The sequence below is a fragment of the Congregibacter litoralis KT71 genome (assembly GCF_000153125.2).
Classification (GTDB): domain Bacteria; phylum Pseudomonadota; class Gammaproteobacteria; order Pseudomonadales; family Halieaceae; genus Congregibacter; species Congregibacter litoralis.
The window spans coordinates 1544746-2006118 of record NZ_CM002299.1 but is presented as its reverse complement, the minus strand read 5'-3'; the positions used below and the strand labels follow the sequence as shown (position 1 = coordinate 2006118).

Annotated in this window: 435 protein-coding genes, 5 tRNA genes, 3 pseudogenes and 1 riboswitch (2 of these 444 cut by a window edge); of the genes and pseudogenes, 165 read left to right on the top strand and 278 right to left on the bottom strand. The window is 57.7% G+C overall.

The genetic code is table 11. The features are described 5' to 3' along the window. From merB to KT71_RS09225, 9 genes are all read left to right on the top strand, one after another. Nucleotides 1-84 carry the 3' portion of an organomercurial lyase MerB gene (merB, locus tag KT71_RS09265; RefSeq protein WP_008295679.1) on the top strand. The gene continues 540 nt to the left of window position 1, outside the view, so the window shows 84 of its 624 coding nt (coding positions 541-624); its start codon lies off the left edge, out of view; its stop codon occupies nt 82-84. Between the two features lies 1 nt (nt 85). Continuing rightward, nucleotides 86-508 carry a MerR family transcriptional regulator gene (locus KT71_RS09260; protein ID WP_023659521.1) on the top strand — a complete coding sequence of 141 codons (423 nt, stop codon included), beginning with the start codon at nt 86-88 and terminating at the stop codon, nt 506-508. Between the two features lie 77 nt (nt 509-585). Beyond that, nucleotides 586-816 carry a broad-spectrum mercury transporter MerE gene (gene merE, locus KT71_RS09255; RefSeq protein ID WP_008295681.1) on the top strand — a complete coding sequence of 77 codons (231 nt, stop codon included), beginning with the start codon at nt 586-588 and terminating at the stop codon, nt 814-816. 95 nt (nt 817-911) lie between these two features. After that, the gene (locus KT71_RS09250) at nt 912-1364 is read left to right on the top strand and encodes a DoxX family protein (RefSeq protein ID WP_008295682.1); all 453 of its coding nucleotides are present in this window, start codon (nt 912-914) and stop codon (nt 1362-1364) included. Between the two features lie 78 nt (nt 1365-1442). Continuing rightward, a complete protein-coding gene (locus tag KT71_RS09245) occupies nt 1443-1697 on the top strand; it encodes a transposase (RefSeq protein ID WP_008295683.1) in 255 nt (84 codons plus the stop codon). Between the two features lie 23 nt (nt 1698-1720). After that, a complete protein-coding gene (locus KT71_RS09240) occupies nt 1721-2068 on the top strand; it encodes a group III truncated hemoglobin (RefSeq protein WP_238549467.1) in 348 nt (115 codons plus the stop codon). Between the two features lie 88 nt (nt 2069-2156). After that, on the top strand, nt 2157-3458 hold the full coding sequence (locus tag KT71_RS09235) for a Glu/Leu/Phe/Val family dehydrogenase (RefSeq protein WP_008295685.1): 1302 nt from the start codon (nt 2157-2159) through the stop codon (nt 3456-3458). 68 nt (nt 3459-3526) lie between these two features. Next, nucleotides 3527-4273 carry a sterol desaturase family protein gene (locus KT71_RS09230; RefSeq protein ID WP_218972799.1) on the top strand — a complete coding sequence of 249 codons (747 nt, stop codon included), beginning with the start codon at nt 3527-3529 and terminating at the stop codon, nt 4271-4273. 81 nt (nt 4274-4354) lie between these two features. Further along, nucleotides 4355-7327 carry a Tn3 family transposase gene (locus KT71_RS09225; RefSeq protein ID WP_008295687.1) on the top strand — a complete coding sequence of 991 codons (2973 nt, stop codon included), beginning with the start codon at nt 4355-4357 and terminating at the stop codon, nt 7325-7327. On the opposite strand, the gene KT71_RS09220 is transcribed toward KT71_RS09225, so the two are convergent. Genes KT71_RS09220 through arfB form a run of 3 tightly spaced genes read right to left on the bottom strand, consistent with a single transcriptional unit; the run spans nt 7295 to nt 8959 of the window. After that, nucleotides 7295-8005 (bottom strand): SOS response-associated peptidase, encoded by a 711-nt coding sequence (locus tag KT71_RS09220; RefSeq protein ID WP_008295688.1) that lies wholly within the window; start codon nt 8003-8005, stop codon nt 7295-7297. The two genes, KT71_RS09225 and KT71_RS09220, sit on opposite strands and share 33 nt — an antisense overlap. 39 nt (nt 8006-8044) lie before the next feature. After that, nucleotides 8045-8470, bottom strand: coding sequence for a PaaI family thioesterase (locus KT71_RS09215; RefSeq protein WP_008295689.1), 426 nt, complete (start codon nt 8468-8470; stop codon nt 8045-8047). 54 nt (nt 8471-8524) lie between these two features. Then, nucleotides 8525-8959 (bottom strand): alternative ribosome rescue aminoacyl-tRNA hydrolase ArfB, encoded by a 435-nt coding sequence (gene arfB / locus KT71_RS09210; RefSeq protein ID WP_008295690.1) that lies wholly within the window; start codon nt 8957-8959, stop codon nt 8525-8527. A gap of 170 nt (nt 8960-9129) precedes the next feature. On the opposite strand from arfB, the gene KT71_RS09205 reads away from it, so the two are divergent. Together KT71_RS09205 and KT71_RS09200 are read left to right on the top strand one after the other, a co-directional pair. Further along, nucleotides 9130-9558, top strand: a complete 429-nt coding sequence (locus KT71_RS09205) for a MarR family winged helix-turn-helix transcriptional regulator (protein WP_008295691.1) — start codon at nt 9130-9132, stop codon at nt 9556-9558. Between the two features lie 59 nt (nt 9559-9617). After that, nucleotides 9618-10001 carry a DUF2306 domain-containing protein gene (locus KT71_RS09200; RefSeq protein WP_023659519.1) on the top strand — a complete coding sequence of 128 codons (384 nt, stop codon included), beginning with the start codon at nt 9618-9620 and terminating at the stop codon, nt 9999-10001. Here KT71_RS09200 and KT71_RS09195 read toward each other — a convergent pair. Together KT71_RS09195 and KT71_RS09190 are read right to left on the bottom strand one after the other, a co-directional pair. After that, nucleotides 9954-12944 (bottom strand): WD40/YVTN/BNR-like repeat-containing protein, encoded by a 2991-nt coding sequence (locus KT71_RS09195; protein WP_202962404.1) that lies wholly within the window; start codon nt 12942-12944, stop codon nt 9954-9956. The genes KT71_RS09200 and KT71_RS09195 overlap by 48 nt on opposite strands. 206 nt (nt 12945-13150) lie before the next feature. Then, entirely contained in the window at nt 13151-13354 is a 204-nt protein-coding gene (locus KT71_RS09190; protein ID WP_023659517.1) for a hypothetical protein, read from the bottom strand. A gap of 113 nt (nt 13355-13467) precedes the next feature. Here KT71_RS09190 and KT71_RS20695 point away from each other — a divergent pair, with 113 nt between their 5' ends. Further along, on the top strand, nt 13468-13644 hold the full coding sequence (locus KT71_RS20695) for a hypothetical protein (RefSeq protein ID WP_008295695.1): 177 nt from the start codon (nt 13468-13470) through the stop codon (nt 13642-13644). Here the strand turns inward: KT71_RS20695 and KT71_RS09185 are convergent. Then, nucleotides 13641-14150 carry a fasciclin domain-containing protein gene (locus KT71_RS09185; protein ID WP_008295696.1) on the bottom strand — a complete coding sequence of 170 codons (510 nt, stop codon included), beginning with the start codon at nt 14148-14150 and terminating at the stop codon, nt 13641-13643. The genes KT71_RS20695 and KT71_RS09185 overlap by 4 nt on opposite strands. Nucleotides 14151-14394: 244 nt before the next feature. On the opposite strand from KT71_RS09185, the gene KT71_RS09180 reads away from it, so the two are divergent. After that, nucleotides 14395-15534 (top strand): murein transglycosylase domain-containing protein, encoded by a 1140-nt coding sequence (locus KT71_RS09180; RefSeq protein WP_040362275.1) that lies wholly within the window; start codon nt 14395-14397, stop codon nt 15532-15534. Nucleotides 15535-15586: 52 nt separating this feature from the next. On the opposite strand, the gene KT71_RS09175 is transcribed toward KT71_RS09180, so the two are convergent. Then, on the bottom strand, nt 15587-16246 hold the full coding sequence (locus KT71_RS09175) for a 4'-phosphopantetheinyl transferase family protein (RefSeq protein WP_008295698.1): 660 nt from the start codon (nt 16244-16246) through the stop codon (nt 15587-15589). A gap of 166 nt (nt 16247-16412) precedes the next feature. On the opposite strand from KT71_RS09175, the gene KT71_RS09170 reads away from it, so the two are divergent. Beyond that, nucleotides 16413-17213, top strand: coding sequence for an enoyl-CoA hydratase/isomerase family protein (locus KT71_RS09170; RefSeq protein ID WP_008295699.1), 801 nt, complete (start codon nt 16413-16415; stop codon nt 17211-17213). On the opposite strand, the gene KT71_RS09165 is transcribed toward KT71_RS09170, so the two are convergent. Next, entirely contained in the window at nt 17201-17980 is a 780-nt protein-coding gene (locus tag KT71_RS09165; RefSeq protein WP_023659514.1) for an enoyl-CoA hydratase, read from the bottom strand. The two genes, KT71_RS09170 and KT71_RS09165, sit on opposite strands and share 13 nt — an antisense overlap. Nucleotides 17981-18143: 163 nt before the next feature. On the opposite strand from KT71_RS09165, the gene KT71_RS09160 reads away from it, so the two are divergent. After that, on the top strand, nt 18144-19334 hold the full coding sequence (locus KT71_RS09160) for an ISL3 family transposase (protein ID WP_023659409.1): 1191 nt from the start codon (nt 18144-18146) through the stop codon (nt 19332-19334). Between the two features lie 124 nt (nt 19335-19458). Then, entirely contained in the window at nt 19459-20649 is a 1191-nt protein-coding gene (locus KT71_RS09155) for an ISL3 family transposase (protein ID WP_023659513.1), read from the top strand. A gap of 55 nt (nt 20650-20704) precedes the next feature. Here KT71_RS09155 and KT71_RS09150 read toward each other — a convergent pair. Then, nucleotides 20705-20792: transfer RNA gene (locus KT71_RS09150), tRNA-Ser, on the bottom strand. A gap of 104 nt (nt 20793-20896) precedes the next feature. Here KT71_RS09150 and KT71_RS09145 point away from each other — a divergent pair. Further along, nucleotides 20897-22456, top strand: coding sequence for a M20/M25/M40 family metallo-hydrolase (locus KT71_RS09145; protein ID WP_008295701.1), 1560 nt, complete (start codon nt 20897-20899; stop codon nt 22454-22456). A gap of 13 nt (nt 22457-22469) precedes the next feature. Here the strand turns inward: KT71_RS09145 and KT71_RS09140 are convergent, their stop codons facing one another. From KT71_RS09140 to KT71_RS09125, 4 genes are all read right to left on the bottom strand, one after another. Next, nucleotides 22470-23249 carry an SDR family NAD(P)-dependent oxidoreductase gene (locus KT71_RS09140; protein WP_008295702.1) on the bottom strand — a complete coding sequence of 260 codons (780 nt, stop codon included), beginning with the start codon at nt 23247-23249 and terminating at the stop codon, nt 22470-22472. A gap of 65 nt (nt 23250-23314) precedes the next feature. After that, entirely contained in the window at nt 23315-24133 is an 819-nt protein-coding gene (gene queF / locus KT71_RS09135; RefSeq protein WP_008295703.1) for an NADPH-dependent 7-cyano-7-deazaguanine reductase QueF, read from the bottom strand. Between the two features lie 6 nt (nt 24134-24139). Beyond that, nucleotides 24140-24913, bottom strand: coding sequence for an ABC transporter permease (locus KT71_RS09130; RefSeq protein WP_008295704.1), 774 nt, complete (start codon nt 24911-24913; stop codon nt 24140-24142). After that, nucleotides 24910-25848: an ABC transporter ATP-binding protein gene (locus KT71_RS09125; protein ID WP_023659511.1), complete on the bottom strand. Its 939-nt coding sequence runs from the start codon at nt 25846-25848 to the stop codon at nt 24910-24912. Before KT71_RS09125 ends, KT71_RS09130 begins: the two co-directional genes overlap by 4 nt. 143 nt (nt 25849-25991) lie before the next feature. Between KT71_RS09125 and KT71_RS19685 the strand changes: the two genes are divergently transcribed. The 3 genes from KT71_RS19685 (at nt 25992) to KT71_RS09110 (ending at nt 26696) form a co-directional block, all read left to right on the top strand. Further along, entirely contained in the window at nt 25992-26372 is a 381-nt protein-coding gene (locus KT71_RS19685; RefSeq protein ID WP_008295706.1) for a PA2817 family protein, read from the top strand. Between the two features lie 158 nt (nt 26373-26530). Further along, nucleotides 26531-26606: transfer RNA gene (locus KT71_RS09115), tRNA-Glu, on the top strand. A 14-nt stretch (nt 26607-26620) separates the two neighbouring features. Continuing rightward, nucleotides 26621-26696 (top strand) — tRNA-Gly (locus tag KT71_RS09110). Nucleotides 26697-26796: 100 nt separating this feature from the next. Here the strand turns inward: KT71_RS09110 and KT71_RS09105 are convergent. From KT71_RS09105 to KT71_RS09085, 5 genes are all read right to left on the bottom strand, one after another. Then, nucleotides 26797-27975 (bottom strand): 4-phosphoerythronate dehydrogenase, encoded by a 1179-nt coding sequence (locus KT71_RS09105; RefSeq protein ID WP_008295707.1) that lies wholly within the window; start codon nt 27973-27975, stop codon nt 26797-26799. Then, the gene (locus KT71_RS09100) at nt 27972-28538 is read right to left on the bottom strand and encodes an elongation factor P hydroxylase (RefSeq protein ID WP_008295708.1); all 567 of its coding nucleotides are present in this window, start codon (nt 28536-28538) and stop codon (nt 27972-27974) included. The genes KT71_RS09105 and KT71_RS09100 overlap by 4 nt, the downstream gene beginning before the upstream one ends. After that, a complete protein-coding gene (gene tusA / locus KT71_RS09095; RefSeq protein WP_008295709.1) occupies nt 28504-28743 on the bottom strand; it encodes a sulfurtransferase TusA in 240 nt (79 codons plus the stop codon). Before tusA ends, KT71_RS09100 begins: the two co-directional genes overlap by 35 nt. Nucleotides 28744-28819: 76 nt before the next feature. Then, nucleotides 28820-29050 (bottom strand): YheU family protein, encoded by a 231-nt coding sequence (locus KT71_RS09090; protein ID WP_008295710.1) that lies wholly within the window; start codon nt 29048-29050, stop codon nt 28820-28822. 25 nt (nt 29051-29075) lie between these two features. Then, nucleotides 29076-29891, bottom strand: coding sequence for a class I SAM-dependent methyltransferase (locus tag KT71_RS09085; protein ID WP_023659510.1), 816 nt, complete (start codon nt 29889-29891; stop codon nt 29076-29078). Between the two features lie 74 nt (nt 29892-29965). Between KT71_RS09085 and KT71_RS09080 the strand changes: the two genes are divergently transcribed. Continuing rightward, on the top strand, nt 29966-30484 hold the full coding sequence (locus tag KT71_RS09080; RefSeq protein ID WP_023659509.1) for a glycine cleavage system transcriptional repressor: 519 nt from the start codon (nt 29966-29968) through the stop codon (nt 30482-30484). A gap of 43 nt (nt 30485-30527) precedes the next feature. Here the strand turns inward: KT71_RS09080 and KT71_RS09075 are convergent, their stop codons facing one another. The 3 genes from KT71_RS09075 to prmB all read right to left on the bottom strand — a co-directional run bounded on the left by KT71_RS09075 (nt 30528) and on the right by prmB (nt 32913). Next, the gene (locus tag KT71_RS09075; protein ID WP_023659508.1) at nt 30528-30743 is read right to left on the bottom strand and encodes a hypothetical protein; all 216 of its coding nucleotides are present in this window, start codon (nt 30741-30743) and stop codon (nt 30528-30530) included. Then, nucleotides 30740-31846 carry a chorismate synthase gene (gene aroC, locus KT71_RS09070; RefSeq protein ID WP_023659507.1) on the bottom strand — a complete coding sequence of 369 codons (1107 nt, stop codon included), beginning with the start codon at nt 31844-31846 and terminating at the stop codon, nt 30740-30742. Before aroC ends, KT71_RS09075 begins: the two co-directional genes overlap by 4 nt. Nucleotides 31847-31947: 101 nt before the next feature. Continuing rightward, entirely contained in the window at nt 31948-32913 is a 966-nt protein-coding gene (gene prmB / locus KT71_RS09065) for a 50S ribosomal protein L3 N(5)-glutamine methyltransferase (protein WP_008295715.1), read from the bottom strand. Between the two features lie 34 nt (nt 32914-32947). Between prmB and folE the strand changes: the two genes are divergently transcribed. Beyond that, nucleotides 32948-33496, top strand: coding sequence for a GTP cyclohydrolase I FolE (gene folE, locus KT71_RS09060; protein WP_008295716.1), 549 nt, complete (start codon nt 32948-32950; stop codon nt 33494-33496). A gap of 72 nt (nt 33497-33568) precedes the next feature. On the opposite strand, the gene KT71_RS09055 is transcribed toward folE, so the two are convergent. The 11 genes from KT71_RS09055 to sdhC form a co-directional block, all read right to left on the bottom strand. Then, a complete protein-coding gene (locus KT71_RS09055) occupies nt 33569-34021 on the bottom strand; it encodes a DUF4892 domain-containing protein (protein ID WP_008295717.1) in 453 nt (150 codons plus the stop codon). A 150-nt stretch (nt 34022-34171) separates the two neighbouring features. After that, entirely contained in the window at nt 34172-36094 is a 1923-nt protein-coding gene (htpG, locus tag KT71_RS09050; protein WP_023659505.1) for a molecular chaperone HtpG, read from the bottom strand. 153 nt (nt 36095-36247) lie between these two features. Then, the gene (gene sucD, locus KT71_RS09045; protein ID WP_008295719.1) at nt 36248-37120 is read right to left on the bottom strand and encodes a succinate--CoA ligase subunit alpha; all 873 of its coding nucleotides are present in this window, start codon (nt 37118-37120) and stop codon (nt 36248-36250) included. Next, nucleotides 37120-38289, bottom strand: a complete 1170-nt coding sequence (gene sucC, locus KT71_RS09040; protein WP_008295720.1) for an ADP-forming succinate--CoA ligase subunit beta — start codon at nt 38287-38289, stop codon at nt 37120-37122. Before sucC ends, sucD begins: the two co-directional genes overlap by 1 nt. Before the next feature lie 97 nt (nt 38290-38386). After that, complete coding sequence (lpdA, locus tag KT71_RS09035; protein WP_008295721.1) at nt 38387-39823, bottom strand: dihydrolipoyl dehydrogenase; 1437 nt, start codon at nt 39821-39823, stop codon at nt 38387-38389. Nucleotides 39824-39865: 42 nt separating this feature from the next. After that, entirely contained in the window at nt 39866-41086 is a 1221-nt protein-coding gene (gene odhB / locus KT71_RS09030) for a 2-oxoglutarate dehydrogenase complex dihydrolipoyllysine-residue succinyltransferase (RefSeq protein WP_008295722.1), read from the bottom strand. Between the two features lie 23 nt (nt 41087-41109). After that, nucleotides 41110-43965: a 2-oxoglutarate dehydrogenase E1 component gene (locus KT71_RS09025; RefSeq protein ID WP_008295723.1), complete on the bottom strand. Its 2856-nt coding sequence runs from the start codon at nt 43963-43965 to the stop codon at nt 41110-41112. A gap of 206 nt (nt 43966-44171) precedes the next feature. After that, a complete protein-coding gene (locus KT71_RS09020) occupies nt 44172-44879 on the bottom strand; it encodes a succinate dehydrogenase iron-sulfur subunit (RefSeq protein WP_008295724.1) in 708 nt (235 codons plus the stop codon). 35 nt (nt 44880-44914) lie between these two features. Next, nucleotides 44915-46678, bottom strand: coding sequence for a succinate dehydrogenase flavoprotein subunit (gene sdhA, locus KT71_RS09015; protein ID WP_023659504.1), 1764 nt, complete (start codon nt 46676-46678; stop codon nt 44915-44917). A gap of 38 nt (nt 46679-46716) precedes the next feature. Next, the gene (gene sdhD, locus KT71_RS09010) at nt 46717-47076 is read right to left on the bottom strand and encodes a succinate dehydrogenase, hydrophobic membrane anchor protein (RefSeq protein ID WP_023659503.1); all 360 of its coding nucleotides are present in this window, start codon (nt 47074-47076) and stop codon (nt 46717-46719) included. Further along, nucleotides 47070-47444: a succinate dehydrogenase, cytochrome b556 subunit gene (gene sdhC / locus KT71_RS09005; RefSeq protein ID WP_008295728.1), complete on the bottom strand. Its 375-nt coding sequence runs from the start codon at nt 47442-47444 to the stop codon at nt 47070-47072. Before sdhC ends, sdhD begins: the two co-directional genes overlap by 7 nt. 301 nt (nt 47445-47745) lie before the next feature. On the opposite strand from sdhC, the gene gltA reads away from it, so the two are divergent. Together gltA and KT71_RS08995 are read left to right on the top strand one after the other, a co-directional pair. Then, nucleotides 47746-49038 (top strand): citrate synthase, encoded by a 1293-nt coding sequence (gene gltA / locus KT71_RS09000; RefSeq protein WP_008295729.1) that lies wholly within the window; start codon nt 47746-47748, stop codon nt 49036-49038. A gap of 49 nt (nt 49039-49087) precedes the next feature. Continuing rightward, on the top strand, nt 49088-50233 hold the full coding sequence (locus tag KT71_RS08995) for a beta-ketoacyl-ACP synthase III (RefSeq protein WP_008295730.1): 1146 nt from the start codon (nt 49088-49090) through the stop codon (nt 50231-50233). Nucleotides 50234-50262: 29 nt separating this feature from the next. Here the strand turns inward: KT71_RS08995 and hisC are convergent, their stop codons facing one another. The 22 genes from hisC to ttcA form a co-directional block, all read right to left on the bottom strand. Next, entirely contained in the window at nt 50263-51330 is a 1068-nt protein-coding gene (gene hisC, locus KT71_RS08990) for a histidinol-phosphate transaminase (RefSeq protein WP_008295731.1), read from the bottom strand. Next, the gene (gene phoU / locus KT71_RS08985; protein WP_008295732.1) at nt 51327-52049 is read right to left on the bottom strand and encodes a phosphate signaling complex protein PhoU; all 723 of its coding nucleotides are present in this window, start codon (nt 52047-52049) and stop codon (nt 51327-51329) included. Before phoU ends, hisC begins: the two co-directional genes overlap by 4 nt. Before the next feature lie 164 nt (nt 52050-52213). After that, the gene (pstB, locus tag KT71_RS08980) at nt 52214-53035 is read right to left on the bottom strand and encodes a phosphate ABC transporter ATP-binding protein PstB (protein WP_008295733.1); all 822 of its coding nucleotides are present in this window, start codon (nt 53033-53035) and stop codon (nt 52214-52216) included. Beyond that, nucleotides 53036-54493: a phosphate ABC transporter permease PstA gene (pstA, locus tag KT71_RS08975; protein WP_238549466.1), complete on the bottom strand. Its 1458-nt coding sequence runs from the start codon at nt 54491-54493 to the stop codon at nt 53036-53038. Next, entirely contained in the window at nt 54474-56555 is a 2082-nt protein-coding gene (locus tag KT71_RS08970; protein ID WP_040362272.1) for an ABC transporter permease subunit, read from the bottom strand. The genes pstA and KT71_RS08970 overlap by 20 nt, the downstream gene beginning before the upstream one ends. Then, nucleotides 56548-57456 carry a PstS family phosphate ABC transporter substrate-binding protein gene (locus KT71_RS08965; RefSeq protein ID WP_008295736.1) on the bottom strand — a complete coding sequence of 303 codons (909 nt, stop codon included), beginning with the start codon at nt 57454-57456 and terminating at the stop codon, nt 56548-56550. Before KT71_RS08965 ends, KT71_RS08970 begins: the two co-directional genes overlap by 8 nt. Next, a complete protein-coding gene (gene phoR / locus KT71_RS08960; protein WP_008295737.1) occupies nt 57453-58727 on the bottom strand; it encodes a phosphate regulon sensor histidine kinase PhoR in 1275 nt (424 codons plus the stop codon). The genes KT71_RS08965 and phoR overlap by 4 nt, the downstream gene beginning before the upstream one ends. Next, nucleotides 58724-59434, bottom strand: coding sequence for a phosphate regulon transcriptional regulator PhoB (gene phoB, locus KT71_RS08955; protein ID WP_008295738.1), 711 nt, complete (start codon nt 59432-59434; stop codon nt 58724-58726). Before phoB ends, phoR begins: the two co-directional genes overlap by 4 nt. A 99-nt stretch (nt 59435-59533) precedes the next feature. Then, nucleotides 59534-60163, bottom strand: a complete 630-nt coding sequence (locus tag KT71_RS08950; protein ID WP_008295739.1) for a transglycosylase SLT domain-containing protein — start codon at nt 60161-60163, stop codon at nt 59534-59536. Beyond that, the gene (ligA, locus tag KT71_RS08945) at nt 60160-62184 is read right to left on the bottom strand and encodes an NAD-dependent DNA ligase LigA (RefSeq protein WP_008295740.1); all 2025 of its coding nucleotides are present in this window, start codon (nt 62182-62184) and stop codon (nt 60160-60162) included. Before ligA ends, KT71_RS08950 begins: the two co-directional genes overlap by 4 nt. A gap of 8 nt (nt 62185-62192) precedes the next feature. Next, a complete protein-coding gene (gene zipA / locus KT71_RS08940) occupies nt 62193-63212 on the bottom strand; it encodes a cell division protein ZipA (protein ID WP_238549465.1) in 1020 nt (339 codons plus the stop codon). 68 nt (nt 63213-63280) lie between these two features. Further along, nucleotides 63281-66781, bottom strand: coding sequence for a chromosome segregation protein SMC (smc, locus tag KT71_RS08935; RefSeq protein ID WP_008295742.1), 3501 nt, complete (start codon nt 66779-66781; stop codon nt 63281-63283). A gap of 141 nt (nt 66782-66922) precedes the next feature. Then, a complete protein-coding gene (locus KT71_RS08930) occupies nt 66923-68116 on the bottom strand; it encodes a tetratricopeptide repeat protein (protein WP_008295743.1) in 1194 nt (397 codons plus the stop codon). Continuing rightward, nucleotides 68113-68616 (bottom strand): cytochrome c-type biogenesis protein, encoded by a 504-nt coding sequence (locus KT71_RS08925; RefSeq protein WP_023659501.1) that lies wholly within the window; start codon nt 68614-68616, stop codon nt 68113-68115. The genes KT71_RS08930 and KT71_RS08925 overlap by 4 nt, the downstream gene beginning before the upstream one ends. A gap of 20 nt (nt 68617-68636) precedes the next feature. Then, complete coding sequence (locus tag KT71_RS08920) at nt 68637-69176, bottom strand: DsbE family thiol:disulfide interchange protein (protein ID WP_008295745.1); 540 nt, start codon at nt 69174-69176, stop codon at nt 68637-68639. Next, the gene (locus tag KT71_RS08915; RefSeq protein WP_008295746.1) at nt 69160-71142 is read right to left on the bottom strand and encodes a heme lyase CcmF/NrfE family subunit; all 1983 of its coding nucleotides are present in this window, start codon (nt 71140-71142) and stop codon (nt 69160-69162) included. Before KT71_RS08915 ends, KT71_RS08920 begins: the two co-directional genes overlap by 17 nt. Further along, a complete protein-coding gene (ccmE, locus tag KT71_RS08910) occupies nt 71139-71582 on the bottom strand; it encodes a cytochrome c maturation protein CcmE (RefSeq protein WP_023659500.1) in 444 nt (147 codons plus the stop codon). Before ccmE ends, KT71_RS08915 begins: the two co-directional genes overlap by 4 nt. 4 nt (nt 71583-71586) lie before the next feature. Continuing rightward, nucleotides 71587-71805, bottom strand: coding sequence for a heme exporter protein CcmD (ccmD, locus tag KT71_RS08905; RefSeq protein ID WP_008295748.1), 219 nt, complete (start codon nt 71803-71805; stop codon nt 71587-71589). Continuing rightward, complete coding sequence (locus KT71_RS08900; RefSeq protein ID WP_008295749.1) at nt 71805-72545, bottom strand: heme ABC transporter permease; 741 nt, start codon at nt 72543-72545, stop codon at nt 71805-71807. Before KT71_RS08900 ends, ccmD begins: the two co-directional genes overlap by 1 nt. A gap of 75 nt (nt 72546-72620) precedes the next feature. Beyond that, on the bottom strand, nt 72621-73307 hold the full coding sequence (gene ccmB, locus KT71_RS08895) for a heme exporter protein CcmB (RefSeq protein WP_008295750.1): 687 nt from the start codon (nt 73305-73307) through the stop codon (nt 72621-72623). Further along, on the bottom strand, nt 73304-73909 hold the full coding sequence (gene ccmA, locus KT71_RS08890; protein ID WP_008295751.1) for a cytochrome c biogenesis heme-transporting ATPase CcmA: 606 nt from the start codon (nt 73907-73909) through the stop codon (nt 73304-73306). Before ccmA ends, ccmB begins: the two co-directional genes overlap by 4 nt. 3 nt (nt 73910-73912) lie before the next feature. Then, on the bottom strand, nt 73913-74770 hold the full coding sequence (ttcA, locus tag KT71_RS08885) for a tRNA 2-thiocytidine(32) synthetase TtcA (protein WP_008295752.1): 858 nt from the start codon (nt 74768-74770) through the stop codon (nt 73913-73915). Nucleotides 74771-74925: 155 nt separating this feature from the next. Between ttcA and KT71_RS08880 the strand changes: the two genes are divergently transcribed. Continuing rightward, entirely contained in the window at nt 74926-75906 is a 981-nt protein-coding gene (locus tag KT71_RS08880; protein WP_008295753.1) for a malate dehydrogenase, read from the top strand. 19 nt (nt 75907-75925) lie between these two features. After that, nucleotides 75926-76558, top strand: a complete 633-nt coding sequence (locus KT71_RS08875) for a TetR/AcrR family transcriptional regulator (RefSeq protein ID WP_008295754.1) — start codon at nt 75926-75928, stop codon at nt 76556-76558. A gap of 61 nt (nt 76559-76619) precedes the next feature. On the opposite strand, the gene KT71_RS08870 is transcribed toward KT71_RS08875, so the two are convergent. Then, complete coding sequence (locus tag KT71_RS08870) at nt 76620-79088, bottom strand: ABC transporter permease (protein WP_023659498.1); 2469 nt, start codon at nt 79086-79088, stop codon at nt 76620-76622. Between the two features lies 1 nt (nt 79089). After that, nucleotides 79090-79761, bottom strand: a complete 672-nt coding sequence (locus KT71_RS08865; RefSeq protein ID WP_008295757.1) for an ABC transporter ATP-binding protein — start codon at nt 79759-79761, stop codon at nt 79090-79092. A gap of 10 nt (nt 79762-79771) precedes the next feature. On the opposite strand from KT71_RS08865, the gene KT71_RS08860 reads away from it, so the two are divergent. After that, the gene (locus tag KT71_RS08860; protein ID WP_274518437.1) at nt 79772-80425 is read left to right on the top strand and encodes an arylesterase; all 654 of its coding nucleotides are present in this window, start codon (nt 79772-79774) and stop codon (nt 80423-80425) included. After that, nucleotides 80422-81261, top strand: a complete 840-nt coding sequence (locus KT71_RS08855) for an ion transporter (RefSeq protein WP_008295759.1) — start codon at nt 80422-80424, stop codon at nt 81259-81261. The genes KT71_RS08860 and KT71_RS08855 overlap by 4 nt, the downstream gene beginning before the upstream one ends. A gap of 86 nt (nt 81262-81347) precedes the next feature. Here the strand turns inward: KT71_RS08855 and KT71_RS08850 are convergent, their stop codons facing one another. Then, nucleotides 81348-82253: a hydrogen peroxide-inducible genes activator gene (locus tag KT71_RS08850; RefSeq protein WP_008295760.1), complete on the bottom strand. Its 906-nt coding sequence runs from the start codon at nt 82251-82253 to the stop codon at nt 81348-81350. A 49-nt stretch (nt 82254-82302) separates the two neighbouring features. Here KT71_RS08850 and KT71_RS08845 point away from each other — a divergent pair, with 49 nt between their 5' ends. The 3 genes from KT71_RS08845 (at nt 82303) to KT71_RS08835 (ending at nt 84775) form a co-directional block, all read left to right on the top strand. Further along, the gene (locus KT71_RS08845; protein WP_008295761.1) at nt 82303-83175 is read left to right on the top strand and encodes an HAD-IIB family hydrolase; all 873 of its coding nucleotides are present in this window, start codon (nt 82303-82305) and stop codon (nt 83173-83175) included. 82 nt (nt 83176-83257) lie between these two features. After that, entirely contained in the window at nt 83258-83827 is a 570-nt protein-coding gene (locus KT71_RS08840; RefSeq protein WP_008295762.1) for an NnrU family protein, read from the top strand. A 72-nt stretch (nt 83828-83899) separates the two neighbouring features. Next, the gene (locus tag KT71_RS08835) at nt 83900-84775 is read left to right on the top strand and encodes a lysophospholipid acyltransferase family protein (RefSeq protein WP_008295763.1); all 876 of its coding nucleotides are present in this window, start codon (nt 83900-83902) and stop codon (nt 84773-84775) included. 49 nt (nt 84776-84824) lie between these two features. Here the strand turns inward: KT71_RS08835 and KT71_RS08830 are convergent, their stop codons facing one another. Together KT71_RS08830 and KT71_RS08825 are read right to left on the bottom strand one after the other, a co-directional pair. Then, the gene (locus KT71_RS08830; RefSeq protein WP_238549464.1) at nt 84825-86153 is read right to left on the bottom strand and encodes an MATE family efflux transporter; all 1329 of its coding nucleotides are present in this window, start codon (nt 86151-86153) and stop codon (nt 84825-84827) included. A 127-nt stretch (nt 86154-86280) separates the two neighbouring features. Continuing rightward, a complete protein-coding gene (locus KT71_RS08825; RefSeq protein ID WP_008295766.1) occupies nt 86281-86820 on the bottom strand; it encodes a peroxiredoxin in 540 nt (179 codons plus the stop codon). Between the two features lie 637 nt (nt 86821-87457). Here KT71_RS08825 and KT71_RS08820 point away from each other — a divergent pair. The 3 genes from KT71_RS08820 to KT71_RS08810 all read left to right on the top strand — a co-directional run bounded on the left by KT71_RS08820 (nt 87458) and on the right by KT71_RS08810 (nt 90603). Further along, nucleotides 87458-87898: a hypothetical protein gene (locus KT71_RS08820; protein WP_008295767.1), complete on the top strand. Its 441-nt coding sequence runs from the start codon at nt 87458-87460 to the stop codon at nt 87896-87898. A gap of 229 nt (nt 87899-88127) precedes the next feature. Further along, entirely contained in the window at nt 88128-88988 is an 861-nt protein-coding gene (locus KT71_RS08815; RefSeq protein ID WP_008295768.1) for a helix-turn-helix transcriptional regulator, read from the top strand. Between the two features lie 10 nt (nt 88989-88998). Next, nucleotides 88999-90603, top strand: a complete 1605-nt coding sequence (locus tag KT71_RS08810; RefSeq protein WP_008295769.1) for an FMN-binding glutamate synthase family protein — start codon at nt 88999-89001, stop codon at nt 90601-90603. Nucleotides 90604-90667: 64 nt separating this feature from the next. On the opposite strand, the gene KT71_RS08805 is transcribed toward KT71_RS08810, so the two are convergent. Beyond that, complete coding sequence (locus tag KT71_RS08805; protein ID WP_008295770.1) at nt 90668-92062, bottom strand: M20/M25/M40 family metallo-hydrolase; 1395 nt, start codon at nt 92060-92062, stop codon at nt 90668-90670. A 126-nt stretch (nt 92063-92188) separates the two neighbouring features. On the opposite strand from KT71_RS08805, the gene KT71_RS08800 reads away from it, so the two are divergent. Beyond that, nucleotides 92189-93916, top strand: coding sequence for a WS/DGAT/MGAT family O-acyltransferase (locus KT71_RS08800; RefSeq protein ID WP_023659496.1), 1728 nt, complete (start codon nt 92189-92191; stop codon nt 93914-93916). 10 nt (nt 93917-93926) lie between these two features. Beyond that, nucleotides 93927-95408 carry a helicase HerA-like domain-containing protein gene (locus KT71_RS08795; RefSeq protein ID WP_008295772.1) on the top strand — a complete coding sequence of 494 codons (1482 nt, stop codon included), beginning with the start codon at nt 93927-93929 and terminating at the stop codon, nt 95406-95408. Between the two features lie 26 nt (nt 95409-95434). Here the strand turns inward: KT71_RS08795 and KT71_RS08790 are convergent, their stop codons facing one another. The 4 genes from KT71_RS08790 to KT71_RS08775 all read right to left on the bottom strand — a co-directional run bounded on the left by KT71_RS08790 (nt 95435) and on the right by KT71_RS08775 (nt 100351). Continuing rightward, nucleotides 95435-96382, bottom strand: a complete 948-nt coding sequence (locus tag KT71_RS08790; RefSeq protein ID WP_008295773.1) for a DUF808 domain-containing protein — start codon at nt 96380-96382, stop codon at nt 95435-95437. Between the two features lie 3 nt (nt 96383-96385). After that, the gene (gene ppk1, locus KT71_RS08785; RefSeq protein ID WP_008295774.1) at nt 96386-98530 is read right to left on the bottom strand and encodes a polyphosphate kinase 1; all 2145 of its coding nucleotides are present in this window, start codon (nt 98528-98530) and stop codon (nt 96386-96388) included. Between the two features lie 54 nt (nt 98531-98584). Further along, entirely contained in the window at nt 98585-99460 is an 876-nt protein-coding gene (locus KT71_RS08780; RefSeq protein ID WP_023659495.1) for a universal stress protein, read from the bottom strand. A 69-nt stretch (nt 99461-99529) separates the two neighbouring features. Then, nucleotides 99530-100351, bottom strand: coding sequence for an alpha/beta fold hydrolase (locus KT71_RS08775; RefSeq protein ID WP_008295776.1), 822 nt, complete (start codon nt 100349-100351; stop codon nt 99530-99532). Nucleotides 100352-100425: 74 nt separating this feature from the next. Between KT71_RS08775 and KT71_RS08770 the strand changes: the two genes are divergently transcribed. After that, entirely contained in the window at nt 100426-101166 is a 741-nt protein-coding gene (locus KT71_RS08770; protein WP_008295777.1) for a hypothetical protein, read from the top strand. 126 nt (nt 101167-101292) lie between these two features. Here KT71_RS08770 and KT71_RS08765 read toward each other — a convergent pair whose 3' ends face one another. The 5 genes from KT71_RS08765 to pspA all read right to left on the bottom strand — a co-directional run bounded on the left by KT71_RS08765 (nt 101293) and on the right by pspA (nt 105230). After that, complete coding sequence (locus KT71_RS08765; protein WP_008295778.1) at nt 101293-102663, bottom strand: alginate export family protein; 1371 nt, start codon at nt 102661-102663, stop codon at nt 101293-101295. Between the two features lie 44 nt (nt 102664-102707). Next, complete coding sequence (locus tag KT71_RS08760; RefSeq protein ID WP_023659493.1) at nt 102708-103535, bottom strand: lipase family alpha/beta hydrolase; 828 nt, start codon at nt 103533-103535, stop codon at nt 102708-102710. Nucleotides 103536-103643: 108 nt separating this feature from the next. Beyond that, complete coding sequence (locus KT71_RS08755) at nt 103644-104216, bottom strand: PspC domain-containing protein (RefSeq protein WP_008295780.1); 573 nt, start codon at nt 104214-104216, stop codon at nt 103644-103646. After that, the gene (gene pspB, locus KT71_RS08750) at nt 104213-104476 is read right to left on the bottom strand and encodes an envelope stress response membrane protein PspB (RefSeq protein WP_023659492.1); all 264 of its coding nucleotides are present in this window, start codon (nt 104474-104476) and stop codon (nt 104213-104215) included. The genes KT71_RS08755 and pspB overlap by 4 nt, the downstream gene beginning before the upstream one ends. Before the next feature lie 67 nt (nt 104477-104543). Next, nucleotides 104544-105230 carry a phage shock protein PspA gene (gene pspA, locus KT71_RS08745; RefSeq protein ID WP_023659491.1) on the bottom strand — a complete coding sequence of 229 codons (687 nt, stop codon included), beginning with the start codon at nt 105228-105230 and terminating at the stop codon, nt 104544-104546. Nucleotides 105231-105622: 392 nt separating this feature from the next. Here pspA and pspF point away from each other — a divergent pair, with 392 nt between their 5' ends. Both pspF and KT71_RS08730 read left to right on the top strand, forming a co-directional pair. Continuing rightward, entirely contained in the window at nt 105623-106690 is a 1068-nt protein-coding gene (pspF, locus tag KT71_RS08735) for a phage shock protein operon transcriptional activator (RefSeq protein ID WP_040362268.1), read from the top strand. Nucleotides 106691-106770: 80 nt separating this feature from the next. Then, complete coding sequence (locus tag KT71_RS08730; RefSeq protein ID WP_008295785.1) at nt 106771-108228, top strand: NAD-dependent succinate-semialdehyde dehydrogenase; 1458 nt, start codon at nt 106771-106773, stop codon at nt 108226-108228. Nucleotides 108229-108316: 88 nt separating this feature from the next. Here the strand turns inward: KT71_RS08730 and speB are convergent, their stop codons facing one another. Genes speB through KT71_RS08715 form a run of 3 tightly spaced genes read right to left on the bottom strand, consistent with a single transcriptional unit; the run spans nt 108317 to nt 112260 of the window. Continuing rightward, the gene (speB, locus tag KT71_RS08725; protein ID WP_008295786.1) at nt 108317-109270 is read right to left on the bottom strand and encodes an agmatinase; all 954 of its coding nucleotides are present in this window, start codon (nt 109268-109270) and stop codon (nt 108317-108319) included. Between the two features lie 60 nt (nt 109271-109330). After that, nucleotides 109331-110833 carry a glycerol kinase GlpK gene (gene glpK, locus KT71_RS08720; protein WP_008295787.1) on the bottom strand — a complete coding sequence of 501 codons (1503 nt, stop codon included), beginning with the start codon at nt 110831-110833 and terminating at the stop codon, nt 109331-109333. Further along, a complete protein-coding gene (locus KT71_RS08715) occupies nt 110833-112260 on the bottom strand; it encodes an aldehyde dehydrogenase family protein (RefSeq protein WP_008295788.1) in 1428 nt (475 codons plus the stop codon). The genes glpK and KT71_RS08715 overlap by 1 nt, the downstream gene beginning before the upstream one ends. A 178-nt stretch (nt 112261-112438) precedes the next feature. On the opposite strand from KT71_RS08715, the gene KT71_RS21280 reads away from it, so the two are divergent. The 3 genes from KT71_RS21280 to KT71_RS08695 all read left to right on the top strand — a co-directional run bounded on the left by KT71_RS21280 (nt 112439) and on the right by KT71_RS08695 (nt 115841). Then, the gene (locus tag KT71_RS21280) at nt 112439-114583 is read left to right on the top strand and encodes an acyl-CoA dehydrogenase family protein (protein WP_023659488.1); all 2145 of its coding nucleotides are present in this window, start codon (nt 112439-112441) and stop codon (nt 114581-114583) included. Nucleotides 114584-114683: 100 nt separating this feature from the next. Next, nucleotides 114684-115184: a c-type cytochrome gene (locus tag KT71_RS08700; RefSeq protein WP_008295791.1), complete on the top strand. Its 501-nt coding sequence runs from the start codon at nt 114684-114686 to the stop codon at nt 115182-115184. Nucleotides 115185-115370: 186 nt separating this feature from the next. Continuing rightward, on the top strand, nt 115371-115841 hold the full coding sequence (locus KT71_RS08695) for a hypothetical protein (RefSeq protein ID WP_008295792.1): 471 nt from the start codon (nt 115371-115373) through the stop codon (nt 115839-115841). 130 nt (nt 115842-115971) lie between these two features. Here KT71_RS08695 and KT71_RS08690 read toward each other — a convergent pair whose 3' ends face one another. The 10 genes from KT71_RS08690 to udk form a co-directional block, all read right to left on the bottom strand. Beyond that, nucleotides 115972-116613 (bottom strand): hypothetical protein, encoded by a 642-nt coding sequence (locus tag KT71_RS08690; RefSeq protein WP_023659486.1) that lies wholly within the window; start codon nt 116611-116613, stop codon nt 115972-115974. A 274-nt stretch (nt 116614-116887) separates the two neighbouring features. After that, a complete protein-coding gene (locus KT71_RS08685; protein WP_008295794.1) occupies nt 116888-118321 on the bottom strand; it encodes an IS1182 family transposase in 1434 nt (477 codons plus the stop codon). Between the two features lie 267 nt (nt 118322-118588). Continuing rightward, nucleotides 118589-119290 carry a cytochrome b/b6 domain-containing protein gene (locus KT71_RS08680; protein WP_023659485.1) on the bottom strand — a complete coding sequence of 234 codons (702 nt, stop codon included), beginning with the start codon at nt 119288-119290 and terminating at the stop codon, nt 118589-118591. A gap of 4 nt (nt 119291-119294) precedes the next feature. Continuing rightward, the gene (locus KT71_RS08675; RefSeq protein WP_008295796.1) at nt 119295-120038 is read right to left on the bottom strand and encodes an NUDIX hydrolase; all 744 of its coding nucleotides are present in this window, start codon (nt 120036-120038) and stop codon (nt 119295-119297) included. After that, nucleotides 120035-121366: an amidohydrolase gene (locus KT71_RS08670; protein ID WP_008295797.1), complete on the bottom strand. Its 1332-nt coding sequence runs from the start codon at nt 121364-121366 to the stop codon at nt 120035-120037. The genes KT71_RS08675 and KT71_RS08670 overlap by 4 nt, the downstream gene beginning before the upstream one ends. 92 nt (nt 121367-121458) lie before the next feature. Then, nucleotides 121459-121890 carry a protein tyrosine phosphatase family protein gene (locus KT71_RS08665; RefSeq protein ID WP_008295798.1) on the bottom strand — a complete coding sequence of 144 codons (432 nt, stop codon included), beginning with the start codon at nt 121888-121890 and terminating at the stop codon, nt 121459-121461. A gap of 101 nt (nt 121891-121991) precedes the next feature. Next, nucleotides 121992-122744 (bottom strand): sulfite exporter TauE/SafE family protein, encoded by a 753-nt coding sequence (locus KT71_RS08660; RefSeq protein WP_008295799.1) that lies wholly within the window; start codon nt 122742-122744, stop codon nt 121992-121994. A gap of 3 nt (nt 122745-122747) precedes the next feature. After that, the gene (gene purC / locus KT71_RS08655) at nt 122748-123845 is read right to left on the bottom strand and encodes a phosphoribosylaminoimidazolesuccinocarboxamide synthase (RefSeq protein ID WP_008295800.1); all 1098 of its coding nucleotides are present in this window, start codon (nt 123843-123845) and stop codon (nt 122748-122750) included. A gap of 79 nt (nt 123846-123924) precedes the next feature. Further along, the gene (locus KT71_RS08650; protein WP_008295801.1) at nt 123925-125157 is read right to left on the bottom strand and encodes a NupC/NupG family nucleoside CNT transporter; all 1233 of its coding nucleotides are present in this window, start codon (nt 125155-125157) and stop codon (nt 123925-123927) included. Continuing rightward, complete coding sequence (gene udk / locus KT71_RS08645; RefSeq protein ID WP_008295802.1) at nt 125154-125810, bottom strand: uridine kinase; 657 nt, start codon at nt 125808-125810, stop codon at nt 125154-125156. The genes KT71_RS08650 and udk overlap by 4 nt, the downstream gene beginning before the upstream one ends. 187 nt (nt 125811-125997) lie before the next feature. Here udk and KT71_RS08640 point away from each other — a divergent pair, with 187 nt between their 5' ends. After that, a complete protein-coding gene (locus tag KT71_RS08640; RefSeq protein ID WP_008295803.1) occupies nt 125998-128091 on the top strand; it encodes a TonB-dependent receptor in 2094 nt (697 codons plus the stop codon). 8 nt (nt 128092-128099) lie between these two features. Here the strand turns inward: KT71_RS08640 and trpS are convergent, their stop codons facing one another. The 5 genes from trpS to tsaB are packed head-to-tail and all read right to left on the bottom strand — an operon-like array spanning nt 128100 to nt 132885. After that, nucleotides 128100-129107, bottom strand: coding sequence for a tryptophan--tRNA ligase (trpS, locus tag KT71_RS08635; protein ID WP_008295804.1), 1008 nt, complete (start codon nt 129105-129107; stop codon nt 128100-128102). 49 nt (nt 129108-129156) lie between these two features. Beyond that, on the bottom strand, nt 129157-130452 hold the full coding sequence (locus KT71_RS08630) for a M18 family aminopeptidase (protein WP_008295807.1): 1296 nt from the start codon (nt 130450-130452) through the stop codon (nt 129157-129159). After that, nucleotides 130452-131348, bottom strand: a complete 897-nt coding sequence (locus KT71_RS08625) for an NAD(P)-dependent oxidoreductase (protein ID WP_023659484.1) — start codon at nt 131346-131348, stop codon at nt 130452-130454. Before KT71_RS08625 ends, KT71_RS08630 begins: the two co-directional genes overlap by 1 nt. A gap of 20 nt (nt 131349-131368) precedes the next feature. After that, nucleotides 131369-132169 carry an undecaprenyl-diphosphate phosphatase gene (locus tag KT71_RS08620; protein ID WP_008295809.1) on the bottom strand — a complete coding sequence of 267 codons (801 nt, stop codon included), beginning with the start codon at nt 132167-132169 and terminating at the stop codon, nt 131369-131371. Next, nucleotides 132166-132885: a tRNA (adenosine(37)-N6)-threonylcarbamoyltransferase complex dimerization subunit type 1 TsaB gene (gene tsaB / locus KT71_RS08615; RefSeq protein WP_008295810.1), complete on the bottom strand. Its 720-nt coding sequence runs from the start codon at nt 132883-132885 to the stop codon at nt 132166-132168. The genes KT71_RS08620 and tsaB overlap by 4 nt, the downstream gene beginning before the upstream one ends. 17 nt (nt 132886-132902) lie before the next feature. On the opposite strand from tsaB, the gene KT71_RS08610 reads away from it, so the two are divergent. After that, the gene (locus tag KT71_RS08610; RefSeq protein WP_023659483.1) at nt 132903-133556 is read left to right on the top strand and encodes a molybdenum cofactor guanylyltransferase; all 654 of its coding nucleotides are present in this window, start codon (nt 132903-132905) and stop codon (nt 133554-133556) included. 78 nt (nt 133557-133634) lie between these two features. Here KT71_RS08610 and adk read toward each other — a convergent pair whose 3' ends face one another. From adk to rpoE, 15 genes are all read right to left on the bottom strand, one after another. Further along, nucleotides 133635-134282, bottom strand: coding sequence for an adenylate kinase (adk, locus tag KT71_RS08605; protein WP_008295812.1), 648 nt, complete (start codon nt 134280-134282; stop codon nt 133635-133637). A gap of 121 nt (nt 134283-134403) precedes the next feature. Continuing rightward, nucleotides 134404-135252 carry a nucleoside triphosphate pyrophosphohydrolase gene (gene mazG, locus KT71_RS08600; protein WP_008295813.1) on the bottom strand — a complete coding sequence of 283 codons (849 nt, stop codon included), beginning with the start codon at nt 135250-135252 and terminating at the stop codon, nt 134404-134406. Nucleotides 135253-135297: 45 nt separating this feature from the next. Beyond that, on the bottom strand, nt 135298-137532 hold the full coding sequence (gene relA / locus KT71_RS08595; RefSeq protein ID WP_008295814.1) for a GTP diphosphokinase: 2235 nt from the start codon (nt 137530-137532) through the stop codon (nt 135298-135300). Nucleotides 137533-137536: 4 nt separating this feature from the next. Continuing rightward, a complete protein-coding gene (gene cysM, locus KT71_RS08590) occupies nt 137537-138433 on the bottom strand; it encodes a cysteine synthase CysM (RefSeq protein WP_008295815.1) in 897 nt (298 codons plus the stop codon). A 54-nt stretch (nt 138434-138487) separates the two neighbouring features. Next, entirely contained in the window at nt 138488-139267 is a 780-nt protein-coding gene (gene recO, locus KT71_RS08585; RefSeq protein ID WP_008295816.1) for a DNA repair protein RecO, read from the bottom strand. 21 nt (nt 139268-139288) lie between these two features. Then, entirely contained in the window at nt 139289-140188 is a 900-nt protein-coding gene (gene era / locus KT71_RS08580) for a GTPase Era (protein ID WP_008295817.1), read from the bottom strand. Then, nucleotides 140185-140859 (bottom strand): ribonuclease III, encoded by a 675-nt coding sequence (rnc, locus tag KT71_RS08575; RefSeq protein WP_008295818.1) that lies wholly within the window; start codon nt 140857-140859, stop codon nt 140185-140187. Before rnc ends, era begins: the two co-directional genes overlap by 4 nt. Next, nucleotides 140859-141248 (bottom strand): DUF4845 domain-containing protein, encoded by a 390-nt coding sequence (locus KT71_RS08570; RefSeq protein WP_023659482.1) that lies wholly within the window; start codon nt 141246-141248, stop codon nt 140859-140861. Before KT71_RS08570 ends, rnc begins: the two co-directional genes overlap by 1 nt. A gap of 36 nt (nt 141249-141284) precedes the next feature. Next, nucleotides 141285-142124 (bottom strand): signal peptidase I, encoded by an 840-nt coding sequence (gene lepB, locus KT71_RS08565; protein WP_008295820.1) that lies wholly within the window; start codon nt 142122-142124, stop codon nt 141285-141287. A 33-nt stretch (nt 142125-142157) separates the two neighbouring features. Further along, a complete protein-coding gene (gene lepA, locus KT71_RS08560; protein ID WP_008295821.1) occupies nt 142158-143954 on the bottom strand; it encodes a translation elongation factor 4 in 1797 nt (598 codons plus the stop codon). A 144-nt stretch (nt 143955-144098) separates the two neighbouring features. Then, a complete protein-coding gene (locus KT71_RS08555) occupies nt 144099-145520 on the bottom strand; it encodes a DegQ family serine endoprotease (RefSeq protein WP_023659481.1) in 1422 nt (473 codons plus the stop codon). 76 nt (nt 145521-145596) lie between these two features. Next, nucleotides 145597-146064, bottom strand: a complete 468-nt coding sequence (locus KT71_RS08550; RefSeq protein WP_008295823.1) for a SoxR reducing system RseC family protein — start codon at nt 146062-146064, stop codon at nt 145597-145599. Between the two features lie 62 nt (nt 146065-146126). Beyond that, a complete protein-coding gene (locus tag KT71_RS08545) occupies nt 146127-147023 on the bottom strand; it encodes a MucB/RseB C-terminal domain-containing protein (protein ID WP_008295824.1) in 897 nt (298 codons plus the stop codon). 127 nt (nt 147024-147150) lie between these two features. Further along, the gene (locus KT71_RS19680) at nt 147151-147762 is read right to left on the bottom strand and encodes a sigma-E factor negative regulatory protein (protein WP_008295825.1); all 612 of its coding nucleotides are present in this window, start codon (nt 147760-147762) and stop codon (nt 147151-147153) included. A gap of 122 nt (nt 147763-147884) precedes the next feature. Then, entirely contained in the window at nt 147885-148466 is a 582-nt protein-coding gene (gene rpoE / locus KT71_RS08535; protein WP_008295826.1) for an RNA polymerase sigma factor RpoE, read from the bottom strand. A 221-nt stretch (nt 148467-148687) separates the two neighbouring features. On the opposite strand from rpoE, the gene nadB reads away from it, so the two are divergent. Further along, entirely contained in the window at nt 148688-150286 is a 1599-nt protein-coding gene (gene nadB, locus KT71_RS08530; protein WP_008295827.1) for an L-aspartate oxidase, read from the top strand. Between the two features lie 21 nt (nt 150287-150307). Here the strand turns inward: nadB and KT71_RS08525 are convergent, their stop codons facing one another. Both KT71_RS08525 and KT71_RS08520 read right to left on the bottom strand, forming a co-directional pair. After that, nucleotides 150308-150781, bottom strand: a complete 474-nt coding sequence (locus tag KT71_RS08525; protein WP_023659479.1) for a hypothetical protein — start codon at nt 150779-150781, stop codon at nt 150308-150310. Continuing rightward, nucleotides 150750-151010 carry an FAD assembly factor SdhE gene (locus KT71_RS08520; RefSeq protein ID WP_008295829.1) on the bottom strand — a complete coding sequence of 87 codons (261 nt, stop codon included), beginning with the start codon at nt 151008-151010 and terminating at the stop codon, nt 150750-150752. Before KT71_RS08520 ends, KT71_RS08525 begins: the two co-directional genes overlap by 32 nt. Before the next feature lie 108 nt (nt 151011-151118). Between KT71_RS08520 and ygfZ the strand changes: the two genes are divergently transcribed. Next, entirely contained in the window at nt 151119-152078 is a 960-nt protein-coding gene (gene ygfZ / locus KT71_RS08515; protein WP_152025197.1) for a CAF17-like 4Fe-4S cluster assembly/insertion protein YgfZ, read from the top strand. A gap of 53 nt (nt 152079-152131) precedes the next feature. Here ygfZ and ung read toward each other — a convergent pair whose 3' ends face one another. Further along, a complete protein-coding gene (gene ung / locus KT71_RS08510) occupies nt 152132-152812 on the bottom strand; it encodes a uracil-DNA glycosylase (protein ID WP_008295831.1) in 681 nt (226 codons plus the stop codon). Between the two features lie 196 nt (nt 152813-153008). Here ung and KT71_RS08505 point away from each other — a divergent pair, with 196 nt between their 5' ends. The 13 genes from KT71_RS08505 (at nt 153009) to KT71_RS08445 (ending at nt 169017) form a co-directional block, all read left to right on the top strand. Next, nucleotides 153009-157007, top strand: coding sequence for a DUF1631 family protein (locus tag KT71_RS08505; protein ID WP_051403804.1), 3999 nt, complete (start codon nt 153009-153011; stop codon nt 157005-157007). Nucleotides 157008-157109: 102 nt separating this feature from the next. Further along, nucleotides 157110-158540 carry an oxygen-independent coproporphyrinogen III oxidase gene (hemN, locus tag KT71_RS08500; protein ID WP_008295833.1) on the top strand — a complete coding sequence of 477 codons (1431 nt, stop codon included), beginning with the start codon at nt 157110-157112 and terminating at the stop codon, nt 158538-158540. A gap of 86 nt (nt 158541-158626) precedes the next feature. After that, on the top strand, nt 158627-159379 hold the full coding sequence (gene fnr, locus KT71_RS08495; RefSeq protein WP_008295834.1) for a fumarate/nitrate reduction transcriptional regulator Fnr: 753 nt from the start codon (nt 158627-158629) through the stop codon (nt 159377-159379). Nucleotides 159380-159580: 201 nt separating this feature from the next. Further along, the gene (locus KT71_RS08490; RefSeq protein ID WP_008295835.1) at nt 159581-160189 is read left to right on the top strand and encodes a Yip1 family protein; all 609 of its coding nucleotides are present in this window, start codon (nt 159581-159583) and stop codon (nt 160187-160189) included. Between the two features lie 133 nt (nt 160190-160322). Beyond that, nucleotides 160323-161759 carry a cytochrome-c oxidase, cbb3-type subunit I gene (gene ccoN / locus KT71_RS08485; RefSeq protein ID WP_008295837.1) on the top strand — a complete coding sequence of 479 codons (1437 nt, stop codon included), beginning with the start codon at nt 160323-160325 and terminating at the stop codon, nt 161757-161759. Between the two features lie 11 nt (nt 161760-161770). After that, complete coding sequence (gene ccoO, locus KT71_RS08480; RefSeq protein WP_008295838.1) at nt 161771-162382, top strand: cytochrome-c oxidase, cbb3-type subunit II; 612 nt, start codon at nt 161771-161773, stop codon at nt 162380-162382. 4 nt (nt 162383-162386) lie between these two features. Continuing rightward, complete coding sequence (locus KT71_RS08475; protein ID WP_008295839.1) at nt 162387-162563, top strand: CcoQ/FixQ family Cbb3-type cytochrome c oxidase assembly chaperone; 177 nt, start codon at nt 162387-162389, stop codon at nt 162561-162563. Beyond that, entirely contained in the window at nt 162560-163435 is an 876-nt protein-coding gene (gene ccoP / locus KT71_RS08470; RefSeq protein ID WP_008295840.1) for a cytochrome-c oxidase, cbb3-type subunit III, read from the top strand. The genes KT71_RS08475 and ccoP overlap by 4 nt, the downstream gene beginning before the upstream one ends. A 177-nt stretch (nt 163436-163612) precedes the next feature. Next, nucleotides 163613-165022, top strand: coding sequence for a cytochrome c oxidase accessory protein CcoG (gene ccoG, locus KT71_RS08465; RefSeq protein WP_008295841.1), 1410 nt, complete (start codon nt 163613-163615; stop codon nt 165020-165022). Nucleotides 165023-165058: 36 nt separating this feature from the next. Continuing rightward, a complete protein-coding gene (locus KT71_RS08460) occupies nt 165059-165574 on the top strand; it encodes a FixH family protein (protein WP_008295842.1) in 516 nt (171 codons plus the stop codon). Nucleotides 165575-165615: 41 nt separating this feature from the next. After that, nucleotides 165616-168057 (top strand): heavy metal translocating P-type ATPase, encoded by a 2442-nt coding sequence (locus tag KT71_RS08455; RefSeq protein WP_008295843.1) that lies wholly within the window; start codon nt 165616-165618, stop codon nt 168055-168057. 5 nt (nt 168058-168062) lie between these two features. Beyond that, complete coding sequence (gene ccoS, locus KT71_RS08450; RefSeq protein ID WP_008295844.1) at nt 168063-168293, top strand: cbb3-type cytochrome oxidase assembly protein CcoS; 231 nt, start codon at nt 168063-168065, stop codon at nt 168291-168293. Continuing rightward, on the top strand, nt 168283-169017 hold the full coding sequence (locus KT71_RS08445; RefSeq protein WP_008295845.1) for a sulfite exporter TauE/SafE family protein: 735 nt from the start codon (nt 168283-168285) through the stop codon (nt 169015-169017). The genes ccoS and KT71_RS08445 overlap by 11 nt, the downstream gene beginning before the upstream one ends. Here KT71_RS08445 and KT71_RS08440 read toward each other — a convergent pair. Continuing rightward, nucleotides 169014-169292, bottom strand: a complete 279-nt coding sequence (locus tag KT71_RS08440) for a hypothetical protein (protein WP_008295846.1) — start codon at nt 169290-169292, stop codon at nt 169014-169016. The genes KT71_RS08445 and KT71_RS08440 overlap by 4 nt on opposite strands. Before the next feature lie 151 nt (nt 169293-169443). Beyond that, nucleotides 169444-170145, bottom strand: coding sequence for an OmpW/AlkL family protein (locus KT71_RS08435; protein WP_023659477.1), 702 nt, complete (start codon nt 170143-170145; stop codon nt 169444-169446). A 180-nt stretch (nt 170146-170325) separates the two neighbouring features. Here KT71_RS08435 and KT71_RS08430 point away from each other — a divergent pair, with 180 nt between their 5' ends. Then, the gene (locus KT71_RS08430) at nt 170326-171057 is read left to right on the top strand and encodes a trypsin-like serine peptidase (RefSeq protein ID WP_008295848.1); all 732 of its coding nucleotides are present in this window, start codon (nt 170326-170328) and stop codon (nt 171055-171057) included. On the opposite strand, the gene KT71_RS08425 is transcribed toward KT71_RS08430, so the two are convergent. The 4 genes from KT71_RS08425 to KT71_RS08410 are packed head-to-tail and all read right to left on the bottom strand — an operon-like array spanning nt 171023 to nt 174387. Next, nucleotides 171023-171406, bottom strand: a complete 384-nt coding sequence (locus KT71_RS08425) for a hypothetical protein (RefSeq protein ID WP_008295849.1) — start codon at nt 171404-171406, stop codon at nt 171023-171025. The two genes, KT71_RS08430 and KT71_RS08425, sit on opposite strands and share 35 nt — an antisense overlap. 29 nt (nt 171407-171435) lie before the next feature. Beyond that, nucleotides 171436-173106 carry a 5-guanidino-2-oxopentanoate decarboxylase gene (locus KT71_RS08420; protein ID WP_040362261.1) on the bottom strand — a complete coding sequence of 557 codons (1671 nt, stop codon included), beginning with the start codon at nt 173104-173106 and terminating at the stop codon, nt 171436-171438. 1 nt (nt 173107) lies between these two features. Beyond that, complete coding sequence (trhO, locus tag KT71_RS08415; protein WP_008295851.1) at nt 173108-174055, bottom strand: oxygen-dependent tRNA uridine(34) hydroxylase TrhO; 948 nt, start codon at nt 174053-174055, stop codon at nt 173108-173110. After that, complete coding sequence (locus KT71_RS08410; protein ID WP_023659475.1) at nt 174055-174387, bottom strand: BolA family protein; 333 nt, start codon at nt 174385-174387, stop codon at nt 174055-174057. The genes trhO and KT71_RS08410 overlap by 1 nt, the downstream gene beginning before the upstream one ends. Nucleotides 174388-174492: 105 nt before the next feature. Between KT71_RS08410 and KT71_RS20470 the strand changes: the two genes are divergently transcribed. Then, nucleotides 174493-175347, top strand: coding sequence for a hypothetical protein (locus KT71_RS20470; protein ID WP_023659474.1), 855 nt, complete (start codon nt 174493-174495; stop codon nt 175345-175347). Between the two features lie 4 nt (nt 175348-175351). Continuing rightward, nucleotides 175352-175846 (top strand): RDD family protein, encoded by a 495-nt coding sequence (locus KT71_RS08400; RefSeq protein ID WP_008295854.1) that lies wholly within the window; start codon nt 175352-175354, stop codon nt 175844-175846. 78 nt (nt 175847-175924) lie between these two features. On the opposite strand, the gene lptG is transcribed toward KT71_RS08400, so the two are convergent. Together lptG and lptF are read right to left on the bottom strand one after the other, a co-directional pair. Then, nucleotides 175925-176983: an LPS export ABC transporter permease LptG gene (gene lptG, locus KT71_RS08395; protein WP_008295855.1), complete on the bottom strand. Its 1059-nt coding sequence runs from the start codon at nt 176981-176983 to the stop codon at nt 175925-175927. Nucleotide 176984: 1 nt separating this feature from the next. Continuing rightward, complete coding sequence (gene lptF, locus KT71_RS08390) at nt 176985-178073, bottom strand: LPS export ABC transporter permease LptF (RefSeq protein ID WP_008295856.1); 1089 nt, start codon at nt 178071-178073, stop codon at nt 176985-176987. Between the two features lie 100 nt (nt 178074-178173). On the opposite strand from lptF, the gene KT71_RS08385 reads away from it, so the two are divergent. From KT71_RS08385 to KT71_RS08360, 6 genes are all read left to right on the top strand, one after another. Next, complete coding sequence (locus tag KT71_RS08385; protein WP_008295857.1) at nt 178174-179667, top strand: leucyl aminopeptidase; 1494 nt, start codon at nt 178174-178176, stop codon at nt 179665-179667. Further along, nucleotides 179664-180092 (top strand): DNA polymerase III subunit chi, encoded by a 429-nt coding sequence (locus tag KT71_RS08380; RefSeq protein ID WP_008295858.1) that lies wholly within the window; start codon nt 179664-179666, stop codon nt 180090-180092. Before KT71_RS08385 ends, KT71_RS08380 begins: the two co-directional genes overlap by 4 nt. A gap of 77 nt (nt 180093-180169) precedes the next feature. Further along, complete coding sequence (locus KT71_RS08375; RefSeq protein ID WP_008295859.1) at nt 180170-182935, top strand: valine--tRNA ligase; 2766 nt, start codon at nt 180170-180172, stop codon at nt 182933-182935. A 43-nt stretch (nt 182936-182978) separates the two neighbouring features. Continuing rightward, on the top strand, nt 182979-183191 hold the full coding sequence (locus tag KT71_RS08370; RefSeq protein ID WP_008295860.1) for a cold-shock protein: 213 nt from the start codon (nt 182979-182981) through the stop codon (nt 183189-183191). 45 nt (nt 183192-183236) lie between these two features. Beyond that, nucleotides 183237-183806 (top strand): cold-shock protein, encoded by a 570-nt coding sequence (locus tag KT71_RS21475; protein WP_008295861.1) that lies wholly within the window; start codon nt 183237-183239, stop codon nt 183804-183806. A gap of 2 nt (nt 183807-183808) precedes the next feature. After that, nucleotides 183809-184423, top strand: a complete 615-nt coding sequence (locus KT71_RS08360; protein ID WP_023659472.1) for a class I SAM-dependent methyltransferase — start codon at nt 183809-183811, stop codon at nt 184421-184423. 53 nt (nt 184424-184476) lie between these two features. Here KT71_RS08360 and KT71_RS08355 read toward each other — a convergent pair whose 3' ends face one another. Next, nucleotides 184477-185817: a hypothetical protein gene (locus KT71_RS08355; RefSeq protein WP_008295863.1), complete on the bottom strand. Its 1341-nt coding sequence runs from the start codon at nt 185815-185817 to the stop codon at nt 184477-184479. Between the two features lie 12 nt (nt 185818-185829). Here KT71_RS08355 and KT71_RS08350 point away from each other — a divergent pair, with 12 nt between their 5' ends. Further along, nucleotides 185830-186705, top strand: coding sequence for a TatD family hydrolase (locus KT71_RS08350; protein WP_238549463.1), 876 nt, complete (start codon nt 185830-185832; stop codon nt 186703-186705). Beyond that, nucleotides 186705-189446, top strand: a complete 2742-nt coding sequence (rapA, locus tag KT71_RS08345) for an RNA polymerase-associated protein RapA (RefSeq protein WP_023659470.1) — start codon at nt 186705-186707, stop codon at nt 189444-189446. The genes KT71_RS08350 and rapA overlap by 1 nt, the downstream gene beginning before the upstream one ends. Here rapA and KT71_RS08340 read toward each other — a convergent pair. From KT71_RS08340 to KT71_RS08315, 6 genes are all read right to left on the bottom strand, one after another. Continuing rightward, a complete protein-coding gene (locus KT71_RS08340) occupies nt 189443-190210 on the bottom strand; it encodes an SDR family oxidoreductase (protein WP_008295866.1) in 768 nt (255 codons plus the stop codon). The genes rapA and KT71_RS08340 overlap by 4 nt on opposite strands. Further along, a complete protein-coding gene (locus tag KT71_RS08335) occupies nt 190194-192134 on the bottom strand; it encodes a DUF3604 domain-containing protein (RefSeq protein WP_008295867.1) in 1941 nt (646 codons plus the stop codon). Before KT71_RS08335 ends, KT71_RS08340 begins: the two co-directional genes overlap by 17 nt. A 74-nt stretch (nt 192135-192208) precedes the next feature. Then, nucleotides 192209-193738, bottom strand: coding sequence for an acyl-CoA carboxylase subunit beta (locus tag KT71_RS08330; protein WP_008295868.1), 1530 nt, complete (start codon nt 193736-193738; stop codon nt 192209-192211). A 25-nt stretch (nt 193739-193763) separates the two neighbouring features. Next, nucleotides 193764-194567 carry an enoyl-CoA hydratase/isomerase family protein gene (locus KT71_RS08325; RefSeq protein ID WP_008295869.1) on the bottom strand — a complete coding sequence of 268 codons (804 nt, stop codon included), beginning with the start codon at nt 194565-194567 and terminating at the stop codon, nt 193764-193766. A 77-nt stretch (nt 194568-194644) separates the two neighbouring features. After that, complete coding sequence (locus KT71_RS08320; protein WP_008295870.1) at nt 194645-195778, bottom strand: CaiB/BaiF CoA transferase family protein; 1134 nt, start codon at nt 195776-195778, stop codon at nt 194645-194647. A 14-nt stretch (nt 195779-195792) separates the two neighbouring features. After that, on the bottom strand, nt 195793-196968 hold the full coding sequence (locus KT71_RS08315) for an acyl-CoA dehydrogenase family protein (protein WP_008295871.1): 1176 nt from the start codon (nt 196966-196968) through the stop codon (nt 195793-195795). A gap of 152 nt (nt 196969-197120) precedes the next feature. Between KT71_RS08315 and KT71_RS08310 the strand changes: the two genes are divergently transcribed. After that, on the top strand, nt 197121-198125 hold the full coding sequence (locus KT71_RS08310; protein WP_023659469.1) for an AraC family transcriptional regulator: 1005 nt from the start codon (nt 197121-197123) through the stop codon (nt 198123-198125). A gap of 105 nt (nt 198126-198230) precedes the next feature. After that, nucleotides 198231-201122 carry a DUF748 domain-containing protein gene (locus tag KT71_RS08305; protein WP_008295873.1) on the top strand — a complete coding sequence of 964 codons (2892 nt, stop codon included), beginning with the start codon at nt 198231-198233 and terminating at the stop codon, nt 201120-201122. A gap of 3 nt (nt 201123-201125) precedes the next feature. On the opposite strand, the gene KT71_RS08300 is transcribed toward KT71_RS08305, so the two are convergent. After that, a complete protein-coding gene (locus KT71_RS08300) occupies nt 201126-202826 on the bottom strand; it encodes a class I adenylate-forming enzyme family protein (protein ID WP_008295874.1) in 1701 nt (566 codons plus the stop codon). A 205-nt stretch (nt 202827-203031) separates the two neighbouring features. On the opposite strand from KT71_RS08300, the gene KT71_RS08295 reads away from it, so the two are divergent. Beyond that, nucleotides 203032-204054: a phosphotransferase gene (locus KT71_RS08295; RefSeq protein ID WP_023659468.1), complete on the top strand. Its 1023-nt coding sequence runs from the start codon at nt 203032-203034 to the stop codon at nt 204052-204054. 95 nt (nt 204055-204149) lie between these two features. Here KT71_RS08295 and KT71_RS08290 read toward each other — a convergent pair whose 3' ends face one another. Next, the gene (locus KT71_RS08290) at nt 204150-205859 is read right to left on the bottom strand and encodes a DUF3336 domain-containing protein (RefSeq protein ID WP_008295876.1); all 1710 of its coding nucleotides are present in this window, start codon (nt 205857-205859) and stop codon (nt 204150-204152) included. Nucleotides 205860-206063: 204 nt separating this feature from the next. On the opposite strand from KT71_RS08290, the gene KT71_RS08285 reads away from it, so the two are divergent. Both KT71_RS08285 and KT71_RS08280 read left to right on the top strand, forming a co-directional pair. Continuing rightward, the gene (locus KT71_RS08285; RefSeq protein ID WP_008295877.1) at nt 206064-207140 is read left to right on the top strand and encodes an efflux RND transporter periplasmic adaptor subunit; all 1077 of its coding nucleotides are present in this window, start codon (nt 206064-206066) and stop codon (nt 207138-207140) included. A 2-nt stretch (nt 207141-207142) separates the two neighbouring features. Beyond that, on the top strand, nt 207143-210193 hold the full coding sequence (locus tag KT71_RS08280) for an efflux RND transporter permease subunit (protein WP_008295878.1): 3051 nt from the start codon (nt 207143-207145) through the stop codon (nt 210191-210193). Here the strand turns inward: KT71_RS08280 and KT71_RS08275 are convergent. Continuing rightward, the gene (locus tag KT71_RS08275; protein WP_008295879.1) at nt 210183-211748 is read right to left on the bottom strand and encodes an acyl-CoA synthetase; all 1566 of its coding nucleotides are present in this window, start codon (nt 211746-211748) and stop codon (nt 210183-210185) included. The two genes, KT71_RS08280 and KT71_RS08275, sit on opposite strands and share 11 nt — an antisense overlap. A 146-nt stretch (nt 211749-211894) precedes the next feature. Between KT71_RS08275 and KT71_RS08270 the strand changes: the two genes are divergently transcribed. The 8 genes from KT71_RS08270 (at nt 211895) to KT71_RS08235 (ending at nt 219540) form a co-directional block, all read left to right on the top strand. Continuing rightward, the gene (locus KT71_RS08270) at nt 211895-212686 is read left to right on the top strand and encodes a putative hydro-lyase (RefSeq protein ID WP_008295880.1); all 792 of its coding nucleotides are present in this window, start codon (nt 211895-211897) and stop codon (nt 212684-212686) included. 11 nt (nt 212687-212697) lie between these two features. After that, on the top strand, nt 212698-213432 hold the full coding sequence (locus KT71_RS08265) for a 5-oxoprolinase subunit PxpA (RefSeq protein WP_008295881.1): 735 nt from the start codon (nt 212698-212700) through the stop codon (nt 213430-213432). After that, the gene (gene pxpB, locus KT71_RS08260) at nt 213429-214118 is read left to right on the top strand and encodes a 5-oxoprolinase subunit PxpB (RefSeq protein WP_008295882.1); all 690 of its coding nucleotides are present in this window, start codon (nt 213429-213431) and stop codon (nt 214116-214118) included. Before KT71_RS08265 ends, pxpB begins: the two co-directional genes overlap by 4 nt. Next, complete coding sequence (locus KT71_RS08255; RefSeq protein ID WP_008295883.1) at nt 214115-215056, top strand: 5-oxoprolinase subunit C family protein; 942 nt, start codon at nt 214115-214117, stop codon at nt 215054-215056. The genes pxpB and KT71_RS08255 overlap by 4 nt, the downstream gene beginning before the upstream one ends. Then, entirely contained in the window at nt 215053-215901 is an 849-nt protein-coding gene (locus KT71_RS08250) for a glutamate cyclase domain-containing protein (RefSeq protein ID WP_008295884.1), read from the top strand. Before KT71_RS08255 ends, KT71_RS08250 begins: the two co-directional genes overlap by 4 nt. Nucleotides 215902-215938: 37 nt before the next feature. Next, nucleotides 215939-216796, top strand: a complete 858-nt coding sequence (locus KT71_RS08245; protein WP_008295885.1) for an aminotransferase class IV — start codon at nt 215939-215941, stop codon at nt 216794-216796. A gap of 1 nt (nt 216797) precedes the next feature. Beyond that, nucleotides 216798-217877 carry an alanine racemase gene (gene alr, locus KT71_RS08240; RefSeq protein ID WP_008295886.1) on the top strand — a complete coding sequence of 360 codons (1080 nt, stop codon included), beginning with the start codon at nt 216798-216800 and terminating at the stop codon, nt 217875-217877. Between the two features lie 118 nt (nt 217878-217995). After that, complete coding sequence (locus tag KT71_RS08235) at nt 217996-219540, top strand: Ppx/GppA phosphatase family protein (protein WP_008295888.1); 1545 nt, start codon at nt 217996-217998, stop codon at nt 219538-219540. An 88-nt stretch (nt 219541-219628) separates the two neighbouring features. Here the strand turns inward: KT71_RS08235 and KT71_RS08230 are convergent, their stop codons facing one another. The 3 genes from KT71_RS08230 to KT71_RS08220 are packed head-to-tail and all read right to left on the bottom strand — an operon-like array spanning nt 219629 to nt 222894. Continuing rightward, nucleotides 219629-220537 carry a general secretion pathway protein GspB gene (locus tag KT71_RS08230; RefSeq protein ID WP_023659466.1) on the bottom strand — a complete coding sequence of 303 codons (909 nt, stop codon included), beginning with the start codon at nt 220535-220537 and terminating at the stop codon, nt 219629-219631. A gap of 46 nt (nt 220538-220583) precedes the next feature. After that, complete coding sequence (locus KT71_RS08225; protein WP_008295890.1) at nt 220584-222266, bottom strand: ExeA family protein; 1683 nt, start codon at nt 222264-222266, stop codon at nt 220584-220586. 46 nt (nt 222267-222312) lie between these two features. Continuing rightward, nucleotides 222313-222894 (bottom strand): PadR family transcriptional regulator, encoded by a 582-nt coding sequence (locus tag KT71_RS08220; RefSeq protein ID WP_008295891.1) that lies wholly within the window; start codon nt 222892-222894, stop codon nt 222313-222315. A 137-nt stretch (nt 222895-223031) separates the two neighbouring features. Between KT71_RS08220 and KT71_RS08215 the strand changes: the two genes are divergently transcribed. The 3 genes from KT71_RS08215 to KT71_RS08205 all read left to right on the top strand — a co-directional run bounded on the left by KT71_RS08215 (nt 223032) and on the right by KT71_RS08205 (nt 226793). Further along, nucleotides 223032-224000, top strand: a complete 969-nt coding sequence (locus KT71_RS08215) for an NAD(P)H-dependent flavin oxidoreductase (RefSeq protein WP_008295892.1) — start codon at nt 223032-223034, stop codon at nt 223998-224000. A 71-nt stretch (nt 224001-224071) separates the two neighbouring features. Beyond that, nucleotides 224072-224779, top strand: a complete 708-nt coding sequence (gene msrA, locus KT71_RS08210; RefSeq protein WP_023659465.1) for a peptide-methionine (S)-S-oxide reductase MsrA — start codon at nt 224072-224074, stop codon at nt 224777-224779. A 115-nt stretch (nt 224780-224894) separates the two neighbouring features. Beyond that, nucleotides 224895-226793, top strand: coding sequence for a S8 family serine peptidase (locus KT71_RS08205; RefSeq protein ID WP_008295894.1), 1899 nt, complete (start codon nt 224895-224897; stop codon nt 226791-226793). Between the two features lie 77 nt (nt 226794-226870). Here the strand turns inward: KT71_RS08205 and KT71_RS08200 are convergent, their stop codons facing one another. From KT71_RS08200 to KT71_RS08175, 6 genes are all read right to left on the bottom strand, one after another. Further along, complete coding sequence (locus tag KT71_RS08200; RefSeq protein WP_008295896.1) at nt 226871-227536, bottom strand: exonuclease domain-containing protein; 666 nt, start codon at nt 227534-227536, stop codon at nt 226871-226873. After that, nucleotides 227536-229401, bottom strand: coding sequence for a putative nucleotidyltransferase substrate binding domain-containing protein (locus KT71_RS08195; RefSeq protein WP_238549462.1), 1866 nt, complete (start codon nt 229399-229401; stop codon nt 227536-227538). Before KT71_RS08195 ends, KT71_RS08200 begins: the two co-directional genes overlap by 1 nt. A 2-nt stretch (nt 229402-229403) precedes the next feature. Beyond that, nucleotides 229404-229865: a hypothetical protein gene (locus KT71_RS08190; RefSeq protein ID WP_008295898.1), complete on the bottom strand. Its 462-nt coding sequence runs from the start codon at nt 229863-229865 to the stop codon at nt 229404-229406. A gap of 144 nt (nt 229866-230009) precedes the next feature. Beyond that, nucleotides 230010-231740 carry a sodium:solute symporter family protein gene (locus tag KT71_RS08185; protein WP_008295899.1) on the bottom strand — a complete coding sequence of 577 codons (1731 nt, stop codon included), beginning with the start codon at nt 231738-231740 and terminating at the stop codon, nt 230010-230012. 11 nt (nt 231741-231751) lie between these two features. Beyond that, nucleotides 231752-232021 carry a DUF4212 domain-containing protein gene (locus KT71_RS08180; RefSeq protein ID WP_008295900.1) on the bottom strand — a complete coding sequence of 90 codons (270 nt, stop codon included), beginning with the start codon at nt 232019-232021 and terminating at the stop codon, nt 231752-231754. Nucleotides 232022-232117: 96 nt separating this feature from the next. Continuing rightward, nucleotides 232118-233452 carry a DcaP family trimeric outer membrane transporter gene (locus tag KT71_RS08175; protein WP_008295901.1) on the bottom strand — a complete coding sequence of 445 codons (1335 nt, stop codon included), beginning with the start codon at nt 233450-233452 and terminating at the stop codon, nt 232118-232120. Nucleotides 233453-233669: 217 nt separating this feature from the next. Between KT71_RS08175 and KT71_RS08170 the strand changes: the two genes are divergently transcribed. Then, entirely contained in the window at nt 233670-234329 is a 660-nt protein-coding gene (locus KT71_RS08170) for a response regulator transcription factor (RefSeq protein WP_008295902.1), read from the top strand. Between the two features lie 21 nt (nt 234330-234350). On the opposite strand, the gene KT71_RS08165 is transcribed toward KT71_RS08170, so the two are convergent. Continuing rightward, nucleotides 234351-237866, bottom strand: a complete 3516-nt coding sequence (locus KT71_RS08165) for a hybrid sensor histidine kinase/response regulator (protein WP_008295903.1) — start codon at nt 237864-237866, stop codon at nt 234351-234353. Nucleotides 237867-237984: 118 nt separating this feature from the next. Beyond that, on the bottom strand, nt 237985-239043 hold the full coding sequence (locus KT71_RS08160) for a 3-deoxy-7-phosphoheptulonate synthase (protein ID WP_008295904.1): 1059 nt from the start codon (nt 239041-239043) through the stop codon (nt 237985-237987). 109 nt (nt 239044-239152) lie between these two features. On the opposite strand from KT71_RS08160, the gene KT71_RS08155 reads away from it, so the two are divergent. Beyond that, nucleotides 239153-241222: a S9 family peptidase gene (locus KT71_RS08155; RefSeq protein WP_008295906.1), complete on the top strand. Its 2070-nt coding sequence runs from the start codon at nt 239153-239155 to the stop codon at nt 241220-241222. A 63-nt stretch (nt 241223-241285) separates the two neighbouring features. Here KT71_RS08155 and KT71_RS08150 read toward each other — a convergent pair whose 3' ends face one another. The 3 genes from KT71_RS08150 to KT71_RS08140 form a co-directional block, all read right to left on the bottom strand. Then, nucleotides 241286-241741 (bottom strand): YcgN family cysteine cluster protein, encoded by a 456-nt coding sequence (locus KT71_RS08150; protein ID WP_008295907.1) that lies wholly within the window; start codon nt 241739-241741, stop codon nt 241286-241288. 65 nt (nt 241742-241806) lie between these two features. Continuing rightward, nucleotides 241807-242532, bottom strand: coding sequence for an NYN domain-containing protein (locus tag KT71_RS08145; RefSeq protein ID WP_008295908.1), 726 nt, complete (start codon nt 242530-242532; stop codon nt 241807-241809). Between the two features lie 78 nt (nt 242533-242610). Next, nucleotides 242611-243834: a cation:proton antiporter gene (locus KT71_RS08140; protein WP_008295909.1), complete on the bottom strand. Its 1224-nt coding sequence runs from the start codon at nt 243832-243834 to the stop codon at nt 242611-242613. A gap of 195 nt (nt 243835-244029) precedes the next feature. Between KT71_RS08140 and KT71_RS08135 the strand changes: the two genes are divergently transcribed. From KT71_RS08135 to KT71_RS08125, 3 genes are read left to right on the top strand one after another with little or no spacing between them, the layout of a single operon-like run. Further along, entirely contained in the window at nt 244030-245508 is a 1479-nt protein-coding gene (locus KT71_RS08135; RefSeq protein ID WP_008295910.1) for a SulP family inorganic anion transporter, read from the top strand. Between the two features lie 4 nt (nt 245509-245512). Continuing rightward, nucleotides 245513-246382, top strand: a complete 870-nt coding sequence (locus tag KT71_RS08130; protein ID WP_008295911.1) for a universal stress protein — start codon at nt 245513-245515, stop codon at nt 246380-246382. Between the two features lie 33 nt (nt 246383-246415). Further along, the gene (locus KT71_RS08125) at nt 246416-248119 is read left to right on the top strand and encodes an alpha/beta fold hydrolase (protein ID WP_023659464.1); all 1704 of its coding nucleotides are present in this window, start codon (nt 246416-246418) and stop codon (nt 248117-248119) included. 35 nt (nt 248120-248154) lie between these two features. Here KT71_RS08125 and KT71_RS08120 read toward each other — a convergent pair whose 3' ends face one another. Next, nucleotides 248155-249396 carry a Vgb family protein gene (locus KT71_RS08120; RefSeq protein WP_023659463.1) on the bottom strand — a complete coding sequence of 414 codons (1242 nt, stop codon included), beginning with the start codon at nt 249394-249396 and terminating at the stop codon, nt 248155-248157. A gap of 231 nt (nt 249397-249627) precedes the next feature. Between KT71_RS08120 and ilvD the strand changes: the two genes are divergently transcribed. Continuing rightward, entirely contained in the window at nt 249628-251469 is a 1842-nt protein-coding gene (gene ilvD / locus KT71_RS08115; protein WP_008295915.1) for a dihydroxy-acid dehydratase, read from the top strand. A 23-nt stretch (nt 251470-251492) separates the two neighbouring features. Here the strand turns inward: ilvD and KT71_RS08110 are convergent, their stop codons facing one another. After that, nucleotides 251493-252212 carry a Crp/Fnr family transcriptional regulator gene (locus tag KT71_RS08110; protein ID WP_023659462.1) on the bottom strand — a complete coding sequence of 240 codons (720 nt, stop codon included), beginning with the start codon at nt 252210-252212 and terminating at the stop codon, nt 251493-251495. Between the two features lie 239 nt (nt 252213-252451). Between KT71_RS08110 and KT71_RS08105 the strand changes: the two genes are divergently transcribed. Next, a complete protein-coding gene (locus KT71_RS08105) occupies nt 252452-254005 on the top strand; it encodes a S10 family peptidase (protein ID WP_008295917.1) in 1554 nt (517 codons plus the stop codon). A 25-nt stretch (nt 254006-254030) separates the two neighbouring features. Here the strand turns inward: KT71_RS08105 and KT71_RS08100 are convergent, their stop codons facing one another. Together KT71_RS08100 and KT71_RS08095 are read right to left on the bottom strand one after the other, a co-directional pair. After that, nucleotides 254031-254624, bottom strand: coding sequence for a DUF2452 domain-containing protein (locus KT71_RS08100; RefSeq protein WP_008295918.1), 594 nt, complete (start codon nt 254622-254624; stop codon nt 254031-254033). 61 nt (nt 254625-254685) lie between these two features. Beyond that, nucleotides 254686-255219, bottom strand: coding sequence for a DUF501 domain-containing protein (locus tag KT71_RS08095; protein WP_008295919.1), 534 nt, complete (start codon nt 255217-255219; stop codon nt 254686-254688). Nucleotides 255220-255336: 117 nt separating this feature from the next. Beyond that, nucleotides 255337-255518: riboswitch (cobalamin riboswitch) on the top strand. Between the two features lie 121 nt (nt 255519-255639). Here KT71_RS08095 and KT71_RS08090 point away from each other — a divergent pair. Genes KT71_RS08090 through KT71_RS08070 form a run of 5 tightly spaced genes read left to right on the top strand, consistent with a single transcriptional unit; the run spans nt 255640 to nt 260833 of the window. Continuing rightward, complete coding sequence (locus KT71_RS08090; RefSeq protein WP_023659461.1) at nt 255640-257538, top strand: TonB-dependent receptor plug domain-containing protein; 1899 nt, start codon at nt 255640-255642, stop codon at nt 257536-257538. Next, a complete protein-coding gene (cobO, locus tag KT71_RS08085; RefSeq protein WP_008295921.1) occupies nt 257528-258139 on the top strand; it encodes a cob(I)yrinic acid a,c-diamide adenosyltransferase in 612 nt (203 codons plus the stop codon). The genes KT71_RS08090 and cobO overlap by 11 nt, the downstream gene beginning before the upstream one ends. A 3-nt stretch (nt 258140-258142) precedes the next feature. Beyond that, nucleotides 258143-259153: a FecCD family ABC transporter permease gene (locus KT71_RS08080; protein WP_040362257.1), complete on the top strand. Its 1011-nt coding sequence runs from the start codon at nt 258143-258145 to the stop codon at nt 259151-259153. Continuing rightward, the gene (locus tag KT71_RS08075; protein ID WP_008295924.1) at nt 259150-259962 is read left to right on the top strand and encodes a heme ABC transporter ATP-binding protein; all 813 of its coding nucleotides are present in this window, start codon (nt 259150-259152) and stop codon (nt 259960-259962) included. Before KT71_RS08080 ends, KT71_RS08075 begins: the two co-directional genes overlap by 4 nt. Next, complete coding sequence (locus KT71_RS08070) at nt 259952-260833, top strand: helical backbone metal receptor (protein WP_008295925.1); 882 nt, start codon at nt 259952-259954, stop codon at nt 260831-260833. The genes KT71_RS08075 and KT71_RS08070 overlap by 11 nt, the downstream gene beginning before the upstream one ends. Before the next feature lie 15 nt (nt 260834-260848). On the opposite strand, the gene sstT is transcribed toward KT71_RS08070, so the two are convergent. The 24 genes from sstT to KT71_RS07950 all read right to left on the bottom strand — a co-directional run bounded on the left by sstT (nt 260849) and on the right by KT71_RS07950 (nt 285590). Further along, the gene (sstT, locus tag KT71_RS08065; RefSeq protein ID WP_008295927.1) at nt 260849-262045 is read right to left on the bottom strand and encodes a serine/threonine transporter SstT; all 1197 of its coding nucleotides are present in this window, start codon (nt 262043-262045) and stop codon (nt 260849-260851) included. 158 nt (nt 262046-262203) lie between these two features. Next, nucleotides 262204-264555, bottom strand: a complete 2352-nt coding sequence (locus KT71_RS08060) for a TonB-dependent receptor (protein WP_008295928.1) — start codon at nt 264553-264555, stop codon at nt 262204-262206. Nucleotides 264556-264773: 218 nt separating this feature from the next. Further along, nucleotides 264774-265565, bottom strand: coding sequence for a class II aldolase/adducin family protein (locus KT71_RS08055; RefSeq protein ID WP_008295929.1), 792 nt, complete (start codon nt 265563-265565; stop codon nt 264774-264776). Nucleotides 265566-265719: 154 nt separating this feature from the next. Further along, a complete protein-coding gene (locus KT71_RS08050; RefSeq protein WP_040363008.1) occupies nt 265720-266262 on the bottom strand; it encodes a winged helix-turn-helix transcriptional regulator in 543 nt (180 codons plus the stop codon). Nucleotides 266263-266363: 101 nt separating this feature from the next. Next, the gene (locus KT71_RS08045; protein ID WP_008295931.1) at nt 266364-266573 is read right to left on the bottom strand and encodes a cold-shock protein; all 210 of its coding nucleotides are present in this window, start codon (nt 266571-266573) and stop codon (nt 266364-266366) included. A 280-nt stretch (nt 266574-266853) separates the two neighbouring features. Continuing rightward, nucleotides 266854-267993, bottom strand: coding sequence for an SMP-30/gluconolactonase/LRE family protein (locus KT71_RS08040; protein ID WP_023659459.1), 1140 nt, complete (start codon nt 267991-267993; stop codon nt 266854-266856). 147 nt (nt 267994-268140) lie between these two features. Continuing rightward, nucleotides 268141-269733 (bottom strand): isocitrate lyase, encoded by a 1593-nt coding sequence (locus KT71_RS08035; protein ID WP_008295933.1) that lies wholly within the window; start codon nt 269731-269733, stop codon nt 268141-268143. Nucleotides 269734-269977: 244 nt separating this feature from the next. After that, nucleotides 269978-270967: an NAD(P)-dependent alcohol dehydrogenase gene (locus KT71_RS08030; protein ID WP_008295934.1), complete on the bottom strand. Its 990-nt coding sequence runs from the start codon at nt 270965-270967 to the stop codon at nt 269978-269980. 309 nt (nt 270968-271276) lie between these two features. Next, on the bottom strand, nt 271277-272443 hold the full coding sequence (locus tag KT71_RS08025; RefSeq protein ID WP_008295935.1) for an ABC-2 transporter permease: 1167 nt from the start codon (nt 272441-272443) through the stop codon (nt 271277-271279). Nucleotides 272444-272447: 4 nt separating this feature from the next. Then, nucleotides 272448-273296, bottom strand: a complete 849-nt coding sequence (locus KT71_RS08020; protein ID WP_008295936.1) for an ABC transporter ATP-binding protein — start codon at nt 273294-273296, stop codon at nt 272448-272450. Next, a complete protein-coding gene (locus tag KT71_RS08015; RefSeq protein ID WP_008295937.1) occupies nt 273280-273660 on the bottom strand; it encodes a GntR family transcriptional regulator in 381 nt (126 codons plus the stop codon). Before KT71_RS08015 ends, KT71_RS08020 begins: the two co-directional genes overlap by 17 nt. Nucleotides 273661-273680: 20 nt before the next feature. Then, nucleotides 273681-274529 carry a GIN domain-containing protein gene (locus KT71_RS08010; RefSeq protein WP_008295938.1) on the bottom strand — a complete coding sequence of 283 codons (849 nt, stop codon included), beginning with the start codon at nt 274527-274529 and terminating at the stop codon, nt 273681-273683. Then, nucleotides 274522-274704 (bottom strand): hypothetical protein, encoded by a 183-nt coding sequence (locus KT71_RS20460; RefSeq protein ID WP_040363006.1) that lies wholly within the window; start codon nt 274702-274704, stop codon nt 274522-274524. Before KT71_RS20460 ends, KT71_RS08010 begins: the two co-directional genes overlap by 8 nt. 167 nt (nt 274705-274871) lie before the next feature. After that, nucleotides 274872-275261 carry a group III truncated hemoglobin gene (locus KT71_RS08000; RefSeq protein WP_008295940.1) on the bottom strand — a complete coding sequence of 130 codons (390 nt, stop codon included), beginning with the start codon at nt 275259-275261 and terminating at the stop codon, nt 274872-274874. A 34-nt stretch (nt 275262-275295) separates the two neighbouring features. Continuing rightward, nucleotides 275296-276783 carry a ribosome biogenesis GTPase Der gene (gene der, locus KT71_RS07995; protein ID WP_008295941.1) on the bottom strand — a complete coding sequence of 496 codons (1488 nt, stop codon included), beginning with the start codon at nt 276781-276783 and terminating at the stop codon, nt 275296-275298. A gap of 5 nt (nt 276784-276788) precedes the next feature. Further along, nucleotides 276789-277964 carry an outer membrane protein assembly factor BamB gene (gene bamB / locus KT71_RS07990; protein ID WP_008295942.1) on the bottom strand — a complete coding sequence of 392 codons (1176 nt, stop codon included), beginning with the start codon at nt 277962-277964 and terminating at the stop codon, nt 276789-276791. 1 nt (nt 277965) lies between these two features. Continuing rightward, nucleotides 277966-278628, bottom strand: coding sequence for a YfgM family protein (locus tag KT71_RS07985; RefSeq protein WP_008295943.1), 663 nt, complete (start codon nt 278626-278628; stop codon nt 277966-277968). A 14-nt stretch (nt 278629-278642) separates the two neighbouring features. Next, the gene (gene hisS, locus KT71_RS07980) at nt 278643-279923 is read right to left on the bottom strand and encodes a histidine--tRNA ligase (protein WP_008295944.1); all 1281 of its coding nucleotides are present in this window, start codon (nt 279921-279923) and stop codon (nt 278643-278645) included. A gap of 78 nt (nt 279924-280001) precedes the next feature. Next, nucleotides 280002-281138, bottom strand: a complete 1137-nt coding sequence (gene ispG, locus KT71_RS07975) for a flavodoxin-dependent (E)-4-hydroxy-3-methylbut-2-enyl-diphosphate synthase (RefSeq protein ID WP_008295945.1) — start codon at nt 281136-281138, stop codon at nt 280002-280004. Then, nucleotides 281131-281916, bottom strand: coding sequence for a type IV pilus biogenesis/stability protein PilW (gene pilW, locus KT71_RS07970; protein ID WP_008295946.1), 786 nt, complete (start codon nt 281914-281916; stop codon nt 281131-281133). Before pilW ends, ispG begins: the two co-directional genes overlap by 8 nt. Further along, nucleotides 281913-283058: a dual-specificity RNA methyltransferase RlmN gene (gene rlmN, locus KT71_RS07965; RefSeq protein ID WP_008295947.1), complete on the bottom strand. Its 1146-nt coding sequence runs from the start codon at nt 283056-283058 to the stop codon at nt 281913-281915. Before rlmN ends, pilW begins: the two co-directional genes overlap by 4 nt. Nucleotides 283059-283064: 6 nt before the next feature. Beyond that, nucleotides 283065-283493 (bottom strand): nucleoside-diphosphate kinase, encoded by a 429-nt coding sequence (gene ndk, locus KT71_RS07960; protein ID WP_008295948.1) that lies wholly within the window; start codon nt 283491-283493, stop codon nt 283065-283067. Between the two features lie 166 nt (nt 283494-283659). Beyond that, nucleotides 283660-284826, bottom strand: coding sequence for an aminotransferase class V-fold PLP-dependent enzyme (locus tag KT71_RS07955; RefSeq protein ID WP_008295949.1), 1167 nt, complete (start codon nt 284824-284826; stop codon nt 283660-283662). After that, the gene (locus KT71_RS07950) at nt 284826-285590 is read right to left on the bottom strand and encodes an RNA methyltransferase (RefSeq protein ID WP_008295950.1); all 765 of its coding nucleotides are present in this window, start codon (nt 285588-285590) and stop codon (nt 284826-284828) included. Before KT71_RS07950 ends, KT71_RS07955 begins: the two co-directional genes overlap by 1 nt. A gap of 114 nt (nt 285591-285704) precedes the next feature. Between KT71_RS07950 and KT71_RS07945 the strand changes: the two genes are divergently transcribed. After that, on the top strand, nt 285705-286499 hold the full coding sequence (locus KT71_RS07945; protein WP_008295951.1) for an inositol monophosphatase family protein: 795 nt from the start codon (nt 285705-285707) through the stop codon (nt 286497-286499). Between the two features lie 36 nt (nt 286500-286535). Here KT71_RS07945 and secF read toward each other — a convergent pair whose 3' ends face one another. The 3 genes from secF to purL form a co-directional block, all read right to left on the bottom strand. Further along, complete coding sequence (gene secF, locus KT71_RS07940) at nt 286536-287450, bottom strand: protein translocase subunit SecF (RefSeq protein ID WP_008295952.1); 915 nt, start codon at nt 287448-287450, stop codon at nt 286536-286538. Beyond that, on the bottom strand, nt 287447-289342 hold the full coding sequence (secD, locus tag KT71_RS07935) for a protein translocase subunit SecD (RefSeq protein ID WP_008295953.1): 1896 nt from the start codon (nt 289340-289342) through the stop codon (nt 287447-287449). Before secD ends, secF begins: the two co-directional genes overlap by 4 nt. Before the next feature lie 164 nt (nt 289343-289506). Beyond that, nucleotides 289507-293409, bottom strand: coding sequence for a phosphoribosylformylglycinamidine synthase (gene purL, locus KT71_RS07930; protein ID WP_008295954.1), 3903 nt, complete (start codon nt 293407-293409; stop codon nt 289507-289509). Between the two features lie 123 nt (nt 293410-293532). Between purL and mltF the strand changes: the two genes are divergently transcribed. Further along, on the top strand, nt 293533-294972 hold the full coding sequence (gene mltF / locus KT71_RS07925; RefSeq protein ID WP_008295955.1) for a membrane-bound lytic murein transglycosylase MltF: 1440 nt from the start codon (nt 293533-293535) through the stop codon (nt 294970-294972). 23 nt (nt 294973-294995) lie between these two features. On the opposite strand, the gene tadA is transcribed toward mltF, so the two are convergent. Then, a complete protein-coding gene (gene tadA, locus KT71_RS07920) occupies nt 294996-295451 on the bottom strand; it encodes a tRNA adenosine(34) deaminase TadA (protein ID WP_040362253.1) in 456 nt (151 codons plus the stop codon). A gap of 25 nt (nt 295452-295476) precedes the next feature. Beyond that, nucleotides 295477-296865: an APC family permease gene (locus tag KT71_RS07915; RefSeq protein ID WP_008295957.1), complete on the bottom strand. Its 1389-nt coding sequence runs from the start codon at nt 296863-296865 to the stop codon at nt 295477-295479. A gap of 42 nt (nt 296866-296907) precedes the next feature. On the opposite strand from KT71_RS07915, the gene KT71_RS07910 reads away from it, so the two are divergent. Continuing rightward, nucleotides 296908-297378 carry a hypothetical protein gene (locus KT71_RS07910; protein WP_040363003.1) on the top strand — a complete coding sequence of 157 codons (471 nt, stop codon included), beginning with the start codon at nt 296908-296910 and terminating at the stop codon, nt 297376-297378. Between the two features lie 21 nt (nt 297379-297399). Here the strand turns inward: KT71_RS07910 and arsB are convergent, their stop codons facing one another. From arsB to KT71_RS07890, 4 genes are all read right to left on the bottom strand, one after another. Next, a complete protein-coding gene (gene arsB / locus KT71_RS07905) occupies nt 297400-298425 on the bottom strand; it encodes an ACR3 family arsenite efflux transporter (RefSeq protein ID WP_040362251.1) in 1026 nt (341 codons plus the stop codon). Between the two features lie 17 nt (nt 298426-298442). After that, nucleotides 298443-298853, bottom strand: coding sequence for an arsenate reductase ArsC (locus KT71_RS07900; RefSeq protein WP_008295961.1), 411 nt, complete (start codon nt 298851-298853; stop codon nt 298443-298445). Nucleotides 298854-298887: 34 nt separating this feature from the next. Further along, nucleotides 298888-299259, bottom strand: coding sequence for an ArsR/SmtB family transcription factor (locus KT71_RS07895; RefSeq protein ID WP_008295962.1), 372 nt, complete (start codon nt 299257-299259; stop codon nt 298888-298890). 292 nt (nt 299260-299551) lie between these two features. Continuing rightward, on the bottom strand, nt 299552-300493 hold the full coding sequence (locus KT71_RS07890; RefSeq protein WP_008295963.1) for a septation protein IspZ: 942 nt from the start codon (nt 300491-300493) through the stop codon (nt 299552-299554). Nucleotides 300494-300807: 314 nt separating this feature from the next. Between KT71_RS07890 and KT71_RS07885 the strand changes: the two genes are divergently transcribed. From KT71_RS07885 to KT71_RS07865, 5 genes are all read left to right on the top strand, one after another. Continuing rightward, the gene (locus tag KT71_RS07885; protein WP_238549461.1) at nt 300808-302031 is read left to right on the top strand and encodes an alpha/beta hydrolase; all 1224 of its coding nucleotides are present in this window, start codon (nt 300808-300810) and stop codon (nt 302029-302031) included. A 180-nt stretch (nt 302032-302211) separates the two neighbouring features. Then, complete coding sequence (locus KT71_RS07880; RefSeq protein WP_008295965.1) at nt 302212-302922, top strand: spondin domain-containing protein; 711 nt, start codon at nt 302212-302214, stop codon at nt 302920-302922. A gap of 14 nt (nt 302923-302936) precedes the next feature. Further along, complete coding sequence (locus KT71_RS07875) at nt 302937-303650, top strand: spondin domain-containing protein (protein ID WP_023659454.1); 714 nt, start codon at nt 302937-302939, stop codon at nt 303648-303650. A 76-nt stretch (nt 303651-303726) separates the two neighbouring features. Then, nucleotides 303727-304503, top strand: a complete 777-nt coding sequence (locus KT71_RS07870; protein ID WP_008295967.1) for a winged helix-turn-helix domain-containing protein — start codon at nt 303727-303729, stop codon at nt 304501-304503. Next, nucleotides 304500-305978 carry a sensor histidine kinase gene (locus KT71_RS07865; RefSeq protein ID WP_008295968.1) on the top strand — a complete coding sequence of 493 codons (1479 nt, stop codon included), beginning with the start codon at nt 304500-304502 and terminating at the stop codon, nt 305976-305978. Before KT71_RS07870 ends, KT71_RS07865 begins: the two co-directional genes overlap by 4 nt. A 280-nt stretch (nt 305979-306258) precedes the next feature. Here KT71_RS07865 and KT71_RS07860 read toward each other — a convergent pair whose 3' ends face one another. From KT71_RS07860 to KT71_RS07840, 5 genes are read right to left on the bottom strand one after another with little or no spacing between them, the layout of a single operon-like run. Then, on the bottom strand, nt 306259-307089 hold the full coding sequence (locus KT71_RS07860; protein ID WP_023659452.1) for a DODA-type extradiol aromatic ring-opening family dioxygenase: 831 nt from the start codon (nt 307087-307089) through the stop codon (nt 306259-306261). Further along, nucleotides 307086-307946 carry a pirin family protein gene (locus tag KT71_RS07855; RefSeq protein WP_023659451.1) on the bottom strand — a complete coding sequence of 287 codons (861 nt, stop codon included), beginning with the start codon at nt 307944-307946 and terminating at the stop codon, nt 307086-307088. Before KT71_RS07855 ends, KT71_RS07860 begins: the two co-directional genes overlap by 4 nt. A gap of 32 nt (nt 307947-307978) precedes the next feature. Continuing rightward, a complete protein-coding gene (locus KT71_RS07850; RefSeq protein ID WP_008295971.1) occupies nt 307979-308938 on the bottom strand; it encodes a glutathione S-transferase family protein in 960 nt (319 codons plus the stop codon). A gap of 2 nt (nt 308939-308940) precedes the next feature. After that, the gene (locus KT71_RS07845; protein ID WP_008295972.1) at nt 308941-309537 is read right to left on the bottom strand and encodes an FMN-dependent NADH-azoreductase; all 597 of its coding nucleotides are present in this window, start codon (nt 309535-309537) and stop codon (nt 308941-308943) included. A gap of 33 nt (nt 309538-309570) precedes the next feature. Further along, entirely contained in the window at nt 309571-310014 is a 444-nt protein-coding gene (locus KT71_RS07840; RefSeq protein ID WP_008295973.1) for a DoxX family protein, read from the bottom strand. A 150-nt stretch (nt 310015-310164) separates the two neighbouring features. On the opposite strand from KT71_RS07840, the gene KT71_RS07835 reads away from it, so the two are divergent. The 3 genes from KT71_RS07835 to KT71_RS07825 all read left to right on the top strand — a co-directional run bounded on the left by KT71_RS07835 (nt 310165) and on the right by KT71_RS07825 (nt 315243). Then, entirely contained in the window at nt 310165-311067 is a 903-nt protein-coding gene (locus KT71_RS07835) for a LysR family transcriptional regulator (protein ID WP_023659450.1), read from the top strand. Nucleotides 311068-311615: 548 nt separating this feature from the next. Next, nucleotides 311616-313868 (top strand): secreted protein, encoded by a 2253-nt coding sequence (locus tag KT71_RS07830; RefSeq protein WP_008295975.1) that lies wholly within the window; start codon nt 311616-311618, stop codon nt 313866-313868. 169 nt (nt 313869-314037) lie between these two features. Continuing rightward, nucleotides 314038-315243 carry an ATP-binding protein gene (locus tag KT71_RS07825; RefSeq protein ID WP_008295976.1) on the top strand — a complete coding sequence of 402 codons (1206 nt, stop codon included), beginning with the start codon at nt 314038-314040 and terminating at the stop codon, nt 315241-315243. A gap of 291 nt (nt 315244-315534) precedes the next feature. Here KT71_RS07825 and KT71_RS20455 read toward each other — a convergent pair whose 3' ends face one another. The 3 genes from KT71_RS20455 to KT71_RS07810 all read right to left on the bottom strand — a co-directional run bounded on the left by KT71_RS20455 (nt 315535) and on the right by KT71_RS07810 (nt 317277). Further along, nucleotides 315535-315795, bottom strand: coding sequence for a hypothetical protein (locus KT71_RS20455; protein WP_152025195.1), 261 nt, complete (start codon nt 315793-315795; stop codon nt 315535-315537). 30 nt (nt 315796-315825) lie between these two features. Then, on the bottom strand, nt 315826-316320 hold the full coding sequence (locus KT71_RS07815; protein ID WP_008295979.1) for a hypothetical protein: 495 nt from the start codon (nt 316318-316320) through the stop codon (nt 315826-315828). A gap of 681 nt (nt 316321-317001) precedes the next feature. Then, entirely contained in the window at nt 317002-317277 is a 276-nt protein-coding gene (locus KT71_RS07810) for a metal/formaldehyde-sensitive transcriptional repressor (RefSeq protein WP_008295980.1), read from the bottom strand. Nucleotides 317278-317344: 67 nt separating this feature from the next. Here KT71_RS07810 and dmeF point away from each other — a divergent pair, with 67 nt between their 5' ends. Together dmeF and KT71_RS07800 are read left to right on the top strand one after the other, a co-directional pair. Beyond that, nucleotides 317345-318331, top strand: a complete 987-nt coding sequence (gene dmeF / locus KT71_RS07805; RefSeq protein ID WP_008295981.1) for a CDF family Co(II)/Ni(II) efflux transporter DmeF — start codon at nt 317345-317347, stop codon at nt 318329-318331. Between the two features lie 21 nt (nt 318332-318352). Then, entirely contained in the window at nt 318353-318973 is a 621-nt protein-coding gene (locus tag KT71_RS07800) for a class I SAM-dependent methyltransferase (RefSeq protein ID WP_008295982.1), read from the top strand. 29 nt (nt 318974-319002) lie between these two features. On the opposite strand, the gene KT71_RS07795 is transcribed toward KT71_RS07800, so the two are convergent. After that, complete coding sequence (locus KT71_RS07795) at nt 319003-319659, bottom strand: class I SAM-dependent methyltransferase (RefSeq protein WP_008295983.1); 657 nt, start codon at nt 319657-319659, stop codon at nt 319003-319005. A gap of 13 nt (nt 319660-319672) precedes the next feature. Continuing rightward, on the bottom strand, nt 319673-320533 hold the full coding sequence (locus KT71_RS07790) for a cation efflux transmembrane domain-containing protein (RefSeq protein WP_008295984.1): 861 nt from the start codon (nt 320531-320533) through the stop codon (nt 319673-319675). 117 nt (nt 320534-320650) lie between these two features. On the opposite strand from KT71_RS07790, the gene cadR reads away from it, so the two are divergent. After that, entirely contained in the window at nt 320651-321058 is a 408-nt protein-coding gene (gene cadR / locus KT71_RS07785; RefSeq protein ID WP_040362998.1) for a Cd(II)/Pb(II)-responsive transcriptional regulator, read from the top strand. On the opposite strand, the gene KT71_RS07780 is transcribed toward cadR, so the two are convergent. Beyond that, entirely contained in the window at nt 321036-322934 is a 1899-nt protein-coding gene (locus KT71_RS07780; RefSeq protein ID WP_008295986.1) for a cytochrome c/FTR1 family iron permease, read from the bottom strand. The two genes, cadR and KT71_RS07780, sit on opposite strands and share 23 nt — an antisense overlap. Before the next feature lie 557 nt (nt 322935-323491). Between KT71_RS07780 and KT71_RS07775 the strand changes: the two genes are divergently transcribed. From KT71_RS07775 to KT71_RS07745, 7 genes are read left to right on the top strand one after another with little or no spacing between them, the layout of a single operon-like run. Beyond that, nucleotides 323492-324307, top strand: coding sequence for a hypothetical protein (locus KT71_RS07775; RefSeq protein ID WP_008295987.1), 816 nt, complete (start codon nt 323492-323494; stop codon nt 324305-324307). Nucleotides 324308-324324: 17 nt separating this feature from the next. Beyond that, nucleotides 324325-324636: a heavy-metal-associated domain-containing protein gene (locus KT71_RS07770; RefSeq protein ID WP_023659445.1), complete on the top strand. Its 312-nt coding sequence runs from the start codon at nt 324325-324327 to the stop codon at nt 324634-324636. Further along, nucleotides 324633-325034: a hypothetical protein gene (locus tag KT71_RS07765; RefSeq protein ID WP_008295989.1), complete on the top strand. Its 402-nt coding sequence runs from the start codon at nt 324633-324635 to the stop codon at nt 325032-325034. The genes KT71_RS07770 and KT71_RS07765 overlap by 4 nt, the downstream gene beginning before the upstream one ends. Beyond that, nucleotides 325035-325322, top strand: a complete 288-nt coding sequence (locus tag KT71_RS07760) for a glutaredoxin family protein (protein WP_023659443.1) — start codon at nt 325035-325037, stop codon at nt 325320-325322. After that, nucleotides 325322-325993, top strand: coding sequence for a cytochrome c biogenesis CcdA family protein (locus KT71_RS07755; protein WP_008295991.1), 672 nt, complete (start codon nt 325322-325324; stop codon nt 325991-325993). Before KT71_RS07760 ends, KT71_RS07755 begins: the two co-directional genes overlap by 1 nt. Nucleotides 325994-325996: 3 nt before the next feature. Next, the gene (locus tag KT71_RS07750) at nt 325997-326398 is read left to right on the top strand and encodes a heavy metal-responsive transcriptional regulator (RefSeq protein ID WP_008295992.1); all 402 of its coding nucleotides are present in this window, start codon (nt 325997-325999) and stop codon (nt 326396-326398) included. Continuing rightward, the gene (locus tag KT71_RS07745) at nt 326395-326775 is read left to right on the top strand and encodes a YkvA family protein (RefSeq protein WP_008295993.1); all 381 of its coding nucleotides are present in this window, start codon (nt 326395-326397) and stop codon (nt 326773-326775) included. The genes KT71_RS07750 and KT71_RS07745 overlap by 4 nt, the downstream gene beginning before the upstream one ends. Before the next feature lie 4 nt (nt 326776-326779). Here KT71_RS07745 and KT71_RS21225 read toward each other — a convergent pair whose 3' ends face one another. The 6 genes from KT71_RS21225 to KT71_RS07720 form a co-directional block, all read right to left on the bottom strand. Continuing rightward, complete coding sequence (locus tag KT71_RS21225) at nt 326780-327007, bottom strand: GDCCVxC domain-containing (seleno)protein (protein ID WP_084566968.1); 228 nt, start codon at nt 327005-327007, stop codon at nt 326780-326782. Then, nucleotides 327004-327291: a mercury resistance system periplasmic binding protein MerP gene (gene merP / locus KT71_RS07740; RefSeq protein ID WP_008295995.1), complete on the bottom strand. Its 288-nt coding sequence runs from the start codon at nt 327289-327291 to the stop codon at nt 327004-327006. Before merP ends, KT71_RS21225 begins: the two co-directional genes overlap by 4 nt. Before the next feature lie 37 nt (nt 327292-327328). Then, nucleotides 327329-327688 carry a mercuric transporter MerT family protein gene (locus KT71_RS07735; RefSeq protein WP_008295996.1) on the bottom strand — a complete coding sequence of 120 codons (360 nt, stop codon included), beginning with the start codon at nt 327686-327688 and terminating at the stop codon, nt 327329-327331. A gap of 89 nt (nt 327689-327777) precedes the next feature. Beyond that, nucleotides 327778-328182 carry a mercury resistance transcriptional regulator MerR gene (merR, locus tag KT71_RS07730; RefSeq protein WP_008295997.1) on the bottom strand — a complete coding sequence of 135 codons (405 nt, stop codon included), beginning with the start codon at nt 328180-328182 and terminating at the stop codon, nt 327778-327780. Further along, a complete protein-coding gene (locus tag KT71_RS07725; protein ID WP_023659442.1) occupies nt 328160-329617 on the bottom strand; it encodes a Cu(+)/Ag(+) sensor histidine kinase in 1458 nt (485 codons plus the stop codon). The genes merR and KT71_RS07725 overlap by 23 nt, the downstream gene beginning before the upstream one ends. Beyond that, nucleotides 329604-330296 carry a heavy metal response regulator transcription factor gene (locus KT71_RS07720; RefSeq protein ID WP_008295999.1) on the bottom strand — a complete coding sequence of 231 codons (693 nt, stop codon included), beginning with the start codon at nt 330294-330296 and terminating at the stop codon, nt 329604-329606. The genes KT71_RS07725 and KT71_RS07720 overlap by 14 nt, the downstream gene beginning before the upstream one ends. A 197-nt stretch (nt 330297-330493) precedes the next feature. Here KT71_RS07720 and KT71_RS07715 point away from each other — a divergent pair, with 197 nt between their 5' ends. From KT71_RS07715 to KT71_RS07700, 4 genes are read left to right on the top strand one after another with little or no spacing between them, the layout of a single operon-like run. Beyond that, complete coding sequence (locus tag KT71_RS07715; RefSeq protein ID WP_008296000.1) at nt 330494-332368, top strand: copper resistance system multicopper oxidase; 1875 nt, start codon at nt 330494-330496, stop codon at nt 332366-332368. Next, on the top strand, nt 332365-333210 hold the full coding sequence (locus KT71_RS07710) for a copper resistance protein B (RefSeq protein WP_008296001.1): 846 nt from the start codon (nt 332365-332367) through the stop codon (nt 333208-333210). The genes KT71_RS07715 and KT71_RS07710 overlap by 4 nt, the downstream gene beginning before the upstream one ends. Before the next feature lie 52 nt (nt 333211-333262). Next, nucleotides 333263-333556 carry a hypothetical protein gene (locus tag KT71_RS07705; protein WP_023659441.1) on the top strand — a complete coding sequence of 98 codons (294 nt, stop codon included), beginning with the start codon at nt 333263-333265 and terminating at the stop codon, nt 333554-333556. An 18-nt stretch (nt 333557-333574) separates the two neighbouring features. Further along, nucleotides 333575-334156: a c-type cytochrome gene (locus tag KT71_RS07700; protein WP_008296003.1), complete on the top strand. Its 582-nt coding sequence runs from the start codon at nt 333575-333577 to the stop codon at nt 334154-334156. Nucleotides 334157-334180: 24 nt separating this feature from the next. On the opposite strand, the pseudogene KT71_RS21055 reads toward KT71_RS07700, so the two are convergent. Next, nucleotides 334181-334375, bottom strand: a pseudogene (locus tag KT71_RS21055) (DUF5676 family membrane protein). On the opposite strand from KT71_RS21055, the gene KT71_RS21220 reads away from it, so the two are divergent. Further along, complete coding sequence (locus KT71_RS21220; RefSeq protein WP_008284648.1) at nt 334338-334472, top strand: hypothetical protein; 135 nt, start codon at nt 334338-334340, stop codon at nt 334470-334472. The pseudogene KT71_RS21055 and the gene KT71_RS21220 sit on opposite strands and share 38 nt — an antisense overlap. A gap of 10 nt (nt 334473-334482) precedes the next feature. Here KT71_RS21220 and KT71_RS07690 read toward each other — a convergent pair whose 3' ends face one another. From KT71_RS07690 to KT71_RS20445, 16 genes are all read right to left on the bottom strand, one after another. Beyond that, complete coding sequence (locus KT71_RS07690) at nt 334483-334941, bottom strand: hypothetical protein (protein ID WP_008296005.1); 459 nt, start codon at nt 334939-334941, stop codon at nt 334483-334485. Nucleotides 334942-335149: 208 nt separating this feature from the next. Beyond that, entirely contained in the window at nt 335150-336502 is a 1353-nt protein-coding gene (locus KT71_RS07685) for an APC family permease (protein ID WP_008284552.1), read from the bottom strand. Nucleotides 336503-336691: 189 nt separating this feature from the next. Next, nucleotides 336692-337039: a hypothetical protein gene (locus KT71_RS07675; RefSeq protein ID WP_008296008.1), complete on the bottom strand. Its 348-nt coding sequence runs from the start codon at nt 337037-337039 to the stop codon at nt 336692-336694. Nucleotides 337040-337080: 41 nt separating this feature from the next. Further along, the gene (locus KT71_RS07670) at nt 337081-337524 is read right to left on the bottom strand and encodes a hypothetical protein (RefSeq protein WP_008296009.1); all 444 of its coding nucleotides are present in this window, start codon (nt 337522-337524) and stop codon (nt 337081-337083) included. A 13-nt stretch (nt 337525-337537) separates the two neighbouring features. Beyond that, entirely contained in the window at nt 337538-338188 is a 651-nt protein-coding gene (locus KT71_RS07665; protein ID WP_008296010.1) for a methyltransferase family protein, read from the bottom strand. Nucleotides 338189-338214: 26 nt separating this feature from the next. Continuing rightward, nucleotides 338215-338499, bottom strand: coding sequence for a DUF2933 domain-containing protein (locus KT71_RS20045; RefSeq protein ID WP_008296011.1), 285 nt, complete (start codon nt 338497-338499; stop codon nt 338215-338217). A gap of 8 nt (nt 338500-338507) precedes the next feature. Further along, nucleotides 338508-338846, bottom strand: coding sequence for a P-II family nitrogen regulator (locus tag KT71_RS07655; RefSeq protein WP_008296012.1), 339 nt, complete (start codon nt 338844-338846; stop codon nt 338508-338510). A 12-nt stretch (nt 338847-338858) separates the two neighbouring features. Continuing rightward, a complete protein-coding gene (locus KT71_RS07650; protein ID WP_008284637.1) occupies nt 338859-339212 on the bottom strand; it encodes a cupredoxin domain-containing protein in 354 nt (117 codons plus the stop codon). Between the two features lie 27 nt (nt 339213-339239). Continuing rightward, the gene (locus KT71_RS07645) at nt 339240-341570 is read right to left on the bottom strand and encodes a heavy metal translocating P-type ATPase (protein ID WP_008296013.1); all 2331 of its coding nucleotides are present in this window, start codon (nt 341568-341570) and stop codon (nt 339240-339242) included. 23 nt (nt 341571-341593) lie between these two features. After that, nucleotides 341594-341914, bottom strand: a complete 321-nt coding sequence (locus tag KT71_RS07640) for a heavy-metal-associated domain-containing protein (protein WP_023659439.1) — start codon at nt 341912-341914, stop codon at nt 341594-341596. Next, on the bottom strand, nt 341911-342441 hold the full coding sequence (locus KT71_RS07635) for a MerR family transcriptional regulator (protein WP_023659438.1): 531 nt from the start codon (nt 342439-342441) through the stop codon (nt 341911-341913). Before KT71_RS07635 ends, KT71_RS07640 begins: the two co-directional genes overlap by 4 nt. 1145 nt (nt 342442-343586) lie before the next feature. Then, nucleotides 343587-346715, bottom strand: a complete 3129-nt coding sequence (locus KT71_RS07630) for an efflux RND transporter permease subunit (protein ID WP_008296017.1) — start codon at nt 346713-346715, stop codon at nt 343587-343589. Beyond that, entirely contained in the window at nt 346712-348313 is a 1602-nt protein-coding gene (locus KT71_RS07625) for an efflux RND transporter periplasmic adaptor subunit (RefSeq protein ID WP_008296018.1), read from the bottom strand. The genes KT71_RS07630 and KT71_RS07625 overlap by 4 nt, the downstream gene beginning before the upstream one ends. Beyond that, the gene (locus KT71_RS07620) at nt 348310-349647 is read right to left on the bottom strand and encodes a TolC family protein (protein WP_008296019.1); all 1338 of its coding nucleotides are present in this window, start codon (nt 349645-349647) and stop codon (nt 348310-348312) included. Before KT71_RS07620 ends, KT71_RS07625 begins: the two co-directional genes overlap by 4 nt. An 11-nt stretch (nt 349648-349658) precedes the next feature. Continuing rightward, the gene (locus KT71_RS07615; protein ID WP_023659436.1) at nt 349659-350159 is read right to left on the bottom strand and encodes a DUF411 domain-containing protein; all 501 of its coding nucleotides are present in this window, start codon (nt 350157-350159) and stop codon (nt 349659-349661) included. A gap of 132 nt (nt 350160-350291) precedes the next feature. After that, nucleotides 350292-350645, bottom strand: a complete 354-nt coding sequence (locus KT71_RS20445) for a hypothetical protein (protein ID WP_152025194.1) — start codon at nt 350643-350645, stop codon at nt 350292-350294. 263 nt (nt 350646-350908) lie between these two features. Here KT71_RS20445 and KT71_RS07605 point away from each other — a divergent pair, with 263 nt between their 5' ends. Further along, nucleotides 350909-351118 carry a hypothetical protein gene (locus KT71_RS07605; protein ID WP_008296020.1) on the top strand — a complete coding sequence of 70 codons (210 nt, stop codon included), beginning with the start codon at nt 350909-350911 and terminating at the stop codon, nt 351116-351118. Nucleotides 351119-351125: 7 nt separating this feature from the next. Here KT71_RS07605 and KT71_RS07600 read toward each other — a convergent pair whose 3' ends face one another. The 5 genes from KT71_RS07600 to KT71_RS07580 are packed head-to-tail and all read right to left on the bottom strand — an operon-like array spanning nt 351126 to nt 355865. Next, nucleotides 351126-352694 carry a conjugal transfer protein TraG N-terminal domain-containing protein gene (locus KT71_RS07600; protein WP_008296021.1) on the bottom strand — a complete coding sequence of 523 codons (1569 nt, stop codon included), beginning with the start codon at nt 352692-352694 and terminating at the stop codon, nt 351126-351128. Nucleotides 352695-352710: 16 nt separating this feature from the next. After that, nucleotides 352711-353079: a hypothetical protein gene (locus KT71_RS07595; RefSeq protein ID WP_023659434.1), complete on the bottom strand. Its 369-nt coding sequence runs from the start codon at nt 353077-353079 to the stop codon at nt 352711-352713. Continuing rightward, nucleotides 353069-354409: an integrating conjugative element protein gene (locus tag KT71_RS07590; RefSeq protein WP_008296023.1), complete on the bottom strand. Its 1341-nt coding sequence runs from the start codon at nt 354407-354409 to the stop codon at nt 353069-353071. Before KT71_RS07590 ends, KT71_RS07595 begins: the two co-directional genes overlap by 11 nt. After that, nucleotides 354406-355431, bottom strand: coding sequence for a TIGR03756 family integrating conjugative element protein (locus KT71_RS07585; protein WP_008296024.1), 1026 nt, complete (start codon nt 355429-355431; stop codon nt 354406-354408). The genes KT71_RS07590 and KT71_RS07585 overlap by 4 nt, the downstream gene beginning before the upstream one ends. Continuing rightward, on the bottom strand, nt 355428-355865 hold the full coding sequence (locus KT71_RS07580) for a TIGR03757 family integrating conjugative element protein (RefSeq protein ID WP_202962402.1): 438 nt from the start codon (nt 355863-355865) through the stop codon (nt 355428-355430). Before KT71_RS07580 ends, KT71_RS07585 begins: the two co-directional genes overlap by 4 nt. Nucleotides 355866-356027: 162 nt before the next feature. On the opposite strand from KT71_RS07580, the gene KT71_RS07575 reads away from it, so the two are divergent. Beyond that, a complete protein-coding gene (locus KT71_RS07575) occupies nt 356028-356864 on the top strand; it encodes a nuclease-related domain-containing protein (protein WP_008296026.1) in 837 nt (278 codons plus the stop codon). Between the two features lie 5 nt (nt 356865-356869). On the opposite strand, the gene KT71_RS07570 is transcribed toward KT71_RS07575, so the two are convergent. From KT71_RS07570 to KT71_RS07410, 34 genes are all read right to left on the bottom strand, one after another. Then, nucleotides 356870-359596 (bottom strand): conjugative transfer ATPase, encoded by a 2727-nt coding sequence (locus tag KT71_RS07570; protein WP_023659433.1) that lies wholly within the window; start codon nt 359594-359596, stop codon nt 356870-356872. A gap of 7 nt (nt 359597-359603) precedes the next feature. Beyond that, nucleotides 359604-359987 carry a TIGR03751 family conjugal transfer lipoprotein gene (locus KT71_RS07565; protein WP_008296028.1) on the bottom strand — a complete coding sequence of 128 codons (384 nt, stop codon included), beginning with the start codon at nt 359985-359987 and terminating at the stop codon, nt 359604-359606. Nucleotides 359988-359994: 7 nt separating this feature from the next. Continuing rightward, nucleotides 359995-361416 (bottom strand): TIGR03752 family integrating conjugative element protein, encoded by a 1422-nt coding sequence (locus KT71_RS07560; RefSeq protein WP_023659431.1) that lies wholly within the window; start codon nt 361414-361416, stop codon nt 359995-359997. A 19-nt stretch (nt 361417-361435) separates the two neighbouring features. Further along, a complete protein-coding gene (locus tag KT71_RS07555; RefSeq protein WP_023659430.1) occupies nt 361436-362245 on the bottom strand; it encodes a TIGR03749 family integrating conjugative element protein in 810 nt (269 codons plus the stop codon). Next, on the bottom strand, nt 362242-362919 hold the full coding sequence (locus KT71_RS07550) for a PFL_4703 family integrating conjugative element protein (protein WP_008296031.1): 678 nt from the start codon (nt 362917-362919) through the stop codon (nt 362242-362244). The genes KT71_RS07555 and KT71_RS07550 overlap by 4 nt, the downstream gene beginning before the upstream one ends. Next, nucleotides 362891-363271: a TIGR03750 family conjugal transfer protein gene (locus KT71_RS07545; protein ID WP_008296032.1), complete on the bottom strand. Its 381-nt coding sequence runs from the start codon at nt 363269-363271 to the stop codon at nt 362891-362893. The genes KT71_RS07550 and KT71_RS07545 overlap by 29 nt, the downstream gene beginning before the upstream one ends. 38 nt (nt 363272-363309) lie before the next feature. Beyond that, nucleotides 363310-363687 (bottom strand): TIGR03745 family integrating conjugative element membrane protein, encoded by a 378-nt coding sequence (locus KT71_RS07540; RefSeq protein WP_008296033.1) that lies wholly within the window; start codon nt 363685-363687, stop codon nt 363310-363312. Nucleotides 363688-363787: 100 nt separating this feature from the next. After that, a complete protein-coding gene (locus KT71_RS07535) occupies nt 363788-364018 on the bottom strand; it encodes a TIGR03758 family integrating conjugative element protein (protein ID WP_023659429.1) in 231 nt (76 codons plus the stop codon). A 9-nt stretch (nt 364019-364027) separates the two neighbouring features. Then, the gene (locus tag KT71_RS07530; protein WP_023659428.1) at nt 364028-364330 is read right to left on the bottom strand and encodes an integrative conjugative element protein, RAQPRD family; all 303 of its coding nucleotides are present in this window, start codon (nt 364328-364330) and stop codon (nt 364028-364030) included. A gap of 140 nt (nt 364331-364470) precedes the next feature. Next, the gene (qatD, locus tag KT71_RS07525) at nt 364471-365196 is read right to left on the bottom strand and encodes a Qat anti-phage system TatD family nuclease QatD (protein WP_202962401.1); all 726 of its coding nucleotides are present in this window, start codon (nt 365194-365196) and stop codon (nt 364471-364473) included. A 5-nt stretch (nt 365197-365201) separates the two neighbouring features. Further along, a complete protein-coding gene (gene qatC / locus KT71_RS07520; protein ID WP_023659427.1) occupies nt 365202-366506 on the bottom strand; it encodes a Qat anti-phage system QueC-like protein QatC in 1305 nt (434 codons plus the stop codon). Continuing rightward, nucleotides 366503-367255 (bottom strand): Qat anti-phage system associated protein QatB, encoded by a 753-nt coding sequence (locus tag KT71_RS07515; RefSeq protein ID WP_040362238.1) that lies wholly within the window; start codon nt 367253-367255, stop codon nt 366503-366505. Before KT71_RS07515 ends, qatC begins: the two co-directional genes overlap by 4 nt. Beyond that, the gene (locus KT71_RS07510) at nt 367255-369099 is read right to left on the bottom strand and encodes a KAP family P-loop NTPase fold protein (protein ID WP_008296039.1); all 1845 of its coding nucleotides are present in this window, start codon (nt 369097-369099) and stop codon (nt 367255-367257) included. Before KT71_RS07510 ends, KT71_RS07515 begins: the two co-directional genes overlap by 1 nt. A gap of 55 nt (nt 369100-369154) precedes the next feature. Continuing rightward, complete coding sequence (locus tag KT71_RS07505; RefSeq protein ID WP_023659426.1) at nt 369155-369760, bottom strand: 3'-5' exonuclease; 606 nt, start codon at nt 369758-369760, stop codon at nt 369155-369157. Nucleotides 369761-369765: 5 nt separating this feature from the next. Next, entirely contained in the window at nt 369766-370458 is a 693-nt protein-coding gene (locus KT71_RS07500; RefSeq protein ID WP_008296041.1) for an RES family NAD+ phosphorylase, read from the bottom strand. Continuing rightward, a complete protein-coding gene (locus tag KT71_RS07495) occupies nt 370455-370856 on the bottom strand; it encodes an MbcA/ParS/Xre antitoxin family protein (protein ID WP_008296042.1) in 402 nt (133 codons plus the stop codon). Before KT71_RS07495 ends, KT71_RS07500 begins: the two co-directional genes overlap by 4 nt. A gap of 84 nt (nt 370857-370940) precedes the next feature. After that, complete coding sequence (locus KT71_RS07490; RefSeq protein WP_008296043.1) at nt 370941-371672, bottom strand: TIGR03747 family integrating conjugative element membrane protein; 732 nt, start codon at nt 371670-371672, stop codon at nt 370941-370943. 1 nt (nt 371673) lies between these two features. Then, nucleotides 371674-373836, bottom strand: a complete 2163-nt coding sequence (gene traD, locus KT71_RS07485; RefSeq protein WP_193786134.1) for a type IV conjugative transfer system coupling protein TraD — start codon at nt 373834-373836, stop codon at nt 371674-371676. Continuing rightward, nucleotides 373833-374408: an integrating conjugative element protein gene (locus KT71_RS07480; RefSeq protein ID WP_023659423.1), complete on the bottom strand. Its 576-nt coding sequence runs from the start codon at nt 374406-374408 to the stop codon at nt 373833-373835. The genes traD and KT71_RS07480 overlap by 4 nt, the downstream gene beginning before the upstream one ends. Further along, nucleotides 374395-374955: a lytic transglycosylase domain-containing protein gene (locus KT71_RS07475; protein WP_008296047.1), complete on the bottom strand. Its 561-nt coding sequence runs from the start codon at nt 374953-374955 to the stop codon at nt 374395-374397. The genes KT71_RS07480 and KT71_RS07475 overlap by 14 nt, the downstream gene beginning before the upstream one ends. Nucleotides 374956-374966: 11 nt before the next feature. Continuing rightward, the gene (locus KT71_RS07470) at nt 374967-375677 is read right to left on the bottom strand and encodes a TIGR03759 family integrating conjugative element protein (protein ID WP_202962400.1); all 711 of its coding nucleotides are present in this window, start codon (nt 375675-375677) and stop codon (nt 374967-374969) included. A gap of 97 nt (nt 375678-375774) precedes the next feature. Continuing rightward, on the bottom strand, nt 375775-376002 hold the full coding sequence (locus KT71_RS07465) for a hypothetical protein (RefSeq protein ID WP_023659422.1): 228 nt from the start codon (nt 376000-376002) through the stop codon (nt 375775-375777). Next, nucleotides 376002-376490, bottom strand: a complete 489-nt coding sequence (pilL2, locus tag KT71_RS07460) for a PFGI-1 class ICE element type IV pilus protein PilL2 (RefSeq protein WP_023659421.1) — start codon at nt 376488-376490, stop codon at nt 376002-376004. The genes KT71_RS07465 and pilL2 overlap by 1 nt, the downstream gene beginning before the upstream one ends. A 100-nt stretch (nt 376491-376590) precedes the next feature. Then, nucleotides 376591-377457, bottom strand: a complete 867-nt coding sequence (locus KT71_RS07455) for a phage integrase N-terminal domain-containing protein (protein ID WP_008296050.1) — start codon at nt 377455-377457, stop codon at nt 376591-376593. A gap of 841 nt (nt 377458-378298) precedes the next feature. Beyond that, the gene (locus KT71_RS07450; protein WP_008296051.1) at nt 378299-378724 is read right to left on the bottom strand and encodes a DUF6573 family protein; all 426 of its coding nucleotides are present in this window, start codon (nt 378722-378724) and stop codon (nt 378299-378301) included. Nucleotides 378725-378819: 95 nt separating this feature from the next. Continuing rightward, nucleotides 378820-379335 (bottom strand): RadC family protein, encoded by a 516-nt coding sequence (radC, locus tag KT71_RS07445; protein WP_008296052.1) that lies wholly within the window; start codon nt 379333-379335, stop codon nt 378820-378822. Nucleotides 379336-379440: 105 nt separating this feature from the next. Then, entirely contained in the window at nt 379441-379863 is a 423-nt protein-coding gene (locus KT71_RS07440; protein ID WP_008296053.1) for a DUF3577 domain-containing protein, read from the bottom strand. 186 nt (nt 379864-380049) lie between these two features. After that, complete coding sequence (parM, locus tag KT71_RS07435) at nt 380050-381144, bottom strand: ParM/StbA family protein (RefSeq protein ID WP_008296054.1); 1095 nt, start codon at nt 381142-381144, stop codon at nt 380050-380052. 31 nt (nt 381145-381175) lie between these two features. Next, entirely contained in the window at nt 381176-381550 is a 375-nt protein-coding gene (locus KT71_RS20440) for a hypothetical protein (RefSeq protein WP_023659419.1), read from the bottom strand. A gap of 5 nt (nt 381551-381555) precedes the next feature. After that, the gene (locus KT71_RS07430) at nt 381556-382293 is read right to left on the bottom strand and encodes a PFL_4669 family integrating conjugative element protein (protein WP_008296055.1); all 738 of its coding nucleotides are present in this window, start codon (nt 382291-382293) and stop codon (nt 381556-381558) included. Nucleotides 382294-382493: 200 nt separating this feature from the next. Next, nucleotides 382494-383744 (bottom strand): STY4528 family pathogenicity island replication protein, encoded by a 1251-nt coding sequence (locus KT71_RS07425; RefSeq protein WP_008296056.1) that lies wholly within the window; start codon nt 383742-383744, stop codon nt 382494-382496. Further along, on the bottom strand, nt 383734-384336 hold the full coding sequence (locus KT71_RS07420; RefSeq protein WP_008296057.1) for a DUF2857 domain-containing protein: 603 nt from the start codon (nt 384334-384336) through the stop codon (nt 383734-383736). The genes KT71_RS07425 and KT71_RS07420 overlap by 11 nt, the downstream gene beginning before the upstream one ends. Beyond that, nucleotides 384336-385877: a ParB family protein gene (locus KT71_RS07415; protein WP_023659418.1), complete on the bottom strand. Its 1542-nt coding sequence runs from the start codon at nt 385875-385877 to the stop codon at nt 384336-384338. The genes KT71_RS07420 and KT71_RS07415 overlap by 1 nt, the downstream gene beginning before the upstream one ends. Continuing rightward, on the bottom strand, nt 385864-386163 hold the full coding sequence (locus tag KT71_RS07410) for a hypothetical protein (protein ID WP_202962399.1): 300 nt from the start codon (nt 386161-386163) through the stop codon (nt 385864-385866). Before KT71_RS07410 ends, KT71_RS07415 begins: the two co-directional genes overlap by 14 nt. A gap of 92 nt (nt 386164-386255) precedes the next feature. Here KT71_RS07410 and KT71_RS07405 point away from each other — a divergent pair, with 92 nt between their 5' ends. Together KT71_RS07405 and KT71_RS20040 are read left to right on the top strand one after the other, a co-directional pair. Further along, entirely contained in the window at nt 386256-386924 is a 669-nt protein-coding gene (locus KT71_RS07405) for a S24 family peptidase (protein ID WP_008296060.1), read from the top strand. Between the two features lie 257 nt (nt 386925-387181). Beyond that, the gene (locus KT71_RS20040) at nt 387182-387424 is read left to right on the top strand and encodes a helix-turn-helix transcriptional regulator (protein ID WP_008296061.1); all 243 of its coding nucleotides are present in this window, start codon (nt 387182-387184) and stop codon (nt 387422-387424) included. Here the strand turns inward: KT71_RS20040 and KT71_RS07395 are convergent. From KT71_RS07395 to guaB, 3 genes are all read right to left on the bottom strand, one after another. Further along, complete coding sequence (locus KT71_RS07395; protein ID WP_008296062.1) at nt 387408-388607, bottom strand: tyrosine-type recombinase/integrase; 1200 nt, start codon at nt 388605-388607, stop codon at nt 387408-387410. The genes KT71_RS20040 and KT71_RS07395 overlap by 17 nt on opposite strands. Nucleotides 388608-388910: 303 nt before the next feature. Continuing rightward, a complete protein-coding gene (gene guaA / locus KT71_RS07390) occupies nt 388911-390485 on the bottom strand; it encodes a glutamine-hydrolyzing GMP synthase (protein WP_008296063.1) in 1575 nt (524 codons plus the stop codon). Between the two features lie 67 nt (nt 390486-390552). Further along, nucleotides 390553-392025: an IMP dehydrogenase gene (guaB, locus tag KT71_RS07385; protein ID WP_008296064.1), complete on the bottom strand. Its 1473-nt coding sequence runs from the start codon at nt 392023-392025 to the stop codon at nt 390553-390555. A 111-nt stretch (nt 392026-392136) separates the two neighbouring features. Here guaB and xseA point away from each other — a divergent pair, with 111 nt between their 5' ends. Next, nucleotides 392137-393492, top strand: a complete 1356-nt coding sequence (gene xseA / locus KT71_RS07380; RefSeq protein WP_008296065.1) for an exodeoxyribonuclease VII large subunit — start codon at nt 392137-392139, stop codon at nt 393490-393492. A gap of 79 nt (nt 393493-393571) precedes the next feature. Here the strand turns inward: xseA and KT71_RS07375 are convergent, their stop codons facing one another. Beyond that, on the bottom strand, nt 393572-394219 hold the full coding sequence (locus KT71_RS07375) for a Crp/Fnr family transcriptional regulator (RefSeq protein ID WP_008296066.1): 648 nt from the start codon (nt 394217-394219) through the stop codon (nt 393572-393574). Nucleotides 394220-394427: 208 nt separating this feature from the next. Between KT71_RS07375 and KT71_RS07370 the strand changes: the two genes are divergently transcribed. Genes KT71_RS07370 through KT71_RS07360 form a run of 3 tightly spaced genes read left to right on the top strand, consistent with a single transcriptional unit; the run spans nt 394428 to nt 397821 of the window. Beyond that, a complete protein-coding gene (locus KT71_RS07370; protein WP_008296067.1) occupies nt 394428-395915 on the top strand; it encodes an adenylate/guanylate cyclase domain-containing protein in 1488 nt (495 codons plus the stop codon). After that, entirely contained in the window at nt 395912-396298 is a 387-nt protein-coding gene (locus tag KT71_RS07365) for a response regulator (RefSeq protein WP_008296068.1), read from the top strand. Before KT71_RS07370 ends, KT71_RS07365 begins: the two co-directional genes overlap by 4 nt. Continuing rightward, nucleotides 396295-397821, top strand: coding sequence for a sensor histidine kinase (locus KT71_RS07360; RefSeq protein WP_008296069.1), 1527 nt, complete (start codon nt 396295-396297; stop codon nt 397819-397821). Before KT71_RS07365 ends, KT71_RS07360 begins: the two co-directional genes overlap by 4 nt. On the opposite strand, the gene KT71_RS07355 is transcribed toward KT71_RS07360, so the two are convergent. From KT71_RS07355 to ffh, 14 genes are all read right to left on the bottom strand, one after another. After that, complete coding sequence (locus KT71_RS07355; RefSeq protein ID WP_008296070.1) at nt 397778-398347, bottom strand: outer membrane protein assembly factor BamD; 570 nt, start codon at nt 398345-398347, stop codon at nt 397778-397780. The genes KT71_RS07360 and KT71_RS07355 overlap by 44 nt on opposite strands. A 57-nt stretch (nt 398348-398404) precedes the next feature. Then, nucleotides 398405-399904, bottom strand: a complete 1500-nt coding sequence (gene lysS / locus KT71_RS07350; protein ID WP_008296071.1) for a lysine--tRNA ligase — start codon at nt 399902-399904, stop codon at nt 398405-398407. Nucleotides 399905-400022: 118 nt separating this feature from the next. Then, a protein-coding gene (gene prfB, locus KT71_RS07345; RefSeq protein WP_152025192.1) for a peptide chain release factor 2 occupies nt 400023-401121 on the bottom strand; the annotation gives its coding sequence in 2 pieces (ribosomal slippage) (nt 400023-401045 and nt 401047-401121; 1098 coding nt in all). A 61-nt stretch (nt 401122-401182) separates the two neighbouring features. Next, nucleotides 401183-402913, bottom strand: coding sequence for a single-stranded-DNA-specific exonuclease RecJ (gene recJ / locus KT71_RS07340; protein ID WP_008296073.1), 1731 nt, complete (start codon nt 402911-402913; stop codon nt 401183-401185). After that, on the bottom strand, nt 402914-404311 hold the full coding sequence (gene thrC, locus KT71_RS07335) for a threonine synthase (protein WP_023659416.1): 1398 nt from the start codon (nt 404309-404311) through the stop codon (nt 402914-402916). A 10-nt stretch (nt 404312-404321) separates the two neighbouring features. Next, nucleotides 404322-405611, bottom strand: coding sequence for a homoserine dehydrogenase (locus tag KT71_RS07330; RefSeq protein ID WP_008296075.1), 1290 nt, complete (start codon nt 405609-405611; stop codon nt 404322-404324). A 74-nt stretch (nt 405612-405685) separates the two neighbouring features. Then, on the bottom strand, nt 405686-406879 hold the full coding sequence (gene alaC / locus KT71_RS07325; RefSeq protein WP_008296076.1) for an alanine transaminase: 1194 nt from the start codon (nt 406877-406879) through the stop codon (nt 405686-405688). A 162-nt stretch (nt 406880-407041) separates the two neighbouring features. Next, the gene (locus KT71_RS07320; protein WP_008296077.1) at nt 407042-407818 is read right to left on the bottom strand and encodes a DsbC family protein; all 777 of its coding nucleotides are present in this window, start codon (nt 407816-407818) and stop codon (nt 407042-407044) included. Nucleotides 407819-407978: 160 nt separating this feature from the next. Then, nucleotides 407979-408887, bottom strand: coding sequence for a site-specific tyrosine recombinase XerD (gene xerD / locus KT71_RS07315; RefSeq protein ID WP_008296078.1), 909 nt, complete (start codon nt 408885-408887; stop codon nt 407979-407981). A gap of 187 nt (nt 408888-409074) precedes the next feature. Beyond that, on the bottom strand, nt 409075-409428 hold the full coding sequence (gene rplS, locus KT71_RS07310) for a 50S ribosomal protein L19 (protein WP_040362975.1): 354 nt from the start codon (nt 409426-409428) through the stop codon (nt 409075-409077). Nucleotides 409429-409545: 117 nt separating this feature from the next. Continuing rightward, nucleotides 409546-410295, bottom strand: coding sequence for a tRNA (guanosine(37)-N1)-methyltransferase TrmD (gene trmD, locus KT71_RS07305; RefSeq protein WP_008296080.1), 750 nt, complete (start codon nt 410293-410295; stop codon nt 409546-409548). Beyond that, a complete protein-coding gene (gene rimM / locus KT71_RS07300) occupies nt 410295-410834 on the bottom strand; it encodes a ribosome maturation factor RimM (protein WP_008296081.1) in 540 nt (179 codons plus the stop codon). The genes trmD and rimM overlap by 1 nt, the downstream gene beginning before the upstream one ends. A gap of 13 nt (nt 410835-410847) precedes the next feature. Beyond that, nucleotides 410848-411105, bottom strand: coding sequence for a 30S ribosomal protein S16 (gene rpsP, locus KT71_RS07295; protein ID WP_008296082.1), 258 nt, complete (start codon nt 411103-411105; stop codon nt 410848-410850). Between the two features lie 224 nt (nt 411106-411329). Then, the gene (gene ffh, locus KT71_RS07290) at nt 411330-412703 is read right to left on the bottom strand and encodes a signal recognition particle protein (RefSeq protein WP_008296083.1); all 1374 of its coding nucleotides are present in this window, start codon (nt 412701-412703) and stop codon (nt 411330-411332) included. A gap of 124 nt (nt 412704-412827) precedes the next feature. Here ffh and KT71_RS07285 point away from each other — a divergent pair, with 124 nt between their 5' ends. Next, nucleotides 412828-413631 (top strand): cytochrome C assembly family protein, encoded by an 804-nt coding sequence (locus KT71_RS07285; RefSeq protein WP_008296084.1) that lies wholly within the window; start codon nt 412828-412830, stop codon nt 413629-413631. A 1-nt stretch (nt 413632) separates the two neighbouring features. Beyond that, the gene (locus KT71_RS07280) at nt 413633-414889 is read left to right on the top strand and encodes an HlyC/CorC family transporter (RefSeq protein ID WP_008296085.1); all 1257 of its coding nucleotides are present in this window, start codon (nt 413633-413635) and stop codon (nt 414887-414889) included. A 21-nt stretch (nt 414890-414910) separates the two neighbouring features. Here KT71_RS07280 and KT71_RS07275 read toward each other — a convergent pair whose 3' ends face one another. The 5 genes from KT71_RS07275 to KT71_RS07255 form a co-directional block, all read right to left on the bottom strand. Then, nucleotides 414911-415135 carry a DUF1289 domain-containing protein gene (locus KT71_RS07275; protein ID WP_008296086.1) on the bottom strand — a complete coding sequence of 75 codons (225 nt, stop codon included), beginning with the start codon at nt 415133-415135 and terminating at the stop codon, nt 414911-414913. Further along, nucleotides 415128-415658, bottom strand: coding sequence for a gamma carbonic anhydrase family protein (locus KT71_RS07270; protein WP_008296087.1), 531 nt, complete (start codon nt 415656-415658; stop codon nt 415128-415130). The genes KT71_RS07275 and KT71_RS07270 overlap by 8 nt, the downstream gene beginning before the upstream one ends. Nucleotides 415659-415763: 105 nt before the next feature. Continuing rightward, on the bottom strand, nt 415764-416864 hold the full coding sequence (tgt, locus tag KT71_RS07265; protein WP_008296088.1) for a tRNA guanosine(34) transglycosylase Tgt: 1101 nt from the start codon (nt 416862-416864) through the stop codon (nt 415764-415766). Further along, nucleotides 416861-417919: a tRNA preQ1(34) S-adenosylmethionine ribosyltransferase-isomerase QueA gene (queA, locus tag KT71_RS07260; RefSeq protein WP_008296089.1), complete on the bottom strand. Its 1059-nt coding sequence runs from the start codon at nt 417917-417919 to the stop codon at nt 416861-416863. Before queA ends, tgt begins: the two co-directional genes overlap by 4 nt. 67 nt (nt 417920-417986) lie before the next feature. Continuing rightward, on the bottom strand, nt 417987-418274 hold the full coding sequence (locus KT71_RS07255) for a hypothetical protein (protein WP_008296090.1): 288 nt from the start codon (nt 418272-418274) through the stop codon (nt 417987-417989). Nucleotides 418275-418519: 245 nt separating this feature from the next. Here KT71_RS07255 and KT71_RS07250 point away from each other — a divergent pair. From KT71_RS07250 to KT71_RS07185, 13 genes and pseudogenes are all read left to right on the top strand, one after another. Then, nucleotides 418520-418603: transfer RNA gene (locus KT71_RS07250), tRNA-Leu, on the top strand. Nucleotides 418604-418682: 79 nt separating this feature from the next. Next, nucleotides 418683-418853, top strand: a pseudogene (locus KT71_RS21335) (DUF6538 domain-containing protein); the annotation flags it as partial. A gap of 300 nt (nt 418854-419153) precedes the next feature. Next, nucleotides 419154-420434 (top strand): site-specific integrase, encoded by a 1281-nt coding sequence (locus tag KT71_RS07245; protein WP_152025191.1) that lies wholly within the window; start codon nt 419154-419156, stop codon nt 420432-420434. Continuing rightward, nucleotides 420435-421421, top strand: a complete 987-nt coding sequence (locus tag KT71_RS07240; protein ID WP_008296092.1) for a hypothetical protein — start codon at nt 420435-420437, stop codon at nt 421419-421421. A 249-nt stretch (nt 421422-421670) separates the two neighbouring features. After that, the gene (locus KT71_RS07235; RefSeq protein WP_023659413.1) at nt 421671-422159 is read left to right on the top strand and encodes a hypothetical protein; all 489 of its coding nucleotides are present in this window, start codon (nt 421671-421673) and stop codon (nt 422157-422159) included. A gap of 394 nt (nt 422160-422553) precedes the next feature. Beyond that, entirely contained in the window at nt 422554-423114 is a 561-nt protein-coding gene (locus tag KT71_RS07230; protein ID WP_008296094.1) for a tyrosine-type recombinase/integrase, read from the top strand. Nucleotides 423115-423209: 95 nt separating this feature from the next. Next, complete coding sequence (locus KT71_RS07225) at nt 423210-423422, top strand: hypothetical protein (RefSeq protein WP_152025190.1); 213 nt, start codon at nt 423210-423212, stop codon at nt 423420-423422. 666 nt (nt 423423-424088) lie between these two features. Next, the gene (locus tag KT71_RS07215; RefSeq protein WP_008296097.1) at nt 424089-424310 is read left to right on the top strand and encodes a hypothetical protein; all 222 of its coding nucleotides are present in this window, start codon (nt 424089-424091) and stop codon (nt 424308-424310) included. An 884-nt stretch (nt 424311-425194) separates the two neighbouring features. Further along, nucleotides 425195-426166, top strand: coding sequence for a DEAD/DEAH box helicase family protein (locus KT71_RS07210; RefSeq protein ID WP_008296098.1), 972 nt, complete (start codon nt 425195-425197; stop codon nt 426164-426166). Beyond that, nucleotides 426108-427255 (top strand): IS3-like element ISGpr2 family transposase gene (locus KT71_RS07200; protein WP_169729146.1). Its coding sequence is split into 2 segments (ribosomal slippage): nt 426108-426345 and nt 426345-427255, totalling 1149 coding nucleotides; the frame shifts between segments, so codons are not numbered across the junction. The genes KT71_RS07210 and KT71_RS07200 overlap by 59 nt, the downstream gene beginning before the upstream one ends. Nucleotides 427256-427368: 113 nt before the next feature. Next, entirely contained in the window at nt 427369-428373 is a 1005-nt protein-coding gene (locus KT71_RS07195) for a hypothetical protein (RefSeq protein ID WP_008296100.1), read from the top strand. A 235-nt stretch (nt 428374-428608) separates the two neighbouring features. Then, the gene (locus KT71_RS07190; RefSeq protein ID WP_023659410.1) at nt 428609-428926 is read left to right on the top strand and encodes a hypothetical protein; all 318 of its coding nucleotides are present in this window, start codon (nt 428609-428611) and stop codon (nt 428924-428926) included. Between the two features lie 114 nt (nt 428927-429040). Beyond that, a tRNA-Leu gene (locus KT71_RS07185) sits at nt 429041-429127 on the top strand. A 96-nt stretch (nt 429128-429223) separates the two neighbouring features. Here KT71_RS07185 and KT71_RS07180 read toward each other — a convergent pair. Further along, nucleotides 429224-430414 (bottom strand): ISL3 family transposase, encoded by a 1191-nt coding sequence (locus KT71_RS07180; RefSeq protein WP_023659409.1) that lies wholly within the window; start codon nt 430412-430414, stop codon nt 429224-429226. Between the two features lie 137 nt (nt 430415-430551). Continuing rightward, nucleotides 430552-431526, bottom strand: coding sequence for a polyphosphate kinase 2 (gene ppk2 / locus KT71_RS07175; RefSeq protein ID WP_023659408.1), 975 nt, complete (start codon nt 431524-431526; stop codon nt 430552-430554). 120 nt (nt 431527-431646) lie between these two features. On the opposite strand from ppk2, the gene KT71_RS07170 reads away from it, so the two are divergent. Further along, nucleotides 431647-432591, top strand: coding sequence for an ROK family protein (locus tag KT71_RS07170; protein ID WP_023659407.1), 945 nt, complete (start codon nt 431647-431649; stop codon nt 432589-432591). Between the two features lie 91 nt (nt 432592-432682). After that, on the top strand, nt 432683-435190 hold the full coding sequence (locus KT71_RS07165; RefSeq protein ID WP_008296105.1) for an acylase: 2508 nt from the start codon (nt 432683-432685) through the stop codon (nt 435188-435190). A gap of 52 nt (nt 435191-435242) precedes the next feature. Here KT71_RS07165 and galE read toward each other — a convergent pair whose 3' ends face one another. Beyond that, nucleotides 435243-436274 (bottom strand): UDP-glucose 4-epimerase GalE, encoded by a 1032-nt coding sequence (gene galE / locus KT71_RS07160; protein ID WP_008296106.1) that lies wholly within the window; start codon nt 436272-436274, stop codon nt 435243-435245. Nucleotides 436275-436390: 116 nt separating this feature from the next. Here galE and KT71_RS07155 point away from each other — a divergent pair. The 5 genes and pseudogenes from KT71_RS07155 to KT71_RS07140 all read left to right on the top strand — a co-directional run bounded on the left by KT71_RS07155 (nt 436391) and on the right by KT71_RS07140 (nt 443893). Further along, nucleotides 436391-437405, top strand: a pseudogene (locus tag KT71_RS07155) (NAD-dependent epimerase). Nucleotides 437406-437456: 51 nt separating this feature from the next. After that, on the top strand, nt 437457-438761 hold the full coding sequence (locus KT71_RS07150) for a UDP-glucose dehydrogenase family protein (RefSeq protein ID WP_008296109.1): 1305 nt from the start codon (nt 437457-437459) through the stop codon (nt 438759-438761). Nucleotides 438762-438770: 9 nt separating this feature from the next. Next, nucleotides 438771-439970: a PAS domain-containing protein gene (locus KT71_RS21050; protein ID WP_051403802.1), complete on the top strand. Its 1200-nt coding sequence runs from the start codon at nt 438771-438773 to the stop codon at nt 439968-439970. Beyond that, nucleotides 439855-441210, top strand: a complete 1356-nt coding sequence (locus KT71_RS07145) for a putative bifunctional diguanylate cyclase/phosphodiesterase (RefSeq protein ID WP_238549484.1) — start codon at nt 439855-439857, stop codon at nt 441208-441210. The genes KT71_RS21050 and KT71_RS07145 overlap by 116 nt, the downstream gene beginning before the upstream one ends. Before the next feature lie 322 nt (nt 441211-441532). Next, nucleotides 441533-443893: a putative bifunctional diguanylate cyclase/phosphodiesterase gene (locus tag KT71_RS07140; protein ID WP_152025188.1), complete on the top strand. Its 2361-nt coding sequence runs from the start codon at nt 441533-441535 to the stop codon at nt 443891-443893. A gap of 7 nt (nt 443894-443900) precedes the next feature. On the opposite strand, the gene KT71_RS07135 is transcribed toward KT71_RS07140, so the two are convergent. Then, a complete protein-coding gene (locus KT71_RS07135) occupies nt 443901-444173 on the bottom strand; it encodes a hypothetical protein (protein ID WP_023659403.1) in 273 nt (90 codons plus the stop codon). A gap of 142 nt (nt 444174-444315) precedes the next feature. Here KT71_RS07135 and KT71_RS07130 point away from each other — a divergent pair, with 142 nt between their 5' ends. Next, nucleotides 444316-445260: a surface lipoprotein assembly modifier gene (locus KT71_RS07130; RefSeq protein WP_023659402.1), complete on the top strand. Its 945-nt coding sequence runs from the start codon at nt 444316-444318 to the stop codon at nt 445258-445260. Between the two features lie 39 nt (nt 445261-445299). Here KT71_RS07130 and KT71_RS07125 read toward each other — a convergent pair whose 3' ends face one another. Beyond that, entirely contained in the window at nt 445300-447357 is a 2058-nt protein-coding gene (locus KT71_RS07125) for a S8 family serine peptidase (protein WP_023659401.1), read from the bottom strand. Between the two features lie 163 nt (nt 447358-447520). Here KT71_RS07125 and KT71_RS07120 point away from each other — a divergent pair, with 163 nt between their 5' ends. Both KT71_RS07120 and KT71_RS07115 read left to right on the top strand, forming a co-directional pair. Then, a complete protein-coding gene (locus KT71_RS07120) occupies nt 447521-448033 on the top strand; it encodes an RNA polymerase sigma factor (protein WP_008296116.1) in 513 nt (170 codons plus the stop codon). Nucleotides 448034-448216: 183 nt separating this feature from the next. Continuing rightward, nucleotides 448217-448999, top strand: a complete 783-nt coding sequence (locus KT71_RS07115) for an anti-sigma factor family protein (protein ID WP_023659400.1) — start codon at nt 448217-448219, stop codon at nt 448997-448999. 468 nt (nt 449000-449467) lie between these two features. Here KT71_RS07115 and KT71_RS07110 read toward each other — a convergent pair whose 3' ends face one another. Beyond that, nucleotides 449468-449896, bottom strand: a complete 429-nt coding sequence (locus KT71_RS07110; RefSeq protein WP_023659398.1) for a CBS domain-containing protein — start codon at nt 449894-449896, stop codon at nt 449468-449470. A gap of 170 nt (nt 449897-450066) precedes the next feature. Between KT71_RS07110 and KT71_RS07105 the strand changes: the two genes are divergently transcribed. From KT71_RS07105 to KT71_RS07095, 3 genes are all read left to right on the top strand, one after another. After that, nucleotides 450067-450894, top strand: a complete 828-nt coding sequence (locus tag KT71_RS07105) for an SDR family oxidoreductase (protein WP_008296119.1) — start codon at nt 450067-450069, stop codon at nt 450892-450894. Nucleotides 450895-450902: 8 nt separating this feature from the next. Then, on the top strand, nt 450903-451586 hold the full coding sequence (locus KT71_RS07100; RefSeq protein ID WP_023659397.1) for a hypothetical protein: 684 nt from the start codon (nt 450903-450905) through the stop codon (nt 451584-451586). Between the two features lie 134 nt (nt 451587-451720). After that, nucleotides 451721-453187, top strand: coding sequence for an amidase family protein (locus tag KT71_RS07095; protein WP_008296121.1), 1467 nt, complete (start codon nt 451721-451723; stop codon nt 453185-453187). Here the strand turns inward: KT71_RS07095 and KT71_RS07090 are convergent, their stop codons facing one another. Beyond that, on the bottom strand, nt 453188-454378 hold the full coding sequence (locus KT71_RS07090; protein WP_023659396.1) for an MFS transporter: 1191 nt from the start codon (nt 454376-454378) through the stop codon (nt 453188-453190). Further along, nucleotides 454371-455273 (bottom strand): isopenicillin N synthase family dioxygenase, encoded by a 903-nt coding sequence (locus KT71_RS07085; RefSeq protein ID WP_008296123.1) that lies wholly within the window; start codon nt 455271-455273, stop codon nt 454371-454373. The genes KT71_RS07090 and KT71_RS07085 overlap by 8 nt, the downstream gene beginning before the upstream one ends. Nucleotides 455274-455518: 245 nt before the next feature. Between KT71_RS07085 and KT71_RS07080 the strand changes: the two genes are divergently transcribed. From KT71_RS07080 to KT71_RS07055, 5 genes are all read left to right on the top strand, one after another. Continuing rightward, entirely contained in the window at nt 455519-456988 is a 1470-nt protein-coding gene (locus KT71_RS07080) for a tetrathionate reductase family octaheme c-type cytochrome (protein ID WP_008296124.1), read from the top strand. A 100-nt stretch (nt 456989-457088) separates the two neighbouring features. Beyond that, on the top strand, nt 457089-458987 hold the full coding sequence (locus KT71_RS19670) for a cytochrome b/b6 domain-containing protein (protein ID WP_152025187.1): 1899 nt from the start codon (nt 457089-457091) through the stop codon (nt 458985-458987). Continuing rightward, complete coding sequence (locus tag KT71_RS07065) at nt 458984-459523, top strand: YeeE/YedE thiosulfate transporter family protein (RefSeq protein WP_008296127.1); 540 nt, start codon at nt 458984-458986, stop codon at nt 459521-459523. The genes KT71_RS19670 and KT71_RS07065 overlap by 4 nt, the downstream gene beginning before the upstream one ends. 10 nt (nt 459524-459533) lie before the next feature. After that, nucleotides 459534-460727, top strand: a complete 1194-nt coding sequence (locus KT71_RS07060; protein ID WP_008296128.1) for a rhodanese-like domain-containing protein — start codon at nt 459534-459536, stop codon at nt 460725-460727. Continuing rightward, nucleotides 460727-461373: the 5' portion of a DUF547 domain-containing protein gene (locus KT71_RS07055; RefSeq protein ID WP_202962397.1), read on the top strand. The gene runs 271 nt beyond the window's last position; 647 of the gene's 918 nt are visible here — the first part of the coding sequence; the start codon lies at nt 460727-460729; its stop codon lies beyond the right edge, outside the window. The genes KT71_RS07060 and KT71_RS07055 overlap by 1 nt, the downstream gene beginning before the upstream one ends.

The following is a 461373-nucleotide window of genomic DNA, read 5'->3' as shown; positions in this document are numbered from 1 at the left end:
GCGAACATTGTGAGTGTTCAGGAAGGTTTCGAACTGGGTCAGCGGATTGCGCACCTTATACTCGACAGGGCAAGAAGCCACTAGCATGACGGTAAACACTCGAATGGTAAAACCCAGCCTTGAACGTGGGCCGGGGCCACAAACAGAAGGCTACGTCATTTCCGAGGCGGCCCGTCTCTGTGGCCTGTCTGTGCATCAGATCCGGACTTATCTGGATATGCGATTGGTGTACGCCTGTAGTACTACCCAAGCTGGTTTTCGCTTATTCGATGACAGCTGCCTGGAACGGCTGAAGTTAATCTGCTCCTGTCGTGAAGCCGGTCTCGGTCTACCCGAGATTACCGAGTTTATACAGGCGCTGGATAGCGGAGATGAACGGCAGTGCCGAGCCGTCGAACGGCAAATACAACACACGATTGGTGTTAAAAGAGCCGCACTGAATCGCTGCACCCAGGCACTCACCAAGGCGGCGCATGGAGTGAAGTTGAGCGCTCTCAAAGGGCCGTAAGTTGAGGTGGCACCGGACAGTGGCCGAATTGGGCTTTTGCAGGGAGTCGTAACTCTTCAATGCATTGGAGGTGGTTTATGACGAACAATGAGCGCGAACCGACAGAAGTATCCCGGTCGCGCAATGGTTACTTGTGGGGGATATTGGCCGTGCTCAGTTGCCCCTGTCATTTGCCGATTCTCGCCATCGTGCTGGCTGGCACGAGCGCCGGCGCTTTTCTCGGGGAGCACTGGGTAATCGTGGGTATCGCGCTGACCGGCCTGTTCGTGCTGTCGCTGAGCCGACTACTAAGGGCCTTCAGCAAGTAACGGTCCGGTGTCGTATCCGGTATGGATCGCGGCCCACTGTATGTCAGATGCTAATCACGCGAGTTTACATTTACATAATAGCTGGAGAAAACTAAATGAATTTCGACAATCAACTGTTAAGTAAAGAGAAATACATACCACTTATACTCCGGGTCATTGTTGGCCTATTGTGGGTTTGGATGGGCATCGTTCCCAAGCTAATTTATCCTGAACCGAGAGTTGCGATGGTGAGTAAAAGCTGGGTAATTGATTTGCTACCCATGAGTCCGGCGCATTTCATCTTTATTCTGGCAATAGCCGAAATAATAACTGGAGTAATGCTTCTCTTAGGCCTGTTCACAAGACTTGCTTCAATAGCACAAGCATTAATGATTATTATGATTATTGTCGGTGTTTGGAATATCGCTGCGATGCATGGCATTACTTCTCCTCAGGCACATTTGCTTATGAAAGATATTCCATTATTCGGGATAAACATGGTGTTAATAATTACTGGCGGAGGTCTGTACTCCATAGACAATTGGAGAAAACAGAGTAAGGGTGTTTAAAACTCTGAAGACTCTGATTGAAGTGTTCGACATAGGCGATAATATAGCTCTCGTCAACCGCATAGGATCGTTGCCGCCATGAACCAGTTAACCCTCTCCGAAGCCGAGTACCAGACCAAGAAGAGCAAAATTCGCCGCGAAATCTTTCTCGAACGAATGGACACGTTGATTCCCTGGAAACAGCTGGAGAAGAACGTAGCGCATTATTACCCAAAAGGTCAGGACGGACGGCCTCCTGTCCCGTTGTCTTCCATGCTGCGCGTTCATTGTATGCCATTGTTCTATAACCTGAGCGATCCGATCTTGAAATGCAGTCAACGCCGCGCGATCTAGACTCGCCCGAGGCTATCGCCGAAATGCTGGACGCCTTCTACCGGAAGGTCCTGGCCGATGATCGCCTGCGTCCGCTGTTCTTGGATGTGGCAGAAATTGACCTCAGAACGCACCTGCCGTGTATCCGCGCCTATTGGTGCAAGCTGCTGCTCGGCGAACGCGACGGCTACCAGAGCAACATGGTCGCCCGCCACTTGGCGTTGCACGAGCAACACCCTTTGCAGCTAGATGACTTTGAGCGCTGGCTGGAGCTGTTTCGGGAGACCGTGAACGCAGATTTTACAGGGCCGAGCGCAGACCGCGCCAAGACATTAGCAACACGGATCGCGGGGAATCTTGTGCGACTTACACGTTCACCTATCAGCACGTAACGGACGATCGCACAACCCACTTGCATCGGGAAGCTGAATCATAAGACATCGCAAAACACTTTTTCGGGTTCGATAAGGAGTCACAACCATGAGTCATTCCAACGACCAAAGCTTCGGTGACGACGGTCACCTGAACGGGATTTTTGACCAACTTGACGTCCCTGAGGACGTTCGCAGGCGTCTGGCCCAGGCGCAGCAAACCGTACAAATCAACATCCCGATCCGCATGGACGACGGCGCCTTGCAATTCTTTCCGGCCTGGCGCATTCGTTACGACGACACGCGTGGGCCGGGCAAAGGGGGCATCCGTTTCCATCCGGACGTGAGCTCGGAAGAAGTCACTGCGCTGAGCTTCTGGATGACCATCAAGTGCGCCGTGGTGGACCTGCCATTCGGCGGTGCCAAAGGTGGTGTTCGGGTCGATCCCAAGGCGCTCTCCCGACTGGAACTGGAACGTCTGTCGCGTGGCTATATCCGCGCTTTTCATGACCTTATCGGGCCGAACAGTGACATCCCGGCACCGGACGTCAACACCAACGACACCATCATGGGCTGGATGGCCGACGAATTTGCCCAGATCGAACGCCGTCAGGTACCGGCCACCATCACCGGCAAGCCTTTAGGGCTGGGCGGTTCCAGGGGACGCACCGCGGCCACCGGACGTGGCGCGCTGCAGGTGCTTGATCTGTGGGCCGAGCGCCGCGGCAAAACCCCTGAAGAACTCCGTGTGGCGGTCCAGGGTTTCGGCAATGCCGGTTATCACTTCGCCCGACTGGCCCGCGAGCGCGGCTATCGGATCGTCGCGCTGTCGGATTCCCAGGGTGCCATTCATGCCGCTGACGGACTTGATCCAGACCCGATCTGGCGCCATAAACACAAAAACCGGGAGCTCAAGGGCATGGTTTACTGTGATGAATCGATCTGCCAGGAAGCCGACGTCGAGCAACTGACCAACGACGAGCTGCTGGCGATGGATGTCGATGTACTGGTACTAGCCGCACTGGAGGACGCCGTCACCGAGCAAAATGCCGCGACCGTGAACGCCGCCACGATCCTGGAAATCGCCAACGGGCCCGTCAGTAATGAGGCCGATGATCAACTAGCCAAACGCGGCGTCGAAGTGCTACCGGATGTATTGGTCAATGCCGGCGGTGTGATCGTCAGCCATCTGGAATGGGTGCAGAATCGCATCGGTGATACCTGGTCCGAAGACGAAGTCAATCGGCGCCTCACCGAACGCCTGGCCCGCGAGGCCGCCGCCTGTTTCGACCGGGCGGAGGAAGATAACATAACGCTGCGGACTGCGGCCTATACACAGGCCATCGGCCGCATCGCCGAGGCCATGACCCAACAAGGCACTCAGGGCTATTTCAACCATCATCAAGGATAGACGGTAAAGTCGTGCTCGGTAATGAGGTGGTCATACGGCTCGGGGTCTTCACGGGCATTCTGTGTGTCATGATACTTGCCGAAGCCGCCGCGCCACGTCGCGACCAGCGCTACACTCGCCGGCAACGGTGGCCACATAACCTCTTGATGGTCGTGGTGGATACCCTGGTGGTTCGGCTATTGTTTCCCGTGGCCGCCGTCGGAGCGGCGGTGATGGCGAATGAGCAGGCGTGGGGACTGTTAAATCTGGCCAATCTGCCAGTTTGGTTGTCAGTCCTTTTGGGGACGATCGCGCTTGATCTCGCAATCTACTTTCAGCATCGCATCTTTCATGCAGTGCCCTGGCTCTGGCGCTTGCATCGTATGCACCATGCGGATTTGGAATTCGACGTAACGACGGGCCTGCGTTTCCATCCTCTGGAAATTGTGCTCTCCATGGCCATTAAAATCACCGTCGTGGTTGCGCTGGGAGCACCTGCGATTGCGGTACTGATTTTCGAAGTGATTCTCAATGCAACCTCAATGTTCAACCACGGAAACGTACGATTGCCTCAAGGGCTGGAGCAAAAGTTGAGACGGTTGGTGGTCACGCCGGATATGCACCGCGTGCATCATTCGATTGTTCCTGAAGAGACAAATAGCAACTTTGGTTTTAATTTGCCTTGGTGGGACCGGTTTTTTGGCACCTATCGGGATAAACCTGCCGCTGGCCATATTGGAATGGTCATCGGCATCGAGGATTTTCGAGAGCCGCGGGACCTCCGGTTGGATCAGATGCTGATTCAGCCATTTCGCAGCACCTACCGACGCCCCTGATCATTGTAAGCACTATCATCAGGAGTTCTTCATTTAATCGGAAAGACCTCATCATGGGGCACTGATAGAAAAGGTCCGTACATGAGTGGCCTCCACGAAACCGCCTATCCGCGATTGAAGGCGGACGTCTCTGAACAGGAACTGGCGGAAATCTATACACCCACCGCCAAAGAATGTGCCTTTGCCAGAAAGCACGGCCGAACACCCGCTGCTCGTGGTGCCTTGTTAATTCTCCTGAAAACGGTTCAGCGCTTAGGCTACTTCGTGAATCTCAAAACGGTCCCGCGGCCCATCACAGCGCATATCCTGGCCTGCGACGACCTTTTACCCGTCCCATTGAGCCAGCTCAGGGAATACGACCGCAATGGTGGCGCCCGTCAGCGGATGTTGGACGCGATTCGTCAACAGGTGGGCATCAAGGCGTTTACCGTCGAAGGCAAGGCTATCGTGAGGGACTTGGCGCGTGAAGCGGCAACCACCAAGCAAGATCTGGCGGACATTATCAATGTGGTGATCGAAGAGCTGGTGCGCCAGCGTTTTGAACTGCCGGGTTTTTCAACGCTGCAACGGTCCGCGCGTCAGGCTCGCAGCACGGTTAATACAGGTTACTTTCGGACGCTCAGTGCGGGTTTGACGGCGCAGCAAAAACAGGAATTTGACCGGCTGCTGCAAGTGCCAGACGATTCATCTCATACCAGTTGGCATAAACTGAAACAGGAACCCAAAAAGCCGACCAATACGGAAGTGAAGAAGTATCTTCAGCACCTGGAATGGCTTCAGGGCTGGTGTCAACGATTGCCCGCTGTTGATCACATTCCAGCCGCCAAGTATCACCACTTCATACTGGAAGCACGAGCGCTTGGCGCGGCCAACATCAAGGCTATGCAAAGCACCAAACGCTATGCCTTGATGATTCTGTTGGTCCATGCCCAATTGCGTCGCGCAATGGACGATGCCGTCGACATTTTTGTCCGCAAGATGCGCAACATCAAGACTAAGGCGGAAGCCAACCTGAACCAGTATCATCTGGATCACATGAAACGGATGGACAAACTGGTCGCTCAACTGCGTGACGTGCTGACCGCCGTTCAGGAAGCGCCGACGGATTCCGAGCGAGGTGCCCGAGTGGCGGCTGCCATCCAGAGCGACCCTGATGAATTACTGGCCGAGTGTGAGGAACACATGGCCTATGCTGGCAATAACTTCATCCCGTTTATGCTGCAACCCTATCGCCCGTTACGCCCCCTGCTATTCAATTGCCTTGAACTACTGGATCTGACGGCAACCAGCCACGATCAATCCTTGATTGAGGCGATTGCGACTCTGAAAAAGCACCGGCACAGCCGCAAGGAATGCCTTGTGCTCAGCACTCAACCCGTCGACGTGTCCTGGCTACCGGAGCGTTGGCGCCGTCTCATATTGGGGTCCGGGTCAAGCCAGCTACTGCCCGGTATGGTCTACCGGAAGTATTTCGAGCTGGGCGTACTAACGCAGGTGAAGCGTGAACTGATTTCCGGCGATCTCGCGGTCGCGAATAGCGACCAGTACAGCGACTACCGCGATCAGCTCGTGGATTGGAGTGTCTATGATGCCCAAATAGCGGACTACAGTGCGATGGTTGATATCGCATCCGACCCAGCCGCTTTTGTGGCGCAGGCCCGCTCACGCTTGAGCGAAACGGCGGACCGCATTGACCGTAACTTCCCGGAGAATGAATACGCCGTCTTCAATGGTGAAGAGCTGGTGATCCGGAAGCACCGTCGCACAGCGCCTCCCGATGGGCTGGCCGAAATTGACAAACAGTTATCCCAGAATTTGCCCGAAAAGAATATTCTCGACATCCTGGTGGAAGCCGAAAAATGGCTGGGGCTCCACAAACGCTTTGGACCACTTTCCGGTTTTGAGAGCAAGCTGGAAGACCCACGTACCCGCTTTGTTTCGACCTTGTTTTGCTATGGCTGCAATCTCGGGCCAACTCAGACCGCCCGATCCATCACGACACTTAATCGCCGGCAGGTGTCCTGGCTCAACCTGCGGCACGTCACCGAAGAGCGCTTGGAGCAGGCCATTGTGCAGGTTATCAATGCCTACAACCGCTACCGGCTGCCGCGACACTGGGGAACTGGCCAGCGGGCTGCCGCCGATGGCACAAAATGGAATCTGTACGAACAGAATCTGCTATCGGAATACCACATACGGTACGGTGGCTACGGCGGGGTGGGCTACTACCACGTCTCCGACAAATACATCGCGCTGTTCAGCCACTTCATCCCTTGCGGCGTTTATGAGGCCATTTACATCCTTGACGGGCTGATCAAAAACGATTCCGATATCCAGCCTGACACCTTGCATGGCGATACTCAGGCGCAAAGTGCGCCCGTCTTCGGGTTGGCTTACCTGCTGGGTATCAACCTGATGCCCCGCATCCGGAATCTGAAGCAGCTGGTGTTCTACAAGCCTGACAAACGCCAGCGGTATGAGCACATCAATGCCTTATTCAGCGAAACCGTCAACTGGAAACTGATTGAAACACATGTACCCGACATGCTCCGGGTGGCGCTATCGATCAAGGCTGGCAAGATCGCACCCTCCACGATACTGCGGCGCTTGGGTACCGCAAGCCTCAAGAACAAACTCTACTTTGCTTTCCGGGAACTGGGGCGGGTTGTTCGGACGACCTTTCTTTTGGATTACATTGGCAACGTGGAGTTGCGGCGAACCATTCATGCGGAAACGAACAAAACGGAAGAATTCAACCAGTTCGTGAAATGGCTATTCTTCGGCGGCGAGGGGGTGATCGCCGAGAATATCCGCCACGAGCAACGGAAGGTGATCAAATATAACCATTTGGTGGCCAACCTGGTCATTCTTCACAATGTGGAGTCGATGACGTTAACCCTTAAAGATCTCAAGGATCGCGGCCATCATATTGATCACGATATTCTCAAAGGATTGGCCCCATACCGCACGGACCATATCAACCGATTTGGCGATTATACGCTTGATTTTGAACGGCAGGTTTCACCCATGAGCTACAACGCCAAAATAATTTAAATACAATAGGTTAAGGCACATTTTGGAGGATTTCGTCAGAATCGTTGCCGACCCTCTAATGGGCACAAGATGCAGGGGCTCGCGCAGGCGGGGCTGAAAGACTGGGTCATCGGCTGCTATAGCCGCTTTGTTGTCCAACCAACGCTCCCGATCCCCGTCCGCGAGCATAAGCGGCATGCGACTGTGCCAGGGCTTGAATTGCTCCGAGGCGGCGGTAGTCACCAGGGTGCAAGATAGAAGCGGCCCCTCCTCCGTGCCCGGGGTGACGGAACCAAACCACAGATCCCAAAGGGCGGCGATAGCCAGAGACTCCTCCTGATTGCTAATGAGCCAGGGCTGCTTGTCGCCCTTGCTGCCGCGCCACTCGATGAAGGCAGACATGGGCACGATGCCGCGCTGGCTCGCAAAGGGCTTTTTAAATGCCGGGCTTTTGCTTAAACCCTCGCTGCGGGCGTTAAACATGGCGTATTTCTGACTGACCTCCTTTGACCACGAGGGCGTGAGCCACCAGCGGGCCGATGTCAGCACAACCGCCCCATCTTCATCGTGTTTAAGCAGCGAGATCGATTCCGTGGGCGCTACGTTGAAGGTCGGCGGGGGCAGCACGAGGTTCACCCCGAGGCTGTCCAGCAGGGCCTGGAGGCCCGGCGTAGAACTGACGTTAAAGCGACCGCACACAAGCGTCAGTGCCTGAGATCCACAATGCGCAGCCGGCGGTCATGCTTCCTTTGCCTTGCGGTAGATCTTTGCGACGCTCTGGGTGGTCGCCAGGAGATGGCCGTCGGCGTTGAACAATTGGCCGTCCAGAAACGCGGTTTTGTGAGAAAGCCGCACGATACGACCGACGGCGGTGAGAAAGCCAGCCCGGGTGGCTTCGAGATATCGCGTGCTGATCTCAAGGGACGACAAATTCGCGACCGTGTCATCGTAGCCAAAGACCGCATGGCTCATAGCCGCATCAAGCATGGCCGTGACAAAGCCTCCCTGCACCACGTCACCGGAGTGACAGAGATTCTCACCGACGGTAAAGGTCAGCGTTGCTGTTCCATCCTCGACATCAAACTCAGCAACTTTCCCATCAAAAAGCTTCATAAACACAGGAAGATTGGCGTTCAGGCGATCCAGGTTACGGGGTGTGGGCATCAGTCAGTCCATTGAGGTTGTGAGAAGGCAGCGACTTTACCCGCCCCAAAGCCACTAATCAACTTGCGGTTTCTTTCGTAAGGCCTTGTTTTTACTATTTATATCTTTTCGCTTTAGTCGTCGCTCCTTGGACGCCCGCGTCGGCCGGGTGGCGCGCCGCGCCTTGGGCACAAAACTCGCCTCCCGCAGGAGCTCCACCAGGCGCTCTATGGCGTCCTCGCGGTTCTTTCCCTGAGTACGGAAGCGCTGCGCCTTGAGCACCAGCACGCCGTCGTCGCTGATACGGCTATCGCGGCTACGCAGAAGCTTCTGACGGACCCGCTCGGGGATCCGTGCGCGATTGATATCAAAGCGCAAATGCACCGCCGTAGACACCTTGTTGACGTTTTGGCCGCCCGCTCCGCTTGCCCGCACAGCATCCATCTGCACATCGTCGTGATGAAGGGAAAAATCCGGCGTCACGGGGGTTTTATTGGGCTCTTCGCTCATGGGCAAAGGATACACCGCGCGGCGATTTCCTCCCAGGGCTGGCAAAGCATACCCATGGGGATTAGTAAGCACTCATACCGAAACTTCAATAATACCGGAGTAATCATTCATTTATCATTGACTAATCAAGCATATATCACGCATCATGTACTCTTTTAAGGAGACCCACTATGAAAACACTCAATCCTCGAGGCAAAACCCTGGTGGAGCTATGGCTCGCCAGCGAACGCCTTTCGGCACGCATCGACCACAGTCTTGGCGCAGTACATGGCATCGGTTACGTGGAATTCATGGTGCTTTATCAGCTGGCCTCCTCCCCCGATCAGCGTATGCGCCGGGTGGATCTGGCCAGTGCCATCGGCCGCACGGCATCGGGGGTTACCCGACTTCTGAAGCCCATGGAGAAGATAGGCCTGGTGGAACGAGACGTCAGCGAACGGGACGCTCGGGTGAGTCTCGTTGCCCTCACCAGGACGGGGCGCAGCCGCCTTGACGAGGCGCTCACCACCGTTAATGAACTGGGGGCGCGTCTCACCAATGCCTTGGGGGACAGCCAGCTGGACAGTGCGGCTGCCGCCCTGGCGATTCTGCGGGATTGAGGGATTGAGGGATTGAGGTGGATTGAGACTTAAGACACCGTAACGGAGAGACTGGCACATTGAATTACACGACGATTGTCTTCACGCACCTCATCACGGTCTGCGCGGCATTTCTTCTTGGCACAACGATGCTTGTACTGAAGAAAGGCACGCCGTTACATCGAATGCTGGGGCGTTCCTACCTATTACTCATGCTGTTCACGGCGGGCACTGCCCTCGCCCTGCCCGCTCAGTTGGGTCCCACCGTTCTTGGGCACTTCGGCCCCATTCATCTGCTCTGCATTGTGGTTGCCTATAGTGTCCCTAAGGGCTGGCTGGCAGCGCGGCGCGGGGACTGGCAGACCCACCGCAAAGTGATGGTCAGACTCTATGTCCTTGCCCTGGTGGTCGCGGGGCTATTCACGCTTGCACCGGGCAGACTGATTCACAGCTGGGTGTTTTAAGTCCCCCGATTCTATACAACAGCGGTCGCCGGCCGCCCCGGCATCCGAGAGATCAAGAGCCCCCGTCCGGGGCATCCATGCCTCCGTCACGAGACTGCTGAAAGCCTCCAGGACGCGCTGGGTTTGCTTCTCGAGGGACTGCCCCAAGTTGCGATCATTGCTCGTAAGAGCTTCGTAGGGCGAATGGGTATAGTAAAACGCCTGATTCAAGCGGTGGGACAAGCGGTCTGAATCACTGATCACCCCCTGAAAGTCCCGAAAATCTATGAGTTCCCAGACATCCACGATATCTTGCTGAAGATCCGCAACGGCCGACGGCGCAAGCTTCCCTTCCATGCCGGTCAGCTGCAACTCCATACATTCCAATACCTGCAAAACATCCTTTGACTGGCGTTGGAGAGACTCGATTTTCTGCCGGAATGCCAGATTGTCAGCGTAGTGTTCGGCGTCAAAGCTCACCTTTGGATCCGCAAGGAGCGTGAGATCCCGTGTTTGCGAGATCTCGCCGGCCGTCATTTGCAGCTGATAGCGACCGGGCGCAGCCAGGGGCTGTTCCAACACCGGACTCATCAGCGGCCCGTAAATCGCCTGACCAGCCCACTGCAAGTTCCAGCTTGTGCGGTTCATCCCCTGCGCCACCGGCTGCTCCCATTCCCTGACGAGCTGCCCTTCGATGGACACCGTGAAGGATACAGATTTAATAGATGGATCCCCCACCCAGAAGCTGATGAGCGCCTCCCTCGCATTGTTGTCCCCCGCAAAAAGATGATCCGGTGATAAGCGCTGACCGGGTGCCTGATCAATGACCGGCTGGTAAGTGGCAGGCGGTGCAAAAAGTTGCAAAGGTTCGTCCCTGAGCGTCGGGTCTGCCGCCAGGGCTCGCCAGGGCGTCAGGTCGTCGAGAATCCAGATGCTGCGCCCAAAGCTTGCGATAACCAGATCCCCCTCGCGCCGCTGGATAGTCATATCCATGGTGGATACCGACGGATAACCCTCCAGCCATTGCTCCCAGCTTCCCCCCCCGTCCAGGGAGACATAAAGACCGTATTCCGTGCCCAGGAACATCAGGCGGGGTTCCACGGGGTCCTGCACAAAGGAGAGCGCGTAGGACGGCAGCGCCTGGTTCTCCAGAAGATTCTCCCAGGTCGCCCCGTAATCCCGGGTGTAAAACAGATAGGGCCGCACATCCCCCTGCAGGTGGTTGTCGATGACCACAAAGGCCTCGTTCGCCGCATAGCTGGACGGCAGGATTTGCTTGATCCAGCCCGCGGGCGGCGCCCCCTTCAGCTTTGCCGTGAGGTCGGTCCAGGATTTACCGCCATCGCGGGTAAGATGCAGCTTGCCGTCATCGCTGCCCACCCAGAGCAAACCCTCCGACCGTTTACTGGGTGCAATCACCGTGATGCTCGTGTGATTCTCGGCGGCGGTAGCATCGATGGAGAGCCCCCCCGACGCCTGCTGTCGTTGTTTGGCAGGATCATCGGTGGTCAGGTCGGGGCTCAGCCTGGACCAGGAGGCGCCGCGATCCGTGGACTTGTGAACAAACTGACTACCGATGTACAGGGTGCCGGGCTGGAACGGGTCTGCCGCTATCCCGGTATTCCAGTTGAAGCGCAGGGGCTCGCCTTCATCCACGGGCATAATGGTCTTTCGCTGACCCGTTTCGCGATTGACGCGCACCAGCATGCCACCCTGCCACAGGGCATACACCCAGGGACCGCGTTCCGGCTCCAGCACCACATCAAAACCATCGTTAAAAGCCAGTTCCCGCCAGTAACTGTTGCGAATACCAGCGCGGCTCCACACCTCACTGGGGCCATACCAGGTGCCGTTATCCTGAAGCCCGCCATAAACCCGGTACGGCACCTCATCGTCAACGGTGATGTGATAGAACTGCCCCAGGGGTAAATTCTCTGCGAAGCGCCAGTGTTCGCCCCGGTCACGACTCCAGTACAAACCGCCATCCGTACCGTCGATGATGAAACTTGAATCATCGGGGTCGATCCAGAAGGCGTGGTGATCGGCATGAACCTCCCTGCCCCAATCCTCGATCACCTCAAAGGCCTCACCGCCGTTCTCGGACCGTGCAAGACGGGAGTAGAGGTTGTACACCCGATCGGGGTTTTGTGTATCCACATGCAGTTCAGAGAAGTAGAACGGCCGACTGCCGATGGTCTCGCTGTTGATCATCGTCCAGGAGATACCGCCATCATCAGAACGATAGAGCGCGTTCTTTTGAGATTCGATGAGCGCATAAACGCGATCAGTTTGAGAAGGCGCAATCGCGACGCCGATCCTGCCGTAGGGCTTTGCCGGCAGCCCCGCAGATTCCTCAACTTCCGACCAGGAATCGCCGCCATCCAGGCTTACATAGAGACCCGAGCCGGAACCACCCGAGGCGGAATCCCAGGGACTGCGGCGATATTCCCAGAGGGTCGCAATAAGCTTGTCGGGATTCTTGGGATCCATAATCAGATCCGCCGCGCCGCTGCGGTCGTTGCTGTACAGGACCCGGGCCCAGGTCAGGCCACCGTCCTCGGATTTGTAAACGCCGCGCACGTCACTGGGATTAAAGGGATCGCCCAAAACGCCGGCCCAGACAATATCCTTGTTATCCGGGTGCACAATCAAACGATGGATATTGCGACTCTGCTCCAGCCCCAGATGGGTCCAACTGGTGCCACCATCGATGCTTTTATACAGGCCATTCCCGCTGGACTGGGAGTTCCGGGGATTCCCCTCCCCCGTGCCCGCGTAAATCACGTCGGGTTCCGAGGGGGCGATGGCCACGGCGCCAATGGACTGCACCGGCTGACGGTCAAAAACAGGATCGAAGGTGATACCGGCGTTCACCGTTTTCCAGAGACCGCCGGACGCCGAGCCGATGTACCAGATATTTTTGTTGCCGGGGTTAACAGCGATGGAGGTGATACGGCCGCTCATACCTGCCGGGCCAATGCTGCGCAGGGGCAACTGCAGCGACGGCTGGGACAGAGCTACTGAGCTGAAGCAAAGGCCAGTCAATAAAAGGCAAAAAAGGAATCCAGGAAAGAAAGGGAAGGCAGGGAAGGCAGGGAAGAAAGATGGGCGCATGATTGTGTAGTCAGAGTCACGATTTGTCGGGAAGTGTAACGCGGCACCCGTGGAATTCATCGTCGCTCACGGTCTACGCCTTGGAGGGCTTCTTCATACTCTTCGTAACTGGTGTCAAACTGACTCATGCACTTCTCAGCCTGTGCCTCCGGCAGTTTGCTACATTCAAAACGCTGGTTGTCCTGTATGGCTGTGTAGACCTGCTGCTTACTGCAAGCGCAGAGGAGCGGCAGTACGCACAAAGCCAATGTGGTTTTCATGATGAAGAAACTCCCTGTGTGTTCCATAAGCACAGAAATCAGCCAATCCGGCGGTAGCGCATACTGCCTGTTGCCGGTGGATACCGGCTATTGCCCCCGTTGCGATCAGGGCAGTGACGGTCGCCGCTTTCGTCGCCGCTTTCGCCACCCATTTCGCCGCCCATTTCGTCGTCCAATCGGTGAACAACATTACCACCATGGGTAAATCCCAGGCAAAAAAAAGCCCACGAACAGTGGGCCAGGTGAACCTGCACGCTGCCTGGCGTGCGGCGATTTTCGACGGCTATTAAGAACCGGGGAGAATGACCGTGTCGATGACGTGGATAACGCCGTTAGACGCTTCGACGTCCGTCATTACGACCGTCGCACCGTCCACCATGACGACCGCGTCGCTCGCTGAGATGCTCACGGACTCGCCCTGCACCGTCGTGGCGCTGTCGAGGGTCACGACATCGGCTGCCATTACCTTGCCCGATACGACGTGGTAGGTAAGCACAGCGACCAGCTGGTCTTTGTTCTCGGGCTTGAGCAGTGTTTCCACCGTGCCTTCGGGGAGTTTGGCGAAGGCATCATTAGTCGGTGCAAATACCGTGAAAGGACCTTCACCGGACAGCACGTCCACGAGGCCTGCTGCTTTTACTGCCGCTACCAGCGTGGAGAAATCACCGTTTCCTGCAGCGATCTCAACGATTGTGCCGGGCATATCGTCATGGCCACCCTCATGGTGCGCCGCGTGGGAGAACATCGTCGCGAGCATCAATACTGTCGCAAATTGAATCTTGTGTAGCAGTTTCATGTATAACTTCCTCTGTGTTGGATTCTCACGAAATTCGCACCAACCCACCGGCTGGAACCATTTCGCCGCAGCAAACTGCGCTACACCAATCTTTACGGGAGCAAATTCTCCCTGGGCTCGCACTGTTCATGCTTTGTCTAGAGTCTCTATGGGTGGGCAAAGGACGTCTTTCAGCAACAGTTGCCGCCAGAGGCAGGCAAAAATCGGTATGCTCAACCCCTCAGTTAGCAACGCAGGCGCCATAATGCTGGTCCGTGCATTCATCACAGCTGTAGTTTTTGGTCTCCTTCTTGGGAGCTGCGCGAACCCCTCACAAACGGTCATTGATGCCACGTTGAGCGGTGACCCCGAGCGAATCGCAAAGGCTGTTCTCGAGGACCAGCTGAATCGCCAGGGTATCCCCAGGGATCTTGAAGGCCTTCCCGAGTTAATCGACGCCGTGAGCAAACTCCTCGTCAGGGTTTGGGGAGAAGATGAGCCCGAGGTCGCCTCGGAGCGTCGCTATGTCAAATACAGTAACGCCTATGAGGCGCGCGCCATCGTGGATTTTGAACAAGGTTGGCTGGAGGTAGAAACGATTGCGCAAAGCGATGCGCTGGAGAAGCTCCGCCAGGCCATCGTCAGCACTTTGCTCACAACCCGGGATATGAGCGTTGAGGATATATTCACCGATGCCAAGCCCACCGTGGGCGGCGAGCCTTTTCTTCTAGGCCAGGTGCTCGACCGCGACGGAGAGCCTATTCGATGGGAGTGGCGCGCGGAAAGGTTTGCTGACTATCTCATCAGGGAAAAACTGCAAACGCAGGTCCAACACGGCAAAACCTTGCGGAGGGTGCACGTCGAGCTGGTCAACGATCATCTTCATCTTCGCGAGCTGGAGTACGCAGACTACGTCCTGTCTGCGTCCCGTCGCTACAAGGTGGCGCCCTCTCTGGTGTATGCGGTGATTGAGGTAGAGAGTGCCTTCAACCCCTACGCGGTAAGCCCCGCAAAAGCCTACGGTCTGATGCAGGTCGTGCCTTCAACCGCGGGTCGCGACGTGTTTGAGCGCATCAAAAAGCAAAAGGGAGAGCCCACAAAACAGCAACTGTTTAAAGCAGATTTCAATATCGATATCGGCAGCGCCTACCTCCACCTTCTGGACGACAGCTACCTCAGCGCTATCGCCAATCCCGCCAGCAGAAAGTACGCAACCATCTCTGCTTACAACGGTGGTGCCGGGGGTGCGCTTCGCGCTTTTTCGTCAGACCGCAGCAAAGCGATCGGATTGATCAACGCCATGACACCCTCCCAGGTGTATGAACACTTAGTTCAAAAGCACCCTTTTGCGGAAACCCGGCGGTATCTCGAGAAGGTCAACACTGCAGAGCAGCGATACCGCTGACGGTCTCGCCTGCCAGCTGTTTCAGCGACCGCGGGAACAGCGGCACGCCCATTCAATTACCCGCGTTCTCGAAAACGGTACTCGCGTAAACGTAATCGTCATCAAAACCGAAGCGTCCCCGGTATTGGCAGCGAATCCCTTCCTTACGCTGATGCACATCCGCGGAAAAACGCCCTGCATCAAGATTCAGCTGGACATCAGCCTCCTGAAAACCCAAAAACGCGTCATGCAATGGATTGAACACCTTGTAGATGGATTCCTTTATGCAAAACATGACTTTACCCAAATCCACCCTGAGTGGATCTTCGCCCTGTTGCGCGATCCAGTGCAGCTCGCGCGCGGTGCAGATCCTGTTAACCACGCCTTTTTTCAGCGGTGTTCGGGGCTCGGCATCGATACCGATAGCGGTGTAATCACTGGCCATCGCCACTGCCGCTGCGCAAAAGCCCCTCGTGTGAGTAATACTGCCAACATAGCCTGGGGGCCAGGAGGGACGTCGGCCCTCGGAGTCCGGCGGCAGAATAATGTCACCCTTGAGTCCCAGCTGCCTAAGCGCGGTTTTTGCTGCGTTGCGACCACTGCGAAACTCTCTTTGACGCTTATCACCCGCAGCCGCGATGGAGGTTTCCTCAATATCGCTCAGCCGCCGACTCTCCATAGGAACTGTCGCAATCACGAGGACGACATCCGATGGCAATTGATCAGCCAGCATTAACTATGAGCGCCCATACGCAGTGAATCCTTGCTATGCAGATAAAGTCGGAAGAATCTCGAAATGGTATAACAGAACCATCAAATCTGTGTTTCCACATCTTCATGTTCCCAAGAACCAATTGTGTAACTGAAGCAACTCATTCGATTTACTGCCTGGAGCCCCGATGAAACGACAATATGAAACCCTGCTCCTCGAGGAAAGAGGTGCCGTTGATCACTTGACCCTGAATCGCCCCGAGTCCCTCAACGCCCTCAATCCCACAATGGTGGACGAGCTTCGAAACTATTTCAGGGACCTGGCCACGCGACCGGATCGCCGCATCGTTGTTCTGAAGGGCGCAGGGCGCGCGTTTTGTGCGGGACTGGACCTTAAAGCCGAGGAATCCCACGCGCTGGACACGGTACAGCAGGGTCTGGCGTTTCAGCGCTCCATCGCCGAAATCTACATTGCCATGCGCCGCTGTCCCCAGCCCATCGTCACGCTGATTAACGGAGCCGCCTGCGGTGGCGGCCTCTCCCTCGTCCTGGCATCAGATATCCGCATCGCCTCGACCACCGTGAAAATGAATTGCGCCTACATTCGCGTGGGTCTGGGCGGTTGCGACATGGGTTCCTCCTATTTTCTGCCCCGCCTCGTGGGCTCAGCCCTGGCGTCAGAGCTCATCCTAACGGGCAAGTTCATCAACGCCGAGCGCTCCCTGAAACTCGGTCTGGTTTCTCAAGTGGTGGAACCCGAGGACCTCGACGCCGCAGCCGAGGAGGATATCCAGTTAATGCTGGGTAATTCCCCTCTCGGCCTCCGTCTCTCCAAAGAGGCGCTCAACGTCAACATTGATATTGGCTCGCTGGAAGCCGCTATCGCACTGGAAGACCGCAACCAGATACTCTGCAGTCAGAGCAAAGACGGGAAAGAAGGCATGACGGCTTTCGCGGAACGACGAGCGCCCCATTATCAGGACGTCTGAGGCGCCTGCTCTTGTCGACCGTTCCTCAACACTGTCTCCCTGCGATCATCCAGGGCTGCACTGCTAACGCCCTTGGCATGCTCCCTGTTTGTCTCAGCCTCGTGGGCCAGGCCGGCTTCAAGCCCGTGATCAAGGGAGTAATCAATGAGATGCTGCACCGCGATTAACGTAGCCTTATCAGCTCGCTGAATGCTTCGCGCCAACTCGTCGCAGTGCTTCAGCAATTCATCCGCCGGCAGCACGCGGTTGACGAGGCCCCATCGCTCTGCAGTCCCCGCGTCCAGATAGTTTCCGGTAAAGCTCAGCTCCTTTGCGCGGGAAACGCCGATGGCCCGGGACAGGCGCTGACTCAAGCCCCAGCCAGGGACCACGCCCATACGTACATGGGTGTCAGCGAAACTGGCATGCTCACTGGCGACGAGAATGTCGCACATGAGAGCGATTTCAAATCCGCCGGTCACGGCAAAACCATTGATAGCGCCGATCAGGGGTTTTCCTACACCTCTGATGGCGTCATGAAGTCCCGGGCCCATGTTGGCTTCGGTCTGTAAGCCCCTGCGACCCAGCTCTTTAAGGTCGAGTCCCGCGGAGAACGCGCGCCCGGCGCCCGTGAGGATAATGACCTCAGTGCCTGAATCCGTCCTAAGACGGGAAAACTCCCGGGCCAGTGCAGAGCGCAGCTCAAGAGACAGAGCATTCAACTGCTTCGGTCTGTTGAGAGTAACAAGCGTTACCCCGTCCCTTGTTTCGCTGAGCAGAACGCTCATACCCATATCCCCTTAAAGCACGCTCGAAGTGTATCTCACGAGGGCGGAGGCAGTAATTTTGACAAAAAAAAGGGCCCTCGATGGGGCGGCTCTTCATCATTAACGGGGGACACCGGGGCTCATTAAACTGAATTTGCGGAAACGGTTTAATGGAGAACACCCGATGTCCCACGCAGGATTAATACTAGGGCTTCCAGAGCTGGAGGTCGAACACGTCGATCGCAATGATGCGATCTCGGTCTACGCCAAACCCAAGAAGCGGCCCTGCTGCCTTCACTGCCAGCACCCGAGAGTGCGGATCAAAGCCACCTACCAGCGGACCCTAAAGCATACACGCCAAGGCAACCAGCTCATCACTCTGCATCTCAGAGCACCGAAGTATCACTGCCCGCGCTGCGGTCGCTATTTCCGCCATCGATTCAAAGGCGTACGGCCGCGCTATCGAGCCTCCGAGGCGTTTCGCCACGAGGTCTTCGAGACCCACGATGGCGGGGTCACCCAGGCCAAGCTCACACGCACCCATGGCATCAGCGCAGCCACTACTGAACGCTGGTACCACGGCCACTGTGAGCGACGCGTCTCGGAGATGTCGAACCGCCCCTGCCCCAAGGTCCTCGGGATTGATGAGCACTTCTTCACCCGCAAGCGCGGCTTCGCGACCACATTGGTCGACCTGCGGCGCCACAAAGTCTTCGATGTGCGCCTGGGACGCTCCCAGGCCAGCCTGGACAGCTATCTGCGGCGTTTGCCGGGCAAAGACAACGTCAAGCTCGTGGTGATGGATCTGTCCGAGACCTATCGCAGCATCGCCCGCCAGTACTTTCCCGGCGCCACGATCGTCGCTGATCGATTCCACGTCATTCGCCTGGTCAATCAGCACTTCCTCAACGCCTGGAAAGACGTGCACCCCGAGGGTCGCAGAAACCGCGGCCTGCTAAGTCTCATGCGGCGCCATGCCTGGCGCTTGAAGCCGGAGCAGCGAGAGAATCTGCGGCGCTACCTGAGCGACTACCCCGGCCTCGCCGCACTCTATGACGCCAAGCAACACCTCAACGAGCTGATGCTACTCAAGAATCTGAGGAAGAAAACGGCCCAAAAGAAGCTACCTGAACTGCTGGCGTTGATCGAGCAGCTGCGCCACAGTCCGCTGAGACGGCTGGCGAAAACCCTGAAGTCTTGGCTTGAGCCCATCGTCATGATGTGGCGATTCAGTAAGAGCAACGGGCCCACGGAGGGCTTCCACACGAAGATGGAGATGATGACGCGAAGAGCGTACGGATTTAGAAATTTTGAAAACTATCGATTGAGGGTCTTAACCCACTGCGGGTGGGATGGCATCATCAATCGTGTTTAGTGAGAAACGGTCCATCCCCCGTTAATTGGGGAGAGCCGATGGGGCCCGGCTCTTCATCATTAACGGGGGACACCGGGGATCATTAAACTGAATTTGCGAAGTCCGTTTAATGAGGAAACCCCCGATGTCCCACGCAGGAAATATATTAGGCCTTCCCGAGCTGGAGGTCGAACGTGTTGATCGCAATGATTCGATCGAGGTCTATGCCAGGCCAAAGCGCCGCCCATCGTGCATCCACTGCCAGCATCCCAAAGTCAGGATTAAAGCGACCCACGAGCGCACGTTAAAACACACACGCCAGGGCAACCAGGTGATGACGCTGCACCTGAAGACGCCCAAGTATCACTGCCCACAATGTGGTCGCTACTTTCGTCACCGGTTTCAGGGCGTCAGGCCCCGCTATCGATCGTCGGACGCCTTCCGTCTTGAAGTATTCGAGGCCCATGACGGCGGCGTGACGCAGCGTAAGCTCGCGAGAACACACGACATGAGCCCGGCAACCGTCGAGCGCTGGTATCAAGGTCAGTGCCGACTGCGACTATCGGAGATGTCTAATCGGCCCTGCCCCCGTGTGCTGGGTATCGACGAGCACTTCTTTAGCCGCAAGCGCGGCTACGCCACCACGATGGTGGATCTGAAGAACCACAAGGTCTTCGATGTGGTGCTGGGACGCTCAGAACTGAGTTTGAGACGTTATTTAAGGGCATTACCGGGTAAAGAGAACGTCCAGGTTGTCGTCATGGACTTGTCGGAAACCTACCGCAGCATTGTGCGCCGGTACTTTCCTAACGCCACGATTGTTGCCGATCGATTCCACGTCATTCGACTGGTTAATCAGCATCTGCTCAAAGCCTGGCAGGGCTACGATCCCGAGGGGCGCAAGCATCGCGGGCTGGTCAGCCTGATGCGACGCCACCAATGGCGTCTTACGGATGAGCAAAGAGAGAACCTTGGCCGATATCTGGATGACTATCCCGTGCTCAAGGCGCTGTATGCGGCTAAGCAGCAGCTCAATCGTCTGCTGCTACTCAAATCCTTGAATCGTAAAAAAGCCAAGCAGCTGCTGCCGCGGCTGCTTTCATTAATCGAGGACTTGGCGGCTAGCCCGCTTCATCGGTTGGCCAGAACACTGAAGTCTTGGCTGGAACCCATCGTTGGCATGTGGCGGTTTACCAAGACGAACGGCATCACCGAGGGCTTCCATAACAAGATGGAAATGATGAGTCGGCGAGCCTATGGATTTAGAAACTTTGAAAACTATCGACTGCGGGTCTTAACCCACTGTGGATGGGATGGCATTATCAACCGAGTTTAATGAAAACCGGTGTATCCCCCGTTAACTGGGTAGAGCCTGGGGCCCTCTTTGTATGTGGCGGAGAAGGAGGGATTCGAACCCTCGAACGGTTGCCCGTTACACACTTTCCAGGCGTGCGCCTTCGACCACTCGGCCACCTCTCCGTAAGGGCGCGAATCATACATAAACCGGCTGCCCTTCGCCAGACGCCATTGTCGGTAATTACACAGGCGTAGTATCGTGGGTTTTAATCCGGATATTGAGAAACATGATGCTTAAACGCCTGAAAAACACCGCCCTCCTTCTAACCGCGACCTCTCTGCCCTTCACGCTTTTTTCTTCTCAGTTACCGGCCGCAACCGCTGCAGACACAGCGGGCGCGCTCAAAGCCGCGGTAAACCAGCATATTGCTGACCATGGTGGCGAGATCCTCGGGGATTTCCGCGAACTCCTCGCCATGCCCAATGTGTCAACCTCGCTCCCGGATATGCAGAAGAACGCCCAATGGATAAGCCGCTATATTGGTGAGCGGGGATTTTCTTCGCGCATCGTCCGCGCCGGCGGAGCGCCCTACATTCTTGCCGAGCGCAAGACCCCCGGCGCGACCCGAACGGTTCTCATCTACGCGCACTTTGACGGTCAGCCGGTAGAGCCTGCGGACTGGAAAACGCCTCCCTTTGAACCCACGCTCAAAGATGCTGCTGCCACCCTCGACTGGGAAAAGGCCCTAAAGCAAGGCATCGATCCTGAGTGGCGCGTCTACGCGCGTTCCGCCGGGGACGATAAAGCGCCAGTGATTGCGCTGATGCATGCCATCGATGCCATGGACGCGGCCGGCCTTGAAGCCAGCGTCAATGTAAAACTCATCCTCGATGGAGAGGAAGAATTTGGCAGCCCCACCGTCGAACAAATCCTCGAAGAACACGCCGATGAGCTCAGCGCGGACATACTGCTGTTCTGCGACGGCCCGATGCATCAGAGCGGACTTCGCCAGCTGGTCTTTGGCGTACGGGGGGATATCGGCGTCAATCTAACGCTCTACGGGCCTTCACGCCCCCTCCACTCGGGCCACTACGGTAATTGGGCACCCCACCCCACGGACGCGCTGATGCGCCTCCTGGCCACCATGAAGGACATGGATGGCAATATTCAAGTCGCGGGTTATCTCGACGAAGTTACACCGGTGAGCGAGGCGGAGCAGGTCGCTATCGCCGCCATACCCTCCGTGGATGCGCAGCTACAGGATGAATTGGCGCTGGGCAGGGTCGAGGGTGCCGGGGAGCGTATCGAAATGACCATCATGCGACCGGCCATCAATATTGTGGGGTTTCAGGCCGGCGGTGTTGATGATCAGGCGCGCAATATCATTCTTTCCAAGGCGCGGGCCTCCCTGGATCTACGGTTAGTGCCCGCACAAACGATAGATCACGTAAAGCAAACCCTGGAGGAGCATTTCAAGAGCCAGGGATTTTACGTCACTTATGAGGAACCAAGCGAAGAGGTGCTGCGAAACAACCCGGGAGTGATAAAAGTCGACTGGACGGAGGGTTACCCCGCGTATCGCAGTGATCTGAATGGCGAGGCGGCCAGGAAGTTAACGGCAATCCTCACTAAGTATGATGGTGAAAAGCCGCTCATCTCGCCCACCCTCGGCGGCAGCCTGCCCATCCATCTCTTCGATCAGGCCCTGGATATGCCCATCGTGCTCCTACCCATTGCCAACCATGACAACAACCAACATGGCCGTGACGAGAACATGCGTGTTGGTAATCTGTTCTCTGCGATAGGCGTCTATGCAGCGGTGTTAGAGGGCTTTGGACGCAACTAGCTAAAAGCCGCAGCTAGCCGCTCTTTTCCATCGTTTTTCGGGACAGCCACAGCACGCTTTTTCGAGGTACAAAGGGCAGGAGCCCCTTTAGGAATACGCTAATCTTGGGATCATTTATCGCAAGCAGCTCACCTTTATCCATCGCGCGATAACCGCACTCGGCAACAGAGCGAGCATCCGCGCCCAGTTCAAAGCCCTTAACGCCGCCCAAATCTGCTGCCTCCTGAAACTCGGTGATCACCGGGCCGGGGCATAAAACGGTCACGGTGACGCCTGTGCCCTCGAGCTCGTTAGCCATCGCTTGAGAAAATGAGTTCACGTAGGCCTTACTCGCGTAATACACGGCCTGCAAGGGTCCCGGGAGAAAGCCAGCCGTTGACCCCACGTTGAGGATTTTCCCCTCTCCCCGGTCGACCATGCCTTGGACAAAGTAGTAGCTCAGCTCCGTGAGAGCGACCATGTTGAGCTGCATCATGCGCTGGTCGCGCTCAAGACCACTCTCATGGAACTTCCCGTGGCCGCCAAAACCGGCATTGTTCATCAACACATCGACGGAAACGCCAAGCGCGTCCACGTCTGCCATGAGCTTCCTGGCTGCCCCTGGTTTCGCAAGGTCGGCGGCAATTACCTGTACTTGCACCCCATGCTCTGCTCTGAGCTCTTTAGCGATTTCCTCAAGACGCTGTTTGCGCCGTGCTACAAGAATGAGGTCACCGCCCTTTGCGGCGTGGACTCTCGCCAACTCTTCGCCGATGCCGGCAGACGCGCCGGTAATCAAAGCCGTGTTCTTCATAGGGCTCAATCCTTTTCTAAGATGCGGGAATGAAAGGCCGCTCGGGGCGCTGGCGCCCGCTGTATCTATTGCCGGTTTAAGCGATATCGCGGTGCCGGCTGATGCTCGGAGCAGCGCCAGGGGCTGATATCCAGACCCCCGCGTCGTGTGTATAAGGCATGCACCGACAAATAATCCGGCTGCAGTCGATCCAGTATATCGGTGTAGATACGCTCCACACACTGCTCGTGAAACTCCTGATGATTGCGATAGGCCAGGAGGTAACGGAGTAACCCCGGACTCTCCGGCGCCACGCCACGGGTCTCGACGACCACCGTGGCCCAATCGGGCTGTGCAGTCACCGGGCACAGGGAACGCATGAGGTGCGTATAGAGCAGCCCGTCACCGGCCACGCCCGTGAGTAGGACCGGATCGGCGGCATCTGGCACGGTGACCTCAAGATCATCCAGGCAGCTACCGGGAAGATCCTCTCCGCGAAATGCGGGATCTTCCGGACTGCCAAGAGTCAGGGAGACCGGCGCACCGGCAACTTCCGAGAGATCTCTGACAATGGTTTGCCGCGCCGCCTCAGCAGAGGTGAATCGGTGATTGTTCAGGGAGTTGAGATACAGCTTGAGGGACTTGGACTCAATGAGATTCGCCGACGTGGCGGGAATCGCAAAGGTCCCGACAAACGCCTGGGGCATGCCGGCAGCGCTAAGCCAACTCAGCTCATAGGCATGCCAGATATCCTCGCCAAAACCCTGAAAGCGCTGCTCAGGCAGGCTCGCTCTTGCGTTAGAACGGGGTACGGGGAACAGAAGCGAAGGATCATATTGCTCACTGCCGACGACCTGCTGACCCAGCAACGGCCCTTTGTCATGGGTGAGTGCATCACCGCTCACAAGGCTTTACTGCCGCAAACGCGTACCGCTGTTAAGCAGGTACATGCTGTAGGTGAACGCCGCCACGGTAAAACCACCGAGCATGGCAAAGGCAAAGCCCACGCTCACATCGGCAACGCCCAGGACGCCGTAGCGGAAAGCGTTAACTACATACACCAGAGGATTCAGTTTGGAGACCCCGGCCCAAAAATCCGGCAGCAGATCCAGGGAATAAAACACCCCCCCGAGGTAGATCAAAGGCGTCAACACAAAGGTCGGAATGATAGAGATGTCATCAAAACTGTTGGCAAAAACGGCGTTGATAAAGCCCGCCAGGGCAAACAACAGCGAGGTCAATGCCACACCCGCAATCACCACGGCAAAGCTATGTATCGGCAGACGGGTAAAAAACATCGCGACGGTGGTAACGATGGCAGCAACCAGCAAGCCTCGAATAACCCCTCCGCTGACGAAGCCCAGGAGGATCACATAGTTGGGCGTCGGCGAAACCAGCAATTCCTCTACGCTGTGATTGAACTTGGCACCGAAGAAGGACGAGACCACATTCGAATAGGAATTGGTCACAATGGCCATCATGATCAATCCCGGCACCACAAACTCCATGTAACTGAAGCCACCCATTTCACCGATGCGCGAGCCGATCAGCGAGCCGAAGATCACAAAATACAGGCTCATGGTAATGGCTGATGGCAGCAGGGTCTGGGGCCAGATGCGTAGAAAGCGTCGAATCTCCTTACGGAGAATAGTTTTGAAGGCGATGATCTTTTCCTGGGTATTCACGCGGCGTCCTCCAGGAGATTCACAAACATCTCCTCCAGGCGATTAGCGCGGTTTCTCAGGCTTGTCACATTCACGCCGGCCTCGTTGAGCGCGATAAAGACATCGTTCAGGTGCTGGCCCTTCTCGACTTCGATCTCCAGGGTAAAGTCATCCACATGGCGAAATTCAAACTTTTCGATACTCAGGGTGTCGGGAAGTTTATCTGCACTGTCTACGATAAAAACTTCGCGTTGCAGTCGCCGGAGCAAATCTTTGATGGAGGTGTTTTCCACGATCGCACCGTGATTGATGATGGCGATATTGCGACAGAGCGCCTCGGCCTCCTCGAGATAATGGGTGGTGAGAATAATCGTCGTGCCGTTGGCGTTAAGCTTCTGGAGGAATTCCCACATACCCCGCCGCATCTCAATATCAACCCCCGCGGTGGGTTCATCAAGGATCAGGAGCTTGGGTTCGTGTACCAGAGCCCGGGCAATCATCAGTCTGCGCTTCATACCACCGGAGAGCATGCGACCCGATACGTCGCGCTTGTCCCACAGACCCAGTTCGCGCAGGTATTTTTCTGCACGCTCACAGGCCAATGCCCGTGGCAGGCCATAAAAACCGGCCTGATTGGTAACAATGTCGAAAACCTTTTCGAACATGTTGAAATTAAATTCCTGGGGAACAATGCCGATGAACTTCTTCGCCGTAGGAAAATCCAAGTCAATATCGACACCGTGAACCGACACCTTCCCCGCGCTTTTACTCACGAGGGAACAAACGATACCAATGGTCGTGGATTTACCGGCGCCGTTAGGACCCAGCAGTGCAAAGAAGTCGCCCTGCTGCACCTCCAGGCTGATCCCTTTCAAGGCCTGAAAGCCGTTGTCGTAGGATTTTTCAAGACCGTCAATTTTTAAAGCCGGGGTGCTCCCGGCGTTGGACTCTGGCATCCTGCCCTCATTAATCAAGTGAATGTGAACCTGTCGTCGGCAAACATGGTCAAAAATGACCTTTGTTGCAACGGCGTGGCGGTTCGATGGCAATAACTTAAGACTACACATTGTAAACGCAACGGGGACAGCGAGAAACGCTAATGAACGACACGGAATTCCATGCTGAGCAAATGGCACTCCTCGAGGCCTTTAATCAGCGCCTCCAGGACTACGCAGCAGCGCCCGAGGGTGCAACGCTGGTAGAACTGGCACAACAATTTGACGCCCTTTGCGCCAACCCGGAGACCATCATGGACGATGCGCCAGCCCTGGTTTATCGATTGCTTACCATTGCGCCGCAGTTTACCGAGGCATTCCCCCGGGACTTACTGTGGTATCTGGGACAGGAGTGCCTGCACTTTATGCCTGACGAGGAGATCGAGATGTTTACCCGCCTTGACGAGCAACGTCGCGCGGCTCTGGGCGAGGGAGTAGAATTCAACTGGCTCGAAGCCCGCGCCGCTGAAAAAGGCCTCCAATAGCCGAATCCGCCTCCTTTTGAGCCCGAAAAATGTCGAAAAACACACATTCACCGACCACCTACCCTGAACGTCCACAAATGCTGGAACAGATGCGCCTTTTTGCTTGACGATTATGGGCTCTCTCCATACAATGCGCGCCTCCTGACGAGGAGCACCACGTCCCCTTCGTCTAGTGGCCTAGGACACCGCCCTTTCACGGCGGTAACAGGGGTTCGAACCCCCTAGGGGACGCCATTTTCTCAGGAAGTGCGGGAATAGCTCAGTTGGTAGAGCGCAACCTTGCCAAGGTTGAGGTCGCCAGTTCGAACCTGGTTTCCCGCTCCAAATTTCAAAGACCAATCATCCGATTGGTCTTTTTTTTTGTCCTTTAGAACCGTAATCGCTTTGTTAATACGAGAAGTGGGTGCCTCGGACAGCTTGACGGCTAAACCAAAGAAACGCCAAACGCTTGGGCGATGCGTCGGTTCTCGGACGCAATTTCGCCGCCTGACATCGGCAGCTGGGAGCCCCGCAGCTCGGCACGCTTTCGATAGCCGCGTCGCAGGGCGTCAAATCCAGCAGCTCTCTCGGGGAGCGGAAGCCTCACAAGATCTCTGAACAGCTCATCATCTGTCCGGATTGTGTACCGCTGTTGCAACAGCGCCAGTGCAAAATCACAGCCGCGCCCCTGCACCGGCAACAGCTCTCCAGCTCCCCCACCAGTGGACCCTAGGGGTGTATCGACAAGACCCCTGGCAAGGATTTGCTCGTACAGCATTTTCGTCGCCTGCCACTTAGCATCCCAGCTGTACCCCGCGATGTGAGCCGTGGCGATTTTAAGCGTCGGCGAATCAAGAAGTGTCCAGTCGCTGTCGGGCTCCCCTTCCCACACGTCGAGCACGCAATTCACGGGGTCCGGCCCGCGCAGATGCTCGAGCAAGGCCTGGTTATCGATCGCGGGCCCCCGCGCCGCATTGATGAGCCATTGGCTGCTGTTGAGACACGCCAGGGCCGCCTTGCCGATAAGATGATGACTGGGCCAGGGCTCTTCCTTGTGCAAGGAGCAATGCAGGGTGATTACCCGACAGGCAAGCACATCATCCAGCGATGCCCAGCTCTCCACGTTCTCCCCGTTCTGCCCGTTCTCCCCTTCCACAGCCCCTTCACGGGACTCCCGCCAGGGATCGTAGACTTTGACCACCCAACCCAGGCTTTTTGCCACGGTGACCAGAAGACTACCCACGGCTCCGCACCCCACCACACCCAGGGGCTCACCGCGCTCCAGACACTCCCAGGGTTCCCGAAGCTCGGCGAGCGCTGCAAGAACATACTCCACCACGGAATTGGCGTTTGCACCCGGGGCCGCCGAAAAGCTGATGCCCCGGGCTTTGAGAGCCTCTTGATCTATGTGCTCAAAACCGGCGGTCGCCGTTCCCACAAAGCTGAGTTGGCTGTCTTGAACCAGTGCTTTGCTCACCTGGGTCACGGATCGAACCCAGAGCACGTCAATGCCCTCCAGATCGGCGGTTGCGATGCGGCGTCCCGGGATGGTTTGGATATGCATCCGGTCCCGGGGCAAGCGCTCCAGCCCCACCATGTTCTCGTCAGCGAGAACGTTGATCAACGGAGATCCGCCTCAGTCAATCGGAGTGATTCTGCCTTGGGACAGGCGCCGCTTAGAGCCCTCAGAGCCTCAAAAAAACACTGCGCACGAAGGGGCAGGCCCCCTTGGGAGAAAGATCGGGCTTCCTCAAGGACGGCCGCTGCAAACGTTCTGGTCATCTCTGGATCGTTTGGCGCATCGAGATTATCGAGACTGAGGCGAAAAGTGACACCGGCAGCGCAGGCAAAAAACCACTCCAGGGCCTGGGGTCTGGCTTCCGCCTGGAGAAACTTCGCCTGAGCCTCGCCGCTACGCCCATCGGGGTTGTACCAATAACCATAATCGAGCTGCTGACGACGCGCGGGACCCGCAATACACCAATGGGCAACCTCATGGAGGGCCGAGGATGCGTAGTCGTCGCGGAAGTGGATCTGCGCTGGCGCATCGCCATGGGCGGGCTCATACAGGGGTTCGGCAGCGCCACCCTTGAGGCAGGTTTTGTACTTCTCGAAAAACTGGGCATTGAAGATCGAGGCGATCTCCTCTGCGTCAAGACCCCTTGACGAGGGTATAGCGGAATTCATCGTCCTGCTCTTCGCTGTGTTCAAGCTCATGCCCTAGAAAGCGGCAAAACTGGGGGATATCGCGCTGGGTCGTTGGATCGGTGGCGAGCACCAGCAACCTCTCTCCCGCAGCCAGTTCGGCTACCGCCTTGTGCAGAAGCATCACCGGCTCGGGACAGTTAAGTCCCCGCGCATCGAGGGTGGCAACAGCGTTCTCAGCATTCATTCCCGGATAACCCTCTCGGATTCAAATAGGACAAAACAAGACAAGGTGGAGATACACTGAGAAAAAACAATAGCCATCAGGGCTCTGCCGCGCCGTTCAAGAGGCGCTGGGCGTCGTCCGCCGGCAGGATATCCCACTGTTCTGAATCCACATCAAACAGCAGCTGGATCTTTCCGGCGCGAAGCTGTGTTAGGAGCCGCTTCACGCGCTCCTCCAGGGCCGTTTCATTGAAACCGTAATCCGTGCCGTCCCGACTGGCGAACTCCTCGAGGAGCCCATGAAGCTGCTCCTCAGGGACACGTTCCATTGGGACTATGACAAACTCCGCCAAGTTAACTGGCCGATTTCACGAACTTCAATGTCATGCGGTCGCTTTCACCAATCGCCCTGTGCGCTTCGCGATTCTCCTCAGCGGTATTAAGAGAGGGCGGAAGTTCCCAGACACCGTCCTCATAATCGCCCCTATCCTTGGGATTCGCATTCACTTCCGAACGACCATCCAGCTCAAAACCCACGCTTCGCGCGGCTGCGATAATGTAATCCTCGCTCACATAACCCGTGGCTTTCATCCGCTCGGGATCACGGCCATCCTTGGCGCGATGCTGAACCACGCCAAACACACCACCGGGCTTCAGCGCATCGTAGGCAACCAACAGCGTATTCGCGAGGGTATCTGCACGCATCCAGCTGTGCACGTTGCGAAAGGCAAGCACCATATCCGCCGTGCCCGCGGGAGCAATGACCACGGAGTCAGCGGGACCCAGGGTCGTAACGGTGACATTGCCATAGGTGTCGTTGTCCTTGCCCAGCTTTTGCAGGTACCCACCCAGGGAACGTCGGGAGTAGGCGCCGCCGTTAGGACTGTTGTGAGCAGCGTAATAGCTGCCCGCATCGTGGAGCAGAGGAGCGAGCACTTCCGTATACCAACCTCCGCCCGGTGACAGCTCAACAACCGTCATGTCCTCCTTGAGGCCAAAAAACTCCAGCGTTTCACGGGGATGTCGAAACTCGTCCCGCGCTTTGTTTTTTTCACTACGATGTTCACCGTTGAGTGCCTTATCCCAATCAAGGGCCGCCGTAGCCGGCGCCGACATCAGAATGGCGGGCGCGAGAACCAGACCAGAAACAAGTGCCATGACCTTTTGCACAGATAAACTCCTTCGATGAATGAAACCACGGGTTAATATACGCCCTGAAAGAAACAAAGTGGAGCACCCTCCCTGTGACGACTCGCGTTTTGATCAGTTTTTTTTGTGACGACAGGCCCGGCGTTATTGAGCAGCTCAGCGCGCTTATCAACCAGCATGGCGGCAACTGGCTGGACTCCCAACTGAGCCGCCTCGGGGGACGCTTTGCGGGAGTGCTTCAGGCCCAATTACCCGAAGACCAACAGGAAGCCCTTGGTGATGCTCTCAGCCGCCTTGAGGCTGACGGCATTATCTGCAGCCTCACCGATGCCGGGGCTGCCCCCCAGGAGTCCCTGGCGACTCAGCGCCTGACCCTGCTCGGACCCGATCGTCCGGGAATCGTCCGAGAACTGACCCGTGCCCTCAGGATGGCCGGCTTCAACATCCGCTCCATGGAAACAAGTGTTGAGACGGCGCCCATGAGCGGTGAGCCATTATTCCGCGCTGAAGCCTGCATAGAGCTGCACAGTGACAGTCGACTTGATGAACTCGAATGGCAGCTAGATGCCATGGCAGACAGCATGACCCTGGAAATAGACCTCATTCCCGATTGACCGACGCTATAAAGATTTAGCGGTCCTACGCGGGGCGCCCCGCTTAACGCTTGCGGCGAAGCATTCCCAGGATGATACCCACTACCGCGGCGAGGCCGATGAGCAGCAGCAGGGCCGCCATAAGAACCAGGAACTGCGCCAGCAAACTGTTGAGTCCGAGACCCAGCTGGGAAGACGCCGCCCACAGCAGCACCCCGAGCGCGGCAACCCCTAAAAATATTGTGCGCGCCAGAGACCGACGCCAGAACGGAAACTTCACGGGCTCTCGGGTGCCTCAGCGGGCAGTACCGGCGTGGGCGATTCCACATCACCGTTCTGGGCACGGTTGCGCAGAAAATGATCCATGAGAACCAGCGCCAGCATGGCTTCGGCGATGGGCGTCGCCCGAATACCGACGCAGGGATCGTGACGCCCCGTCGTCACAACCTCAATGGGCTCGCCTGCATGGTTTATGCTGGCGCCGGGCTGACGGATGCTCGAGGTGGGCTTCAGCGCCATGCTGACGGTAATGTCCTGCCCACTGCTGATACCCCCGAGAACGCCGCCTGCGTTGTTACTCAGAAAGCCCTCGGGCGTCATCAGGTCCCGATGCTCGCTGCCGCGCTGCACAACGCTGTCGAAACCCGCACCGATCTCCACGGCCTTGACGGCGTTAATACTCATCATGGCCGAGGCAATATCGGCATCCAGGCGATCAAATATCGGCTCCCCGAGCCCGGGGGGCACACCCTCGGCAACCACGTTGATACGGGCACCAATGGAATCGCCGCTTTTATTCAGCGCCGCCATATAGGCTTCCATTTCGGGAATCTTGTCAGGGTCGGGACAGAAAAAGGGATTGGTCTCCACGCAATCCCAATCCAGCACCTCCGCCGCAATGGGACCAAGCTGCTGAAGGTAGCCGCGAATACGCATGCCCTGCCCCGCGAGAAACTTCTTGGCAATGGCGCCCGCCGCAACGCGCATGGCGGTCTCTCGCGCGGAAGAGCGGCCGCCACCGCGGTAGTCCCGAACGCCAAACTTGTGCATATAGCTGTAATCGGCATGAGCCGGACGGATTCGATCGGCGATGTCGGCGTAATCGCGGCTGCGTTGGTCCTGGTTTTCGATGAGGAGACCAATGGGCGTACCGGTAGTGACGCCCTCAAAAACCCCGGACAGGATGCGTACCTCGTCGGCCTCTCTCCGTTGTGTGGTGAAGCGCGAGGTTCCGGGCTTGCGTCGATCGAGATCCGGCTGCATATCTCCGCTGTCCAGGGCGAGCCCCGGCGGACAGCCATCCACAATGGCGCCCAGAGCCGGCCCATGACTCTCGCCAAAAGTCGTCACGGTAAACAGAGTGCCGAAGGTATTACCTGCCATGGAAAAGTCCGGATTCACTAAAAAGACGCGATTATACGCGTTGTGAGACGCCCTGCAGAGCGCGGCACAGTGCTACGAGAGAGAATCAGGGCAAGGATTGGTCAGGGACGCGCGGCGAGACTGCGGGCGATCTCTGGCACTTCATCTGCGCGCAAAACGAGCACACCATGCCCGCCCTCGCTGAATTCAATCCAGGTGAGGGGCAGCCCGGCAAGCTCGCTGTCCAGGGCCTCCCAGGAGTTGCCCACCTCCAGAAAAAGCAAGCCCCGGGGCGTGAGATAGTCCCCTACATTCCTCAAAAGACGACGGCTAATATCCAGACCGTCGCTGCCGGAGCCCAAAGCCAGGGGCGGCTCCGCCAGAAACTCCGCCGGCATTGCGGCAAGATCCTCTGCGTCGACGTAAGGTGGGTTGCAGAGAATAATGTCGAAGCGCGAGCCCTGAAGATCATCGAGAAGATCCGACTGCGCAGCGGACACGCGCGCCGCGACCTTATGGAGCCCAATGTTCTCCCTTGCAAGCGTCAGGGCCGCCTCATCGATATCGGCGATCACCACCTCAAGATTGGGCTGGTGCACAGCAGCGGCTATGCCTATGCAACCACCGCCACAGCATAGATCGAGGAGAGACTGCGGTGACTCCCCCGTCCACCAGGGCGCGTAATTATTGCGAATCAGCTCTGCCAGAGGTGACCGCGGGACCAGGGCTCGCTCGTCACATAAAAACTCCAGCCCCGCGAACCAGGCACGGCCCGTGACATAGGGCAGAGGCTTGCGCTCGAGGATACGCTCCTGCAACCAGGCCAGGGTGGTAGCCCAGCCATCGTCGCTCACGGACGCGGACAGTACTTCATCACCGGAATCCAGGGGCAGCCCCAGGGCACTGAGCAGTAAAAAGACCCCTTCGTCCCAGGCACTGTCACTGCCGTGCCCAAAGAACAGATCGGCTTTTTCCAGGGCGCCATGGGTTTGATCCAGTGCGTCCCGGACGCTCCCGGGAGTATCTCTATCGAGTCCGTAAGCTTCGAGAAAACCCGCGTTGCCGCTACCTGAGGAGGTTGCTACCATCTTTCTTCTTCCTCAAATTCGAGTATCAAACGTCATGGAATCCCATTGGGCGGGCATTATCACCGGTATTGGTGAGGACCTCGAGCGTCCGGGTCTCAAAGACACTCCCAAACGCGCGGCTAAAGCCTTCGAATTTCTCACCCGAGGCTACCATCAAAATGTCGAAGACGTCGTCAACGACGCGCTTTTTCCCTCGGACAGCAACGAAATGGTGGTCGTTCAAAACATTGAGATGTATTCAATGTGTGAGCACCATATGCTGCCCTTCATCGGTAAATGCCACGTTGCCTACATCCCTACGGGCAAGGTAATCGGTCTCTCGAAGATTGCGCGACTCGTCGACATGTATGCGCGCCGTCTCCAGATTCAGGAATCGCTCACCATGCAAGTCGCTGAAACCATTCTGGATGTGACGGAGGCTGCGGGTGTGGGCGTCATCGTGGAAGCCCAGCACATGTGCATGATGATGCGCGGCGTGGAGAAGCAGAACTCGATGATGAAGACCTCTGCCATGCTGGGCAGCTTCCGCAGCGATCAGAAAACCAGAGATGAGTTTTTGTCGCTGCTCCAGCTCCATCAATGAACGAACGTATGCCACGATCGGGAGCGATAGAGAAGGGTCTGAAAGCTTAAAACGCGGCGCTGGGAGAAAGCCCTAGGGCGTAATCTTAAGCGCCTCGGCGTGAAGGTACTGGCGGTCGCTGCTGCGGGCCGACCCATAGATTAAAACCCGGTAGCTCGCGCCGTCATGCTCCAGGGCGTAAACGCGATAACGCTGAGACGATTCAGTGCCGTAAAGGAGGCGCTCTCCAAAGATTTTATTGGCCCACTGAACGCTGCTGCCACAGGCTCTTGCCTCGCAGCGAAACTGCAGATTCGCGCCGTCGTTATCCGCCAGGCGATCGTCAAGCTCCTGAACCATCTCCTCGGAGGTGTAGCCGTCAAGAACACGCCAGGTGACGCTCTCAAGAGATCCCGTCAGGCGCTCCCGGTCCCGCGGAGCCCACACCCCGCGCACCTTCTCGATAGCCCCCAGGGGGATAAGATGGTCTCTTACCCCCTTACCGGCTTCCCGGTCGATCTCCTGAAGATGAACGTATTCGCTCATGCTCGCAAAATAAGCACTGGGAGGCAGGGCCTCGGCGACCGCACAGGACGCGCCGAGGACGAAACAAAGAAAAGCTGATGTAGGTAAGTGCATGGCTAGACTATAGCAACCATTGCGTCCCGGAGGCGTCGCAATGGCTGCTTTAGCGCATTACGCGTTACTTAACTGCAGAAGAAGCTTGTTCAATCGCTCGACGTAGGCCGCCGGGTCGTCGAGCTGCCCCCCCTCTGCCAGATTAGCCTGATCGAAGATAATCTTCGCCAGATCGGCGAAACGGTCTTCATCGGTTTCGGCATCCAGGCGATTGATCAGGGAGTGCGTGGGATTGATCTCCAGAATCGGCTTGGATTCCGGCACTGGCTGACCCGCTGCCTCCATAATACGCCGCATCTGCGCGCCCATGTCCTGCTCGCCCACCACCAGACAGGCGGGGGAATTCGTCAGGCGTGTGGTAACCCGAACTTCCTCCACATCGTCGCCGATCACCGATTTCAGGCGTTCAATAAGGCCTTCGCTATCCTTCTCCGCTGCTTCCCGGACCTGCTTTTCTTCCTCGCTCTCATCGTCGAGATCCAGCCGTCCTCGGGCCACATCCTGCAATTGCTTGCCGTCGAACTCCTGGAGGTGGTTCATCAACCAATCATCAACGCGGTCTGAGAGAAGCAGAACTTCGATGCCTCGCTTACGGAAAACCTCCAGCTGAGGGCTGCGTTTCGCGGTGTTGAAATTTTCTGCAACGACGTAGTAGATCTTGTCCTGCCCCTCCTGCATGCGTTCAACATAGCTCTTGAGAGACTGGTCCTGGGTTTCCTCGTCCGTGTGGGTGCTGCTAAAACGCAGAAGGTCGGCGATCTTGTCCTTATTACCCATGTCCTCGGCAGGGCCTTCTTTTAAGACCTGGCCAAACTCTTTCCAGAAGGTCGCGTACTTTTCGGGCTCGTTTTTCGCCATCTTCGAGAGCATGTCCAGCACGCGCTTACTCAGAGCACTGCGCAGGGCGTCCACGGTCTTATCCTGCTGAAGAATTTCCCGGGATACGTTCAGGGAGAGGTCGTTAGAATCAAGAACACCCTTAACGAAGCGCAGATACATGGGTAGGAACTGCTCAGCATCGTCCATAATGAAGGTGCGCTGAACGTAGAGCTTTACGCCGCGGTTGGCGTCGCGGTTCCAGAGATCAAAAGGCGCCCGCGCGGGGATATACAGCAGGCTGGTGTATTCAAGCTTGCCTTCAACCCGGTTGTGGCTCCAGCTCAGGGGGTCTTCAAAATCGTGGGAGACGTGCTTGTAGAAAGCGCCGTACTCTTCATCGGTCACTTCGCTGCGACTACGCGTCCACAGTGCCGTTGCCTCATTGACCGCTTTGTACTCCGGTGCTGCCGCTTCGGACTGTTCATCGTCCGCGTCGTCCCCTGCGGGCAGCGGCGCTTCTTTCATAAGCACCGGCACGGAAATATGGTCCGAGTACTTCTTGATAACACTGCGCACCCGCCAGTCATCGGCGAAGTCTTTGCAGTCTTCGCGGAGATACAGAGTGATACTCGTTCCGCGAGCCTCTTTATCCTGCGCCTCGATGGTGAATTCCGCCTCGCCCTGGGATTCCCAAAGCACACCCTCACTAGCGTCAGCGCCTGCCTTCCGAGTGTGTACTGCGACGCGGTCCGCCACAATAAAGGAAGAATAGAACCCCACGCCGAACTGACCGATGAGCTGGGAATCTTTCTGTTGATCACCGGAAAGCTGCTCAAGGAATGCCGCGGTGCCGGACTTGGCAATCGTGCCGAGATTGTCGATCACCTCATCCCGGCTCATGCCTATGCCGTTGTCACTAATGGTGACCGTTCCCGCCTCCTTATCCACGTCAACCCGCACCGAGTAATCACTGTCGCCTTCCAATAGAGCATCGTCAGACAGCGCGGCAAAGCGCAGCTTATCAACGGCATCCGAGGCGTTGGAAATCAGCTCACGAAGAAAGATTTCTTTGTTGGAGTAGAGGGAGTGAATCATCAGCTGCAGCAGCTGCCGCGCTTCAGTCTGGAACCCCAGGGTCTCTTTATTCATTTGTGCAGTCATAGTGTCCTCTAACAATCAGCAGGGGAATGAAGCTATGGCTGGGATATGGGGGTTCCTGGCCCCAATTCAAGGCCTGAACACCGCCCGGGAGACAAAAATCAGGCACAAAAAAACCCGCCATCGCTGGCGGGTTTGTTCCGAGCCGGGCTGTATTTACCAGCCGGTGATTTCGGACAATCCCGAGCCGATGTCTGCGAGGGATCGCACGGTCTTCACACCGGCATCCTCAAGAGCCGCAAACTTCTCGTCGGCCGTGCCCTTACCACCGGAAATAATCGCTCCCGCATGGCCCATACGCTTGCCCTTGGGGGCTGTCACGCCGGCTATGTAGGAAACCACAGGCTTGGAAACATTTGCCTTAATATAGGCGGCCGCTTCTTCTTCGGCGGTGCCACCGATCTCACCAATCATCACGATGGCTTCCGTCGCAGGGTCTGCCTCGAACATGGCAAGAATATCGATGAAGTTAGAACCGGGGATGGGATCACCGCCAATACCCACACAGGTTGACTGACCAAAGCCTGCGTCGGAGGTTTGCTTCACCGCCTCATAGGTCAGGGTGCCCGACCGGGACACGATACCGACTTTGCCCGGTAAGTGGATGTGTCCGGGCATAATGCCGATCTTGCACTCCCCCGGTGTGATAACGCCGGGGCAGTTCGGACCCACGAGACGCACGCCCAGCTCATCACACTTCACCTTGGCTTCGAGCATGTCGAGGGTAGGAATCCCTTCGGTAATACAAACCACCAGCTTGATGCCACCGTTTGCCGCCTCAAGGATGGAATCCTTACAAAACGGCGCCGGTACGTAAATAACCGATGCTTCAGCACCCGTCGCTGCGACGGCTTCGGATACCGTGTTAAACACGGGGAGGCCCAGATGCTCCTGCCCGCCTTTACCCGGGGTGACGCCACCGACCATTTTGGTGCCGTACTCAATCGCCTGCTCAGAGTGAAAGGTGCCCTGAGAGCCCGTAAAACCCTGACAGATGACCTTGGTGTCCTTGTTAATCAGGATACTCATCAGGCGTTCCCTCCCGCTGCTTTCACTGCCTGTTGCGCGGCGTCCGTAAGACTGGTCGCCGCAATGATGTTCAAACCGCTGTCCGCCAGCACCTTGCGGCCCAGCTCTGCATTGTTGCCCTCAAGGCGAACAACCACGGGGACCTCAACGCCTATTTCCTCAACGGCGCCGATAACGCCCTCGGCAATGAGATCACAGCGTACGATGCCGCCGAAGATATTAATGAGTACCGCCTTTACCTTGTCGTCGGACAGAATGATCTTGAAGGCCTCGGAGACGCGCTCTTTGGTGGCACCGCCACCCACATCCAGGAAGTTGGCCGGATCGCCGCCGTGGAGCTTGACGATATCCATGGTTCCCATGGCAAGGCCTGCGCCGTTGACCATGCAGCCTATGTTGCCGTCCAGAGCTACGTAGTTGAGCTCCCATTGTGCGGCATGAGACTCGCGCTCATCTTCCTGGGAGGGATCGTGCATCTCCCGAAGCTCAGCCTGGCGATACAGCGCATTACCATCGACACCAATCTTGGCGTCGAGACAATGAAGGTTTCCTTCCGTGGTGATGACCAGGGGGTTGATCTCGATAAGTGCCAGATCTTTTTCCTGGAACATTTTGGCCAGGCCCAGGAAGATTTTTACAAACTGCTTGATCTGCTCGCCCTTCAGTCCCAGATTAAAAGCCAATTCACGGCCCTGATAGGGCTGAGCACCGTTGAGGGGATCAATCACCGCGCGGAGGATTTTCTCCGGTGTTTCTTCGGCAACCTTCTCAATCTCCACACCGCCTTCCGTAGAAGCCATGAACACGATGCGCCGGGACGAGCGATCCACCACTGCACCGAGGTAAAGCTCATCGGCAATATCCGTGCAGGATTCAACGAGAATTTTTGACACGGGCTGACCGTTGGCGTCGGTCTGATAGGTGACAAGATTCTTGCCCAGCCAGTGGCTGGTGAACTCGGCAATTTCGTCTTTGGTCTTTACGAGCTTGACGCCCCCGGCCTTGCCTCGACCTCCGGCATGTACCTGGGCCTTGACCACCCACATATCGCCGCCGATGAGATCTGCGGCCTCGACCGCCGCCTGAGGAGAGTCAACCGCGTGACCCGTGGAAACCGGCAAGCCATACTCGGCAAAGAGACGCTTACCCTGGTATTCATGAAGATTCATGTGAAGTCCCGTTAGTGTTCAAGGAAACAAATGCGCCGCGGACCCCTTGTCCACAGCGCGTCTGATGACACCCCGGCGAGCCGGGATACCAAATCTTTTAGCGGCGTTTTCGGTTTGCGACGTGAATGGCATGACCATCCACAGCCAACGCTGCCTCGTGTACCGCTTCGGAAAGCGTCGGATGGCCAAAGACCATCAGAGCGAGATCCTCGGTGCTGGAGCCGAACTCCATCGCGATCAATACCTGCTGTGTCAGATCCGCTGCCGAGGGGCCGACAATATGGCAACCCAGGATGCGATCGGTCTCAGCATGGGAAATAATCTTGACCAGACCCTCGGAGTCATTGGCGGCCAGAGCCCGGCCCGATGCCGCAAAAGGGAAGGTGCCGGCTTTGTAAGGTACGCCGTCGGATTTCAGTTCCTGCTCCGTGCGGCCCACCGCCGCGATCTCGGGGTGGGTATAGATGATTGACGGAATGCAATCGTAATTCACCTGGGCGGGCTTGCCCGCTATGCGCTCCGCGACCATGACGCCCTCTTCCGAGCCCTTGTGCGCGAGCATGGGGCCACGTACCACGTCACCCACCGCGTAGACATTGGGCGCTTCCGTCGCACACTGGTCATTGACGAAAATAAAGCCGCGCTCATCCAGGGTCACGCCCGAGTCGTCCGCCAGGAGATCCACGGTGCGTGGACGCCGACCGACGGACACAATCAGTTTGTCAAAAATCTCCGTGTGTCCACCCTCGGGCGAGTCGTAGCGCACGTGAACCTTGCCGTCTTTTACCGTAGCGTCAGTAACGCGAGAGCTGAGACGAATATCCAGCTTCTGCTTCTTAAAGATTTTTGCGGCTTCCTTGGCGATCTGACTATCCATCATGGCGAGGAACTCATCCAGAGCCTCCAGAAGGATCACCTCGGAACCGAGACGACCCCACACGCTGCCAAGCTCAAGACCGATAACCCCCGCGCCGATAACCCCTAGTCGCTCAGGCACCTCGGTGAACTCAAGGGCACCGGTTGAGTCGACGATGTATTCGTTGTCGACGGTGGCCGGGGGAATTTTCACAGGCTCTGAACCCGCGGCGATGATCACGTTATCTGCTTCTACGGTAGATACCGTGCCGTCCGCCGCCATGACTTCCACGTTGGCTCCCGCGAGTACTTTGCCGCGACCCTGAATCACCGTAACGCCGTTGTGTTTGAACAGACCGCCGATACCGCCAGTTAGCTGACTAACGATTTTATTCTTGCGCTCCAGCATCGCGGCCACGTCGATGGTGGGGTTCTCTACACCAATACCGTGCACGGACAAGGTGTCCCTGGCGTCATGAAACTTCTGACTCGAATCGAGCAATGCCTTGGAGGGAATACACCCGACATTCAGGCAGGTGCCACCCAGGGTTGCACCACCCTTATCGTCCGTCCATTCCTCGACGACCGCGGTGCTGAGTCCCAGCTGTGCGGCGCGAATCGCCGCCACGTAGCCCGCAGGACCGGAACCAATAACTACCACATCAAACTTATCTGCCATCGTGAAATCCCCGTCTGGCTGATTAAAAGGGTCTGCCCCTGTTTAGAGTTGCAGGAGAATCCGCGCGGGATCCTCAATAAGATCTTTCACCGCCACGAGATACTGTACGGCGGTCTTACCATCGATAAGCCGGTGATCGTAGGACAGCGCAAGATACATCATGGGCAATACAACCACTTCGCCATCGACCACCATGGGCCGTTCCTGAATCTTGTGCATACCCAGGATACCGGTCTGGGGTGGATTCAGGATCGGTGTGCTCAGGAGTGATCCGAATACGCCACCATTGGTCACGGTGAAGGTGCCGCCGGTCATATCGTCAATCGTCAGCTTGTTGGCCTTTGCCCGCGTGCCCAGATCGACGATCGCTGCCTCTACATCCGCAAGGCTCATAAAGTCCGCATCACGCAATACAGGAACCACGAGACCGCCATCGGTTGATACCGCAACACCGATATCCTGGTAACCGTGGTAAACCACATCGTTACCGTCGATGGAGGCGTTTACCGCCGGGTAACGCTTCAGGGCTTCGCAGGCTGCTTTGACAAAAAAGCCCATAAAGCCCAGGCGGGTGCCGTTGTGGGTTTTCTCGAACTGATCCTTGTACTTTTTACGCAGGGCCATCACCGGCGCCATATTGACTTCGTTGAAGGTGGTCAACATGGCCGTGGAAGTTGTGGCCTCGAGGAGACGCTCAGCAATCCTTGCGCGCATGCGGGTCATGGGTACGCGCTTTTCGACGCGCTCACCCGATGGACCACTGGGAACATCCACAACCGCTGCGCTTTCTTTGGCAGCGGGAGCGGCTGCAGGCGCGGGACGGTCTTTGATAAAGGACGTAACATCCTCTTTAGTAATACGCCCGCCCTTGCCCGTACCGGTAATCTGCGCCGGATCGAGCTTGTGCTCCTCGATCATCTGTCTCGCTGCCGGTCCCATCTCTCCACTGCTATCGCCGGATTCTGACGCTGCCGCTGGAGCCGCCGCCTCAGTGCTTGCACTATCCGGGGCCGCCGCAGCGACGGCGCCCTCCTCGAGATCTGCCAGCAGTGCTTCGCTCTCAATGGTCTCGCCCACCCCGGCATGAATCTTTTTGATCACACCGTCAGCCGGGGCAACCACCTCCATCACCACCTTGTCGGTCTCAATCTCGACAATGAGCTCATCGCGCTTTACTGACTCGCCCTCCTCCTTGTGCCAGGCAGCGACCTCGCCATCGGCGACGGACTCTGGAAATGCGGGAGCTTTGATTTGGATAGCCATGTGTTTTCCTTGTGAAGAAGCTATTAGGCGTTAGCGCTACCGAGCGTCAGGGCCTGGTTGATAAAGGCCTCTTGCTGCTCGAGGTGAAGGGCCATGTAGCCCGCGGCGGGCGCGGCAGATGCTTCCCGCCCCGCGTAACCGAGATAAACATGGTTGTAGAGCGACGCGAATACGCGACGCATGTGATGCTGGCTCGAGTACCAGGCCCCCTGGTTCATGGGTTCTTCCTGACACCAGACCGCATCTTTCAGATTGGGATAAGCACTGAGCACCTGGAGCATCTCCGCCTCCGGGAAGGGATACAGCTGCTCCAGTCGGATGAGGGCGATATTGTCGATGCCCCGTTCCCGTCGCGCAGCGCGCAGATCGTAGAACACCTTGCCCGAGCACAACACGACGCGCTCCACTGCTGATTTATCGAGATCATCGGTCTCATCAAGGACGTTGTAGAAACGGCCGTTGGCAAGATCTTCAAGGGTCGAGGTCGCTTCCTTGTGTCGCAGCAGGCTCTTCGGTGACATGACCACGAGGGGCTTACGTAGAGGCCGGATCGCCTGGCGGCGCAGCATGTGGAACACCTGCGCGGGTGTTGTAGGCACGCAGACCTGGATATTGTGCTCGGCGCAGAGCTGCATAAAACGCTCGAGACGCGCGGAACTGTGCTCCGGTCCCTGCCCCTCATAGCCGTGGGGCAGCAGCATGGTGAGTCCGCAGAGGCGGCTCCACTTGTGCTCTCCACTGGTGATGAACTGGTCGATCACCACCTGCGCGCCGTTGGCAAAGTCACCAAACTGCGCTTCCCAGATCACCAGCCCCGTGGGCGACGTGGTGGAGTAACCGTACTCAAAGGCCAGCACCGCTTCCTCGGACAGCAGGGAATCATGAATGACGAAGTCCGCCTGATCGTCCTTGACGTGCTGCAGGGGCACATAGGTCGCCTCCTCACGCTGGTTATGCAGTACCGCGTGGCGGTGGGAGAAGGTTCCCCGGCCAACATCCTGCCCCGTAAGGCGCACCGGATACCCTGCTTCCAGCAAAGACGCGTAGGCCAGAGTTTCAGCAAACCCCCAATTGAGTGGCAAGGCGCCGGCCGCCATCTTGCGGCGGTCTTCTAGAATCTTCGCTACCTGCCGTTGCAAGGGAAAACCATCAGGTGACTGATTGGTGTGCTGCGCCAGGGTCTGCAGATGATGGAGATCCATGCCCGTATCACAATGCAGCGTCCACTCGTGTCCGAGATAAGGCGTCCAATCCACAAAGAGCTCTGCGTTCGGCTCGTTGACCAGACTGGAAACCAGAGGCTCGTTGCGATCGAGAGAGCCACGATACCCCTCTACCAGCGCCTGATCTTCCGTCTCCGTGAGCACCCCGGCCTCGATGAGGCGGCGCGCATAGATGTCCCGGGTGGTGGGGTGCTTGCGGATGGCCTCGTACATCAGAGGCTGAGTCACCGCCGGCTCATCAGCTTCGTTGTGGCCGCGACGGCGATAACAGACAAGATCGATCACCACGTCCCGCTTGAACTCATTGCGGTAGTCAATGGCCATCTGCGTGACAAACAGCACGGCTTCAGGGTCATCGGCGTTCACGTGAAAAATCGGGGCCTGCACCATCTTCGCGACATCGGTACAGTATTCCGTGGAACGGGAGTCCTCGCGCAAGCTGGTGGTAAAGCCCACCTGGTTATTGAGCACGATGTGTACCGTACCCCCGGTCTTGTAGGCGCGGGTCTGGGACATCTGGAAGGTCTCCATGACCACGCCCTGACCGGCAAAGGCAGCGTCGCCGTGGAGCACGATGGGCCACACGCTGTGACCATCGGGATCATCCCGACGGTCCTGACGGGCTCTCACGGAGCCTTCGACGACAGGCGACACAATCTCCAGGTGCGAGGGGTTGAAAGCCAGGGCCAGGTGGACCTCGCCTCCCGGTGTCATCATGTTGGAGGAGAACCCCTGGTGGTACTTCACATCACCGGAGCTCTCGTAGGTAGCCCGTCCCTCAAATTCCGCAAACAGCTCCGAGGGGTTCTTACCCAGAATATTGACCAGAACATTGAGGCGACCGCGGTGCGCCATGCCGATCACGATTTCCTTGGCGCCGTAACCACCGATGCGCTGCATCATTTCGGCCAGCATGGGGATAAGGCTCTCCCCCCCCTCAAGGCCAAAACGCTTGGTGCCTGGAAACTTCGAGCCCAGGGACTTTTCGAGCCCGTCGGCTTTGATGAGACGCCGGAGTATCTGCCGCTGCACCTCGGGGCCAAAATCCGGTGCCGAACGCACAGACTCCATGCGGGACATGATCCACTGACGCTGTTCCGTATCGACAATGTGCATGAACTCTGCACCCACGGTATGGCAGTAGGTGCGCTCCAGGGCGTCAATGATGTCTTTGAGTGTTGATCCGCTGCCACCCATCTTGAGGGTGCCCACCTGAAAACTGGTGTCCAGATCCGCGATGGACAGTTCGTGGAAGCTGAGTTCCAGATCGGGAATACGCTCCCGTTGGGCTAAGCCCAGGGGATCGAGCTGCGCCTTCTGATGGCCCCGCTGGCGGTAAGCGGAGATGAGCGCCAGAACCTTGACCTGCTTGCGCTCATACTGCGTCGCCTGACTGTCATGGGCGACGGTGGCTTCCGTGCGAACACGCATCTTGCTGATGCGGGCAAAGCGCTCGCGCACGGCGCTGTGGGGAACGTCATCAATGAGCGAAGTTTTGCTCTCGACGCGAGGTAGCTTGTCGAAGTAATCACGCCATTGCTCGGGTACGGCGTTCGGGTCGATGAGATAGCTTTCGTAAAGATCTTCAACGTAGGTGGCATTACCACCGGCGATGTGCGAGCTGCGACGAAACAGCTCCATAGAGTTTTCTTGCATTCTGCCCCCTAGACGAACAACACACGCGTGTTACGACGACAACCGTGTGTGCCGGGGCAAGTGATTTCCGCGGTCCCCCCGGCCCCGCGGGCGCGTCCCGTGTCCGGGTCGCGCAGTTGTGCAATTATGCCAGCAATGGGGATGCTCTAGAAGGTGTAAAGCTAAGAAATGGGCGGACTTTTCGCGAAAAATCCGCCCATAGGGGCCTAGGCAGCCTGTTTGAGCAACATGCTGCGAATATGGCCGATGGCACGCGTGGGATTCAGGCCCTTGGGGCACACGTTCACGCAGTTCTGGATACCGTGGCAGCGGAAAACGCTGAAGGGGTCATCGAGACGGGACAGGCGCTCATCGGTCGCCGTATCCCGGCTGTCCGCCAGAAAACGATAGGACTGCAGGAGACCGGCGGGGCCGATGAATCGATCGGGATTCCACCAGAAGGACGGGCAGCTCGTGGAGCAGCAGGCGCAGAGAATACACTCGTACAGCCCATCCAGCTTGGCGCGATCTTCCGGAGACTGCAGTCGCTCAATGGCCGGTGCCGGCGTATCGTTCTGCAGATAGGGCTGCACCTTTTCGTACTGGGTGTAGAACATGCTCATGTCTACCACCAGGTCGCGAATCACGGGTAATCCCGGAAGCGGCCTGATCACCAGCTTGTTGTTCTTTACCGTCTCTGACAGGGGGGTTATGCACGCCAGCCCGTTCTTGCCGTTCATGTTCAGCCCGTCGGAGCCACAGACCCCTTCCCGGCAGGATCGGCGGTAGGTGACGGATGCGTCCTGCTGTGCCTTGATGTCTTCGAGCACATCAAGAACCATCACATCCTTACCGCCGGTATCGACTTCAAAAGTCTGCATGGACGGCTCTGCGTCCTGCTCCGGGTTGTAGCGATATACACTGACCTGCAACATGCAAATAACTCCGTTTCGTTCGTTCCCCGAAAGGATCAATAGCTACGAGCCATGGGCTCCATCTTGTCCATGATCTTCGGCGCAAAATTCACGTCGCGCTTGCCCAGGCTCTTATCGCCGGGGAAATAGACCGAATGGCACAACCAGTTTTCGTCATCCCGCTCCTGGTAGTCTTCACGGGCATGAGCGCCGCGACTTTCCGTGCGCTGCTCTGCCGACACGGCAGTGGCCTCAGCGACCTCAAACAGATTCTGGAGCTCAAGGGCCTCAATTCTTGCGGTATTAAAAGCCTGGGTCTTATCAGCGACGCCCACCGCCTCGATTCGGGGCCTCAGCGCCTCGAGAAGCTTGATACCCTCTCGCATGAAATCGCCTTTGCGGAATACGCCAAAATGATTCTGCATAACGTTCTGGAGCTCTTTTCGCAGTCCGGCGACGTTTTCGTCCGCCGGCGCCGCGTCGAGCTTGGTCAAACGCTGATTTGCTTCCTCAATATCTGAAGGCAGGGCATCTCTGGCCTCGATGCCCGAGCGCAGGGACTCCTCGATAAACAGACCCGCGGCCCGTCCGAAGACCACGAGATCCAGCAGGGAATTGCCGCCGAGACGGTTCGCGCCGTGTACAGACACGCAGGCGGCTTCGCCACAGGCGTAGAGGCCTGGAATCACCTGATCGTTACCCTGGGCATCAATGGTCAGCGCCTGACCGTTAACATTGGTGGGAATACCGCCCATCATGTAATGACAGGTGGGCACCACCGGAATGGGTTCTTTCACGGGATCCGCGTGGGCAAAAGTGCGCGACAGCTCAAGGATGCCGGGCAGGCGGCTCTCGAGCACCTCTTCACCAAGGTGATCCAGCTTAAGGAACACATGATCCGCTTCGGGGCCGCAACCGCGGCCTTCCAGAATCTCAAGGACCATCGAGCGCGCCACGACGTCACGCCCGGCGAGGTCCTTGGCGTTGGGCGCATAGCGCTCCATAAACCGCTCGCCATCCTTATTGATGAGGTATCCACCCTCACCGCGACAGCCCTCGGTAACCAGGGTGCCGGCACCGTAAATGCCCGTGGGATGGAACTGCCACATTTCCATGTCCTGCATGGGAAAGCCCGCCCGTAACGCCATACCAATACCGTCACCGGTATTAATGTGGGCATTCGTCGTTGATGCGTAAATGCGTCCGGCGCCGCCGGTGGCAAACACCGTGGCCTTGGATTTCACATAGACCACTTCACCGGTCTCGATGCAGATGGCAATAACGCCTACTACGACGCCATCCTGGTTTTTCACCAGATCCGTGGCGAACCACTCGTTAAAGAACACCGTTTTGTTCTTGACGTTGTTCTGATAGAGCGTATGCAGCAGGGCGTGGCCCGTGCGATCGGCCGCGGCGCAGGTACGGGCGGCTTGACCACCCTTACCGAAATCCTTGGACTGACCACCGAAAGGCCGCTGGTAAATTCGCCCCTCTTCCGTTCGGGAAAACGGCAGGCCCATGTGCTCCAGCTCGTAGATCGCTTCAGGGCCCACGGAAGTCATGTATTCGATAGCATCCTGATCCCCGATGTAATCAGACCCCTTGACCGTGTCATACATATGCCAGCGCCAGTCATCCTGGGGATCCGCGCTGGCAATGGCACAGGTGATACCGCCCTGGGCTGATACGGTGTGAGACCGCGTAGGAAACACCTTGCTGATTACCGCGGTTTTGTAGCCCGACTGGGCCAGCTGCAGCGCAGCGCGCATTCCCGCGCCGCCGCCACCAACTATTACACCGTCAAAAGAAATTGTGCGCATTCGTTTTCAAGCTCCTGTTACAGGACTTTTTAACCGACTCAGGCCCAGACTATCTGGACACCCCAAATCACAAAAACCACCAGCGAGAGCGAGGTCAACAGCTGCAGGCCGATTCGTAAAACATTACCCCGGGAGCCCATAAGCCGCTCAGTGAGGTAATCCGTAAACACTCCCCACATGCCAATCCAGGCATGGGCTGCAAGCGACAGGATCGCCAGCATGGTGAATATCTTCATCCAGGTCTGGGAAAACAGTGCCGACCACTCGGCGTAACTGATGCCCGCTGCCAGTTTCACACCAACCAGAGCAAAGAACGCCAGAAGGATAACGGCAGTGACACGCTGCACCAACCAATCGGACAAACCCGAACGGGAAAGACTTGTAACCGCAGTTACCATAAGACGACTCCTATCAGTACGGCGCTAATCGCCGTGAGAGCGAACACCAGACGCGCACCCAGCACGCCCCCGTCCATGGACTCACCGACGCCAAAATCCATGATGAGGTGCTTCACACCCGCAAAGCTGTGGTAGAGCAACGCCGTAGCGATGCCCCAGATGACGAACTTCAGCAAGGGGCTGCCAAAAAGCTCTCCGAGGCGCGCGTAGCTCTCGGGCCCCGCAAGGCTGAGGTCCAGCGCCCACAGCAGGAGGAAAGAAGCCACGACCATAATCACGCCGGACACCCGGTGGAGGATCGACGCGTAGGCGGTGATGGGTAATCGGATGGTGCCGATATCGAGATTGACCGGACGATTGTCTTTCACAGACGGACAGCTCCTGACTTTGGAATGGTCCTTGAGCAGCCGAGGACGCCGCGCTTGAGGCCGTGTCCGCTCACTACTCGCTCTGTATCCCCGCGTCAAACGCCCCGAAGCGCGCGCATCTGCAGCGATACCCTTAAAAACCGCGCGAGTATAGAGATTCGAAAGGTCCATTACAATTGACAGCGATCAATGCAATTACGGTTGTTTGCGCCGTGGGTGTGAAAGATGCCCAGGCGTCAATTGACAAACGTTTGGCACTCTCTATAGTTGGCGACCCCACTGAAAACACGCGGGTTTTCCCATGAGTCAAAAGAAAGCAACCCTTACCATCGACGGCATTGAGGGCAGCGTTGATCTGCCTGTTTACTCCGGATCTATCGGACCCGATGTAGTCGACGTCGGCGGCCTTACCGCCAAGGGAATGTTTACCTACGATCCGGGCTTTGTCTCCACGGCATCCTGCGAATCGGAGATCACCTATATCGACGGCGGCAAAGGTGTATTGCTGCACCGCGGCTACCCCATTGACCAGTTGGCCGCTCACTCGGATTACCTGGAAACCTGCTATCTCCTGCTTTACGGCGAACTGCCCGATGCCGAGCAAAAAGAGAAGTTTGTGAGCACTGTGCACAATCACACGATGGTGCATGAACAGATTCGCACCTTCTTTAACGGCTTTCGCCGCGATGCCCATCCCATGGCCATCATGTGTGGCGTGGTCGGTGCTCTGTCGGCGTTTTACCACGACTCTCTGGACATCTCTGACGAGCATCACCGACAGGTAGCCGCGTTCCGCCTCATCGCCAAGATGCCGACCCTCGCCGCGATGAGCTACAAGTTTTCCATCGGCCAGCCGTTTATGTACCCGGACAACAGCCTGGGCTATGCCGAGAATTTTCTGCATATGATGTTCGGCACGCCTTGCGCGCCCAGCAACGTGTCGCCGGTTCTTGCCAAGGCCATGGATCGCGTGTTCCTGCTCCACGCGGATCACGAGCAAAACGCTTCTACCTCTACGGTCCGCCTTGCAGGTTCATCCGGCGCTAATCCCTTCGCCTGTATCGCTGCGGGCATTGCGGCACTCTGGGGCCCCTCTCACGGGGGGGCCAACGAGGCCGTATTGAACATGCTCGAAGAGATCGGCGATGTGTCGCGCATCGATGAGTATGTTGCTCGCGCCAAGGACAAGGAAGATCCCTTCCGTCTCATGGGTTTCGGTCATCGCGTCTACAAAAACTTTGATCCCCGTGCCAAGGTCATGAAAGAGTCCGCCGATGAAGTGCTGGCGGAGCTGGGCATTGAAAATGATCCCCTCCTCGCCATTGCCAAGCGTCTCGAGGAAATCGCCCTGGAAGATGATTACTTCATCGAAAAGAAACTCTACCCCAACGTGGACTTCTATTCGGGAATCATCCTCAAAGCTATCGGGATTCCCACGAGCATGTTCACGGTAATTTTTGCCGTAGGCCGCACCGTTGGCTGGATTGCTCACTGGAACGAAATGATCTCCGGGAGCTATCGCATTGGCCGACCACGCCAGCTCTATACGGGTCACGCGCAGCGCGACTTCGTGAAGATAGACGATCGCAGCTGATCGTCTTCAGACGGCAACACATCCAAACACCGTAGAAGTAGAGGTAGCTATGACCGGAACGTCGGTATCTTCAGGGGCTAAAGAGGTCTACCTGACCGGCACCGGTCTGTATACACCCCCCAACTCCATCAGCAACGAGGAGTTGGTGGAGAGCTTCAATCAGTTTGTGGACCTGCATAACGCCGAGCACGCAGACGCGATTGCCGCCGGGGATATGCCTGCCCTCGCCCACTCCTCGGCAGAGTTCATCGAGAAAGCCTCGGGTATTCGCTCGCGTTTCGTCGTCAATAAGGAGGGTATTCTCGATCCCCACCGCATGACGCCGAATATCAGCGAGCGCCCCAATGACGAGCCCTCGGTCATGTGCGAGATGGCGCTCATCGCAGCGCGGGAGGCGCTGAAAACGGCGGGCCTTGAACCTGAAGATCTGGATGCGGTGATTTGCGCGGCATCCAACATGCAGCGAGCCTATCCGGCGATGGCAGTGGAAATCCAGTCTGCGCTGGGCAGCGGTGGCTTTGCCTTCGATATGAACGTGGCCTGCTCCTCAGCAACCTTTGGCCTTCAGCAGGCCCGGGATGCCATTAGAAGTGGCAGCGCCCGCCATGTGCTGGTGGTCAACCCGGAAATCTGCACGGGCCACCTGAATTTCCGGGACCGGGATTCCCACTTCATATTCGGTGATGTGTGCACGGCGATGATACTCAGTGATCAACCGGGCCCCTCAGAAAGCAACTTCCGGGTGCTGGATAGCCGGCTTCAGACCATGTTTTCGAACAATATCCGCAACAACTTCGGCTTTCTCAACCGTGGTGACGAAACGGGAGTCGGGAAAGCCGACAAGCTGTTTGTTCAGGAAGGACGCAAGGTCTTCAAAGAAGTCTGTCCCGCCGTAGCGGCTCAGATCAACGATCAACTGGCCAGCCTTGACATCGCCTCGGGCGATCTCAAACGCCTGTGGTTACACCAGGCGAACTTGAACATGAACGTCCTCATCGCCAAACGCGTGCTGGGGCGGGATGCTACAACCGACGAGGCACCGGTTATTCTTGATGAATATGCGAACACCAGCTCCGCGGGATCGGTGATTGCCTTTCACAAGCACCACGACGACTTCGACGTTGGCGAGTTGGGCGTCTTATCGTCCTTCGGTGCCGGTTACAGCATTGGCAGCGTTGTTCTGCAGCGTTGCTAGGGCTGCGCCAAAGCTCGCCTCACAAGACCCTACAGATCCGTTAGCACCTGACCCAGCGTCTCTACAAGGCGCTGACATTGCTCCTCGGTGCCGATAGTTATCCTCAGATAATCCTCGATACGCGGTTTGTCCCAGCGCCGTATTATCACACCCTCTTCCCGGAGCGCGTCGAATATGAAGCGGCCCGATACGGCGCTGTGCTTTACAAACACAAAGTTTGCCGCGGAGGGCAAAACCTCAAAACCCAGGGCCACCAGCGCATCGGTCAAAGACTGCCGGTTGGCCATAACAGCATTGCAGGATTGCCGAAACCAATCGCTGTCGCGATACGCTTCCGTCCCTGCACGCTGCGCCGCGACGCCAAGGGGGTAGGAGTTAAAGCTGTCCTTTATTCGCTCAAGGCCCTCTATGAGCGCCGGAGACCCGAAGGCCATGCCGATACGAAGACCGGCAAGGGCCCGGGACTTTGACAGCGTTTGCACCACCAATAAGTTGTCGTACTCCGAAAGTAAGGGAACCGCCGACTCACCCCCGAAGTCGATATAGGCCTCATCCACCACCAGGAGACGATCGGGGGCCGATTCAAGAAACTGACGAATCACCGTCAGCGGTGCGAGTAGCCCCGTGGGTGCATTGGGATTGGGAACGATCACCGCCGCTGCTGCACTGTCGTAATCCTCAGCGTGAATACTGAAGTCCTCCCTCAAGGGGACCTTGCGATAGGGCACGCCATGGAGCTGACACCACACGGGATAAAAGCTGTAACTGATGTCAGGAAAGAGAAGCTCCCGGCTGTGTTTCAGGAGGCCCTGAAAAACGTGGGACAGCACTTCATCGGACCCGTTTCCGGCAAACACGCAGTTCACGGCAATACCGTGAAAATCCGCCGCTGCCTGTCTCAATGCCGTAGCCTCGGGGTCGGGGTAGCGCAGGAGCTCGTCACCGGTGAGCGCCCCCAGCGCCTCCAGCACACGCTCCGAAGGCGGATAGGGACTCTCATTGGTGTTGAGTTTCAGCAGATTGTCGCCCTGGGGTTGTTCCCCCGGGGTGTAGGGTTCCAGCCTCGTAGTGAGGTCACTCCAGAATCGACGGCTCATCGCTTATCGACCTTGAGAAGGCTTTGCAATTCGCCAGGCTTCATATGTCTCACATCCCTGCCCCGCACGAGATAGATTACCTGCTCAGCAATATTCGTCGCGTGGGCACCGACACGTTCCAGCCCCCTCAGGGCCCACATTTCATGAACGACCCCGTCGATGCTGCCAGCGTCGTTCTTCATGAGACGTAGCAAACTGTCCATGGCGGCATCGTGTTCAGCATTCACTGCGTCCGCGTCAAGAACCACCTCAATGGCCCGGGCCACATCCAGACGGGCAAAACTGTCCAGTGCCTGGCGCAGCATGTTTCCTACGTGACCACTGATCAGGCGAAACTCCGGTGTGGTACCCGAAGAAGGCGGCAATTCCGAGAGTTTGGTCGCCTGCCTCGCGATCCGCGTTGCTTCGTCGCCAATACGCTCCAGATCCGTCGTCGACTTTGCTACCGCGAGCACCAGGCGCAGGTCGCTTGCCGCGGGTTGGCGCCGAGCCAGAATCCGCGAGCACTCCTCATCGATCTGAAGCTCCATTTCATTGATCTGCTGGTCGGCGCGCACCACTTCCTGCGCTTCTCCGCTATCGCGAGCCAACAGCGATGACATGGCACGGCCGAGCTGCTGCTCCACGAGCCCTCCCATCTCCAGCAGATGGTTTTTCATGGCATCCAGTTCCGCATTGAACTGTCCGGAAATATGCTGCCTGTGCTGATCGCCTTGCACGCCTGCTCCTTGAGCTTCGCTTCTTTTAAATTAGGGGCCCGCGATACCGGAAAGTTCCGGAACGCCTGGTGTCTCGCGAGAATCTCGCGGAAGTCACCCGGGAATCCCCGGGAAATCCGTAAGAAAAAAACTGAATACAAAAAAAGGTAACGCGAAAAACGCCGTTACCCGTAGCGCCCGGTTATGTAGTCCTCGGTTTGTGATTCACGAGGATTCGTAAAGAGTGTATCTGTTTCTCCGAACTCCACCAATCGTCCAAGGTTCATGAAGGCCGTCATATCCGACACCCGAGCCGCCTGCTGCATATTATGGGTCACAATCACAATGGTATAGCGCGTCTTGAGTTCATAAATCAGCTCTTCAATTCGCAGCGTCGAAATAGGATCAAGGGCGGACGCCGGCTCATCAAGAAGCAGCACTTCCGGCTCGACGGCAATGGCCCGGGCAATCACGAGGCGCTGCTGCTGTCCTCCCGACAGCACCAGGGCGTTCGCCTCGAGGCGATCTTTGACCTCATCCCAGAGCGCCGCTGCGCGTAAGGCCTTTTCAATAAGCTCGTCCAGAACGCGCTTTTTGTTAAGCCCCTGAATCCGCAACCCAAAGGCCACGTTTTCATAGATGCTCTTGGGAAAAGGATTCGGGGATTGAAACACCATCCCCACCCGGCGGCGCAGGGTCGCAACATCCACGCCCTTGGCATACACGTCCTCCCCATCGAGCCAGACGTGACCACTGATAATACTTCCTTCGATGAGGTCGTTCATGCGGTTGAAGCAGCGAAGTAAGCTCGACTTACCACAGCCCGAAGGCCCGATAAAAGCCGTCACGCACTTGCGGGGAATCTCAAGACTGACGTTATGCAGGGCCACGTTCTGGCTGCGCAGGTAATGAAGACTTAAATCCTCTACTCGCAGGCACACATCGTCATCCCGGGAGGGTGCTGGCGCTCTCTTAAGAGCCTTCACATCGATACTGTGACTTTTCATTCAGACGGCTTCTTGGGGTTTAAAGGCGTTGCGTAAGCGGCTGCGCAACAGGACAGCGGCAATATTCAGGAGTAAGGCAATGAGCACCAGGAGCAGGGCCGTTGCAAAAACCAGCCCCTCCACGGTTTCGATGTGGGTGCTCTGAAAACCCAGGTCGTAGACGGAAAAACCCAGGTGCATAAACTGTCGATCCAAATGGAGATAGGGAAACTCCCCGCTCACGGGCAATCCCGGAGCGTACTTCGCCACACCCACCAATAACAGGGGAGCGACCTCCCCCGTCGCCCGGGCTATCGCCAAAATCAATCCCGTGAGTATCGCAGGCGATGCCGCCGGAAGAACAACATTCCACAGGGTCTCGGCACGTGTCGCCCCAAGGGCAAGGCTGCCCTCCCGTAAACTGGTGGGCACTCGCGCCAGGCCTTCCTCCGTAGAGACGATCACTACGGGAAGAGTCAACAAGGCCATGGTAAGCGCTGACCAGAGAAGCCCGGGACTACCCAGGGTGGGAGTGGGAAGCCTGTCTTCGAACAGCAGGGCGTCCAGGGACCCGCCGATGGCGTAGACAAAAAACCCCAGTCCGAACACACCGTACACGACGGAAGGGACGCCCGCGAGATTGTTAACCGCAATACGCACGAGTCGGGTCACAGGCCCGCGATAGGCATACTCCTGGAGATAAATTGCAGCCAGAACGCCCACCGGGGACACAATCAAGGCCATGAGTATGACAAGGATCACGGTGCCCAGAATGGCCGGAAACACGCCGCCCTGACTATTGCCCTGACGGGGTGAATCACCGAGAAAACGCCCCATCGCCGCGAAGAAATGGGCGATCTTATCCCGCGCGGTCATGGCATTTGGCGCATAGACCGTTCTCAAATCCTCAAGGGATACCTCAATGACCCGCCCGGATGCGAGGCGCAGCTGCAGCAGGCCACCCGCCCCGGGGAGGCCTTCGCTCAGGGCCGTTTCCACCCTGGCTATCTGAGCCAGTGGCGACAGACCCGTGAGGGCCTGCGAGTGTTTCTTTGTCTCCAGGGCCTGTAAAAAGCCAAAAACAGGTCCCTGGTTTTTCCGCTCGATCACCACGGCACTCTCGGGCACCTTGCGATCCGTTACGCGCCCCTCGTCTATCCACAACAACGGCGAATCGTAGTAATCCTCGGCACCACGGTGTAGCAGCACGCGATGGAGGGTTTCCTTCGTATCCAGCTCACGATCAAGAATCACGCCCAGTTGGATCTGCGGGTTACCCTCGGCGCTTTGCAGCTGTATCAGGGGCTGGGGCCAGAAGTGTGGAAAGCCCCGGGATGCCAGCAAGGTCAACAAACCCAGCAACACCATCAGGGCAAGGACCACGGCACCGGCACTCAACCAGACCATAGGCTCGGCGCGACGGACACCGCTTTGCAACCTCGACACGGTCACGGACGGTTCAGCGGTTTGCATAGGCATAACGCAGACGCTGTCTAAACAGCTCTGCGACGGTGTTGAGGACAAAGGTCAGACCAAAAAGTACCAACGCAGCGAGAAACAGCAGCCGGAACTGCACACTCTCCGTCCCCGCCTCCGGAAGCTCTACCACGATGCTCGCACTCAGGCTTCGCAGCCCGGTAAATGCCCCCGGTTCCATGAGCGGGGTGTTTCCTGTTGCCAGGAGAACAATCATGGTCTCTCCAAGACCCCGGGCAATACCGATCAGCAGCGCTGACAGAATAGCCGGCGACGCTGCGGGAAGCACCACCCTCGCGAGGGACTGCCATCGCGTAGCCCCCAGGGCCAGACTGCCGTCGGACAAACTCCGGGGTACGGCAAATATAGAGTCCTCGATAATGGAGAACATCACGGGGGTTATCGCGATACCCATGGCCATACCCACCAAGAGCGCGTTTCGCTGTTCGTAGGCAATACCCCACTCGCGCCAAAGCCAGTCGCGCATCGAGGTCTCCAATAGCCAGCCCTCAAGGAACTCACCGTTTGTCATGAGCAGTAAGGTTGCGAGAAGGTAAACAGCAGCCACCAGCGCCACACGTGGCGGACGTCTCTGAAAACGTGGCGACAGCAGCTGTAGCAGCAGGTGGATGAGAGACAGAAGAAGAGGCAAAGCCAGAAGCAGTACGGGCAGTAACAGTATGGGGAGCAGATAATCCACCAGCAGCGGAGCCAGCCACAGACCGGCGACAAAACCCAGGACTACCGTAGGGAAAGCCTCAAGCATCTCTATGCTCGGCTTAACACGGTTGCGAATTCGGGGCGGTAAAAAATAGCCGGTGTATACCGCTGCGCCCAGGGACAGGGGAATAGCCAGGAGCATGCCGTAGATCGCTGCCTTGAAAGTGCCGTAGAGCAAAGGCGAAAGGCTGAGCTTTGACAGGACTCCGATCGCGGCACCGTCGGGATGCCAGTACTGTCCCGGCGCATCGTAGCCACCAAACCATTGAGCAAGCCAGAGACTTCGCCATCCCGTTTCTGGCGACGGGTTTCTAAGCCTTACGCGCACCCGCTCCGTGTCCGTCAGCCGGTAAAGAACGTTGTCATCGACATCCAGGCCAAGGTCTCCCGGACCCTTGAGCGCGGGGACAATCTCCCGGAGCAGTTCCTCCTTGCTACTGGGCACCTGCACCAGAAGCTCGCCCTCTTCGCCGAAGAAGTAGACCACGCGGCGCCGGTCTTCACTCACCAGACCACGCACATTGATGGGCGCTACCCAGGGTTCGCCCAATAAAGGAAAATCCGCGCGCGCCGTATCAAAGCGATACACCCGGTTATCCTCATCGACCAGTAAAAGGGTTTCATGATTGGGCCCCCAGGCGAGATGTTTTGCAACACTTTGAACCCGGGGAAGTTGCCCTTGCACGAGACTCTTCGAAGGGGCGCCGGGAGTCCAGCGAAGATAGGATCGGTCCTTGACGACCACCACCAGACCAGACCCGGCGTCCACCTGAACGACTCCCGAGGAGAACTCTAGCGCCATCAACCTATGGCGCTTTGCCACGCCGGACGATGGGGCGGGCCTGTCGAGCTCTCCCGCGTGGAGCACTCCCTGTTGGTCAAAAAATGCGTAGAGCAGACGCTCGCCCCTGGCGTCAACTGCCAGACTGGCAGGCAGCGCGCCGCTAACACCTATCGTTGCCTGCACCTCAAGAGTCTCGGGCCGATTATTATCGCCACCCAGACCCGCCGGTGGAATCGCAAAAACTTCCAGGGTGTCGGCCCGTAAACGAACCGCGTGTTGCCCGGCGCGGCGCACCTCGCCAGAGGCGCCCCTTGCACCTTCTGGCAAAAGAAAGCGCCGTTCGCCGGCAAAAACCAAGGATGAGCGCTTGGCAGGCAGCGTTTCCGTGGACACAGCCTCGATCCTGGTGACACTCGCAAGGGGCATGGCCACGTACAAGAGATAAGCCAGAATCAGGAGAATCATGATGATCACAGCGCCACCGGCGGCAGCGATAGCCACCGTGGCCATACGATCCCGGGCGCGCCGCCGAGCGGCAATTCTGAATGGGGTCTCAGTCACGGGACAAACCCAGGCGGACACGCAGCTCCCCGCGCTCCGCAAGGGGCAGCGCCCCATAGCCCAGGCGGGCCACTTCACGCTGTCCTTCGGTGCTGAAAACAATTTCCAGAAAAGCCGCGGTCAGCGCGTCCACGGGCGCGTCCGGTGGGCGATTGATGTAAACAAACAGACGTCGGGCGAGCACCGCCTCATCCACCCCGCCGCTGTCGAGAACGCGCAGTCGTTTAACACTCGCATTGAGAAAGCCCGCACTCGCGTAGCCGATGCCATAGGCATCCGTGGCTACGGCACGTACGACGGCTGAAGAACCCACCAGGCGATTCAGCTGCGTCGCAAAATCTCCGGTACACAGCACCTGGCGACGAAAAACACTGTAGGTACCCGATGCGGCGCTTCTACCATAGGCACTGATCACGCGCTGATTCCATGGCGCTCCCAGGCCCAATTCACCCCAGGAGCGAATGGCCTGAGGATATCCGCAGCGCCGCGTCGCGGAAAACACCGCATCCAGTTGCGCTGTGGTGATGCTATCCAGGGGGTTGTCTCTATGCACGAAAACCGCCAAGGCGTCCTGGGCGACAGGCACCGCCGTGGGTGGATATCCATATTTTCGCGTAAATGCGCTGAGCTCCTCGGGAGACATGGGCCGGCTCATGGGACCGATATTCGCCGTGCCCTGAACCAGCGCCGTGGGCGCTGCCCCGGACCCAATGGCACGGACCTGCGCCGACACACCGGAGTGCCGCGCCGTCAACATCTCTGCCCAAATAGAAGTAAGAGACCCCATGGTGTCGGAACCCGTACTGACCACCTTGCCGGAGAGGGGCTCAGCAGCTTGTAGTGGGGCCCCAAAACAGGCGTACAGCGCCAGGGCAAAGGAGAGACGAAAGCGGTATTTCACAACGGAAAGTGTAACGCGAAGCGGCTCCCACGTCCGGGTTCACTCTCAATGATCAGCTCCGCTCGATGGCTTGCCGCAACGTGCTTTACAATGGCCAGACCCAGCCCCGTACCACCGGTGCGCGCATTGCGACTTTCGTCGACGCGGTAAAAACGCTCGGTGATTCTCGCGATGTGCTCCTCCTCGATACCAACGCCGGCATCCACAACATTCAACACCAGCGCGCCATTGCCGTGAACCCAGCTGACACGCACAGGCTTGTCATCTTCGCTGTACTTGAGTGCATTGATGACCAGGTTGGACACAGCACTGCGGAGCTCGCGATAGTTGCCCTTCACCGTGTCCTGGGTCTCCACTTCCAAAACTACGAGACGATCGGGGTGGCTGGAGCGTAGCTCCTCGCGAAGCTCTTCAAGCATGGCAACCATGTTGACGTCTTCCGTCTCACGATCCTCGCTCACGGTTTCGATGCGACTGAGCCACAGCAGGTCCGTCAGGAGGTTCTCCATTCGCTGAACCTGCATATCCATTTGCGCTGCAGCTTTCTGAAAGCGCGGATCCTCGAACAACTCGCTGGAGACCAAGGTGTCCAGATATCCCTTGAACACCGTCAGGGGCGTTCTCAGCTCATGGGACACATTGCCTACGAAGTCCCGACGCATCTGCTCCATCTGCACGACCCGGGTCACGTCGCGGAAAAACAGCAGAAAGTCTCCGCCGGCAAAGGTCGTGATCTCAACCTGCAATATCTGCCGACTATTGCGGTCGTTAGGGATTTGCAGGGGCTGCTGGAAATCGCCATTTAAAAAGTAATCGTGAAACGCCGGCCAGCGGAGGAGGTTCAAGACCGGCTGGCCGCGATCCCGGGGGTACTGAAGCCCCAGAAGACCTTCCGCGGCGTCGTTAGACCACTCGATGGCGCCACTCTGAGTGAGGATCAGCACGCCATCGCGCATGGACGCGAAGGAACTTCTCAGGTAGTCAACGGTGGACTGGAGGCGACCACGGGCCTCACGGTTTTCCCGTTGCAGACCGTAGATGGTGTCATAGACGAGACCCCAGATGCCTCCACTCTCCGGTGGCGGCTGATCAGGGTCCTGAAGCCACCGACGCATGAGCCAGAGTTGCCAGAGCCAGATACCGGAGAGCACGCTGAGCCCGATGCACAGCATCTCGAGGGTGTAGCCCGTAACCCAGCCAAGGACGCCCGAGGCGGCCAGAACCAGCAGCAGCTTCCGTAATTCAGCACGCCAGCTGCCCGCGAGACTCAACCGGCGGGTACTCCCCGGGAAGAGAAGCGATAGCCCGTGCCCCGCACGGTCTGAATCAGACCGCTATAGTCCTTGCCCTCTACCTGCAGGGCCTTGCGCAAGCGGCGGATATGCACGTCCACGGTGCGCTCCTCGACATAAACGTTTGCACCCCACACCTGATCGAGCATCTGATTGCGACTGTAGGCGCGCTCGGGGTGGGACATAAAAAACTGCAGTAGATTGAATTCCGTGGGCCCCATATCCAGGGGTTCATCAGCGAGGTACACCCGCCGGCTTTTGCCATCGAGTACCAGTTCGGAGACCTGCATACGATCAGCGCTCTCACCCACCCCGGAGCGTCGCAGGAGCGCCTTGATGCGGGCGATGAGTTCCCGGGGCGCGAAGGGCTTGGTGATGTAGTCATCCGCGCCGACTTCAAGGCCCTGAATCACATTGTCCTCGGCGGTTTTTGCCGTCAGCATGATCACGGGTATCTCCTGCGTCGTATCGTCGCGCTTGAGCCGCCGCAGCAGTTCAATACCGCTGCCTCCCGGCAGCATCCAGTCCAGGAGCACAATATCCGGCCGTTGATCGACAACAATGGCGTGAGCATCCTGAATGTTATCCGCCTCAAGGCAGCGGTAATCGACGATTTCCAGCGCCATGCGCAACATGTCGCGAATCGCAAACTCATCATCCACCACCAGTACCGTTCGCTCACTCATCCCTGTTCTCCCGCAGGCCTGCTGAAGCGGTGAATCTTGCAACCCGCAGATGACACAAAGATGACAGACACGGTCTTTTTGGACACAAAAACGTCACAATCAAAACCAGGGAAACCACCCTCTATCCTCCTCCAGACGCTCCCGACAAGCCCCGAGCTGCCGCTCGTAGCGTATAGATCGGTCTGACACTTTGCGGGCGACACCAAGGAGCCAGTCCTTGGAGCGATAGGTGCCGCGCTCATAACCCCCGTGACCCTCGTGGTAAGCAAGGTACAGCCGGTAAGCGTCGTTTTTCTGGATGCCGTTTCGGCGAAACGACTGATTGTTGTACCAGCCGACAAAATCAATGGCATCGCCAAAATCATCTCGGTCTGCACCGTAACGACCGGCGGAGCGCTTATAGCCCTCCCAGGTAGACGCCAGGGCCTGACTGTAGCCGTAAGAGTCCGAGGGACGGGGGCCGGGTATAAAGCCGAGGATCTTCTTCCGAGGCGGCTTGGCGTTGGCAACAAACCGCGACTCCTGATGGATGATGGCCATCATCACGGCGATGGTACTACCCCAGGCCTTTTCTGCGTCCCGCGCATCATCGTACCAGCCCCGCTTGTCATCAAAAATGTTGCAGATATTGTCAACATCCGCCGGTGGAGAGGTCGCGCAGGCACTGACGAGGAAAAGCAGCACCAGGGTCATGATGAGATACGACGATGCCCCGGCGGACGCTGTCATGGAGCCGCCGCCTCCAGGCGGGTCAGAAACTCCGCTTCGCTGATCACCTCAACCCCGAGGGATTCTGCTTTGCTCAGCTTGCTACCGGCTCCCGGTCCGGCGAGAAGCACCGTCGTCTTCCCCGACACGGATTTGGCAGTGCGAGCACCCAGAGCCCGCAACGCTGCCTCGGCCTCATCACGGGACTGGCTCTCAAGCTTGCCACTGACCACCCACACCTGGCCGTCGAGAGCGCCGCCGACCTCCGGGGCCACGGCAACGGCAGGCCAGGCAATCCCCGCCTCGAGGAGTCGCCGCAACACGCCCAGATTGGCATCCGCGCGAAAAAACCCGTGCACATGCTCGGCGACCACAGGACCGACGTCGGGCACCTCCAGCAAATCGTCGAGATCCGCGCCGCTGAGGGCTTCGAGCGTGCCAAAGTGATTGGCCAGGGCAAGGGCCGTGGCTTCTCCCACCTCGCGGACACCCAGAGCAAAAATGAAACGCGGGAGCGTGGTCTGTCGACTGGCATCAATCGCCGCTAACAGTTTGGCCGCGGACTTCTCACCCATGCGCTCCAGGGACAATAAAGCTCCCTGCTCAAGTTTGAAGAGGTCCGCTACATCCCGCACCAATCCCCGGTCCACGAGTTGCTCAACGATCTTTTCACCCAGGCCGTCGATATCCATAGCCCGTCGACTGGCGAAATGACGCACGGCCGCCTTCAACTGCGCCGCGCAAACCAGTCCACCGGTACAGCGCAGGGTAGCTTCGCCTGCCACGCGTTCCACAGGCGACTGGCATACGGGACAGCTGGGAGGTGCATCAATGGGCGCAGAAGACTCCTCTCGCCGCTCCGCGATCACCGACACCACCTGGGGAATCACGTCACCGGCACGCCGCACAACCACGCTGTCACCGTGGTGAAGGTTCAGGCGCGCAATTTCATCCATGTTATGCAGCGTGGCGTTGCTGACGGTAACGCCCCCGACAAATACCGGCTCCAGTCTTGCTACCGGTGTGATCGCGCCGGTCCGGCCCACCTGAAACTCAACACCGGTCACTTTCGTCACCGCCTCCTGAGCGGGAAATTTTCGCGCAATGGACCAACGGGGAGCCCGGGCGACAAAGCCCAGCTCACGCTGCGCCGCAAAGTCATTCACCTTGTACACGATGCCATCAATGTCAAAGCTCAGGGCATCCCGCTCGTCCCCCAGGCGATGGAAATAGTCGATACAGTCATCCAGACCCGACAGACGTTCGGCATAGCGACTGATGGGAACCCCCCAGCTCGCAAACAGCTGCAATACATCCCAGTGCGATCCCGGCCAGCCCTCTTCGGGATGCTGGCCCGATGCATAGGCGCAAAACTCCAGGGGCCGCCTCGCGGTGATTTTTGAATCCAGCTGGCGCAGGGACCCCGCCGCCGCGTTCCGCGGATTCACAAAGGGTTTTTCGCCATGGCGCCGGGCATGCTCATTAAACGCCTCGAAGCCTGCGCGAGGCATAAAGATCTCACCGCGGATCTCCACAAGCGCGGGGCAGCTCGCTCCCCGAAGCTTCAGGGGCACGGAGCGGATGGTGCGCACGTTGAGCGTGATGTCCTCCCCATAGGTGCCGTCGCCGCGGGTCGCGGCTCGCTCCAGAAGTCCCTCGCGATAAATAAGACTGACCGCAATGCCATCGAGCTTAGGCTCAGCAACCAACTCCGGAACGCTGTCTACGTCCAGGCGATCAACCACCCGTTTGAGAAACGCCGCCAACTCTTCATCACTGAAGGCATTGTCGAGAGACAACATGGGCATGGGGTGCTCGACGCTGGAAAACGCACTCAGGGGGGCAGCGCCCACTCGCTGCGTCGGCGAGGAAGCGTCCCGCAGCTCCGGATGCGCCTCTTCCAGGGTCTGCAGCTCCCGTAGGGCCCCGTCGTATTCCTGGTCCGGAACCGTCGGCGAATCGAGGATGTAGTACTCGTGATTCCAGCGTTCCAGCTGCTCCCGCAGGCTGTGGACGCGGTTCCTGATGTCATCCCCGGGCATGGTGATCCCTAGCCCCGTTGGGCAAGTAGCCGACGTTCGAGTTCGCGGATCTGCTGCCGGGAATGCTCGACGGCCTGCTGGGTGAGAACGCTGCGGGATTCATCGAGGAGCTCGCCCCCAAGGTTACGCGCCACTACCCGGGCGGTCTCGAGCATGTAATCGAAGGCCTGGATCATATCCTCCGGCCCGGGGAGCGTAATGAAAAATACCAGACCCCGGGTCTGCATGGCATCCATGTTGTCGATGTCGAACACGCCGGGCTGGAGCATATTGGCGACGCTGAACTGGATAGGGCCGCGCCCCGCCTGCTGCTCATGACGATGAAAGAAATTCATATCGCCAAAGCGCAGATCGCAGGCCAACAGGATCTCGAGAATGTCCTTGCCGGAAAAACCATCCGTGTCCCGCGACATCACGTGGAGGATAATCACCTCCGTCTCTATGTCGCCGCCTGCCCCGTCGGCTCCCGCAACGCTGGGCGTCTCCTCTTCCTCGGGAATATCGTTTAGCCAGTCCAGATTGCTGGGTTCGTCATTATCGGCGCGCATGCCGTCCAGGGATACCTCGGCATTATCGCCGCGCCCGGAGGCTGCGGAGGCCGATCCTGCCTCATCCGCATTTGCGGGTTTCCTGCCGCCGACGGGCTCTTTGTTCTGCGCAGCCGGCACGGTCCTTTGCGCTGTGCTTTTTGGGGTAACAACAGCGTCTTCGCTCTCACCCCCACTCGCTTCACCCTTTCCACTCTCTTCACTCTCGTCTTCATTACGACGAGGGTTGTCGCTGGAAGGGCCGAGGCCGTCGCTGCCCAGGAGGTCTTCGCGGCTCACGATGCGCGCGCCGCCATTTGGCAGCTCGCGAAAAATGGCAAGGTCGTCCACGGGAGGTGCATCCGCGGGCTCCGGCGCGAGTTTCATCCGCACACGCTCCCGCTGCTGGCTTCGCATTCTTCGCCAGGCATCAATCATGACAGCGAGAATCAGGAGACTTCCAACGAGCACCATTCCGTCGCGCAGGGTTACTTCAGGCACGGTTTTGTTCACTCCTCCCCAGATACATTCCATGAACCACGCTAGCGTGCTTCCCCCGTTCCTGCATCCTAGCTTGCCGCCAACTCAGCGGCCTCTTCCACATCCACCGTCACCAGCCGCGAGACGCCGGGCTCGTGCATGGTGACCCCCATCAACTGATCTGCCATTTCCATGGTGATCTTGTTGTGGGTAATAAAGATGAACTGCACCTTGTCAGACATCTCCTTGACCATGCGCGCGTAGCGACCCACGTTGGCATCATCCAGGGGCGCATCCACCTCATCGAGCATGCAGAACGGTGCAGGATTCAGCTGAAAAATGGAAAACACCAGAGCAATAGCCGTGAGGGCCTTTTCACCACCCGACAGCAGGTGGATGGTGCTGTTTTTCTTGCCCGGCGGCTGCGCCAGAATAGACACGCCGGTATCCAGAAGATCGTCACCGGTCATCTCAAGACTTGCGGCACCGCCCCCAAACACCCGGGGGAACAGCTCCTGCAACCCACTGTTGACCTGGTCAAAGGTATCTTTGAAGCGATTGCGTGTTTCCTTGTCAATCTTGCGGATCGCTGCCTCGAGGGTATCCAGGGCCGACTCCAGGTCTTCATTCTGCGCGTCAAGATAACGCTTGCGCTCAGATTGTTGCTGATACTCATCCACGGCCGCGAGGTTGATCGGCCCCAGCCGGGCAATGCGGTTGGCGTAGCGCTCCAGCTCCCCTTGCCAGGCGGCCATGTCCACCTCGTCCGGCAGAGCCTCCAGGAGCTCCTCAAAGTTGCCTCCCAGCTCCTCGAGCTGGCCGAGCATGGTGTTTTGCTGGTGCTCAAGGCCCTGCACGGCAAAACGCCGCGATTCCAACTTCTCCCGAAGCCCCGCTGCGCGCTGCTCTATCTGCATGCGCTCCTGCTCCGCTTCCCGCAGCGTATGTTCTATGTCCGCAAGCGCCTGACGGGCAGTGGTCAGTCGCGTTTCGGACTCCAGGCGCAGGGCCAACTGCTCTTCCAGAGTCTTTTTCAGATCATCCAGGGGCTCGTCATTTTCGAGGCGGGCGCTACTCAGCGCCTCGAGACGCTCACTCAAGCGCTCGACCTGCTCTTTACTTCTTACCAGGGCACTACGGATGGTCTCGCTTTGTGTGACCAGAGACTGATGGCGCAGTGCCGCCTGATGGGAGGCATCACGACTCTGTTGCGCATCCCTGCGGACCTGCTCCAGAGCGCTGCGAAGACCTTCCCGGGCCGTCAGACGGGCCTCCCGGTCGGCGGTGTTCCCATCCATTGCCTCAATGGCGGATGACAGCTTGTTCCGCGCCTCAACCATCGCTCCCTGTTCCTGCTCGAACTGTGTGCGAAGCTCCGTTGCCTCGTGCTCCAGCCGCTCCCGTCGGGCGAGCACCTGCTCCTGTTTGGCTTCTTCTGCCCGCACGCGGGACAGCACATCAGAGCGCTTTGCCGCACCGGCGTCAACTTCTGCACGCGTGGCCTTGAGTTGCTGTTCCGCCGACGCGAGATGCTCATCGCTCTCACTCAGGGATGCCTTGGCTCGGGACTCTGCCTCCGCGAGCTGTTCTATCTCCTCCCGGAGAGCATCCAACTCCTGCTGCCTCGCGATGAGGCCTGATTCACTTTCTCCGCCCTGAAGCGTGCGCACCCAGTTGCGACCGTACCAGCGCCCATCAGGCGTGATGAGGGATTCGCCCGGAGCCAGAGACTGACGTCCGGCCAGCGCTTCCTCGCTGGTCTTGGCGCAACGCACCGCAGCCAGCAGAGAACGCGCCCTGCTGTCACCCTGGAGCTTGGTGGCCAGAGAATTCGCCGGAGCGGCAGTTTCGGGAAATGCCTCGAAAAGCGTCAGATCGCCACTGCCCAGGGCGCCCAGGGCGCCATCGAGGGAGGGAATGCTGTCGACACACACACCCTGGAGGGCACTGCCCAGCACGACCTCCACCGCGCGCTGCCAGCGCTCGTCCACCTGCAGGTCATCCAGCAATCGGGGATTATCCGAGAGACCCCGCTCCTGGAGCCAGTCCCCCACTTTGCCGCCCTCGGCGCGCTCCTTTGCGGCCTGTTGCAGGGCCTCGAGGGAAGCTTCTCGTCCGCGTTGAATCTGCAGCTTTGAACGCAGGGTATTGAGCTCTTCCTGACGCTCGCGACGCTGGTTGCGAAGTCCCGTGACATCGCTCTCCAAATCCTGAAGCCTGGTCGTCAGCTCTTCGATGGCCTCGTTGGCGACCTCAAGATCACTGCGCAAACTCTCCAGAGTTTCCACCGCGGCATCATCGTTATGGGATTCACGCTCCTGATCCAGCTGCCCCAGACGCTTCTGAAGCCGCGCCAGGGAATGTTCAAGATGCTGTAAACGGGACTGCTGCACCTCCGCCTCCTGACGGGGCACGGCTGCCTTCTGGTTGAACTCATCCCAGTCGCTTTGCCAGGACTGCATATTGGCCTCGGCTTCAGCCAGTGCTGCTGCGGCGGCGGCAGCGGTGCTGCGCTGGGTTTCCAGGGCGGGACCCAGCGTTGCCAGCTCCTCCTCCCAGCCCGCCAGTCGGTCGCCATCCTCTTCCAGGTGTTCTTTGGCCTGCTGCAAACCGAGTTCCGTGCTGCGCAGATCGTCATTGATCTGCTCGGCCTTTTCACCCTGGTAACGTATCTCTTGCTCTATACGACTCACTTCTGCGCCGATTGCATAAAAGCGACCCTGGACCTCTACCAGGGCGTCATTGCGTTCGCTGTGCGTAAGCCGATGCTGCTCCAGCGCCGTATCGACCCGCTGCTGGTTGGCATACTCCGCCTCCAGGCGAACCTGGTGTTCACCCACTTCGTGAGCCGCCGCTTTGTGCTGCGCCTGCAAATCCCGCAGCTGGGCGGCCATGAGCCGCTGCTTCAGGGCACGCTCCTCGGCCCGGAGGTTTTTGTATTTTTCTGCCGCCTGGGACTGGCGCTGGAGATGCTGAAGCTGGCGCTCTAACTCGTCCCGCAGATCTGTCAGACGCTCAAGGTTTTCGAGGGTACGGCGCATACGCGACTCGGTTTCCCGTCGGCGCTCTTTATATTTGGAGATCCCCGCCGCTTCTTCGATAAAAACGCGAAGCTCTTCCGGCTTGGATTCGATGAGGCGGGAGATCATGCCCTGCTCGATGATGGCGTAGCTGCGCGGCCCGAGGCCCGTGCCCAGAAAAATATCCGTGATATCCCGCCGGCGGCACTTGGTGCCGTTGAGAAAATATTCCGACTGCCCGTCACGCGTCACCTGGCGGCGGATGCCTATCTCCGCGTAGCTCGCGTATTCGCCACCCACGCCACCGTCGCTGTTATCGAACACCAGTTCAATGGAAGCCTGCCCTACGGGCTGCCGGTTGCCCGAGCCGTTGAAGATGACATCCGCCATGGACTCGCCGCGGAGGTTTTTGGCGGAGCTCTCTCCCATAACCCAGCGTACGGCGTCAATGATGTTGGATTTACCGCAGCCATTGGGGCCTACGACGGCGCTCATATTGCTGGGAAAGTGCACAGCAGTGGGATCCACAAAGGACTTGAAGCCTGCCAGCTTTATCGACTTTAAACGCATCTAGCTTTAAGTATCCTTCGTAAATGCATGTTTTGCATGACGTTTTTTTATTATTTTTGAATGATATTCAGATTTTGGCCACTAGATATAGTGTATCCGCTTTAGGGGAATAACACTATGCCCGATGAATGAAAGGCCCGATCAGCCCTGTCCCGCAGCCTCCCACTGGATCTCTACCGCCACCTCATCACCCCCTGCGGTGACGGGCTGCCCCACACCGGTGAATGCCGCGTTGGCAGCGCCGGGCTGGCCATTGACTGAAATCTGCGCGGACACCACGACCTCACCGGCCTCACTGAGTAACTGCCCCGCCATGGAGTCCCCGTCACTCAGGCGCAACCGCGTCGGCAACTGCCCGGCCTGAAAACGGCGCACCGCGATAGGCATACCGCCCTGGGCGCCCGCCGGTCTTGCGAACACGAACACAATGGCCTGGGGGTCAAGAGGCTGCTCCCCCGGCAGGTCCAACGCCACGGAGATACCCGGCCCATTGTCTTCTGCGCCCTGAGAAGCTCCAGGTTCTTCGGGCGCTATTCCACCCCGCTCCCGGGCAACGGCAATGGCCTGGGCGAGCATTTCATAGCCGGGAGAGGCTGCGGCCTCCTGGGCCTGGAGGCGGCTCCAGTAATTAATAGCCGCGCCGTAAGCGCCCTCCTCAAAGGAGGCCATACCCAGGAGCCCCAGGGCCGTGCGCTGCTCGGGATCCACAGCGAGGGCCCGCTCCGCGAGGAGTTGGGCTTGCGTATCTAACTGTCGATCTGCCGCCAAAAACCGCGCCTGCGCGGCCATGGCGAGGGCCTGGGGGTCCTCGGGGGCCTTCTCAGCGAGGAGACCAAAGGCCTCCCGTGCGGGGGCATAGTCTTCGCCGGCCATGTACAGCTGACCCAAAAGCCCAAGGTATTGAAGATTGTCTTCCCGGGCCCGGCTACGCGCGGCGATGCGCGACAGGAGCGCTTCCCTGGTTGCATCACTGTCTTCGGGCGTCAGCTCGCTAAGGGCTTCATAGATAAGAACGTCTTCCAGGGAACCCGTCTGCTGGTAGATCAGCCCCGCAGCCAAAACCACCGCCAGAAGCAGGACAAGCCCCAAACGACGATCCCCTCTTCCGGGGGCCGGCGGATAACCCTCCGTCGTTGCGGCGTCCTCCAGTAATCGCAGCCGGGCGTCGTCGAGGAGCCTATGATCCTCTCCCTGGAGCTCCGCTTCCCGCTGCGCATACCAGCCGAGATTAGGATCACTGGCATCGGCCGCTCTCGGGGTCGAGTTTCTTCGGGACAGCAAAAAGGCTGCGGCAACAATGCAGAGAATCCCCGCGCCGAGGTAAAAGCCGGTCATTGCCCTGCATCCTTATCGGCGCCTGCGTCATCGGCGCCTGCGTCGCTCATCATCCGGGCCAGGCGCTGGCGCTCCTCGGCTGTGAGGGCGTCCCCGTCGTCAGTCACCGGATTGCGACCGCGGCGTAGGAGCAACAGCAAGAGAAGAAAACCCGCCCCGAGCATGAGGGCAGGCGCCAGCCACAGCCATAGGGCGGCACCGCTGGCAGCGGGACTGTAGCGTACGAATTCACCGTAGCGAGCCACCATGTCCTTGAGAATCTCTTCATCGCTGGCACCGGCCTCCAGTTGCGCGTAAACCAAGGCGCGCAGATCCTGGGAAATCGGCGCATTGGAGTCTGCGATATTCTGGTTCTGGCATTTGGGACAGCGAAGCTCCTGACTCAAAGCGCGGTAGCGTGCCTCCAGCCGGGGACTGGAAAACTCGTAGGTTTCTATCACCGCAAAGGCCGGTGTTGTGCAAAACACAGCCATTAGTACCGCGACAGCCGCGAACCGCATGGAAAAATCTCTGGAAAACATCAGGTACCGGTATCTGTGGTGAGCTCGTCGTAGATCGCTTTCAGGCGGCCGTTCCATACGCGCTCATCGATAACACCGACGTGGCGATAGCGAATGACGCCGTCCGCATCAACAAAGTAGGTTTCCGGTGCACCGTAGACGCCGAGATCCAGACCGAGGGTTCCCCGGGCATCCACAATGCTGGCGCGATAGGGATCCCCCAGCTGGCTCAGCCAGTCCCTTGCCGCAGCGGAGTCGTCTTTATAGTTCACGCCGTAGATAAGCACACCGTCGTCCGCCAGGCGCTGGAGGTAAGGATGCTCTACGCGGCAGGAAATGCACCAGGTTGCCCAGACGTTGAGAAGCAGCGGCTCGCCTAACAAGTCCTTGTCACTCAGAGTCTGCTCATCGCTCAAGGCCGGGAGAGCGAACGCCGGAAGGGGCTTGTCAATCAGCGCCGACGGCAGGGCCTGAGGGTCCAGGGACAGGCCCCGAAACAACAGCACCGCGAGGAGAACAAACAGCCCCAGGGGTACAAACAGTTTAAGCCTTGGCGACATTCGCAACCCCCGGAGACAGCGCCGACCGGGTCACCTGCCGGCGGTAGCGACGATCGGTCACGGTGAGCAGCCCACCCGCGCCCATGAATATCGCCCCGATCCACATCCAGCGAACCATGGGTTTATAGTGCAGTCGGATAGCCCAGGCACCACCGTCTCCTACGGGCTCACCCATGGCAACATACAGGTCCCGAAACAGACCACCATCGATGGCCGCTTCGGTCATTACGGACCCCGAAGCGAGATACCGGCGCTTCTCTGCCAGCAGCGTCGTCACCCGTCGCTCGCCACGATACACCTCAAAACGCGCACCGTCGGCCAGATAGTTTGCCCCGCGCAGGCGCACGGTTTCTTTAAACTCAAAGCGGTAACCCGCCAGCGTCTCCGTGTCACCCGGCGCCATCCTCAGGTCCCGCTCTATGTTGTACTGGGATGTGGCAACCACACCGATAATAGCCATGGCGAAACCACAGTGCGCCATCACCATGCCCCAGTAGCTGGGTGACTGGCGGCGAAACCCGCGAAGAAGACTCGGACTGTTTCGCGAGCGCTCGCGAAAATCCTGCACCAGACCTGCGAGTAACCAGCCGGCCATCACCAGGGCAAGGGCCACCCAAAGGTTGTATCCCTGATCACTGATGAGGGGGAGACCGAGGCCGACGCCCAACACCACCGCGGCGGGTAGCAGCATACGGCTGCGCCAGCGATACACGCTGTCATCACGCCACTTGGAGATGGGGCCGATGCCCATAAACGGCACAAGGCAGGCCATGAGCGGTACGAACACGGCATTGAAATAGGGAGCGCCTACGGAATACTTACCCTGCCCCAGGGCGTCCATCAACAGCGGGAACAAAGTGCCAAAGAGTACCGTTAACGTTGCTACCAGAAACACGACGTTATTGACGAGCAGCAGGGACTCCCGAGACACGGTGCCAAAGCCTATGCGGCTGCGGACCGAGGGCGCGCGCATGGCGTACAGCGTCAGGGAGCCGCCCACCACGATTCCCAGGAACACCAGAATGAAGAGACCCCGCTCGGGGTCTGCAGCGAAGGCATGGACCGAGGTGAGCACGCCGGAGCGCACCAGGAAGGTCCCCAGAAGGCTCAGGGAAAACGCAAAGATCGCCAGCAACACGGTCCAGCTCTTAAAAAGACCCCGCTTTTCCGTCGCCGCCAGGGAGTGAATCAACGCAGTGCCCGCGAGCCATGGCATGAAGGACGCATTTTCTACCGGGTCCCAGAACCACCAACCGCCCCAGCCCAACTCGTAGTAGGCCCACCAGCTGCCAAGCATGATGCCCAGACTGAGAAATGCCCAGGCAACGTTCGTCCACGGCCGCGACCAGCGGGCCCAGGCAGCGTCGAGGCGCCCACCCATGAGTGCCGCCACAGCAAAGGCAAAGGCCACGCTGAAACCCACATAGCCCATGTAGAGGAGCGGCGGATGAATAATCAGGCCGGGATCCTGAAGTAGCGGATTGAGGTCATTACCATCGGCGGGAACGCCGGGCAAAAGACGCTCAAAGGGATTCGACGTAAACAGTGAAAAGGAAGTAAAGCCCACACCGATAAAGCCCATCACAGCCAGCACGCGGGCGAGCATCACCGTCGGCAGACCGCGGCTGAAAGTCGCCACCGCTGCCAGCCAGAACGACAGAATCAGCACCCAGAGGAGCAGAGAGCCCTCATGGTTACCCCACACAGCGGAAAACTTATAAATAGGTGGCAGCAGGCTGTTGCTGTTGGATGCGACGACCTTGACGGAAAAGTCATCCTGTAAAAAAGCGATGGCAAGGCAGGCAAAGCTGATGAGGCAGAACACCGTCACGGCGCTGGCGAGTGTAGGCGCCAGGCGCATGGCGGCATAGTTGCCCCGCCAGCTACCCCACAGCGGCACCACGGTCAGGGCTACGGACATCAATAGCGCGAGGACCAGCGCAAAGTGTCCCAACTCGGGAATCATTGGCTGACTCCGGCCGTGGCGCTGTTTTTCAGGGCCTCCGCGACTTCCGGTGGCATGTAATTCTCATCGTGCTTTGCCAGCACCTCTTCGGCGTTCAGAACGCCGTCAGCGTTAAGACGTCCCGAGGCCACCACACCCTCACCTTCGGCAAACAGGTCAGGAAGAATGCCCTCATAAACCACAGTGACCGTAGCCTGATAGTCCGTCACGGCGAAGCGCGTCTCCAGGGTACTGTCGGAGCGTTGGACACTCCCTTCCACCACCATGCCGCCGACGCGGATCGGGGTATCAACGGGCGCTTTACCCGCAGCGACCTCCACAGGGGGGTAAAACAGATTGATGTTTCCCCGCAGGGCATAGGCGGCAAGGCCAACGGCTGCCGACGAAAAAAGCACGATACTCAAAACCACCCAAAGGCGTTGCTTACGGACGGGATGCATTAGTTCAGGATAACTCCACGGCTGGACGGGACTTGGATTCTTGGGTCGGGTTCTGCTGCTGACGCCGGTATTCGCCCCGAAGCTCCCGAAGCAGTCGACGGCGGCGAATCAGCGGCGACACCACGAGCACGGCAATCACTGCCAGGGTCAGACCATAGGCCGCCCAGACAAAGGGGCCGTGCCCGTCCATCGTCAGCGCCGCAGACACACTCTCGAAATACATCAGACAGCGCTCCCGACCAAACGTTGCACCCAGCCCGTTCGACGTTCCCGGCGCAGAATTTCCACGCGCATGTTGGCAAGGAGTGCACAGGTGAACAGCAGATAAAACGATACTATGCACAGCAGCAGCGGATACAGCATGCTGGGATCAATGGTGCTTTCGCCCGTAAACTTGATGGAGGCCGGCTGGTGCAGGCTGTACCACCAATCCACGGACTTGTAGATGATGGGTATATTGACGGTGCCCACCAGGGACAGAATCGCGCAGGCCCGAGCCGCAGCCGCCTTGTTGTCGTAGGCCTCGTAAAGCGCCATGACACCCAGATAGAGAAACAGCAGAATGAGCATGGAGGTAATCCTCGCGTCCCACACCCACCAGGCTCCCCAGGTAGGCTTACCCCAGATGGCCCCGGTCACCAGGGCCACAAAGGTCAGGGCTGCACCCACCGGTGCCGCCGCCAGCATCGCAACGTCGGCCATTTTCATCTTCCAGATCAGGCTGATCGCACCGGCAATGGCCATCACGTAATAGCCGGCGAGCGCCACGACGGCCGCAGGCACGTGGATATAAATGATGCGATAGCTGTTGCCCTGACGGAAATCAGGTGCCGTATACAGCAGTCCCCAGACCACCCCGACACCCAGGGCCAGGAGTGCTATCGGCAAAAGCCAGCGAAGGATGGTACCGGCGATAGCGTATAACCACGGCGGCGAACCCAACTTATGAAAAAACGTCCACATCAGCGAATTATACTCGGGGGATAAAGAGGGAACAAAGTCAGAAAGCGGCCCGACGGCGATTTGTCCCGGTCCCCGTCAGGCATCTGCCGAGATCCGCAGCGCCGCCGCAATGGCCGCGGGCCCCAAAGCGAGGGCGAGGGAAAACATAGCGCCAAGAAGCGCCAGATAGGGCAGGAAAGGCAGGCCTTCGACGGCGGCACGCACCGCGCCGGCACCGAAGATCAGCACCGGCATGTAAAACGGCGTTACGAGGAACGCCACGAGCATCCCCCCCCGTCGCAATCCCACGGTCAGCGCCGCACCGATGGCGCCGAGCACACTCATCACGCCGGAACCCAGAGCGAGGGAAGCAACAAGCACCCCCACACCCGCGGAGGGCAGGCCCAGCATCAGGGCAAAGAGCGGTGAAAGCAGCGCGAGCAACAAGCCGCTGATCAACCACTGCACCAGGAGATGCGGCATCACCAGAAAATACAGTGGCTGCTCTGCGATGAGCAGCTGATCCAGAGAGCCGTCGTCGTAATCTCCCTGAAACAGCGTCTCAGCGCCGAGCATATTCGACAGCAGCGCCACGATCCAGAGAATGCCTCCGGCAAAAACTGACAGGGTGTCCGGGGCGGGGCCGAGACCAAGAGGAAAGAGCACAACGACGATGGCAAAAAACAAAACGGGGTTTAGAAGCTGCACAGGCCTGCGCAGGGCCAGGGTGAGCTGCCGGCGCAACAAGGCGCCGTAAACGCTCCGCGAGCTTGCCCCGCTCATGGCGTCCCGCCGCCGGATATCTCCAGCACCCGCGCCTTCACCTCAGCATCAAGCGCCTGGTGGGAACTCAGCAGCACTGCCCCGCCCCTAGAGGCATGTTCGAGAAAACGCTGCTGGAGGCGAGCGACACCGGCAACATCAATAGCCGTAAAAGGCTCATCGAGGAGCCAGAGAGGCTTGTCGCTGAGATAGAGCCGGGCCAGATCAACGCGGCGTTGCTGTCCCGCCGACAGCTGGGCTGCCGGCACATCCTCGTAACCATAGAGCCCCACCTCGGTCAGAGCTTCGTCAATCACGGTGTCGTCAGGGAAGGCCTCTCCTGAAGGATGCCAGCGAAGGTTTTCCCGGGGGGACAGCAGCCCCTTTACCGCACTGTGATGCCCGAGATATAGACAGGCCGTCTCGCGGCTCACATGACCCTCAAATCCATAGCGCGACAAACCCGCGAGAATTCGGAGCAATGTCGTCTTCCCTGCCCCGTTCTCCCCGCGCAGATGCACGATATCCCCCGCCGAAAGGCTGAAAGACAAGCCCGAAAACAGATCGCGGCCTCCCCGCTCTATCCCCAGGTCCACCGCTTCCAGAAGCACCCCCGCGCTCATGCGCTAGAGGTTCACCGCGGTAATGCGTGACAGGGCCGTCGCCGTGTCCGACGGTGCTTGTGGCTCGCCTGCATTGAGGCTCCCAAAGTCGAAGAGGTCTCGATCCGCCAGCTGGGACGGCGACACATTACCGATGGCCTTGAAGATGGTTTCCGTGCGACCGGGGTATTGCCGCTCCCAGTCCACCAACATCTTTTTGATCGCCTGGCGCTGGAGATTATCCTGGGAGCCACAGAGATTGCAGGGGATGATAGGAAACTGCATCTCCTCGGCGTAGCGGGCAAGATCCGCTTCCTTACAGTAAGCCATGGGACGAATGACGACGTTTTTCCCATCATCGGACAGCAGCTTGGGGGGCATGGCTTTGAGGGTCCCGCCAAAGAACATATTGAGAAACAGGGTTTCGACGATATCGTCCCGGTGATGCCCCAGGGCAATCCGGCTGGCTCCGATGCTCTCCGCAAAGCCATACAGGGTACCCCGCCGCAAACGGGAACAGAGCCCACAGGTTGTCTTGCCTTCGGGTATCACAGACTTCACGACGCTGTAGGTATCTTTTTCGAGGATGTGGTACTCGATGTTCTGTTTATCGAGGTACGCAGGGAGTATTTCCGGTGGGTAGCCCGGTTGTTTCTGATCCATATGCACTGCAATGAGTTCAAAGCTCACGGGCGCGCTGCGCTGGAGGTTTTGCAGGATATCCAGCATGGCATAGGAGTCTTTACCTCCAGAGAGGCAGACCATAATGCGCTCACCATCGCGGATCATGTCGTAATCAACCACGGCCTGGCCCACCTGGCGCCGAAGACGCTTATGCAGTTTATTGAACTCGGTTCTGGAACGTCGTGGATCGCGGCTCATCGCGATAAAAACCCGTGGGAAAACACGCGCGCATGGTACTCGGCCGGCGTTGGCAAGGTCCAGCGGTGCGTCAGCGCACAACTTGTCTTTTTGGGGCTGAATGTTGACAATGCGCGGCGTATTTTCACCCCCCTTCCCGACACCAGAGGTTTGTCATGAAAGCACCTGTTCGCGTCACAGTAACCGGCGCCGCCGGCCAGATCGGCTACGCACTTCTTTTCCGTATCGCCTCGGGCGCCATGTTGGGCGACGATCAGCCGGTGATCCTGCATCTCCTGGACATCACCCCGGCGATGGATGCCCTCGAAGGTGTGCGCATGGAACTTGATGACTGCGCTTTCCCGCTCCTCGCGGGCATTGTTTGCACCGATGATCCCAATGTCGGCTTCAAAGACGCTGACTACGCCCTCCTTGTTGGCGCTCGCCCCCGGGGTCCGGGTATGGAACGCAAGGATCTCCTGGAAGCCAATGCGGCTATCTTCTCTGTCCAGGGCAAAGCCATCAACGATCACGCCAGTCGCGATATCCGCGTTTTGGTTGTGGGCAACCCCGCTAACACCAACGCCCTGATCACCCAGCGCAACGCGCCGGACATTGATCCCCGCAACTTCACGGCAATGATGCGTCTCGACCATAACCGCGCCAAAACCCAGATTGCCCAGAAACTCGACGCGCCCGTGACAGCGGTCAGCACCATGACAGTCTGGGGCAATCACTCGGCCACGCAGTATCCCGACCTGCACCACAGCACAGTAAACGGCAAGGTGGCGGTAGATGCCGTTGAGCAGCAGTGGTACGAGGACGAATTCATCCCCACGGTACAGCAGCGCGGCGCAGCTATTATCAAAGCTCGAGGCGCTTCCTCGGCAGCCTCGGCCGCTAACGCCGCGATTGATCACATGCGCGACTGGGCGCTGGGTACTCCAGAGGGTGACTGGGTTTCCATGGGCGTTTATTCCGATGGCTCCTACGGCATCGCCGAGGGCCTGATTTACTCCTTCCCCTGTCGCTGCAGCGGAGGCGATTGGAGCATCGTGCAGGGTCTGGAAATCAATGACTTCAGCCGTGGACGGATGCAGGCGACGGAGCAGGAGCTCACGGAAGAACGCGATGCCGTGGCAGACCTTCTGCCCTGATCGATAGCATCGGTCTTTCATGACTCAGGCAGCCAGTCAGCGCGCCTATCACCACGGTAATCTGCGGGCCGAATTGCTCGCAGAGGCCGCCGAGCAGCTTCGCCACACGCCCGCAGAGCAGCTGAGTCTGCGCGCCGTGGCACGCTCTCTGGGGGTCTCCCAAACCGCTCCCTATCGGCACTTCAGTGGTAAGGAGGCGCTCCTCGCCGCCATCGCCACCCGTGGGTACCGGGAGCTCCTGGCTTTGTTGGGAGCGGCCCGGGATGCCGGGAGTGAGAGCGCCGCAAAGCAGCTTCGCCTCGTCGCGCGGGCCTATGTGGACTTCGCTGCCAGCCAGGAACAGATCTTCAAACTCATGTTTGGCCCCCTGGTGCAGCCCAGTGATGACTATCCGGAGCTACGGGCCGTCAGTCGTGAAACACTGCTCCTCGTCCAATCGATTCTGCAGTTCGGCATGGAAAACGGCGAGTTTGAAAAACAGGACGCGCTGTATCTGGCCAACGCATCCTGGGCAGGCATCCATGGCGTCGCAACGCTGCGCGTGGACACCCCGAGCCTGTTCAGTAAGCACGTCGATCTGCTCCGACAAATCGATGTCTCCGTCAACGCCTTTATCAATGGCATTCGGCGGAGAGACCACGAGACTCCCTAGCCTGGCGAGGCTCTATAAACCTTCCAAACTCCACCACGCTGTTTATCCTTAACCCCAGACGTCAGGCGTCCCGCAATACCTCTGCAGGTGCAACGGAGACAACCCGCCGACAGTTCCAAAGCCCGAGACCGCCAATGAGAACCGCCGCGGCCAGGAGCGTGGGCAGCCACAGCCCGGGGGTCGGCGTGTAAGGCAGTTCCAGTACGAAACGTTGCAAGGCCCAGAATGCGCCCTCGGCCGCCACAATGGCCAGCACGCCCGCCATGACTCCCAGGGTAATGAACTCGATAGCGACGCTGCCCAGGATATGCGAGCGCCCCGCCCCGAGAGCTCGCAGCAAGGCGCTTTCGCGCAGGCGCGAATCCGCGGTCGCCTGAACCCCGGCGATGAGCACCAGTACTCCCGCTAGAAGCACTAACGACAGCACCAGCTCAATGGCCGTGGACACCTGCGCGAGCGTGCTGCGAAGTTGGGCCATGATCGCGTCAATTTCCAGGACCGTTGCCGTGGGGTGCTGACGCAGCAATTCATTTAACAGGGATTTTTGCTCCGGCGGCAGGTAAAAGCTGGTCATATAGGTCACGGGGTAATCCTCAAGAAGCCCCGGGGGAAACACCATAAAAAAGTTCGGCTTGAAGGATTCCCAATCCAGGGTACGGAGGCTGGTGACGGTCACTGCTAACTCCGCCGCCCCGATGCGAAAGCTAAGCGTGTCGCCTACGCTCATACCGTAGCGCTGGGCAAACTCCGCCTCTACGGACACCGCAGCGGTTTCTCCCGGCTCCCACCAGCGTCCCTCGACGATCTCGTTACCGTCAGGCAGCGCCGCAGACCAGGTGAGATTCGCCTCCCGCTGGGACGGGCCGTCCTCTTCTTCAGGTTCCATAGGGAGGGGCTCGCCCGCGATCCCCATGAGGCGTCCCCGGAGCATGGGATAGAGTTTCTCCCGCTTCACTTCGCGGTCATCAAGGAGCGTGCTTACGGATCCCAGCTCTTCCGGTGCAAGATTGAGCAAAAAATGATTGGGAGCGCCCTCGGGCACTTGCTGCTGCCAGCCCTCAAGGAGCGAGGTCCGCAGCAGGCCCAAAAGCAAGAGCAGCATAATCGCGACGGCGAAAACCACCAGCTGCAGGGCGTTACCCAGGCCATGACGCTGGAGACTGGCCAGGGCCAGACGCCAGACACTACCCGCCTGCATACCCAGCGCCCGACCGCCCCGCAACAGCGAAAGCGCCACGAGCCCACCGATCACAATTACCGCCAGCAATCCTCCGAGAACGATGAGCGTGAGCTGAAGATCGGCGCTGTACCACCACATGAGCAACAAGACTGCTGCCAGCCCCAGGAGGTAATCGCCGGGCTCCCGGCTGTGGTGGAGGGGCATATCACTGCGCAAGACCCGCAAGGGACTGATCGCCGTAAGCCTGCCCAGAGACGGCCAGGCAAACACAATGACACACACGAGGGCCGTGACCGCTCCGATGAAATAGGGTCGCGGCTGGAACAGGGAAGGCACGACCGTAAGCTGTTCGGCGAAGGACTGAAGCGCGATAACCTGAAGAATCCAGGCGAGGAACCATCCCAGGACCAGGGCTATCAGCCAGGTCAGCGCCAGGGTCGCCGCATAGAGACTTTTGACACGTCGGGAATCTGCTCCGAGGCTTTTTAGCAGCGCCACGTAGTTCTGGTGCCGCTCGGCATAGCGTCGGGCGGCGAGACCCACCGCGACGCTGGCAAGAATGACAGCCAGACTCCCCGCCAGGAGCAAAAACCGCTCCGCGCGGGCCAGGGCTCGACCCACGGCAGGTTGAGAGGTTTCCACGTTTTGCAGACGCTGCCCTGGAGCCACGGCAGCCTCCAGCCATTGGCCAAAAGCCTCCGCGGCATCTGCCTCTCCCGCAAAGAGCTGTCGATAGCTCACGCGGCTTCCGGGCTGCACGACCTGGGTAGCGGGAATATCCGAGGTGTTGAGCATCACCCGGGGACCTACCCCTAAAAACCCACCGGCCCGGTCCGGCTCACCGCGAATCGCTGCGGCGACACGGAAGTCCGCTTCGCCGATACCCACAGTGTCGCCGATATCCAGGTCCAGGAGGGCGAATAACCGGGGCTCGATCCAGACCGAGCCCGGTGGTGGTGCGCCCCGGTGCTCCCGAAGCTCGCCAAAGGGCGTATCGCTAAGCTTGAGTGCGCCGCGCAGGGGATACTCGTCACTCACTGCTTTTACCGAGGCGAGTACCACCCCCTCCTCGCCAGCGAAGACCATGGACCGGAAGCTCAGGGTCTGTGCCGATTCCATGCCCCGGTCAGCGGCCTCCTCGAGCCAGGCAGCAGGCAGGGGCCGGGCATCCCGGACCACGAGGTCCGCCGCCAGAAAGCTGTGGCTTTCCTGACGCAGTGCCGCCTTGAGCGCTGAGGCGAAGCCACTGATCCCGGACACCATGGTGACTGCGAGCACGAGAGCACCCAGCAATACGCCCAACTCACCACCCCGCCAGTCTCGGACGAGCATACGTAAGAGCAGGGTCATATCAGGCGGTCTCTACTTCGTTGAGCTCGCCGCTATCCATCTGCAGCTGCCGGGCACAGCGCTTGGCCAACTGCAGGTCATGGGTGACCAGCACCAGGGTCGTGCCCTCCTCCCGGTTCAGTCCAAAGAGGAGGTCGGTGATCCGCTCCCCCGTTGCCCTGTCAAGGTTGCCCGTGGGCTCATCGGCAAAGAGGATACGCGGGGAGCCGGCAAAGGCCCGGGCGATGGCCACGCGCTGCTGCTCACCACCGGACAGCTGCCGGGGGTAATGATCGCGCCGATCGGCGAGTCCCACGCGCTCCAGATAATCGGCGGCCCGTTCTCCCGCCTGACCATCCCCCTGAAGCTCCAGGGGGAGCATGACGTTTTCCAAAGCGGTGAGGGCCGGGAGCAGCTGAAAGGACTGGAACACGAAACCGACGTCGCGCCCCCGCAGCGCTGCCCGACCGTCCTCGCTCAGCCCCTTAAGATCCGTGCCATCAATGCGCACGCAGCCATCAGTCGCAATATCGAGGCCCGCCAGCAATCCCAGGAGCGTTGATTTGCCCGAGCCCGAAGCGCCAATGATCGCCACGCTCTCTCCCGACTTGATTTCAAGGTTAATCCCTTTCAGTATCGCAAGCTCCCCGTCCGCCATGGGTACCCGCTTGCCGAGATTTTCTGCAGTAATCATTAGTGCTCCTTTGTTGCACGCTTTACGTGTGGGTCTGCTCCTTGGATTGGCGCTGCTGCTAACGGGTCAGCTCGCCAGGGCAGAAAGCACTGCAGGGGAGCGCCCCCGCATTCTCGTGGTCGGCGATAGTATCAGTGCCGCCTACGGAATGTCCCTGGAACAGGGATGGGCTGCCCTTCTGGAGCGACGGCTGCAAACGCGCTGGCCCGGCGCGCAGGTCATCAATGCGAGTATCAGCGGCGACACCTCAGCGGGGGGCGCCCGACGCCTCCCAAAGCTTCTGGCGGAACACTCGCCGGACCTGGTGGTCATTGAACTGGGGGGCAATGACGGCCTGCGCGGCTACCCCACGTCTAAACTCGAGGCGAACCTGAGCTTTATGGCCGAGGCCGCATCGACCGCGGGTGCCGAGGTACTGATTCTGCCCATGGAGATCCCGCCCAACTACGGCCCCCGCTACACCCGCTCTTTTAGAGAAAGTTTTGAGCGGGCCGCGACAGACACGGGCGCCACCCTCGGGCCTTTTCTTCTGGATGGCATCGCCACAGAAGAGCAACTGATGCAGCAGGACGGCATTCATCCGACGGTGGAAGCTCAGCCGATGATCACCGACATCGTGCAGCCCGTCATCGAGGCGCTCCTCGCGCTCCGCGAAGCCTCATGACCCAGCGGGAACAGTCGGCGCTCCAGGCCCGCCTCTACAAAGTTATTTTTGGCACGGACACGCCCTCGGGAAAGTGGTTCGACCTGATACTGATTTTCACCATCCTCATCAGCGTCAGCGTCAGCGTCATCATTATAGATTCCTTTGCCGATATTCATCGGGAATACGGTGACTTGCTCCAGCGCATCGAGTGGGGATTTACCCTGCTGTTCACCGCCGAGTACTTCCTGCGCATCTGGATCGCGCGAAACCGTCGGGCCTACCTGTTCAGCGTCTACGGGATCATCGACCTTCTCGCGATCCTGCCCAGCTATCTTGCGATCATCATTCCCCAGACCGCGCCCCTGCTCATCATCCGGCTCCTGCGCGTGCTCCGGGTTTTTCGCGTTCTGCGGCTGGTGGGCTACCTTCACGAGGCCAATCAGATCGCCGGGGTCATGCGTAATTCCTGGCGACAGATTTTCGTTTTTTTCTCCATTGTCATCACCATCATTGTGGTCTTCGGCTGTCTGATCTACGTGCTGGAAGGCCCCAATAACGGCTTCGATAACATCCCCGTGAGCGTCTACTGGGCCATCGTGACGGTGACCACCGTGGGCTACGGCGATGTGGTGCCGGTCACCGCAGCGGGACGGGCGATTTCATCCCTGGCCATGCTGGTGGGCTACGCGATCATCGCCGTGCCCACGGGCATCTTCACGGCAAACATCATCGAGAAACGCCACAGCCATCGCACTCCCCTCAACTGCCCCCAATGTTCCCGGGCGGGCCACGAAGATGATGCCCGCTACTGCCGCCATTGTGGCAGTTCCCTGCGCACGGACAGCGAAGACTAGACTCGGCGGGGGCGCGAGTGCAGCAGGTAGGACGCACGATGGCGACGGGCAGTGTCCTTTACGCTGACTGCCATCGCACAGGCGGTTCAGCCTTGGTCCTGACGCTTCATAATATATTCGCCCAGTAATCTGAACTCGGTTTGCCGCGGCGTTTTCTTTCGCCACATCAAACCAATGTCGCGTTTCACCGAGGGATCGGCAAAGGGCGTTACCGTCACATCGGCCGTCGCCAGAGCGCCAGCGGTGACTGCCATGCCGGGCACCAGGGTCACGCCAATACCACTCGCTACCATCTGCACCACGGTGGTCAGACTGGTTGCCTGATAGGGCACGGTGTATTCCCTGCCGCGAAGCTTACAGGCTTCGAGAGCATGGTCCCGGAGACAGTGGCCATCTTCCAGAAGCAGGAGCTCCTGCCCCTGAAGATCTCCCGTGTCGAGATCACTTTTTGCGGCAAGGGGATGATCAACGGGAGATGCGAGAAAAAAGGGGTCGTCGAACAAATGCATGCTCTCCACCCCATCCGCCTGAACCGGTAAGGCGAGGAGAAGCAAATCCAGTTCGCCCCGGTGGAGCGCATCAACAAGGGGCTCCGTCAGATCCTCGCGGATAAAAGGGGTGAACTCGGGATGGTCGCTACGCAGGGATTTCAGCAGACCCGGCAGGAGAAACGGTGCGATGGTGGGAATGACGCCGAGTCGCAGACGCCCGCTCAGGGGCTCGGCGGACGCCTGGCAGAGGGCCACGAGGTCCTCCACGTCAAGAAGTAATCCGCGGGCACGCTCTACCACCTCTTCGCCCAGGCCCGTCAGCACCAGACTGCGATTGTTACGCTCCAGCAACGAGGCGCCCAGCACCTCCTCGAGTTCCAGAATACCCGCACTGAGCGTGGACTGGGAGACGTGACAGGCCTTGGCGGCACGACCGAAATGCCCGTGCTCCACGACGGAGCACAGGTAGCGAAGCTGTTTGATGGTCGGATGTCTGCTCATGGTGATGCTTTTGCCTCGAAGATGGAAAAGATAGCAGAGTTCCCGGGAAATGGATGCCCGGCGCAGGACCCGGGCGGCACAATACCGCTATAATCCCGCCATGGATCTTATTGTTTTTGACCTCGACGGCACCTTACTCAACAAGTCCTCGAAGATAAGCGCGTACACTCGGGAAACACTCCGGCGTTTAACGGCCGAGGGTATCGCCTACACGGTGGCCACGGGCCGCGCGCTCCACGGTGCCATCGACATTCTTGACGGCCACGGTTTTCTACTGCCGCAGATTTATAAAAACGGCGTAATGATATGGAACCCCGATCTCGACAGCTACAGCACGAGCCATCTCCTGACGATTCAGGAGATCGGCCACGTCGCAGAGGCGTTTCTGGATAAAGACGTCACCCCCTTCTTCTTCACCCTGGAGCCCGGCAACCGTCACGCTGTCTATCATCCGCCGGTGCGCCAGAAGGCTGAGTACAAGCTCATCCGGAGTTTTGAAAAAGAGCGGAACCTGCCGGTGCTGCCCATTGCCGATCTTCCCGCGGACGCCGACATCACCAACATCAGCGCTATCGGTCCCGACACCGCCATCAACGCGGTTGCCGAGATGGTGGAGAGTGAGGAACACCTTGTGGCCTACATGGGCGTCGCCATCGAGGATCGACGCCTGAACTGGATCGACATCCACCACCACTCGGGAAGTAAAGGTGGCGCCGTCACCGTGGTGAAGGAAGAGCTGGGGTTTCAGCGCGTTATCTGCTTCGGCGACAGTGACAACGATCTCAGCATGTTTCAGACGGCAGACGAGGCCTACGCCCCGGAAAATGCCAAAGCGCATATAAAGTCCGCTGCCACCTCTGTCATCGGACATCATGACGCCGACGGTATCGCCCGTTTTCTTCGCGAGCGCTTTTCCCTTTAAGCGGCCTTAAGACTACTCGGCACTTTTTCCGCCGCTGCTGTTAGACTCCGGGTCCGTATTCGGTAGGCACGGAGCTCAGGGCATGATCTTGCTGGTTGCAGGGGTTGTACTTTTCACCGGAACCCATCTGTTTCTGGGGCTTGCTCCCGACAAGGTGAGCGCTGCCCGGCAGGGCTGGGGAGAAGGCCCGCTCAAGGGCCTGGTGACGGTGTTCACCGTGGCCGGCATGGCGCTGATCGTCCTCGGATGGCGTTCCAGCGATAGCGCCTGGCTCTATACCACCCCTTCCGCTATACGCGGCTTCGCCTCGGCACTGGCCATCCTGGCCATCTATCTTCTCGTCGTTTCCAACCGCCCTTCGGCGGTCAAGGGCATTGTCCGACATCCGCAACTCACGGCGGTATTACTGTGGGCCGTTGCGCATCTACTCCTCAACGGCGATTCCCGCTCCCTGGTGCTCTTTGGCGGCCTCGCGCTATGGTCGGTGCTGGAGATCCTGGTCATCAATCGCAGAGACGGCGCCTGGGAAAAACCCGCCGCTGCGGGCGTCATTGCCGAGGTGGTCACGGTCGCCATTGCTGCCATCGTAGTGGTAGTCCTGGTCTGGGCGCACCCCTGGTACGCGGGCATGCCCGCCGTGGCAGGCCTGTGAGCTCTGCCATAGAACAGCGCAGGCGCGATATACTCGCGCGCCCTTTATCTCCCTAAGCGTCAGGAAACCTCCATGGCTGTAAAAACCCCGCTCTCCCGGGACAGTAATCCCCTGTCTGAGGCGGAGGCATTGCGTGAGCACATTAACCGGGCCATAGCGACGGAGCCGCCGCGGGGCCTCGAAGAAAAACTTATCTATCGTTTTTCCAAGTTCTGGTTTCGCCCGGAATTTCATAACACGGAGCGTATTCCGGACCGGCCCTGTCTTTTTATCGGTAACCACGCACTCTTCGGCCTCGACGGTTTTGTCATCCTGCCGGTGCTCCTCGAGGAATACGGCCGCTTCCTGCGCCCTATGGGCGACAAGTTTCTCTTCACCCAGCCGCGAATCGCCAAAACGCTTCTGCGCCGGGGTGCCACCATGGGGCATCCCGATGTGGCGCGGGCGCTTATGGCTCACGATCAGGATATTCTGGTTTTTCCCGGTGGCGCCCACGAGGCAGTAAAACCCAGTCGCGATCGCTATCAATTGCAGTGGAAGGAGCGCCTGGGGTTCATTCGCCTGGCCGCCGAGTTTGGCTACACCATCGTGCCCTTTGGACTGGTGGGACCGGATGAATTCTACGAGTACCTCCTGGACAGCGAGCAGATCGTCAGGCTGCTGAAGCAGGGCGGACTCTGGTCGGAGAACATGCGCCCTGACGCAATTCCGCCGTTGCTCCGCGGTGCTTTCGGTACGCCCCTGCCCCGGCCTCAGGCGAGTTATCTGAGCTTTGGTGAACCGCTGGAACTGCCAAAACCCGGCGCACGCCCCCCGGGAGTAAAGAAGCTGAGGGCCTGGCGCGAAACGGTCGCGGAGCGTATCGATCAGGAAATCGCAGAGATGCTCCTCAGGCGTGAGCAGTCACGGCACACCCTGGGGCTTCTTCGGCGCATTGCCAGCATCTAAAAGAGGGTGTCAGGGCAGGAGTGTCCCCTACCTCAGGGCTTTAATAGGCTTACTCTGCCATCACCCGGGCTAGACGATCCGGATGACGCCACCGGGAACCCAGCACCCGCCAGAGATATAGCAGGGCGTTAATAATCAGCATGCTGACAAAGACCCACCAGCTCACCAGCGGCTCCAGCTTCCAGACGGTGATGACAAATACCTGAACAATCATGGTTAACACGTGGACGGTCACCGAAGTGATCAACAGCCACCGGGTATCCCCCGCGCCACGAAGCACACCACTACAGACCAGAATCAGACCATCGGCCACGGCATAGGTGGCCAGGCCGACCATCATTGGTGCTCCCACGGCGAGAATGGGCGCAAAGTCCGAGCCCGGGGTGGCGAACACCCCCAGGAGAGATTCGCGCCAGATAACAAACATAAGCCCCATGAGCCCGGAATAGGTCACGGCGATAACAAAGCCCGAGGCAATCACCTCGTTGGTTTTTGACATATCCCCTGCGCCCACGGTGCGCCCCACCATGCTCATGAGCGCAATGTTCAAACCCATGAGGGGCACGAAGGACAGCATGTCCCAGTTAAACACCATGGCCATGGCCGCTCCCTCGGCGACGCCGTAGGATTGAAACAGAAGCAAAAACACGTTGAAGGTCCCCAGGCCAATGAGCACCTCAAAACCCGAGGGCAAACCCAGGCGTAGATAGCGGCGCATGATGCCCGGCATGTAGACGAAGGATTTACGCACATGAAAACGCCGCGCGTGAATGGGATTGAAATAAAAGAGCAGATAGATCCCGATGGACAGGAGGCAGGCCACGACGGTGCCGAGGGCTGCGCCGACGATGCCGAGTTCCGGCAGACCAAAGCGGCCGAAGATCAGGAGGTAGCTCAGGGGGATGTTCAGAAACACGCCGATAAGATCGGCGATCATGACGACCCTCGGACGGGCAATACCGGAGAAATAGGACGCCAGCACGGTTTTTACCAGAAAGAAAAAGCTCCCCATGATGAAGGTCATGAAGTAGGGTTTCTCCAGGGCCACCTGCTCCGGCGCATGTCCCATCCACTCAAACAGGGACAACATAGGCCAGGCCATCAACAGGAGCATGGGCATGGCGATGACGGACAGAATAATGCCCTGGGTTACAACACGGGGGCAGCTGCGCATGTCCTTGCGGCCAAAGTACTGGGCAACCATGGCGTTACCATAGGCCGCAATACCGTTAAAAAAGCACAGACATACCCAGAAAGAGACCCCGCCCCCGAGGGAGGCGGCAACGTGGACCGGACTGATCCGCGAAAGAAAGAAGCGGTCCGCAAAGGCCATAAGCGCAAGCGCTCCCTGGGACACCACCATAGGCAGTGCCAACAAGAAGAGCCTGTTTAGCGTTGATCGGGTGAACCACATAGCGCCCTAACCCTCGGTGGGCGCGTATTCTACTCCCGTAGGCGCTTATACCGTGAACGTTGGATCCTTTGCGTGAATCGCCAGCGAGATTTTAGGAATCGCGCTGTGCGACTCCCAGATTCTCCAGGTTAGCGATCATATCTTCGGCGGAGGAACTGGGCTTAACCGCCGTGTCGATATGTGTTATTACGCCATCAACATCGATATAAAAAGTATAGCGCCGGGCGAAACCCCGGGTGAACACACCGTAGGCTTTAGCAACTTCGCCATCGGGATCGCTGAGCAAGGGGAAATCTGCCTTGGTCTCATCGGCAAACGCGGCATTTTTGTCCACGGGATCGGTGCTCGCCATGAAATAGCTAACATCAAACTTGCGAATCTCATCGCCGTTTTCAGCGAGGCTCTTACATTCCACGGTACAGCCGGAAGTAAATGCCCGGGGGAACCACGCCAGCACGACCGCCTGCTTGCCGCGGTAGTCAGCAAGATCGTAGGTCTCTCCATCCGATGCCTGAAGCGTGAAATTTGGCGCCATATCGCCCACTTTCAATTCTGCCTTCGCAGATACGGCGCTCAGGCTAAACACCATCACAAGCAGAGAACGAAGAACAACGGTTAAAGCATTGGACATGAGGAACTTACTCCTGAATAGATTAGGTCTTGCTACATTCATACATGCCGGCCGCAATATACCAACGGACATGACAGCCTCAGCAAAAGCCAGCGAGAACCGGCACATACCCCCATGCGTTAGCACGAGATGGACTCTGAGGTAATGTACGCGTAAACGCCCGCCTAGATCACTATAAGCCGCGAACAAGGTTCTCCCGTCTCACGCTACAGCAGCTAGGAAATCCGTAGATCCCAAGGATCCGCTCTGATAGCCCTCGCGATTGCTGGTAAATGCTCGGTGAGAATCCCCTGGGCGACGCCTGCGCGGTGGCTTGTATGCTTCTCTTATGCACCTCTTTATGGGCCCCTTTTTAGTCGCTTTTGAGCCTCTTATGCTCAACTCGTAGCATAAACCGCAGATTATTAGCCCTTTACCTCGCCGGCGCTTGCCGTTAACTTCTCCTTAGCGTTTCTGCGTCATCCGTCACTTTATGCCTGTTGCGCGGTTGGGGCTTAGCTGTTTGTGGCTGTCTTTGGCTAACGTTAGCCGGGTTTGGCCAGCCCCAGCGAAAATTGCGAACTCAGCAGGCATAGTACGATCATGCAGAAACCATCGGGTAGACTTACTCAGACACACACAGCAAAAAGGAATAGTCATGCGAAGCACAGCAATTATTGGCGTAGTTGCCACATCTGCCCTCCTCCTCACCCTGGGCGGCTGCAGTAAAGAAGATATGGACAAAGCGAAGAGCTCCGCCGAAGAGGCAGCAGAATCCGCTGCTCAAATGGCCGATGACGCCATGGACAAAGCGGGTGATATGGCCGACAGCGCAGCTGATGCGACCGGCGACGCCATGGACTCCATGGGTGATGCCGCCGAGGATGCGATGGATTCCGCGGGCGACATGGTAGATGACGCCGGCGATAAAATGGGTGACATGGCCGACGACGCCAAGGATCAAGCGAGTTCTATGATGGACGAAGCCGGTGACGCGGCGAATGACATGATGGACGACGCCGAGTCCGAAGCCAAAGACATGATGGACGATGCAGAAGCCGGTGCCAAAGACGCCATGAAGAAAATGGGCGAAAGCTAAACCAGCGGCCATCAGCGACGACCCTCGCTAAGAAGCGAGGGTTGCTCGTCGCCCTTACCGGGCAAAACAAGCGGGTTTTCCATTGTGTATCGCTTAACAATCAGTTTGGCATCAACGCATCACTGAAGCGGTCGTTGCGGCACCCGTTGCATGGATAAAGAGTCTTAAAAAATTGCCTCGTAGAGCTGCCGGCTGTGCCAGGGCTTTAGGGCTACTTTAGGAGTTAAGCATGGACCTCTGGCCCTATCGCTGGGACCACCTCCTGAGGTATCGCTACATCGAAACCATCAGTCTGTGGGAAGGACGCCTGACAACGGGGCACCTGACGCGCTGTTTTGGAATCGGCCGCCAGCAGGCCAGCAAGGACATTAATTTTTATCTCCGGGAAATAGCGCCAGGTAACATCAGCTACGACAAGTACCTCAAAGGCTATCGTCCCAGCGCAGATTTTGTCCCCCGCGTGACCAGAGGCACCGCCGACGAATACCTTCATCTAATGAGTAGAGATGAGCAGCTCATGGGCGTCTTTGAATCCCTCCCCCTTGCGACAGCAAACGTGGAGCAGCTCACACCGCCGGGGCGGGATGTTGCGCCGTCGATACTTCGTCCCATGATCCAGGCCGCCCGTGCCCGGAAGCGTCTTGAGGTGGACTATGTATCGCTCAAGAATCCCGATCGCGAGGGTCGTATCATTGTCCCGCACACGCTGGTCTTTACCGGCTATCGCTGGCACGTTCGTGCCTGGTGTGAAAAAAACCAGGGCTTTCGCGACTTTGTGCTGAGTCGTTTTCGTGGCGATGCCGAAATACTCGACGATTCCACCTACGGTGAGGATCAGGACAGTGACTGGCTGCAGCGGGTCACCATCATTGTGACCCCCGATCCGCGGCTTTCGAAGGCGCAACAGGAGGTAATCGCCCATGACTACGGCATGAGCGACGGTAAGCTCCGCCTTGAAACCCGCGCGACCCTGGTCAACTATCAACTACAGCTCTTGCAGCTGGATCCCCGGGCGCATCAGGACAACCCCCTCGCTCAACAGATTGTTCTGGAAAACCATGAAGCTTTAACCCCCTGGTTGTTTACCTAAGGAAACGCCTGTGTCCCGTGCGGCATTTTTTACCGTCCATCTGCTCCTCGCCAGCATCCCCTTCTTCCTCGGCCTGCACAGCCTGCTGCTCTGGCTGTTCTTTCTTCTGGTGCTCACCAGCTTCTGTGTGGGTATTTACGACATGCAGCAGACGCAACACAGCATCCGTCGCAACTTCCCTCTCGTGGGCAGAGGCCGCTGGATATTGGAATCTTTGCGCCCCTTTGTGCGGCAGTACCTCCTGGAATCCGATGTCGGCGGCGCACCCATCAACCGCATGTTTCGCGCCATCGTCTACCAGCGCGCCAAAGGTGATCTTGCCTCCATTCCCTTTGGCACAAAACTGGATACCTACCGGGACGGCTATGAGTGGATCGGACATTCCATCGCGGCCCGAAACATCAGCGAATTGGATCACGACCCCCGGGTGAGCATCGGTGGCCCCCAATGCACCCAGCCCTATGCGGCGGCGCTCCTCAATATATCGGCCATGAGCTTCGGATCCTTAAGTAGCAACGCCGTGCGCGCCCTGAACCGCGGCGCAGCCGCCGGCGGCTTCTATCACAACACCGGCGAGGGCGGCGTATCTGATTTCCACCTCGAACACGCCGGCGACCTGGTCTGGCAAATCGGTACGGGGTACTTCGGGTGCCGCGCGAGCGACGGTAGTTTCTCCCCCGAGGCCTTTGCGAAAACCGCCACCCTGCCGACGGTCAGGATGATCGAAATCAAACTGTCCCAGGGCGCCAAGCCCGGACATGGCGGCATCCTCCCCGCCAGCAAGAACACGGAGCTCATTGCCCGCATCCGTCAGGTGCCCGTGGGCACGGAAGTCGTGTCGCCCTCGGCGCACAGTGCATTTTCGAGTCCCCGGGGCCTCCTGGAATTCGTGGCCCAACTTCGAGAGCTGTCCGAGGGTAAGCCCGTCGGCTTTAAACTGTGCGTGGGGCGCGAAAGCGAATTCATTGCCATCTGCAAAGCTATGCTCGAGACGGGTATCACACCGGACTTTGTGACCGTTGACGGCGGCGAGGGTGGCACGGGCGCCGCCCCCCTGGAATACAGTAACTCCGTGGGAATGCCCCTGCGTGACGGCCTGGCCTTTGTGGTCAACACCCTTGAGGGTTTTGGGGTTCGCGAGCACATTAAGGTGATCGCGTCGGGGAAGATTATTACCGCCTTCCACATGGCCAAGGCCCTGGCCCTGGGCGCGGATCTTTGCAACAGCGCCCGCGGCATGATGCTGGCCCTGGGCTGCGTCCAGTCCCTGGAATGCAACACTAACCGCTGTCCCACGGGAGTAACGACCCAGGACCCCCATCTTGTTCAGGGTCTGGATGTTACGGACAAGGGTCAGCGAGTCGCCCGATTTCAGGCAGAAACTCTCCATGCCCTCCTCGATCTGCTGTCCTCTGCGGGACTCAAGTCACCTGGAGAGCTCAATCGTTCCCACATTCACCGCCGCATTGACCAGATGACCATCCGCCGCTACGACGAATTATTTCCCCTGCCGCAAAGAGCGTCTTATCTCACGGCAACAGCGGCCGATCCCGTCTATATCCACTTAAAGGAAGCCAGCAGCGACAGCTTTGCGCCCCAAAGCACAGAAGCCTGAGAGCACAGCTCTTTCAGAAGCAAAGACAGAGCCCGGCGCGTGAAGCGGCGGGCTCCATCGGTCTTTACTCGGGAGTGGTGAGCTCGCGGATAATCACGGACCAATGATCCAGAGCATCATAGAAGGCTTTGATGGGCACCCGCTCGTTTAAGCCGTGAGCGAACATCTCATCCGGATTCATAAACACACCAGAGATACCCCAGGTAGGAATACCCGCTTTACGAAAATGCATACCATCGGTACCCCCGGACTCCATGTAGGTAATGAGATCCAGACCCGGATAGCGACTGTGCACCGCTTTACCCACGGCGGTCATGACATCAGCGCGGATCTCTGAAATCGGACTCTCCGTGGGATCACCCAGAAGCACGAACTCGGCCTCTTCGTTGCCGACCACCGATTTGAGCTCCGCCTCAATGTCGGCAACGGATACGCCGGGAAAGATCCTGCAATTGACCGTTGCGGTGGCGGACTGGGGCAGTGCGTTCTCCGCATGGCCGGCCTCAAGCATTGTCACCACGCAGGTGGTGCGGGTGGTGCCGACATAGGAGGGTTCACTGCGGAGCATTTCCGCCGCCTCCTCGTCCTCGGGGTCATAGGCAAAGCGCACCATGGCATCACCCAGCTCCCCGCCGATTTTTTCGCCCGTCTGCTGGAAATAGGAGAGCGTCATCTCGCTCCAGCGCACGGGAAAACGATGGGCCTCGATGGCTTTCACCGCCGCGGCGAGCTCATAGATGGCATTGTCGTCCCGGGGGCGACTGCTGTGCCCACCGGGATTGCGCACGGTGATCTGCCAGGTGGCATAGGTTTTCTCTGCCGCTTGCACGCGGTAGCTCACCGCAACACCGTCTGCCGTAAGCGCGCCGCCGCCGGCGTCGGAATTCAGGGCATATTCCGCCTCAGCAATCTCGGGCATCTCGTAGGCCATCATGCGGGTTGTGGTCATGCCGCTTTCCTCATCACCGGAAAAAACCAGCATGAGGTCACGGTCAGGCACGAAGCCCTCTTTCTTGAGACGAATCATGGTACCCGTGAGCTGGGCGACGCCGAACTTGTTGTCGATGGTGCCCCGGGCGTAGAAGTTCACGTCATCCTGAGTGAGCTCAAAGGGTGGACGCACCCAATCCTCGGCCAGCGCCTCAACGACATCCATATGCCCGAGTAGCAGTATGGGCTTGGCGCCAGCACTACCATCGCCGCGATAGGTGGCAATGAGCGTGCCGAATCCATCTTTGGGAACAATGCGGACATCTTCTTCCGCAAAGCCCGCGGCGATGAGCTCCCCGGCGAGATACTCCGCCACAGGAATGGTATTGCCCATTGTTTTGGAGGTATCGACCTCCACGATGGTCCTGTAGATCTCCAGTGTCTTCTGCGCGTGCTCGCTTTCTATCTGAGCAGAGGCAGAAATACTGAAAACCGACAGACATAAAGCTGTCCAGAAACTCCGATGCATTACGGTTCTCCCGATTTACCTGATTGGTGTTTGCGGTGTAGTGTTGTCACAGTCCCGGTTTGTGGGGACCGCTTACATCACAGGCGCAAAGCTTATAGGATTCGCCCAACAATAAGGGATAAAAAAATGCGCAGAATAGATTTGGCAAGTGCCGGCTTTCTCCTTCTTGAGAAACGTGAGACCCCCATGCACGTCGGGGGCGTGAATCTCTTCACGCTGCCCGAGGGTGCTGATGAGCAGGAGTTTCTCACCTCCGTCCGAACCCTATTGCGGGAGAGCACGGAATTCCGCAAGCCTTTTGGCGAGTACGTCGTCTCGGGAAAGTCAGGGCTGTTCTGGGAGACGGATGAGCACATTGACATGGATTACCATGTCCGCCATTCGGCACTGCCGAGTCCCGGACGTTATCGTGAACTTTTTGCCCTCGCCTCACGCCTGCATACGACCCTGCTGGATCGCACCCGGCCATTATGGGAGCTGCACATCATAGAAGGACTGCAAAACCGGCAGTTTGCCGTGTACAACAAGGTCCATCACGCCGCCATCGATGGCGTGGGCGCCATGCACATCACACAGGCCATGTGCTCCGAGGAGCCCGACGAATCACCAAGCTATGCCCCCTACTCCCGGCAAGCCTACGAAGTGTACAAACAGGCCCGCTTTGGCAACAGGCCTGAAGCAGGCAACCCCAGCAAGCGCGACATGCGCAATGTTCTGGAGGCCCTGAAGCAGCAGTACGACTCGAGCATCAATCTGGCAACGGCCATGCGACGCTTTGGTCTGGCCTTTGTCGGACGCAGCGGCAACCTGGCAGTGCCCTGGCACAACGTCCCTAAAACCTCGATCAATACCCGCGTTTCCGGTGCCCGTCGCTTTGTCGCCCAAACCTTTGCCTTCGATCGCGTCAAAAATGTCTGTAAGGCCATGGATGCCACGGTCAATGACATCGTGCTTGCCATGTGCGCCGGCGCCCTCCGTCGCTACCTCCTGTCCCGGGATGAACTGCCCCTCCATTCCCTGAAAGCCATGGCCCCGGTCTCCCTGCGCGAAGAAGGCGATGTGGATTCCAGCAATGCCATCGGGTTTATCACCGCCGATATGGCTACCAATGTTTACGATCCGGAAAAGCGTCTGCGCACGATTCAGGAATCTATGCGCGCGGGGAAGGACTTGCTGCGGGAGCTCTCCCCGGCAGAGGGGGCGTTGTTCATGCAACTGACCCAGCTTCCCGCGCTGTTAACCTCTATCCTCGGCCTGGGCTCCAAGTTTCCGGCCTTCAGCACGGTGGTTTCCAACGTACCCGGGCCGCGCAAGCCTCTTTATTGGCAGGGTGCACGACTGGATGGCATGTACCCTGCGTCCATCGTTTTCGATGGCTTCGCTATGAACATCACCCTGGTGAGCTATCACGACCAGTTGGATTTCGGCATTGTGGCCTGCCGCAGGTCCATGCCCCAGATTCAGCGCATCATCGACCATCTTGAGGACGCCCTCGCCGAACTGGAAAACGTCGCCGGTATCAGCGGCGCGGGCCGTCGTGCCAGCGACAAACGGCGTGGCTCCCGCGCCCCGGCAAAGGCCCCAGCAGGAGCCACAGGCAAAGCTAAAACCAAAGCCAAAACGAAAACCCGGGCTCCTGGGAAATCGAAGACCGCCAGCCCGAGCAAAGCCAAAGCTAAGGCAAAAAGTACGAGCGCCGCCAAGACTAAGACCAGGTCCAAGACAAAGACCCAAGCAAAGACCCCGGCAAAAGCTAAAGCAAAAACTAAAGCAAAAACCCAGACTAAAGCTAAGACCAAGGCGAAACGCCCCGTGCGAAAAGCCGCCGTCAAACCCAAACTCGCCAGCAGCTGACAGGTACGCTATGAGTATCGAAGAGAAATCACCCGGCATCCTCATCGGAGGATCCGATGAGGGTCAGATATTTTTAAATCCTCGCTATGCGAATCGACATGGACTGATCGCCGGCGCCACGGGCACGGGTAAAACCGTGACCCTCCAATGCCTGGCCGAGAGCTTTTCGGCTCAGGGGGTGCCGGTCTTTCTCGCCGATGTGAAGGGGGATATTTCAGGACTGAGCCAGCCCGGAAAACCCCACCCAAAGATTGATGAGCGCATCGAAAAAATCGGGATCAGCGACTATGCGCAGGAGGGCTTTCCCGTCGCTTTTTGGGATGTTTTCGGCAAAAAAGGCACACCGATCCGTACGACCCTCAGCGAAATGGGCCCACAGCTGCTCTCTCGGCTCCTGGGCCTCAACGACACCCAGGAGGGTGTGCTCACCCTGGTTTTCCAGTTTGCCGACGACAACGGCCTTCTCATGCTGGATCTCGCGGATCTGCGCACGACCCTCCAGCATCTGGCGGACAACCGTCAATCCCTGGGCACCAGCTATCGCGTCTCCGCCGCCTCCGTAAACGCCATTCTGCGACGCCTGTTGATGTTGGAGCGCGAGGGCGGAAAACACTTTTTCGGCGAGCCCGCCCTGGAGCTTGGGGACCTCATGCAACGGACCCGGGACGGACGGGGTGTGATCAACGTTCTGGCAGCGGATACCCTCATCCGCAGTCCCCGGGTCTACAGCACCTTGCTGCTATGGCTACTCTCCGAGCTGTTTGAGCAACTTCCCGAGATCGGGGATCCGGACAAGCCCGAGCTGGTGTTCTTTTTCGATGAAGCCCACCTGTTGTTTCAGGACGCACCAAAAATCCTGCTCCAAACGATCGAACAGGTGGTGCGCCTCATTCGCTCCAAGGGCGTGGGCATCTACTTTGTCACCCAGAGTCCCGCCGACATTCCCGACAGCGTACTCGGCCAGCTGGGCAATCGCGTACAGCACGCCCTTCGGGCCTACACACCGAAGGAACAAAAAGCGGTGCGGGTTGCAGCGCAGAGCTTTCGAAAAAACCCCGCCCTGGACACAGAAACGGTGATCAGTGAACTCGGCGTGGGGGAAGCGCTGGTATCGACGCTCCAGAAAAAGGGCGTGCCTTCCATGGTCCAGCGAACCCTGGTCAGACCACCCTCCTCCCGCATGGGTAAGGCCACCCTGGCTGAAAGGGAAGCCGTCATGAAAAACGACCCAAACCGCCGGCGCTACACCCAGAGCATCGATCGGGAGAGCGCCCATGAGGTGCTCCTGGCCCGGGCTACGGTGCAGCAGGCGGAGCGGGACGAAGCGGCGCTGAAAAAACGCGAACAGAGCGCCAAACGAAAGACCGGACGAAAAACCCAGAGCACCAGCGATGCCTTCGTAAAAAGCATGGTCCGCAGTCTCGGCTCTGCCACGGGCCGAAGCCTGGGTAAAAAACTCTTTCGGGGAATTCTCGGCTCACTGTTGAAGTAGCCGCGTGAATAGCAGCCAGGGGTGTTTCAGGAGGCTCTGGTGAACAGCCGTTGCCCCGTGGACACCACCGTCAGCACCACGCCCCCCGCCAGTAAGCCTGTCAGCGCTGCGAACAACTGCGGCGTCACCACCTGGACCCAGGCGTTGTCTGCAATGAACATCACCGCCCAGTGGAGCACATCCTCCGACAAATGGTGAAGCAGGGGGATGCCGTGAACGAGAATCCCGCCACCCACAAGAAACATCGCCGCCGTGCCGAGAACCGTCAACGCCCGCATCAACCGCGGAGCGAGGAACAGCAGCCCACGCCCGAGGGTGCGAGGCACCTGCCCCCGGACTCCTTGATGCTCGCTCTGAAGCCAGTACAAGCCCAAATCATCAATCTTCACCAGAACTGCCACCAACCCATAGACGCCCAGGGTCATCGCGATAGCGATGACACTTAAGACGCTGGCACGCACGAGGAGGCTCGCCTCGCCGACGATGCCCAGGGTAATGACGATAATCTCAGCGGAGAGAATAAAGTCCGTGCGCACCGCGCCCCGGATGCGCTTTTTTTCCAGCTTCAGGGGGTCCGTGGCGGGATCTTCGAGCTGGGTACGGAGCGCCTCCTGCTCTTCGTGAAGCTCCTGTTCACTGTGACCGACGGAGTGCCAGACTTTTTCAAAGCCCTCGAAACACAGGAAAAGCCCCCCGGCAATGAGCAAGGGCGTAATCAACCAGCCTGCAAACGCCGCAATCACAATGGCCGCCGGCACCAACATGGCCTTGTTCAGGAGGGAGCCCTTAAACACGGCATAGACCACGGGAAGCTCACGATCCGCAGCCACACCGGTAACTTTCTCGGCATTCACCGCTAGGTCGTCACCCAGAACACCAGCGGTTTTACGGGCCGCCACCTTTGTCATTACCGACACATCGTCCATCAGCACGGCGATGTCATCGAGCAAGGCGAGAAGACTGGCTCCGGCCACCAGCTAGTCCTTTTTGCTTTTCTTGCGCTGCTTGGCGGGGAGCAGCATATTGGATCGGGGAATGCGCGGCTTCTTCCCGGTGCTCAGAAAGCTGTGGATGGCCTCCTGGGAACGAATCGCCGCCGACTTTGCCTTTCGCGGCACGAACTCGTTGGACTGCGCTTTATCGATGACCCGCGCACGCACATTGTCATGCCACTGTATATCCAGCACATCCTGAATCGTGGCTTTCGCATCAGCGTCATAGATGGGACATAGCACTTCGACCCGATAATCCAGATTCCGGGTCATGAGATCCGCAGAGCCAATGTAGTAACGAGGCTTGCCCGCGTTGTAAAACACATAGACCCGGGGATGCTCGAGATAGCGATCCACGACGCTGATGGCTTCAATGTTTTCCGAAATCCCCCGCACGCCGGGCTGCAGGGAACACATGCCGCGAATAATCAGGCGAATCTCCACCCCCGCATCACTCGCCTCATAGAGCTTCATGACCAGTTCCCGGTCTACGAGATTATTGCACTTGAGGGTCATGGCGGCCCGCAGGCCCTTTCGGGCATTCGCAATCTCGCCCTCGATCATTTCCGTTAATCCCGGGCGGGAGCTGTGGGGCGACACGAGTAAATGCTGATATTGGGGGCGCCGATAGTTGTACTGGAGAAAGTCAAAAACATCGAACACCTCGCGACCCAGATCCTGGTCATAGGTCATGAGGGAAAAGTCCGTGTAAAGGCGCGAGGTTTTCTCGTTAAAGTTTCCCGTGCCAATATGGGTATAGAAGCGTTGTTGCCCCTCTTCCCGTCGCTGTATCAGGAGCAATTTACTGTGCACCTTCAGGCCCGGGACACCGAACTTGACCTCAATCCCACCTTCCGTGAGCCGCTGCGCCCAGTTGATATTGGCCTGCTCGTCGAAGCGCGCCGCCAGTTCCACCACCGCCATGACGCGCTTGCCATTGTGCACGGCGCTTAGGAGCGCATCCACAACACGGGAATCGGAGGCGACGCGATAAAGACAGATCTTGATGTTGTCCACATCGGGATCCACGGCGGCGGTTTTCAGCAAATCAATCAGGTAATCAAAAGAGTGGTAGGGGTAATAGAGCAATACATCCTTGCTGCGAATTGCCGCGAGAATGTTCTCCGCCTCGTCGACACGGCTGACCGGCACGTTGCCCAGGGGCCGCAACTCAAGATATCGGGGCCCTACGTTGGGAAAGGCCATGAAATCCTTGGAGTTATGATAGCGTCCGCCGGGAATCAAACTGTCGTATTTGCCGAGGGAGAATTTTGATCCCAAAAAATCCAGCAGGCTCGTGGGCATATCCGCATCGTAAACAAAGCGCACGGCATCCGCCTTCTGCCGCTGCTTGAGGCTGCTGGCCATCTTCTCGATGAGGCTTTCCATGATGCCCACATCAAGCTCAAGCTCCGCATCCCGGGAAAACTTAAAACAGTACGCCTCCGCCGAATCGATGGCTAACACGCCGCGAAACATCTGCGGCAGGCAGGCACGGATCACATTATCCAGGGCGATGAAAACCCGCCCGCTTTTACCTTTTCGCCGGGGAATCTCCACGAATCGATTCATGCGATCTGTGGGCACTTCAACCACGGCCACGCGCTGTTTCTTGCCTCCGTTGATCTGCACCGCAAGGTACAGGCACTCATCATTGAGCACCGGAATCGGTGAACCCTCGTTAAAGAGAATGGGATCCAGTTCTGGCAGCACGGTTTTCGTGAAAAAGTCCTGAACGAACTGCGCCTGATTGGGCTCCAGCTGCCGCTCGTTAATCAGGTATATGCGCCGCGCCTGGAGCGCCTCCATCACCGTGGCATAAACCCGCTCAAAGTCGCGCTGCTGGGCGACTACCTCAGCCTGAATCGCCCCCAGGAGGTCCTTGGCACTCTGGCGCGCATTACCACTGGATACGGTAATAAGGCGCCGAACCTCAGCAACGCGGACACGAAAGAATTCGTCGAGATTGTTGGAAAAAATGCCCAGATAGCGCAGGCGCTGAATCTCCGGGGCTTTCTCGTCCGCGGCTTCCTGAAGTACCCGGGCATTGAAGGAGAGCCAGCTGAGCTCCCGGGGTACAAACAAACTGTCATCAAGATCCGCCAGTCGGGTCTTAATCGGGCTGCTCATAGTGCTCACCATCCTTTACTGAAATCGCCCGTTGCCGCGCCCCGCGGCATTGGATCAGGCATCAGGCTTTATGGTTAACACATCTGTATGAAGATCTTGTAATACGGACTCGGCGGTGTTGCCGATAAGCTTGGCACTCAGACCCTGGCGGGCCACCGTACCCATCACAACGATCTGCGCCCGGGCCTTGGCTGCCTGGGACGTAATGACCTTACACACGGGGCCACGCTTGGTGACAAACTGCTTCTCGGGGATGTCATGTTCTTTTGCCAGGGCCTTGAGGTGCGGCAGCATTTCCTCGCGATGCTTCTTGGAATAGCTGATGGGATCCACAAGATCCAGATCTGCCAGCACCGAGGGAATCTCAATCGCCGACATGATCCTCAGTTCGACGCCCAGGGCCTCTGCAAGGGCTTTAGCCGCGCCCAGGACCTTCGAGTTCAACTGCTGTTTGCTGCGTTTTCGCGTGCCGAGATCAAGGGCAGCCATGACGGGGCGTGTCCGGCTCCACTTCTTCTCTGCCACCATGAGCACCGGCAGGGGGCACTCGCGGAGCACGTGCCAGTCCGTGGAGGTATAACCGAGACTCCCCGTCGCGTGAGTGGTCTTTACTACTGCGGCAAAGTTACCGTTGGTGGTGCGCTTGACGATCCATGGATGCACGGTCTTCAACCACACAACTTTCAGGGCAACCTTCTGTTCTTTCTTCGCGAAGGCATCAATACGCTCGAGCATCTGCGCCCGGCGCTTATCGAGAATCTGCTGCTTGAGCTCCGCCTGCTCCGTCTTGCCGCCGTCAATACGGTTCAGGGGCGCGTAGACAAAAGCCACTATCTCAACGTCATAGCCCAACTTGGCGGCTAGCTCGAGGCCTCGGGATGTCGCAACGCAGGACTTACCTTTGTCCGCAACGATCAGAATTTTGCTCATAATCTTTCTCCGCGAATCTTCAAATCGATTATAGGCGCTCAGGCCTCCCGCGAAAGGGTCGTCGGGCAATTAATCCCCAAAAATGTAATCCGAGACCGCCTTTGCCGTCGCAAGCGGCGCCTCCAGAGGAAACAGATGCCCCCCGGGAATTTCCCGAAAACTGGCGGCGGGCTGCCAGTGCTGCCACCGCGACCAGATCTCCGGCCGGAGCGTGTCACTGTTTTCTCCCCGCAGGGCCAGCGTCGGCACAAGCATGCGTTTCATCAAGGGTCGCGCCCGGGGGGCACTGCCGTAGACCGCGGCTTCCCAGGCACCGGAATAGCGAAGCTGCACGCCGCCGTCAGCCAGGGGCGCTTTACTTGCCTTAACATAGTGGGTTAATGCCTCATCGCTAAGTCCCTTGAAGGCCCGTTTTCCGCGATAGAATTCAAAGGCCTTTGCGTGGTTTTCGAAGTGCTCCGGACGCGACAGCGCCCGCCGCAGCATGGGCATTTTCTGTCGGCGCTTTTCGGGCATGAGGCGCGTTGCCAGCACAAAGCGATCTGGCAGAAACACAGGATCCAGAAGTATGAGCCCGGCAATTTTATCCGGGTGCCGCTGAGCGGCCAGGGCGGCAATGGTACCGCCCATGCTGTGACCCATAACCCATACGGGTTCGTCATAGTGGCGATCTATGGCGTCGAGCATATCGCTGGCAAAGAGCTGCCAGCTCAGGCGCCGGGGAGGCTCCCGCCCTCCCCAGAGAGGACGGTGCTCGAGTGCATTGATGGCAAAGCGATCCTCCAGATGGGCAAAAAGTTCCCGGTAACTCCCCGGCGGATAGCCATTGGCATGGGCGAAGAGCAAGGGAAGACCCTTACCCCCGAAGTTTTCTACAACAGCCGCTTCCACACTGATTCTCCTTTGATGAGCGGACGAGCCTAAGGCAGCAGAAGCGAGGGTAAAAGCTCTGCTATGCTGCATACATGGACAATGAAGATACAGAAAAATCCCGTCTCGACTGGCGGATAATGTTCGGACTCACGATAACCACGGTCTGGATGGGTACGGGAATTTACTACATCACGCGCCTTGTGGGCTGGACCGAGTTTCAAAGACTGCCGACAGCAGATATCGGCAGTTTTTTTGAGGGCGCTTTCGCACCCCTGGCGTTTTTATGGCTGGTTATCGGCCATTTCATGCAGCAAAAAGAAATCACCGCAAACACCCGCGCCACAAGCCTTCAGGAGCAAAGCACGCGGCGCCTGGAACTCCACTCCCGGCGGGACTCCTACTTCAAACTCCTCGGTCTTGTGCAGGAGCAGTTGGGGAGTATCGCGGGTTTTCACTACATCTCTATCTATGGCCCCACGGGCACCGACGAGGTGTCCCTCGAGAAGTTTTCACAGCTGCGCTCCGAGGCCAGCACGGGCGATCATTCCCTGTTTATCCGCCTGATGGTGTCCGAAGCCGCGAACAACCGCGACAATCCCGAGGTGCTTCGGGACATGCTCTTTGGCACCGATATTCGCACCCGCCACAGCGAAAACTTCAAGCGCACCTTTGGCAGAGTTCTGGAGGCAGCGGAATCTGTCGATACCGATAATATGCTTTGTGAGGCCCTTCTCGACGGCTCTGCAGCGGGTCTCTATTACCGCATCATCCGACATGTAGCCGGCGAGGAAGAAATGAACCCCATTTCAGGTCTTCGTACGACTAATCTCTGAACATAAGATCCAGCGCCTGCTACAGGGTCTGGCACAACGCCCGGCACGACGCCACACCCGTGGGACTTGCGTTAGACCGTCGACACAAACACCGACATAAACGTCGACGGAACGACCAGCAAATCCCTAGAAACGCCAGTGAAGCTGGGTGTAGAGATAGTGAGTATCGTCGGGAGCCGCCGGGTTCAGAGGCGCTTGAGAGAAACCGGAGAAATACGCGCCCTTATCCAGATAGGCGCCCCCCGCCTCTACGCTGAAGGCATACTGTTCGGGGAGCCATCGCCAGCTGAGTTCCCATTGCCCGCCTATCTCACGACCGGACTCTCCACTGACATCCCGCCGGGCTCCCGTCACAAAAAAGTCTCGCGGTGCATCGAGCGCCAGCCAGCGATAGGCCAACAGCCAACGCTGACTGCCCGTGGCCCGCCATTGGGCGCGCAGGAAGGGCGCACGGAGATTGCTGCGCACCGCTGCGCCAAAGATGCCGCTGGGGCCCAATTCGAAGGCCCGGGCACCGTAGAGGCGGTCAAAGCGTTCGTTTCGCCCATCAAGGGGATCACGGTCGCCCGTGGCCTGATCATAGCCCAGCCTGAGATTAAGACCCGGCCCTACATCCAGACCCGCATGCACATGGGTAAACCAGGCCCGATGATCCAGAGCGTCGCCCGTCGAGAGCGCGCCCGGCAGGGACTCTCCCCACTGATAGGCGGCTTCAAATTCAAAATCAGCCCCGCCCCGGGCCCAAAGAAAACGCGAGCCCAGCGTTGTGAGGTCGCGGTCGGCGACGGGCCGACTCGGCCGGTCTCTCAGCTCACTCCCAAAAAGGTACACCCCAAGGGATGCCTTCTCGCCGGATAGGCGATGATCGAAGCTCCCGCCCCAGAATCGTTCTGAACTGCCCGCTTTATCCAGACGAAACTCCCTGTTCAGGAGCGACTCGCGCTCAAGGCCATCGGGGCGCCGCTGCAGGGGTAAGGTGTAAAAAACTCTGGCAGTGCCGCTGGCTGCGTCGTGGGTGAGAAGCACACCCTGGAAAGCGTTGCTGGTATTGCGAAAGTTATTGCGTGCCAGCAGTCGACGGCTGCCATAGTCCATGGTTAAACGACCGGCGGTCAGGGTTAGGGAGCTACCCTCCTCCCGGATCCAGCGTTTCCAGAGCTTGAGATTGATGGGCTCCAGGGTATTGATGTCGTCGGTGCCGATGGGAGACTGAGATTTTGCGCCCCAGGCGCGACTGTCCTGCACCTCGGCCCGAAGCCCCCAGTCGGAGGCCTCAAAGCTCGCGCCAACCACCGTGCGGGCAAGTTGAATATGGTCATGATCCGGCGCTAGCAACCGGAAGGAGTCGGCAAGATACTCGCTGCGCAGGCGAAGATCCGCATCAAAGGACCAACCCCGGGCCCCGTCGCCGGATTGCGCGAGGGTTTTATCGCCCGCACCCAGGAGCAAAGCTGTCATCACCATCAGCGCGGCGCCAAGGCGCAGAGAAACCATCATGAGGCCTTCAGAAAAAGCGGTAGCGAGAAATCAACGATTGATTGCTAGGCGGCGTGCTTGGGCACCATCACCGTGGCAAGACCGCTCACCGTAAAGGGTTTCCAGTCATCCACGGACTGACGAAGCCTGTCGGCGATGATATACCAGACCGTAGGATTTACGGTCATACCGCAATGACTACCGCGCACCTGAATGTTCTGCGTGCTCTCGTGGGCAAACTCAGGATTCTGAAATGCTGTTCGCCAGTTCACGATACCGTCACCCTTGGAGTACACCGCGGTGGTGGGCACCGGCGGCGCACGGTGAAGATCATCGAGGGCTACAGGCAAATCATCGGTGGGATTCAGGGCCTCAAAAAGGCGCGCCGGGTAGGAGCCGCTGTGCCGTCCGCGACCGAAGGGGCTGCCGAGAGAGACTACCTGCCTCACCAGATCCGGGGCCTCCCGCGCAATCTCCCTGGCAAAGATGCCTCCCAGGCTATGGCCCACCATGGAGACTGACTGTCCGTAGCGATCCTTCAGCATGGCGACACGCTCCAGGAGTTTTTCGAGGGTATCACCCCTCGGCCCGAGATTTTGCCCCTGACCCCAGCCATAGACACGGTAGTCGAGGCTTTTCAGAAAGCGCCGGAGGGTCGCATTGTAGCCATCGGATCCCAGGAAACCGGGTAAGACCATCACGGGATGACCATCACCCGGCGCAAGGTTATTCAGCATGCGGCGCACCGCCGCGAGAGAAAGCACCTCCAGCGCCACCCGCTGGGGTTCCGTAAGGGCCAGCCAGGCCGCGGGCGGCGGCAGATGGTAAGGGTCCACTGCCTCGGACCCCGGCATGACGACATCACCAAACAATGCCATCCGACTTGTCCCCATAGTTGTCTCCCGGACCGCCTGCTACCTGGGCGGTATCTCTATCATCCATTGTTGGAGAGGAAGGATACTCCGAGGAGCCCGGGGCACAACCCCCGGGCACAGGGTTTGCTAAAGCCTGGAAATCTCACTATTCAGCTTGAAACGGCGGGAGGTGACATAGGTCTCCATGTCTTCAACGCGTCGCAGGGCCTGGTCGAGTCGCTCCCGGGCCCGGGAGAGGCGCACACTCGCGCTGTCGCTGTAGCGGAACATCTTTTTGGGACGATAGTCGTGATAACGCTCGTCGTACTCCATTTCCGGACCAAACGCCTCCTCGTTGGCCGAGGGCGGAACGGCGCCCGAGACCTCCGCTGATTCCCGCTTGCGGCGACGGCCTTTGCGGTCGTCGGGACGGGGGCTCAGGAGCAGACATCCCGCCACGTACGCCCAGATGGCCAGGGTGCCGGTAAAAAGAAACGCGCCGATAAAAATCAGGCGTACCACCCAGTCGGCGACATCCCAGTAGTCGGCGATGCCCGCAGCAACCCCGCAGATTTTGCCGTCACGGCGGTTCCGGTAAAGACCCATGCCCCAGCCGTGACGCTTGCGCTCCTGATAGTGGCGAAACTGGGCACCACCGCTCCGATGCCTGCGGCGATGACGGCGTCCGCGACGTCGATCTTCCTCCGAGTAATCGTTCATGAGCTTCTCCTTCTGGTGGTCTCCTGTTGCTCCTGATCCCTCCAATCACCGTGATCGGAGTCGAGGATCGATTCCAGCGCCTGAATGCGCTCCGTCAATCGATCCACGGTTACCAGGATCTGCTCAACGTTCTCACGATCTTCCTCGTTCAGACTGCGACTCGAGCGATTGAGACTGCGGTAGTGCAGCACAATCCAGATCGGAGCAACGATGACCATGAAGAGAATCGTTGGCACGAAAAGTAGTTCGTAAAGTTCCATCTATGGCTCCCTGCCTCAGAAGGTAATGCTCCCATCCTGCACTATTGCCGGCGGGAGCGGTATGGGTTCAGGCATCCTTGGGGGCGTCGGACCCGCCCAGCTCCGCCTTCAGACGATCCAGTTCCGCCGTGATTTTCTCGTCCTGCTCCAGTGCATTGATCTCCGCCGCCAGGGATGGCGCGACGTCCTTGCCCATGTCCATGACTTCAAGCTGGCTTTCCAGGTTATCCATACGCCGCTCAAAATGCTCAAAGCGACCAAAGGCCTGGTCCAAGGCATCACGATTCACCTGGCGCTTTACCTTAATCCGTGATTCCACGGTCTGGGTTCGCATGACCAGGGCCTTTTTCTTGGCCTTGGCGTCATTCAGCTTTGCCTGGAGCTTACCGATTTCGTCATTCAACTGTGCGATATGCTCATCCGTGGCGGCAAGCTCCGCACTGACAGCTTCCAGCTCTTCCTCTATCTCGCGTTTTTCCTGAAGCGCTGCGCGGGCAAGGTCTTCCCGCCCTTTGCTGATGGCAAGCTTGGCTTTCTGTTCCCAGGAGTCGGCCTCGGCCTGGAGCTGCTCCACGCGGCGCGTCGCCGCCTTGCGATCCGCTAACACCCGGGCGGAAGAGCTGCGAACCTCTACGAGGGTGTCTTCCATCTCCTGAATGATGAGACGGATCAGCTTCTCCGGATCCTCAGCCTGATCCAGCAACGCGCTGATGTTTGAGTTAATGATGTCGCTCATTCGCGAAAATATACCCATGATTACTCTCCTTGCGAGTGCTTAGGGGTGTCTGGGCGGGAGCGCATAGCATCGCCCGGCGCCGAGATAAGATTGACCGCTTCAACAACCAGTACTATTTCGAACAATGTAATGAGCGCCGGAGAGGGTCCTGTCACCGTGGCTATCCCGCAGGCCACTACGGCTAATGCGAGATAAATCGTCAAACGGTCCGGCTCCATACAGCGCTCCCTGCTATTGGTGGTTCGCCATTAATAATCCAAGTTATGGGCCAGATTTGTAGAAAAATTAATATTTACAATTACTTACTATAAATATTTCATCCATTTTTGATATAATTTCATGAAAAAGCGGGCAATTAAGCTAATTTATATGGCTTTTATTACCGTATTTATTGGTATATTTCGCCTTATATGCGATCTCCAAACAATATGCTGGGTGAATCGGCGTCTCTGGCTGCCGCTCTCGATCATCTCTCGCAGCTCGCGGGCATCCAACGTCCGGTGCTGGTGCTGGGTGAGCGAGGCACCGGCAAAGAGCTTGCCGCAGAGCGTCTTCACTATCTATCGAGCCGATGGGACGCCCCCTTTATCAAGGTCAATTGCGCCTCCATGGCCGAAACACTGCTCGAAAGCGAGCTCTTCGGGCACGAAGCCGGTGCCTTTACGGGTGCGTCGAAACTCCACGTGGGGCGCTTTGAACGCGCCGATGGCGGCACCCTGCTCCTGGACGAGATCGGCACCATGTCCCCTCGCCTCCAGGAGAAACTTCTCCGCCTTATCGAATACGGTGAATTCGAGCGCGTTGGGGGGCAGCGCACCCTTAGCGTCGATGTACGCGTCGTAGGCTCTACCAATGCCGACCTGAGAGCCATGGCTGCGGCACAGAGCTTCCGGGCAGACCTCCTGGACCGTCTGAGCTTTGACGTGGTGCATATGCCCGCACTTCGCCACCGTGACGACGACGTCTTCTTACTCGCACGACACTTCGCCGTGGAAATGAGTGCCGAGCTGAGCTGGGAGCAATTTCCCGGCTTCACGCCGGCGGCCTTGCACGCCCTGGCCGAGCATTCCTGGCCCGGTAACGTCCGCGAGCTCAAAAACGTCATCGAACGCTCCCTGCACCGCTGGGCTGATCAGGACAATGCGGTAGAGACCCTGGTCATCGATCCCTTCGAAAGTCCCTGGTCCGACGCCCTCCCCCTCCAGGACCAACCGGCTGCATCGGTGGGTTCGGTCACGGCGGACTCTGCCCGGCCGGCACAAAAGCACTCTGGGCCCGGCCCGGAAGCTATCAACGAGGAGGGATCGATCAATCTTCGTGAGCGCGTAGACGCTTACGAGCGATCCCTGCTTATCTCAGCGCTGGAACAACAGGACTTTAACCAGCGACGTAGCGCCGAGTCCCTGGGGCTGAGCTACGACCAACTGCGGGGCCTGGTGCGCAAACACAAGCTGAGCACCCGGCGCCGCAAAAATTAGGGGCGCCAGGCGTTTCCTATTGGCGTCCGTCCTTGTAACGTACGCGCCCTGAATCGACGAAATGGCACAGGAGCTTACTCATGACACTTCCGCTCTCGGACATGTCTTTACTGCGCGACGGCGCATACATTAACGGCCAGTGGACCCAGGCAGACGACGGTAAGACCTTGAGCATTCTCAATCCTGCCAGCGGTGATGAAATCATCAGCATTGCCAGCGTCGGTGTTAATGAGACGCGCAGAGCCATCGAGGCGGCAGATAAGGCCATGGCCGACTGGAAACGCCTCCCCGCAAAAAGCCGCGCGCAGATTCTCCGCCGCTGGTTTGAGCTGATTATGGAACATCAGGAAGACCTCGCCATTCTCATGACTGCCGAGCAGGGCAAACCCCTCGCGGAATCCCGGGGAGAGGTGGCCTACGGCGCCTCCTATGTCGAATGGTTCGGCGAAGAAGCCAAACGACTTTACGGCGATGTGATTCCGGGCCCCAGCGAGGACAAACGCATCGTCTGCATTAAACAGCCCGTGGGTGTCGTGGCGGCGATCACGCCCTGGAACTTCCCCATCGCCATGATTACCCGTAAGGCCGCACCGGCCCTGGCCGCGGGATGCACCATCGTTATCAAACCCGCGAGTGAAACCCCGCTCTGCGCCCTGGCATTGGCAGAGCTCGCCGAGCGTGCCGGCATCCCCGCGGGCGTTCTGAATGTAGTGGCCGGTTCTGCCCGGGAAATCGGCGGTGAACTCACCGCCAATGCCACGGTTCGCAAACTGACCTTCACAGGCTCCACACCCATCGGCAAAGTCCTGGAAGCCCAGTGTGCCGACACCATGAAAAAAACCTCCATGGAACTTGGCGGCAACGCGCCCTTCATCGTGTTCGATGATGCCGATCTGGATTCCGCCGTCGAAGGGGCCATGATTTCCAAATACCGTAATGCGGGACAGACCTGCGTCTGCTCAAACCGTATTTTCGTGCAGAGTGCGATCTACGATGCCTTCGTCGAAAAGCTCGTGGAGAAAGCCAGCTCATTGAAGGTAGGCGATGGCATGGAGGACGGAATCGCCCTCGGGCCCCTGGTTAATGCCAAGGCTGCCGTGGACGTGGACGAACTAGTGCAGGCATCGATTGCCAGTGGGGCTAAAGTGGCTCTTGGAGGCGGCCCCCACGAGCTTGGTGGCAGCTTTTACCAACCCACGGTGCTCACGGAAGTCGACAGCAGCATGGCCGTGTTCCGCAACGAGATCTTCGGCCCCGTTGCTCCCATCGTGCGCTTCGACACGGAAGAAGAAGTCATCGCAATGGCCAACGACACGGAGTTTGGTCTGGCGTCTTACTTTTACACCCGGGACATTGGCCGCGTATGGCGCGTAGGTGAAGCCCTGGAGTACGGCATCGTGGGCATCAACGAGGGCATCATCTCCAACGAAATGGCGCCCTTTGGAGGCGTCAAGGAATCCGGTTCCGGTCGCGAGGGCTCCCTCTACGGTATGGATGACTACGTGGAAATCAAGTACATGCTCATGGGGGGGCTCTGATAAGCCCCGAGGCACGGAACCAGAGAAACGCAGCACCGAACCGGCTTCTCCGGGACACAGCCTTGTCCCGGAGAAGCTTGTCACCGCATCAATCCCGTCGCTGACAGCCGGGAAAACTACACAGCATTTCGAACATGAGATTTGCAGCGAGGAGCGAGGTGTTGCCGGTCGTGTCGTAGGGCGGTGAGACCTCGACGAGATCTGCACCCACAAGGTTGGTTCCAAAGACTCCGCGAATGATCTCCAGCCCCTGGGAGGTCATAAGCCCCGCGGGTTCCGGCGTCCCCGTTCCCGGCGCCACCGATGGATCCAGCCCATCGATGTCAAAGCTCAGATACACCGGATGGTCCGCACCGATCTGTTCGCGGACCTCCTGCATAAGTGGCTCCAGGGACTGATACCAGCATTCTTCCGCCGGCACGACCCGGACGCCCCGCTGGCGCGCCCAGTCAAAATCATCGGCGGCATAGCCCGTGGCACGAAGCCCGATCTGCACCATTTTCTGCGGATCGATGAGGCCCTCTTCGATGGCCCGCCGAAAAATCGTACCGTGAGTCACCTCCTCGCCGAACATGTGGTCATTCATATCTGCATGGGCATCCACGTGCACCACCGCCAAGGGGCCATGGATCTTTGCCTGGGCACGAAGAATAGGCAGGGTGATGGTGTGGTCGCCGCCCATCGCCAGGGTTTTTGCACCGGTGGCGAGCACGCCGTCAAAATGCTTTTCGATGATCGCGATGGACTTTTCGAGGTTGTAGGTATTGAGGGCTACATCGCCGGTATCCGCCACCTGAAAGGAATCAAAGGGCGCTGCCCTTGTTGCCATGCCATAGGGGCGCACCAATACGGACTCTGCGCGAATTTGACGGGGTCCATAGCGGGACCCTGCACGATTACTGGTGCCACAATCCAGGGGCACTCCCAGCACTGCAATATCCAGTCCCTCGCCGGACAGCTGCACGGGCAGACGAAACATACTGGCGATACCGCCGAAACGGGGCATCTCGTTCCCCGAAAGGGGTTGGTTGAATTCGCTCAAGGTACACTCACTTTTGTCAAAAAAAGGTTCAGCGGGCTGCTTGGCTGCGCTTAAAGACGTTTATCTGCGTTTGTCTGCCAAAAGAGTCTGATCAATAGCCGCCTGCCAACTCGCCAGCCGCTTCCGTCGCCGGGGCGCGGTCATGCCTACGGCAAACTCCCGCTCAGGCTGCCAGATACGTTTGATCTCCGCAGTATTGCGCCACAGCCCCACGCCCAGGCCGGCAAGGTAGCTGGCCCCGGCCACGGTAGTTTCGATGATGCGAGGCCGCACCAGTTTCCGGCCGAGGTAATCCGCCTGGGTCTGCATCAGCAGATCGTTGGCGGCAGCCCCGCCATCCACTCGCAGGGGACGCATGCGCTTGCCAAGATCCGCCTCCATGCACTTGAGGATATCCACATTCTGCAACGCCATGGCGTCGAGGGTCGCTCTGGCGATGTGGCCCCGCTCACTCCCCCGGGTGAGACCGGTAATGAGCCCCCGGGCATCTGCCGCCCAGTGAGGGGCGCCCAGTCCCGTCAGCGCGGGAACAAACTCCACACCGCCATGATCGGGAACCGTCGCCGCCAGGGCCTCGATATCCGAAGCCTGCCTGACCAGTCCCAGCCCATCGCGCAGCCACTGCACTGCGGCACCGCAGACAAAAGCACCACCCTCGAGGGCATAAACAGGATCCTGGTTTTTCAGCTGCCAGCCCACGGTGGTCAGGAGGCCGGACTTCGAGGCGATCCGGGCACCACCGGTATTCATCACGATAAAGGAGCCCGTGCCAAAAGTGCACTTCGCGTCGCCGGCGGTAAAACAGGCCTGACCAAAGAGCGCCGCCTGCTGGTCACCGGCAATACCGGCGATGGGAATACCGTCGGGCAGGCCGCGAACACCCCGCGTGTACCCAAACACCCCGCTGCTCGGTCGTATCTCGGGCAGGATATCGCGGGGCACTTCAAAGAGTGTCGTGAGATCGTCGTCCCAATCCAGGGTTTTCAGATTCATCAGGGACGTGCGGGCGGCATTGCTGACATCCGTGGCGTGCTCCTCACCGCCCGTCAGGCGCCAGAGCAAAAAACTGTCCATGGTGCCGGCGGCGAGAGCGCCGGCCTTGAGGGCCCGCCTGGCGGCGGGTACCTCACGAAGGAGCCAGCGAAACTTACTGGCGCTGAAATACGGATCCAGGACAAGACCACTGCGCTTGCGTACGAGGGTCTCGTGGCCCGCGCGGCGCAGCTCATCGCAAAAATCTGCGGTCCGTCGACATTGCCAGACGATGGCGTTGTGTAGGGCCTCCCCGCTCCGTCGATCCCAGAGTACGGAGGTTTCCCGCTGATTGGTAATGCCTACCGCCGCTATGTCTGATGGCTTGCAGAGCTTTTTGCGCAGGAGCTTTGCGAGGGCTTTTTCAATGGAGGCCCAAATGGCTTCGGGCTGATGTTCCACCCACCCGGGCCGCGGGAAAACCTGCGCGAACTCCACGTTCACGCTGGCGCATAGCTGACCCTGCGAGTCGACCAGGGCGACGGTGCTTCCCGTCGTGCCCTGATCGATCGCAAGAATAAAGTCAGGCATCAGGCCGCAAAGCCCTCCAGCGCCTTGATTTCCAGGTAATCCGTGAAGCCGTGCTCTCCCCACTCCCGTCCGTTACCGGATTGTTTGAAGCCACCAAAAGGTACTTCATAACCGCCGGGAGCACCGTTGATATGGATATTACCCGCGCGGATGCGGCGGCCCACGCTGCGAGCGCGCTCGATATCCCCGCTCTGCACATAGCCCGCCAGCCCATAGGGCGTATCGTTGGCCATGGCGATAGCTTCCTCCTCGCTCTCATAGGGGAGGATTGCCAGCACCGGTCCGAAAATCTCCTCCCGGGCGATAGTCATGGTGTTGTTCACCCCGGAGAAAACCGTGGGTTTGACGTAATAGCCCGCTTCCAGACCAGCGGGACGACCTGTCCCACCGGCAACCAGGGTTGCGCCCTCGTCAATGCCGGCCTGAATCAGTCCCTGAATTTTATTGAACTGCGCCTCGGAAACCACGGGGCCCAGCTGCGTGCCCTCCTCGGCCGGGTCGCCCACGACCACGGCGTCGGCCACGCCCCGCGCGATGGCTTCTACCTCGGCCAATCGAGCCGCGGGTACAAACATACGCGACGGTGCATTACAGGACTGACCGCTGTTCATGAACATGCTCATGCAACCGCGGGTCACCGCATCTTCCAAATCCGCATCGTCAAGAACGATGTTGGGAGACTTGCCGCCCAGTTCCTGGGTCACACGCTTCACCGTGGGCGCTGCGTTCATGGCGACCTGGGTGCCAGCGCGCGTGGAGCCGGTAAACGACATCATGTCCACATCCGGATGCTTCGATAAGGCGGCTCCGACGGTAGGTCCATCGCCGTTCACCATATTGAAGACGCCCGCGGGCACGCCGGCTTCGTGCATGACTTCAGCCCAGATCTGTGCCGACAGGGGCGCGATCTCGCTGGGCTTGAGTACGATGGTGCAACCCACAGCCAGTGCCGGAGCCACCTTGCAGGCAATCTGATTCACAGGCCAGTTCCACGGCGTGATCATGCCGCAGACACCAATGGGTTCCTTGATGATCCGGTGAGGACCGAGGTCCTCCTCAAACTCGTAATTGCGAAGAACGTCGAGGGCCTGCTGCATATGCCCCAGCCCCGTGTGTGCCTGAGCGGTTTCTGCCAATCCCTTGGGCGCGCCCATTTCCATTCGAATGGCCTCGGCAATATCGTGATAGCGCGACTGATAGACTTCAATGCAGCGCTCCAGGAGCGCGATGCGTTCTTCTCTACTGCTCATGCCGTAGGTCGCAAACGCCGCCTTTGCCGCCGCGACGGCGCGATCGACATCCGCCTCGGAGCCTAGGGAAATACGGGCACAGACGGTCTCATGCGCCGGGTCGATGACGTCGAAGGGCTTGGGGACCGCGGGGTCAACCCACTCACCATTGATATAAAACTTAAGATGTTCACGCATAGAATCTGCTCCGTTATTGTGATGTCGCTGAAAATTCCGAGACGGGAGTTTAGCACCGCAGCGTCTTAGGGAAAGCACCCATTAGGTGGGGGGTTCCAGGAACCCTGTTCCTTGCACACACCGGGGCTATCCACCACAATAAGTAGGTTGAATGCCACAGTATTTGAGGAACAGCACCATGAACATGGACATTGCCAGCGATGAGATGACTCTATTTCGCGATATGGCCCGCCGCGCTTTTGAACAGGAAATCGCGCCTCACTTCGAAAGCTGGGAAGAAGACCATCTCGTTCCCCGGGAATTCTGGAACACCATGGGCACAGCAGGTCTCCTCTGCCCCGACGTTGATGAGGCCTACGGGGGTGCGGGCACCGCGCCGCACGTCACGCTGATGCTCATTGAAGAACTGTCGCGCATGGGTTTTGGCGGTATCGCCACGGGTTACGGCATTCACTCCAATATCGTGGCGCCTTATATCAGCCGCCACGGCACGGAGGAGCAAAAGCAGCAGTGGCTGCCGAAGATGGTCAGCGGCGAAGCTTTTGGCGCCCTGGCAATGACGGAACCCGGTGCAGGATCTGACGTCCAGGGCATTCGCACCAGCGCGGTGCGCGATGGCGATGAGTGGGTACTCAACGGATCCAAAATCTTTATTACCAACGGCATCCATGCAGATATCGTTGTAGTCGCGGCCATCACGGACCCCGGAAAGGGGGCGAAAGGCACCTCGCTGCTCCTCGTGGATACCACCCTCCCCGGCTTTGAGAAGAGCCGCAAGATCGAGAAAATTGGTCAACACACCTCTGATACGGCGCAGCTGTTTTTCCAGGATGTCCGGCTCCCCGCCAACGCTTTGCTGGGCGAAGAAAACCGCGGCTTTGTCATTATGATGGAGGAGCTGCCCCGGGAGCGTCTCGGGATTGCGGCCCAGGCCGTGGGTGCCGCAGAGGGCGCACTGGATATCACTGTGGACTACGTAAAGGAACGCAAAGCCTTTGGCCAGAGCATTGGTGAGTTCCAGAACACGCGTTTCAAGCTTGCGGACGTTAAAACCCAGATCGGTCTTAGCCGCGCGCTCTACGAGCAGTGTGCAGATGAGTATGCCCAGGGTGCTTTAACCGCCGATAAAGCGGCGATGCTGAAGCTCGCGTCCTGCGAGATGCAGTGCAGCACCATCGACGATTGTCTGCAGCTTTTTGGTGGTTACGGCTATACGGTGGAGTACCCGATTTCGCGTTTTTACACGGACGCTCGCATCCAGCGTATCTATGGTGGTTTCATCAGAAATCATGCGCGAACTGGGTTGCGCGCACGATGCTGGGGCGCTAGAGCCCTGAAGCAAAGGGTTCTTCTCGCCGGCGCCACCGGCTATATCGGCTCTCGAGTCGCCCGGGAGTTGCTGACAAACGACTACGACCTGATCTGCCCGGTTCGGGATGTCTCCAGTGAGGCCTGCGACACGCTGCGGGCTTTCGCTTCAGACTGTGAAACGGGCAGCCTTCATTTACTGGCAGCCGATCTGCAGGATCCCGAAAATCTTGACCGTGCTCTCCAGGAGTATCGGGTCGACGTCCTGGTATCCTGCATCGCCAGTCGCAGCGGCGGCGTTGCTGACAGTCACCAGATCGATTACCTGGCCAATCACTACTTATTGCAGTGGGCGGTGAAGTCCGAGGTGAAGCACTTCACCTTACTCTCCGCGATCTGTGTGCAAAAACCCAGGCTGGCCTTTCAGTTTGCCAAACTGCGTTTTGAGTCGGAACTCGCCGCCTCGGGCTTGTCTTTTAGCAGTGTGCGGGCGACGGCCTTCTTTAAATCCCTAAGCGGCCAGCTGCAACGGGTAAGTCGTGGCAAGCCCTTTCTGATGTTTGGCGATGGAACGCTCACGCGCTGCAAACCCATTGCGGAGGCCGATCTGGCGCACTTTATCCGGCTTACCCTGGAGTCAGATGCCCTGAAGGGTGTTCAGGAAATCGGGGGGCCCGGCCCCGCCATATCGCCGCTCGAGCAGGCACAGTTGCTTTCACGGCTCACGGGGCAACCCCTGCGAACGAAATGCGTTAGTCCAAAGTTACTTCGGGGAATCGCGGCGCTTCTCGACATCCCCGGTCGCTTTTCCAAGGGAATTGCTGACAAAGCCGAATTTGTACGCATCGGCCACTACTACGCCACAGAGTCCATGCTCCACTGGGACAAAGACCAGGAAGCCTATGATGCCGACGCAACGCCAGAGTTTGGCACTATCACCCTCGAAGACAGTTACCGCGCTCAGCTTGCCGGCGCCGGGGATCAGGCCCTGGGCGATCAGGCGGTATTCCGCTGATGCTCTCATTAGGGCTATGCCGGCCCTTGCAGAAGTAGTCGGTTTAAGGTTTTATTAAAGTTCCACACTGTCATTGCGGACATCGCCCAGGAGAATATCCATGTCGAAAAACCTTTTTTTCAAGAATCTTGTCTCTAAAAAGCTGCTGGCCACGGGTTTGGCAGTCGCTACCCTGAGCGCAGCACCCCTGGCTTTGTCCCATCTGGTCAAAGAAGAAGCGATGCAGTCTTATCGCCAGTCCTATTTCACCCTGATTGCCATGAACTTCGGCCCTATGGCTGCAATGGTCAAGGGCGATATGCCCTGGGATGACGACAAGATGCTCGCTCTCGCCGAGGACTTTGCCGCGGTCGCCAGCGTTGATGTGGCCCGCGCCTTTGGCCCCGGCTCCGATAAGGGCACGACGCGTGCCAAGCCCGAAATCTGGGAAAACACCGACGACTTTCTGGAGAAGTATGCGGCGCTGCAGTCCGCTTCCAAGGATCTTCTTGCGGCCGCTAAAAGTGGTGACCGGGGAGCGATCGGCGGTGCTATCAAGGATACCGGTGGAACCTGTAAAGCCTGTCACGACGAGTACAAGGCGAAAGACTACCTCTACTAGCACCTAGCGATGAGCTACCGCTACATGAGCAGAAAGGCCGCACTTCGCGGCCTTTTTTGGAGCGCATTTATTTGCCCCGCCGAACGTGCACAGCCTTAAATTGGGTGCGGCATGAATGTTGGTGCGCCCCTATGACCTCAATCAATAATGTGCATTTCTGATGTCAGAAAGGCTGGGCTTTTGCGTATGAACTGGGAAATGATTTCGACTCTTGTAGATAGCATTGGGGCCTTAGCGGTGGTTACCTCGCTCGTATTCCTGGGTATTCAAGTTCGAACACAAAACCACGAGCGCCGCGTGGCATCAGTGCATGAGATCAACAACGCCTACCGCAATATGTTGTCGTCATTGTCTGAGCCGGATCTCGCCGCCATAGTGGTTAAGGGGCTTGATGGATACGCTACGCTTGACCCTGTCGAAAAAATTCAAGCGGTGTCCTACTTGGTCGGCGGTCTGAAACTCTACGAGGAGGCCTACTACCAGTATCAACAAGGGCGGCTCGACCGGTTTTACTGGGAGGGTATGTTGCGCCAGCTAGAAGATACGATGAGTTCCGATACGATGCGCAACGTTTGGAGCCTGAGGTGCCATCAGTTTGGTGATGAGTTTCGCTCGCTTGTGGATGGCCTACCTCAGCAACAGAACACGTTGTGGTAGCAACTCTTGGCGAATAGCGGCGGTCGAGAATAAGCAAAACCGAGGTGAGCCAACGCCCCACTTGAAATGTTTTGCAACATCGCCAAAGACCGCTTCCGCCTACTAGGGGGCTTCGAGGCAGGCTAAACTTCTACGGCTGTAGCTTGCCCTCGGCAATCAACTCATCAGCGGTCTTGGCTCCGAAATAGTCAATAAGCATTTCTCTAAGTGCTTTGATGTCTGAAACCACATATCTTTTGTCAGCCTCGGGGTCAGCCAGCACCTTATCGAGATAGTCGAGAAAAGTCTCTGGCTCTCCTGTGCCCCATGGGGCATGAATCAGTTTTGCTATCGAGGTGGAATAGTCTGGAGCGTCGGGGTCAGGTACTAGATACTCAACAGCGTTTACTTGTGTATGTTCATTGTTCAGAAAGAAGCCGTAGAGCACCTTGCTATGGATAGAGAGTGCCGCTGCACGCTTGAAAATGTGTTCCGATTCTCGTGTTGTAGAGTCGACCTTGCCTCTACAGATAAATTCGTTCTGGTTCTCGTTGTAGAAGGCAATAATCTGGTCCATGTAGTCTGGGTCAGATTTGCTGATGCCTGTGTACTGGAGCAGTACATCTTTCATTACTTGAACAATGTTCTTGCCTGTGACATTAGCTTTCGACATCCTTCTGCATAGTGTCGACCCAAATTCGCTCACAGAGTCTTTGGCATATACCTCCCCAGAGGGCAGCGATATTGCTACAACAAGAAGCAGTAGGCTTAACAGGCGTCTGGTATTGGTCATGACTGGAACGTCCGTGTGTGTCGTGGTGACTACACGGTACATTGGTGGATTACTGGGGGTCAAAAATTGGCCGCTTTGAGGTCAGACTGTGTCAAAACTCGCCTCGGTACTTCTCGCACCGATTTGCTGCGCACAGCAGATCCGCTCGACTCACTGAGAGGCCCTTGCGGCGTCGCAGATTTCCTTGGCAGTTATTCGGTTTTCAAAGCGCGTCGCTCAGAATCGCGCACACGCGGCCTCAGATTATAGATTTCTAGGCGCAAAATGAGGCTGCTTAGCCCCTTATCGCCGCCATCAGCGGCACAACACCAAACATCTGCAACATCCGTTTGGGGTTGTAGGACAGGACATGCAGGCTCATCTCCGTGCTGACGTGTTTGAGCGTCTTCATCTGGAAGTGCGTCGGCCCCAACCAGGACTTGATCGTGCCAAACGGGTGTTCCACCGTGCTGCCGCGAATGCGCATGCAGTTCGACAGACGGTCCACCCGATCCTCCATCGCCTCCAGTATCTCTTCATGTTCCCAGCGACCCATACGGCGTTCCTTGCCCGTCGTGCATTTTGGCTTTAGCTCGCACTGCGGGCAGGCCGACGACCAGTAACGACGCATCGAATGCTCTTTTGAGTTATCTGTGAACCGATAGATCAATCGCTCGCCGGCAGGACATTCGTATTCGTCGTCTTCCGGCTGGTAGACAAAGTCTGCTCGAGCAAACAGTCCTTTGGCCTGGTTGTTCGAGGTTTGAGTCTTGGGCACGTAGGTCGTAATGCCAGCGTTCTCGCAGGCCAATATCTCGGCCCCACTAAAGTAACCGCGGTCCGCCAGTACCGACAGGTCCTCGCGGTCGGTCGCTTCTTTGGCTTGGAGCGCCATGTTGGCCAATTGCGAACGGTCGTGACCGATGTTGGTGACTTCGTGGGCTACGATTAAATGGTGCTCTGTATCCACAGCGGCCTGTACGTTGTAGCCGACAATCGCTTTGCTGCGCGCTGCGGTGGACATTACGCGGGCGTCAGGATCAGTCAGGGATATCTGTTGGTCCGGTGTTGCCAGCATCCGGACCTCCAGCTTTTTTAGTGCCTGAATCTCCTCCTTGAGCGCCGCGATTTTACTTTCCAGTCGATCGGTCTTGGTGTGACTGGCCTCACTGTCGCGCCGGTCGGCGCTGGCGATCTGATCCAGATAGCGGGCGATGCTGTCGTCGATCTGCTCCAGGCGTCTCTTGATCTTGGCTTTGCTGAAGTTGCGATTGCGGTTGTTCACCGCTTTGAACTTGCTGCCATCAATCGCCACAAAGGCATCGCTGAATAAATTGAGCTTGCGGCACAACATGACGAACTCTCGACACACCAGGCGAATGGCTTCACCGTTGTTCTTGCGAAAGTCAGCGATGGTTTTGAAGTCCGGCGTCAGTCTGCCCGTTAACCACATCAACTCGACATTGCGCCCGGCCTCGCGCTCTAACCGGCGAGACGATTGGATGCGATTGAGGTAACCGTAGATATAGAGCTTCAGCATCATCGCCGGGTTATAGGCGGGTCGACCCGTGACGGCGGGAATTGTTTTGAAACCCAAACCGGAGAGGTCCAGCTCATCGACGAACACGTCGATGACGCGAACCGCGTTCTCTTCTGCGATGTAATCGTCAATGCGTTCAGGAAACAGCGTGGCCTGTGATCGGCTTTCGCCCTCGATGAATCCACTCATGGCAGCAACTCTTCAGCGAGAAAGTTGAATCATATCTCGGTGAGAAGTTTTCACACAGTCTGAGGTGTTAGGCGACATCATCGTATATCGGCGCTAGCATGCCCTTGCAAAAGCATCGAGCGATCACATTCGGCGTTCCGAACCCCAGTTATGGCTTAACCCGCATCAATAGAGGAAAGCCCGAACACCAATGAGCCACTGCGTTTTGGCAAGCGTGTTTACGGCCTTTGTTAAGCACAAAAAGAACAGGAAAAGCAAAGAGATGCGCTACCAGTAGTACTCTGAGACGGGCGGCGCAGGCGCTAACTCAAGCAGCGCAAAAAGCATTCCACCAAGCAATATCGCGATGACCAGTGCCTTGTACGCCGGCTGCGCAGGCCCGGTGCCCGTGCGGCCCTCGGTTTTACCGAGGACCATAGGCTTGAGGAGCCGTTCCTTCCGCAAACGCTCATGATAAATCACGGACAGCACATGCAGGGCGATAAAGCCCAGCAGCACATTAAAAATCGTCTCATGATAGGAGGCTAGAAAATCGCTCACGCCGCTATCGAATACGTAGTAGAACGGTCCCGTATACAGAACGTCATCAGAATTAACCGTACCCGTCAGCGCCTGCGCCAGAAGTAACAGCCACAGGACCATGGCAGACCATCCCCCCGCGGGATTGTGTCCCGGCGTCGGACTGGGTTCGCCCCGAAAATACGCCAGCACTGTCGAGGGCCCCCGCACAAAGTCACGGAAGCGGGACTGGGGAGAACCCACGAGACCCCAACACAGACGAGTCACAACAGCGACGAGCAGCGTCAGTCCCAGCCACTGATGCACCTCCTGATACCCCTCCTCCGCCGTCCACCAGCTTGCAGGCAGGAGTAAGGCTATGAGCCAGTGAATCAGACGTACGGGTAGGTCCCAGAGCACATGATCTGGCGGTTCAGCACTCGCTGGGTCTTGGGTTCGAATGGAGGGCACGGCGTTAGTCCTGGGGATACAAAGGTGGCTCGGTGACGTCAACGTATTGGTATTGCCAGCTGGCGTTGGACATGAAGGCACGGTGGCGGGGACCGTCCAGGCTCAGATCACCATTGTCGTAGGCGACATCGCCCGGGTAGAGCGTTGCAAATCCACCCTCGACCTTACCCTCGCCTTTGCCATCACCCTCGCCATCGCTCTTGATAGGCACGAGCAACGGCAGCACCCTCGGACAGGGCGTCTCCTTCTCCCCTGCAAGAGCTTCGGCTGCGGTCTCGTAGCGCGCCATGGCACAAAGCGTGATAAAAGTTGGCGGCATCATCGGCAAGTCTCCCGCTTTGTGCGTCTCCAAAGCCTGCCTCACACCAATCCACTGGTAGTCGTGAATCTCGCTATTGTCGATGACCACTTCCGAATCCGATGGCACCTCGCCGGCAAAGATCCAGGTGGAAAACCGTTTGCGCTCACCCACGGGTGTCGTCCAATGACTAATCAGGACCATGGCGTCGGGGTCCGGAGACACGCCCGCCTCTTCTTCGGCTTCTCGCGCCGCAGCGTAACGCGCTGCCTCATCGGGATCGTCACCCCCCTGGGCAAGATCGGCGGCATCCACAGCGCCACCCGGGAACACCCAGAAACCGCCGGCAAAGGCCAGGGCGCGATTTCTGCGGACCATCAACACCTCTAGCCCCTCATCGCCGTCGCGGAGCAGCACAACCGTACTCGCGGGTCGAATGGGGACCGTCATTTGCCCATAAGCTCCATAAGGCCCACCACGGTTGCCTCCACACCCAGGGTGACCGCGGGTTCCGGCGCTATCTTGAACAATGGCGAGTGATGCGACGGCACGGGCTCCCCCCCGGCGGCTGCGGCGCTGAAAGCTTCCGGGGGCGTACCCCCTACGGCGAAATAGGTGCTGGGAATATAAGGATCCGTCGTGAAAAATGGGAAATCTTCCGACCCCATACCCTTTCTCTTTTCGTCCCAGAGCACGTCGCTGCCAAAGCGCGATTGCCAGACGCCGCGAAGGCGCTCAGTCATGGCGAGGTCATTCGCGGTCACCGGCACAGACTCATCAGAGACAATCACCTCGGGCAACTTATCGTCAGGCAAACCCGCAACGCGTCCCATGTTGACCGCTACGCGGCGAATACCGTCGAGAAGAAGCTCGCGGGTTTCGGGGTCGTCATTTCGAACGGTCAACTTGAGGACCGCGCGGTCAGAGATAATGTTGTTCTTGGTGCCCGCATGAAAAGCCCCGACGGTTATCACGCCGGCATCCCGCGGCGGCAGCGTGCGGCTGACCACCGTCTGCAGCGCCAGCACGATTTGCGAGCCAAGCACCACGGGATCAACCCCCGTATGCGGAGAGGCGCCGTGAGCGCCAACTCCGTGAACAACGATTTCGACGGTATCACCCCCGGAGTACGCCGCCCCCATCGCTGCAGACAACTTGCCCGTCGGTATAGAGGACGTCACGTGAAAGGCCATCGCCATGTCGGGCTGACCAAAACGCTCCCAGAGATTGTCTTCCATCATAGCTTCCGCACCGGAGATGCGCTCCTCGGCGGGCTGTCCGATAAGCATCAGGGTGCCGGACCAGTCATCACGACGAGCCATCATCTGTCGGGCGGTGCCCACGAGACTCGTAATATGCACATCGTGGCCACAGGCATGCATGACAAAGACTTCATTGCCGTCGGGATCAGTCTGCTTCGCCCTGGACGCGTACTCGAGGCCACTCTTCTCTTCCACGGGCAGGCCATCCATGTCTGCCCGCATCATGACAAGAGGCCCCGGACCATTCTCTAAAATAGCCACCAGACCCGTACCCCCAACACCCTCGGTGACCTCAAAGCCCGTTTCCCGGAGCTCCGCAGCGAGGCGTGCGGCGGTTTTCGTCTCCTGAAAGGACAGCTCAGGATTTTGATGGAAGTAAACAAACAGCTCTTCCAGGTGGCTTTCGTAGTCTTCCGCGATCGCCTCACTTAAGGTGTCAGCGTGAGAAAGCTGCGAGAGCACTAAACCCGTTGCCAGGCCCATGGAGATCAAGTGTCGTTTGAAAGGCTGCTTCATAAATCTTTCCCTTACGATAATTTTGCAAGCGCGGCCGAAAAACGCCGAGACGCGCTCTGGCATGGATACGTCGTCACAAACATGCCTATGGGCTACGCCATAGACATGGATACATCAAAGCCCAGCTGCTGGGCATGCTGGCGCGCCTGACCCTGCGCGTCGCCGCTTCGACTGCTTATCCACAGATTGCTTGACCGGGTCCCGCTTCGGCAAAAAGCAAAGACACCCCTCGGATCATCGAAAAGCGCTGCCATGGCAGACAGGTCATCACCGGGATAGTTAAAGGCATTCAAGGGATAATAGTGATACTCCAGGCCTGCCGCCTCCGCCGCCTGACGCAATTCCTCCGAGGTGGGCTGCCCCATGGCCTCGCCATCGGGACGATTGTTGATGACGATTTTGTAGCCGGCGGCTGCAACGGCAGACATGTCGTCAGCGGTGATCTGCGGCGACGCCGCTACAGTATCCGTGAGCTTGATGTAGCGAAGATTGTCCTGCGTATTGTCCTGGGTGCTATCCGGCATAGATGACTGCGCTCTTTTGATCCATGGATTGAGGGGGAAAGTATATCTCGCCCTTTACGGCCACAACAGCCAGAGGCTCGGAGCAGCTCCCCTGCTCCGCACTAAAACCCCTGATAGCCATCAAAGATCAGCTTGATGCCCACGACTACCAGAAACGCCGAGACAATCCGGTAATACAGCTGGGGGTTCGACATTTGCACAAGCCTGCGACCCAGGAAGACGCCGATCGGAGCGACGGGCACCAGCGCCAGGGAGTACCAGAGATTCTCCGTACCAAACTGCCCCAGAGCGTAATAGGCCGGGAGCTTGACGAGATTCACCACGGCAAAAAAGAGGCCACCGGTTCCGGCGTAAATCAACGGCGGCAGACGCTTGGGGAGCAGATACATCGCGAAGGGCGGCCCCCCTGCATGAATGCTGAAGCTGGTAAACCCCGACAAGGCCCCGATGAGCGTAGCCGCCACAGGGTTGTGCGATTTGCCCAGAGACGACAGCCATCCCAGGAGATTCTGCAGGCCAAAGACCAGGGCCACGAGGCCCACGAGCAAGCGCATCATGGCGTCGTTGACCGCATCTGCCAGAAGATATCCCGCAAGCAGGCCCAGCAAGGCACCGGGAATCAGCAGGCGCAGGGCCAGCGCATCGAACTGTCCCCGGTAGCTGTACACAACCACCATATCCATAACGACAAGCACGGGCAGCAGAATAGCCGCCGCTTGCGCCGGGGGCATCACCAGCGCCATGAGGGGGACAGCGAGGATCGCGACGGCGCCGCCAAATCCGCCCTTGGCCACACCGTAAAGCAGCGCTGCGGGCACGCTTACCAGCAGGAACAGAGGGTCCACGGGCAACACGGTTTAGCGCACCAGGCCAAACTGCTCGTTCAGTAGATCCAGCATCGCGTCCCGGGGCCGATCGATCACCGGCAGGGACGCACCCAGAATGTTTTCCGCCTGGGCAACATAAGTGTTCGACAAATCAAGAAAGAACTCATCGGGAACAGCGTGGTTTCGGGCGTAGATAGCGCGCTCCTCCATCCGCCGGGAATCCAGAAGCAGCTCCCGGTCATCTACCCAGGACAAGAGAGCGTCGCGGAACTGCTCTTTGCTGTGCTCACGGGGGTGACCGGCTTCCCAATCGTCACGTCGCCAGATGCGCGAGGAATCCGGCGTACCCACCTCGTCCATGTAGATGAGCTCCTCACCGCCGGACCGCGACGGCGCGATGCCAAATTCAAACTTGGTATCAACGAGTAAGTCACCCCTGGCCGCCAAACTGTCCTCGATAACCTCAAAACCCGAATGCAGGGCACTCACGCAGGCATCCAGCTGGCCCTCGTCATGCAAGGCAAAAGCCTTGTGGTGCTCGCGCAGCACCGCCGGGGCGAGGGGCGCATCATCGGTTTCCGGCACTCCGGGCACATTGCGAATGACTCCCTTGGTCGACGGCGTAAACAGCAGCTCAGGCAGGCGCTGGAACTGCTCCAGGCCGTCGGAGAGCCTGACCCCTCCGACGAGGCGCTCGCCCCGGGCGTAAGCCCGCCAGAGGGAGCCGGTGATGTAGCGCCGCGCAATCGCCTCGATCATGACCGGTCTCGCTTGCCGGACAATCCACACCATGGGGTGTGGCATCTCCAGAAGATGATGCGGCGTCAGGCCCTGGGCATCAAAGGTCGAGAACCAATGCGCTGCAATGGCATTCAAGGCAGCGCCCTTAGCGGGTACGCCATGGTAATTGTGACTTCGCCACAGGCAGTCAAAGGCGGACAGGCGGTCAGAGATCACCATGATCGCGAGATCGCTATGGGGCGCAACCGCATAGCCCCGCTCCTCAATCAGGCGTCGGGAATCCTCCGGACGCAGGAAGTAAACCGAACGCACTTTGCCACTGTGTACGGGCCGCGCGGTAACCAGAGGCAGATCATCGCTGACCGTTAAAACCGAAGACGCGCTCATGGACAATCCTGACGGTGCGAAGATAAATAAACACGGAAACTATTGAGAGTAAGAAACACGCGCATGACTGCAGGCGGCCTCAGGCTAAAGCCAGAAAAAAGCTGGCAATCGCTGCGCTCAGGAGGTTTGCCAAAAAACCACCCAGCACTGCGCGCAGTCCGAGCTGGGCAATCAGGGGCCGCCGCTCCGGCGCAAGGGTTCCCAGGCCACCAATAAGAATCGCGATGGAGGAGAGATTCGCAAAACCACAGAGGGCAAAGGAGACCACCGCCTGCGCATGATCGCTCAGCATCGCTTTGTCTTCGTAGTAGGAGCCAAAGGCCACAAATTCATTGAGCACCAGTTTCTGGCCGATGAGATTGCCCGCTACGGCGGCCTCATTCCAGGGCACGCCGAGAAGATAGGCAATCGGCCTGAAGAGGTTGCCCAGGAGCAACTCCAGGGACAGCGCTTCCCAGCCCAACAGCCCCCCCAGGCCCCCGAGAAGACCATTTAGCAGCGCGATGAGTCCCACAAATGCCAAGAGCATTGCGCCGATGTTCACCGCGAGGGAGAGACCGTTTGCGGCGCCCGTGGCCGCGGCGTCAAACACGTTGACGCTTCTTTCGATACTCAGATCCAGGTCATCTTCAGCCCGGGACACAGCCTGTTGCTCCGGCACCAGGAGCTTGGCCATCAGGAGCCCTCCCGGCGCCGCCATAAAGCTGGCCGCCAGGAGGTAGCGCATTTCCACGCCCAGGGCGACATACCCCGCGAGCACCGAGCCGGCAACGGTTGCCATCCCCCCCACCATCACCGCAAAGAGCTCTGAGCGCGTCATGGATGCGATGTAAGGTTTGATGACGAGGGGGGCCTCAGTCTGACTCACGAACACATTGGCCGTGGCCGACATGGACTCCGCGGGACTGGTGCCCAGCAGTCGCTGCAGGGCACCCCCCAGGATGCGGATGATCCACCCCATGAGCCCGATGTGATAAAGCACCGCAACCAGGGACGAAAAGAAAATGATGATCGGCAGAACGTGGAAAGCAAATACAAAGCCCACCTCATAGCGACCGATGTCGCCGAACACAAAGTCGATACCCGCCTGGCCATAGCTGATGACGCGAGACACCCCGTTAGAAAGCGACTCCAGAACCGCCCGCCCCGCGGGCACGTAGAGCGCCAGTCCGCCGATAGCGACCTGCAGAAGAAACGCCCCACCCACAGTTCTCAAGGATACGGCGCGGCGATCCAGGGACAGCGCCCAGGCGATGACGACAAACACGATGATAGCCATCACCGCGAGAAACGCCGTGAAAGGCCCACTCATGAAACAGCATCCTCCGGCGATGCCGTCTGCTGCGATACGGACAGCAGCATATTGCGCACAATATCCAGGGCAACGCGGTTGCGCCCTCCCCGGGTAATCACCATATCTGCATGTCGCACGCTGGGGCGAATAAACTCGTGATACATGGGCCGCACGGATTCACGGTATTGTGCCGTCACGGAATCCAGGCTACGTCCCCGCTCCTTGATATCCCGGGCCATACGCCGAAGGAGGCAGATATCCAGGGGCGTATCCATGTAGAACTTGATGTGGCAGGCCTCGCGGAGTGCGCGATGCGTCAGCAGGAGAATACCCTCGACAATAATCACCGGGGCCGGCGAGACGCTGATTGTTTCCGCGGTTCGGCTGTGCACGGTGTAGTCATAGATTGGAACCTCCACCGCCTGCCCTGCGCTCAAGGCTTCGAGATGGCTGGCGAGCAAATCCTGCTCAATGGCATCGGGATGATCGTAGTTAACAGTTTCCCGCGCTTCGAGGGACATATGGGACTGGTCCCGGTAGTAGGCATCTTCCTTAATAAGCACCACATCCAGGAGAGGCGCATCGCGCCGCAGCTCCTCGCACAGGGTCTCGGCAAACAGGCTTTTACCCGAACCCGAAGGACCGGCGATGGCAATAACAAAGGGCTGCACGGGGCGCGGACCTTTCAGAAAGATTAGGGGACCGCAGTTTATCCCCTGGAGGGGAACACCCCAAGCCTCAGGGAGAGCTTTGACGGACTATTTCTATAGGTCCCGGTCCCCTCGTCGCGATGCCCCGGCGGCTTGGGGTGAGCGCTGGCCTCCGTTACACTGCCGCCCGACCTCAAAGGACATCACCATGATCCGCATTCCATTAATCGCCGCCCGCACGCTGTTTACCCTGCCCGGCCTTTGCGCCGCCGCTCTCGTCGGGCCCGCTTACCCGGCCCTGGCTCAAAGCAGTGAACAGGCAGCGTCACGTCTTGAGCAGGTCATTGTCAGTGCCAGTCGAGAACCGGAAACCGGTTTGAACCTCGCCCTGCCCTGGGCGCGTATTGACGAGGAAGCCCTGGAACTCACGGGCGCCGTGCACATTAACCAGATCATGCAGCGAGCGCCCGGCGCCTGGATATCCCGTGGAAATGGCCAGGAGAGCCTTATTGCCCTCCGTTCCCCGGTGCTCACGGGCAGCGGCGGCTGCGGTGCTTTTTACACGGCCTGGGACGGCATCAGCCTCCGCGCCCCGGGTTTTTGCAATGTGAATCAGCTCTTTGATGTCAACAGCGAGCAGGCGGGCGCCATCGAGGTCATCCGCGGACCCGGCACCGCGGTGTACGGTGCGAACGCCGTCCATGGCGTGATCAATACGCTCACCGCAGACCCGCGCCGCGGGCCGGAAAACGCCTATGCCATCGAGGCAGGTCCCGATGACTACTATCGGGTACGTGGAGAGTTCCGGGCAAGGCACGGCGACCACGCGGTAGGCGCCTATTTCAATGGCGTCTCCGACGGCGGCTACAAAGACAATGCGGGCTTTGACCAGCAAAAGCTTACCCTGCGTCACGACTTCAGCGGAGAGCAGTGGAAGGTCACCAACGCCCTCGAGACCACGAATCTCAATCAGGAAACCTCGGGATTCGTCGCGGGATTTGAGGCCTACAAGGATCCCGATTTAAAGAAAGTGAATCCTAACCCCGAGGCCTATCGGGACAGCTTTGCATTGCGGGCCTACAGTCGCTGGGAGCGCGATACCCGTCTCGGGCAGCTGGACATTACGCCGTATTTTCGGCGGACGACCATGGAGTTCCTGCAGCACTTCCTGCCCTGGCAAGCCACGGAAAAAAATGGCCAGGAAAGCCTGGGTTTACGCGTCGCCCTCAGCGACGGTAATGAGCGCTTCCGCTGGAGCACGGGTGTAGACATCGATGCCACCCGCGGCTGGCTACGCGAAGTGCAGGACGATGATTTTAGTCCCAACCAGCCTGCGGGCATTCACTACGACTATGAGGTCGATGCCTTATCGGCAGCGCTCTACGCCCAGGGAGACTGGCAGCTGACATCGCGGTGGGGACTCGCTGCGGGACTGCGTCTGGAGCAAAACAGCTATGACTACAACAACCAGACCGAAGACGGCTCTGCCTGTGCACCCGAAGCCAGCGCCTGCCGATTCTTCCGCCCGGCGGACCGTGAAGACGATTTCAACAACGGCAGCGTCAACCTCGGGCTGACCTATGCCCTCAGCGATTCTCACCGTGTCTATCTTCGGGGAGCCCAGGGCTTTCGCCCACCACAGGCAGCGGAACTCTATCGCCTGCAATCCGGGCAGGAGGTGGCGGACCTCGACAGCGAAACCATCACCAGTGTCGACCTGGGTATGCGCGGTAACTTCGGCGCTCTGAGCTACGACGCATCGCTCTACGCCATGCGCAAAGAGGACGTCATCTTTCAGAACGCCGACCGCCAGAACGTGAGCGGCGCCAAGACGCGCCACGAGGGTCTGGAGTTCAGTCTCTACTGGACAGGAGAGTCAGGCTGGTATGCCGGCGTCGATGGCAATGTTGCGCGGCACCGCTACGACAGTGCCGCCAATCTCCTGGGCTCCCGTCTGGATATTGAGGGCAACGACATTGATACAGCTCCCCGGCATTTTGGCAGCGCCCGTTTCGGTCGCGATCTGACGATAAACAACCGCGACGTTCGCGCAGAGCTGGAGTGGGTGCACATGGGCAGCTATTACCTGGAGCCGGACAATCAGCACGAATACGAGGGCCACGAACTCCTCAACCTGCGCGTAGCCCTGGACCTGAACAAGGACTTCAGCACCACCCTGCGGGTGACTAACCTTCTCGACGAGGACTACGCGGAACGGGCCGATTTCGGCTTTGGCTCCTATCGCTACTTTGTGGGTCAGCCCCGCGGCGTGTTCCTGGAGTTTGCCTACCGACCCCAGTGACTTAACGCCTAGGCCATGGGCCGGATGCCCACCGCCGCGCGAACCTTAGCCATGAAGGGTACGCTCTGCTCACGTGCCCGCTCCGCGCCCCGAAGCAGCACCGATTGAATGTGGCCTGGATCGGCCATGAGGCGCTCATATTCCTCACGAGGCCCCCGAAGTTCTTCATTGATCAACTCAAATAGCTGCTTCTTGGCCTCTCCCCAGGCAATACCGTCGGCAAAGGCCTGTTGCATAGACGCGATGGCGGCCTTGTCCGCAAAGGCGCACCAAAGCTGAAACACCGTGGAATCCGCGGTGTCCTTCGGGTCACCGGGCTCCAAGAGGTTCGTTTTGATTTTGTTGACCGACTTTTTAAGGCGTTTTTCGCTGTCAAAGAGCGGGATCGTGTTGTTATAGCTTTTACTCATCTTACGGCCGTCCAGGCCCTGAAGTACGGCAATGTCGTCGTCGACCCGCGCCTCGGGCAATACGAAGAGCTCCTCGTAATTGTGATTGAAGCGCTGAGCAATATCTCTCGCCATTTCCACGTGCTGAATCTGATCGCGACCCACGGGAATATCATGGGCGCGGAACATGAGAATGTCGGCAGCCATGAGCACGGGATAGCTGAACAAACCCATGGTCACGGCGAGATCCGGATCGTCGCCATTGTCTTCATTGGCCTGCACCGCCGCTTTGTAGGCATGGGCCCTGTTCATCAGCCCCTTCGCTGCGCTGCAGTTGAGGATCCAGGTCAGCTCGGCGATCTCGGGAATATCCGACTGTCGATAGAAAACCGCCCGGGACGTGTCGAGGCCCAGGGCGAGCCAGGTCGCGGCAATTTCCAGCGCTGAGCGCGCCACCAGCTGTGGGTCACTGCACTTAATCAGCGCGTGATAGTCCGCGAGAAAAAAGAAGGACTCGTTATCTTCGGACTTTGCCGCCGCTATCGCCGGACGGATGGCCCCCACATAGTTGCCCAGGTGGGGAGTGCCCGTGGTGGTGATGCCTGTGAGAACGCGTCGCACGCTCATGCCTGTCTCCTTAAAAAATCATCGGCCCGGGGACCCTGGTCATTGCTGTTCATCGCGGGCCTGCAAATAGCGGTGCGGGCTGACGGAAATAGGCGCTTAACACCCGATGCAATGCCCAGGCATCATCGCTCCCTGCCAACTCGCGGATAGAGTGCATGGCAAAGGTAGGAACACCGATATCCAGTGTTGTTACTCCCAGCTCCCCCGCGGTGATGGGGCCGATGGTGCTGCCGCAGGCCATATCTGCGCGCATGGCGAAGCTCTGCACATCCACGGATTCCTGCCGGGCCAGGACGCGAAACAGCGCTGCGCCGTCACTGGAGGTGGCGTAGCGCTGGCTGGCGTTGACCTTGATCACGGGACCGCCGTTAAGCATCGGGCCATGCTGTTCATCATGTTTGTCCGGGTAGCTGGGGTGCACGGCGTGGGCATTATCTGCTGATATCATCATAGAGCGCTGCATCAGGAGTGGCAGCGCGCCGGCATCCGGGAGCAAGCCCTGAATAAAGTGCTGCAACATGGGGCCCTGGGCACCAGATGCAGAGCGCGACCCCACCTCTTCGTGATCATTACAGATGAGGAGGGACCACTGGGATCCGTCCGCCTCCAACAGCGCCTGCAGCCCTGTGTAGCAGGACAAAAGATTATCCAGGCGCGCCGATGCAATGAATTCACCCTTAAGACCTATTTGCGCCGGCGGCTGCGTATCGTAAAAGCAGAGCTCGTAATCCAGCACCTCCGCAACCTCGAGATCACGCTCACGGAGATGCTCCCGCAGGAAATCGCGAAGACAGAATTTCTCATCATTGAGCGCCAGCAGGGGCGCCATTTGCAGTTGAGCATTCACGCTGCGGTTTTTGTTGGCCTCCCGATCGAGGTGAATCGCCAGGCTGGGAACAATGGCGATGGGATCCCGAAAGTCCACCAGGGACGTCGCCACGGCCCCCTTGTCATCCTCATAACTCACGCGGCCTGCCAGGGAGAGATCTCGATCAAACCAGGGATTCAGCAAAGCCCCGCCATAAACCTCGATGCCAAGCTGCAGGTAGCCGAGATTGCGCTGCTCCGGCTGCGGTTTCACCATGAGACAGGGGCTGTCCGTATGCGCGCCTACCATGCGCAGCCCGCTTTCCAGCAAAGGCCCGCTCCCGGGCCGCAGCGCGATAATGCTGCCCGCCTGCTCGTAGAACACACCACCGCTGCCCGGCGAGCAGTTGCTGTGTTCATCGAGGGGCGCAAAGCCCGCCTCGCGAAGCCGCCGGGACAGGGCTTTAACCGCGTGAAAGGGGGTCGTTGCCTCGGATAAAAACGTCAGCAGCCCCTCGTTAAACACGTCCTTGTTCATCAGAGCTTGTCCTTGCTGTTGATTTCCGAATGCTGGTCCTTGAGGCGGGCAAGAAGACTGCTGGTATCCCAGCGGGCACCGCCCATGGCCTGCACATCACCATAAAACCCGTCCACCAGGGACGTTACCGGCAGTTCGAGACCGAGGCGCTGTGCCTCGCTGAGCACGATGGAGAGATCCTTGCGCATCCAGTCCACGGCGAAGCCATGCTCGTACTCGCCGGCCAGCATGGTCTCGTAGCGATTCTCCATCTGCCAGGACTGCGCCGCGCCCTGGCTAATCACCTCGATCACGGCGGCAGTATCCAGACCCGCACGCTCTGAGAACAGCAGCGCCTCCGAGAGGCCCTGGACCACACCGGCGATGCAAATCTGGTTGACCATCTTGGCCAGCTGCCCTGCCCCGCTTGCCCCCAGGAGGCGCACACACTTTGCGTAGCTCTCCATTACCGGCAGTGCCTTACGAAAGGCATCGGGCTCACCCCCGGCCATGACCGTGAGGGCGCCGTTTTCCGCACCCGCCTGACCGCCGCTCACCGGCGCATCGACGAAACCCACGTCCCGGGCTGTGGACAGCGTGGCAAGCTCTCGGGCCAGGGCCGCCGAGGCGGTGGTGTGATCGACGACTACCGCACCGGCGGCGATGCCGTCAAAAACACCATCATTGCCACAGATAACTTCCCGGACGTCATCATCGTTACCCACGCAAAGCGCTACGACATCGGCGCCCCGCGCCGCCTCCGCCGGTGTCTTTGCCACGCTACCCGTGTAGCGGGTCATCCACAGATCAGCTTTACCCGGCGTGCGGTTATAGACACAGAGCTCATAGCCCGCCGCTGCGAGATGTCCTGCCATGGGAAACCCCATCACACCTAAACCCAAAAAAGCCACTTTCATAGAGGCGATAGTCTCCTGACTCAGGTCCACCAGAGGAGGCACAACACGGCACCCAACAGCAGACGGTAGATAACAAAGGGCAGCATGCCAACTGCCTCGATAAGACGCAGAAACAGCGCGATGCAGGTATAGGCACTGATCGCTGCGATGGCAGTCCCCAACAGCACCAGGGGCAAATCCACCGTCGTGTCGGCACTCAGAAGGTCTGAGACCTTCAGCAGCGCGGCACCGAGAATAATGGGAATCGAGAGGAGAAAAGAAAACCGCGCCGCCGCATGGCGGGACAGGCCCAGCAATAGCCCGGCGGTAATGGTAATCCCCGAGCGGGAGGTGCCGGGAATGGGCGCAATAGCCTGAGCGCAGCCGATCATTAGTGCCACGCGCCAGCTTCCCACATTTTCTGCGGGAGATGCCGTCACGCGACGATCGGCATAGGCCAGCAACAAGGCAAAAACAATTGTCGTCGTTGCAATGACCGGAAGGCTGCGCAGGGAATCCATGACGTCGTTGAGGGCAAAACCCACTATCACGGCAGGCACCGTCGCCACGGCGAGATAGAGGATTTCACTACTGTGCTCGTTCGTCTGACGGCTGCGGAGCGCATCCCAACCGCCCCTTGTCAGGGTCCATAGGTCCCGCCAAAAATACAGAATCACCGCCGCCAGGGTGCCGACATGCACCGCCACATCAAAGGCGAGTCCCTGATCCGGCCATCCCAGGAGCATCGAGGGCAGGAGCAGATGCGCGGAACTCGAAATCGGTAAAAACTCCGTGAGCCCCTGTACCAGGGCCAGGAGTGCCGCCTGCCACCACTCAATCATGCGCTGCGACCCTGTTCAGCCAGGGTTTTCCAACCGATGCGGGTCTGGACATAATCCGGAGCTGCCAGCATGGGATCCTCCCCCTGCCCTGCCGCGAGGGCCTGACGGGCGGGTTCCAGCATGTCCCGAGCCTCGGGGAGCACCGCCGGCCATGGCCGTAAACGATCTCTGAGGGAAGGGGGCATGCTGGAGACAAACGCGGCGCCGCTCCCCACGGCCAGCCCCGGATACCCCCTATCGGCATCACCAACCGGCCCCTCTACGGCCTCCGGCGGCGCCACGAAAGCATCGCCCAGGGCGGTCATCTCTCCCCCATGGAGGCTGAACCACTGCCCGTAAATCTGTCCGATACGGGCATCAATGCAGCTGAGAATCAACGCCGAGTCTCCAAAGGACTCTCGGCGGAGGAAGCTGCGCACCTGGGTCTCGAGACTGGAGATCCCCACCACGGGAATACCCAGACTGAAGGCCAGCCCCTGGGCCGCGCTCACGGCAATCCGAAGCCCGGTAAACGAGCCGGGGCCCCGTCCGTAGACAATGGCATCGAGCTCAAGATCCGCGGGTTTGCGACCCGCCAGAAGTTCGTCCAGCAGGGTGAACAGCAATTGCTGATGCTGGCGCGGCATGACACGGTGGAGGTCCTGGCACGTCTGTCCGTCCCAAATCGCAAGACTCAGGGCGTCGGTAGCGGTATCGATGGCAAGAAGGCGGGACAAGTCAGTAAGATCTAATCATGGTGAAGATGAATTATCCCACACAATCCCCGTCTCTGGACGCCGCTCGGAACTCAAAGGGCCCTGGATCCGGCGTGGTGGGCCTGGTGTTATGCGGGGGTGCCGGTCGCCGCATGGGGGGCAGAGACAAAGGCCTGCTCACCGTGGATGGACAACCCGCGGTCTCTCTGGCTCTTAGCTGCCTGGAACCCCTGTGTGAAAGCCGGTTTATCAGCGCCAACCGAAACATTCTGCGGTATCAGAACCTGGAGCTGGGGACGGTCCTTGAAGACCTGCGACCGGCACTGCCCGGCCCCCTGGCGGGCATTGAAGCCCTGGCCGCGGCCTTGGCGCCCGACGCTCCCTACGATCGCCTCCTGCTCCTTCCCTGCGATATGCCGCGCCTAACAGCGGAAGTGCCGGAGCGGCTTCTCGCAGCCCTTGATGAGCAGGAGGATAAAGAAATTATCTACGCGAGCTGCGGGGGTCAGGCACACTATCTTTGCGCGGCCCTGCGTGTGTCGGTGCTAGACAGCGTCAGCTTTCAACTGGATAACGCTGACTATGCGGTGCGCCGCTGGTATGCGAGGCGACGCAGCGCAGCGTTGCGGTTCAGTGATGCCCTGGGAGAGCAGTTTCTGAATATGAACAGCGCGGAGGACCTGGGACCCTAAGGCCGAGTGTCGTCCGCGATCGTGGTGTCCAGCCTTTGGGGGAAGACCGCCAGCCTCTTTGCGAAATGAGGCCCCCGTCTAACCGCCGAGGGCAGCCACGACCTTCGCGCGGATTTCCTGAACGCTGCCAACACCTTCGATAAAGTGACAGGCAGGCGCATCTTCACCGCTCATGTTGCTGTAAAAATCCACCAGGGGCCGGGTTTGCTCCTGATAGACGGCGAGGCGCTTGCGCACGGTCTCTTCGAGATCATCATCGCGGTGAACCAGCGCTTCACCGGTCTCATCGTCGACGCCCTCGACCTTCGGGGGATTATGTTCAACGTGATAGATACGCCCGGAACCCGGATGCACCCGGCGACCACTGAGACGCTTAACGATTTCCTCGTCGTCCACAGCGATTTCAATCACATGGTCAATGGTTACACCGGCATCCACCATTGCCTGGGCCTGGGGAATTGTTCTTGGGAAACCATCAAAAAGGCAGCCTCCGGCGCAGTCGGGCTCTGCAATACGTTCTTTCACCAGTCCGATAATAATATCGTCGGATACCAGGCCACCGGTATCCATGATGGCTTTGGCCTTCAGGCCCAACTCCGTACCTGCTTTCACCGCGGCCCTGAGCATATCGCCCGTGGATATCTGAGGGATGCCAAAGGCTTCGGTAATGTACTGAGCCTGAGTGCCTTTGCCGGCACCGGGAGCTCCGAGCAGAATCAATCGCATGGACGTCCTCGTTTTTTTTAAAAGGGTAATTCGTCGGCCCGCAGGCTTGCCCACGCCGAGCCGGACACCATACCGGCAGGCACAAGGGGAAACAAGCAGCCTTTAGTCTAAGATCTGTGCGCTACTCCGACGCTTTCGCCTCCTCCCAGAGGAGCTCCATCGCCGCTGCGTCCAGGGCCTCGAGAGCCTCACCATCCCTCGCGCAGCGCGCTTCCATGCTACGAAAACGACGCTCGAATTTGCCGCTGGCATGGCGTAACGCGGTCTCAGCGTCGATCTTTAGATGCCGGGACAGGTTGACCACGGTAAACAGAAGATCGCCAAGTTCTTCCTCCGTTGCTTTGGGGTCTCCCTGCGCCATCGCTTCACGAAGTTCCCGGAGTTCCTCGTCGACCTTCTCCAGCACGGGATTCACCCCCGGCCAGTCAAAACCCAGCCGCGACGCGCGTTTCTGCAGCTTCTGCGCCCGGGGCAGGGCCGGCAGAGCAAGGGGAACGTCATCCAGGGCTCCCGACTGGGCCCGGGACGCCCGCTCCCGGGACTTGATCGCCTCCCATTGTTCCTTGACCGCGGAAGCACTCTTCACAGAGGCACCCTCCGCAGCGCCGCCTCCTAGCTTGTCATTCGCGTCAACGATCCCCTCTATCGCCCCGCCGGCAAAGACATGGGGATGGCGACGAAGTAACTTTTCGGCCAGACCATGAACCACGGAATCAAAGCTGAAAAAGCCCCGCTCCTGGCCCAGGCGCGCATAGAACACCACCTGAAACAGCACATCCCCCAGTTCGTCCTCGACATGGGGGTAGTCACCCGCCTCTATGGCCGCCGCCAGTTCGTAGCACTCTTCCAGGGTAGAGGGCACGATGCTCTGAAAGGTCTGCTGCACATCCCAGGGGCAGCCGTGCTCCGGATCCCGCAAACGTTCCATGATGCGCAGCAGATCGGTGAGGCCGTAGGGTGAGTCGCTCAAGCTTAATACTCCGGTTCTTCAGGACGGTTTGCAGCGCCGCACGCCTCAGGTGCTCAAACGTCGGGCGGAGATCACGTTTTTAAGCCCGTTGAGACGCTCGAGGAGCTTGGCCAGGGACCCCAGATCGCCCACCTCGACGGTGAGCCGCATGGCCGCTGCATGGGCCTTGCGGTTTGTCTGGGTTTGGATGGAGAGCACGTTGATGCGCGCGTTAGCAAACATGGAGGTGACATCCCGAAGGAGGCCCTGGCGGTCGTAGGCTTCAATGGCGATATCCACCTCGAAGCGCTCATCGGGCGTACCACCCCATTCCACATCAATGACACGCTCGGGATTCTGCTCAGAGATTTTCAATACGCGGGGACAGTCCTCACGATGAATGCTGACGCCTCGGCCCTGGGTGATAAAACCCGTAATACCGTCGCCAGGGACGGGCTTGCAGCAGCCCGCGATATTGGTGAGAAGATTGCCCACACCCTGCACCTGAACGGCGTTGCGCTTGCGCCCGCTAGAGGGCCGGCTTACGCGCAGCTCAGGCTGAGGCTTGCTGCCAATAAGCGTTTCCGCGGCGTTGACAACCTGGGACGCCGAGAGGTCACCGGAACCCACCGCCGCATACATATCGTCTACCGTGGCCACGCTGAGACGCACGGCGATGCGCTTGTAGTCCACGCTGGTAAGCGCCAGACGCCGGAACTCACGCTCCAGAAGCTGTCTTCCCGCATCGACGTTTTCTTCCCGCGCCTGACTCTTGAACCAGGCCTGGACCTTCGCCCGGGCCCGGGGAGTCTGAAGATACCCCAGCCCCGACTGCAGCCAGTCGCGCCGGGGACGGTTCTCGCGCCCCGTCAGAATCTCTACCCTGTCCCCCGTTTGCAGGCTGTGGGTCAGGGGCACGATTTGCCCGTTAACCTTTGCTCCGCGACAGCGATGCCCTACCTCCGTATGCACGTGATAGGCAAAATCCAGCGGCGTAGCGCCGCTGGCCAGGTTCACAACATCGCCCCGGGGCGTAAAGACATACACCCGGTCCTGGGCGACATTGAATTTCAGCTGCTCTTCAACGCTGACGGCATCGCCGCTCTCTTCATGCCAGTCCAGTACCTGACGCAGCCAGTTGATCTTTTCATCGTAGCTGGAGCCGGAACCCGGCTGGGTATCGGTCCCCTTGTACCGCCAGTGGGCGCATACACCCAATTCCGCCTCTTCGTGCATCTCCCGGGTGCGGATCTGCACCTCCAGAATCTTACCCTCGGGACCGATAACCGCGGTGTGCAGGGAGCGATAGCCGTTTTCCTTGGGGCTGGCGATATAGTCATCGAACTCGTTGGGGATGTTTCGCCAGAGGCCGTGGACGAGTCCCAGGGTTGCGTAACAGTCCTTGAGCTCCGGCACCAGAATCCGGATGGCGCGAATATCATAGACCTGGGAAAAGCCAATGCCCTTGCGCTGCATTTTTCGCCAGATGCTGTAGATATGTTTGGAGCGCCCGCTGATCTCGAACTCGATGCCGGCGCCGCCGAGGACCCCGCGCAGCTGCTCCGTCACCCGCGTGATAAAACGATCGCGCTCGAGTCGCTTGCCGTCCAGAAGGCGTGCAATGCGCTTGTAGGAATCGTTGTACAGATAGCGGAAGGACAGATCTTCCAGCTCCCACTTCAGGTGACCGATACCGAGACGGTGGGCCAGAGGGGCGTAGACGTCGAACACATCCCGGGCGACGAGTTCCTGCCGGGTTTTGTCGCTTTTTACCGCGCGGATGGCGCAGGTGCGCTCGGCGAGCTTGATCAGCGCCACCTGAACATCGTCCACAATCGCCACGAGCATCTTGCGGATATTGTCCCGCTGCCGCTCTGCTTCACCGAGCACGGCGGTATCGCTGGGATTGCGCAAGTCCGCAATAGCGGCCATGCGCAGCACGCCCCGAAGCTGATTGCTGACTTTTTTGCCGAAACGTTTTTCCACGTCATCAAGGCTCAGGCGCTGCTCCCTGACGGCGCGGTAAAGCAAGCCGGCGATGAGGCAATCGACGCCCACCCGCAGCTCCGCGAGTATCTGCGCAGACTCAATACCCGCCCACTCGCAGTTGGGATCCCGGGGCCAGTCCCGGGTGTCGATCGCCGGCGTTTGCGACGCCTCGTGAAGTACCTCTAAGGCAGTGCGCAGTCGGTCCGTGCTTCGTTCGGACAAGGCCGACGCCTGGGGAAGCTGTGCAAGCCAGGCCTCACCGTCAACGACGCCGTCACTGGAAAAATAACTTTGCTCCCGAACCCGTACCATGGCCTCAGCTCTTGTCGAAGACGCCAGTGGACAGGTAGCGGTCACCGCGATCGCAGATGATCATTACGATAGTGGCATTCTCGACTTCCGCAGAGACCCGCAGGGCGCCCGCAACGGCGCCGCCGGCAGAGACGCCGCAGAAAATGCCCTCCTCTCGAGCCAGGGCGCGCATGGTGTCCTCTGCCTCGCGCTGACTGATATCCAGCACGCGATCCACGCGCGCGGGTTCAAAAATCTTCGGTAAATAAGCCTCGGGCCACCGCCGGATGCCGGGGATGCTGGCGCCCTCCGTGGGTTGCAGGCCGACAATTTCCACATCGGGGTTTTGCGTTTTCAGGTAGGCCGACACCCCCATGATCGTGCCCGTGGTGCCCATGGAGCTCACAAAATGGGTGATCTCGCCCTCCGTCTGACGCCAAAGCTCAGGGCCAGTACCCCGGTAGTGGGCCAGGGGATTGTCCGGGTTGGCGAACTGATCGAGGACGATCCCCTCCCCCGCATCCCGCATGGCGTGGGCGAGGTCACGGGCGCCCTCCATGCCCTCCTCACCGCTCACTTCTATGAGCTCGGCCCCATAGGCCCGCATAGCCTGTTTCCGCTCGCTGCTTGCGGTGGCGGGCATAATCAGACGCATGCGATAACCGCGGACCGCCGCAGCCATTGCCAGGGCAATACCGGTGTTGCCACTGGTGGCTTCAATAATCGTGTCCCCGGGTGTGATGTCACCGCGGGCCTCCGCCTCGGCAATCATGCTCATCGCCGGGCGGTCCTTTACGGAGCCTGCGGGGTTATCCCCTTCCAGCTTCGCGAGGAGCACGTTGCTGGTATCGCCCGGCAGACGCTGAAGGCGCACCAGGGGGGTATCACCAATGCAGGCCTCAATGGTGGGATAGTCGGGCATAGCAATTCCTAAACCTGTTCTGCAAACGCTGGAGTGTTGCGCTCAATTTCGGCGTCACCTTATGTCAGCGACATCGTGATTGCCACCGTCAGACGACGGCTGCACCCGCGCCGTTTCAAACATACTCCGGGAGCGAAGGGGGGCATTGCCCAGCTGCGGCTGCAACAGGGCCCGAGCCATCTTTTTTGCGGCCGGAGCGTGTTCACCGTCAAAGCGCCCGTCGGCGATGGCCATGATTTGCTCCCCGGTAAAACTGCTCGCGCTTCCACAAACATCCCCCTCTATTTCCCGCAGGCCATACTCCGGCACCAGGGCGTAATGACCGTCCTCGCGGATGGGCGTGCCCCGGGAAGCCTCCACGTCCAGATTGACGGCGTAACCGAGCTCCTCCAGGAGGCGAAACTCAAAGCGTCGCAGGGCGGGTTCCAGCACCGTGCGCTCCTGCTCATGGTTTGCGGCGTCGCATAGATCGCCGATGGCGGCACCATAGGCGGTAAATATAGCGGGCTGCTCTTCAAAACGCTGGAGCAGACGCAGGAGTAGTTCATTGAGATAAAACGCGCTGAGCAAGGCATCCCCGTGAAGTGGCGGCAGCGCTCCACCGGACTCGGCACCCGTGAGCGTAAGAAGCTCCCCCTTACCCGAAAAGCTTAGGAGCAGAGGACGAAAGGGCTGCAGGACCGCGCCCAGAGAGCCGCCGCGGCGCCGCCGGCTCAGGCCCCGGGCAACCAGCCCCAGGCGGCCATGTGCCACAGAAAAGACATCGAGGAGCTCGCTGTTATCGCGAAAGGGGCGTCGGTGAAGGAGGTAGCAGGGCTCGAGCTGTACACGCATCAGGGGCTCCCATGGGGACCTTCAACGTCCATCGTCATAACCCAGACTGCGCAGGGCGCGCTCATCATCGGCCCAGCCCGAGCGAACTTTCACCCACAGGTTCAGCATGACCTTGCTGTCGATAAGACGCTCAATGTCCTGCCGGGCGTCCGTGCCGATCTGTCGCAGACGGCTGCCCTTCTGGCCGATAAGAATCGCTTTCTGTCCCTTGCGCTCCACCAGTATCACCGCAGAGATATGCACGATGCCGTTTTCATGGCCGTACTCCTCGATCTCGACGGTGGTGGAATACGGCAGTTCGTCGCCCAGCTGCCGGGTGATTTTTTCGCGCACGATTTCAGCAACCAGAAAACGCGTGCTGCGATCCGTGATCTCGTCCTCTTCAAAGAGAAAAGGCCCCTCGGGCAGGCGCTGGACGATCTCTGTCTCCAGGACCTCGAGATTGCGGGCGCGAAGTGCAGACAGGGGAATCAGGGCAGCGAAATCCGCCCGCTGCGCCAGGGATTCCAGACTGGGCAGAATAGCGTTGGGGTTGTCTTCGAGATCCACCTTGTTGACCACCAGAAGCAGGGGCGCATCGCTGGCAAGGCAGCTGCGCAACACGCGCTCATCATCGTCGCGCCATTCGCCCCGGTCCACCACCATGACCACAATATCGACCGCAGCAACGGCGGCACCGGCGGTACGGTTCATAAAGCGGTTGAGCGCGCGGTCCTCTCCCCCGTGTATCCCCGGGGTGTCCACAAACAGCATTTGGGCCGTATCTGTGGTCTTGATGCCCAGCACCTGATGTCGGGTGGTTTGGGGCTTGCGGGACGTGATGGATAGCTTTTGTCCCAGGAGATGGTTTAACAGCGTGGACTTACCCACATTGGGTCGCCCCACGATAGCCACGTAACCGCAGCGGGTCTTTTTACTCATGGCTCCCCCAATTGTTCAAGAACGGCGCTGGCGGCTGCCTGCTCCGCGGCGCGCCGGCTGTCACCGATGCCCTCGGCGACTTCCCTGCCATCAGCAAGCTCACAGGCGACGGTAAATATGCGAGCGTGGTCTTCCCCCGTCGCCTTACGAAGCACGTATTCCGGTAGCGGGCGCCCGCTGCCCTGAAGCAACTCCTGCAGCCGGGTCTTGGGATCTTTCCGCGCCTGCTCAAGCTTCAGTCCTTCGAAGCGTGCGTGGAAGACCTTCAAAATCGCTGCGCGGCAGGCCTCGATACCCAGGTCCAGCACAATGGCACCCAGAATCGCTTCAAAGGAATCCGCAAGAATGGAATTGCGACGACGACCGCCTCCATGGCGCTCGCCCACACCCAGGCGAAGTTGTTCTCCGAGGGTAATTTCCCGGGCCACTTCGGCCAGGGCACTGCCTTTGACCAGAGACACTCTCAGGCGGCTTAGCTGTCCTTCGTCGGCGTCAGGAAAGCGCCGATACAGCTCTTCGCTCACCACGTAGCCGAGGACGGAGTCACCGAGAAACTCGAGGCGCTCGTTGTTACGACTCCCAACGCTGCGATGGGACAGGGCCTGGTGCAATAAAGCGTCGTTGTTCAGGCGACAGCCGAATTGCCGCTCCAGCCACTGCTGCGCGTCCATCAGTCGTCGCTGTAACGCTCGCCGGCTATAAACACCAGGTCGTCATACTTGACCACGGCATCGATGCGCCAGAACAGGGGTATACGGTCTTCATAGTTGGCATTTAACACAACCTTGCCGTTCTCCCGGGTGATGTCCACGTCGCGCGGTCCGATGGACTTGATCTGATTCATGTTGAAGCTGCCGGACAGCTGTCGGCGAATATCCGCTATCGTGTCCTCTTCGTCATCAAACTCTTCCGCCGCCTCAATAACCAGTTCACGGACCGTCTGATACTCGATGAGGCCGGGCGCGATGCGTATGCCGGACATCACGAAGAAGCCCACCATCACGGCAATAATCAGCATGCCAAGCATGCCCATACCCTGCTGCCTGTTGTTTGTTTTCATAGCCGATCCCTCGATAAGCAACCGCGGTGGATAAATCTATTCGATGCCACCCACACGGTCAAAACTGGGAATGCTGAACAGCGAATCCCAATGCATCCAGATAGCAAACGCCTTGCCCACTATATCGCGCTCACTCACCTGCCCCCAAACGCGGCTGTCGGAGCTGTTATCACGATTATCGCCCATCATGAAGTAATGTCCCGGTTTTACCGTCACGGTAAAGTCTCTTCCCGGACGCATAAGGTTAATCTGCTGCAAATGGCTCTTGCCGCCGAGTTCTGACATTCCCATCTGATAGCGGGAGCGTCCGTCGGGCACCACCGCCAGAGGCTCAAAGGGAATGGGCTCGCCATTGACGTACAGACGCTTGCTGCGATAGCTGACTACATCACCGGGCAGTCCGATCACCCGCTTGATGTAGTAGGTCTTGTTGAGGTGGGGCGGAAAAAACACCATGACATCACCCCGCTCCGGCTCGCTGATGGAAAACACCTTGGTTCTCACCACGGGCAGACGAATGCCGTAGATAAACTTGTTAACCAGAATGTAATCACCTACCTCAAGGGTCGGCACCATGGACGAGGAGGGAATCTGAAAGGGCTCTGCAATAAAGCTGCGCAGCACAAACACCACGGCAAGCACCGGAAAAAAGGAACGGGAATACTCCACGATGGTGGACTCCCGGGGCAGGGTCTCGGCAGAGGACGCAAACTGCCGGGCATCGGCAGTGCCCTCCTGATTCCACTCGGGGAACTGCTCGCAGAGCGCGTCCAGGCTTTTCTGCCGCCCGGGCGCCCAGAGAATGCGATCGGCGAGCCAGATCAGGCCCGTACCAAACACCAGGATCACCAGAATAAGGGGGAAATCAAGCGACATAGGCGCTCCTGTAAGTAGCGACCAAAACCAAGATCAATCGACTTTCAAAACGGCAAGAAAAGCGGACTGCGGTATCTCCACGCGCCCGACCTGCTTCATGCGCTTCTTGCCGGCCTTCTGCTTGTCCAACAGTTTACGCTTTCGGCTGACATCGCCGCCGTAGCATTTCGCCGTCACGTTTTTCCGCAGGGCCTTCACGGTCTGCCGTGCGACGATCTTGCCGCCCACGGCCGCCTGAATAGCGACGTCGAACATCTGCCGGGGAATCAGTTCCTTCATCTTCTCCGTCAGCTGCCGTCCGCGATATTCCACCTGGTCGCGATGCACAATCAGGGCAAGGGCGTCCACGCGATCACCGTTTATCAGCACATCCAGCCGCGACAGCGTGGCGGTCTCAAAACGATCGAAGCTGTAATCAAGAGAAGCATAACCGCGGCTTACGGACTTCAGGCGATCAAAGAAATCGAGAACCACGTCGGCCATGGGGATGTCGTAGGTCAGGGAGACCTGGGACCCCAGAAACTGCATATCCTTCTGCTCTCCCCGTTTCTCCACGCAGAGGGTGATGACATTACCCAGATAGTCCTGGGGAACCAGAATGTTGCAGCGCGCAATAGGCTCGCGCATTTCATCCACATCACCCATATCCGGCAGCGCCGAGGGATTGTCCACGCGCAGGGTTTCACCGCGTTTGGTCAGCACCTCATACACCACCGTGGGCGCCGTGGTAATGAGATCGAGATCGTATTCCCGCTCCAGCCGTTCCTGAATAATCTCCATGTGGAGCATGCCCAGAAAACCGCAGCGGAAACCGAAGCCCAGGGCATCGGAGGTTTCCGGTTCGTAGAACAGCGAAGCATCGTTGAGGGTGAGTTTTCCCAGGGCGTCGCGGAAATCCTCATAGTCGTCTGTGGACACGGTAAAGATGCCCGCATAGACCTGGGGCTTGACCATCTTGAAACCCGGCAAAGACGGCACATCGGGCGTCTTGGCATGCACCAGGGTGTCGCCTACGGGGGCGCCGAGAATATCCTTGATTCCCGCCACGACGTAGCCCACCTCGCCCGCCTCCAGGCGCTCCCGGGCTTCGCGCTTGGGTGTAAAAATGCCTACACCATCCACCTGGTGTTGCTTGCCCGTGGACTTGGTAATGATGCGGTCCCGGCGTGTCAGCACGCCCTGCTTGACCCGCACCAGGGAAACAACGCCAAGATAGTTATCAAACCAGCTGTCAATGATCAGCGCCTGAAGAGGTGCCTCGCGGTCTCCCTCCGGAGGCGGGATGTGCTCCACGAGATACTCCAGCGCATCTTCGATACCGAGGCCGGATTTTGCCGATACCAGGCAGGCTTCCGTGGCGTCGATGCCGATGATTTCTTCGATCTCGAGTCGCACACGATCCGGATCCGCCTGGGGCAGATCCATCTTGTTGAGAATCGGGAGAACTTCCAATCCCAGCTCGATGGCGGTGTAGCAATTGGCTACGGACTGCGCTTCCACCCCCTGCCCTGCGTCCACCACCAACAGTGCACCTTCACAGGCCTCCAGGGAACGCGAGACCTCGTAGGAAAAATCCACGTGCCCCGGCGTATCAATGAAGTTCAGCTGGTAGGTCTCTCCATTTTTGGCCTGATAGTCGAGGGTGACGCTCTGGGCCTTGATGGTAATCCCCCGTTCGCGCTCGATATCCATGGAATCGAGCACCTGAGCCTGCATTTCGCGGGAACTCAGTCCTCCGCAGTGCTGAATAAAGCGATCAGCCAGCGTCGACTTCCCATGGTCAATATGGGCGATGATGGAAAAATTGCGTATGTGATCGAGGTCACTCAAAAGGCGTGCTCACTAGAACGGCGAAATCCGGGGCCTCCCTGCGGAGACCCCGGTAAAAAGCGCGGCATTGTAGCCCAGTGCGGCGGTCGTCGCTACGAACGGGGCAAATTGCTCCGCGGCAGGCTCAGGCACTGCGGCGCTGACTTAGTCTTCAAGACGAAGCCCGATGAACAAGGGAGAGCCGCGACGGATCAGGCGCAAAGGCACGGATGCCCCCTCGTCCAGTCCCCCGATGATCTCACTGAAGTCCTCGAGGGACTGCACCGGTGATGCCCCGACGGCGGTAATCACATCGCCGGGCTGTAATCCCGCCTCTGCAGCGGGAGAGTCGGGCTGGATGCTCCGCACGACGACACCGCCAGCAAGGTCCCAGCGTGACAGCACTTCTTCCGGGGCTTCCTCCACGACAATACCGAGACGTCCACCGCGCTCTCCTTCACCGTCGCCATTGCGGTACGCCTGGTCGACGCTGTCATCCGCATCAAGACCGCCCACCTCGACTTCGATGGTTTTTTCCTTGCGGTCTCGGACAATGAGCACTTCCACTTCCGTGCCCGGCGCAATCAATCCCACCACGTGCGGCAGATCAGCGGAGGTTTCTATGGATTCCCCATCGAACTCGATAATGATATCGCCGGGCTCGAGACCCGCCTCGCTGGCAGGCCCATCGCTGGCAATCTGTGAGATCAGCGCCCCTCGGGGTCGATCCAAACCGAAGGATTCGCCGAGATTGCGGTCCACGTTCTGGATGGTCACGCCCAACCAGCCGCGGGTGACGGTGCCGTCTTCCTTCAATTGCGCAACCACATTGCGTACCACGTTTACGGGTATCGCAAAGGACAAACCGATGGATCCTCCGGCACGGGTGGTGAAAATCTGGGAGTTCACGCCCACGACTTCACCCTTGAGATTGAACAGAGGGCCGCCGGAGTTACCCGGATTGATGGCAACATCCGTCTGAATGAAAGGCACGTAATTCTCGCGGCTGCGCGTGGGCAGGCTGCGGCCCTTGGCACTCACGATGCCTGCGGTTACGGAGTAGTCCAGGCCGAAGGGTGAACCGATGGCGAGGACCCATTCACCGACCTCCAGGGCATCATCCGCTCCCAGCACCAGATAAGGAAGATCTTCCGCGTCAATGCGAAGGAGCGCGAGATCCGACCGAGGGTCGAGGCCTACCACTTCCGCCTCATATTCCCGGCGGTCCGACAGTCGTACCGTGACAAGGTCGGCGTCTTCCACAACGTGGTGATTGGTTACCACAAAGCCGTCATCGGAAATGATAAAACCCGAGCCCGTTGCCATGCGCTCCTGCTGGGGACCCTGGGGTGGATTAGGCATCTGAAAATAGCGTCGGAGGAACTCGGGGATTTCCTGCTCGTCAATCTGTGACGGGCCCCGGCTGCTCGCCTCGACGATGATTTTCACCACCGCGGGGGACTGCTCCTTAACGATTCCCCGGAAATCCGGCAGCTCCAGCGCCTGGCCGGGCACAGCCGACAGCAACAGGGCGAGGACTGTGACGGTTAACACCGCGAATCGCGCGGCTCCGAAACGATAAGTCATATAGGTCTCCCACATAGTAATCTTCGATCTGTGAAAAAAAGTTGTGTCCAACATTCGCGGCGCGCGGCGATTTGGATCAGCTGACGCCCGTCACCCGGGGTTGCAGATCCGGGTCGGCACTCATGCGCCGACTCAGGAATCTCAGGAGCAGCAACCCTGCCCCCAGACCTGACGCCGCCGCGACGGTGACCCGAAGATCCATGGCAGCCTGGCTCAGCCCCGAGGATGCCCAGAAATGGTCCGCAAGGCCCGCAGCGAGGAGCATGGTGAGCAGGGGCATCGCGTACAGCAGCCACGCCGCACGAAGAAACCCCTGCTCGGGCACGGAGATTTCCACCGTGTCATGAAGACTCACCTCCAGGGTTTTGTCGGCAGGCAATGCCGCCTTCAACAAACCCTTTGAAACACCTGCGCGGGCGCTGTTGAGCATGCCGTGCCCGCATCCGGCGCGGGCGGCGCAGCTACCGCAGCTTGACTGCCGCAGGGTTTCCACCCATACGGCAGTCTCTTCTACTGCCACTACCCGGGCGCTTTCAGTGAGCATGGCTTCGCACCCGCGGCAAAGAACGAGCCGAGCTCACGGGTCCGTCCTCATGAAATCGCTGCTCATTGAAGCCGCACGGAATCGGCGAGCATACGCGCCGTGTTTGTTGGAATCTCACCGAGCACCGTCACCAGCACCGGGCGTCTGTCCAGCAGCGTGCCACGGGTATAGGCAACGGTACTGCCCTGGCGCTCAACGCCCTCTCCGGGTTTGATGGCGGCACCGAGGGGCTCCAGAAACACCGAGAAGGAGGCAAGACCATCGGTGTAGCTTTTTCGCTGGGACTCCTTGGGGACGGAATCGGTGGGCATGAAACCCTCGGGCAACCATGCGAGGTCCCAGGCGACGCCCCGACGCAGATGCTCGGACTCATGGGGATGAGGATGGGTCGCCTCGTACTCCACCACCGCATCCGCGGGCTGGCGGGGCGCCATGGAGATGCTCGCAAACTGGAACTGCTCCAGCACGCTTTGATCTGCCGCAAAAGTCGATGACTTCAATATGAGAGCAGTATCCTGATCCAACTCCAGCACGTGTCCGAAGCGATACATGTCCTTGGGCTCGACGCGCAGTCGCAGGGAGGCCCGGCCAGCGATTCTGTCGCCGGGCTGCACTCGGAAGCGATACACCGACGCGAGGCCGCAAAAAGAACCATCAATGATCTCTGCGGATCGCAGGAGCTGATGACCGGGATGCATGCAATCCGTGGGGTGATCTGTTCGTTCGACGAGCGCGTCCTGACCGGTAAGACGGGACAGCTCTTCCGACGCCTGCCCATTTTCGACACGGTGGGACAGCTCCATAATCTGCATGTCATTGCCCCGTTGCAGCGTCACGACGCCGCTGTAATTCCCCCGCTGGGCATTGCTGGACATCGCCTGGAGCAGGCGCGCCACGGAGGGAGCCAGGGCGTCGCATTGCGGCTGGGCAAGGGTGAAGGCCGCTGCCAGGCTCAGCAAAGCGCCCGTCAGGGCTTTGTAGCTAAGGCGTGCGAAATCCGATGGGCGTCCAACGCATGGCCCGCAACCGGACCTCGAGAATGCTCGCTTAAAAATCGAAGATGTCCCTGAATGGTCCAGCATCTATTTACTGCTCAATCACCGGCACGCGTGCAAACGGGAGCATGCCCTGGGGCGTATTGAGAGAGGCGTGCTCGGCGTGCTCCTGGCTGTAGCGGCGCAGGCGTTGCCGCGCCAATTCACGGTAGGCAGTGCGATCCGCAGGCTCCAGCGTGGGCACGGCCCGGGTACCAAAGCTCGCCCTTACGGGTACGGCTCCCGTGGTGTTGACCACTCCCACGGGGAGAGGCGCCACCCGGGCCACGAGATCTCTGTCGCTATTTGATGAGGTGGCCGCCAATTGCTGTCCTCCCAGGACAACGACCGTCGCCACGGAAGCCGCCACGGCAAAACTGCCCAGGGTACGGCGCCAGTTACCGGAGCTTCCCTGCTCCAAAGCGGGCTCCGCGTCGATGGCGGCACGCACGGACCCTGCAAAATCGACGGACGGACGCACGGTCTCACCCGACAGCGCTGTTCTGGCCACATGTAGGCGATACCAGCGTGCCCGCAGCTCCGGTGAACCGTCCAGGTCTCGAAGCACCCGGCGGAGCTCCAGCTCCTGGGCCTCGTCATCGGCCAGCGCCGACAAGGTTTCTGCCGCCGTAATTTCCGGACTATTGCTCTCGGCGTTACGCATGCTGACTATCCCTGTTTCCTGTTGTTCATGGCTACTGATACTTGGTGCTTTCTCTTACTTCGCATTGCCTTGCATTAACTTTCTTTGTTTCTCACGGCTGAATTCTCCAACAACTGCCAGGCTCAATGACCATCCATCTGCTGTTGCACGATCTTGTCGATGGCTTCGCGGGCCCTGAATATTCTCGAACGCACGGTTCCCACGGGGCATTCCATAACCGCCGCGATCTCCTCATAACTAAGACCATCAAATTCCCGTAAAGTTACCGCGGTTCTCAAATCATCGGGAAGATCGTCCAGCGCTGTATGCACCTTGACCCGCAATTCCTCCCCAAACAGCGCATTCTCCGGCGATTCTCGATCGCGCAGCGCGTCACCGGCCTCCAGATACTGAGCGTCATCAACATCCACGTCTGACCCCGGTGGTCGTCTCGATCGCGACACCAGGTGATTTTTCGCGGTGTTGATCGCAATGCGATAAAGCCAGGTATAAAACGCACTGTCGCCGCGAAAGTTCGGGAGCGCCCGGTACGCTTTGATAAACGCTTCCTGGGCAACATCCTGCACTTCGTCGGCATCATGCACGTAGCGGCTGATAAGGCTCATGATCTTTTGCTGATACTTGATCACCAGCAGATCAAAGGCGCTTTTATCGCCCTTCTGAACCCGCACAACCAACTGCTTATCTGTGACCGAAGCGGTCAAACGTCGCACTCCTCCATGATGCACGGCGTCAGCAACCGCATGCTGCCTCACCTGCCAGTTATGGACACCCCCGGGGCGCTGCAGTTCCCTGTGAACTATTTACGCTTGCCCTGCGTTTTACAGAGCGAACCCCCAACCTTGAGCAGGGGTGTACCGACGAGGCCTTAAAACAGGCATGATACCCGTCATTCCAAACTCTTGATAAGGATTATCGGCGCGCAATGAGCACGCACTATCGCCATGACGTCGTGATCATAGGACGCGGCGCCGCAGGTCTCTCCCTGGCATTACGCCTGCCCCGGGACTATCGCATCGCGGTATTGTCAAAGGGTGATGTCAAACAGAGCTCCACCTACTGGGCGCAAGGCGGTATGGCCGCGGTCCTCCATGCAAGGGACAGCGTCGATGCCCATGTGGAGGATACGCTCCGCGCCGGCGCCGGACTCTGCCATCGGGACGCGGTAGAGCTGACGGTGTCGCACAGCCGGGAAACCGTCGACTGGCTGGCCTCCCTCGGTGTGGACTTTGATCTTCGGGAGGACATGGACGCCAGCCAGTCGCCGGAATATCACCTCGCTCAGGAAGGCGGCCATAGTCATCGCAGAATTGTCCACGCGGCAGATCGCACGGGCGGCGCCATTGGCGAGGTTCTCGAAGAGCGCGCACGACAGGCGGACAATATCGATTTGCTACCTGGACGGATTGCCGTGGATCTGGTCGTTCGCGATGGACGATGCAAGGGCATTTATGTCCTCGACGAAAAAGAAGACCGCGTGGATCTCTTTGAAGCCGGTGCTGTAGTCCTTGCCAGTGGTGGTGCCAGCAAGGTCTATCTCTATACCAGCAATCCTGACGGCGCCAGCGGCGATGGTATTGCCATGGCCTGGCGCGCCGGCTGCCGGGTGGCAAATCTGGAGTTCAATCAGTTCCACCCCACCTGCCTTTATCATCCCGATGCGAAGTCTTTTCTTATTACCGAGGCACTGCGCGGGGAAGGTGCCTATCTCACCCTGCCAAACGGCGAGCGCTTTATGCCGGCCTTTGATGAACGCGCGGAGCTCGCGCCGCGAGACATCGTGGCCCGGGCCATCGATCATGAGATGAAGCGACTTGGCGCGGATTGCGTGTACCTTGACATCTCCCACCAGGACTCGGACTTTGTTCGCCAGCACTTTCCGACGATTTATGAACGCTGCCTTGAATTCGGTATCGATATCACCAAAGACCGGATTCCCGTGGTGCCCGCCGCCCATTACACCTGCGGCGGCATCATGGTAGATGCCCACGGCTGCACGGACGTCGAAGGCCTGTACGCCATCGGGGAATGCTCATTTACCGGTTTACACGGCGCCAATCGCATGGCGAGCAACTCCCTCCTGGAATGCCTGGTCTATGCCCAAGCGGCGGCAAAGCACATCGAAGCCCAGGCGGCACAGCACAGCAGCGATGACAGCCCCCTCCCCTGGGACGAAAGCCAGGTGACAGACTCCGATGAGGACGTGGTCATTTCTCACAACTGGCATGAACTGCGACGCTTCATGTGGGATTACGTGGGCATTGTCCGCACCAACAAACGTCTCCAGCGGGCCCTGCGGCGCGCCGAACTCCTCCAGGGCGAGATCGCGGAGTACTACAGCAACTACAAGGTCACCAACGACCTCCTCGAGCTACGAAATCTGGCCATGGTGGCGGAGCTAATGATTCGCTGCGCCATGGAGCGCAGAGAGAGCCGGGGCCTGCATTTCACCCTCGATTATCCGGATTTACTGCCCGACCCGGCGGACACGGTCCTCGCTCCCGACAATTACCGTCACCGCTGATTGACCTCAAAGCGCTGCCCTTTAGCGCGCAACAGCGTCCCCGTTGTGATCTTCGAGACGAAGCTCCCGGCGCAGAAGCCGCCAGTGCTCAAAGGACAGGGCATCGGGAAATATCAAAAACGAGCGGTATGCGCTGCATTTTTTGCCGCAGGAGCTCTCGTGTATCTCCAGCCATAGCAGGGACGAAAAACTGCCCTGGCTATGCAGACAACAAAGCCGGCGGCGGTGGTCTTCGTCTTCGCGGCCGTCGGGATACACGATAAACCACAAGCCCCCAGGCTGCCCCAAATCCCCTTTGAGCAAGGTCAGGCCCTGGGGATCCATACGGGAGAGGGATCGCGCGACGAGCCACAATCCCAGAGCCGCTGGCACCATGCTGATCTGGCTAGCGAGGATGCCGTTAAACAAGCAGAAGATAAGTAACAGGCGATTCGCCCGCTGCAGCATGCGCAGGCGCGGAGAATTACGGAGGCGTATCCTCAGGCCGTCGGGCATCGAGGATGGTCTGCACCATCTGAGCGTGCTCGCCATCCTCAGGTATCTGCTTGCGCAAAAACCAATCGAAAAGCTCCTGATCCTGACAGCTCATGAGTGAGCGATAGCGCTCCCGCCCCGCTTCATCCAGGTGGGGGTAGTGCAGGCGCACAAAGGGCTCAAGTATGAGGTCCAGCTCAAGCATGCCCCGGCGACTGGCCCAGCGCATTCGTTTATGTTCCTCGTCCATGGAAAACACCCGTTTTTTCGAACGCGGGAGTATAGCTGAGTCAAGGCACGGGGTATGATCGAAGCCGGCTTAATCATTAGCAAGGCCAAAGATCGGTCAGGAGGTGTTTTGGATAGTTTTGCCTGTTTTCTCCCCGGAGAAGCGATGCTTCATCTGCGGGGCAGTAAAGTGCCTGAATTTTTGCAGGGGCAGCTGACCTGCGACACGCGCAAGTTAGGGCCCGAGCGTGCGCTCATGGGAGCGTTGTGCAATGTAAAAGGTCGCGTGCTCAGTGACCTCACGGTGCTGTATGTGAGCGATGCCCACCTGATCCTGCGACTCCGTCGCTCCGTCGCCGCTACCATCGCCAAAACCCTTGAGCGCTATGCGCAATTCTCCCGAATCAGCGTTGAACTCGCGGCCGAGGAGCACTCCATCCTGGGTTTGGGCGGTAGGGATTTCGCTGCGGAATGTGCGATAGATGGCGACAGGAGTGATGCCGCAGATAGTGCCTCGAACACGGTCTCCCCCGGTTCCCTGCCCGTGACCCTCCGCGATGATGCACTGCTTTTGCAGCGCGGACCCGGTCACGGCGAGGTCATCGCCATCGACGACGCTCCTGCCCGGGCGCTGGCTTCCCAAGGTACAGCATCCGGTTCACAAGCTGATGTAGACCCCGTGACATCCTGGGAGGCAGCGACACTGCGCACGGGGCATTACGCGCTGGAACTGGAGGACCTTGAATGCTTCACCCCCCAGGCTTTGAACTACGATCTCAGCGGTCTGGTCGCTTTTGACAAGGGGTGCTACACCGGCCAGGAAATCGTTGCGCGACTTCACTACAAGGGCCGCAGCAAAAAACGCCTGCAAATTTTCGAGGGTCCGGAGACCCTGGGACCCATAGCGCGCGATACGTCCCTGCAGGGCGAATCTGGAGAGATCGTTGGCAGCTGCCTGCGCCGCGCGTCCTACGGGAACGGCCGCGCCCTGATCGCAGGCGAGGTTCACAGCGACCATTTGAATCAAACGCTTTTCTTACCCGGGGGTGAGCGACTCGATGCGATAACCCCGCCGTACCTGAGCTCCTGAGGGCCGGGCACAGCGATCCCCGGGGGCACTCCAGCGCGAAGCTCCATAAAGCCCTAAGAGTCGATGGACCAGTTTATGGGTTCACGACCCCGGGCGCGCAAAAACGCATTGGCCTTGCCGAAATGCCCACAGCCAAAAAAACCCCGGTAGGCGCTTAGGGGCGATGGATGGGGCGCTTTAAGCACGCAGTGCTTCTGCCCGTCTATGAAGCCCGCCTTCCTTTGCGCCTGGGATCCCCACAAAAAAAACACCAGAGGCTCGGACCTCTTGGCGAGCAGGGCTATCACCGCATCCGTGAACAGCTCCCAGCCTTTGCCCCGGTGGGAACCGGGGTTCCCTTCTTCCACGGTTAGTACCGTATTGAGCAGCAATACGCCCTGCTTCGCCCAGGCTTCAAGACATCCGTGTCGCGGGGCGCTTATTCCCAGGTCTTCCTCAAGTTCCCGAAAGATGTTCCGCAAAGATGGCGGCACGGGTACACCCCGATTCACGGAGAAACTCAGTCCGTGGGCCTGTCCCGGCTGGTGGTAAGGATCCTGTCCAAGAATCACAACCCGCAGGTCTTCGGGAGGCGTGTGGACAAAAGCGTTGAACACCTGCTCTCGCGGCGGAAACACGGCAGCGCCGCTATCTCGTCGCGCGGCGATAAAATCGCTGAGTCCGAGCATATAGTCCGCGTCCAACTCGCTTCTCAGCAAATCGCGCCAGGCGTCGGGAACAGTGTAGTCAGGCATCGTTTTACAGGGCTCAGCCGCGGTATAGGAGTCCTGAGTTTATCCCAAGGTCTGAGTTTGAGCCCCTTGGGAGAAGCCCGCGTTTTGAAAACTGTCACTGTACTTCAGAGTCGACAGCTTCTTCCGTATACTCCGCCTTACTACAGTGCAGCCGCGCGACCTCGCGCTTGCCTCACGTAACGAGACTGCGAACTTTATGAGTGAAAAAAAGGCCGCGTTACCCGCCTACCTTCGGTTACCCGATGGCCTTCGCTTTGCCGGCATCGCCGAAATCACTGATTCCGGTTCACTCTTGCTGAAGCCTAAACAGGCCATCTCTCCCCTGCCACCCGAAGGGCTGCCCGTGCATCTGGTCATTGCCGGCCTACCGGACGACGATGAAGCCCAAATCAGCATTGCCGGAAGCATTGAAACCGTCAACGCCCGGGAGGTGCTGGTCACCCCCGACGATGACCTCCCCGACGTGGTTCTGGAGGTGATGGATCCGGACGCCATCGTCTGGCTGCCGGGACCCGAAGAAGCAGAGCGTCTTGTTAATGAGATGCTGACGACCGGGCACTCGCAGTTACTTCAAGCCATGAAGCGCTTTCTCGTCGAGCTTGGGGATCGTCTGTTTGATCTGTCTACATCGTCCCGTTACGGCATCTCGGGTCAACACGCACACTATGACGCCCTCAACGTATTGAAGCGCAACAACGAGGATTTTCTCGAGGACTTCTCCAAGGCCCTGACCGTGAGCATGGAGACCCTGGAAAAAGAGAGCGAGGGGCAGACCTTTGCAGATCTGGAGGCAGCATCGGCGCGCAACCTGGATCTCGTTGCCCTGGATGAGATGGATCAAAAGCTGGCGGTGGACAAAATCGTCAACAGTCTCATCGAGGCCCACCGGGTGGAACTCGAATGCTTAACCATCCGCACGGCGCTGGTCAGTGACCGGGAGCCGCGACGGGCACGAACACCTTTTCATCCCGCCTATGTGCTCCAGGCCTTTATGGACGCCCTGGAGCCCATCACGGACAGCCCCGTGGTCATCCAGGATAGCCTGACGGCATTTCGCGAGGCCTACGCGCCGCAACTGGAAAAGCTTTACCCCGAACTCAACCGTATTTTCACCGATGCCGACGTGGAGCCCGGCCTCGAAGACGACATTCGTGAAAACGGTTCGCTGCTCAATCCGGTGGAAAAGCGCATCATCAAGTCCACCGTGCGTACCAAGCCCGCTCCGGAGAGCGAAACCACCCGGGAATCCACCGCGGCGCCCCGGTCTGCCCAGGGCGCGGTAAGTTCCGATGCTTCTAATGATGCTTCCCCGGAAAGCTCGTCGGGCACCGGCTCGGCGGATGGCCGCGGAAATACGCGTACCCAGGGTAACGGTGGCAATGCCGACAGTGCTGCCGGCGATTCAGGCACGCCCGGGGCTGGAGGCACGGCCGGAACTGGCGACAATAAACACGATGCCATGTATGACGCGGTCATCAGCGCCCTTGATACCAATCGCGAGCGCTCGGAACTTGAGAGCGCCCCCGCAACCTCGGGGGATAGCAGCGATACGACAAAGGGCGCGGCAGAGCGTCCGACAGAAAGCGCTGCGCCTGCGCAAAGCGCCGCGGCCGCGCCCCAGGCAACCCTGGATCAACAGCAGCTCCTCAACGCGCTGCTCTCATTGCAGGCGTCTCAGCCTCCCGCTCAGTCCCTGGGAGAGCTGCAGTCCCTCGAAAGCCTTCTCAAGGAGCATGGCGGGCTGGGTGAGGATGTCGCCCTCGAGCGGGACGGCGCCAATCGCCTCAGTTTTGTAGATACGGTCTTTGACACCTTGAACCGCAACTTCGAGGTCAGTGACGACATGGCACCCAGCCTCGCGAGACTGCGGGTACCCCTGGCGCGCTTATCCCTCCATGAACCTCGATTTTTTGCGCAGCCGGAGCACCCGGCACACCAGCTGCTGGACAAAATTTCCAAACTGGCCAGTGCGGACAACACCCTCAACCGCTCGCTCCAGAAAAAAGTGGCCGAAATCGTCGAGCGCGTTGCCGGAGAATACAGCGATGACAGCAGCGTCTTCGCCGATGCCCAGGGCGAACTGGATACCCTGCTAGCACAGCAGAACCGCTCCCTGGACCGAAATGTGGAGCGTGTGATCAGCGGTCTCCAGGGCCAGGAGCGCCTCACGCGGGCGCAACGCAGTGTCGAAAAACTGCTCGATCGCCATCTGGATCGAGACAGCGCCCCCCGCGCCCTCGTGGATCTTCTCGACGGCGGCTGGCGTCAGGCGCTGGTGCAAATAGCCCTGCGCGAGGGCGAAAGCAGCATCGCCTGGCAGGAGGAGGAGTCCCTGTTGCAGACCCTGGTTACGGACTTCCGTGAATCCAGCGAGGGAGAGCTTCCCAGCACCGCAATCAAAGAGATGCAACAGCGTCTCCGGGCCCTGAACCGCCGCTTGAACGTCTCAAACCCGGGCTCCGTGGCCCACGAGGGCGCTCTTCGCAGAATCAACGCAGTGATTACCGGTAAGGCCCCGGCGGATGTCACCCGCTACCAGCCCCAAGTCGCCGCCGCTATTCGTCCCGACTCCCAGCGCGTCGAGCAGTTGCCACGCCTCCGACGCTGGCTCAAGCGCGTCGAAGCACTGGAGCCCGGTGCCAAGCTCCGCTATCGGGCCAAGGACGGCCGCCAGCGGAAAATGCGACTGGTGTGGGTCAGCGAAGACCGCGATCAATTTGCCTTTGTCAACGAGCGCGGACAAAAGATCGCCGAGATGAGCGCCATCCAGCTGGCCCGCCAGCTCAGTCGCGGAGCGCAGACACCCACTCCCGTGGATGAGATGTCCGTGCTCGAGCAGAGCATGTATGGCACCCTTGAAGAGGCGCAAAAGACCCTCAGCTTTGACCGAAACCGCGACAGCATCACCCAACTGATCAATGGCGAGTCATTGGTCTACCAACTGCAGCGCACCCTGCGCCACGCCCAGGCCCGGGGTAGTGAACATGCGTTTCTGCTTCTGGACATCGACAACTTTGCCCTGGTTAATGATGTCTTTGATGACACCAGCGGCGACGAGGTGCTCAACGAGTTCGGTCGCCTCCTGAGCCAGATGAATGATCGTCGTGCGCTGACCGCGCGCATGAGCGAGGATGAATTCGGCATTCTCCTTACCTATCGCGACACCGACGAGGCGAGACGGATTGCCGACAAGATTCGCGTGGATATTGCGGCAAGCAGCCTCACCATCAATGGCGAAAACATATCGTTTACCGTGTCCATCGGTGTTGCCAGCGTCTTGCAGACCAGCGAAAGCCCCACGTCCATTGTGGAACAGGCGCGCCAGGCTTTGAGCATGGCCAAGGGCCAGGGCAAAGATCAGGTAGTGGTGTACGACATCGACCAGGAAGAGGTCATGAACTACAAGCTTGAGCGGGCATCCTCGCGCAAGCGTCTCGACGATGCCATGTCGACGGACAGCCTGGTACTTCGCGCCCAGCCCATCGTCCAGAGCGCCGTCGACGGCCGGGAGGGCGCCAAGCACCACTACGAGATTTTATTGTCTCTCCGTGACGACGACGGCGAACTCCAGTCTCCCCAGGACTTCATCATGTCGGCGGAGCGCTTTGGCTATGTGACCCTCGTGGACCGCTGGGTGCTCAAGGAGGCCTTCTCGTGGATCTCGCGCCTCATGGATGCGCAGAAAGTGGTGCCGGAACTCTCCATCAATCTCTCAGGCACCAGTATCACGGACAATGACTTTCTGGATTATGTTCTGGAACAGATTTCGGAGCACGGCGTAGGCACCAGCAGGCTGTGCTTTGAGATAACCGAGACCGGGGCCATCGACAACCTGCCCCGGGCAGCGGACTTTGTTCGAACGTTGAAAAACATCGGCTGCAAATTCTCTCTTGATGATTTCGGCACCGGGCTTGCCAGTCACAAGTACCTCAAAGAGTTACCGGTGGATTACGTCAAGATCGACGGCACTTTCATCACGGACATCCACCGCAACGCAACCGACTATGCCATGACCAAGTCCATTAACGACCTGGCGCATTTCCTGGGGCAGAAAACCGTCGCAGAGTGTGTGGAGGACCTGGAAATTGTCCCTGCACTGCGGGAAATAGGCATCGATTATCTCCAAGGCTGGGGCATCGGCATGCCCCGGGAGCTTCACGAGATCACCGAGGAACTCGCAGACCTCGAAACCTGAGGGTTTTCCCTACCCGCGTCCTACCTTGATGTGGATCAAGAAGCATCTAACCCGGTGCTGCTAGCCTGTGGTTCTTATTTGAGTAACAGGCCCACCTTGATCATGAACCAGATAATCGGCAGCAGCGAGCAGACCCGGCGCCTACCCAGGGAGTGGGAGGCGGGGATGAGCATGGCGCGCAAATATGCCACCAGTGGCCCTCGCTACACATCGTATCCCACTGCGCCGCAATTCTCTGAAGACTTCGATCTGACGCGTTATCGCAACTGGCAGGGCCGTCGGGAACATCATGGCGATCCCCTGTCCCTCTACGTGCATCTGCCCTTCTGTCACGACATCTGCTACTACTGCGGTTGCAATAAGGTGGTCACGCGCAAGGAGGGTGTTGCGGCACGCTACCTCGCCCAGCTCAGCAAAGAACTCGAGATGCAGAGCCAGATCGTGGGCAAGGATCGCCCCGTCACTCAGATGCACTGGGGCGGCGGCACGCCAACCTATCTCAACGACGGCGAAATCACTGAACTCATGCACAGCCTTGCAAGTCGTTTCCGACTGTTGGACAAGGGCTATCGCGAGTATTCCATTGAAATTGACCCGCGCACGGTGTCCTCCGCAACCATTGCGCTGCTGAAAGGCGTAGGCTTCAACCGCATCAGCCTTGGTGTTCAGGACTTTGATGAACGCGTGCAAAAAGCCGTCAATCGCATTCAGCCCTACACGCAGGTGGCGGAGCTGGTAGAGGCGACGCGGGCCCATGGATTTCGTTCCCTGAGCTTTGACCTTATCTATGGACTGCCCTACCAGGATCATGTGAGCATGGCCGAGACCCTGCGCAAGGTCATCAGCCTGCGCCCGGACCGCATCGCCTGCTACAACTACGCCCATTTACCCGAGCGATTTTTGCCTCAACGCTCCATTGATCGACACACGCTCCCGGAACCTGAGGAGAAGCTCCTCCTGGCGCAGATGATCAGCGCAACGCTTCAGGATGCCGGGTATCGCTACATCGGTATGGATCATTATGTCCTTCCCGATGATGAGCTGGCAAAAGCCCAGGGTGAATCCAGGCTGCAACGAAATTTTCAAGGTTATTCCCTGCAGCTCGCAGACGATCTTCTCGGACTGGGGGTCTCATCTATCAGCCAGATAGGTGACTTTTATCTGCAAAACGCCCGTGATCTGCCTGCGTATTACCAAATGCTGGAGGACGGTCAGCTGCCTATTACCAAGGGCTACAGGATCAATAACGAGGACAAACTCCGCCGGCGGGTCATCATGTCTCTGATTTGCGACCTCAGTCTGGATATCGCAGAGGTCGAACGGGAGTTCGGCATAGACTTTCGCGTCCATTTTCATGACGCCCTCGAAGAATTGAATCCCGCTTTCGAAGACCGACTGATGGAGTTCGATGCGGGCATGCTCCGCGTAACAGCAGCAGGCCGCCCCTTCCTCAGGAATCTCTGCATGCCCTTTGATGAGTATCTTGAGCACCACAGCCGCAGCGGAAAAGCCCAATTCTCTGCCACAGTTTAACTCGCCGAGCAATGTAAAGTTAATTTGACACGCTCGCACGGGCTCGCTACATTTTTGCTTATAGCCGGTACGGGAAACGTAGAGCAGTGAACAAGCAGTTAATCGATGTAGAAAGCGCTACAAACAAAGCCTGTACCCACGACTATCAGGTGAATTGCAACAACTGCCGCCTTAGCACTATCTGTCTCCCCTTCTCCCTCGAAGCAACGGAAATCGACGAGCTCGACCGTATCGTTCAGCGCAGCAAGCCCCTCCAGAAGGGTCAGCACCTGTACCGCGAGAGCGATGATTTTGAATCCGTGTTTGCCGTGCGCTCAGGCACGATTAAAGCTTATCGGACGACAGACGACGGTCGGGAACAGGTTACGGGCTTTTACTTCCCCGGGGAGCTTCTCGGTATGGATGGCATCAGCAACAATAGTTACGCCTCATCAGCCAAAGCCCTGGAAACCGCATCGGTCTGCGAGATCCCCTTTAACTCTCTGGAAAAACTCAGTGCCAGCATGCCACAGCTGCAGCGGCACTTTTTTCAGATTATGAGCCGGGAAATCACTGAGGACCAGCAGCTGATCACCCTGCTTTCGAAAAGTTCGGCAGATGAGCGCGTCGCCGCACTACTCCTCAGCGTATCGACGCGAAACGCCCGCCGCCAACTGAGTGCTACCCAGTTCCGTCTCAGCATGTCGCGGGTGGATATCGGTAATTATCTGGGACTCACCGTCGAGACCGTCAGCCGGGTGTTTAGCCGTCTTCAGAAACTCAAGGTGCTTGCGGTAGAAAACAAGGAAATCGAAATTCTTGATATTGAGGCCCTGCAAAAAATCGCAGACGCCGGTTAAGGCTAAACAGCCCTTAAGGCCCGCAAAGAGGTCTGAAACAGACTGACGCAACAAAGGTGGCCTTTGCCATACCAGCAATTGAGCTCCGTTGTGTCCGCTTTAATTAACACTCTTGCATCGCTTATTGATGCAGGTCAATAAATGCGGCAGTGAGTTCATTAGAATGCCGCCTGTCAGATTTCTCATCGGGGGATAACGAGAATGATCCAGCACACCTTTGGACTGCTATTCAAACCACGACAGCAATGGCAGACCATCGCAGATTTACCCGAGAGTTCCCAAAACCTTCTGGTCATCTATCCCTTTGTATTTGCACTTTTGCCGTCCATCGCCTGGTACTGGGGTACCAGCCATGTCGGATGGACGGTGGGCAGCTACAACGAAATCATCAAACTCACCGATGCCAGCGCCATGCAGGTCAACATCCTCTTTTACTGTGTGATGGTCGCAAGCGTTGCAGCCATCGGCTACGCCATTCACTGGATGTCCAGCACCTACGGGGCCGCTAACTCCACCATCGCCAAGGGCATTGTTATCGCCGGGCTCACCGCAACGCCGCTGTTTATTCTCGGTCTCGTGGGCTTTTATCCCCTGCTTTGGGCAGATCTGCTGATTGGCGTTGTAGCCATCAGCTGGGCGGTTTACCTCATGTATCTCGGCATCCCCATCGTCATGAACATCCCTCAGGAACGGGGCTTTTTGTTCTCCAGCGCGATCCTTGCCATCGGACTGGTGCTCCTTGTGTCCATCATGGTCGTGTCGATCCTGGCCTGGGATTACGGCGCGGCGCCGGCCTTTACCGACGGCTAGGCAAAAGCGCTATAAAAAAAAAAGCTGCGAAGTCGATTCGCGGCGCTGGGAGCCCCCGGGGTTTCACGCACAGCACAGGCACAAGAACAGCAAACAGGCTCTTAAGAATTAACAGGAATTACGGGTAACAACCATGAGCGAACTAAACGCAGCACTGGAGCATCCTGTCTACAACTATAAGGTTGTACGGCAATTTGCCATCATGACAGTGGTCTGGGGCATCGTGGGCATGCTTGTGGGGGTGTACATCGCCGCCGAGCTGGTCTGGCCTGCCCTCAACCTCGGTCTACCCTGGACGAGTTTTGGGCGCCTTCGCCCCTTACACACCAACGCGGTGATTTTTGCTTTCGGTGGATGCGCCCTATTTGCCACCTCCTATTACGTTGTGCAGCGCACCACCCAGGCGCGAATCTTCTCCGACAAACTGGCGGCGTTCACCTTCTGGGGCTGGCAGGCCGTCATTGTGCTCGCAGCAATCACGCTACCTCTGGGTTACACCAGCAGTAAAGAGTACGCCGAGTTGGAATGGCCCATTGATATTCTTATCACCGTCGTCTGGGTGTCTTACGCCGTGGTCTTTTTCGGCACCCTGGTGAAACGGAAAACCAGCCACATCTACGTCGCCAACTGGTTCTTTGGTGCCTTTATTGTCACCGTGGCGGTGCTTCATCTTCTGAACAGCGCCGCTCTCCCCGTCGGCATGACCCTCAAGTCCTACTCCGCCTATGCGGGTACCGTCGATGCCATGGTGCAGTGGTGGTACGGCCATAACGCTGTAGGCTTTTTTCTGACCGCCGGTTTCCTGGGCATGATGTATTACTTTGTGCCCAAGCAGGCGGAGCGTCCCGTCTATTCCTACCGCCTGTCCATCGTGCATTTCTGGGCCCTGGTTTCCGTATACATCTGGGCGGGGCCACACCACCTGCACTACACGACATTGCCGGATTGGGCCCAGAGTCTGGGTATGGTCATGAGCCTGATCCTTCTGGCGCCCTCCTGGGGTGGCATGATCAACGGCATCATGACGCTGTCTGGCGCGTGGCATAAGCTTCGCCACGACCCCATCCTGCGCTTCATGGTCGTGAGCCTGTCCTTCTACGGCATGTCCACCTTTGAAGGGCCCATGATGTCCATCAAGACCGTGAACTCCCTCTCTCACTACACAGACTGGACGATCGGACACGTGCATTCCGGTGCCCTGGGCTGGGTGGCGATGATTTCCATTGGCTGCCTCTATCACCTGATACCCAAGCTTTATGGCAAGGAGCAGATGTACAGCACCGATCTCATCAACGTGCATTTCTGGATGTCGACTATCGGTACCGTGCTGTACATCGCTGCCCTCTGGGTCAACGGCATCATGCAGGGCCTTATGTGGCGCGCCTATAACCAGGACGGCACGCTGACCTACGCCTTTGTTGAGTCGGTGGTAGCGAGTTATCCAGGCTGGATCGTCAGGGTACTCGGAGGAGCCATCTTCCTGGGCGGCATGCTCATCATGGCCTACAACGTATTCATGACCATTCGCAAAGAGGCGCCGGCAGCGGCGCCCGCAGCGGCCGCGGCTTAAGGAGCGAACCCATGTCATCTCATGAAAGAGTCGAAAAAAGCGTTCCCCTACTGATCATTCTGGTGATCGTGGCGATCAGCTTCGGCACCCTGGTTGAACTGGTGCCCATGATCTTCTCTAAGAAAATGGCGGAACCCATCGCCGGACTGGAGCCCTACTCCGCTCTGGAGCTTGAGGGTCGCGATATTTACATCCGCGAGGGCTGCAACACCTGCCACTCCCAGATGATTCGACCCCTCCGCGCCGAGACAGAACGCTACGGTCACTACTCCGTAGCCGGGGAGTCAGTCTACGATCACCCCTTCCTGTTTGGCTCCAAGCGCACGGGACCGGATCTGGCACGCGTAGGAAAGCGCTATTCCGACGATTGGCACCGGGCACACTTATACAACCCCAGGGATGTGGTTCCCGAGTCCAATATGCCCGCCTTCCCCTGGCTGTTTAAGAACGACATCAACGCCGAGGGTACACCAGCGAAAATGAGCACGCTTAAGATGCTAGGCGTGCCCTACAGCGAGGAAGATATCGCCGCCGCTGCCAGTGCCGTCGCCGGTAAAAAGGAAATCGACGCCCTCGTGGCCTACCTGCAACAGCTGGGCACATTGATTCAGACGCGGCGCTAGGCATATGGACATTAATGATTTAAGAGGCATCAGCACAGCGTTTTTGCTGGTCGCCTTTATCGGACTTGTGATCTGGGCCTATAGCAATAAGCCCAAAAAGGATTTTGAAGAGGCCGCCAACCTCCCTTTTGAAGATGACGATCTTGAGCAAACAGGCAGACAAAAAGGAAACCAACAATGACTAGTTTTTGGAGTGGCTGGGTAATCGTACTTACAAGCCTCACCCTCATCCTGGTGACCTGGCTGTTATTTGCCAATCGCAAGCGCAATCCAATAGACGAAAAAACCACCGGGCACATCTATGATGGCATTGAAGAATGGGACAATCCCCTTCCCGGATGGTGGTTCGCTATGTTCGTTATCACCATCGTCTGGGGTATTGGCTACCTCGTGGCCTATCCCGGCATGGGTAACTTCCCCGGCGTGCTGGGCTGGAGTTCCGCGACCCAGCACGAGCAGGAGGTTGCTGTTGCCGACGAAAAATTTCGGGCCATGCGGGACAAATACCTCGCCATGTCCATCGAAGATATCTACCAGGATCCTAAGGTACGCAAAATGGGAATGCGCATCTATGGCAACAACTGTTCGCAGTGTCACGGACTTGACGCCGCTGGTGCCCTTGGTTTCCCGAATCTTACCGACAATGATTGGCTCTACGGTGGATCACCTGAGGCCATCAAACATACCCTGGTCAATGGCCGCCAGGCAGCAATGCCCCCCTGGGAAAGCATTCTGGGTGAGCAGGGTATTATGGAGGCAACGGCTTACGTGCTATCCCTGAACAGCCGTGAGGCGGACGATGAACTGGTCGCAGCCGGCGAGAAGCATTACCAGACTTACTGCGTCGCATGCCATGGTCCGGAGGCCAAGGGTAACCCCCTAATGGGAGCGCCCAACCTCACCAACGGCATATGGCTTTACGGCGGCAGCGAAGAGCAGATTGCCCACAGCCTTCGTATTGGACGCAATGGTCAGATGCCAGCATTTGGGAACACGCTCAGCGAGGACAAAATTCACCTCGTCAGCGCTTACATCTATGGTCTGAGCAAGTAACTCAGACCTGATCACACGAACATTTCATTACAATAATTACCGAAGGCAAACGCCCCGCCGAAGTACTGAAAAAAGTACCGGACAACGTACCGAACAATGTACCGGACTAGTTGCCGGACAACGTCGGGGTTTAACGCCACGGGAGTGGCCACTCAACATCAGTAGTGGTGAAAAACTATGTCTGACCCGGATCTCATCAACGTACAGGAGATCGCCCCCTCGGAGGTCGCTGAGCTCGACCTCTATCAGAAGCGCGAAAAAATTTACACGCGCAAGATCGAAGGTTTCTATCAGCGACTCCGCATGTTTACCGGCTGGCCCATGCTCCTGGGCTACTACTGCCTGCCATGGATCAGTATCGGCGGTCGTCAGGCAGTGTGGTTCGATCTGCCCGAGCGCGAGTTTCATATTCTGGGCCTAACCTTCTGGCCCCAGGATTTTTCCCTTCTGGCGTTCTTACTCATCATCGCGGCTTTCTCTCTCTTCGCGGTCACCGTCTCGGCGGGACGCGTCTGGTGTGGCTACACCTGCCCGCAAACCGTATGGACCAGTATGTTCATGTGGGTAGAGCAGAAGCTTGAGGGCACCCGCAACCAGCGTATCAAGCTGGACAAACAACCCTGGTCTCTGAATAAAGCCTCGCGCAAGCTGGGTAAACATGCCGCCTGGCTGTTTATTGCCTTTATGACCGGTATGACCTTTGTCGGCTATTTCTACCCTATCCGCGAGTTGAGCTACGAATTGGCGACGCTGACCACGGGAAACTGGCAGCTCGTCTGGACAGCATTTTTCACTCTGGCGACCTACGTTAATGCAGGATGGATGCGCGAGCAGGTCTGCAAGTACATGTGCCCCTATGCACGATTCCAGTCCGTAATGTTTGATGCGGATACGCTGATTGTTTCCTACGACGCCAAACGAGGAGAACCCCGAGGCTCACGTAAGAAATCCCTTGCGCACAAAGAATCAGGACTCGGGGACTGTATTGACTGCGAACTCTGTGTCCAGGTCTGTCCCACGGGCATTGATATTCGCGACGGGTTGCAATACGAATGCATCGGCTGCGCCCTGTGTATCGATGCCTGCAATTCCGTAATGCGAAAAATGGGCTACGATCCCGGTCTGGTGCGCTACACCAGCGAGAGAGAGCTCGAGGGAGGAACAACACAATGGTTCCGTCCACGCATCATCGGTTACATCGTTATGCTCAGCCTGATGGTAGGGGTCTTCAGCTACAACATCGCTTCACGTATTCCCCTGGAGCTTACGGTCATACGGGATCGCAACAATCTCTATGTGGAAACGGCAGACGGTGGCGTCGAAAACATCTACCGGCTTCACATCGTCAATATGGATGGTTCGCCCCATAAGTACGTACTCCGCCTCGACGGCCTGGAAGGCGCCACAATTAAGGGGGACACCCGCTATGCGCTTGACGCCAGCGAAGATCGAGAGGTGACACTGCGTGTGGCAGCCAAAGCCACCGATTTGAGCACTCCCAGCACCAGCTTCACCTTTGAAATTGTTGCCGAAGATATGCCCTCCCTGCGAGCAAGTACCGAATCGCGATTCATGAAACCGCTATAGTGACTCATCACTTCCCCAGCATTGGAACAGGCAAGCATGTCTCACGGCAGTAAACAGACGCCCCGGCGTGAAGATACGGAAGCCTGGTACCGGCAATTCTGGCCCTGGTTTCTTATCGCGCTGCCGGGCTCCGTGGTAATTGCCGGGCTGAGTACGCTGTACATCGCAAACCGCTACTCCGACGATCTCGTGGTGGATGAGTATTACAAAGACGGTCTGGCGATCAACAAAGAACTGGGCAAGCAGGCCGCCGCCGAGGAGCTTGGTATCACTGCAGAGATCAAGGTACTGGGGCGCCGGGCGCAGGTGCGCCTTGCCGGCGCCATAGCACCTGGCGATCTTAGTTTGCGCTTCTCCCATCCCCTGGAGGCAGACCGCGATTTTCAGGTTGCCCTCTCGGCGGTAGCGCCCGGTCTTTATCAGAGCGATATCCCCGCCGATCTCTCGCCAAACTGGCACTGGATACTTGAAGCGCCGGATAACGCCTGGCGCGTCGACGGCTCTCTGAGCAACCGAGACTTCATCGCTGTTAGCGGCGACAGCTCGCCCTGAGCGATGTCTCTGTTTTTTCCAAACACAGGGCGGAAGCGCCCTTGAACAGCGCCGAACCCCTGGCGATTCCCAGCGAAGTGCATTGCTTTCACTGTGGCGAGGACGTACCCGAGGGTGCTGACTTTCGCATCGATATCGCCGGGCAACCCCGCGACATGTGTTGTCCCGGCTGTCGTGCCGTAGCCAGTATGATCGCCGAGAACGGACTGGAGCGTTTCTATGAGCAGCGCACCGCATTCAATGAGCGACCGGGGCTGGATCCCCTATCGCCCGCGCCCGAATTTGTCATCTACGATGACCCCGCCCTCGCGGAGCAGTTTTCCCGCGTGGACGCATCAGGACATATTGACGCACGGCTCCTCATAGGTGGTGTCAGCTGCGCTGCCTGCACCTGGCTCATCGAGACAACGCTAACGCGCACGCCCGGCGTGCTGCGGGCAACGCTCAATCTTGGACAGAATCGATTGGATGTCTCCTTCGACCCCGGGCAGCTAACCATGAGCGATGTGTTTACCCGCATTGCCAGCCTTGGTTATCGCGTTCAGCCCTGGCAAAGCAATCTTCGACAGGAACAGGCCAAAGACGAGTACCGTACCGATCTTCGCCGTTTAGCAGTCGCGGGTATCGGCATGATGCAAGTGGGCATGTTCGCCATTGCACTCCATGCGGGCGACATTCAGGGCATCAGCGCGGATTACCAGCAACTCATGCGTCTGTTCAGCCTGCTCGTCACAAGCTTTGTGGTAGCCTACTCCGCACGGGGATTCTTCGAAAGCGCCTGGCGTCATCTGCAATTCGGGGCACTGGTCATGGATCTCCCCGTGGCTCTGGCTATCGGCCTGGCCTACTGCGCCAGCGCCTTTGCCACCTTCAGTGGCTCCGGCGCCGTGTATTTCGACTCCGTGGTGATGTTCACTTTCCTCCTGCTCCTCGCCCGCTTTCTGGAAAAACGCCTGCGCTACCGGGATGCCATGGACTGGCAGGACGCGGAACAAACGCTCCCCGATGCCGTGCAGGTCTGGCGAAACAATCAGTGGACAACCATCCCCCGGCGCAGCCTTTCCGAGGGCGAACGGGTCCTGGTCCGCGCAGGTGACACCCTTCCCATTGATGGCACCGTTGAGCGTGGCACCGGCAGCGTGCGGGAGGACAGTTTCAGTGGCGAAGCCCTGCCCCGTTCCGTGACGATTGGCGATACGGTTTACGCAGGCACGGTGAACCTTGAGGAGTCCCTGGAACTCAGAGCCACAGGTAGCTACGCAGAGACCCGTCTGGCCGCACTGCAACGTTCCATTGATCAGGCGCAGAAGGACAAACCCGCCATCGCCCGGCTCGCTGATCGCATCGCTTCACGATTCATCGCTGGAATTTTGCTCATCGCATCCCTCACGGCCTTTGTCTGGTGGAGCATTGATCCCGACAAGGCGCTGTGGATCGCGCTCTCGGTGCTGGTGATCAGCTGCCCCTGTGCCCTATCCCTGGCGACCCCCGCAAGCCTCGCCAATGCCACCCACCTCCTCCGCCGCCGAGGTGTGATCGTAAATGGTGAAAATGCCCTGGAGTCCCTGGCAAGTCTTGATGTGGCTCTCTTTGATAAAACCGGCACGCTCACCAGCGGCGACTTTGCCCTGAAGACCGTACTTCCCCTGAGCGAGGGATGGGATGACGCTACCATCCGGGCAATCGCCGCATCTATGCAGCGCCATTCCAATCACCCCCTGGCAAGCGCTTTCGCCGCCATGGATCTCCAAGGCGATGTAGGGGCCGTGAGCTACCGGCCCGGGAAAGGTCTGGAAGGACGCTATGGGGGGCGACAACTGCGCCTGGGATCGCTGCATTTCTGCAAGGAAATAGCGCCGGAGCTTCCCCCTGAACCGAAGGAAGCGCTGTATTGGATTGCCCTTTGCGAAGAGAGCCAGGCTATCGCCTGGCTGGGACTGAGCGATGAGATCCATGGGGAAGCATTGCCGGTGCTCGAGCATGTTAGAGCCAAAGGTGTCGCCACGGAGCTCCTCACGGGTGATGCCTCGCAGCGCGCAACGCAGCTGGGCACTTCGCTCAAATTTGAGCGCATAGCAACCGGTCTATCCCCCGAAGACAAACTGGCGCGGCTGACCACCCTCCAGGAGGCCGGGGCCACGGTGCTCATGGTCGGCGACGGTCTCAACGACGCGCCGGTATTGAAGCGTGCCGATGTGTCCATCGCTGTCGCCGGCGCCACGGATCTTGCCAGGGCCCAGGCTGATTTTGTCATCATGGATGGTGATCTCAGGCAAATCACCCAGCTGGTCAATACAGCGCAGCGCACGCGGCAGATTATTATTCAGAATTTTTCCTGGGCATTGGCCTACAACGCTCTGGGCATACCCCTTGCAGCCATGGGATGGGTGCCGCCCTGGGCTGCGGCCGTCGGCATGTCTCTCAGCTCTCTGCTGGTGGTCGGTAACGCGGCCAGGCTGCGTCGCACCGGCCCTGTAGAGTAGATCACATGGAGAGTCTGTACCTACTCATCCCCGTGGCCATTGTTTTTGCCGTCATCGTGATTCGTCTTCTGCTCTGGGCCATCGACAGTGGCCAATACGATGACCTGGATAAGGAAAGCTGGCGAATCCTGGCTGATGAGGACATCGGGGAAACCGGAGAAAACGACAGGCAGGAAGACAGGCAGAAAGACAGGCAAGACAGCAGCAGGAGCACCGGCACTAACGATGATCAGTAACGATCTTCTGGCCGCCCTGGGTATTGGTCTGGCAGGAGCAGGACACTGCCTCGGCATGTGCGGTGGTATCGCCGCCGCCATCAATCTCGGCGGCAGGGGCGGTACCGCCACCACCATGGCCTATCACGCGGGTCGGCTGAGCAGCTACGCGGCCCTCGGTGCTCTCCTCGGCGCCATCGCCGGCAGTATTAACCTGGCCCAGTGGACCATGGCCCTTCGCTATCTGGCAGCCTTCCTGCTCATCGGCATGGGGCTGTCTATAGCCGATTGGTGGCGGGGCATGTCCAGACTGGAAAGCCTCGGTGCAAAACTCTGGAAACCCGTGCAGAAGCTATCATCCCGGCTTCTCCCCGTGCGCCATTGGTTTCAGGGTTACCTTCTGGGTTTATGCTGGGGCCTGATGCCCTGCGGCCTTATCTACAGCGCCCTGGCATGGTCCGCAACGGCCCAGGACATGGCCCGCTCGGGACTACTGATGCTGGCCTTTGGCGTGGGTACGCTGCCCGCAATGCTTACCACCAGTTTTGGGGCAGGAGGCATCCAGGCTCTCCTGAGGCGTCGTGGCCTCAAACTTCTTATCGCTGTTTTTCTTATCGGGTCGGGGTGTTGGTCCCTCATGATGACCTTTAACCATGGAGGGCATCTGAATCGCCCTATCGCCGCAGAGCCGCAGCACAACGCGACGCCCGGACACGGGGCACCCATGGACCACTCCCAGCACTAGGCGCCGTAGTCCTCCGGGCTCCTTGTGTCTTTATCCGGCGCTGAATCTTGGGCAGTTTTTCGCGCTGTTTTTTCTTCGGGTCCAGACGGCGCGCTGGACCTTACCCCAGGCGTTTCTCTCTGCAATGCATCATGAGCTGCCTGTCGCCCGAGCCCTTCGGCCCTGCGCATTTTCTGTTTTTTATGAAGCGGCCCCAGGGTCGCAATCAGCCAAAACACCGTGCCGAGGACCAGCACCACGGCGAAGACTGTCAATCCCAGTAAAGCGAAATTCATGGTTCCTCCAGAATCTTCCCGCCCCCAAATTGAGGTGTTGACGCTAGCACGATTCACCAAACATTTTGTCCGCCGCGAAGGCAAAAAAAACCCCGCTGAGGAGCGGGGAATCACAGGGGATGACGTTCACCGCGCCACCTTTCTCAAAGCCTCAGAACTTGTAGGCAACACCGACGTTGTAAACCCAGGGATCAATATCCACATCAAAGCTTACGGTGGCGTTGGCACCACTACCTGTGGTGACGTCGATATCAGCGGTGGTCCCGATATCGATGTACCAGACACCCAGATTCAAAGCCCACTTGTCGTTGAGGGGAATGTCCACGCCGGCTTGCGCCGCCAGTCCTACGGAATCGTCCAGGGACAGTTTCGCGGAGGTCACATCCAGGAGATCACCCAGCACTGCGCCAAGTTCGTTGTCGACTTTCTCGCTGAAGAAGGTGGTGTAGTTAACGCCCAGTCCCAGATAGGGCTGCCAGCCCTGCATGCCACCCCGGGGATACCACTGAATGCTCACCGTTGGAGGCAGGTGCTTCGTAGAACCTGCGGCAACGGGCAGGTCTGCGAGATCAATGTCGTGTTCAAAAGGCGTCGCCGCAAGCAACTCAACGCCCCAGTTGTCGGACATCATCCAGACCCCCATGAGGCTGATCGCGGTGCCATCATCCACATCCACGCCGCCAGGCAGGACCGTGGGGGGATCCGTTGGAAGCTCGATGGGGTCACTGTCACCGGAGGGAGCGACGGTCGCGATACCTCCACGAAAGATAATATCGCCCTGTTCGTAGGCCTGTGCGCCCATGCAGGCAATTCCCAACCCGGCCGCAACGGCAAGGACAAGCTGTTTCTTCATAATGATGTCACTCCTTTCCCTAAAATAAATGCCCATGGGCACCCTATGTATGCATCATAAAAGCGCAGGGACCCGCAAGCATTGATATCGGTCAAGGTTATGACTTGCCGTGTATAGTCATGAAAAACCTGTGCCGAGAGATCGAAGCGCAGCTAAGAAACCACCAGAGAGACCCGTTTTTTGCCATTCGCAAACGCTAGTGTCCTGATCAAACGTCTCCTTATCCCGAGCATCGCCTTCCTCGTCACAGGCTCTGCCCTGGCGACGGAGGTCATGGAGACCTCCGAGTTCTCCGACGCTGCGCTGGCAAGCGTGGGCAAACTCCATGTTCCCGGGCAGCGCTTTGAGGACGGGTACGTGAGGCACTTCGATGAAGACTGCTCGGCAACGCTGATCACGGACGATGCGAAGTCCCAGAGCTCAACACTCATCGTCAGCGCCTGGCACTGCCTTGAATTTTATCGTGACACCAGCAGAGTACTGACCTTTGAAACCGCCGGCGGCGAGACCCGCACCGCAAACCTCGTTGCCAGTGGGGGCAGTATGTACAGTGACTGGGCGCTCCTACGTCTCAACGCGCCTCTTCCCTACCCGGCAGTTATCGCCGTGGAAGGAAAGGTAGCCACGGACGCTCTGGTTATGGCGGGCTATCCGCGCCGCAGCTCCGGGGCCACCAAGGTACTGGAAACGGTTCGGGACTGCCGCATCACGGGCAGGGATGATCGGGACATCACAAGCGACTGTGTACTGCAGAAAGGTGCTTCGGGCGGGGCTGTATTCCTGGGAGGACCGGAGACGCGCTATTTGGGGGTGATATCACGCGGCGACGGAGAGTCTCAAAGCATCTACGTACCTCTGGCGCGCTTTCGCGCGAAAATCAGCGCTCATTTGGAGAGTGGTCGTCTTCCCTAGTATCGGCTGCATCGGCAGCGCTTGCCACGTCGGCCCGCGTTGCGCGCAGCATCTCTTCCACTTCATCCACAGCGCGATCAATGGTGAGCTCTCCGCTATCGGCGTGGTCATCAAACAGGTTGATCATTCGGTCGGAACGCCGCCCCAGAAGCATGAGACGCAGATACAGGCTGTGTTCCACCTTGGGTTTGGTGAGCGCGTCAATGCCAAAGGCGACGAGGCTAAGAGGACTGAGTAAAAAATCCCGGAGCGCGTCAGCAGCTAGTTTGAGTTGAAAAATGAGCACATGCCGCAACGCCGCAGAGGTAGTCACGCGACCATCATCATCGCCATCGTCATTGCTAAACATGATTCATCTCCCTCAGGCGGTCGCCCGGCTTAATACCAGCTATCTACGGGGCCACTGAGAAAAGCGGACTCGGGCAACTCCAGCACTGCGGGGATACCCTTTGACTGCGCCTCCTTCAAAGCTTCCGGGAGCGCGTCGGGAGACGCAACGCGCCGGGCAAAACAACCCAGGGCAATGGCGGCCGCTACAAAATCCGGCGCGTCGATATCAACGCCGATGGGCGTAATGGCATCGGCCAGCATGCCCTCGCGTATCTCCCGATAACCGTTATTGTTCCAAAGGAGCACAATGATCGGCAGTTTTTCCTGCACCGCAGAGGCCAGTTCCATAAAGGTAAATTGCGCGGCGCCATCGCCGATGAGGGCCACCACCGGCACCTCTTCGGGCAATACCCTTCGCGCCCCCAGGGCGGCAGGTAGGGCATAGCCCAGAGTTCCACCACCCGTGGCGGAGTGAAAGTAACGACGCTCGGCACAGGCCTCGTATTGCCACACGGCATAATAAGTGGGCAGAGTGCTGTCACCCACCAGGCAAAGACCCGGCAGTGATTCCTGAAGGTCGTCAAAAAATGCCTGGATCTCTGTATTCCAGTGTTTTTCCGTTAACATCGCCGCGCGGGTCGCGGCCACGCGCGCTGCTCCGGAGCCCTTTCTGCCGCCATCTTCCGGGAGGGAACCAAGAGAGAGGGGCGAGAGAGGCGAGAGGAGCGAAAGAAGCGATGCAAGGCTCTGGCGGGCATCACCACAGAGCGCCAGATGGGGTCGCTGATTGCGGCACATCTGCGCCGGGTCAATATCGATCCTTGCGAGCCAGGTCGGGTTTGCAAGCTCACCCAGAAACAGCATGTCGTAGTCTGTTTCCCCGAATTCCGTGCCCACGGCGAGGACCACATCGGAGGCCGCGATCATTTGCCGTACCGTGGTCAGGCTTGCACTGCCCCCGACCAGAAGCGGGTGCCCCCGGGGTAAGAGGCCCTTGGCATTCACCGTGGTGACCACCGGCAGATCCAGTCGCTCGGCGAGTTCCCGTATTTCCGCGCCGGCGCCCACCGCGCCGCCGCCTACAAGAAGCATTGGGGTTTCGGCATCACACAAACGCTCAGCCAGGGTCTTGAGTCCGTCGCTGTTCGCCGCCGGAGGGAGTACGGGGGGCCAGGGAACCGTCGACACGGCGCCGGCGTCCTGGGTAATGACATCCAGGGGAATCTGAATATGTACCGGTCCCGGTCGCGCGCTGGAGAACACAGCGAATGCCCGTGCCAGCACCTTGGGTAACTCCTCGGGATCCATAAGGGTGTGGCTGAAGCGACTGCACTGAGCGGCGAGGGCCGACTGATCCGGCACATCGTGTAAGCGCCCCTCCCCCATACCCAGATCCCGACGGGCCGCCACCGCGGTGACCACCAGCATGGGCACAGAGTCCGCCAGGGCCTGCATCATAGGCGTTATCGCATTGCCGAGACCGGGACCCGAGATCAGAAAACAGGCGGCGGGCCGTCCGGAGGCGCGAGCATAGCCATCGGCCATAAACGCGGCGCCCTGCTCATGGCGGGGGGATATATGTCGAATCGAACTGTTGTCCAGCCCCCGGTAAAGCTGCACGGTGTGATTCCCGGGAATACCAAAAACCGTATCAATACCGTAGGCCTCAAGGAGCCCTACCAACCGCTCGCCACAGCTTACTGCTTCTGCCGAGTTCAACTCATAGGCCCTCTGCCTGCTCCGGATGGGGCGACGGCAGCGCGCTTTCACCGATATGCTGCTCCCCCCGGGCTTTGGCGAGGTCCACCTGGCGCTGGCGTTCTGCGAACCGCGCTCGCTGCTCATCACTCTGCTTGTCGATGCAGTGGGGACAGCTCACGCCTTTGACGTAAGCCGCCGAACGAAGATCCTCATCGCTGATGGGATGACGGCAGGCGAAGCACTGATCGTAACTCCCCTTCTCCAGATCGTGATTGACCGCGACGCGGTCATCAAAGACAAAGCACTCACCCTCCCAGCTACTGGTCTCCTGCGGAACCTCCTCGAGATATTTCAGAATACCTCCCTTGAGGTGGTACACCTGGTCAAAGCCCTGCTCGAGAAGATAGGACGAGGCTTTTTCGCAACGGATACCGCCGGTGCAAAACATCGCAACCTTGGGGTTCTTACCGGGATCCAGATTCTCTTCCACCCAGGCAGGAAAATCCCGGAATGACGTGATACCTGGATCCACGGCTCCGCGAAAACTGCCAATGGCACACTCGTAGTCGTTACGGGTATCGATGAGCGTTACCTCGGAGTCTGCCAACACGGCATCCCACTCACCGGGCGTTACGTAGGTGCCGACAACGCGATTGGGATCCACCTGGGGAACACCCATGGTGACGATCTCTTTTTTGAGCTTTACCTTCATGCGGAGAAAGGGCTGCTCGTCATGGAGAGATTCCTTGTGCTCAAGATCCTCAAGCCGCGGGTCCGAGCGCAGCCAGGCGAGCACCGCATCCATGGCTTCCCGACTGCCCGCTACGGTGCCGTTGATCCCTTCTTCGGCGAGGAGCAGCGTACCCTTCAGCCCGTGGCTACGACACTGCTCAAGAAGCGGCTCCCGCAGGGCCTTGTAATCCTCAAGGGCGACAAACTTATAGAGGGCTGCAACCACCACGGCCATCAGGGCTTTGCTCCGCTGTCGGCCTTGCTACCCCCCAGGCAATCGGGGGACGCCGGTGCTTCGTGAGTTCTCTCCTGCCATTCCCGGGGATCGTAAAGGTGCATCGCCAGGGCATGAATGGGCCCCGCGAGCAGTGCCGCCAGCTCCTTGTACACCAGCTGATGGCGGGCGACGGCGCGTTTGCCTTCAAACGCTGAGGATGCCATGACCAGCCGAAAATGGGTTTCCGAGTTTGCCGGCACGCTGTGCATATGACTCTCGTTGGCCAACTCAAGCCACTGGGGCGAAAACGCCGCCTGCAGTTGCGTCTCCAATTGTTCTTGAACTCTCATAAAATCTCCTGAAATCCGCTCGGGATTATACGCTCCACGCAGCGCGCTTTCAGCGCCTGTTGCCAAAGGATTTCCCGCAACCCGGGGAAGCTCTATACTCAGGGCATGGCTAAAGATACTGAAGAGCGCTACGACATCGCCTTTGCGGGTGAGTGCCTTGAGGGGAAAGACCCCCAGGCAGTTCGCGTCGCTGTGGGAGACCTGTTCAAGGCAGACGAGGCTACCCTTGAGCGCCTGTTTTCGGGCACTCGACAACGCATCAAGCGAAATTGCGACAAGGCCACTGCGCTCAAGTATCAGAAGAGCCTTGCTCATGTTGGCGCCAAGGCGATTATTACCCGGGCAAGCAGTCCCGGCGACGCGCCCTCCGGGCCCGCAGCCACAGCGACACAGGGCAAGGCATCAACGGCCCCGCTAGCCACATCTACATCTTCGTCCACACCTTCATCGCCATCTACATCTCCAACCGAATCGGCCGGGCAGGAGGCAGCGTCCCCTCAGAACGCCGATGAGGCTTTTGAGTTATTGCCCGGCGGCAGCGATATTTTGAGACCCGAGGAACGCATCGTTCACGAGGACGCGGGGGTAGACCTCAGTCATTTGTCCCTGGCAGAGGCCGGTGAAACCCTCGGCGTTACGTCCGCCGTTGATGCACCCGCAGTGAGCGTACCGGAGTTAGCCGTAGCGGAACCGGGTGCGCGCATGGCCCCTGAGGACGGAACACCGCCTCCGCCGGCACCAGACACCTCCGCTCTCGACCTGGCGCCGACGGGCGCAGATCTTGTGGACCCCGCAGACCACGATGTAGCCCCCCCCGCGGTCAATACGGATCATCTGAACCTTGCGGAGTCCGGCAGCGATTTACTGAACGCCGATGAGCGCCCGGTAGACGATGCCGAGGCGCCGGATACCAGCCACCTGGCCCTGGACGCCAGTGACGACGCAACGAAAACCGAGTAGCACTGTGAATACCGATACCCTCCCCGCCCCGGCGCTTCCGCGCCGTCTTGCCGCCATTGTTTACGACTCTCTGCTGGTCATTCCGCTCATCATGGTTTGCGTGGCCATAGGACTGGGTATCCGACAGCTTCTGGGGAGCGCGGCGGACAGTCTCCTTCCGGCAACGGTTGTTCAAATGATCGCCGTGTTCAGCTGCATCGGGTTTTTTGGCGTGTTCTGGTTGAAAAGCGGCCAGACGCTGGGCATGCAGGCCTGGCGACTGAAGCTGGTACCCATGCCCGGGAATGAATTGAGCTTTGGCCGCGTGGTGACCCGCTGTCTGTCAGCGCTATTGTCGGCCCTGTGCCTGGGCCTGGGGTATTGGTGGTGCCTGTTTGATAAACGAAAGCGCTGCTGGCACGACTACCTGTCGGGGACCGAGTTGGTGCTGCTGCCCAAGAAGTCCAAAAAATCCAAAAAACCGGAAAAGAACGACAGCGGGCAGGGTACAGACACGTAGCCCTGAGCAGTACCCCAACATCCCGCGTGCTTGACTCTCGCCTGTCTTTCGCCTGTCTCGCCTGTCTTTCGCTAAACCTCAGGCCTTGCGCAACAGATAAAGCCCCACAAGAACGCAACTGAGCACCGGCGCCAGGGCGGCGTAAAGAGGCGGAAACCCAAACACCAGACTCGCCGGCCCTAAAAGATCCTGGCTGAGCTGAAACAGGATGCCCACCATCACGCCGGCAAAAATCCGAAATCCCAGGGTGCCGTCGCGAAGGGGCCCGAAAACAAAGGAAATGGCTATAAGCACCAGGGCAGCCACCGCCGCGGGTTGCATGAGCTTGCGCCAGGTCGCCAGCTCAAAGTCCGCAACATCCTCACCCTGAGAACGGAGAAAGGCCGCGTAGTCGACAAGATCCACCAGGGTCAGCTGCGAGGGCGCGACATTTTCCAGGGACAGGATCTTCGGGGTGATGTTACTCGGCAAAAAGAGCGCCGGGGCCGACGCTTTACGGACACGGTCCCTGGAAAACTCACTGCTTTGCACGTCCCGGAGGCGCCAGCCCTCGCCGTCGTAGCGTCCACTGTCGGCAAACAGCGCGCGCTGCATCCAACCGTCTTCCTCAAACTCGTAAGCGGTTACGCCGAACACCTCGTTGTCCGGAGCAATAGCCTGTACGTGAAAGAACACCGCGCCGTCCCTGCGCCAGATACCCTGCTCCGTGTCCACCTGCCTGCCGGCATACCGGGCGATGGCCCTGCCGCTCTGGGCCTGCTGCTCGGCCTTTGGAGCGATGTATTCGCCCAGAAGAAATCCAAAGACCGCGATGACCAGCGCCTGCTTGAGAACCATCCAGGCCAGACGCCCGTTGGAGATCCCGGCGGCGCGCATCACCACCAGTTCGCTGGTGGATGCGAGTTGACCGAGGCCGATCAGGGCACCGATGAGCGCGGCGAAGGGTATGAACTCATACACCCGTCGTGGCATGGTGAGCATCACGTAGCGTCCGATTTCCGCAAAACCATAGCTGGCACTGCGACTATCCGACTCATCGATAAACGCCGACAAACCGTCGATTCCCACAATCACCAATAACACCAGGAGGATGGAAAGCCAGACCGTGCGCGCTACATAGCGGTTCAATTTGCGCATATCAGGCTCCCCGCAGCCTTCTCATGCGATCGGGGCCAAAGAGCAAAAGGAGCGCCAGAGCAAAAAAACCCAGATGCAGGAGATACATCTGGTACGCCGGCGCGTCACCCTCGGCAACACTGGTACGAATGCTTGCCAGGGCAAAGAGATAAGAAAGATGCAGAAGCAGGGCTGGAGCAAGTTTGATGTAGCGCCCCCGGCGATGGTTGGTTTTACTCAGACTCAGGGCTAGAAGAGCAACCACCGGCACCATAAGCGCCACGGATAGTCGCCAGTGAAGCGCTGCTCTGTCCTCGGCATTGTCAGAGTCCAGGAGCGCTGCCGTCGGCTTTGCGTCCACGGGTTCACTGCGCGCCATGGAAGGCGTATCGGGGAGTCGCTGCCCGAAGGTACCGAAACGCACAATCCGGTAGTCAGCGCGTCCGGGCGTGCCGCTAAAGCGATAGCCGTCCCGGAGTTCGAGATAGCGCACGCCGGACTCGGGATCGACAACGACGGAGCCCCGCCGGGCTACGGTAACGCCGGCCACCTCTGTATCCGCCGTGCGATCTTCCGGGGCGTACAAGAACACCTGGTCCAGCTCTCCCGCTTCGGGATCGATATCCGCCGCATAGGTCACCGTACCGTCATCCCCCCGGGGCTGGAAACGCCCCGCCGCCAATAGCTGAAGTCCCTGGAGTGCCTGAGGATCATTCAGCAGCGCTTCACTGCGCGCGACACCCTGGGGCGTTACCAGCAAGGACAAACCGGCAACCACCAGCATAATCAGCAGCGCGGGGGCCAGGGTAAAGCTCGCCAGTTTTGCCGGGCCCACGCCACAGGCGCTGAGAATCACCATTTCACTCTCAACGTAGAGCCTGCCGTAGGACATGAGGATGCCGATAAACAGGCCCAGGGGAAGAAGCAGCTCCAGAAAACCCGGCAGGCGATAGAACATCACCGGCAGCAGAATTTCCGCGGCCAGCTTTCCCGATGCGGCCTCCGCAAGATACTTCACGAAGCGACCCGTCAGAATGATGGCCAGGAGCACAGAGCTCACCGCCAGGGTATGCCCCAGTACATCGCCCGCCAGATACCCACGCAATTTCATGGAGACTCCGGATCGGATCGGCTAATGACGTGTCTGGAGAGTTCAGTTTGCACGCTGTTCATCTTACACTAGGGCTTCCTATCTTTTAGAGAGATTCACCATGGCAGCACTTCGCTTTTCCGCCAGCGACCCACAAAAGGCCTCCGCCAAATCCACCCAATGCGCAATCCTGCCCGTGGGCAGCTCCCTGCGACTTGATGACGCCGGCCGCGCCCTCGCAAAGGACAGCGCGGGTGTGCTCTCGGCAGCCCTCAAGGGTGGGGAGTTTAAAGGACAAGTAGGAGAAACGCTGCTTATCCACGGCCCCGGTGACGCTGAGCGTATTCTTCTCATTGGTGCGGGTGACGGAAAACTCGGCCGCGGTGATTACCTGAAGCTAAGCCGCTCCCTGGCCCGCGCCCTCCTCGCCAGCAAAGCGAAGGATGCACAGATGCATCTTGGCGCCCTCAAGGTTAACAGCGGCGACTGGGACTGGCTCTGCCAGCGTCTCGCAACAGATCTTGTATATCACGGTTATCGCTATGCCCTGACGCTGTCCAAGCCGAAACCGGCGCCCAGCCTCACGCGCTTTGCCCTCCTGAGTGGTGACCCGGCCCTCGTGCGCCGGGCAAAAAGCGCCCTGAACCGCGGTGCCCAGGCGGGTGCCGGCATCAATCTGGCCCGGGAACTGGCCAACCTTCCGGCCAATTACTGCACCCCGGAACACCTCGCTAAAGAAGCGCGCAAACTGGCCCGCAGCAATGCCAAGGCGAGCTGCAAAATCCTGAACGAAAAAGCCATGGCAGAGCTGGGTATGCACTCCCTGCTGTCGGTAACGGCGGGAACGGCGACGCCCGCGAAACTCATCGTCCTGGAATACAAGGGCGGTAAGCGCGGAGCAGCGCCCCATGTTCTCGTGGGAAAAGGCATCACCTTCGACAGTGGTGGCATCTCGCTGAAGCCCGGCGCCAAAATGGACGAGATGAAATTCGACATGGGCGGCGCGGCGAGTGTTCTGGGAACCATGCAGGCCGTCATGGAAATGGCCCTGCCAATCAATGTTGTCGCCATTATTGCTGCGGCGGAGAACATGCCCAGCGGCACCGCCACCAAGCCCGGCGACGTCATTACCTCCATGGCGGGCATCACCATTGAGGTGCTCAACACCGACGCCGAGGGTCGCCTCGTGCTCTGCGATGCTCTGACCTATGCCGAGCGCTTCAAGCCGGCAAGTGTCGTGGATATCGCGACTCTTACGGGCGCCTGCGTGGTCGCCCTGGGCAGCCATGCCTCGGGCTTGTATGCCAATGACGACAAGCTTGCGGACCAACTCCTTGAAGCGGGCACCACAAGCCACGACCGCGCCTGGCGAATGCCTCTGTGGGAGGACTACCAGCGCCAGCTCGACAGCAATTTTGCGGATATGGGCAACATCGGAGGCCCCGGCGGCGGCAGTGTCACCGCCGCGTGCTTCCTCTCCCGCTTTGCCACAAAGTACAACTGGGCACACCTGGATATCGCCGGGTCCGCCTGGGACTCGTCCCCCAAGGGTGCAACGGGGCGCCCCGTAGGTTTGCTCACGCAATATCTCTGCGATCGGGCGTCGGCTGATTGACCCGCGTCGGCTTCTACATCGTAGAAAATACCGATACGAGCAGCCGCACGCGCCTGGCGCTGCGGCTTACGGAGAAGGCCCACAAGCAGGGCCATCGTGTTTTCATCAACAGCGAGAATGAGGCGCAGGCCCGGGAGCTTGATGAGCTTCTCTGGACCTTCCGGCCCGCAAGCTTTCTCCCCCACGCCCTCTGCAGTGACGATAGCTCGGAGCAAATCTGCATTGGCTGGGGGCAGGAGCCCGCAGGGCACGACGATCTGCTCATCAATCTGCAGTTATCGGTGCCGGATTTCATCGGGCGTTTTCAGCGTGTCGCGGAACTGGTTAACCAGGAGCCCGCCAGGCTGGAGGCCCTCCGGCACTCCTGGCGGCACTATCGCGAACGGGGCTACGCGTTGGAAGAACATCGCCTCCCCAGCGTATAATTCGCGCTCTTTTCTAAACCCTCGCATTCTCGGGAATACCGACATCCCCGACGCTCCATGAGACTGACACTTTAATGATGGACAAAACATTTCAACCGGCTGAGCTGGAACAACGCTGGTACCAGCAATGGGAAGACGCGGGCTACTTTGCTCCCCAGGGCGGCGACCAGGCCTTCTCCGTGATGATCCCGCCACCCAATGTCACGGGCAGCCTTCACATGGGTCACGGCTTCCAGGAAACCATCATCGACGCCCTGGTGCGTTATCACCGCATGGCGGGTTACGACACCCTGTGGCAACCCGGTACGGATCACGCGGGCATCGCCACCCAGATGGTGGTGGAGCGTCAACTGGCGGCCCAGGGCAAAGATCGCCATGAGATGGGCAGAGAAGCCTTCATCGAAAAAATCTGGGAGTGGAAAGCCAGCTCCGGCGGTACCATCACCCAGCAGTTGCGACGCCTCGGCGCCTCCCCGGACTGGTCCCGGGAGCGCTTTACGATGGATGAAGGTCTTTCTGCGGCAGTGCAGGAGGTCTTTATCCGGCTGTACCGGGAAGGCCTGATCTACCGGGGCCAGCGTCTCGTGAACTGGGACCCGGCGATTCACACCGCGATTTCCGATCTCGAGGTTATCTCCGAGGAAGAACAGGGCAAACTGTGGCATTTCCGCTATCCCCTCGCCGACGGTTCCGGCCACCTCACCGTAGCGACGACCCGTCCGGAGACGATGCTTGGCGATGCCGCGGTAGCCGTGCACCCCGACGACGAGCGCTATGCGCATCTCGTGGGCAAAGAGATCGCCTTACCCCTGTGTGATCGATCCATTCCCATTATTGCCGACGACTATGTGGATCCGGAGTTCGGTACCGGCTGCGTAAAAATCACCCCCGCCCATGATTTCAATGATTATGAGGTAGGCCAGCGTCACGGCCTGCCCCTCATCAATATTTTCGACGACGACGCTGCCATCAACAATCAGGCGCCGGAGTTCTATCGGGGCATGGATCGCTTCACGGCAAGGGAAAAAATCGTTGAGGATTTTCGCCACCTCGGGCTCCTGGAAAAGATCGACGATCACGTGCTGAAGGTTCCCCGGGGGGATCGCAGCGGCGTGATTATCGAGCCCTACCTCACGCAGCAGTGGTATGTGGATGCCAAAGCCCTCGCCGGACCGGCGATCGAAGCGGTAGAAAGCGGTCAGATCGAGTTTGTTCCCAAGCAGTGGGAGAACACCTATTTCGCCTGGATGCGGGATATTCAGGACTGGTGTATCAGCCGACAGCTCTGGTGGGGACATCGTATTCCCGCCTGGTTTGACCCCGAAGGCAATATTTATGTCGGCGCCGATGAGGCGAGTGTCCGCGCCGAAAACCGCCTGGACGACAGCCTGCCCTTGCATCAGGACGAGGACGTGCTCGATACCTGGTTTTCTTCCGCCCTCTGGACCTTCAGCACCCTCGGCTGGCCCGAGGATGAGGAGATGCTGAAGCGCTTTCATCCCACGAGCGTACTGGTAACCGGCTTCGACATCATATTCTTCTGGGTCGCGCGCATGATCATGATGACCCTGCATTTTCGCGGGGAAGTGCCCTTCCGACAGGTTTACGTCCATGGCCTCGTTCGCGACGCCGAGGGCCAGAAGATGTCCAAGTCAAAGGGCAACGTGCTGGACCCCATTGATCTCATCGACGGCATCGACCTTCCCACCCTGGTCGAAAAACGCACCTCCGGTCTCATGCAGCCGCAGCAGGCAGAGCGTATTCGCGAAGCAACCCGTTCCCAGTTTCCCAATGGCATCAACGCCTACGGTACGGACGCCCTGCGCTTCACCTTCTATTCCCTGGCTGCCACGGGCCGCGACATCAAGTTTGATATCGGCCGTATCGAGGGCTTTCGAAACTTCTGCAATAAAATCTGGAACGCAGCCCGCTTTGTGCTCATGAATTGCGAGGGCAAAGACTGTGGCGCTGACGAAAGTCTGCCCTACACCCTGGGTACCGCGGAGCGCTGGATTGACAGTGAACTTCAGCGCACCCTGGAACGGTTCCGCAAGTCCATTGCTGACTATCGCTTCGATCTGGCTTCCCAGGCCCTTTACGATTTCATCTGGAACGAGTACTGCGACTGGTACCTCGAACTGTCCAAGGTAGCCCTGCGCGATGAGAGCGATCCGGCGGTGGCCCGAGGCATCCGACGCACTCTGATCCGCACCCTGGAGCAAAGTCTACGGGCTCTCCATCCGCTCATGCCCTACATCACCGAAGAAATCTGGCAGAACGTTGCGCCCCTCGCCGGCGTGACGGGTCCAACGATCATGCTTCAGAGTTTTCCCGTAGAAGACCCCGACCGCATCGACAGCGATGCCGTCGCAGACATAGCCTGGCTCAAGGGCTTTGCTCTCGCGGTACGGACAATCCGCGGAGAGATGAATATACCACCGGGCAAACGCCTGTCGGTGCTGCTTCGCGAGGGCGATCGTGAGGATCCCCGGCGCATCGCCAGCCTTGAGGCCCAGCTAAAACAGCTCGCAGGACTGGAGAGTATTGCATGGCTGGAAGGCGAAGCCCCCGCCTCCGCTACGGGGATTAGTGGGAATCTGGAAATCCTGGTGCCCCTGGCAGACATCATTGATCCGAAAGCAGAGCTTGCGCGCCTCGACAAAGAGGTGGAAAAACTTCGCGCCGAGTTGAAACGTATTGAAGGAAAACTGAATAATGAAGGTTTTGTGGCAAAGGCCCCCGCAGAGGTCGTCGCAAAGGAACGGGAGAAACTGCGGTCACAGCAGGCGTCTCTCGAAAAGCTGCTGATGCAAAAGCAGCAGTTAGGTAACATCCCGACCTGAACTGGCCGCAGAGTCAGTTACAAGCAATGCCGGAGAAGCACCAATGAGCGACAGAAAAAATGGCACGGTTAAATGGTTTAACAACGCCAAAGGTTTTGGATTTATTACAGGCGAGAGCTTCGATGGCGATGTGTTCGTGCATTTCCGGTCCATTCAGGGTGATGGTTTCCGAACCCTGAACGAGGGCGAAGAAGTCGAGTTCACATTGACTGAGGGCCCCAAGGGTCTTCAGGCTGAGGATGTCGCCAAACTTTAGTCAACTGCCCCCGAGGGGGCGTCCACCGTTACGTTAAGGAGTCCCATGTCTATTCCAGGCAAAGTGCTGTTCGCCTTGTTATCAGCACTCGTAGTTTCATTTTTGGCAAGCACGTTTTACGAGGGACACACCCTCGGCAGCCTGTTCCCCGCTTCGGCAATCGCTGCTGTCCTCGCCGTCATTCTCAGCCACCGAGCCCTCCCCATGCCCGCCAGCCTGAGCAACGACACCCCGGCCGCCCCCAAGGCTGCAAAGCCCGAAAAGCGAGAAAAACCGGGGAAGAAAAAAGAAGCCAAGAAACCAAAGAACGATAGAAAATCTGAAAAGAAATCCGAGAAAAAAGCCGAGAAGAGCGCCGGAAAACCAACGAATACAGCCGCGGAGCAGTCTCCGGCAGCGCCTGCGGGTGACGCGGAGGAAGGCACGGTGAAATGGTTTAACGGCACCAAGGGTTTTGGCTTCATCATCCGCGAAAACGGCGATGAAATTTTTGTTCACCACCGGTCCATCATCGGTGAAGGCCGCCGCAGTCTGCGCGACGGCGCTCCGGTGCGATACCGCGTGGTCACCACGGACAAAGGACCCCAGGCCGAAGAAGTAGAGGCGCTGGATTAGTCGTGGCGGCCAGACAGCAGCATCGTTTCCGGGGAGTTATCCTCCCGACTTCCAGCCACCCCGAGATCCGAAGGACCAAGCGCGAGCAGGACGCACCTTCAATCCACGGCAATAAGCTGTGGAAATCAAGCTGTCTGGTGATTGACTACCTGCATAAAAATCCGGAGCCAGGCCCTCAGAAGGTATTGGATGTGGGTTGTGGCTGGGGCATCGGAGGCATCTGGTGTGCCAAGCGCTACGGCGCCTCGGTGACCTCCGTGGACGCGGATCCCAATGTGTTCCCCTTTCTGGATGTCACCGCCGAGCTCAATGGTGTCAACACAAAGTCCCGCGTAGCCCGCTTTGAAAAACTCAACGGCAAGTTTCTTCGCGATTTCGATACGCTCATTGCCGCGGACATCTGCTTCTGGGATGAGCTGGTGGATCCCGTGGCCAATATGGTCAATCGCGCCGTCAAAGCCGGCGTTGAACGTATCATTATTGCCGACCCCGAGCGCCCCACATTTCACGAGATGGCAGCCCGCTGCGTGGACCGTCATGGGGGTGAGGTGCTGGAGTGGAAGACAAAAGGTAGTCTGGCTGCCCGCGGCGCGCTTCTGGTGATCAATAACTACTGATGCCGTCGGCCCCGAGCCGCAGCGCTCTTTACCACGACCAGCCGCAGCGCCTGTCAATATAGCCAATAGCTGGCAGAAACCCCCTCCGCGGGGACGATCTGACCACCCGCGATCGCGGGTCGATAACGCGTCGCCGCAATCTGGCGCAGGAGACGCCCTACGGAGCGCTGCCATCTCGGATCCACGGTCGCAGCGTCCGCGGTGGCACGACCGCTTTCGCTCACACTTAAACGCACGGTGATGGGTCCCTCGGCATCTTCCTCTGCGAATTCCCAGAACACACCGCTATCCGGCAATGGCACGGGCTCCGAGAACCACTGCGCGGCGAGGCTCCCCAGGCCCTGATCCGTAAGCTCCCGCCACAGACTCTCGTAAAGGGCAGCCGCCTCTCGGTAGCTTCCATGCCACTGGGTCCAGTCAGCGAGGGCAAGCTTTGCCTCCGCCCGGGCTCGATGATCGTCGGGGGGTATAGCCGCGAGCAGGTTCTCAAGGAGTCTGCGCCCCGCGCCGCGGAGCGTGCGTTGCAGGTTTTCGAGACGCTCCTGCTGGAGATTGAAATCCCGGGGATCGTCACTGCGGGAAAAGCCATTAACCCGCTCCCGAAACACCGGTTGGGGCTGAACCCTGTCCTCGATGAGATACAAGGTCTTGAGCTGGCTGTAGGTCACATCTGCCAGGCGCCGGTAGTCAAACGGCGCGTTATTTTTTCCGCTTGCGGCGCCCTCCTCTCCCTCTGAGCCCATAGCGCCTTCTGCAGGGTCATCGCGAGTGCTGAATTGCTCAAGAATTTCTTCATGCATGCGATGCAAATTGAGTAAGCGGTCCATAGGGTCACGGTCCAGCCCTCGGCGCAGCGCTTCCCGTTGCCAACGGAGATACTCCAGGGTGGCATCCCAGCGAAGGGCATCCCAGGGGGGCTGCCCCGACCCATAAAGTCGAAAAAAATAGTCGTAGCGCTGATCCAGACCCTCAAAATCGCCGACCTTCCGCAGGCTTTGGAGCATGGCCTGCAGTACCGGCCGTTGCGCTTCACTGTAAAGGCCGTCATTGACGCGGATCAGGTGGAGGGCCCGCGCCCGACTCTGTTGTGCGAGGGCAAGATTCCCCGCCGCCTCCTGCGCCCGCCCCAGGTCGTCGAGCGTCTCAGCCAGGCTCATGGCGTAGGGTCCTTCCTCATACTCCTGCTCGCTCAGTTGCTTGCTCAGGGCCTGAATAAGCTCGGATGCTTCTGCCGTGGGCAGCACCCGGGGAGAGGTCGCCGGCACCGGCGGCGCTTCCTCGGGCCAGCGAGCGCCGGCTTCAACAAAGTATTTGCCATAGGCAGCGCCCGCAGCGAAGACGCCGGGAGCGACCAGGAAAAACAGCGCGGCAAGGAAGGACGGCAATGGATTCATAGAGTCGATATAATGACGGATCTTAGTGTCCGATACACCTGCCGAAACCCCATGAGTAAAAAACAACGCCGGGATATCCCGCGCTTTGCGCATCCCATTATTGAGACCCACTGTCACCTCGACTACCTCGAGCCTGACGACCTCGCCGAGGAGCTCACAACTGCACGGGATGTGGGTGTGGAGCGCATCATTACCATCGCCGTGAGTCCGGATAATCTGGACACCGTGCGGGTTATTGCCGGACGGGAAGACCGCATTTACTGCACTCAGGGCATACACCCCCACGAGGCAGAACAATACTCGCCGACGGTTGACGCACGCATCCGGGAAGGCGCCCTGGATCCCCGCGTTGTCGCCATTGGTGAAATAGGCCTCGATTACTACTATGACCACGCAGACCGCGGCGTTCAGCGCCAGGTGTTTGCGGATCAGCTGAGCATTGCCGCTGCCTGCGACCTGCCCGTCGTCATCCACAGTCGCGATGCCGATGAGGACATGGAAGCGATCCTTGCCGAGCACCTCGACCGTCTTCCCCGACGAGGTGTTATTCACAGCTTCAGTTCCGGTCTGGATCTGGCGGAATTTGCCCTCGAGGCTGGCTTCATGCTCGGTTTCAACGGCATGGTGACTTTTAATCGTGCCGATAATGTCAGGGACGCTGTGGCCATCACGCCGATGGAGCAGCTGGTGCTAGAGACCGATGCTCCCTATCTGACACCCGTACCCTACCGCGGCCGAAGCAACGGACCCCGGTATCTGCCTTTCGTGGCAGAAAAAGTTGCCGAGATCAAAGACACCCCCATCGACGCACTCCTGAAACAGTGCTACGCCAACAGTGAACGCTTGTTTTTCAGCGCTCAGAATACCCGGCAGGAGGAATGCGCCTGATGAGTTATGCCATTGGACAGCGCTGGCTGAGCCACGCCGATAGCGAACTGGGCCTGGGAATCGTTGTAGAGCTGGACGGCCGACGGGTGAGCGTGCATTTCCCCGCTGTAGAAGAAGAGCGCACCTACGCTACAGACAACGCCCCCCTGACACGGGTAAAACTTCGTGAAGGCGATGCCCTCCACACCCGGGATGGCCGCAAGTTACAGGTGCTGGCGGTCCATGAGGAGCAGGAGCTGCTCATTTACGAAGTCGCCGGTGAGGGCCAGCGGGAGCTTCTCGCGGAGCTGGATCTCGATGACCATATTGATCTGGCGACGCCGCGGCAACGGCTACTGGCGAGCCAGTACGACGGCCATGCTGCCTTCGCCTTGCGTATGGCGACGGCGGAGCATTTGCATCGGCTGCAGCAGAGCGGTCTGCGAGGCCTCCTCGGTACGCGCACGGCCCTCCTCCCTCACCAGCTGTACGTGGCCAATGAAGTGGGCAAGCGCCACGCACCCCGGGTACTCCTCGCTGACGAGGTTGGCCTGGGAAAAACCATAGAAGCGGGCATGATCCTTCACCGCCAGCTTCTCAGCGGGGACAGCCGTCGCGTGCTCATCATGGTCCCCGCGTCCCTGCAGTTTCAATGGCTGGTCGAAATGCGCCGGCGCTTTAATCTCCAGTTTGCCCTCTTCGACGACGACCGTCTCATGGAGAGCGGTGAAGGAAGCAATCCCTTCGAAGACGAACAGCTCGTGCTCTGCTCTACGGACCTGTTCCTGGACCCCACTGCCCGGGCGCTCGCGCTGGACGCGGAATGGGACATGCTGATCGTCGATGAGGTGCACCGCCTTGCCTGGCACCGCGACAGTGTGAGCGATGAATTTCGCTTTTTGGAGAGCATGGCGGCGCAGATCCCGGGTCTGTTGCTCCTCACGGCCACACCGGAGCAGGTCGGCCTGGAAGCCCACTTTGCGCGACTGGCACTTCTCGATCCCGAGCGTTTTCATGACTTTGCCGCCTTTGAAGAGGAAGAGTCCCAGTACAAGCGTTGGAGCAGTCTCACCGATGCCCTCGACCGGGGGGAGAAACCCCAGGGGCTACCCGCTGATATCGACCCCGAGGCAGCTCCCGAGCGACAGGTAGCCGCTCTGCTTGATCGCTACGGCACGGGCCGGGTGCTGTTTCGCAACGCCCGGGCCAGCGTCGGTGGATTCCCCACGCGGGAGATGCAGCCCCATCCACTCCCTGCCGTGGATAGCCCCGTCTATCAACATCTCTACCCCGATCTCCATGTCGACACGGAACAGTGGCTCCAGGAAGACCCGCGGGTCGCCTGGCTCGTGAGCCAGCTCAAAGCGCTACGACCGGAGAAAGTTTTGGTGATCTGTGCCAAAGCGGATACGGCTCTGGCATTGGAAAGCTATCTGCAGCTTAGAGCCGGCATCCGCTCCGCTGCGTTTCACGAACAATTGAGTCTGGTTGAGCGCGACCGGGCAGCGGCGTACTTTGCCGAGCAGGAGCAGGGAGCGCAGGCTCTCATATGCTCCGAGATTGGCGGTGAGGGTCGCAATTTCCAATTCGCCCAGCACCTCATTCTTTTTGACCTTCCCGAACACCCCGATCAGCTGGAACAACGTATTGGTCGCCTTGATCGCATCGGGCAGAAAGAGCGCATTTTTATTCATGTGCCTTACATCGAAGGAAGTGCTCAGGAAACGCTGATGCGCTGGTATCACGAAGGCATCGATCTCTTCCGTTCCAGCTGCTCCGCTGGCGATATGATTCTTGGCGAGTTCAAGGAATCTCTGGAAGAGCAGCTTCGGGAGCAGAACGGGGCTTTTGAGGCACTCCTCCGTGATACCGCGGATTTCACCGAGCGCGCACGAAAAGAACTCAGCGAAGGGCGGGACAAGCTTCTCGAACGAAGCTCCTGTAACGCAGAGCAGGGGCAGGCCCTGGGGACTGCCATCAGTGACATCGAAGACCCGGACACCCTGGGCGCTTTCCTTCGGGAGCTTTGCGATGTCACCGGCGTCGAGCATGAAGATCTCGGCGATAGCAGCAGTGTTCTGCGACGCGGAGAGCAGGAATTACTGGAAATTTTTCCCGAGGTGCCCGAAGACGGCTGCACCGTGACCGTGTCCCGGGATGAGGCGCTGGCGCGGGAAGACTGGATATTCCTTGGCTGGGAACACCCGTGGATGGAAAACGCTATGACCACGGTCCTGGGCAGTGCCCTGGGCCAGGCCAGCGTTGGCGCCATGAAGCTCAAGGGGGTCCCCGGAGGCTCCCGACTCTACGAGCTGCTGTTTACCGTATCCCTGAGCGCACCCCGGGCATTGGGCTTGCAGCGCTATCTACCCCTGGCGCCCCAGCGCATACTCCTGGACGCCTCAGGCAGAGACCTGAGCAAATTACTGACCCACGAGCGTCTCAACGAGCGGGTCGAGAAAGTCCCCCGGGGCACCGTAAGCAAAATTGTGCGCCAGCTCCGCGAGGAGATCGAAACCCGCATCGATGATGCCGAGGCACAGTTCGCCGGAGAGTTAGAGACTCGCCAGAAGGAAGCGGCGCAGCGCTACGGCGAGCAAATGGACGAGGAAATCGCCCGTCTCAGCGCCCTGCGGGCCGTGAACCCTGCGATTCGTGAAGAAGAGATTGAGAATCTGCGCCTCCGTAAAGAGGCGGGTCTTGTCGCCCTGGGAACCGCGCGGTCGACGCTCCAGGGCGTCCGCCTGGTGATCACCCGCTAGGACGACACATCCTGACCGCCATCGAGGACGAGCACATGGCCCGTCACAAACGCTGAGGCACGAGAGCAGAGATAAATGGCCGATCCCGCGGCGTCCTCGGGCGTGCCAATGCGTCGCCGGGGAATATCGGCGGCCATCTCCGCTTCGTGATCCAGGAGGTGTGCGGTCATCTTGCTCGGAAAGAATCCCGGCGCGATGGCGTTGACATTCACATTGTCCGCTGCCAGATCAACCGCCAGCTGCCGCGTCAAATGGTGCACCGCTGCTTTACTCGCTGTGTAGGAATAGTTTTGCAGTGGCGCATAAGATAAGCCGTTGATAGATCCGATGTTGATGACCCGGGCGGGGTCGTCATCCGTGGCGCCGGCGCGGAGCGGCGGCAAAAGCGCCTGGGTAAGAAAGAATAGAGACTTCACATTGAGGTCCATGACCTTATCCCAACCGCTCTCGGGGAAATCGTCCAGAGCTGCCCCCCAGGATGCGCCCGCATTGTTGATCAGAATATCGATCCTGGATTCCCGGGATTTAAGCTCCGCAGCGAAATTCTCCACCCCTTCAAGATCACCGAGGTTGCTTGGGATCGCAATGCATTCACCCAGAGCTGACAGCTCGTCCGCTGTGGCCTGCAACTCCTCTGCGCGACGGGCCGTTATGTAGGTTTTTACGCCATTTTCTACAAAGCCCCGCGCAATCATCGCGCCGATGCCCCGGGAACCGCCCGTCACCACCGCGACTTTGCCCTCAAGATCAAAAAGATTTTTCATTGCTGCGACTCTCCTGTGCTGCTGGTGATTTGTCATCCGGTCGGTACCAGATGGGGGAGCTATAAGCCCGCTCCTGAATCGTATCCGGCTGCCCTGCTGCCGAATCCATGCCCAGAGCAAGGGCATCCAGAAAGGAATGTCGGGCCGTGGGAATCTGTAAAACTCTTGCGTAGTAAAATGCGGATTGCGCGGGATCAAATTGCGGATCACTCCACTGGACCGATAGACGTGCTGCCCCCACACGGTTCTCGACCTTGCCAGTGCGGCGATCAACAGTATCTTCTATGGGAGACACGCTACCGTCTGCCTGGCGCCGACTTTCCCGGGACAAGGCCACATCAAACACCTGCTCCCGGGATTCGCCCTCAGCGCTGAGCCAGCCCTTTACGATTTGCACCCGATCAAGGAAAGCCCCCCGAGGATCGTGAAGCGCCTCGACAAAGAAAACCGGCGGCCTCTTCCCCTCCCCCTGAAGCACCGAACCCATGGGCGCAGCCTCCGCAAGGGAGGCCTGCAAATCTGCTGCCGTGGGAGAGTCACCGAGGGCAAGATCAAAACCGGCATAGAAGCGCAAAGAAATCCGTGGACCACTCGTCGCGTAGACTTCCCGGCGGCGCATGGCATCGATAATCGCCTCCCGGGTATTCTCCGTAGCCCACACAGCTGCAAGACCCGAGGCCGACATAGACCATCCGTTAACCCCTCCCGCGCTGCCAAAACTGGCGATCTTGTTTTCCGGTATGGAGTCCGTTGCCATCTTGCCGTGAAAATTGTCTTCCGCCGCACTGGATAAGCCCGTGTGCGCATCGGTGGAGCCGATAAATCCCAGTTGATAGGGATTGCTCCCGATGGACTGCTCCAGCTCCAAGCCGCGGCGGAGGGCCGAGCGCAGGTAATCGCCCTTCAGGGGACGATACTCCTCGGGATCTCTCTGTATGTAAAAAGGATAGGTCTCAAAGTCTGCAAACTCGTCGTCGGGAGACAGCAGGGGGTGAGTCTCAGAGTCCCCCTTGATCTGCGTGATCTCTGCAATGGGCTCCCACCGCAAACGACTGCGGGCATAGGCTTCGGTCATCTCCTCGCCCCGGAGGGTCATCTCATCGAACATCACGCCCTTGGAGATATTCGAGTTGTGAGGAATGGCGACAAAACTCACCGCCGTTTCCGCTTCCACTCTCTCCAGAAATGCCCATAGATCCTCGGGATAGGGGCTGTCATCCATGCCAAAGGGTTCAAAGGCCCGGGCGCTTTGCGCATCGGAATCGCTGATTACAACACGGTGGAGATTGGCTCCACCGGGAATAGTGCTCCATTCCCAGGCAATGAGGGTCGTAAAAACACCGGGCTGATAGTAGGCATCGGCGGTCTCGGTGATACGCCGCCAGGTACTGGTTTCCACGGCATCCATGCGGGGCACACGATTCGACACGGCGCTGCGCGGAATACCGTCGGTGGATGCCAGTTCACGAGCTGCAGCGACGGGATCTTCACTGGCGGGAAGAGCCGGTGCAAAGAGGTCCTTCCCCCGGCGCTGATCTACCTTGTGGCGAATGACGGAGGTGGCAATCTGTGCTTTCAGCGTATCCCAGAAACCCATGTCCTCTGTGTCCGGGCCTTCCTTGTACAGATGACGCATGATGCCCAGATACTCCGCATGATCCGAAACAGCGAGAAAATCCAGGGGACGTGTCAGCTGTACCCGACCCTGGTGGTAAGGGTGCGGAACGGGTTGCCCCATAGCAAAGCGATAGGCCGTGGCCGGGTCAGCACGAAGATTGTCGTTGAGAAAGGCATCGAAGGAGTAGGAACTGTGGAGGTGGGTATCTCCCCACAGCAACTTCTTGGCGCCAGGGTCCTCGGCAAAAACACTGGAACTGGTCATTGTGAAGATAAGGATGAGAGCGAGAGGCAAGCTCTTGCTCATGGTCAAAGACCTGCAAAACATGCATGCGGGTATGGGCGTGCCGGAGCTTTTCATAAGCTGAACTGCCGTTATTATTATTGAGTGACTCCATGATACAGCGCGTGGATGAGCTGTTCACGAGTGTCGGCGGGGTCAATCACGGCATCAATCTCCAGATGCGCCGCGGCTTCCAGCGCTTTACCCTTCTCATAGAGCTCTCCCAGGAGTTTGTCGAACAGTGCCTGGCGCTCCTCGAGATCTGCCACCGCTTCGAGCTCCTTGCGATACCCCAGACGAACCGCGCCCTCCAGTCCCATGCCTCCGAACTCGCCCGTAGGCCAGGCCGCGGCAAAGTGCGGCACCGCAAAACTGCCCCCCACCAGGGCCATGGCACCGAGACCATAGGCCTTGCGCAGGAAAACCGCCAGAATAGGGACCTCCAGTGACGCGGCACTTTCAAACAGCGCCGACATGCGATGCACCGCGGCCTGGGACTCACTATCCGGTCCCACCATAAATCCCGGCGTGTCCACCAGGGAAATCACCGGCAGACCCGTGCGATTGCAAAGATTCAGAAATCGAGAGGCCTTGTCCGACGCGTCGCTGTCCACGGCGCCCCCCAGCTGCTGGCAGTCACTGGCAAGCACGCCCACAGCGCGGCCACCGAGCCTTGCAAGCCCCGTCACCACACTGCGACCAAATACGCGACGTAACTCGGTAAAACTTCCCTCGTCAAAAAGACGCTCGACAATAGCGCGTATGGGATAGCTCCAGCGGCGATCGACCGGGAGCGCCTCGCGCAGGGGCTGCTGGTCCTGAGCACCGCCGGGGGGCAGATCACCCTGAAAATACCAGAGCACACGCCGCGCCATGGCCGTGGCATCCGCCTCATCATCCACGAGGATATCGATGACACCGTTGCGGCACTGCGTCTCAGAGGGTCCAATTTCATCGGGGCGAAAACTGCCCAGGCCTCCCCCCTCGATCATGGCAGGACCGGCCATACCGATATTTGATGCTCGCGTGGCAATGCGAATATCTCCCGCACCAAAGAGCGCAGCGTTACCCGCAAAGCAATAACCGTTGTTCACCACGATGCGGGGCATGCCCGTGTTCAGGGACGCCCATCGGGCAAAGGTATCGACGTTGAGTCCCGCAATTTGCGTGGTAACGTCCGTGTCTCCCGGGCGACCGCCGCCACCCTCGGTGTACATAATAACGGGTAATCGCTGCTTTGCAGCTACGTGCAGAAGACGATCAATCTTCGCGTGATGAAAAAAGCCCTGGGTGCCTGCGAGTACACTGTAGTCGTAGACAAGAAGCGCGGCACGGCATGCCTCCCGGGGGAAGTACTCACCGTTGACTTCACCGATGCCGGTAATCACGCCATCCGCGGGCGTCTCCCGCTGCAGCTCCAGATAGTCCCGCCGCTGCCGTTGCGCCGCGACAGCGAGGGCGCCGTATTCTACAAAGGGGCCGGTGCCCAGAAGATCCGCGAGATTCTCCCGCGCGGTGCGAAACCCTTTTTTGCGACGGCGCGCTACGGCTTCAGGACGCTGCTCGTCACTGCCGCGGCCAAGGCGCTCACGCAGCTCCCGGAGTTCCGGGCGCTCCTCGGTACTCATAGGGCAAATCTACGGATAGACACGCTCAGCGACCTTTGAAAACAGGAGCGCGCTTTTCGAAAAAGGCTGTCACACCCTCAGCAGAGTCATCGCTGGCAATGCAAATGTTCTGCATCGCGGCCTCCTGGGAGATCATCTCGCCAAAGTTAAGATCCGCGGCCATGGCGATGGCCTTCTTGCTGAACTGTACCGCCAGGGGCGCTTTTTTAGCCAGTGTAGAAGCCCAGTCAAGCGCCGCCTGGGTCTCGTCACCCTCCTCCACCACGCGGTTGCACAAGCCCCATTCGAGACACTGCTCCGCATAAATGCGCTCACCGCCGACGATGACCTCGAAAGCCCGTTTACGGCCCAGGGCACGCAGCAGCTGCCAGGTTGCGCCTCCATCGGGAATCAGGCCAATCGCTGCAAAAGCCTGGTAGAGATAGCTCCCTTTCGCCATCACCACCAGATCGCAGGCCATCATGTAGGCACTGCCAATACCCGCTGCAGGGCCACTCACTTCCGCGATCCAGAGTTTGGTGGATTCAGTGATACCCAGGATGCTGGGCTTGTATTCGCTCTTGAGCATGTGCTCGGTTTCCTGGCCGCGGTGCTCAGGATCGCCACCCGCGCTGTCCTGAAGATCCGCACCCGCACTGAAGGCCCGTCCCGCGCCGGCCAGCACAATGACGCGTAATTCGGGATCCCCGTTCAGGGCGTTCACCGCCGTCATCATTTCCCGCCGCAGGGTCGTGGAAAAGGTATTGAGTTTTTCCGGTCGATTCATGACCAGTCTGGCGACGGGACCATGACGCTCTATCAACAGGGTTTCATAGGTCTCTTGACTCATAGATCTTCACTCATCGATTTATCCTTGCATTAGATTTCCTGGCGATGACTGCTCGCACGCCGCCGACGATCAAGCCTTCAGTTGATTGCCCCGGCCTCTCGCAAGCTGGCTATCTCCTGCTCACCAAAGCCCATGGCGCCAAGCACCGACTCCGTGTCCGCGCCGTTTGCCCGGGCACCGTGAGCCACCGTCGCGGCGGTGCGGGAAAAACGGGGCGCCGGTGCCGGCTGCACCACGCCATCGAGTTCAATGTAACTGTCCCTCGCCACCGCCGCCTTATGCGTCGTCGCCTCGGTAAAACGCAGAACGGGCGCAAAGCACACATCAGAGCCCTCCATCAATTCACACCACTCGTCCCGGGTCTTCTGCCGCATAACACTGGCCAGGGCCTTCTTTTGCTCCGGCCAGCGCGCAGGATTGTTCTGTTCACCGAAGTCTGCCTCCGACAGCCCGGCTTTCTCCATGAGAAGCGCATAGAACTGCGGTTCGATGGAGCCAATGGAAACGTACTCGCCATCCGCGCACTCATAGGTATTGTAGAAGTGCGTGCCGCCGTCAAGCATGTTTGCCTCGCGCTGATCCGCATTCCACAGGCCAGCCCCGTAAAAGCTGTGAAACATCCACATGAGCTGCGCAGCACCATCCACCATGGCAATGTCAATGACCTGTCCCTGACCGGAGCTCGCGGTCTCCAGCAATGCGGCCAAAACACCATTCACAAGGAGCATGCCTCCGCCACCCATATCGCCCACCAGGTTAAGAGGTGGCATGGGACGACCGGCACCCTCGCCGTTGGCAAACAGCGCACCGGTGAGGGCGATGTAGTTTATATCGTGTCCCGCCGCTTTCGCCAGGGGACCGTCCTGTCCCCAGCCCGTCATGCGGGCGAACACGAGCTTGGGATTTCTCTTCAGACAAACCTCCGGCCCGATGCCGAGTTTTTCGCAGACGCCGGGGCGGAAAGGATCGATGAGTACGTCGGCGTTTTCCACCATGCGAAGGAGCGCCTCGATCCCCTCAGGGGACTTGAGATTGAGCACCACGGACTTCTTCCCCCGGCCACTGACGCTCTCCAGAGGTGAGGGTGCGTCCGCCGCGGCCCGGTCCACGCGGATCACTTCGGCTCCCTGATCGGCGAGCATCATGCCGCCCATGGGCGCAGGTCCAATGCCCGCCAGTTCAATCACGGTGTATCCGTTAAGCGGTCCCATAGATGTCCTCCAGCTTAAAAATTGCGGGTGTTGAAGGGCTGGTATTTATCCCCCAGGCAATCCCGACTAACGATAATCTTCATAACCTCGGAGCTGCCCGCGTAAATCGTCGCGATCTTTGCATCCGTGAACTGCCGACTGATGGGATATTCATCCATATAACCGGCTCCTCCATGGAGCTGCACGCCAATGTCCGCAACCTTGACCTGAAGCTCACTGGTCACCAGCTTCGCCTTGGCCGCATCGACGGCGGTCAGCGCACCGTCGTTAAAGGCGGCTACACACTGATCCACATAGTTCTGGGCGATATCCAGATCCGTGCGCAGCTCGGCGAGTTTGAACTGCGTATTCTGGAAAGCCGCGAGGGGCTTGCCAAAGGCCTTACGCTCTTTGACGTATTCACAGGTCAGATCCCAGGAGAGCTGCGCCGCGGCGAGATAACCACAGGCCCCGATGAGGCGCTCTTCAGCGAGGCCTTCCATGAGGTAGATAAACCCCTTGTGCGGCTCACCGAGGACATTGGCTTTGGGTACGAGGACATCGTTGAAGAAGAGCTCCGCTGTGTCCTGGGCTTTCATGCCCATTTTTTCGAGGTTCCGGCCGCGTTCAAAGCCCTCCATGCCCCTTTCCACAATAAAAAGGGTCATGGCGTGGGGGTTGTTTTCGGGGTCCGTTTTGGCGGCAACGATGACAACGTCGGCGTTGATACCGTTGGATATGTAGGTCTTTGACCCGTTGAGCACCCAGTGATCGTCATGTTCCACAGCGGTGCTGCGCATGCCCGCAAGATCGCTGCCGGCATCGGGTTCTGTCATGGCGATGGCAAGAATGAGTTCGCCACTCGCGCACTTGGGCATAAAGCGCTGGCACTGCTCTTCGTTGCCAAAGCGGGTGAAGTAAGGGCCCACCAGACGACTGTGAAGGGTGCTGTACCAGTCGCCCACACGCGCGTAGGCGGTTTCCTCGATGATCACCTGCTCAAAGCGAAAGTCGGGATCCCCCATGCCACCGTATTTTTCGTCCGGCCAAACCATAAGAAACCCTCGCTCACCGGCTTTGCGAAACGCTTCCCGATCGACAATGCCCGCCTCTCGCCAGGCCTCCATATGTGGCACAATCTCGGTGCTCAGAAACTTGCGGTAAGCGTCACGGAACATGACCTGCTCTTCGGTAAATGCGCGGGGCAACATGGGTATCTCCTGTCCAACCGATCAATACAGCGCCGCAGTATGATTTTCGCTTCAAGGGGCAGCAATGACGGTCATTAACAGAGAAATTGACCCCAGATGACAGCGCAATCACCGGAATTTTCCGAAAGACGGCTGTCCAGGAGACGGCCATCGTGAGCACGGCCACGAACAAGGTCTCCGTGTCCGTGCATTTTGTCCGGGCCATACTCAAACACTGCCGGGAGGCCGGTGTCGACACCCAGGCCCTGCTTCGCGCCCAGCGGATTCCCCCGAGACTCCTCTCAGAACCCCAGGCGCGCATCAGCGTCCAGCAACTGGCAGATCTCCAGACCAGCGCCATGCAGGCCTTGGGTGACGAGAGCCTGGGCTATGCCGACCAGGTCGTGCCCCTGGGCACCTGGGACATGATGTGCCACGCCGTCATCACCACGCAGACCCTGGGACAGGCCCTCCATCGCTATTGCCGGTTCTTTGAGCTCATGGGCGGTGGCCTGCAACTGGAGATGGTGCGCCTGGACGACGCGGCACAGATAAAACTCGCACCCTTCGCCAGTGCTCACGGCGCGTATTTTTCGGAGCTCTGTCTTCTCAATACGCATCGCTTTGCCTGCTGGCTCGTGCAGGAGGAGCTCCCCCTGCGGGAGGTGCATTTCAGACATCCGCCCAGCACCCGTGCCGCAGACTATCGCCTGATGTTTATGGGCAATCCCGTCAGCTTCGAAAAAGATGATGTGAGTATTATTTTCGGTGCCTCCCTGTTGGATAAGCCGGTCATGCAAACGCCAGAGTCCCTGCGGCGCTACCTCCGCCATCCCGTGCTGACCATGCTCACCACAAGCTATGATTTCAGTTGGACCGCAAAGGTGCGGGCCCAGTTGCGCCAGAATCTGCTGTTCATGCCCGAACTCCCCGATGTTGCCGCGGCTCTGGATCTCCACCCCCAGACCTTGCGTCGGCGCCTCGCTGCCGAGGGCAATACCTTCAAACAGATCAAAAGCGATATTCGCCGGGATACGGCATTGCATTTCCTGGGCAAACGCTCCCTGAGTGTTGAAGAAGTCGCCCACCGGGCGGGCTTCTCCGAGGCCAGCGCCTTTATCCGCGCTTTTAAGGCCTGGACAGGGCTCACCCCCTACGCCTACAGAAAGGGGTTATAACTGCATCGCCTTACGGTTCATACGCTATGCTTTATGCTCTGTGCTTGGCCATACATCACATACTTATGCACCCTAATACATCATTAAGAAGGTTCTGATCCCGCTATGCCCTCTGTGTTTCTCAGCTTGTTTCGCTGGTGTCTTCGCGGATACATCGCCTATCTCCTGCTCTGCCTGTTCATTCTGATGCCCGCGATGAACATCATGGCCCCGCGGCTCGTGAAAGATACGCTCAACCGGGAGCTTCGCAGCGAACTCATACTGTTCAACCCTTTTACTCTCACCCTTGAAGCCCGGGGCGTCACCATTCGGGAAGCGGGGGGGCATGTGCCTGTGGGCTTCGATTCCCTGCAAATCAATCTGTCTCTGGAAAGCCTCTGGGATACCGGCGTGGTGCTGGATGCTTTCGTCATCCGACAGCTGGATATCCACGTGCTTCGCGATGCTGCCGGAGATTTCCATTTTGCCGACCTTGCCGGCGAGAGTGACGAGGAAGAGCCCGAGAGCCCGGCACAAATTCCCGGGATCACCATCCACGAACTCCTCATCGAAGCTCATACCATCCGCTACACCGACGAAACCCGGCCCGGCCCCTACACGACGGCGCAAAGCGACTTTCGCGTGCGCACTCAAAATCTCACCACCGTGCCGGACCGCGAGAGCAACGGTGACCTGGTCGTGACCGGCGATGGCGGCGGGCTGTTGCGCTGGAACGGCGATCTGGAAATCGCCGCGGGCAGGAGCCGCGGTCGGGTGAGCCTTGAAAACATAGACCTCACCCCCGCCTGGCGCTATGAAGCTGAGAATCTGCCCTTTGTGCTGCACAGCGCAAGATTCAACGCCGTTATGAATTACAGCGTGGATTGGAACGATACTCTTCAGGCGACGCTCACGGATAGCGAGTTAAGCCTGAGCACGATGGATGTGAGCCCGGCGGATAGCAATGCTATTCCCAACACCGCAGTGCAGTTAGAGGAACTGGCGGTCACGGGCATCGCCGCAGACCTCGCCGAGCAGTCTGCGGGCATCAGCGCTATCAGCATCAATGGCTTGCACATCTCCGGCTACGATGAAGACGGCGCACCCAGTCTCCTGGCCATGTTCGACATGGCACAGGAGACTGGCGAGGAGGGTCAGAATATTCCTGATACCCCCACGGACAACGCTTCCGGGGACGCGGATACGCCCTGGGGTATCGCGCTGGAACGCTTGACTCTCGAAAACAGCGACATCGCCTGGCGCACCGGCTACCTATCACCGGAGGTGCTGGAGCTGGCCCCCATCAGTCTTGAGGTTAGGGACATCGCCTGGCCGGCAAAGGCCGGTTCGCCGTTCCGCCTGGCCCTTACCGTCAATGCGCTATCGACCCTGGACCTCAGCGGTCAGGTGAATATCGGCAGCGGCGATGGCAATGCCAGCGTTGCCCTCACCCGCTGGCCCCTTCCCTGGCTGAACCCCATCGTTGAGGAGCAGGCGCGGGCGCATATCGGTCGGGGGGAGTTTTCCCTGGAATCCACCGTTGCCCTGGCGGACTTTGCACCATCGAGCGTCCTTGCCGCCCTGAAGGTCGAGGATTTTGGCACGGTACTCGAAGAGACAGGCCAGGAAGCCTTCACCTTCAAAACCATGACCGTCGATGGCATCGCTGCCGACGTGCCTGGACAGTCCCTGGTGATCGAAAACTTCGCTCTGCAAGCACCCTCGGGCTCCCTGCACATTCAGGAGGACGGCGTTATCAACGTCAACGGGATCGTGCGCGGGGGACCGGTGGACGAAGAAGCCAGCGACGCTGGGGAAGAAAATCGCGCGGGAGAGAGTGCCTCCCCGGAACAGACCGAGGAAAGCGCACCCTGGCGGGTTCAGCTTGCCAATTTCCGTTTACGCGAGGGGCGCCTGGATTTCGCGGACGCCTCGCTGCCCCTGCACTTCAAGACCCTCATCGACGGCATCGAGGCCGACATCGCCGACATCGATACGGCCTCGGAAAAACCCCTGAAGATGGAGTTCAAGGGCAGCGTTGATGGCTATGCGCCGGTGGTCATACTCGGCAGCGGCAAGCCCCTTGCAGACCAGCGGGACGGTGAACTCCGGTTTACCTTCCGGGGCATGGACATCGCCACCATGTCGCCCTATTCCGGCACCTACGCGGGTTACACCCTCGACAGCGGCACCCTGAGTCTTGACCTGCGCTATGCCCTGGATGGCCAGACTCTGGAGGGAGACAACCGCATCGTCATTTCGCAGATGGAACTCGGTGAGCCCGTGGAGAGTGAACTGGCCATCGATGCGCCCCTCAAGCTGGGCATTGCACTGCTCACGGACAGCGAGGGCGTCATTGACCTTTCCGTGCCCATCAGTGGCAACGTTGACTCACCGGATTTCTCCCTGGGCCCCATCATCGGAAGAGCCATCAAGAACATCATCGTCAAAGCCGTGACCGCCCCTTTCAGTCTTCTCGCCGGCCTCGTGGGTAGCGATGATGATCTCGAAAACATCGCCTTCGCCCCAGGTAGCAGCGCCCTGGATGGCGAAGCGCAACGAGCGTTGGAGGCCCTGGGTACCGCCTTGTTGGAAAGACCGCAGCTACAGCTTCGCATCGCCGGCGGCGCCAACCGCCAGAGCGACGCAGCAGCCTTAAAAGAAGCGCGCCTCCGTGAGGTCCTGGCGAGTGAAGGCATTGATGCCGCAATGATCGATGCCCAAAACGAGGCGTTTTTGAAGGCGCTGACCCTGCGCTATGAGGCGCTGTCAATCCCGGCAGAAACCGAGGGGGCAGAAGACTCCGAGGCAGCGGAGGTCGCGCCTGACACGATGTGGAAGGCCCTCATCGAGGACACCGCTTTAGCTGCGGCGGCCTTGCAGGACCTCGCCACCGCGAGAGCGGCGGCGGCCAAGCGTGAACTGGTGACCCTGGGCGGCGTCGATCCCGCGCGAATCGCCATCAGCTACGACGCCGAACTGGACAGGAACGGCGTGCAGATGATCGTCGACAGCTAGGAATCAGACTGCATCTTTAAGTGCCAGGGAGTCCTGGAGGGCGCGTTTTACGAATTTACCGTTCGCGTTCCGTGGCAGGGGCTCATCGAGGAGCCAGATGTAGCGAGGGACCTTAAAGGGCGCCACAACGGCCTTGCAGTGCTCCCGCAGGGCGCCAGCGTCGAGGGTCTCGCCGGGCCTGGGATAGATGGCAGCACCTACCTCCTCCCCCAGACGCTCGTCCGGCACGGCAAAAACCACGCATTCCGCTACGGCATCATGACTGAAGAGCGCATTTTCCACTTCGGCGCAGTACACGTTCTCACCGCCGCGTAACACCATATCCTTGGCACGATCGACCAGATAGATAAAGCCATCCTCATCGATATAGGCGATGTCGCCAGTGCGAAACCAGCCATCCACAATGCTTTCCGCCGTCGCATCAGGTCGGTTGAGATAACCCTTGATGACCGGGGCACCGCGAACCACCAGCTCACCGATTTCATTGGCGGCTAAGTCAGCGCCCTCGCTGTCAATGCATTTTGCTTCGAAGGTCGGCATCGCCGGCCCCACACTTGTGGGGCGATCCAGGAAAAACTCCAGGGCAAGGGCCGCGATGATGCCGGAGGTTTCCGTCAGGCCGTAACCGGTATTGGGTCGGGTGCCGGGCATGGCATCGGGCACCTTGCCCACGAGATCCGGCTGCATTGCAGCACCGCCACCACCGATGGTTTTCAGAGAGGACACATCGCGCTTGGCAAAGTCCGGGTGAATCATCAGCTCCCGGGTCATCATGGGAACGGCGCTGAATGCTGACACCTTCTCACGTTCGATCAAACGCAGGGCTTCCCCCGCATCCCATTTGTACATATGGACCAGACAGCCCCCCACCAGGGTGGCAACCTGCGCTACACAGTTGTTCGCCGTAACGTGAAACAGGGGGGTCGCGACGAGGGCTCTGAGGGGCGCCTCACTACCGGGCGCGGCGGGTTCAACCCCTGCGGCGTAGGCGAGGGCTCGAGGCTGTACGGAGTTAATAAAAGCAACGTTCATCACGTTATTGGTACAGCTTCGATGCGTCAACTGCGCGCCTTTGGGACGACCGGTGGTTCCCGAGGTATAGAAAATACAGGCGTCGGAATCGGGATCTATGGTGACCTCGGGAAGTGTGCCCTCCCCGGCAGCCATCTCATCCCAACTTCTGGCCCAGGCAGAAAAGTCACTTTTAGGCCGCACGGCGATGGCCTGCATCGCCGGGAACTTGTCGCGAATCTCGTCAAAGCGCTGAAGCCGCTCTTCGTCGGCAATAAGCACCTTAGGAGCCGAGTCCTGAAGGGCGTATTCCATTTCGTGGGGAACCCACCAGGCGTTCATACCCACCGCCACCGCGCCCATGCTGGTAATCGCCCAGTAGGCCAGCAGCCACTCGGGATAGTTACGCATGGCGATGGCTACGCGATCGCCGGGGCTTACACCCATTCCTGAAAGCGCCTGGGCGACGGCGGCCACGCGGCGGTGTGCTTCGCTATAGCTGATGCGCTCGTCCTGGTACACCAGGTAATCATTGTCGCCGTGCCCCGCGGAGGCCAGCCACAGATCACGCAGGGAGTTCGGCGCATGAACGTAAGCCAGAATATCGACACCATGAACCTTGGTGCGTTGAACCTCAAACATTTGCCCGGGGGATGTGAACTCGTTCCAGGCTTTCTTCAGCTCTGCGTACATGTGCCCTTCCTGTTTATTGTGATTAGACCAGTGGCGGAGTCAGGGATGAGTCCGCTCGCGGCCCGAGAGAATAGCCGCCCCGCCGCCCATAGACAACTTTTCCGAGGCCTCAGGGAGAGTCCCGCGGCTTGCTCTCAGCAAGATGAATTGCAAGGAACGGCAAGCTCCTGCAAACTCGCTCGCTCGCAGGAAGCCAGAGCGGATTATGAGCACGCAAACTCTCGACCTTGAAGCATTACAGCACTATCTCCAGGACAAACTCCCGGGGTTCTCCGGCAAGCTACGGGCGGAAAAGTTCGCCGGCGGCCAGTCCAACCCCACATTTCTTCTGAGCGACGACTCTCAAAAATGGGTATTGCGAAGAAAACCGCCGGGGGAGCTCCTGGCCTCTGCCCATGCCGTAGACCGCGAATATCGGGTGTTAAGCGCCCTGGAGAATACGGATGTTCCCGTTGCCAGGACCTACCTCCTCTGCGAGGACGAAAGCGTTATCGGCTCCATGTTCTACATTATGGAATTCCTCGAGGGCCGGGTGTTCTGGGACCCGGAGCTACCGGAAGTAGACTCCAAAGAAGAGCGCGCAGCGATTTATGCGGATATGAATCGCGTTCTTGCTGCCCTTCACAGCGTGGACCCCAAGAGCGTCGGTCTCGAAGACTTCGGCAGGCCCGGCAATTACTTTGAGCGACAGGTGGGGCGCTGGACCAAGCAGTATCGCGCATCCGAAACCGAACACAGCCCGGCCATGGAGCGTCTCATTGCCTGGCTGCCGGAAAACATGCCCCAGGACGACGGTCTCGTGAGCCTTGTGCACGGGGACTATCGCCTCGACAACCTCATGTTCCACCCCACGGAACCCCGGGTAATTGGCGTTCTCGACTGGGAACTGTCCACTCTCGGGCATCCCCTCGCCGACCTGTCTTATCAGGTCATGGCCTGGCAAATGCCCGCCGGAGACGGATTGAGAGGCCTCACGGGCTGCGATCGTGCTGCCCTGGGCATTCCTTCGGACGAGGAGTACATCGCAAGCTACTGTGAGCGCACCGGACGAAAGGACATCGCCAACTGGAATTTTTATCTGGTGTTCTGCTTTTTCCGCCTGGCAGCGATTCTCCAGGGCGTGAAAAAACGCTCGCTCATCGGCACCGCGTCCAGCGCCGAGGCCGATGCCAAGGGCGCGCTGGTGGAGCCTCTGGCGGAAATGGGGGTTCGCTACATCGACGTCTGATCCACCGCCCCTGCCCCGATTACCGCCGGGGCGCGGTGTGCGGGTGCGGGTGCGGGTGCGGGTGCGGGTGCGGGTGCGGGTGCGGTGAAAAAGGATCAGGCCGCGTCGCTGACCCCCTCGCTGTCCTTGCCTTTAGCGCCCGATGACCGGGATGAGCGACCCTGACTCTTTGGGGCCTTTTTGGCCACACGCTTAACCGCTTTCTTTCGCGCTACCTTTGTCTTTGGAGCCGGCGCCGGCACCCCTGCGGCCGCGGCTTTCTCCAGCCGCTGAGAACCGGTCTCGCGCATGGCTTCGCGGTCCGAGCGCGTGGGCGCCGGACGTCGCCGCGATGCTCTCGGTCGCTGGTACTGGTCTCCCTGGGGACGCAGATCTCCGTATTCAAAGCGATGAAGAATCTCCTCCATGGTCCGCGATATCTTGGTACAGGTTCGGATGGATTCCACCGCGGGAAACGCGGAGCGCTCACCGGCTTCCATCAGATCCATAAGTTCTTTTTCGGAAAGATGAGCCAGGATCTTGCCGGGATTAAAAAAGCGGAAACTCGGCACGATATTGATATCGCCGCTGTACTCCTGATCCATGAGGGCATGAACGCCATTGAGGAGCAGATTGAAGCGCGGCCAGTTGTCACCCTGGCGCTGGGCCACTCCGCGGTAGAAGTTCAGCATTTCCCGACCCATACCGACACCCAGGGATCCCAGAGCCCGAGTCAACTGACTGCGCTCCTTGCCTCCATTGAGAAACGGTGTGGCAATGGGGTTCACCATGCTGACGATATAGTGATTGGTGCTGTAAAGACGCGACAAACGCTTGGCAGGCAGATCATCGGCGATACTGCCGTCCACCCAGCGTCGCGTGGGCAGATAAGGCTGAGCCTCTCCGTGAACATTTCTCGCCATGAGCGTCACGGGCGGGAAGACGCCGGGCACCGCACAGGACGCCATCACCGCGGAGCGCACAAAGACATTGGGCGAGGTAATCGCATTCAACAGCCGGGAGCGCTGGTGGGGCTCCGCCGGCGCAACGGTGATACTGATTTGCCGGCCGGTTTTCTCGTAGGCTTCCTGAAAGGTCAGATCGGGGATCAGACGCGCAACGATCTGCTCCAGATCGCTCACGTCTATCTGAGGGTTTTTCCCGAAAAACATCCGAGAAAAAGCGCTGGCCTCTTTTTCCGCCTCAAAATGCACATTGGCCGGATCGTAGAACCGCGTGAGTTCCTTGTCCGTGTGGGTTCCCACCACGCCGGCCACGAGGGAACCTGCGCTGGCGCCGGAAATCACCCGCGGCAAGAGATTTTGCTCCAGGAGAGTACGCACTACGCCAAGGTGGTAGAAACCTAAAACACCACCACCGCTGAGCATAAGGGCGGACCGGCCGAAGCAGATATTTGCCCGGTAGAAGAAATCCATTTTTTGCTGGATATCAATCTCTTTGACATTGAGATCGGCGAGATAGCGCAGGGCATCATCAATCTCGTCGATGTACTGCTCAATGAGCTGCTTGGTGCCGAATTTTGCGCGGCGGTAGAGGGAACTGCGCCCCATGCCCCCCATGTTGCCGTGGATACCTTCATTCAGGGTAAACAGAAGTCCCTGATAATCGTTACGCACCCGCAGACTCCGGAGACGATCCAGGCGCAAGCGGATCTGGGCATAGTCATACTGACGGCTCTGATCAACGTGTCGCCAGCGCTTGGCGCCGCTGACCTCGTCATGCTCCTGCGCTGCCTCGGCCCAGTCCTCATAGGTGAGGGCTGCATCCATGGTTTTTTCAATTTTCTTCAGCTTCCGCGACGACATTCATACTCCTAGAGCGCGAACCGACATGGTCCTAGCATACCGCACCTCAGGCACGCAAAAACATTACCAAAGGTAACAAACTACGGGGCATCTACCGAGGCTGCCGGCCGTTTTCAGATGCATTCTGCCACGCCAGACCCTACACTCTTCTAGATTTGTACGGTCTTAGATGGCCTTGGCCGCCCTCCAATTCTCGACAGAAGGATGTTGTCCTTGCGCGCTTACCTCGTCGCTGCCGCACTCCTGGTGCTGATTCTCGGCAGTACCGCCCTTTACATCCAACAGCGCTCTGCCGCTATGGCCTCAGGGAGTTTTGCGGCACCGCCCGCCACTATCGCGGCAGGCACGGCCCAAACCCGGCCCTGGCGGGAAACCATCGATGCCGTGGGCACCATCCGGGCCGCCCGGGGAATCCTTCTCACCGCCGAAACCAGCGGCGATATCACGGCAGTGCACGCCTCCTCCGGCGATAGTGTCGAAGCCGGAGACCCTCTTATCAACATTGACGAGGCCTTCGAAGTTGCCACCCGCACGCGCCTCGAAGCCCGCTTGCGCCTGGCCGAGCAATTGTATGAACGGGATGCCCGGCTGATTAAGGAAAACTCCATTCCCCAGAGCCAGTTGGACCAGTCCCGGTCGGACCTCCAGTCCGCCCGGGGCGAACTCGCCGAGGTTGACGCCGTGCTTCAAAACAAGCGCATCAGCGCGCCCTTCGCCGGTCGCCTGGGTATTTTTCAGGTGCGTCTGGGGGACTACGTGGAAGCCGGTACGCCCCTGGTCACGCTCCAGGACGTCTCACGCCTGGAGGTAGATTTCTCCGTTCCCGATCGCTACGCCCCTCTCATGCAACCGGGCCTGAAAATCGTGCTGCGTACCGCGGCCTTTCCCGATCGTCGTTTTTCCGCAACTCTCCAGGCCGTGGACTCCCAGATCGATGAAAGCACGCGAAATCTTCAGGTACGCGCCAGCGTGGATGAGGGTGACGGCTTGCTCCCCGGCATGTTTGCCAGCCTGATCATCGATCTCGATCGCGAAAGCCGGCGGGTATTCGTGGCAGAGACCGCCGTGAGTTATTCCCTCCAGGGTAACCTCGTGTACGTTATCGAAGAGGATGACGATGGATTGTTCGTAAGTCCCCGCGTGGTAGACATCCTGCCCGCCAACAATGGCGAGGTGGCCATCGTCAGCGGTATCGAGGATGGCGAGCGTATCGTCATCGCCGGACAGAACAAGCTTTATCGCAACGCCCGGGTGCAAATTGACCCCGATGCAGGTATCTGAGCATGCGTTTTACCGATCTGTTTATTCGTCGTCCGGTGCTGGCCGTAGTGCTCAGCGCGCTGATTCTCATCGCTGGTCTGGCATCCCTGGGGAAGATCACACTGAGAGAGTTCCCGGAACTGGAACGCAGCGTTATCTCCGTCACCACCGTGTATCCCGGCGCTAACTCCCGCACGATTCAGGGGTTTGTCACGACACCGCTCCAGGTGAACATCGCAGGCGCGCGGGGCGTGGAGTACATCAGTTCCTCCAGCAACCCCGGCGTATCTGCGATTCAGGTTCATGTTCGTCTGGGCGAAAACACCTCTGATGTTTTGACGGAAGTGATCGCCAAGGTTAACGAGGCGCGGGATGAATTGCCCGACGATATCCTTGACCCGGTGATCTCCACGGCGGGCAGTGGCGACGCGATGATGTACCTGGCCTTTGTCAGCGATCAGATGACACCCTTTCAGGTGACGGACTATCTCCTGCGCAGCGTGCAACCCGAGCTCGCCACGATTGAGGGTGTGGGCAAGGCCGGCATTTTTGGTCGCTATCTGGCCATGCGCATCTGGCTGGACCCCGTGCGCATGGCCGCCCTCAATGTCACGGCCAATGATATCAACGCGGCGATTCGCCGGGATAACGTCATCAGCACCGCAGGTGCTACCGAGGGTGAATGGGTGCGGGTTACCGTAGACGCCGTCACAGGCATGCGCACCGCCAAAGAGTTTCAGAGCCTGGTGGTTCGCCAGGACCGGGACCGCCAGGTCCGCCTGGGCGATGTTGCAGAAGTGGAGCTTGCAGCAGAAAACAATCAGTCAAGGCAGTCCACCAGCGGTCGCGACACGGTATTCATGTCCATCACCACGGCTCCCGACGCCAACCCCCTGTCGGTCTCCGCGGCGGTGCACGAAATTCTCCCGGCGATCGAAGCCAATCTGCCGGCGGATCTCGAAGTCATCATGGACTGGGACAGCTCCGTGGCCATTGATGATGCCCTGCAGGAAGTGATCAACACGCTCCTCGAAGCGGGGGTGATCGTGATCCTGGTGATCTTCCTGTTTTTGGGGTCTATCCGCGTGGTACTTATTCCCCTCGTCGCAATACCCCTGTCTCTCGTGGGCGTCGTGTTCCTTATGCTGAGCATGGGTTTTTCGCTGAATCTCCTCACGCTCCTCGCCATGGTGATTGCTATTGGTCTGGTCGTTGATGATGCCATCGTGGTGGTGGAGAACGTGCATCGGCATATCGAGGAGGGTGCGACGCCCATACAGGCCGCTATCGACGGCGCCAGAGAAGTGGCCCTGCCGGTTATCGCCATGACCGTCACTCTCGCGGCGGTCTATGCGCCCATCGCATTCATTGGCGGTCTCACGGGCGCGCTGTTCAGTGAATTCGCCCTGACCCTGGCCGGCGCGGTGCTGGTGTCGGGCGTTGTGGCACTAACCCTCAGCCCCATGATGGCCTCTCGGTTTTTAAAGGCACAGGGAGACCAGGGGCGTTTTGCCGACGCCCTCGACGGCTTCTTCCATCGCATGAACCGCGGCTATCAAGGGCTCCTGGAGCACTGTCTGGCGAACCGCGGTGCGGTCATGATGTTTGCCGCCGGTATTATTCTGAGTCTGCCGACACTCTTTCTTATCAGCCAGCGGGAACTTGCACCGGAGGAGGACACGGGCTCTCTCTACGTCGTGGGATCGGCGCCGAGTTATGCGAACCTCGATTACGTCAGTGTCTTCCTTGATCAGGTGGTGGATATCTGGAAAGACATTCCCGAGATTCAATCCTCCTGGCAGGTGGCGCAGCCTGACAGTAACTTCGGGGGCCTGAACATGACGCCCTGGCGCAAAAGAGAGCGCAGCCAACAGGAGGTGCAGCGGGAGCTCCAGGCCAAGCTCGGGGGCGTGTCGGGTATGGAGATGTTCAGCTTTGGCAATCCGGCGCTTCCCGGGTCCGATTCGGGGCTGCCCCTCAGTTTTGTCGTCGCTTCCACCGCCGATTACGCGGAAGTGGAACGCGTCGGCGACGAGCTCCTGAGTGCTGCCCGGGAATCCGGACTGTTCATCTTCATCAATCAGAGCCTGGATTTTAACCGTCCGGAAATCAGCGTAAACATCAATCGGGAGCTCGCTGCCCGCCTGGGCATCTCCATGCAGGACATTGCCAACACCCTTGCGGTGATGCTGGGAGAAGCTGAGGTCAATCGCTTTACCCGGGAGGGTCGCAGCTACAAGGTCATTCCCCAGGCAGGCCGCAACTTTCGCCTGACCCAGTCGGAACTGGAGAAATACTATCTGCGTACAAGCGGCGGAGACCTCGTTCCCCTGTCCAGCGTGATCACTCTGGAAACCCGCGTGGAGCCCAATACCCTGTCCCAGTACCAGCAGCTCAACAGCACGACCCTCCAGGGGATGATGGTGCCGCCCAACACCCTGGGGGACGGCCTTGCGTTTCTCGAAGCACAATTACAGGAGACCGCACCCCGGGGATTTCGCGTGGGATACACCGGCGCCTCACGCCGTTACGTGCAGGAGAGCGCCACCTTCCCTCTCCTGTTTGCCATGTCCCTGGTGCTGATTTTTCTGGTGCTCGCGGCACAGTTCAACAGCTTCCGGGATCCCCTGGTGGTACTCGTGGCGGTGCCCCTATCCATTTTTGGCGCCATGCTGCCCATCGCCATGGGGTTCATGACGCTGAACATCTATACCCAGGTGGGATTGCTCACGCTCATTGGCTTGATCGCAAAGCACGGCATTCTCATTGTGGAGTTCGCGAATCAGTTGGTGCTCGAGGGCGCCGATCGACGCAGCGCGGTACTGCAGTCCGCTACCCTGCGACTCCGCCCCATTCTCATGACCACCTTCGCCACGGTGCTCGGCGTTCTGCCCCTGGTGCTGGCGGCGGGGCCGGGGGCCAATGCACGTTTCGGCATTGGCCTGACCATTACCGCAGGCATGCTCATTGGCACCCTGTTTACGCTGTTTGTGCTACCGGTTATGTATCTGCCGTTCCGGCGGGACAAGGCGCCGGCCGGCTCTCGCTTAGCGGCTCCTACACCTACTCCTTGAGAGAGTCATCCCGCGCCGCTGCACGGTATTCCTCCACCAGGTGGCGCTTGTAAAGCTTGCCGTTGTCCAGTCGCGGCAGCTTCTCATTGAAGTCAATGGAGCGAGGGATCTTAATGTGTGAAAGACGATCCCGCAGCCACTCCATGAGCTCGATGGCAACTTCATCCGTGGCGTCCACCCAGTTCTGAGGCTGCACCACGGCCTTGACCTCTTCGCCAAATTCCTCGTGAGGGATACCGAACACGGCCACATCCGCGACCTTGTCGTGGGTGATCAGCAGATTCTCCACTTCCTGAGGATAAATATTGACGCCGCCACTGATAATCATGAAATGCTTGCGGTCCGTCAGATACAGGTAGCCCTCCTCATCGAGGTAGCCGACGTCGCCGGTGTTGGCCCAGCCCCGTTCGTTGTAGGACTCGGCGGTTTTCTCCGGCTCCTTGTAATACTCAAAAGTGGCCTGGGAACCGCTGAAGTAAATAGCACCAATTTCCCCGGGAGGGAGCTCATGCCCCTCCTCGTCCACGATATGAACCTCTCCCATCATCGCCCGCCCTACGGAGCCTTTGTGGGTGAGCCATTGAGGAGAGTCAATGAGCGTCGCCCCGATGGACTCGCTTGCGGCGTAGTACTCCACAATCACGGGCCCCCACCAGTCGATCATTTTTTCTTTGGTTTCTATGGGACAGGGAGCAGCCGCATGAATCGCAAACTGCATGGAACTGAGGTCGTATTTGTTCCGCAGCGCCTCCGGGAGCTTCAGCATGCGCACGAACATGATGGGCACCCACTGGCTGTGGGTAACGCGGTGCTCTTCGATCAGGGCCAGGGCGTGCTCCGGATCGAACTGTTCCATGATGACTGTGGTGCCACCCATGTAGAGCGTGAGCATGTTGTAGTGCAGCGGAGCAGCGTGATAAAGCGGCGCCGGCGACAGATACACCGTCTCCTCGCCAAACCCAAAGGCCGCACCGAGAGTCGGAGCCAGAAAATGGGGCGCATGGACATCGTTCGACTCCGGAGGGACAAAAACGCCCTTGGGCTGCCCCGTGGTTCCCGACGAATACAGCATGGGCACACCATTGGCCTGGTCATCAATTGGCGTATCGGGCTGCGCGTCCGTTGCCTCTTCCCAGGATTCAAAGTTCTCCCGAACACCACCCACCATAAAATGGTGAGTCACGCCCGTCGCATGACTCGCCGCCGCCTGTGCCACCTCAGCCACTTTGGGTGAGGCAATAAACAGTCTGGCCTCGCAGTTCGTGAGTATGTAGGCGGTTTCCTCGGCCTTCAGATGACTGCTTATAGCGGTGTAGATCAAACCCGCTCGCTGGGCACCCCAGCAAATTTCCAGGTACTCCCGGCGGTTCTCCATCATCAACGCAATGTGGTCGCCGGTACGCAGACCCAGGGAGCGAAACAACTGGGCCGCCTGGTTGGATCGCTCGTCGAGCTCGCGATAGGTCACCATGGTATCCCCACCCCCCAGGGCATCCGCGACGATGATGGCGGGTTTATGGGGATAGGTCTTGGCGGTTTCGCTGGGATGGGGCATCCGGAACTCCTGATTATTATCATTCCTAATCTTGAAGATACTATAGAAAATATCGACGCTCAGGTACTCTGCTTCCTGCGCTTTTTCCTGTTCTCTCGGGGAACACAATCTCTCATGGAGTCAAGGGGCAACTTAAGGATGATACGGTGAACGCTTTAGCAGATATCTCCCCTGCCGCGCTCCGGCAACAGATACGCCGTGGCGAGTTTACGGGGAACACCTCGGGCGTCGCTCCCGGCTTCGTACAATGCAATATCGTTATCCTGCCCTCCCTTTGGGCAGCGGATTTTCTGCGTTTCTGCCAGGCTAACCCCAGACCTTGTCCCCTCATCGCCTGCAGCGCTGCGCCGGGCGATACCGCCCTGCCCAAGCTGGGCGCTATGGATATCCGCACGGATGTTTCGTCCTACCGGGTTTTCCGTGATGGCGCTCTGATCAATGAGTGCGACAACATCACAGAGCTATGGACCGACGACCTCGTGACCTTCGCCCTGGGCTGTTCCTTCTCCTTTGAGGAAGCCCTGTTGGAGGCGGGCCTTGACGTGCGCAATGTGAGCGAAAGGGTCAACGTGCCCATGTATCGCAGCAACATTCCCTGCGAGACCGCGGGCCCCTTCGCAGGCGATATGGTCGTCAGCATGCGTCCCTTCTTACCCGCAGACGCTATTCGCGCCATTCAGGTTTGCAGTCGTTTTCCCGCCGTCCATGGCGCCCCCCTGCATTTTGGAGACCCGGCGGCCATCGGCATCGAGAATATTGCGGCGCCGGACTACGGCGACCTCGTGAGCATTCACGAAGGCGAAGTTCCCCTGTTCTGGGCCTGCGGTGTTACTCCCCAGGTAGCCCTGGAGAAGGCGGCGCCGCCTCTGGCCATCACCCACAGTCCGGGCTGCATGCTGGTAACGGATCTGCGTAATGCCGAGCTGGCGGTTTTATAGGAGGGCATCTGGTGCTTTTAAACTGTGATTTGGGCGAGAGCTATGGCAACTGGCGCATGGGCCTCGATGAAGAGGTGATGCCTTTTCTTGACCAGGCCAATCTGGCCTGCGGCTTTCACGGGGGCGACCCCCTCACTATTGAAAAAACCCTCAGGCTGGCAGCGGCGCACGGTGTAACCGTCGGCGCCCATCCGGCCTACCCTGATCTGGTGGGCTTTGGCCGACGCAGCATGGCCATGTCTCCCGAGGAGCTTCGCAGCGCGCTGCTGTATCAGATCGCTGCCATCGATGGTATGGCAAACACTCTGGGCGTCAGTATTGACTACGTAAAACCTCACGGCGCTTTGTATAACGACATGATGGCGAACACCGGGATACGCGACACCATAATGCGCACCGTGGCCGATTACCCTAAGCCGCTGAAGCTGATGCTGCAGGCCACGGTAGAGGCTGAGCGACATCGGGAAGAAGCCAGCAAGCTGGATCTTGCTCTGCTCTTTGAGGCGTTCGCCGACCGCTGCTACGACGATGACGGACGCCTACTCTCCCGGCGAAAAGCCGGCGCTGTGCACAACAAAGCGCGCATGCTGGCTCAGGTAGAGCAGTTGGCAACGGCGTCTACGGTCACCACGGTTTCCGGCGACACCCTGACACTGCAGGTGGACAGCCTCTGTGTTCATGGTGATAACGCCGAAGGTGTGCAGGCCATCCAAGACATCAGAAAGCTCCTCACTGTCGCGGCATGACGGACACGCTGAAAATTGAATGTGCCGGTGAAGCCGCGCTCATTGTTTACTTAGGTGATGAAAGCTCCCCTACCGTCGCCGCGAGGGTGCAGGCCCTGGGCGATGCGCTCAGGCCCAAGCTTGGATCAACGCTGGTGGATCTTATTCCGTCCTATGCCTCGCTGCTGGTGCTGTACGACCCCCTCCAGAGCGACCGCTACCACATTAGCCAATGCATCAGGGACTGCCGACCTGCCCTTGCCCATGCCACCATCGGCAGCGGCCGACTCGTGGAGATTCCCGTGTATTACAGCCCCGAGAGCGGGGAGGATCTTGAGACTCTGGCAAACAGTAAAAGTCTCTCCATCGATGATGTTATCGGGATACACAGTGAGCAGGAGTACCGCGTCTACGCCATTGGCTTCGCACCGGGTTTTGCCTATCTCGGCGATGTTGATCCGCGCATCGCGGCACCTCGGCTGAGCACACCGCGACAGAAGGTGCCCCGTGGTGCCGTCGCCATAGCTGATCGACAAACAGCGGTTTACCCCGCCCCCTCGCCCGGGGGATGGAATCTCATTGGACGCTCCCCCCAGCGAATGTTTGACCCCCAGGCCGAGGTACCCATGCCGGTACAGGTGGGGGACCGCGTGCGTTTTACCCCCATGGACCGCTCAGACTTTCTTCTCGCAGGAGGCAGCCTGTGAGCACTCTGGAGGTTCTCCAGCCGGGATTGCTCAGCCTGCTGCAGGATAGGGGACGCTTTGCCCAGGCAGCCATCGGGCTCACCACGGGCGGTCCCATGGATTTTATTGCCGCATCACTGGCTAATCGACTCCTGCAAAACGATGCCAATGCCACGCTGATCGAGGTGAGCTTTGGAGGCCTGTCCCTCCGCGCAAATGACGACAGTCAGATTGCAGTCACCGGTGCCACGCTGCCCCTGACGGTGAACGGTAAGGAACGACCCATGTGGTCTGTTATCGATCTCCACGCCGGTGACGAGATCAGTCTCGGATTCAGCACCACGGGTTGCCGCAGCTATCTTTCTGTCGCCGGTGGCCTCGCGATTAACGATAGTTTTGGCAGCACCTCCACCGTGATCCGGGAAGGAATTGGCGGGCTGAATGGCGGAAAACTGGAAACCGGTGACTGTCTTCCTGTGCATCCGGGCGACCGGGTGCCCTTACTGTGGTATCCGCCCCGCCTGCGACCCAGCTACCACCACCGCGCCACGGTGCGCGTTGTACCGGGTTATCAACACGCCCGTTTCTCCCGCCTCGAGCAGCGACGATTTTTCGGCAGCGACTATACGGTAAGCGACCGCTGTGATCGCATGGGTTACCGCCTTGAGGGCCCCCCTATCCAATGCGATATTCAGGGCATTCTCTCCGAAGGCATCGCTCCCGGCGCCATACAGATACCTGCTGACGGGCAGCCCATCGTGCTCCTCAATGATCGACAAACCATTGGAGGCTACCCGAAGATCGGCTGTGCTCTGTCTCTGGATAGCGCTGCCCTCGCTCAACTGCGACCGGGAGATACGGTGACTTTCGCAGCCATTTCCGAGCACCGGGCGCATAATGCCCTGCATCTCGCCGAGGTCTATGAACGCTCACGAATCCCGGAGCCCGCACCCCAATGACCCTGGACGCATTGAGCGATGCCATCGAAGCTTTGCTGGTTGCAAAAAACCTCCGGCGCATGGCGGAGCTCCGCCCCGCGCTGACACCGGGATATTGCCTGCGCGCTGCCCGGATTCTCGAGGGCTCTGAGAGAATTCTCATCGGCACGGGATTCCCGGTGCTCGACACCTTCGAAACCGATGGCCCCCTGGGAGCCATCGCTTTGTATCAGGCCCTGGAGCAGCTGGGCAAGGACTGCTATCTGGCCTGTGCAGCTCCCCTGGCAGACGCTCTGGGCGCGGATTTCAAAGTGCTGAAACTGCAGGCCTTTAATCTCGAAGACGGCCTGACAGAAGCCCGGGACTCCCTCGCTTCCCTGAGACCCGATGCGATTGTATCCATCGAGCGACCGGGGCTCGCCGCCGATAACCACTACTACAATATGCGGGGCGAGGACATATCCCCACGCTGCGCGATATTTGATTACTATCTAACAGAGTCTGCGGCGCCGAGCATCGCCATAGGCGACGGCGGTAACGAAATCGGTATGGGGAAACTTCAGGCGGAAGTCAGCGCTCTGGATATTCATGGCGCGGCAACCAGCTGCGATGAGCTGCTCGTTGCGGACGTATCCAACTGGGGCGGCTATGCCTTGATTGCTGTTTTGGAGGCCCTCACGGACACACGGCTGCTGACAGCCATCACTCATGAAGAGACCCTTCAGTATCTGTCGGAGCGTGGCAGCATTGACGGCGTGACGCGGGAAAACACCCTGACAGAGGATGGCTTACCGGCCGCTGCCGGCGCAGAACTCCTCACGGAGCTCCAGCGTCTCGTCGAGAGCCATGCTCCGGTAAAGAACTAACAGCTTATTACTTGCTACTTTTTAAGAGTACAGCACTATGAGTCAGGTTTATCTCAATGGGCAGTTCATGCCTATGAGCGAGGCAAAGATATCGCCCATGGACCGCGGTTTTCTTTTCGGCGATGGCATCTATGAAGTCATACCCGTTTACAGCGGAAAAAGCGTCGGCCTGGGCCCGCACCTGGCACGCATGCAAGCAGGCCTCGATGCCATCGAACTCAAGCTGCATATCGACCACGAGGAATGGCGCGGAATCGTCGATGAGCTCGCCGCTGCCAACGAGAGCGAAAACCTGGGTATCTACATTCAGATCAGCCGGGGTGCGGACAGCAAGCGCAATCACGCCATGCCCGTGGGTATAGAGGCGACGCGTTTTGCCTTTGCCTTCGAAATAGCACCACCGCCGATTGCTGACAAAGCCCTCGCAACGCGCTTTGAGGTGTCGGCGACCCGGGATCTTCGCTGGCAGCGGTGCAACATTAAATCCACATCCTTGCTGGGGAACGTGATGCACTACCAGCACGGACACTCCCGAGGCCACCATGAAACGCTGCTGTTCAACAGCCAGGACGAACTGACGGAAGCGGCGGCCTGTAATGTTTTTATCGTTAAGGACGGCGTTATCTCCACGCCCCTCCTGGATCATCAGAAGCTGCCGGGAATTACGCGACTCATGCTCCTCGATATGTTGAAAAAGCACTCTTCCCGCACGGTTCAGGAACGCGTCATCACCCGGGACGAAGTGGACAACGCCGATGAGGTCTGGCTCACCAGCTCCAGCAAGGAGGTGGCCCCGGTTGTCGCCATCGAGGGCAGGCCCGTGGGTAACGGTGAGGTCGGTGACGTCTGGCTCGAGGCGGAAACCCTGTTCAGTCAGCACCGCTACGAGTACTGAGGTGGCACGCCCCACCCTCGCAAGAATTCTGACGGGCAACCTCCGTCACAACGCCCGACGCGTTCGCGAGGAGGCGCCCCGGTCGCGCATCATGGCCTGCGTAAAAGCAGACGCCTACGGGCATGGCATCACCACCGCGAGCGAGGCCCTCAATGACATCGTGGACGGCTTCGCCGTGGCCTGTATATCCGAGGCCCTGGCCCTACGCGATGCAGGCATCAAAAAACCGGTTCTGATGCTCGAGGGCCCCCAGAGCCCCGACGAGGTTCCCGAGGCGGCTCACAAAGACCTCACCCTGTGTGTCAACGAGTGGCATCAACTCGAGTGGCTTGAAAAAGCCGGGCTCAGTGCTCCCCTCGCCTGTTGGCTAAAGATTGATACGGGGATGCATCGCCTGGGTTTCAGCCCCCAGCGCACCGCCGAGGCATTGCAAAGACTTGAGCGCAAAGCCAAAAACCCGGAGCTTGTCCTGTGCACGCATTTTTCCAGCGCGGACCTACCCAAAGACAACGGTGTGGAGGCGCAAGTCCGGGCTTTTGATGAGGTTGCAGCGACCACCGCCTACGCCCACAGCCTTGCCAACTCCGCGGCGATCCTCACGATACCCGAGAGTCACCGGCACTGGGTTCGCCCCGGCTATATGCTCTATGGCGGCTCCCCCCTTGCAGATGCTGCTGCGGCGACCCTGAACCTCAAGCCTGCCATGGAGTTCGTTGCCGAGGTCATCAGCGTGCGAGACGTATCCGTGGGTGAGCGTGTCGGCTATCGCGGTCGTTGGGAGGCGAGGCGTCCCTCGCGCATCGCCACGGTGGCCGCAGGTTATGGCGATGGCTATCCGCGCCATGCACCCGATGGTACTCCGGTGTTCATCAATGGGAAGGTCGCGCCCCTGGCCGGGCGTGTCTCCATGGACATGATCACCGTGGACGTGACGGAACATCCGGATATTGCTGTCGGCGCGAAAGCGGTCCTTTGGGGAGGGGAACCCACCGTCGACGAGGTGGCCACGGCAGCCGACACTATCGGTTACGAGATTCTGGCGGGTATGCCCAAGCGCGTACCTCGCGTCGTCGAAGACTAGGCCGGAACAACACAGACAGGCGAGACATTGCTCGTAATGCGTAGGTGATTTCGGGTGCGGCGAGGGTAGCGGTCCGATAAACTAGGCTATCAATCCTGGCACGGGTCGCGACGATATCTTGGAAGCATCAAACGCACAGAAAAAGCCTTCTTCCATACCCGAGGAAAACCCCGCCGAACTCAAAGATGGAAGCCTTCTCGCAGCGGTAGATCTGGGTAGCAACTCCTTCCACCTGCTTATCGCACGCCTGGAGCAGGGAGAGATTCGCCCCGCCCAGGCACTCTCCGAAAAGGTTCAGCTGGCAGCGGGACTGGAGGGTGACGAGCTATCCCAGGACGCGATCGATCGAGGCCTTGAGTGTCTCAGTCGCTTTGCCCAGCTCCTCCAAAGTGTCGAGCCCCAGCGCATCCGCGTAGTGGGCACCAATGCCCTTCGCCGGGCGCGAAACCGCAAGAAGTTTACCGAGCCTGCCCGCAGAATCCTTGGCGCCCCCATCGACGTGATTTACGGACGCGAGGAGGCCCGTCTGGTGTACCTGGGAGTCGCACACACCCTCGCCGATGATAGCCAGTCACGCCTGGTGGTAGACATTGGCGGGGGAAGCACCGAGTTTGCCATCGGAGAGCGCTTCGAACCGCGCAAACTGGAAAGCCTGCAACTGGGTTGCGTGACCTACAGCAGAGACTGCTTCAAAGACGGCCTCCTCTCGAAATCCAATTACAAGAGCGCCTACGATCGGGCCTGCGTGGAGGTCTCACATATCCGCAAACAGTTTCGCCGCAAACACTGGGTAGAGGCCGTGGGATCATCGGGCACCCTTCAGGCCATCGAGGGCATCCTCATCGCCCAGCAGTGGGCCGATGGCATGATCACGCGCAAGGGTTTGACGCGCATGCGCAAGGCCCTTCTTGGCTTCAAGCACCTTGATGACATCAATCTTGAGGGCCTCAGCGACGCGCGGCGGTCCGTCATTGCTTCGGGAGTCGCCATCACCGAAGCTATTTTCGATGTCCTGGATATCGATGAAATGCGCAGCTCCCGGGGCGCCCTGCGAGAAGGCGTTGTCTATGATCTCGTGGGACGCCTGAGTCACGAGGACGTGCGGGAGCGAAGCATCCGGGCGCTCATGCAGCGTTATCACGTCGATGAAGAAGTTTCCGAGCTTGTCGCGCGCCGGGCCCGTACGCTCTTTGATGCCACCTATAAAGCATGGGAGCTCACGGGGAGTGACCGCGAACTGCTTATCTGGGCAGCCCTGTCCCAGGAAATCGGCAAGGCCATCGCCCACAAGCACTACCATCGCCACGGCGCTTACCTTCTGCGCAACTCAGATCTCCCGGGCTTTCCCCAGCATGAGCAGGAAGACATGGCCATCCTCGTCGAGGGTCAGCACGGCAAAATTCGCCAGGAGCTTTTTGGCGACAGCGAGGGCCCCGCATTGCTGAGACTGCAACGACTGGTTGCCCTGTTACGCCTCGCGACTCTGTTCAAGTATGTGGAGCCCCTTGAGAAATTACCGAACTTTGCGATCAATGCCTCTTCCAAGGGCTTGAAGCTGGATTTCCCCGAAGACTGGCTGGAGCAGCATCCCCTCACGGCTCAGGAGCTGGCGCAGCAGCAGGCTGTGTTCGGACGCCTGGGGCTGCGTCTGGCATTCAGCTGATATTCTCAGGGAGCGGGGGAGCGTCTCCACCCTAGCCTAGCCTAGCCTTGCCCTGGCCTTGCCTCGGACTGCCTCGCTGCTCCGGCGTTTACAGATTCACCCAGCTGTTGAGCGCGCGCAGTCGAAAATCGCTCCCCTGAAAACGCAAAATCACCGAGTCGCTCAGTATCTCCCGCACTTCTACGCCCCGGGTCCGCTGCCCCGGCGAAAGGTTCGTACCGTTGATCGTCACTGTTGAAGGCCCCGAGCTTCCATAATTGTGGCGGGAGTACATAAGCGTCGGCACGCTGTCCCGGAACTGCTTTGTCAGATCCTCCAACAGCGCTACGGGGTGAGCTTGCAGAGCACTGTTCCCTGCCTGGGCGCGTATTTCACGCAGTACCTGCTCAACGTCGATCTCGCTTTCATTTTCACTTTCACGCTCGCCGGGACGTTCCGCCGTCTGCATCTGATCCTCAGTCTGGATCTCGGCCCGGGTCTTTATCTGGATGTCAGCGTCGGTCACAGCAGGCGCACTTGGGGAGGCTTCAGGCGCGTCGATGACGTTGTGCGGGGGCTGCGCATAGAGCGCGGCGATCGCAGCGTCCTGTTCCGGCGTTGAAACCGACGCCGTGCGCCCTGATGCCTGGGCCGCGGAAACAGCATCCGACGGCCGTGGACGGCTATCACGCACAGCGGTATCCCTCTGCATAGCCCGCTCCCTTGCCACCGGGTTTGCAGGAGGGTTTTCAGCCTGCCGTGCAGCCAGGGCAGGCATCCGCGCAGGCTCTCGGGCATCAGTGCCTGTTGCTGGTGCCCTGAACATGAATAGCGCCCCAAGGGCCAGCATGGCGAAAAGCGCGAATGCAAGCACTGCGGCCACTGGCACGAGCTCTAGCCACCCACGGCCTGGGGATGCCTCGGACGACGTTTCCTGAGCGAGGATGCCCGGCGCTGGGCTGTTTTCTTCACGTTTTTCGCGCTCCGCACGACGGAGGGCATCCAGTATCAGCGACACAGCCTGGCGCTCCTCAAAACGATGACGTTTTTCATCCTGCGCCTCATCAACGGCTGGTCCCGGTTTGCGCCGCAGCCCAGGCCCGGGCTTCGGCAAAGCCGAGGTCATCACCTACGGCCAGGGACAAGGCCCGGAGCGTGTTTTCCCCGAGTACGCCATCGGCGCGCAGCCCCTGCTGTTGTTGAAACAGCTTAACCCGAGCTTCCAGACGAGGATCAAAGAGCATCTCGGTCAGAGGCTGGATCTGACCATCGAGGCGGGCAAAGAGCGCCGCCACCCGTGCCACGTCATCACCTCGGTCACCACGCTGTAGCGTGCGCCCTACCCCGGGTGACAGACGCCAGAACTGCCAGACCGTGCCGGTCCAAAGGGGCGCCAGACGCTCCAGGGGAATGCTTTGGGGGCCCCCGGGGGCTCTCAGCAGCGCCCGCTTATCGTCAATGGCCAGGAGCAGGGCTCGCTGCTCAAAGCGTTGCTCATCGAGAAGCCCCAGCAAGGCGGGCCGGCCCTCCGTGAGCAATTGATTCCAACTTTCCACGACACGTTTTTCGCATTGCAGATCCCGAAGCTCAGCGGCACAGGGATTCACCGGCATGGCCTTGTCTGCACCGTAGAGCGCCCCCAGGGCCGACGCCCCGGCCTCGGGAGACAGACGCCAGGGATCGGCCTCAGGCTCTGCAACATCGACTGCGGGGGGCTCTGCTGCAGTGGCGGAGGGCTCTGCTGCAGTAGTGCGGGTGCTATCTTCTGGCACCGGGACGCTTTGGGGCAGAGACGCGCCGTTCATTACCTGCGTCTCTGGCGTAGTGACAACAGGCAGCGCCAGCCAGGCAATCAGGGCAAGGGCAAGAATGGCGCTGCCTATGAGCGCCGGGGCGCGCCATGGGCTGCCGCCGGGCGATGATCCTGCGCCGGCTACACCCATGACTTCGTCCACCGCCTGCTTCAGGAGTTCACGATCAAGGCGATCACTGTCCCGACCGTAGGCTCCCAGCAGCATGCGATCGCAAAGCAGGTTGATGACCCTCGGAACACCGCTGCTTTCTTTGTGGATGGCACGCACCAAAGCCCGTGGAAACAGCTCCCGCCCCGCAGGCAAACCGGCGATGTGCAGGCGATGCCGAATGTAAGCAGCGGTCTCATCAGGCGTGAGCGGCTGCAGGTCGAAGCGTGCGGTAATTCGCTGGTTCAACTGCCGCAACTCCGGCCTCGCCAGTTTCATCGCCAGCTCGGGCTGGCCGATCAGGATGATGTGCAGCAGCTTCTCATCACTGGTTTCGAGGTTGGTCAACAGACGAATCTGCTCAAGGACGTCAAAACTCAGATGCTGAGCCTCGTCGATCATCAATACTGTTTTTCGGCCTTTGCTGTGATTGGCGAGTAAAAACCGATGGAGGGCATCGCTGAGGTCTTTCAGACCCGGGTTGTCAGCATCAAACCCTATGCCCAGTTCCTCACAAACCGTCGCCAGCATGTCCCGGGCGTCCAACGCCGGATTCAGTACGATGGCAATATCCGCGTTATCCGGTAACTGTTCGATGAGACATCGATTGATGGTGGTTTTACCCGTGCCCACCTCTCCGGTGAGCAGAATAAAACCTCCTCCCGCGCCCACACCGTAAAGAAGATGCGCCAGAGCGTCACGATGCCGGGGGCTCATGTACAGATAACGCGGATTTACCGCGATGGAGAATGGCGCTTCGTTTAAACCGAAATACTGGTAATACATACCAAGCTCTGTGAAGAACGGATCGTGGCCGAAACCAGGAGCGGCATTATGCCGTATCCGCTTTCGCAGCCGTAGAGGTGTCTTCCGCAGCGCCAGCCAACAACTCCAGCGCTTCGTCGCACCAGGCCAGATACTGTTTGCCTCCGGTGATGCCACCCAGGAGGGCGAGATACACCCCTTTCCGACGCAGGGGCAGGGTTTCCGGATCCCCGTAGTGCCGCCGGCGAATACGCTCGTAAAGGTACAGGCGCTGCATCATGGCTTCCCGGCGCTCGCGCAAACGGGTCCGCAGATAATCAATATTGGACTCGGACAGGTTGTACAGCTTGATATACAGCTCGTCCTTGGTCTCCTGGAGACGCATACGATCCTTGGTGAGCACCCATTCATCCAGCGCCTCCCGGCCTGCGTCCGTGAGCGCATAGAGAATCTTATCGGGACGGCCCTTCTGCGCTTCGGTACGGCGCGTCACCCACGCAAGGTCGCTGAGCTTACCCAGTTCCCGATAAATCTGCTGATGAGAGGCATGCCAGAAAAACCCCAGGGACTTGTCGAAGGAACCCGCGAGGTCATAGCCCGACAGTTCGTCCTCAATCAGCGCGGTCATAATCGCGTAGCGCAATGCCATGACGGCTCCCCAGCGGTTGTCAATAAAGGAAGATTGTGCCCTCTTTGCGTAGCGTATGCAAAATGTTGCATAAACAGTCTCCTTGCCTTAATCTCCCCACCGTTTTGATCAACCCCATCTCAATCAAGGAGCCCTCCATGGCACTGCCCGACACTCTTTCCTCGCGACTGCGTTTGCCTGCCGTTGCCGCCCCGCTGTTTATCATCTCCAACCCTGACCTGGTCATTGAGCAGTGCAAGGCTGGCATCGTGGGCTCCTTCCCGTCCCTGAATGCGCGCCCCCTGGAGGAACTGGATCGCTGGCTGGACCGCATCACGACGGAGCTGGCCGCCTATGACGCGGCGAACCCCGATGCGCCGTCGGCTCCCTACGCAGTCAATCTCATCGTGCACGGCTCCAACAACCGTCTGCAGGAAGATCTCGAGATGTGCGTTAAGTACAAGGCACCCATCGTGATTACCTCCCTGGGCGCGAAGGAATTCGTCAACGATGCTATTCATTCCTACGGTGGCATTGTTCTCCACGACATCATCAACAATCGCTTCGCCAAAAAAGCCATCGAGAAAGGCGCCGATGGACTGATCGCGGTAGCAGCAGGCGCAGGCGGTCACGCGGGCACGACCTCACCGTTTGCGTTAGTGCAGGAAATCCGCGAGTGGTTTGACGGTCCCCTCCTCCTCTCGGGCTCCATTGCCAGCGGTGACGCCATACTGGGCGCTTTGGCAATGGGTGCGGACCTTGGCTATATCGGCTCCGCCTTTATTGCCACGGACGAGGCCAACGCCGAGGAGGCGTACAAGCAGGCCATCGTGGATTACAACTCCTCAGACATCATTTACAGCAATCTGTTTACCGGTGTTCATGGCAACTACCTGGCACCTTCCGTGGAAGCGGCGGGTCTGGATCCCAACAATCTGCCCGAAAGCGATCCCACGGCCATGGACTTTGGCTCCGGGGGCAATACCGACGCCAAGGCCTGGAAAAATATCTGGGGCTGTGGCCAGGGTATCGGCGCGGTGAAGAGCGTGGGCCCCACGGCGGCATTGGTGGAGCGCTTACGCGTGGAGTTCGCCGCGGCGAAGGCTCGCTTGTTGGACGCAGCCTGAACAGGGGATACGCGAGGGGAACCTATTCCCCTCGCAACTGCCCAAGGTGGTGTTCATTAGGAGAATATCTGATGCCTCACCACACCCCCCAAGGCCCATCGGGCCACATCGTTGAGTACGCCCCGGCAATGACCCCAGGCAAAGGTTCGGGCGCGGCCCTTTCCCGAGCCATGGCTTGGGCACTTGCCGTAACTCTGTTCTCGTTAGCGCTGTTGGCAACGGGCGCACGGGCCGAGGTGCGCAAAGCCAGCTTTGCCGGCGGCTGCTTCTGGTGCGTGGAAGCGGATTTCGAAAAACTCGACGGGGTCCTTGATGTCGTATCCGGGTTTACCGGCGGGACGCTCCAGAATCCCACCTATCGCGGCAATCATGAAGGGCACTATGAAGCTGCGGAAATCACCTACGACAGTGACGAGATCAGCTATGAAGCGCTTCTGACGCATTTTTGGCGCACGGTGGACCCCCTGGATGCGGGCGGCCAATTCTGTGATCGCGGATTCAGTTACAAAACCGCCATTTTTGTCGCCAATGAAGAAGAGCGGGAGGCCGCGGAGCGAAGTTTGCAAGAAGTGGATGCGCTGTTCCCCGACGACGTTGTGGCGACGGTCATTCTTCCCGCGGGTCGCTTCTGGCCCGTCGAGGAATACCATCAGGATTACGCCAAGAAGAACCCCCTGCGTTACAAGTACTATCGCTTCGGCTGTGGACGCGACAAGCGCGTTAAAGAGTTGTGGGGCGATAAGGACTGGAGGCTGCTTGACAGCGCCGCCGCCGAGTAAGGCCTCACGGCTCGTCGCACGGCAACATCACTTCGTCGATAGTCCCGGACCTGGCATTGATGCTCTGGCAATCGGAGTGATAGATATCAGCTTTTGATTTTTACAGGCATTCACTGTGATACAGATACCCCGCACGCTCTTTCTTGCCAGCGTACTGCTCCTATCAGTTAACGGCGCCACCTGGGCCAGATCGGCGGATTCAAATGCGCCGCAACGACCCGTCATTGAAGTCAGAGATGACTTACCGCGTCACAGCTACAATCTCGACATCTCCGTAACCGCTCTCTACGAAACCCAGAACCGTGGCAAGCTCCTCGCCCTGGCACGCCAGGTGGCAGCAGACACCAAAGCGGACCTGAAGAATTACGATATCCGAGATGACAATACGGTTCAGGAGTTCTATGGGCTCCTTGGAAGCGTCGCATTGCTTGAAAATGACTGGCAGGCTTATCTCGACTATCTCGAGAAGCGGAAGGCCCTGGAAAGCAAGGAAGCTAATCGCCTGACCATGGGGCTTGCGGGCTCCGCTGTTGCTCTGACACAACTGAGTGACTCTCCCTCACAGGAAACCTTTGCGGATACATTTCAAGCACTCGTCTCCGCGTTGCCGTACAAAACCGTCGAGCCCAACCTCAAAAGTCTAAAAGGCAGCACAGAGATTCTCAGCAGAGCATTGGTGCTGGGGAGTCTGGAATCCAATTATCAGCCGGTACTTGACCGCAACAACGGCGAAATCAGCTACGACATCGCCGCTTCCCTGGTGGGCGCCAGCTTCACTTTTGATCACTTCCTCGCGGTAACCGATACCATCAATGGAATACTGAGCGACACCATCGAGTCCAATACGATTGAAAAAACTGACATCTGGGCGCAGAGGCAAGTTACTCTGGACGCCAAGGATAAGGGCACGCCCGTAACCTTGGCCGTCTGGGACAGTGGCGTGGATACGGATATCTTCCAACGCAGCGGTCAGCTGTGGATCAACAACAAAGAAATTCCCGATAACGGGGTGGATGACGACGACAACGGTTTCATCGATGACGTACATGGTATCGCCTACGATGTGGATGCCAACAAAACCACGGAGATCCTTTACCCCATAGGCGAGTTCTCAAAGGATGAAGCAGAACTTCAACTGCTCATCAAAGGCATTGGAGACATACAGTTCAATGTCGATAGCGAGGAGGCCGGGGAGGTGCGTCGGCAGCTGTCCTCCCTGCCCCAGGACGAGGTCAAAACCTTCCTTGAATCCCTGTCCATTTATGGCAACTACTCCCACGGCACACATGTTGCGGGCTTAGCGGCAGAGGGCAATCCCTTCGCTCGCTTACTGGTCACCCGAATGACCTATGGCCACGAGATCATTCCCAAGCGGCCAACGCTCGCCGCCGCCCACCGGGAGGCTGCGATGTTTCTGGAGGTGGCCGAATACTTTCGCTCCCAAGGGGTCCGGGTAGTCAACATGAGCTGGGGTGGATCGCTCAGGAGCATTGAAGATGCCCTCGAGGCGAATGCTGCCGGGAAAACACCCGAGGAGCGAAAAGCCCTGGCCCGGGAGATTTTTGAGATCGGAGACCGTGCGCTCAGGCGAGCGATCAGCGAATCCCAGGACATACTGTTTGTGACCTCATCGGGAAATTCCGACAACGATGTGCGCTTTGACGAGTTTTATCCCAGCAGCTACGAATATCCGAACCTGCTGACCGTCGGCGCGGTAGACAGTGCTGGCGACGAAACCAGTTTTACAAGCCTTGGCAACGTTGATGTGTATGGGAATGGTTACGAGGTAGAGAGCTATGTTCCCGGCGGAAATCGCATTCCTTACAACGGGACATCCATGTCATCGCCCCAAGTCATGAACCTCGCAGGCAAGCTCCTCGCTCTTCACCCGGACCTCACGGTTCAGGAGCTCAAAACGCTGATCATCGACGGCGCAGAAGAGAAGGACATCCCGTCCCGCAGCATTCGACTGATTGACCCAAAACGGTCCATGGAGCTTGCCAGCAAGCGCTAGCTCTCATTCCTGACGGCTAGCGCAAATACAGCATGCAGCTAACGCATGTAACTGCGCCACGTAACTACATCATGTAACTACACCATGTCGCGCAGGGTCAGTCCCCGGCCACGCTTCGCAATATGCGCCAGGAGCAGCTCTGCGGTCGCCATGGCATCCCCCAGGGCGTTGTGCGCGTTATGCGTCGTCAAGCCATAGCGCTCCCGACAGGCGCCCAGGCGCAGATCGCCCTGCCCGATGGGACGCTCCTGACGCTGGAGGAGTCGCTTTTCAAGGAGCAGGGTATCAATAGTCGGTAGGAGTAGCGGCGCTCCGAAGACTGCCTTGGCCGCATAATCAAGGAATGCCGTATCCAGGGCTGCATTGTGAAAAACGAGCACCCTTCCCCCGGCTGCCGCCAGCAGCGCCTCCAGGCCCTCTTTGACATCGCCCGCATCTCTGAGCTCACAGTCCCGAAGCTGATGAATTGTGGCGCTCTGTCCCACGGATTCCCGGTTGCGAATCAGTAAGTGGCGAGCGCTCCCGAGAGCAATCTCCAAGCCGCTGACACGCACCCAACCAAGGCTCAGGAGCTCAGCCTGCCTCGGATCCAGTCCCGACATCTCGGCATCGCAGACCAGAAAATCGAGTTTTTCAACGGGCGTCGTCATCGCCGGTAAGGGCATGGACCACGCGGTGGACACGGGCGTGGGTAGCTCCGTACGAAGAGACCACCGCCAGCGGCGCAGCTTGAGCTTCCACATCAGGCCATGCCGGCGCGGTAGTTCAGACGGACGGAAGCCTGTGCCTCGTCAATGATGGTAAAGGCGTCACGAAGCTGCTCCTTTGCAAGACGGGGTAACGCCCGGGGATTGATGTAATTGTCTACGGGTTCTCCCCGCTGAATCTGCGCGCATTGATGGTCCATGCGCAGACCCTGGATAAAGTCCAGGGCATCCGTGAGATTACGCGAATCGACAAGTGCCATATGTCCTGCAGCGATGAGGGACTGCAAACGGGCGGAGGTATTGACTTCCGGAAGCTTGTTGGCCAGGGCATGGAGGCGGGCGATCTCCGTAACGGGTAACACTCCCCGTTTTTTAATATTCAGGTTATCGCGATGCTCCCCATTGCGGTCCACCACAAACCGGCGGAACACGCCCAGGGGCGGCTTGTTATCCAGAACATTCGCTGCCAGAGCCGCCAGAAAAATGGAGTTGCTGCTGGCCTCAGCGAGCATCACTTCCTGAATCGATTTCGCGAGATCACGATCACCGTAAAGCGCGCGAATATCAAAGAAAATACTGACACGCATCACCGCGTCGCTCGTGGGGGTCCGGGCCCAGGAACGTACCGTGTCCTGCCAATCGGCCAGGCGCAGACGCCAGCTCCTGTTACTGGCCATGATGTCACCGGGACAGTACTTGTACCCACAGAGCGCCAGCCCATCGCATACCTTTGTCGCGAGTTTCTCATACCAGGACAGATGCTCATCGCCCACACTGTCGGCAATGACAATGCCATTGTCCTGATCCGCGCCCAGGAGCTGCTCACCCCTCGCCTGAGAGCCAAAGCCCAACCAGGCCCAGGGTCCCGGCGCCTCGCCAAGCTCCATCTCCACAAGCTGGATCAGGCGTATCGCCACGGCGTCAGATATTGCGGTCAGAATCTGGGAGACCTGGGGAGCCCGCATCCCACCACTGACCCACTCCACCATGAGATTACCCATGGACCCCACGAGCTCCTGAATGCCCTCGACGCTGTCCTGCCGGGAGATGTGCTGCACCAGGTACACGGGATCATTTTTCTTGGCCACGATGAGATCCGAGGTTGTGACGATACCCGCAAGACGCCCCTCCTCCAGCACCGGCAGATGATGGAAACGACGCTGAGTCATCATCAGCGTTGTCGCAAACAGCGTCTCATCGCTGGCGATGGCCTCGGGATTCGGTGTCATCACCTCGTTTACCGGCATCTCACTGCTTAGCCCCCTCGCCAGAACCCGGGTGCGTAAATCACGATCCGTGAGAATACCCTGCAGCTCATCGTCCGCGACCACAAAAGCCGAGGACACCCGGCGCTCGGCCATGGCCATCGCCGCTTCGCGCACCGTAGCGGTAGAGGGCACCGTCAGGATGTCCCGGGTCATCACCGAACTCACGGGCGCGAGCATGGCATTGGGCTCCGGTTGATAGCGTGCGGCCCGGCGCAGGCGCCGGCTTCGCTGACCACTGAAGTAACGATCAAAGGGGCGATTGGCGCCGCGGAGGGACTGATAGGCATCATCGGGGAGCCGGTAGATCAGGGCATCCTCGATAACCAGAGCAACGACGGCTTTTTCGCCGGCGTTCAAACCGACAATACTGAAACTCTCCCCCTCGCCCAGACGGTCCAGCAGCTTGTTGTCGTCGTCGCGGATATCCACGGCACCGCTTCGCAAAATACGCAAACCCGATTGCTCGCTGTCCACGGAGAAGCGCTCGCCATGGGGGTGATAAGAGACCTGCATGGCGGACACCGCTTCCTCAAGCTCGACGTCACTCAGCTCATTGAAGGGCAAGGAGCCTCGAAGAAACTCGAGGACAGACGCCATCTCAGACGCATCACCGCTTGCCAGATTGCCACTCAAACTCAAGCCTCCTCCTGCAGAAAGGCCGTCGACGCATCCGCAAAATAGGCGCTGTCATTGATGGAGATCACAATGCGAATTCGCTGCTCTGCCCCGGGAACCGTGGTCAGGGGCATGCGCCACTTCAAACCCTTGGCATCTGCAGGCTGCATGGGCCGGGGGCCGGGATCCCGCTCCGGATGGGACACGGACATCAACACGGCTTCCACGGGATGGGATGCATTGAGTTCCAGCGCCAGGCCCACGCTTTCATCCAGCCTTAGGGCCAGCTTAACGTCCTGGTTTTCGAGCTCACAGATACCACTGGCATAACGACAGTTGCTCTTCTCCACCAGGGGGTAGGCTTCACCCGGCATCGCAGGCTTGGCCTCCTCGCCAATAAAATTACCCACGGCAAACCAGGCCATGATCGAGAGAACCGGTGCGACCAACAGGGCAACGACAACGTGTTTGTTTGTGAACATTCTGATTCCCTTGTGAGGCTGTAGCCTCGCGGAGCCAACAGCTGAAGATTAGCTTGTAAGTCTACCCACTCTTGCTAAAAAAAAGGGAGACACCGTTTCCGACGCCTCCCAGGAAAGTGAACCTGTCAGTGACAAGTCTCTTGCTCAGTGATCGATGGCCGCTTCTGCGCCCGCAGGAACCCGGATGCTCTCAACCATCTCCCGGATTTCTTCCGGCGGTGCTGCAGTCACTTTGGATACGGCGATCGCCACCGCAAAGTTGAGCAGACAGCCCACCACACCAAAGGCATTGGGCTCAATGCCAAGGAACCAGTTAGGCGCCATATCACCCAGGAAGGCCGTCGACGCAATAAACATGATGCCCTTGTGCTGGAATACATAGAACAGCGTGATACCGATACCCGCCAACATGCCGGCGATAGCCCCTTCCTTAGTAACGGTCTTGCTGAAGATACCCATCATCAACGCCGGGAAGATGGACGACGCGGCCAGACCAAAGGCCAGAGCCACGGTCCCTGCAGCAAAGTCGGGTGGGTTAAAGCCCAGATAGCCTGCGCCGGCAATGGCCAGTGCCATGGCGACGCGACTTGCCCGCAGCTCCTGTTTCTCGCTGATGTTCGGGGCAAAAATCCCCTTTAACAGATCATGGGAGATGGCCGAGGCAATTGCCAACAATAGTCCTGCTGCGGTAGACAGGGCCGCAGCCAGACCACCCGCAGCGACGAGGGCAATCACCCAGTTGGGGAGCTGAGCAATTTCCGGGTTTGCGAGAACGATAATGTCCCGGTCGACCTTAACGAGTTCGTTACTGCTCTCGTCGGCGGAGTACTGCATGAGCCCGTCTTCGTTCTTGTCCTCAAATGCCAGGAGACCGGTCTTTTCCCAGTTCTTGAACCACTGGGGTCGTTCTTCGTAGGCCAGGTAGTTCCCCGCCTCCGGCTCAATGGTTTGCATGAGGTTCAGACGTGCCATCGCGGCTACCGCAGGTGCGGTGGTGTAAAGAATTGCGATGAAGATCAGCGCCCAACCGGCCGAAGAGCGAGCGTCACGCACTTTTGGCACGGTGAAGAAGCGAATGATGACGTGGGGCAGACCCGCAGTTCCGAACATCAGGGAAGCGGTATAGGCAAACATATTGATGCCGGAGATTCGCACGTCAGTGGTGTATTCGCGAAAACCCAGCTCCACGACCACCTGGTCCAACTTATCGAGAAGAAAGGTGTCCGTTCCCACGAGCGTGCCGCCCAGACCCAGTTGCGGAATGGGGTTACCTGTCAGCTGCAGACTGATAAAAATCGCTGGAATCGTGTAAGCGAGAATAAGCACGCAATACTGGGCGATCTGGGTATAGGTAATACCTTTCATACCGCCGAGCACAGCGTAGAAAAACACAATACACATCCCCACCAGGAGGCCCGTGTTGTAATCAACTTCGAGGAAGCGGGAAAAAGAAACCCCGATGCCCTTCATCTGACCGATAACATAGGTCACGGAGCAGATAATGAGGCAGATCACGGCAACCACCCGCGCCGTCTGGGAGTAGAAGCGATCGCCGATAAACTCGGGCACGGTAAACTTCCCGTACTTGCGCAGGTACGGCGCCAGCAACATCGCCAGAATCACAAAGCCACCGGTCCACCCCATGAGGAACACCGATCCGCCATAACCCATAAAAGCGATGAGCCCCGCCATGCCAATAAAGGAAGCAGCGGACATCCAGTCTGCTGCCGTCGCCATGCCATTGGAAATCGGGTGTACACCACCCCCGGCAACGTAAAAATCTTTGGTGGACCCGGCGCGGGCCCAGATAGCAATACCGATGTAAATCGCAAAGGTAATGCCAACAACAATATAGGTAAGTGTTTGCAGTTCCATGTTCAGGCCCCCTAGTCTTCTTCGACGCCGAACTCGCGATCAAGCGCGGCCATGCGTGAGCGATAAATGAAGATCAGCACTACGAAAACGTAGATTGCCCCCTGCTGTGCGAACCAGAATCCCAGCTTGTAACCACCGATCTGAATCTGATTGAGCACATCCACGAACATGATGCCGCAGCCATAACTAACGACGAACCAAACCACCAGAAGCTTCACCATCAGCGACAGATTGCGCTTCCAGTACTCCTTGGCCTGGGCCTCGGTCATTTTCTTAACCATCTAACACCTCCCCGGTGTTCTTCTAGAATTCTTATGTTTCTTCACTGCGACTGTAGCAAAGCAGTGATGTCTTGCCCCTTGCACTTTGGTCTATGCCTAGAAGGCGTATTTGGCGGCGAACTGCAGGCGGTACATATCACCGTCGCGACCATCTTCCAGTTCTTTCACGCCGTACATCAGCTCACCACCCAGTTGCAGTTTTGGTGCGGGCAGGTAGTTGAGATTGAGATGCATGGAACGATAGGACTTGGCGAGATTACCGGCGCCGTCAAACTCCGCGCCGCCGGGATTACTGGCTTCGGAAGCTGAGATGGAGATATTGCTGCGCCATTGATCGTTCCAGTAGTGACGATAGGCCACAAAGCCGCCCCATTGATCGATGGTGCTTATCTCGCCGTTGCGATCGATATAACCGTCGTTAAAAGAGTTGAGACCCATATAGCGTCCCAGGGCATCACCGTAGCTGGCCATGAAGCGCAGATCGTTACGGCCGATGTTCCATTTACCGGCAAAGGAGAGTCCGTAGCCGTACTCTTCGTCACTGGCGCCTTCGGTACTGGCGTTGGGTCGTTCCTCGTAGCTGAGCTGCCGCCCTATGGCCGCCAGGGACCAGTTCAGGTCTCCGCTCTTTCCGTTATAGCGGGCAACGAGATCGGGCATGAGCTGCGCGTCATTCAGCGAAGAGCCGCCTCCCTGGAGATTGACCCGGGTTGTCTGGTTCTCTATGGCTAACTGCACAGGACCGGAAGTCCACCGAATCATGGGCTGACGCTCAAACACGGTGCCCACGGGACCCACAAAGTCCAGAAGATCAGGCAGCGCACCGACATTAAAAAACGTTGACCAGGCCTGGCCCGCGAGAAGGCTCTTCTGGTCACCGTAATCCCATTTCAAATAGGCATGGCGGATTCGCGAGCTAAAGGAGTTTGACACCCTCTCGTCACCCTGACCCGAAAGAATAAAATCGAGCTCTATGAAGGAGGAGATCTTGCCGACGTCCGTGTTCGTCGCCGTACCAAAGTAAAAGCGTGAAGACTTGGCGTGAATGTTGGTATTCGTATAGGAATCGCCGTCTCCCGACACAGGCTCAACGGGTATGAGGGAGGGAACGAAGAGATCGTCCATTACGGACGCCGGTTTACCTTCGCTGTAGTTACTGGCGATAGCATCGAGCTGCACATAGCCGCCATAGGTAAACTTCGTACCCTTTTTCATGGGCCGTGCTTCCTCGATATCCTCGGCCTGGACCTCGAGGGTTTGAAGGTTGCTGGCAATATTCGTCTTGTTACTGACCACCAGGGCCTTGAGCTCCGCAATCTGACGCTCAAGCTCCGCGATGCGCTCATCGACTTCTGCTGCCTGGACCTGCGTATCCACAGCACTGCATCCAACGAGTGCCAGGGCAAGACCCAGAGGTTTTCTTGAAAACATTCCCGCTCCTCCAATTAGTGTTATTGAGCAGGGAGTGTTGTATGCCCCCAACGCTTCTGGGGGTATTCGACCTTGGTCAAGTTGGGGCTGTTTCTTGGACTAAAGTCTATGAAAAAAGGGGAACTTCCTGTCGAAGAAGCCCAGCGGGGCCTCGCTTTACTTCGACCGTGAATAGATCACAATAAGCACATAAGAATACAAAACAGGCCAACCCACAATGAAGTGCATCATCGCTGACGATCATCCCCTGTTCCGCGACGCTCTCTCCATGCTGCTATCGGGTAGTGATATCGACGCCGACATCAGCCATGCAGAAAACGTCGCGGAGCTTCATGATCTCGTAGAAAAAGATGGTGCTCCGGATTTACTCCTCCTCGATCTGCACATGCCCGGTGCAAGCGGCTTCTCTGCTCTCGGCTGGTTCGTGGGCAACTATCCGGACAAGCCTGTAATCATCGTATCGGCACATGTTCAGGCGGACACGGTGCGTCGGGCTATTGACCACGGCGCTGCGGCCTTTCTTTCAAAATCTTCTGGCACCGATGTCATGACAGCCTGCATCAGGGATGTGCTCGCAGGGAACCGCGGCCTGCACCCGGGGCTGGATATCAGCGAGAGTGGCGCCAGCCTTAAAGCCCTGGACGTTGCCGACGCCCTCGCAAGTCTGACCCCTCAACAATTTCGCGTTGCATCTATGCTGGTGGAGGGATTGCTCAACAAACAGATCGCCTATGAGCTGGGCGTAAAAGAAGCGACCATCAAGGCGCACATGACCGAGGTGTTCCGAAAACTCGGCGTTCAATCGAGGACCCAGGCCGTGCTCGCTATCGGAAACCTCACCATCGCCCCCGCAGAGACCGCCGGGGAGTCTCTGTAAACAACGAGTTCCCTGCGGCTCCTAGGACGCCTCCCTGGCCAGCGCCAGTATCAGGGCTTTCAAGCGCTCGGGGTTGACGGGCTTTGCCAGGGAGCGGAACCCCACGGCGCGTGCCAGCTCTTTGACGTTCGCGCCATCGTCGGCACTCGCCATCACGCAGGGGCAGCGCCAGGCCAAACTGTCAAAGACCCATTGGAGGGCAGCAATCCCCGTGTCGCCGTCATCGAGATGGTAGTCGGCAACCACCACATCGGCCCTGACATCCCCCAGAGACTCGAACAATTCCTGACGGTTGGATACGGCGGTGACCTCACAGCCCTCAGCGGACAGCATGGCCGTCATGGCTTCTCGGACCTGTCTGTCATTGTCAATGCAAAGCACCCTGATGCCGGCCAAACGTTGTCCTCGGCTCGGAGTATTCACCTCCGCAACGGACGTATCCGCGACACCACGGGGCACCGTAAGCGAGAAAAGGCTGCCCCGACCGGGATGGGAGCTCAGATGGAGGGGTAAGTCGAGAAGATTGGCGTAGCGACTGACAATCGCCAGACCCAGACCCAGTCCCTCCTCTCCCCCACTCCCCGGCAGGCGCTCAAACTCCGCAAACACCCGCGCCTGCGCCTGCGCGGGTATCCCCGGCCCCTGATCAATGACCTGTATTTCCACCGCCTCGGGACGCCGCCGCGCGCCCAGAAGCACCTTGCCGTGCTCGCTGTATTTGATGGCGTTGCCCACGAGGTTCTGTAGTGCCCGGTAGAGAAGGTTGCGATCCGTCTGAAGCCAGAGAGACGAGCTCTGCAAACGAAGCTCCAAACCGGCCTTTTGCGCGGCGGGGCCAAACTCTGCATAAACTTCTCCGAGGAGCGCATCCAGGGAGAAGCTTTGCATTGTGACCTGCTGTTTGCCTGAATCCAGGCGGGCCATTTCCCGCAATTCGGCAATCAGCGTCTCCGCACGATGGAGGGACTGATCAATTTTCTCAACCAGTTCCGAGGTGTCCCGGGACTCTCCCGCCCTTGGTTTTAAAGCCTCTACGAACAATCGCGCCGCGCTGATGGGCTGCAACAGATCGTGGCTGCTCGCTGACATAAAGCGATTTTTGGACAGAGAAGCATCACGCAGCTTGCGCTCCGCTTCGGCCCGAAGCCGGTTTTCCCGGCGCAACTCGGCATTGGTGTCCGCCAGGCTCTGGCTTCCACTTGCTACCCGGTTCTCCAGCTCCAGGCGCACCTCTTCCAACTGTGTGACCATTTCCCGGTAGTCTGTGATGTCGATATAGGTCGTGACAAAACCACCCCGGGGGAGAGGCACACCATGAATATCAATCACGCGGCCATCGGGTAAGCGGCGTTCAAGGCGATGGGGATGACCGCGGCGCAACCAGTCAAGGCGCTTCTCCACTTCGTGATCAATGGAGTCCCCGGCCACACCGAGAACCCCTCGCTCGGCATTAAAGCGATAGAGCTTTTCAATGGGCATGCCGACATAGAGAAGCCGCTGGGGATAGGCAAACATGGTTTCGTAGCGGGTGTTCCAGGCCACCAGCCGCAACTGTGCGTCGACGACAGACACGCCCTGGAGCATGGATTCCACGGTTGTTTCCAGAAGATCCCGGTTAAAGGTTTGCTGGCGACCCGCCTCGGAGACCAGGGATGCGAGACCGGCAAAGTCCACCTGCCGGCTTTCCGTCAACTCGGAAAAAACGCGGCTGGAAGACGCCGCCCCAATAACTCCGGCGAGCAAGGATTCTGCCTCACGAACAGCAAAGAGGGGCAGGCGATCAGCGGGAAGGAGCCGCTGCTGATAGCGTTCTTCGAAGGAGCGCCAGAGCTGCTGCAGACGGCCCTCCTCCAGAAAAGGTGGTAGCAGGGCACGAAGCTGCCCCGCTCGCACGGGAGAGAGATTAAAATCGTCTCCCTGCTTTGCCCTGCCATCGTCGCTGTCCAGAAACACCGCGGCCTGGCGTTTGTCCGCAGGGGAGGCCTCGGAAAATCGGGATAGCAAACCCAGAAGGAGCACGTTCATGCCCAGACTCCAGAGCGTCGCATAGGTCAGAGGACCCGGTCCCGACCAGCCAAAAAGCGCCTGCGGCTTGAGCCAGCTGATCCCCAGGAGCCCCCTGCTCCGCAGGGCACTTTCTGCGGGCAAAACCTCAGGCAGCACCAGACAGTAAAACCACAGCAGCAGCCCCGCTGCCAGTCCGGCGGTGATGGCAATACCGTGGGCACGTCGCCAATACAGCCCGGCAAGGAGTCCCGGCGCGAGCTGCGCCGCCGCCAGGAACGACATGAAACCGATTTCCGTGAGCCAGGAAATGCCACTCAGCTGCGTGGACACCAGCCAGGCGGCGGCCAGAATGAGGAGAATCGTTACCTGGCGGACGATGCGTAACTGATTGCCCAAAAATAAAAGCGAGGCACCCTGGTCGGACTTTCCGCGAATCATGAGGGGCACGGCGACTTCGTTGGTGAGCATAATGGCCAGGCTCACGGTGGCTACAATAACCATACCCGTGGCGGCGGAGAGACCACCCACAAAGGCAATAAGCGATACCCAGGGCGATTCGAGGACCGCCGGAAGCATCTGCACATAGGTGTCGGGACTGACTCCGGAGGTCGATGGCGAGGCGAAGAGGTGACTCCCCGCAAGACTGATGGGTACCGCCAACAGCATAAAAAGCAGTAGATACAGAGGCAGAAGCCAGCGGGCCAGCTTTGTGCTACCACTATCCTTTGCCTCCACCACCATGACGTGAAACTGCCGTGGCAGGCAAAAAATCGCGAAGGCACTGATGAGGGTCCGGGTGACAAAGTCGCCCGAGAGCACGAGCTGTGTCGGTGCCTGACCGGACCAGTCCACCACCGAGGCAACCTCCGGCCGGCGCAGGTAAATCAGCGCAAAAATAGCAACGCAGAAAAAGGCGCAGAGTTTGACCACGGACTCAAGGGCAATGGCACTCATCATGCCTTGATGCCGCTCTCGGCCATCCAGTCGCCGCGCACCAAAAAGCACCGTAAAAGCGCCAAGCACGATGGCGATAGCGAGCCCCGAGTCCGTGGCGGTGAGGGACGGACCGATCGCCCCTCCGGCAATGATCGACCAGGCCTGCGTCAGGGCCCGAAACTGCAGCGCGATATAGGGAAGCACCGCTGCCGTCGCCACCACCGTTACCAGAATCGACAGCTGTTGCCGTTTTCCAAAACGCGCACCGAAATAATCCGCAATCGAGGTAACCCGGTGCTCCGTGCCAAGGCGCACCATGCGTTGCAACACGCCCCAACCGAGAGTGAACACCAGAATGGGGCCGAGATAAATCGGCGCATGGCTCCAGGGTGATGCCGTTGCACTTCCGACGGCGCCGTAAAAAGTCCAGGAGCTGCAGTACACGCCCAGAGACAGGGCGTACACCAGTGCCTGGCGTTTCGGAGAGCCCTGCCCTTTGCCCGAGCCGCTGCGCCGATCAACAATCCATGCCAGGCCAAACAAGGCGCAGATATAAAGCACCGCGAGGCTGAGAAGATAGGACGGCGAATTCACAGGGGCGGCGCTCCTGCGCAGCTCAAAGGGACATCAGAACCCTAGCATACCGGCACAATATCCTCGCTGTCCTTGCGACTGGATGCGAGGGCGGAGAAAGCGGCACGGGGGCGTGGGATCAGCCGAGGGCTCGGCGCTGGCGAACGGCGTCGGCCAGGCCCTGAAGCACGGATTCTGTCGCCGTCCAGTCGATACAGGCATCGGTAATACTCTGACCGTATACCAGGGGCTGACCGGGAACCACATTCTGGCGACCCTCCACCAGATTGCTCTCGATCATGATGCCGAAAATACTGCGGCTACCTCGAGCTACCTGGCTGGCCACATCCATGGCGACATCAACCTGCCTTGCGGGTATTTTCCGGCTGTTCGCGTGGCTGGCGTCAATCATGATACGCGCGGGCAAACCGCTCTTACTCAACATGGCGCTCGCGTCATCCACGGAGAACATGTCGTAATTTGGATGTTTTCCCCCGCGCAGAATAATGTGGCAATCCGCATTACCCGTGGTCTGAAAAATGGCGGAGTGCCCCTGCTTTGTAACGGACAGAAAGCGATGGGGCTGGGACGCAGAGTTAATAGCGTCAATGGCGACCTGCACATCGCCATCCGTCGCGTTCTTAAAGCCCACGGGGCAGGACAATCCCGACGCCAGTTCGCGATGGGTCTGGCTCTCCGTGGTACGCGCCCCGATGGCCCCCCAGGACACCAGATCCGCCACATACTGAGGGCTGATAAGGTCCAGGTACTCCGTGCCAGCAGGCAAACCCATCTCAGCAAGATCCTTGAGGAGCTCCCGGGCGAGATGCAGTCCTTTGTTGATCTGGAAGGTGTCATTGAGATCCGGGTCGTTGATGAGCCCTTTCCAACCGACCGTGGTACGCGGTTTCTCGAAGTACACCCGCATAACAATCTGCAGATCTGCGCTGTGAGCTTTTGCCGCTTCCAGGAGACCCCGGGCATACTCCCGGGCCGCGTTCGGGTCGTGGATGGAGCAGGGACCGACGACAACCAGCAGGCGATCGTCCGCCCCGGCAAGAATAGAAGAGATGGCGCCCCGGGCGCCGGACACGGTTTCCGTCGCGGCGTCGCTAAGAGGAATATCGTTCACCAGCGATTCTGGAGAAATCAGTTCGTTGGTTTTCTGAATGCGGAGATCATCGGTCACGGAAAGCATGGTGTTTTACTGCGGTCAGTTAAAAATGGCGCGCAAGTTTAGCATGCCCATCCTCGCTATTTCTGTCCCCGGTGATAGCATCGGGGCCTGATCAACAAGGAGCCTTACCATGCGTTCACTCGGTCTCAGACGATTCGCAGCAGCCACAGCCAGCCTGGGGGTTGCCGCCTTCGGCGCATTGCTTTTTTCTCCATCGCTCTCCGCCCAGGAATCCCAAACGCTTCCGCCTTTTCAGGCACTCGATATCTTTGAAATAGAGTGGGCGCTTAACCCGCAGATCTCACCGGATAGTCAGCAGGTGGTCTATCGGCGTATGGGTTTCGATATTATGGAGGACCGCCGCCGCGGGAATCTCTGGCTGGTGGACATTGCATCCCAGCGCCAGCATAAGCTGAGCAGCTTCGAAGGGAATGAATCCAGCGCCGTGTGGTCGCCCCGGGGGGATCGCATTGCTTATGTGCGCTCCGCGGGGGATGACGAAGGCGCCGAGATCTACATGCACTGGCTTGAGGGTGGACAAAGCGCACGGGTTACACGGTTGCCGGCAACGCCCAAAGACATTCGCTGGAGCCCCGACGGCAGGCATCTCGCCTTCGTGATGGATGTAAAGGCCGAGGCGCCCAGCCTCGCCTCACGGCCGGAAAAACCCGAGGGGGCACAGTGGTCAGACATGCCCAGAGTCACGGACAGGATGTATCACGAGCGGGACGGCAGCGGTTACCTCGACGCCGCGTTCAGCCATGTCTTTGTGGTCCCCGCCGAGGGCGGTACCGCCCGACAGATCACCCGGGGGGATTTTCATCATCGCCAGCCCAGCTGGAGCGCGGACGGGGAATCCCTCCTGGTCTCCGGAAATCGCTCCGAAGACTGGCAATACGATTATCGCAACAGTGAGATCTACCGTGTCGCTCTTCGTGACGGGGACACTGCGGCCGTCACCAGCACTGATGGTCCCGATCACCATCCTCTGGTCTCCCCGGACGGCAAGCACCTGGCATGGCTGGGTTATGCTGATAAAAAGCAGGCTTTTCAGGTCACACGGCTGCGCATCGCCAGGCACGATGGTAGCGGGATGCGAGAGCTCCTCGGTGACCTTGACCGCAGTGTGAAAGCCATTACCTGGTCCGCAGACAGCGACGGCCTGTATTTTCAGTATGATGACAAGGGCCGTACCAAGGTCGCTTATGTCAGCCTGAAAGACTCCATGAAAACCCTCGCCGATAATCTTGGCGGCACGAGCATTGGCCGCCCCTACGCCGGGGGCTCTTTCAGTGTCTCCGGGGATGGCGTTGTCGCCTATACCCACACGCGCCCGGAGTATCCCGCAGACATCGCCATACACGAAGGCAGTAAAACGAGGGTCATCACGAGACTCAATGACGACCTCCTATCCCAGCGGACCCTGGGAGAGACCCGGGAAATCTGGTGGAAAAGCTCCTTCGACGAGCGGGATATCCAGGGCTGGATGGTGCTGCCCCCCGATTTTGATCCAAACAGGCAATACCCCCTCCTCGTGGAAAACCACGGAGGCCCGATTCTCAATTACGGGGAACGTTTTTCTCCCGAGATGCAGCTCTTCGCTGCGGCGGGTTATGTGGTGTTTTATCCCAACGCCCGGGGTAGCACGAGTTACGGCGAAGAGTTTGCAAACCTGCTCTACCACAATTACCCGGGACAGGATTACGACGACACCATGAGCGGTGTGGACGCCATGATTGAGCTGGGTTTTATCGATCCCGAGCAGCTCTATGTCACGGGAGGATCTGCCGGCGGCATTATGACCGCATGGATTATCGGAAAAACCGACCGCTTCCGCGCCGCCGCCGCGATCAAGCCCGTGATGAACTGGTACAGCAAAACCCTGAATGCGGATAACTGGTACAACTACTACTTTACGCGCATACCCGGCACACCCTGGACAAACCCTGACGACTATCTGCGCTTTTCTCCGATCTCCCTGGTGGGCGAGGTCAATACACCCACCCTGGTGATGGTAGGGCTGGATGACCTGCGTACGCCCCCTTCCCAGGCCAAGCAGCTTTATCATGCCCTGAAATACCGCAAAGTACCCACCCTCCTGGTGGAATTACCCGGGGCGTCCCACTTTATCGCCAGAAAGCCCAGCCAACTCATCGACAAAGTCAGTCATATTCTTGCATGGTTTGAGCGTTACCAATAGGCGTGATGATCCGGCGATGAGCGCTTCCTGGGTTTGATAAAACCGAAGGGGGAAGGGTGAAGATCAGGGCTGCGTATTGCTGACCCAGCGAATGATGTGTTCCTCGAGATCATCATCGTCCACGTCGTTTTCGCTGATGGTGCGGCCGCGCACAGATATGCCCGCAAGATGTACGGACTGAGGATCCCCGGTCACCAGCGGATGCCACTCGGGCAGGGGTTTGCCCGCGTCTATCAGGCGGTAGGCGCAGGTATCCGGCAACCAGGCCAGGTTGTCGCGATCATCAGGCGCCAGGACCACGCAGTCCGGCACCAGGGTCTGACGGGTCTCGTAGTGACTGCAGCGACAGCTTGTTTCGTCGAGAAGATGGCAGGCTACCTGGGTGTAATAGATGCCGCCGCCATAGGCATCCTCCAGCTTGTGAAGACAGCAACGGGCACAGCCATCGCAGAGAGACTCCCACTGTTCCCGCGTCATCTCGCCGGGAGCGAGGGTCTCCCAAAAAGGCTTTTCAGACATCCGCCGGGGTCCCCTCGCGCTTGGCGACCACAGCCCGGGCAAAAAACCGGGGAGACCTCACCGCGTTAACTTTTGGGATCACGGATCAGCATCCGGTTGTTCTGACGGTCGACCTGAAAAAGATCCGTCGCCTTAATAAGGTCGCTGAGACGGCGATAGCCGTAGTTCACCGAAGAGAAAGACGCGTTATTGTTGGATATGTAACTACCTACGCGGGACATTTCCGCCCAGCCGTCATCATCGGCAGTCTGGTCAACCGCCGTGCGCAGGAGTTTCACGAGGGCACTATTCTGTCGCAGGCGCCCCTTGGGTGTTCGTGCGGGCAGGGAGTCGCTCTCGCCATTCCCCTCCTTTGACGGGATGAGGTTTTCTATGAAGATAAAGGGCGAACAGGAGTCCACGAAGGGCGATGGGGTTTTCTTGCCGCCGAATCCATAGACGGGAAACCCGCTCTCCAAAATACGCAGCACGAGCGGCGTGAAATCGCTATCACTGGTCATAAGCGCGAAGGCGTCGACATTACCGCTGTAAAGAAGGTCCATGGCATCAATGATCATTGCCGAGTCCGTTGCGTTCTTTCCCTTGGTGTAAGCAAATTGCTGCATGGGACGGATGGCGTGGGGATGGAGCTTTTCAGCCCAACCGGACAGTGATGGATTGTTCCAATCGCCGTGGGCGTGACGGACATTGACCGTGCCGTGCTTTGCCAACTCCTCGAGGACTCCCGCAATTGCATTGGGCGTCACATTGTCACAATCGATGAGTAGTGCGATGCGCTTGGTCTCAGACACGGTGTTTGCCTCGGTAGGTATCCAACTCCAAGGCACACTGTATAGCGTTCGCCCCCGGAGTTGAACACAGAGGATGCATCACGGTGGCTTACCCAGGGCCCCATGACTGCCAAACCGGCGATAGAAGAGCTTCAGCCAGAAAGGCGCAAAAACGGTGGTGTAGGCAATCACCAGTACCACGGCCGCATAAACCTCTCCGTTCAGCGCGCCGGCACTGCGACCCAGTTCCGCAAAGATCAATCCCACTTCAGCCCGGGGCACCATGGCCATCCCTACAGCCTGGCGAATGAGGCGGGGCTCGCTGCGCAAAAGATGACCCGCAAGAACCTTGCCCCCGATGGCAACCGCCGCAAGGGAAAAGGAAAACAACCAGACAAACGGCGAATCCCAGTTGATCATCCGCAGATCCAGGGACAAACCCACCCCGACAAAGAATATCGGTGTAAACAGCTGTACGATGGGACGCATTTCACGGCGCACCTGCCTGGTGAAGGCCGCATCGGGGGCCATACTTTCACCGAAGGGGAGGAAAAACTGCCGGGACAGCGCGAGACCCACAACAAATCCACCCAGTAGTTCCGGAGCGCCCACCACGTGCGCAATCCAGGCAAAAAACAAGACCAGTGACACGATGAGCGTAGCCACCAACCCTGGCAGCTCTGTCACCTGTCCGTAACGGCTGATAACAGCAGAGGCCAGTTCCGCAACGATAGGAGAGACAACAAAAAAGAGGCCAATAAAGGCGAGCAGGCTAAGCAGCCCACCATAGCTCGTATCGTGAGCAGCCGACATCTGAAAGAGAAAGGCGAGAACCAGTACACCCAGCACATCATCGAGCACCGCCGCACCCAATACGATCTGCCCTTCTCTACTGTCGTCCCTGCCCACATCCCGAAGAATTCGCACGGTGACACCAATGCTCGTAGCGGTCATGGCCCCTCCCACAAACAGTGATATCAGCAGAGACATATCGAAGGCATAGCGACAGAGGAGAAAGCTGCCCAGCATCGGAATCACCGCGCCGCCCACGGCAACGATCACGGCCTCGGTACCCGTTTCCCTGAGGCGGCGAATATTGGTCTCAAGCCCCACCTGAAATAACAACAGAATGATGCCGATATCGGCCAAAAGCTGGAGAAACTCCGAGGGATGAATCCAGCCCAGTTGACTCGGACCCAGAAGAACACCCACGAGCAACTCACCGATGACCGCGGGGGCACCCAGGTGCATGGCAATTTCACCGGCTAAACGAGCACCGGCCAGAATGATGGCAATCTGGAGAAGAACTTCAGCGCCTTCCATGGTTTCCGCTCACCCCCGAGTACCGCACAGGAAGCGCCGATAATGGCAGCGCGTGGCAGCAACAGCAACTCGGTCTGCTGGACGCCGAAGGCGCCGTGGCGCGAAAATAGCGATCGGGTGGCGTCCCGTGCTCAACTGTGTATCCTTCGCGGCCCACGAACCCGCCTCATCACCCAACCATAGGATGTCTTTTCTGTGTTCGACACAATCCGCCAGGACTGGCTTGGCAACGTGCGTAACGATCTTCTTGCCGGTCTGGTCGTTGCCCTCGCACTCATCCCCGAAGCAATCGCCTTCTCGATTATTGCCGGGGTAGACCCCAAGGTAGGACTTTACGCGTCCTTCTGCATCGCGGTGGTCATCGCCTTCGTCGGGGGGCGTCCCGGCATGATTTCTGCGGCCACGGGGGCCATGGCCCTGGTTATGGTGGTGCTGGTCAAAGAGCACGGACTACAGTATCTGCTGGCCGCTACGGTACTGACGGGGATACTGCAGATAATCGCAGGATGGGTGCGACTGGGGAGCCTCATGCGCTTTGTTTCGCGCTCCGTGGTCACGGGCTTTGTCAACGCCCTGGCTATTCTCATCTTTATGGCGCAACTGCCAGAACTCATCGACGTCACCTGGCATGTCTACGCCATGACTGCAGCGGGCCTGGGGATCATCTACGGCCTGCCCTATATCACCCGGGCGGTCCCCTCCCCTCTGATCACCATTGTTGTTCTCACGATTGTTGCCATGGTGCTGGACCTGGACATCCGGCGTGTGGGCGACATGGGCGAACTACCGGATAGCCTACCCATCTTTCTCCTGCCGGATGTCCCCCTGAACTGGGAAACTTTAGGCATTATTTTTCCCTATGCGCTGACCTTGATGGTGGTGGGTCTCCTTGAATCTCTCATGACCGCCACCATCGTCGATGACCTGACGGATACCAAGAGCAACAAGAACCGCGAGTGTGTCGGTCAGGGTGTTGCCAATATTGCCAGCGGCTTCATCGGCGGCATGGCGGGCTGCGCCATGATCGGTCAGTCGGTGATCAATGTGAAATCCGGCGGCCGGGGACGCCTCTCAACTCTGGTAGCGGGAGTCTTCTTATTGATCATGGTGGTATTTGCCGACGCCTGGGTCAGCCAGATACCCATGGCGGCCCTGGTGGCGGTGATGATCATGGTGTCCATCGGTACCTTTAGTTGGTCCTCTATCCGTGATCTCAAAGACCATCCGCGAAGTTCCAGCGTCGTGATGCTCGCCACGGTGGCGGTGACCGTCGCCACCCACGATCTCGCCCGGGGCGTGCTCACGGGCGTACTGCTCTCAGGCTTCTTTTTTGCGCACAAGGTCGGACAGATTCTTTATCTTCGCTCCATGGTGGACGACGACGGAAGGGTCAGAACCTATCGCGTTTTCGGCCAGGTGTTCTTTGCCAGTGCCGATCGATTTATCGCCGCCTTTGACTATCAGGAAGTGATAGAGCGGGTCTGCATCGACGTGAGCCGCGCGCACTTCTGGGATATCACCGCCATCAGCGCCCTGGATAAGGTCATTCTCAAGTTTCGGCGGGAAGGCACTGAGGTGGAAGTCATTGGCCTGAACGAAGCCAGTGCCACCATGGTGGATCGCTTCGCGGTGCACGACAAAGACGGCTCTGACGATCTCTTGATGGGGCAATAGCGCTATGACTATCAGTGACAAGGAAAAGATTCTCGCCTGTGTCGATCAGTCGCATTTTGCGGACTACGTGACGGACTACGCCGCCTGGGCGGCGCGGCGCATACAGGCGCCCATGGAACTCCTGCATATCATCGATATTCACCAAACCCCGCCCTCGGGTGAGGACCACAGCGGCGCTATTGGCTTTGACGCCCAGGAGCAGCTTCTCAGCAAGCTTTCCAGCGAGGACGAAGCACGCACCCGGGCAGCACGGGAGTCGGGACGTTTGTTTCTCAATCGACTCCGGGAACGTGCCAGCGCCGTGGGCGCACCCCAGGTAGACACCCGGCAACGCTACGGGCAGCTGGTGGAAACACTCCATGAGCAGGAGGCTGGCGTGCAGCTTATGGTCCTGGGTCGCCGGGGAGAATCCGCTGAAGCCACCCTTCGCGATCTGGGGCGCAATGTGGAGAGCGTCGTTCGTGCTGTCAACAAGCCCATACTCACGGTCACCGAGGGCTTTCGCGAGCCCGAGCGCATCATGTTTGCCTTCGACGGCAGTGCCGTGACCCGTCGCGGTGTGGAAATGATCGCCGGCAGCGCGCTGTTCCGAGGCTTGCCTATATTGTTGCTCATGTCCGGGAAGGTGAACCCTGATGGTTCCAAAAAGCTGGATTGGGCCGAGAAAACCCTCACCGAGGCGGGCTACAGCGTCGACAAACGATTGCAACCGGGTGATGCGGAAGTCGTCATAGCAAAAACCGTCACCGATGAGTCTATCGACCTGCTGATCATGGGCGCCTTCAGTCATTCGCCCCTGCGCACCCTGCTCTTTGGCAGCAAGACGGCCGACCTCTTGCGCTCATCAAGCATACCTACCCTGCTATTGGGCTAGACTATTTTTCGCTCAGGCCAAGGAATGATCCTCATGACCCTGTTTTACAAAGCCCTGAGGCAGCGCCGGCTGTCGGCCCTGGGTATCGCCTTTGGCCTGATGGTTTCTTTCCCCGGTGCTGCCTATGAGCCGTCCCCGGTGGAAGGGCATTTCACCATCGACGAATTTGTCTACGAGGATGGTAGTGCCGAGCCCCTGACCCAACACTACCGGACCCTGGGAACACCGCGACGCAATGCCGAGGGCAGAGTCACCAACGCGGTGCTCATCATGCACGGCACCACGGGCAGCGGTGCCGGATTCCTCAGGGATCGATTTGCCGGCGTGCTTTTCGCACCCGGCGGCATCCTCGATGCCGAGCGTTACTTCATCGTACTGACCGACGCCATTGGTCACGGACAATCCAGCAAACCGAGTACCGGGTCCGCCGGCGACTTCCCAAACTACAGCTACAACGACCTGGTGAGAGCCCAGTACCGCCTCCTGACAGAGCACCTGGGTATCAATCACCTTCGCCTGGTGACGGGCACCTCCATGGGCGGAATGCTGAGCTGGATCTGGGGCTATGAGCATCCCGACTTCATGGACGCCATCATGCCTCTCGCGAGCCTGCCTGTGGAAATCGCGGGTCGCAATCGCATGCTGCGCAAGATGATCATCGACGGCGTGAAAAATGACCCGGACTACCAGAATGGTTTTTACACGACCCAGCCCGCAGGACTCCGGGAAGCGCTTTATCCTCTGATATTCATGGTATCCAGCCCCCTTCAATACCAGAAGCTTGCGCCCACGCGTAGGGACGCGGAAGCGATGCTGAATGCCGCCCTCAATCGCTACAGTGCGGCCATGGATGCCAACGACCTCATTTATGCTTTTGACGCCTCGAGGGACTACAACCCGGCGCCGCACCTTGAGGGCATCAAGGCACCGCTACTGGCCATCAATTCCGCCGACGACCAGGTCAACCCACCGGAGCTTATGCTATTGGAAGAGCATATTGAACGAGTGCCCAGGGGCGAGGCGGTGACTCTGGACATTAGCAGCCTCACGCGCGGCCACGGCACGCACTCGCTCCCTGGCATTTGGGGGCCCTACCTGGCGCGTTTTCTCAAGGCCACCGGCGGCGACGAAAGTGAACCCCCGCGCGACTACTCGGCCTTATCGAATCCCGACGCCCCCGTATGGAGCAGTCGTGCTCCCGAGCATTTCACGGCGCGCTTCGACACCACCGAGGGACGCTTCAGCATTGCGGTAACGCGGGATCTTGCGCCCCTTGGTGCAGACCGCTTCTACCAGTTGGTTAGCGCCGGCTATTACGATGGCGTGCACATCAATCGCGTAGTACCCGGGTTCATCGCACAATTCGGAGTCCACGGCCGACCGGCGATTCAGGAAATCTGGAAGACGCAGATGATTCCCGACGACGAGGTGCTAAGCAGCAACCTTCGGGGCAGCGTGGCCTTTGCCATGACCGGGCCGGATACCCGGAGCACCCAGGTTTTTATCAATACCGTAGACAACGCCCGTCTTGATCAAGGGGGCTTTGCACCTTTTGGCACCGTTTTGGAAGGTATGGACGTTGTCGATCGTCTCTATGGACTCTATGGTGAGGAAGCCGGCGGCGGCCTTCGCGGCGGGCAGCAGGGTCCTCTGGAATCCGGTGGCAGCGAGTATCTGAACAGCAATTATCCGCTGCTCGATTTCATTCGCCGGGCGACGATTCCCCAGGACTCTTAAAACAGGGAGCCACGCAACAAACGGCGCGAGCTGCCTTAGTCCGGGCCTTGTATCGTGACTCTGCCAATACGATTACTGCTGCTCTGGTGGATCAGGAGCTCGCCTTCACGCGTTACCCAGACGTGCCGCACGATGCCCACCCCCGAGGGAATCGCCCAGCTTTGGAATGTCTCCGTAGCAGGGTCAAAACGCACCAGAGCATCGGGCCGCATTCCCGACTCGTTGTACCAGACCACGTCGTCGATAACCGCCAGAGCATAGGGATGGGACTTGGGGCCGCTGGGGGACGGCCATTCCCGGGTCTCCCCCGTGTCGGGATCGAGAACACCGATGCGACCCAGGGATGAGTTCACGTACCAGACCCGGCCATCGCTGGCGATATCGAGGCGGCGAATCCGGGTCTTTTCATCTGGTATGTCGAAGTATTCCAGCGCCATGGTATCGGGGTCCATGGTGCCAATGGCATTCGTGCCATTGTGCGCCACCCACAAGCGACCCTTCGGTCCTACCTTGATGCCATAGGGCCGCGCGCGGGTTTTTACCTCGCGGAGCTCTCCCGTTTCAGGATTCAGGCGCCCGAGCATCCCCGCCTGTTGGGAGGTGAAGTACAGGTTTCCGTTGGGATGAAACACTGCCGTGTGAGGATCCCGGGCCTCCGTGGGAAACTCCTCAATCGTCCCCGTATCGGGATCAAGCTTGCCGATGGTGGCGTTGCCATTACCGGTGTACCAGATATTGCCCTGGGCGTCGGGAACAATGCTGTGGGGACGCGCTGCGGGCGGCAGATAATACTCCTCCATCTCACCCGTCTCGGGATCCAGACGACCGGTGAGACTTGCCCACATACCGGTCCACCAGATACTGCCATCAGGTGCCTCCACGGGATCCCGGGAACGCTGCCCCAGGGTAGGTGCGATCCACTCTTCGATTGTGATGTCAACAGGTCCGGAAATCAGCGTGGGTTTACGCTCTTCCTTCGCCGGAAAATGCGTCGCAAGATAACCGGCGATGGTCTCCGCCTGCGCATCGGCGAGGGGCAGCATGGTGTTGATGAGAGCGCGCCACTCCCCGGCGGAATCAAAACCGGCAGAGTTGAGGATGCGCGACGTGCTGTGACAGCCTATGCACAGCTTCTCCACCAGCGCTTTGCCATCACCCGGCGGCAGCTGCTGTGGCTGGGCGAATGCGGGTAATGAGGGAAAAGAGAGGCTGAGAAGACACGCGAGGGCGAAATTGGGAAACACAGTGCCTTTAGGTGAACTTTTCCGAGAAGTCATGACGAGAGGGTCCTGCGCCTGTAAACAAGACTCGGAGACTACCTGCTTGGCCCCCCCAGAATCCAGCGGGCCGCGTTACTGCCGGGACAATCAGGGGTGGGCCTGATTGCTACTTTGATTGCTACAAAAGTGACAGTCTGGGAGCGCAGCGTCGCCTAGACTATGGGCATCTCGTAAACGAGTCCCCAAGATCCACACCAACAGCAACATTAACAATAAAAGGAAAACCCCATGCCCCAGCTTCGTTCGGACAAAGTCACCAAAGGCAAATCCGCGGCAGCCGCGCGATCCTTGTGGCAGGCGGCAGGCGTCAAACCCGATGACTTTGGCAAGCCGGTCATTGCCGTGGCCAATTCCTTCACGGAATTTGTGCCGGGTCACGTACATCTGCAGGAGGTGGGTCGACTGGTCTGCGAGGCGATCTGGGCTGCCGGCGGCATTCCACGGGAATTCAACACTATCGCCATAGACGATGGCATCGCCATGGGCCACGACGGCATGCTGTACAGCCTGCCCAGTCGCGAAATCATCGCAGACAGCATCGAATACATGGCTAATGCCCACTGCGTCGACGCTATCATCTGCATATCCAACTGCGACAAGATCACCCCGGGCATGCTCATGGCGGGGCTCCGCCTTAACATCCCCGTGGTCTATGTCTCCGGAGGGCCCATGGAGGCCGGGCGCCTGGACAAGCCCGAGGGCCTGCGCAGGGTCGATCCCATCGAAACCTACATCAGTGCCTTTGATCCCGCGGTAATCGCGAGCGATATGCAGGAGCTTGAGGACAGCGCCTGTCCCACCTGCGGTTCCTGCTCGGGGATGTTCACGGCCAACTCCATGAACTGTCTCGCGGAAGCTCTGGGACTTGCCCTGCCCGGTAACGGTTCCATGCTGGCGACGCACCTGGATCGCAAGGCACTCTTTCAACGCGCTGCACAGCAGGTGGTGACTAACGCCAGACGCTACTACGAAGACAACGATGAATCCGTTCTCCCACGGTCCATAGCCTGCTACAAAGCCTTTGAAAACGCCATAAAAGTCGATATCGCCATGGGAGGGTCCACCAATACAATTCTTCATCTGCTGGCCATGGCCCAGGAAGCAGAAGTGGATTTCACCATGGCGGACATCGACCGTCTGTCCCGGCAAATCCCCCATCTTTGCAAGGTCTCGCCCGCAACCCAGACGTACTACATGGAAGACGTACACCGCGCCGGAGGCATTATCGGCATACTCGGTGAGCTTGAGCGCGGGGGCGAGATCGATACCACCGTGAACACCGTGAGTGGAGAAAACCTGGGTAGTGTCCTGGCGAAGTGGGACGTCGTACGAAGTAACGATCCCGAGGTGAAAAAATTCTACTGCGCCGCACCCGGTGGCAAACGCACGGTAAAAGCCTACAGTCAGGACGCGCGCTGGGATTCCATGGATCTTGACCGCAGGAGTGGCTGTATTCGGGATATGCAGCACCCCTACAGTGAAGAGGGGGGACTCGCGGTACTCTTTGGCAACATTGCCGAGAACGGCTGCATTGTAAAAACCGGCGCCGTGCGCGAAGACATGTATCGCTACAACGGCAAGGCACGGGTGTTTGATCAGCAGGAAACCGCCCTCAATGCGATTGATGGCGGTGAGATTGAGCCCGGCACCGCCGTCATCATCCGCTACGAGGGCCCCAAAGGGGGGCCGGGTATGCAGGAGATGCTCAAACCCACCATGAGTCTCAAGGCACAGAAAGTCGACGACAGCTGCGCCCTGATTACCGACGGTCGATTTTCCGGCGCAACGGCAGGGTTATCCATCGGCCACGTATCGCCGGAAGCCGCGAACAAGGGCGCCCTTGGCCTGGTGGAAGATGGCGACATCATCGAAATCGACATCCCAAATCGCAGCATCAACCTCAGGATCAGCGATGAAGCCCTGGCTCAGCGACGGGCAAAGCGTGAACAAGCCAGTGACGGCGACACCTGGCTACCCACGGGGGAGCGCACACGGGTGATTACCAGGGCATTGAAAGCCTATGCGGCCTTTGCCAGCAGCGCCGACCGGGGTGGCTTCCGAGATCTCTAGGAAACGCCCGATGCAATCGGCCGTCAGTGCCCGAACTGGTAATCGGGCACGACGGTTTCGTCACTGATGAGCCGGCCAAAGGCACTGCCCAGGGCTTCGATATCCGAGACCACAATCTTGCCGTAGTGAAGCTCAAGAAAGCCATCGCGCTCGAGGGCCTTGAGCTCGCGGCTCACAGCCTGCCGGGACGAACCCAGCATATTGGCAACGACTTCATGGGACAAACCGCTGATCACACGATGTCCCCGGGGGTCCGCCTCCAAACTGTAACCGCGACGCAGCACCAGACGGGCAACGCGGTCCCGAAGGGCCAGACCCGCGGCATCCTCCGCATTCCCGTAGGCAACTCGAAGGCGGCCGGCCAGCATGGTATTCAGTGACCGCGCAATCTGGGGATACTTGTCGTAGAGCAGCAGAAAATCATCACGACTGATAACACTCAGGCGGGAATCCTGTACGGCGCAGGCATGATTAAAGCGGGGCAGGTTCTCAAGGGTGCTGGATTCGCCAAAGCAGTCGCCATCGAAGAACTCCATCATGACGATTTCATGGCCGTCCGCGGTGTAGTTGCACATACGAATCCGCCCTGACTCCACCACATAACAATAAGACGACGGATCGCCAAGTTTGTAGACGTACTCCCTTGCACTGTAGTCACGCTGCCGGGATTTCTCCTTGAGCGCTCGAAGCACGTCGGCGTCCAGGTTTGTCAGCCAACTGTGTAGCCCACTCACTTTGTACATGCCCGGCTCCTTCTCACAGTACCGGTAGAGCATAGCCGAAGCCGCCACCCCTGACCTAGCTTGCATCGCGTCGAAACCGCCTACCCTGGGACCGGAGATGCCCGATTTTTTTAGATGTGCTTTGTGGAATAGCTGCCCTGACTGACCCCGGTAGTGGTCATAAGGTCGCCGGTCCATGTACCCTTCGTCAGGAATCCAGTGCCTCAGTTTTTAAGACGCAACATCGGCAGGAGTAAGACATGCACACGATATTCAAAGCCGGGATCGCAGCGCTGACCATGATTGCGCTGCACACGCCCCCGGTTTACGGCGACAGCCACAATCCCACCGAAAAAAACGACAGCGACATAGAGAGCCATTCGGCCTCGGCAATCGCTGCGCCGCGGGAGTTTGTGACGGAGCACAGCGGCACGTTTAATGGGGCAAAGTTGCGCTACCGTGCCCGTGCGGGAGAAACCTACCTCCGGGATGAAGAAGGCAAGCCCAGCGCCGCCATTTTCAGCTTTGATTATGTCGCCATCAGCGATGGCAAAGACCGACCCGTTACCTTTGTCTGGAACGGCGGGCCCGGCAGCGCATCTTTGTGGCTACATATGGGCACCTTCGGACCCAAGCGCGTGGTCGTACCTTCGGGCGCGGGACATGCCGGTGCGCCGCCCTTCCCTCTGGTCGCGTCCAGCGAGACCATCCTCGACGTTACGGATCTGGTGTTTATCGATCCTGTGGGGACGGGGTATTCCCGCGCCCTTGGAGAACACGACGGCAAGGAATTCTGGGGCTTGAAGGAGGACGCTGAGTCCATCAGCGCGTTTATCAGACGCTGGCTCAGCGACAACCAACGCTGGAATTCCCCAAAGTTTCTTCTCGGTGAAAGCTACGGCACCACGCGGGCCGCGCTGGTCGCTGACATTCTGGAGAATGAGCATAGCGTTGCACTTAACGGCATTGTGTTTATCTCTCAGGCATTGGATTACGCCGGATCGACGCCCTACGTCGCGGACAATTTGATATCGCATATCACCTACGTTCCCACCATGGCGGCCACCGCCTACTACCATCAGCGTGTTGATGCCCGGGGGGCAAGCCTGGAGGAATGGGTACAGCAAGCGCGGGATTTCGCCGTCGACGAACTCCTTCCGGCGCTCTTCAAGGGCAATACCCTGGATGCCGACACCCGGGCGCGCGTACGCGATGAGCTTGCGAGACTGACGGGGCTTTCTCCGGAATACGTCGAGCAGGCCAATCTCCGTGTCCGGGGTACCCGCTTTGCCAAGGAATTGTTGCGTGATGAAGGCAAGATTGTCGGTAGTCTGGATGCCCGCTATCTGGGGGACCCTGTGGACGATCTCACGGCGAGAGCCGACTTCGATGCCGCCAGCAACGCCATCTCCGGTGCTTACACAGCAGCATTGATGAGCTATATGCAGAGTGATTTGGCTGTAGTGTGGGAGCGCCCCTATCTGTCCCCCGCCGATCCCCGTCTCAGCGATGAATGGAACTGGAATCCCAAGGGGCGCGATGCCGCCTGGGAACCCCACTGGGTGAATACCTCTCACAATCTGGTGAGCGCCATGGAAGCAAACCCGGGACTCAGGGTATTGGTGGCTTCAGGGTATTACGATCTGGTAACCCCCTTCTTCGATGCGGAATACACGCTGAATCGCTACGGCATCACGCCGGATCGCGTGGATTACAAATACTACGGTGGCGGGCACATGATGTACGTCAACGAGGAAGCGCGGCTCAGTCTCCTCAGTGACGTGCGTGCCTTCCTCAAGGCGCAGCTGAGGTAAGAGCGCGTTGCAGTGACGGAGATTTCTAGTCGGAGTGCAGGAGTCGCCGGGTAAATCCTGCGCCCGCCTCTTCCAGCATGAGTTTCAGCGGTGACTGCAGGGAGTTCGCTGCGGTCGCCGACTGGCGCAGGGACGCCCCCAGGCCCGTGGCAAGCATGCGCTGATAGTAGGGCAGCTCCCGTCGATATCCCGGTAAATGCGCGTCCAGGGCTTCGTCACTCTCCAGACTGCTCATAAAAGCATCAACCAGGGAGCCCAGGGCGTTCTGCAAACGCTCGTTGTCTCCGATGCCCTCGTCGGGCGTGATGGACCAGGTCATATCCCCGGCGAGCTCGCAGGTGCCAAGGCAATCACCCATGTCACGATCGCCCCACTCATCGGGGCCCACAAGAGAGAGTTGCCACTCTCCGCCCTTGGCGTAGAGAAAATACAGCTGGCCCATGGCGGGTTTGAACTGAAACTTTGCCGACAGCACCAGCACGGAGGCAAACCAATCAAACAGCAACTCCGCCGGCGCCTTGGCCCTTACCGTGGCCGGACGGGTCTCCTGCCAGTGGGCCATCACCGGGACAAGACCCTTGCCTTGAGGATTGGGATTTTTGTACGGGTTTCGATTCATGCTCAGAGTACGCGGAGACCGCCCGCACGGTTCTTTTCACCGCGCGCATTTAAAAAGGCCTTCAAGGCATAGAGGGGCTCTGCGCTGTCTCTGCCCAGTAGCTATCCAGCATCTGTCCCACGGTATTGGGCTCCACCAGATGCGCCGCATACCAGGTATGCAGGCAACGAATACGGCTGAAGTCTGCAATACCTCCGATGCCGCGCTCCGCCAGGGCGCTCCATTGCCCCTGACGCTCAAGAAGCTCTCTTTCTTCACGTTGCAGATAGGACTCCCGCAGCTGAATATGCCGCCGGTGATCGTCCGCCATGGCGTGCTGAAGCGCGGGCTGCGCATCGATCAGCGTTTGAAATGCCGCAATGCGCCCCGTGGCCTCCTCCCGATCAATGCGCAGATTCAGCGCCGGATCGATCAACCAGAACAGGGTCGGAAAGGGCTTGCCATTGACCAGGGAAGCCACGCGGATCACTGCAGGCTGACCCGCGCTGTCCACCACCGTGACCTCCCGCAAACCCCGGGGCCTGCGACCCAGGCGGGCCTCCACCTCGGCGAGGGTCGTCTCATCAATAACAGCTGTGTGCTCACTCGTATTCATAGGGCAACGATACCTGTTGCACGGGAAGCCTCCCAGTCTTGACGAACCCGAGGAAGACCTTTCTGACCGCAGTGGCCTCCCCAGCGGTCAATGTTTGACAATATCCGGACAGCGGCCTACTCTCCCCGTCGCCTTGGGTGCCTGTCGATACGCGAAAGTGTCTGGACAGGTTAAAAGGGAAGCAGGTGCAACACCTGTCGAGTTTTCTCCTCGATGCGTGCATGCCTGCGCTGCCCCCGCAACGGTAGGTAGTGTGAAAACACTACGAGCCCGATACCTGCCCTGGCAACAGCACCGATGGAGCGGAGGGCTTCATTAAAGGTCGCTAAATGCAGTTCTTGCGGAGCCTATCCGCGGAGGCAGTGTTTCGTTTCCTTGATCCCCTCCCTCAATCGCCCTATGGCAATTGAGGACACACACATGCTTTGCAGTAACGTCACAGCAGCAAAAACAGCGCTAAGACCCCCGTTTTGTTCTCGGGCAAAACCACTTCTGGCCTGCGCTCTTCTTGCGATCAGCCAACAGCTGATCGCGCAGAACCTTCTCGAAGAGGTGGTAATCAGCTCCTCTCGCGTACCCACCCCCTTAAGGGAAGTGGGGACTTCGGTCACCGTCCTGTCTCAGGAGGAGATTGTGCAGCGGGGTTTTCTCAGCCTCCCGGAACTCCTTCGCACCCAGCCGTCCGTTGCCGCAAGCAACACCGGTGGCGTGGGCAAGGCTACAAGCCTGCGTATTCGCGGCGAGGAAGGTTATAGAACCCTGGTGATCGTCGATGGCATCGATATCAGCGACAGCTCCAGTCCCCAGGTCAGTCCCCGCCTTGAGCAGCTACTTACCGCAGGTATTTCCCGCGTGGAGATACTCCGGGGTCCCCAGGGTCTCACCTACGGTGCGGATGCCGGAGGCGTGATCAATATACGCACCGCGACACCTGACGAAGGTCTCGGGGGCGGCGTGGCCGTGGAGCAGGGTCGCTACGACACCCAGCAAATGAGCGGTCGCATCGGAGGGACGTTTGAGAACCTTGACTTCCTCCTCAGCGGCGCCGACTTTTCCACCGATGGCTTCAACGCACGCAACACCGACACGGACCTGGTAGACGACGACGGTTACGACAATCAGACACTCCACGCCCGAGCCGGGTGGAATGTCAGCGACAAGCTGCGACTGGAGGCCGTCGCCCGTCGGGTTGACGGCAATAATGCCTACGATGGCTGTTTTAACAGTGCGTTTCTTCCCAGCAATGATTGTGAGGATAGCTTCGAACAGGAAAGCTGGCGCCTCTCAGCGGCGCTGGAGCAGGCGCAGTTCTCCCATGAGCTTGCCTACAGCAGCAACAGCAATGACCGGCGTTTCTTTGCCGAGGGCGCGGCGTTCTTTCGCGCCGAGGGGTCGATTGAACGCCTGAGTTATCTGGGCCAGTGGCGCGATGGAGACAGCTTGTCGTTTGTCTACGGTGTCGACCGGGAAGAGGAATCCATTGATGACGGCAGCTTCGATCGCTCGCGACGGCAAACGGGCATCTACGGTGAATACCAGGGCCGCTTCTACGAGCAGTTCACGGTAACCGCAGGGCTGCGCCACGATGACAACGACGACTTTGGCGACTACCTGAGTTATCGCCTGAGCGGCGCCTGGACCACCGCGGTAGCCGGGGGAGAACTCAAACTCAAGGGTGCCTACGGCACGGGCTTTCGCGCCCCGAGCCTCTATGAGATCAGCTACAACAGCGGTCCCTTTGCGGCGCCACCTGCGTCGGACACCCGGCTGGTAGAAGAGACCAGCGAGGGCTATGACCTTGGCGCCGCCTGGGCCTCAGAGAATGGTACTTACCTGGAGCTAACCTGGTTTGATCAGGAAATCGACGACCTCATCACCTTTGACGTTCTCGCCTTCTCCGGCTACATCCAGGATGCGGGGATTTCAGACTCCCGAGGCGTAGAACTCATCGCGGAGCTCCCCCTGCCCCTCGGATTACGCCTTTCCGGTAACTACACCTGGAACGAAACCACGTCAGCGATGGGCGTGCAGCGGGCGTTCCGACCGGAGCATCTGGCGAATCTGGGCCTTGCCTATCTCCATCCTCAGTCCGACCTGCGCCTTGGTATCAATCTTCGCAGTTCTGCAGACGCTGTAGACACCCTGGGTAATCCCCTCGATGACTATGTGCTCATGGATGTAAACGCCAGCATCAATGTCTATGGGGGTCTTACGCTCTACGCCCGTCTCGAAAACGCCCTCGATGAGGACTACCGGGAAACACCCACCTACAACACCGCGGGTCAGGCGGCCTACGCAGGAGTGCGCTATGAGTTCTGATGAAAAAAAAGGCGCCAAACACAAAGCCGCCATGGAAAAGCAGAAGAAGTCCGTGGATGCCTCCATTGCCGCCGCAGATACGGAGCGTGGTGTCGGCATTCTTCTGACGGGTAACGGCAAGGGGAAAACCAGCTCCGCCTTTGGCATGGTCCTCCGCGCCCTGGGCTACGGACACAAGGTCGGCGTTGTGCAGTTCATCAAAGGCCAACAGCTCTCCGGCGAGGAGATTTACGTCCGGGATCGCTGCCCGGAGGTCGCCTTCTATCAGATGGGCACGGGTTTTACCTGGGATACCCAGGACAGATCTGCTGACATCGCCGCAGCCCGCAGCACCTGGGAGCAGGCCAAGGCCATGCTCGCAGATCCCGGCCTTGACCTCGTTGTGCTGGACGAGCTCACCTATATGCTGTCCTTTGACTACCTCGATGAACAGGAGATTCTCGACGCTATTCAGAACAGGCCCGAGGAACAAAGCGTCGTCGTAACGGGTCGGGGCGGCGGCAAGGGCCTCCGGGACATCATGGATACCGTCTCGGAAGTAAAGGAGATCAAGCACGCTTACAACGCCGGTATAAAAGCCCGTCGCGGCGTCGATTACTAAGCCGTGCCCTCGAGCACCCTGGGAACACCCTGGTCATTAGCTTTGCTGCTCATCGCAGCAATGACTCTTGCGGTCTCCTTCGGGGCGGTTCCCCTAAGTGCAGGAGAGGTGATCGCTGTACTTGGCGGGCGCGGCGACCCTCTCCATGAAACGCTGCTGCTGCAGCTTCGCCTGCCGCGGGTGCTTCTCGCCGCTGCCATCGGCGGCCTCCTGGCGCTCACAGGTGCGCTCTCCCAAGGCATGTTTCGCAACCCCCTGGCTGACCCCTCCCTTATCGGTGTTACGGGAGGCGCGTCGCTGGGCGGTGCCATCGTGCTTGCCCTGGGTATTGGCGCCGGCGCCGGCGGCAGTTTGATTCTGTCCTTCGGTGCCTTCGTCGGAGGACTCATTGCCACAGGCCTGGTTTATCGCATCGCCCGCAGCGCCGAGGGCACCTCCGTGTCAACGCTGCTTCTTGCCGGAGTTGCCATCACCGCCCTCGCCGGGGCTCTGGTCAGCATTCTGGAAATGACCGTGGACAGCAGCACCCTGCGGCAGGTGGCACTGTGGCGTCTTGGATCTCTTGCGGGAGCGGACTATCAGAGTCTTGCTCTCGCCCTTGGGACTTTGGCTCTGGTGATTACGCTGTCCTTACCCCTGCGCCAGTTATTGAATGCGCTCTCCCTGGGCGAAGCCGAGGCCGGCCACCTGGGCTACGATACCCAGCGGAGCAAAGCTTTACTGACGGCAATCATTGCAGGCGGCATGGGCGTTACCGTCGCCCTGGCCGGTGCCATCGCCTTTGTGGGACTGGTCGTTCCCCATATGGTCCGACTCTACAGTGGCCCGGAACACCGGTCCCTGTTGCCACGATGCACGCTTCTGGGGGCGCTGATTCTGGTCCTCGCTGATCTCCTGTCACGAACCCTTCTGGCGCCCGGAGAGATTCCCCTGGGCATCGTCACTGCCCTCCTCGGCGTGCCCTACTTCCTGGTGCTCCTGCGTCACTATCAGGCGCGTATGGTGATGACGTGAACGAGACCGCTTTGGAAATGCGCGAGGCCACGCTGCGCTACGGCAATGTAAGCGTCGTCGCCGACATCAGTTTTGCCCTGTCCTGCGGCGAAATCGTCGGCATAGCGGGCAGCAATGGCGCAGGTAAAAGCAGTCTTCTGCGTCTCGCCTGCAGGGAGCAATCACCCAGTGAGGGCAGGATATGGCTGGCTGGCGAGGATCTGGCAACGGTCAGACCAAGAGATCGCGCCCGACGCATGGCGGTTCTGCCTCAGCACATGCACCTGCAGTTTGATTTTACCGTTCAGCAGGTTGTTGCCCTCGGTCGCTCGCCTCACGGCGATGGCGAGAATGCCGGCAAGGCGATCGTTGAAAACCTCCTTGATACCTGCGAGCTTCGTCACCTGGCCGGACGCTCCTATCAATCCCTCAGCGGCGGCGAACAGCAACGCACGCAATACGCGAGGGTACTGGCTCAACTCCTGCGCAAACAGCCTGATGAGGACCTCCGGGGCCAGGTGCTGGTGTTGGATGAACCCACCGCGTCCCTCGATATCCGGCATCAGGAGCAGCTTGTACACACGCTAAAATCCCTGAGACACCGTGGGTGTGCTGTGCTTGTGGTCATGCACGACATCAACCTCCTAAGCCGCTGCGCGGACCGGCTTTTGTTTCTGAAAAAAGGCAGGATGCAGTCCCTTGCAGCCACCGCGGAGCAACTGAGGGAAACCACTCTCAGCGAGCTTTTTGGATTTCCGATGAAAGTACAGCCCCGAGATGATGGCGATCTACCCCTTGTGTATCCCGACCCCGCGCATCATGCGTTTTAGGTCCGCAACGCGCTGTCTCCTGCTGCTGCTTATCGTTAACGCAGCGCAAGGGGCCGTTGATGCCACTGATGCCGAGGGACGCCACATAAGCCTCCCCGCAGCGGCTAAGCGAATCGTTGCCCTGGCGCCGCACATCGTCGAAAACCTCGCCACCGTCGGCGCCCTGGACACTATTGTGGGTACGGTGCAGTTCAGTGATTATCCCGAGCCCGCAAAGGACATCCTGCGTCTTGGCAGCGTTGGCGCCATTAGCCTCGAGGGCATCGTCGCCCTAGAGCCGGATCTTGTGATTCTCTGGGGCTCGGGCACACCCCCGGGTCTTCGGGCCGGCATCGAGCGCCTCGGAATCCCCTACTTCGTTGATGAAATCCGATCCCTGGAGGATCTTCGCGCCAGTCTCCAGGCCCTGGGAACACTAACCGCTCATGATGAAAACGCCGCCCTCGCATCCCGAGAGCTGAGCACCGCCCTGATGAACATGAAAGCTGACCGCGACAGGCCGGAGACACAAATACCCGGTGTCTTTCTGCAGCTCTGGGATCAACCCCTGCAGAGTATTGGCGGCGAGCACTTACTCAACGAAGTCATTGAACGCTGCGGTGGTCGCAGTATCACCCGGCGGATTTCCGGTCTGGCTCCTCAGGTCAGCATGGAGCTGGTGCTGACGGAAGACCCCGCGATCATCATCGTTGAAAGCCCGGCCCAGGGGCAGCATTGGACTCGCTATCCGCAGCTCCAGGCGCTTCGCGAAGACAGGATCATCGTAGTCAACCCGGACCTACTCCACCGACCGACGCTGCGCCTGCTGCAGGGTATGGAGGCCATCTGCAAAGCGGTCCGGGATCAAAAAAACACGCCCTTTGCGCCCTAGGTAACCGGAAGAACCCTAGGGTTTACCCAGCCGTGCATGCTCTGCTGCATAGGTATAGACCACATCCGTGCTGGAATTGAGCGCCGTCTCCGCCGAATCCTGAATGACACTGATAATAAAGCCCACGGCAACCACCTGCATGGCGATGTCTACGGGGATCCCGAACAAGCCACAGGCCAAGGGTATGAGCAGGAGACTCCCCGAGGGCACGCCCGAGGCACCGCAGGCCGCCAGAGACGCGACGATGCACAGAAGCAAAGCCTGGGCAAAAGACACCTCCACACCCAGGGTATGTGCCGCGGCCACAGACAAGGTCGTAATAGTTATGGCAGCGCCGGCCATGTTTACCGTAGCCCCCACGGGAATGGTCACGGAGTACAGCTCTTCACTGATACCCAGACGCTTTGCCAATGCGAGATTGACCGGGATATTGGCGGCAGAACTGCGGGTGAAAAACGCCGTCACGCCGGATTCTTCAAGACAGCGAAACACTATTGGGTAAGGGTTTTGCCGCGTGAGAAGCCAGACGTAAACAGGATTTACAAACAAGGCCACAATTAGCATGGCCGCCACCAGAAGGCCGGCAATACTCAGATAGTCCGCAAGCACCTCCACACCAGTAGTGGCCACCGTGAGACACACGAGGCCAAAAATTCCGATGGGTGCCAGAGCGATCACGTAGCGCACGATGTCGGCCACGCCGTCTGCCAGGGTCTGTAGATTCTGACGAAAGGTATCCGAGGCCTTTCGAAAGCTCAGTCCCAGGAGGATTGCCCAGCTCAAACAGCCGAGGAAGTTGCCTTTTAGCAGGGCATTCACCGGATTATCCACCAGTTTGAACAGTACATCACGGAGCACACTGCCGACGGCTGCGGGGGGCGCACCGTCCGCTGCGCCGCTAAGACTCAGGGTCTGGGGAAACAGCGTGGATAGCGCAAGGGCCACCAGGGCGGCACTCACGGTGCCGACAAAGTACAAAACCAGCGTCACGAGAATTCGCCGGGAATCGGCGGAGCGCTCGTGACGGTTGGCAATCGCCGACATCACCAACAACATGACCAGCAGTGGCGCGACGGCCTTGAGCATCGCAACAAAGAGCTCGCCCAGTAAGCCCAGCTCTTTTGCCAGGGTCGGGAACATCATACCCACCGCGGCGCCGGCGACGACGCCCGCAATAATTCTCGGCACGAGCCCCACTTCCGATAACTTCACGGCAAAACCTCGTTAAGTAAACGACTCATTGTACGTCAGCGAGGCTGTTTTTTCCGCGCAGCGCCCCGTAGCGAAAACAAAAAAGCCCGGCACTTGGCCGGGCTTTTGCAGACTCGGACGGGCTCGGATCGACTCCGATGTCCGCCGGGGAAGCGCGCTTAGAATTGCTTTCGCAGGGTCACACCGATGCTGCGGGGCTGACTGACGCGGAAGCCCAGACGGGCACGCCCACCGCGCTCCCGGTCAAAGGACAGCAAGGCGTTTTCGTCAAAGAGATTATTGACGTAAAGCACTGCATCCCAACTATCCCAGGTGGCACCCATGCTCAGATTAACAATCTCGTACTTGGGTAGCTCCAGATCAAGGAAGGTCACCTCGGAGCCCGTCGCGCCGCCAAAGGGAAGGCCCGACTGGAACACCCCCGCACCGGGCACCTGATCCCCGGGCTGGGTGTAGCGATCCCCTACGTGCTGCACCATGGCGTTGACGTAGGTCTCATCGGATCCGAACATCCCCGAAGTAAAGGTGTAGGTCGCCGAGGCCGAGAGTTGCAATTCCGGCACGGAAGCCAAACGATTGCCATCTTCCACACCGCCGAGTACCCGGCCACTGCTGTCACGTACCGTCGAATCAAACTCTGCCTGAATAAAGCTACCATTGAAGGTCAGCATCAGGTTTTCCGTGGGATAGGCGGCAAGCTCCCATTCCGCACCGACGGTAGACGCATCCTCCACATTGAAAGCAATACGCGAAGAGCAGGAACCCGCATCCAGCGTAACCTGGAGGTCTTCAATCTGCGTATAGAAAACCGCCGCATTCAGTTGAATCCTGCTGAACTGGGATTTAAAGCCCAACTCGTAGTTCCACATGCTTTCGTCATCGTACTGCTGAAAGCTACCAAAGGATTCGAGATCGCCGGGATCGCAAAGACCGGCATTCAGAGGATCGTTAACACCACCGAGGCGAAATCCCTGGGAGGCCTGGGCGTTCACGGTAATATCATCGCTGAAGTTATAGCTGGCCATGAGGCGAGGGTTAAAGCCGTCCGACGATGTCGTGTCCGTCTGGTCATCACCGTTTGAGAACAAACCACCGCTGGTGAAGCGACGGGTCTCATCGAAATCGTACCAACGACCACCGAAGGTAAAATCAAGGCGGTCCGTTACCGCGTAGGTAGCTTCTCCAAACAGCGCAAGCTGCTCGATGTCATAGGGCAGATCTGCGTTGTAGGGAGAGTCAGTGGCAAAACCATTGGCCACGGCATCCGCAGTGCCGTCACCCAGCACCTGATCCGTCACATCGTCGTAGCCAGGCGTCGGCAGGCGTTGGGAATAATTGCGCTCGACATCAGAGTAGAAAATCCCAACCACCCAACTCAGGCGCTGATCACCATTGGATGCGAGGCGAAACTCATTGGTGTACTGGGTCAGTTCCGTGGTGTCCCGCAGATTGGACGGCAGGAGCACCGCAGCATCGGGATACCCGAGATCTACGGACACGGACCCCGTGAGGGCGCTCGCGTCTCGGCTTACGAGAATGGAGCGGTCGGTGTAGCTGCCGGCGTAGGTAAAGGTCGCACCGCCCATGTCCCAGTTCATCACCAGGTCGGCGATGAGCGTTTCATCAGAAAAGTCCTCACCTTGAAGGAGGTATTGCTCGCGTTCCCCGAGTTGAATAGCGGGTCGTGTCGTGGTGTAGGGATTGGCAAAGAGGTTGTAATCCTCCTCGCGGTTAAAGCCATCGGCCTGAATCTCCTGGTACACCACGCGCGGCGTAATAGACAGTGCATCCGTGGGCTGCCAGGCCAGCGCGATGCGCGTACCGACGCGATCACCGGAGTTCACGTTGTCTCGGGTAAAACCGTCTTCACCGAGGGCATCAACCCATCCACCGTATTGCGTACCGTAGCCCACGGCACGTAGCGCCAAGGTATCGCTGATAGGGATGTTGACGTGGCCCTTTACGTGGCCCCCCGCCCCGCCGTCTTTCAAGGTGTTGGCGTTGAGCTCGAGGGAACCGTTGACTTCATCGAAATCCGGCTGCATGGAGATAAAGCGCACGGTGCCCCCGACGGAGCCTGAGCCAAAGAGTGTTCCCTGGGGACCACGAAGTGTTTCCACGCGCTGGAGGTCGTAGAGATCGAGATCCGGCGTGAACAAGGAAAGAGAAATCACGGTCTCATCCAGATACACACCGACCTGCTCTTTAACGCCGGGCTGATCCCGCACTACCTGTCCCGCGGACACGCCTCGAATGGCGACCTGACTCTGGCCGGGACCCAGGTTCTGAATGGTGAGGCCGGCGACGTTCCTCGCCAGGTCTTCCAGGTTAAAGGCATTCTGGCGCTGAATGTCAGCAGCGGTCTGAGCATTGATGGAGAAGGGCAGATCCTGCACCGAGGCTTCACGCTTGGTCGCGGTGACCAGCACTTCCTCGAGTTGCGCCAGGGCAAGGTTTGGCAGACAGGCGGCTACGGCGGCGGCCAGAGCAGTCTTCTTTATGGTGTGCATGGGCGGGCTCCTATAATTTTTGTGTTTCGCGTCGCATTTTAACGACCTTGTAATGACGCTGAGATGACTCAAGAGCGGGAATTTTTCACAGTCGCAAGCGTTGCTTAAACGCCCTGGTCCACGGTTTTTAAACCCGATGAGCGAGAAGGAAAAAGTAAGCCTCCAGCAAAAAAAAATGGGAGCTTGAAGCTCCCATCCATCGTTAGCCTTTTGAGGCGTCAATCAAGCAAATCAGGCTGCTCTGCAACGATGACGTCATAGAGGGGCTGAAAGCTGAACCACCCCGCCGCATGGGAACCCACCTGCTCCGCGGTGCTTGCCGCAACTTCGTGGGAGATGGGCTTGGGCGTCCCCGCTGCCTCAGCCATAAGCTGTGCCTGGCAGCTGCGCTCCATGGTGACGAACCACCAGCAGGCTTCATCAACGCTTTCACCTACCGTGAGCAAGCCGTGGTTTTGCAGAATCACCGCCTTGTTGTCACCCAGTGCATTGGCAATCTTGTCGCCCTCAGACACATCCAGGACGACGCCCGTGAAGTCTTCAAAAACCGCGTGACTCCCGTAAAAAGCGCAGGAATCCTGAGTAAGCGGATCCAGCTTACGACCCAGGCTGGACCAGGACTTGCCGTACACCGAGTGAGAGTGTGCCGCCGCCGTGACCTCAGGATGAGCCATATGAATACGTGAATGGATCGCAAAAGCCGCGCCGTTTAGCAGGCCTTCTCCTTCCACCACATTGCCCGCGTGATCCACCTTGAGGAGGTCACTGACGCGCATCTGTTTGAAGGATCGTCCCATGGGATTCACCCAGAAATGATCAGTATGCTCGGGGTCCCGTACGGTGATGTGCCCGGCAACGCCTTCGTCAAATCCAAACTTGCCAAAAATACGCAGGGACGCTGCGAGGCGCTGCTTACGCTTGAGTCGCTCCGAGGCAACATCATCAAGCAATGCATTGGCGGTCATGGTATCGCCCTGGTTCATCACCAGGTCAGCTACTGCTTCACCCATATCTCTTCTCCTTGTATGTCTTGATACTGTGTTTTGAAACTGAGGCTGAACGTTGTTGTATAGCCTAATGCTAGCGCATGACCGCGCAAATTACTGTAGCGGACAGTTTCGGGGTTTTCTGCCAAATCTGAGCCTGTCTCCCTGCGATGGCGGGCTACGGCGTGGAGTTTCCTTCATCGCTAACACGATCCAGGAGGGGAAAGGCAGGCAGGGATGTTTCGCCGACCCGAACGCCTTTGACATGGGTCGCCAGTGCCGGCCCTACCATGGGGGTAACATGCTGGGGCCGCAAATCCTCATGGCACTCACTACAGGTCATCAGCGGCCGGGTTTTTTTGCCACAACGCTGATGAAAATACTCCACGGGGGCGCCATCACCGCGATCCATCCATTCATCCCCCCAGCGGCCGAGCATCATCAGCACCGGGTACAGGCCCAGACCCTTGCGCGTGAGTCGATATTCATAGCGAGGGGGCTTTTCGCTGTATTTCACGCGCGTGAGGACACCCTGGTCCACAAGCTTGCCCAGACGTTCTGACAAGCGATGCCGGGTGATACCCAGATTGGACTGAAACTGATCAAAGCGGCGGGTGCCAAAGAAAGCATCACGAAGAATCAGCAGGGTCCATCGCTCACCCACTACGGACAGCGCACGGGCCACGGAACAAACCTGCTGATCAATATCATCCCAACGCATGCGCGCCTCCAGATAGCAGTAAAAACCAATGCCTGAACTTTCTCGCAGGCACAAAAAAAGGCAAGCCATTTCTGGCTTGCCTCTTCCGAGAAGATTGCGCTTTAAACGGCGACAATGTTCTCGGCTTGAGGACCTTTCTGGCCCTGCGTGATAGTGAACTCAACAGCCTGGCCTTCTGCCAGAGTCTTGAATCCTGATCCAGTGATCGCACTGAAGTGTGCGAATACATCGGGACCGCTCTTCTGCTCGATAAAGCCGAAACCTTTAGATTCGTTAAACCACTTCACGGTGCCGGTTACTGTGTCGGACATAATGTCATTTTCCTGTAGATAAAAATTAAAGCTGCTTTCAGGAGCACCTGCTGACTCGTTGGTCGCAAGGTCGCTCTTTAAAAAGCGGTAATAGCCGCAAAAAAGACTGTTGTTAATACCTGCAGGACGACGAACTACTGAGAGAACACGTAACGAAGAATAATAAAACGAGGCTTACTTTTAGCTGGGAACACGGTACAGCCAGCCTTCCCTCAAGTCAAACACTGATGCAGCGCAAAAGTAAGGTATTTCAAGGGCTCCCGCGAGCCTCAAAGCCGGCTCAGTCTTCTTCTCTGGCCAGGCTTCGATAGGCGACGCGATCGCCGGCAAAGGTTCCCACATACACGGTATCTTCCACTATGAGCCCCATGGTGGCGTTGCTGAACACGGACGTCGCACCTCCCGATGAGACCTCACTTACAAGGCGGGACCCGGGATCCAGGGACAGCACCTTGTAAGGGCGGGGGCAGGTCGCGTAGCGCTCAAGCTCGAACTCACCGGCGGCATTGTAAGGATTACAGGGCGCATGCTCAGGAACCAGGCCCGCGGTTAGAAACCGCCCTTCACTGTCACGATGGAGGTTGTCGGGGAGTATCGGCAGCGTATCGGTGCTCCACAGAGCCTTCGCCTCTACCTGCTCGGTTGCAGCTGCCAGGCGATAAGCACTGATATTTGCCAGCCCCGATGAAGCGATATAGAACCGGGAGTCATCCGCCGACAGGGCAATACCATTGGCGTAGGGCTGAGCGGTGGCGTCCAGCCGAGTCCAGTCACCGTTGGTCGCAGACCAGTGATAGGCCGCTCCCGTGACTACGCCCTCCAGAGCGCTGGCGAAGCTGTGCCCTTCCTCGAGAGGGATTGTGGCCAGGAGGCTGCCGTCACGCATGGCCGCAACGCTGTTGATCTCCTGACCCTCCGGCGCCGGCACGCAACCGACCCAGGTCACTGTAGGGGTTTGATCCCCGCGCGAGAACACGTCAAAAACCTCGATGGCTTCTCGCCCGCCATGACCGACGGCATAGAGTGTTGAGTAACCGCCCTCCCCGGCGACAAGATCCAGACCGTGGGTAATCAGGGCGCTCCCGTCGGGCGCGCCGGGACAATCAGCGTACAGCGCCTTATCCGGGTTAACGTCTCCGCCCTCCACGGGGTAGAGCGGCTGCCATTCCTTTGTCCGCGCATTGATAAGATTGAGCGCGGGGGGGGCGGCATAAGCACTGGCAATGATCCATGGGGTTCCCGGCACCTGCACAAGATCCTCGGCGCTGGGAATACCGCAAATATAGCTGTCGGCACCCACCGCCTCGCAGTCTTCAGCGGCGCTGGTGGCGCTTACCCCGAGAAAACCGGCGACCCAGAAAAGCCCCAGGATGGGACGCAGAAGTGATGGACACAAAGACGGGTTGCTGGGTTCTCGCACGGATGACTCCTCGAATGAATTCTCACCGTTGCAGCATCGATACACCGATAGCAACGGCTTGGCCGTAAATCCTGAGTCTACTCCATAATTTCCAGGCACAAAAAAGCCCGGCTATCCCTAGCCGGGCTTGTGGAATCCGGTTCGGGCTTAGCCGAACTGATTCATGGTGTTGTCCTCACCCGCTGCTTTGAGCGCAGCATCACCGGCGAAGTATTCCTTGTGGTCATCGCCCATGTCCGAACCTGCCATGTTCTGGTGCTTGACGCAGGCAATACCTTGACGGATCTCCTGACGCTGCACACCTTTCACATAACCGAGCATGCCCGCCTCACCGAAGTACTCCTTGGCCAGGTTGTCCGTGGACAGCGCCGCCGTGTGGTAAGTCGGGAGCGTGATCAGGTGATGGAAAATACCCGCTTCGCGCGCGGCATCGGCCTGGAAGGTACGGATGCGCTCATCAGCTTCCGCCGCGAGTTCCGTCTCGTCGTAGCTCACGTCCATGAGCTTGTCACGATCGTAGGCAGAGACGTCCTTGCCCTCTTCACTCCAGGCATCAAACACCTGCTGTCGGAAGTTCAGCGTCCAGTTGAAAGACGGAGAGTTGTTGTACACGAGCTTGGCGCTGGGCACGGTTTCACGGATCTTGTTCACCATTTCGGCGATCTGACCAACGTGAGGCTTCTCCGTTTCGATCCAGAGAAGATCCGCGCCGTTTTGCAGGGACGTGATGCAGTCCAGAACCACACGCTCAACACCGGTATCCTTACGGAACTGGTAAAGGTTTGACGGCAGACGCTTGGGACGGAGCAACTTGCCGCCGCGGTTGATAACGACATCGCCGCTGGCAAGCTCTGATGCGTCGATCTCGTCGCAATCCAGGAAGCTGTTGTACTGATCGCCCAGATCACCCGGCGAGTGTGTTACCGCGATCTGCTTGGTCAGGCCCGCGCCCAGAGAATCGGTACGCGCAACGATCACACCATCGTTCACACCCAGCTCGAGGAAGGCGTAGCGAACCGCGCGAATCTTCGCAAGGAAGTCCTCGTGGGGTACCGTTACTTTGCCGTCCTGGTGACCACACTGCTTCTCGTCGGACACCTGGTTCTCAATCTGAATAGCGCAGGCACCGGCCTCAATCATCTTCTTGGCCAGCAGATAAGTCGCTTCGGCGTTACCAAAGCCCGCATCAATGTCCGCGATAATGGGCACGACGTGGGTCTGGAAGTTATCGATTTTGTTCTCGGTGGCTTTGGCCGCGACTTCATCGCCAGCTTTGCGCGCTGCGTCCAGTTCCCGGAACAGTCCGCCCAGCTCCCGGGCATCGGCCTGGCGCAGGAAAGTGTAGAGTTCTTCGATTAAGCCCGACACGGAGGTCTTCTCGTGCATGGACTGATCAGGAAGAGGACCAAATTCGCTGCGCAGTGCGGCGATCATCCAACCAGAGAGATAAAGATACCGCTTGTTGGTATCGCCAAAGTGTTTCTTGATGGCGATGAGCTTCTGCTGGCCGATAAAGCCGTGCCAGCATCCCAGGGACTGGGTGTACTGCGCCGTGTCAGCGTCATACTCCGCCATATCCTTGCGCATGATGCCCGCCGTGTAACGGGCAATATCAATACCGGTCTGAAAACGATTCTGCAGACGCATGCGCGCCGCGTGCTCCGGATTGATGTCTTTCCAGCTTTCGCCGTTGGCAGACACAATGTCTGCGGCAGCCTGAATTTCGTTTTGGTAGGTCATAGATCCCATCCCCTGAAGGTCAATCAAACAAATAAGCCGCAGCAGCGACTACAGCAACAGGTAAAGTCTAGGCCATCAGACCACTATCAGCCTAATCGATGCTTTCTATATGTGATATTCATATCGTGAATTACGCCCTCAGGCTGAGATTTTGGCACTTTGTGGCACCGACGCTTCCGTAAGCGGATTTAAAAGGGTCGTAGCGGCAGCGACGGCTTATCCTCGAGCGAGTCCCGCGGGTGCACTAAGAGTCAGCACTATCGCCAATAACAATTACTACGGCCCCCAGACGTTGCTCTGTTTCGACTCGTCTGTGCGCCTCGGCTGCCTGATCCATTGGATACGTTCTATCCACAATCGAACGAATTTTCCCATCTTCAATCATTTGCTTGAGGCTCATCAGTTCCTCTTTTGACTCCCGTGCGAACGCGAACTTCACAGTCTTGTCGCTAAATCGGCTTGTGATAGTGGCGCGAAGCATTACAGAAAAACGGGGGTTGGCAGTCAGGTAGCGCCCATTGGGTTTGAGTGCGCGGATGCTGGCGGAATAGGAAACCCTAGAAACCATATCGAAGATGACATCATACTGAATGCCCATCGCCGTGAAGCTATCTTTCGTGTAGTCGATGAAGTGATCTGCACCGATACGCCTCAAAAAGTCTTCCTTGATTGTGCTGTCAACGGCTGTGACTTCGGCACCCATCGATTTAGCAATTTGCACTGCGTGCGCGCCGATGCTCCCGCCAGCACCATTGATAAGCACTTTTTCCCCCGGCTGAATGCTGGCCAGACGCAAAAAATGAAGCGCGTTGAGCCCACCCAGCGGAACAGCAGCAGCTTCGGCAAAGGTCATGTTGCCCGGTTTCGCGACGATAGTGCCCGTCGCCGGTAAGACGACATATTCGCCATAAGCGCCAAACTTTAGTCCCGTAGCAGCAAAAATCGGGTCGCCGGGAGAAAACCCGGTGACGCCTTTGCCGAAGGATTCAACCACTCCCGAGAAGTATCCACCCAGAATGCGCTGCCTTGGTCTTCTCACGCCGAAAGCGATGCGCAAGGGCAGCCAGAACCATTTCACCGCAAACTTGAAGCTCCGCATTTCACAGTCTGACTTGGTCGCCTCTGCCGCGTGGACGCGAATCAGCACCTCATCATCTTTCGCTACGGGTTTCTCCACCTTTTTGAGCTCAAGAACATCAGGTGACCCATAGGTTGTGTAGGTGATGGCCTTCATGCGGTTATCGACTCGTGTTACAGATGTTTGGCTTATTTACTCCATGTCTTTCTGCGCAGCTGCAGGCCCCAAAATCACGTCTTCCAACTGTCAACGAATATCGGCTTTGCAGTGCTCGATGCCCTCCACAGATGACTGTTTGAGCCTGAAACCCCTTAAGGTTCACCTGATTCGCAATCTCAAGTAACTTCATCGAGAAGGGTAACTAACCATTCCATTCTTTGACGTTGCTAATTACCGCGATCGCAGTATCGTCTTTTGGTGAGTAACGTGAGCTGAGGCGGCCGTCTTAGCAACCGGGGCCCCACCTCAATTAAGCTCCCAGCGGTGCGCACGGAGCCACACCGCGCCCGCCAGGGCAATTGCGGCAAAGACAAGACCACTGGCAACGCTGAGCAGATCCAACGCCATCCAGTCGGGACCAAAAAGGTAAAACCCCACGGCAGTGCTGTCCGACACATGGGGGAAATGGCGGCTCACCGCATCACCCACAATTTCTGATCGGAAAATTATGCCCTCGGCCACCACCAGGGCAATCACCGGTGTGACGGCCATGAGGAACGGCGAGCGGCGTGCCAGCGCCGACGCAAACAGCAACCAGGCGTAGACCGGCGCTATCAACAGCGCCGTCATCAGCCACCCGCTGATGGGGTCCAGCATCAAAGCAAGAAAATCGATGTTGCCGACCACCACCTCAAAGGGATCCTGGTCCATACGCGACACCAGCAGCATCATGAGCAGCACGTAAGCGAGCTGAAGCAGCAGGCTGATGGCGATGTAGATCAGCGGCGCGCAGAGGAGCGCAACTACGAACTTGGACAGCACCGTTTGCCACTCCGTCACCGGCATGGAACGCCAGAACAACACGCTACGGTCTTTGCGATCGTCGTAAAGGGAACTGAGAAGATAATTAACGCTGGTGAGCATCAGGATCAGCAGCAGAATTCCGTGGACAACACTGAGTATGACGTTGAGCTCCCGACCATTGAGATCGTCAAAATCATCACCGCCCTCCTCCATCCTGCGTCTGTCTCCGCCAGGATTGAAGGTCCATTCCCGGGAGAAATTCCACTGCTCCCGGATGCGGTCCGCAGCATCCGAATCGGTGCCGTCCTCCTCCACAATCACACGATACTGCGGTGCATCAGCGGCGGGCGGAGGTGGCGGCACACCGGGAATACCCACGCCACTTAGCAGCACCGCGTCTGGGTCAGTCACCTCCACCACGGTAATTTCTTTCTCTCCGTCCTCCCCGATGCTAATGCTGATATTTACGTTGTCGGTGCCCTTGCGCATCATCGCTTCCAGAATAGTATCGCCGATGACGCTGATGCGGTTTGCCAGCACCACGCTGCCTAACATCAGCACAGCGAGCACCACCGCGGTCACAATGGGTGTCCAGAACAGCGAGGTCTTGTACTCGCGAAACTCCCGCTGCAGGAGGGTGATAAATTGAGAAGTCTGGTTAGCAGGCATTCTGTTATCCCCCCACCTTGGCAACGAAGAGATCGGATACCGAGGGCGTTCGCAACTCTCCAAGCCCTGCCAGTTCCCCGGCGCTTGCACCTTCAAAGATGAACGCCTTGCCGCCAAGGATGTTGCGCTTACCGATGTAAGGTAAGTCTTCGGCGCGCTGAGCCGCATCCCCCAGGGCATGAAGCTCCTGGAACCGATCTTCGATATCCATGAGCGACTCATGGAGAATCAATTTGCCGTGATGCATGAACATCACGTGGGTGAGAATGTTCTGAACCTCCTCCACCTGATGCGTAGAGACAAGAATCGTGCGCTCACCATCAAAATAATCGTTGATCAATTGCTCGTAAAAACGCTTGCGGAAAAGAATGTCCAGGCCCAGGGTCGGCTCATCGAGAATCAAGAGGCGCGCATCGATGGCCATCACAATGGCAAGATGCAGCTGCACCGTCATACCCTTGGAAAGATCACCCACGCGGCGGTTTTGCTCCACATCCGTGGATGCCAGAAAGGCCTCCGCCTGATCGCGGTTAAAGCGGCGATGGGTGCCCGTGACATAGTCCAGCAAGTCGCCCACCCGCATCCATCGCGGCAATACCGCCGTGTCGGCGATAAAACACACCTCCTCCATCATCAGGCCCCGGTCAGCCATGGGAGAGTAGCCCAGCACCGAGAGATCACCGTCGCAGTGGGTGAGCCCGAGGAGCGCCTTGAGCAACGTGGTTTTACCCGCACCGTTGGGTCCGATCAGACCAATGACGTTACCGGAGGAAACCGAGAGGTCCACACCGTCGACGGCATTCAGGTCACCGAAGCTGCGGCGCAGATTCTGTGCCTCAATGATGGTCTGCATTGCTATTCCCCTGGTTTTTCATGATCTGTTCCACTACTTCTTCGGTTTCGAGACCGAGCATTTGAATCCTGGCAACGAAGGCCGGCAGCTCCTCATCCAGAAATCGCTGCTGCTCGTCATTGGTAAGGGATTTTCTGGCACCCGGCGCGACGAACATCCCCAGACCCCGTCGCTTTTCCAGCAAGCCCATCTCCACCAGTTCCTGATAGGCCCTGCCCACCGTGAGGTGATTGATGCGGTAATCCGTCGCCACCTGTCGCACGGAGGGAATCGCCTCTCCCTCCGGAAAACTGCCATCCATGACGCGCTGAACAACCAGATCGCGAAGCTGGCGGTAGATGGGCTGACCCTCGGTCCATTCCATGCTGTATCTCGTCGCGCGACTTAGTCGCGGCGACGAACTTCCCCGCTGCCCAGCTCCACGCTCTCCACCTCGGGAGATCCGCTGTAGGAGACATCGCCGCTGCCCAGGATAGACGCACTCAATAGATCCCTCACCTCACCAATCGTAGCTGACCCCGAGCCCACGATGTTGGTCGCCGCGCGGTTGCTGTTCACGCCGGCCATGCGGATATCACCGGAGCCTACAATATTGACCTCAAGCTCATCGACAGAGCCTCCCTCGGTGACCCGCAGGTCTCCCGAGCCCGTCACCACGAACTCCCCGTTTTCTGCTTTGAGGGTTTCTACAAACAGATAGCCGCTGCCCGCCACCACGGCCTCCAGATCTTTCGCTTCGATGCTCACTGCGCGAAAATCGCCGGAGCCCTCGACGCGAATTTCCACATCGACACCGGAGAGGTCAAAGGCATTGATCTCGCCGGATCCATCGACGGTAAGCGTTACCGGGTCATTACCGACCACATCGTCAAAGGCAAAGGGCTTGAGGTACACGGTACCCGAGCCTTTGACCTGGAGGTCTTCAAGATAGGGCAACACAATACGAAAGCGCAGTTGCTCGTCGTCCTTGTTTCGGCGCTTGCGGGCTCCCACAACGAGTGTGTCGTCGCTCACGTAAAAGGGCTCGGTATCGAGATAGTCCGCCGGGCCACGAAGTTGCAACTCAACTTGCTTACCCTGACTGATTTCTACCTCGGCATCCCCCAGTACCACGATCTGATCAAAATCCAGACCCTCGACGCGACGGGTTTGATCCTGTGCCCATAGGGGCGTCGAGAGCCCGCCCAGCGCCAGGGCGCTGCAGAGGGCCGATGTGCTCAGTACCTTAGGCATTCGTGGGACCCTCCGGCGTGTTTTTTTGTTCGTTATCCCGGGCTGCGTCGATGGCGAGACCCGCGGGCACGAGACACAGGGCTGCGATGACACCGCCACCGGCGGCGCTGAGTGACGCGCAGGCAAAGAAGACCAGGGCGGGCATGAGCATGCGTCTCGAAGAGGGAGCAGTCATTCCTTTGCGAAGGCTAATCATGAGTGTGAACCGTATTTTCCGTGGGTGTTATGGTGGACTATAGCACCCAATTCCCCCCTGGCAAGGCTGCCAAAATACGCAAAAAAATTCTATTTATATTATATAATTCAATTAGTTATTGATTTTATCTATAATTTATATGAAGTTTAGGCTCGAAAGCGCTGCATATTCTGTCGCATATTCCCTGCAACTCGTCGTGCGAGCGCGGCAGCGCGCTCTGTAGAGCTTCCAAGGGGGTGCTTTTTGAGGGTTTCTTCGAAGAGTGCCAACCAGCGTTCGTAGTGCTCGTCCGCGAAGGGCTGCCGGGCATCCACATCCCGATGCTTGCGCATCATATGCCGCTGATAGTCCCGATGACCTAACAGCATCTTTCGCCAGTAAGCTTTGATCCGCGGCAGATGCTCCGACAGTTCGATGCCGGCGACGTCCAGAAACAAGGGCGAGAGTAATGGGTCCGCCAGGACCCGCTCATAGAAAGCATCTACAAACTGATCAATCTGCCGGGAGGTGTCGTCGGGCTTTAGGGTCGGTGCCATTGGGCCCCTTTGACAGCTGGGCGCTTCCACGGGCTTAGCGGCGTTTTTTCTGCTGCTTGCTCTTCTTCGCCTGCTTGACGTGAGCCATGAGCCGGCGCTTGCGGTTGATCTGGCGGTTGGTCAACTTGTTGCGCTGCCCGGCGAAGGGGTTGTCGCTACTTCTAAACTCGATCCGCAGGGGCGTACCCGTGAGCTCCAGGCGACGACTGAACACTTTTTCCAGATAGCGCTGATAGCTATTGGGCACCTTATCGGTCTGATTGCCATGGACCACTACCCGGGGCGGATTCCGACCACCGGCGTGGGCATAGCGCAGCTTAATGCGCCGCCCGTTGACCAGGGGTGGAGGATGATCCGCGACTGCCTCTTCCAGAATACGCGTGAGGCGGCTGGTGCCCATGGGCTGCATCGCCGCGGCATAGGCGGCGTCAATGGAGCCAAACAGGGTGCCCACACCGGAGCCGTGGAGCGCCGATATAAAGTGCATATCGGCAAATTCAACGAAACGCAGACGACGATCCAGTTCCGAGCGGATCATTTCTTTCTGATCGGGATCCAGGCCGTCCCACTTGTTCACCGCAAGGACCAGGGCGCGACCGGCTTCCAGGCAATGCCCGAGAAGATGAAGGTCCTGATCGACCAGGCCTTCCTGACCATCCACGAGAAGCACCACCACATTGGCATCGCTGATGGCGCTGAGGGTTTTAATAATAGAGAACTTTTCGATGGCCTCGCGGACATTCTTGCGCCGCCGCACACCGGCGGTGTCGATGAGGGTGTAGGGACGCCCCTCGCGGACAAACTTGATGTAAACGCTGTCGCGGGTGGTACCGGGCTGGTCGTAGACCACCACCCGCTCCTCGCCCAGAATACGGTTCACCAGAGTGGACTTGCCCACATTGGGGCGTCCGACGATGGCAACCCGCGTGCCCCCATGATCCTCCGCCTCGTCTTCACCCTGCTCGGCGCCGGACCCTTCAATACCGCCCTCTTCCTCTGAGTCACCCTCGGCCTCGGGATGCTCGTAAGAACGAGGAATCGTTTCCAGCACGGACTCAATCATCTGGCGGACACCGCGGCCATGGGAGGCAGCAATGGCATGCATGGAGGCAATCCCCAGTGCGTGAAAGTCGCTCACGGCCACATCGGGATCCCGCCCGTCGATCTTGTTGACTACCAGATGAAAATCACGACTCTGCTGGCGAAGGTATTGCACCAGCTGCTCGTCGACGGGATTCAAACCATCACGGGCATCCACCAGGAGCAGCACGATATCCGCTTCTTCTATGGCCAGGAGGGACTGCTCCGCCATAGCCGCATCAATACCCTCCTCGTCGCCGCTGACACCCCCGGTGTCGATAACAATAAAGGCCCGGTCGTCGCTGCGTCCCTCGCCATACTTCCGGTCCCGCGTCAGACCCGACAGGTTCGCCACCAGGGCATCGCGGGAGCGGGTCAGCTGGTTAAACAGCGTCGACTTGCCGACATTCGGGCGCCCTACCAGTGCGATTGACGGCAACATGTCAGCTAGGACCGGGGCCGGATATCGTAGGCAATCAATTTGCCGCCGTTACTGTAAACGTAGAGCACGGTGCCCACGGCAAGCATATCCGCACGGGCGCCGTCGCTGTCAGGTCGAACCCGCGCAAGAAATTCTCCGTCCACCTGCGAAAGGAGATGCAGATACCCCTCAAAATCCACCACCGCCAGGTAGCTGCTCACCGGAATGGGTCTGGACAGGCCCCGCCAGGCGAGGGCCGGCTGCTCCCAGCGTATGCCCTGTCCGTTGCGCAGGAACGCGGTAATCGTGCCGCTCTCCTCCGCGATATACACGTTACCAAAGCCCTGGGAAACACCGTAGAAAGCCGAGACGTTGCGCTGCCAGATCTTGCGTCCCGTGCGTGTATCCAGGGCCGCAATGCGCCCCTGATAGCTGGCGACATAGAGCTCCGTGCCCGCCAGAGCCATGGTGCCATCCACATCCACGATACGTTCGATCTCCGAGCGTCCCTGGGGTATGGCTACCCGGGCCTCCCAGCGGATAGTGCCATCGAGGGCATCAAAGGCCAGTACACGCCCGGTGGCAAAGCCCGCATACACAACACCGCCATCCAGTATCGGAGTACTGGTTCCGCGGATCGTGAGCACGGGAAGATTGCTGTCATAGCGCCACTGCTGTTCGCCGGTCTCAAAATCAAAGCCGTAGAGCCGCCCATCGTAGGTCTGCGCCACGACAACGCGGCCATTGCTCTGGGGAGCCGCCAGCACTTCACCACTAACTTCGCTGGTCCACAGAGTTTCTCCCGTCGTGGCGTCAAGACGCATCACGAGACCGTCGTTACCGCCGAGAAACAAGGCGTCCTCGTAATGCCCAACGCCGCCGGATAGATCCAGATCCAGACGCTGGCGCCAGATCGTGTCGCCGTTGTTTCGGTCCACGGCCCGGACTTCGCCCTCGGCCGAGGCCACGTAAATCGTGTCACCATCAATGATGGGCTGGAGCTTGTAGAGCCCATCACCCTGACCGTCACCCACGCCCACGGACCAGAGCTTGCGGACGTTCAGCTGGTTTTCAATATCCTGAAGTTCCGCGGGTTGCTGGGGATCCTCATCGTCCCCCATCTCAAAAAAGCCGGATACGGTCTCGCAACCGGCCAGGGTCACCAGCAGCGTCAGCAGGGCAGCCTTACGCAAAAGATCCACCTCAGCTGGCCTCCGCTACCGTGGTGTCGACCCGGGCTCCGAGGTATTCAAGCTTGTCCTGGAGGGTCTGGGGCACGGGGGCGCCCTCTTCCAGCGCGGCGGCGGCGCTTTCATAGGCGGCCAAGGCGTCAGCTTCGCGCCCCTGGGCGAGAAGAATATCCCCGCGGGCAATGGCGTAGGAAGCGATAAAGTCTGTATTGGCACCCGCAAGGAGCGCCAGAGCTTCCTCTTCTTTTTCCTGGGCAGCCAGCACTCGCGCCAGGCGAAGCTGTGCGACCTGATGGACGTCGTCGCCCTCATCGGCCATGGCCAGAGTCCAGCGCAGCTCCTGCTCCGCGACCTGTGGTTGCCCGTCATTGACGGCCAGCCTCGCGAGATGCAGCGCCGCAAACTGCGCATACACCGTACCCCGATGACTATCCTTCAACTCCGTGGCTATCTGACGGCCGATGGTGCCGGTCTCTTCCGCCGACAGGGCCTGCAGCATTTGCTGATACAGGTTTGACGCATTCTGAGCGGCGGTTTCCTGGTTTTTCTGCCAGGCCTGCCAGCCAAAGCCCAAGCCCAGAGCGAGGACAACGCCCACCATGGTGCTGCGCCCGTTCTCTTTCCACCAACGCTTGAGGGCTTCTACCTGTTCTTCTTCCGTGCGGTAACTTTCCACGTGCTGATTCCTGCTTAATTCGAATGTTGTTGTAAAAGTGTGTCTATCTTTCCGGCGAGGCTCGCAACGGGGACCCGTGTCTGCTCCTGTCCGTCTCGCAGAGGTTTGACCGTAACTTCCCCGGCGGCGACTTCGTCCTCACCCCAGAGCAGCGCCAGAGCGGCTCCACTGCGATCGGCTTTTTTCATCTGACTGCGGAAACTGCCGCCACCGAGCTGCTGCACAATGCGCAGTGCCGGCCGGGCATCACGGAGGCCTTCCACCGCGGCCATCGCCGCTGTCTGCGCCTCGTCGCCGGTGGCCACGACAAAGAGATCCGGCGCACGGGGCTCGGGCAACTGCCCGCAGGCTTCCAGCATCAACAGAAGACGCTCCATGCCCATGGCGAAACCGACGCCGGGCGTGGCCTTACCCCCGAGTTGCTCAACCAGGCCGTCATAGCGTCCCCCGGCGCAGACCGTGCCCTGGGCGCCCAGTTTATCGCTAACCCACTCAAAGACGGTCTTGTTGTAATAATCCAGACCGCGTACGAGGCGTGGATTCACGGTGTAATCCACGCCGGCACCATCAAGAAAGCCCTTGAGCGCCGCAAAATGCGTCCGGGACTCTTCATCGAGGTAATCCGCCAGCGCCGGCGCCTTATTCAAAAGAGCCTGGGTATCGGGGTTCTTACTATCGAGGATGCGCAGAGGATTGGTTTCCAGACGCCGCTGACTATCGTCATCGAGAGACTCCCGGCGCTGTTCCAGATAGCCAACCAGTGCCGTCCGATAGTTTGCCCGCGCCTCGGAGCTTCCGATGCTGTTGATCTCAAGACTCACGGCATCGTCGATACCGAGGATTCGCCACAGCCGTGCGAGGAAAATAATGAGCTCCGCATCGGCATCGGGCGTGGCGTAACCGAAGATCTCCGCGCCAATCTGGTGGAATTGCCGCTGACGACCTTTTTGCGGGCGTTCGTAGCGAAACATGGGACCGCTGTACCAGAGGCGGCAGGGAGTGGCCGTCAGATTATTCTGTATCGCGGCGCGCACACACCCCGCCGTACCTTCGGGGCGCAGGCTGATGCTGTCGCCATTACGGTCTTCGAAGCTGTACATCTCTTTCTCGACGATGTCCGTTACTTCGCCGATGGAGCGACTGAACAGCGCAGAGGATTCGACAATGGGCAGACGCAACTCGCCATAGCCATAGCATTCGAGAAGCTCGGCGACTTGACGTTCAAGATACTGCCAGTGGCTCGTGTCCGCCGGCAGAATATCGTTCATGCCGCGAATCGATCGCAGTGCATCCATGGGGCTATGTTGGTCCTGTCAGTAAAAAAGGAGAGTGGGTCCAGTAATGGGTAAAAAGGCGAGTCGCGCAGCCCCGCCTCAGCTTGCCGAACTTGCGATAAGCTTGGCCTCGGCCTCAGCCCGCTCCACCTCAAGCTTCGCCGCACGCTCGCGAATAACGCTCTCCAGATGGTCTACAAACTCCGAGTTGCTCACCTTGTGGTCGGGCTCTCCATCCACATAGATCAGGTTGCTGGGCGTTGCTCCGGTAAGACCGACGTCCGCTTCCCGCGCCTCGCCGGGACCGTTAACAATGCATCCGATCACGGCCACATCCATGGGCGTGCGGATGTCATCCAGGCGCTGTTCGAGTTCATTCATGGTGCCAATGACATCAAAATTCTGTCGCGAGCAGCTCGGGCAGGCCACGAAGTTGATGCCGTTGCTTCGAAGCTTGAGGCTCTTGAGAATATCAAAGCCCACCTTCACTTCCTGCACGGGGTCCGCTGCGAGGGAAATGCGTATCGTGTCGCCAATCCCCTCGTAGAGGAGCATGCCCAGACCGATGGAGGACTTCACCGTACCGCCGCGTAATCCGCCGGCTTCGGTGATCCCCAGATGCAGGGGCTGATCAATTTCTTTGGCCAGCAAGCGGTAGGCGTCTACCGCCATAAAGATTTCTGACGCTTTTACACTGACTTTGAAATCCGGGTAGTCGTGCTTGTCGAGAATATCCACGTGGTGCATGGCCGACTCCACCAGGGCCTCCGCCGTGGGCTCGCCGTACTTCCGCTGAAGCTCTTTGCCGATAGATCCGGCATTCACACCGATGCGGATGGGAATACCTTTGTCCCGTGCCGAGGCGATGACCTCACGGACCTTATCGTCCCGTCCGATGTTGCCGGGATTGATACGCAGGCAATCCACCCCATACTCGGCCACCTTCAGGGCGATGTTGTGGTCAAAATGAATATCGGCGACGAGGGGCACAGTGGCCTGGGCCCGAATGGCCTTAAAAGCTTCCGCTGCCTCCATGCTGGGTACGGATACCCTCACGATATCCGCGCCGGCGGCTTCCAGGGCCGCAATCTGCGCCACGGTTGCTGCAACGTCGCAGGTCTCGGTATTCGTCATGCTCTGGACGCTGATGGGGGCATCCCCACCTACGGGAACATTGCCCACGTGAATCTGACGACTTTTTCGTCGTTTGATAGGTGAAGGCTTGTTCTTATTCATGGCTGCTGCTCTCCTGCTGCTCTCCATCGACAGAGCGGCGATAGGCATCGTAATCCGGCGAATCGGGATACAGATTCCGAAGCGCCAGCGCGTAGCTGCTTTCGGCATCGGAATCACCGGTGGCCCGTGCAAGCCGGATCCCAAGCCACAGGCCGCGGGAACTCTGCTGCCGCACAAGATCCCGATACTTATCATAATAAAGCGCTGCGTTGCGACTGTCGTCGGCATCCAATCGAAGTTGCGCCACCTCCAGCAGAGCCGTGCTGTTCAAAGGTTGCATGGCCAGGGTCCGGAGAAACGCCTCCTCGGCACCGCGTTCATCGAACAGTTTGAGTCTGCACAGTCCCAGGTTCAAAAATGCCTGGGGCCTCGCGCTATACAGCGTGTCTTTGACCACTTCCCGGAGCTGCGCCTCCGCCTCGCGGTAGCGCTCCTGACCGTAGAGAAAGGCCGCGTAGTTGTTACGGGCCCGGGAAAAGCGCTTGTCAAGATTGATCGCCCGCTGGAAACTCTCTTCTGCCAGCTCAAATTCCCCCGTGCTCTGGTAAACCAGCGCAAAGGCCTCATAGACCTCGGGGTTTGTGCTGTCGAGTTCGGCTGCTTTTTTCAGGTTTCTCTTGGCGTCTTCCCAGTTACCCTGCCCGATGTACTGGCGGGCCAGGGAAACGCGGGTTTCCATGGCCTTCTGGGGAGACGGCGCTTCGGTGAAAACACTCTCCCGCTCGGTCACGCACCCCGCGAAAAAGAGTACTGCTACCAGGGGTAACGCGCGGATCATGTACCTGTCTCCAATGCGGCTTCAGCGTTTTGGCGGTGCCTGGCGCTGCGGCGTGTTCTGTCCACCACCTCACCGACAAGCTGCCCGCAGGCTGCATCTATATCATCTCCGCGGGTGGTACGCACGGTTACCACAAAACCCGCATCCACCAGTACCTGCCAGAAACGCGACACCGCGTTACCACTGGGTCGCTCATAGCCGGAGTTGGGGAAGGGGTTAAAGGGGATCAGATTGATCTTGCAGGGAAAATCCGCGAGGAGCAGCGCCAATTCCCGCGCCTGCTCCGGCTGGTCGTTAATGCCCGCCATCAGGGTGTACTCGATGGTGACCACACGCTTCTTGTCCTTCTGCGCATCAATATAGCGTTGGGCGCTGGCGAGGAGCTGGGCAATGGGATAGCGGCGATTCACCGGTACCAGTTGATTGCGAAGCTCATCATTAGGCGCATGGAGTGACACCGCCAGACTGGCCTCGCTGACTTCGGCGAGCTTATCGAGCGCCGGCACTACACCCGAGGTGCTGAGCGTAACCCGACGCTTGGAGATCCCGTATCCCAGATCATCCATCATGAGATTCATGGCCGTGACCACGTTGTCGAAATTCAGGAGGGGCTCGCCCATGCCCATCATGACAACATTGGTCACCACACGACCGTTGCCGGACTGAAAGGCATCATAGGATTTTATCGCCAGCCACACCTGACCAATGATTTCAGCGGCGCTGAGGTCCCGCTGAAAGCCCTGCTTGCCCGTGGAGCAAAAGCTGCAGTCGAGACTGCAGCCGACCTGGGACGACACGCAAAGCGTCGCGCGGTTGCCATCGGGAATCAGCACGGTTTCCACCAGTCCGCCGCCATCCACGTGTACCAGCCACTTTCGGGTGCCGTCGCTGGAATCATGCTGGGACTCCACCACCGGGGGGCGCACTTCCGCAATCGCAGACAGGCGCTCCCGCAGGGCCTTGCCCAGGTTACTCATCGCCGAAAAGTCGCACTCCCCCTGATGGTGCATCCATTTCATAAGCTGCTGCGCACGAAAACGCTTCTCACCCATCTCAAGGAAAAACGCCTCAAGCTGGGTGCGGCTCATACCGAAGAGGTTGACCTTCTCGACGGGCTCGCTGCTGGCAATAAGCTCGGTCACTGCGTCCTAGTCGCGATCGCAGATGTCGCTGGAGGCGAAAAAGTAGGCAATTTCCCGCGCCGCCGACGTCGTGGAGTCAGAACCGTGGACTGCGTTGGCATCGATGGACGACGCAAAGTCCGCGCGAATAGTGCCTGCTTCAGCTTCCTGGGGGTTCGTGGCGCCCATGAGCTCACGGTTGGTGGCAACCGCATTTTCGCCCTCGAGCACCTGAACGACGACGGGGCCCGAGGTCATAAATTCAATGAGCGCGGGAAAGAACGGACGCTCCTTGTGCTCGGCGTAAAAACCGCCGGCAACCACGTCACTGAGACGCATCATCTTGGATGCGACCACGCGCAAACCCGCCGCCTCAAAGCGCGCGTAGATCTCGCCGATGTGGTTTTTTGCCACTGCGTCGGGCTTGATAATTGAAAGAGTGCGTTCCACCGCCATGTGCGTTCTCCAGAACAAGTAAAAAGATCAATGGAATACCTCCGGTGACCGCGTAATTGAACGCTGGACCCGGTGGCGAAAAAGTGCGCGGGATTATACGGGCTTTACGATGCTATAGCACCCTATCTCAGGGCCCTTAAGTCGCTGAGTAATCGAGCAAAAATGCTCAGGCTGTGTCGCGGCGCAGGCGACTTACCACCTCGCGAAGGCGGTCACTGAACAGCTGAACATCGTTTTCATCGCTAAAACGCCCAAGACTCACTCTGAGAGAGCTGTGAGCGAGGGCATCCGGCAGCCCCAGGGAGCGGAGAACATAGGACGGCTCGAGGCTTGCGGAGGTACAGGCCGACCCCGTGGACAGGGCAAACTCGGGCAGGGAAAGCAGCAATGCCTCGCCCTCCACACCGGCGACACTGATGTTCAGCGCCCCGGGGAGCCGCTGCGTTGGGTGACCGTTCAAGGTAAGTCCTTCAACGCCCGACAGGGAGGACCAGAGGCGCTCCCGGAGATAGGTCAATCGCGTGACTTCCGCTGACAGAGCCTCCCTGGCCGTGGCCGCGGCCTGCCCCATGCCGACAATCTGGTGGGTAGGCAGGGTGCCGGCGCGCAGACCCCGCTCATGACCGCCGCCGTGCATCTGCGCAGCCACCGCTACCCGCGGGTTTCGGCGCTGATAGAGGGCGCCAATGCCCTTGGGGCCGTAAAACTTGTGCGCTGAGATAGACAGCAAATCCACATCCAGGGCTTTGACATCCACGGGGATCTTGCCGACGCTTTGCGCCGCATCCACATGCAGAGGCACGCCCACCTCGCGGCAGACGGCCGCAATGCCGGCAATGTCATTGGTGGTGCCGATCTCGTTGTTGGCATGCATCACGCTCACCAAACAGCTGTTGTCCTGAATCGCACCGCGCACCGCGTCCGGTGTAATCAGCCCTTCCCCGTCGGGCTTCAGGTAGGTAACGGCAACACCCTGGGACTCCAGATGTCGGGCGCTATCAAGCACCGCCTTGTGCTCGATGGCAGAGGTCACGAGATGGGGCGTGGCATTTCCGGCCTCCCGGGCAGCCTCCACCACGCCCTTGAGGGCGAGGTTGTCGGACTCGGTCGCCCCCGACGTCCAGGCGATTTCCCGAAGATCCGCATTGATCAGTGACGCCAGCTGCTGGCGCGCATTCTCCACCGCCATCTCCGCCTCCCAGCCAAAGCGATGGGATCTCGACGCGGGATTCCCGAAGGTGCCATCCATGGTGAGACACCGGGTCATGGCCTCCGCCACGGCGGGATCCACCGGCGTCGTCGACAGATAGTCGAAATAGACCAGCTTCGTCATCAGGACCCTCCTCCGTTCTGCTGACTCCAATCCACGGGTTCACAGCGCTTTTGGGTTTCCGTGAGTATGCCGCGGAGTATGTTCAGCTCCATTTCATCCATTCCAAGGCGATTGTATAGCCGTCTCAGGCGGGGCATGAGCTTTCGGGGGGCGGCTGGATTCAGAAACCCGATCTGACTCAGGGTCTCTTCGAGGTGTACGTAAAAGCGCTCGATGTTTTCCTGGCTCGCCAGCGGCTCATCCCATTCGGCATTGCTCGTCTGGGGCAAAGCATCGCCGTTGGCGAGCATGTGGAGTTCGTAGCACACAATCTGTACCGCCATGGCAAGGTTCAGGGAGCTGTAGGCGTCGCTGGTGGGAATGGCCAAATGCAGATTGCAACGCATGAGTTCCTCGTTGGAGAGGCCGTTATCCTCGCGACCGAAGAGAATCGCCACCTCACCCCGCCGGGAATTCGCAGACACCTCCAGCGCAGACCGTCGGGGGTCCAGCACCGGCCAGGGGAGACGCTGATCCCGGGCGCAGGTACCTACCACAAAGCCACATTCCGCGATGGCTTCATCCAGGGTATCCACTACCACCGCCGACTCCAGGACATCCCTGGCCCACACGGCCCGCCAGGTAGCTTCCTCGTGGGGGAACTGCTCCGGCGCCACCAGCACCAGCCTGCCAAGGCCCATGGTCTTCATGGCCCGGGCCACGGCCCCGATGTTTCCCGGATGGCTGGGCTCCACAAGAACGATGCGTATGTGTTCGGGATTCATGAATGGTTTCGTGGCCTTAAGTAATCCTTCATTGTAGCAAAGCGGTGGGGCCCGAAGCCCGCTCCTCTGATATACTCGCGCGCCTTTTTCGACTCTATCTGCAGGTCTGTCTTCATGGAACCGATGACTAACATCGCATTACGCGCCGCGCGCAAAGCCGGAGAACTCATCGTGCGTGCCTCTGATGATCTCGAGCGGGTGGGTGTGCGCAAGAAAAGCGCCAATGACTTTGTATCGGATATTGACGAATTGGCGGAGCAGGAGATTGTCCGACAATTACAGCGCGCTTATCCCGATCACGCCTTTCTCGGCGAAGAGTCCGGCCGCAGCGGTCCGGAGAACGCGGACTACCTCTGGATCATTGACCCCCTGGATGGGACCACCAACTTTATCCGCGGCATCCCCCACTACGCGGTGTCCATCGGCTGTATCTATCAGGGCAAGCTGGAGCATGCGGTGATCGTTGACCCGGTACGACGGGAGGAGTTCACCGCATCCCGGGGCCGGGGCGCCCAGTTAAACGGGCACCGTATTCGCGTGAGCAAACTGGCCTCCCTTGAGAGTGCGCTGCTCGGCACGGGCATTCCCTTCAAGGGTCATCATGACGCCCATCTGCCCGCTTATGCTGAGGGTCTGGCGGTGCTGGCGGGTCAGTGTGCCGGTATTCGCCGCGGCGGCGCGGCGTCTCTGGATCTGGCCTATGTCGCGGCCGGACGTCTGGACGCCTTCTGGGAAAAAGGCCTGTCTCCCTGGGATATGGCAGCAGGCGCCCTGCTGGTGCGCGAGGCCGGCGGCCTGGTATCAGACTTCGACGGCTCCGAAAACTTCATGGATACCGGCGATATCGTCTGCGGCAACCCCAAGTGCTTTAAAGCGGTGCTGCAGGCGACAAAAAACCTGCGCGGCTAGAACCGAAGGTGCACCGCCCGGCGGCCCGGACCGGTCTCAGGGCATGAGGTCGTCCTGCTCTGCCCCCTCCTTGATGGGAATCATGAGGTCTTCCTTGCTCACGCCCATGCTCAGGAGCACGTTCGACGCCACATAGATCGACGAGTAGGTTCCGATCATGACGCCGACAAGGAGTGCAATGGCAAAGCCGTTGATCATCTCGCCACCGAACACGGCAAGAGACAGCAATACCAGCAAAGTCGTTAAGGACGTTACCAGGGTTCGACCCAGGGTTTCGCTCAGGGAAATGTTGACCACCTCGAGAGGCTCCGCCTTACGCAGCTTTCGGAAGTTCTCGCGAATACGATCCGACACCACGATGGTGTCGTTCAGGGAGTAGCCGATCACCGCCAGGAGGGCTGCCAGCACCGTCAGATCGAACTCCAGACCAATGATGGAGAAGAACCCCAGGGTGATAATCACGTCGTGGATAAGCGCCACCACGGCCCCCACGGCAAATTTGAACTGGAAACGAAAGGCGATGTAGAGCATCACCAGCCCCAGCGCCAGAAGCATGGCGAGACCGCCCTGCTCCCGCAATTCATCGCCCACCTGGGGCCCTACAAACTCGATACGCCGCAGTTCCACGTTCACCCCGGAAGCTCCCTGGAGGGTTTCCAGCATTTCCGTACCCTGGGCATCGGAGTAACCATCGGGGAGTCGGATGAGCACATCCCTATCCGTACCAAAACTCACGACAATGGCACCCGCATAGCCCCCATCCGCGAGAGTGCTACGGATGGCATTGAGGTCCGCGGAGTCCGCGTAATGCACTTCAACCAGCGTCCCGCCGGTGAAATCCAGCCCCCAATTGAGTTGCTTCACCGCCAGGGAACCCAGGGCAGTGAGTATCAGGAGCACCGAAAACGCCGCTGCCAGGCGCCGTTTTCCCATGAAGTTAATGATTTTCATGCTGCATCTCCCATCTTGGGTATACGGCCAATTGCCAGGGTCTCGACGCGTCGTCCCCCGTAGATCAGGTTGACCAGCGCTCGGGTTCCCATGATGGCGGTAAACATGGAAGTAATGATGCCCACGGACAGCGTGACGGCAAAGCCCTTCACGGGACCGGTGCCCACGGCATAGAGGATCACAGCAACAATCAGGGTCGTGATATTTGCGTCAAGAATCGTAGCCACCGCCCGTTCAAAACCCGAGTGGATCGCCATCTGGGGAGACAGGCCATTACCCAGTTCCTCCCGGATCCTCGAGAAAATCAGTACGTTGGCGTCCACCGCCATACCGACGGTCAGCACAATACCGGCGATGCCCGGCAGGGTCAGGGTTGCGCCCAGCAGTGACATAATCGCTACCAGCAACACCAGGTTCGCGGTCAGCGCGGTCACGGCGCAGAGTCCGAACACGCGGTAGTAAAGGACCATAAACAGCACCACCAGGGCGAGTCCGTATTGCACGGACTTTACACCCAGACGAATATTTTCGGCGCCCAGGGACGGGCCCACGGTGCGCTCTTCCACAAAAGTGATAGGCGCGGCCAGGGCGCCTGCCCGCAGCATCAGCGCAAGCTCTGATGACTCCAGGGGATTATCCAGTCCCGTAATCTGAAACTGGGCTCCCAGGGCACTCTGAATGACCGGCGCCGTCAGCAGTTTCTTTTCGTCGTAGGGAACTTTTACGGCGACTTCTTCACCGTTCTCATCCATTTCGTAGCGGGTGCGGTACTTGCGCTCGATGAACAGCACACCCATGCGACGCTTGATATTGTTCCGCGTCGCCCGGGACATGAGAGTGCCACCCTCGCTGTCGAGGCTGATCTGCACATTGGGGCGACCGTTCTGATCAAAGCTCGCCTGCGCGTTGGAGACGCGCTCTCCCGTGATAATGACATCGCGCTCCAGATATTCTGTGGCGCCCTGGCGATCCTCACTGCGGTACTCAAAACGCTGGCGCTCCGCCGCAGGCGCGTCGGCGTTGGCCACGAGGCGGAATTCCAGGTTGGCGACCTTGCCGAGGATCCGCTTGGCTTCCGCCGTGTCCTGGATGCCGGGGAGCTCCACGACGATGCGGTTCCGGCCCTGACGCTGCACCAGGGGCTCGGACACGCCCAGCTCGTTGACGCGGTTGCGCAGGGTCGTCAGGTTTTGGCTGACGGAGTAGTCAATAATTTCGTCGACGGTGACATCGGTCATGCGGGCGAAAATCAGGAACTCATCTTCCTCATCCACACGATCCAGAAGGAGCTCGGGAAAGGCGTCGGCGATGAGGCTGCGCGCCTGCTCCCGAAGATCTTCGCTGCGGAAACGCCCGAGCACAGCTCGGTCTCCATCGAGTCCCACAAAACCGCGGATACGCTCTTCACGAAGGGAGCGCTTGGTAGCGTTGAGGTAGTACTCCATGCGCCTCTCGATGGCCGCGGCGGTGTCCACTTCCAGCTTGAAGTGCACGCCTCCCGACAGGTCCAGTCCCAGTTTCATGGGTTGGCCTCCCACACCCGTAAGCCAATCGGGGGTGGTCTCTGCCAGGTTGAGGGCAATAATGTAGCCGTCACCCAGGGCTCGGGATACGACGGCCTGGGCCCGCAACTGGGTTTCCTGCTCCTCCAGGCGGATTAATGCACTGCGCCCGCCGGGCTCGATGATCTCGCCGAAATGCGCAATACTCGCGTCATCAAGAGCAGTGGTCGCCCGGCTCAACAATCGCTCGTCGATCATCGTCCCGCTGCTTTCCCCGGCGATTTGCAGGGCCGGATCCGGCGCATAGAGGTTGGGGGATGCATACAGTGCCCCGCCAATCACAACGATCAGAACGATCAGGTATTTCCAAATTGGGTAACGATTGAGCATGCCATGGTCTGCAGTAGGGTAGCCGCAACGCCAAACAAAAACCGTTTGACCCCGGGCCACGGAGAATAAGGGGGCGCATTATAGACGCTGACCGTCAGGTCTCAAGGGCCCGAGGCTCGCCAGGGAGGCGCCAGGGGCGCCCCGCGGCGCCCGAACTCCCGGTATTAGTCCATCGCGCTCCGGGCATTCTGAAACAGGCGAAGCCAGGGGGAATCGTCACCCATCTCAGCGGGGGCCCAGGAAAACTGCCGTCGGCGAATCACCCGCTCGGGATGGGGCATCATGATGGTTACCCTACCGCTCTCATTGCACACACCGGTGATACCGGCGGGCGATCCATTGGGATTCGCGGGGTAACGCTCCGCTATCTCGCCGCTGTTTTCGATATAGCGCAGGCCCACGAGCTGGGCGGCCTCGCATCGCTCCTGTGCGGCCCCGTTCGCAAACACCGCGCGCCCCTCACCGTGGGCGACGGCGATGGGCAGCCGGGACCCGGCCATACCCTGGAAAAACATTGAGGGCGACGTCCCCACCTCGACCATGGCGAGTCGGGCTTCAAACTGCTCCGAGCGATTCCGTCGGAACCAGGGCCAGTGCTCCGTGCCCGGTATCAACTCCCGGAGGGTTGAGAGCATCTGACAGCCATTGCACACGCCCAGAGCAAAACTGTCGGGCCGGGCAAAAAACTCGCTGAAACTATCGCGTAAACGCGGGTTAAACAGAATGGATTTTGCCCAGCCCTCCCCCGCTCCCAACACATCCCCGAAGGAAAAGCCCCCACAGGCCACAAGACCCGCAAAGTCGCCAAGATGCGCGTCCCCGGCAAAGAGATCACTCATGGTCACATCAACCGCCGTGAAGCCGCCGCGATCAAAGGCCGCAGCCATCTCCACCTGACCGTTCACGCCCTGCTCGCGAAGCACCGCCACCCGGGGTTTTGCGCCGCTGTTGATCATCGGCGCAGCGCTCTTCGGTGGCAGGGGATTCCAATGCATCGACAAACCCGGATCCTGAGCGCTGATTCGCGCCCACTCCTCGTCGGCGCACTCGGGGTTGTCCCGAAGACGTTGCAGGGCGTGGCTGCACTGGCTCCAGCGCTCCTGGAGGGCACCGCGCATCGTGTCGATAAGCGCCGTATCGCCGGACCAGAATCTCACTTGCTCATCGCCGCGCGCATAGCCCAGGGTGTGGAGACAGTCACCGATCCCCAGGTCATCGGCACGGGCGGACCAGTCCGCAAGCTGGGATTTGGGGATCTGCACCACCGCGCCGGGCTCCTCGGAAAATAATCGCCGCAGCGCATCGACGCCCTCTGGCAATACAATCTCCAGACCACAACGTCCGGCAAAGGCCATCTCGAGGAGCGTGACCGCGAGACCGCCGTCGGAGCGGTCGTGATAGGCAATCACATCGCCGCGCGCCTTGCCCCAGCGCAACAGCTCGAAAAACGCGAGAAGGTCGCCGGGGTCATCAAGATCCGCCGGCTCTGCGCCAAGCTCGCCGTAGACCTGCGCCAGCGCCGATGCCCCCACACGATCCCGGTTGCGACCAAGATCAATAAGCACCAGACTCAGCTCCGGGTCCCCAGCGATCATGGGCGTCAGTGTTTCCGCGGTATCACCCACGGGTGCAAAGGCAGACACGACCAGGGACATGGGCGCCGTGACCGTTTGCTCCCTGCCATCCTGATGCCAGCGTGTCGCCATGGACATGGAGTCTTTGCCCACAGGGATCGCAATACCCAGGGCAGGACACAGCTCCTCGCCGATAGCGTGGACGGCGTCATACAGCGCCGCGCCCTCACCGGGGGTGTCCGCCGCACACATCCAGTTAGCGGACAGGCGAATGTCGCTCATGCGCGCCACGGGCGCCGCGCAGATATTCGTTATGGCCTCGGTAACGGCCATTCGGGCGGAGGCGGGACTGCTCAAGAGGGCAACAGGCGTGCGCTCTCCCATGGCCATGGCCTCTCCCTTGTTCGAGTCATAGCTCACGAGGGATACGGCACAATCCGCTACCGGCACCTGCCAGGGACCCACCATTTGATCCCGGGCCACCAGCCCTGTGACCGTACGATCACCGATGGTGATCAAAAAGCTTTTACTGGCGACGGTGGGCAGACCCAACACCCGATGCAAGGCTTCTTCGACCGACGGCGCGGCGCTCAGTGCTGCGCCAAGCCCCGACGAACGATGGTCCCTGCGATGCATACGTGGCGGCTTGCCGAACAAAACCGACATGGGCATGGCCACCGGGGTGTCATCAAAGTGCCCGTCGCTGACAACAATAGCCTTGTCAGCGGTGGCTTCTCCTACCACGGCGACGGGGCAGCGCTCCCGCGCGCAGATACCCTTGAACCGCTCCAGGTGCTCCGGCATGACGGCCAGTACGTAACGCTCCTGGCTTTCATTGCACCAGATTTCCAGGGGCGACATACCCGGGTCATCGCAGGGCACATCCCGCAGGGAGAACAGACCGCCGCAGCCGCCATCTTTGACCAACTCGGGGAGCGCGTTGGATAAGCCTCCTGCGCCAACGTCGTGAATGAAGGCGATGGGGTTCTCTTCGCCAAGCTGCCAGCAGCGATCGATAACCTCCTGACAGCGTCGCTCCATTTCGGGGTTCTGACGCTGTACCGAGGCAAAATCCAGGGACTCCTGACCGTCGGCGCTCGCCATGCTCGACGCTGCTCCCCCCCCCAGCCCGATGAGCATGGCTGGGCCGCCGAGCACCAGCAGCGCAGCCCCGGGGGAAAACTCCGGTTTGTCGACATGCTCGGCAGCGATATTGCCAAAGCCGCCGGCGATCATGATGGGCTTGTGATACCCGCGCACTTGAACTTCCGCCGCGGTATCGTTACCACCGGGTACGGAGATTCGCTGCTCGTAGCTGCGAAAATATCCGCAGAGGTTGGGCCGACCAAATTCGTTGTTGAAGGCGGCACCGCCTATGGGTGCTTCGAGCATGATGTCCAGGGCAGATGCGATGCGCGCGGGCTTGCCATTGTCCGGCTCCCAGGGCTCCACCTGTCCCGGAATGCGAAGATTAGATACGCTAAAACCGGTTAAGCCTGCCTTGGGTTTGGACCCGCGACCCACAGCACCTTCGTCGCGAATCTCGCCCCCCACGCCGGTCCCTGCACCGGGAAATGGCGCGATGGCCGTGGGGTGATTATGCGTCTCCACTTTCATCAGCAAATGCACGGGCTGCGCCTTGTCAGCGTACTCCCGGGAAACACTGTCGGGGACAAAACGGCTTGCCTCGTGACCCTCCACCACCGCGGCATTGTCGGAGTAGGCAGACAACACCCCCTGGGGGCTGGCCGCATGGGTATTACGGATCATCGCAAACAGGCTTTTGGCCTGATCCTCGCCGTCAATCGTCCAGCTGGCATTAAAAATCTTGTGGCGACAATGCTCGGAGTTAGCCTGGGCAAACATCATGAGCTCGACGTCCCGGGGGTTACGTCCCAGACCGGAAAAGCTGTCGCAGAGATAGTCAATTTCGTCTTCCGCCAGGGCCAGTCCCAGAGCACCGTTGGCGGTTTCCAGCGCCGCCCGCCCCTGACCGAGTACATCGATCTCCCGGCTTTCTGCCGGTGCAAGCTGGGAAAACAGTGCTGCTACGCCCGGGAGGGTAGCGGTAGTCGCTTCCACCATCTGATCATGGAGCTCGATCGCAAGATCATCCCAATCCTGCGTCCCCGGCGCGACACCGTCGAGCTCATAAGCACAGATCCGCTCGACGCGATGAACTTCATCAAAGCCGCAGCGGCGCACGATATCTGTCGCTTTGCTTGACCAGGGGGAGATGGTCCCGGGACGCGGCATGACATACAGCCAGCTGCCCGACTCAAAAGACGCCACCGCGCAAAAATCCGGGATTGCTGCCTGGCTGAGCAAGGCCGCCAGACGGGAGAAACGCGCGTCGTCGAGGGCTTCCGCGTCCACGACATGGACAAAGCCACAGCGCCGGAGGCTGACCGTTGGCCATCGCTCCCGTAAACGGTGCTCCAACGCTTGCTGTCGGAAGGGGGACAAGGCCGAAGCGCCAGGAATAACGAGCATCAGGGGGGAGTCTCTCGGTAGCAAAAGCATGAAGCTGCGAAGGGGCGAATTGTACCGCCACGGCGTCGCGGCGTTAAGCGAAAAGCCGATCTTTGGGCGCTTTTAAAGCGTTACAATCAGAAGATGGCACGCCCCCGTACCCGCCTTCGCTTTCTGACCCTGTTTGCAGCTGCGCTGCTAACTGCCTGTGGACAAAGCAACGATACCCGGGAAGCAATACAGGAGCGTGGCGAGCTGCGGCTCATCACCCGAAACAGTCCCACCACCTATTACCTGGGCCGCGGCGGCCCCCGGGGATTTGAATACGACCTTGCCGCGATGCTGGCCGAAGAACTCGGTGTCGAGCTCCTTGTCTCTCAGGCCTTCTCCATTGAGGAGATTTTTGCGGCCCTGGAACGGGGTGAGGCCGACATCGCCGGCGCCGGACTTACCCTCACGGATACGCGCAGCACGCGTTTTGCGGCGTCTGTCCCCTACGCCACGCAGATGCCTCAGGTCATTTACAAGGTCGGACGAAAAAAACCCCGCAAACCCGAGGACCTCAAAAACATGAGTCTTGCGGTGCTCAAGGACAGCAGTCACGAGGAGCTGTTGGAAAGGCTTCGGGACGAAGGTCTGGATTGGTTGCGCTGGGACAGCATCGATGCCAGCGATACCGCGGCCCTTCTGGCGCGGGTCAACGAGGATAAAAGCGATCTGGCGGTGGTCGATTCCCGGGACTTTTTCATCCAGCAAAACCTGGTTCCGAGGCTTGAGGTCGCCTTCAGTCTCGACGAAGAAAAAGACGTTGTCTGGTACCTGCCCCGCTCCGCCAAAAATACCCCCCTGCTGGCCATCGTCAATGACTTTCTCGAACGGCATCAGAGCGATGGCAGCATCGATGCCATAGGTGCCCGCTACTTTGATCGGGACGAGGCAATATCCAGGGTCGATTCCCAGACCTTTGTGGGCAAGGTCCGCAAAGATCTGAGTCGCTACCAGCAGCTCATTGAGATCGTTGCACAGGAGCAGAAAATCCCCTGGGAACTGCTGGCGGCCATCAGCTATCAGGAGTCGCACTGGGATCCTGAAGCCACCTCACGGACGGGGGTCCGCGGCATGATGATGCTCACCCTTGCCACCGCCAAGGAGATGGATGTTGACGATCGCACGGACCCGGCAGGAAGCCTGCGCGGTGGGGCGCGGTATTTCAAGAAGCTGCGGCGCCGATTGCCCGAGGACATCCTCGAGCCGGACCGAAGCTGGCTCGCCCTCGCAGCCTACAACATCGGCATGGGGCATCTCGAGGACGCCCGGGTGCTCACGGAGCGACGGGGGGGTGACCCGCATTTCTGGGAAGACATCATGGACACCCTGCCCCTGCTGGAGGAGCCGCAGCATTATCGCACCCTGCGCTACGGCTACGCCCGGGGGCTGGAGGCCGTGCGTTACGTGCAGAACATCCGCCACTACTACAATATTCTTCGCTGGCAGACGGCGCGCGCCCAACGCCCCGAGGCACCGAGAAGTGTGGAAGAGCTGGTGCCTGACGAGCTGCGCGGCCTGAAGCTCAGGGCCCTCTGAGCACCCCGGGCCCTCAAGGGATTTCAGCGACGCTCGCGAAAAAAAGCCCGCAACAGGGCGGCGCTCGCCGGCGCATTTTCGGCGTCTTCCCGCCACGACACACGATGATTAAACGCCGATTCATTGAGCAGATTCCGGGTGCTGACCACGGCGCCGGCACGGGGCTCCCGCGCGGCAAAAACCAGGCTGCCAATGCGTGCATGGACCAGGGCGCCGCAGCACATGCTGCAGGGTTCCAGCGTCACATAGAGTGTCGCGCCGGGCATGCGATAGTTATCAAGGGCTGACGCCGCAGCGCGCAGAGCGTTGATTTCGGCATGCGCCGTGGGATCCGTCGCGCCGATCTGTGCATTGCGACCCTCTCCCAGAATACGCCCGTCCTGCACAACCAATGCGCCCACGGGCACCTCGCCCGCCTCCGCCGCTTCCTTCGCCAGCTGCAGCGCCCGCGCCATAAAATCAGGCTGCACATCGGTCATCCGGTAACCCCCGAACACTCCAAGCTCACGGTTGCTCCGCCAGGCCAAAGCGTTTTTCGAAGGCATAAAATGCAAAACCCGCTAGCAATAGAACACCCACGGCGATCCAGGACTCCGCCTTTGACTGCATCAACAGCCACAGACAGATCATCAATCCCAGGACCGGTATCAGATAGCCGCCCTTCAGACGATAGGCATCCTGACGAACGGCGTCGCTGGCACCGCGACGGATCGCGGGTAGCGATGCGATACAGATAATGTAGCTGAGAAGTCGTGCCACGGAGCTGGCGACGGCGAGCTTTACAAAGGATCCCGTCAACGCGAGACCCAGAGCAAGCGCCCCCATGACCACGATGCAGCGATCAGGCGTGGCGTAACGCGGGTGCACATGGGCGAACCACCGGGGTAACTGGCGGTTTTCGGCAAGAGAAAACACCAGCCGGGGCGCCGCGAGCATGGAGCCCGCCAGGTTGCCACCGATGGAAAAGACCGCGGCCAGGGTGATGGCAAAAGCTCCCGCGGTTCCCGCCAGGGCCCTGCCCACGTCCACAAGGGTCGCATTCGCATAATCGCCCTGATCAATCACCGACACAAAAACCAGCACGATAAGAAAGTACAAAAGCCCGATGGATACCACCGTTCCAACGAGGACACGGGGCAGTGTGCGCCGGGGATGGGTGGTCTCCCCCGCTGTCACGCCCACGGTCTCAAAGCCCACGAAGGCATAAATCATCAGCAGCGTCGTGCTTCCCAGATCGTCTACGAGCAACTCTGCCGAGGGCAACAGGGTGCTTCCCGACACGTACTGAAAACCCAGCAGCACCAGGATGAGTAAAGGTGCGGCTTTAAGAAACGTAAACACGCCCATGGCACGTACACCATCGCGCACCCCAAGAATATTGGCCCAGGTCAGCCCGAGAATCACCGTGGTGATAATGAGCATGCGCGGCAAGTCCCCCGCCAGGACATCAAACAGGGAGCCCAGGTATGACGCCATCACCGTCGCGTTGGCTGCGAAGGCCGTGGTGCGCGATAAAAACAGCAGCCAACCGGTACCGAAGCCGGCCAGGGGCCCGAAGGCATCGCTTGCGTAGAGGACCGGGCCGCCGGTCTCATCGTAGTAACTCGCAAGTTCCGCAAACACCAGAACAACGCTGAGAAACAGTGCCCCCACCACAAGAAACAGCCAGGGGCTAAAGAGCCCCGCGTTTACGGCGACTTTCCCGGGGAGCGCGAATATCCCAGCGCCGATGAGTCCGTTGAGGACCAGGAAGGCAGCGCCGAAGGACCCGATGTCCCGGCGCAGGCGATTTTCTCTGTGATTCGACATAAACGCGATGGTAGCAGACACACCAATGGCGGCCTGCATAAGCGGCGTGCTCTCCTCAGAAACACGCGGCAGATTTTCCGTCATACTATGGGTCGTTTACGCAACGTGGCGAAGACACCGCTGGCTATGAGAACAACGCACATCGATGACTTTCACTATTGCTGCGCCGAAGTTTTTTGCGCGCTTTACGCGGCTTTCCCGGTGCCCTATTTGCTGTTGGTAGAAGATACCACCGGGCCGATCAAATGGGATATGACGGGACTACCGGACCGGCGCTCCCAGGCCTGTTTTGAAACCTTTGTCTGGCTTGCGGAACACGACCTGCTGAGATTTCGCACTCTGGAGCCCAGAAACACCGGCATAGAAGGCGCCGTGCTCACGCAAAAGGCTTTTGTCTTGCTGACCAGCCATATCACCTGGACCTCCGGCGATATGACAAGCCGCATCGAGGCCTTGTTGGAAGCTCGGAGGAACCGGGCCTACGCGGATCTCGAAATGCTGATTAATGATATTTTTCGGGCAAACTGCACCTGGTCGGCACCGGTAACCGCAAAGCCTCTGCCAAAATCAGAGCCTCTGGAACCGGTGGACAGCTAGCTTTCGCTTTACCTCGAGGCCTCAGCCACGATCCGCAAAATAGCCCCGGGTGCCGTTCGCAAATGCCACGAGGGACAACATCACGGGCACCTCCACGAGCACCCCCACCACTGTCGCCAATGCCGCGCCGGAGTTCAGACCAAAGAGACTGATGGCAACGGCCACGGCAAGTTCAAAAAAATTGGACGTGCCAATGAGGGCTGCCGGCGCGGCGGTGTCGAAGGGAACCCGCCAGAGATAAGCCCAGCCGTAGGCCAGAGCAAAAACACCGTAGCTCTGTATCAGCAGGGGCACCGCAATCAGGGCAATGAGTACGGGCCTGTCGATGATTGTCTGCGCCTGAAACCCGAAGAGCAGGACTACCGTCGCCAGAAGGCCCAGCACGGAAAACGGTTTGACCCTCGCCGTAAATCGATGGACGGCATCATTCCTCGCCGCACCATCGAGGGCTTTGCGCGTCGCATAACCTGCGGCGAGAGGGATGATCACATACAGAAAAACAGATAGCAGGAGCGTCTCCCAGGGCACGACGATATCGCTAATGCCTAAAAGGAAGGCAGCCAGGGGAGCAAAAGCAAAAACCATGATGATGTCGTTGATGGAGACCTGGACCAGGGTGTAATTGGCATCGCCACGCACCAGTTGGCTCCAAACGAAGACCATTGCTGTACAGGGCGCTACCCCCAGCAAAATCATGCCTGCCACGTACTCTTTCGCGCTCGCGGGATCGACCCAGCCGGCAAACACGACCTCAAAGAAAAACACTCCGAGAGCCGCCATGGTAAAGGGCTTGATCAGCCAGTTCACCACCAGGGTGACGCAGAGACCCTTGGGCTTTTTACCGACATCCTTGAGGGACGCGAAATCGACACTCACCATCATGGGGTAGATCATCACCCAGATAAAAACCGCAATCACCAGGTTAACGCTGGCATATTCCAGCGCGGCAATCGCCTGAAAAATCCCCGGCACAAGAATGCCCAGGGCAACACCGGCAACAATGCACAGACCCACCCAGAGAGACAGGTAACGCTCAAAGAGCCCCATGGCTGATGATTCGTCTGTCACAGGAGTTCAGCCTCAATCCGGTCTTTGAGCAGATTGAAGGCGTCATCAAAGGCCCGCTGCACCTCAGCTTCGCTGCCCTCCGCTTTGGCGGGGTCAGGAATGCTCCAATGCTTTCGCTCGAATCGCCCCGGGAACGCGGGGCAGGTTTCCTTTGCGGCTTCATCGCAGACGGCGAGCACGAGATCAAAGTGGTGCGCCGAAAATTCATCCCAGGACTTGCTTCGCGGCTTGTCCACGGGCACCTGATGACGGGCCAGGGTTTCAAGAGACCCCGGATGGACATAACCCGCGGGAAAACTACCCGCGCTTACGGCCGTGTAATGGCCCGCGCCAAGATGATTGATGAGGGCCTCCGCCATCACCGAGCGACAGGAGTTGCCAGTGCAGAGCACCAGGACCTTTTTCATTGACTGCTTTGCTCCACGATTATGTTCTCGACTCTTACAGCGATTCTCTCTCGGAAACGGCGGCAACGCTGTCCTCAACGCTGCAGAAATCACTCAGCTCAATGATGGAACAGCCTGTCTTTTTATCGTCCCGAATGTTTGCAAAAGTGCCGTTGCAGCAGTCTTCGACCATAAACGCGATGAGGTCACGGGTGACATTAAAATTGGCCGAATAAATGATGGACCGACCCTTCTTTTGAGAGGAGATGATTCCAGCCGTCGATAAATGGTTGAGATGAAACGACATGGTGTTGTGCGGCGTGCCCAGAGCGTCACTGAGCTCGCCTGCCGCCATCCCATCAGGACCCGCCTGAACCAGGAGGCGAAACGCGCGCAGGCGCGTTTCCTGGGCCAGGGCTGAGAACATTGACACGGCGCTTCTTATTTCCATGTGTCTAGAATAATCGACATATTTGGCATGTCAATGTATAGGACAGCTTTTCCCCTCGCTTCACTTCGGTGATATCGGGGCGGCTCAGCACGTCAAAAAAGCAAAAATTATTGGGGTGGGCAGGCCATAAACCCGGCTGTCTCTCTCCGACGCCGACGCCGACGCCGATGCGAGAGTGCCTATCAAAACGTCGACGCTGTCACGCCAACCTATTCAGCCTGGCAACATCCCCGCCTGCCCAGGCCAGGGCAGGCTTACCCAGGATGGTTTACGCCCCTTCTGCGGGCACCGTAACTGTGCCCCGCCGCGCCCAAAAATACACCGCGTAGGCCAGACCGATAGACAAAGGAGTATCAATAAAAGTCGTGTAGTTGAGCCAGGCGTCTTCACTGAATAGCGTCGCCACCAGATAGTTCGCTCCCGCCATGGTCAAACCGAGCATGCCCAGCCCCACAGCCATGCGGCCTGTATCGATGGTTTCGGGCATATAACGCTGCATCCTCACCCCAAAGTACTGGCCTTTGCGAATGGCACCATCGGCAAAAAACAATAGAGCCGTCAGTACGCCCAGAACCGTGCTTTTCATCTGCACCATAAAATCACTCTGAAAAGCCAGGGAGAACACAGCAGACACCAGGAGCATCACGGTACCGAAGACCGCAAAGCCCCCTAAAAGGTCAACGCGAACAAAACGCTGGATAGCAACCAGGGCCAGACCGGCTCCTGCACCAATAAGAGCGGCGAGTGTGAGATCGCCCGTGAACTTTCCAACGAAAAAGAATAGAGCGCCAAGGCCCAGGTCAGCGTATATGGAATACTTGTTGCGCTGCCAGCGCGCCGCAGCCGCCCGGGCCACCTCCGGGTCCTGACTCGGCAAGGCTTTGAGAAACCGCGACTCCTCGGCGAAGTGAATGTTCTTGTCCGGATGGCTCTTGTGCACCGGCTCCCCGTCGGCAAACACCTCAATACCCACGGACAGCCAGCTGATATAGCCCACCTCTATCCGCAGTTCGGTGTTTTTCCCGTCGCGGGACAACACCACCTGATGTACCGGATTGCGATAGCCAGCGGAGAAATACAGCGCCTGCCGGTCCCGAAGCTCGCCGTCGACAAACACCCGGGAAACCATGCTCTGCATACCCACACTGACCTCAACGAGGCAGGCATGGGTCTCAAAGGTGAAGCGTCGCTGATAGGTCCAGAAGCTCACGATGACTCGCGCCCTGTCACTTGCTGCATGAGAGACAGAAGTCTAAGAGGTTTTTTGCCCGACGCCAAAAATCGTTCCCGCAGTACTGCCAGGAGATGCGATAAATCACGGATTAACTATGATGTAAGTCCCTAAGGTTTTATGCTTGGCTTGGACTCTCAGTTCTCACCCTGGAGCATGATATGCAACGCCCGTTCGGCCATCCTCCAAAACAGGTCCATGTGGTCAGCAGAACGCTCAGCTCGCTCCGGCTCCGTGGAGCGCTCACTACGCTGTTAACAGCAGTGGTTATGACCGCCTGTTCAGGCCCCTCTGTGCAACCGCTGATGCCGACACCGGTGCTGTTTTCTGAACTCGGCTTCAGCCCCCTTGACCACGTGCCAGAGGAGCAGCGCTGGACGCCGAGGCGCGTGTACTACGCTACGACCCGCCAACGCATCAACGATATGCAGCGCATCGATTACGGTAATGACGAGGGATCCAGAACTGCTTTGGGTATGACCCTTATCGGCTTTGGAACCCCACAGCTTTCGTGGTCTGATCTTAGCGAGTACTCCCGCACGGAAGAGCGCTCAAGCGCGGTGGACCTCGCTGTTTCCGGGCTGATGGAAATCGGCGCCTACACCCCCGGCACAGAAACCAGCGACGCTAGGGATGAGACCGGCTCCCTGGCGTGGCTGATGAGGGATATGAACGCCTCCATAGAAGCATCGCGCGATGATGATCTTCTGATCTACGTTCACGGCGCAAAGGTCAATTTTTACAATGCCAGCGCCTTCGCTGCGCAACTCGATCACTTCATGGGTCGTGATATGACCTCCCTGGCATTCTCTTGGCCCACGCGACAGAACATCATCGCCTATGGCGGTGGCGGTGACGTAAGACGGGCCTACCGGGCCGCGCCCGCCCTGACCTCCCTTCTTGAGGAACTGGCGAAAAACTCCAAAGCCCGGCGTATTCATATCGTCTGCTGGAGCGCGGGAGGCCGCGTGGTTACCGCCGCACTCAAAGACCTCTACGAGCGCCACCAGGCACCCGGCGTCGATCTCAGGGAAAAGTTCCGTCTCGGGACGGTGTATTACGCGGCGGCGGATGTACCCGCAGAAGAGTTTTTTGACGCCTTACCGGCATTGGATAGCGTCAGTTCTCGGGTCGTCGTCACGGTATCCTCCAAAGATGGCGCTCTGAATATGGCACAGCTGTTTATGGGTGGCGGCACGCGCATCGGCCAGCGAAATCAGGAGATCAGCGCCGATGAACTGGAGCAGCTCATGGCCACGGAGCGATTGGAAGTCGTGGACGTTTCTCGCGACTGGGAGGGTCGGGGATTTGATATTACCGGTCACCGCTACTGGTTCGACCACCCCTGGGCCAGTACCGATGTCGTGTTGTCCGTACGCAGCGACTTTACGCCCGAAGAGCGCGGACTTGCTCCTACGAATCTCGATTTGCTCTGGAAAATCCCGTCTGACTATCCCGAGCGTTTGCGTCAAAGCCTGACCCGGGAGGAGATTCAACTTCGCGCGGATGATTTTTGATGCAGGTTGCGCTCGCAGGGACCAGGCACCAAGCTACCGTCTCCTGAGGGATCATGGAGTCGTGATCCAGGGCGCGAAACACTGAGACAAACATGTAAGCAATTCGTGAAACTTTTGTGATAACTCCGACCTTATCGCCGCGCAACACTGGCGACTCCATACACAACGGGAGTCGCCACCATGAAAAAGACCTTTGGATCATTTGCGGTAGTTGCCGCAATCACCGCTGCCGCCGCCCCGGCCAGCGCCACTCAATTCGACGTTGAGATCATCAACCTCACCCGCGGCAGCTATTTCACGCCGTTCCTCGTTGCAGCCCATGTGTCCGATGCAAGCCTGTTCACCAGCGGAGAACCCGCCAGTGCCAGTCTTCAGGCGATGGCGGAAGGTGGCGATATCTCAGCCCTGGTAGCCGATGTCGACGCTATCAACGCAACTGTCGTCGCGAACCCAGCTGAGGGTCTCCTGGCGCCGGGACAGCGAACCAGCGCCATGCTCAACACTGATGACGCACCGGACAATACCCGTCTATCCATCGTCGCCATGATCCTCCCCAGCAATGACGGATTTATGGGCCTCAATTCAATTGAAATACCAACGGAGCCCGGCCGCTACGTTTACAGCGTGAATGCCTATGATTCGGGTACCGAAGGCAACGACGAGGTCGTCGGAAGCGGAGCACCGGGTGAACCCGGATACCCGGCCCCACCGCCGGTACTTGCTGCCAGTGGCAGCGGTGGCACGGGCATAGCGGCAACGGCCGAAGGCTTTGTACACATCCACCGTAACGTCCTGGGCGACGACACCCTCACTGGGGGTAGCAGCGATATAGACAACAGGGTTCATCGCTGGCTGAACCCCGTGGTGCGCGTCGTTGTAACAGTTAACTAGGGAGCACCCAGACCATGAGATATTTATACATTCCCCTCATAGCCAGTGCTCTCGTCGCCTGCAGCGACAGCGGTGGGATCGCCACACCAGCTCCCCCCGAACCAGCACCTCTACCTGTGACTAATGCAGTCTTCGAAGTCAGCGTAGTCAATCTGACCGTTGGCCAGCCCCTGTCACCCCTCGCAGTCGTGGCTCATGACGGCTCCGAGCGTATCTTTACCATTGGGCAAGCGGCGTCTGCCGGCTTGGAAGTGCTCGCGGAAGGGGGTGACAACAGCGAGCTTCTGAACGAGTTCAGTGATGCAGTTACCGCCAGCGGTGGAGATCCCGTGGGCCCCGGATCCAGCGACATGGTGTCCCTGGAGATTGAGGGCGACGACACCGCAGGCTTGCGCTTGTCCGTCGCCACAATGCTCGTCAACACCAACGATGCGATCACCGGCCTAAACAGTATCGATGTGTCGCTGCTTGAGGTTGGTGATGCTCTGACTTTCAACACCGTTGCCTACGATAGTGGTACGGAGGCTAACAGTGAGGCGCCGGGTACGATTCCCGGACCTGCGGACGGCGGAGAGGGACTCAATGCAGAGCGCGATGACATAGCAGATCAGGTCACGATGCACGGAGGTGTTGTCACCGCCGATGACGGATTGATGGGGTCAGTGCTCAACCAGACGCATCGTTTCGACAACCCCGTCGCTCGTCTGCGCATCACCCGGACGCAATAGCGTGGGAGGCAGCTCGGGAACTCGTACGGACAACCCTTCTCTAAAGGAACTGTTCCGCCTTGATTCCGAGCTGTCTATGACCAACGCACCAGTATCCACCGCCCACCCGAGTCCCGACGGTGTCAGCCCCACCCCCGTTCCTCGCATTCTCGTTGTTGAGGATGACGAAGACATCGCCCGCCTCATTGTCATGCATCTGGAAGACCTGAATGCCGACTTACTCCACTGCGATCAAGGCGACAAAGCCTTGCAGTTAGCACTCAGCAACGCCTGGGATCTCATTGTCCTGGACTTACGACTTCCGGGTATGGGTGGTCTGGATATCTGTCGCCAGTTACGCGAGCGCGGAAACATCACCCCGATTCTCATGTTGACCGCAAAATCCAGCGAGCTTGATCGCGTTCTGGGCCTGGAGCTAGGTGCGGATGACTATCTGAGCAAGCCCTTTAGTCCACTTGAACTCACCGCGAGGGCTAAGGCGCTCCTTCGCCGCACGCGCATGAACCGGCATCAAGAGAATGCGGAGTTGGAGCAGAACGGTGCTGCTGAGCCTTTGAAGTTAGGCCCCTTTTGCATCTGCGACCGAACCCACCGGGTCACCATGCACGGCGATCGCATAGAACTCACTTCCCGAGAATTCGACCTTCTCTTGCACTTTGCCCGACAGCCCGGACGCGTCTTTCGTCGCTCGGAGCTCTTGGATGAAGTTTGGGGATACGGGCACGACGGTTACGAGCACACGGTAAACACCCACATAAATCGCCTTCGCGGAAAGATCGAAACAGACCCGGGAAACCCACAGTACGTAAATACCGTCTGGGGTGTGGGATATCGTTTTCAGGTGGAGCCATGAGCGCTTTCCGGCGTCTGTACCTGCGTCTAGCGCTCGCTACGGGCCTTCTGTTTATCGTGGTGGGTGGTGTACTTATTGGCATCACTACAAGAACCAGTGAGCTCTATGCGCTGGAAACCACCCAACGCATAAACCGCGATATCGCCCTGCATGCTGCCGAGGACATGCCCTTACTGGGTCCTGATGGCGTCAACCAGGCCGCATTGAAGGAACTCGCCCATCACGTAATGTTCATCAATCCCATCGTCGAGGTTTATCTGCTGGACACCGACGGGAACATTCTCTCCCACGCCTTACCGGAGGGTACCGTACTGCGAAACCGCGTAGACATGACGCCCTTGCAGCGCTTTATGCGCGATAGCAGTCAACTCCCGATCTTCGCCGATGACCCGCGCAGTGATACCCAGCGCAAGATTTTCTCCGTGTCTCCCATCCTGGACGATGAGGGCGAAGCGTCCGCCTACCTTTACACCGTGCTAAACGGCAAGGACTACGACGGCGTACAGCAAACGCTGGCGGACAGTTACAACCTTCAGACTGGAGTTGCCACGATACTCGCGGCGCTGTGCTTTGCGATGATCGGCGGATTACTCCTGTTCTTCCTCCTGACCCGCCGCCTCCAGCTTCTGGTAACGGCGGTGCGGAGATACCGAGAGGACCGGTATACCGGTGTGATCAGCCTCGACACCCGGCAACCACCCCGGGATGAGGTAGACCTTCTCGGCACAGCGATTTCCGACATGAGTGAGCGCATCGAACAACAGTTTGATGCGCAAACCGAGATCGATCGCAATCGCCGGGAGCTCATTGCCAACGTATCCCATGACCTGCGCACGCCCGTGAGCTCTATCCAGGGTTTTCTGGAAACTCTGATGGTGAAAGATCTGGATGCGAATGCGCAGACCGATTACATCAGAACTGCCCACAAACATGCCCTACGACTGAACGAATTGATTAGCGAACTATTTGAGCTATCGACGCTGGAGTCGGGATCTGTTGAACCCCACTGGGAAAACTTCCCCGTGATGGAGCTCATCCAAGACATTGTCCTTGATCACGAGGTCTCTGCGCGGGAGCGCGGTATTACCCTGACCACGGAAGCGCCCCGGGAGAGTCTGCAGGTTCGCGCCGACATCGCGATGATCCATAGACTGCTGGAAAACCTGATTCACAACGCGTTGCGGCACACGCCCCAGGGGGGTGAGATCACCATTCGCGTCATCGAAGACGCGCAACGGGTGCAGGTGCAGGTGTCCGACAATGGCGACGGTATTGCCTCCCAGGACATTCCACGAATTTTTGAGCGGTTTTATCAAAGAGATACGGATTCAACGACGGACTCAAGCATTGGCGGCACGGGCCTAGGGCTTGCCATCGTAAAACGTATCGTCGAACTCCATCGCTCGCAAATTGCCGTGCGCAGTGAGAGTACGCGCGGCACAGAGTTCAGCTTCTGGCTTCCCCAACCCGCTTAATGATACTGTGGAGAGCGAATGCCTTTTCATTGCCAAACATCGCCAGAATGGATCTGGCAGTGCCCGTCATTCCCACTCTATTATCAATAAGCCTTTTTTGTTTTGTATTTTCAATGGCTTATGTGCCTGTAAATCGGTAATACCATGAAAAATACCATGTTCAGAATTTTCTTAGAAATACTCGAAAAAATTGCCGATCAACACCGCCACACAGCACCCTCTGATTTCCACTCTGTGTGCTCCGCGGCTGTTCAGCCGCTGCAAACAATAAATTCGGCCGTCAGTCAAAGCGGAACGCCGACAGCTGTGTCTTTAACACCTTCTCTGAATAGACCTTACGCCCGCCTGACTCACCGGCAGCGCCGGCAGCCACCATCAGTGGCATCAGGTGTTCCTCATAGCCTCGTGGATGGCATTGATAGGCATGTGGGGCGTGGCTCCAATCACTGAGCCGCGCCCACCGCTGTTCTGGAGAGGCCTCGACTGCTCGGCTGAGCCAGTCGTCAAACGCTTCGGAAAGAGGTGTGAACTGTGGGTTGCCGTAACCGCTCATGTTGTGAAAGCTCATACCACTGCCGACAATCAGCACCCCTTCATCTCGCAGCACTGATAGAGCCTTACCAGCGGCCAGATGGGCCACCGGATCGAGATCTTCTCGCAACGACAACTGCACCACGGGAATGTCCGCCTCCGGAAACATCAGTTTTAGCGGAATAAACATACCGTGGTCAAACCCCCGTTGAGCGTCCTTTGCGCCGGGCAGCCCCGCCTCGGCCAGCAGCGTGGCAATTCGTTCAGCCAACGCCGGAGCACCGGGGGCCGGATATGCCAGTTCGTAGGTATGCTCGGGAAAGCCGTAATAATCGAAAATCAGGTCGGGCTGGTCGCTGGTCGTGACGCTGAATCCTGCCGTCTGCCAATGGGCGGAGACCGTCACAATGGCCCTTGGGCGAGTTGGCAGCGAGGCCGCAATGCCTTTGAGATAGGCCGCCATACCATTCCACGCATCGGCGGGAATCCAGTCCATGAAGAAACACGGACCCGCGCCGTGTGGGATGAAAAGTACCGGCTGTACGGTGGATGCAACGATCGATGTGGTGGAATGGGTCATAGTTGGGTTCTGCCCAGTGTGGACTGCGTCACTAGCCTCCCTTCCTTGAAATCACGAATAGCCTGTTCGATTTCCTCGGGCTGGTTCATCACAAAGGGGCCATACTGAGCGATGGGTTCGCGCAAGGCCTCACCAGATAGTACCAGCGCCTCGAAGCCCTGCTCACCCGCCCGCAGTGTCAGCTTGTCACCAGTGCCGTAAACACCCAGTTGCCTGGTCTTTAACTCTGTGCTGTCTCCAGCATAAACAAACACCAGGACCCGTTCGTAGTCTCCGACATCCAGAATAAATTCCGCGCCGCTTGCGACTGAAACATCTGCCAATAACGGGTGGGTTGCCATGGCCGGTAAGCAACCGTTAAGTGTCGTGTTTCCCACATTAATCTCACCGGCGATAAGTCGTGCTTCATTGCCAACCTCATCCCGGTAGTAGGCGACTTCCGCACTGCGAATATCGCGATAGGCAGCCGGTTTGTATTTGTCTCTGGCGGGTAAGTTCAACCAGATTTGAAAGCCGTGCATCAGGCCGTGCTCCTGCTCAGGCATCTCCGAGTGAATTACCCCATGACCTGCTGTCATCCACTGCACATCACCGGGGCCGATCACGCCCTCGTTACCCATGTGATCGCGATGGCGCATGCGACCGGCCTTCATGTAGGTGATGGTTTCAAAGCCTCGGTGGGGATGCTCTGGAAAGCCGCCCATATAATCCACAGCAGTATCCGAGTTGATTTCATCGACCATCAGAAACGGATCCAATATCCCGTGCATTGATGCGCCGGCAATGCGGTTGATTTTGACGCCATCACCATCACGGGATGGTCGCGACGGATACACCTGCGATAATTGTCTATACATTTTGAACCTCCTGCGTTGGGAACCCGGTATTTTCAGTCAAGCTGGCCCCGGTTATGGGGTAGCGTAAAATCCTGATCGGGCCCCAGTGGCACCACTTGCGTGGGATTAATGGTGACGTGACTGCCGTAGTAATGTTGCTTGATATGTTCGAAGTTTACCGTTTGCGCCACGCCCGGTTGCTGGTATAACTCGCGCAGATAATGACTGATCGCGGGGAAATCGACGATGCGCTGGCGGTTAGTCTTGAAATGTCCGTAGTACACGGCATCGAAGCGAATCAGCGTGGTGAACAGGCGCCAGTCGGCTTCGGTCAACACACTACCCGCCAGATAGCGCTGACGAGTAAGGGTCGCCTCCACCCAGTCCAAAGCGTCGAAGAGCTTGTAATAGGCAGCCTCGTAGGCCTCCTGGGTGGTGGCAAAGCCGGCCCGGTATACGCCGTTGTTGATCGAGTTGTAGACTCGCTCATTAACGGCGTCTATCTGCGTCTGCAAGGCGTTGGGGTAATAGTCAGTGTCATTACCCGTAAGCTCGTTAAACGCACTGTTAAACATGCGAATAATGTCTGCTGATTCATTGCTGACAATAGTTTGTCCTTCCTTGTCCCACAATACCGGCACAGTGACCCGGCCGTTATAGTTTGGATCTGACATTAAATACAACTGGTACAGATATTCCAGGTCGTATTGATCGTTTTTTAATTCCCATCCATGGCCTAGCATCAATGGCTCGACCACCGTGACATCAATCAGCTCCTGCAGGTCTTTGAGTTGACGGAAAATCAGCGTGCGATGCGCCCAGGGGCAAGCCAGCGACACATATAAATGGTAGCGCCCGGGTTCCGCCTTAAACCCTTCTCTGCCGGTCGGACCGGCAGCGCCATCCGCCGTCACCCAGTTGCGAAAGCGGCTATCCTGTCGGCGGAATTCGCCGCCACTTGACTGGGTTTCATACCACTGATCCACCCATTGACCGTTCTGCAGTAAACCCATGATCAGGCCTCCTCTACTTCGGGCTGCGCCAACATTGCATCAATCTGCTGCCGGGCCGCTGCTATCACCACCTCCGGGGAGCCCTTGGAGCCGCTGGCATCGATATGAACCACCTCATTGATGCCCAGAAAGCGACAGATGTGCTCCATATAGCGGCTGGCAAAATCCCAGTCACCGCCAATTGGCGTGCCGCCGGAAGCCGTTACAATAAAGGCTCGCTTCACACCGGTGAGCCCTTCCGGGCCGTTCTCTGTGTAGCGGAATGAAACCCCGGCGCGACAGACATAGTCGATCCACTGTTTCAGGTAGAGGGGAACACTAAAGTTGTACATTGCCACGCCCAGCACCAGGGTGTCGGCTTGCTGCAATTCGGCGATCAATTTATTGGACATCGCCAGATGCTGCTGCAAGCTGGCACGGTCAGCCTTGTGTGAGCCGTGCACACCTACCAGATCCTGCGGACTCATCGGCGGCAAAGGGCTCTTAACCAGGTCCCGTTCGATGACCGGCTGCCCCAGTTGTTGCACCAAATAATCAGTAACGATGCGCGAGTTAGCGCCCTCCACCCGGGCGCTGGAATCAATTTTCAATACGGTCATAGGATATCTCCTGTCGAAATATGTTTGGTTTTACTAGCTCAGCTTGGCGCTGATCACTTGATCCGCACTCACACTTCCCGCGCCGCGGATTGCCAGGCTGACACTCACCGCAAGCAGCGCCAGGCCAAATTCATAGCCGTTGTTCGCCATAAACAGGCCGTTTGCCAGATGAACCGTGACGATCGCCACCACCATGGTTAGCGCCAACACCACGGCAGCGGGACGCACCAGCAAACCTAAAACCAGGGCCAGTCCGCCAAAGAATTCAGCGCTGCCTGCCATAGCTGCCATCAGCACGCCGGGCTCCAGACCGATAGACGCCATCCAGCCGCCAGTACCCTCCAAGCCATAACCGCCAAACCAGCCAAACAGCTTTTGTGCACCATGAGCGACAAAAATAACTCCAGCGGCAACCCGCACCGGCAATGTGTCAAAGCCCGCTGTAGAAGTGGTGATCTTTTTCAATAACATTTTCATAGTAGTCTCCAGACAGAAATAAAAGGTTTTTTGAACTAATGGAGACAGTTTATAGCTTGATAATCGTGCAAATAAGGGTGGTTTTTTGTTTGGAATGTTCAATTAAATTGAACAATAATAATGACGTTCCCTGATCCCAAGGATCCAATCATGAGCTACTCACCTATCACCTTAGACGCGCTACAAGCGCTGGACGCCATCGACCGCCGCGGCAGCTTTGCCAAAGCCGCTGAAGAGCTTGAGAAGGCCACCTCGGCGCTTTCCTATACCGTGCAAAAACTGGAAGAACAACTGGGCGTGACGCTGTTTCAGCGACAGGGGCGGCGCTCGGTGCTCACGCCCAGCGGTAGACTATTACTCGAAGAGGGCCGCAAAATTCTTGTCGCTACGACCTATTTAGCTGACCAGGTGAAAGAGCTGGCCACCGGCTGGGAACCGAGACTACGCCTGGGGCTGGAATCGACCACAGAACGCGAACCATTTTTTCAAGCTCTGGGAACGCTACTGGAGGAACAGCCAAACCTGGAAATTGATATTCAGGAGTGCGTACTGAACGGGGGATGGGAAGCGCTGGAGACGGACAGCATTGATTTGTTGATGGGAGCAACCTCACCGATCCCTTTACAAAAAGGATTCCGTGCCCTGCCGATCCCCCCTGCCGACATGTTGCTAGTCGCGGCGGCCAGTCATCCGCTCGCCCCCAAGGCCAATGACGCCCAGACTGTAGCAAGGCAGCTGCCATATCACCGCCGTGTCGTGACCCATGACACCGCCAAACACAACGTCATGCGCAATGCAGGTTTAACCACTGGCACTCAGGCCCTGTATGTGCAGACAATGGAGCAGAAAGTTCAGGCACAACTTGCAGGCCTAGGCGTTGGCCATCTGCCACGCAAACTGATTCAGGGACATTTGGACAGCGGCGCGCTGGTCAAACTGACGACCGACGAGCCCACTACAGAGATTCTGGACCGCTTTATCGCCTGGAAGATCAGCAACAAGGGCAAGGCCCTGAAACGCCTGACTCAGTTACTGAGCGACGCTTTATGGTGACGAGCGACCTCACCAAAAAACCCTCGAGATATTTCTGTGCCAGACATTTACTGCCGGTCGCCCTACTCCCACTCGATTATCAACGAACCTTTTTAGTCTTTACTTTCAATGGCTTACTTTCCATCTAATTCATAATACCATGAAAAATACCATGCTCTGAAAATGCTACAAAAAATACTCAAAAAAAGATTCCGCTGGACGATGCCAGCCTGGAATCGATTAGCACCATTACCGGTCTCGTAAAACGCACCAACAATAGCCATACCCCGATACCAACGGGGTGGGTTCGGGTGCGGCGCGGGGAAGATCAGGAGCAGCCCCGGGAAACTGGTATTTGGAATTCCCTTGCTCACCAATGCAGATGTATTTGAGCGCTTGAAATACAGAGCAAAAAAAGAGAGCTAGCCAAATACCTCTTTCGACAATGGGTTCGGCCAAATAACCGGACTCTGCCAGCTCAGGTAAGTGACAAGCCGCTGGCGGCTTAACCTACAACAGTCGTCGTGCTACATTCGCACACTTTCCCATGCCGCTCTGGAGCCAAATTCGTGTCTATTCGTATCGCCCTGTGTCTACTCGTGCTCCTCGCTGGCAGCGGTGCTCGAGGTGCCGTCTTTCTCCCGGAAGCCGCTATCAAGACCGGCTACGGGCCGACCCTGGAGGCGTGGTCCACATACTGGTCAGGTGCTTGCGCGGAGCGGGTTGGCATCGAGGTCGGCTACACGGGGCATTCCGAAATACAGAATATGCTGCCTCGGGTAACCGACTACGCGCGCGGAGCGGTACCTCATGTACTCCGCCAATGCCCGCAGGCAGACATCATCCATGTGAATGTGCCAGGACGACCGGCCAGTCCGCGACCGGTCTACCGGTTCGAGATGCATCGGAATACAGGATGGGCGGCGCAGAATGCGCTTTGGTACAGTGATCTCGTCCGCAACACCATCGCCGAGGGTTATCTACCGGCAGATATGGGCTACCACAATGGACTGGTTCGATTCCAGGACGGGCGCTTCGAGGCCATCTACGGGAAAATGCTCAGATCCCACCTGGTTGGAACCGACATTGAGCGCCATATGCAGGAAGGCACATCGCCACCGCGGGTGTCTCATCACACCATTTCCGGGCACTGGTATGAACCGGGCAGCGAGCGGCCGAACGGTCAATGCGCAACCAGCCGCGATGGTTACGCACTCTGGGGTTCGTTCACCATGGTGATCAACCGCGGCCATTCCAATGTCCAGATGCTTCGGAAATTCTGCGCCGACGCCGGCGAGAAAGGTCACAGCGATGAGCTTTACCTGTCCACCCCTTCTCCTTCCGGGTTCAAGCGGCTCTGGGGTATTGAGTGGGTCAAGTTCACGGATCCCCTCCACGAACAGCTTGCTGCTATGGATCTCGACACGGCCGACGACCCGCAGACTTTCGCCCGCACCCGCAAAGCCCTCTATAAGAGCCAGAAGCTCACGCTCTATCCGGCCCAAGACAACTGGTGCATGAACCGGCGGATGGACGCTTACTACACGGTACCCAGCGAAGATCGAAACCAGGCGTTCGGCGGTAACTATGCCAAGGCACTGGGCGAACGGGCGAGACAGGTGGTCAACGAGTATTGCGGCGACGCGCTGACCGCCAGCGTCTCAAACTACCGCGAGGGGGACGAGACCCCATGGGATCGCATGTCCTTCCAGTTCCGGCCCATTCAGGCTTCCGCGTTCGGCGATGACAAGGGTTACCTGAAACTGCTCGACCAACATCTGAGCGAACGGGCACAAGCCCATCTGGACTATCTGAACGCTAATCATCTCGGGCCCGCCTGCAGCGACGCACCATTCTGCGAGCTGCCAGGCGGACGTTACCTCAACGCCATCTACAACGGCCGTGGCGATTTGGTACAGGAGATGGATCAGCTCCACCGAGCGGAAGTGAATGAGATGCTCAGCGGTCAGATGGACCAGCTCAATATGACAGAGAATCCGATCACACAGCTGTTTTCCGGCATGATCGAAGCGGATGACGGGTTCATTGTTGGTGCCGCTAACAAGTACATGTACGCCTACGCCGCCTGGGGAGCCCAGTGCCTCAAACCTGGGGCCAAGACCCGCACTTTCGTGCACACCACACCCGGTATCGAAACCGTCAATTTTGACGGCAGCACAGACTATGAACCCGGGCAAACCTATGAGGCCGAATACACAACCAATCCGGAGTTCTTCCCACTGCTGGAACGGGTCGGCTCTCACTACGGCGCACCGGACAGCACCTCACCCCTGCTCAACAAAGCAAAGCGCCTGGTGCTGCAGGGGCTGGTACAGATGAAGAACAACTACGATTGCACCGGCCCGGAAGTCGCCCGCTTTGAGCGGAATATGATCGCCCTGGCAGAGGACGACCTGAGCGGTCAGTCTTTGCGGGTGCTATCAGCCCCCGTGGTTGAGGATTCGAAACATGTCCAATCGACACAGGCCGCATCACCTGCACAGCCGACAGACGTTCCGGTCCAGCATGCACCGGACGAGCCCCGTCAGGCAGCCCCCAAGGCGGCACCGGCCAAGTCGCCCACAAGCACACTGAGTACCGCGGAGCGCTACGCGAAAATGAATGCCGAGATAAAGACACTTTCTGACGCCTTCGTTGCCGAAATCAATGGTATGAACGCCAATTTTCAGGCGGACATGCAAAACGCGGAGACTGATGCGCAACGGCTGGAGATGTTGCGCGAATTCAACAATGAAATGGCGCAGATGCGGACCAACGTCGAGCGCGAGACGCAGGCAATCAAGGACAAATACAAGAATTAGAGATTCGAATTAAACCCTGACAATTCGGTAGTATTATTGATCAGTTAGAACTATTGAGCATATGTTTATCGGTAGCTACCTCTTTGAAAGGCAGGGTTTAACCAATACCCATAGATTGGCTAATTGAGAATTATATTGACAATTAGCCAACTAATTCCATACTGTAGTCATGGAAAGCCAGCAGAAACCAACCGTGACCTATATCTCCCGACACGCGGAATCCAGACTTAAACACTTCGCCAGCGGCTATCCAGTGCTTGTCATCACGGGTCCACGCCAGTCCGGAAAGTCCACCCTGGTTCGACATGCTTTCCCTGAATATCGTTATGTATCGCTTGAAGATCTCGATCAGAGGGAATTTGCCGAAGTGGACCCTCGTGGTTTTTTGAATCAGTTTAGTGGGGGCGCCATTCTAGATGAAGCACAACGCTGCCCTACCCTGTTTTCCTATATTCAGACACGCGTCGATGAGAGACAACAACCCGGCGAATTTATCCTGACGGGCTCCCAGCAATTTGGCCTGTTGTCAGGCATCACACAGAGCCTCGCAGGCAGAGCTGCATTGCTGACGCTGCTACCGATGACCTACGACGAATTACAGCGCGCAGAAAAAGTTGGCCAGAACCTCGATAAGATTCTCTTCGATGGTGCCTACCCCCCAATCTTCGACCGTGGACTTGAACCACATCCCTGGCATGGAAACTATGTGCGCACTTACCTGGAACGAGACGTCCGGCAATTAATCAAAGTACAGGATTTGGGGACCTTTCAACGCTTCCTGAAATTGTGCGCAGGCAGAACCGGACAACTCCTCAATCTTTCTTCGCTAGCCAACGACTGTGGTATTACGCATAACACGGCCAAGTCGTGGATATCCGTGCTGGAAGCAAGTTACATCGTGCATCTGTTGCCGCCACATCACCAGAATTTCAATAAGCGTCTAGTCAAGACACCCAAACTTTATTTTTTGGATACCGGTCTTGCAACCTGGTTGCTCGGCATCCAAAACCACGAACAACTGTCTACCCACGTTCAACGAGGTGCCTTATTCGAAACCTGGGTTATTAGTGAATTGCTGAAAGCCCGTTATAACGCGGGTGAAACCTCAAACCTTTACTTCTGGCGTGACCGTGCGGGACACGAGGTAGACCTGCTGATTGACCATGGCACCCATCTGTCACCGCTGGAAATAAAATCCGGACAAACCATCAACAAAGATTACTTCAAGGGGCTGGAATTCTGGCGAAAACTGACCGGTGAAACCGCCGGACAGGCATGGCTGGTTTATGGCGGCGACAACCGACAGATACGTTCCGCTGTCACTGTTCTGCCTTGGCATGAAATCCACTCCGCGCAGATTGTTACGCCTGTATGATCAGGCCATCATTCCCTATCCGCGTCTATTTTGCTCAGATCATCCAATGCACTTTCAGCCATAATAATCTTGTTCTTTTTCCTTAGCCTAACTACCGTGGGATCAAAGTTTTCCTAAATATCCTGGTGACTTTCAACTAACCAGGCATTCGCCCGGTCGATCTCTTCTGCCAGAAATTTTTCCACCTCCGCAAATTCAGCAACCAGTGATTTGCAATCTGACAGAAAATGACGCCAGCGAATCTGCTTCAGAGTTTTTTCATTAGCAAAAACAAAAAACCTGTCCGGGTCATCATCCCAATCCTTGTCGTGTATATACCGTAGGAGGTCGTTGGACATTTGATTCACTCAATGCCAACCAGCGTTCTCGTTGATAGCCATACCAGCGGCTTCTTAATTCATCCAACTGAGCCTCCTGCCCTGCCGCGTCAATTTTTACATCCCAAACAAACCCGCCTTTTTCCTCTTTGCCGTGGTTTTTGCCATCCACATATTCATGAGGAATGAGCTGACGGATAATTTCATTCCCCGCAGATTCAATATCATCCAGCACATAGGTAGCCAGGGAGGTAAAAGTCGCATATTAAAACCGCTGCTGTATGAGCAATCTGACCCAGGAAGGGTGCTGGTAGATGTAGTATTCAATGCCTTTGTAATCCGTAAAGTCCCGCTTGCGGGCCTCTTCCTGAAACAGGTAGTCGGCATAGTCGAAATCGTAGAGTGTTGGGAAGTCCAGCAGAGTCTTACCCTCTGCCATGCACTCATTGAGATAGACGTAATCTTCACCAATGCCTGTCGTCAGAAGTCTTGCCCAGTTGAGCTGGGTGAGGTTGGATAACTCCAGATTATTCCAAACCTCATCAATCTCATTTGTTCGGCACTTAATATCCAGCAAATCATCCAGTAGTACGCACTGTATTTTACGTCCTGCATCTTCACCCATGGTTGCCCGGAAGCGTTCCTGTTTCTCGGGTGTCCAGGCGTAATAATACGCATCCGCTGTGATTAGCGCCTTGCGCGCAGCTGCCAACAGCTTTGGTCTATCTAAATGAGCCAGTTTGTATGTTTTTTCCTGCATCCTAGATGACTCCGGCCTACCAGGTCCAACCCAACTAAAGTGGGAACTAGCCGGTTTCTGGATTGCTCCAGGGCGCACGCATTTCAAACTCTCCAATACCATGCCAGCATCAACTTGCCTTGCATGGTATCGTTGTTTTCTGCCTTTCTATCCGCAACAAATACCATGAAAAATACCATTGATGATGCAGAATATACTGTTTACTAGGTTAATTTAATTGTTATAAATCAATGAGTTAAAAGTTCAGGTCACTCCCACTCTATTATCAATAAGCCATTTTTATCTTTTATTTTCAATAGCTTATTTTACTGTGAATCGATAATACCATGAAAAATACCATGCTCAGAAATTTCTTAAAAATAATTTCATTTTTTTACTGATAGCCCCACTCAACGGAGTCAGGAATCAGGCAGACCGGGTAAAAAACTACCAATCTATGGAGACCCCCTCCCCTCGATTAGCCGGTGAAGAGGTCAACTGCTGAGACTGACTATTTTATAGTATCTTTCCCAATACTAATAAGGTTTCGTGATGCTAGTCGATATTGGCAGGGCCATGCGCCACACCGACGGCGTCGAGAGCCACAGACTGCATTGCAATACCGCCACCATTAACATGATATGCGCTGCAAAGTGTATTCTTGAGTGATTCTTCGCTGGCATGTGTATAAAGGAAACCTTGTTATTTCAGGTAAGAGCGTAGCACGCTTACTACCTGTTCGACATCCGCGTCGCGCTCTGCGGCCGTAATATCGTGCGCTCCCAAGTGTTCACGAATATGTCCCTCCAACACTTCCCCCATCAGGCCGTTGATAGCTCCGCGAATAGCGGCGATTTGTTGCAAAATTCTGCTGCACTCACCGTCCTTAGCAAGCAGCTTTTCCAATCCCTCGGTTTGTCCACGGATTTTACGTACTCGAGTCAGCAATTTATCGCGCTGTTTTATGGTATGGGCCATTGATAGGATCCAGCAGTAAAGTATACTGGGGTATAGTATATGCAAACATAACCCCGGACACAACGCCATGACAGCAGACGTACTGCCCCACCGCTACCACGACCATGTTTTTGATGAAGGCAATCCACTAGCGGAGAGAAATACGCGCTGGACGGTCTTGTTAACCGCCATCATGATGGTGGCGGAAATCACCAGTGGATGGCTGTTCAACTCTATGGCTTTGCTGGCCGATGGTTGGCACATGAGTTCTCATGCCCTGGCGCTGGGTCTGTCCGTTGCCGCCTACGCCGCCGCCCGCCGATTCGCCCAACACCCAGGGTTTGCTTTTGGTACCTGGAAGATTGAAGTGCTGGGGGGTTATACCAGCGCCATTTTTCTGGTGGGCATTGCCGGACTCATGTTTTACCAATCGATAGAGCGGCTGATTGCACCGACGCCGATTCAATACAATCAGGCGATTCTGGTGGCGATATTGGGACTCGGGGTCAACCTTATCTGCGCCTGGCTGCTAAAAGACGGTCATCACCATCACAGCCATGGAGAGGATCATCAAGACCATGGCCACCATCATCATGACCTGAACTTGCGTGCCGCCTATTTGCATGTATTGACCGATGCCTTGACTTCGCTACTCGCCATCATCGCGTTATTCGGTGGCAAACTTTGGGGTGCCAACTGGCTTGATCCGGTGATGGGAATTGCCGGCGCGGCTCTTGTGTCCATATGGGCAATCGGACTCATTCGGGAGACGGGAAAAGTGCTGTTAGATGCCGAAATGAATAAGCCTATCGCCAATATCGTGAAGCAGCGGATCGACACGACATTACCGGAAGTGCCTATTACTGACCTCCATTTATGGCGCGTAGGCAAACAGCATTACGCCTGCATTTTATCGGTGTCTGCCGAAGATAAACTCACTCCCGATCACATTAAGGCGTGTTTATCAGACATCGGTGAATTGGCCCATATCACAATTGAAGTAAACAGAGACGCCAAAAGTCTAAAAGGAGAATGGAAGGAACGATTCAACACTTTGACCTTATATTCTCTTTGAAATTTTCTCCTGGAGAAATTTATGGACACTAAACAGCACTGGGAAAAAGTTTATGCCAACAAGCCAGCAGATTCGGTGAGCTGGTTTCAACCCCAAGCAGTCCAATCTATGAAGATCATCCAGCGACTGTCATTGGATAGATCGGCTCACATTATCGACGTGGGCGGCGGCGCATCCACGCTGGTCGATGACTTGCTGGCGCAAGGTTATTCCGACGTCTCGGTACTCGACCTATCTGCATATGCACTCCAAGTGGCAAAAGAACGCTTGAGTGATGCAGCCCACCGAGTGCAATGGATTGAGGGTGACATTACGCAAGTAGTACTGCCCGAACATCGGTTTGATCTATGGCATGGCCGGGCTGTGTTCCATTTTCTTACCGATGAAGCTGCGCGACATCGTTATATCGAGACAGTCCTGAAAAGTGTCCGACCAGGCGGTTATATACTGGTAGCGACCTTTACTGAGGATGGTCCAGAACAATGCAGCGGCTTACCTGTACAACGCTACTCAGCCGGATCACTGCGCGCTGAATTTGGTTCACCTTTCGAACTTCTGGGACACAAGAAAGAAATCCACCAAACACCTTTCGGCTCGCTGCAAAAGTTCATCTATTGCTTATGCAGAGTTACTCATGTCTGAAAAGCGATTGTGAATTCGTTTATTCATGTTTAATGTGCTTTCGCCTGAATGAACTGGATAGTACCTAAAGGCGTTGCTACACAATCTTTACTATCAACCACAACAAAGCCCGCTTCCTCTATCAAAATGGGTAACACACCCTTGACATTGTCTCGTGTCGTTTCAAAACCATCAAGGCACTGAACCAGCAGAAATAGCATTCGTTGAATCGATGACGAAGGCTTTCCCCAATCAGCAATGTGTAATCTCCCACCTGGTTTAAGGACCCTATGGATTTGTTTTAAGACATCGAGCTTCTGCAGTCGTGTCAAGTGGTGAAAAAACAAGCTCGACACTGCAACGTCAAAAGTCGCTGTTTCGAAGGGCATATCTTGTGCGAAACCCTGCCACAAACTCACACGCTGATCCATTGAAGCAAACTTGGTTTTGGCTAGTTCGAGTGCTCCAGAGTCTGCATCCAGACCAGTAATAGTCAGCGACGGTTCTCTTTCGGCAAACATTTGAGTCAGGGTTCCCGTGCCGCAGCCCACATCGAGTAAGTGCTGTCCTGCTAACGGAGCAGCTTGGTTGACCAACGCAGTTTTAAAGATTTGTTCTCGTGTAGTCAAGGAAACCACCCAGTCGTAATAACGGGTTAGGGCACGATACTTCAAGGCAGGAATATAGGTGGGCCGGGAACTCTTCATCGCATTTCCTCAATCAGAACTTTAGCTGCAAAATACGGCGCGCACCATTTAACACAATCAAACCGATGATAAGGCCAATCACCAAATCTGGATAACGTGAGCCCGTCCAGGCCACCAATCCACCGGCAAGGATGACACCTAGATTGGCGATCACATCATTGGCGGAGAAAATCCAGCTGGCTTTCATATGCGCGCCGCTATTACGGCTTTTGGCAATCAACAGCAGACAGATCACATTGGCCGCCAGGGCCACGAGCCCGAAGCCCATCATCAGACTGGAAATAGGCTCACTTCCGAACAATAGCCGCCTTACCACTTCACCCAAAGCACCGACGGCGAGAAGGATCTGAAGCCAACCGGAAAAATGGGCTGCGCGCAGCTTCATCCGCACACTGTGCCCTACGGCATACAGTGCCACGCCGTAGACGGCGGCATCAGCGAACATGTCCAAAGAATCCGCAATCAAGCCAGTGGATTGCGCCCACCAACCGACGGTGATTTCGATGACAAACATCATCCCGTTGATGGCAAGTAGCCACTTAAGAATGCGAGCTTCTGTTTGTGCCTCCTGTTTTGCGGACGCCTGTGCTCGGGCGAGGTCATCTCTGGCGACAGGCGTTGTGCTTTCCAACGTCGCACCCAAGCCGAGTGCGCGCATTCGCTCCTCAATGGCGTCAGCGTTGTCCCCATGAAAGACCCGCACCTTTCTCTTGGGGGTATCGAATTCCAATGCGACTTTAGGTTCCACACTGTCCAACGCCATACGGATCATGCCTTCTTCTGAAGGGCAGTCCATCTTGGGGACATAATACTCACTGACAAAGCCGCCATGAGAAGCATCGTGCACTTCGGCAGTCTGGGGAGTGTTCTTCATCGCGTCACTATGACAATTGTCGCGGCATGTGTTTGTCATAAAAAGCCCTTGTACTATTCACGAAGTGCAGCTTAAACTCTATAACAACTATAGAGTCAATCGGAATATTGAGAGATGATAAAAATCGGCGAACTGTCGAAAGTGACTGGCTGCTCCGTGCAAACCATCCGGCATTATGAAAAGGAACAATTGATTGCCTCCGCAGAACGCAGTGAAGGTAATTTTCGCCTGTACGATGAAGTTGCCGTTGAGCAATTATTGTTTATCAAGCACTGCCGCAGCCTGGATCTCAGTTTGCCGGAGATCCGGCAATTATTGGGATTAAGCCGTTCCCCCGGCGCACAATGTGGTGACGTGAATCGGATGATGGATAGGCATATCGAGCAGGTGGAGGCGCGTATTCAGGAACTCACTAAACTGAACGAGCAACTGCGAATGCTGCGCCGCAGCTGCTCAAACCGTCGGACAGTGGAGCAGTGCGGCATATTGCGGAATTTGTCGGCTACTCCGGTTTCGAGTGTCTGACACCCGGTTCCAAAAACTCTCCTAGACGTTCTGCAACAGGAGCATTTTTCCGCTGCCTTCTCGCCAGCCCCAGAAAGACCAGGAAAACCACCAGTACCGACAATTGCGCCAGGATCCCCTGCCAGGTGGATTTGACGCCGACCCAATCGAATTCAAAACTGACAGGCAATGGGGTAATACCGATAAAATCCGCTTCCTGAAGTGCCGACATCGCCTTACCCATGAGGATAAACGCCAGGGCCAGCAACAGGTAGGTGGTGACGGAAAAGAATCTGGCAATGGGTAATTTCACTGAATAACGCACCAGCAACCAGGCCAATACCGCCAAGAAAGAAGTACCGGCTACAAAGCCGCTGAATACGGATGAATATTGAGCGGCTGCAGCCTGGGTCAGCAGCGCCTGATAAAACAAGACCGTTTCAAAGACTTCACGATAAACCGCAATAAATGCCAGCAGCGCAAGGCCCCACAGGGTACCCGCAGTCAGGTGGGAGTTGATGTGCTGCTGGATATAGGCCTGCCACTGGGTAGCATGGGTTTTACTGTGCATCCAGATGCCGACATAGAGCAACACGACCGCCGCCAATAGGGCCGCAACACCTTCCATGACTTCGCGACTGGCACCGCTGATACTGACCAGGGACTGCGCGGCAGCCCAGGTCGCAACACCGGCCACCAATGCCGTTACCCAACCCAAATGTACATACCGAAGTCCGTCACGCCGACCGGTTCGCACCAGCACAGTAACCAGGGCAATCACCACGAGCAGGGCTTCGAGCCCCTCCCGCAACAGGATCACCAAGCTGGCACTGAACAGGGTCGCATTGGACAAGGTAGATTCCGAAAGCAATCGATCCGCATCATCTAACCTTGCCAACGTCCGGCTCACAGCGCTTTCCACCTCGCCCGGGGGCTGTGCCTGCTTCAATAATTGCCTTATCGCCATCATATCGGCCTCGAGCGTCTGGCGGAGTGCTTTATCCTGCGCATCCAGGCTGTTTTCGACCAATTCAAAGCCATCCAGATAAGCGCTGACCGCCAATGTTTGTGCTGTTTGATAATCGCCGCGCTGGTGCGCCTCTTGTGCTAGCAGCAGTTGGTCGCGGGTGATTTTCAGAGGATTGGTCGATTCCTGGAATAACAGTTCTGGCTTTGCGCGCAACCGTTCGATCCCCTTCTGCGTCATATCCGGGTGTTCTGCAGCAAGTTGCGCCGGCGTGTGGTTTACCATCTGTGACAAGGTGACACTGGGTGCCTCGCCTGTATCCTCAGAGCCGGATTGAAATGCCAATCCGCCGACATGGAACGCCAGCGACCAGCGTTGCTCTTCCGTCAATTGGGTAAATGCCGGCATTGCGGTATCGTCTATGCCATTGGATATAGCGTCGTACAGGCCCAGAAGAGACCGATTCAAGGCTCGCTCTTTGCTGGTGAAATCGGTTGGAGCTGGCTCCAGCTGTGCGGCCATCACACCATCGCCCCCACCGGCTGCGCCATGGCAAGAAGCGCATTGGCTCTCAAACAACCCTTCGACTCTCGCTTTGGGCAACAGGTGATCTGGTAAGGACGACTGAGGCATCAGTGCCAACAACGTACCCCGCAGGCTGCTGCTCATTTGCCGAATCGTTTCAATAGCCTGTTTGTTCTGGATGGCTTCCTGTAAAGCCTTTGCCTGATCTGTCAGGTCGCCAGCGTCGGCTGATTTATCCTGAATCTCAGAAATATTCGTCACAATGAGCTGGGAGAACTCCAGCATTTCCTGATATTCACCGTCATTAACCACCTGCCCATTCCTGACGGCTTCCGCGTAATCCACAGCAATGTATTCGGCCAGCTGTGCCAATTGACGCATCTGAGCCGAGCTATCATCACTCATCTCCGCCTGACTGGTCGCTGGAAGCAAACACGATAAGCCCAGCAGCAGTACTGAGACATTCAGAACACATAGCTTCGGGCTTATAAAACGGTATATCCAGTGTGCCTGCATTAACGAGATCTCTACTTGGCTTGTTGCTAATGATAATTAGTCTCAATTGTAATCCCTATGGTAGCTATAGAGTCAAGCGTGTGGCTAGTTTGTCGGCTTTCCGTGGCGACACGACCCCTGCCAGCCAAGGGCTGCCCTTCTCCTCCATTGAGCTACCAGGTTGATATCAACCTTTCAACGAATACCCGCGCCACAGGTAGTACACGACCAGCAGGGTCAACAACACAGCACTCAACATGCCGCCCACCATCGGTGCGGTGATACAACTCATCACTTCCGAGCCGGTACCGCTACTGAACATCATGTGCAGCAGGCTGGTGGGGTGGCTGTTGACAGTTTGTGATGATACGTATCAAGAAATTAGTTTGAACACTTGACCTGGAGCTGACTCCAAGTATTAAGCTTTTAAAGTTCACAACAATTGTTCAAGATGATATGCGACGATCATGAAAAACATTGCTCAGTACGCCTTTCTCCCGGTTCTCACAATCCTGTTTCTGGGAGCCGAAACTGCCGCAGCCCACGACCCGGTGTTCGGCTTGGGGCCGCATACCCTTTTTAAGGGCGGTGTAGAAATTCATGCTGGGGGACATCGGGAAAAATCCGGTGACGAATCCGAGACAGAAGCAGAGTTGCAATTCAAATACGGCCTCACGGGAGATTGGGTGGCCGGTATTGGCATTCCCTATGTACGTAGTGGCGATGGTGACGATAACCGGGGCTCCACCAATTTATCCACCAAGTACCGATTCTGGCGGCACGACAGCTTTGGGGTTCAGGAGTCCATGGCTGTGCTTGGCAAGGTAATATTGGATGATGGCGAAGGTCTCCATGGCGTCGAACCAGACGGCAATGATTATTTGGTTGGACTCACCTACGGCTACGAAGGCCGAAAATGGTACCGCTGGGCCTCGGTACGTCACCGTTTCAATGCGGACGCGACAACCGGTGCAGAGCGACCCAACGTTTGGCTGGTGGATCTGGTGGGTGGTATTCGTTTTTCACCCACTGAATATCATGAGCCCGATTGGGTATGGATGCTGGAACTCAATGGTGAATTGATCGAACGTGTTTCACAAGGCACGGGCAGTGCCGAAAAACAACTAGGTGGTAATCAATGGTTTCTGTCACCGGGTTTGATGTGGACCTACCGTAACTTTGCCATCAAGGCCGGTGTGCAATTACCGTTGTTTTATGATCTTTCGAAAGATCAGGAAAAGGGCGATTACCGCGCCCTGGTTGAACTGGAATGGCACTTATAGTTATAGGAGTAAACAACATGCGACGACTGTTATCGATACTGATGCTGTTAGCCCTGGCATTCCCTGCCTGGTCGGCAGAGTTGCGCTATATGCTACGTGTGGACGGCCTGGCCTGCCCTTATTGCGCCTACGGCATCGAGAAGAAGATCAAGGCGCTGGATGGCGTCGATAAGACCAGCGTCGAGATCAAGCTGAACGATGGTCTGGTGATCTTCCAGGCGGATACCCCGGAGCCGATGACAGAAGCGTCCCTCAAAACCCTGATCAACGATGCCGGTTTTACCTTGCGTCAATTCCAGGCGCAACCGTTAAAGCCGAAAAATGAATGAACCTTCCCAGTGGACTTATCTCTATGGACAAGGAGCAGATGAAAACCGGCACCTCGTTATTCAGCGGCCTGGGCCTTGCCCTGATCGGCACTACCTGCTGCGCCTTGCCCATTGCACTGGTGACCCTGGGGATGGGCGGTGCAGTCGCCTCTATGGTATCTGCCATGCCCTGGTTGACCACACTCTCGCAACATAAGGTCATAATTTTTTCTCTGACCACTGGGGTATTGATATTTAGCTACTGGCGATTGCATCGAATCAAGGTGTGCTCCCTGGCGGACAAGTACCACATGCGATGGCAAAAGGCGGTGTTATGGAGCAGTTCGGCGATTCTGCTGTTGTCCCTCTTTGCTGCCTACGCCTTGCTGCCGATCACGCTGTGGCTGGAGAGACTGTAATTGAGCAAAAAAACTGAAAGCGAACGCCTATTGGTGGAGGTGCTAACAGCTTCAGGATGCGGCCGTTGTCAAAAGGCTAAAGACCTGGCCAGAATGGTGATTGCCGAGTTTTCTGAGGCCAATATCCAGTATCACGAAGTTAATGTGGTGGAGAACATTGATTACGCAGTGGAATTGGGTGTTATGAGTACCCCGGCCATCGCCATCAATGGTGAACTGGTTTTTCCAGCGTTACCCTCAGCGGCCAAGTTGCGACATGCCATCCATCAGCGCATGGAACAACGTTGATGGACACTGCAACCTGGATGCAGATGGGTGGTCTTGCAGGGCTGGGCGCAGCCTTGCTGGCCGGCTTCCTATTCAGTTTCACACCTGTCGCTTTCGCCTCCATTCCCGTTGTCTTGGCTTATGTCACACGCGCACGGGCTTTTCGTGAAGCGGTAAGTTACGGGGTGGCCTTTGCCACAGGGCTAACCCTCACTCATGTGGTGCTAGGCGTTGGAGCCGCTTGGGGTGGCGCCTGGGCTCAAAGCCTGTTGAGCCGTCAATGGGGCGTTTTGCTTGGACCTCTACTGATCTTGCTAGGTTTACTCTGGACGGGTTGGCTAAGAATTCCATTGCCCTGGTTGCCACTGCGCGGAAAACGCGCTGCCACACTCTGGGGGGCGTTTTTGCTCGGAATGCCTTTTACGGTGGGAATCTGCCCCGTGTGTTCACCGGGGCTGTGGGTCGGCTTGGGTGTCAGTGCCTCCACTGGTTCGGTAGTCTATGGTGGCCTGCTGATGCTGGCGTTTGCCCTTGGCCGGGTGATCCCCCTCGCAGTGGGCGCCGTAAGCATCGGTTGGTTGGAAAACTTGCAAACCATTGGGCATTGGCGTCGAGGTTTTGAAATAGTCGGCGGTATCACCCTGATGTTGGTCGGCGTATACCTGCTCAATGAATACTACTTCTGGTTTTGAATCATGATGCGAATAGGCGAAGTCGTGACAACATTGGCTATTAGTGCCGATACCCTGCGCTATTACGAGAAAATCAAACTGATGCCCAAGGTACAGCGCAACAATGGCGGTGTACGCTTCTACAGCGACAAGGATCTTTCGCGCCTGCGCTTTATCAAGCGGGCTCAAAAGATGGGCTTCAGTCTGGATGAGATAACCCAGTTGCTTAAGTTCAGGGAAAATCCGCAAAAGGCGAAGCCTAAAGTCCGAGAGCTGGCGCATCATAAACTGGACGAGATAGAGCACCATTTGGCCGAATTAACCACGTTAAGGGACGAACTGCGCCTTCTAACCAATCTCTGCGGTGCCAGCAAAGAGGGCTGTCCGATCCTTGAGTCTTTCGACAAGGAAACAGATGGGCAATGAATAAGCGGCTCAAATGTTTTGCGCGAGACATAAAGCAACAGGTTAAAGCCCTGTACTTGGCAGGCCGTGATCCAAGAACGTCCATTGCAGCGAAATGCCTCGTCGTGATTGTTGTTGCCTACGCGCTGAGTCCCATCGACCTGATCCCAGACTTCATCCCCGTTCTGGGCTATGTGGATGACCTCATACTCTTGCCCTTTGGGATCTATCTGGCGGTAAAGTTAATCCCTGAGCCTTTATGGCATGAGTTCCAAACGCAGGTCGAAAAAAGCAGCATTAATTTACCTAAAAGCTGGCCCGCCGCTTTGGCCATTGGCTTATTCTGGTGTGTGAGCTTGGCTGCCATTTATGCACTATGGCGCACTTTCAAGGGTTGACCTGTCATGGTGAATTGCAGCAACCATTTGACTTCGGGTTGAGCTGTACCGGAGGACATGGCACCGATCCATAGGAACAGTACACACAGCAATTACCGGCCTTCGGCTTCAATAATGTATGACAACCTTCGCATTCATAAAACCATTGGCAAGTATCTGTCGGCATGGTTTCGATCTTTTTATGGCCGCATTCGGGGCAAGTCAGTTCCGATTGCAGAATGACTTCTGTCATGGTTTTTTTTCGCTAACGATGGTTGAGGGATAACCGGCATTGGTGGTCGCTTCGATCAGTTTTTCGGCGCTGGTCTTGGTATCTTCAAAGCTCACCACCGCTTGCTTTTTTTCATAGCTGACTTCGGCTTTGGTTACTCCTTCTACCTTGGTCAGCGCTTTTTTGACCGTGATTGGGCACATGGCACAGTTCATGGTTGGCAGATCCAGCGTGATGGTTTGTGGCTTGGCCCAGGCCGAGAAGCTGACGATGGCGAATACGATACTAAGAATGATTTTCTGCATGGTTGGCTCCAGAGTCTTTAACGGTTAAGCGCCATTTTTAGGCCATCAGGGGAATCCAGTAACTACTGGTGACGAGGATCAGCGCGATGATTGCCGTGGTCCAGAAAATAATCTGCCGCCGTTTCCGCGTTTGCGGCACGGCGCAGGCAGTGCCCGGCTCACAGGCCTCGATTGGCCGATGGACCTGCCAGCCAGCCCAACCGAACAGCAACAACACAGTAGCAATGAAGAGAGGGCGATAAGGCTCCAGCAGAGTCAGGTTGCCAATCCAGGCGCCGCTGATGCCCAGCGTCAGCAACACAAAAGGTCCAACACAGCAAAGACTCGCACCGATAGCGGCAATCACGCCACTTATAACGGGTATGTTGCTTTCAGCGAGTTTATGTTTTGGGGGCATGGCTGACTTCACCCGTTAATTGTGATGAAACCAGTGTAAACACCGTACTCAGGTACGGAGTCAAGTTTAAATTATGATTGATCGCCCATTTATGATTGCTCGGAAGGGGGTTGCAAGGATTCCACAATGGGGCAAACCGCATTATCGGGATTGGTGCGGCACTGAATCAATAGATGCTCCAGGACTTGCTCCAATCGGTGCAGGTCGTTAATTTTCGCCTGCACCTCGGCCAGCTTGCTTTCAGCCAGACCTTGTACCTCTTCGCACTGGGATTCTCCAAGCGCCAACAGATTATCGATTTCTTCCAAAGTGAATCCCAGTTCCTGGGCGCGTTTGATGAACAAGACCCGCGCCAGGGTAGTTTTTGGGTAACGTCGGTATCCCTGTGCTGGTTTTGGCGGTTGCTCGATAAGCTGGCGACGTTCGTAATAACGGATGGTTTCGACACTGACCTGTGCTGCTTGCGCCAGTTTACCGATGGTCAGTTGACTCATCACTTTCTCCCATAACAGTTACCTCTGCATCGGCTGCTCTGGGTAAGTTGATCGTGAAGCGCGTGACGCCGCGTTCGGAGATCACCTCGATGTTTCCCTCATGAGCTTCGACTATGGACTTGACGATAGCCAGTCCCAAACCAGCGCCTTCGCTTTGCCGTTGTCGGGAGGGATCGATCCGGTAAAACCGGTCGAAAATCCTGGGCAAATGCTCGGCTGGAATTTTCGGCCCCGGATTCTGTACGCTGAGTAATGCTCCACCCTCGCCCGATAATGCCAGCCCGACCAGCACACGCCCCCCTTCGGATGTATGACGTAGGGCATTGGACAGCAGATTGGACAATGCACGACGCAGCATGGCGCGGTCACCCTGTATAATCGGAGTCTTGCCTTCCGATACCAATTCGATTTGCTTTTCCTCCGCCAGCGCCTCAAAAAAATCGAACAGCTCGCGCACTTCACGAGCCAGATCCAGCGGTTCCCAGACGGGCTTGAGCAGACCGTGTTCGCTTTGGGCTAGCCAGAGCATGTCATTGACCATCTTGGTCAAGCGCTCCTGTTCTTCCAGGTTTGAATATAACAGTTCGCGATATTCTTCCAGGCTTCTGGATTTACCCAAACCCACCTGGGTCTGGGTGATCAGGTTGGTCAGCGGCGTGCGCAATTCATGGGCGATATCAGCGGAGAAATGAGAAAGTCGAGCAAAGCTGTCCTCCAATCGACTGATCATATGGTTGAACGAATCAACCAGCGTTTTCAGCTCCCCCGGCACGGTGTCGGGATCGAGACGCACATGCAGCCGATCCGCCTGGACATTACCCATAGACTCACTGAGAGCACGTATTGGGGCATGCCCCTGATGCACGCCATACCCGGCCGCCAGAAGAGTTATCGCCCCTGCCGCCACCATGATCACCCACAAACTGCGACGAAAATTTTCCAGAAAGTGGATATGGAAATCCATATCGATGGCAGCAATGATGCGATAGTCCTGACCACCGATGCGAGTATCGGTGGCAGTGCCACGGTAGGTTTTGCCATCAGATTGCCAGGTGTAAAGATTGTCTACCTGGATGCGGTCCACAGGGGGATAGGTGTTCGCTTGTGGCAAAGATCCGGTGTCCACGGAACTATAGACCAAGCGTCCCGCATCGTCCCAAACTTGAAAATAGACGCCGTGATGACCAGAAACAGCTCGCGCAAGGGCGTCCTCCGGAGCCAATGCCTGATCCTTCGCCATTTGCAGAGCCTTCTCAACAGCACGAGTGATCACCACCAATTCGTCGGCATCCTGTTCAGCAAAATGGCGCTCTACCTCGTTTTGCACCAAATGGCCGATCATCAGCAAGCTCAAACCGATAGCGACCGCGACAAACAGCATCACACGGCTGTTGAGTGACAGTGGTCGCCTCCGGGCGAGGCTAACTTTCCTCATGGTCGTCCTCAACCTCCAGCTTGTAACCCATGCCACGCACGGTGTGAATCAGCTTGGGCTCAAAATCGTCATCGATTTTTGCCCTTAGGCGCCGTATGGCCACGTCAATGACATTGGTGTCGGAATCGAAGTTCATGTCCCACACCTGGGAGGCGATCAGGGAGCGCGGCAATACTTCGCCCTGTCGCCGGACCAACAGCTCCAGCAAGCAAAACTCCTTGTGGCTGAGATTGATCTTACGCCCAGCGCGCGTGGCCCGGTGACGCGGTAAATCCAGGGTGAGGTCGGCAACTTTGATCTGATCGGTCATCACCGGCACCGTACTGCGACGCAACAGAGTGCGCACCCGAGCCAGCAGCTCGGCAAAGGCGAAGGGCTTGACCAGGTAATCGTCAGCACCCAGCTCCAAGCCCTTTACGCGGTCATCCACGCTGTCGCGGGCGGTTAGGAACAGCACTGGCGTCTGACGGCCAGCCTCGCGCAGTGACTGCACGATTCGCCAGCCGTCGACGTCCGGCAGCATGACGTCCAGCACCAGTAAATCAAAGGTTTCTGTCATCGCCAAATGATGGCCGTCGAGGCCATTGCGCGCCAACGTGACCAGAAAGCCAGCCTCGGTCAGCCCCTGCTGTACATAATCGCCGGTCTTGATTTCGTCTTCGACCACCAATAGCCGCATCGTTGCCCTGCTCCGTATGTTCAGAATGGCGTGTCAGAATGGGTTTGGAAACAGCCTAACCCTGGCTAACCCACAAGAAGATGACACCCAGATTACAACTTTGTCATTTTGAAGTCATGCGGGTGACAGGCTCGGCTGGCTAGTATGCGGAATCAGAACGTGGAACCACCATCACTTATTCGAAAAGAGATTGACTCATGACCCATGGTTTCCCCCGACCCAAGCAGCCCTGGCAGCTTAGTCGCCGCCGCTTCGTGCAGGGCCTGGCAGCCGGTGGCGTGCTGGCCGCCACACCGTCCTGGTTGCAGGCCGCCGCAAAAGGCGCGACCGCGCTGGGCTCGGCACCGGTACTCAGCGGCCGTGAAATCGACCTGGTAATCGCCGCAACACCTGTCAATTTTACCGGTGTCACACGTATGGCGACCACCATCAACGGTTCCATTCCGGCACCGACGCTACGGCTGCGCGAGGGCGATGACGTCACCATCCGCGTCACCAACCGATTACCTGTTTCTACCTCTATTCACTGGCACGGCATCTTGCTGCCCTATCAAATGGATGGTGTGCCGGGGATCAGCTACCCAGGCATCGCACCGGGAGAAACCTTTGTTTACCGCTTTACCCTCCGCCAGAGCGGCACCTATTGGTACCACAGTCACTCCGGCTTTCAGGAGATGACCGGGATGTATGGCGCCCTGATTATTGAGCCGCGGGCAGGCGAAAGACACCGTGCCGACCAGGATTATGTGGTGCAGCTGTCCGACTGGACCGACGAAGATCCAATGCATACCTTCAGCAAGCTGAAAGTACAAAGCGATGTCTACAACTTCAATCAGCCCACCTTTTTCGATTTCACAGACGATGTTTCAAAGATGGGCTTACAGGCAGCCCTGGAAAAGCGCCAGATGTGGAACCAGATGCGGATGAACCCGACCGATCTGGCGGACCTGTCGGCGGCCACCCTCACCTTCCTGATGAATGGCACCACCCCGGCGGGCAATTGGAGCGGGTTGTTCCAGCGCGGTGATCGCGTACGGCTTCGTTTTATTAATGCCGCCAGCAACAGCTTTTACGATATCCGCATTCCGGGTTTGAAGCTAACGGTGATCCAAGCGGATGGTCAGGATGTTGAACCTGTCACTGTGGATGAATTCCGTTTCGGCCCCGGAGAAACCTACGATGTCATGGTCGAACCGCGGGACGATGCTTACACCATCTTTGCCCAGAGCATGGAACGCAGCGGCTATGCCCGCGGCACCCTGACCGTGCGGCAAGGCTTAACCGCTCCAGTACCAGATCCTGACCCGGTTGAGTGGTTGACCATGGCTGACATGATGGGGGCTATGAGTCATGGCACTGGTCACGAAGGCATGAATCATAGCGGTATGGATCAGGGGTCCATGAGTATGGGTGCCATGGATCACAGCACCATGGATCATTCCCAGATGCACGGCGGCATGGCCATGGATCACAGTATGCACGGCGTGCAGCGGGCTTCTGATAACCCTCTTGCCAAACCCTCATCCACCATACGCCACGCCCGAACCGAATACGGCGCTTCGGTGGATATGCGAGTGGACATGCCACGCACCAATCTCGACGATCCGGGTATTGGCTTGCGCAACTTAAGCCAGCGTGGGTTGCGCCCACAGGGCCACCGAGTGCTGACGCTGGCCGACCTGAAATCCATCGATGGTGTGCTGGATGACCGCCGCCCGCCCGCGAGGGAGCTGGAACTACATCTTACCGGCAATATGGAACGCTATAGCTGGTCTTTCGACGGACTCGAATTCGGTAAAAGCACACCGGTCTCCCTGCGCCACAATGAACGCGTTAGAATTATTCTGCAAAACGACACCATGATGACCCACCCAATGCATTTACACGGCATGTGGAGCGAACTGGAAACCGATCAGGGTGAATTGCGGGCCCGCCGCCATACCATTCCCGTGCAACCAGCGCAGCGTATCAGTTACCTGACCACACCCCATGACTTGGGCCGCTGGGCCTGGCATTGCCATCTGCTGTTTCATATGGACGCGGGCATGTTCCGCGAAGTGGTAGTGTCATGAGGCTTAATACGGTGAAATATCTCACAACACTGGTTTTTATTGTCGGTGCCCTTCAAGTGAATACGGCCCTGGCGCAAATGGATCACGACGAGATGCAAATGCAGGGCGGCAGCGCTCCGGCCGATGCCCGCGATCCCCACGCTTATTCCGACGGTTACACCTTGACCGAAGGCCCCTATGCACAGCCGGGGCCGCGGCAACTGAAACTGGCGGACGAACACGCCTTCTGGTCCGTTCTGGGCGATCGCCTGGAGTATCACGAAGACAGCGAGAGCACGGTTTACGATATACAGGCCTGGTATGGCACCACCTACAACCGCTTTGTCATCAAAGCGGAAGGTGATATCGCATACGGCACACTAGAGGAAAGTTCAACCGAGCTGTTGTGGGGCCATGCGCTCAACGCCTATTTCGACACCCAATTCGGCGTCCGACTCGACCAATATGACGAAGGCAAGAACCGTCAGTGGCTGGCAATTGGTATGCAAGGCCTGGCGCCCTACTGGTTTGAGCTGGATGTTACTGCGTATGTTGGCGACGACGGTCGGACCGCACTCTCTGCCGAGGCCGAGTACGAGTTGCTGCTGACACAGCGGCTCATTTTACAGCCCCGTGCGGAACTGAATCTGTATGGCAAGGATGACCCTGATAATAGTTTGGGGGCGGGCCTCTCGGATCTCGCGCTGGGCTTGCGCCTGCGTTACGAATTCAGCCGTCAATTTTCTCCCTACATCGGTGTGGAATGGACAGACACCTATGGCGACACAGCTGATTACCGCCGTGCGGCAGGCGAAGATACGTCAGGCACCCAATTCGTCGCGGGACTGCGATTCTGGTTTTAACAATAACCAAGTTGATACGGAAACTTTTCAAACACCTATGAGGAACACCTTTATGAATATGAAAACACTAGCCACTGTCATCGTGCTCTCCACACTGGGCATCGCTTTATCTGCACAGGCCCATGATCCTAAAGAGCATATGAAAGACGCTGAAAAGCCGGATTGTGCAGCCATGAAAAACATGGATCACAGCAAGATGGATATGAATGACCCGGTAATGCAAGCCATGATGAAACAATGCATGAATGACATGCATCATAACGACTCTGAAAAGGATCAAGCGCAGGCTGATCATCAGGACAACGAAAAAAGCTCAGGCGAGCAACATTCAGAACACCAACACTGATCAACCCAAGGAGTTTTCATGTCGGCGTTCACCACGTATATCAAGAGTCTGGTCATTACCACTGTCATCGCGTTGGTGGGCGGCGGGCTGTTTCTCTATTCGGGCCTCTATCCCATGGGAGCCGATGTACCACACAATCGGCTGACCTACTGGCTACTGGAAACCTTGCGTGAGCGTTCAGTTGCACGTGCTGCCAGTGACATTAAGGTTCCTGGCGACCTAAACGCACCGGAGCGGTTACTGGCGGGTGGCGCCGACTACAATGATATGTGTGTAGGGTGCCATTTGAAGCCGGGCAAAACCGAAAGTGATTTCACCCTGGGGTTATATCCCACACCACCCAACCTAACTCTAGCGGGTGATGAACATGGACACGATCATACCGGTAACACCGAAAATGACGACGAGGCCAGTAAACGACAATTCTGGATTGTTAAACATGGCATCAAGGCCTCGGGCATGCCCGCCTGGGGACCGGGGCATGACGATGAACGTATCTGGAACATGGTGGCGTTCCTGAAGCAGTTGCCGGAACTGTCTCCCGACCAATACCAGATACTCACCGCACGTGGGCAAGACTCGGAAGGGCATGGTCACTGATATGGCACCTCATAATCCTTCGGCTTACTGCAAGCGGTTGTAAATAGCCGCCAGCAACCACCCGGCGATACCCGCTGACACTGACCAAGCCACCAGTCCCACAACAACGCCAGTGAATGTCAAATGCCAACCCATCTCATTCAGTTACATATGCACCATTTCCCCAGACATGGATAACATCATGGCGGGCATTAACATCACCAACAGGCTGCAAGCCAGCCACAGTATCGCCGCGGTAATCGCGCTGGCTATCCCGAATTTGAACGCATTAAGTGTCATGACTATTCCTCCGTTTATGGTGGTGTATCTGCAATAAATTAGTGTCTCTACATATCCCCGAACCGGTTGGCAGACTGCACCATACGCATCATTTCGTGTTCCTCCAGCGACCGGAGTGATTCTATCAACTCCTTGGCAGAGGGGATATCCGCCCTTGAGGCGAGATAGCGATACAGCTCAATCACCTGCTGATGCTGATCGACAATCACCTCCATGATTTGCGCGGCATCAAGCTCGGCAAAAGGCGCGTCGCAATGTGCATGTCGGACGATAGGATGCTTTGCCACATATTCCATACACCAGGTGTTCAGCGCATGTTCATCGCCCGAGGTTTCGAAGCCATTGACAACTTTTGTGAGACTTTTTTCGTGATCGGACAGGTAAGCAAGAATCATCCGGGCCCGTTCATCCGTATTCTTGTCTGCGCAATGGGATAAGCACTGACTGAGATGTTGGTGAAATTCCCGGGTCCAGTGCAGCACATCTTTTAAGGTTTCAATTTGCATAATTTTTTCTCAGTTGTGGATTGACTCATCGATTAGAGTCTCAAAAAGTCACGATAGCTGCGCATACACACCACCAGTTCCTGGTGGGTGTCGATGCCCATATAGATCGCTTTAAGTGTGCTAACTTGATCCATTACCATTCTCCAAACAACAAAAGTTAACCACTAGAGTCCCGTTCTGTGCCTGGCAGGCTTCCTCCACATGATTTTTAATGATGATGTTCATGCGCCTGACTTTGGGACACAGCTTGCTTTCGTTTTTCAGATCCAAGGAATAGTTGCTCTCCGATCGCGATTAGCATCATTGTGACAACGGCCACACCCAACACAAATGGATCTGAATTCAACTTCACCCAAACGAACCCGCTTAGTGCAAGCGAATCTAATATAATCGCGGTAACGGGGACCCAGCTTTTGGCTTTAACATCGTCCAACAAGTAGCGCAGAACACCCCAGTGAATGGCGATATCCATCACCAGATAGAATATGATGCCAAGTGCTGCTATACGGGAAAGATCAAAGAACGCGGTGAGCACAAGTCCAAGAACCACGGTGTACACCAATGTATGTTTCTGAATGCTACCCGGCATACCGAAATGGCTATGGGGCACCAACTTCATTTCCGTTAGCATCGCCAGCATTCTGGAGACCGCAAAAATACTGGCAAGAATCCCTCCCGCCGTCGCCAGCATGGCAATCGCAACGGTGAACCACACGCCGTACTCACCGAGTGCAGGTCGAGCGGCCGCAGCCAGGGAATAATCTCGAGTTTGAATAATCTCCCTGAGTGAGAGGTTACTGGCCACCGCAAAACCAACCAATGTATAGATAACGACACAGGCAGCAATCGAAATAACAATGGCGCGACCAACATTGCGGTGTGGATCGATCACCTCGGAACCACTATTGGTAATAGTGGTAAAGCCTTTGAATGCCAGAATCCCCAGCGCTGTGGCGCCGAGGAAATTACTGGCTGAACCGGTCTCGCTTACATGGTCAAAGTCCACTGCCAGGCTATCAGCTAACCAGATGCCGACGAGACCAAAGATTAGAATTCCACCAATTTTCAGTAGGCCGATAAACCCTGCAACCCCTTGAATCAACCGATTACCCAACAGGTTCACAATGAACGCCGCCAGAATTAGGGAGACGCCGAGTATAGGAGTCATTTGCCCTGAAGGGTCACCGCCAAATAATTGCATGGTGTAAGAACCGAACGTACGCGCTAGAAAACTCTGCGCGATGACCATCGAAAAATACATAAGTAGTGCATTAAACGCAGTGGGCAACCGGTCGCCATAGGCCTTATGCAGATACATGCCGATCCCCCCTGCTGATGGGTAGGCATTGGATATTTTGATGTATGAGTAAGCACTGAAACCAACGATGATCGCGGCCGCGAGGAATGCCAATGGGAATAATGCACCAGTCATCTCTGCCATTTGCCCGGTTAGCGCAAATATTCCTGCGCCGATCATCACCCCAGTCCCGAGCATCACCGTACCTGACAGAGAGAGGCTACCCTCGTCATAATGTGTCGAACGATCGTCTTTTTCCTCCATTCATGCCCCCTTAATATAATGGTCAGCCCTCTTCCTGGGCATTCGTTGCAAGGTATACAGGATGCTTAAAACTGCATTTCTCAACAGACTGCTAGTCATATCGACAGGTTCCAACGTCAATTGGCCCCTCACCAGATTAATTTCCGAGACACCTAATCGATGTTCTTTGTTGCTCATTTTCTCTTTCATCTAATGAGGCGGCATCTTGTTGCAGCAGTGCGCCTCATGTTTAGCGTTATCCCTGATATTCTCATCGGTCTGCCGTTGCCAACTCAGCCTGGTTCGGGGCCACCAGCTGTCTTTTATTGCCGCACCATGCTTTTCGACAATGGCGATCATTTCATCGATATTGTGATGAGAAGCGTCGTAGGCGATTTTTAAGGTTTTTCTACGTGCATCGAACTGAACGCTGTCAACACAGGGAAGCTCATCAATTTCCTCAACAATCGCTTTGGTATTGTTTTCATTGATCCCGCACACGCTCAAGGTATGCTTGGTTAAAAAACCTGGATTGATACCCGATCGATGCTCATTCATAGTGTTTTTCCTCCAATCGACAGGTTGAGTAAGCAACCCATCTATTTTTTGTGTTTGTGGACAGGTGTTTTTTGGGATTCAGACTCATGATCCATCATTTGCCCCATCATCATCTGCATCATGCCCATTCGTTCTTCCATCATGTCCATGCGCTTTATCATATCCATGTCGTCCATTTTTGATGACTCATCTTTGTTCATGTCCATTCCCATGCCATCACCCATTAATCGCATGCCCTCCTGCATCACTCGCATATGTTCCTGCATCAGTTGCTGGCGTTTTTCCGGATCGGTTTCGGCTTTGATTTTTCCCATCATGTCGTGCATCTTTTGCATGTGCTCATGCATAGCCATCATTTGCTCATGGCCCATCATCATTCCGCCCATCGGCTGATCTTTACTGTCGCCATGTTCGTGCCCTTTTTCCGCAAAGACGGGCGAAGAAATCGCGGCGGCTATTACCAAATTGGAGATTAGTTTTTTCATCGGAGTACCCTCATCAGTTGGAAACAGTTTTATCGACGTTAAATTTCGGAATCCATGCCGGCGTGACTTCCATATAGCGGCGATAGTCATCACCGAATTCCTTCAATGCCATGCGCTCCTCACGCTTAGCGAGTCGCACGTAAACCACTACCAGAACCGGAAACATAATCACGGTAAGGATCGTCGGCCACTGCAACAGAAATCCAAACATGATCAGGATAAATGCGATGTACTGCGGGTGGCGGCAACGGGCATACCAGCCGGTAGTCGCTAGCGAACGGGTCTGCTGCGCCTTGTGCAGAACACTCCACGCCGAGGCCAGCAAAAAGAAACCCAAAATGATCAGGACATTACTGGCGATATGCAGCGGATCAAAATGAGGGTTGCCTTCAAAACCGAAAAGGGTATGCAGAAGATGGCCGTTTTCGTGGGACAGAAAATCAATACCAGGATATTTTTCCGCCAACCAGCCGGAGAGAAAATAAATGGTTAATGGAAAGCCATACATCTCGGTAAATAGGGCAATAATAAACGCCGAGAAAGCGCCAAAGCTTCGCCAGTCAGTTTTGGTTTGCGGCTTGGTAAAGCTGAAGGCAAAGAAAATAAATATCGCCGAATTAAGTATCACCAGCGTCCAGAGGCCGTAAGCGGATTCACCGTGCATGCTTCTTCTCCTGTAATATTGTTGGATTAATGGTGATGACGGTGTTCGTTTTCCCGACGGCCTTCCTCCAGCCCCCGCTGATAGGCATCCTGATCGGACTCGCCCTCATGCTGATCATGGCTACCATGACCACCGTGTCCGCCGTGCATAAACAGATGCATAAAGGGGCAGGCAAGGAAAATCAGGAACGGCAGAAACTGCCAGACGTGTTGCCGGTGCTCGACGAGCAGAAAATAGGTGACCGCGCCGATAAGTCCCAGTGCCGCCAGTCCTTTGGGTGTTAACCAGAATGATGTTTTTTGAGTCGCCATGTCACACCTCACCTGTGTAATTGAAAATCGTTGTCTATTGCGCCGCGTTTATCGTGTATCCATAGCAGATCGTTAACCGGCACAATGCAGACCAGCCCTTCGCTATCGGCATTGGCATGCGCCGCATCCACAATCAACCGTGCGATTTCCTTGGCCTGCTCCGCCTTGGCGTAAACTTCCATTTGAATATGCTTGATCAAATGGTTTTCGTTAAAACTGTCAAAGTAATGACCACGCCCACGAACTGGATGCAAGGTAAACCCCTTCACCCCATGTCGAATCAAAGTTTCTTCCACGTTTTTCAGGCGAAACTCGTCAAAAATGGCCATGACTTTGTTGATGTTCATTGGGCCTCCTGCTTATTTCACCGTGATTTGTCCACGGTACATCTGCATCTGACAATGAAACGCATACTCGCCGGATGACATTGCTGGCAGCTGAATGGTCTTCAGTTTATTCAACGGCAAAGTGTCGCTGATTTGCAGTTCGGGGATCAATAAAGTCTCAGAACAGGGTGATTGATCTTTGCGCATAAATTTAATTTCAAATGGTGCTCCAGCTGGCACCTTAATGCGCGAAGGCGAATAGGTACCGTTTTCCACAGTTATCACCAGATCGTTTTCACCCAGCTCGGCTTCTTTCGGCTTGTAGAGCCAGAACCACCACACAATCAGTGCAATCAGCGCTAAACCCGCAATATTAATAATCATCATCGCAACGCCCTCATCCCGACATTCTCATTAGTGCTCCTGCGCTTTAAAGAAGCGCAGCCTATTAGCATTGGTTACAACTGTCAGCGATGAAAACGCCATCGCCGCACCGGCAATCACCGGACTTAACAGCAAACCGAAAAATGGATACAACACGCCAGCCGCAAACGGTACACCGGCCACGTTGTAAATAAAGGCGCCAAATAAATTTTGTTTGATATTGCGCAACGTAGCCTTGCTGACGGCAATGGCATCCGCCAGGCCATGTAACGAACCCCGCATCAGTGTTATGTCGGCACTCTCAATGGCCACATCCGTACCGGTGCCGATAGCAAAACCGACATTGGCGATAGCCAGGGCCGGCGCATCGTTAATGCCGTCCCCGGTCATGCCCACCACTTCGCCTTCCATCTGCAGTTCCTGCACCTTTTTGGATTTTTCTTCCGGCAGCACTTCGGCGAAAAATTCCTTGATACCGGCTTTTTTCGCTACCGCTTTGGCCGTGGCACGGTTATCGCCGGTGAGCATCACCACCCGGATGCCGTTATGCTGCAGGCGCTTGATGGCAGCGATGGAGTCTTCCTTAATCGGATCGGCTACTGCGATAATCGCTGCGAGCTTATTATCAACGGCGAAATACATCGGCGTTTTAGCCTCGGCGGCCAGCGCCTGGGCCATTTCAACAAAATCACCGAGCTCAATGGTGCGCTCGCGCATGAGTTTTTCATTGCCAAACAACAGCGTTTTACCGTCTACTTCCGCCTGCACGCCGTGGCCAGCAATGGCGTTAAAGTTGGAGACTTTGCCGGTTTCGATCCCCCTTTCCTGAGCACTTTCAACAATAGCCATGGCCAACGGATGCTCAGAGCCGGATTCAAGCGTTGCTGCCAATCGCAACACCGCCTGCTCATCATACTCACCCGCCACCAGTACATCGGTGACCTTCGGTGCACCCAAGGTAATGGTGCCGGTTTTATCCAGAATCATCGCCGTTATCTTCGACGCGGTTTGCAGGGCTTCACCGTTGCGAATCAGCACGCCCGCCTCTGCGGCCTTACCCACACCCACCATCACCGACATCGGCGTGGCCAGCCCCAGCGCACAGGGACAGGCGATAATCAATACAGTCGTGGCCGATACTATGGCAAATGCCACCGCCGGTTCCGGTCCAAAATTAAGCCAGGTCAAGGCACTCACCACAGCAATAATCATCACCACCGGTACAAAATACGCCGAGATGACATCAGCCAAACGACCAATCGGCGGCTTGGAGTTTTGTGCGCGCTTGACCATATTGATGATTTGCGCCAGCGCCGTGTCTTTACCAACGCGGGTAGCTTTAAACAGAATTGAGCCGGATTTATTGATGGTGCCCGCCGCTACGGTATTCCCAGTGGCTTTTTCAACCGGCATCGGCTCGCCGGTGAGCATGGATTCGTCAATCGCCGTATGCCCTTCAACCACTTCACCATCGACGGGAATTTTTTCACCTGGGCGCACGCGGACCACATCGTTCAGTAGAACCTGTTCGATAGCGATATCCAGTTCTTTGTCATCGCGAATAACCCGCGCCGTTTTCGCCTGCAATCCAATCAGGCGCTTAATAGCCTCAGAGGTACGACCGCGGGCTTTCAATTCCAGGGCAAGACCGAGATCGATTAAACCAATAATCATCGCGGTCGCCTCGAAATAAACATGGCGCGCCATTTCCGGCACCAAGTGAGGAACAAACACCACCACCATCGAATACACCCACGCCGTACCTGTGCCTAAAGCAATCAAGGTATCCATATTGGCCGAGTGATTTTTAAAGGATTGCCAGGCACCGACATAAAAGTGTTTGCCGGAGAACACCATCACCCCAAGCGTCAGTAATCCAACAGCCAACCAGGCAATGCGCTCACCAGTGCTTGTTACCGTCATTTCGCCGACTACGATGCTGTAAATCATCAGCGGCACGCCCAGGCTGAGGGCGATGGTCATTTCCCGCATCAGTCGTTTGTAGTAAGCCCAATCAGCTTTTTCTTTTTCCGCCAATGCATCGTCTTCATTGTCAGCAAGGCTGATTTTGGCGTTATAACCAGCGCCCTCAACGGCTTTTATCAATTGCTCGGCAGGCGCCGAACCCAACACGCTGACGGTTCGCTGAGCGAAATTCATTTCCGCGTTTTCCACACCCGGTATCGCTTTTAGGGCGGATTCGATTTTTCCCACACAGCTGGCACAACCAGCGCCTTCGATCATCAATTCCTGGCTTACTGCGCTGCCGCCATGAACATGATGGTGGTGATGCTGGCCAGTTTCCGTACCTTCATGACAGGATGGATTGCCAGATTCCGTGTTTGTTGAACTCATATCCATACTCCTGGTTTACTTGACAGCAACTAGCGAATGAGCGTTGCGGGAAAACCCACACGATCCAACGCATCGGTAAGGTTTTTTGGTTCAACCACACCAATGACTGAAGCGATGCCCGTTACCAGGTCCATCGACACTTCGCTAACCCCTGCAACGGATTTCAACGTCTGCTCGATACTTTTCACGCAACCACCGCAGCTGGCACCCTGAACCTGTAAACGATGAAGAGGAAGAGACGTATCGCTAACGCTGCGGATATCACGGGCTTCAGCAGAAACGGATGATTTGCCGGCGCAGCAACAACCACCTCGGTGTAGATTCGCACTTGGCGTTTTGTGTGTATTCATAACCTTTCCTCCGCAGTGAATTCTTCGATCAGATGGCAAAGCATATGGCCCGTTGGCGCCTTATCCGGCTTTTGACTCCACTCCAACACAGCCTGTTGCATGCGATCCCGCAATTTCAACGTTTCCCTAAGCTGTCGCTCGGTTTCATGCAGGCGCTGATCAATCAGGCGGCGCACCGTCGGGCAAGGCGATTTCTTCTTATCCGCGTGGTTCAAAATTTCCTGAATATCCTCAACGGAAAAGCCCAGTTGCCGTGCACTCAGCACGAATCGCAAGCGGTTGTAATCCTTTTCGCTGTATTCCCGATATCCATTGGCTTTGTTCTTACCCGGTTTCAGAATCTTGATCCGGGTATAAAACCGCACGGTATCGGCCGTAACCCCTAAACGCCTGGCCATTTCGATAACTTTCACACAGCCCTCCTCGCAGCTCAGTCTGACTATCGCAGGATTCAGATTAACCCCGAAGATCTGTTCCTTGCCTTGATATGAGTTAATCATCAGTTCTAAACCCGAGAGAAAATCCAAAGAATTTGTCCGGCTTTTTGTCACCTTACACCTGTGTCCAAGACACAGGTCAAGCAATTTTCATTAACAGGTATCAGGCCTCTCGTACTCACTATTACACGCACCTCGATCTGTAGCCTGTACGCCGTCAACCGTTAATATTGGCCAGATATCCTGTCGCGGCGTTTCTGCATTGAATCGACCCGTACACAACTCCCAAGCTGCACCTGGACTTATCCATTGTCATAGTAGAGCGGCGTTTCTGACCTTAAGATGACCCGTGTATTACATTGCTGTAATGGATGTGTAATCCTGTTTACCCTGGCTAGTCGGAACATGCGTTGCTCCCAGCACAAAGCGGGAGAACCGCCAGCAGGGATTTCAAAGGTTCAGGAACCAGGATCCGCAAAGGCGGAACCATTCACGAAACAGGTATCGCAGTTGTTATACCAGCGGGATTACCGGCCTGATCAGGCCGTTTTGGGAGGATGAAAAATACGTGAGGGGAGCCGCGCCAACAGTGGTTCCGGCGGGGTATTGAACACATCGCAGGCGGCATGATTCATAGTATTTTTATAAAATGAACCGACAGCCCCAACTGTTCCCGAGGCTGAACAGGTTGGCGCACAATGACTGGCCGATAGACAGCCTGAGTCACAATGACCGGTTAAGCACTTACCGCAGGGTTTGGACAAATCACTACTGTCGGCAATTTGGTGACAGGGCATTGTCGAAGCAGTGAGGCTATGCCCTGCCGCCTGTTTACCATACTCATTCGGGTTGAGAGGATTGGAAGTGGCCGCTGGGACTGGGAGCGTATGGTCCAGATCCGATACTGAGGCGATCGCGCCAATATTGGGCGCACTTGCTGATACTGGAGAGTGAACCTGTATATCTCCGGGTAATGCAGCCATCAGTGGTTGCGCAAGCAACCCCCAAATGACCAGCACAATACCCAGATAATGAACCATATCGCCCCCCCCCTTTATTGACCGTTTTAATCTAGCAGATCTGATATTGCCAGTTCTTGATCTGAATCAAATGTTTGACACCGATGTGTTTCTCATCGGTTCCACAACCAGAACCAACGGAGAGGCCAAGAATATAGGGTTAGAATTCAGAACGGCGCACCCGAACTTTATAATCGGGTACGCCAGGTTCATTGATTAAGTTCCGTCATTACCCTTGCTCTGCTTCCAAAGCAAATAAACCGCCGGCAATACCAACAATGTCAATACCAAAGCACTGAGCATGCCCCCCACCATAGGTGCAGCAATTCTGCTGACCACTTCCGCCCCTGTACCGGTACTGAACATGATCGGCAGTAAGCCGACAATAGTAGAGACTGTCGTCATCATCACCGGTCTAACACGTAAGCCTGCACCGTGAAGAACAGCTTCCCGTAATCCTTTCATACTCGGTGTGATGCCCCGCTCCTCACACTGAAGCAAGAAAAGCGTATGTGCCTGGTTGAGATAGACCAGCATAATGACGCCAATTTCTACCGCCACGCCCGCCAACGCGATAAAACCCACACCCACAGCAACGGAAAAGTTGTAACCAAGCAAATACATCAACCAGATGGACCCAATCATTGCCAGTGGTAAGGTGCCCATAATGATGGCGACCTCGGCAACACTGCGGAAATTTAAATAGAGCAGCACGATGATAATTGCCAGAGTCAGAGGCACCACGTAGGAGAGCTTCTCTTTGGCCCGCAACATGTATTCATACTGTCCCGACCAATTCAGGGAGTAGCTTGTTGGTAGTTCGACCTGATCGGCCACCACTTTCATAGCGTCTTCCACATAACTGCCGACATCCACTCCGTCGATATCGACAAAGGTCCAACCATTAAGACGGGCGTTTTCACTCTTGATGGCAGGCGGCCCGTCTTCAACATAAACACGAGCAACATCCCCCAATGCAATGCGCTGACCACTGGTCGTGACAATAGGCAGCAGAGCTAACTGCTCGGGAGAGTTGCGATAATCTTGTGGGTAACGCAGGTTGACGGGGTAACGTTCCAGCCCTTCGATAGTCTGCGCTACGTTCATACCGCCTATAGCGGTGGCAACCACTAGCTGCACATCGGCGATATTGAGGCCATAGCGTGCGGCTTTTTCTCGCTGAATATCCACCTTGATATAACGGCCACCCGCTACTCGCTCGGAATATACTGAGGCTGTGCCAGGTACATCTTTGAGCACCTGCTCCAAACGCTTGCCGATTTTTTCGATCTCCTTGAGGTCGGGGCCAGCCACCTTAATACCCACCGGGGTTTTTATACCGGTAGCCAGCATGTCGATGCGGGTTTTGATGGGCATCACCCAGGCATTGGTCAAGCCGGGAAACTTCACCAGCGCATCAAGCTCCTTCTTGAGTTTGTCGGTGGTCATGCCATCGCGCCACGCCTCTCTGGGTTTCAACTGAATAAAGGTTTCAATCATGGTTAGCGGCGCCGGATCTGTAGCAGTTTCAGCCCGTCCAATTTTGCCAAATACGGTTTCTACTTCCGGAACTGTGGCAATCAGCTTGTCAGTCTGTTGCAGGATTTCCCGCGCCTTGCCGATGGACAGGCCCGGATAGGTAGTGGGCATGTACATCAGGTCGCCTTCATCCAGATCGGGTATGAATTCGCTGCCAATCTTGTTAAGCGGCCAGATCCCAACAAGAAACACAACGCCAGCCATGGCGAGTGTGATTTTTGGAAAGCGCAAAACACCCTTGAGCAGCGGCATATAGCCTGCAATCAGCAACCTATTGATGGGGTTTTTTCTCTCGGCGACCACCTTGCCCCTGATAAAATACCCCATCAACACCGGCACCACTGTCACTGCCAACGCGGCGCTGGCGGCCATGGCATAGGTTTTAGTGAAGGCTAGGGGACTAAACATTCGGCCTTCCTGAGCCTCCAGGGTAAATACCGGCACAAAGCTGACGGTGATAATCAGCAGACTGAAAAACAATGCCGGGCCGACTTCGCTGGCAGACTCTGCCACCACTTTCCAACGGTTCTCTGGCGTCAACGGCGTACGTTCCATATGCTTATGCATATTTTCAATCATCACAATCGCACCATCTATCATGGCACCGATGGCAATCGCGATTCCTCCAAGGGACATAATGTTTGCATTAATGCCTTGCCAGTACATCACAATAAAGGCCGTCAGGATTCCCAGCGGCAGGCTAACGACTGCCACCAGTGATGACCTGACATGAAATAAGAAAATGACACAGATCAACGCGACGATAGCAAGCTCTTCAACCAGACTTTTCCATAAACTGTCAATGGCGCTAGAGATCAATCGAGATCGGTCGTAAACCGTGACAATTTCTACGCCTTCCGGCAAACCCACCTTGAGTTTTTCCAACTTTGCTTTGACGCCATCAATGGTTTTCTGGGCATTCTCGCCAAAGCGCATGACGACAATCCCACCTACCACTTCTCCCTCACCATTAAGTTCAGCAATACCACGGCGCATTTGCGGACCCAGTTCAATATCGGCCACATCCTTTAATAACAGCGGTGTGCCATTCATATCCAAACCCAGAGGAATGGTTCTCAGATCGTCAATACCCTGGATATAGCCACTGGCACGCACCATATATTCCGCTTCACTCATCTCCACAACAGAAGCACCAACTTCCTGATTACCACGTTGGATGGCCATCTGGATATGAGAGAGAGGAATATTAAAAGCACGAAGCTTGTCCGGATTTACTTTGACCTGATACTGTTTGACCATACCGCCAAGCGCAGAGACTTCTGACACCCCCGGCACCGTTTGCAGTTCGTATTTCAAAAACCAATCCTGCAGGCTGCGCAACTGACTGATGTCGTGCTGACCAGTTCTATCTACCAACGCGTAGAGATAAACCCATCCCACGCCAGTCGCATCCGGTCCCAATTGTGGTCTGGCACTGGGTGGCAGCGTCGGCGCCACCTGCGACAGGTATTCCAATACCCGCGAGCGGGCCCAGTAAGCATCGGTATCTTCATCAAAAATGACATAGACATAGGAGTCGCCAAAAAACGAGTAGCCGCGTACGGTGACCGCACCCGGTACTGACAACATGGCAGTAGTCAGCGGATAGGTGACCTGATCTTCCACCACCTGCGGCGCCTGCCCCGGATAACTGGTTTTGATAATCACCTGCACGTCCGACAAATCGGGAATGGCATCTACCGGCGTGTTTTTCAGGGACCAACCTCCGACCCCTACCAGAATCAGGGTGGCCAGCAGCACAAAAAAGCGGTTTTGGACAGACCAGCGGATAATACCTTCAATCATGGCTTGTCCTCCCCTTTGCGCTGGCCTTGATCCATATCCATCGCATCATGGCTCATACCCTGATGCTGGCTGTTGTCCATGGATTGCCCGTCCCCCTCCCTGGGCGCATCTTCGGACACCTGATCCAGTCGATGGATCTGGCTGATCACGTAGTGCTTGTCCCCGTTCCGCTGAATCTCCACATGCAACTTCATGCCGGGTTTCAGCCCACCCAGATCCACCGCGGGGTCCACAGTAAAATCCATCGTCATGGCCGGCCATTGCCAGGCATCGATGGGGTCGTGGGCCAGCTTGAGCATTCGGTGTTCGACTATGACGCCTTCAATACGGGCGCCGACTGATACCGATGCCGGTGTTCCAGGCTGGGTATCGTCATCCGGGCTGTGGTTCATGCGACGAAAATCCGAGGTCTTGCTGGATTCGGAATCAATCAAAAATTGCGCGGAAGTCACAAGCTGGTCGCCATCGTTGAGCCCCGACAGAATCTCCACCCGGTTCTCGCCAATCCGCCCCACCTCGACGGCGATGGATTTAAAGCGCCCGTCACCTTTAGCCAACACGACCCGCGATTGACTACCCGTGCGAATCAGTGCTTCACGGGGAATGAGCAACGCCTCCCGAGCGGGTTGTGTCGCTATCGTCATTTGCGCAAACATACCCGGTCGCAGGTAGCCGTCTGGGTTGTCGAATCGTACGCGCACCCGAGCTGTTCTAGTCTGGGTATTCAGTGACGGGTAGATATAGTCAACCGTGCCAGACCACGTGCGTCCTGGCAGATAATCGAGGTACATGCTCACTGCATCACCCTCCCGTACGCTCATGACCTGACGCTCGAACACTTCTCCTATGACCCAGATATGTTCCAGCTGCCCGATGGCCATCATTTCCATACCGGGTTTCACAAACATGCCTTCACGGACCATAAGATTGTCCAATACGCCGGATTGCAGGGCCGCGATTGTGATGGTCTGACTGACCTTGCCAGATTTTTTCAGTCGGTGGATTTCCGATTCCGGCACCTGTAAAGCCGACAGCCGCTCCATTGCAGCAGTGATTAGTGTTGGGTTTTTTCGCTTTAATGCCAGCAACAGTTCTTCCTGAGCATTGACCAGGGTAGGCGAATATAAGGCATAGAGCGGCTCGCCCTGAGTGACCGGATCTCCGGCGGCTTTGACATGGAGTTTTTCAATCCAACCCTCCACCCGTGGATGAATGTGAACTAGACGGTCTTCATCATATTGCACATAGCCCACGGTATTGACAGAGACGTCCAGCTGCCCCCGAGTGGCAGGCGCTGTACGTACGCCGAGGTTGTTGACCACATCGGGAGAGATGGTGACTGTGCCAATCTCCTGATCGCCGCCCGCGTCTTCATACACTGGTATCAGATCCATCCCCATAGGGGATTTACCCGGATTATCGCGCTTATAATTGGGATCCATCGGCGCGACCCAGTAGAGTGGTTTTTTCTCGGTTGCAACGTCATCATCGCCCGTGGTCCCTTTCATACGCCATAGGGCCGAATAGTGAGCAAGGGTCGCTGTCGCAATCAACAAGGCAACTGTAATGAAAAAAGATTTATTCAATTGAATCTTCATGGGGTTAATCCTTCCGCGTGGTTACTGCTGGTGGCGGGAAACGGTTCTGAACCATTTTTGGACAAGAGGTAATTCAACTCGGCAATCATCTTCAGCCGATCAATCCTGATCGTTAAAAAGTCGATCTTGGCATTTAACTCAGCAATGCGGGCGCGCACCGCTTCGGCAAAGTCGCCGTCGTCGTTGTTGTAGGCGGCCAGGGCAGCTTCGGCCTGCTCTGACATTTGCGGCAATAACTGCTCGGCGTAGAGCGCGCGACGATCATTCAGACGCTGTAGCTGAACCAAGGCCGTATCCAGGTTCGCCATCAGCTTTCGCGCCATCAGTAACTTGTCAGTTTTCAAGGCCTCGGCCCGAGAAGTGGCCGCACTGACGTCTTTATCCTGTCGCTTGCCGGTGAAAAGCGGCAGATCAAAGGTCACACCGACAGAGAACAAATCAGCGCGGTCGCGACCCATGGGATCATCGTCCCTATAGCCGTATTGGGCGGAAAGACCCCACTCAGGTTTATATTTCTGGCGCGCTAATTCGACCCCGGTCTCCATTGCATCAATACGCTGATCAAGTGCCAGCAAGAGTGGGTGCCGATTGACCTGTTCATAGAGCCAACGATCACTATCCGGCTGACCTCCCACCGACGTCGGCTCATCACCGTACTGACTGGGCACAAGCTGCGCTAACGGCAGACGGGCGCGACCGCCGACCCACTCGGATAAACGCTGTTGGGCTGACTCCGACTGTTGCCGCAGCACCGTCAAACGATCGTCCAACCGAGTAAGCTCCAATTGGGCCCGGATAATATCCTGCTGGCGGGCACGTCCCAGTGCCGACGAATAGCTCGCTTTGGTTGCATCTACCAAATGTTCAAACAGCGAGCGATCCCGCTCAATCAATCGAATGCTCTCCTGGGCCCTGAATGCTTCCAGCCACAGCTGCGAGACAGTAGCCGCTACCTTGGCCTGGCGATTCTGCCTGAGCAATGGCTCCTGTTCCGCCAACTCCTGTTTCTGACGGCTGGACAGCGCCAGACTATCGCCGCGAGGAAACATCTGACTAACACCTACAGTGAGCTGCGTCATAGGCTCCTGGTTGATATCGAAGCTATCGGTAGGAAAGTTAGCCGCCATCAGGCTGACCTTGGGGTCTGGCAGCGTCGATGCTGAAATTGATTCGCTGGTCAAAGCGTCTTCGCGATGCCGGCTACCGTTCAGCCAGGGATCCGTGGCAATGGCATGGGCGATGGCCTCATCCAGACTCAACGTATTAGCCGGGCTCTGCGCAAATACAGGAAGCCCCACCAGCAAAAACAATAAAAATACCCATTGAATGTTCATCGTTATATGTCCTATTGCTGATCGCGACTATTCACAGATGCAAACACGTCAGCCGAACCGTCTTTTTTAAGCAGCCATACCTTGTAAGGCGTAAACCTGTCACCCATCTCCATACCCGGGCTGCCTGCCGGCATGCCGGGCACACTAAGGCCGATGGCGTCATCAGGAGGGTTTTCCAGAAACTGCTGAACAAAGCGCGCAGGGATATGGCCTTCGAACACATAACCGTTACTCGTCACTGCTGTATGGCAGGACTGGAACTCAGGTGCTATGCCATAGTCATTTTTAATGCGATTCAAGTCCGACGGGTGGTGGGTTTTTGTGTCAAAACCAACATCTTCCATATGGTGAACCCATTGCTGGCAGCATTGACAGGTGCGGCTTTTATAAACATCCAACGTGGCAATCGTTGCGCTTTTAGTTGCGTGATTTTCGCTTTCTGAACAAGCGGTAAGAAATAACAGGAATACGATCAGCGCCGGAAAGCGCAGATAGGTATGTAACGGCTTCATGATGACTCCCAATCAAGAGTTGCAGTGAACGCGCTCGTAGCGATGGCGCGTTTTAAACATACGTTATGGGAGTTTTTATCTCCCGCTTATCGAGTCGTCAGACGCCTGAATTTCAGGCGTACCAACCCTACTTCAGCGGGAAATGGGGGGGCGAAACAGCGAGGAAGCTGCCTGGGAGAGGAAGGAAACCGAATACGCTGTATTGAGGGTTTGAGAAAACTGAACGGAAAACGGCGACAGTGTACTCACCACCGCAACGCTTGCAGAGATGCAATCCAACTGAGAGCAGTGATCCTGGCTGCAACAATCAGCGGCATCAGCCGTAAGGGCATTATTGATCTGGATATTGTTTGCCTTGGTATGGCTTCCATGATCCATTGCCCCCGTCATTACTGGAACATCAGGTTCGTGACTCATCTTGTGGCAGGGCAATTTCGCAACAGCGAACGACTGGCTGGTAAAAGCCAGTAACGCGAAGATCGCCATGTAAAATCTGAATCTGCTAAGCCACATAATCTGCAAATGGTTATATTAACATTAGGAAAGATACCTTATTCTCTCGAAAGTTCAAACATAACGCCCTTGATGATTGACATAGATCAATCAACGGATACTTCCATTAAGCGCCAGAACTGCAAATATTGACTTGAGGCCCACCCCGTCAGGATTGAGTGGCTGAGCTAAGTTTTTTTGTCCAACGGCGCTATACTTAAATCTGAGCTGGAGTAACCCGCAGGTGGAGTCTGCCGATGAATACTGTCAACCGCATTGCCAATATCCTCAGAGCCAGTGCTGCTTTGCTCGTAACCGCTGTGGGCATTCTATTCAGCGCCGATGACGACGAAAGCGAAGACCGTCCCTTAGGAGATGGCTCAGACCGATTTGGGGAGCACAATTTTCGTACTGGACGTATGGACTCTGGAGCTGATCCAGATGGCTGGTATGAGGAGGACTTGTAACAGCTCCCTATTTCTTCTTCATCCCTTTTGAGACGGCCATTTTACCCAAACTGCCGCCCTGCCTTCCTGCATCATCAGCAGGCCTTGCGAGCGGGGAAGTAGCTGCAGTGATAGAGCGCCCTATATTCACCCCCGCCCACGCCATCATCCCACTCCACAGCAGCGGCAATCCCAGATAGAGACTGGTTGTGATCATATTCAGCAACATGCGCTTGGCATCGTGTTCGCCAGGGTTGGCGAAGATCTGCAGAAAGACATTGACGTCGGGGTACATTGACAGAATCAGGTTCTGGTCGACCCACATGGCCAGGTACCAGAGCACTGTCCAGAACTTAATGGTGAAGATGGCCATGCCACCGACCACCATCATGGCAATCGAGTAGCGGGACAAAACTACCACCAGCGGCAGCAGGGCATAGATGCCCAGCAACATAATGGACTGCACCATGGGCAATGATTGCAGCACGGCGGTCATGGTGACGGAAAACAGGGCCGATGCGGTGACCACACCACCGGTCGCCAGGCCGCCTTTGACGATGGATCCAGCGGTGTTGACCAATCCTGCCCCGGATGCATTGTTGGCGATCAGTTCATTGCTCGACCAGGACGGTGGCGCATTGGTGAGAACGGTTTTGGCGACGGCATCATTTTGTTGTTCGCTGGCCAGTGCCGGCGCAATAGCGACCACCAGACCGGAGAAGCCGGCCGAGGTGGCGTCTGCCTCATTGATCAGCTTTTCACGCAGGCCAATAGCCCCATCTTCCCACCACTGTTTACAGTAGGGTTTGCCCCAGGCTGGCGGAGTCGTCGGATCGTATTCCGTATCCCTGGCCGCGTTGTAAGCCCAGCCGGTAATTTGGTTGGTCGGGCGCAGGGTGTCGTAATAGCCTGCGGTATCGCGGTAGACGTGTGAGCCCATCCAGTCGGGGTCATCGGCGCCGTAGGTAGTGAGAATGCCATTGATGGCCGCTGTGTTTGGCCGTTCAGCCTGGTATTTGGAGCGGGCCGGGATATAGCACTGGCTGAAGAAATCGCTCACCTCCTGCCTGAGTCGCGGATCGGCAATGGTGGCCAGGTGTGCTTGTTGCTCGAAGGTGCGCATATCTGCCACGGTCGGCAGGCCTTCGACAATGGCGTGATTCAGACCGGAGCTAAGGGCGATCACACCGTACCACCACACCGGCACATTCACCGTTGCGGCAGAGCCGGTAAAACCCGTCGTGCCATAGGTGCTCTGTGGGGCCGCTACGGTCGCGGTTGTTGGCGTTGGGTTCAGCAAGGTCGGCGGCGGCGAGTAGGACAAGGTACCCGCATTGAGTGGCGTGAGTGCAGCGGGTTGCCCGGCCAGCACGACTACCAACAACGCAATGAACAGCTCGATCTCCATGCGCCGCAGCGAGAGGCCGCTGGCATGACCCACCTCACCGCCCTGCGCCGGTTCGCGCCAGTTATCGATCAGGATGCCCAGAAACGGGAGATAGACGATGCCGGTACTGACCAGCACATCCCACAGAATACCGTAGAAGGTCCAGCCAAAAAGGGAAGTAAAGAGCTCCAGATAGCTATCGACACTCATTGCCCTGCTCCAATGATCAAGCTCTAACCATCAAGCTAAGGGCATTGACCAATACACCCTGCCCTAACACCAATTCGAGCAAAACCAACCAGGTGACGGCGCGCCAGCGTAAGCCTGTTAGTCGGGTTGCTTTGGCCCGGCTCAGGATCTCCGCATCAACCAGCCAGGCAACCAGATGATTCCAGCCAAAGGCAATGACAGCGATCACTGTCCAGCGCATGGCTGTCAATGTCGTCCGCCAGGCATCGATGCTTTGTTGGACGGATTGCACGGAATCCGTGTGCAATCGATGCATCAGGAGATACCCCACCAGCACTGTCAGCAACACGGCCATGGTGGTGAATAGCAGAAAGTTTTTTCGCCGTGATCGGAGGTTATTGAACACGCCCACCTCGCAACGGATTGGGATCCAGGGTCGGCACTTCCGGCATGGTAAGGGAACTCTGCCGTTTGGCAGCCGCTCGCTCCAGTAATGTGGCAACGGTGTCGGACACCACTTCTTTGCGCACACGGGTTTCAAACAGCAGGTTTTCGATTTCTTTATCGAGCTCGGCGATGGAGTTGTCGGCATGCTCGCGGGCCACTTCGGTGGCGTAGACCTCAGGGACCTGCCGCCCCGACAGCAGCAGACGTCGGGCGTACAGTGCTTTCTCGACCGTGCGTGCGGTGCTGATCTCGGAGACCAGGCGGCCCATGATTAGGCTCTGCTCTGAGGCCGGCATCTCGCGGATGGCTTCGATCACCTGGCGGGTAATGGCAACGCCGGGTGCGGTGATCTGCTCCAGATTAGTCAGAGTGAGTGGTGTCGCGCCACTGACCAGGTTCTGAATCTCGGTGGTGACGGTGGCGGATTCCTGATAGAGCTTCGGCAGCAGGCCCGTACCGGGAATGCTGTCCTTGCGGCAGGTATCGCAGGTAGTGACGATATTCTCGCCCACCACATCCACGGTCCAGTCCCGGGCTTCGCCGGGCGTACTCCAGATTTCCGACAGACGGGTGGCCGACGCGGCCGGTACCGGACTGGTGTCAGTCACAGCGCGATTCATATTGATGTTGTAACCGGCCTCGACGATATCGCCAGTGAACTCCAGCACTGGCTGGCCGGTTCCTCCGGCCTGCCCACCGATCCAGGGCACACCGTTATCGCCGTTGGAGGATTCCACCGTGTCTTTGGCTGTGACAGCGTCATTGCCGCCAATACCCATTTGCACCTTCCAATCATTACCTTTGGATAAAGTGATCAGATCAGCGTAGGGGTTCTTGCCCTGGGCGATTTCCGCCTCCATCTGTTCGCAGGACTTGGTGGCCAGCTGCAGGGTTTCTTCGGCTTTGATCAAGGCATTCTGGAAGAGATCGTACAGGCCGGGGTTGGCTCGTTGCAGAATGAGCGCAGGTAAGGACGCTATGGCGCTGGTGGCCGCTGCTGTCATGGCGTTCATCATGTTATCGACACCAGATCCGATGTCGTTCAAGGTATTGGTGACCGCCGCCACCGGATCGAACTTGCCACAGCTGTAGCCGAGTCCCAGTTGAGCAGAGCCACCCAACGTCGTGGAGACCACGGCAGGATTGGCCGGTACCGAGACCGGTTCGGCGCCACCGATCTCGTAATACCAAAGCCCATCTTCCGTGGGCGCCTGAGCGGCATAGCTGTCGGGGCCAATGGCGACCGCCAAAGCGATCAGCAGACAGCGAATAGGGTTGTGTTTGATCATGGCGGGTAATTGATCCAGTTGATGTCGAACAGAAAAAACTGGCCTTCTTTTTCACAGCACTGATAAGGCCTCCACAGGTTCCAGGCGTAATCACCCTCCTCGTCCACGCGGCCACCACCCCAACCATTGGCGCTGGCGAGATCGTTGGTGCCAAAAACAGCGCAGCTTGATTCTGCTTTGGGGAGCAACATCTGCCACTCACCGGTGGCAGGATCGTCTTCAACCAATGGACCCGGCGACCAAATCCGCTGGTCGGAGCTGGAAGACGGTTCGATCTGATCGTAAATATGCGGCTGACCGTTCCGGGTCACGATATCCCCGGCTCGCTGCGCATTGATTGCCGCGGCCTTGGGCTCCTCTGCCTGTGTGGTCCAGCCTGTTCTGGGGTAGACACCACCCCAGGTCTGCAGAGGCCAGGTGCCGATTTCCCGCATGCCGGGTATCAGACTCGCTGGATAGAACATCTCCGGGATTTCCATACGCCAGGAGAGCGCATCCAGGCTCGACATGAAATAGGGATAAAAGGAGGTGGTTTCCGATTCACACAAATAGCCGGTACCCGCCAGGACATCCGACAGCGAACCTAAAGGATGGCCGATGACATCGGTCTCCCGAAAGATCAGATTGCGGTGATCCTTGTTGCCCTGCCCACCTTCCGTTCGATTCCCGGCACTCTCGATGGGCACGGCCAGCAAGCTACCGAGCAGTCCTGTCGCGGCGTAGCTTTGGGCGGCGCCAAGAATGCTGCGAATCTCTGTCCAGGGATTGCTACCGAGTTCGTTGTAACTACTCACCACTGCATCCGGCTGGTAATGGCCAACTTTGATTGATGTCTCGACATTACATTCGTAAATGGAACAGCGCAGCCAAAAGCACATCCCCACCGGCATCCAGCGCATACAGCTGAGCGCGGCACTCGTGGTCTGAGACACGATTTCCGCGGTGGAGATGGTTCCAGCATGGCTCATGAGGGGCAACCACATCAGCAGGATGAATCCACAACGGCGGATAGCGCGCATCATGGTCGAGCCTCCCTGGCCTGCCACTGCCGATACCGTTGGGTTGCCGCTCGAACATCGGTGATGCCGTAAACCACCGCATTGCCATCGAAGACGATGGCCGGGTAGCGATCAATGCCGTAGTGCATCGCCTGCACAAGGCCGTTAGAGGCGTTTGCCAGTTCATGGCTGAGTCTATTGTCCATACGCTGAAAGCGACGAAGGGCAGTCTGTTTTGCGGCTTCGGGATTCGCTGGCAAATCTTTGGAGAGTTCTTGCTGAATTCGATCAATACGATCTATGTAGTACACGGTTATACCGTCCGTACCATTCGCAACAGGGTTCATTGAACCGGTAAATACCTCGATCGCAATTGAGGGTTCGTCAGCCAAAACCGGCTCACAGAGCATCCCTGTTAGAACGATCGAAAGAATGAGATGAGCTCTTGCACTATTCACTGGCAGCCATCCAGATCCACATACCTTTGACAGAGCATTCATGCTGAAGGATTGACTGTGGGGGATAAACAGAAAACCCAGACACGAAGCGTTGATGTTTCTGGCCGACCGGAAGCGACATTCCTATAATGGCGGAACATTCATAACGGAAGAAATGCAGGAATGGATTTCAGCCCCATCATCCATCAGGTCTACAGCGCGCTGTGGTACCTCATACCTCTCGCTATCCTGGCAGGTATTCTCAAGTCACCCTGGTTCAAAGGCATTACCGGTGAGTTTCTGGTGAATACGGCCGCACGGCTGTTTCTTGCAAAGGACGAATACCACCTGATCAAGGATGTGACATTACAAACCGATGATGGCAGCACACAGATCGACCACATTATTGTGTCGCGCTACGGCGTGTTCGTAATTGAAACCAAAAACATGAAGGGCTGGATATTCGGTTCGGCCAACCAGAAGACCTGGACCCAAAAAATCTTCAAACACACCCATAAATTTCAGAATCCACTGCACCAGAACTATAAGCACGTCAAAACGCTGGAAGCTTTGCTGGATATTCCCGCTTCCGCAATTCACTCGCTGGTTGTGTTTGTCGGTGATTCGACGTTCAAGACGGAGTTACCCGACAATGTGGTTAATGCCGGTGGGTATATCCGGTATATCAAAGCGCGCCACGAAGTGATCCTCAGCCAGGCCGACGTGGAGACCGTGACGACACAAATCGAGCAGCTGAGATTACAGCGGGTGTTTACCACCAACCGAAAACACGTCAACCATCTGCGCCAGAAGAAAGCCCCCTCACCGCCAGTCACCCCCGCAATCGTTCCGCCAACCACTGCGTCGACGACGTCCCAAAGTCAAAAACAGTGCCCAAAGTGTGGCGGTACGGTGGTACTAAGAACGGCCAGAAAGGGACAAAACGCGGGCAATCAATTTTGGGGATGCGCAACCTATCCAGCCTGCCGTGGGGTCATGAAACACCCCCGAAATCAGTAAACCTGCTACGCACGAGACTGTTCGATACGCTTGGCGATCTCGTAAACCGCCTCCAGCTCCGAGCAGTTCTTCTCACGCATAATCGCTGCGCGCTCGGCCTTCTCATGCTTTTCGGTCATCGCCAGGGCAAGTGACAAGGCAGGCGGTACGTTGCGGAACAGCGCTTCGACCTTGTCGGCCAGAACCACCCCTTCCACGTACTTGCCGGGCTCCTTGCGGGCGGACAGCAGCAGGTTTCGTTGCTCATCATTGAGATCTTTAAAGCGGGCGATCTGCTCCACCTCCTCTTTCGGCATTACCAGACATAACCACCACTCCATCATATTGAGCATCTTGCGACTGGCGTCGGGAAAGTCCTCCAAATTCTGGGTCGCGATCCAGAACCAGGCACCGAGTTTGCGCCACATTTTGGTAATCTTGACCACGTAACGGGCCAGTAAGGGATTGGTGGTAATGATATGGCCTTCGTCAGTGACTACCAGAGTGGGCCGGTCATCATGCTGGTGGCGTTCCACCAGGTCGTTGATGTGGCCCATCATGGACAGGTAGGCGACGGTCAGCTGATCTTCATAGCCCTCTCTGGCCAACATACCCATTTCCAGGATAGTGACATCAGCCTCTGGCCAGGACTGCCCCGGCCGGTTGAAGAAGTGGCCTGCCAGGCCCGAGCAGAACAATGCCATGCCGTCACCCATTTCGAGAGCGCGATTGCGTCGATGCTCGGGCAACTCCGTGTTGGTGGCGATGGTCTGAAAGGCATTGACCACATCATGGGTAATCACTTGGCTTCTAGCTGTTTCTTTCACGGTTCTTGCGGCCAGGAATATGGCGTTGCGAATCAATAGTCGATCCGCACGAGTCAACCGCGCATCTTCGCGATCCTCGCCGCCGGTGATCATGATGCGTGCGGCGATCTCCATTTCACCGAGAATATCGCGACCGCCCCCCTCTTCTTCGACCTCATCGTCATCACCTAATATCGCCTCCAAGGTACTTTCATCGACATCGAGCGGATTGAACGCATGTCCCCGATCAAGCAACCGCAACGCGGCGGCAAAGGGCGGTAGGCTGACATCGACATTGGGGTTTAGCGTGATCTGGTTAACCGACAGGCCGTGGTGGGCAAAATGTTGTCCCAACAGCGAAAACGAAGCCCCGGCCTCGATGATAAAAATGCGTGGTCGATGCCGGGCCATCATCTGTTGCAGCAGATACACCAACAACGCCGATTTCCCTGCCCCCGTGGGCCCCAGTATCAGCATGTGGGCATTCTTCTTGCGGTCATCTTGGTGCAGCGGGTCGAAGACCAGCGGTTCGGCGCCTCGGTTGTAGAAAACCAGGCCCGGACGGCCAGTCCCACGCGAACGACCGTAGAACGGCAGTAGATTGGCAATGTGGCGAGAAAACACCAGACGTGAGCGACGTCGGGATTTATCCAGGTCGGCGTCATAGGCCATGGGCAGGTTGCGGATATAGCTGTCGAGTGACAGTAAGTCCGCTTCCTGGGTAATGGGCTGCAGGCCGTTGGGTAAGAGCAGCGCGTGAAGTCGATTCAGGTTATTGCGCAGCGTCTTATGATTCTCTCCCCGCACATAGAAGGCCATGCTCACGGGATACAGCTTGTTGCCGTGGGCCATCTCCCGCTCCACTTGCTCGGCATCTTCCCGAGTAATCGACGCCTCAGCGGAATCGCCCACTGATGCGCGCTTGATCTGGGCAATATGATTGCGGGTGGTGTCCTGCGGCTTGAGCGTGAGTGTGATCGCCATGATGGTGTGTTCAGGCAGACGATCGAACAGCGAAAATACCTGATCCCCAGCCTGGCGCTCTGCCGTAAAATGCCCAATGTCCGGTGCCCGCCGCAAGCTTTGAATACTCACGACAGTATGAGGCATATTGTCGAAAACCCAGCTCGCCGTTGCCTGGTCCGAACGGGGCATCGACAGGGCCAACTGTTCCGCGAAGTCATGACCGAATGGCAAGTTGTCATCACCTGGGTATGGCGCCAACTGTAGAAGTGCTTCTGAATTACCCTCTGCTAACGGTGGATTAGGATTGAACCAGCTAAGCAACCATTGATAGAACGCCTGACCGTTAGCGCGTTGGGCCGTGATCCCGGCGGCGGCCAACGAGGCGATCCATTTAGTTGCCACATCATTGAGCGCCTCTTCCACCTCGATAGCAGCTGGAGTATTACCATTGCTCTTCAAGCGACGGTATAGCACTACACGAATCCTACGTTGCTGCCCCTGCCAACGCGAGCCGGTGACCGTGGTATCGTCAAACAAGCCTCCTGGTCGAGAAATTGCATGCAAGTGTTTCGTCATCACCGACTGGTAGTGTTGTGAATACTCCGAGGCACGAACCTTCGAAGACGGATATCTGGCCAGTAACGTATCAAACTGCGTGAGCTTGGGCTCATCCTGCACATATATCTGCAATACCCAGGGGGCGTCATCGCGCTCGGGGATGGCCTCGTTGATTGCGGTTTGAATCGCATCGCGCAGCTGTGTCATAAACGCTGGCGTGCGGGCTTCGCACCCGACCGGCTGAACCTCGAATAGGGCCCCCAGACTAACGCCATCCTCCAACAAGAAGGCTTTGCTCTCAGGCAGATATTCCATCCAGGGCAACAGGTCGGTAAACGACGACGGACGATGGTACTGCTTTTCTACCGATTCGGAAGTTAAGGGCGAAGCGTCCGAAGGATCGAGGAATTTTGAGTTCGTCATGAATGCCCTACTGCTTGTCGGGCGAAGGTACGACCGCTGCCGGCACCTCACCGGGCACTTCCCCCGGTAACGCATACTCCGCCTTTTCGTAAAACGGGAATGTGGTCACATAGCCCGGTACCGGCGTGCGTTCACTGCCCGATAGATGAGGAAAGATATACATCACCAGTGTGGGGTTCGGCAGTCGGGGAAATACCGTATCGATTTCATTGGCGGACTCTCGAACGAAGCCCTGATAGTGGTCAATACCGGATTGCGGTAACGGCTGACCAGCGATTGTTCGACGATGGTCAGACTTCTGAACATCAACCATATGCTGATCGTAAATGGACTTCATGGTGGGGCCGTCCTGCGGTAACACCGACTCCTTGGTGCTGGCGCAGCCGACCATCAGCACACTAGTCCAGACCAGAACCAGTGGTAATCGTTGCGTGTTCAAAAAGATTCGTTTCATGATGGAGTTTCCTGCCGTTGGAATGGAAATCAATGGGGAGTTCATGATCGACATGGATCGCCAGCTCGATACCCGCGGGCACAAATACCGCATCGAAGCTCTGAGCCTGACGCTCCCGCAACCACTGAGCGACTTCGTCGCTTCCCCCGCCTACTGTTTTGCCCAATACGTATTTACCCGTCTCACCTGAGACCACGCTGGTGGCCGTACCCGAGTCGCTGATCAGCGTAGTGGTTTCGGACTGCGCCGCCGCTTCACCGGCGGCTTCCAGCGCCATCACGCCAATGCGCTGTGCCAGAAACGCCGGTGCGTTCGTCTTGCGCTCTCCCGTAATACAGGGAATACCGCGCGCATCGGAAATCCAACCCAGGGGTCTATCGCTGTTTCCACTGGAACCACCCAACTGATTATCGTCACTGGACAGGGTCTGGATGGTGCCGTCCTCGAAAACAAAGGTCACCGATTCCAGTTTCCCGGTCACACAGGAGAGCGTCCAATCACCGATCGCCGTGCCGCTCCAGATCATGCCTTCAACACCTGGAATGCGCAGACCATTGGCAGCCAGGTTTTCCTTGCCAGTAATCACCTTGAACGGCATGGGGTCGCGGACCTGCCCCTGGATAGGCACCCTGCCCACCAATGCGGTCATACCGGTGGATCCAATCAGTGTGGCGTTGCGAGGCACTGTGTAGACGGGGAGCGCCGTATTGAGGGCATCGGACCCTTTCGACACAAGCGATTGCACCTCCGGCCGGGTAGTGTCTAACGCATTGCGGCTGGTGCGAGTGAACCGGTTGATCAACGTCTCCTTATCACCGTCAGGCGATGGCGTGAACTCCAGGGGAGTAACCCACACCAGCGACTCCGACTCCTCCGTTGATGCTCCAATGCCATCCAGACCGAGTCCGATCGGAATATCAGAACCGATGGACGACGCCTGTGACGATGAAGTTACAAACCGATTGGTCAGCGAATCGACCTTCGCTGTCAGTTCGGCGATCGCTGACGTAGTTTCGGTAGGTGCTGCGTCCATGCGCTTTGTTTCCAATACTGTCTGCACTCTCGATAACACGTTGTTCTCGATCTGTTTTCTATCGTCGACAAGGCCGCGATTCTCCAGTTTGAGGGCGGTGTTATCCCGACGCAGGGCATTGAGTTCCGAGGTCATGGCGCTGACATTCGCCGTCAGTGTCTTGATGGTGTCTGCGGGTGTATCGGCATCCGGTTTCGGCGCCCGCGGTACGGCCTCCAACAGCTGAGGTTGCCCTTCTTTCGGGGAGCAGGACTTCAGCCCAACTAGCACTGCCGTCAACACAACGGAGCCGGCAAGAATAGGTAACAAACGATTACTGGTGACCATCGACATGGTTAATTCCTATCCTCTCTCAAAGTGCCACATCGAAGGGCCGGTCAGAGACCAGATAGACGGCTGTCGTATCGGCCTCATTGCCGGCAGGTAACAGGCGATTATGTTGAAACGTGGCAGCCAGCCATGACCCGCGCAGCTCGCGCGGATCCAGCACCACTGCTCTTTGAGTACGATTGGTCAGTTTTACGGCGGTGACATACTGCAGACCTACCTTCCAGGCGGCGACTGGTACGGACTCAACCTTGGCGCCATACACCAGATCCACCGTTTCGCCAGTTACCGGCATGGCAACCACACCCGACTGACGGGGAATGAGTCGCGTAGGCGCATAGAGTTGTTGAGCGGCATACCGGGTTAATGCAGCGTAGCCCCATGGACGTGATCGCATGCCATATTTCGACTCAGCTGCACCTGTATCTTGCGGTGTTTCCAACAGTATCTGCACATCAGGCAGTGAGCGCCCCTCTGCTTCGCCAGGCGCTGCTGAAATATCGAGGACGTACATCGGACCATCGGTTTCCGATCGCACCATGACACGGCTAGGCTCAAAAGACTGTCTAGCCAGCAGGTAAACGGTGCCGTTGATGCTTTGAGTACGTAGCAATGGCGTCAGCGTCTGCGGCAAGCCGATACTCACCGAATCAGGGAAATGAACAAGACGCTCTTCGCCCACGACCAACGGGATGACAATCGGCGATTTGTTCCAGACAATTCTTTCAGGACCATTCGAGGCCGCGTCATCGGCTTGCGCAAAGCACACCACGAAAAAACATAACCCTAGAATAGCAACCCATTGGGCTGGAGAGTAACAATTCGGAGCTTTCATCTAGAGGTTTCCTCTTCAGTGCTGGTACCCTTTGCACCGGGAGCAGCCAGTTCGGCATCGGTTAATCGACGCGGGCCTTCACTTCCGTACCCATCAAGAGCCATGCCCCAGGGATTAGTTTCTGGATCGATCGCTTGTCTCACCACGCGAATCGGATATCGAATAGTCGTCTGCTTAACGGTCATGCCTTTCACCGACTCCATCAAATCCAGATCCAGCCATACAATCCATGCGCCTGAAGACAACACGTCAACGCGACGTTCTTCGTAACCATGCCCGGGAACTTCATGAACTCCCCGTACGCGGTAAGCCAGCTCACCGCGCCTGGCTTTTAGCTCCATATCCTCAATCAGATCATTGCGGTAGCGGGGCGTCAGGTAAGGCGATATCCGAAAAATTGCACTGCCATAATCAGTCGCGCCGTTCTCGGGCCAGCGATTGAGTTGCTGAAAAATGTAGAACGCGAACGCATAGACATTCGCTGCAGGCACTTCCTCGGCGGCCAGCACTGCTCCGGAGCGCAGATCGGGTGGCACATAGACGCGCAGCTGTTTGGGGGCCTGGCTCCAACCAACCCAGAGCGCGAGAATGATCAGTCCTTGTAGGCCGATGACGGCCCACAGGGAGCGCAAATGCGAACGTACGTTATCGATTTCGAGACGGTAGCGGCGCATGCTGCGTTCTCCCGATATCCCAGGATCCACTCCGTAGTACCCAGGGTACGCGGTACAGCCCCATGGAATGCAGGCGGATACGTAACCATTGCTGGTAATAACCTTCTGGCCGCCCACGTTTGATACGCTGAAACAGCGTCGCCATGACCACGACTGTGGCCACCACGCCGACACCGGCGATCCCAAAGCCCATAGTGATTGCGCCCAGCAACCAGGCCAGCAATAGACTGAGGGGGAACCATATTACAATGGCCAACACCACAATCATGCCCAGCTCAGAGGATGAGCAGCCTTTAAAGATGGCGGGCTCGGCATTGAGCCGATCCGCCAGAATTTCATGGTCGTTGGACACTCACGTCTCCTATCGCAGTCAATTGTTGACGTCAGCCATTAGATGACGCCTGCCGCTTCAGTGAGCAGATAACTGGCGAATATCAGCACGATCGCACCGACAATCCCGAGCACACCCACTTCGGCCCATTCAGCCTTGCCCTGGCGAGCTTCATTGAATTTTGCAAAGCCCAAATACGCGATCCAGAGAAATCCCAAAACCGCAATGGCCAACCCAAGCACCAGGCCACCATCTTTGATATAGCCCTGAATCAGGCCAATCCAGTCCCCTGCTGGCGGACCGGTACTCGGCGCGACCGGCGTCGGCAATGCCGCCCAGAGCGGCAGTGGAACAGCCACCGCTGCCGTTGCCAATAACGCTCTGCGGATGGCAGCAGTTTTTTTGCTGAAACTGATTTTGGTATTTGATGTACCCATAACAACTTTCCTCTTCTATAACGCTGATAAAAATGGGGACTATCCCCGCATCCCACTGCGATGCTCCGCCGCTTGCCCTTGCGGGACTTTCTCGATTGACTCACCGCAAATAGAAACCCAATACCATCAAAACAATGCTTGCCCGCAGAGTGCTCCAGGTCAGATCAAAGACCGTGGCTTGCCCGTCCTGCCAGGCCCGAAATGCGCCTAAAGCCACCCAGATCACCCAAACAAACACCAACACCAGGATCATCGATGCGATTGCAGTCAACATCGTGCCTGAGGTAATGCCGGAACCGGCTTGGAATGCAGTTTGTTGTGCGGCAGTCACGGACAAGACCTATCGACGGTAATCACCGCGCAAAGGCGGAAACGAGCGAGGCTGAGCGCGGGGAGAATTGATGTGCGACTGGATGCCGTCCTTGATCTGCTTAAAGTCCTGACGCAGCCAGTCATAGCGAAATCGGATACGGGCATCTTGTTCAGCATTAGCCTGCGCCTGCTTGATCAGCGGCTCGAGGGTATTGAGTTCATGGATGATTTTCGCCAAAGCCTCGCGCTCGGCGTCGGCATCGGCAAACGCCGCTGACGTGACTGACAAACCTAGAATGAGAAACGTCGATGACCAGAATGGGCGTTTCATGGTACTGCTGCTCCCGTGTATTGTTACGGGGCATAATGCGGATATTAATCGGGATGGACGATGGGAAATCTATTCGGTTGGTGGGGCGGTTTTTTGAAGTTTCTTTCTGTATTTCTTTAGGTCCAGTGATGGAGCGTCGGTTAGCTGATCAGAAGTGATCGAAAGTTATTCTTTAATATATGAGTTGTATCGGACACTGGACAATTCCATAAATCTGCAAGTTGATTAACAGCAATTTCACTATCCCATGGCTGCAGTGGCTCGCGCCTGTGCCTCGCAAATGGACCATCTGTCTCAGTTAGCAACCTATCTTTGGGAATATTCAGCGCTAGTTCAGCTCCATTTTTGGTATTTAGCATTGCGGGCCCAACGGAGAACCAACAGCCAAGGTCAATTGCTCGCTTTAGCTGCGTTTTTGTTCCAGTAAACCAATGCAGAATGGGAATACTATCGATACTCTCAAGCTCATCTAAGATAGCTTCTGCACTGGCGCGACTGTGTATTGACACTATACGCCCGCCAGCTCGATTCACGCTGCTTAGTATGTGGCGAAATACCATCAGCTGAACTTCCCAGTGTTCTTTAAAGTCTTTTCCTCCATCGAGCCCGATCTCCCCCACATACTTAGCGCCCGGCAGCAGGGCATCGAATAGCTCTAATTCATTTGATCTTTGGTGAGCGAGTTGGGGGTGTAGCCCTAACGCAGTACGGATCCGCTGACTTCCCTCAGCAAGCTTACATGTCCCATCCCATGCCTTAGGAGTCGTTGTCACCGATAACACATAAGTGCCTCTCGCCTTGCACTCTGCCGCCACCTTTATCGGTTCGGGATACAGATCGAGGTGGCAATGCATATCGATACTCACAGGGCTCACAGGCCGCCCTCAGCTCTCAAGAAGGCTTCAACTTCGACTAGTCCATCTAAAAAGACTTTCTGAAAGTTTTCGAACTTCGCCGGAGGAAGTGGTCCACTGTCCGCAATCCATGGCCCTGATTTTCGAGTTGTTTTTTGTTTGACAGCAATGGACAGCGCTAGGAGGTCATCCCTGCGGTCAGTCTCATTCAGAACGTCAGCTACAGCGCCGAATGTGTACTCAGTGTCCTCACCAATCCCGCTTGCATAAAGCGCAGCCCGACGAATGATACAAGGCACGCAGATCCCGCACTGCTGATTCGACCGTTTCCAATGGCTGCATGACACCGTACTATCCACGATATCTGCCAACAGCTGTCTGTTTTGGCATTTAGTGGCCATTTGGCCTTTCGTCTCGAACTGGTAAGGATTGACAATTCGGCAGGGGATACCGACCGCCCCAAAGAGGTTTTGGATGCTTTCAATAAAATGTGGGTGAGTGGTGCGAGTACTCAATGTGCCAATTCGCCGCGGCGTCAATGGAGCATTTAGCGAGATAAAGCCATTCTCAGGAACAAATAGGTCAACCGTCTCTTCCTGCGAAACTGCCTGTACAGCACAGGCACCGACAGCAGCAAACGCGAGAAAGTTGAGGCTTCGTGTTCGCATGGTTATATCTGTTTCACCTGTATAGAGGTGAGGATCCGCGTTGACCTCAAAGCGTGAAAATCGCCCCTCAAGCGCTTCGGCGATCCGGTCCTGATGCGTTTTATCGCCCTTATAGGCATGACTTACCAATAGTGGAGTCCGCCCTTGTGCAAGCAGATCGATCGCCCCAATGGCTGAATCCAGTCCGCCAGAGAAGAGGCTCACACAATCAAGCCCTCTGAGCCGAACCCGTTGGAACCGGTCTCGTCGGCGATATGGTACCGGGGGAGGGCAACCACCTTCCTGGAAAGCAACATCCCACATGTCACCGCTAAGGAAGTGCAAGGCTCGATCTAAATCCTTCTTCAGTGGTTGCCAACGTGCAGGCTCATGAAGCGGCAGCCGAAGGGAAAACTGCCGAGTCCAGCCATCTTCTGCGTCTGCCCTGCGAACAAAGGTGTCCGCTGCCGTCACTGCAAGCGCTATAGTCAGGAAATCCATAACTTGTGTGGGAATTCGTACCCCCAACCGCTTAACCTTTTCGATGACCGGATTCCCGATTACGGAAATGTCACCACGACACTGCCCGCTTAGCCCATACAGTTGTACAGGCAACAAAACATCACTGGCCGGTGGCAGTAGCTGATGATTGTGGTGAAATACTAATTGTGTCACCGGTAGGCCTCCCATTCCGTCCATGCATCGATGATGGCCTGACGTTCGACCTGTGCCATTTGCTGCCGTGTAAGTGCCCGAACATTGCCAGCAAGTTTGGGTGCCATATGTTTGTCGACCACAACCTTGATCAACTCACGCAGTTCCGTTTCGGCGCGTATTGCCATCGCAGGGGTATCTGCCTTGTTCCAGGCCTTGCCGGAGTCCATCACCATCTGCAGGAAAATACTTTCGGTCAGATACCCGATCATGGTGTCGACAATCACATCGTCAGTGATGCATTGGGGGTCAAAGGTGTCCACACCGTCCAATGCGTCCACCAATGCATGATTCATCGCCACACGTATCTTGTCCGAATCCCCATCTTCAGTGGTCAGCGCCTGGGTAATAGCAGAAATCGCCAACTCGCAAGGGAGGCCGGCCAGACTGGCAAGGTCTACACTGGCCTCTCCCGGGCCAGCAGGTACCCCCGACAACACACCAAAGAGGCCAGCGCCAGCTTGGGTGACACTGCCCATCCGCCTGGCCGCGCTACCACCCCCGCCACTAGATTTACGAGCGTAGTGGCCAACAGCCCTCTTTAACTCTCCTCGGTCGCCGCTTGACACAGCTCTGCCCAAGGATTCTCGAAACGGAGCAAATCTACGAGTTTGTGGAGAAAGTAAAGGTTGCTGTGGCTGGTCATCGGCCCATGGCGGCACCAGTGGTGAACCGCCCCCTGGGCCGGTACTAGATTGTGAAGTCCCCATTAGTCGTCCTTATACCACTCTTCTTCTTTTAACAGTGCGGTCATCCACGCTGGCGGCTTACCCCCCAGCTCCAGCTCCTGTAAATATCGAACCAGAATCTTGGCTGCGCCGGTTGAGTGGCGGGCCAACAAGCATGCCCCTGCAAATCCTTTGGGCCTGCGAGACCAATCTGAGACCTGCCTCAAGTGGCTGATAGCGCCCTCCATCACCGGGATCTGCTCTTCCAACGGTAGGGTATCCAGCAGCTTTTCGGCTGTCGGTGAACTGGTGTTCTTGGTACTCACTAGCACATCCAGCACTTCCCGCCCTACAGGGGACAAACCCACAACGTAAGCGCCAATCGGCATGGTTTCCCGAGACAGGTAAATCGCGGCCCTTAGATCGACCCCGCTAAGCCGAGGTTCGAGTTGAGCCCACTCGCTGATGAAAGATTTGGTGGACGGGTTGTCCGTCCATGTCTTAGGGGCATCATCGGGTATCTGGCCACCCCCTTCCTCCAGCTGCTTGAGAAGCATGGGCATCCCCTGTTCGGCGTCCACAAGGCGGTAGAAGTCAGCCGTTGCCGTCACACCAACACATCGCTCAAATATCACCAGCTTGGTGATCACTGCCTCGTCCAGAGGCATAGAGCGGCGCCGCGCAATCTGCGAGCGCATTTTCACGACATTTAACAGTCGTTTCACGATCCGGGGGTTACCGTGGATGATAGGGGAATTTGCCAGAACTGGTGCAATGCGGTCGGCCCGCGCAAACGCCCTCGCTAGGGTGCCCTCCTCTGGCTCACCAGTCAGAACCAGAACGTCCTGCCGAGTGATTGGATCCTCCTTCCAAGACTGCTGTAGGGCCTTTTCCAGGCCTTCCCGGAGCACTTCGAGCCTATCTGGGGGCAAGCCGTGGTCGATGGCATACAACATGAAAAGATAGGAGCGGATTTCCCGCACGCCGGCTTTGGGCACGCGGATGGGTACCTGAATCAGCTTATCCAGGTAGTCGATCTGGTGGCGGTCGGAAGCGCCTTTGAAATAGTCAGCCACCGATGAGCGTATCATTTCTTCGTCGGCCGCGATGATGAACGCTGTATTCGTCAAAAACAGAAACAACCGAATGGCCTCGAGCGTATGGATGGCGTTAGCAGGAAGGCAGCGATCAAGGTTGTCGATAACCACCACCAGAGGCTTGCCGAGCTCTTCCAGAATCTCTCCGTATTCTTTCCTGAATGTATCAATCTGCTGGGGCGGGCTCTTCTTCGTCTCGGGCTTCAACAGGCCACCAACCTGTTCCTTGGCCTCTTTGGCGGTCTTACCTAAGTTTTGATATTCTCCCTGATCCTGGATGCCGTCAGTCGCATTGCCCAAGACACTAACACTGCGGGCTAGGAGTCCTCCGGTGGGGATACCGGCGAGTAAGGCGGCGCCTTCAGTCATAAACCCCATTGCCCGAAATCCGTCGACCCGAGCCAGAAGCTTCTTCGCCTTTTTGTACAGGCCTTCATCCCCATCTGCAGCTTGGGTTAACGCAGTAGCAATCACTTCCAGAAGAGAGGCTCGGGCATCATCGTAGCCTTGATACAACCAAGCGTCGAAGTTGATGGTAATCCAGTCTTTCTCATCTGCCTCAAGGCGCTGTTCGATTAGCTTCAGTAGTGAAGACTTACCGGCACCCCAATTGCCAAACACACCAATGGAAACAGGCAACATACCTGTAGAAGTCAGTATGTCGACCGTTATCTGCGATACTTCACCAAAATTCAGATAATCATTATCTGATTCTTTATCACTCCACAAAGCTAACTTCCCCTTTTCGGTGACTAAACTTTCGAAGTCTCGTCTCGTAAATTGTGCCATTAGACGAATACACTAGAAACTTGGATAAAGTTTTATCCCTCAAAGCCATCGTCAGTTAATTGGACCAAACAGTATTGGACTTTTCCAAACGTCTCATAACTTCTAGGATCTGCGCAGCTTGCTGACTGTCAATTTCCGCTCCATGCACCCCATCCTTTTTAGCTCTGAGATTCTCAACGCCCAGAGACTTCGTCAACGTATCTACCGACGGTCCTCTGTGGCTGCACGAGAGATCCATTGCCTGCGCCCAGGGAGTTGCGGCTTTCTGACTACAAAATACACCTTTTATTGACGGCGTGGTTAAGTTGTATCGGACGACGTGATCCCGCAGGATAGGCCAGTCGAAACTGGCGTTGTGAATGACAATGAGCTGATCCTTCAGGTATTCGGCCATATGGCTCCACTGGGAATCAAAGGATTTAAATTCGGCAGCTTGCTCGTTAGTAATACCATGTATCGACTGCGCTTCTTCTGAGATTCGCTTTTTCGGTCGTGTTTTGAACTCTACGGATTTAGCAATCTCTCTCTGCCTCACCACCGTGATCCCAAGCGTCACGATGTCCGGCAGCCCATTTTCGTCAGGGAGTCCGGTGGTTTCGGTATCGAGTACGATGTAATCGTCTGGTAGTTGGGTAAAGACCCACAGTAACTCTTTATACATTGCCATCACCTCCTGCCACTGCCGTCCAGGGATTCAACATTCACGACTGCCCCCTGTTCATAGTGGTAGCGCAGATAGCGCCAGTGGATGGCATCCGTGAGCGCCTTGGGCCGCATCACCCCGTAGCACTCCCCTTTCGCTCTCACGCTTTGGTAGTGAATGCCGAAGCTATTAGCAGCTCGCAGCGTATAGCCAAGTGTCTGTGCTTCGCCGTAATCGTCGGGATCGTAGATAGCGTTTTCGATCAGGTGCCGTACATCGTGAAGGGTTGTCGGCCCCAGCTGCGCACGGATAACGCGCATCTCCTGGGTGGTCTTGTCGATTCTGGATTCACGTAGGAATCGTGCTCGATGGAAGGATGATTCGGCGATCGCCACCGATTCATTGGAGGCGCAATAATAGATACCGAAATCCCGATTGAAGCGGCCACCACGTCCATCCACCGGCGGGTGAGTGAAGGCCGCCATGATCCAGGATGCGCCATCGCCGTACACCCGGTCTTCCGGTGGCACCAGGCGAATATCACCGACTTCATCCCGTAACCTGGGGTTAGTCAGGGACTCCACCGCATAAAGTACGTCCCAATCCTGCGCACTGGAGACGCGCTCGAACAGGTGGATCTGAGGATAGCGCGACAGAATGATCCGATAGACCGGTTCATCTGCCTCGCTACTGGGTAGTGTATCGATATCGATCACCAACCACCCCGCTCCGAATCGAGGAAATCTCTGACTACGGCCAGATCCACCACTTGCCCTGCCAGCAACCGGTCCAGCGGTGCCGTACCATTGAACAGGGGGTTGTCATTGGGGGTAGCCAGCCACTGATCGGCCAGACCCTCATCAGGCAACAGAATCTCCAGGGATTTGTAGATACCCAGGATATAACTGGCCCGCTCCAGCAGATCCCGGGTCAGCTTGGCCTTTTCAGGCTGGCTCTTCCAGTTGTAGAGGGTCTTCTCGTTGCTGAGCCCCAACAAGGTCATCTGCTGGGCGCCAGTCAGACGCCACTGGCTGAAAATACGAAAAATCGCTGGCAGCAGTGAACTGGTGACACTGGAACCACGTTGCAGCAGTTGTTCGGCTTGCGCGATCATGACTACCTCCTGAACAGCATTTAGACTGTATATTTACAGTGCTCAAATACAGCCTAGCAAACTGTAATAGTACAGTCAACTGTGTCAGAGATACTTTTTGAAGGTGCTGGCCGTGATGGTCACAGCGAAGGCGAAGGCCAGAGCGAACGGCAGGATAATCCAGGACGGGTGCAAGCTGAACGGTAGCGCCAGGTACAGCACCCAAGCCATGATGATCAGTGGTATGGCGGCTTTCTTGGCGTAGTGGTAGACGAAAGAGCTTTCCCGACCGCCGCCCCAGCGCCGCAGGTCCCGCTGCACCAGGCCATCGACCAGCGCCACCAGGGTGAACAGTCCAAATACCGGTGTGGCGAGCGCCAGGATGGCCAGGCGAACCGCAAAAACCTGGGTGATTTGCATTGCTGCCAGAACAAAGTCAGCTATGGGCCGGTAGAGCCGGTGCAGTATTGGGCGCACGCCGGATTCTTCAATAGATGGAGCCTGCGTAATCCACTGGAGGAGATCGACAAACCCGGTCCACTCAAAGGCGATGTAGTAGAAGCGCTCCGACAACTCACTGGCGAACCGCATGGGATGTTCGGTCAACCAACTGCGATGAAAGTCCGCGCCGAGGAACTGCAACTCATTCACCAGCATCTGCCGGCTATGTGTTAGACCCTGTTCCTCCCACCAGAACACCATGCCAATCCACTCGATCAAAACGGAGAAGACCAGGGAGAGCAATAGCCATTTAAAGCACTGGGCGATACCGGTGAGAATCCGGGAGAACATGCCCGGGCTTGCTACAGACCGGCGGGGATCGGCTGGTTCCGCCATCTTAAGGTGAATCGACCTGTTTAGATGAATCCGGTGTGGTCTCAGATACCGCGTGCCACCAGTGATCGGTCACCCGATACCAATGATCGTTGGTGATGTAGCTGCGCCGCATCGCGTCGGCCATCGCTTCAAAATCGCTAGGTATGGCGGCATCCCCACTGCTATCCGGCAAGGGAATACGGAGTTTCCAGAGCTGACCGCCCTCCAATAGCGCGAAGGCCTGCCCTTTGGGTAGCGTGACCATATCAGCAGCGGTCAGCATGGGCACTTCCGAGACACTGATCCGATCTTCGTTACGGGACTTGAAGTCGACACCAGATCCGGGATCCGATGAATCGTCGACGCCGGAAACACTCATCAGACTGAACACTTCGACCCTGGGCAACTGTTCGGTCAGCATGTCTGCCGTGTCCAGCTCCTTCACCCGCAGCATTAGCATCGTATTGAAGTTACCGGCCACCTGACCCGCCTTGGCCTTGCTACCAATCCGCGCCTCCACATCCGACCAGGTCTGGGTGTAGGCCGTTACCTGAAACCCTGCTCCGCCTGCTTTGTTCAGCAACGGTACGAACTCATCACCGATCAGCTCATTGAACTCGTCGGCATGTAGGGAGATGGTCGGTATTGTGGACATGGAGGACTGTCCGGGGCCGTGTCCTGACGCGTCCAGGTCGCCGCCCCGCGCGTGTCCAGCCTGTTCAGACGCCACGCCGTGTTTGTAAATACGGCCCGCCACTGACACGAGATCTGCAAACATGGAATTGCCCACCGCACTGGCCACCGTAGTATCGGTGAGTGCATCAAGCCCCACGTAGACAATCCCCTTGCGGCGCACCACATCCATCCATTCGAAGATGGGTCGTGCATCCTGCTCGTCTTGATAATCCGGAGAAATCAAGGCGGCGATCGTACCGGTGGTGAGTTTTTCCATCAGCGGGCCGACGGAGCTGACGATCTTGTCGAAATAAGTCTTGTCGTACTTGAACGCGGAAATAAGGCCATCCAGGACGGGGTCGTAGATGGCCCTCTCCTGCAACAACCGCATGCAGGCGATGGCTTCCATCGACCTTCCGCGCAGTGCATTGGGCAGATTGCGCTCCTTGATATCCGCTGCGCGTTCTTCGACCAGAGACGCCCAGGCGTCGATACCTGCAATCGCCGCACAGTAGCCCGCATACTCCACAAACAGCGGTTCGATGTCGTTGATGTAACGGCGGATCTGTTGATAGTCCGGTCGGCGTTTCAGCGCCACCAACGCTCGGGCAATAATATTGACGAAGCGCCAGGCGAACTCTTTGAAAGCGGCAGAGTTACCCTCGTTGGGCAACTGGTTGGCAATACGGGTTGCGACCTCTGTGATGCGGGAGAAATTCCCTATCGCATTGTAGCGCGCCGATAGCTCGGGAAAGCCCAAATGAAACAAATAGAAGTCGTCCAGACGGCCAGCTCGCTTGGCTTCGGCATAAATGCGGCGCAACAGATCTGCATCGCCTTTGGGGTCGAAGACAATCACCACATCCCCGCGGTGGATGTCCTGGGTAATCAGCAGTTCTGCCAACCGTGTCTTCCCGACGCGGGTGGTGCCTAACACCAGTGTGTGTCCGACCCGTTCACCCAGATCCATCCACACGGGTTGCTCAAGGGGTTCAACCGCATGTAGAGCGGGCTTGCCGCCCACTGGCGGTAACGGCGCCAACAGGTTCCAGCGGGATCGACTGCGCAAGAGCCTCGCCAATAAGGTCAGCCCCGGTATCGACTCCCAGGCGACTTCCTTTTGCCGCGCCCAATGGTAAAGTGCACCCGGTTGAACGTAACGCTGAACCTCGGGTTTCAACGTGTCGCGTAGACGCTGGGTGTGTTGCTGGGTCCAGCGAAAGCCTTTGCCTAAAAATAGCTTGTGCTGACTGACAGGGACCCGATCGGCCGCTATTCGATACTCGGGTAAGCGTTTCATGTGACGCTGATAGCGCAACACACGCCAGGCTTGATGGCCCCGCCAGAGGCCAAACCCAAAGAAAGCCAGGCTGCTGGTGGCAGCAATCCCCGGCGGCATCATCAGGCCCCACGGTGCAAGCAAGGCCAGTAAGCCTGCAGCGATCGCCGTGAAACAAGACCACAACTCGACCGGCGGTCGAAGCAACGCCTCCATAGGATGGGCGCTCATTGCGTGATGCCGTCGCGGGTAATGAGTACCGGGTACCGATCAATACCCAAGGCACTGGCCAAATCGATGCCAGATCCGAGTGTGATGGAAAGGCCCTGTGAAATCTCGGTGACACTCCGGACATCTTGCTCGGTGTCAGCTTGCACCAGCATCCCCACCGCACCAAGCGATTTAAGGGTGTCTCGATGGGTTGCCAGCCACTCCAGCGATACCCGGTCGGACCCGATCAAGAAAAAGGGACGCGGATTGCCCTGTGCCAGACGCTCACGGACATCAGGCTTGAGTTGCCTTCCCGCAAGATCACCGACCAGTAGGCCGGGAGAACGCACGGGTAGTAAGTTGCTGAGCGTAGGGCCATTTAACACTGTCTGGTCAGCTGAATCCGCAGCAGTGCCCGGATGGGCCGGCAGGACCTGATCCGACACAAAGGGCTTCTGTAAAGGCGCTATCGGTTTCGTGTGACCCGCATCATAAATGACGGTCAACTTGGCGATTGCCGATACACTTGCGAACGCGCCTACGAAGATAACAGGTAGTAACTTGGGCAAACAGTGACGACTAGGGAGTTTCAAACCGACCCTCCGGCTCAATGTCGGCGTGCTGCGTCAAATATTGTTGGACGCGACTGGCGTAAGCTCGCGCTCTGGTGAGATTGTTGGGTGCGTGATAGCAGCCAGCAGTCTGCATCCAGTTAGTATGCTCATTGAGGCAATCTCGCAGAATCGCCGCCGCGACGCGCAAATTATGGTAGGGATCCAGTGCTTGCCATGCTGAACCCAGTGCGGCGCGATGGTAGCGCCAGTTGATTTGCATTAACCCGATATCGACAGAACTGTTCGGGTGTATCAGGGCCACTTGCAGCACCTGCAATGCTTCTTGTCTTGAGGAGAAATAGTGTCCTTCACCATTAATATTGAGCGCCCAGGGCCAGGGACGGAACCGACCTTCGCTGAGTGTGCTCTGCCCGCTCTCAGTCAATGCCACCGCGTAAAGCAACGCCGGGGGCAAATCATACTCAATCGCCACTCGCTGATATCCGGCCGGTATGGACTGGGCCTCGAAGACGAGGGATCCACACAGCAGACCGATAATCCACGCGACAATGGATTGACGATGCATCGTCATGCTCTTCAAAATCGCCACGCCGGCAAAGGCGTGAACTGGTCTCCCCTGCGTAACACGAGCACGGGTAATGCTTGACCGTCCTGCCCAGTGTGCGCGGCGACTCTGTCCCGCGCACCTGCGTCGACATTCAGCGTAACCTTGTGTTCTTTGACCCATTGCGGACTGATCTGTTTCGACGCTGCCCATTCGCGTATCAGGGATTCCTCACCGGGGGACACATTGATCAGGTACACATCGATGCCGGAGAATTGCGCTAACTGACTGACAAGACGCTCAAGTACAGCATCGCACTTCGGACATTGCGTGTCGGTAAAGAACAGCACGCGGTCGGCGGGCTGCCACGCCAATTGTTCTAACGCCTCATGGTCTGTCTTGTGGGCATTCAGCATACTGGCGTCAATGAGTAAACCATTGGGATATAAACGTCGCTGGGCTTCATCGTACGCGCGTTGAAATGCCAAAATACGCTCGGCATCCTCACGCATCATTACGGCCCATTGCTCGGCGTACCGCCGCCGCTCTTCGGTACTCCGCGAGTGAATACCGAGGACTTCTATGGGGGACAAGGTTGCGGCACTCACACTCCCGCGAATGCCCTGCTTCAGCACTTCATAACGCTGCCATTCGTTATCATCCAGGCCCCACCGTGCAGCGAGGGAGGCCTGATGGTCTAACTGCTGTGTTGCAGATGCTTCGGTCGTATGTTGTGTAGACACGTGTGAATTCGATTGTTCTCCCGCTCCGGCGAGAGTGGATAAGGCAGTAAGGATAGCGAACCCGACAATCCGAAAAACACGGCCGCGTCCTCTGGCGCTACTGTTCATCGTCAATGACCCTCTGGTCGAGTGGGAAAGTGAGATCACGCTGAGTAATGTGTTCGACCCATGGATTACAGAATTGATCCGAGTGTTTGCGAGTTACTGGGTGAACTTCCGATTCGGATGAAACATTGGAAGAATCTGCTTGATCCTCACGCTTGCTATTTCCTGCTCCAAAAGCCATTACAGCAAACAGCACGAGAGCGACTAAAAAGACGTCCATTACAGCTCTCCTTGTGCCTGTGAAGAATTCTGTACTGTGTTACAACGCTCAAATGACAACAGACGATGTAACGGGTCCTGAACGATGTGAAACTCAGGGCCAACCATAAGTGCTAGCACCTCTTTCAGCGGCATCAGCCCTAGTCGTCGATGGGCTGCGGGTAACGGCAGTTTGAGCATCGAATGTACCTCAGGAGGAATGACGGAGTCGGCGGCGAGGCGGTAGCCCGAATCACGCAGAATCCAACGCAACGCACCACCGAGGCTGGCGATGTTATTGGGTATGGAAACGGCTACAGTCACAGCAAGCAGATCGCGCTGCTCCAACGTCGGCCCAGCTGTCAGTTCTGAATAGCGATCAACCTGGGAGACGGTTTTGCTCGAGGTTATGGGTTGCGCTGCTGCCAGCACTGCATTGTTTGCTATCGCAACAGCCAGGCCGCCCAGCAGCATCAACCTTTGCGTAGAGAATAGACGATGGATTCGCATGGTTTGGCCCTGGCTATGGTGAGGAGCCTCATGATCGCCAAATCGTTCGCGTGCGTGAATGCGTAATCCATGCTCGGGGTGCTGTGCTTTTTTGGGTGACTTATCGCCCAAGATACACAGCACTGATCTGTTCGCGAACATGGCCTAATTCGCGGCTGATGATCAATCGCGCTTGATGATCCTGCTTTCTTTGCTCTGCATTTAAACTCTTTGCGACCGGCCCACCCGCCGCAGGGCACGCCCACCCCGTCAACCGTTGATAGCGAGATTGGGCATAGGCGTGACGTAGTCCGTGCAGCTTCGACAGTCCAGCCAGAGTAGTATGACGTTCGTAGGTGCGCAGTTGCTGAATGTAGTTCTTTTGCGGCGGAATCAATGAACCGGTTCCCGCGAGACGGTGGGCTCGATTCAGCGCTGCGCGCTGCTCCTCGGTGAGCAACGGCACGATCCGCGTCTTGCCCCCTTTCGTCCAGGATGCCTTCAGGCGAACATGATCGCCCTGATCAGCATATGCCGGTATGAATTTGATTGCCTCCTCCCGGCGCAGGCCAAAGACGCGCTGCAACTCCAGGCTGACACGCACGTGGTCATCTCTGATACTCGCCAATGTGTCTCTATCGGCAATAACGGCCTTGGAATCGTTGCTAACGAATTGCCGGTCGGGAATGCCGTAGAAGCTATTAGATCGCGCCACCACATTGGACCGCCCCACTTTGGCAGCCCACCAGCGCAGGCAATTCATGCGATTTTTAATGGTACCGGCCGCCATCCCCTCACCGAACCAACGCTTCACCAATGCATCAACGTGTTTTGGTTTTAATGACTGAGCGGTCATTCGTCGGTACCCCATTTCTTGCAGTTGATTCGCGATTTGATTGAGAATACGCGCCCGGTTAGCCTGCGTGCTGTAGCTGCCATCCCGATTGCGCTGACACATTTTCTTCAATTGGTAGTTCAGGTCTTTCATCGTGTACTTTCCAGTCTGGTAAGTGTTTATGACCAACCGGCAGGCGCGTAGCCTGACCGGGTCCGCTTACGCGGAAGGGTCAAGGGACACTACTCCCCGTTTGACCTGATAAGCCTGGTCACAGGCAACCTGGCTGCTCTTCTGATGAAGATGGTGCCGGGTAAACCAAATGGGCTCAAAAGCCCACATTCAATGGTGAGTGTTTCACCTCCTTTTAAATAGGCGGAACCATCAGTCCGCGTGTTGAAAAAACCGTCAGTAGGACGGCACGTTGGGTTTCGGCTACTTGCGAGCCGGGTTTGAAATGGCTAATGCCACGGTGAAGGGAGGACGAACGTCCTGTTGTTGAAGACCCATTGAAGATGAGCTGCAGTTTTCACTGTGCGCCTTGCAAGCTCTGAGGACGCTAGTGCTGTTTTTTGCCATTTAAGATGGCGAGGGCAACTCCCCCCATCCACGTTACCGCCGTGGCCGCGTTTTGTTCTGCTATCAAGCAATGGCCATCAGTATAGTCAGACCGAATTCGCCGTGAACTCAACAATCCGAGCGCAATCCGTTGTCGTTCGGTGCTCCGCCGCCCTCGTCACTACCCCGCTTCGCTCTGCAGTGACGAGGGCTTCGTTCGTATCAACTGCGACGCCAGGTCTTCGACCTGTCATGGCAGTCGAATAGGCCTATCTACTCTGGCAGTGGTTACAGTGGAACCAGCGACAAAGCGTCAGGTGGGGCCGTAGTGGCACATCGCGGAAGCAAACGGAGCTGGAAGGCGGAGCAGACGGAAGAGAGAGGCGCCACTTTATCCCAAGTGGCCAGGGCAAGGAGCCGATTCACATCGGCGACATTAATCTTCGTTGGGCAGCATGATGGTGACAACAGGTTCTCCGGCATCACCGGGACCCACCATCAGTTTCAAGGTAACCTCCTGAGCTTCCATCGTGCAACCATCACTGGGTACCCGATACAACGAGAAGCGCAGCCGGTCACCGGAATCAGCGGCCGTGCGTATGGCTACAAATGCCATGAATAACACGTCCCACAAGCGACCGGACTCATCCTGATGCATCTGACTCCGGCTATCTTGTTCAGTCCAGGCGACACAATCACACCATGCCGCATGTGTTAGGGCCACCGGCCACTTGAAACCAGCTTCCCGCGCCATATTGGTAACATCGACCAACACACCGTCTTCAATTGCCTGTGCTCGGCTGTAGCATGAGATGACAGGACCAAAGACATCTTGCAGTGAAGTGTTCTCTGTGTTTTTCATAAAGTTTCTCCCTGAGGATATGATTAAAGAGTTCAGGGAGTCCCTCCTTCCCATTGGGAAGCAGAAACTCCCCAGTGGGTTGAGTAAAGGGTGATTTAAAGCAGTCCGCGCTCTGCGAACGACAGTGACTCACCGGCTGTGACGATGAAATGATCCAGCACACGTATGTCTACGAGTGCCAGAGCATCCTTTAACCGCCGGGTAATTGCCTCATCCGCGTGACTGGGTTCGGCAACACCACTGGGGTGATTGTGAAAAAACATCACCGCGGCGGCATTGAGGGTTAGCGCCTGCTGCACCACCACGCGGGGGTACACTGCTGCACCGTCAATCGTTCCCTGGAACAGTTCAGCCGTCTCGATCACTCGATGCCGATTATCCAGGTACATGCAACCAAACACTTCTGCTTTCCGGTCGGCCAACAGCACCCGCAAATAGTCGCGAGTGGCGTTGGGACTGGGCAGCTCGAGCCCCGGTCGATGCAGGTCCTGCAGAACCGCAAGAGCCAGTTCCATCAGAGACTGCTTTTCATTGTCGTTGAGCGTTGCGATCTTCAGCGTCGCCAAACGGTTTTTAGGATTCACCTTTGCAGGCGATGATTTCGAGGCCATGACTGGTCTCCTTCGATGGTGCGGGGAGACCAGTCCCGCGAGGAAGTGGTTTCCTCACGAGATTGAAAGATTGGCAGCATCGGTAGATGCCGCCAGGGATTGTGGCTAGGCGGTGGCATCTCTGGCGACAGGCGCCAGAAACGGTTGTCCGTCGACTTTGATCCACTGGAATCGCAGCAACCGGGACTTCAGACCAATGCCTGTTGTGCCGGCACGTTCACCTTGTTTAAAGGTAAATGCTTCTGCCTGTAAATCGCTGAGGTGAAACCCCACCAACACTTTCATGTCGGCTTCGACTGCAGGCATTAGCTGGCGCACCAGATCCTTCGCTTCTTCGCCCGATACCACACAATCAAAATGGGTATGTTGGACGTTGTCGGCAGGCCCTCGCAATGCGGCGATCGTCACGCTGAGAAAGGAAGATCCATTCTCGAGCGTGACTTCACGCGCACGATTAAGGTAACCAATACCGTGGATATCAAGATCGAAATACTTCGGTTTTTCAGAGGTAGTTTGTCTACTGGTCATAACACATTCTCCTTGAACATAATGAACTGTCAGGGAACGCGATTCCCTGACGGGAAGGCGCTTCCCGACAGGGTGAGTAAAATCAGGGCAAGCCCTGACAATGGATTGACGGTAACCCGCAGTATCGCTTGCACAATCCGACGATACTTGTTGCCACTGAGACCGCAGTGACCACGTATAAAGCCTTTAGAAACCACCTGCTGTGTCATCACAGACATATTGTAGGTACTTGAGCATTCCTCGTGCATTCGCAAAAGCTGCGTGATCGGGAATCGTCTGATTCGGGAACCAGTTGGCTATGTCGGTTGCGAGCGCTGCACTGCCACCACCCACAAATAGCACCTGATCAAGTTCGACACCCAGTCCTAGCTTGCGCCGGGTCTCGGCGTAGAGCAGCTCCACCAGTTCTCGCTTCGCAGCAGCCACCATGGCCGAGATATCATGATCCTTGCCATGCAGGCGTAATCGGGAGCTGTCCACCGCCCTGGCGATACTCTGCTCACCCAGTTCGCTCATATCGAAGGTTTGCTGAATAAGATCAGCGACCCGGGACTTCACATTCAGCATGCCCCGGTTGAGGGACCCGGACGAGCCGTGAACGATGCCTTGATCTTGCACCACCACAAAGTCCGTCGTGCGCCCGCCAATATCAACGATAGCGATGGGTGCACTTAGTCGATCACCATCCAGTGTTACACCATCGGCCTGCGTTACGATGACATGGTCATACCAGGCAGCAAGCGCTTCGGGAATCACCTCATGAAAGGCAACACTGGCACTCAAAATGGATTTGCCCGGTTTTGCGCTGTTCGGCTTAGGTTCAACCGATAGCTTCAGACTCTCGCACTTTCGATCGATCTCCTGTTGACGCAGCTGGCCGTCGTGGCGGTAGTACGCAGAGACAGGTAAGCCCGTCACAAGATGAATAGAACGGCCCGACAAGCCCGCCTGTTGGAAGGCGTGCTGTACAATCACGCGATTGAGGGCAGAACTGGGGTATTCGTCGAACTGTGTCGCCTCACCGTCGACGGCACCCACCGAGTAAACGGTTCCACCGGTCTCGTACTCAAAAATCCGTTGCTCCTGCTCTCGAATCCAGGTGACACCAGCAGAGCCAATTCGCGCTCTGGAGGGCGCACTAAACAGCCGCCCATCGGCTAACGCCACCTTGGTATAGGCATACCCGTCATCAAGACCCACCTGAACGACAGACATAGGATCCGAGGTCAGTTGCGAAGTTTTGTCAGCCTGTGTTGGCTTTTTATCGATGCGTTCTGTCACAGTCTATTTCCTCGAAATCAATCCCTGTACGCTAATGGCCTATAACGCTTCGCAGCTGCGCAAAGGGCTTTTCACAATGGGCATTGGGGCTACTCTGGGCGTTTTCAGCGCATTGCTGGTCGCCAGACCCGGGTGATGCACCGCTTTTGGAACTACGTGCACCACTGCGCGTCGCTGGCATACGCCAATGCAAATATCGGCGTTCGGCATCATCTTGCTGAGGGATCGGCGGTGCTTGCGATTTGATAACCTGACACTCCGTATTGAAGCCAGTCATCAGCAAGCCTCTTAACCAATCTTTTCGCCGCCGCTGCGGCAATCGCTGTAAACGATTGAGAATCATCGCTTCCAGGGGAATACGCGTATCGAGAATGATATTCAGGCGTTGTTGAGTCGCGGCTAGCATGGCAGCTATCCATCCTGGCAAGCAGGATTACAAGTCGCACTCGCACGCTGGAATGTGACGGGGCGTAGCGAAGGTAGTTTGTCACCGTCGAGTATCTCCTGTGGCAAGTCCCCCATACATTCACGCGCTTTCGCTGCTCGCGCGGTGCCTTGATGTATGTCGCTTCGACTGACCTCCAGATACTGGTAGCTTTGGGGCAGTGCAAATACGCGCCGCAGCCACCGGCCACTCCCACTCACCTGTTCAGCGATATCCGCCGGTGAATCCATGCCCAAATGTCGGACTGTCATCCAAGCGCACATCATGCGGTCATAGTCAGCAAGCATCTGCGCCGCCCGAAAAGCATAAGGATTGGCAAACTGTAGCGAAACTCGCTGGGGTCGACTCGACTGCGCAAAGGTCACGTCGAAGCACTCGACGCTGACCAGCACGGCCTGAAGTTGTTCCTGCAAGCGATTTAACTGCGTACGCGCATCACCAATACTGGCTTCCACCTTGATCAGCCACCAGTCGGCGAATGGGTCATCCGATCGGATGGCTTGCCAGAGCACCTTCAACCGCTCTGCAAAACCAACCAGGCCCATAATCGCCGGCTTGCCTTCGCCGCCACGCCTTCCCCGGATCAAGCTTTGGGCCTGATAGGTCTGGACGTTCAACCAGACCTCGCCACGCAACGCGCCGGGACCCGTTTTATCCGGTTGATCAACAGGCTGTTCGCGAGGGATGTCGTCATGAGTATTCATCAGCGCGGTTCCTATCAATTTTTCACCACGCTATGAACCCACGAATCCCTCCCGCCGACCACGGAGTATCTCGCCAAGTGCCGTGGAGGTTTACGTCCTGCTATGAGGTATTGGTCCTTCAAACTGGTGACAGTGGAACCACCTCAAGAATGGCGTTCCATCCACGCTTCAACAACTGGACGGCAGGCAGATGGGCTGAATCAGGAATCATCCTTCGCGTTGAATGAGAGACGCAGTTTGGCAATTTGTTCGATGCCATAGGCCCGCGAGCGTTCGCGTTCCTCAGCCTTGAGTGCCTCTTGCTGTGGATCCACAGGTGGCGGAGCTGACTGGGCACGAGACAATCGGCCTTCTGCCACCTTGATGCCAAGATTGGGTATAAATTCACCCTTGTCCGCGGCCTTGCACAGCGAATGCAGGAAACGCAATTCGTCGTAGACCGGTTTCATCCCTCTTTGCTCTGAGTCCAGCCGACCCTGCAACTCATCCAAGACAGACTGACGAGCCTCGGGGGCGATCATGCCAAGGTAACGATCTGCCAGCAGTCTCTGGTTTTCCGACAGCCGGGGCGGATAAATCAGGGGTTTATCAGAACATGAGCTTGCTGCCGGTAAAGCACTCTCGTTGCTGTTGGCATTCTGCGTAGGGGTTGTTGTTGTAGTTGTTTTATAATTACTACTACAATCACTACTGTAGTGTACTTTTTCCTCCGTCTTTGAATTTTGGTCACGGTCACCGGCCCCGCCAGATCTCTGAGGCGACGGCTGTTTAAGTCGGTTAACAGATGCGCCGGTGAAGGCGAAGTAGCGACTCGAGCCGTCTGTGTTTTTTCCTTTCTCTGCCAGAAACTGCGCCGCACGCAGACGACGCTCCGACCCCGCCTCTCTTTCCGCAAGGTTTTGTCCGTCCCGAATAGTTTCATCCAGACTGTCTGATATGCCCTGCGCAACGAGACGCACACGTCCGTGGTGATGTTGCTGAGACTGACTGACAAATGCCATATAGGCATCGTCAAGATGCAGGGCGTCAACCAGCGGCAAGGGCTCGTCGTGCAGAACGTAGATATTGCCGGTAAAGCGGCCGGATTTTTGACGTAGCCTGGCATATAAGGTTAGCCAGCGGGTGAGCCGCAATATCGCAATCGCCCGCGATACGGTTGACGTGGAGGAAACGTTAGTCTGGTTAGCAATGGTGTCGTAATCCGGGAAAGCCGTTCGTCCTCCGGTTTCTCTGGCGTGAGACATAATGACCATCCACACCACTTTATCTACCGGCTCCAGGATGGGATCCTGAATCACCATGGCGGGAACCGCCTGGTGCCAATTGCCCACAAATAACATAGCGTCGGACGACGCTACTGCACCCTCACCTTTGAATTCCGCAATGGTTGCTTTGATTAGGGCATCGAGGGCAACTGTTTCCGGTCGCGGTACGGCATCGTCATGGGCCATGCTCGATGACCTGATTCGCTCCGGCGCCTGCCATAGGCTCGCCGTATGCCTCCCACCGTTGCACCAGTGCCCAAATACACCGTAGCGCGATGTCCGTCTCGTGGTAGAGACCGAGATAGTCTACTGCCGCCAGCGGGGCTTCCGCACACGCCTGAACCCGTTCCTGCCAGGCATACCACAGTGTATGGGTATCGGTCTCATCGAGCTCAGGCGGTCTTCCCACAGAGGGCGCGAGCGTCAGCACTCGACGCCATCGCGTGTACTCACGTGAACTCATCCCAAACAACTGCTGCATCATATCCAAGGGGGCATCGGCCACTATCAGCGTGCGCTGTAGCTCTTCAGACTCCCGCTGATGGCGCAGGTGTGCCAGCATGGGCCAGAACACCTCCCTGTCCAGGTCTATCTTCAGACAATGCACGCGGAGCGCATCGGCTCGATACAGGTCAGCCAGGTTGATCCCCTGTAAAGCATCCAGCTCCTTGGGACCGAAATTCATGCTTCGCAGGGCCTGCTGGTCACCTTCGGCCAAGCAACGGACCGCGTACAGGAGAACGGCAGAGGTGAGATCCGCTTCCTTATTTGATGACATCAGCTGTCACCTTCCGCGGTGTCCCACAACGCCAAGCCAGCATCAAAGGCACACCGTTTTAGCGTACGATAAGTCTCCATCATCTGCAGCAGAAGCCGCCAATCCTCGGGATTGAGCTGCTGCCAAAACTGGCAGCCCATGTGACCAGGGTCTAGCGTCCAAACATTGCTAAACAACAACTCCGCATCCTGCGATGCCAGTGCCCGGTGCAATATCGAGAACTCGTCAAGGTCATTCAGGAGGACATCCACGGGAGCCGCGGTAACCTCCGAGCAGGCTGCCAGTTGCCACCACAGTAAGGACACCATTGCGAGCATCTCCTGATCCAGTGTTTCCGTCAGTTCCGCGGGCGGGACATCGGTCACTAAAAAACCCATGCCGTGATCTTCAAGTGGTATGACGCGATCGCCCAAGCCATGATGTTCCGCCAAGCGCAAAGCGGTGGCATACAGGTGGCGGCGCAATGAGGGAATATCCAATGAGTTCAGGTCTCGAGTACTCGTTACACTTTCGGCAGAGCCCTCGGTGGTGTTACTCAAGTTGTCCGGTGATTCACCTTCTTCAATTACTGGGCCTGCTGGCGCAGTTTGATGGGACGGCGACGTGTAGGCGGTTGTGCTTTTACCCGACGCTTCACTCGAGGCCACTAGTTTGTTTGGCTCGTCCTTTGGCTGCGCGTCATCGCAGTCTTGTTCGGGAGTGGAGGGATATTCAAATGGGCGGCCTGCCAGGCAGGCTTCAATTTCGAGATGGATGATGTGCTCACTCTGCTCTGACTCCACTGCGATCTCATGTTGCAGCGCATGGCGCAGTGGTTGGATATCCCACTCACTGCCATCGTAGCGCCGACACAATTCAGCGAATACATCATCAAACAGGCTTTCATCGCCCAGTTGGCGATGTAGCCAGATGTGGCGAGCCGCACGCTCCAAAGCCCGAATCTTTTCTATCTGAGGGCGACCCAGGCCGGCACTCAATGCGGTTGGCATCACCGGCCACAGTGTCTGAACGGCGTACCCCATTTTAGAGATCATACTGTGACCGAGGCTGAAGCCTCGCTCCCTGAACAGGGTTTCCAGTTGCCGCTGTGAAAGAGTCTCCACGGACAGTTCCGCTTCGAGCAACGATTTGGCGTCAAACACGGCATGCGCTTTATCGATAAAGGGCAGACTGCCGCGCAGTTCATTCTCCCGCAGGTGCGCGAACAACAACGCCGACTCCTGGGACCAGCCTCTGACCACACAATCTATCCAGTAAAACTGCTCTTCCCCTGTCTCCTCGTACAATTCTTTAAGGATACTCAGCCGGGTATTGCCCCCGGCATGAAGCACATAGTCAGCCGCGCCGGGTTCCTGCGAGATCACTAACGGCTGATCCAGACCGCCGGCACGGATAGACGCCTTGATACGGTCATACTCCGGATTTTGCTGACGGCGGGGATTGCGCCCGTAGTGGTGAATACGGGTGACCTCGATGCGTGTGGCAACGACATCGTCGGGTGTGGACGCAGCGGTCGTGGAAGATCGATTATTCTGTGGCATCGACGTCACACACCATTGCAGGCCGTTGCTGCGCTTCTTGTTCCTCTACCCCATAAAAGATTTCGGGGTGGCGTACCATTGAGGCGCGAGGCACGGGGTGAAGTCGCCCCCCCGATGCTTCTGCAACCAGTCTCGTCGATTGTTCGATCTGGGTTGCCAGCAAGGGGCTGGCGTAACGGTGGTTGCCCGCGATCTGGTAAAGGTAAGACACCGAATCATTGCAGGCGACGGCGACTTCTGCTCGCTCCCTCTTCGTTGCCATCTTGAGAAAATACTTTAGCTCCATGCGAATATACATTCGCACCGAGCAAATTGACCGACAAGCTAACGTGATAACTTTTTATTTATCATTTTGCTAAATTTTGCTAAACTACCTCAATGACAAGAAAACATATCCCTATTCGACTCAAGAACCTTGAGGCCCTCATTCGCGAAGCGGGTTCAGCCGTGCGCCTGGCGCGTGCCGCAGGAACCAACAGCTCCTACCTCAGTCAGGTGCGCAATCAGCTCCCTACCAAGAAGGGAACTCCGCGCGCAATCGGGGATGATCTGGCGTCCAAATTAGAGGCGGCGATGAACAAGCCTCCAGGGTGGATGGACGAGGAACACCCTACTGGCCCAGATCTGACAGCCGAGCGCGACGAATCCAATACAGGCAGTCAGCATCGGTTAATACCGTGGGACCAGGTCGGCAAGGGGCACGATATTTCAGAAGACCTGCCACCCCCATACGGCACAACGCTTTTACGGTGTCCCGTAGAATGTAGCCCGGAGACCTTTGTGCTGCGCGTGCGCGGTGCGAGCATGGAGCCCAAATTCCGGGAGGGCGAATTGATTTTCGTTGACCCACAGGCACCAGTCGAACACGGTAAGTTTGTCGTGGTTCGGCTGGAAGAGTCCAATGAGGTGACGTTCAAGCAACTGATCCTGGAAGAAGGAAAGAAGTATCTCAAAACGCTGAACCCGGACTGGCCCAATCGCATTATTGAGGTGAACCCGGACACCCCGATTTGCGGTGTCATTATCTTCAAGGGAGAGGCGCTCTGAACGGCCTCACCTCCCTAAGCGATACGCGTCAAGAACCCAGCCAGTGGGGTTAAACCAAGATACAAACATAGTGGACCGGCTTTTCACTGCAGACAGTCCCACTCCTCAGGACCCCTAAAACCATCAGAAGACCCGGCAAGATATTTATCACCTTGCTAAATATTCTCTTTTGCCTAAATGATTTGCACAGTGCTAATGTTCAGTTATCACAACCACACAATTCTGAGAGGTGCCGTCAGGGGCAACAGAAACAATCAATGGATGCTGGAACCCAAAACCGCCCAAGCAAGACATTAATAAACCGAAAAACACTTCTGGCGATGATCCCACTGTCAGATCGCGCCATTTACAACATGGAAAAACGCGGCGACTTTCCGCGCCGAATCGTACTAACAAGTCGCAATGTTGCGTGGGACCTGGCCGAGGTAGAGGATTGGATTGAGTCGCGCATAGAGTCCGAGGATCCAGCACACCGTCCTGGATTTACTGCCGCTTCATAGTAGTCCAATCGTCAATCATATCTGCCCAATCTTGTAACATCGCAGCCCGCTGCTCCCGGTACTCGGCTTTGTTATAGATCGCCCGCACGCCTTTCTGCTCGTGTGCAAGACACTTTTCAATCCAGTCGGTGTTATACCCAGCCTCGTGCAGTAGTGTGCTGGCCGTGCGACGCAGGTCGTGAGGACCGAATTTCCCAAGCGGTTCATCATTCTTTTGTGCCGCCTGGTAGGTCAATGCTAGAACGCGATTCATCGTTGCTGCACTCATAGGCAAGTCTGAATCATACCGAGAGGGAAGTACGAATTCAGAACCGCCGGCAAAAGTCTTGAGTGCGATAAAAATATCCAACGCCTGACGAGACAGAAACACCAAGTGCGGATTGCGTCGTTTCATACGCTCTTTTGGAATCGTCCAAAGCGCTTCGCTGAAACTGATCTCCGACCAAGTAGCGTTGGACAGCTCGGACTTCCTCACCATGGTCAGCAACAGCAACTTGATAGCAGCTCTATATTGGGGCGACGTTCCAACTCGGTCCATGTACCGATACATCAGACCAATCTCTGGAGGACTCAAAGCCCGATCGCGAGGTTCAAACCTGGCGATACTGGTAGGCCGAACCAGCTCCGCAGGATTCTCTACTTTCTGTCCGCGCTCGATCGCCCAACGATAGACCTGCATTACCACCTCTCGGGCGTGAACTGCTGTTGCTGGCGCCCCTCTTTCTACTATGGCATCGGTTACAGCCCGAAGATCCTCATGCGTGATCTCAGACAATTTCTGATTACCAAAGCGCTTCTTCAATTCACGGTTGTAGACTGACTTACGCATGTCACGCGTCGAATCAGCCATCTGATAACCACGCATCCATTTCTCGGCCCATGCACCAAACGTTTCGGCATCTTTTACGCGCGTCTTGTCGCGTGCTTTTTCTCTGGCCGGTGACTTCCCTGCAACGATCATCTTTTTTGCTTCGCTGAGTCGCTCTCGTGCTTCTGACAACGTGACACCGCGCTTGCCATACCGGCCGATCGTCAAGGTCTCCTGTCGACCGCTGATCGAGTAGTTGTATCTGAAGGAAATGCCGCCCGCTGGTGTCACAGCCACGTAGAGCCCATCGCGGTCATTGACCTTGTAGATCTTGTCCTTTGGCTTCAAGTTGCGCAGCTTGGTATCTGTCAGCATCACAAGTCCTCCCGTAGGAAAAATACCATGATCCAATATGGTATATTTATCTCGTATATTTTCTTTTATATCAGGGAGTTAACTGAATCTAATACCATGAGTGCACTTGAAAAAGTAGCATGGTATTTTTTCTTGGCCCTGACATTCCAAAGAACAGTACCATGTTTTATACCATTGAAAAAGTTTGCTTGGAGGTGCCAGAGAGTGCCAGTCGTTGCTAGACAAAAAGGAGAATAACTCTATTTTTATAGTGTTTTCATGAGATTTTTTGCTTGCAGGTGCCAGCCAATGCCAGACGTGAAATCATTCCCACTCAATGGTCGCCGGCGGCTTCGAACTCACGTCATAGGTCACCCTCGACACGCCGGTGATCTCATTGATAATACGGTTGGAGACTTTCTCCAAAAGCTCGTAAGGCAGGTGCGCCCAACGCGCCGTCATAAAGTCCACGGTCTCTACTGCGCGCAAAGCAATCACGTACTCGTAACGCCGCGCATCACCGACGACGCCCACGGACTTCACCGGTAAAAACACCGCAAAGGCCTGGCTGGTTTTTTCGTACCACCCGGCGGCGCGAAGCTCTTCGATGTAAATAGCATCGGCCCGTCGCAGTATCTCCGCGTAGGCGTGCTTCACCTCACCGAGAATACGAACGCCCAAGCCGGGGCCCGGGAAGGGGTGCCGGAATACCATGTCATGAGGTAAACCAAGTTCCAGTCCGATTTTGCGTACTTCGTCCTTGAACAATTCTCTCAGAGGCTCTACCAGTTCAAGAGCCATATCTTCCGGCAGCCCACCGACATTGTGGTGAGATTTAATAACATGCGCCTTGCCGGTCTTTGCGCCCGCGGACTCGATAACATCGGGATAAATCGTGCCCTGGGCGAGCCAGCGCACGCCCTCGATTTTTGCAGCTTCTTCGTCAAACACCTCGATAAAAGTATTGCCGATAATCTTGCGCTTCTCCTCGGGATCACTGACCCCCGCCAAACGGTCGAGAAACAGCGCTTCCGAATCGCTGCGGATGACCTTGACCCCCATATTGCGGGCGAACATCTCCATAACCTGATCGCCCTCGTGGAGGCGCAGCAGACCGTTATCCACGAACACACAGGTGAGCTGATCGCCGATGGCCTTGTGCAAGAGCGCAGCCACCACAGAGGAATCGACGCCCCCCGAGAGGCCTAAAAGCACGTGATCCCCGCCTACGGTCTCGCGCACGCGGGCGATGGCGTCTTCCACAATTCGAGCGGGAGTCCAGAGCGCTTCGCAACCGCAGATTTCTATAACAAAACGCTCAAGAATACGGGTGCCCTGGAGGGTGTGCGTCACCTCCGGGTGAAACTGGATACCGAACCAGGGCTGCGAACCGTGTGCCATCGCCGCAATGGGACAGGAGTCAGTTGAGGCCACGCAGGAAAAATCCTTCGGAAGTGCCGTCACCTTGTCACCATGACTCATCCACACATCCAGGAGGCCATCGCCGTGGTCCGTCATATGATCACGAATATCGTGTAAAAGAGCCGTCTCACCCGCCGTGCGGATCTGCGCGTAACCAAACTCACTGGTATCAGAGCCCTGCACCTCACCGCCAAGCTGTGCGGCCATGGTCTGCATACCGTAGCAGATCCCCAGAAGAGGCCAATTACCTTCGAAAAGACACGCAGGGGCACGAGGAGAACCCTCCTCCGTGACCGACTCGGGTCCTCCCGACAGAATCACTCCACTGGGTGCAAACTCACGCAGCTCTTCTTCGCTGATATCCCAGGCACGAATCTCCGAATACACACCCACTTCCCGCACACGCCGGGCGATCAACTGGGTGTACTGGGAACCAAAATCCAGAATGAGGATCCGGCTGGCGTGGATATCAGTCATACGCAGCTTCGCTGTTCAATGTTCTATTAATACAAGGCTTGCAGAGGGCGTCGCCCCCAAAAAAAGCCTAGCTCACCGGGTAATTGGGCGCTTCTTTAGTGATGGATACATCGTGTACATGGGACTCTGACATACCGGCGGCGGTGACACGCACAAAGCGCGGCCGGCTTCGCATGGTCTCGATATCAGGGCTGCCGGTGTAACCCATGGAAGAGCGCACACCACCCATAAGCTGGTGAATAATTGCCGTGGCCGACCCCTTGTAGGGCACCCGGCCCTCGATCCCCTCGGGAACTAGTTTCTCCGCACCCTTGGTGGCATCCTGAAAATAGCGATCAGAGGATCCCTGCTTTGACGCCATCGCTCCGAGGGAGCCCATGCCCCGGTAGGACTTGTAGGTTCTCCCCTGATAAAGCTCCACCTCGCCCGGCGCTTCTTCCGTACCGGCGAGCATGCTGCCCATCATGACGGCGTGGGCCCCGGCAGCGATGGCCTTGGCGATATCGCCGGAAAAACGAATGCCGCCGTCAGCGATGACGGGGATGTCGTAGTTGTCTTTGAGGGCCGCCACAGCCTCAGCAATGGCAGTTACCTGGGGAACGCCGATACCTGTGACGATGCGCGTTGTACAAATAGATCCCGGGCCGATACCCACTTTCACGGCATCGGCGCCCGCCTCTGCCAGCGCTAACGCCGCTTCGCCGGTGGCGATGTTGCCGCCGATAATCTGAACACCCGGATAGGCTGCCTTGATCATTTTTACGCGCTCAAGAACATTGCGCGAGTGACCGTGCGCCGTGTCCACCACCAGCACGTCAACACCCGCTTCCATGAGGGCGGCTACCCGCTCCTCCGTATCGGCACTGGTGCCCACGGAGGCTCCCACGCGCAAACGACCATAGCTGTCTTTACAGGCGCGGGGATAGTTCTCCGCCTTGTCGAAGTCCTTGACGGTGATCATGCCGCGCAGATCGAAGTTATCATCAACGACGAGGATCTTTTCGATGCGATGCTGGTGAAGAAGCCGCTGCACTTCAGCGGAATCCGCGCCCTCGTTGACCGTTACCAGCTTGTCCCGCGGCGTCATAAGAGAAGCCACGGGCTTGTCCATCTCGGTCTCAAAGCGCATGTCGCGGCGGGTCACAATACCCACGAGATCCTCGCCAGCAAGCACCGGTACACCGGAAATACCGTTCGCGGAGGTCAGCTCGATGAGCTGCGCCAGCGTGGCATCCTGCTGAATCGTGATGGGATCTTTTACAACGCCACTTTCGTACTTCTTAACGCGAAGTACCTCAGCGGCCTGTTCGGCAATCCCCATGCTTTTATGGATGATACCGATGCCGCCCTCCTGCGCCATGGCAATAGCGAGACGGGCCTCGGTTACGGTGTCCATGGCCGCAGACACCAGGGGCAGATTTAGATTAATCTCTCGGGTAAGACGGGTCTGCAGCGACACATCGGTGGCCACGACCTCGGAGTAGCCGGGCAGCAGGAGAACATCGTCAAAGGTCAGCGCTTCCTGTTCGATACGCAACATGGTGGTTCCTCCAGACGCCTTTCGGTCGAGTAAACTCCCTATTATAAAACTTTAGAGCCCGCGGCGTAACACAGAATTCGCCCGGTAACGCAATTAGTTATAGGAAAATCCATGCCCAGCACCACCGTTGCGGCGGACGTACTGTCTCCCAGCCAGCTCAACCGACAGGCCCGGAGCCTCCTCGAGAGCCATTTCAGCTACGTCTGGATTGAGGGAGAGCTGTCCAATTTTGCGCGGCCATCATCAGGGCACTGGTACTTCACGCTGAAGGACGACAAGGCGCAAGTGCGCTGCGCCATGTTCAAGACCTATAACCAGCGCCTGCGCTTCAGCCCCAATAACGGGGATCAGGTGCGTGTCCGTGCCCGCGTCTCGCTCTACGAAGGTCGCGGAGAATTCCAACTCATTGGCGAGTTCCTCGAGCCCGCCGGCGCCGGGGCCCTGCAGGCACGCTTTGAGGCCCTGCGGGATCAGCTGCGGGCGGAGGGACTTTTCGACGCAGCCAACAAACAGCCCCTACCCCGGTCCGTGAATCATCTCGCCGTTATTACCTCCCCCACGGGCGCCGCCCTGCAGGACATACTCCAGGTGCTTGCCCGGCGGAACCCGTCGATTCGCGTCACCATATTGCCCGTGGCGGTTCAGGGTACCGATGCCCCGGGAGAAATTCGCCAGGCGCTTCAGGAGGCCAATGAATACGCTCGCAGCCGATACGACTGCGACTTTGACGCGGTGATCATCGCCCGGGGCGGCGGTTCTCTGGAGGACCTCTGGGCTTTCAACGATGAGGCCCTTGCCCGGGAGATCGTCGCCAGTAAGCTACCGGTTGTTTCCGGTGTGGGTCACGAAGTCGACGTTACCATCGCAGACTTTGCCGCCGACGTCCGTGCGCCCACGCCCAGTGCGGCGGCAGAACTTCTCAGCGAGGACCGGGTTGAGCTGATTGCACGGCTAGCAGAGGCTCAAAAGCGCTTGCACCGCGCCATGGTGCATCGTCTGGAGCGGGAGCGCATGAACCTGGACCGTATGCGAGCGCGACTGAAACACCCGGGAGATCGACTTCGGGAGCAGGCGCAGCGCCTGGACGAACTCGAAAACCGTCTGAACCGGGCCATCAAACAGCGGCTGGCGCAGCTGCAGCACGCGCAGCAGGCTCGCCGGGAACGGCTCCTGAGTCACAGCCCCCTGCGCCGACTGACAATCAGCCGCGAGAAGGTGGCGCGTCAAAAGGCTGCTTTGGAGGCAGCAATGGCGCAAAAACTGGCATGGCACAGGCAGGGCCTGGAACGCCGGGAGCAGGTTCTGAAAAGCCTCAATCCCCTGGCAATTCTTGAACGCGGCTACGCCATCATCAGCGACGCGCAGGGCGGCGTGGTTCGCGCCAGCGATGCGGTATCGCCAGAGCAGGTCCTGGAAGCAAGGCTTGCAAGGGGACGTCTCAAACTACGGGTCGAGAGTAGCGAATAGGACTGAGGGAGAGCGAGTCTCACCAAGAGGAACTCTCAACAAAATCTGCCCTCCCGGAGTTAGTGGAAGCCGAGGGGAATCAGTATTTGGCGGGTAAGCGCGTATTGATAATGATGTGGCGCCCTTCGAAGCGGATGTACTCCCCGATGGTGAGATCCTTGAGGATCCGGGCCACCATCTCGCGGGAAGCCCCCACGCGATCCGCGATATCCTGCTGGGTCAGTTTCTCGCCGATATACAGCGTACCGTCGCCCCGCTCTTCCGAAAGATCCATGAGTACGTTGGCCACTCGACCATAGACGTCCTGAAGAGCCAGGCTCTTGACGTCAGCGGTGAGTTTGCGCACCCGGGAAGCAAGGTTGGCGATAAGCTTGCGCGAGATACTGGGATGGTCCTCGAGGACGCGGTTGAAGTCTTCTTTATAGATGATGCAGAAATTGCACTTCTCGACGGTTCTCACCGACGCAGAGCGCGTGGAATCATCAAGAAGCGCAAGCTCACCGAAATAGTCGCCCTCGCCCTGGGTGTTCATGATGAACTCTTTGCCGTTCTTGTCGCTGCAATAGACTTTGACTTTGCCGGCCTCGATGACAAACAGGGAATCCGCCGGGTCATTCTCATGAATCACCACGGTGTTTTTTGGAAACGAGCGACTGGTGCTGCTCGCAGCCAGGGCCGCAAGCTCGTCGTCCGAAAGACCCTGAAAAATTTCTACCTTTTGCAACATGGAGTACGCTGAGGCCACCCGTGTTTGTCTGCTTTCGCGGTGAGCTTATGTTACCTCAAATTTTCCGCCGAGCGCATCCAATTCCTGAAACCGCGTTAACCGGCCTCCCTTCCCCGACAATCATGGCTCTCGCTATACTCGACAGCTCGCAATTAACAGGCAGCATCATGCAGCGAACCCCGGCTCCGGCCGTCAGTGAGATAAGCGCGTGAACGATGACCCCCAGAGTACCGTCAGCGTCCCCGAGACCGCCGTTCAGTCCGTCGTGTCTGCACACAGCATCCGCGTTGGATTGCAGTCGGCCGTATTGGAAGTCACGACCCTGGCGGCCACGGAGCTGCCGGAACTTAACGAGGAAGCAAAAAAAGACTGGGCGGCTCTCACGGCCTGCGCGGCCAACATCGCGCCTCTTCTTGAATCAGAAACGGAAGACACCCATGAACTGCGCAATCTCGCCGGCGCGCTCCGGGGCTATGCAGAGATGCTTAGCGAAGTTGTCGCCCAACCCGGTGCCGCGCTGAAAAGCGCCATCGACCGCGTTATGGAGGGCACCGCGGAGCCGGCCCTGTCCGGTACGGCCGCCGATACGGGCGCCGTACAACAGATCGCCAAGATCACCAGCGATCCTGGTTTTATTCTGGCGGTGGACGACCGGGAAGAAAATCGTGCGCTCCTGGCGCGCTACCTCACGCGCAGCGGGCATTTTGTCGTCACGGCACCGAGTGGCGAAGAAGCTCTGGAGATGCTGGCCAACGCCGATGTTGACGTGGTGCTTCTCGATCGCATGATGCCCGGCATGGATGGTCGGGAAGTGCTCCGGCGCATCAAAGCGGAACCCCGGCTGAGGGCCACACCGGTGATCATGATCTCCGGTGAGCAGGATATGCAGGGGATTATCGAATGCATCAAAGCGGGCGCCGACGACTATCTGTTCAAACCTTTCAATCCCGTGCTTCTCCAGGCGCGCATCAAGGCGGGTATTGAGCGCAAGCAGTGGCATGACCGGGAGCAGCTCTACCGCGATCAACTGGAACGCAACGAACGCTTTATCCGCGCCACCTTCGGACGCTACCTCTCTGACGACATCGTCACGGAAATCCTCGAGCGTCCCGAAGGGCTGGAACTGGGCGGTGATCTCCGGGAGGTGACCATCATGATGTCGGATATTCGGGGCTTTACCACCATGAGCGAGCAGCTGCCTCCGGACCGCGTTGTGAGTATGCTCAATCGCTATCTGGGCGCCATGACGGACATCATTCTCGAATACGGTGGCACCATCGATGAGTTTCTGGGTGACGCTATTCTGGCGGTATTCGGCGCCCCCCGGCGTCACGACGATGATCCCGACCGGGCGGCCCGCTGCGCCCTTGCCATGCAGGCGGCCATGGAAGACATCAACGCGGCGAATCGCGAGGATGGGCTGCCGGAGCTTGCCATGGGCATCGCGCTGAACACGGGCAACGTAATCGCCGGTAACATCGGTTCCGAGCGTCGCAGCAAGTACGGTTTTGTTGGCCACGCCATGAACGTGACTTCGCGTATTGAGGATATTGCCCGGCGCGGAGAGATACTCATCGCCGAATCCACACGCCAGGCTCTGGGTGCCGCTTACGCCCTGGGCGACAGCCGGGAGCTTCAGGCCCCGGGCATTGATGAGGTTCTGCTGGTGCATCCCCTGGAACAGGAGCTGCCATGAGCAATCCGCAACTCTTACTGGTCGAGGACAACGAGCTCAATCGCGACATGCTGAGCCGACGCCTGAAGCGCGCCGGCTTTGATGCTCTCATTGCCGAGGATGGCGCCAAGGCCCTGGATTGCATCGAGTCCGAGCATCCCGACCTGGTGCTGCTGGACATGAACCTGCCTCTTATCGACGGCTGGACCGTCTGCAAACGGGTACGGGCCAACAGCGCCCTCGCGGGGACACCGATTATTGCCCTCACGGCCCACGCCATGCCTGAAGATCGCGACAAAGCGATCGCTGCGGGTTGCGATGACTACGCCACCAAGCCCATTGATTTCCCGGCGCTCCTGGAGAAAATCAAACGGCTCCTTGAATCCCGGAAACTCCAGACATGAGTCTTCGCCGGCGATTAACCCTCTCCCTGTTCACCATCCTCATTTTGTTTGCCATCAACGTGGGCACGCATTTCTGGGGAAGCTATGCGCGAAGCGAGAGTATGGTCGCCTACCGCCAGGCGGTGACCGCGGGTCAGCTCTCCGGTGAGCTTGCCAAGCAGCTGGAGGACCAGCGTCAGAAGATCCTTGTCCTCTCGACGCTTAGAGAGAACACCGATGACCGCCTGGCCGAGGAAGATCTGCGCAGCGCTCTTGCCGGTATAGCCGCCACCCGAAGCACCGTGGAGGCTCTCGGGGGTATGGGAAGCGATGTCACCGCCCTGCAATTCAATCTCTTGCGCGAAAGCAGCACACGTCTCCTGGCGAGCTGGCGGGACTTCTACGAACGTTACAACGACCCCGACTGGCAATCAGACGTGGACGACCCTATCCCCTATCTCGAGGCCAGTCAGCGCCTGAAGGAATTGGAACAACGCCAGGCTTTCATTGCGGTGCAGCGCGCCAACGTCATTGATCGCACCATCGCCCTGACGGACAGGATCACGGTGCTGGGGTTCATCGCGTCAATCTTCTTAACGGCGACCCTGGGCTTTTTTCTTGTGCGCTACACCAATGACAATCTCAAGCGTCTGAAACGTGGCACCCAACGTCTCGGCGCCGGGGAGCTCGATTATCGCATCGACGATATTGACGATGACGGTGAGCTGGGCGACCTTGCCATTGCTTTCAACACCATGTCAGACAAACTGAGGCGCGCCATTGACGAGGAGATCGACGCCAAACAAAGCGCCGATGAGGCGAATGCCGCCAAATCCCGTTTCCTCGCCAACGTGAGCCACGAGCTGCGCACCCCGCTGAACGCCATCATCGGGTACAGCGAAATGCTTCATGATGAACTCGATGATGAGGCCCCGGTAGACCGGGAGCAGTATCAGAGCGATCTCGACAAAATTGTTCTGTCCGGCCGCCAGCTATTGGCGCTTATTGATGACATTCTCGATCTGTCAAAGATCGAAACGGGAAAGATGACCCTGGTGCGGGAAGCCTTTCATCCCGGAGAGGCACTCACCATGGCCGTCGATGCCCTTGCGCCTCTGCTGCGAAGAAACGGCAACGTCTTGGAATGCGATGACTTCAGCGACCTCCCCCAGATCCACAACGACGCAGTCAAATTCCGCCAGGTCATTGTCAACCTCCTGAGCAACGCCGCTAAGTTCACGGAACAGGGTGTCATTCGGGTGAGTGCCTCCTTTGAGGCGTCTTCGGCGCAGCTGTCTATTGCCGTGAGCGACACCGGTATTGGCATGACTGAGGAGCAGCAGGCCCTGGTCTTCGATGCCTTTGTGCAGGCGGAGGACACCACGAGCAATACCTATGGCGGCACGGGTCTGGGACTCGCGATCTGCCGGGATTTCTGCGAACTCATGGGGGGCACGATTGCGGTACAGAGCAGCCCCGGAGAAGGCTCAGTGTTTACCGTCAGTCTTCCGGCTGACCCAGAGTCAGTTCCCGCAGCCGCTTGAGGGCCTGCTCCCGTTTATCGAGATCCTCCTGCAACATCCCCGTTCGGCTCTCCAGATCCCAGATGTGTCTCTCCATCAGCACGAAGGACTCCAGCGCCTGCTGCATGATCACAATGCTGTGATGCTTTTGCCCCGCGGGCTCCCGGGACTGCAAATCCGTGTAGGCGAGGAGCGCAGCATCCACGTCGTAGAAAGGGCTGCTGGGCAACATGCTCACATAGGCGATGGCAAGATCCCCTTCCCATTGCGCCAGGGGTAACTGCTCCAGACGCTGGTAACGCTGGAAATACTGCACCGCCTCGATGTACTCACCATCGGCCAGCGTCTCCATGCCCCGCTCCAGGAACGTCCGGTCGTTCTCTTCGGCTGACTGACAAACGCAGTTCTCCGGCTCTTCCGGCAGGTTCAGGGTTAACTTCACGTCCTCGGGCGAGCGCTGCGCAGGGGGTTCTACCGGCTCCGGCGGCGTCGCCGCACAGGCAACCAGAAGTGTGGTGCATGCCAGAGGAATCAGCTTCTGTAGCATAGTCTGTTCTTCGCAATCAGTACGGGGTCGAGTGTAGCACCTGCCGCCGCAGGCTGATCACTCCGGACGCATGTGGGGAAACAGGAGCACATCGCGGATGGACGGCGAATCCGTGAGCAGCATCACCAGGCGATCGATGCCGATGCCCTCCCCCGCCGTCGGCGGCATTCCGTATTCCAGAGCGCGCACGTAGTCCGCATCAAAATGCATAGCTTCCTCGTCGCCGGCGTCTTTCTGCTCCACCTGCTCCTGAAAACGCTGGGCCTGATCCTCGGCGTCATTAAGCTCACTGAAGCCGTTGGCGAGTTCACGACCGGCAACAAAAAACTCAAAGCGATCGGTCACGAAAGGATCCTCGTCATTACGACGGGCCAGGGGGGAGACCTCCGTGGGGTAAGCAGTAATGAAGGTCGGCTGTTCCAGTCGGTGTTCCGCGGTTTTTTCAAAGATCTCTATCTGGATTTTGCCAAGCCCCCAGGCGTCGCTAACCTCGATGCCCAGGCCCTCGGCAACGCCTTTTGCCGTTTCGCGCTCAGCGATGTCCGCAGCGCTCAAGGACGGGTTGTGAGCCAGGATAGCGTCGATAACGGTCATGCGGGCGAAGGGCTTGGAAAAATCGAAGACCTGCCCCTGATACGTCACCTGCTGCGTACCCAGAACCTCCTCCGTGAGACCCCGGAGCATGGCTTCTGTCAGATCCATGGCATCGCGATAATCCGCGTAGGCCCAGTAATACTCGAGCATGGTGAATTCCGGGTTGTGCCGGGTAGACAGGCCCTCGTTGCGAAAATTGCGGTTGATTTCATAGACCCTCTCGAAGCCACCCACCGTCAGGCGTTTGAGATACAGCTCCGGCGCAATGCGCAGGTACATCGTCAGGTCCAGGGCATTGTGGTGTGTCACAAAGGGCTTTGCCGCCGCGCCGCCGGGAATCGGCTGCATCATCGGTGTCTCCACCTCCATAAACTCCCGGGCATCCATGAATTTCCGGATGTAGCTGATAACCTTTGAGCGGGTACGAAATACATCCCGGGAACTCTCATTAACGATGAGATCGACGTAGCGCTGACGATAGCGCAGTTCCTGATCCGCAAGGCCATGGTATTTGTCCGGCAGGGGACGCAGCGCCTTGGTCAGAAGTCGCGCCTCGCGCATATTGATGTAGAGATCCCCTTTACCCGAGCGGTGCAGAGGCCCCCGGGCCGCCACGATGTCACCGAGATCCCAGCTCTTGATGGCGGCAAGGGTATCCTCATCAAGCCCCTTGCGATCGACGTATAGCTGGATCTGCCCCTCGCCATCCTGAATCAGCAAAAAGGCACCGCGATTGCGAATAAGCCGACCGGCAACGGCGAACTCTTCGCTGCGCGCTTCCAGGGTGGCTTTATCGTCTTCGGCATAATCCCGCTGCAGCTGAGCCGCAGTGGCGCTTCGGCGAAAATCGTTGGGAAAGGGATTACCCTGCTCCCGCAGACCGGCGAGCTTGCCCCGCCGCTCTGCAATGAGCTTGTTTTCATCCTCAGCAGTTTGCGGCGCTGTGTTGTCTGTATCACTCATAAATTCTTTCCCGACTCCTGACGAACCCGTTCGAAACAGAACGCATCCGTTAGCTATCTATCACTCGTCTGTCGCTTATCGGTCGTCTGTCGACCGATTCCTCAAACCGTATCCGGCATTACAGCCCGCTCTTCAGAGAGGCCTCGATAAACTGATCGATATCCCCGTCAAGCACCGCCTGGGTGTTGCTGGTTTCAACGTTGGTGCGCAGGTCCTTGATTCGCGAGGCATCGAGAACATAGCTGCGGATCTGGCTTCCCCAGCCTATGTCTGCCTTGTTGTCTTCCATGATCTGTTTTTCTTCGTTGCGCTTGAGAATTTCCATCTCGTACAGCTTGCCCCGAAGAAGCTTCATGGCGTTGTCCCGGTTCTGATGCTGAGAGCGCTCCGTCTGGCATTGCACGACAATCCCCGAGGGATTGTGGGTCAGACGCACCGCTGAATCGGTTTTGTTGACGTGCTGCCCGCCAGCGCCGCTGGCGCGGTAGGTATCCACGCGCAGATCCGCCGGGTTGATCTCAATCTCGATGTTGTCGTCGATCTCCGGCGCCACAAATACCGAGGCGAAGGAGGTATGGCGACGATTCCCGGAATCAAAGGGCGACTTGCGCACCAGGCGATGCACACCGGTCTCCGTGCGGAGCCAGCCAAAAGCGTATTCACCGGTAAACTTGATGGTCGCGCTCTTGATGCCCGCAACGTCTCCCCCGGAGGCTTCGATTAACTCCGTGGAAAACCCCTTGGCCTCACCCCAGCGCAGATACATGCGCAGGAGTATCTCCGCCCAATCCTGAGCTTCCGTGCCGCCGGAACCCGACTGAATATCGAGAAAGGCGTTATTGGGATCCATCTCGCCATTGAACATGCGCCGGAACTCAAGCTTCTCCAGCACCTTGAGGAGTCCCTGAATTTCCTGCTCCAGCTCCGCGACGGCGGCCTCGTCATCCTCCTCCGCGGCCATCTCAATGAGATCGAGGGTATCGGACGCCCCCGTGTCCAGGGCGTCAATGGAGCTCACGATAGCTTCCAGGGAGGAGCGCTCCCGGCCAAGATCCTGGGCCCGCTCGGGGTTGTCCCAAACGCTGGGTTCCGCCAGCTCGAGCTCTACTTCCGAAAGACGTTCCCGTCGCTGATCGACGTCAAAGATACCCCCTAAGCACGTCCGTACGTGCCTCGATATCCTTGAGACTTTGAATAAGGGGATTGATCTCCAACATAGAAAACGCCTGCCAAAAAAAGGTCGCTATTCTACCTTAGGGAAGGCCCAAAGAGACATCTTCAGAGCGCTTCGATTTGCTCCACCAGCAGCTGCAGGCGCCGCTCACCGCGGAAATGATTCACATCCAGGCGATAGGCGAGACGGACTTCCTTGACGGAGGGGTCGGGCCAGCGCTCCACATCAATCCCAAAGGCAATCGCATCCAGGGAAGCGCCATCACCGGGTTTGGCGAGGCTCATCTTCAGATGACGCTCTCCGACGATGCGCTGGGAGCGCAGCTCAAACACGCCGTCAAACAGCGGCTCGGGGAACATCTGGCCCCAGGGACCCGCCTGGCGCAGCATTTCCGCCGTAGTGAGATCGAAGTCCTCGGGGGTCAGCTCCCCATCACTGTCGAGCACAGGCTCGAGGTTCAATCCGCCGGCCTTTTCCACCGCGGCGGTAAAAGCCTCGGCAAAATCGTCAAAATGGGCCTCCGGCAGCGACAGCCCCGCGGCCATGGCGTGCCCGCCAAAACGGTCAATAAGGCCCGGGTGCCCCGTGGCGACCTCGTCGAGCAGATCCCGAAGATGCATACCGGGAATACCGCGTCCCGAGCCCTTGAGCTCGCCCTCACCGCTGTGGGCAAAGGCGATAACAGGACGATGAAAACGATCCTTGATGCGCGAGGCCAGAATACCCACGACACCCTGATGCCAATGAGGATCGTGAAGCACCAGGGCCGCCGGCAGGTCCGCATCCTCCAGCCTGAGGGCTGCCAGGGCCGCGAGGGCCTCCTCCTCCATGCCCCGCTCAATACGCTGACGCTCCCGGTTCATGCCGTCGAGCTGCAACGCAATGCGTCGCGCCTCCTGGGGATCATCAGCGAGGAGACATTCAATACCCAGAGACATATCGTCCAGGCGTCCTGCGGCATTCAAGCGGGGACCCGCGGCAAAACCCAGGTCGCTGGCCACCACCAGGAGAGGATCCCGCCCCGCCACGCTGAGGAGCGCGTTGATGCCGGCACGGGCACGACCGCTGCGCATCCGTGCCAGCCCCCCTTCCACAAGAATGCGGTTGTTGTGATCCAGGGGCACCACGTCGGCCACGGTGCCCAGGGCAACAAGATCAAGAAAGGCACCCAGGTGGGGCGTCTCCAGGCCCCGCCGGGCAAACCAGCCCTCGTCGCGAAGGCGGCTGCGCAGGGCCAGGAGCAGGTAGAACATCACGCCTACCCCCGCCAGCGCCTTGCTGGGAAACGCACACCCCGTCTGGTTGGGGTTTACGATGGCTGTGGCTCTGGGTAACTCCTTTCCCGGCAAATGGTGATCGGTAATCAGAACCTCAATCCCCAGGGCATTGGCGGCATCCACACCATCGACGGATGAAATGCCGTTGTCCACGGTAATAATCAGGTCCGGTTGTCGCTGGGCTCCCAGGGCAACGATGCCCGGCGTAAGGCCGTAGCCAAATTCAAAGCGGTTAGGCACCAGGTAATCGACATGGCTTGCGCCGAACTGACGAAGCGCTTTGATAGCGAGCGCGGTGCTCGTTGCCCCATCGGCATCAAAGTCACCGACGATGAGAATGCGCTCATCCCGGTCGAGGGCCTCATGGAGTCGCTCCGTAGCCGCCGGCAAACCCGTCAGCAGTGACGGAGGGTGAAGGGCTGACAGGGCAAGATCCAATTCCCCGGCGTCTTGCACCCCCCGGGCGGCAAAAACACGCGCAAGAATGGGCGGCAGTTCCCTAAGACTCTCTGCGCCGCTACAGTCCCGTCGGCTGATATTCCGGGTTCCGCGGGACAATTAGGCGCCCAGGTGGCCGGACATAAAGCGCTGCACGGCAGCGATATCGTTCGGCAACACATCAAAGTGCTCCGAGCGCTCAAAGAGATCTGCCAGATGCACCGGCAGCTGGGCTGTCGTGCCCACGGCCGACGCCTTGATAGCGTCAGGGAACTTGGCGGGGTGAGCGGTAGCCAGGGTTACCCACGGTGTCTGCGTGTTTGCCCCCGGCTGGGTTGCCGCCGCGTAACCGATGGCACTGTGGGGATCCAGGAGGTATTCGGTCCTCCCCCAGACATCCGCAATGCAGGCCAGGGTCTGGGCATCATCCACCCGGTGACTCGCAAACAGCTGTCGGGCCTTTTCCATGGCGGCGTCCGAAAGCGTAATATCACCGTCGTCAAAGGCCGCCATCAACGAGGCAATCGCTGCTCCGTCACGCTCGTAAAGATCAAACATCAGTCGCTCAAAGTTGCTCGATACGGAGATATCCATGCTGGGCGAGAGCGTGTGTTCCAGGGTCTGCCGCGCGTAATCACCGGTGCTCAGGAGGCGGTGGAGCACATCATTGCGATTTGTTGCGATCATCAATTGCGCCACGGGAAGACCCATCTTGGACGCGAGATACCCCGCAAAAATATCACCGAAATTCCCCGTAGGAACGGAGTAAGCGGCAGCGCGATGGGGTGCGCCCAAGCGCAGGCCCGCGTAAAAATAATAGACAATCTGCGCCATGATGCGCGCCCAGTTGATGGAGTTGACCGCCACCAGCCGTCGCCCGTCAGGCAGAAAGCTCTGATCCCGAAAACTGGCTTTCACCATCGCCTGACAATCATCGAAGTTACCCTCGATAGCCAGATTGTGAATTGTCGGCGCGCTGAGCGTCGTCATCTGCCGTCGCTGCACCTCGGACACGCGCCCATGAGGGTGAAGAATAAAGATGTCGATATTCTCGCAGCGCTCACAGCCCGCGATGGCTGCTGAGCCCGTATCCCCCGAGGTCGCGCCCATAATGACGACCTTCTCACCACGGCGTTTGAGTATCGCGTCCAGCAAACGACCCAGAAGCTGGAGGGCAAAATCCTTAAAGGCCAGCGTAGGTCCATGAAAAAGCTCCAACACCCATTGATTGTGATCGAGCTGCACCAGGGGGGCGACGGCGGAGTGGCGGAACACGGCATAGGTGTCATCAATGATTTCCCGCAGTTCTTCGCCAGTAAAAGCCTCCTCCACAAAGGGCAGCAGGATGCGGTGCGCCAGGGAGGGGTAATCGAGAGACGCCATTGCCTCAAGTTCCGCAGAGGTGAAACTGGGCAGGCTCTCGGGGACATAGAGGCCGCCGTCACTGGCTAAACCGGTGAGAAGCACCTCCTCAAAACTCAGCGTTGGTGCCGAACCGCGAGTACTTATGTAACGCACAGCTTTCCCTCTAGTCTAAGGATTCTATTCGGATGCAATGGGGTTCCGTGATGCCCGGCAAGGCCGAAATAGCCGCCACGGCTCTGCGCAGCGCGTCCTCCCGGGCCGTATTTGTCAGCACAACCACGGGCACCGTAGCCGCTGCCGCTTTTGGCGGCTTTTGTATAAGCGCTTCGATGCTAATGCCTTCTGCGCCCAGGCAGCTGGCCAGCTGAGACATCACCCCCGGACGATCCTCGGCCTGCAAGCGAAGGTACCAGGCACTGCTCACCGCCTCCATGGGCAGCGTTGGCAACGCCTTTAGCGCTTTGACCGGCACGCCAAGACAGTGCACGGGCTCTGCACCGGCCCGGGCGAGATCCACAATATCGGCGACCACCGCCGACGCGGTTGGCAGGCGCCCGGCTCCCGCTCCGGAGTACACGGTCTCTCCTGCGGCATGCCCCTCCAGGCGCACGGCATTGAGTACCCCGTCCACGTTGGCCAGGAGAGCATCTTTGGGAAGCAGTGTGGGATGTACACGGAGCTCGACGCCGTCGGCATGCGCCTTGGCGATACCCAGATGCTTGATGCGATACCCCAACTCGTCGGCGAACTGAATATCCGCCGGCGTTACCGCACTGATGCCCTCACAGAAAACCCCCGAAAAGTTCAAGGGCGTAGAGAAGGCCATGGCCGCAAGAATACTGAGTTTATGCGCCGCATCGACGCCCTCAACGTCAAAAGTGGGGTCGGCTTCGGCGTAACCTAAGGCCTGGGCTTCCGCCAGAACATCGTCAAAGGAGCGCTGGTGAGCGCCCATTTCGGTCAGGATGAAATTCCCTGTGCCGTTGATAATCCCCGACACCTCCGTCACGGTGTTCGCGGCCATACCGTCGCGCAGGGCCTTGAGTATGGGTATGCCGCCGGCAACCGCGGCCTCGCAAAGGAGACTCTGACCACACTCCTCCGCAAGGGCCAGGAGTGCGTTACCGTGCTCGGCTATCAACGCCTTATTGGCCGTGACTACGGACTTTCCACTGCGCAGTGCGGTCTCAACAAGATCTCTGGCCAGCTCTGTCCCGCCGATACATTCGACGAGCACATCAACATCCTCTGCCTGCGCCACCTCCAAGAGATCGCGATGCACCGGCACATCCCCCAGGGGGCAGTCATCCCGGTCCCGCCGGGCACCGACGCGCGTCAGGGCCAGGGGGCGGCCCGCGCGGCTCGCCAACAGAGAAGCCTGATCGCGGAGCAGCTCGATGGTGCCGCCTCCGACAGTGCCGTTGCCGCAGACTCCAATACGCAATGCGCTCATGCTAAAAAACTCTCCAAATACTGCTTGTTGTGGATGCCGCGTTTAATACTATGGCGGTGAGATCAGCGGACGCCTTAGCCCTCGCTGACGCCGTCCTCGCGGAACATACGCTTGATATTGCGGATCGCCTGACGAGTTCGGTGCTCGTTCTCAATCAGCCCGAAGCGCACATAACCCTCGCCATACTCACCAAAGCCGATGCCGGGTGACACGGCCACCTTGGCCTCGCGAATCAGCTTTTTACTGAATTCCAGAGATCCCATCTCCCTGTAGGCCTCGGGTATCTGCGCCCAGACAAACATGGTCGCCTTGGGGGGCGTAACCGGCCAGCCGCTCGCGGTGAGCCCCTCGCAAAGCACATCGCGGCGGGACTGGTACATAGCGTTGATCTCCGACACGCAGCTCTGATCTCCCTCCAGGGCTGCGATCGCGGCTACCTGAATCGGCGTGAACATGCCGTAATCCAAATAGGATTTCATGCGCGCCAGGGCGCCCACCAGGGTAGTGTTCCCGCAGCAAAAGCCGATGCGCCAGCCGGGCATATTGTAGCTCTTTGACATGCTGAAGGTTTCAACGGCCACCTCTCGCGCCCCCTCCACCTGCAGAATCGACGGCGCGACATAGCCGTCGAAGCACAAATCGGCATAGGCAAGATCCTGCACCACCCAGATTTGATGCTCCCGGGCAATATCCACCACCTTCTCAAAAAATGGCAGTTCGACACAGTGGGTCGTGGGATTGGAGGGAAAGTTCAGCACCAGCATCTTCGGCTTGGGCCAGCTGTTGCGAATAGCGCTCTCCAGTTCCTGAAAAAACTCCTCCTCGTCGCCCATGGGTACATGGCGGATATCCGCACCGGAGATCACAAAGCCATAGGGATGGATGGGATAGGAAGGATTGGGTACCAGGATCGCGTCTCCGGGCCCCGTAGTCGCCAGGGCAAGGTGCGCAAGCCCTTCTTTTGAGCCCAGAGTGACAATGGCCTCCGTGTCCGGGTCGAGCTCCACATCGTAACGTTTGCGATACCAGTCACAGATCGCCTTGCGCAGACGGGGAATACCCTTGGACTGGGAGTAGCGGTGGGTATCCGGACGCTGGGCCGCCTCCACCATTTTCTCGACAATATGGGCCGGCGTGGGCTGGTCGGGATTGCCCATACCAAAATCAATAATGTCTTCCCCCGCAGCGCGGGCCGCCTGCTTCAGGTCGCCGACGATACTGAAAACATAGGGAGGAAGGCGCTCAATGCGCTGAAATTGCTGTTCCACGGGTACTCGCTGTCGCTGGGTGACTGATAAGAAACTATGCTGTGCAGAGCTGTTTAACTCTCGGCGCTGTTCAACATGCAGCGCCGTTTAAAAACGACTGAACAGCGCTGTTAAGCACTTCACTGAAAGCGTCGCGCCGATGCGCCTCTGCGCTCTGCGACGCTATTGTAAACCCAGCACGGCCATCAAATCATCGGCGCTCTTATAGCCGGGAATCATTTCACCCGACGGCGTAACAATCGCCGGGGTGCCACGTACGCCGATTTGCTGTCCCAGGGCAAACTGATCTGCCACGGGGTTGCCGGGGCATACGTTCTCTTCGAGTTCTTCACGGTTTTTAAATGCCGTCAGGGTCGCCTGGCGGTCATCGGCACACCAGGCGCTGGCAAGCTGCCTAAAACCCGGGGAACCAATACCCTGCCGCGGGTAAGCCAGGTAGCGTACTTCGACGCCGCGACGATTTAACTCCGGGACTTCCTTGTGCAGCTTCTGGCAGTAAAAGCAGGAGACGTCGGTAAACACAGTGATCTGACTGCGAGTTTCGCCCTCCGCAGGAAACACAATGACATCTTTCTCCGCGACAGCTGCGACGGCCGCCTTGCGGTCATTGGAGCGCTGCTGCTCTCCAAGATTCACAAGCCCCGTGAGCCCGACGTTATAGAGATCACCCACAAGAAAATAATCACCGCTCTCGGTGGCGTACACCGTCGGCCCCTGCACGATACCGACGCGATAGAGGCCGGGGAGCTCACTGGTCTCGACGCTTCTCACCTCAAGACCAATCTGTGGCGCACCCAGCCGCAGACGGAGTTTCTTTTCGATGGCGGGATCAACGCCCTCGGCGGCGCTCGCTGCGTAGGAGAAACCCAGAGCGCTCAAACCCAGCCCCAGGAAGAGGCTCAGGACTGTCTGGCGAAGGGAAGTCCGGCGTAAATACATGACATGAGTCCCATTGCTTGGCCGCTACCCACGGCGATTAAAGTGCTTGCTTAAAGGTCTGATTGTAACAGTGTTCAATAGTTCACTCAGCAAAAGATGGTGGGTCGCCCGGCAGACGCCCAAGCTAACAACGCCACTGAGGAAACATGGCCAAGGGCAATTATCCCCGGGGGTGATGCTTTGCGTGGAGACTCTGGAGACGCTGCCGGGCAACGTGGGTATAGATCTGCGTGGTGCTCAGATCACTGTGCCCCAGGAGCAACTGCACAACCCGCAGGTCAGCCCCATGATTCACCAGATGCGTGGCAAAGGCATGTCGTAAGACATGGGGCGAGATGGGTTTGCGGATACCCGCCGTCATCGCGTGCTGCTTGATGCGATGCCAGAAGGTTTGCCGTGTCATCTCCCTGGCGCGACGACTGGGAAACAGGACATCCGATGACGTTTCACCCAACAGTTCCGGCCTCACGTCCCGAAGGAACCGCTGCAACCAATGGAGCGCTTCCTCACCGATGGGCACAAGACGCTCCTTCCCGCCTTTACCCACAATACGCAGCACCCCCTGGTTGAGACTGAGCTGTGAAAGGGTCAATCCCGTGAGCTCCGATACACGCAGACCACAGGCATAAAGCAGCTCCAACATGCAGCGGTCGCGAAATCCGATGGGGTCATCAAGCTTCGGCGCTTTAAGCAGGGCATCAACATCTACCTCGGACAGGGTTTTGGGAAGGGGGCGCCCCAGACGGGGGCTGTCCAGACCCAGCGTAGGATCCGTATCGAGCTGCCCGCTGCGAAGCAGATACCGATAAAAGCCCCGAAGACAGGATAGCGCCCGGGCCGCAGACCTTGGGGAGCTCTTTTTTTCCAGGAGACTGGCCAGGTACGCCTCAATGTCGCTGCGCTCAATCTGCGTAGCGGTGCGCTGGCGGCTCAACGCCCAACGGGCGAAGGCCTGAAGATCCCTGCGATAGGCAGCCAGCGTGTTTTCGCTCAAACCCTTTTCCATCCAGACCGCGTCCAGATAGCTTTCGAGCAGGGGAGAATCGATGGAATGGGTGGCGTCTGACATGCGCAGAGCTTAGCAAACCTGTCCCTGAACAGCGGTATGGGCGAGCGCCGGGCACAAAAAAGCGGCCGGTCCCGGAGGACGACCGCTTTCGGGTCTTGCTGTTTTTGTTGCTGCTGTTGGAGCTATTGTTGCTGCTGTTGTTGGTTTTGCTGCCGTTATCGGAAGGTCGCTGAGGCGACCCCCGGCATCAACCCAGCTTTTCTTTGATACGCGCGGAACGACCGGAACGCTCACGGAGGTAGTAGAGCTTCGCCTGACGAACATCACCGCGACGCTTCACCTCGATGGACTCCAGAAGACGCGAATAAGTCTGGAAAGTACGTTCGACGCCCACACCGTGAGAAATCTTGCGCACGGTGAAAGCTGAATTCAGACCGCGGTTACGCTTGCCCAGCACAACTCCTTCAAAAGCCTGAAGACGCTCGCGGCTGCCTTCTTTTACCTTGACCTGAACAACAACGGTATCGCCGGGGGCGAAATCCGGCAGTTCTTTGTTCATCTGCTCAGCGTCAAGCTGAGAAATTATTGCGTTAGTGCTCATTTTCTTGCTCCCAAACTCCCTGCGATTGCCCACGGGACAATCCTGTAAAAAAAATTCTCTGCTTTGACCGCCGCTCAAGCGACGGATCAAAGGCTTGTGCCTGCCCCGCAGCGCGGCCTACACCGCATCCTGCTGGTATTCCGCGAGGAGCTTCTGCTCTTCGGCGGTTAACTGTCGCTTCTGTTCCAGCGCGTCCAGAAGATCCGGACGCCTTTCCCAGGTTCTTCCCAGGGCCTGCTTCAGGCGCCAGCGCCGAATCGCCGCGTGGTCTCCGCTTAACAATACGTCGGGAACATCCTGCCCTTCGTACTGCTCTGGCCGCGTAAAATGCGGACAGTCCAACAAACCCTGCGCAAAGGAATCCTCAGCTGCCGAATCCTCGTGTCCCAACACGCCCGGTAGGAGACGCGCCACCGCATCAATCACTACCAGCGCAGCTAATTCTCCGCCGCTCAACACATAATCACCGATGGAAAGCTCTTCATCCACCGCCGATCGAATCAGACGCTCATCGACACCTTCATAGCGCCCGGCGAGCAATACCATTCCCGGCAGCTCCGCCAACTCCTTTGCCCGCCCATGGTCAAACCTTTGACCCTGGGGGGATAAATAAATCACCGTGGCCCCGTCACCTGCGAACTCACGTCCCGCTTCCAGCGCGGCTGCCAGGGGCTCGGGCCTCATGACCATGCCCGGACCGCCGCCGTAGGGGCGGTCATCAACGCTGCGATGCCGATCGAGGGTGTAATCCCGCGGGTTGATTGCGGTCAAGCTCAGACGCTCGTCTCGCACCGCCCTGCCCGTTACACCCAAGTCTCTCACCAGGCCCAGCATCTCGGGAAACAGGCTGACCATCGCAACCCGCATCAATCCTCCGGGTGCCAATTGACGGTCATCGTTCCCGCTTCCGTATCCACCGCCAGCACAACGCTGTCGGGAAGATACGGGATGAGACGCTCTCGCTCATCGATGCTGCCCTCGCTGGAGCGCAACACCAGTACGTCGTTGGCACCCGTCTCCAGGAGGTGGTCGACCTCACCGAGCAGCAATCTTTGCTCCCCGTGCTCACACCACACCTGCAAACCCTGTAGCTGGTGCCAGTAATACTCGTCGGATGCCAAAACCGGCAGTTCCGACTGGGGCACCCAGATTTCGGTGCCCCGGAGCAGCTCGGCGTCCGTGCGGTTATCTACCCCGACGACCCTTGCTACCCATCCCTTGCCCTGGCTGCGGCCATCGACAAGCTCTATTGTTTCCAGTTGCCCCCGCCGCAAAACCTGATGATGGCGGAAGGCAAAAAAATTATCGGGTGGGTCGGTGAAAACCTGCACCTTGACCCATCCCTTGATGCCGTAGGCGCCGGTAATCTTACCGGCCAGAAGCATCTGATTCTCGGGCGTATTCATGCCCGAGAGGCCGTTACGCCGCTTCGCTGCTCGTCTCAGCGACACTGAGCAGCTTGGCTACACGGGCAGACAGCTGTGCACCCTGACCCTGCCAGTACTCGATACGCTCGCGATCGACGCGCAGACGCTCTTCCTGTCCACGGGCCACGGGGTTAAAAAAGCCCACGCGCTCGATAAAACGGCCATCGCGCGAACGGCGGCTGTCCGTGACGGTTAAATGGTAGAAAGGTCGCTTCTTGGCGCCACTACGTGAAAGTCGAATTGTTACCATTGCCTTGTCAACTCACTCCTGCGACAAGCTGTAAGCCCCGCCAATACTGGCGTCTGGCCACAGACTATCGCCTAATAATCAATAAAATCGGGTAACCGGCCAGCACCAGGCTTTCCGGACCCCTGCGAAAGGTGGCGCATCATACAGAAAAGCGAAGGCGTAGGAAAGCCCTTCGGACCCTGATTTTTTCAATAACTGCGGGAGCTTAGGGGGCCCCAGGGGGCCTATCGCATGGGCGGGAAACCACCGCCACCGGGGGGCATCATTCCGCCCATACCACGCATCATTTTCTCCATGCCCCCTCCCTTCATTTTCTTCATCATTTTAGCCATCTGTTTATGCTGCTTGAGAAGACGGTTGAGGTCCTGAACCTGGGTACCGGAACCCCGGGTGATACGACGCTTCCGGGTCCCCTGAATGAGCTCAGGGTTCCGACGCTCCCGAGGCGTCATGGAGTTGATCATGGCTTCCATGCGGGCGAAGGACTTGTTGTCAATCTGCGACTGCGCGGCCTGGGCCATACCTGCCATGCCGGGCATTTTGTCCAGCATGCTCGCCATGCCGCCCATGTTGTTCATTTGCTGGAGCTGATCGCGAAGATCCTCCAGATCAAACTTCTTCCCTTTCTTGACCTTGCGCGCCAGTTTTTCGGCCTTCACCCGGTCAACTTTCTGCTCTACTTCCTCAATGAGGGAGAGCACGTCGCCCATACCGAGAATGCGGGAAGCGAGGCGATCGGGGTGAAAGGGATCCAGGGCTTCGGTTTTTTCACCGACGCCCAGGAACTTGATGGGCTTACCGGTGATCTGGCGTACGGACAATGCGGCACCGCCACGGCTATCCGCGTCCACCTTGGTCAACACCACCCCCGTGAGAGGCAGGGCCTCGCCAAAGGCTTTTGCGGTGTTCGCAGCGTCCTGACCCGTCATGGCATCGACCACAAACAGGGTTTCCACGGGCGTCACGGCTTTTTCCAGGGCCGCGATTTCCGCCATCATGTCCGCATCCACCGCCAGACGCCCGGCGGTATCCACAATCAGAACATCGCTGAATTGAATCCGCGCGTGTTCCCGCGCCGCCAGCGCGATATCCACGGGCTTTTGGTCCACGGATGAGGGGAAGAAATCAACGCCTACTTCTGCCGCGAGGGTTTCCAGTTGCTTGATGGCCGCCGGGCGGTACACGTCGGCACTAACCACCGTGACCTTCTTCTTATCCCGCTCCTTCAGGAGTCTGGCCAGCTTGGCAGCGGAGGTCGTTTTACCGGCACCCTGCAAACCGGCAAGCAAGATCACTGCCGGTGGTTGCGTCGACAGATCCAGCCCCTCGTTTGCCGCCCCCATGACCGACTCAAGTTCGGCCTGGACGATCTTCAAAAAGGCCTGACCGGGGCTGAGGCTGCTCATCACCTCCTGTCCCAGGGCACGCTCCTTCACGGAGTTCACAAACTGCGTGACCACCGGCAGCGCAACATCGGCCTCCAGCAGCGCCATGCGCACTTCCCGCAAGGTGCCCTGAATATTGTCTTCGCTGAGGCGCGCCTTACCCGTGACGCTGCGAAGGCTTTGGGTTAATCGCTCGGAGAGATTTTGAAACATGGAGTCAACGGTCCTCTTGGGGAGCGCGCTCTGGACATTCGAGCCGGCGCGCTATTGATTACGCAGTAACAAGTCGGTACAAGGGTGCGCAAGTATACGCGCCGCGGAGCCGGCCCCCAAACCCATGTCCATAGCTTTTCTCGCCTTCATCGCCGCCTTGCTTTATCTCGCCGCTGCGGGCCTCCAGTTAGTGAGCGCTCTGCAGCACAACGGCAACATCAGTCGCAGCCTGATCGTCATTGCGGTCTTTGCCCTGGGCTGCCATGCCTTCCTCACCTGGCACAATATTTTTGATCACGACGGCATGGATTTTGGTTTTTTCCGGATCTTTTCATTGATCTTTCTGGGTATTAACGCCGCCTGCCTCCTGGCCCTGACCAAACGTCCCCTCCAGAACCTCCTGATCATTCTTTTTCCCCTTTCGGCCGTCGCAGTGCTGATTTCCACCCTGGGCCCGGACACGGGCGCCCTGGAGCATCGCGTGCCCCTGGGCGTGGCCGCACACATTGGCAGCTCCGTTGTGGCTTATTCCATTCTCACCCTTGCGGCCATCCAGGCGGCGCTTCTGGCCGCACAGGATGCGCAGCTCAAACGCCGCCAGATGGGGGGATTGCTCAGCGTACTCCCTCCCCTGCAATTGATGGAGAGCATGCTCTTTGAACTTATCTGGGTCGGCTTTATCGCGCTTACCCTATCCATTGGTACCGGTGTGGTGTTCATGCAGGATATTTTTGCGCAACATCTGGTGCACAAGACAGTCCTGAGCATCGCCGCCTGGATACTTTTTGCGGTACTTCTCTGGGGCCGCTACTGGCTGGGATGGCGGAGCCAGACCGCGGTGCGCCTCACGGTGACGGGGTCGACAGTTTTAATGCTGGCTTTCCTCGGATCCAAACTCGTCCTCGAGCTGGTGCTGGAGAGAGGCTGAATTGAACGACGCTCCCCTGGGCCTTCTGTTTGCTGTTCTGGCCGCCCTGATTCTCATGTCCGGATTTTTCTCGAGTTCCGAGACCGGCATGATGTCCCTGAACCGCTATCGCCTGAAACATCTGCGCAAGCAGCACCATAAGGGCGCCATGCGGGCAAGCAAGCTGCTGGAGCGACCCGACCGGCTCATTGGTCTGATCCTCATCGGCAACAACCTGGTGAATATCGCCGCCTCGGCAATTGCCACAGTGATTGCGATTCGTCTCTACGGTGATGCCGGCATTGTGATTGCGACTATTCTGCTGACGCTGGTCATTCTGATATTTGCCGAGGTCACGCCTAAAACCATAGCGGCGCTGTATCCGGAAAAGATCGCTTTTCCTGCCAGCGTTGTGTTACTGCCGCTCATGCGGCTGCTCATACCCCTGGTCGCCATCGTTAACTGGGTGACCAACGGATTGCTACGCCTCCTGGGCATCAACACCAACGAGGCGGGAGAAGAGCGGGTTTCCCGGGAGGAACTGAGAACCATCGTGTCTGATCCCGACGCCATGATTCCCCAGCGACACCGGGGCATGTTGGTCAACATCCTCGATCTCGAAGGCGTCACCGTCGATGACATCATGGTGCCCCGGAACGAGTTCTACGGCATCGATCTTGATGAGAGCGATGAATGCATTCTCGAGACCATCCACCGCAGCAGTCACACGCTCCTGCCGGTCTGGCGCGAGGACAGCAACAACATTGAGGGTGTGCTGCACTTACGGAATGTCAGCCGCGTAGTGGATCGCGATGGACTATCGCGCAGCGGCTTGATAGCTGCCCTCGACAAGCCCTATTTCATTCCCGAAAGCACCCCCCTGCACACGCAGCTGCGCAACTTCCAGCAAAAGAAGTTCCGCCTGGCGCTGGTCGTTGACGAGTACGGTGATGTTATCGGCCTGGTCGCCGTCGCAGATATTCTTGAAGAGATCGTCGGAGAATTTACCTCCAACCTCAGCGACAGCTCCGACGAAATTTATCCCCAGCGTGATGGCAGCTACGTCTTTGATGGCGGCGCCAGCGTCCGGGACATTAACAAGGCACTCAAATGGGAATTGCCAACAGATGGTCCCAAAACCCTGTCAGGCCTGGTACTGGAGTACCTTGAGTCCTTTCCCGATGGCAACGCGGGACTGCGTATCAGCAATTACTGTTTCGAAATCCTCGAACTCGAGGGGAACGTGGTGAGAGCTGTTAAAGGCCGCCCCTCGGAATAGCTGCTTCAAGGGGCCGATACCCTACAGCAGTTTGATGGGATTATCGGCCTCGCGTCGTGCCTTTGCCAGCGCCAGCATCTCACGCTTTTTCATCGCACTGGCCATAAACCAATCGGTGATCTCCTCGGCACTGCGATAGCAACCCATGCAGATGTCGTTCTCATCCAGGGCACAGATGGACACGCAGGGTGACGCCGGCTCCTCAGCGCCTGAGAGCCCTGTCGCATGCTCGTCACGCTCACTCATCCCCAAGGGCCTCCAGTTCTTCCTGAAAACGCACAGCGTTAGCCGAGTAATGCTCGGCATTAAGAGACAACATTGCCTGCTGTTCAGCGCTGAGGGTTTTCTTGATGACGCCCGGGGCCCCCAGAACCATGGATCCGTCGGGCACTTCCATGCCTTCGGTGACCAGTGCGTTGGCACCGATGAGACAGTTCTTGCCAATTCTGGCACCGTTAAGCACCACGGCATTAATGCCCACCAGAGAGCCGTCGCCGATAGTGCAGCCGTGGATCATGGCATTGTGGCCTACGGTGACGTTCTTGCCGATGACCGCTGGGAATCCCGGGTCTGCGTGGATGACCGTGCCGTCCTGAATATTACTGCCGGCACCCACCTCGATGGCCTCCACATCGCCACGAAGGACGCAGGAAAACCAGACACTGCTGTTGCTTCTCAGTGTCACCTGACCGATAACCGCCGCGTTGGGTGCCACGAAGTGGCCTTCCCCCTCCAGGGTCGGACTGAGATCTCCAAGTTTGTACAGCATGCTATATCCTTCTATGTCGGCTGTGTCTGCGATGTTTGCCAGGCCGGCTTACCGCAACCGTAATCACGGCCCTACCCCCACTAACCGGTAGGCATTCAATGGGAGTCACCCCATACTCTGGGACCGATAATAGTCCTCGGCGAAGGCATCCAAACGCTTCTCTTCAATAGCGTCGCGTATGCCACGCATGTGGTCCTGATAGTAATGGAGATTGTGCAAGGTGTTGAGCTGGGAGCCGAGAATCTCGTTACATTTGTCCAAATGATGGAGATAGGCTCGGCTGAAGTTGGCGCAGGTATAGCAGCCGCAGTTCTCGTCCAGGGGCGCCGTGCTGTGACGGTGCCGGGCGTTACGTATCTTGATCGTGCCCGACGATGTAAACAGATGACCGTTGCGGGCATTGCGCGTGGGCATCACGCAATCAAACATATCAATGCCCCGTCGAACTCCTTCCAAAAGATCTGCCGGCGTGCCCACGCCCATGAGATACCGCGGATACTCCTCGGGCATCAGGGGCTGCAGGGTTTCAAGCACCGAGAGCATCTCATCTTTGGGCTCTCCCACGGAGAGGCCACCAATGGCATAACCGTCAAAGCCGATCTCCACCAGCCCCTCTAAAGATCGCGCCCGCAAGTCGCCATACATACCGCCCTGGACGATGCCAAAGAGTGCCGCCTTGCTGTCACCGTGAGCCGCGCGACTGCGCTTCGCCCAGCGCAGGGATAGCTCCATGGATGTTTCGGCCTCTTCGCGAGTCGCCGGATAGGGCGTGCACTCGTCAAAGATCATCACAATATCGCTGCCCAGGGCCCGCTGGATCTCCATGGATTTTTCTGGATCAAGGAACACCTTGTCACCATCCACGGGAGAGCGAAAAGACACCCCCTCCTCGCTGATTTTGCGCATCTCACCAAGGCTGAATACCTGGAATCCACCGGAGTCCGTGAGAATAGGCCCCTGCCACTGCATAAAATCGTGGAGGTCGCCATGGGCGCTGATGACATCCGTGCCCGGGCGAAGCCAAAGGTGGAAGGTATTGCCCAGAATGATTTGGGCGCCCAGGGCTTCCACATCCCGGGGAAGCATGCCTTTTACCGTGCCGTAGGTTCCCACGGGCATAAAGGCCGGCGTCTCCACAACGCCGCGATCGAAATGCAGGCGGGAGCGCCGGGCAACGCCATCGCTGGAAATACGCTCAAACTTCATGCGTCGCGCACGCCCGTCTGGGGTGTAAGAAACATGGCATCACCGTAACTGAAAAAGCGGTAGCGCTCCTTTACCGCTTCGTTGTAAGCGGCAAGCATCAAGTCTTTACCGGAGAACGCGCTCACGAGCATGAGCAGCGTGGATTCCGGCAGGTGAAAATTCGTAACCATGGCATCCACGCAATGAAAGCGGTAACCCGGGTAGATAAACAGCTGCGTATCGCCGACGTAGGGCCCGAGCCGTCCCGACGCCGCGGCCGTCTCTAGGCTGCGCACCGCCGTCGTGCCCACGGCAACCACGCGGCCACCGCGCGCACGGGTGGCCTCAACCGCGTCGCAAACCGCCTGATCTACTTCCAGATACTCGGCGTGCATCTCGTGGTCGCGGATGTCATCGCTGCGCACGGGCTGAAAGGTGCCCGCCCCCACATGCAGGGTGACCTCCGCTCGACGAACACCCAGGGCATCAAGGCGTTTCAGAAGCGCCTCATCAAAGTGCAAACCCGCCGTGGGGGCGGCAACAGCACCATCACGCTGGGCATAGACCGTCTGGTAACGCTCCTTATCCTCGGCGGCATCGGCGCGATCAATGTAGGGCGGCAGAGGCATGTGACCAATGCGCGCCAACAAGGGGCCCAGGCTTTCAGCGCTGGTGATTTTAAACAACTCGCCTTCGCGTCCCTGCACCGTCAGCCGGACATCGGTCGCCGGACTATCAACGTCGGCGGCAAGCGCGATGCTCATGCCGGGCTTGGGCGTCTTGCTGGCTCGGATGTGGGCCAGGGCGCTGCAGTCGCCCGTCAGGCGTTCGATAAGAATCTCAACACGCCCACCGGTTTCCTTGACGCCAAAAAGACGCGCCGGCAGTACGCGGGTGTTATTAAACACGAGAAGATCACCGGCATTCAGTTGCTCGGGAAGATCGGTGAATACCTTGTGCTCAAAGGACTTTTGCATGCCATTCACGCACAGTAAACGACTCGCCGAGCGCTCCGCGAGGGGCGTCTGGGCAATCAGTTCCTGAGGGAGGTCATAGCTAAAATCAGAACGCTGCATGGCTGCGATGGAAACAGATACGCGGGAAACGCGGGAACGCCCCGCGCGATCTGCAGGGTATCGGAAATTATTCTTTGGCTTCCCCGTCCTCTTCGGGCGCGGCTTCTGCCTCGTCCGCAGGAGCCTCGTCTGCCGCGGCTTCTTCCTCGACAGGCGCTTCCTCGGCAGGCGCTTCTTCAGCGACGGCCTCGGCGGGGGCGGGTTCTGCAACCTTGATCAGGCCTTCTTCCAACAGAATCCGTACTTTGTCTTCGCCGTTTACCGGGCGCTTGGCGGCATCTTTGACGGCATAACGCTCATCACCACGCTGAAAGATGCTGTACTCGTCGGTTTTCTTTACCAATGTCATGGTCATACTTCTTTTCTCTCTGTCGTCGCGCGTTTGGGCGCGTGGGCGGATACTCAGTGGGTGCAGGCCCTAGGGGCCCTGCGCGACGGGAGTGTACAGAATCATCCCCCGAATCGACAGCCTGAAAAATCAGGATTTCGGGACTCCCTACGCCTTCTTTGGAAGAACTTCTGGACAATATCTGGCGACAGGGGAAAGGGCGCTGTTATAATCGCGCCCGCTCTGGCCACGGAGCAGCGTTTCACATCAGTGCCGAAGTGGTGAAATTGGTAGACACAGGGGATTCAAAATCCCCCGCCTTAACGGGTGTGCCGGTTCGAGTCCGGCCTTCGGTATGACCTTTTGATAAAGCCTTGAATACAAGCGCTTTTCTTTTGACGCAGCCTCATCGGTCCCTAATTGGGACAAACAGCTGTGACAAAACACGTCTTCCTCCGGCCCTCTGGCTACTACTTTCGCTACGCAATACCGAAGATTTACGCGCGCCTACTGAGTCAACGTGAGCTACGGTATCCTCTAGGAACACATCAGCGCTCGACTGCAAAACGTAGAGCACGAAACATCATATCCGCTGTAGAGCATCTGCTGTCTGCCGTTGAGCGAGGAGATTTGATTCTGTCATCTAGTGACATCAGAGCGCGCGTCCATGCTTACGTCATGGAACAAAGGGAAGCTATCGACGATGACTGGCGAACGCGTCGCACGGACGACGGCTGGTTTAGCAGACACAGTGACGAGCAAACGTTCAGTCCCCAGGAGGATGTCCTACATGATGAACTCAGACTGTTAGATGACGTGCTACGACACAACGCTTACACACGTCCTGAGTTCAAACGGTTTCGTAAGAAACTAGCGGCATTCGTCGGTGTTCCAGAGGAGCAAGCCGTGGCCGACTCGAACCTGGCGGAGGTTAGGCGGGAATGGACGCGAGCCACGCTTGAGCTTTACCGGTATCACCTTGGGCTGTATCGAGGCGAGCCAATGGCTGGTGAGTCAGACTATCTCGGCCAGAATCCGAATGAGCCGGCAAAGCCCACAGGCAAGGAGGAAGACATCCGAACACTGAGTGATTGGGTAGAACCCTTTATCGCCAATCAGATTGAGTCGTCCGAAGCAGGCAAGGATGCGCAAGACCGCTATCGGAAAGCAGTCAATAACTTTGAGGCCCTACTAGGCCCTGTCGCAGCTCCAGACATCACTGGTGAGCACGTCACAACTTTTATGCAGGATATGAAGCGGCTACCAGCGCAACGCAACAAGCGGAAAGCCTATAGAGGGCGGTCAGTGGAGGACCTACTAGCGTCAGAGATTCCAAAGAAGGACCTGTACTCCCCCACTACCATTAACGGGTTCCTACAAGCACTCAGCGGCCTTATGAAATGGCTAAGAGAGTCAAACGATGCGGTGCGAATCAACCCCTTTGATAGCAAGAAGGTAAAGCCCGCACCGAAGGAACGCGGGAGCTACTCAGATGCTGACCTAGAACGCATATTCACAAGTCCAGTGTGGACACCTCAGTCTTCGTACAATCTCAGTTACGGGAACGCGGCCTACTGGTGGCTACCTCTTCTAGCACTGTTCACTGGTGCGCGTCGATCTGAGCTAGTCCAAATGCCGCTGGAACGAGTGCGGGAGATAGAGGGTGTGCTGTGCCTCGATCTAGTGGGCGCTCAACAGGAAGGTTTGCAACTCAAGACCGCAGCAGCAGAACGCCGTATCCCTGTGCATCCTGAGTTAATACGGCTGGGCTTTGAGGACTACGTAGAAGCATTGCGCGCTGACGGAGCAACAAGACTTCTCGAGGCGTTTCCGCTGGGAGCGAACGGCAGAGGCAGTAAAGCCAGTGATTGGTACTCACGATATAGAGACAGAAACTTTCCTGACTTCGCGGAGCAGTTCAAAGACTTTCATTCCTACCGGACAACCCACGGCACTCAGGCGAAGACCTGTGGAATCAGTCCGATGCTTATGAAGCAGTGGTTCGGACATACCGATGCGGGGAAGGAGGACGTGCTGGAAAGAAACTACAACACAGGTCAGCCGATACGAATGCTTTACGATGAACTCTCGAAGCTCAGCTGGGAGGTCAAGGCTTTGCAGGATTTACCGCAGGGATGGCGAGAGCTGCCGATTAAGCAGCGGCGCGAGCAGAGCACGGGAGGCTAAATGTACAAGCTGCGTATTCCGTTTAAGCTGGCTATGGGTCAGAAGCTCAATATCGAGAACGAGCAGGGAGAGTACGTGGCCTTTGGGGACCTTCAGGCGCATGTCGAGTTCACCGGTCACTTCTGGGTTCTGACATTACGAGGCTTTGAGTCTGACGCGGACGCCGAAGGTTTCTTTGATTGGATCAGAGTTGGCTTTGACTGGTGGTTGCTCGAGCGCGGGATGGCAGCAACATACCCATTGGAGATAGACCCGATTCATCGTCCAGAAGATCCGGAAGCTGCCGGAGAGAACCTTGGCAGAGCCTTTGGTGTTCCAGAAGAGGACAGAGGCAGAGTGGATGGCGTGGTTTCCGGGAACAGGCCAGCCGTTTTTCCTGTGGACGAGCACATTAAGGTTTTCACGGCTGGTCCCGCCACGGTCACCATGGGTAACACTTCAACCCAGTTTCTCGAACACATCCGGGACGCCCTGCTACGAGGTGGCGCCGACGCCAGAGCTTCCGAGTCACTTCGGACGGCACTTGATCTATATGCAGGCTTCTTTAGCGAGTCCAGCAGCAATGCCAAGTTCCTTTCGCTCATGATGGTGTTGGAAGTGTTGGCTGGGGATAGACTGAGAAATGCCGATGAGATGGAAGCGCGCGCTACAGCAGCTGATGTGGTAGAGACCTTAATCAAAGGAGAAGAATCGGCTATTGACGACTGTCTCCAGCATGCTGCCAATGGCCTGAGGGGTTCGAGGATGTCTCACACGCAGGCGATACAATCCATGGTCTCCGAGATACTAGCAAGCGCGGGTAGGCCTGAAGACGAGGTGAAGGCTGCAGTCCGAGAAGCCAAAGAGCTTTATCGTCTTCGCGGCAATCTGGTTCACAACGGAATCCTAGATCCTCGTCACCGCGAACGCCTTATCGACCGCTCGAGGGAACTCGTAAGTGTCCTTCTGCACTGCTGCTTTGAGCGAGAAGTGATTGGCGGCCAATAACGCTCGAGTGAACGGTTCGGTGCAGTAATGCCTACGCCAGATCTTAATGGCGTTTCACCATGCCGGCACTCAGCGCGAGAATCTGTGTGGCTTCGCTGGCGGCTCTTTCGAGCCGTTTGTAGCAACCGGTATCATGGGTGTCTGATAGGAGTTAGAGGGCGTCTAATGCGGCCCAGAGGTCTTCGATGAGGACTGTTGCGGACTCGGCTGTCATAGTGCGCCTATATCTACGCTCCGATGAGGAAGACAATGAAAGAGAACCAAGTGTTCGGTTATGTGGACAAACATCTCGACGACGCCTATGACATCGAGACGATTCTCATAAAGGGCCATCTAATTATTGAGCAGGCTCTCAACGAGTGGCTGGGGCTCTACATCAACAATGAAAAACGATTGAGGGGGTTAGGCCTTACTTTCTCTCGAAAGATAGACCTGGCAGTAGCACTGCATCGAAACCCACCTAAGCGAATGGACTCGTTAGTGCAGCAGTTGAGGGAGATCAATCGGCTTCGAAATAAGCTGGCACATAAACTTGATTTCGATGTCCACAAGGACGAACTAGTTACATGGTGCAAATCCGTGTCTGAGATCGAGTACGGTATGAATAAAGAGGCGACGCTCAAGAGGAATGTAATCGTAGCGTTCTCCGCGCTCACCGCTTTTCTGGTCGGATTGATTGCCACCCTTCGGCAAAACCTGTTTATCGAGACGCGCGAAGCATCTAGCAGACCACGATAGAACGCCAAGCACTGGGTCTCACAACTGCAAGGAACACCCTCAGAATCTTGAGAGAAAAAATACTCGGACGCCCACTGATTGCTCACCCCTACGCGCATGTATAAGGGGGTGGGGGTGTCCCCTGTGAGCTGAAACGCCCCATGGTCCGGCTGTGTTCGGAAGTCTTCGACTGTATGTCGACGGGTGTACCTACAGGATTCGGGTGGCGTCAGTGAGAGGTCCAGAGGTGTCCAGCTAACCGCCTGGTGCCCTTTATCGCCCAGGTCTGACAGAACCCTCTAACCTACACATTTACATTGTGATGCATAGCAGCACCATATATTTGTTGACTTCTTTGCGTTAGTGTCTATTCTAAGCTACTTAATATATATCCTGTAACAATGAGTAGCAAAGAATGATTGAGGTTGAAGCGGTCAAGACGAAGGCCGAGATAGCTACTGTGGAGCACCTCCTCCGGAAGCATAAAGGTGATGTCTACGGTGACATCTGGCGCATAGGCGTCAATCTAGCGCTGAGGATTTCCGATTTACTGGCGATTGAGTACGGAGCATTGGATACAGAGCGGCGGGAGCTACGACTGGTAGAGGGCAAGACAGGTAAGGCTCGGACCCTGCGGTTAAACGACACCGTTCTCAAGCTGGTAGAGCGCAGGCGGCAAGAGCACCCAACAGACCGTTACCTGTTTCAGACACATGCGAATCGCTCAAAGGCCATGCAGAAGCCTATCGGACGCGTAACAGTAGCCAAGGCATTCAAAGAGATTGGCGACATCCTCAGAGTCCGGCTGGGTACTCACAGCATGCGCAAGTCTCGCGGCTGGGCTATGTATAGTGACGGTGTGCCGGTGGAGATGGTGAGTAAGGTTCTAAACCACAGTAGTCCGGCAGTGACCATGACGTATCTTGGGATTACCAAGGCTGAGGTTATGCAGACGTATGAGGACTACGAGCTATGACACGGCTTCAGCAGATACTCCTGGGGACGATAGCTGTACTGATGGTAGTGTGGTGGGTGACTCAGCCTCCTACAAGCCCTCCCGAGCGTAACGTGATGGCTGAGACTCCTCTCTCCTGGGCAACGTCACCTGCCGACCTAAATATCGAGACACCAGAAGAGCCGGAATGGGTATCCAAGATCGATACCAACAAGCCCGAATGCAAAGAACTTGCGGAAGAGATGTTGCGGCTACAAGCTAAGGGAGAGTTAGGCGACATCGTCTATCTCGGGGATTGCACTAGGATGCCGCTGAATGATACGCCGTAACACCGATATCCAAAGCAGAGAGAGACCGAATCGAAGAGCAAGGCGCGGCGCGGCAAAAGTCTTACTTACTGTGCCTATCCTTCTTGCGATATCACAGAATGCGGCAGCGGCTTCATGCTCGATACCTCAGAATAACCCACTGCTGGAGGCTCGAGTGCTGTATGCGCGGTCCAGCTTAGTGGTTCACGCGGAAGCCGTAGCTGTGCAGAAAGGCAAGAAGGTCTCACCTGACTTCGATCCGGATAGCGTCACGGACCCTATGGGATTGTGCGAGGGAAGAGAGAATCGATTCAGAGTCATCGAAGCTCTGAAGGGTAGTTCAGCAGCTGAGGTGGTTACTCGACGCGCTGATAAGAGAGTGACTTGTTTCATAGGCTACACGCTCAACGATGAATACCTTCTCTTTCTGAATGGACCTGATGAGAAAGGTCGATACATCAATGGCCTTTGCAACGGTTCACGCGGGATCGGAGGCATCTCCGACGAGCAGATGAGCCTAATGCGACAGATGCGACTAGAAGCAACGGAGTAGGTTAGTTACCCACACTGGAGGCATCGATGACTCGAGTGAGCTAAGGGGAGTAAGCAGATACCGCCGGTGGCATGCGACCCCATCGGATACCGGCGGATTACAGTAGGTCGCGTAAGGCGTCAGAAGGAGACCTAATGATGCAGACAGCAATAAGCACGGTAGACGATGTACGACAGATGGCTGAGGCCATGAGCAGAGATGAGTTGATAGCAGCGATGGTGAGAGCCGCTGAAGACTCAGACGCAGCAGAGACGTTGATTGATGAGCTTAAGGAAGGCATCGCAATGTTTGACACGGTAGTGAGTCGCCATCCTGCTGCGCTTGAAGACTACCAGCAAGCGATGCTGCCAGTGTAACCGTCCGTCAGTAGCAACCAAGAGAGCACTCAGAAGCTCACAGATACCTTTCGAGTCCAGACGTTCGCGTTGGGTTCACCTTCGGTCCTTTTAGGACCACCGCCGGATACCTGGCGGATTCTTTGGCAAGTCATAACTGTCCACGAATATACGACTGTAGACACATACGTCGGAAAGTAGCTCTCAAGGGGCGGTCAGGGGAATTGTTTTAGCTAATGTAACCCTTTGTATTTATTATGTATTTTTGAGGAATACTATAAGTCGTGCGACCTTCAGGGTAAGCGGTTACTGATAACTCATTGATAGTATTAGATTTTTAAGACCCCAGAGAGATTTGCCTTACTTTTGTGCGTACAAGCGGTAGACCTGAGGTAGAGCAACGTCGAGCTTACCTTCGGACCTCCTATCGGGTGCGGCTGAAAGCTTGATTCGATAGACCACCGAAGCAGATTGGACGAATGCTGTTAGTCATCGTCAACCGTCAATGAAACTCACCGCCAGACTAACCTCAAATCGTTTGTAAGCAGCAGTTGTTCTTGAATCGGTCTACTTAATCGGCTTCCGCCGACGACGGACTACAGCAAGTCTTACGGAAGAGAGACACAAGTTATTGATTTATATAATAATTATTGGCTATAACCTCGGATAACATGATGCCTACAGCTACCTGAAGATAAGGACATCTGACAAAAAGTCGGCTCAATAGAGAAAGAAATTGAAGTAACCGTTGAAAGTCCTGTGGCTTCAGCCAATTGCTGCATCACGTTGTCCCTGAATGTCACCACCCAAAGAAGTCTGCAGTTTTGCAAGAGATATAGGTCTCTTAGCTTTCTTGCAGTTTTCTTTCCTCCTCGAACACACCCGCTCACCCAAAAGGAATACCCATGGAATCAGTATCACTGAGAAATCGTCTCGACCTCGTTTTGCAGCAGCAGGCTAATCTGCGTGGTTCGACCAGCGCACCGACAGGATTCAATAAGCAAACCGCTGAGTACATCTTCTCGTCCTGCAGTGACCGAGTAACCGCTGCAAGAGCTGACGACAGCAGTAAACCAGTGACGATAATCACAGCAGAAACGGGCACAGGTAAGAGCACTTACAGCTGGGCCTTCATCGTAGCTATGCTGAGGAACGACCCATCGTTCACTGCAGCTATGTGTCTACCGACGATTAAATTACTTAGCGAGGTCGTCAATGAAGTCCAACAGATACTGAAGCCGGACGAGCAGCACTGGCTTCGCTACTGGACGTCTGCACACTGTCCGAATGCTCCAGAGTCGCGACGAGCTGACCGTCCGTATGTGGAAGGACAAGAGCGCCACGACCGGGAGTCTCTCAAGTCAGCCAGGTTCATATTGGCCACGCACGACCTTTGGAAGCAGGAACAGGAGAGCGACGCTGACAATGGTGTGACCTATACGGCTGACGGTCGGCTGAGGGACCTGCTGATACTTGATGAGAGTCCCGCGTTATCTACGGCCGTCGAGATTGGTCGTAAGGACATAGTGTCGCTAATGGAGGCTTGCTTGGGAGCCGACGGATGGGAGCATGAAGTAGAAATTCTCAAGCGGTTGGAGAGTCGCATGCAAGCCGTTTCGGACGGCGGGCAAATGAACCTTGAAGCACCAGTAGAGCGCCTGATATCGATACCGAACGCCGAGCTGTTCCATGAAAGAAGGCTTCGCCAACTGGTCAAGGAGTCGAGGACTTCTGGGGTCAGCGACAAGCTGCCTGTGAATCGCCACCAGTTTGCTAGACACCTTTCAGCCATAGAAAATGGCTATCAGAGAGGTGTTTATGAGCAACAAGCGTTACCCCGAAGAATTCAAGAGAGAAGCTGTTCGCCAGATTACTGATCGCGGCTACAGCGTGGCGGACGTGGCCAGTCGGCTGGGCGTGACGACGCACAGTCTGTATGCCTGGGTGAAGAAGTACGGGCCGGCTGCTGAGCAACATCGAGTGGAGGCTGATGATCAGGCCGAGATTCGTCGGCTACAAAAAGAGCTTAAGCGTGTCACGGAGGAGCGTGACATTCTAAAAAAAGCCGCGGCGTACTTCGCGAGCCAATCCGAGTGAAGTACGCTTTTATTCAATCCCATCGCCACCAGTTGCCGGTGCGGCATCTGTGTTCTTTGCTTAACGTTCACCCCAGCGGTTTCTATGCGTGGCGTCGACAGCCGCAATCGACTCGCCGTTGTGAGGACAAGCGGCTCTCTGGCCTGATCAAGCAGTTCTGGCTCGAGTCCGGTGCTGTGTATGGCTATCGGAAGATCCATCGTGATTTGCATGAAATAGGCGAGTGTTGCGGCCCCAACCGTGTCCACCGTCTCATGAAAGACGCTGGAATCAGGGCGCAGGTTGGATATCGCAAGCCACGGCATAAGGCTGGAAAAGCGCATGATGTGACGCCTAATGTCCTGCAGAGACAGTTTAATCCGGCTGCGCCGAACGAGCGATGGGCGACCGACATCACCCATATTCGGACCCACGAAGGCTGGTTGTACCTGGCCGTGGTCATCGACTTATTCTCGCGCCGGGTGATTGGCTGGTCGATGCAATCACGGATCACGAGCGATCTGGTTCTAGATGCCTTGTTGATGTCGGTGTGGCGTCGCAAGCCGGTGAGCAAGGTACTTGTTCATTCGGACCAGGGCAGTCAATACACAAGCTATGACTGGAGCGCGTTTCTACGCGCAAACGGCCTTGAGGGCAGTATGAGCAGACGCGGCAACTGCCATGACAACGCAGTCGCTGAAAGCTTCTTCCAGCTTCTGAAACGCGAGCGCGTGAAGCGCAAGATATATCCGACCCGGCAGGATGCCCGGGCCGATATCTTTGACTATATCGAGATGTTCTACAACGTCAGACGCCGGCATGGCTCGAACAGCCTGCTGTCACCTGTAGACTACGAACAGCATCACGAAAAACAACTGGAAAGTGTCTAGAGAACTGGTGGCGATTCACTGAGTTCCAGCGGACAGCGCTGTTCTTAAAAGCGGCATCAATCGACTATGCATTCTACTCGCGCTGGTCCGGCAATGTGTTCGTAGGATATGCATTGAACTACCGGCCGACGCCGAACTTGTTGATACTAGACGCCACTGGGGACATCCAGCGGTGCTTCCGTCTCCTTAGGTCTCGACCGGAGTTCCCACGGCCACCGGCGGTGAACTACGAGAACTTGAAGTCTGTTCACCTGGTTGTCCCGAAGAGCTTGCAGGGCATCCGATGGAACAAGTCCAACATAACGGAGGCAAAGGCGTATGAGGAGTTCATGCGAAAAGCTGTTCTTGATGGCACGGGGCCGGGTGACAGGGTTCTCGTGGTCTATCCTCTAACCATGGCGACTACTCACCAGGTCATACCGAAGCCAGCCGAGAGTACCGAGGAGGATGGCAGCTTCGACTGGGAAAAACGAAGAGTCTACTTCGCTCACTGGGGACCGGGCGCTGGCAGTAACCAGTGGAAGGGATGCAAGCACGTCTTCTTGTTTAGCGAGTTCCTGAAGCCCAAGCGCGTAATCATCGCCAAAGCGAGTGCGTACTCCGAGACTCGAGCCAGCGACGCCAAGTTGGAGGGCATGCACGGGCGTGGGATGACTGGCGACGCGTTGACGGTCCAGCAAGGGGAGCTTCTCATGTACGGAAAGCAGATGGCATGCCGTGGCAATGTCCGAAACATCGATAAGAATGGAGTCTGTGGCGAGATGACGATTCACGCGACGATGGAGTACGGGCCGATGCTGGCTCACTGGGGTGAGCTGTTTCGGGGAGCGCCGTTACCTGTTCGTAAGAGCTACGATGACACTGAGAGTGATACGTTCAAGGGACGTATTCAGCGGTATCTGGCAGCCCCTGATAGCCCTCAGCAGGCTAGCTCAACGGAGGTTGCAATAGCCGTTGGATGCAAAGCGGACCAACTTAGACGAGCTATGGCAACAAAGGCAGTTAGCCCGTATCTCGGTGCGTATGGCTGGCAACTGTTGAGAGCACGGGAAATAGGTCTCGCGGGCAACAAGCTCTACTTGGTGCGTGATACCGCTGAGGAGCGTAAAGCGGCTTAAAATGCCTAGAATTGGGCGGAGGCATCACCGAAGGAGCGGTGACTGCCTCTGTCTTTTTCAAACACGGCCGACACAGCATCGCCCTCCGCGACCAAGTATCAGCTTGAGTTTAGCCCTTATATTGATGACCTTTCGGACTATGCAAATCACGGCACTTTTACGAGTGCAAGCAGGATGCACTATCAACTGTGAGACTGTTCTGCCAGAGTTAGGAGTATTCAATGGGAGATTACTAATGAACGAAGCGGAAGCTCGATTAGTCTACGAAGAAGCACAGCGTGATGAGAGAGTCATGCACGAGTTTGAGTCACTACGCCCCTCGTACAACCCTGTTGTATCGGCAGTCAGCAACCTCGTGGCTATAGCCTTATTCATGTGGTTCATCATGGCTACAGAAACTGGACGCTCGATGGAGACCACCACTGTATCCTTAATGATGTTCATGTTGGTTGCCGGTAATCAGGCTGTAACTCAGGAATTGAACCGTCGGACAAACAAGAGGATTGATGCGCTTTACAGTCTGCTTAGGCGAGATGCATCGCAAGACTTGTAGCATGCGTCCTGTGACAAATTGTGACAAAATCGCCACTTACTCACCGACCGGTGAACTGCTTCAAACAGGTGTTATCGAAGATTCGGAAACAGCGAAAAGTATCTACCAGTAAGTGCCGAAGTGGTGAAATTGGTAGACACAGGGGATTCAAAATCCCCCGCCTTAACGGGTGTGCCGGTTCGAGTCCGGCCTTCGGTACCACACATCCGTTTCTTCTGTATCTAGAAGGGAAACGAGCATACGCTCCCCCAAAAATCCCCGGCTCTCCCCAATTAACGGGGGATGGACCGTTTCTCACTAAACACGATTGATGATGCCATCCCACCCGCAGTGGGTTAAGACCCTCAATCGATAGTTTTCAAAATTTCTAAATCCGTACGCTCTTCGCGTCATCATCTCCATCTTCGTGTGGAAGCCCTCCGTGGGCCCGTTGCTCTTACTGAATCGCCACATCATGACGATGGGCTCAAGCCAAGACTTCAGGGTTTTCGCCAGCCGTCTCAGCGGACTGTGGCGCAGCTGCTCGATCAACGCCAGCAGTTCAGGTAGCTTCTTTTGGGCCGTTTTCTTCCTCAGATTCTTGAGTAGCATCAGCTCGTTGAGGTGTTGCTTGGCGTCATAGAGTGCGGCGAGGCCGGGGTAGTCGCTCAGGTAGCGCCGCAGATTCTCTCGCTGCTCCGGCTTCAAGCGCCAGGCATGGCGCCGCATGAGACTTAGCAGGCCGCGGTTTCTGCGACCCTCGGGGTGCACGTCTTTCCAGGCGTTGAGGAAGTGCTGATTGACCAGGCGAATGACGTGGAATCGATCAGCGACGATCGTGGCGCCGGGAAAGTACTGGCGGGCGATGCTGCGATAGGTCTCGGACAGATCCATCACCACGAGCTTGACGTTGTCTTTGCCCGGCAAACGCCGCAGATAGCTGTCCAGGCTGGCCTGGGAGCGTCCCAGGCGCACATCGAAGACTTTGTGGCGCCGCAGGTCGACCAATGTGGTCGCGAAGCCGCGCTTGCGGGTGAAGAAGTGCTCATCAATCCCGAGGACCTTGGGGCAGGGGCGGTTCGACATCTCCGAGACGCGTCGCTCACAGTGGCCGTGGTACCAGCGTTCAGTAGTGGCTGCGCTGATGCCATGGGTGCGTGTGAGCTTGGCCTGGGTGACCCCGCCATCGTGGGTCTCGAAGACCTCGTGGCGAAACGCCTCGGAGGCTCGATAGCGCGGCCGTACGCCTTTGAATCGATGGCGGAAATAGCGACCGCAGCGCGGGCAGTGATACTTCGGTGCTCTGAGATGCAGAGTGATGAGCTGGTTGCCTTGGCGTGTATGCTTTAGGGTCCGCTGGTAGGTGGCTTTGATCCGCACTCTCGGGTGCTGGCAGTGAAGGCAGCAGGGCCGCTTCTTGGGTTTGGCGTAGACCGAGATCGCATCATTGCGATCGACGTGTTCGACCTCCAGCTCTGGAAGCCCTAGTATTAATCCTGCGTGGGACATCGGGTGTTCTCCATTAAACCGTTTCCGCAAATTCAGTTTAATGAGCCCCGGTGTCCCCCGTTAATGATGAAGAGCCCGAGGCTTTTTCTTGGCGCGGATAAAACCCGTGTAGTAAGGGGCGCCGCAGACCCGCCCGGCTACCACTCGCTGACCGAAGGCCCGAGGATATGCCGGGAACGTCCGATGACGTGCTGACTGTGCCCGACTAATAGAGGGTCTGGTCGACGCACCAGATGGGTGTCCTTCTCCGGGTAATCAAGGCTCGCCAGGAAGTGCTGCATACAGGCCAGACGAGCGCGCTTTTTATCCGAGGACTTGATCACTGTCCACGGCGCATCGGCGGTGTCCGTGTAAAAGAACATCGCTTCTTTCGCCTCCGTGTATTCGTCCCACTTATCGATGGATGCCTGGTCGATGGGCGATAGCTTCCACTGTTTGAGAGGGTCAGTCTTGCGACGGGCAAAACGTGCGTGCTGCTCGTCTTTGGTTACGGAAAACCAATACTTGAACAAACGCACACCACTGCGCACCAGCATGCGCTCAAGATCCGGCGTTTGGCGCATGAACTCCAGATACTCTTCGGGAGAGCAGAATTCCATCACGCGCTCGACGCCCGCGCGGTTGTACCAGGAGCGATCAAAAAGCACCATTTCGCCATCCGAGGGCAGATGTTTCATGTAGCGCTGAAAGTACCACTGGCCGCGCTCCTGATCCGTGGGCTTTTCCAGTGCGACCACCCGCGCACCCCGCGGATTGAGATGTTCCATGAAGCGCTTGATGGTCCCGCCCTTTCCCGCCGCATCGCGACCTTCAAATAAAATCACGATTTTCTGGCCGCTATCTCTCACCCACTGTTGGACCTTGAGGAGTTCGACTTGAAGCGCCTGCTTTTTTTCCTCGTACTCCCGCCGGGGCATTTTACTTTTATAAGGGTAATCACCGGAGATAAACAGCTCACGGATAGCCGCGGGATCATGTCGCATTTTTGCCAGCTGGCGGAGACGCTGGGCGCGATCACTAAGCTCCTCGGCACTGCCGGTGTCCTCTCCGATGCCGTTGACCTCATCGAATTCCATGGGACGTTCCAGAGCCTGCTTTCCCGAATCACTCATTTGCATTTATCCTCGTTGATTAGCCATTGGGGATATTGAGCCGGAGGCCGTTTTCCCCTGCAATGATCCCTGTCAATGAAACGGGCAAAAAGGTCAGATAAGTACCCCGAGGACGCTCCCATGGAAACAACAACATCACTCCTGGGTGTGGATCTCGGGGGCAGTAAAATCGAAGCCGCGATCATGGACGCCGCCGGCGTCGTGACCCATCGAGCACGCTGCCCCACCCCTAAAAACAGCTATGAGGACACCCTTGCAGCAATTCGCGAGCTCTGTGAGCAGCTGGAATCCGAAACAGGCCTACCCGACCGACGTCCCCTGGGTATCTGCACACCGGGCTCCCCCTCTCCCGAGACCGGTCTTATGCGCAACTGCAATAGCACCGCTTTGAACGGCCAGCGTTTGCTCGCGGACCTGGAGGACTGCTGCGCAAGACCCGTGCGTATCGCCAATGACGCTGACTGCCTGGCCCTGTCGGAGGCCAGCGATGGCTCGGGCGCAGAAGCCGATAGTGTCTTTGGCGTCATCGTGGGTACCGGCGTGGGGGGCGGCATCGTCATCCGGGGCAGCCTGCTTCAGGGCCCCAACGCCATCAGCGGAGAGTGGGGCCACAATCCTATGCCATTGGATCGCCTGGCGACGCTTCCACCCGCTCTCTCTCCGTCCCGACTTTGCTACTGCGGAAGACAAAACTGCATCGAGACCTGGCTGAGCGGCCCGGGGCTGGCGCTGAGCCACGAACAGCTCCACGGCGACGGCATCTCCGTCGGTGAGCTTTCCCTGGAACACCCCGACGACGCGCACCGCGCAAGCCTGTCACTCTACGCAGACATGCTGGCAACAGCCCTGGGGGGCGTGGTCAATCTCCTGGACCCCGAGCTTATTGTGATGGGCGGCGGTCTCTCCAATATCCCGTCCCTGTATCGGGAAGTCCCTGCGCTCCTTGCAAGGAAGCTGTTCTCCGACGTCTGTCGCACAAAGATCTACCCAGCCCAGCATGGCGACAGTAGTGGTGTTCGTGGCGCTGCCTGGCTGTGGCGTGACACCGTCAGCGCCTCTTCATAGGCGAACTGAGCACCGCGCACGTAGACAGCCCGCGCTGGCTGTGCAGAATAAAGTCACCGCAAAACCCAACGATAAAAAGAGATTGATAGCTATGCCTTTAGCACTCGCGTCCCTCACCCGTTGCTCCAGCAGCGTTAACGAAAACTCCGAAAACCGCCGTGGAGCCAGCACCAGCACTCGCACCCGGTTTTTTGGGGGGCTTGTGCTTCTCCAGGCGCTCCTCTGCGCCCCCGTGTCACTCGCCGACACGGCACAGTCCATGGCGAGGACGGATTCCGATGCATCACTGATGCCCGAAGGCGGCTATCGCGTGACTATCCGCAAGGGCCCCTATGGTGTCCCGCATATTCAGGCAGATGACTATGGTTCCCTGGGCTATGGCGAGGCGTATGCCGCGGCCCACGACCATGTTTGTAATATGGCGCTGGCATTGCTTCAGGCACGGGGTGAGAGTGCCCGCTATCTCGGTGCAGGCGCCAATAACAGCAACATAGCCCTCGATGCGGTGGTCCATGGTCTGGATCTTCGGGCCCAGGCCGAGATCGCCCTCGCCGCCCAGGACGCGGAAACCCGTCGCTGGCTCGCTGGCTACAGCGCGGGCTACAACCGCTACCTGGATAAGCATAGGGGATCCCGGAACAGCTCCTGGTGCAGTGGTGCCGAATGGCTCCGCAATGCCACGCCCCTCGATCATATGACCCGTATGGTCATGGCAGCTCAGACTCTCCCGCGCATGAGCGGCGCAATTGCAAACGTGCAGCCACCGACAGAAGCCTCCGAGTTGGCAGGGAACGGCAGCGCGGCACTGGAGCTTGCAGCCCTTGATGCCGCGTCCCTCGAGGGCATGGGATCCAATGGCTGGGCACTGGGCAGTGAGTACACGGAGAACGGCCGGGGCATGCTCCTCGCCAACCCCCACTACCCCTGGTACGGCGAAAGCCGCTTTTGGGAGAAGCACCTCACCATTCCCGGAAAGCTGAACATTTATGGCGCTCACCTCCTTGGCAGCCCCGGCGTGTCCATTGGTTTTAACGAGAATCTTGGCTGGACCCACACCGTGTCCGCCAGCCAGCGCCTCGTGCTCTATCGTCTGGAACTGGACCCGGAAAACCCCATGCGCTATCGCTACGGGGACGACTGGCGCGATATTGAGGCCCGGGTGGTCACATTCCCGCTGCGGGACGCCAATGGCGAGGTCACCCAGCACGAACACACGGTCTATGTCAGCGACCACGGCCCATTGTTGAGCATGCCCGGCATGACCTGGGACGGGACGTACGCCTACGCCGCCCGGGACGCCAATGTCGGCAACCACTCCCTCCTTGCCCAGTGGAAAGCCATGGGAGAGGCCCGCAGTCTGGATGAATTTATTCAGGCCCACCGCAAGTACAACGCCATGCCCTGGGTGAATACCATTGCCACGAGCGCCGACGGCCGTGCGCTCTACCTCGATAATTCCACCGTGGGCAACCTCAGTGACGAGGCCCAGGCCCTTTGGAAGGCGTCTCTGACATCTGACCCCCTCGCCGCCCAGCTATATCAAGGAAGACGTATGGTGTTGCTGAACGCCAGGGATCCCCGCAACACCTGGATTGACGATGACTCGGCGCCCATCGCAGGTACCGTGCCCTTCGCAGAACGCCCCCTTATTGAGCGCAGGGACTACGTTTTCAACTCCAACGACAGCTACTGGCTGAGCAGTCCCAGACAACCCACGACGGGACACTCGATTCTGTATGGACCGGCGGAATCGGCTCGCTCCCTGCGGACGCGAATGAACGTCCGGATGCTGGAGAATGACTATGGCGATGCAGGCGACGACGGTCTCTTCGCCATTCACGAAATTCAAAAGGCGCTGTTTTCCAACCGGGGACTCACCGCCGAGCTACTCCTGCCCGAGCTGATCACGATCTGCAGGGCTTCGGCTGAAGACCTGCAAAATGCCTGCGATGTGCTGGCGGCCTATGACGGCAGCCTCAATCTTGATAGCCCGGGCGCACCGCTGTTCCGAGAGTGGATAACCCGCTACGACCGCCTGGATACCGTAAGCACAGGCAAGTTGTTCAAGGAGCCCTTCGACGCGAGCCAGCCCGCTATGACCCCCACTGCCCTGGGAGACGCCGAGCTTGCCCTTCAATCTCTCAAAGACGCCGTGGCGGTCATGAACGCGGCAGGAATGCCTCTTAATGCCAGTTTACGAGACACACAGTTCGCCTGGCGCGCAGGCAAGGCAATACCCGTGCACGGGGGCAACGGTTTTGAGGGTGTGGCCAATCTTCAAATGGCAGGTAACCCGGCGGCCTCGCCCATCGCAGGCATCAAGCCGGCAAAGATCGCCGACAGTCGCTATCTCACCGATAAGGGGTATCCCGTGGTCCACGGCAGCAGTTTTATCTACACCCTTGGCTTCGACGACCATGGGCCCGTCGCCGAAGCGCTGCTGAGCTACAGTCAATCCGGCAATCCCCGCAGCCCTCACTTTCGCGACCAGACAGCGCTCTATGCGAAGAAGCAGTGGCGAAAAGTGGCTTTCCATGAGTCGGATATCGCCGCGACGGCACGTAGCATCCGGGTTCTGCGCAGCGGCGACAGCCCCTGAGTAACCAAAAGCAATAACACGGGATGGGGCGACCAGGGAATCAGGCGCGTTCTCAGCTCCTGAAGCCCTCGGGATTCTGCGACTGCCAGCGCCAGGCATCCTCACACATGCGCTCCACGCCGAAGCGGGTTTCCCATCCGAGTTCCTGGCGGGCATAAGCCGGGTCGGCATAACACTGGGCGACGTCGCCAGGACGACGATCAACAATCTCGTAGGGCACGGCACGGCCGCTGGCTTTTTCAAAGGCATGCACAAGCTCAAGCACACTGTAGCCCGTGCCTGTACCCAGATTGACTATCAGAGGTTTTTCACCGCCATGATTTCCGAGACAGCTCATGGCGCTCACGTGCCCCGCCGCCAGATCCGATACGTGGATGTAGTCCCGAACACCGGTGCCGTCGCGGGTATCGTAATCGCCCCCGAAAACGCTGAGTTTTTCACGACGCCCCACGGCCACCTGGGCAATAAACGGCATTAAATTATTGGGTATACCCGAGGGGTCTTCACCAATAAGACCGCTCTCATGGGCGCCCACGGGATTGAAATAGCGTAAAAGAGCCACCTTCCATGCGGGGTTTGAGGCCACCAGATCCATGAGCATATCTTCAACAATCAGCTTGCTGCGCCCGTAGGGATTTGTCGCGCTGCGCGGAAAGTTTTCCGTGATGGGCACGGACGCGGGATCGCCATACACCGTCGCAGAGGAGCTAAACACCAGGCGAAACACCGAGGCAGCCTCCATGGCGCGAACCAAAGAAAGGGTGCCCGACACATTGTTGTCGTAGTACCGCAGGGGCATGGCCACGGACTCGCCCACGGCCTTGAGACCTGCAAAATGAATCACGGCGTCGGGGCACGTCTCTTCCAGCACCCGGCGGGTTGCCTGTTCATCACGGATATCTGCCTCGTAGAGTGCCGGCCGATAGCCGAGAATCTGTTCCAGGCGCTCAAGCACAATGGGCGAGCTGTTGGAAAAATTGTCGAGAAGACTGACCTCGAAACCGGCGTCACTGAATGCCACGCAGCTGTGAGAGCCGATATAACCCGCACCGCCGGTGAGCAACACGCGTTTTGACTTGACCATCTGGCAATCCATTGAAGGCAAAAGCCAACGCTACCAGTCGCCGATCCTGCTGAACAGGTACTGAGTCACAGGATGGTGTTTGCTACCATAGCGACCTGTTCACAGGAGCCCCCTCTATGCGTGTTCTCGTTACCGGCGCTGCCGGCTTTATTGGCTTTCATCTGAGTCACCGCCTCCTGGACGATGGCCACGAGATTGTGGGTCTCGACAATCTCAACGACTACTACTCCGTTGAACTCAAACGGGACCGATTGGCGCAGCTGCAGGCACGCGAGGGTTTTACCTTTGCCAACCTGGATCTCGAGGATCGCAGCGCCATGGAGCGACTGTTTGCCGATCACGCCCTGGATGCCGTGGTAAACCTCGCCGCCCAGGCGGGAGTCCGCTATTCCCTGGAGAACCCGCGGGCCTATATCAGCAGCAATATCGACGGTTTCATGAATATCCTCGAATGCTGTCGCCACGCCAATACGGCGCACTTGATTTATGCGTCCAGTAGTTCCGTTTACGGGCTGAATACCCAGATGCCCTTTTCCGTGCACGACAACGTGGATCATCCCGTATCCCTCTACGCGGCCACGAAAAAATCCAACGAACTCATGGCTCATACCTATTCCCATCTCTACGGACTGCGCACTACGGGGCTGCGCTTTTTCACCGTGTACGGCCCCTGGGGCCGACCGGACATGGCACTGTTTCTGTTCACCAAAGCGATCCTATCGGGAGAACCCATCAAGGTCTTCAACCAGGGACAGATGCGTCGCGACTTCACCTACATTGACGACATAGTGGAGGGCATTACGCGATTGCTGGGTAAACCGGCAGAAGGCCAACAGCCAATGGGATTCGGCCCGACCCGACCCCGGAAGCAGCTGCGCGCCCTACCGCCTTTTCAATATCGGCAATAACCAGCCTGTGCCGCTCATGGACTTTATAGCCGCCATCGAGACAGCCCTGGGGCGGGAGGCTGAGAAAGAGTTTTTACCCCTCCAGGCCGGGGATGTTCCTGCGACCTATGCAGACATCGAGGCCCTCGCTGACTATGTGGGATATCGTCCCGGAACAGATATCAACGCGGGAATTCAAAATTTTGTGGACTGGTACCGCGACTATTACAGACAGCCCCGTTGAGCTCGGATAACCTAAAGCCTTTGCCGACTTACCCATAGGAAATCAAGCGTAATGAACGTAGTGATGATTGGCGCAGGCTATGTGGGCCTGGTATCCGGCGCCTGCTTTGCAGAATTTGGCGCGAGTGTGGTCTGTGTAGACAAACAGGAAGAACGGATCACGGCGCTCCGCCAGGGCAAGATTCCCATCTACGAACCCGGGCTTGAAGACCTGGTGCGCAAGAATGCAGACGCCGGCCGTCTGTCCTTTACCACGGACGTGGCGGGCAGCGTTGCGAAAGCGGATCTGGCCTTTATCGCCGTGGGCACGCCCACCCGTCGCGGCGACGGCCATGCGGATCTCAAATATGTCTACGCAGCTGCCCAGGAGATCGCAGAGAACCTCCAGGGATATACGGTCATCGTGGATAAGTCCACGGTACCCGTGGGCACGGCCCGCGAGGTTGCACGGGTAATCAGCAAGACAAATCCCGACGCAGACTTTGATGTGGCATCCAACCCCGAGTTTCTCCGCGAGGGATCTGCCATCAGTGACTTTCTGCGCCCGGACCGCGTGGTGCTGGGTGTGGAGTCCGAGCGCGCCGAAGCGCGCCTCCGAGAACTCTACCGTCCATTGAACCTCATCGAGGCGCCCCTGCTGGTCACGGGTTTGGAGAGCGCTGAGTTAATCAAGTACGCGGCCAATGCCTTCCTTGCCACGAAGATCAGCTTCATCAATGAGATGAGTCAGCTCTGCGAGAAAACCGGAGCCGATGTGAACGCCGTGGCTAAAGGCATGGGCATGGATAAACGCATCGGCAACAAGTTCCTCCACGCGGGGCCCGGCTACGGCGGCTCCTGCTTTCCGAAGGACACCCTGGCACTCAACCGTATGGCCCAGGAATATGGCGTCGGAAGTCGAATTGTCGAGGCCGTGGTCGAGGTGAACGCCTCGCAGAAGGCCCGCATGGTGTCAAAAATCCGCGAAGCCCTGGGAGGATCCGAGGCAGACAAACGGATTGCGGTGCTCGGGCTGACCTTTAAACCCGAGACCGATGACATGCGCGATGCTCCAGCGCTCGCCATACTGCCTGCACTGATCGATCGCGGGGCCACCATCTGCGCTCACGATCCCGAGGGCATGGACGAAGCCCGGCCTCTCCTTCCCGAGGCGATGGAATACGCGGACACGATTGAGGAAGCCCTTAAGGACGCAGATGCCGTGGTCTTGATGACTGAGTGGAATCAGTACCGCGGGCTCAACCTCAGGGACGTCCGCGACACCATGCGTGGGGATGTCTTTGTGGATCTTCGCAACGTTTACGAACGGGGCCTCATGGAAGCTGCGGGACTCCAGTACACCAGTGTCGGTCGCTGATCAACGACCATGCCGGCTCCGCAGCTTTCCACGTCTGGCGATTACGTCACCTCCCATGTCTGTGAGGACCTTTACCGTCAAACGCCGGTGTCCAGCGCAGTCATTTTGTTCGTCGTCGCGATTTTCTGGCTTGCGCTGAAAGACCAATCAGACCTCGCCGCCTTGAACATCTGGGCTGCCACACTCACAGGGTCCGTGGCGGTCCGTTATTCCATCTGGTACCAGCGCCGTCGGTCGCCCCAACGATTCGGTGACCAAGGCTGGATGAGACTCTTCAGCGCCAGCTCTGTCATGGTGGGAGCATCCTGGAGTCTGATGTTTCTCTCCGTGAGTGACTGGAGCAACCTGGCCGCCCTGGCAGCTCCCTGGATGCTGATGCTCGGCGTCCTGAGCGCTGCATCCGTCGCCCTGGGGCCGCATATTCCCACCTTTATCCTTTACTCGGCCCCACCGGTGTTCATCAGTGGCTGTATCATGCTGTTCCGGTCCATCGATTCGCTGGGGTGGCTCCTCGTGGCCTACTGGGCCTATTACCTTATCCTGCTGGGTTTGACTCGAACGACGAACCGGACTTACCTCGCTCGCCTTGCCCTCGCGGCAGAAAACCAATCACTGCTCGACGCCTTGCAAGCACAGGCGAGTGGCCAGGAAGAAGTCATAGCCACACGCACCGCCGAGCTCAGAAAGACCAACCGGGATCTCGCGGAGCAAATGTCTCGACGGGAAGAGTTGGAGCGTATTGCCCTCGAGGATCTGGCGCTGCTCGGCTCCGTGATTAACGCAACGTCCGATCTCATATATTACAAGGACTACGCCAGGAGCGACGGATGCTACCTGGGCTGCAACAATGCCTATGCGGAATTTCTGGGCCGAACTCCCGAGGACATCGTCGGTAAAACCGACGAGGACTTCTTTGATACCGAAGAAGCGGACATCCGCCGTGAATCCGAAAAATCGGTGCTCAAAGATGGCAGCAAAGTCGTAGAGCGGTGGATTGATCATCCCAGCGGCAGTCGGCGGCTCCTCAGCGCGAGACTGATGCGTTTGCGACGCCCGGGGGAAGGTTCGCGGCATGGTGAGCATCGCCCGGGACATCACAGAACACAAAAGAGCAGAAGAAACTCTCCGGTACCAACAGCGCTCCCTGGAACACCTGGCCCATCACGACGCCCTGACGGGCCTACCCAATCGCCTTTACCTCATCGATAAACTGAATCACGCCCTGCAGAACCCCGATAAACAGGCCGCGTCCCTCGCCGTGCTTTTTCTTGACCTGGACCACTTCAAAGACATCAACGATAGTCTGGGGCACAGTCTGGGCGATGAAGTACTCCGTGCCGTTTCACGACGTCTCAGTGACTGTGTGCGCAAGGCCGATATCATCGCAAGACTCGGGGGCGATGAATTTACCATCGTGCTCCAGGGTGTGGGTAGCAGCGTGATTGCCGTAGAGGTCGCTCAAAAAATACTCCTGGCTTTTGAACAGCCCATTATCATCGGAGAACGGGCACTGACTGTGGGCACGAGTATCGGGATCAGTGTGAGTCCCGACGACGGATTGACCACGGAGGAGCTCCTGCGTAATGCGGACGCGGCCATGTATCGGGCAAAGCGCAATGGCCGCAATACCTTCATGCATTACACCCCGGATATGACCGAGCGGGCGCTGGCCCGCCTGTCTCTGGAATCTGACATGCGCCGTGCATTGGAGCGTGAGGAGTTCCACGTGGCTTATCAGCCTCAGGTGGACATGCACAGTGGCGCGTTGATTGGCGTAGAAGCGCTCCTTCGATGGGATCACCCCGAAAAAGGCGCCATATCGCCGAAGCACTTTATCCCCATAGCCGAAGAGAACGGCCAGATACTGGCCTTGGGCAAATGGGTGCTCCAGAAAGTCTGCGCCGAGCAGATACGCCTCGCCGATGCCGGCCTCGCCGGAATCCGCTTTGCCGTCAACGTGTCGGGACGACAGCTACTTCACGAGGGCTTTCTTGAGTTCATAGAGGGAATGATCAAGACCGGGACCTGCCGAGGCGAGGCACTGGAACTGGAGATCACAGAAAGCGTACTTCTCAGCGAGCCGGAGCTGGCGGCTGAGGCTATGCAGGCCATCCGCAAACTGGGCATCGCAATCTCCGTAGATGATTTTGGTACCGGTTACTCTTCCCTGGCATACCTGAAACAATACCCGCTGAACCGTTTGAAAATTGATGCCTCTTTTGTCCGGGACATCGTCATCGACCCTGATGACCGGGCAATCGCGCAGACCATTATCGCCCTGGGCAACGCCCTTAATCTCGAGGTGATTGCCGAGGGTGTGGAAACGGAAGAGCAACGGGCGATATTGGTGAACGATGGCTGCAGCCTGGGCCAGGGCTTTCTGTTTTCACGCCCCCTGGCTCCGGCAGCACTGCTGGAATACCGCCGCGACGTCGTCAAAAACGCCTAGACCGCTGCCCGTATCGCCGCTAGCCACCACTTGCGTTGCGTGTTAGCTTCACAACATTAAACATTGTCACGAGCGCAGGGACCGCTAGACGATGCCGAAGAACGTCGATGTTAACGGGAGTATCGAGTGTCTGCGGAACGCTCAGCCCGTTAACTACCCCCGATAAACTGTCCCGGGACTTGGGGTTCAACATGCTTACACCACTACTGTCAGCAGCTCTGTTTACATCTCCATACGCAGCGCCATTTGCAGCGCAGATTGCAGCGCTATTCACACCGCCATTCACACCGCCATGTGCAGCGCGCAGACAGATCCCTTTGTTGTGAGCATTGCATCAAAGATTAATGTACTGATTGCCCTGCTGGCTGTCCTCGCCGGCCTTGTGCTCACCGCATTCGTGGGGCAGCGGGATTACAGTTACCAGCGTGACGCTCTCATCCTCTCCGTGTCGAGTCTGGTAGGCAGTCAGCCCCACCTTCAGCTCACCAGCTATTATCGCGAATCCGCGGAAGTTAAGAGCACCCTGGAAGAGTTTCTCGCGCTCTCTCCGGCGGTAAAACGGGCCGTGCTGTTTGACGGTCAGGGTGAGGTCATCGGCGAAGAGAGTTATTCCTGGGCCGAGGGCGACGCCCTTCCGCGGTTCATTGATATGCGCAAGGATCTGTCTCCCGTGGACCGGGGGATTTACACCACCTCCGGCGGCGCTGTTCCCGAAGATCTCGAGCTACTCAGCAAGCTAACCCTGGGGGAAAAAACCACTTCCCTCACCCTACCCATCATCTCAGTGGTTGACCCGACGAAAAAAGGGCTGGGCCGCGAGGATTTCGCCGCAGCCCTCGCCTATCCGGAGCTCGTCAGCAGCGTTTACGTCATCGCTTATCTTGATGTAGAAATCAGCAGCACCGCTCTGTGGAGCCTGACACTTCCCACGGTAGCGCTCTCCTCCGGTATTGGTTTGGTGGTTCTGTTTCTCTTCTGGCTCCTGACGCGAAGCATCACCCGGCGCATTACCGCGCCCCTGGGCATGCTTGCGCAGGTAGCCGACGACATAGCATCGGGCAAACAAACCGAGCCCCTGCGCATCCGCGGCAGCGGTGAGGTGCGTGATATTGCTGAAGTGCTCAACGGCATCATCACAGGCCTCCACAGCTATACCCGGCAAATGGATACAGACCGAAAAATGCTGAGTATGAAAGTCGACGAGCGTACGGAGCAGCTCAGCCGGCGGAAGGAGGAACTGGATTCTGCGGAGCAAAAGGTAACGGAAACACGCAGCAAGCTGCGCCACGCCGCGTACTTTGACAACCTGACCTCCTTACCCAACCGCAAATTGTTTACGGAGCAGCTCACCCTCCTCCTTCGCCTGGCCCAGCGAGGCAACCAGAACGTCGGTCTCCTGCATGTGGATATCGACAATTTCAAGCGCATCAATGACTCCCTGGGTGCGACCGCCGGAGATCAGTTACTCCGTGAGGTGTCCGAGCGACTGGCTGCGGGTGTGCGCGACAGCGATGTCCTCCACCGAGGTACCGACGATGAGAGCTCTCTCATGGATCTCTCACGCCTCGGCGGTGATGAGTTCACCGTCGTGCTCAACCACATCGAAAGTATCGATATGGCAAAGCGCGTCGCCGACCGTCTTGCCAGTTCCATCGCGGAGCCCTATCTCATAGATCGCCAGGAGGTCATTGTCTCCTCCAGCATAGGCATTGCCCTGGCACCGGATCATGCCGCGGATGTGGAAACCCTCCTCCGCGCGGCAAACACGGCCATGGTCAATGCCAAGAAACGCGGGCGAAATCGCGTGGTGATCTATGACGATTCCATGGAAAGCGCCAACCGAGAGCGCCTCCAGCTTGAGAATGATCTGCGACGGGCTGTGGAGCTGGATCAACTGTTGCTGCACTACCAGCCCCAGGTCGACGCCCTGGACGGCAGGGTCACGGGCGCGGAATCCCTGGTACGCTGGAACCATCCCAAGCAGGGCCTTATTCCGCCATTCAAGTGGATACCCATCGCCGAAGAAATGGGCCTCATCGAAGACGTAGGTGAGTGGGTCCTGCGCCGGGCCTGTGCTGATCTCGTGGAACTCCGGGCTCAGGGTCACAGCTTGCCCAAGGTATCAGTCAACGTTTCCGCGCTGCAGTTTCACGACGAATTTGTCGCCACGGTGAGCTCGGCGCTGCAGGACTCAGGTTTGCCGCCGGAGTCCCTGGAAGTCGAGCTGACCGAAGGCATTATGGTGAGCAATCAGGAAAGCGTTGTATCCATGGTGCAGAATCTTAAGGATCTGGGGATACGCCTTTCCATCGATGATTTCGGGACGGGATATTCGTCCTTGAGCTATCTGACCCGCTTCCCCCTCGATGAGCTCAAGATCGATAGGAGCTTTGTCCTTGGACTGGCCAAGGGAAGCCAGGATGTGGAACTGGTGAGAGCCATCATCGCCATGGCCAAAAGTCTGGGACTGGAGATCGTGGTTGAAGGCGTTGAGCGCATGGAAGACCTGGAGTTTTTCCTGGGTCAGGGCGTGAGCGTTATACAGGGGTTTTTGTTCAGTCAGCCCGTACCCCTCACGCAGCTCAGCCCCCTATTGGCACCCGAGCACTTTCTTCGCCAGCTCCAGCGACTCCAGGGGAGCCAGACCAAGGACGACGATGCGATTACGCTCGAAGAAGCATGAGCGTTGCTTATTCACCCGCCCGCTTTCGCTCGTCCTCTGCTTTCTTCAGCGCCTGAATATTTGTCAGATTCTTTTTATAGGCATCCGCCACTTTATCGACCCCGGAAGGATTGAGGCCTCCGCTGTTGCCCGTGACCGAATAGGTCGCATAAATGCCTGATGCCGTCATAAGAGACCATGAGACGACGTTCACGGGAACGCCCTCGTCCTTCATGGTATTCGCCAAATCAATAAATCGCTGCATGCAATCGTCGTGTTGCTGTGTCTGATCGTCGCTCACAAAAACTCCTTAGGAGTGTCCACGGGAAAAGTCGCGGAGTTTATCATCGGATCGTAAACACAGACAGCGACCCTTTGGCAGTCTTGAGCCACCGCTGTGCTTTGATTAGTCTGCGCCGACCTTTTTACCTCTGAGTCCCCCTGTGTCCGCGAGTACAACCCGACACCCAGCTTTCGTAGCAGCGATTCTGTGCGCATGGCTGCCCGTGGGCACCCTCGCTCAGGATCCTGATGCCCAGAACGCTGCCAGCAAAACCCGCTGGAGCGCCGAAGTGGGGGTGGGCGGCGAATACGACACCAACGTGTCGGTGGACGAAGTGGACCTGTCCAGCGGCCAGAGTGACTACGCGGCAATCATTGATCTGGAGCTTGGACTGAAACACGAGTTCAGTGAACGCACGGAAGTGTCCGTCAACTACGACGTCAGCAAGAGCACCTATCAGGAGTTTTCCGAGGTCGACCGACTGACGCATATCCTCGGCGCTGATCTCAATAGCGATCTTGGGAGCAGCAATGCCTCTCTATCGGTTTACTATATCGACTCGCGTCTTGATGGCGATGCCTTTTTAAAATACACGCGGATCTCGCCCTCCCTCTCGGGGTTCCTGTCCCGACGCTGGTTTAGTCGCGGTGCTTACGTGTACTCCGAGCGGGAGATCGACAACCGCTCCCAGCGCAACGCAGAAACCCAGACCGGCGAACTGGACCTGTACTACTTCCATCGCGGCTTACGCAGCTACTTTAATCTGGGTTATCGGTACAGGGACGAGGACGCTATCGCCGATGAACTGGATTTTGATGCCCATTCCCTAAAGTTGCGCTACATCCGTCGTTTCACAGCGGGAGAGCGCAAAATCAAAGCTGAGGCAGCGCTCCGCTACGAGGTCCGTGACTATCGCTTTGATGAGCCCACCATCGGCGAGCCGCGGAAGGACGACCGGTTCCGTGTGAAGTTCGATCTGGAGATTCCCCTGACCCAGAAGGTCTACTGGCAGTGGTACCTGAGCTACGGAGACTACGTGTCCAACCTACCCCGCGCCGACTTCACGCAGACCATTCTCGGTACCCGCCTGCAGTACAGTTGGTAGGAGCTGCGCTGGAAAACAAAAAACGCCTCAGGGCACTCGTCAGAGAGCACCCAGGGTGAGGAGGCCGTAGCCGTAAATCGTATCGCGCCCCGGAGGCCCGAGATCCATGGCACTCTCGAGCAACATGGTGATGATATCGGACTCGGGACTCAGGCGACTCAAGCGTGCCGCCGCCGTTACCGCGAAAGGTACCGCAAACGATGTTCCCGATGATGCGGCATAGCCACCTCCCGGCTGAGCGTGACGCAGATCCACGCCGGGCGCCGCCAACGCCAGGTAATCCCCGCGATTTGCCAGACGAAACACCTGCTGTGCTGAATCCACCGCCGTCACCGCTACGACGCTATCGTAGGCGGCGGGATACATGGGACGTGCCACGGGGCCACCGTTACCAGCCGCCGCCATAACCACCATGTCCTGGGACGAGGCGCGATCGAGGGCCCGCTCCAACAGTCGGTTGGGTGGACCAGCAAGACTGATGTTGACCACATCAACACCCGACGAGATGAGCCAATCGAGCGCACGAATCAGACTGACGGTGCTGGCGATTTCTCCGCGTTTACCATCGAGTTCAAAGACCGAGGCCGCGTAAACCTCCGCCATGGGCGCCAGGCCCTGATACTCCGCGGAATTCGCCGCGATAATGGAAGCGATTGCCGTGCCGTGAAAGTCCGGCGACTCCGCGCCGGGGCGCGCGAAGGAACGTGTGTGGATTCTCGATTGTGCCAAAGCCGGATGAGCGGTATCTACGCGGCTGTCAATCATGCCGACACGGAGATCCATGTCGTCCAGGTCCGCAGGGAACGCCATGGCAGCGCGAGGCATGACCCCGCTACCAGCGACCATCTCGGGGACACCCGCCGTGTAAATATGATTGAGATCCACTTCCGCGCGGTCTTTACCGACAACATCAAGAACCCCATCCCGGATCTGCGTGATATCAAAGGTTGACGGCGCGGCCACCTCGGCCAGCCTCAACCCCAGACCGGGCAACTCCGTCACCGTGTCGAACAGATAGCCCTGAGACGTAAGCTCATCGAACACCACGGGCTCCGCCATCACGAGCCACTGTTCTTTGAGGATGCGGCTTTCGTCTACCTCAAGATCGCTTTCAAGATTATCAAGGATCTCATCGATTTCTGTTTCCAGACGGCTTTCGATGGCAAGGACGACCCGCTGCTCCACATCATCTTCCACAGAGGATTCGACCACAGCTTCTACGGAGTCCTCAACGGTGTTTTCGACAGAGCTCTCGACGGAGCTCTCCACAGCGCTCGCAACATTGTCCTCGACATTAGCAGCCACCGTGTCCGCGACGGACTCCTCAATCACGGCTTCCACGGTTTCGGCCACCGACTCCTCTACGGATGACGCTACGGTTTCTTCAACGGAAGCCTCAACGCTCTCTTCCACTGCACTTTCTACGCTGCTTTCTACACTGCTCTCTACGCTGCTCTCGACGGCATTTTCCACGCTGTCTTCGACACTGGCCACGACTTCATTTTCCACGGCCTCTTCAACACTGTCTTCTACCGTAGCAGCCACCGCCTCTTCGACGCTGCTTTCGACACCATCCTCCACAGAACTTTCTACTGCCTCAGCGACGCCTGTCTCTACGGAGGACTCCACGGACTCCTCGAGGCGTTCCTCCACCGTCTGGGCAACCGCATCATCAATGGTGCCCTCGACGCTTGCATCGACCGTTTGCTCGATGGTCTCTTCAACTTTATCTTCGATGTTTTCCTGAATATTCAGCTCAGTGGCGATCTCGACGACATCTTCGATGTTTTCTTCAACATTGTCCTCAACGCGCTTCTCGAGTTGCTGCTCGATACGCTCCTCTACCTCCTGTTCCACGGGGTCGGGCCCGAGATAGCCTCCCACGGGCAGCTGAGCAGAGACATTGAGGGACAACGGCAATAGGCCCACAGCAAGGAACGCCCATAATCCGGGTCTGCGGCGAACATTGGTATTTTTGCCACAAATCGCTCTCGGGGCACCGGCAGGCGCCGGAAGCAGTGAGCTTCCGTGGTCCCCAAAGGCGCCATCTCGTCTTTCGAAGAACGGCAGATTTGAAAAAATATTTAATGAAATCATGGCGTTACCACTAATCAGGACGGGGCATCTCCGAGCAGCACAGAACGCCTGTATGCCGGACCCCCGCTTCTTTATACTGACGATTCAACGCGTTGTTTAATCCCTGGAAGAAATCAGGGAATAAAGCGCACTCGCAAGCGTCTTAGATTCTAGCAGGGAATGAATGACGTCGCTCAGTGATCGACAACTAGGCAAGCGGCAGCGCCAGGAACTGATGGCGGAGCTGAAAGGCCTCAAAAGGTTCTGCCTGTCTTTGACAGGCAGCGATGCGGATGCTGACGACTTGCTCCAGTGTACTGTGGAGCGGCTGTTGGAACGGGGCATTCCCGACGACGCTCACACCGCCCGTTGGGCGTACCGGGTATGCAAGAACCTGTGGATCGACGAGCTGAGATCCCGGGAAGTGCGAACACGCCACGCCAACACCGTTGCACAGACGGGCGAGGCGAGAGAACTCTCGCCCTCAGCGGAGACACAATCCGCCGGGGAACGAAGCCTGGCAGCGGTTAACGAGGCCATGGCCAAGTTGCCCGAAGAGCAAAGAATGGCCCTGACGCTGGTAGCGGTCGAGGGTAAGAGCTACGCCGAGGCGGCGGAGATTCTGGATGTGCCCATTGGCACCATCATGAGTCGCATCGCCCGGGCGAGGAAGCAACTACTGCCGGCGCTCGACTAGCTCACGAGCTTGAACGCTGACAAAGCGTGTTTGAGAGATTGTCAGAGAGTTAGGCTTTAGAAAAATTAGAAAGAAAAGAATTAGAAAGAAAAGATAGGCAAGCAAGAAAGACCAAGGGAAAAGAGTAGCGCTTCATGGAAACCATGAGCGCAACGAAGCATCAGAAACATGGAAGGCACAGGCATGAACCAGGCATTGAGTGAGCGGGATATCGAGTTGCTATCGCAGTATCTCGATGGTGAACTTGCGCCAGAGCTATCCCGGGCGCTGGAAGCCCGGCTGCATTCGGAAACTGCTCTCCAGTCCGGCTTGCTACGTATGCAGGAGCTCAACCAACGCCTACGTGATGCCCTCGCGGAGCACGATCAGGTGCCCGAGACCGTGGAGGCGCTATTAGCCGGTGCAAGCCAGGGCGACGACGCTCATTATGGCGAAAGCGCAACCGTTCTCAGCTTTCCAGGACGCACGGCAAACATCGGCGGCACTGCAGCCGCCACGAAACCCTTTTGGATGTATGCCGTTGCAGCATCGTTTGTCGGTGCCATCGCCCTGAGCCTGATATCCAACACCGGCAATCAGGGCACCGGGAGCCGCCTCCCGGGTAACGATGGTTTTGTGTCCGCCGCTTTGGACAGCGTGCCCTCCGGCGATGGCTGGACCGCACTTGAGGACGGCCGGGAAATACAGCCTGTGCTGAGCTTCCCCCACGAAGACGGCCGCTGGTGTCGAGAGTATTTGCTGCGAGGCGGAGCGTCCGATTGGCGCGCTGTGGCCTGTCGTGACGACAGCCGCTGGGTGACTCAGGCAGCCGGCCTTGAATCCTATCTCGAAGCCGCGGACGCCTACCGCCCTGCCGGTGCTGCCGAGTCGGCCCCCGTTGCCAGCTTCATCACCCAGCATGCCGGTGACATCGCGCTGGGACGCGAGGCCGAGAACGCTATGATCAACAACAACTGGCAGCGGTAACAGCTGCCAACGCCGCAAACCTGCGAGGTTCTACCCGCGGGCGCACCTCTCTCCGCAGTTCCTCCATTTCTCCCCGCGGACGTTCTCCCAATACCTAACCCGACAAAGCTTTACTAAGCCGTCCATGCTTTGGCCTCACTGGAAGGTGACTCACAAGGCAATGTGCGCTGCGCGGCTAAAAGCCGGGCATGAGTGAGTTGCCAACGCGAGATGCAAAGGAGGAAGAGGAAGAGGAAGAGGAAGAGGAAGAGGAAGAAAAAGTCGCAGGAAAGCAGTGTGAGGTCGGTGCCGGGAGTCTCGATGCGCTCCTATGTTGGATCACTATCGTTCCCAATATACCCGCCGGCACCTCCTCGGATAGGGTGTTTCACTCCACCACTGTTAAGGTGACGGTGATGGGGAATGGTTTATTCCCCTTATTTTCATTTTTTTCTGCTTTGAGTCTGAGAGGACTTTCTCAGCCGTCTCTCAAGCGTCTTTGGAGAGCACCCGCCGACGCGAATTCTCCATCAGGGCCCAGAGGACGTTACTGGAACTGACCTGCCCCACAAGGCGTCCGTTTTCAATAACCGGGCGACGACGCTGGCGGGTGGCGAGCATGTCCGCAGCCACCTCGACAATTGAATCACCCGGCGTGCAACTCACGATACTGCTGGTCATCGCGTCCTGCACCAGGGAGTGCTCCGGATCACCGTCGTTATAAATCGCAGCCAACACCGACTTTATGCAATCCAGTTCCGACAGCACGCCTACGGGGTTGCCATCGTCGTCCACGACGGTAACGCCTGTCAGCTTATATTCGACCAGAGTCTCAACGGCCTGTACGAGGTTTGCACGACTGTTGATTGTTAAGGGGTTTCTGCGCATGCAGTCTTTAATACTATTAGGTGCTGGCATAGAAAAACTCGGCTATTCAGTGGAAGAAGTTTGCTTGCCCCGCTTAACGCTTGAGGGCAGATTTAACGGTACCCCTTGTTTTTATGCAGGTCTACGCTCCCGGGACATATAACTCCTCGGTCTCTGGTTTTCACGTTATCCTTCGTGCTGACCTTTTTTGGAGAGTATTCATGTACCCAGGCTTTCAATTCAACGGCAAAGTGGTGTGGATTACCGGCGCCTCCTCCGGTATTGGTGAGGCGCTTGCAGAGCGCATGGCAGCGCGCGGCAGCCACCTGGTACTGTCAGCCCGTAACGAGTCGGAGCTTCAGCGGGTAGCCACCCTTTGCCGCAATGCAGGCGCAGGCGACGTGATCGTATTGCCCCTGGACGTATCCCGATACGACACTATGGAAGCCGCTGCGCAGCAGGTGCTCGCACATTTCGGAAAGATCGACCTGCTGATCAACAATGCAGGCGTGTCCCAACGTTCCCTCTGCGTGGATACGGACTTCGAGGTCTATCGGCAGATGATGGACATCAATGTACTGGGACAGATTGCCCTGACCCAGGCCGCCCTGCCCGCTATGATTGCCCGAGGTGAGGGGCACATTGCCGTTACCGCCAGTGTCGCCGGCAAGGTGGGTGCCCCCCTGCGCACGGGCTACTGTGCCGCAAAACATGCGGTCATGGGTTTCTTTGATGCCCTGCGCACGGAAGTCGCCAGCGACGGTCTGCAGGTGACCACCATCACACCGGGATTCATTCGCACCAACGTCTCCAAAAATGCATTGGCGGGCGACGGCAAACCCACGGGCACAACCGACGATGACATCGCCGGCGGCATGAATGTCGACGACTGCGCTGACGTTATCATCGACGGTTTTGAAAAAGGTGAACCGGAGATCGCCGTGGGTATCGGTCCGGAAATGGGCCTCCTGGAACTCAAGCGGGATAATCCTGTTGCCGCGTTTCAAGCCCTGGAGCAGATGGCAGCGCAGATCCGTCAGGCTTCCTGAGGTCCGCCGTGACGACCCTGGGTCGCCGGCCGTTTGTCGCCCTGCTCTTCGGCTCAATGCTCGGGGGCTGCGGCGGCTACGAAGTAAAGAACCTTGTAAAGTCCGACATTGACCTCGTCACCGATGAATTCATCACCGAGACAAGGCTGTTGGTGCGGGAGCTTATGGCTAAGTTCTACGCGCGCAATCCGGATCAGCTTCGCCGCGGGGCCTTGAGCACCGCCGATGATCGTCTACGGCAGCTACGGGATACGCCCGGCCCCCTGGCATTTGAGGAGCTTGGCTACGCCCAGGAGATTGCAGCATTGGAGCTCGTGTTCCAGGAGTCTTTCCATGGGGACCGCGTCTTTGCGCTTATTGTGGGCCTGGGCGGCATGCTGCGACGGGCCTATGGCTACAACACGGAATCGTTTCTCTTCGACTCTCTGGATTCCCGGGCTCTCAGCACCAGTGCCAGGAACATTGAGATTCTCCTCTGGCGACTGAAAAACAACCGGCAGAGCACCGGCGCGCCATTCCTCATATCCAGTGAATATCAGGGCCGTATCGATAACCTCAGCTTCGAGCGGGTTTTTGGAAAACTCATCGCCCTCCAGGACATGATGTCCCGTATCGCCGGGGACGCCGGCGATCGCAGAGTCACCAAGGTCGTTCACACGGCGACCTCGGTGTTCATTCCCCTGCCCATCTAGACTCTGTACTCTGCATAAAGCGCTGAACTCATGCAACGTCATTTGAATCAGCAGGCGAGACGGGATTAAAGTAGCGGAAGACCCGTAGTTTTCCCGTACGGCATCGATGGACTTAGCCTAGGACTTTCCAAATCATGAAAAGCATAAACACCCGTGGATTACTGGGCGTCTTCGCCAGCGGCATGCTCACCCTGTCAGCTTTGCCTGTGGTGTTTGCTGCCCAGGACGCCACACCGGTGCTGACACGTATCACCGCCGTCATTGCCGACATTAAAAACCGTGATGCGCAATACAGGGCAGTCATTGCCCTGGACCCCGAGGCGCAGGCAGTGGCTCGCAGTCTGGATCTTCAGCGCAGAGCGCCGGGCCCTCTCCACGGTGAGCCTATTTTGCTCAAAGACAACATCGAATCAAAAGGGCAGGCAACCACCGCGGGGTCTTTAGCGCTGGCAGAGAACCGCACGGGTCGGGATGCCCCCCTCGTTGCGCAGCTGCGCCAAGGGGGTGCGGTCATTCTGGGGAAGGCCAACCTCAGCGAGTGGGCAAATTTCCGCTCGGAATTTTCCAGTTCTGGCTGGAGCGGTGTCGGCGGCCAGACCCGCAACGCCATTGACCCCGCGCGCACTCCCTGCGGTTCAAGCTCCGGCTCTGCCGTCGCCGTTGCCCTGGGATATGTGGATGTTGCCATTGGCACCGAGACCTCAGGGTCCATTGTCTGCCCCGCCTCCATCAACGGCGTTGTGGGCTTTAAACCCACGCAGGGCTTGGTGTCGGGCGAGGGCATCGTTCCTCTGGCAAGCACCCAGGACACAGCGGGGCCCATTGCCAACAGCGTACCCCTGGCCGCACGCACCCTGGCGGTCATGAGTGACCCTCAGGCCGAGAACAGCAGGAGCATCCGCAAGGGGCTCATGACGCTGGACGCCGTTTCATCACTGGAAGGTCTGCGCATCGGCATTTTCGCCCGCACTCAGAACTACGACCCCCGGCGGGACGCAGAGCTGGATCGCGTTCTGGCGCTACTGAAGAGCAAGGGTGCCACCCTCATTCCCGGATTGGACATAGAACCCTACGAGGGCTACGGCCAGGACTCCTACGACGTGCTGCTTTATGAATTTCGTCGCGATTTGAACGCTTATCTTGCGGGCTTGCCCAATGCCTTGAGCAGTATGACCCTCGCATCGCTCATCGCCTTTAATGAGGAACATGCCGAGGACGAGCTCAAGTACTTTGATCAATCCATTTTCCTCAAGGCGCAAAGCCTGCCGGATTCGGAAGAGGAATACCGGCGGAAGCGCAAAGCAACCCAGAAAGCCATGCGCGAGGACGGTCTGGACAAGCTTTTTGGAGAACATGCGCTGGACGCTCTGCTGGGAATCACCGTCGGGCCCGCATGGATGATCGACTGGGTCAATGGCGATGCGTTTTTTGGTCCGGGCATGGCCGGCCAGGCGGCGGTCGCCGGCAACCCCCACATCACGCTGCCTCTTGGCCAGCTGGCAAATCTACCGATCGGTGTTTCCCTTATCGGTGAGCGCTGGCAGGATCACAAACTGGCCGCCATCGCGGCGCTGCTGGAAACAGCGCACGAGGAGCAGTAATCATTCCACTGCTGCGGCAGGTATCGCAGGCAAGGAGCGGTTCGTTGCGGGCCACAGCAACATGGCGCAAAGCATCATTCCCAGGGCCGTTGCACCGGCGAGGGCGTCGAGGCCACGGAGTTGCACCACCTGTCCCGCGACAATAGCGGCCCAGGCAAAACCACTGGTGATAAGGGGCGCAGCAATGCCGGCCCAGCGGCCGTGCTCATCCAAAGAGCCCGCCAACGCCAGGAGAATGGGAAAGTTGAATTGCAGGGCGAATACCGCGGGAACCAGACCCAGCATGAATAGGCCGGGGCTCTGGGCATGAACCACGATCCACCAACCGCCGGCGCAGGCGAGGAAAGCGCCTAATAATGGATACCGCGGGCCGAAACGTCCGCTACACCAGCCCCCGAGTTGGCAGGCGAGCGCCGATAGCAGCAGTAACACGCCGATTTGCGACCCCGCCTCCTCATAGCCCATGCCCAGACGCGCGGCCAGGCTGAACATAAAAGCAAAGCCCAGACCGCTGCAGGTCACAAAGAGCATGCCCATGGACACCACCATCACAGGACGCAAAGACAGGTCAAGGGATGGCAGTGCATGATCGTGGTGGGACATGAGCGCAGGGGTTTCGCGATAGCTGGCTATGATCCCTGCGTAAATGAGCGCCACAACGGCCGCGAAACCATAGCCACCCTTGATCCCCGCCGCAGCTACCGCCGCCCCCGCGCCAGCCACCATGACCGACATAAGTGCGACGGCAGACATATCGATAAACCCGAAGCTCTCATCCGGCGCAGCGCTGACGGCCACCAAACGCGATGTCGCGGCCATCAGCGCGCCCACGCAGAAACCCGCGACGAACTGAAGACCCAGCAACAGCAGCTGCTTCTCAAAGAGTATGGCGCTAAGCAATTCGAGAACCACCAGGGCCGTCCCGAAGGTCAGCGCCAGGCGTCGGACACTCGCCCGCGGAGGTCTCAGAAAAAACAACAGCGATGACAGTGCAATGCCCAGAAAGGGCACGGCCACCACGACAGCCGCCATCCCCGCACCCCAGCTGGTTTCCTCAAGAAACCGCGTCACCAGAACCGGTTTGAGCGCGCTGAACAGCGTCGACATGCCAAACGCCGCCGCCCCGGCCATGAGAAGCCCCGGGTGTGAGAACAGGCCCGCCCGGGTTGCGGGAAGTGCGGGATCAGGCACGATGCGTTGCCTCTATCTTTGCCTGCAGATGCTCGCCGGCGCTAACGGGCGGATATACCGCAGCGCCACCGGCGGGGATACACGATGGAAGCACCTCCACGCGGGTATCGCTATCGGGATCCACGAAAAGCGCGATTGAGTAACGCTCCACGCCCTGCTCCCGGGGCAGTACACGATGGCAGGTTGAGCGATAGCGGCCGTTGCTCCAACGCTCAAGAAGATCCCCCGAATTGATGACAATAGCGTCGGGCCGGGGCGGCACATCGTGCCAGGCACCCTTCTCCGACTGCACCTGTAATCCACCGACGGCGTCCTGGAACAGTAGGGTGAGCATGCCATAGTCCGTATGGGCGCCCGCCCCCATCTGCTCGGGATCGATGACCGACCTCAGCACCGGGGGGTAGTGGAGCAAGCGAAGGGTGATGTTTTCGCCGTTATGCCGATCGACAAAAAACTCCGAGGGCATACTCAGGGCCAGAGCAAGCAAACGCTGGAGGCGCTGCGCCGCGGCCAGGGCATCAGCAAAAAATGTCGAGATCGATGCGCGAAACTCGTCATCAGGCCAGCGCTCCGTCGCAACCTGCTCCGATAGCAGATTGCGCATGGTAAAGGTCTCTTTGAGATCCCCGGGGCGATCGGGATCCAGACTTTCCTGTCCGAGACCCTGATAGCCGAAATTCTCCCGCGCCGCGACATAGGCACAGCGTCGTTTTTCCTCCTCAGCGCCATCAAAGAAACGTCTTGCGGTGCCGAAAACCTCCTCAATGCGCTGCGGGGTGACACCGAGGTTGCGCACAGCCATAAAACCGACATCCCGCAGCGCCCTGTCAATATCTCGGGCAACTTCTGCATCGCTGCGGGTCCTGGGGTCACAGTCAATCAGGGGAACTTCCATAGGCAAGCTCAAAGATCTGGAGGACGAGCTAGAGTGCCACGGATCGAACATCTCAAAAAGCAAAATACCCACGCTCCCACCAAAATCCGGCAGAAGAGGCATAGAAATCATCCCGCAGCACAGGCTGCAGAGTCTTTTGCGCTGTCAGAAGTGTGCAACTGCCCCGAATACTGACCTATATCAATACAAGTCATTGGCCGAATGCTAGTTTGGTATGTTTAACCCCTTGGAGAACCGCATATTCCATGAGTGCCCGTTCCCTACGCTGGCTTTGGATATGGGCAGGTATCGCGGCTGTGATACTGCTACCCCTTTTCTGGGTGTTTTCACCGCCCTCTGTCACCGGTGATTCGCCCTGGGACTCTGTGCCCGGGCGGTTGCCGGGCGTTGAGCACACCGCGCTCCTGGATCAAAGCTTTGCATCTCCCCAGGCAGTCACGGCACGCTGTCTGGAATGCCATGACGGTGTCGATCAGGACCTTCGTCATTCCTCTCACTGGACCTGGGACCGTCCGCCGGTTGCCGTCGCCGGCCGCAGCGAGCCCGTCTCAGGCGGTAAGCGCAATGTCATCAACAATTTCTGTATCGGTATCCAGGGCAACTGGGCCAGTTGCACCGCCTGCCATGCCGGCTACGGCTGGACCGATGCCAGCTATGACTTTGACGCGACTGAAAACATCGATTGCCTCGTGTGCCACGACGGCTCAGGGACCTATGTAAAGGGCAACGCCGGGCTTCCCGTGGACGGGGTGGATCTGCGGGAGGTCGCCATGAGCGTCGGCAAGCCCGGTCGCAACAACTGCGGCAGCTGCCACTTCAATGGTGGCGGCGGTGATGCAGTGAAGCACGGGGACCTTGATTCCTCTCTTTTCTACCCCAGCGAGAATGTTGATGTGCACATGGGTCGCTTCGATTTTGTATGTACGGATTGTCATCGGACCAGGGATCACCAGATAGCGGGACGCTCCACATCCGTATCCATGGACAATGAAAACCAGATCCACTGCACCGATTGTCATGACCGTGCTCCTCACCGGGAACGTCGCCTGAACAGTCATGGAGGCGCCCTGGCCTGCCAGACTTGCCATATTCCGGAGACCGCCCGTCGTCGTGCAACAAAGACCCATTGGGACTGGTCTACCGCCGGTGACGAATCCCGGGAGGAAGATGATCATCAATATCTGCGCATCAAGGGCAGCTTTGCCTATGAACAGCAGCTGAAGCCCAGCTATATGTGGTTCAACGGCAAGGCCAGTCGTTACATTTTGGGCGACCCCATAGATCCCAACGAGGTCACCGCACTGAATGCTCCTCTGGGAAGCATCGAGGACCCGGAGGCGCGTATCTGGCCTTTCAAAGTGCATCGGGCCTCCCAAGTCTATGACCGCTTGAACCGCTATCTCCTCCAACCGGAAACCAGCGGTCCTCGGGGATTCTGGAAAAATTTCGACTGGGATCGTGCCCTGCGCAGCGGTTCACAACACACGGGCCTGGCGTACAGCGGCGACTACGGATTTACAGATACCTCTATGTACTGGCCCCAGACCCACATGGTGGCCCCGAAGGAACAGGCTCTTCAATGTATTGATTGTCACGGCGAAGAAGGGAAAGGCCGTCTCGACTGGCAGTCCCTTGGTTATCCCGGCGACCCCGTCCGCTGGGGCGGGCGTGGGAACATGGCTCCCCGTCCGACGCCCCCGGAAGCAAGGCCATGAAACAAGCCGCCTTTGCTACCCTGCTGCTACTCGCAACGACAGTAAGCGCAAATTCGATTCGATACACCCCGACTTCCCTCTGCGCGACGCGCAGGGCCAGGTGGTCACTGATCTGTCAAAGGCGTCAGAACTGAAAAGCTGTGACAACTGTCACGACAGCGCAAGCATTGCAGACAGTCTTTCCCTTGCTCACCGCCAGAGTCCCAGAACGCTCACCAGAGAAACTGTTCTTCGCCATCGCATCGGACAACAAACACTGCGGCGGGATCTCACCAGCAGCTGCACGCAGTGCCATGGAGGCACGTTGAGCCTCGGTGACGGGGGGCTGATCAACGGAGCAGGCATTCAATCCGGGCGGAACCCCGAGGCCTGTAGCGACTGCCACGGAGAAATCGTTCTCCACAATCGGCAGGAATTCGCTCCGGGGGAGACATTTGCCCCTGCGGACAGCGCGAACTTCAGCGGCGCACTCTTCAGCGGACAAGGCATAAACGCGAGTGCAATAAACGTCACTGACAAGGCGGCGCGGAGCGACCCCTTCGACATCCATCTCGCCCGGGGCATGGTTTGCAGCGATTGCCACCGGGCTGGCAACCGCCCGGGCATCAGGACCGTGGGAGCAGCGTTGAAGGAGACTCACCTGAAACAGGACCCGAGAGATGTTTCCATTCGTGGCTACCTCCATGACCCTGATCATTCCCTGAGCACCACTTTGCAGTGTGATGACTGCCATCGCAGTGGCGCCGGCCACAGCTGGCTACCCTTTACCCAGCGACACATGTCGGCTCTCGCCTGCGAGAGTTGCCACATCCCGGAACTATTTGGGGCTGCTTTGGAAAGCATTGATCTTGACAGCGCCTACGCAACATTCCGAGGGCGCGATGAGCAGGGCCTGGTGCGGGGGTTCACACCGGTATTGCTAGCCAAGGGAGACAAACTGGCACCCTTTAACCTGATTGCTGTGAACTTCGAGGAATCCTCCGAGCAAAAAACAAGCGTTCTCGCGGTACCTCAGAACCATGGCGTTGTTCGTGACGCCGCCCACCGCGATTGCGCGACCTGCCACTGGCCCGAGGGCCTCACGGAGAGCCTGCTTAGCCTGGGGGAATCCCCAACGTCAGACCCGCCTGTCTTCGTTGCACCTGCGGAGGTCGCCGCCCCCGCCTTCGAGCACGTGGGCGGAGAGCTCCAGGCGCGAAGCCATCCCGAAAGCGCCTCACGCTACATGCTCGGTGCTAAGCAGCTTGCCTGGGCAGACCGCATAGGGATGCTTATCGCTGCAGGCACGCTTGCCGCGGTACTTCTCCACGGCGTTGCAAGGTTTCTGGCTTCCCGGCGGCGAGGCGTGACCGGAGAAGCCCGGAAGCGCGTCTACATGTACGGTGTCTATGAGCGATTCTGGCACTGGCTTCAAGCCACGGCGATTCTCATTCTCCTGGTTACCGGAGCCGCAATCCACAAGCCCTATCTCTTCGGTTTCCTGAACTTCGCTTACATGGTTGCCCTGCACAATCTCGTCGGACTGATCCTGCTTGTTAACGCGATCCTCGCCGCTTTTTACCACCTCGCCAGTGGCGAAGTACGGCAATATCTACCGGGCACCAGCGATCTCTTCGGTCGCATGTTTCTTCAGGCGCGCTACTACACCCGGGGCATTTTCCGCGGCGACCCTCATCCCTTCGCAAAAGATGCTCAGCATAAGCTGAATCCTTTACAGCAGATCACCTACTTTGGCTTGCTCAATACCCTGCTGCCGGCGCAGATTGTCACAGGCATTCTCATGTGGGGAGCACAGCACTGGCCATCCCAGACCACGGCTCTGGGTGGACTGGCAGTCCTCGGACCCTTGCATAGCTTCATGGCCTGGCTCTTTGCTGCTTTTCTCATCATGCATATTTACCTGACGACGACCTCCGGTCCAAAACCATTGTCTGGCATTCAGGCCATGCTCGAGGGCTGGGAAGACGTCGAGGAATCCGCAGGAGGCGACACGCTATGAGCGCACGATTTCCCGTAACGCCCAGCACGGGGAAACCCTACTGGAACCCCTACCTTGGCGGCATCATGTTGGGCGTCGTGCTGTTCATCGCCTACCTGATCACGGGCAGTGGACTGGGGGCCTCGGGGGGTATGAATCGTCTCCTGGTCTGGGTCCAGGATGCATTGATGCCTGAGCACGTTGATCAGGTCCCCTACCTGCTAAAAATGGCCGGCGGCGAACTCAACCCCTTAAAAAACTGGATTGTCTATCTCACCATCGGAACCATCGCTGGCGGCTTTGCCTCGGGACTGCTGTCCGGACGTTCCCACTGGGAAACCAACAAAGGTCCGCAGATCGGCAAGGGCACACGCTGGATACTCGCCTTCATCGGTGGCGCCCTTATGGGCTATGGCGCTCGCCTGGCCCGGGGGTGTACCTCGGGTCAGATACTGTCGGGCGGAGCCGTCATGTCCACGGGTAGTTGGCTGATGATGATCGGCGTGTTCGGGGGCGCTTACCTCCTGGCCTATAGCTTCCGAAAGACCTGGAATTGAGGCTGGGCCCATGACTGATTTTCCTCTTAATGTTATCGCCAGCCTCGGCACCGGGCAGGCATTTTTTATCTACGCAGTTATCGGTTTTGCCTTTGGCTGGGTACTGGAGTCATCGGGCTTTGGGAACTCGCGAAAACTGGCAGCGCAGTTTTACTTTCAGGAGCTCACGGTGCTCAAGGTTATGTTCACGGCCATCGTTACGGCCATGACGCTCGTGTTCGCAGCCAGCGGTGCCGGCCTCCTGGATTACAACCTGCTCTGGGTGCCACCCACCTATATCTGGCCCGGGATCGTCGGTGGTTTCGTCATGGGCGTCGGATTCATCATCGGAGGTTTCTGCCCCGGGACTTCTTTGGTTGCGGCAGCTACGTTGAAGGTCGACGGCATTTTCTTTGTCCTGGGCGCGCTCTTCGGAATAGCGCTTTTTGGAGAGACCATCGGCTTTTATGAACATTTTTTTAACAGCAGTTTTTTAGGTCGTATCACTCTCAGTGACAGCACCGGGCTGACTGAAGGCACTCTCACGGTGGTCATCGTACTGGGCGCCATCGGGGTTTTCGCCGGCGCGGAATGGCTGGAGGAGCGTGTCGGCAAGATCCCGCGCGCCCAAGCACCCAGATGGCGTTACGGTGCTGGTGCACTATTGATCCTGGGCGCTGTGCTGGTGGCTTTAAACGGTCAGCCCGGCAGTGCCGAGCGCTGGGAGCGCATTGCCTCGGTAGAACAGTTACGCCTGGATCATCGGGAGGTGCATGTTGATCCTCTGGAAGTGCTCTCGCTCCTTCATGATGACGCCCTCCGGGTCCAGCTGTTGGACCTGCGTGGCGAATTTGAATTCAACCGATTTCATATCCGCGATGCCCGTCATCTGGCGGGCAGCCCCCTCCCTGAATTGGCGGCAGAACTCATCGCCATGCCAGCTAACACGGTTTTTGTGCTCATCGGCCGGACGGGTGACGATATGGAGCAACCTTGGCGAGCACTACGCGCTGAGAGTGTGCCCAATCTCTACATTCTCGATGGGGGTGCCGAGGGCTGGTTGAGGCGCTTCACCAACCCGTCGGCGCCGCCGGTAGCGCCACGGCTGGCCCTCGGTGATCGTCACCCCGCGTCAGACCCTAATCCTCGGCTCTTTGAGGGTAGTTTTGAACCAAAAGTGGAAATGGAGATCAAACGAGCACCGAGTGGTGGTGGATGTGGTTGATGACGACAAAAAACAACGAGGGTGTAGCGCCCCGGGAAACTGCCGAAGCAGCTTCCATTCAAAACGCAAGACGCCACGCTAAATACAGAAGGCGCTCCGCAGGTGCTTTGAGCGCTGTGGTAGCCGGATTCCTATGCAGTCTCATGCTTATCCCTACGCCCTCGAGGGCAGAAGCCCCTGACGATGTCCTTCACGCAAGCTGGAACACGCTCCTTCAGAGCTGTGTAGAGGACACAGAGGACGGTTACAGCACCGCTGTCAACTACGACTGTTTCGCTTCAAAAGAGAGCGCGCTCGACGGCTATCTCCATGCCCTCAAGGCTGTCAGCAAGGATGAACTCCTGGGCCTAAACGACCACAGGCAGCTGGCCTTTCTCATCAACGCCTACAATGCCTGGACCGTAAAACTGATCCTCAACAACTGGCCGGGTGTCGACTCTATTCGAGACCTGGGAAGCCTGCTCCTCTCTCCCTGGAAGAAATCGTTTATCCCCCTCCTTGGCGGCATCGTGAGCCTGGATGATATTGAGCACGGCATGATCCGGGAGCCCGGTCGTTTCGACGATCCCCGTATTCACTTTGCAGTGAATTGCGCGAGTATCGGCTGCCCTGCCCTGCGTAGGGAGGCTTATCGTGGAGAGGTGTT

Bases quoted from the DNA above. Each gene is read 5' to 3' on its own strand.
- KT71_RS09260 (WP_023659521.1), top strand. From the start codon at position 86: ATGACGGTAAACACTCGAATGGTAAAACCCAGCCTTGAACGTGGGCCG.
- merE (WP_008295681.1), top strand. From the start codon at position 586: ATGACGAACAATGAGCGCGAACCGACAGAAGTATCCCGGTCGCGCAAT.
- KT71_RS09250 (WP_008295682.1), top strand. From the start codon at position 912: ATGAATTTCGACAATCAACTGTTAAGTAAAGAGAAATACATACCACTT.
- KT71_RS09245 (WP_008295683.1), top strand. From the start codon at position 1,443: ATGAACCAGTTAACCCTCTCCGAAGCCGAGTACCAGACCAAGAAGAGC.
- KT71_RS09240 (WP_238549467.1), top strand. From the start codon at position 1,721: ATGCTGGACGCCTTCTACCGGAAGGTCCTGGCCGATGATCGCCTGCGT.
- KT71_RS09235 (WP_008295685.1), top strand. From the start codon at position 2,157: ATGAGTCATTCCAACGACCAAAGCTTCGGTGACGACGGTCACCTGAAC.
- KT71_RS09230 (WP_218972799.1), top strand. From the start codon at position 3,527: ATGATACTTGCCGAAGCCGCCGCGCCACGTCGCGACCAGCGCTACACT.
- KT71_RS09225 (WP_008295687.1), top strand. From the start codon at position 4,355: ATGAGTGGCCTCCACGAAACCGCCTATCCGCGATTGAAGGCGGACGTC.
- KT71_RS09215 (WP_008295689.1), bottom strand. From the start codon at position 8,470: ATGCCCACACCCCGTAACCTGGATCGCCTGAACGCCAATCTTCCTGTG.
- arfB (WP_008295690.1), bottom strand. From the start codon at position 8,959: ATGAGCGAAGAGCCCAATAAAACCCCCGTGACGCCGGATTTTTCCCTT.
- KT71_RS09205 (WP_008295691.1), top strand. From the start codon at position 9,130: ATGAAAACACTCAATCCTCGAGGCAAAACCCTGGTGGAGCTATGGCTC.
- KT71_RS09195 (WP_202962404.1), bottom strand. From the start codon at position 12,944: ATGAGCGGCCGTATCACCTCCATCGCTGTTAACCCCGGCAACAAAAAT.
- KT71_RS09190 (WP_023659517.1), bottom strand. From the start codon at position 13,354: ATGAAAACCACATTGGCTTTGTGCGTACTGCCGCTCCTCTGCGCTTGC.
- KT71_RS09185 (WP_008295696.1), bottom strand. From the start codon at position 14,150: ATGAAACTGCTACACAAGATTCAATTTGCGACAGTATTGATGCTCGCG.
- KT71_RS09180 (WP_040362275.1), top strand. From the start codon at position 14,395: ATGCTGGTCCGTGCATTCATCACAGCTGTAGTTTTTGGTCTCCTTCTT.
- KT71_RS09175 (WP_008295698.1), bottom strand. From the start codon at position 16,246: ATGCTGGCTGATCAATTGCCATCGGATGTCGTCCTCGTGATTGCGACA.
- KT71_RS09170 (WP_008295699.1), top strand. From the start codon at position 16,413: ATGAAACGACAATATGAAACCCTGCTCCTCGAGGAAAGAGGTGCCGTT.
- KT71_RS09165 (WP_023659514.1), bottom strand. From the start codon at position 17,980: ATGAGCGTTCTGCTCAGCGAAACAAGGGACGGGGTAACGCTTGTTACT.
- KT71_RS09160 (WP_023659409.1), top strand. From the start codon at position 18,144: ATGTCCCACGCAGGATTAATACTAGGGCTTCCAGAGCTGGAGGTCGAA.
- KT71_RS09155 (WP_023659513.1), top strand. From the start codon at position 19,459: ATGTCCCACGCAGGAAATATATTAGGCCTTCCCGAGCTGGAGGTCGAA.
- KT71_RS09145 (WP_008295701.1), top strand. From the start codon at position 20,897: ATGATGCTTAAACGCCTGAAAAACACCGCCCTCCTTCTAACCGCGACC.
- KT71_RS09140 (WP_008295702.1), bottom strand. From the start codon at position 23,249: ATGAAGAACACGGCTTTGATTACCGGCGCGTCTGCCGGCATCGGCGAA.
- KT71_RS09125 (WP_023659511.1), bottom strand. From the start codon at position 25,848: ATGCCAGAGTCCAACGCCGGGAGCACCCCGGCTTTAAAAATTGACGGT.
- KT71_RS19685 (WP_008295706.1), top strand. From the start codon at position 25,992: ATGAACGACACGGAATTCCATGCTGAGCAAATGGCACTCCTCGAGGCC.
- KT71_RS09100 (WP_008295708.1), bottom strand. From the start codon at position 28,538: ATGAATTCCGCTATACCCTCGTCAAGGGGTCTTGACGCAGAGGAGATC.
- tusA (WP_008295709.1), bottom strand. From the start codon at position 28,743: ATGAATGCTGAGAACGCTGTTGCCACCCTCGATGCGCGGGGACTTAAC.
- KT71_RS09090 (WP_008295710.1), bottom strand. From the start codon at position 29,050: ATGGAACGTGTCCCTGAGGAGCAGCTTCATGGGCTCCTCGAGGAGTTC.
- aroC (WP_023659507.1), bottom strand. From the start codon at position 31,846: ATGGCAGGTAATACCTTCGGCACTCTGTTTACCGTGACGACTTTTGGC.
- prmB (WP_008295715.1), bottom strand. From the start codon at position 32,913: ATGGTAGCAACCTCCTCAGGTAGCGGCAACGCGGGTTTTCTCGAAGCT.
- folE (WP_008295716.1), top strand. From the start codon at position 32,948: ATGGAATCCCATTGGGCGGGCATTATCACCGGTATTGGTGAGGACCTC.
- KT71_RS09055 (WP_008295717.1), bottom strand. From the start codon at position 34,021: ATGAGCGAATACGTTCATCTTCAGGAGATCGACCGGGAAGCCGGTAAG.
- htpG (WP_023659505.1), bottom strand. From the start codon at position 36,094: ATGACTGCACAAATGAATAAAGAGACCCTGGGGTTCCAGACTGAAGCG.
- sucD (WP_008295719.1), bottom strand. From the start codon at position 37,120: ATGAGTATCCTGATTAACAAGGACACCAAGGTCATCTGTCAGGGTTTT.
- sucC (WP_008295720.1), bottom strand. From the start codon at position 38,289: ATGAATCTTCATGAATACCAGGGTAAGCGTCTCTTTGCCGAGTATGGC.
- lpdA (WP_008295721.1), bottom strand. From the start codon at position 39,823: ATGGCAGATAAGTTTGATGTGGTAGTTATTGGTTCCGGTCCTGCGGGC.
- odhB (WP_008295722.1), bottom strand. From the start codon at position 41,086: ATGGCTATCCAAATCAAAGCTCCCGCATTTCCAGAGTCCGTCGCCGAT.
- KT71_RS09025 (WP_008295723.1), bottom strand. From the start codon at position 43,965: ATGCAAGAAAACTCTATGGAGCTGTTTCGTCGCAGCTCGCACATCGCC.
- KT71_RS09020 (WP_008295724.1), bottom strand. From the start codon at position 44,879: ATGTTGCAGGTCAGTGTATATCGCTACAACCCGGAGCAGGACGCAGAG.
- sdhA (WP_023659504.1), bottom strand. From the start codon at position 46,678: ATGCGCACAATTTCTTTTGACGGTGTAATAGTTGGTGGCGGCGGCGCG.
- sdhD (WP_023659503.1), bottom strand. From the start codon at position 47,076: ATGGTAACTGCGGTTACAAGTCTTTCCCGTTCGGGTTTGTCCGATTGG.
- gltA (WP_008295729.1), top strand. From the start codon at position 47,746: ATGAGTCAAAAGAAAGCAACCCTTACCATCGACGGCATTGAGGGCAGC.
- KT71_RS08995 (WP_008295730.1), top strand. From the start codon at position 49,088: ATGACCGGAACGTCGGTATCTTCAGGGGCTAAAGAGGTCTACCTGACC.
- hisC (WP_008295731.1), bottom strand. From the start codon at position 51,330: ATGAGCCGTCGATTCTGGAGTGACCTCACTACGAGGCTGGAACCCTAC.
- pstB (WP_008295733.1), bottom strand. From the start codon at position 53,035: ATGAAAAGTCACAGTATCGATGTGAAGGCTCTTAAGAGAGCGCCAGCA.
- pstA (WP_238549466.1), bottom strand. From the start codon at position 54,493: ATGCCTATGCAAACCGCTGAACCGTCCGTGACCGTGTCGAGGTTGCAA.
- phoB (WP_008295738.1), bottom strand. From the start codon at position 59,434: ATGAGTGAGCGAACGGTACTGGTGGTGGATGATGAGTTTGCGATTCGC.
- KT71_RS08950 (WP_008295739.1), bottom strand. From the start codon at position 60,163: ATGACAGCGTCCGCCGGGGCATCGTCGTATCTCATCATGACCCTGGTG.
- ligA (WP_008295740.1), bottom strand. From the start codon at position 62,184: ATGCCCGGGGATGACATCAGGAACCGCGTCCACAGCCTGCGGGAGCAG.
- smc (WP_008295742.1), bottom strand. From the start codon at position 66,781: ATGCGTTTAAAGTCGATAAAGCTGGCAGGCTTCAAGTCCTTTGTGGAT.
- KT71_RS08930 (WP_008295743.1), bottom strand. From the start codon at position 68,116: ATGACCGGCTTTTACCTCGGCGCGGGGATTCTCTGCATTGTTGCCGCA.
- KT71_RS08925 (WP_023659501.1), bottom strand. From the start codon at position 68,616: ATGCGGTTCGCGGCTGTCGCGGTACTAATGGCTGTGTTTTGCACAACA.
- KT71_RS08920 (WP_008295745.1), bottom strand. From the start codon at position 69,176: ATGTCGCCAAGGCTTAAACTGTTTGTACCCCTGGGGCTGTTTGTTCTC.
- KT71_RS08915 (WP_008295746.1), bottom strand. From the start codon at position 71,142: ATGATTCCCGAGTTGGGACACTTTGCGCTGGTCCTCGCGCTATTGATG.
- ccmE (WP_023659500.1), bottom strand. From the start codon at position 71,582: ATGCATCCCGTCCGTAAGCAACGCCTTTGGGTGGTTTTGAGTATCGTG.
- ccmD (WP_008295748.1), bottom strand. From the start codon at position 71,805: ATGTATTTCGAGAGTGTGTCTGCGGCGCTGACGATGGACGGGCACGGC.
- KT71_RS08900 (WP_008295749.1), bottom strand. From the start codon at position 72,545: ATGTGGACGTTTTTTCATAAGTTGGGTTCGCCGCCGTGGTTATACGCT.
- ccmB (WP_008295750.1), bottom strand. From the start codon at position 73,307: ATGAGCGGGGCAAGCTCGCGGAGCGTTTACGGCGCCTTGTTGCGCCGG.
- ccmA (WP_008295751.1), bottom strand. From the start codon at position 73,909: ATGAGCGCGGGGGTGCTTCTGGAAGCGGTGGACCTGGGGATAGAGCGG.
- ttcA (WP_008295752.1), bottom strand. From the start codon at position 74,770: ATGAGCCGCGATCCACGACGTTCCAGAACCGAGTTCAATAAACTGCAT.
- KT71_RS08880 (WP_008295753.1), top strand. From the start codon at position 74,926: ATGAAAGCACCTGTTCGCGTCACAGTAACCGGCGCCGCCGGCCAGATC.
- KT71_RS08875 (WP_008295754.1), top strand. From the start codon at position 75,926: ATGACTCAGGCAGCCAGTCAGCGCGCCTATCACCACGGTAATCTGCGG.
- KT71_RS08870 (WP_023659498.1), bottom strand. From the start codon at position 79,088: ATGACCCTGCTCTTACGTATGCTCGTCCGAGACTGGCGGGGTGGTGAG.
- KT71_RS08865 (WP_008295757.1), bottom strand. From the start codon at position 79,761: ATGATTACTGCAGAAAATCTCGGCAAGCGGGTACCCATGGCGGACGGG.
- KT71_RS08855 (WP_008295759.1), top strand. From the start codon at position 80,422: ATGACCCAGCGGGAACAGTCGGCGCTCCAGGCCCGCCTCTACAAAGTT.
- KT71_RS08850 (WP_008295760.1), bottom strand. From the start codon at position 82,253: ATGAGCAGACATCCGACCATCAAACAGCTTCGCTACCTGTGCTCCGTC.
- KT71_RS08845 (WP_008295761.1), top strand. From the start codon at position 82,303: ATGGATGCCCGGCGCAGGACCCGGGCGGCACAATACCGCTATAATCCC.
- KT71_RS08840 (WP_008295762.1), top strand. From the start codon at position 83,258: ATGATCTTGCTGGTTGCAGGGGTTGTACTTTTCACCGGAACCCATCTG.
- KT71_RS08835 (WP_008295763.1), top strand. From the start codon at position 83,900: ATGGCTGTAAAAACCCCGCTCTCCCGGGACAGTAATCCCCTGTCTGAG.
- KT71_RS08825 (WP_008295766.1), bottom strand. From the start codon at position 86,820: ATGTCCAATGCTTTAACCGTTGTTCTTCGTTCTCTGCTTGTGATGGTG.
- KT71_RS08820 (WP_008295767.1), top strand. From the start codon at position 87,458: ATGCGAAGCACAGCAATTATTGGCGTAGTTGCCACATCTGCCCTCCTC.
- KT71_RS08815 (WP_008295768.1), top strand. From the start codon at position 88,128: ATGGACCTCTGGCCCTATCGCTGGGACCACCTCCTGAGGTATCGCTAC.
- KT71_RS08805 (WP_008295770.1), bottom strand. From the start codon at position 92,062: ATGCATCGGAGTTTCTGGACAGCTTTATGTCTGTCGGTTTTCAGTATT.
- KT71_RS08800 (WP_023659496.1), top strand. From the start codon at position 92,189: ATGCGCAGAATAGATTTGGCAAGTGCCGGCTTTCTCCTTCTTGAGAAA.
- KT71_RS08795 (WP_008295772.1), top strand. From the start codon at position 93,927: ATGAGTATCGAAGAGAAATCACCCGGCATCCTCATCGGAGGATCCGAT.
- ppk1 (WP_008295774.1), bottom strand. From the start codon at position 98,530: ATGAGCAGCCCGATTAAGACCCGACTGGCGGATCTTGATGACAGTTTG.
- KT71_RS08780 (WP_023659495.1), bottom strand. From the start codon at position 99,460: ATGAGCAAAATTCTGATCGTTGCGGACAAAGGTAAGTCCTGCGTTGCG.
- KT71_RS08770 (WP_008295777.1), top strand. From the start codon at position 100,426: ATGGACAATGAAGATACAGAAAAATCCCGTCTCGACTGGCGGATAATG.
- KT71_RS08765 (WP_008295778.1), bottom strand. From the start codon at position 102,663: ATGATGGTTTCTCTGCGCCTTGGCGCCGCGCTGATGGTGATGACAGCT.
- KT71_RS08760 (WP_023659493.1), bottom strand. From the start codon at position 103,535: ATGGGGACAAGTCGGATGGCATTGTTTGGTGATGTCGTCATGCCGGGG.
- KT71_RS08755 (WP_008295780.1), bottom strand. From the start codon at position 104,216: ATGAACGATTACTCGGAGGAAGATCGACGTCGCGGACGCCGTCATCGC.
- pspB (WP_023659492.1), bottom strand. From the start codon at position 104,476: ATGGAACTTTACGAACTACTTTTCGTGCCAACGATTCTCTTCATGGTC.
- pspA (WP_023659491.1), bottom strand. From the start codon at position 105,230: ATGGGTATATTTTCGCGAATGAGCGACATCATTAACTCAAACATCAGC.
- pspF (WP_040362268.1), top strand. From the start codon at position 105,623: ATGCGATCTCCAAACAATATGCTGGGTGAATCGGCGTCTCTGGCTGCC.
- KT71_RS08730 (WP_008295785.1), top strand. From the start codon at position 106,771: ATGACACTTCCGCTCTCGGACATGTCTTTACTGCGCGACGGCGCATAC.
- glpK (WP_008295787.1), bottom strand. From the start codon at position 110,833: ATGCCTGACTTTATTCTTGCGATCGATCAGGGCACGACGGGAAGCACC.
- KT71_RS08715 (WP_008295788.1), bottom strand. From the start codon at position 112,260: ATGCGTGAACATCTTAAGTTTTATATCAATGGTGAGTGGGTTGACCCC.
- KT71_RS21280 (WP_023659488.1), top strand. From the start codon at position 112,439: ATGAACATGGACATTGCCAGCGATGAGATGACTCTATTTCGCGATATG.
- KT71_RS08700 (WP_008295791.1), top strand. From the start codon at position 114,684: ATGTCGAAAAACCTTTTTTTCAAGAATCTTGTCTCTAAAAAGCTGCTG.
- KT71_RS08695 (WP_008295792.1), top strand. From the start codon at position 115,371: ATGAACTGGGAAATGATTTCGACTCTTGTAGATAGCATTGGGGCCTTA.
- KT71_RS08690 (WP_023659486.1), bottom strand. From the start codon at position 116,613: ATGACCAATACCAGACGCCTGTTAAGCCTACTGCTTCTTGTTGTAGCA.
- KT71_RS08685 (WP_008295794.1), bottom strand. From the start codon at position 118,321: ATGAGTGGATTCATCGAGGGCGAAAGCCGATCACAGGCCACGCTGTTT.
- KT71_RS08675 (WP_008295796.1), bottom strand. From the start codon at position 120,038: ATGACGGTCCCCATTCGACCCGCGAGTACGGTTGTGCTGCTCCGCGAC.
- KT71_RS08670 (WP_008295797.1), bottom strand. From the start codon at position 121,366: ATGAAGCAGCCTTTCAAACGACACTTGATCTCCATGGGCCTGGCAACG.
- KT71_RS08665 (WP_008295798.1), bottom strand. From the start codon at position 121,890: ATGCCGGATAGCACCCAGGACAATACGCAGGACAATCTTCGCTACATC.
- purC (WP_008295800.1), bottom strand. From the start codon at position 123,845: ATGAGCGCGTCTTCGGTTTTAACGGTCAGCGATGATCTGCCTCTGGTT.
- KT71_RS08650 (WP_008295801.1), bottom strand. From the start codon at position 125,157: ATGAGTGGGCCTTTCACGGCGTTTCTCGCGGTGATGGCTATCATCGTG.
- KT71_RS08640 (WP_008295803.1), top strand. From the start codon at position 125,998: ATGATCCGCATTCCATTAATCGCCGCCCGCACGCTGTTTACCCTGCCC.
- trpS (WP_008295804.1), bottom strand. From the start codon at position 129,107: ATGAGCGTGCGACGCGTTCTCACAGGCATCACCACCACGGGCACTCCC.
- KT71_RS08630 (WP_008295807.1), bottom strand. From the start codon at position 130,452: ATGAACAAGGACGTGTTTAACGAGGGGCTGCTGACGTTTTTATCCGAG.
- KT71_RS08625 (WP_023659484.1), bottom strand. From the start codon at position 131,348: ATGAAAGTGGCTTTTTTGGGTTTAGGTGTGATGGGGTTTCCCATGGCA.
- KT71_RS08620 (WP_008295809.1), bottom strand. From the start codon at position 132,169: ATGATTGAGTGGTGGCAGGCGGCACTCCTGGCCCTGGTACAGGGGCTC.
- KT71_RS08610 (WP_023659483.1), top strand. From the start codon at position 132,903: ATGGTGAAGATGAATTATCCCACACAATCCCCGTCTCTGGACGCCGCT.
- adk (WP_008295812.1), bottom strand. From the start codon at position 134,282: ATGCGATTGATTCTGCTCGGAGCTCCCGGTGCCGGCAAAGGCACTCAG.
- relA (WP_008295814.1), bottom strand. From the start codon at position 137,532: ATGGTACGGGTTCGGGAGCAAAGTTATTTTTCCAGTGACGGCGTCGTT.
- cysM (WP_008295815.1), bottom strand. From the start codon at position 138,433: ATGCCCGACTATCCCACCATTGAGGCCTGCATTGGTGATACCCCCCTG.
- recO (WP_008295816.1), bottom strand. From the start codon at position 139,267: ATGCGTGTACAGCTCGAGCCCTGCTACCTCCTTCACCGACGCCCCTTT.
- era (WP_008295817.1), bottom strand. From the start codon at position 140,188: ATGAGTAAAAAGACCCGCTGCGGTTACGTGGCTATCGTGGGGCGACCC.
- rnc (WP_008295818.1), bottom strand. From the start codon at position 140,859: ATGGACGCGCAGCAGTGGCTGGAGCGGCAATTCGGCTGTCGCCTGAAC.
- KT71_RS08570 (WP_023659482.1), bottom strand. From the start codon at position 141,248: ATGAAAACAAACAACAGGCAGCAGGGTATGGGCATGCTTGGCATGCTG.
- lepB (WP_008295820.1), bottom strand. From the start codon at position 142,124: ATGTCGCTTGATTTCCCCCTTATTCTGGTGATCCTGGTGTTTGGTACG.
- KT71_RS08555 (WP_023659481.1), bottom strand. From the start codon at position 145,520: ATGACTTATCGTTTCGGAGCCGCGCGATTCGCGGTGTTAACCGTCACA.
- KT71_RS08550 (WP_008295823.1), bottom strand. From the start codon at position 146,064: ATGCTCACTGAAAGCGCCCGGGTAGTGGCAGTAGAAGAGACTGCCGTA.
- KT71_RS19680 (WP_008295825.1), bottom strand. From the start codon at position 147,762: ATGCGTAACGCCGAGAGCAATAGTCCGGAAATTACGGCGGCAGAAACC.
- nadB (WP_008295827.1), top strand. From the start codon at position 148,688: ATGAGCACGCACTATCGCCATGACGTCGTGATCATAGGACGCGGCGCC.
- KT71_RS08525 (WP_023659479.1), bottom strand. From the start codon at position 150,781: ATGCCCGACGGCCTGAGGATACGCCTCCGTAATTCTCCGCGCCTGCGC.
- KT71_RS08520 (WP_008295829.1), bottom strand. From the start codon at position 151,010: ATGGACGAGGAACATAAACGAATGCGCTGGGCCAGTCGCCGGGGCATG.
- ung (WP_008295831.1), bottom strand. From the start codon at position 152,812: ATGCCTGACTACACTGTTCCCGACGCCTGGCGCGATTTGCTGAGAAGC.
- KT71_RS08505 (WP_051403804.1), top strand. From the start codon at position 153,009: ATGAGTGAAAAAAAGGCCGCGTTACCCGCCTACCTTCGGTTACCCGAT.
- hemN (WP_008295833.1), top strand. From the start codon at position 157,110: ATGAACCAGATAATCGGCAGCAGCGAGCAGACCCGGCGCCTACCCAGG.
- KT71_RS08490 (WP_008295835.1), top strand. From the start codon at position 159,581: ATGATCCAGCACACCTTTGGACTGCTATTCAAACCACGACAGCAATGG.
- ccoN (WP_008295837.1), top strand. From the start codon at position 160,323: ATGAGCGAACTAAACGCAGCACTGGAGCATCCTGTCTACAACTATAAG.
- ccoO (WP_008295838.1), top strand. From the start codon at position 161,771: ATGTCATCTCATGAAAGAGTCGAAAAAAGCGTTCCCCTACTGATCATT.
- KT71_RS08475 (WP_008295839.1), top strand. From the start codon at position 162,387: ATGGACATTAATGATTTAAGAGGCATCAGCACAGCGTTTTTGCTGGTC.
- ccoP (WP_008295840.1), top strand. From the start codon at position 162,560: ATGACTAGTTTTTGGAGTGGCTGGGTAATCGTACTTACAAGCCTCACC.
- ccoG (WP_008295841.1), top strand. From the start codon at position 163,613: ATGTCTGACCCGGATCTCATCAACGTACAGGAGATCGCCCCCTCGGAG.
- KT71_RS08460 (WP_008295842.1), top strand. From the start codon at position 165,059: ATGTCTCACGGCAGTAAACAGACGCCCCGGCGTGAAGATACGGAAGCC.
- ccoS (WP_008295844.1), top strand. From the start codon at position 168,063: ATGGAGAGTCTGTACCTACTCATCCCCGTGGCCATTGTTTTTGCCGTC.
- KT71_RS08445 (WP_008295845.1), top strand. From the start codon at position 168,283: ATGATCAGTAACGATCTTCTGGCCGCCCTGGGTATTGGTCTGGCAGGA.
- KT71_RS08440 (WP_008295846.1), bottom strand. From the start codon at position 169,292: ATGAATTTCGCTTTACTGGGATTGACAGTCTTCGCCGTGGTGCTGGTC.
- KT71_RS08435 (WP_023659477.1), bottom strand. From the start codon at position 170,145: ATGAAGAAACAGCTTGTCCTTGCCGTTGCGGCCGGGTTGGGAATTGCC.
- KT71_RS08425 (WP_008295849.1), bottom strand. From the start codon at position 171,406: ATGTTTAGCAATGACGATGGCGATGATGATGGTCGCGTGACTACCTCT.
- trhO (WP_008295851.1), bottom strand. From the start codon at position 174,055: ATGGCCGTGGTGGTTGCAGCCCTCTATAAGTTTGTCGCCCTTGAGGAT.
- KT71_RS08410 (WP_023659475.1), bottom strand. From the start codon at position 174,387: ATGAGAGTTCAAGAACAATTGGAGACGCAACTGCAGGCGGCGTTTTCG.
- KT71_RS20470 (WP_023659474.1), top strand. From the start codon at position 174,493: ATGGCTAAAGATACTGAAGAGCGCTACGACATCGCCTTTGCGGGTGAG.
- lptG (WP_008295855.1), bottom strand. From the start codon at position 176,983: ATGCGCAAATTGAACCGCTATGTAGCGCGCACGGTCTGGCTTTCCATC.
- lptF (WP_008295856.1), bottom strand. From the start codon at position 178,073: ATGAAATTGCGTGGGTATCTGGCGGGCGATGTACTGGGGCATACCCTG.
- KT71_RS08385 (WP_008295857.1), top strand. From the start codon at position 178,174: ATGGCAGCACTTCGCTTTTCCGCCAGCGACCCACAAAAGGCCTCCGCC.
- KT71_RS08375 (WP_008295859.1), top strand. From the start codon at position 180,170: ATGGACAAAACATTTCAACCGGCTGAGCTGGAACAACGCTGGTACCAG.
- KT71_RS08370 (WP_008295860.1), top strand. From the start codon at position 182,979: ATGAGCGACAGAAAAAATGGCACGGTTAAATGGTTTAACAACGCCAAA.
- KT71_RS21475 (WP_008295861.1), top strand. From the start codon at position 183,237: ATGTCTATTCCAGGCAAAGTGCTGTTCGCCTTGTTATCAGCACTCGTA.
- KT71_RS08355 (WP_008295863.1), bottom strand. From the start codon at position 185,817: ATGAATCCATTGCCGTCCTTCCTTGCCGCGCTGTTTTTCCTGGTCGCT.
- KT71_RS08350 (WP_238549463.1), top strand. From the start codon at position 185,830: ATGACGGATCTTAGTGTCCGATACACCTGCCGAAACCCCATGAGTAAA.
- rapA (WP_023659470.1), top strand. From the start codon at position 186,705: ATGAGTTATGCCATTGGACAGCGCTGGCTGAGCCACGCCGATAGCGAA.
- KT71_RS08340 (WP_008295866.1), bottom strand. From the start codon at position 190,210: ATGAAAAATCTTTTTGATCTTGAGGGCAAAGTCGCGGTGGTGACGGGC.
- KT71_RS08335 (WP_008295867.1), bottom strand. From the start codon at position 192,134: ATGAGCAAGAGCTTGCCTCTCGCTCTCATCCTTATCTTCACAATGACC.
- KT71_RS08330 (WP_008295868.1), bottom strand. From the start codon at position 193,738: ATGAGTACCGAGGAGCGCCCGGAACTCCGGGAGCTGCGTGAGCGCCTT.
- KT71_RS08325 (WP_008295869.1), bottom strand. From the start codon at position 194,567: ATGAGTCAAGAGACCTATGAAACCCTGTTGATAGAGCGTCATGGTCCC.
- KT71_RS08320 (WP_008295870.1), bottom strand. From the start codon at position 195,778: ATGGGACCGCTTAACGGATACACCGTGATTGAACTGGCGGGCATTGGA.
- KT71_RS08315 (WP_008295871.1), bottom strand. From the start codon at position 196,968: ATGTTGCCCCGCGCATTTACCGAAGAGCAGGTCATGTTCCGTGACGCT.
- KT71_RS08305 (WP_008295873.1), top strand. From the start codon at position 198,231: ATGCCCTCTGTGTTTCTCAGCTTGTTTCGCTGGTGTCTTCGCGGATAC.
- KT71_RS08300 (WP_008295874.1), bottom strand. From the start codon at position 202,826: ATGTACGCAGAGCTGAAGAAAGCCTGGAACGAGTTCACATCCCCCGGG.
- KT71_RS08295 (WP_023659468.1), top strand. From the start codon at position 203,032: ATGAGCACGCAAACTCTCGACCTTGAAGCATTACAGCACTATCTCCAG.
- KT71_RS08290 (WP_008295876.1), bottom strand. From the start codon at position 205,859: ATGTCGTCGCGGAAGCTGAAGAAAATTGAAAAAACCATGGATGCAGCC.
- KT71_RS08285 (WP_008295877.1), top strand. From the start codon at position 206,064: ATGTTGTCCTTGCGCGCTTACCTCGTCGCTGCCGCACTCCTGGTGCTG.
- KT71_RS08280 (WP_008295878.1), top strand. From the start codon at position 207,143: ATGCGTTTTACCGATCTGTTTATTCGTCGTCCGGTGCTGGCCGTAGTG.
- KT71_RS08275 (WP_008295879.1), bottom strand. From the start codon at position 211,748: ATGCCCCATCCCAGCGAAACCGCCAAGACCTATCCCCATAAACCCGCC.
- pxpB (WP_008295882.1), top strand. From the start codon at position 213,429: ATGACGGACACGCTGAAAATTGAATGTGCCGGTGAAGCCGCGCTCATT.
- KT71_RS08250 (WP_008295884.1), top strand. From the start codon at position 215,053: ATGACCCTGGACGCATTGAGCGATGCCATCGAAGCTTTGCTGGTTGCA.
- KT71_RS08245 (WP_008295885.1), top strand. From the start codon at position 215,939: ATGAGTCAGGTTTATCTCAATGGGCAGTTCATGCCTATGAGCGAGGCA.
- KT71_RS08225 (WP_008295890.1), bottom strand. From the start codon at position 222,266: ATGTATTACCAGTATTTCGGTTTAAACGAAGCGCCATTCTCCATCGCG.
- KT71_RS08220 (WP_008295891.1), bottom strand. From the start codon at position 222,894: ATGGCATTGCGCTACGCGATTATGACCGCGCTGATTGAGGACGAACTG.
- KT71_RS08215 (WP_008295892.1), top strand. From the start codon at position 223,032: ATGGCACTGCCCGACACTCTTTCCTCGCGACTGCGTTTGCCTGCCGTT.
- msrA (WP_023659465.1), top strand. From the start codon at position 224,072: ATGCCTCACCACACCCCCCAAGGCCCATCGGGCCACATCGTTGAGTAC.
- KT71_RS08200 (WP_008295896.1), bottom strand. From the start codon at position 227,536: ATGTGGAAGCTCAAGCTGCGCCGCTGGCGGTGGTCTCTTCGTACGGAG.
- KT71_RS08190 (WP_008295898.1), bottom strand. From the start codon at position 229,865: ATGTTCACAAACAAACACGTTGTCGTTGCCCTGTTGGTCGCACCGGTT.
- KT71_RS08185 (WP_008295899.1), bottom strand. From the start codon at position 231,740: ATGGAACTGCAAACACTTACCTATATTGTTGTTGGCATTACCTTTGCG.
- KT71_RS08180 (WP_008295900.1), bottom strand. From the start codon at position 232,021: ATGGTTAAGAAAATGACCGAGGCCCAGGCCAAGGAGTACTGGAAGCGC.
- KT71_RS08175 (WP_008295901.1), bottom strand. From the start codon at position 233,452: ATGTTTTCAAGAAAACCTCTGGGTCTTGCCCTGGCACTCGTTGGATGC.
- KT71_RS08170 (WP_008295902.1), top strand. From the start codon at position 233,670: ATGAAGTGCATCATCGCTGACGATCATCCCCTGTTCCGCGACGCTCTC.
- KT71_RS08160 (WP_008295904.1), bottom strand. From the start codon at position 239,043: ATGCTTTCCGTGACCGATGATCTCCGCATTCAGAAAACCAACGAACTG.
- KT71_RS08155 (WP_008295906.1), top strand. From the start codon at position 239,153: ATGCGTTCACTCGGTCTCAGACGATTCGCAGCAGCCACAGCCAGCCTG.
- KT71_RS08150 (WP_008295907.1), bottom strand. From the start codon at position 241,741: ATGTCTGAAAAGCCTTTTTGGGAGACCCTCGCTCCCGGCGAGATGACG.
- KT71_RS08140 (WP_008295909.1), bottom strand. From the start codon at position 243,834: ATGGAAGGCGCTGAAGTTCTTCTCCAGATTGCCATCATTCTGGCCGGT.
- KT71_RS08130 (WP_008295911.1), top strand. From the start codon at position 245,513: ATGACTATCAGTGACAAGGAAAAGATTCTCGCCTGTGTCGATCAGTCG.
- KT71_RS08125 (WP_023659464.1), top strand. From the start codon at position 246,416: ATGACCCTGTTTTACAAAGCCCTGAGGCAGCGCCGGCTGTCGGCCCTG.
- KT71_RS08120 (WP_023659463.1), bottom strand. From the start codon at position 249,396: ATGACTTCTCGGAAAAGTTCACCTAAAGGCACTGTGTTTCCCAATTTC.
- ilvD (WP_008295915.1), top strand. From the start codon at position 249,628: ATGCCCCAGCTTCGTTCGGACAAAGTCACCAAAGGCAAATCCGCGGCA.
- KT71_RS08110 (WP_023659462.1), bottom strand. From the start codon at position 252,212: ATGTACAAAGTGAGTGGGCTACACAGTTGGCTGACAAACCTGGACGCC.
- KT71_RS08105 (WP_008295917.1), top strand. From the start codon at position 252,452: ATGCACACGATATTCAAAGCCGGGATCGCAGCGCTGACCATGATTGCG.
- KT71_RS08100 (WP_008295918.1), bottom strand. From the start codon at position 254,624: ATGAATCGAAACCCGTACAAAAATCCCAATCCTCAAGGCAAGGGTCTT.
- KT71_RS08095 (WP_008295919.1), bottom strand. From the start codon at position 255,219: ATGAATACGAGTGAGCACACAGCTGTTATTGATGAGACGACCCTCGCC.
- KT71_RS08090 (WP_023659461.1), top strand. From the start codon at position 255,640: ATGCTTTGCAGTAACGTCACAGCAGCAAAAACAGCGCTAAGACCCCCG.
- cobO (WP_008295921.1), top strand. From the start codon at position 257,528: ATGAGTTCTGATGAAAAAAAAGGCGCCAAACACAAAGCCGCCATGGAA.
- KT71_RS08070 (WP_008295925.1), top strand. From the start codon at position 259,952: ATGCGTTTTAGGTCCGCAACGCGCTGTCTCCTGCTGCTGCTTATCGTT.
- KT71_RS08060 (WP_008295928.1), bottom strand. From the start codon at position 264,555: ATGCACACCATAAAGAAGACTGCTCTGGCCGCCGCCGTAGCCGCCTGT.
- KT71_RS08055 (WP_008295929.1), bottom strand. From the start codon at position 265,565: ATGGGTGAAGCAGTAGCTGACCTGGTGATGAACCAGGGCGATACCATG.
- KT71_RS08050 (WP_040363008.1), bottom strand. From the start codon at position 266,262: ATGCGTTGGGATGATATTGATCAGCAGGTTTGTTCCGTGGCCCGTGCG.
- KT71_RS08045 (WP_008295931.1), bottom strand. From the start codon at position 266,573: ATGTCCGACACAGTAACCGGCACCGTGAAGTGGTTTAACGAATCTAAA.
- KT71_RS08035 (WP_008295933.1), bottom strand. From the start codon at position 269,733: ATGACCTACCAAAACGAAATTCAGGCTGCCGCAGACATTGTGTCTGCC.
- KT71_RS08030 (WP_008295934.1), bottom strand. From the start codon at position 270,967: ATGAAGGCCATCACCTACACAACCTATGGGTCACCTGATGTTCTTGAG.
- KT71_RS08025 (WP_008295935.1), bottom strand. From the start codon at position 272,443: ATGCCTGCTAACCAGACTTCTCAATTTATCACCCTCCTGCAGCGGGAG.
- KT71_RS08020 (WP_008295936.1), bottom strand. From the start codon at position 273,296: ATGCAGACCATCATTGAGGCACAGAATCTGCGCCGCAGCTTCGGTGAC.
- KT71_RS08015 (WP_008295937.1), bottom strand. From the start codon at position 273,660: ATGGAATGGACCGAGGGTCAGCCCATCTACCGCCAGCTTCGCGATCTG.
- KT71_RS08010 (WP_008295938.1), bottom strand. From the start codon at position 274,529: ATGCCTAAGGTACTGAGCACATCGGCCCTCTGCAGCGCCCTGGCGCTG.
- KT71_RS20460 (WP_040363006.1), bottom strand. From the start codon at position 274,704: ATGACTGCTCCCTCTTCGAGACGCATGCTCATGCCCGCCCTGGTCTTC.
- KT71_RS08000 (WP_008295940.1), bottom strand. From the start codon at position 275,261: ATGGCACCGACCCTAAAGCCCGACGACACCTCCCGGCAGATTGATCAG.
- der (WP_008295941.1), bottom strand. From the start codon at position 276,783: ATGTTGCCGTCAATCGCACTGGTAGGGCGCCCGAATGTCGGCAAGTCG.
- hisS (WP_008295944.1), bottom strand. From the start codon at position 279,923: ATGGATGCACTGCGATCGATTCGCGGCATGAACGATATTCTGCCGGCG.
- ispG (WP_008295945.1), bottom strand. From the start codon at position 281,138: ATGAATAAGAACAAGCCTTCACCTATCAAACGACGAAAAAGTCGTCAG.
- pilW (WP_008295946.1), bottom strand. From the start codon at position 281,916: ATGATCCGCGCGTTACCCCTGGTAGCAGTACTCTTTTTCGCGGGGTGC.
- ndk (WP_008295948.1), bottom strand. From the start codon at position 283,493: ATGGCGGTGGAACGCACTCTTTCAATTATCAAGCCCGACGCAGTGGCA.
- KT71_RS07955 (WP_008295949.1), bottom strand. From the start codon at position 284,826: ATGACGAAGCTGGTCTATTTCGACTATCTGTCGACGACGCCGGTGGAT.
- KT71_RS07950 (WP_008295950.1), bottom strand. From the start codon at position 285,590: ATGAATCCCGAACACATACGCATCGTTCTTGTGGAGCCCAGCCATCCG.
- KT71_RS07945 (WP_008295951.1), top strand. From the start codon at position 285,705: ATGGAACCGATGACTAACATCGCATTACGCGCCGCGCGCAAAGCCGGA.
- secF (WP_008295952.1), bottom strand. From the start codon at position 287,450: ATGAAAATCATTAACTTCATGGGAAAACGGCGCCTGGCAGCGGCGTTT.
- secD (WP_008295953.1), bottom strand. From the start codon at position 289,342: ATGCTCAATCGTTACCCAATTTGGAAATACCTGATCGTTCTGATCGTT.
- purL (WP_008295954.1), bottom strand. From the start codon at position 293,409: ATGCTCGTTATTCCTGGCGCTTCGGCCTTGTCCCCCTTCCGACAGCAA.
- mltF (WP_008295955.1), top strand. From the start codon at position 293,533: ATGGCACGCCCCCGTACCCGCCTTCGCTTTCTGACCCTGTTTGCAGCT.
- tadA (WP_040362253.1), bottom strand. From the start codon at position 295,451: ATGACCGATGTGCAGCCTGATTTTATGGCGCGGGCGCTGCAGCTGGCG.
- KT71_RS07915 (WP_008295957.1), bottom strand. From the start codon at position 296,865: ATGACGGAAAATCTGCCGCGTGTTTCTGAGGAGAGCACGCCGCTTATG.
- KT71_RS07910 (WP_040363003.1), top strand. From the start codon at position 296,908: ATGAGAACAACGCACATCGATGACTTTCACTATTGCTGCGCCGAAGTT.
- arsB (WP_040362251.1), bottom strand. From the start codon at position 298,425: ATGGGGCTCTTTGAGCGTTACCTGTCTCTCTGGGTGGGTCTGTGCATT.
- KT71_RS07900 (WP_008295961.1), bottom strand. From the start codon at position 298,853: ATGAAAAAGGTCCTGGTGCTCTGCACTGGCAACTCCTGTCGCTCGGTG.
- KT71_RS07895 (WP_008295962.1), bottom strand. From the start codon at position 299,259: ATGTTCTCAGCCCTGGCCCAGGAAACGCGCCTGCGCGCGTTTCGCCTC.
- KT71_RS07880 (WP_008295965.1), top strand. From the start codon at position 302,212: ATGAAAAAGACCTTTGGATCATTTGCGGTAGTTGCCGCAATCACCGCT.
- KT71_RS07875 (WP_023659454.1), top strand. From the start codon at position 302,937: ATGAGATATTTATACATTCCCCTCATAGCCAGTGCTCTCGTCGCCTGC.
- KT71_RS07870 (WP_008295967.1), top strand. From the start codon at position 303,727: ATGACCAACGCACCAGTATCCACCGCCCACCCGAGTCCCGACGGTGTC.
- KT71_RS07865 (WP_008295968.1), top strand. From the start codon at position 304,500: ATGAGCGCTTTCCGGCGTCTGTACCTGCGTCTAGCGCTCGCTACGGGC.
- KT71_RS07860 (WP_023659452.1), bottom strand. From the start codon at position 307,089: ATGACCCATTCCACCACATCGATCGTTGCATCCACCGTACAGCCGGTA.
- KT71_RS07855 (WP_023659451.1), bottom strand. From the start codon at position 307,946: ATGTATAGACAATTATCGCAGGTGTATCCGTCGCGACCATCCCGTGAT.
- KT71_RS07850 (WP_008295971.1), bottom strand. From the start codon at position 308,938: ATGGGTTTACTGCAGAACGGTCAATGGGTGGATCAGTGGTATGAAACC.
- KT71_RS07845 (WP_008295972.1), bottom strand. From the start codon at position 309,537: ATGACCGTATTGAAAATTGATTCCAGCGCCCGGGTGGAGGGCGCTAAC.
- KT71_RS07840 (WP_008295973.1), bottom strand. From the start codon at position 310,014: ATGAAAATGTTATTGAAAAAGATCACCACTTCTACAGCGGGCTTTGAC.
- KT71_RS07835 (WP_023659450.1), top strand. From the start codon at position 310,165: ATGAGCTACTCACCTATCACCTTAGACGCGCTACAAGCGCTGGACGCC.
- KT71_RS07825 (WP_008295976.1), top strand. From the start codon at position 314,038: ATGGAAAGCCAGCAGAAACCAACCGTGACCTATATCTCCCGACACGCG.
- KT71_RS07815 (WP_008295979.1), bottom strand. From the start codon at position 316,320: ATGCAGGAAAAAACATACAAACTGGCTCATTTAGATAGACCAAAGCTG.
- KT71_RS07810 (WP_008295980.1), bottom strand. From the start codon at position 317,277: ATGGCCCATACCATAAAACAGCGCGATAAATTGCTGACTCGAGTACGT.
- dmeF (WP_008295981.1), top strand. From the start codon at position 317,345: ATGACAGCAGACGTACTGCCCCACCGCTACCACGACCATGTTTTTGAT.
- KT71_RS07800 (WP_008295982.1), top strand. From the start codon at position 318,353: ATGGACACTAAACAGCACTGGGAAAAAGTTTATGCCAACAAGCCAGCA.
- KT71_RS07795 (WP_008295983.1), bottom strand. From the start codon at position 319,659: ATGAAGAGTTCCCGGCCCACCTATATTCCTGCCTTGAAGTATCGTGCC.
- KT71_RS07790 (WP_008295984.1), bottom strand. From the start codon at position 320,533: ATGAAGAACACTCCCCAGACTGCCGAAGTGCACGATGCTTCTCATGGC.
- KT71_RS07780 (WP_008295986.1), bottom strand. From the start codon at position 322,934: ATGAGTGATGATAGCTCGGCTCAGATGCGTCAATTGGCACAGCTGGCC.
- KT71_RS07775 (WP_008295987.1), top strand. From the start codon at position 323,492: ATGAAAAACATTGCTCAGTACGCCTTTCTCCCGGTTCTCACAATCCTG.
- KT71_RS07770 (WP_023659445.1), top strand. From the start codon at position 324,325: ATGCGACGACTGTTATCGATACTGATGCTGTTAGCCCTGGCATTCCCT.
- KT71_RS07765 (WP_008295989.1), top strand. From the start codon at position 324,633: ATGAACCTTCCCAGTGGACTTATCTCTATGGACAAGGAGCAGATGAAA.
- KT71_RS07755 (WP_008295991.1), top strand. From the start codon at position 325,322: ATGGACACTGCAACCTGGATGCAGATGGGTGGTCTTGCAGGGCTGGGC.
- KT71_RS07750 (WP_008295992.1), top strand. From the start codon at position 325,997: ATGATGCGAATAGGCGAAGTCGTGACAACATTGGCTATTAGTGCCGAT.
- KT71_RS07745 (WP_008295993.1), top strand. From the start codon at position 326,395: ATGAATAAGCGGCTCAAATGTTTTGCGCGAGACATAAAGCAACAGGTT.
- KT71_RS21225 (WP_084566968.1), bottom strand. From the start codon at position 327,007: ATGACAGAAGTCATTCTGCAATCGGAACTGACTTGCCCCGAATGCGGC.
- merP (WP_008295995.1), bottom strand. From the start codon at position 327,291: ATGCAGAAAATCATTCTTAGTATCGTATTCGCCATCGTCAGCTTCTCG.
- KT71_RS07735 (WP_008295996.1), bottom strand. From the start codon at position 327,688: ATGCCCCCAAAACATAAACTCGCTGAAAGCAACATACCCGTTATAAGT.
- merR (WP_008295997.1), bottom strand. From the start codon at position 328,182: ATGAGTCAACTGACCATCGGTAAACTGGCGCAAGCAGCACAGGTCAGT.
- KT71_RS07725 (WP_023659442.1), bottom strand. From the start codon at position 329,617: ATGAGGAAAGTTAGCCTCGCCCGGAGGCGACCACTGTCACTCAACAGC.
- KT71_RS07720 (WP_008295999.1), bottom strand. From the start codon at position 330,296: ATGCGGCTATTGGTGGTCGAAGACGAAATCAAGACCGGCGATTATGTA.
- KT71_RS07715 (WP_008296000.1), top strand. From the start codon at position 330,494: ATGACCCATGGTTTCCCCCGACCCAAGCAGCCCTGGCAGCTTAGTCGC.
- KT71_RS07710 (WP_008296001.1), top strand. From the start codon at position 332,365: ATGAGGCTTAATACGGTGAAATATCTCACAACACTGGTTTTTATTGTC.
- KT71_RS07705 (WP_023659441.1), top strand. From the start codon at position 333,263: ATGAATATGAAAACACTAGCCACTGTCATCGTGCTCTCCACACTGGGC.
- KT71_RS07700 (WP_008296003.1), top strand. From the start codon at position 333,575: ATGTCGGCGTTCACCACGTATATCAAGAGTCTGGTCATTACCACTGTC.
- KT71_RS21220 (WP_008284648.1), top strand. From the start codon at position 334,338: ATGGCGGGCATTAACATCACCAACAGGCTGCAAGCCAGCCACAGTATC.
- KT71_RS07690 (WP_008296005.1), bottom strand. From the start codon at position 334,941: ATGCAAATTGAAACCTTAAAAGATGTGCTGCACTGGACCCGGGAATTT.
- KT71_RS07685 (WP_008284552.1), bottom strand. From the start codon at position 336,502: ATGGAGGAAAAAGACGATCGTTCGACACATTATGACGAGGGTAGCCTC.
- KT71_RS07675 (WP_008296008.1), bottom strand. From the start codon at position 337,039: ATGAATGAGCATCGATCGGGTATCAATCCAGGTTTTTTAACCAAGCAT.
- KT71_RS07670 (WP_008296009.1), bottom strand. From the start codon at position 337,524: ATGAAAAAACTAATCTCCAATTTGGTAATAGCCGCCGCGATTTCTTCG.
- KT71_RS07665 (WP_008296010.1), bottom strand. From the start codon at position 338,188: ATGCACGGTGAATCCGCTTACGGCCTCTGGACGCTGGTGATACTTAAT.
- KT71_RS20045 (WP_008296011.1), bottom strand. From the start codon at position 338,499: ATGGCGACTCAAAAAACATCATTCTGGTTAACACCCAAAGGACTGGCG.
- KT71_RS07655 (WP_008296012.1), bottom strand. From the start codon at position 338,846: ATGAACATCAACAAAGTCATGGCCATTTTTGACGAGTTTCGCCTGAAA.
- KT71_RS07650 (WP_008284637.1), bottom strand. From the start codon at position 339,212: ATGATGATTATTAATATTGCGGGTTTAGCGCTGATTGCACTGATTGTG.
- KT71_RS07645 (WP_008296013.1), bottom strand. From the start codon at position 341,570: ATGGATATGAGTTCAACAAACACGGAATCTGGCAATCCATCCTGTCAT.
- KT71_RS07640 (WP_023659439.1), bottom strand. From the start codon at position 341,914: ATGAATACACACAAAACGCCAAGTGCGAATCTACACCGAGGTGGTTGT.
- KT71_RS07630 (WP_008296017.1), bottom strand. From the start codon at position 346,715: ATGATTGAAGGTATTATCCGCTGGTCTGTCCAAAACCGCTTTTTTGTG.
- KT71_RS07625 (WP_008296018.1), bottom strand. From the start codon at position 348,313: ATGAAGATTCAATTGAATAAATCTTTTTTCATTACAGTTGCCTTGTTG.
- KT71_RS07620 (WP_008296019.1), bottom strand. From the start codon at position 349,647: ATGAACATTCAATGGGTATTTTTATTGTTTTTGCTGGTGGGGCTTCCT.
- KT71_RS07615 (WP_023659436.1), bottom strand. From the start codon at position 350,159: ATGAAGCCGTTACATACCTATCTGCGCTTTCCGGCGCTGATCGTATTC.
- KT71_RS20445 (WP_152025194.1), bottom strand. From the start codon at position 350,645: ATGGCGATCTTCGCGTTACTGGCTTTTACCAGCCAGTCGTTCGCTGTT.
- KT71_RS07605 (WP_008296020.1), top strand. From the start codon at position 350,909: ATGAATACTGTCAACCGCATTGCCAATATCCTCAGAGCCAGTGCTGCT.
- KT71_RS07600 (WP_008296021.1), bottom strand. From the start codon at position 352,694: ATGAGTGTCGATAGCTATCTGGAGCTCTTTACTTCCCTTTTTGGCTGG.
- KT71_RS07590 (WP_008296023.1), bottom strand. From the start codon at position 354,409: ATGATCAAACACAACCCTATTCGCTGTCTGCTGATCGCTTTGGCGGTC.
- KT71_RS07585 (WP_008296024.1), bottom strand. From the start codon at position 355,431: ATGATGCGCGCTATCCGCCGTTGTGGATTCATCCTGCTGATGTGGTTG.
- KT71_RS07575 (WP_008296026.1), top strand. From the start codon at position 356,028: ATGGATTTCAGCCCCATCATCCATCAGGTCTACAGCGCGCTGTGGTAC.
- KT71_RS07570 (WP_023659433.1), bottom strand. From the start codon at position 359,596: ATGACGAACTCAAAATTCCTCGATCCTTCGGACGCTTCGCCCTTAACT.
- KT71_RS07565 (WP_008296028.1), bottom strand. From the start codon at position 359,987: ATGGTCGGCTGCGCCAGCACCAAGGAGTCGGTGTTACCGCAGGACGGC.
- KT71_RS07560 (WP_023659431.1), bottom strand. From the start codon at position 361,416: ATGTCGATGGTCACCAGTAATCGTTTGTTACCTATTCTTGCCGGCTCC.
- KT71_RS07555 (WP_023659430.1), bottom strand. From the start codon at position 362,245: ATGAAAGCTCCGAATTGTTACTCTCCAGCCCAATGGGTTGCTATTCTA.
- KT71_RS07550 (WP_008296031.1), bottom strand. From the start codon at position 362,919: ATGCGCCGCTACCGTCTCGAAATCGATAACGTACGTTCGCATTTGCGC.
- KT71_RS07540 (WP_008296033.1), bottom strand. From the start codon at position 363,687: ATGGGTACATCAAATACCAAAATCAGTTTCAGCAAAAAAACTGCTGCC.
- KT71_RS07530 (WP_023659428.1), bottom strand. From the start codon at position 364,330: ATGAAACGCCCATTCTGGTCATCGACGTTTCTCATTCTAGGTTTGTCA.
- KT71_RS07515 (WP_040362238.1), bottom strand. From the start codon at position 367,255: ATGGGGACTTCACAATCTAGTACCGGCCCAGGGGGCGGTTCACCACTG.
- KT71_RS07510 (WP_008296039.1), bottom strand. From the start codon at position 369,099: ATGGCACAATTTACGAGACGAGACTTCGAAAGTTTAGTCACCGAAAAG.
- KT71_RS07505 (WP_023659426.1), bottom strand. From the start codon at position 369,760: ATGTATAAAGAGTTACTGTGGGTCTTTACCCAACTACCAGACGATTAC.
- KT71_RS07495 (WP_008296042.1), bottom strand. From the start codon at position 370,856: ATGATCGCGCAAGCCGAACAACTGCTGCAACGTGGTTCCAGTGTCACC.
- KT71_RS07490 (WP_008296043.1), bottom strand. From the start codon at position 371,672: ATGGCGGAACCAGCCGATCCCCGCCGGTCTGTAGCAAGCCCGGGCATG.
- traD (WP_193786134.1), bottom strand. From the start codon at position 373,836: ATGAGCGCCCATCCTATGGAGGCGTTGCTTCGACCGCCGGTCGAGTTG.
- KT71_RS07475 (WP_008296047.1), bottom strand. From the start codon at position 374,955: ATGCATCGTCAATCCATTGTCGCGTGGATTATCGGTCTGCTGTGTGGA.
- KT71_RS07465 (WP_023659422.1), bottom strand. From the start codon at position 376,002: ATGGACGTCTTTTTAGTCGCTCTCGTGCTGTTTGCTGTAATGGCTTTT.
- pilL2 (WP_023659421.1), bottom strand. From the start codon at position 376,490: ATGCGAATCCATCGTCTATTCTCTACGCAAAGGTTGATGCTGCTGGGC.
- KT71_RS07455 (WP_008296050.1), bottom strand. From the start codon at position 377,457: ATGAAAGACCTGAACTACCAATTGAAGAAAATGTGTCAGCGCAATCGG.
- KT71_RS07450 (WP_008296051.1), bottom strand. From the start codon at position 378,724: ATGAAAAACACAGAGAACACTTCACTGCAAGATGTCTTTGGTCCTGTC.
- radC (WP_008296052.1), bottom strand. From the start codon at position 379,335: ATGGCCTCGAAATCATCGCCTGCAAAGGTGAATCCTAAAAACCGTTTG.
- KT71_RS07440 (WP_008296053.1), bottom strand. From the start codon at position 379,863: ATGACCAGTAGACAAACTACCTCTGAAAAACCGAAGTATTTCGATCTT.
- KT71_RS20440 (WP_023659419.1), bottom strand. From the start codon at position 381,550: ATGCTAGCCGCGACTCAACAACGCCTGAATATCATTCTCGATACGCGT.
- KT71_RS07430 (WP_008296055.1), bottom strand. From the start codon at position 382,293: ATGAATACTCATGACGACATCCCTCGCGAACAGCCTGTTGATCAACCG.
- KT71_RS07425 (WP_008296056.1), bottom strand. From the start codon at position 383,744: ATGGCCCATGACGATGCCGTACCGCGACCGGAAACAGTTGCCCTCGAT.
- KT71_RS07420 (WP_008296057.1), bottom strand. From the start codon at position 384,336: ATGTCATCAAATAAGGAAGCGGATCTCACCTCTGCCGTTCTCCTGTAC.
- KT71_RS07415 (WP_023659418.1), bottom strand. From the start codon at position 385,877: ATGCCACAGAATAATCGATCTTCCACGACCGCTGCGTCCACACCCGAC.
- KT71_RS07410 (WP_202962399.1), bottom strand. From the start codon at position 386,163: ATGGAGCTAAAGTATTTTCTCAAGATGGCAACGAAGAGGGAGCGAGCA.
- KT71_RS07405 (WP_008296060.1), top strand. From the start codon at position 386,256: ATGACAAGAAAACATATCCCTATTCGACTCAAGAACCTTGAGGCCCTC.
- KT71_RS20040 (WP_008296061.1), top strand. From the start codon at position 387,182: ATGGATGCTGGAACCCAAAACCGCCCAAGCAAGACATTAATAAACCGA.
- KT71_RS07395 (WP_008296062.1), bottom strand. From the start codon at position 388,607: ATGCTGACAGATACCAAGCTGCGCAACTTGAAGCCAAAGGACAAGATC.
- guaA (WP_008296063.1), bottom strand. From the start codon at position 390,485: ATGACTGATATCCACGCCAGCCGGATCCTCATTCTGGATTTTGGTTCC.
- guaB (WP_008296064.1), bottom strand. From the start codon at position 392,025: ATGTTGCGTATCGAACAGGAAGCGCTGACCTTTGACGATGTTCTCCTG.
- xseA (WP_008296065.1), top strand. From the start codon at position 392,137: ATGCCCAGCACCACCGTTGCGGCGGACGTACTGTCTCCCAGCCAGCTC.
- KT71_RS07375 (WP_008296066.1), bottom strand. From the start codon at position 394,219: ATGTTGCAAAAGGTAGAAATTTTTCAGGGTCTTTCGGACGACGAGCTT.
- KT71_RS07365 (WP_008296068.1), top strand. From the start codon at position 395,912: ATGAGCAATCCGCAACTCTTACTGGTCGAGGACAACGAGCTCAATCGC.
- KT71_RS07360 (WP_008296069.1), top strand. From the start codon at position 396,295: ATGAGTCTTCGCCGGCGATTAACCCTCTCCCTGTTCACCATCCTCATT.
- KT71_RS07355 (WP_008296070.1), bottom strand. From the start codon at position 398,347: ATGCTACAGAAGCTGATTCCTCTGGCATGCACCACACTTCTGGTTGCC.
- lysS (WP_008296071.1), bottom strand. From the start codon at position 399,904: ATGAGTGATACAGACAACACAGCGCCGCAAACTGCTGAGGATGAAAAC.
- KT71_RS07330 (WP_008296075.1), bottom strand. From the start codon at position 405,611: ATGAGCGCATTGCGTATTGGAGTCTGCGGCAACGGCACTGTCGGAGGC.
- KT71_RS07320 (WP_008296077.1), bottom strand. From the start codon at position 407,818: ATGTATTTACGCCGGACTTCCCTTCGCCAGACAGTCCTGAGCCTCTTC.
- xerD (WP_008296078.1), bottom strand. From the start codon at position 408,887: ATGTCAGACGCCACCCATTCCATCGATTCTCCCCTGCTCGAAAGCTAT.
- rplS (WP_040362975.1), bottom strand. From the start codon at position 409,428: ATGAGCACTAACGCAATAATTTCTCAGCTTGACGCTGAGCAGATGAAC.
- trmD (WP_008296080.1), bottom strand. From the start codon at position 410,295: ATGCGGGTTGCGATGGTCAGCCTGTTTCCCGAGATGCTGGGCCTGGTG.
- rimM (WP_008296081.1), bottom strand. From the start codon at position 410,834: ATGAATACGCCCGAGAATCAGATGCTTCTGGCCGGTAAGATTACCGGC.
- rpsP (WP_008296082.1), bottom strand. From the start codon at position 411,105: ATGGTAACAATTCGACTTTCACGTAGTGGCGCCAAGAAGCGACCTTTC.
- ffh (WP_008296083.1), bottom strand. From the start codon at position 412,703: ATGTTTCAAAATCTCTCCGAGCGATTAACCCAAAGCCTTCGCAGCGTC.
- KT71_RS07285 (WP_008296084.1), top strand. From the start codon at position 412,828: ATGTCCATAGCTTTTCTCGCCTTCATCGCCGCCTTGCTTTATCTCGCC.
- KT71_RS07275 (WP_008296086.1), bottom strand. From the start codon at position 415,135: ATGAGTGAGCGTGACGAGCATGCGACAGGGCTCTCAGGCGCTGAGGAG.
- KT71_RS07270 (WP_008296087.1), bottom strand. From the start codon at position 415,658: ATGCTGTACAAACTTGGAGATCTCAGTCCGACCCTGGAGGGGGAAGGC.
- tgt (WP_008296088.1), bottom strand. From the start codon at position 416,864: ATGAAGTTTGAGCGTATTTCCAGCGATGGCGTTGCCCGGCGCTCCCGC.
- queA (WP_008296089.1), bottom strand. From the start codon at position 417,919: ATGCAGCGTTCTGATTTTAGCTATGACCTCCCTCAGGAACTGATTGCC.
- KT71_RS07255 (WP_008296090.1), bottom strand. From the start codon at position 418,274: ATGACCATGACATTGGTAAAGAAAACCGACGAGTACAGCATCTTTCAG.
- KT71_RS07240 (WP_008296092.1), top strand. From the start codon at position 420,435: ATGTACAAGCTGCGTATTCCGTTTAAGCTGGCTATGGGTCAGAAGCTC.
- KT71_RS07235 (WP_023659413.1), top strand. From the start codon at position 421,671: ATGAAAGAGAACCAAGTGTTCGGTTATGTGGACAAACATCTCGACGAC.
- KT71_RS07230 (WP_008296094.1), top strand. From the start codon at position 422,554: ATGATTGAGGTTGAAGCGGTCAAGACGAAGGCCGAGATAGCTACTGTG.
- KT71_RS07225 (WP_152025190.1), top strand. From the start codon at position 423,210: ATGGCTGAGACTCCTCTCTCCTGGGCAACGTCACCTGCCGACCTAAAT.
- KT71_RS07215 (WP_008296097.1), top strand. From the start codon at position 424,089: ATGATGCAGACAGCAATAAGCACGGTAGACGATGTACGACAGATGGCT.
- KT71_RS07210 (WP_008296098.1), top strand. From the start codon at position 425,195: ATGGAATCAGTATCACTGAGAAATCGTCTCGACCTCGTTTTGCAGCAG.
- KT71_RS07190 (WP_023659410.1), top strand. From the start codon at position 428,609: ATGAACGAAGCGGAAGCTCGATTAGTCTACGAAGAAGCACAGCGTGAT.
- KT71_RS07180 (WP_023659409.1), bottom strand. From the start codon at position 430,414: ATGTCCCACGCAGGATTAATACTAGGGCTTCCAGAGCTGGAGGTCGAA.
- ppk2 (WP_023659408.1), bottom strand. From the start codon at position 431,526: ATGAGTGATTCGGGAAAGCAGGCTCTGGAACGTCCCATGGAATTCGAT.
- KT71_RS07170 (WP_023659407.1), top strand. From the start codon at position 431,647: ATGGAAACAACAACATCACTCCTGGGTGTGGATCTCGGGGGCAGTAAA.
- KT71_RS07165 (WP_008296105.1), top strand. From the start codon at position 432,683: ATGCCTTTAGCACTCGCGTCCCTCACCCGTTGCTCCAGCAGCGTTAAC.
- galE (WP_008296106.1), bottom strand. From the start codon at position 436,274: ATGGTCAAGTCAAAACGCGTGTTGCTCACCGGCGGTGCGGGTTATATC.
- KT71_RS07150 (WP_008296109.1), top strand. From the start codon at position 437,457: ATGAACGTAGTGATGATTGGCGCAGGCTATGTGGGCCTGGTATCCGGC.
- KT71_RS21050 (WP_051403802.1), top strand. From the start codon at position 438,771: ATGCCGGCTCCGCAGCTTTCCACGTCTGGCGATTACGTCACCTCCCAT.
- KT71_RS07125 (WP_023659401.1), bottom strand. From the start codon at position 447,357: ATGATTTCATTAAATATTTTTTCAAATCTGCCGTTCTTCGAAAGACGA.
- KT71_RS07120 (WP_008296116.1), top strand. From the start codon at position 447,521: ATGACGTCGCTCAGTGATCGACAACTAGGCAAGCGGCAGCGCCAGGAA.
- KT71_RS07115 (WP_023659400.1), top strand. From the start codon at position 448,217: ATGAACCAGGCATTGAGTGAGCGGGATATCGAGTTGCTATCGCAGTAT.
- KT71_RS07110 (WP_023659398.1), bottom strand. From the start codon at position 449,896: ATGCCAGCACCTAATAGTATTAAAGACTGCATGCGCAGAAACCCCTTA.
- KT71_RS07105 (WP_008296119.1), top strand. From the start codon at position 450,067: ATGTACCCAGGCTTTCAATTCAACGGCAAAGTGGTGTGGATTACCGGC.
- KT71_RS07095 (WP_008296121.1), top strand. From the start codon at position 451,721: ATGAAAAGCATAAACACCCGTGGATTACTGGGCGTCTTCGCCAGCGGC.
- KT71_RS07085 (WP_008296123.1), bottom strand. From the start codon at position 455,273: ATGGAAGTTCCCCTGATTGACTGTGACCCCAGGACCCGCAGCGATGCA.
- KT71_RS07080 (WP_008296124.1), top strand. From the start codon at position 455,519: ATGAGTGCCCGTTCCCTACGCTGGCTTTGGATATGGGCAGGTATCGCG.
- KT71_RS07065 (WP_008296127.1), top strand. From the start codon at position 458,984: ATGAGCGCACGATTTCCCGTAACGCCCAGCACGGGGAAACCCTACTGG.
- KT71_RS07060 (WP_008296128.1), top strand. From the start codon at position 459,534: ATGACTGATTTTCCTCTTAATGTTATCGCCAGCCTCGGCACCGGGCAG.